The organism is Chitinophaga agri (genome assembly GCF_010093065.1).
Taxonomy (GTDB): Bacteria; Bacteroidota; Bacteroidia; order Chitinophagales; family Chitinophagaceae; genus Chitinophaga; species Chitinophaga agri.
Genome location: NZ_CP048113.1, coordinates 1,441,783 through 1,903,155 on the forward strand (window position 1 = coordinate 1,441,783; position 461,373 = coordinate 1,903,155).

Annotated in this window: 377 protein-coding genes, 4 tRNA genes and 3 pseudogenes (2 of these 384 cut by a window edge); 178 read left to right on the forward strand and 206 right to left on the reverse strand. The window is 46.4% G+C overall.

Annotated elements, in window-relative coordinates; translation table 11 throughout:
- On the reverse strand, positions 1–469 hold the start of the coding sequence (locus tag GWR21_RS05315; RefSeq protein WP_162330734.1) for an Ig-like domain-containing protein. The gene continues 36,800 nt to the left of window position 1, outside the view; the window shows 469 of its 37,269 coding nt (coding positions 1–469); its start codon is at positions 467–469; the stop codon falls past the left edge of the window.
- A gap of 640 nt (positions 470–1,109) precedes the next feature.
- On the opposite strand from GWR21_RS05315, the gene GWR21_RS05320 reads away from it, so the two are divergent.
- The gene (locus tag GWR21_RS05320) at positions 1,110–2,453 is read left to right on the forward strand and encodes a sigma-54-dependent transcriptional regulator (RefSeq protein WP_162330735.1); all 1,344 of its coding nucleotides are present in this window, start codon (positions 1,110–1,112) and stop codon (positions 2,451–2,453) included.
- A gap of 176 nt (positions 2,454–2,629) precedes the next feature.
- On the opposite strand, the gene GWR21_RS05325 is transcribed toward GWR21_RS05320, so the two are convergent.
- Both GWR21_RS05325 and GWR21_RS05330 read right to left on the reverse strand, forming a co-directional pair.
- Positions 2,630–3,076 carry an organic hydroperoxide resistance protein gene (locus GWR21_RS05325; protein ID WP_202929050.1) on the reverse strand — a complete coding sequence of 149 codons (447 nt, stop codon included), beginning with the start codon at positions 3,074–3,076 and terminating at the stop codon, positions 2,630–2,632.
- Between the two features lie 55 nt (positions 3,077–3,131).
- Complete coding sequence (locus tag GWR21_RS05330) at positions 3,132–3,920, reverse strand: DUF1223 domain-containing protein (RefSeq protein ID WP_162330736.1); 789 nt, start codon at positions 3,918–3,920, stop codon at positions 3,132–3,134.
- 331 nt (positions 3,921–4,251) lie between these two features.
- Between GWR21_RS05330 and GWR21_RS05335 the strand changes: the two genes are divergently transcribed.
- The 8 genes from GWR21_RS05335 (at position 4,252) to GWR21_RS05370 (ending at position 12,812) form a co-directional block, all read left to right on the forward strand.
- Complete coding sequence (locus GWR21_RS05335) at positions 4,252–4,611, forward strand: DUF7674 family protein (protein ID WP_162330737.1); 360 nt, start codon at positions 4,252–4,254, stop codon at positions 4,609–4,611.
- A gap of 125 nt (positions 4,612–4,736) precedes the next feature.
- On the forward strand, positions 4,737–4,814 hold the full coding sequence (kdpF, locus tag GWR21_RS31850; RefSeq protein WP_394367271.1) for a K(+)-transporting ATPase subunit F: 78 nt from the start codon (positions 4,737–4,739) through the stop codon (positions 4,812–4,814).
- 19 nt (positions 4,815–4,833) lie between these two features.
- A complete protein-coding gene (kdpA, locus tag GWR21_RS05345) occupies positions 4,834–6,555 on the forward strand; it encodes a potassium-transporting ATPase subunit KdpA (RefSeq protein WP_162330738.1) in 1,722 nt (573 codons plus the stop codon).
- 68 nt (positions 6,556–6,623) lie between these two features.
- The gene (gene kdpB, locus GWR21_RS05350) at positions 6,624–8,681 is read left to right on the forward strand and encodes a potassium-transporting ATPase subunit KdpB (protein WP_162330739.1); all 2,058 of its coding nucleotides are present in this window, start codon (positions 6,624–6,626) and stop codon (positions 8,679–8,681) included.
- 25 nt (positions 8,682–8,706) lie between these two features.
- The gene (locus GWR21_RS05355; protein ID WP_162330740.1) at positions 8,707–9,270 is read left to right on the forward strand and encodes a K(+)-transporting ATPase subunit C; all 564 of its coding nucleotides are present in this window, start codon (positions 8,707–8,709) and stop codon (positions 9,268–9,270) included.
- Positions 9,271–9,281: 11 nt separating this feature from the next.
- Positions 9,282–9,875 carry a GNAT family N-acetyltransferase gene (locus GWR21_RS05360; RefSeq protein WP_162330741.1) on the forward strand — a complete coding sequence of 198 codons (594 nt, stop codon included), beginning with the start codon at positions 9,282–9,284 and terminating at the stop codon, positions 9,873–9,875.
- A gap of 110 nt (positions 9,876–9,985) precedes the next feature.
- Positions 9,986–11,110, forward strand: a complete 1,125-nt coding sequence (locus GWR21_RS05365; RefSeq protein ID WP_162330742.1) for a sensor protein KdpD — start codon at positions 9,986–9,988, stop codon at positions 11,108–11,110.
- A 1-nt stretch (position 11,111) separates the two neighbouring features.
- Positions 11,112–12,812 carry a HAMP domain-containing sensor histidine kinase gene (locus GWR21_RS05370; RefSeq protein ID WP_162330743.1) on the forward strand — a complete coding sequence of 567 codons (1,701 nt, stop codon included), beginning with the start codon at positions 11,112–11,114 and terminating at the stop codon, positions 12,810–12,812.
- Positions 12,813–13,041: 229 nt separating this feature from the next.
- Here the strand turns inward: GWR21_RS05370 and GWR21_RS05375 are convergent, their stop codons facing one another.
- Both GWR21_RS05375 and GWR21_RS05380 read right to left on the reverse strand, forming a co-directional pair.
- Entirely contained in the window at positions 13,042–15,411 is a 2,370-nt protein-coding gene (locus GWR21_RS05375) for an ABC transporter permease (RefSeq protein WP_162330744.1), read from the reverse strand.
- Between the two features lie 210 nt (positions 15,412–15,621).
- Positions 15,622–16,050: a thioesterase family protein gene (locus GWR21_RS05380; protein WP_162330745.1), complete on the reverse strand. Its 429-nt coding sequence runs from the start codon at positions 16,048–16,050 to the stop codon at positions 15,622–15,624.
- A 261-nt stretch (positions 16,051–16,311) separates the two neighbouring features.
- On the opposite strand from GWR21_RS05380, the gene GWR21_RS05385 reads away from it, so the two are divergent.
- A complete protein-coding gene (locus GWR21_RS05385; RefSeq protein WP_162330746.1) occupies positions 16,312–17,652 on the forward strand; it encodes an outer membrane beta-barrel protein in 1,341 nt (446 codons plus the stop codon).
- 194 nt (positions 17,653–17,846) lie between these two features.
- Complete coding sequence (locus tag GWR21_RS05390) at positions 17,847–18,470, forward strand: HAD family hydrolase (protein ID WP_162330747.1); 624 nt, start codon at positions 17,847–17,849, stop codon at positions 18,468–18,470.
- A 109-nt stretch (positions 18,471–18,579) separates the two neighbouring features.
- Here the strand turns inward: GWR21_RS05390 and GWR21_RS05395 are convergent, their stop codons facing one another.
- Entirely contained in the window at positions 18,580–19,479 is a 900-nt protein-coding gene (locus tag GWR21_RS05395) for an AraC family transcriptional regulator (RefSeq protein WP_162330748.1), read from the reverse strand.
- A 206-nt stretch (positions 19,480–19,685) separates the two neighbouring features.
- Between GWR21_RS05395 and GWR21_RS05400 the strand changes: the two genes are divergently transcribed.
- From GWR21_RS05400 to GWR21_RS05425, 6 genes are read left to right on the forward strand one after another with little or no spacing between them, the layout of a single operon-like run.
- Positions 19,686–22,694: a SusC/RagA family TonB-linked outer membrane protein gene (locus tag GWR21_RS05400; protein WP_162330749.1), complete on the forward strand. Its 3,009-nt coding sequence runs from the start codon at positions 19,686–19,688 to the stop codon at positions 22,692–22,694.
- An 18-nt stretch (positions 22,695–22,712) separates the two neighbouring features.
- Positions 22,713–24,218, forward strand: coding sequence for a RagB/SusD family nutrient uptake outer membrane protein (locus GWR21_RS05405; RefSeq protein ID WP_162330750.1), 1,506 nt, complete (start codon positions 22,713–22,715; stop codon positions 24,216–24,218).
- A 3-nt stretch (positions 24,219–24,221) separates the two neighbouring features.
- Positions 24,222–26,414 (forward strand): alpha-galactosidase, encoded by a 2,193-nt coding sequence (locus GWR21_RS05410; RefSeq protein ID WP_162330751.1) that lies wholly within the window; start codon positions 24,222–24,224, stop codon positions 26,412–26,414.
- 28 nt (positions 26,415–26,442) lie between these two features.
- Positions 26,443–29,745, forward strand: coding sequence for a DUF5107 domain-containing protein (locus GWR21_RS05415; RefSeq protein WP_162330752.1), 3,303 nt, complete (start codon positions 26,443–26,445; stop codon positions 29,743–29,745).
- Positions 29,739–30,818 (forward strand): aldose epimerase family protein, encoded by a 1,080-nt coding sequence (locus GWR21_RS05420; protein WP_162330753.1) that lies wholly within the window; start codon positions 29,739–29,741, stop codon positions 30,816–30,818. The genes GWR21_RS05415 and GWR21_RS05420 overlap by 7 nt, the downstream gene beginning before the upstream one ends.
- 37 nt (positions 30,819–30,855) lie before the next feature.
- Positions 30,856–32,184, forward strand: a complete 1,329-nt coding sequence (locus tag GWR21_RS05425; protein WP_162330754.1) for a sugar porter family MFS transporter — start codon at positions 30,856–30,858, stop codon at positions 32,182–32,184.
- A 171-nt stretch (positions 32,185–32,355) separates the two neighbouring features.
- Here the strand turns inward: GWR21_RS05425 and GWR21_RS05430 are convergent, their stop codons facing one another.
- The 8 genes from GWR21_RS05430 to GWR21_RS05465 all read right to left on the reverse strand — a co-directional run bounded on the left by GWR21_RS05430 (position 32,356) and on the right by GWR21_RS05465 (position 44,957).
- Positions 32,356–32,637, reverse strand: a complete 282-nt coding sequence (locus GWR21_RS05430; protein WP_238430205.1) for a DUF7710 domain-containing protein — start codon at positions 32,635–32,637, stop codon at positions 32,356–32,358.
- A gap of 48 nt (positions 32,638–32,685) precedes the next feature.
- The gene (locus GWR21_RS05435) at positions 32,686–33,435 is read right to left on the reverse strand and encodes a hypothetical protein (protein ID WP_162330755.1); all 750 of its coding nucleotides are present in this window, start codon (positions 33,433–33,435) and stop codon (positions 32,686–32,688) included.
- Between the two features lie 325 nt (positions 33,436–33,760).
- On the reverse strand, positions 33,761–35,218 hold the full coding sequence (locus GWR21_RS05440; RefSeq protein WP_162330756.1) for a glycoside hydrolase family 30 protein: 1,458 nt from the start codon (positions 35,216–35,218) through the stop codon (positions 33,761–33,763).
- Positions 35,219–35,321: 103 nt separating this feature from the next.
- Entirely contained in the window at positions 35,322–36,800 is a 1,479-nt protein-coding gene (locus GWR21_RS05445; protein WP_162330757.1) for a RagB/SusD family nutrient uptake outer membrane protein, read from the reverse strand.
- 11 nt (positions 36,801–36,811) lie between these two features.
- Positions 36,812–39,772 carry a SusC/RagA family TonB-linked outer membrane protein gene (locus tag GWR21_RS05450; RefSeq protein ID WP_162330758.1) on the reverse strand — a complete coding sequence of 987 codons (2,961 nt, stop codon included), beginning with the start codon at positions 39,770–39,772 and terminating at the stop codon, positions 36,812–36,814.
- 411 nt (positions 39,773–40,183) lie between these two features.
- Entirely contained in the window at positions 40,184–42,106 is a 1,923-nt protein-coding gene (locus GWR21_RS05455) for a 7TM diverse intracellular signaling domain-containing protein (protein ID WP_162330759.1), read from the reverse strand.
- Positions 42,107–44,305 carry a B12-binding domain-containing radical SAM protein gene (locus GWR21_RS05460; protein WP_162330760.1) on the reverse strand — a complete coding sequence of 733 codons (2,199 nt, stop codon included), beginning with the start codon at positions 44,303–44,305 and terminating at the stop codon, positions 42,107–42,109.
- 76 nt (positions 44,306–44,381) lie between these two features.
- A complete protein-coding gene (locus GWR21_RS05465) occupies positions 44,382–44,957 on the reverse strand; it encodes a Crp/Fnr family transcriptional regulator (protein ID WP_162330761.1) in 576 nt (191 codons plus the stop codon).
- 141 nt (positions 44,958–45,098) lie between these two features.
- On the opposite strand from GWR21_RS05465, the gene GWR21_RS05470 reads away from it, so the two are divergent.
- Positions 45,099–45,938, forward strand: a complete 840-nt coding sequence (locus GWR21_RS05470) for a hypothetical protein (RefSeq protein WP_162330762.1) — start codon at positions 45,099–45,101, stop codon at positions 45,936–45,938.
- Positions 45,939–45,967: 29 nt separating this feature from the next.
- A complete protein-coding gene (locus GWR21_RS05475; protein ID WP_162330763.1) occupies positions 45,968–46,420 on the forward strand; it encodes a hypothetical protein in 453 nt (150 codons plus the stop codon).
- A 62-nt stretch (positions 46,421–46,482) separates the two neighbouring features.
- Here GWR21_RS05475 and GWR21_RS05480 read toward each other — a convergent pair whose 3' ends face one another.
- From GWR21_RS05480 to GWR21_RS05520, 9 genes are all read right to left on the reverse strand, one after another.
- Positions 46,483–47,214, reverse strand: a complete 732-nt coding sequence (locus tag GWR21_RS05480) for a hypothetical protein (RefSeq protein WP_162330764.1) — start codon at positions 47,212–47,214, stop codon at positions 46,483–46,485.
- A gap of 25 nt (positions 47,215–47,239) precedes the next feature.
- The gene (locus GWR21_RS05485; protein WP_162330765.1) at positions 47,240–47,998 is read right to left on the reverse strand and encodes a hypothetical protein; all 759 of its coding nucleotides are present in this window, start codon (positions 47,996–47,998) and stop codon (positions 47,240–47,242) included.
- A gap of 481 nt (positions 47,999–48,479) precedes the next feature.
- Positions 48,480–49,631 carry a hypothetical protein gene (locus GWR21_RS05490; protein WP_162330766.1) on the reverse strand — a complete coding sequence of 384 codons (1,152 nt, stop codon included), beginning with the start codon at positions 49,629–49,631 and terminating at the stop codon, positions 48,480–48,482.
- A 104-nt stretch (positions 49,632–49,735) separates the two neighbouring features.
- On the reverse strand, positions 49,736–50,365 hold the full coding sequence (locus tag GWR21_RS05495) for a hypothetical protein (RefSeq protein ID WP_162330767.1): 630 nt from the start codon (positions 50,363–50,365) through the stop codon (positions 49,736–49,738).
- 2 nt (positions 50,366–50,367) lie between these two features.
- Entirely contained in the window at positions 50,368–51,786 is a 1,419-nt protein-coding gene (locus GWR21_RS05500; protein ID WP_162330768.1) for a TolC family protein, read from the reverse strand.
- Positions 51,783–54,965, reverse strand: a complete 3,183-nt coding sequence (locus GWR21_RS05505; protein ID WP_162330769.1) for an efflux RND transporter permease subunit — start codon at positions 54,963–54,965, stop codon at positions 51,783–51,785. The genes GWR21_RS05500 and GWR21_RS05505 overlap by 4 nt, the downstream gene beginning before the upstream one ends.
- A 33-nt stretch (positions 54,966–54,998) precedes the next feature.
- A complete protein-coding gene (locus GWR21_RS05510; protein WP_162330770.1) occupies positions 54,999–56,138 on the reverse strand; it encodes an efflux RND transporter periplasmic adaptor subunit in 1,140 nt (379 codons plus the stop codon).
- Positions 56,139–56,463: 325 nt separating this feature from the next.
- Positions 56,464–57,051: a TetR/AcrR family transcriptional regulator gene (locus GWR21_RS05515; protein WP_162330771.1), complete on the reverse strand. Its 588-nt coding sequence runs from the start codon at positions 57,049–57,051 to the stop codon at positions 56,464–56,466.
- A 239-nt stretch (positions 57,052–57,290) separates the two neighbouring features.
- A complete protein-coding gene (locus GWR21_RS05520) occupies positions 57,291–57,902 on the reverse strand; it encodes a hypothetical protein (RefSeq protein ID WP_162330772.1) in 612 nt (203 codons plus the stop codon).
- A gap of 230 nt (positions 57,903–58,132) precedes the next feature.
- Between GWR21_RS05520 and GWR21_RS05525 the strand changes: the two genes are divergently transcribed.
- Positions 58,133–58,813 (forward strand): hypothetical protein, encoded by a 681-nt coding sequence (locus GWR21_RS05525; RefSeq protein WP_162330773.1) that lies wholly within the window; start codon positions 58,133–58,135, stop codon positions 58,811–58,813.
- A 50-nt stretch (positions 58,814–58,863) separates the two neighbouring features.
- Here GWR21_RS05525 and GWR21_RS05530 read toward each other — a convergent pair whose 3' ends face one another.
- Entirely contained in the window at positions 58,864–60,054 is a 1,191-nt protein-coding gene (locus tag GWR21_RS05530; RefSeq protein WP_162330774.1) for a retropepsin-like aspartic protease, read from the reverse strand.
- 132 nt (positions 60,055–60,186) lie between these two features.
- A complete protein-coding gene (locus GWR21_RS05535) occupies positions 60,187–61,167 on the reverse strand; it encodes a hypothetical protein (RefSeq protein ID WP_162330775.1) in 981 nt (326 codons plus the stop codon).
- Between the two features lie 288 nt (positions 61,168–61,455).
- Between GWR21_RS05535 and GWR21_RS05540 the strand changes: the two genes are divergently transcribed.
- Entirely contained in the window at positions 61,456–61,767 is a 312-nt protein-coding gene (locus GWR21_RS05540; protein WP_162330776.1) for a hypothetical protein, read from the forward strand.
- Between the two features lie 344 nt (positions 61,768–62,111).
- Complete coding sequence (locus tag GWR21_RS05545) at positions 62,112–64,571, forward strand: DUF1963 domain-containing protein (protein ID WP_238430207.1); 2,460 nt, start codon at positions 62,112–62,114, stop codon at positions 64,569–64,571.
- Between the two features lie 104 nt (positions 64,572–64,675).
- Here the strand turns inward: GWR21_RS05545 and GWR21_RS05550 are convergent, their stop codons facing one another.
- From GWR21_RS05550 to GWR21_RS05575, 6 genes are all read right to left on the reverse strand, one after another.
- The gene (locus GWR21_RS05550; RefSeq protein ID WP_162330777.1) at positions 64,676–65,830 is read right to left on the reverse strand and encodes a cytochrome-c peroxidase; all 1,155 of its coding nucleotides are present in this window, start codon (positions 65,828–65,830) and stop codon (positions 64,676–64,678) included.
- A gap of 3 nt (positions 65,831–65,833) precedes the next feature.
- A complete protein-coding gene (locus GWR21_RS05555) occupies positions 65,834–66,772 on the reverse strand; it encodes a hypothetical protein (protein WP_162330778.1) in 939 nt (312 codons plus the stop codon).
- Positions 66,773–66,794: 22 nt separating this feature from the next.
- Entirely contained in the window at positions 66,795–68,195 is a 1,401-nt protein-coding gene (locus GWR21_RS05560; protein ID WP_162330779.1) for a RagB/SusD family nutrient uptake outer membrane protein, read from the reverse strand.
- 12 nt (positions 68,196–68,207) lie between these two features.
- Positions 68,208–71,501: a SusC/RagA family TonB-linked outer membrane protein gene (locus tag GWR21_RS05565; RefSeq protein ID WP_162330780.1), complete on the reverse strand. Its 3,294-nt coding sequence runs from the start codon at positions 71,499–71,501 to the stop codon at positions 68,208–68,210.
- A gap of 62 nt (positions 71,502–71,563) precedes the next feature.
- Complete coding sequence (locus GWR21_RS05570; protein ID WP_162330781.1) at positions 71,564–72,589, reverse strand: FecR family protein; 1,026 nt, start codon at positions 72,587–72,589, stop codon at positions 71,564–71,566.
- Between the two features lie 69 nt (positions 72,590–72,658).
- Positions 72,659–73,168, reverse strand: coding sequence for an RNA polymerase sigma factor (locus GWR21_RS05575; RefSeq protein ID WP_162330782.1), 510 nt, complete (start codon positions 73,166–73,168; stop codon positions 72,659–72,661).
- A gap of 250 nt (positions 73,169–73,418) precedes the next feature.
- Here GWR21_RS05575 and GWR21_RS05580 point away from each other — a divergent pair, with 250 nt between their 5' ends.
- The 5 genes from GWR21_RS05580 (at position 73,419) to GWR21_RS05600 (ending at position 81,323) form a co-directional block, all read left to right on the forward strand.
- Positions 73,419–74,015: an RNA polymerase sigma-70 factor gene (locus GWR21_RS05580; protein WP_162330783.1), complete on the forward strand. Its 597-nt coding sequence runs from the start codon at positions 73,419–73,421 to the stop codon at positions 74,013–74,015.
- 63 nt (positions 74,016–74,078) lie between these two features.
- The gene (locus GWR21_RS05585) at positions 74,079–75,056 is read left to right on the forward strand and encodes a FecR family protein (protein ID WP_162330784.1); all 978 of its coding nucleotides are present in this window, start codon (positions 74,079–74,081) and stop codon (positions 75,054–75,056) included.
- A gap of 206 nt (positions 75,057–75,262) precedes the next feature.
- Positions 75,263–78,520 (forward strand): SusC/RagA family TonB-linked outer membrane protein, encoded by a 3,258-nt coding sequence (locus GWR21_RS05590; protein WP_202929051.1) that lies wholly within the window; start codon positions 75,263–75,265, stop codon positions 78,518–78,520.
- An 11-nt stretch (positions 78,521–78,531) separates the two neighbouring features.
- Positions 78,532–80,001 (forward strand): SusD/RagB family nutrient-binding outer membrane lipoprotein, encoded by a 1,470-nt coding sequence (locus GWR21_RS05595; protein WP_162330785.1) that lies wholly within the window; start codon positions 78,532–78,534, stop codon positions 79,999–80,001.
- 8 nt (positions 80,002–80,009) lie between these two features.
- On the forward strand, positions 80,010–81,323 hold the full coding sequence (locus GWR21_RS05600; RefSeq protein WP_162330786.1) for a purple acid phosphatase family protein: 1,314 nt from the start codon (positions 80,010–80,012) through the stop codon (positions 81,321–81,323).
- Here the strand turns inward: GWR21_RS05600 and GWR21_RS05605 are convergent, their stop codons facing one another.
- Complete coding sequence (locus GWR21_RS05605) at positions 81,324–82,244, reverse strand: alpha/beta hydrolase (protein WP_162330787.1); 921 nt, start codon at positions 82,242–82,244, stop codon at positions 81,324–81,326.
- Positions 82,245–82,623: 379 nt separating this feature from the next.
- On the opposite strand from GWR21_RS05605, the gene GWR21_RS05610 reads away from it, so the two are divergent.
- Positions 82,624–87,504, forward strand: coding sequence for a PKD domain-containing protein (locus tag GWR21_RS05610; RefSeq protein ID WP_162330788.1), 4,881 nt, complete (start codon positions 82,624–82,626; stop codon positions 87,502–87,504).
- A gap of 154 nt (positions 87,505–87,658) precedes the next feature.
- Positions 87,659–87,955: a hypothetical protein gene (locus GWR21_RS05615; protein WP_162330789.1), complete on the forward strand. Its 297-nt coding sequence runs from the start codon at positions 87,659–87,661 to the stop codon at positions 87,953–87,955.
- 124 nt (positions 87,956–88,079) lie between these two features.
- Here GWR21_RS05615 and GWR21_RS05620 read toward each other — a convergent pair whose 3' ends face one another.
- The 3 genes from GWR21_RS05620 to GWR21_RS05630 all read right to left on the reverse strand — a co-directional run bounded on the left by GWR21_RS05620 (position 88,080) and on the right by GWR21_RS05630 (position 92,779).
- Positions 88,080–89,762 carry a flavin monoamine oxidase family protein gene (locus tag GWR21_RS05620; protein WP_162330790.1) on the reverse strand — a complete coding sequence of 561 codons (1,683 nt, stop codon included), beginning with the start codon at positions 89,760–89,762 and terminating at the stop codon, positions 88,080–88,082.
- A 13-nt stretch (positions 89,763–89,775) separates the two neighbouring features.
- On the reverse strand, positions 89,776–91,749 hold the full coding sequence (locus GWR21_RS05625) for a thiamine pyrophosphate-binding protein (RefSeq protein WP_162330791.1): 1,974 nt from the start codon (positions 91,747–91,749) through the stop codon (positions 89,776–89,778).
- Positions 91,750–92,062: 313 nt separating this feature from the next.
- On the reverse strand, positions 92,063–92,779 hold the full coding sequence (locus GWR21_RS05630; RefSeq protein WP_162330792.1) for an MFS transporter: 717 nt from the start codon (positions 92,777–92,779) through the stop codon (positions 92,063–92,065).
- On the opposite strand from GWR21_RS05630, the gene GWR21_RS05635 reads away from it, so the two are divergent.
- Positions 92,774–93,082, forward strand: a complete 309-nt coding sequence (locus tag GWR21_RS05635; RefSeq protein ID WP_162330793.1) for an Lrp/AsnC family transcriptional regulator — start codon at positions 92,774–92,776, stop codon at positions 93,080–93,082. The two genes, GWR21_RS05630 and GWR21_RS05635, sit on opposite strands and share 6 nt — an antisense overlap.
- Before the next feature lie 63 nt (positions 93,083–93,145).
- Here the strand turns inward: GWR21_RS05635 and GWR21_RS05640 are convergent, their stop codons facing one another.
- Together GWR21_RS05640 and pdxR are read right to left on the reverse strand one after the other, a co-directional pair.
- Complete coding sequence (locus GWR21_RS05640; RefSeq protein ID WP_162330794.1) at positions 93,146–93,595, reverse strand: DUF4231 domain-containing protein; 450 nt, start codon at positions 93,593–93,595, stop codon at positions 93,146–93,148.
- Positions 93,596–93,791: 196 nt separating this feature from the next.
- Positions 93,792–95,228, reverse strand: a complete 1,437-nt coding sequence (gene pdxR / locus GWR21_RS05645; protein WP_162330795.1) for a MocR-like pyridoxine biosynthesis transcription factor PdxR — start codon at positions 95,226–95,228, stop codon at positions 93,792–93,794.
- An 83-nt stretch (positions 95,229–95,311) separates the two neighbouring features.
- Between pdxR and GWR21_RS05650 the strand changes: the two genes are divergently transcribed.
- Genes GWR21_RS05650 through GWR21_RS05660 form a run of 3 tightly spaced genes read left to right on the forward strand, consistent with a single transcriptional unit; the run spans position 95,312 to position 96,817 of the window.
- Positions 95,312–95,755 (forward strand): carboxymuconolactone decarboxylase family protein, encoded by a 444-nt coding sequence (locus GWR21_RS05650; protein ID WP_162330796.1) that lies wholly within the window; start codon positions 95,312–95,314, stop codon positions 95,753–95,755.
- Between the two features lie 5 nt (positions 95,756–95,760).
- Positions 95,761–96,384 carry an FMN-dependent NADH-azoreductase gene (locus GWR21_RS05655; RefSeq protein ID WP_162330797.1) on the forward strand — a complete coding sequence of 208 codons (624 nt, stop codon included), beginning with the start codon at positions 95,761–95,763 and terminating at the stop codon, positions 96,382–96,384.
- 10 nt (positions 96,385–96,394) lie between these two features.
- On the forward strand, positions 96,395–96,817 hold the full coding sequence (locus tag GWR21_RS05660) for a GNAT family N-acetyltransferase (RefSeq protein ID WP_162330798.1): 423 nt from the start codon (positions 96,395–96,397) through the stop codon (positions 96,815–96,817).
- Positions 96,818–96,824: 7 nt separating this feature from the next.
- Here GWR21_RS05660 and GWR21_RS05665 read toward each other — a convergent pair whose 3' ends face one another.
- Positions 96,825–97,166 (reverse strand): hypothetical protein, encoded by a 342-nt coding sequence (locus GWR21_RS05665; RefSeq protein WP_162330799.1) that lies wholly within the window; start codon positions 97,164–97,166, stop codon positions 96,825–96,827.
- A gap of 223 nt (positions 97,167–97,389) precedes the next feature.
- Between GWR21_RS05665 and GWR21_RS05670 the strand changes: the two genes are divergently transcribed.
- Entirely contained in the window at positions 97,390–99,564 is a 2,175-nt protein-coding gene (locus GWR21_RS05670) for a beta-1,3-glucanase family protein (protein ID WP_162330800.1), read from the forward strand.
- Between the two features lie 319 nt (positions 99,565–99,883).
- Here GWR21_RS05670 and GWR21_RS05675 read toward each other — a convergent pair whose 3' ends face one another.
- Both GWR21_RS05675 and GWR21_RS05680 read right to left on the reverse strand, forming a co-directional pair.
- Positions 99,884–101,104, reverse strand: coding sequence for an MFS transporter (locus GWR21_RS05675; protein WP_162330801.1), 1,221 nt, complete (start codon positions 101,102–101,104; stop codon positions 99,884–99,886).
- Between the two features lie 85 nt (positions 101,105–101,189).
- On the reverse strand, positions 101,190–102,125 hold the full coding sequence (locus tag GWR21_RS05680) for a helix-turn-helix domain-containing protein (RefSeq protein ID WP_162330802.1): 936 nt from the start codon (positions 102,123–102,125) through the stop codon (positions 101,190–101,192).
- Between the two features lie 171 nt (positions 102,126–102,296).
- On the opposite strand from GWR21_RS05680, the gene GWR21_RS05685 reads away from it, so the two are divergent.
- Positions 102,297–102,773: a hypothetical protein gene (locus GWR21_RS05685; protein ID WP_162330803.1), complete on the forward strand. Its 477-nt coding sequence runs from the start codon at positions 102,297–102,299 to the stop codon at positions 102,771–102,773.
- Between the two features lie 107 nt (positions 102,774–102,880).
- Here the strand turns inward: GWR21_RS05685 and GWR21_RS05690 are convergent, their stop codons facing one another.
- Positions 102,881–103,795: a hypothetical protein gene (locus tag GWR21_RS05690; protein WP_162330804.1), complete on the reverse strand. Its 915-nt coding sequence runs from the start codon at positions 103,793–103,795 to the stop codon at positions 102,881–102,883.
- Positions 103,796–104,056: 261 nt separating this feature from the next.
- Here GWR21_RS05690 and GWR21_RS05695 point away from each other — a divergent pair, with 261 nt between their 5' ends.
- The 3 genes from GWR21_RS05695 (at position 104,057) to GWR21_RS05705 (ending at position 106,622) form a co-directional block, all read left to right on the forward strand.
- A complete protein-coding gene (locus GWR21_RS05695) occupies positions 104,057–104,212 on the forward strand; it encodes a hypothetical protein (RefSeq protein WP_162330805.1) in 156 nt (51 codons plus the stop codon).
- Positions 104,213–104,284: 72 nt separating this feature from the next.
- Entirely contained in the window at positions 104,285–105,298 is a 1,014-nt protein-coding gene (locus tag GWR21_RS05700) for a phosphotransferase family protein (RefSeq protein WP_162330806.1), read from the forward strand.
- A gap of 91 nt (positions 105,299–105,389) precedes the next feature.
- Positions 105,390–106,622, forward strand: a complete 1,233-nt coding sequence (locus GWR21_RS05705) for a cation:proton antiporter (RefSeq protein WP_162330807.1) — start codon at positions 105,390–105,392, stop codon at positions 106,620–106,622.
- 48 nt (positions 106,623–106,670) lie between these two features.
- Here GWR21_RS05705 and GWR21_RS05710 read toward each other — a convergent pair whose 3' ends face one another.
- Positions 106,671–107,270: a class I SAM-dependent methyltransferase gene (locus tag GWR21_RS05710; RefSeq protein ID WP_162330808.1), complete on the reverse strand. Its 600-nt coding sequence runs from the start codon at positions 107,268–107,270 to the stop codon at positions 106,671–106,673.
- A 313-nt stretch (positions 107,271–107,583) separates the two neighbouring features.
- On the opposite strand from GWR21_RS05710, the gene GWR21_RS05715 reads away from it, so the two are divergent.
- Positions 107,584–107,874 carry a hypothetical protein gene (locus GWR21_RS05715; protein ID WP_162330809.1) on the forward strand — a complete coding sequence of 97 codons (291 nt, stop codon included), beginning with the start codon at positions 107,584–107,586 and terminating at the stop codon, positions 107,872–107,874.
- A gap of 332 nt (positions 107,875–108,206) precedes the next feature.
- Here the strand turns inward: GWR21_RS05715 and GWR21_RS05720 are convergent, their stop codons facing one another.
- The 5 genes from GWR21_RS05720 to GWR21_RS05740 form a co-directional block, all read right to left on the reverse strand.
- Positions 108,207–109,070 carry a YciI family protein gene (locus GWR21_RS05720; protein WP_162330810.1) on the reverse strand — a complete coding sequence of 288 codons (864 nt, stop codon included), beginning with the start codon at positions 109,068–109,070 and terminating at the stop codon, positions 108,207–108,209.
- 132 nt (positions 109,071–109,202) lie between these two features.
- On the reverse strand, positions 109,203–110,282 hold the full coding sequence (locus GWR21_RS05725) for a TlpA disulfide reductase family protein (protein WP_162330811.1): 1,080 nt from the start codon (positions 110,280–110,282) through the stop codon (positions 109,203–109,205).
- A gap of 55 nt (positions 110,283–110,337) precedes the next feature.
- A complete protein-coding gene (locus tag GWR21_RS05730; protein WP_162330812.1) occupies positions 110,338–111,129 on the reverse strand; it encodes a rhamnogalacturonan acetylesterase in 792 nt (263 codons plus the stop codon).
- Between the two features lie 59 nt (positions 111,130–111,188).
- Positions 111,189–111,821 (reverse strand): NAD(P)H-dependent oxidoreductase, encoded by a 633-nt coding sequence (locus GWR21_RS05735; RefSeq protein ID WP_238430211.1) that lies wholly within the window; start codon positions 111,819–111,821, stop codon positions 111,189–111,191.
- Between the two features lie 52 nt (positions 111,822–111,873).
- Entirely contained in the window at positions 111,874–112,398 is a 525-nt protein-coding gene (locus GWR21_RS05740) for a DinB family protein (RefSeq protein ID WP_162330813.1), read from the reverse strand.
- A gap of 138 nt (positions 112,399–112,536) precedes the next feature.
- Between GWR21_RS05740 and GWR21_RS05745 the strand changes: the two genes are divergently transcribed.
- Positions 112,537–113,109 (forward strand): C40 family peptidase, encoded by a 573-nt coding sequence (locus GWR21_RS05745; RefSeq protein ID WP_162330814.1) that lies wholly within the window; start codon positions 112,537–112,539, stop codon positions 113,107–113,109.
- A 168-nt stretch (positions 113,110–113,277) separates the two neighbouring features.
- Here GWR21_RS05745 and GWR21_RS05750 read toward each other — a convergent pair whose 3' ends face one another.
- On the reverse strand, positions 113,278–115,794 hold the full coding sequence (locus GWR21_RS05750; protein ID WP_162330815.1) for a beta-L-arabinofuranosidase domain-containing protein: 2,517 nt from the start codon (positions 115,792–115,794) through the stop codon (positions 113,278–113,280).
- A gap of 278 nt (positions 115,795–116,072) precedes the next feature.
- Between GWR21_RS05750 and GWR21_RS05755 the strand changes: the two genes are divergently transcribed.
- Positions 116,073–118,457, forward strand: coding sequence for a TonB-dependent receptor (locus tag GWR21_RS05755; RefSeq protein WP_162330816.1), 2,385 nt, complete (start codon positions 116,073–116,075; stop codon positions 118,455–118,457).
- Between the two features lie 97 nt (positions 118,458–118,554).
- Here GWR21_RS05755 and GWR21_RS05760 read toward each other — a convergent pair whose 3' ends face one another.
- Complete coding sequence (locus GWR21_RS05760; RefSeq protein WP_162330817.1) at positions 118,555–119,241, reverse strand: hypothetical protein; 687 nt, start codon at positions 119,239–119,241, stop codon at positions 118,555–118,557.
- A 59-nt stretch (positions 119,242–119,300) separates the two neighbouring features.
- Complete coding sequence (locus GWR21_RS05765) at positions 119,301–120,515, reverse strand: alpha/beta hydrolase-fold protein (protein WP_162330818.1); 1,215 nt, start codon at positions 120,513–120,515, stop codon at positions 119,301–119,303.
- Positions 120,516–120,759: 244 nt separating this feature from the next.
- On the opposite strand from GWR21_RS05765, the gene GWR21_RS05770 reads away from it, so the two are divergent.
- Positions 120,760–123,534, forward strand: a complete 2,775-nt coding sequence (locus GWR21_RS05770; protein ID WP_162330819.1) for a PAS domain-containing sensor histidine kinase — start codon at positions 120,760–120,762, stop codon at positions 123,532–123,534.
- 85 nt (positions 123,535–123,619) lie between these two features.
- Here the strand turns inward: GWR21_RS05770 and GWR21_RS05775 are convergent, their stop codons facing one another.
- Positions 123,620–123,892, reverse strand: a complete 273-nt coding sequence (locus GWR21_RS05775) for a hypothetical protein (RefSeq protein ID WP_162330820.1) — start codon at positions 123,890–123,892, stop codon at positions 123,620–123,622.
- 79 nt (positions 123,893–123,971) lie between these two features.
- On the opposite strand from GWR21_RS05775, the gene GWR21_RS05780 reads away from it, so the two are divergent.
- Positions 123,972–124,223, forward strand: a complete 252-nt coding sequence (locus GWR21_RS05780; RefSeq protein ID WP_238430213.1) for a hypothetical protein — start codon at positions 123,972–123,974, stop codon at positions 124,221–124,223.
- Between the two features lie 112 nt (positions 124,224–124,335).
- On the opposite strand, the gene GWR21_RS05785 is transcribed toward GWR21_RS05780, so the two are convergent.
- Positions 124,336–124,560, reverse strand: a complete 225-nt coding sequence (locus GWR21_RS05785) for a hypothetical protein (protein ID WP_162330821.1) — start codon at positions 124,558–124,560, stop codon at positions 124,336–124,338.
- 71 nt (positions 124,561–124,631) lie between these two features.
- Complete coding sequence (locus GWR21_RS05790; RefSeq protein WP_162330822.1) at positions 124,632–125,684, reverse strand: DUF1963 domain-containing protein; 1,053 nt, start codon at positions 125,682–125,684, stop codon at positions 124,632–124,634.
- 128 nt (positions 125,685–125,812) lie between these two features.
- On the opposite strand from GWR21_RS05790, the gene GWR21_RS05795 reads away from it, so the two are divergent.
- Both GWR21_RS05795 and GWR21_RS05800 read left to right on the forward strand, forming a co-directional pair.
- The gene (locus tag GWR21_RS05795; protein WP_162330823.1) at positions 125,813–126,193 is read left to right on the forward strand and encodes a hypothetical protein; all 381 of its coding nucleotides are present in this window, start codon (positions 125,813–125,815) and stop codon (positions 126,191–126,193) included.
- Between the two features lie 167 nt (positions 126,194–126,360).
- Positions 126,361–126,819 (forward strand): 6-pyruvoyl trahydropterin synthase family protein, encoded by a 459-nt coding sequence (locus GWR21_RS05800; protein ID WP_162330824.1) that lies wholly within the window; start codon positions 126,361–126,363, stop codon positions 126,817–126,819.
- Between the two features lie 99 nt (positions 126,820–126,918).
- On the opposite strand, the gene GWR21_RS05805 is transcribed toward GWR21_RS05800, so the two are convergent.
- Positions 126,919–127,119, reverse strand: a complete 201-nt coding sequence (locus GWR21_RS05805) for a hypothetical protein (RefSeq protein WP_162330825.1) — start codon at positions 127,117–127,119, stop codon at positions 126,919–126,921.
- Positions 127,120–127,488: 369 nt separating this feature from the next.
- Between GWR21_RS05805 and GWR21_RS05810 the strand changes: the two genes are divergently transcribed.
- Complete coding sequence (locus tag GWR21_RS05810; protein ID WP_162330826.1) at positions 127,489–128,031, forward strand: hypothetical protein; 543 nt, start codon at positions 127,489–127,491, stop codon at positions 128,029–128,031.
- A 171-nt stretch (positions 128,032–128,202) separates the two neighbouring features.
- Here the strand turns inward: GWR21_RS05810 and GWR21_RS05815 are convergent, their stop codons facing one another.
- The 12 genes from GWR21_RS05815 to GWR21_RS05870 form a co-directional block, all read right to left on the reverse strand.
- Positions 128,203–129,783 carry an FAD-dependent oxidoreductase gene (locus tag GWR21_RS05815; protein WP_162330827.1) on the reverse strand — a complete coding sequence of 527 codons (1,581 nt, stop codon included), beginning with the start codon at positions 129,781–129,783 and terminating at the stop codon, positions 128,203–128,205.
- A gap of 79 nt (positions 129,784–129,862) precedes the next feature.
- The gene (locus GWR21_RS05820; RefSeq protein WP_238430215.1) at positions 129,863–130,648 is read right to left on the reverse strand and encodes a helix-turn-helix domain-containing protein; all 786 of its coding nucleotides are present in this window, start codon (positions 130,646–130,648) and stop codon (positions 129,863–129,865) included.
- Positions 130,649–130,746: 98 nt separating this feature from the next.
- On the reverse strand, positions 130,747–133,092 hold the full coding sequence (locus tag GWR21_RS05825; protein ID WP_162330828.1) for an alpha-L-rhamnosidase-related protein: 2,346 nt from the start codon (positions 133,090–133,092) through the stop codon (positions 130,747–130,749).
- 284 nt (positions 133,093–133,376) lie between these two features.
- Entirely contained in the window at positions 133,377–133,784 is a 408-nt protein-coding gene (locus GWR21_RS05830; RefSeq protein WP_162330829.1) for a VOC family protein, read from the reverse strand.
- 279 nt (positions 133,785–134,063) lie between these two features.
- Entirely contained in the window at positions 134,064–136,034 is a 1,971-nt protein-coding gene (locus tag GWR21_RS05835; protein ID WP_162330830.1) for an SEL1-like repeat protein, read from the reverse strand.
- A gap of 88 nt (positions 136,035–136,122) precedes the next feature.
- Positions 136,123–137,322: a DUF3570 domain-containing protein gene (locus GWR21_RS05840; protein ID WP_162330831.1), complete on the reverse strand. Its 1,200-nt coding sequence runs from the start codon at positions 137,320–137,322 to the stop codon at positions 136,123–136,125.
- Between the two features lie 17 nt (positions 137,323–137,339).
- Positions 137,340–137,564, reverse strand: a complete 225-nt coding sequence (locus tag GWR21_RS05845; RefSeq protein WP_162330832.1) for a DUF4266 domain-containing protein — start codon at positions 137,562–137,564, stop codon at positions 137,340–137,342.
- Positions 137,561–138,517 (reverse strand): FAD:protein FMN transferase, encoded by a 957-nt coding sequence (locus tag GWR21_RS05850; protein ID WP_162330833.1) that lies wholly within the window; start codon positions 138,515–138,517, stop codon positions 137,561–137,563. Before GWR21_RS05850 ends, GWR21_RS05845 begins: the two co-directional genes overlap by 4 nt.
- On the reverse strand, positions 138,501–138,944 hold the full coding sequence (locus GWR21_RS05855; protein WP_162330834.1) for a thioredoxin family protein: 444 nt from the start codon (positions 138,942–138,944) through the stop codon (positions 138,501–138,503). The genes GWR21_RS05850 and GWR21_RS05855 overlap by 17 nt, the downstream gene beginning before the upstream one ends.
- A 358-nt stretch (positions 138,945–139,302) precedes the next feature.
- Complete coding sequence (locus GWR21_RS05860; protein WP_162330835.1) at positions 139,303–140,505, reverse strand: acyltransferase family protein; 1,203 nt, start codon at positions 140,503–140,505, stop codon at positions 139,303–139,305.
- A gap of 385 nt (positions 140,506–140,890) precedes the next feature.
- Positions 140,891–142,285, reverse strand: a complete 1,395-nt coding sequence (locus GWR21_RS05865) for a right-handed parallel beta-helix repeat-containing protein (RefSeq protein WP_162330836.1) — start codon at positions 142,283–142,285, stop codon at positions 140,891–140,893.
- 646 nt (positions 142,286–142,931) lie between these two features.
- A complete protein-coding gene (locus tag GWR21_RS05870; RefSeq protein WP_238430217.1) occupies positions 142,932–143,903 on the reverse strand; it encodes a helix-turn-helix domain-containing protein in 972 nt (323 codons plus the stop codon).
- Between the two features lie 82 nt (positions 143,904–143,985).
- On the opposite strand from GWR21_RS05870, the gene GWR21_RS05875 reads away from it, so the two are divergent.
- Positions 143,986–145,107 carry an FAD-dependent monooxygenase gene (locus GWR21_RS05875; protein ID WP_162330837.1) on the forward strand — a complete coding sequence of 374 codons (1,122 nt, stop codon included), beginning with the start codon at positions 143,986–143,988 and terminating at the stop codon, positions 145,105–145,107.
- 183 nt (positions 145,108–145,290) lie between these two features.
- On the opposite strand, the gene GWR21_RS05880 is transcribed toward GWR21_RS05875, so the two are convergent.
- The gene (locus GWR21_RS05880; protein ID WP_238430219.1) at positions 145,291–146,202 is read right to left on the reverse strand and encodes an SDR family oxidoreductase; all 912 of its coding nucleotides are present in this window, start codon (positions 146,200–146,202) and stop codon (positions 145,291–145,293) included.
- Positions 146,203–146,270: 68 nt separating this feature from the next.
- Between GWR21_RS05880 and GWR21_RS05885 the strand changes: the two genes are divergently transcribed.
- The 6 genes from GWR21_RS05885 to GWR21_RS05910 all read left to right on the forward strand — a co-directional run bounded on the left by GWR21_RS05885 (position 146,271) and on the right by GWR21_RS05910 (position 151,527).
- On the forward strand, positions 146,271–146,588 hold the full coding sequence (locus GWR21_RS05885; RefSeq protein WP_162330838.1) for a winged helix-turn-helix transcriptional regulator: 318 nt from the start codon (positions 146,271–146,273) through the stop codon (positions 146,586–146,588).
- A gap of 239 nt (positions 146,589–146,827) precedes the next feature.
- The gene (locus GWR21_RS05890; protein ID WP_162330839.1) at positions 146,828–147,337 is read left to right on the forward strand and encodes a hypothetical protein; all 510 of its coding nucleotides are present in this window, start codon (positions 146,828–146,830) and stop codon (positions 147,335–147,337) included.
- A 288-nt stretch (positions 147,338–147,625) separates the two neighbouring features.
- On the forward strand, positions 147,626–148,534 hold the full coding sequence (locus tag GWR21_RS05895; protein ID WP_162330840.1) for a hypothetical protein: 909 nt from the start codon (positions 147,626–147,628) through the stop codon (positions 148,532–148,534).
- Between the two features lie 2 nt (positions 148,535–148,536).
- The gene (locus tag GWR21_RS05900) at positions 148,537–149,652 is read left to right on the forward strand and encodes a PI-PLC domain-containing protein (RefSeq protein ID WP_162330841.1); all 1,116 of its coding nucleotides are present in this window, start codon (positions 148,537–148,539) and stop codon (positions 149,650–149,652) included.
- 158 nt (positions 149,653–149,810) lie between these two features.
- On the forward strand, positions 149,811–150,875 hold the full coding sequence (locus GWR21_RS05905) for a hypothetical protein (RefSeq protein ID WP_162330842.1): 1,065 nt from the start codon (positions 149,811–149,813) through the stop codon (positions 150,873–150,875).
- Complete coding sequence (locus GWR21_RS05910; protein ID WP_162330843.1) at positions 150,859–151,527, forward strand: hypothetical protein; 669 nt, start codon at positions 150,859–150,861, stop codon at positions 151,525–151,527. The genes GWR21_RS05905 and GWR21_RS05910 overlap by 17 nt, the downstream gene beginning before the upstream one ends.
- A 204-nt stretch (positions 151,528–151,731) precedes the next feature.
- Here GWR21_RS05910 and GWR21_RS05915 read toward each other — a convergent pair whose 3' ends face one another.
- Positions 151,732–152,439: a Crp/Fnr family transcriptional regulator gene (locus tag GWR21_RS05915; RefSeq protein ID WP_162330844.1), complete on the reverse strand. Its 708-nt coding sequence runs from the start codon at positions 152,437–152,439 to the stop codon at positions 151,732–151,734.
- A 198-nt stretch (positions 152,440–152,637) separates the two neighbouring features.
- Here GWR21_RS05915 and GWR21_RS05920 point away from each other — a divergent pair, with 198 nt between their 5' ends.
- From GWR21_RS05920 to GWR21_RS05950, 7 genes and pseudogenes are all read left to right on the forward strand, one after another.
- Complete coding sequence (locus GWR21_RS05920; RefSeq protein ID WP_162330845.1) at positions 152,638–153,243, forward strand: methyltransferase domain-containing protein; 606 nt, start codon at positions 152,638–152,640, stop codon at positions 153,241–153,243.
- A gap of 160 nt (positions 153,244–153,403) precedes the next feature.
- Positions 153,404–154,089 (forward strand): annotated as a pseudogene (locus GWR21_RS31320) (YoaK family protein).
- Positions 154,090–154,230: 141 nt separating this feature from the next.
- Positions 154,231–154,563 carry an IS66 family insertion sequence element accessory protein TnpA gene (gene tnpA, locus GWR21_RS05930; RefSeq protein ID WP_162330025.1) on the forward strand — a complete coding sequence of 111 codons (333 nt, stop codon included), beginning with the start codon at positions 154,231–154,233 and terminating at the stop codon, positions 154,561–154,563.
- The gene (gene tnpB / locus GWR21_RS05935) at positions 154,564–154,920 is read left to right on the forward strand and encodes an IS66 family insertion sequence element accessory protein TnpB (RefSeq protein ID WP_262888451.1); all 357 of its coding nucleotides are present in this window, start codon (positions 154,564–154,566) and stop codon (positions 154,918–154,920) included.
- 49 nt (positions 154,921–154,969) lie between these two features.
- Positions 154,970–156,460, forward strand: a complete 1,491-nt coding sequence (tnpC, locus tag GWR21_RS05940) for an IS66 family transposase (protein WP_162330023.1) — start codon at positions 154,970–154,972, stop codon at positions 156,458–156,460.
- Positions 156,461–156,847: 387 nt separating this feature from the next.
- On the forward strand, positions 156,848–157,450 hold the full coding sequence (locus GWR21_RS05945) for a hypothetical protein (RefSeq protein WP_162330846.1): 603 nt from the start codon (positions 156,848–156,850) through the stop codon (positions 157,448–157,450).
- 316 nt (positions 157,451–157,766) lie between these two features.
- Positions 157,767–158,162, forward strand: coding sequence for a DUF4259 domain-containing protein (locus tag GWR21_RS05950; RefSeq protein WP_162330847.1), 396 nt, complete (start codon positions 157,767–157,769; stop codon positions 158,160–158,162).
- A 196-nt stretch (positions 158,163–158,358) separates the two neighbouring features.
- On the opposite strand, the gene GWR21_RS05955 is transcribed toward GWR21_RS05950, so the two are convergent.
- A complete protein-coding gene (locus GWR21_RS05955; RefSeq protein WP_162330848.1) occupies positions 158,359–159,006 on the reverse strand; it encodes a hypothetical protein in 648 nt (215 codons plus the stop codon).
- Between the two features lie 135 nt (positions 159,007–159,141).
- Here GWR21_RS05955 and GWR21_RS31855 point away from each other — a divergent pair.
- The 4 genes and pseudogenes from GWR21_RS31855 to GWR21_RS05975 form a co-directional block, all read left to right on the forward strand.
- Positions 159,142–159,381, forward strand: a pseudogene (locus tag GWR21_RS31855) (transposase domain-containing protein); the annotation flags it as partial.
- 73 nt (positions 159,382–159,454) lie between these two features.
- Positions 159,455–159,796 (forward strand): IS66 family transposase, encoded by a 342-nt coding sequence (locus GWR21_RS31465; RefSeq protein ID WP_262888492.1) that lies wholly within the window; start codon positions 159,455–159,457, stop codon positions 159,794–159,796.
- A gap of 68 nt (positions 159,797–159,864) precedes the next feature.
- Positions 159,865–160,011, forward strand: a complete 147-nt coding sequence (locus GWR21_RS31860; protein WP_162330849.1) for a transposase domain-containing protein — start codon at positions 159,865–159,867, stop codon at positions 160,009–160,011.
- A gap of 374 nt (positions 160,012–160,385) precedes the next feature.
- The gene (locus tag GWR21_RS05975) at positions 160,386–161,207 is read left to right on the forward strand and encodes a type II CAAX endopeptidase family protein (RefSeq protein ID WP_162330850.1); all 822 of its coding nucleotides are present in this window, start codon (positions 160,386–160,388) and stop codon (positions 161,205–161,207) included.
- Between the two features lie 941 nt (positions 161,208–162,148).
- Here GWR21_RS05975 and GWR21_RS31865 read toward each other — a convergent pair.
- From GWR21_RS31865 to GWR21_RS06000, 5 genes and pseudogenes are all read right to left on the reverse strand, one after another.
- Positions 162,149–162,361: pseudogene (locus GWR21_RS31865) on the reverse strand (integrase core domain-containing protein); the annotation flags it as partial.
- A 289-nt stretch (positions 162,362–162,650) separates the two neighbouring features.
- On the reverse strand, positions 162,651–165,347 hold the full coding sequence (locus tag GWR21_RS05985; RefSeq protein WP_202929054.1) for a DEAD/DEAH box helicase: 2,697 nt from the start codon (positions 165,345–165,347) through the stop codon (positions 162,651–162,653).
- Positions 165,348–165,652: 305 nt separating this feature from the next.
- Positions 165,653–166,114: a DUF6036 family nucleotidyltransferase gene (locus GWR21_RS05990; protein WP_162330852.1), complete on the reverse strand. Its 462-nt coding sequence runs from the start codon at positions 166,112–166,114 to the stop codon at positions 165,653–165,655.
- Entirely contained in the window at positions 166,114–166,320 is a 207-nt protein-coding gene (locus GWR21_RS05995; protein WP_162330853.1) for a hypothetical protein, read from the reverse strand. The genes GWR21_RS05990 and GWR21_RS05995 overlap by 1 nt, the downstream gene beginning before the upstream one ends.
- A 502-nt stretch (positions 166,321–166,822) precedes the next feature.
- A tRNA-Leu gene (locus GWR21_RS06000) sits at positions 166,823–166,906 on the reverse strand.
- 136 nt (positions 166,907–167,042) lie between these two features.
- Between GWR21_RS06000 and GWR21_RS06005 the strand changes: the two genes are divergently transcribed.
- Entirely contained in the window at positions 167,043–168,587 is a 1,545-nt protein-coding gene (locus GWR21_RS06005) for a S41 family peptidase (RefSeq protein ID WP_162330854.1), read from the forward strand.
- Positions 168,588–168,625: 38 nt separating this feature from the next.
- On the opposite strand, the gene GWR21_RS06010 is transcribed toward GWR21_RS06005, so the two are convergent.
- The 4 genes from GWR21_RS06010 to GWR21_RS06025 form a co-directional block, all read right to left on the reverse strand.
- Entirely contained in the window at positions 168,626–170,131 is a 1,506-nt protein-coding gene (locus GWR21_RS06010; protein ID WP_162330855.1) for a glycoside hydrolase family 43 protein, read from the reverse strand.
- Between the two features lie 121 nt (positions 170,132–170,252).
- Complete coding sequence (locus GWR21_RS06015; RefSeq protein ID WP_238430222.1) at positions 170,253–170,960, reverse strand: protein-L-isoaspartate(D-aspartate) O-methyltransferase; 708 nt, start codon at positions 170,958–170,960, stop codon at positions 170,253–170,255.
- A 171-nt stretch (positions 170,961–171,131) separates the two neighbouring features.
- Positions 171,132–171,977 (reverse strand): class I SAM-dependent methyltransferase, encoded by an 846-nt coding sequence (locus tag GWR21_RS06020; protein ID WP_162330856.1) that lies wholly within the window; start codon positions 171,975–171,977, stop codon positions 171,132–171,134.
- Positions 171,978–172,182: 205 nt separating this feature from the next.
- The gene (locus GWR21_RS06025) at positions 172,183–173,781 is read right to left on the reverse strand and encodes a T9SS type B sorting domain-containing protein (RefSeq protein WP_162330857.1); all 1,599 of its coding nucleotides are present in this window, start codon (positions 173,779–173,781) and stop codon (positions 172,183–172,185) included.
- A gap of 179 nt (positions 173,782–173,960) precedes the next feature.
- On the opposite strand from GWR21_RS06025, the gene GWR21_RS06030 reads away from it, so the two are divergent.
- Together GWR21_RS06030 and GWR21_RS06035 are read left to right on the forward strand one after the other, a co-directional pair.
- Entirely contained in the window at positions 173,961–174,620 is a 660-nt protein-coding gene (locus GWR21_RS06030; protein ID WP_162330858.1) for an alpha/beta hydrolase family protein, read from the forward strand.
- Positions 174,621–174,779: 159 nt separating this feature from the next.
- Positions 174,780–175,997 (forward strand): PQQ-dependent sugar dehydrogenase, encoded by a 1,218-nt coding sequence (locus tag GWR21_RS06035; protein ID WP_162330859.1) that lies wholly within the window; start codon positions 174,780–174,782, stop codon positions 175,995–175,997.
- Between the two features lie 84 nt (positions 175,998–176,081).
- Here the strand turns inward: GWR21_RS06035 and GWR21_RS06040 are convergent, their stop codons facing one another.
- A complete protein-coding gene (locus tag GWR21_RS06040; RefSeq protein ID WP_202929055.1) occupies positions 176,082–180,959 on the reverse strand; it encodes a PKD domain-containing protein in 4,878 nt (1,625 codons plus the stop codon).
- A gap of 336 nt (positions 180,960–181,295) precedes the next feature.
- Between GWR21_RS06040 and GWR21_RS06045 the strand changes: the two genes are divergently transcribed.
- From GWR21_RS06045 to GWR21_RS06060, 4 genes are all read left to right on the forward strand, one after another.
- Positions 181,296–181,796 (forward strand): hypothetical protein, encoded by a 501-nt coding sequence (locus tag GWR21_RS06045; RefSeq protein ID WP_162330860.1) that lies wholly within the window; start codon positions 181,296–181,298, stop codon positions 181,794–181,796.
- Between the two features lie 50 nt (positions 181,797–181,846).
- Positions 181,847–181,996 carry a hypothetical protein gene (locus GWR21_RS06050; protein ID WP_162330861.1) on the forward strand — a complete coding sequence of 50 codons (150 nt, stop codon included), beginning with the start codon at positions 181,847–181,849 and terminating at the stop codon, positions 181,994–181,996.
- A gap of 100 nt (positions 181,997–182,096) precedes the next feature.
- On the forward strand, positions 182,097–183,251 hold the full coding sequence (locus tag GWR21_RS06055; RefSeq protein ID WP_162330862.1) for a glycoside hydrolase family 43 protein: 1,155 nt from the start codon (positions 182,097–182,099) through the stop codon (positions 183,249–183,251).
- Positions 183,252–183,520: 269 nt separating this feature from the next.
- On the forward strand, positions 183,521–184,060 hold the full coding sequence (locus GWR21_RS06060; protein WP_162330863.1) for a hypothetical protein: 540 nt from the start codon (positions 183,521–183,523) through the stop codon (positions 184,058–184,060).
- Positions 184,061–184,191: 131 nt separating this feature from the next.
- Here the strand turns inward: GWR21_RS06060 and GWR21_RS06065 are convergent, their stop codons facing one another.
- Together GWR21_RS06065 and GWR21_RS06070 are read right to left on the reverse strand one after the other, a co-directional pair.
- Positions 184,192–184,710 (reverse strand): GNAT family N-acetyltransferase, encoded by a 519-nt coding sequence (locus GWR21_RS06065; protein WP_162330864.1) that lies wholly within the window; start codon positions 184,708–184,710, stop codon positions 184,192–184,194.
- On the reverse strand, positions 184,694–185,902 hold the full coding sequence (locus GWR21_RS06070; protein ID WP_162330865.1) for an MFS transporter: 1,209 nt from the start codon (positions 185,900–185,902) through the stop codon (positions 184,694–184,696). Before GWR21_RS06070 ends, GWR21_RS06065 begins: the two co-directional genes overlap by 17 nt.
- Before the next feature lie 84 nt (positions 185,903–185,986).
- Here GWR21_RS06070 and GWR21_RS06075 point away from each other — a divergent pair, with 84 nt between their 5' ends.
- The 3 genes from GWR21_RS06075 to GWR21_RS06085 all read left to right on the forward strand — a co-directional run bounded on the left by GWR21_RS06075 (position 185,987) and on the right by GWR21_RS06085 (position 188,023).
- Positions 185,987–186,859, forward strand: coding sequence for a LysR family transcriptional regulator (locus GWR21_RS06075; protein ID WP_162330866.1), 873 nt, complete (start codon positions 185,987–185,989; stop codon positions 186,857–186,859).
- Positions 186,860–186,940: 81 nt separating this feature from the next.
- Positions 186,941–187,441, forward strand: coding sequence for a DUF3347 domain-containing protein (locus GWR21_RS06080; RefSeq protein ID WP_162330867.1), 501 nt, complete (start codon positions 186,941–186,943; stop codon positions 187,439–187,441).
- A gap of 351 nt (positions 187,442–187,792) precedes the next feature.
- A complete protein-coding gene (locus GWR21_RS06085) occupies positions 187,793–188,023 on the forward strand; it encodes a hypothetical protein (protein ID WP_162330868.1) in 231 nt (76 codons plus the stop codon).
- Positions 188,024–188,041: 18 nt separating this feature from the next.
- On the opposite strand, the gene GWR21_RS06090 is transcribed toward GWR21_RS06085, so the two are convergent.
- Positions 188,042–188,407 carry a DUF2200 domain-containing protein gene (locus tag GWR21_RS06090; RefSeq protein WP_162330869.1) on the reverse strand — a complete coding sequence of 122 codons (366 nt, stop codon included), beginning with the start codon at positions 188,405–188,407 and terminating at the stop codon, positions 188,042–188,044.
- 126 nt (positions 188,408–188,533) lie between these two features.
- Here GWR21_RS06090 and GWR21_RS06095 point away from each other — a divergent pair, with 126 nt between their 5' ends.
- Both GWR21_RS06095 and GWR21_RS06100 read left to right on the forward strand, forming a co-directional pair.
- Entirely contained in the window at positions 188,534–190,222 is a 1,689-nt protein-coding gene (locus GWR21_RS06095) for an RluA family pseudouridine synthase (RefSeq protein WP_162330870.1), read from the forward strand.
- A 67-nt stretch (positions 190,223–190,289) separates the two neighbouring features.
- The gene (locus GWR21_RS06100; protein WP_162330871.1) at positions 190,290–191,048 is read left to right on the forward strand and encodes a methyltransferase domain-containing protein; all 759 of its coding nucleotides are present in this window, start codon (positions 190,290–190,292) and stop codon (positions 191,046–191,048) included.
- A gap of 58 nt (positions 191,049–191,106) precedes the next feature.
- Here the strand turns inward: GWR21_RS06100 and GWR21_RS06105 are convergent, their stop codons facing one another.
- On the reverse strand, positions 191,107–194,298 hold the full coding sequence (locus tag GWR21_RS06105) for a zinc-dependent metalloprotease (RefSeq protein WP_162330872.1): 3,192 nt from the start codon (positions 194,296–194,298) through the stop codon (positions 191,107–191,109).
- A gap of 231 nt (positions 194,299–194,529) precedes the next feature.
- On the opposite strand from GWR21_RS06105, the gene GWR21_RS06110 reads away from it, so the two are divergent.
- The gene (locus GWR21_RS06110) at positions 194,530–196,395 is read left to right on the forward strand and encodes a 7TM diverse intracellular signaling domain-containing protein (protein ID WP_162330873.1); all 1,866 of its coding nucleotides are present in this window, start codon (positions 194,530–194,532) and stop codon (positions 196,393–196,395) included.
- A gap of 23 nt (positions 196,396–196,418) precedes the next feature.
- Here GWR21_RS06110 and GWR21_RS06115 read toward each other — a convergent pair whose 3' ends face one another.
- Together GWR21_RS06115 and GWR21_RS06120 are read right to left on the reverse strand one after the other, a co-directional pair.
- Positions 196,419–197,315 carry an omptin family outer membrane protease gene (locus GWR21_RS06115; RefSeq protein ID WP_162330874.1) on the reverse strand — a complete coding sequence of 299 codons (897 nt, stop codon included), beginning with the start codon at positions 197,313–197,315 and terminating at the stop codon, positions 196,419–196,421.
- 68 nt (positions 197,316–197,383) lie between these two features.
- Positions 197,384–199,192: a glycoside hydrolase family 30 beta sandwich domain-containing protein gene (locus GWR21_RS06120; RefSeq protein ID WP_162330875.1), complete on the reverse strand. Its 1,809-nt coding sequence runs from the start codon at positions 199,190–199,192 to the stop codon at positions 197,384–197,386.
- 552 nt (positions 199,193–199,744) lie between these two features.
- Between GWR21_RS06120 and GWR21_RS06125 the strand changes: the two genes are divergently transcribed.
- Positions 199,745–200,137, forward strand: a complete 393-nt coding sequence (locus GWR21_RS06125) for a response regulator (RefSeq protein ID WP_162330876.1) — start codon at positions 199,745–199,747, stop codon at positions 200,135–200,137.
- A 124-nt stretch (positions 200,138–200,261) separates the two neighbouring features.
- Here the strand turns inward: GWR21_RS06125 and GWR21_RS06130 are convergent, their stop codons facing one another.
- Positions 200,262–200,747 carry a DUF4385 domain-containing protein gene (locus tag GWR21_RS06130; RefSeq protein ID WP_162330877.1) on the reverse strand — a complete coding sequence of 162 codons (486 nt, stop codon included), beginning with the start codon at positions 200,745–200,747 and terminating at the stop codon, positions 200,262–200,264.
- Positions 200,748–201,135: 388 nt separating this feature from the next.
- Here GWR21_RS06130 and GWR21_RS06135 point away from each other — a divergent pair, with 388 nt between their 5' ends.
- Positions 201,136–202,509, forward strand: a complete 1,374-nt coding sequence (locus GWR21_RS06135; RefSeq protein ID WP_162330878.1) for an MAC/perforin domain-containing protein — start codon at positions 201,136–201,138, stop codon at positions 202,507–202,509.
- A gap of 272 nt (positions 202,510–202,781) precedes the next feature.
- Here the strand turns inward: GWR21_RS06135 and GWR21_RS06140 are convergent, their stop codons facing one another.
- Both GWR21_RS06140 and GWR21_RS06145 read right to left on the reverse strand, forming a co-directional pair.
- Complete coding sequence (locus GWR21_RS06140) at positions 202,782–205,034, reverse strand: hypothetical protein (RefSeq protein ID WP_162330879.1); 2,253 nt, start codon at positions 205,032–205,034, stop codon at positions 202,782–202,784.
- 133 nt (positions 205,035–205,167) lie between these two features.
- Entirely contained in the window at positions 205,168–206,583 is a 1,416-nt protein-coding gene (locus tag GWR21_RS06145) for a ThuA domain-containing protein (RefSeq protein WP_162330880.1), read from the reverse strand.
- A gap of 312 nt (positions 206,584–206,895) precedes the next feature.
- Between GWR21_RS06145 and GWR21_RS06150 the strand changes: the two genes are divergently transcribed.
- Positions 206,896–210,642 carry an nSTAND3 domain-containing NTPase gene (locus tag GWR21_RS06150; protein ID WP_162330881.1) on the forward strand — a complete coding sequence of 1,249 codons (3,747 nt, stop codon included), beginning with the start codon at positions 206,896–206,898 and terminating at the stop codon, positions 210,640–210,642.
- Between the two features lie 323 nt (positions 210,643–210,965).
- Here the strand turns inward: GWR21_RS06150 and GWR21_RS06155 are convergent, their stop codons facing one another.
- On the reverse strand, positions 210,966–211,496 hold the full coding sequence (locus GWR21_RS06155) for a hypothetical protein (protein WP_162330882.1): 531 nt from the start codon (positions 211,494–211,496) through the stop codon (positions 210,966–210,968).
- A 345-nt stretch (positions 211,497–211,841) separates the two neighbouring features.
- Positions 211,842–211,925: transfer RNA gene (locus tag GWR21_RS06160), tRNA-Leu, on the reverse strand.
- Between the two features lie 226 nt (positions 211,926–212,151).
- Here GWR21_RS06160 and GWR21_RS06165 point away from each other — a divergent pair.
- The 3 genes from GWR21_RS06165 to GWR21_RS06175 all read left to right on the forward strand — a co-directional run bounded on the left by GWR21_RS06165 (position 212,152) and on the right by GWR21_RS06175 (position 215,716).
- On the forward strand, positions 212,152–212,616 hold the full coding sequence (locus GWR21_RS06165) for a GNAT family N-acetyltransferase (RefSeq protein WP_162330883.1): 465 nt from the start codon (positions 212,152–212,154) through the stop codon (positions 212,614–212,616).
- Between the two features lie 185 nt (positions 212,617–212,801).
- Entirely contained in the window at positions 212,802–214,964 is a 2,163-nt protein-coding gene (locus GWR21_RS06170; protein WP_162330884.1) for a xanthine dehydrogenase family protein molybdopterin-binding subunit, read from the forward strand.
- 47 nt (positions 214,965–215,011) lie between these two features.
- Positions 215,012–215,716 carry an SMUG2 DNA glycosylase family protein gene (locus tag GWR21_RS06175; protein WP_162330885.1) on the forward strand — a complete coding sequence of 235 codons (705 nt, stop codon included), beginning with the start codon at positions 215,012–215,014 and terminating at the stop codon, positions 215,714–215,716.
- Positions 215,717–215,824: 108 nt separating this feature from the next.
- Here GWR21_RS06175 and GWR21_RS06180 read toward each other — a convergent pair whose 3' ends face one another.
- Both GWR21_RS06180 and GWR21_RS06185 read right to left on the reverse strand, forming a co-directional pair.
- Positions 215,825–216,835 carry a hypothetical protein gene (locus GWR21_RS06180; protein ID WP_162330886.1) on the reverse strand — a complete coding sequence of 337 codons (1,011 nt, stop codon included), beginning with the start codon at positions 216,833–216,835 and terminating at the stop codon, positions 215,825–215,827.
- Positions 216,836–216,995: 160 nt separating this feature from the next.
- Positions 216,996–217,769 (reverse strand): NUDIX hydrolase, encoded by a 774-nt coding sequence (locus GWR21_RS06185; protein WP_162330887.1) that lies wholly within the window; start codon positions 217,767–217,769, stop codon positions 216,996–216,998.
- A 303-nt stretch (positions 217,770–218,072) separates the two neighbouring features.
- Between GWR21_RS06185 and GWR21_RS06190 the strand changes: the two genes are divergently transcribed.
- Both GWR21_RS06190 and GWR21_RS06195 read left to right on the forward strand, forming a co-directional pair.
- Complete coding sequence (locus GWR21_RS06190; RefSeq protein ID WP_162330888.1) at positions 218,073–221,504, forward strand: ThuA domain-containing protein; 3,432 nt, start codon at positions 218,073–218,075, stop codon at positions 221,502–221,504.
- Positions 221,505–221,534: 30 nt separating this feature from the next.
- A complete protein-coding gene (locus GWR21_RS06195; protein WP_162330889.1) occupies positions 221,535–221,921 on the forward strand; it encodes a hypothetical protein in 387 nt (128 codons plus the stop codon).
- Positions 221,922–222,020: 99 nt separating this feature from the next.
- On the opposite strand, the gene GWR21_RS06200 is transcribed toward GWR21_RS06195, so the two are convergent.
- The 5 genes from GWR21_RS06200 to GWR21_RS06220 form a co-directional block, all read right to left on the reverse strand.
- Complete coding sequence (locus tag GWR21_RS06200; RefSeq protein ID WP_162330890.1) at positions 222,021–222,404, reverse strand: Imm10 family immunity protein; 384 nt, start codon at positions 222,402–222,404, stop codon at positions 222,021–222,023.
- 176 nt (positions 222,405–222,580) lie between these two features.
- On the reverse strand, positions 222,581–222,721 hold the full coding sequence (locus tag GWR21_RS06205) for a hypothetical protein (RefSeq protein ID WP_162330891.1): 141 nt from the start codon (positions 222,719–222,721) through the stop codon (positions 222,581–222,583).
- A gap of 205 nt (positions 222,722–222,926) precedes the next feature.
- The gene (locus GWR21_RS06210) at positions 222,927–223,745 is read right to left on the reverse strand and encodes a hypothetical protein (protein ID WP_162330892.1); all 819 of its coding nucleotides are present in this window, start codon (positions 223,743–223,745) and stop codon (positions 222,927–222,929) included.
- Positions 223,746–223,905: 160 nt separating this feature from the next.
- Positions 223,906–224,856, reverse strand: coding sequence for an MBL fold metallo-hydrolase (locus GWR21_RS06215; protein ID WP_162330893.1), 951 nt, complete (start codon positions 224,854–224,856; stop codon positions 223,906–223,908).
- Positions 224,857–224,886: 30 nt separating this feature from the next.
- On the reverse strand, positions 224,887–226,842 hold the full coding sequence (locus GWR21_RS06220) for a KUP/HAK/KT family potassium transporter (protein WP_162330894.1): 1,956 nt from the start codon (positions 226,840–226,842) through the stop codon (positions 224,887–224,889).
- A gap of 365 nt (positions 226,843–227,207) precedes the next feature.
- Here GWR21_RS06220 and GWR21_RS31870 point away from each other — a divergent pair, with 365 nt between their 5' ends.
- Positions 227,208–227,501 (forward strand): DUF1963 domain-containing protein, encoded by a 294-nt coding sequence (locus tag GWR21_RS31870; RefSeq protein ID WP_162330895.1) that lies wholly within the window; start codon positions 227,208–227,210, stop codon positions 227,499–227,501.
- Positions 227,502–227,547: 46 nt separating this feature from the next.
- Positions 227,548–227,631, forward strand: a tRNA-Leu gene (locus tag GWR21_RS06230).
- A gap of 193 nt (positions 227,632–227,824) precedes the next feature.
- Here GWR21_RS06230 and tnpC (GWR21_RS06235) read toward each other — a convergent pair.
- The 11 genes from tnpC (GWR21_RS06235) to GWR21_RS31330 form a co-directional block, all read right to left on the reverse strand.
- Positions 227,825–228,592: an IS66 family transposase gene (gene tnpC / locus GWR21_RS06235; protein ID WP_162330896.1), complete on the reverse strand. Its 768-nt coding sequence runs from the start codon at positions 228,590–228,592 to the stop codon at positions 227,825–227,827.
- 101 nt (positions 228,593–228,693) lie between these two features.
- On the reverse strand, positions 228,694–229,923 hold the full coding sequence (gene ltrA, locus GWR21_RS06240; protein ID WP_162330897.1) for a group II intron reverse transcriptase/maturase: 1,230 nt from the start codon (positions 229,921–229,923) through the stop codon (positions 228,694–228,696).
- A 500-nt stretch (positions 229,924–230,423) separates the two neighbouring features.
- Complete coding sequence (locus GWR21_RS06245; protein WP_162330898.1) at positions 230,424–231,158, reverse strand: IS66 family transposase; 735 nt, start codon at positions 231,156–231,158, stop codon at positions 230,424–230,426.
- Between the two features lie 49 nt (positions 231,159–231,207).
- Positions 231,208–231,564, reverse strand: a complete 357-nt coding sequence (gene tnpB, locus GWR21_RS06250) for an IS66 family insertion sequence element accessory protein TnpB (protein ID WP_262888451.1) — start codon at positions 231,562–231,564, stop codon at positions 231,208–231,210.
- Positions 231,565–231,897, reverse strand: a complete 333-nt coding sequence (tnpA, locus tag GWR21_RS06255) for an IS66 family insertion sequence element accessory protein TnpA (protein WP_162330025.1) — start codon at positions 231,895–231,897, stop codon at positions 231,565–231,567. It abuts the gene before it with no gap.
- An 89-nt stretch (positions 231,898–231,986) separates the two neighbouring features.
- A complete protein-coding gene (locus GWR21_RS31750; RefSeq protein WP_394367272.1) occupies positions 231,987–232,109 on the reverse strand; it encodes a transposase in 123 nt (40 codons plus the stop codon).
- Positions 232,110–232,281: 172 nt separating this feature from the next.
- Positions 232,282–233,730, reverse strand: coding sequence for a hypothetical protein (locus tag GWR21_RS06265; RefSeq protein ID WP_162330899.1), 1,449 nt, complete (start codon positions 233,728–233,730; stop codon positions 232,282–232,284).
- A gap of 527 nt (positions 233,731–234,257) precedes the next feature.
- A complete protein-coding gene (locus tag GWR21_RS06270; protein ID WP_162330900.1) occupies positions 234,258–234,497 on the reverse strand; it encodes a hypothetical protein in 240 nt (79 codons plus the stop codon).
- A gap of 2,264 nt (positions 234,498–236,761) precedes the next feature.
- Entirely contained in the window at positions 236,762–237,634 is an 873-nt protein-coding gene (locus GWR21_RS06275; RefSeq protein WP_162330901.1) for a hypothetical protein, read from the reverse strand.
- Positions 237,635–239,308: 1,674 nt separating this feature from the next.
- Positions 239,309–240,028, reverse strand: a complete 720-nt coding sequence (locus GWR21_RS06280; RefSeq protein WP_162330902.1) for a LytR/AlgR family response regulator transcription factor — start codon at positions 240,026–240,028, stop codon at positions 239,309–239,311.
- Positions 240,006–241,172: a sensor histidine kinase gene (locus GWR21_RS31330; protein ID WP_202929057.1), complete on the reverse strand. Its 1,167-nt coding sequence runs from the start codon at positions 241,170–241,172 to the stop codon at positions 240,006–240,008. The genes GWR21_RS06280 and GWR21_RS31330 overlap by 23 nt, the downstream gene beginning before the upstream one ends.
- Before the next feature lie 192 nt (positions 241,173–241,364).
- On the opposite strand from GWR21_RS31330, the gene GWR21_RS06290 reads away from it, so the two are divergent.
- From GWR21_RS06290 to GWR21_RS06300, 3 genes are all read left to right on the forward strand, one after another.
- Entirely contained in the window at positions 241,365–241,883 is a 519-nt protein-coding gene (locus GWR21_RS06290; RefSeq protein ID WP_162330903.1) for a nuclear transport factor 2 family protein, read from the forward strand.
- Positions 241,884–242,126: 243 nt separating this feature from the next.
- Complete coding sequence (locus GWR21_RS31335) at positions 242,127–242,321, forward strand: winged helix-turn-helix transcriptional regulator (RefSeq protein ID WP_202929058.1); 195 nt, start codon at positions 242,127–242,129, stop codon at positions 242,319–242,321.
- A 315-nt stretch (positions 242,322–242,636) separates the two neighbouring features.
- Positions 242,637–243,095 (forward strand): hypothetical protein, encoded by a 459-nt coding sequence (locus GWR21_RS06300; RefSeq protein ID WP_162329736.1) that lies wholly within the window; start codon positions 242,637–242,639, stop codon positions 243,093–243,095.
- A gap of 191 nt (positions 243,096–243,286) precedes the next feature.
- Here GWR21_RS06300 and GWR21_RS06305 read toward each other — a convergent pair whose 3' ends face one another.
- From GWR21_RS06305 to GWR21_RS06315, 3 genes are all read right to left on the reverse strand, one after another.
- Positions 243,287–243,862 carry an adenylate kinase family protein gene (locus GWR21_RS06305; RefSeq protein WP_162330904.1) on the reverse strand — a complete coding sequence of 192 codons (576 nt, stop codon included), beginning with the start codon at positions 243,860–243,862 and terminating at the stop codon, positions 243,287–243,289.
- A 141-nt stretch (positions 243,863–244,003) separates the two neighbouring features.
- Complete coding sequence (locus GWR21_RS06310; RefSeq protein ID WP_162330905.1) at positions 244,004–244,363, reverse strand: DUF4406 domain-containing protein; 360 nt, start codon at positions 244,361–244,363, stop codon at positions 244,004–244,006.
- 59 nt (positions 244,364–244,422) lie between these two features.
- Positions 244,423–245,076: a Crp/Fnr family transcriptional regulator gene (locus GWR21_RS06315; RefSeq protein WP_202929060.1), complete on the reverse strand. Its 654-nt coding sequence runs from the start codon at positions 245,074–245,076 to the stop codon at positions 244,423–244,425.
- A 281-nt stretch (positions 245,077–245,357) separates the two neighbouring features.
- Here GWR21_RS06315 and GWR21_RS06320 point away from each other — a divergent pair, with 281 nt between their 5' ends.
- Positions 245,358–245,969 (forward strand): class I SAM-dependent methyltransferase, encoded by a 612-nt coding sequence (locus GWR21_RS06320; RefSeq protein ID WP_162330906.1) that lies wholly within the window; start codon positions 245,358–245,360, stop codon positions 245,967–245,969.
- A 154-nt stretch (positions 245,970–246,123) separates the two neighbouring features.
- On the opposite strand, the gene GWR21_RS06325 is transcribed toward GWR21_RS06320, so the two are convergent.
- The 6 genes from GWR21_RS06325 to GWR21_RS06350 are packed head-to-tail and all read right to left on the reverse strand — an operon-like array spanning position 246,124 to position 259,063.
- Positions 246,124–247,749: a sodium:solute symporter family protein gene (locus GWR21_RS06325; protein WP_162330907.1), complete on the reverse strand. Its 1,626-nt coding sequence runs from the start codon at positions 247,747–247,749 to the stop codon at positions 246,124–246,126.
- A gap of 18 nt (positions 247,750–247,767) precedes the next feature.
- Entirely contained in the window at positions 247,768–250,290 is a 2,523-nt protein-coding gene (locus GWR21_RS06330) for a glycerophosphoryl diester phosphodiesterase (RefSeq protein ID WP_202929061.1), read from the reverse strand.
- Entirely contained in the window at positions 250,277–252,559 is a 2,283-nt protein-coding gene (locus GWR21_RS06335; RefSeq protein WP_162330908.1) for an FAD-dependent oxidoreductase, read from the reverse strand. The genes GWR21_RS06330 and GWR21_RS06335 overlap by 14 nt, the downstream gene beginning before the upstream one ends.
- Complete coding sequence (locus GWR21_RS06340) at positions 252,560–254,533, reverse strand: glycoside hydrolase family 2 protein (protein WP_162330909.1); 1,974 nt, start codon at positions 254,531–254,533, stop codon at positions 252,560–252,562.
- Between the two features lie 12 nt (positions 254,534–254,545).
- The gene (locus tag GWR21_RS06345; RefSeq protein WP_162330910.1) at positions 254,546–256,033 is read right to left on the reverse strand and encodes a RagB/SusD family nutrient uptake outer membrane protein; all 1,488 of its coding nucleotides are present in this window, start codon (positions 256,031–256,033) and stop codon (positions 254,546–254,548) included.
- A gap of 12 nt (positions 256,034–256,045) precedes the next feature.
- Positions 256,046–259,063, reverse strand: coding sequence for a SusC/RagA family TonB-linked outer membrane protein (locus GWR21_RS06350; RefSeq protein ID WP_162330911.1), 3,018 nt, complete (start codon positions 259,061–259,063; stop codon positions 256,046–256,048).
- 135 nt (positions 259,064–259,198) lie between these two features.
- Between GWR21_RS06350 and GWR21_RS06355 the strand changes: the two genes are divergently transcribed.
- The 7 genes from GWR21_RS06355 (at position 259,199) to GWR21_RS06385 (ending at position 264,514) form a co-directional block, all read left to right on the forward strand.
- A complete protein-coding gene (locus tag GWR21_RS06355; protein ID WP_162330912.1) occupies positions 259,199–260,374 on the forward strand; it encodes a LacI family DNA-binding transcriptional regulator in 1,176 nt (391 codons plus the stop codon).
- Positions 260,375–260,603: 229 nt separating this feature from the next.
- Positions 260,604–260,685: transfer RNA gene (locus tag GWR21_RS06360), tRNA-Leu, on the forward strand.
- 279 nt (positions 260,686–260,964) lie between these two features.
- On the forward strand, positions 260,965–261,420 hold the full coding sequence (locus GWR21_RS06365; protein ID WP_394367273.1) for an alcohol dehydrogenase catalytic domain-containing protein: 456 nt from the start codon (positions 260,965–260,967) through the stop codon (positions 261,418–261,420).
- 599 nt (positions 261,421–262,019) lie between these two features.
- Positions 262,020–262,487 (forward strand): hypothetical protein, encoded by a 468-nt coding sequence (locus GWR21_RS06370; protein ID WP_162330914.1) that lies wholly within the window; start codon positions 262,020–262,022, stop codon positions 262,485–262,487.
- 283 nt (positions 262,488–262,770) lie between these two features.
- On the forward strand, positions 262,771–263,418 hold the full coding sequence (locus GWR21_RS06375) for a hypothetical protein (RefSeq protein WP_162330915.1): 648 nt from the start codon (positions 262,771–262,773) through the stop codon (positions 263,416–263,418).
- A 48-nt stretch (positions 263,419–263,466) separates the two neighbouring features.
- Positions 263,467–263,856: an Imm1 family immunity protein gene (locus GWR21_RS06380; protein ID WP_162330916.1), complete on the forward strand. Its 390-nt coding sequence runs from the start codon at positions 263,467–263,469 to the stop codon at positions 263,854–263,856.
- Between the two features lie 253 nt (positions 263,857–264,109).
- Positions 264,110–264,514, forward strand: a complete 405-nt coding sequence (locus GWR21_RS06385; protein ID WP_162330917.1) for an ankyrin repeat domain-containing protein — start codon at positions 264,110–264,112, stop codon at positions 264,512–264,514.
- A 733-nt stretch (positions 264,515–265,247) separates the two neighbouring features.
- Here the strand turns inward: GWR21_RS06385 and GWR21_RS06390 are convergent.
- A complete protein-coding gene (locus tag GWR21_RS06390) occupies positions 265,248–265,688 on the reverse strand; it encodes a winged helix-turn-helix transcriptional regulator (RefSeq protein WP_162330918.1) in 441 nt (146 codons plus the stop codon).
- An 89-nt stretch (positions 265,689–265,777) separates the two neighbouring features.
- On the opposite strand from GWR21_RS06390, the gene GWR21_RS06395 reads away from it, so the two are divergent.
- A complete protein-coding gene (locus GWR21_RS06395) occupies positions 265,778–266,638 on the forward strand; it encodes an MBL fold metallo-hydrolase (RefSeq protein WP_162330919.1) in 861 nt (286 codons plus the stop codon).
- A 1,384-nt stretch (positions 266,639–268,022) separates the two neighbouring features.
- On the opposite strand, the gene GWR21_RS06400 is transcribed toward GWR21_RS06395, so the two are convergent.
- The 4 genes from GWR21_RS06400 to GWR21_RS06415 form a co-directional block, all read right to left on the reverse strand.
- Positions 268,023–268,583, reverse strand: coding sequence for a reverse transcriptase domain-containing protein (locus GWR21_RS06400; protein WP_162330920.1), 561 nt, complete (start codon positions 268,581–268,583; stop codon positions 268,023–268,025).
- A 14-nt stretch (positions 268,584–268,597) separates the two neighbouring features.
- A complete protein-coding gene (locus tag GWR21_RS06405; RefSeq protein ID WP_162330921.1) occupies positions 268,598–269,029 on the reverse strand; it encodes a transposase in 432 nt (143 codons plus the stop codon).
- 247 nt (positions 269,030–269,276) lie between these two features.
- Positions 269,277–269,885: an SDR family NAD(P)-dependent oxidoreductase gene (locus GWR21_RS06410; RefSeq protein WP_162330922.1), complete on the reverse strand. Its 609-nt coding sequence runs from the start codon at positions 269,883–269,885 to the stop codon at positions 269,277–269,279.
- 1 nt (position 269,886) lies between these two features.
- Positions 269,887–270,798, reverse strand: coding sequence for an NAD(P)H-binding protein (locus GWR21_RS06415; protein ID WP_162330923.1), 912 nt, complete (start codon positions 270,796–270,798; stop codon positions 269,887–269,889).
- A gap of 493 nt (positions 270,799–271,291) precedes the next feature.
- On the opposite strand from GWR21_RS06415, the gene GWR21_RS06420 reads away from it, so the two are divergent.
- The gene (locus GWR21_RS06420; RefSeq protein WP_162330924.1) at positions 271,292–272,830 is read left to right on the forward strand and encodes an SMI1/KNR4 family protein; all 1,539 of its coding nucleotides are present in this window, start codon (positions 271,292–271,294) and stop codon (positions 272,828–272,830) included.
- A 522-nt stretch (positions 272,831–273,352) separates the two neighbouring features.
- Complete coding sequence (locus GWR21_RS06425; protein WP_162330925.1) at positions 273,353–273,907, forward strand: fasciclin domain-containing protein; 555 nt, start codon at positions 273,353–273,355, stop codon at positions 273,905–273,907.
- A 169-nt stretch (positions 273,908–274,076) separates the two neighbouring features.
- On the opposite strand, the gene GWR21_RS06430 is transcribed toward GWR21_RS06425, so the two are convergent.
- The 4 genes from GWR21_RS06430 to GWR21_RS06445 form a co-directional block, all read right to left on the reverse strand.
- Positions 274,077–274,655: a thioredoxin family protein gene (locus GWR21_RS06430; RefSeq protein WP_162330926.1), complete on the reverse strand. Its 579-nt coding sequence runs from the start codon at positions 274,653–274,655 to the stop codon at positions 274,077–274,079.
- Positions 274,656–274,874: 219 nt separating this feature from the next.
- Positions 274,875–275,393 carry a hypothetical protein gene (locus tag GWR21_RS06435; RefSeq protein WP_162330927.1) on the reverse strand — a complete coding sequence of 173 codons (519 nt, stop codon included), beginning with the start codon at positions 275,391–275,393 and terminating at the stop codon, positions 274,875–274,877.
- Between the two features lie 50 nt (positions 275,394–275,443).
- On the reverse strand, positions 275,444–275,839 hold the full coding sequence (locus tag GWR21_RS06440; RefSeq protein ID WP_162330928.1) for a VOC family protein: 396 nt from the start codon (positions 275,837–275,839) through the stop codon (positions 275,444–275,446).
- 14 nt (positions 275,840–275,853) lie between these two features.
- Positions 275,854–276,603, reverse strand: coding sequence for a DeoR/GlpR family DNA-binding transcription regulator (locus tag GWR21_RS06445; RefSeq protein ID WP_162330929.1), 750 nt, complete (start codon positions 276,601–276,603; stop codon positions 275,854–275,856).
- Positions 276,604–277,026: 423 nt separating this feature from the next.
- Between GWR21_RS06445 and GWR21_RS06450 the strand changes: the two genes are divergently transcribed.
- Positions 277,027–277,737: a 3-keto-disaccharide hydrolase gene (locus GWR21_RS06450; RefSeq protein WP_162330930.1), complete on the forward strand. Its 711-nt coding sequence runs from the start codon at positions 277,027–277,029 to the stop codon at positions 277,735–277,737.
- Between the two features lie 87 nt (positions 277,738–277,824).
- On the opposite strand, the gene GWR21_RS06455 is transcribed toward GWR21_RS06450, so the two are convergent.
- The 4 genes from GWR21_RS06455 to GWR21_RS06470 form a co-directional block, all read right to left on the reverse strand.
- Entirely contained in the window at positions 277,825–278,283 is a 459-nt protein-coding gene (locus GWR21_RS06455) for a MarR family winged helix-turn-helix transcriptional regulator (protein ID WP_162330931.1), read from the reverse strand.
- A 114-nt stretch (positions 278,284–278,397) separates the two neighbouring features.
- The gene (locus GWR21_RS06460; protein ID WP_162330932.1) at positions 278,398–278,757 is read right to left on the reverse strand and encodes a VOC family protein; all 360 of its coding nucleotides are present in this window, start codon (positions 278,755–278,757) and stop codon (positions 278,398–278,400) included.
- A 258-nt stretch (positions 278,758–279,015) separates the two neighbouring features.
- Positions 279,016–279,339: a nuclear transport factor 2 family protein gene (locus GWR21_RS06465; protein ID WP_162330933.1), complete on the reverse strand. Its 324-nt coding sequence runs from the start codon at positions 279,337–279,339 to the stop codon at positions 279,016–279,018.
- Between the two features lie 22 nt (positions 279,340–279,361).
- A complete protein-coding gene (locus tag GWR21_RS06470) occupies positions 279,362–280,156 on the reverse strand; it encodes an SDR family oxidoreductase (protein WP_202929062.1) in 795 nt (264 codons plus the stop codon).
- 121 nt (positions 280,157–280,277) lie between these two features.
- On the opposite strand from GWR21_RS06470, the gene GWR21_RS06475 reads away from it, so the two are divergent.
- Complete coding sequence (locus GWR21_RS06475; protein WP_162330934.1) at positions 280,278–280,640, forward strand: winged helix-turn-helix transcriptional regulator; 363 nt, start codon at positions 280,278–280,280, stop codon at positions 280,638–280,640.
- 4 nt (positions 280,641–280,644) lie between these two features.
- Here the strand turns inward: GWR21_RS06475 and GWR21_RS06480 are convergent, their stop codons facing one another.
- Complete coding sequence (locus GWR21_RS06480; RefSeq protein WP_162330935.1) at positions 280,645–281,835, reverse strand: transglycosylase domain-containing protein; 1,191 nt, start codon at positions 281,833–281,835, stop codon at positions 280,645–280,647.
- A gap of 222 nt (positions 281,836–282,057) precedes the next feature.
- Here GWR21_RS06480 and GWR21_RS06485 point away from each other — a divergent pair, with 222 nt between their 5' ends.
- The 3 genes from GWR21_RS06485 (at position 282,058) to GWR21_RS06495 (ending at position 285,077) form a co-directional block, all read left to right on the forward strand.
- The gene (locus tag GWR21_RS06485; protein WP_162330936.1) at positions 282,058–282,648 is read left to right on the forward strand and encodes a Crp/Fnr family transcriptional regulator; all 591 of its coding nucleotides are present in this window, start codon (positions 282,058–282,060) and stop codon (positions 282,646–282,648) included.
- A gap of 132 nt (positions 282,649–282,780) precedes the next feature.
- Positions 282,781–283,950, forward strand: a complete 1,170-nt coding sequence (locus GWR21_RS06490) for an MFS transporter (protein ID WP_162330937.1) — start codon at positions 282,781–282,783, stop codon at positions 283,948–283,950.
- 2 nt (positions 283,951–283,952) lie between these two features.
- Positions 283,953–285,077 (forward strand): FAD binding domain-containing protein, encoded by a 1,125-nt coding sequence (locus GWR21_RS06495; protein WP_162330938.1) that lies wholly within the window; start codon positions 283,953–283,955, stop codon positions 285,075–285,077.
- A 92-nt stretch (positions 285,078–285,169) separates the two neighbouring features.
- Here the strand turns inward: GWR21_RS06495 and GWR21_RS06500 are convergent, their stop codons facing one another.
- A complete protein-coding gene (locus GWR21_RS06500) occupies positions 285,170–286,567 on the reverse strand; it encodes a right-handed parallel beta-helix repeat-containing protein (protein WP_162330939.1) in 1,398 nt (465 codons plus the stop codon).
- A gap of 452 nt (positions 286,568–287,019) precedes the next feature.
- Positions 287,020–287,313, reverse strand: a complete 294-nt coding sequence (locus GWR21_RS06505; protein WP_162330940.1) for a putative quinol monooxygenase — start codon at positions 287,311–287,313, stop codon at positions 287,020–287,022.
- A 334-nt stretch (positions 287,314–287,647) separates the two neighbouring features.
- On the opposite strand from GWR21_RS06505, the gene GWR21_RS06510 reads away from it, so the two are divergent.
- Both GWR21_RS06510 and GWR21_RS06515 read left to right on the forward strand, forming a co-directional pair.
- Positions 287,648–289,984 (forward strand): sensor histidine kinase, encoded by a 2,337-nt coding sequence (locus tag GWR21_RS06510; RefSeq protein ID WP_162330941.1) that lies wholly within the window; start codon positions 287,648–287,650, stop codon positions 289,982–289,984.
- A gap of 45 nt (positions 289,985–290,029) precedes the next feature.
- The gene (locus GWR21_RS06515) at positions 290,030–292,474 is read left to right on the forward strand and encodes a sensor histidine kinase (RefSeq protein ID WP_162330942.1); all 2,445 of its coding nucleotides are present in this window, start codon (positions 290,030–290,032) and stop codon (positions 292,472–292,474) included.
- Between the two features lie 243 nt (positions 292,475–292,717).
- Here GWR21_RS06515 and GWR21_RS06520 read toward each other — a convergent pair whose 3' ends face one another.
- Entirely contained in the window at positions 292,718–292,921 is a 204-nt protein-coding gene (locus GWR21_RS06520; RefSeq protein WP_162330943.1) for a DUF3606 domain-containing protein, read from the reverse strand.
- A gap of 202 nt (positions 292,922–293,123) precedes the next feature.
- Between GWR21_RS06520 and GWR21_RS06525 the strand changes: the two genes are divergently transcribed.
- The gene (locus GWR21_RS06525) at positions 293,124–293,648 is read left to right on the forward strand and encodes a DNA-3-methyladenine glycosylase I (protein WP_238430225.1); all 525 of its coding nucleotides are present in this window, start codon (positions 293,124–293,126) and stop codon (positions 293,646–293,648) included.
- Positions 293,649–293,872: 224 nt separating this feature from the next.
- On the opposite strand, the gene preA is transcribed toward GWR21_RS06525, so the two are convergent.
- Genes preA through GWR21_RS06560 form a run of 7 tightly spaced genes read right to left on the reverse strand, consistent with a single transcriptional unit; the run spans position 293,873 to position 303,215 of the window.
- Positions 293,873–295,141, reverse strand: a complete 1,269-nt coding sequence (gene preA / locus GWR21_RS06530; protein WP_162330945.1) for an NAD-dependent dihydropyrimidine dehydrogenase subunit PreA — start codon at positions 295,139–295,141, stop codon at positions 293,873–293,875.
- 9 nt (positions 295,142–295,150) lie between these two features.
- Positions 295,151–296,512, reverse strand: a complete 1,362-nt coding sequence (locus GWR21_RS06535; protein WP_162330946.1) for an NAD(P)-dependent oxidoreductase — start codon at positions 296,510–296,512, stop codon at positions 295,151–295,153.
- Positions 296,513–296,532: 20 nt separating this feature from the next.
- Complete coding sequence (locus GWR21_RS06540; RefSeq protein WP_202929063.1) at positions 296,533–297,399, reverse strand: nitrilase-related carbon-nitrogen hydrolase; 867 nt, start codon at positions 297,397–297,399, stop codon at positions 296,533–296,535.
- Positions 297,400–297,439: 40 nt separating this feature from the next.
- Positions 297,440–298,822 (reverse strand): dihydropyrimidinase, encoded by a 1,383-nt coding sequence (gene hydA, locus GWR21_RS06545; protein ID WP_162330947.1) that lies wholly within the window; start codon positions 298,820–298,822, stop codon positions 297,440–297,442.
- A complete protein-coding gene (locus GWR21_RS06550) occupies positions 298,806–300,329 on the reverse strand; it encodes an NCS1 family nucleobase:cation symporter-1 (RefSeq protein WP_162330948.1) in 1,524 nt (507 codons plus the stop codon). Before GWR21_RS06550 ends, hydA begins: the two co-directional genes overlap by 17 nt.
- A 48-nt stretch (positions 300,330–300,377) precedes the next feature.
- Positions 300,378–301,730, reverse strand: a complete 1,353-nt coding sequence (locus tag GWR21_RS06555; RefSeq protein WP_162330949.1) for an aminotransferase class III-fold pyridoxal phosphate-dependent enzyme — start codon at positions 301,728–301,730, stop codon at positions 300,378–300,380.
- Positions 301,731–301,757: 27 nt separating this feature from the next.
- Positions 301,758–303,215, reverse strand: a complete 1,458-nt coding sequence (locus tag GWR21_RS06560; protein WP_162330950.1) for a CoA-acylating methylmalonate-semialdehyde dehydrogenase — start codon at positions 303,213–303,215, stop codon at positions 301,758–301,760.
- A 140-nt stretch (positions 303,216–303,355) separates the two neighbouring features.
- Here GWR21_RS06560 and GWR21_RS06565 point away from each other — a divergent pair, with 140 nt between their 5' ends.
- A complete protein-coding gene (locus tag GWR21_RS06565) occupies positions 303,356–303,850 on the forward strand; it encodes an Lrp/AsnC family transcriptional regulator (protein WP_162330951.1) in 495 nt (164 codons plus the stop codon).
- Positions 303,851–303,991: 141 nt separating this feature from the next.
- On the opposite strand, the gene GWR21_RS06570 is transcribed toward GWR21_RS06565, so the two are convergent.
- Together GWR21_RS06570 and GWR21_RS06575 are read right to left on the reverse strand one after the other, a co-directional pair.
- Complete coding sequence (locus GWR21_RS06570) at positions 303,992–304,531, reverse strand: hypothetical protein (protein WP_162330952.1); 540 nt, start codon at positions 304,529–304,531, stop codon at positions 303,992–303,994.
- A gap of 392 nt (positions 304,532–304,923) precedes the next feature.
- Positions 304,924–305,958, reverse strand: coding sequence for a chymotrypsin family serine protease (locus tag GWR21_RS06575; RefSeq protein WP_162330953.1), 1,035 nt, complete (start codon positions 305,956–305,958; stop codon positions 304,924–304,926).
- 478 nt (positions 305,959–306,436) lie between these two features.
- Between GWR21_RS06575 and GWR21_RS06580 the strand changes: the two genes are divergently transcribed.
- The 6 genes from GWR21_RS06580 to GWR21_RS06605 all read left to right on the forward strand — a co-directional run bounded on the left by GWR21_RS06580 (position 306,437) and on the right by GWR21_RS06605 (position 315,825).
- The gene (locus tag GWR21_RS06580) at positions 306,437–307,537 is read left to right on the forward strand and encodes an NADH:flavin oxidoreductase (protein WP_162330954.1); all 1,101 of its coding nucleotides are present in this window, start codon (positions 306,437–306,439) and stop codon (positions 307,535–307,537) included.
- Between the two features lie 125 nt (positions 307,538–307,662).
- The gene (locus GWR21_RS06585; RefSeq protein ID WP_238430227.1) at positions 307,663–308,685 is read left to right on the forward strand and encodes a glycoside hydrolase family 43 protein; all 1,023 of its coding nucleotides are present in this window, start codon (positions 307,663–307,665) and stop codon (positions 308,683–308,685) included.
- 38 nt (positions 308,686–308,723) lie between these two features.
- Positions 308,724–311,636 carry an exo-beta-1,4-galactosidase gene (locus GWR21_RS06590; RefSeq protein WP_202929064.1) on the forward strand — a complete coding sequence of 971 codons (2,913 nt, stop codon included), beginning with the start codon at positions 308,724–308,726 and terminating at the stop codon, positions 311,634–311,636.
- Positions 311,637–311,792: 156 nt separating this feature from the next.
- A complete protein-coding gene (locus GWR21_RS06595; RefSeq protein ID WP_162330955.1) occupies positions 311,793–312,701 on the forward strand; it encodes an NAD(P)/FAD-dependent oxidoreductase in 909 nt (302 codons plus the stop codon).
- A 412-nt stretch (positions 312,702–313,113) separates the two neighbouring features.
- On the forward strand, positions 313,114–314,088 hold the full coding sequence (locus GWR21_RS06600) for a ribonucleotide-diphosphate reductase subunit beta (RefSeq protein WP_162330956.1): 975 nt from the start codon (positions 313,114–313,116) through the stop codon (positions 314,086–314,088).
- A 39-nt stretch (positions 314,089–314,127) separates the two neighbouring features.
- Entirely contained in the window at positions 314,128–315,825 is a 1,698-nt protein-coding gene (locus GWR21_RS06605) for a ribonucleoside-diphosphate reductase subunit alpha (protein WP_162330957.1), read from the forward strand.
- 120 nt (positions 315,826–315,945) lie between these two features.
- On the opposite strand, the gene GWR21_RS06610 is transcribed toward GWR21_RS06605, so the two are convergent.
- The 3 genes from GWR21_RS06610 to GWR21_RS06620 form a co-directional block, all read right to left on the reverse strand.
- A complete protein-coding gene (locus GWR21_RS06610) occupies positions 315,946–316,659 on the reverse strand; it encodes a YgaP-like transmembrane domain (protein ID WP_162330958.1) in 714 nt (237 codons plus the stop codon).
- Positions 316,660–316,699: 40 nt separating this feature from the next.
- A complete protein-coding gene (locus GWR21_RS06615; protein WP_162330959.1) occupies positions 316,700–317,245 on the reverse strand; it encodes a hypothetical protein in 546 nt (181 codons plus the stop codon).
- A gap of 127 nt (positions 317,246–317,372) precedes the next feature.
- Entirely contained in the window at positions 317,373–318,797 is a 1,425-nt protein-coding gene (locus GWR21_RS06620; protein ID WP_162330960.1) for a DHA2 family efflux MFS transporter permease subunit, read from the reverse strand.
- A gap of 531 nt (positions 318,798–319,328) precedes the next feature.
- Here GWR21_RS06620 and GWR21_RS06625 point away from each other — a divergent pair.
- Positions 319,329–321,107 carry an amidohydrolase gene (locus GWR21_RS06625; RefSeq protein WP_162330961.1) on the forward strand — a complete coding sequence of 593 codons (1,779 nt, stop codon included), beginning with the start codon at positions 319,329–319,331 and terminating at the stop codon, positions 321,105–321,107.
- A gap of 70 nt (positions 321,108–321,177) precedes the next feature.
- Here GWR21_RS06625 and GWR21_RS06630 read toward each other — a convergent pair whose 3' ends face one another.
- On the reverse strand, positions 321,178–322,083 hold the full coding sequence (locus GWR21_RS06630; protein WP_162330962.1) for a helix-turn-helix domain-containing protein: 906 nt from the start codon (positions 322,081–322,083) through the stop codon (positions 321,178–321,180).
- 205 nt (positions 322,084–322,288) lie between these two features.
- On the opposite strand from GWR21_RS06630, the gene GWR21_RS06635 reads away from it, so the two are divergent.
- The 6 genes from GWR21_RS06635 to GWR21_RS06660 all read left to right on the forward strand — a co-directional run bounded on the left by GWR21_RS06635 (position 322,289) and on the right by GWR21_RS06660 (position 330,117).
- Positions 322,289–323,122, forward strand: a complete 834-nt coding sequence (locus GWR21_RS06635) for an SDR family NAD(P)-dependent oxidoreductase (RefSeq protein ID WP_162330963.1) — start codon at positions 322,289–322,291, stop codon at positions 323,120–323,122.
- Between the two features lie 67 nt (positions 323,123–323,189).
- Positions 323,190–323,987, forward strand: coding sequence for a helix-turn-helix domain-containing protein (locus tag GWR21_RS06640; protein WP_162330964.1), 798 nt, complete (start codon positions 323,190–323,192; stop codon positions 323,985–323,987).
- A 236-nt stretch (positions 323,988–324,223) separates the two neighbouring features.
- A complete protein-coding gene (locus GWR21_RS06645) occupies positions 324,224–324,955 on the forward strand; it encodes an ImuA family protein (RefSeq protein ID WP_162330965.1) in 732 nt (243 codons plus the stop codon).
- Position 324,956: 1 nt separating this feature from the next.
- Entirely contained in the window at positions 324,957–326,456 is a 1,500-nt protein-coding gene (locus tag GWR21_RS06650; RefSeq protein WP_162330966.1) for a Y-family DNA polymerase, read from the forward strand.
- A 12-nt stretch (positions 326,457–326,468) separates the two neighbouring features.
- On the forward strand, positions 326,469–329,669 hold the full coding sequence (locus GWR21_RS06655) for an error-prone DNA polymerase (protein WP_238430229.1): 3,201 nt from the start codon (positions 326,469–326,471) through the stop codon (positions 329,667–329,669).
- Between the two features lie 49 nt (positions 329,670–329,718).
- Positions 329,719–330,117, forward strand: a complete 399-nt coding sequence (locus GWR21_RS06660) for a hypothetical protein (protein ID WP_162330967.1) — start codon at positions 329,719–329,721, stop codon at positions 330,115–330,117.
- Positions 330,118–330,120: 3 nt separating this feature from the next.
- Here GWR21_RS06660 and xth read toward each other — a convergent pair whose 3' ends face one another.
- The gene (gene xth, locus GWR21_RS06665) at positions 330,121–330,900 is read right to left on the reverse strand and encodes an exodeoxyribonuclease III (protein ID WP_162330968.1); all 780 of its coding nucleotides are present in this window, start codon (positions 330,898–330,900) and stop codon (positions 330,121–330,123) included.
- A gap of 112 nt (positions 330,901–331,012) precedes the next feature.
- Positions 331,013–331,618, reverse strand: coding sequence for a carboxypeptidase regulatory-like domain-containing protein (locus GWR21_RS06670; RefSeq protein WP_162330969.1), 606 nt, complete (start codon positions 331,616–331,618; stop codon positions 331,013–331,015).
- 272 nt (positions 331,619–331,890) lie between these two features.
- Between GWR21_RS06670 and GWR21_RS06675 the strand changes: the two genes are divergently transcribed.
- The 3 genes from GWR21_RS06675 to GWR21_RS06685 all read left to right on the forward strand — a co-directional run bounded on the left by GWR21_RS06675 (position 331,891) and on the right by GWR21_RS06685 (position 335,212).
- Positions 331,891–332,739, forward strand: a complete 849-nt coding sequence (locus GWR21_RS06675) for a helix-turn-helix domain-containing protein (RefSeq protein WP_162330970.1) — start codon at positions 331,891–331,893, stop codon at positions 332,737–332,739.
- An 85-nt stretch (positions 332,740–332,824) separates the two neighbouring features.
- Positions 332,825–333,853, forward strand: coding sequence for an alpha/beta hydrolase (locus GWR21_RS06680; RefSeq protein WP_162330971.1), 1,029 nt, complete (start codon positions 332,825–332,827; stop codon positions 333,851–333,853).
- A 159-nt stretch (positions 333,854–334,012) separates the two neighbouring features.
- Entirely contained in the window at positions 334,013–335,212 is a 1,200-nt protein-coding gene (locus tag GWR21_RS06685) for an NAD(P)-dependent oxidoreductase (protein ID WP_162330972.1), read from the forward strand.
- 80 nt (positions 335,213–335,292) lie between these two features.
- Here GWR21_RS06685 and GWR21_RS06690 read toward each other — a convergent pair whose 3' ends face one another.
- The 3 genes from GWR21_RS06690 to GWR21_RS06700 are packed head-to-tail and all read right to left on the reverse strand — an operon-like array spanning position 335,293 to position 338,282.
- Positions 335,293–336,018, reverse strand: coding sequence for a tRNA1(Val) (adenine(37)-N6)-methyltransferase (locus tag GWR21_RS06690; RefSeq protein WP_162330973.1), 726 nt, complete (start codon positions 336,016–336,018; stop codon positions 335,293–335,295).
- A 6-nt stretch (positions 336,019–336,024) separates the two neighbouring features.
- Entirely contained in the window at positions 336,025–337,038 is a 1,014-nt protein-coding gene (gene tsaD, locus GWR21_RS06695) for a tRNA (adenosine(37)-N6)-threonylcarbamoyltransferase complex transferase subunit TsaD (protein ID WP_162330974.1), read from the reverse strand.
- A 29-nt stretch (positions 337,039–337,067) separates the two neighbouring features.
- Entirely contained in the window at positions 337,068–338,282 is a 1,215-nt protein-coding gene (locus GWR21_RS06700) for an ABC transporter permease (protein ID WP_162330975.1), read from the reverse strand.
- A gap of 110 nt (positions 338,283–338,392) precedes the next feature.
- On the opposite strand from GWR21_RS06700, the gene GWR21_RS06705 reads away from it, so the two are divergent.
- Complete coding sequence (locus tag GWR21_RS06705; protein ID WP_162330976.1) at positions 338,393–339,976, forward strand: peptide chain release factor 3; 1,584 nt, start codon at positions 338,393–338,395, stop codon at positions 339,974–339,976.
- A 189-nt stretch (positions 339,977–340,165) separates the two neighbouring features.
- On the opposite strand, the gene GWR21_RS06710 is transcribed toward GWR21_RS06705, so the two are convergent.
- The 4 genes from GWR21_RS06710 to porG all read right to left on the reverse strand — a co-directional run bounded on the left by GWR21_RS06710 (position 340,166) and on the right by porG (position 344,308).
- Positions 340,166–340,657 carry a hypothetical protein gene (locus GWR21_RS06710; protein ID WP_162330977.1) on the reverse strand — a complete coding sequence of 164 codons (492 nt, stop codon included), beginning with the start codon at positions 340,655–340,657 and terminating at the stop codon, positions 340,166–340,168.
- Positions 340,629–342,548: a menaquinone biosynthesis decarboxylase gene (locus GWR21_RS06715; RefSeq protein WP_162330978.1), complete on the reverse strand. Its 1,920-nt coding sequence runs from the start codon at positions 342,546–342,548 to the stop codon at positions 340,629–340,631. The genes GWR21_RS06710 and GWR21_RS06715 overlap by 29 nt, the downstream gene beginning before the upstream one ends.
- Before the next feature lie 154 nt (positions 342,549–342,702).
- Positions 342,703–343,017: a hypothetical protein gene (locus GWR21_RS06720; protein WP_162329737.1), complete on the reverse strand. Its 315-nt coding sequence runs from the start codon at positions 343,015–343,017 to the stop codon at positions 342,703–342,705.
- A gap of 397 nt (positions 343,018–343,414) precedes the next feature.
- Positions 343,415–344,308, reverse strand: a complete 894-nt coding sequence (porG, locus tag GWR21_RS06725) for a type IX secretion system protein PorG (RefSeq protein ID WP_162330979.1) — start codon at positions 344,306–344,308, stop codon at positions 343,415–343,417.
- Positions 344,309–344,706: 398 nt separating this feature from the next.
- Between porG and GWR21_RS06730 the strand changes: the two genes are divergently transcribed.
- The 6 genes from GWR21_RS06730 (at position 344,707) to GWR21_RS06750 (ending at position 348,673) form a co-directional block, all read left to right on the forward strand.
- The gene (locus GWR21_RS06730) at positions 344,707–345,633 is read left to right on the forward strand and encodes a helix-turn-helix transcriptional regulator (RefSeq protein WP_162330980.1); all 927 of its coding nucleotides are present in this window, start codon (positions 344,707–344,709) and stop codon (positions 345,631–345,633) included.
- 180 nt (positions 345,634–345,813) lie between these two features.
- The gene (locus GWR21_RS06735) at positions 345,814–346,917 is read left to right on the forward strand and encodes an AI-2E family transporter (protein WP_162330981.1); all 1,104 of its coding nucleotides are present in this window, start codon (positions 345,814–345,816) and stop codon (positions 346,915–346,917) included.
- Positions 346,918–346,923: 6 nt separating this feature from the next.
- Positions 346,924–347,478, forward strand: a complete 555-nt coding sequence (locus GWR21_RS06740; RefSeq protein ID WP_162330982.1) for a GNAT family N-acetyltransferase — start codon at positions 346,924–346,926, stop codon at positions 347,476–347,478.
- A gap of 75 nt (positions 347,479–347,553) precedes the next feature.
- Positions 347,554–347,688, forward strand: a complete 135-nt coding sequence (locus GWR21_RS31660; RefSeq protein ID WP_262888485.1) for a hypothetical protein — start codon at positions 347,554–347,556, stop codon at positions 347,686–347,688.
- A gap of 77 nt (positions 347,689–347,765) precedes the next feature.
- Positions 347,766–348,257 carry a GNAT family N-acetyltransferase gene (locus tag GWR21_RS06745; protein ID WP_162330983.1) on the forward strand — a complete coding sequence of 164 codons (492 nt, stop codon included), beginning with the start codon at positions 347,766–347,768 and terminating at the stop codon, positions 348,255–348,257.
- Positions 348,258–348,259: 2 nt separating this feature from the next.
- Positions 348,260–348,673 (forward strand): EamA family transporter, encoded by a 414-nt coding sequence (locus tag GWR21_RS06750; protein ID WP_162330984.1) that lies wholly within the window; start codon positions 348,260–348,262, stop codon positions 348,671–348,673.
- 467 nt (positions 348,674–349,140) lie between these two features.
- On the opposite strand, the gene GWR21_RS06755 is transcribed toward GWR21_RS06750, so the two are convergent.
- Positions 349,141–349,803 (reverse strand): helix-turn-helix transcriptional regulator, encoded by a 663-nt coding sequence (locus GWR21_RS06755; protein WP_162330985.1) that lies wholly within the window; start codon positions 349,801–349,803, stop codon positions 349,141–349,143.
- A gap of 92 nt (positions 349,804–349,895) precedes the next feature.
- Between GWR21_RS06755 and GWR21_RS06760 the strand changes: the two genes are divergently transcribed.
- The 11 genes from GWR21_RS06760 (at position 349,896) to GWR21_RS06810 (ending at position 358,435) form a co-directional block, all read left to right on the forward strand.
- Positions 349,896–350,477 (forward strand): NADPH-dependent FMN reductase, encoded by a 582-nt coding sequence (locus GWR21_RS06760; RefSeq protein WP_162330986.1) that lies wholly within the window; start codon positions 349,896–349,898, stop codon positions 350,475–350,477.
- Positions 350,478–350,576: 99 nt separating this feature from the next.
- Positions 350,577–350,906 (forward strand): HesB/IscA family protein, encoded by a 330-nt coding sequence (locus GWR21_RS06765; RefSeq protein ID WP_162330987.1) that lies wholly within the window; start codon positions 350,577–350,579, stop codon positions 350,904–350,906.
- Between the two features lie 49 nt (positions 350,907–350,955).
- On the forward strand, positions 350,956–352,401 hold the full coding sequence (gene sufB / locus GWR21_RS06770) for a Fe-S cluster assembly protein SufB (protein WP_162330988.1): 1,446 nt from the start codon (positions 350,956–350,958) through the stop codon (positions 352,399–352,401).
- Between the two features lie 44 nt (positions 352,402–352,445).
- Positions 352,446–353,210 carry a Fe-S cluster assembly ATPase SufC gene (gene sufC, locus GWR21_RS06775; RefSeq protein ID WP_162330989.1) on the forward strand — a complete coding sequence of 255 codons (765 nt, stop codon included), beginning with the start codon at positions 352,446–352,448 and terminating at the stop codon, positions 353,208–353,210.
- Between the two features lie 13 nt (positions 353,211–353,223).
- The gene (gene sufD / locus GWR21_RS06780) at positions 353,224–354,537 is read left to right on the forward strand and encodes a Fe-S cluster assembly protein SufD (protein ID WP_162330990.1); all 1,314 of its coding nucleotides are present in this window, start codon (positions 353,224–353,226) and stop codon (positions 354,535–354,537) included.
- 95 nt (positions 354,538–354,632) lie between these two features.
- Positions 354,633–355,880 carry an aminotransferase class V-fold PLP-dependent enzyme gene (locus GWR21_RS06785; RefSeq protein ID WP_162330991.1) on the forward strand — a complete coding sequence of 416 codons (1,248 nt, stop codon included), beginning with the start codon at positions 354,633–354,635 and terminating at the stop codon, positions 355,878–355,880.
- A 7-nt stretch (positions 355,881–355,887) separates the two neighbouring features.
- Positions 355,888–356,334: a SufE family protein gene (locus GWR21_RS06790; RefSeq protein WP_162330992.1), complete on the forward strand. Its 447-nt coding sequence runs from the start codon at positions 355,888–355,890 to the stop codon at positions 356,332–356,334.
- Complete coding sequence (locus GWR21_RS06795) at positions 356,331–356,648, forward strand: iron-sulfur cluster assembly protein (RefSeq protein ID WP_162330993.1); 318 nt, start codon at positions 356,331–356,333, stop codon at positions 356,646–356,648. Before GWR21_RS06790 ends, GWR21_RS06795 begins: the two co-directional genes overlap by 4 nt.
- Positions 356,649–356,930: 282 nt before the next feature.
- Complete coding sequence (locus GWR21_RS06800; RefSeq protein ID WP_162330994.1) at positions 356,931–357,449, forward strand: hypothetical protein; 519 nt, start codon at positions 356,931–356,933, stop codon at positions 357,447–357,449.
- Between the two features lie 44 nt (positions 357,450–357,493).
- The gene (locus GWR21_RS06805; RefSeq protein ID WP_162330995.1) at positions 357,494–357,994 is read left to right on the forward strand and encodes a BON domain-containing protein; all 501 of its coding nucleotides are present in this window, start codon (positions 357,494–357,496) and stop codon (positions 357,992–357,994) included.
- 18 nt (positions 357,995–358,012) lie between these two features.
- Positions 358,013–358,435, forward strand: a complete 423-nt coding sequence (locus GWR21_RS06810) for an SH3 domain-containing protein (protein WP_162330996.1) — start codon at positions 358,013–358,015, stop codon at positions 358,433–358,435.
- 338 nt (positions 358,436–358,773) lie between these two features.
- Here GWR21_RS06810 and GWR21_RS06815 read toward each other — a convergent pair whose 3' ends face one another.
- A complete protein-coding gene (locus tag GWR21_RS06815; RefSeq protein WP_162330997.1) occupies positions 358,774–359,295 on the reverse strand; it encodes a hypothetical protein in 522 nt (173 codons plus the stop codon).
- Positions 359,296–359,431: 136 nt separating this feature from the next.
- On the reverse strand, positions 359,432–360,139 hold the full coding sequence (locus GWR21_RS06820) for a hypothetical protein (RefSeq protein ID WP_162330998.1): 708 nt from the start codon (positions 360,137–360,139) through the stop codon (positions 359,432–359,434).
- 418 nt (positions 360,140–360,557) lie between these two features.
- Between GWR21_RS06820 and GWR21_RS06825 the strand changes: the two genes are divergently transcribed.
- The 4 genes from GWR21_RS06825 (at position 360,558) to GWR21_RS06840 (ending at position 368,810) form a co-directional block, all read left to right on the forward strand.
- A complete protein-coding gene (locus GWR21_RS06825) occupies positions 360,558–360,965 on the forward strand; it encodes a hypothetical protein (RefSeq protein ID WP_162330999.1) in 408 nt (135 codons plus the stop codon).
- A gap of 152 nt (positions 360,966–361,117) precedes the next feature.
- A complete protein-coding gene (locus GWR21_RS06830; protein ID WP_162331000.1) occupies positions 361,118–362,233 on the forward strand; it encodes an efflux RND transporter periplasmic adaptor subunit in 1,116 nt (371 codons plus the stop codon).
- A 196-nt stretch (positions 362,234–362,429) separates the two neighbouring features.
- The gene (locus tag GWR21_RS06835; RefSeq protein ID WP_162331001.1) at positions 362,430–367,058 is read left to right on the forward strand and encodes an efflux RND transporter permease subunit; all 4,629 of its coding nucleotides are present in this window, start codon (positions 362,430–362,432) and stop codon (positions 367,056–367,058) included.
- Between the two features lie 159 nt (positions 367,059–367,217).
- Positions 367,218–368,810, forward strand: a complete 1,593-nt coding sequence (locus tag GWR21_RS06840; RefSeq protein WP_162331002.1) for a hybrid sensor histidine kinase/response regulator — start codon at positions 367,218–367,220, stop codon at positions 368,808–368,810.
- Here the strand turns inward: GWR21_RS06840 and GWR21_RS06845 are convergent.
- Both GWR21_RS06845 and GWR21_RS06850 read right to left on the reverse strand, forming a co-directional pair.
- Complete coding sequence (locus GWR21_RS06845) at positions 368,803–369,345, reverse strand: chemotaxis protein CheB (protein WP_238430232.1); 543 nt, start codon at positions 369,343–369,345, stop codon at positions 368,803–368,805. The genes GWR21_RS06840 and GWR21_RS06845 overlap by 8 nt on opposite strands.
- A 20-nt stretch (positions 369,346–369,365) precedes the next feature.
- Positions 369,366–370,199 (reverse strand): CheR family methyltransferase, encoded by an 834-nt coding sequence (locus tag GWR21_RS06850; protein ID WP_162331003.1) that lies wholly within the window; start codon positions 370,197–370,199, stop codon positions 369,366–369,368.
- A 237-nt stretch (positions 370,200–370,436) separates the two neighbouring features.
- Here GWR21_RS06850 and GWR21_RS06855 point away from each other — a divergent pair, with 237 nt between their 5' ends.
- Positions 370,437–371,249, forward strand: a complete 813-nt coding sequence (locus GWR21_RS06855) for a hypothetical protein (protein WP_162331004.1) — start codon at positions 370,437–370,439, stop codon at positions 371,247–371,249.
- Between the two features lie 85 nt (positions 371,250–371,334).
- Here the strand turns inward: GWR21_RS06855 and GWR21_RS06860 are convergent, their stop codons facing one another.
- The 4 genes from GWR21_RS06860 to GWR21_RS06875 all read right to left on the reverse strand — a co-directional run bounded on the left by GWR21_RS06860 (position 371,335) and on the right by GWR21_RS06875 (position 375,523).
- Positions 371,335–372,108, reverse strand: coding sequence for a M57 family metalloprotease (locus tag GWR21_RS06860; RefSeq protein WP_162331005.1), 774 nt, complete (start codon positions 372,106–372,108; stop codon positions 371,335–371,337).
- Between the two features lie 198 nt (positions 372,109–372,306).
- Complete coding sequence (locus GWR21_RS06865; RefSeq protein ID WP_162331006.1) at positions 372,307–374,550, reverse strand: cation:proton antiporter; 2,244 nt, start codon at positions 374,548–374,550, stop codon at positions 372,307–372,309.
- A gap of 109 nt (positions 374,551–374,659) precedes the next feature.
- On the reverse strand, positions 374,660–375,046 hold the full coding sequence (locus tag GWR21_RS06870) for a hypothetical protein (RefSeq protein WP_162331007.1): 387 nt from the start codon (positions 375,044–375,046) through the stop codon (positions 374,660–374,662).
- Between the two features lie 24 nt (positions 375,047–375,070).
- Positions 375,071–375,523, reverse strand: coding sequence for a MarR family winged helix-turn-helix transcriptional regulator (locus GWR21_RS06875; RefSeq protein WP_162331008.1), 453 nt, complete (start codon positions 375,521–375,523; stop codon positions 375,071–375,073).
- 517 nt (positions 375,524–376,040) lie between these two features.
- Here GWR21_RS06875 and GWR21_RS06880 point away from each other — a divergent pair.
- Positions 376,041–376,814: an SDR family NAD(P)-dependent oxidoreductase gene (locus GWR21_RS06880; protein ID WP_162331009.1), complete on the forward strand. Its 774-nt coding sequence runs from the start codon at positions 376,041–376,043 to the stop codon at positions 376,812–376,814.
- A gap of 110 nt (positions 376,815–376,924) precedes the next feature.
- Here GWR21_RS06880 and GWR21_RS06885 read toward each other — a convergent pair whose 3' ends face one another.
- On the reverse strand, positions 376,925–377,734 hold the full coding sequence (locus GWR21_RS06885; RefSeq protein ID WP_162331010.1) for a phytanoyl-CoA dioxygenase family protein: 810 nt from the start codon (positions 377,732–377,734) through the stop codon (positions 376,925–376,927).
- A 335-nt stretch (positions 377,735–378,069) separates the two neighbouring features.
- Entirely contained in the window at positions 378,070–378,456 is a 387-nt protein-coding gene (locus GWR21_RS06890) for a winged helix-turn-helix transcriptional regulator (RefSeq protein ID WP_162331011.1), read from the reverse strand.
- A 269-nt stretch (positions 378,457–378,725) separates the two neighbouring features.
- On the opposite strand from GWR21_RS06890, the gene GWR21_RS06895 reads away from it, so the two are divergent.
- Genes GWR21_RS06895 through GWR21_RS06905 form a run of 3 tightly spaced genes read left to right on the forward strand, consistent with a single transcriptional unit; the run spans position 378,726 to position 380,264 of the window.
- The gene (locus GWR21_RS06895; RefSeq protein ID WP_162331012.1) at positions 378,726–379,295 is read left to right on the forward strand and encodes a YceI family protein; all 570 of its coding nucleotides are present in this window, start codon (positions 378,726–378,728) and stop codon (positions 379,293–379,295) included.
- A gap of 14 nt (positions 379,296–379,309) precedes the next feature.
- On the forward strand, positions 379,310–379,846 hold the full coding sequence (locus GWR21_RS06900; protein WP_162331013.1) for a YceI family protein: 537 nt from the start codon (positions 379,310–379,312) through the stop codon (positions 379,844–379,846).
- Between the two features lie 16 nt (positions 379,847–379,862).
- The gene (locus tag GWR21_RS06905) at positions 379,863–380,264 is read left to right on the forward strand and encodes a hypothetical protein (protein ID WP_162331014.1); all 402 of its coding nucleotides are present in this window, start codon (positions 379,863–379,865) and stop codon (positions 380,262–380,264) included.
- A gap of 107 nt (positions 380,265–380,371) precedes the next feature.
- Here the strand turns inward: GWR21_RS06905 and GWR21_RS06910 are convergent, their stop codons facing one another.
- Positions 380,372–381,736 carry an acyl-CoA dehydrogenase family protein gene (locus tag GWR21_RS06910; protein WP_162331015.1) on the reverse strand — a complete coding sequence of 455 codons (1,365 nt, stop codon included), beginning with the start codon at positions 381,734–381,736 and terminating at the stop codon, positions 380,372–380,374.
- Positions 381,737–381,781: 45 nt separating this feature from the next.
- Positions 381,782–382,039: a hypothetical protein gene (locus tag GWR21_RS06915; protein ID WP_162331016.1), complete on the reverse strand. Its 258-nt coding sequence runs from the start codon at positions 382,037–382,039 to the stop codon at positions 381,782–381,784.
- A gap of 166 nt (positions 382,040–382,205) precedes the next feature.
- Between GWR21_RS06915 and GWR21_RS06920 the strand changes: the two genes are divergently transcribed.
- The gene (locus tag GWR21_RS06920; protein ID WP_162331017.1) at positions 382,206–383,540 is read left to right on the forward strand and encodes a sensor histidine kinase; all 1,335 of its coding nucleotides are present in this window, start codon (positions 382,206–382,208) and stop codon (positions 383,538–383,540) included.
- On the opposite strand, the gene GWR21_RS31470 is transcribed toward GWR21_RS06920, so the two are convergent.
- The 7 genes from GWR21_RS31470 to GWR21_RS06955 all read right to left on the reverse strand — a co-directional run bounded on the left by GWR21_RS31470 (position 383,541) and on the right by GWR21_RS06955 (position 388,850).
- Positions 383,541–383,909 (reverse strand): alkaline phosphatase family protein, encoded by a 369-nt coding sequence (locus tag GWR21_RS31470; protein ID WP_238430235.1) that lies wholly within the window; start codon positions 383,907–383,909, stop codon positions 383,541–383,543. It abuts the gene before it with no gap.
- Between the two features lie 377 nt (positions 383,910–384,286).
- A complete protein-coding gene (locus tag GWR21_RS06930; protein WP_162331018.1) occupies positions 384,287–384,550 on the reverse strand; it encodes a hypothetical protein in 264 nt (87 codons plus the stop codon).
- 87 nt (positions 384,551–384,637) lie between these two features.
- Positions 384,638–385,183 carry a hypothetical protein gene (locus GWR21_RS06935; RefSeq protein ID WP_162331019.1) on the reverse strand — a complete coding sequence of 182 codons (546 nt, stop codon included), beginning with the start codon at positions 385,181–385,183 and terminating at the stop codon, positions 384,638–384,640.
- A gap of 184 nt (positions 385,184–385,367) precedes the next feature.
- Entirely contained in the window at positions 385,368–386,384 is a 1,017-nt protein-coding gene (locus GWR21_RS06940; RefSeq protein ID WP_162331020.1) for a zinc-binding alcohol dehydrogenase family protein, read from the reverse strand.
- A 91-nt stretch (positions 386,385–386,475) separates the two neighbouring features.
- Complete coding sequence (locus GWR21_RS06945; RefSeq protein ID WP_162331021.1) at positions 386,476–387,276, reverse strand: MlaD family protein; 801 nt, start codon at positions 387,274–387,276, stop codon at positions 386,476–386,478.
- 6 nt (positions 387,277–387,282) lie between these two features.
- Positions 387,283–388,059, reverse strand: a complete 777-nt coding sequence (locus GWR21_RS06950; protein ID WP_162331022.1) for an ABC transporter ATP-binding protein — start codon at positions 388,057–388,059, stop codon at positions 387,283–387,285.
- Between the two features lie 17 nt (positions 388,060–388,076).
- On the reverse strand, positions 388,077–388,850 hold the full coding sequence (locus GWR21_RS06955) for an MlaE family ABC transporter permease (RefSeq protein ID WP_162331023.1): 774 nt from the start codon (positions 388,848–388,850) through the stop codon (positions 388,077–388,079).
- A 207-nt stretch (positions 388,851–389,057) separates the two neighbouring features.
- Between GWR21_RS06955 and GWR21_RS06960 the strand changes: the two genes are divergently transcribed.
- The 5 genes from GWR21_RS06960 (at position 389,058) to GWR21_RS06980 (ending at position 393,876) form a co-directional block, all read left to right on the forward strand.
- Positions 389,058–390,674: a TPM domain-containing protein gene (locus tag GWR21_RS06960; protein WP_162331024.1), complete on the forward strand. Its 1,617-nt coding sequence runs from the start codon at positions 389,058–389,060 to the stop codon at positions 390,672–390,674.
- A 60-nt stretch (positions 390,675–390,734) separates the two neighbouring features.
- Positions 390,735–391,661 (forward strand): acyl-CoA desaturase, encoded by a 927-nt coding sequence (locus GWR21_RS06965; RefSeq protein ID WP_162331025.1) that lies wholly within the window; start codon positions 390,735–390,737, stop codon positions 391,659–391,661.
- A 303-nt stretch (positions 391,662–391,964) separates the two neighbouring features.
- Positions 391,965–392,621: a FadR/GntR family transcriptional regulator gene (locus tag GWR21_RS06970; RefSeq protein WP_162331026.1), complete on the forward strand. Its 657-nt coding sequence runs from the start codon at positions 391,965–391,967 to the stop codon at positions 392,619–392,621.
- Positions 392,622–392,636: 15 nt separating this feature from the next.
- The gene (locus GWR21_RS06975) at positions 392,637–393,473 is read left to right on the forward strand and encodes a sulfite exporter TauE/SafE family protein (RefSeq protein WP_162331027.1); all 837 of its coding nucleotides are present in this window, start codon (positions 392,637–392,639) and stop codon (positions 393,471–393,473) included.
- A 4-nt stretch (positions 393,474–393,477) separates the two neighbouring features.
- Complete coding sequence (locus GWR21_RS06980; RefSeq protein ID WP_162331028.1) at positions 393,478–393,876, forward strand: DUF1634 domain-containing protein; 399 nt, start codon at positions 393,478–393,480, stop codon at positions 393,874–393,876.
- Positions 393,877–393,968: 92 nt separating this feature from the next.
- Here GWR21_RS06980 and GWR21_RS06985 read toward each other — a convergent pair whose 3' ends face one another.
- The 6 genes from GWR21_RS06985 to GWR21_RS07010 form a co-directional block, all read right to left on the reverse strand.
- A complete protein-coding gene (locus tag GWR21_RS06985) occupies positions 393,969–395,729 on the reverse strand; it encodes an ABC transporter ATP-binding protein (protein WP_162331029.1) in 1,761 nt (586 codons plus the stop codon).
- Complete coding sequence (locus GWR21_RS06990; RefSeq protein WP_162331030.1) at positions 395,710–397,467, reverse strand: ABC transporter ATP-binding protein; 1,758 nt, start codon at positions 397,465–397,467, stop codon at positions 395,710–395,712. Before GWR21_RS06990 ends, GWR21_RS06985 begins: the two co-directional genes overlap by 20 nt.
- A gap of 826 nt (positions 397,468–398,293) precedes the next feature.
- Entirely contained in the window at positions 398,294–399,127 is an 834-nt protein-coding gene (locus GWR21_RS06995) for an SDR family oxidoreductase (RefSeq protein ID WP_162331031.1), read from the reverse strand.
- Between the two features lie 80 nt (positions 399,128–399,207).
- Positions 399,208–400,110: a helix-turn-helix domain-containing protein gene (locus tag GWR21_RS07000; RefSeq protein ID WP_162331032.1), complete on the reverse strand. Its 903-nt coding sequence runs from the start codon at positions 400,108–400,110 to the stop codon at positions 399,208–399,210.
- A gap of 113 nt (positions 400,111–400,223) precedes the next feature.
- Complete coding sequence (locus tag GWR21_RS07005; protein ID WP_162331033.1) at positions 400,224–403,010, reverse strand: glycosyl hydrolase; 2,787 nt, start codon at positions 403,008–403,010, stop codon at positions 400,224–400,226.
- A gap of 469 nt (positions 403,011–403,479) precedes the next feature.
- A complete protein-coding gene (locus tag GWR21_RS07010) occupies positions 403,480–404,037 on the reverse strand; it encodes a DUF1795 domain-containing protein (RefSeq protein ID WP_162331034.1) in 558 nt (185 codons plus the stop codon).
- A 231-nt stretch (positions 404,038–404,268) separates the two neighbouring features.
- Here GWR21_RS07010 and GWR21_RS07015 point away from each other — a divergent pair, with 231 nt between their 5' ends.
- Together GWR21_RS07015 and GWR21_RS07020 are read left to right on the forward strand one after the other, a co-directional pair.
- On the forward strand, positions 404,269–404,736 hold the full coding sequence (locus tag GWR21_RS07015; RefSeq protein ID WP_162331035.1) for a hypothetical protein: 468 nt from the start codon (positions 404,269–404,271) through the stop codon (positions 404,734–404,736).
- A 41-nt stretch (positions 404,737–404,777) separates the two neighbouring features.
- A complete protein-coding gene (locus GWR21_RS07020) occupies positions 404,778–406,037 on the forward strand; it encodes a flavin monoamine oxidase family protein (RefSeq protein ID WP_162331036.1) in 1,260 nt (419 codons plus the stop codon).
- A gap of 78 nt (positions 406,038–406,115) precedes the next feature.
- Here the strand turns inward: GWR21_RS07020 and GWR21_RS07025 are convergent, their stop codons facing one another.
- From GWR21_RS07025 to GWR21_RS07070, 10 genes are all read right to left on the reverse strand, one after another.
- Entirely contained in the window at positions 406,116–407,477 is a 1,362-nt protein-coding gene (locus GWR21_RS07025; protein ID WP_162331037.1) for a TlpA family protein disulfide reductase, read from the reverse strand.
- Positions 407,478–407,488: 11 nt separating this feature from the next.
- Positions 407,489–408,982 (reverse strand): PKD-like family lipoprotein, encoded by a 1,494-nt coding sequence (locus tag GWR21_RS07030; protein WP_162331038.1) that lies wholly within the window; start codon positions 408,980–408,982, stop codon positions 407,489–407,491.
- Between the two features lie 47 nt (positions 408,983–409,029).
- Positions 409,030–409,782, reverse strand: coding sequence for a DUF4843 domain-containing protein (locus tag GWR21_RS07035; protein WP_162331039.1), 753 nt, complete (start codon positions 409,780–409,782; stop codon positions 409,030–409,032).
- A gap of 19 nt (positions 409,783–409,801) precedes the next feature.
- Complete coding sequence (locus GWR21_RS07040) at positions 409,802–411,253, reverse strand: RagB/SusD family nutrient uptake outer membrane protein (RefSeq protein ID WP_162331040.1); 1,452 nt, start codon at positions 411,251–411,253, stop codon at positions 409,802–409,804.
- A gap of 10 nt (positions 411,254–411,263) precedes the next feature.
- A complete protein-coding gene (locus tag GWR21_RS07045) occupies positions 411,264–414,638 on the reverse strand; it encodes a SusC/RagA family TonB-linked outer membrane protein (protein ID WP_162331041.1) in 3,375 nt (1,124 codons plus the stop codon).
- Positions 414,639–414,756: 118 nt separating this feature from the next.
- The gene (locus GWR21_RS07050; protein ID WP_162331042.1) at positions 414,757–415,911 is read right to left on the reverse strand and encodes a FecR family protein; all 1,155 of its coding nucleotides are present in this window, start codon (positions 415,909–415,911) and stop codon (positions 414,757–414,759) included.
- Positions 415,912–415,972: 61 nt separating this feature from the next.
- Positions 415,973–416,545 carry an RNA polymerase sigma-70 factor gene (locus tag GWR21_RS07055; RefSeq protein WP_162331043.1) on the reverse strand — a complete coding sequence of 191 codons (573 nt, stop codon included), beginning with the start codon at positions 416,543–416,545 and terminating at the stop codon, positions 415,973–415,975.
- A 233-nt stretch (positions 416,546–416,778) separates the two neighbouring features.
- Complete coding sequence (locus GWR21_RS07060) at positions 416,779–419,319, reverse strand: polynucleotide kinase-phosphatase (RefSeq protein ID WP_162331044.1); 2,541 nt, start codon at positions 419,317–419,319, stop codon at positions 416,779–416,781.
- 36 nt (positions 419,320–419,355) lie between these two features.
- Positions 419,356–420,765 (reverse strand): 3' terminal RNA ribose 2'-O-methyltransferase Hen1, encoded by a 1,410-nt coding sequence (locus tag GWR21_RS07065; protein WP_162331045.1) that lies wholly within the window; start codon positions 420,763–420,765, stop codon positions 419,356–419,358.
- A 121-nt stretch (positions 420,766–420,886) separates the two neighbouring features.
- Positions 420,887–421,255, reverse strand: a complete 369-nt coding sequence (locus tag GWR21_RS07070) for a hypothetical protein (protein WP_162331046.1) — start codon at positions 421,253–421,255, stop codon at positions 420,887–420,889.
- A gap of 118 nt (positions 421,256–421,373) precedes the next feature.
- Between GWR21_RS07070 and GWR21_RS07075 the strand changes: the two genes are divergently transcribed.
- Together GWR21_RS07075 and GWR21_RS07080 are read left to right on the forward strand one after the other, a co-directional pair.
- Entirely contained in the window at positions 421,374–422,189 is an 816-nt protein-coding gene (locus GWR21_RS07075) for a helix-turn-helix transcriptional regulator (protein WP_162331047.1), read from the forward strand.
- Between the two features lie 276 nt (positions 422,190–422,465).
- A complete protein-coding gene (locus tag GWR21_RS07080) occupies positions 422,466–423,395 on the forward strand; it encodes an NADP-dependent oxidoreductase (protein ID WP_162331048.1) in 930 nt (309 codons plus the stop codon).
- A gap of 8 nt (positions 423,396–423,403) precedes the next feature.
- Here GWR21_RS07080 and pepE read toward each other — a convergent pair whose 3' ends face one another.
- The 4 genes from pepE to GWR21_RS07100 all read right to left on the reverse strand — a co-directional run bounded on the left by pepE (position 423,404) and on the right by GWR21_RS07100 (position 426,580).
- Entirely contained in the window at positions 423,404–424,105 is a 702-nt protein-coding gene (gene pepE, locus GWR21_RS07085; RefSeq protein ID WP_162331049.1) for a dipeptidase PepE, read from the reverse strand.
- Positions 424,106–424,165: 60 nt separating this feature from the next.
- Complete coding sequence (locus GWR21_RS07090; protein ID WP_162331050.1) at positions 424,166–424,702, reverse strand: hypothetical protein; 537 nt, start codon at positions 424,700–424,702, stop codon at positions 424,166–424,168.
- 115 nt (positions 424,703–424,817) lie between these two features.
- Entirely contained in the window at positions 424,818–426,038 is a 1,221-nt protein-coding gene (locus GWR21_RS07095) for a BamA/TamA family outer membrane protein (RefSeq protein WP_162331051.1), read from the reverse strand.
- Positions 426,039–426,145: 107 nt separating this feature from the next.
- A complete protein-coding gene (locus GWR21_RS07100; protein WP_162331052.1) occupies positions 426,146–426,580 on the reverse strand; it encodes a hypothetical protein in 435 nt (144 codons plus the stop codon).
- 68 nt (positions 426,581–426,648) lie between these two features.
- Here GWR21_RS07100 and GWR21_RS07105 point away from each other — a divergent pair, with 68 nt between their 5' ends.
- The gene (locus GWR21_RS07105; RefSeq protein WP_162331053.1) at positions 426,649–427,464 is read left to right on the forward strand and encodes an alpha/beta hydrolase; all 816 of its coding nucleotides are present in this window, start codon (positions 426,649–426,651) and stop codon (positions 427,462–427,464) included.
- Positions 427,464–428,276 carry a hypothetical protein gene (locus GWR21_RS07110; protein ID WP_162331054.1) on the forward strand — a complete coding sequence of 271 codons (813 nt, stop codon included), beginning with the start codon at positions 427,464–427,466 and terminating at the stop codon, positions 428,274–428,276. The genes GWR21_RS07105 and GWR21_RS07110 overlap by 1 nt, the downstream gene beginning before the upstream one ends.
- Positions 428,277–428,309: 33 nt before the next feature.
- On the opposite strand, the gene GWR21_RS07115 is transcribed toward GWR21_RS07110, so the two are convergent.
- Positions 428,310–428,897 carry a Crp/Fnr family transcriptional regulator gene (locus tag GWR21_RS07115; RefSeq protein ID WP_162331055.1) on the reverse strand — a complete coding sequence of 196 codons (588 nt, stop codon included), beginning with the start codon at positions 428,895–428,897 and terminating at the stop codon, positions 428,310–428,312.
- A gap of 75 nt (positions 428,898–428,972) precedes the next feature.
- Here GWR21_RS07115 and GWR21_RS07120 point away from each other — a divergent pair, with 75 nt between their 5' ends.
- The 3 genes from GWR21_RS07120 to GWR21_RS07130 all read left to right on the forward strand — a co-directional run bounded on the left by GWR21_RS07120 (position 428,973) and on the right by GWR21_RS07130 (position 433,255).
- Positions 428,973–429,371: a hypothetical protein gene (locus GWR21_RS07120; RefSeq protein ID WP_162331056.1), complete on the forward strand. Its 399-nt coding sequence runs from the start codon at positions 428,973–428,975 to the stop codon at positions 429,369–429,371.
- A gap of 18 nt (positions 429,372–429,389) precedes the next feature.
- Positions 429,390–429,785, forward strand: coding sequence for a group III truncated hemoglobin (locus tag GWR21_RS07125; RefSeq protein ID WP_162331057.1), 396 nt, complete (start codon positions 429,390–429,392; stop codon positions 429,783–429,785).
- A 185-nt stretch (positions 429,786–429,970) separates the two neighbouring features.
- Positions 429,971–433,255 (forward strand): hypothetical protein, encoded by a 3,285-nt coding sequence (locus GWR21_RS07130; RefSeq protein ID WP_162331058.1) that lies wholly within the window; start codon positions 429,971–429,973, stop codon positions 433,253–433,255.
- Positions 433,256–433,549: 294 nt separating this feature from the next.
- Here GWR21_RS07130 and GWR21_RS07135 read toward each other — a convergent pair whose 3' ends face one another.
- Complete coding sequence (locus GWR21_RS07135) at positions 433,550–435,937, reverse strand: ABC transporter permease (RefSeq protein WP_162331059.1); 2,388 nt, start codon at positions 435,935–435,937, stop codon at positions 433,550–433,552.
- Positions 435,938–436,215: 278 nt separating this feature from the next.
- Between GWR21_RS07135 and GWR21_RS07140 the strand changes: the two genes are divergently transcribed.
- Complete coding sequence (locus GWR21_RS07140; RefSeq protein ID WP_162331060.1) at positions 436,216–437,127, forward strand: glycosyltransferase family 8 protein; 912 nt, start codon at positions 436,216–436,218, stop codon at positions 437,125–437,127.
- A 162-nt stretch (positions 437,128–437,289) separates the two neighbouring features.
- Here GWR21_RS07140 and GWR21_RS07145 read toward each other — a convergent pair whose 3' ends face one another.
- Together GWR21_RS07145 and GWR21_RS07150 are read right to left on the reverse strand one after the other, a co-directional pair.
- The gene (locus GWR21_RS07145) at positions 437,290–438,807 is read right to left on the reverse strand and encodes a glycoside hydrolase family 32 protein (protein WP_162331061.1); all 1,518 of its coding nucleotides are present in this window, start codon (positions 438,805–438,807) and stop codon (positions 437,290–437,292) included.
- A 168-nt stretch (positions 438,808–438,975) separates the two neighbouring features.
- Positions 438,976–439,869, reverse strand: coding sequence for a PfkB family carbohydrate kinase (locus GWR21_RS07150; protein ID WP_162331062.1), 894 nt, complete (start codon positions 439,867–439,869; stop codon positions 438,976–438,978).
- A gap of 467 nt (positions 439,870–440,336) precedes the next feature.
- Here GWR21_RS07150 and GWR21_RS07155 point away from each other — a divergent pair, with 467 nt between their 5' ends.
- Positions 440,337–441,830 (forward strand): S8 family peptidase, encoded by a 1,494-nt coding sequence (locus GWR21_RS07155; protein WP_162331063.1) that lies wholly within the window; start codon positions 440,337–440,339, stop codon positions 441,828–441,830.
- Between the two features lie 136 nt (positions 441,831–441,966).
- Here the strand turns inward: GWR21_RS07155 and GWR21_RS07160 are convergent, their stop codons facing one another.
- Entirely contained in the window at positions 441,967–443,244 is a 1,278-nt protein-coding gene (locus tag GWR21_RS07160; RefSeq protein WP_162331064.1) for an amidohydrolase, read from the reverse strand.
- Between the two features lie 209 nt (positions 443,245–443,453).
- On the opposite strand from GWR21_RS07160, the gene GWR21_RS07165 reads away from it, so the two are divergent.
- From GWR21_RS07165 to GWR21_RS07175, 3 genes are all read left to right on the forward strand, one after another.
- The gene (locus tag GWR21_RS07165; RefSeq protein ID WP_162331065.1) at positions 443,454–444,029 is read left to right on the forward strand and encodes a YceI family protein; all 576 of its coding nucleotides are present in this window, start codon (positions 443,454–443,456) and stop codon (positions 444,027–444,029) included.
- A 133-nt stretch (positions 444,030–444,162) separates the two neighbouring features.
- Positions 444,163–445,578, forward strand: coding sequence for an alpha-L-fucosidase (locus GWR21_RS07170; protein WP_162331066.1), 1,416 nt, complete (start codon positions 444,163–444,165; stop codon positions 445,576–445,578).
- A gap of 168 nt (positions 445,579–445,746) precedes the next feature.
- A complete protein-coding gene (locus GWR21_RS07175) occupies positions 445,747–446,256 on the forward strand; it encodes an OmpH family outer membrane protein (protein ID WP_162331067.1) in 510 nt (169 codons plus the stop codon).
- A 77-nt stretch (positions 446,257–446,333) separates the two neighbouring features.
- Here GWR21_RS07175 and GWR21_RS07180 read toward each other — a convergent pair whose 3' ends face one another.
- Together GWR21_RS07180 and GWR21_RS07185 are read right to left on the reverse strand one after the other, a co-directional pair.
- Positions 446,334–449,504, reverse strand: a complete 3,171-nt coding sequence (locus tag GWR21_RS07180) for a TonB-dependent receptor (protein ID WP_162331068.1) — start codon at positions 449,502–449,504, stop codon at positions 446,334–446,336.
- Positions 449,505–449,584: 80 nt separating this feature from the next.
- Positions 449,585–450,289: a membrane or secreted protein gene (locus GWR21_RS07185; RefSeq protein ID WP_162331069.1), complete on the reverse strand. Its 705-nt coding sequence runs from the start codon at positions 450,287–450,289 to the stop codon at positions 449,585–449,587.
- 92 nt (positions 450,290–450,381) lie between these two features.
- Between GWR21_RS07185 and GWR21_RS07190 the strand changes: the two genes are divergently transcribed.
- The 3 genes from GWR21_RS07190 to GWR21_RS07200 all read left to right on the forward strand — a co-directional run bounded on the left by GWR21_RS07190 (position 450,382) and on the right by GWR21_RS07200 (position 454,014).
- Positions 450,382–450,960, forward strand: coding sequence for a suppressor of fused domain protein (locus GWR21_RS07190; protein WP_162331070.1), 579 nt, complete (start codon positions 450,382–450,384; stop codon positions 450,958–450,960).
- A 2-nt stretch (positions 450,961–450,962) separates the two neighbouring features.
- Complete coding sequence (locus GWR21_RS07195) at positions 450,963–451,370, forward strand: hypothetical protein (protein WP_162331071.1); 408 nt, start codon at positions 450,963–450,965, stop codon at positions 451,368–451,370.
- An 85-nt stretch (positions 451,371–451,455) separates the two neighbouring features.
- Positions 451,456–454,014: an SEL1-like repeat protein gene (locus tag GWR21_RS07200; protein WP_162331072.1), complete on the forward strand. Its 2,559-nt coding sequence runs from the start codon at positions 451,456–451,458 to the stop codon at positions 454,012–454,014.
- Positions 454,015–454,125: 111 nt separating this feature from the next.
- Here GWR21_RS07200 and GWR21_RS07205 read toward each other — a convergent pair whose 3' ends face one another.
- Together GWR21_RS07205 and GWR21_RS07210 are read right to left on the reverse strand one after the other, a co-directional pair.
- Entirely contained in the window at positions 454,126–457,050 is a 2,925-nt protein-coding gene (locus GWR21_RS07205) for a DUF6493 family protein (protein WP_162331073.1), read from the reverse strand.
- Between the two features lie 20 nt (positions 457,051–457,070).
- Positions 457,071–458,414, reverse strand: a complete 1,344-nt coding sequence (locus tag GWR21_RS07210) for an SWIM zinc finger family protein (RefSeq protein WP_162331074.1) — start codon at positions 458,412–458,414, stop codon at positions 457,071–457,073.
- Positions 458,415–458,996: 582 nt separating this feature from the next.
- On the opposite strand from GWR21_RS07210, the gene GWR21_RS07215 reads away from it, so the two are divergent.
- Entirely contained in the window at positions 458,997–459,452 is a 456-nt protein-coding gene (locus tag GWR21_RS07215; RefSeq protein ID WP_162331075.1) for an SRPBCC family protein, read from the forward strand.
- 71 nt (positions 459,453–459,523) lie between these two features.
- On the opposite strand, the gene GWR21_RS07220 is transcribed toward GWR21_RS07215, so the two are convergent.
- Positions 459,524–460,663 carry a BamA/TamA family outer membrane protein gene (locus GWR21_RS07220; protein ID WP_162331076.1) on the reverse strand — a complete coding sequence of 380 codons (1,140 nt, stop codon included), beginning with the start codon at positions 460,661–460,663 and terminating at the stop codon, positions 459,524–459,526.
- 188 nt (positions 460,664–460,851) lie between these two features.
- On the opposite strand from GWR21_RS07220, the gene GWR21_RS07225 reads away from it, so the two are divergent.
- A protein-coding gene (locus tag GWR21_RS07225; protein ID WP_162331077.1) for a hypothetical protein crosses the window boundary here: on the forward strand, positions 460,852–461,373 show its 5' portion. Its footprint extends 69 nt past the window's final position; only the first 522 of its 591 coding nucleotides appear in the window; it begins with the start codon at positions 460,852–460,854; the stop codon falls past the right edge of the window.

The window sequence follows — 461,373 nt, forward strand, 5'->3', positions numbered from 1 at the left end:
CATTCGCTGCATTGGGTGGTACAAAATCTATTTCCCATATACCTGCCTGCCCGGCGGCAACAGTGACTATGCCTGGGTTATACCCTGTGGTGAGTGCGCCTACATTAGGTCCATTTACCTCCTGAGTACGGTTACTGATACGCCCTACTGTCGTACTCGTACCTGTCGTATACGTGGCACCGTTAGGCGCGCGCAGAATTATCGTACCATTACCAATACCCTGTGCACTGGACCCGACAAATATACGTTCACCTACATTCACGAATACCTTCACTGTTCCCGTTGTGGGGAACAGATTGTTCACACTTGTGGCAGACGCAGCGTTCAGATAAGCACGATATCCACCGCTCTGATTCAACTCCTTACTACCTTCTGCTCTCGCAGAAAAGCGCGTGACAACAACTGCTGCTAAAAGCAGACACCAGATTTTTAACCCTCTGAGAAGGTTACGACAGTAAAGTTCTACCATTCAAAATGGAATAGGTGATATATGACGTTTGATTGTTCACAACATGGAATAGTCACACTGCACGATAGATCGTACTGCACAATGCTTATGTAAGCTGTACTCTGAAGCGGAAGTGGGTTATGAAAAATAGGCTCTTACAGGATACTCCTGTTAAAAGTAAAACTCTCTGGTAAGGCGGTGGTTATGAAGAAAAGTACTTATAAAAAGAAAGAAAATTTTTTAAGGGACTGCGATAGTCGGTTACAATAACAATGACATCTTTCTTCAATAGACAATTCAAATATATGTTAAAAGAATTAAAAAATCCAAATCGGATAATTGATCTTCTATTCTCAAATAAAATAAATTATTATCATGATAAAAAACGTGCATGACAGTATGTAATGCTTTTCTTACAGCCTGAACAAGTGAAGACGTAGGTTGGTAACAGTGATAGGTAAGTTCAGCTCAAGTGCATCAGGCAGGCAGGCTAAACCGTATAGTTTCAAAAAACATCACATCCATTTCGAATGAAATTGCCGTAATTGTGTTATCAATCAATATTAATGCATCTGTACTTGAAAGGCTCCTCCTGTCAAACAGGATAGCTGTCGCGACAGAGAATTTACAAAGAAAACGTAATTTGCAGCCAAATAATTTTATGCCCGGAACTGTCCTAATAATAGATGATGAAGAGAAGCTGCGCAGCCTGATGAAAAGGATTATCGCACTGGAAGGTTTTAACGTACTCGAAGCCGGTAATATCAAAAGTGCCCAGAAAGTAATCGACAAAGAAGAAATAGACGTAATACTCTGTGATGTAAAATTGCCTGATGGCAGTGGTGTAGACTATGCCAGAACCATCAAGGAAAAACATCCATCTGTGGAGGTTATTCTCCTGACTGCCTACGGTAATATTCCCGATGGTGTACAGGCGATCAAAAACGGAGCCTTCGACTACCTCACCAAAGGCGATGATAACAACCGCATCATCCCGCTGCTCAACAGGGCTTTGGAAAAAGTGGAACTGCAGAAACGCATCGAGAAGCTGGAAAGCCAGGTCGGTAAAAAATACAGTTTTGACACTATCCTTGGTAGTTCCCGTGCAATCCGGGACGCGATAGAACAGGCCAGTAAAGTGGCTCCCGCCGACACCACGGTGCTGCTGCTGGGAGAAACCGGTACGGGAAAGGAAGTCTTCGCGCAAGCCATTCACAATCACAGCAAACGTATAGGGAAACCTTTCGTCGCGCTTAACTGTAGTGCCTTTAGCCGTGAACTGCTGGAAAGTGAATTATTTGGCTATAAAGCAGGCGCTTTTACGAACGCCAACAGGGATAAGAAAGGATTGATCGAAGAGGCCAATACGGGTACTATCTTCCTGGACGAGATCGGGGAAATGCCACTGGACCTGCAAAGTAAACTACTCCGGGTACTGGAAACCGGTGAGTTTATTAAAGTAGGTGATACCAAACCCACAAAGGTGAACGTCAGGATCATCGCAGCAACCAACAGAGATCTGAAGGCGGAGTCAGAAAAAGGCCATTTCCGTGAAGACCTCTACTACCGGTTGAATGTTTTCGCCATCACCCTCCCTCCCCTCAGGGAAAGGAAAAAGGATATCCCTTTGCTGGCGGAATTTTTCGTCGGTATCTTCTCTGCCAAAATCAATCAGCGTAAGCAGAAAATAACGCCTGCTTTCACGGAGAAACTACAACTGCATGAATGGAAAGGTAACATCCGTGAACTGAAGAACGTGCTGGAAAGAGCCGTGATCATGGCCGGCGGTCAAGACCTGTCTGTTGAACATCTGCCGCTGGACCTCCAGGTGGCCGATAAGTCTAACACTTCCCTATCCGCGTTCGATCTTGCCAGCGTAGAAAAGCTTCACATTATCAGAGTCTTGCATCACACCAAAAATAATAAGACAGAAGCTGCCCGACTCCTTAATATTGGTTTGGCGACGTTGTACAGGAAGATCGAAGAATACGGGTTGAATAATTAGGGAGTAGGAATTGATCCCAATTATCTCCCATTATAGAGCAACATCATCTATTAATTGTATTACCAAATAATAAGGGCGCTTCGACGTTGAAGCGCCCTCTTCATAAAGAAATATCAGATCCATCCTACATAACTCATCTTGGCTGCATTTCATTCCTAATTCCTAATTCCAATTTACTATGCCAGTCTGATGGTGACATCGATATTACCCCGGGTTGCCTTTGAATAGGGACATGTCTGATGTGCCATCTCCAGCAATGCTTTGGCGGTTTGTTCATCCAGCCCAGGCAGACTCACCTTCAGCCTTGCCTGCAACTGGTAGCCATTATCGTTTGTACCAAGGTCTACTTCTGCATTTACAGCTGTATCCGCAGGCACCCTGATATTTAGCACCTGTCCTGCCTTACCGATCGCTCCTATAAAACAGGCTGACCATCCTGCGGCAAACAATTGTTCAGGGTTCGTGCCGCTGCCAGGAAAACCCGGAGGTGTTAGTGTAATATCCAGTTTTCCATCATCACTACGGGATTCTCCGTTCCTTCCGCCAGTAGTCATTGTTTTGCCAGTATATAGCACTTTCTCAACTGGTACGATACCTTCTACTGCTACATGTTTGTTTTCCATCTTTTTGACATTTATGTTTTATGCTATTATAGATTGTTATAAATTATGTGGTTAATTATTTCGTATGAAAACCAACCTTTGCTGCCGCACTGATATGCCCGTTGTTACTGTTCTGTAAAAAGCCTACCAGCTCCCAGCCTTCGGGATTGAAATCAGCCGGCAGATCAAGTGTTACGTCACTATTACTATCTGCTTTTACAGGGATTTCTTTCAGTACCCTTACGATCTGTACGTGAGACAGTTTTCGGCCTGAATTCTCCCCTGCTCTCACATTACTTTCACCATGTTTCTGAACAAGCGTCAGCACCAGGTTTGTATTCTTTTTGAGATTGGTTTCCTGGTGACTGATACGTAAATGATTCCCATCTTTTACACTTTGCAAAGTGAGGACGGCAGCAGGTGTTTTATTAAGTGCTGCTGCGATACCACCTATCACCGAGCTTTCGTCAGAACCAATGCATTCGGTATCTCCGTTGATGATCAGTTGTGGTGTATAAACAGAAGAGAGACTCATCCAGGAAGCATAGGTTCCCTGTCTGTCAGAATATGCGTGGTCGCTGAATGTATCTTTCCAGCCCAAACGATCCCAGTAGTCTACATGATAAGCCAGGATATAAATATTTTCATTCTCGTTACCTTTTTCTATTCTGCCAACTAAATCATCCGCTGCCGGGCAACTGGAACAACCCTCTGACGTAAAAAGTTCCACCACAGCAAATCCTTTACTCTCCGTTGTCTGCATATGCTTAATCGCTTTGTCATTCTGCATGTTGCAAAAGGCGACCATACCGACACACATTGCGATAAGTCCTGCGCTGATAAAAAACAAGCCCATTGATCTCATAATTGATGCTTTTAATGCTGTTAGTTGTATGATTGATTTACAATACAAATGGACACCAAAAGCCAGAGAAAGAGAAGTGCGAAGAGTCAAGTCGGGCAAATCACCCCTTGAACCGGACAACTGACGCGATGAAAATTACCTACCCCAATTACATACCCCAAATTGATAAAAGCCTCTCTCAAAATGAGAGGGTTTTATCAATGGTACAGCTATCAGTAAAAGAATACGTCAGCTTATAAATCATTACTAATAAAATAGTTACAGAAGCCAAGAGTCGGTTTACCGGGAACGGGCATGCCATTCGCCTTATTCCTGCCGTAAATCATTTTTTATGAACCAATATGAAGCCGCCGCTCAGATAGCGGATGAAATACCAGAAATACAAAAGCAAATTGTGTGTGCTCCGGTTTTTGGAAGTGCCTATCTCTCTGTAAAAGTATTGGCTAGCTACACGGCGAAGATGTTACAGCAGCATCAGCTGCGTCAGGTGCAACGTTGTATGCTGCTGGCGGAGAAGATCTACAACCGTGGTAACCAGCTGGTGAAGACGGCGATCGAGAATGTTTTCATTTTCTCCTTCTCAAGCTTCAGAATGTCCTGCACCCATCAGGAATGGCTGGAAATACAGCGTGTAATGCCCGCTGTACTCTTTTCGCTCTACATCCAGCAGGTATTAAAACCTGGCGTATAACTTATAACCGTCAATAAAACACATTCATATGCCTACCGCAATTTACCTGCTCATTATGCTGGTATGTTTTTATCTCTTCTACAAAACACTCGATTTCTTTGAAAATATATAACTGACTAGCCATGATGACATTACTGCTGATAATATCCATCCTAGTATTTATTTACCTGGTGTATGTTCTCCTTAAACCTGAAAAATTCTGATATCAAACCGTTTTAATCAATGAAAAGCGAAATAATAGGTATCCTCTTCACCTTTATCTTAACGCTGGTGATCGCATTCCCACTCGGAAAATACATAGCAAAAGTTTTCCAGGGCGAGCGCACCATCACCGACTTCCTGCATCCTGCTGAACGCTTCATTTACCGGATCTGTGGTATTGATCCGCACCAGGAAATGAACTGGAAGCAGCACATGGCCGCCATGTTATCCATTAACCTGGTATGGCTGATATATGCCTTCTTTATCCTGTTGTTTCAGTCTCATCTCCCGCTCAATCCGGATGGTAATCCGGATATGACACCAGATCTGGCTTTCAATACTGCCATCAGTTTCCTCGTAAACTGTAACCTGCAGCACTATTCTGGTGAAACCGGTGTCACTTACCTTACACAGCTGATCGTGATCACCTTCCTGCAGTTCGTATCTGCTGCCACAGGCGTAGCCGCTGTAGCGGTATTGTTCCGGGCTTTTGCAGAAAAGACGACCGAGAAACTGGGTAACTTCTTCGTATTCTTCACCAAAACGATCACCCGTATATTGCTGCCGCTGAGTATTGTCATGGCAATTATCCTGGCATTCAACGGCACGCCCGCCAGCTTCGACGGTAAAGACAGCATCGTTACCCTTCAGGGCGATTCTGTACAGGTTTCCAGAGGTCCCGCTGCAGGTATGATCGCTATCAAACACCTTGGTACAAATGGTGGTGGATGGTTCGGCACTAACTCCACACATCCACTGGAGAACCCGAATTACCTGACCAACATCGTTGAGATCACTGCACAGGTCATCCTGCCAATGGCACTCGTTTTTGCATTCGGTTGCTTCATCCGCAGACGAAAACTGGGTTATGTCATCTTCGGTGTGATGACAGTTGGCATGCTAACGCTCATGATCCCGAACATGCTCTCTGAAATGGGTGGGAACCCGATGCTGCATCAGCTCGGACTGAAAGACATCACTGCCATGGAAGGCAAGGAAATACGCATAGGAGTACCCGCTTCCGCTTACTGGCAGGTAATGACGACTATTATTTCCACTGGTTCTGTGAACTCCATGCATGACAGCGCTATGCCTTTATCAGGCGCTATGCAGATGCTGGGTATGATGACCAACTGCTTTTATGGTGGTAAGGGTGTAGGTTTGCTTAACTACTTTATCTTCCTGATAATCGCGGTATTTATCTCCGGACTGATGGTCGGCCGTACACCTGAATTTATGGGTCGTAAGGTAGAAGCAAGAGAAATGAAGATCGCCGCTATCATCGCGTTATTCCATCCATTCCTGGTACTGGTGGGAACAGCGCTGTCAGCTTACTTCGCAGCGCATCACCCACAACTGGCATGGTCCGTACAACCGGCTAACTGGTTCAACAATCCATCTAATCACGGCTTCTCAGAGATGCTGTATGAATATACTTCTTCCTCCGCCAATAACGGCTCCGGCTTTGAAGGTCTATCAGACAACAATGTCTTCTGGAATATCACCACCGGTATTGTCATGATACTGGGTCGTTTTATTCCTATCATAGGACCAGTAGCGATTGCTGGCATACTGGCCAGGAAGAAATATATCCCTGAGTCCGCGGGTACTTTGCAGACAGACACGACCACCTTCGGTATCATGACCTATGCAGTGATCATGATCATCGCAGCACTGGCATTCTTCCCTGCATTGACCCTGGGACCAATCGCAGAGTATTTCACGAAGTACCAGGTCTTCTAGTTATAACACTATTGAGATTGAAAATGCGTATCCTATGCAAACCTTGTTTCGCAAAACTTTGAATTAATATGTCTGAGAATAATCATAAAACTAAACTTTTCGAACCCGCTCTTGTCAGCGGCGCCCTGAAGCAGGCTTTGGTGAAACTGTCACCTAAAGTAATGTTTCGCAACCCGGTAATGTTTACCGTGGAAATCGGCACTGCTATCATGCTGGCAGTGACTATATACACTGCCCTTACCGGCGATACCAGACAGGGTTCATTTGGCTATAACCTGGCCGTGTTCATCATCCTGCTGCTTACCTTGCTGTTCGCCAACTTTGCAGAAGCGATCGCTGAAGCACGTGGTAAGGCGCAGGCTGAGAGCTTACGCAAAACCAGGGAAGAAACGCCTGCCAAGAAAGTACTGGCTGTTGGCGAAGTATATACTAATGAGATCAAAATCGTTCCATCTTCTCAATTACGCAAAGGTGATCTCTTCATTTGCGAAGCAGGTGATATGATCCCGATGGATGGTGAGATCGTCCAGGGACTGGCAACTATTGACGAATCAGCGATCACTGGTGAATCTGCTCCTGTGATCCGTGAGTCAGGCGGCGACAAATCTTCCGTAACGGGCGGCACCAAAGTACTGAGTGATAAAATCCGGGTTCGTGTTACTACTGATCCCGGAGAGAGCTTCCTTGATAAAATGATCGCACTCGTAGAAGGTGCCAGCCGTCAGAAGACACCTAACGAGATCGCACTTACGATCCTGCTCGCAAGTTTCACGCTGGTCTTCACCATCGTTTGTGTAACCTTAAAGCCTTTTGGTGATTATGCCAACACGCCTATCACCATTGCGGCGTTTGTATCACTTTTCGTGTGCTTAATACCTACAACTATCGGCGGGCTGCTCAGTGCGATCGGTATCGCGGGAATGGACCGCGCATTGAGAGCCAACGTCATTACCAAGAGTGGTAAAGCAGTAGAAACGGCAGGTGACATTGATACCCTACTGCTGGACAAAACAGGCACTATCACCATCGGTAACCGTAAAGCCACTCATTTCTGGCCGGCATATACCATAGGTAAGAAAGAGTTCTTTGAAGCATGTGCCCTGGCCTCACTGGCAGATGAAACACCGGAAGGTAAATCTATCATTGAACTGGCCACCGAAAAAGGTATTAAGGCCAGTCAGCTGAACAGTGAGAATGCCACGTTTATTGAATTCACCGCCGAGACGCGTAGTAGTGGCATCAACCTGGATGGTGTACGTATCCGTAAAGGGGCTTTCGATGCCATACGTAACATCGTTACCAGAGCGGGTCAGGTATTTCCTGCGGAGATGGAGGAGAAAGTGAAAGAGATCTCTTCGAATGGTGGTACGCCGCTAGTAGTAAGCCGTAATGAAGAAGTGATCGGTGTCATTGAACTACAGGATATTATCAAACCAGGCATCCAGGAGCGTTTCGAACGTCTGCGCAGAATGGGTGTAAAGACGGTAATGGTAACCGGTGACAACCCGCTGACCGCAAAATACATTGCTGAAAAAGCCGGTGTAGATGACTTCATTGCAGAAGCCAAACCTGAAGATAAAATGATCTACATCCGTAAGGAACAGGAAGGTGGTAAACTGGTAGCCATGATGGGTGATGGTACAAACGATGCCCCTGCACTGGCACAGGCTGATGTTGGAGTAGCAATGAACAGTGGTACCCAGGCGGCCAAGGAAGCTGGTAACATGGTGGACCTTGATAATGATCCTACCAAACTGATTGAGATCGTGGAGATCGGTAAACAGTTACTGATGACCCGCGGTACACTCACGACCTTTTCTATCGCAAACGACGTGGCAAAATACTTTGCTATTGTACCAGCCCTTTTTGTAACCGCTATTCCGGCATTGCAGGGTCTTAATATCATGCACCTTGCTTCTCCGGAGAGCGCTATTCTATCTGCCGTGATCTTTAACGCTCTCATCATACCAGCACTGATACCGCTTGCTCTGAAAGGTGTCGCGTACAAACCGATCGGTGCAAGTGCGCTGTTACGCAGAAACCTGCTGATCTATGGTTTTGGTGGTGTGATCATCCCATTCGTCGGTATTAAGATCATTGACCTCTTCCTTTCTCTTTTTATGTAAAAAATGATTTAAAAAAGAAATTATCATGAAAAAATATATCTGGCCTTCTGTTAAGCTCACTGTCTTTATGATACTCGTACTTGCTGTACTGTATCCGTCCCTGATCGCTGCCGTTTCCAAGGCAGCGCCGGGACAGGGAAAAGGAGAAACCGTGAGTGTAAACGGGAAGGTAGTTGGCTACGAAAATGTAGGACAGAAATTTACAGATGATAAATACTTCAACGGCCGCCCGTCTGCCGTAGACTACAACGCTGCCGGTTCCGCAGGTTCCAACAAAGGCGTCTCCAATGCTGATTATAAAAAAACTGTACAGGAACGCATTGATACCTTCCTGGTACACAATCCGGGTATCAAAAAAGAAGACATTCCTGCAGAACTGGTAACCGCGTCAGGTAGTGGTCTGGACCCGGACCTCTCGCCTGCAGCAGCTATGATACAGGTAAAACGTATCGCCACAATACGTAACATATCAGAAAGCAAAGTCGTAGCGCTGATATCAGATCATATCCGTGGTCCGTTACTTGGATTTGCTGGCCCTGCGAAAGTTAATGTACTTAAACTCAATATCGCACTCGATACATTAAAATAAACTCACCCGAAATGTACAACGACAGCGTCATAGTCAGAAAGGCGGTGCTCTCCGACTGTAAATATGCCGCCATGATCACGGCAGAAATGGAAGCATCCGCCAAAGCACGGGGTACCGGTATCAGCAAACGTTCCGTTACCGCTATTATGAAAAAGATAAGGGAGGGCAAGGCTGTCATTGCACTGACAGTCGGGAAGATCTGGGTTGGATTCTCTTACATAGAGAGCTGGAGCAACGGCGCATTCGTCTCCAACTCAGGAATGATCGTTAATCCGTCATTCCGCGGACAGGGAGTAGCCTCCCGTATCAAAAGGAGAATATTCCAGTTGTCACGTGAAAAATATCCGGAGGCAAAATTATTCAGCATTACAAGTGGACTGGCCATTATGCGCATGAACAGCAAGTTAGGTTTTTTACCAGTCACCTTTAATGAAATAACCCGGGACCCTGAATTCTGGAAGGGATGTAAGAGTTGTGTTAACTTTAATATCCTGCAAAAGAAGGGGTGCCAGAACTGCCTCTGTACGGCAATGCTTTACACGCCACCGGCCCTGCAAAAAGAAGAAGAAAAAGAAGGGCTGCTGCTGGCAGCTGGCCCCTACTGATCTTCTTAACTGATTGATCTCACATCTTCCGTACCCGGCTATGGAACACCTCTCATTTGAGAAGCGTTTCCCGGTCTGGACGGAAAGTGAGTTTTTGAACTTGACAGCATATGAGCGAAAGAGACAATAATGCCCAGCACTTCCTTGACCTGATCCGTCAGTCCAGGAAAGGAAAGTTTAAGATATACATCGGGATGAGCGCCGGTGTAGGTAAGACCTACCGGATGCTGCAGGAGGCCAGGACCCTGTTACGAAATGGCGTCGATATCAAGATCGCCTATATCGAAACACACAACCGTGCTGAGACGCATGCATTACTGGAAGGTCTGCCTGTCATTCCCCGCAGGGAATTATTTTACAAAGGGAAAGCACTGGAAGAGTTGGATATGCAGGCAGTACTGAACCTGCATCCGGAGGTCGTGGTCATTGATGAACTGGCACATACTAATATTGAAGGCAGTAAGAACGAGAAACGCTGGCAGGATGTGATGGAGATACTGGAGGCAGGTATAAATGTGATCAGTGCCGTTAACATACAGCATATCGACGGGTTACAGGAGGAAGTAAAACATATCACCGGGGTGGATGTGTCAGAGCGTATTCCGGACCTTGTACTGCAGCAGGCAGATGAAGTGGTGAACATTGACCTGACAGCCGATGAACTGGTCACCCGCCTGAAAGAAGGGAAGATCTATACCCCCGATAAGATAGCCGTGGCCCTGAAGAACTTCTTCCAGCCCGAAAAGATCCTCCAGCTCAGGGAACTGGCATTGAAGGAGGTCGCGACGCAGGTCGAACGTAAGATCGACTCCTCCCTCCCACGAAGTGCACAGGCCAGGAATGAACGTTTCCTTGCCTGCATCAGCAGTAATCATCTGATCGCCAAAAAAGTGATCCGCAAGACCGCCAGACTTGCCGCATACTATCAGTCCAAATGGTATGTGCTCTACGTGGAAACACCGAAAGAAGGCAGTGATAAAATAGGACTGGCACAGCAACGCCACCTGATTAACAACTTCAAACTCGCCATGGAACAGGGGGGAGAAGTCATAAAGGTAAAAAACAGTAATATTGCTAAAAGTATCATGCAGGCTGCCGATGAAAAGAAGATCACCACGATCTGCCTTGGCAAACCTCACCTTAATGTGATGGGCATGCTGCTGAATACAGCCGTTTTCTCCCAGCTGCTGGGCAAGCTGTCTGAATCGGATATTGACATTATAATTCTTTCCTGACATGCGCCTCAAGACGAAATTAAGTATAGGTATCGGATTTCTGTTTATCGCCATCCTCATATCCGGCATCCTGGGTATCTATTCCATACACCAGCTGAAAAAAGATGCGCGCCTCATTCTGGAAGACAACTACGAAACACTGGTATATGGCAATAATATGCTGGCGCTGATGGATATGACACCATTCGACTCGTCTGTCATTTCCATGTTTGAAGCAAACCTTCTCAAACAGGAGGCGAATATCACCGAACCGGGCGAAGCGGCCGCCACCGGCGCAGTGCGGGGTATCTTTGAACAGCTGAAACGTATGCCCGATAATGACTCCCTCCAGACGCTCATCCGCAGAAAAATATACCAGATCAATACAGAGAACCAGCAGGCGATTTTCAGGAAGAACAGTATGGCAGAAAGCAACGCAAGGCGCTTTAGCAATTTCATGATGGTGATCTTCGGATTCCTGTCGCTGATCGCATTTACACTGGCAGTGAACTTTCCGGGTATTATCAGTGAGCCTGTTAAGGCATTATCCGATGGTATTAAAGCAATCGTGAATAAGGACTACTCCAAACGTATCCGCATCTCCCAGCATGATGAATTTGGTGAACTGGCACAGGCATTCAATAGCATGGCCGAGAAGCTGGATGAGTATGAACATAGTAACCTGGCAAAGATCAAGTTTGAGAAGAGTCGTATTGATACTATCATCAACCAGATGAACGATGGTATTATCGGACTTGATGAGAACAGAAACCTGCTGTTCCTCAATAAAGTTGCGGAAAAGCTGCTGGGTTTACGGGAAGTAGAGATCATGGGGCAATATGCACCGGATATTGCGGTGAACAATGACCTGATGCGTAGCTTGCTGAAGACAGACAATCCCACTAAAGAACTGAAGATCTTCGCCGATCAGAAAGAGAGCTACTTCCACCTGGACATACTGAATGTCACCAATAATGAGAAGGTGATCGGTCAGGTGATCGTACTGCGTAATATCACCCCTTTCCATGAACTGAATGAAGCAAAGACCAACTTTATTGCCACGATTTCACATGAACTAAAAACACCTATAGCCTCTATCAAGATGAGTGCACAGCTGCTCACTGACGACCGTGTGGGTCACGTCAATAAAGAGCAGGAGGAACTGGTAAAAAGCATTTCAGATGATGCAAACCGGTTACTGAAGATCACAAGTGAACTGCTGAATATCAGCCAGGTGGAAACGGGACATATACAACTGAAAATAGAGCCGGTATTGCCGGATATTATAATAGACAACGCTACCAATACCGTAAGTGCACTGGCACAACAGAAGAATATCGCCATACGCATAAACAGGCATACCAATGGCCACAAGATCATGACTGATCCGGAAAAAACGGCCTGGGTGCTGACGAACTTCCTGACAAATGCGGTGAAGTATTCTACGGAAGACGCTGAGATCGAACTGACGACCCACCTCAGAGATAATAATGTGGAGTTTTCTGTAGTGGACCATGGAAGGGGCATCGAGGAGAAATACCTGTCCAGGATATTTGACCGGTATTTTAAGGTACCGGGAACACCGGAAAAGGTGGGTACCGGGTTAGGGCTATCTATTTCCAGGGAGTTTATTGAGGCACAGGGTGGAAAAATCTGGGTGGATAGTAAGTTGGGAGAAGGGAGTACGTTCGGGTTTAGTCTGCCGTTGTCTACTTTGGCATAAAATATTTTTCAGGGATGGTAAATCGTTCTTTTCTCTACAGCAACATTTTATTCATAGTACCTAAGTGTTGATACAAAGGGTCCTCCTTTCCGGAAAGGAAAATATACTCTTTTCTTTGTCAAAGGTCAGGTTGGCCGCTTCTATTCCAAGAGCATCCAGGAACGCAGTAACACACGCAAACATAACGGTGAGATGGTCTGTATCCGTTGATCACTTTGGGAATAAAATACTATTCGCTGCGCAGACTTTTCACAGGGCTGATCAACGCGGCCCTGATCACTTCAAAACTCACGGTAAACAACGTGATAACTATCACCAGTAATCCGGCAGCCGCAAATACCACCCAGCTGATCGTCATCCGATAGGCAAATCCATTCAGCCAAGAACGCATGATCAACCAGGCGATCGGCGCTGCGAGTATCAGCGCTAACAGTACGAGTCTAAGGAAATCAGCTGTCAGTAAACGGGTGATACTGAATACGGAGGCCCCCAATGCTTTACGAACTCCTATTTCCTTTACCCTGCTTTCAGCCATAAAAGCGGATAGTCCGAGCAGACCGAGACAGGAGATAAAAATAGCGAGTGCGGCAAACATCCCTGCCATCATTTTCATACGTTCCTCCCCATCGAATTTCATTGCATATTCCTGATCAACGAACTGATAAGTAAAAGGATAGCCAGGATTGAACCGTTTAAATATCGCTTCTGTTTTCTGTAGACTCGCCGTCAATGTCTGCGCATCATTCAGTCTGATATGCATGGTATTGAACCAGCTACCTGGCCCCTGTATCACAACGGGCGGCACTTTCTCGTAAGAAGAACCCACGACATAATCCTTTACCACTCCCACGACATGCCAGGGTTTGCCATCTGTCGTCTCACGCAGCACCTGCCCTACCGGATCTTTGAAGCCCATTGTCTTTACAGCCGTTTCATTGAGCAACACGGCGAAACTATCCGTGGGATAGCGTTGTATGTCGATATCCCGCCCGGCTAATAAGGTTAGTCCAACAGTACGTACCAGCCCTTCGTCTGCACTGTAAAGCGCTATTGTTTCATCAAATCCGGCTGGTTTACCTTCCCAGGTAAGTCCCCAGGTATTAGCTGCACGCTGGGTAATGAGAGACATTGTTTTTGTTACAGACGTGGCCACACCTGAACCAAGCAGCTCCTGCCGGATTGCGCTGTAGTTATGCTGAATATCTCCGGTAAAGTCAATATTGATAAGCCGCTGCATCTGATATCCCCTTTCTCTTTCCTGTGCATACACAATTTGGTTACGGATAACAATAGTAGATATGATCAGGATAATGGCAATGGTAAACTGCATTACTACAAGTGCTTTTCTGGGGGAGAAAGCGCCCTCCCTTCGCTTAAAACCACCTTTCAGTACGCTCACCGGCTGGAATGCAGAAAGGTAAAAAGCAGGATAACAACCAGCCAGCATGCCTGTCAGCAGGATAAAAATACCTGCACTGCTCCAGAACATCAAACTATTATACGGAATGGACAGCTGACTATTGATCAGCACATTGAAGTAAGGCAGGGCACACTGCAAAATGAGCATTGCAATACAGCCGGCGATGAAGGCCGTGAGTAACGCTTCCGTCATAAACTGCACAAATACCAGAGACTTACCTGCACCAGCTACTTTCCTGATACCGACTTCTCTCGCCCGCCGTTCACTTCTGGCAGTACTGAGATTGACAAAATTGATACAGGCAATGAGTAGGATGAGCGTCGCTACTATAGCGAACAAGCGTACGACAGTGATACGTCCGCCAACAGGTTGCCCATTTTCAAAGTTGGCATACAGGTGCCATTTCTCCAGTGGAAAAAGGAAATATGTCCATATATCGTTCCTGCCTGCGTAACGCCTGCCCATGTCTTTCATTCTCTCACCAAAGGCAGGCACATTCACATCTGGGTTCAGCAGCACAAAAGTGGAGACGTTATTGCTCAACCAGCTGTCATTATCTCGTCCGGCCCGTTTCATATAGCTCCAGGGTAAGAGGTAGTCAAAGTTAAAACGGGTATTGGACGGCAGATCTTTCAGAACGGCCGCTACGCGGAAATAATCGGCAGAGTCGATCTTTACGATCTTATTGAGTGCAGGTTCACCATCGAATAGTTTGGCCGCCAGCCGTTCTGTGATCACGATGTCATTTACACCATTCAGGAGTGAACGCTGGCTTCCCTGTCGCAAAGGAAAACTGAACATACCCAGGAACTCATGGTCAGTCATCGCTCCTTTGATGCCAGCAAACTGTTGATCGCCTGCAGACAACACCAGACTGCTGACTTCCGCAAACCGGGTGCTGGCTGAAACCTCGGGATAGTCTTTTTTCAGGGCAGGTGCCAATGGCTGTCCAGTCTGGTTAATGGGTGTAAGCTTCTGATCAATCTGCGCCAAACCATACACTTCATATAGTCTGTCCCTGTTGACATGGAACTGATCAAAACTGATCTCATTCCATACCCAGAGAAATACGAGTGCAGCACCCGCCATACCTACGGCCAGACCGGATATATTAATAACAGAAAATCTCTTTGTGCGTAATAGACTGCGCCAGGCAGTTCTTACATAGTTGATGAGCATAGATAGTTTGCCTTATAATAGCATAAAAGGTCTGCCAATGGCTATGCCAAAATACGAAGGGAATGTTTAGCACCTGCTTATCTATTATAAATAAAGACATGTGTTCAGTTTCATGGCTTTACCTGTCCGTTTTAGGACAAGGAGTGCACATATGAAAAATCCCGGATCACTTTCGTCATCCGGGAATATCGAACTATAACAAAACACCAGTTATTTCAGGGTCGCCACATCCAGTTTAGGCGCATCCTTTACCTTTTCAGCCATTTCCGCTGGCAGATAAGGTCTTCCACCGGTAGCAGCTACACAGGTCCCCGTGAACACTGCCGTGGTCATTACCTTTCCATTCAGCACGATCGCCTGTTTGAAGTGCAGTCTTGGCTGTCCGGCAGCATCACCAAACAGTCCACAGGTGACAGTGAACTCGTCATCCTTTTTCAGCGAGCGTAAGAATTTCAGCGTATACTGAGACAACACCATATGTACTCCTTTGGCAGCTTCTTCTGCGAAATCAAATCCCAGTACTTCCTTAATATAATCATGTCTGCACCATTCCATATAAAAAGGATAGTACAATCCGTCCATGATTCCCTGTACGTCAATATGTTCTTCTTTTACTTTATAGATTTTTGAATATTCCATAAGATCACTATCGTTTTTACGGGCGCAAAGATAAGTACAGAACAGCTGATTTGTACAGGTGATACATCACCGAAAAAGAGGATATCTCACAGGACCCTATCAAAATCAACAAAGTCCTTCTCAAAACGAGACGGTTTTACGGACCGGCACTAACTGCCGAAAACATACAAATAAATAGTAATCAAGCTGTTGATCAAAAACCAGTTCTCCGGGCATTCTCTTTGGCTATACCGGGCGGAATAGATCATTATAATCTTTTGTATGAAAAAGTATGTATTTACGGCTGCCTGCCTCTGTGCGAGTGCAATGGCCATGGCGCAGGAAAATGTTCAACCTGCAGCGAAAGTTCCTTTTGACGGCATGAACCTGACCTGGATCAATGGACAGAACAGGCAGTCCTCTTCTCCGTTACAACTGAAAGATAAGGACGGGGAGGTTATTCTCACTGGAACAGTACTGACAGACGCGTATTTTAACTACAACTTTGCACGTCCAAAGGACAACACGCAAACTATCTCTGCGGCTACCGGCAGGGCCAACGAATTTTCTATCAACCAGGCAAGCCTCGGTATTGAAAGCAATTACAAGAACGTGATCGGCCGTTTGTGGCTGCAGACTGGTAGTATGACGCACATCGTACAGGAAACAGATGGTGCAGTTACGAGAGGTCGTAATACGGGCACGGGCAACCTGAAATTTATCCGCGAAGCAGCTGCTGGTTACCATTTTAACTATAAATACGGTCTGAACATCGAGGCGGGTATCTTCATGAGCTATATCGGCCTGGAAAGCTATGTGCTGCAGGAAAACTGGAGCTACCAGCGTAGCATGGTCTGTGAGTTCACTCCTTTCTATTTTCAGGGTGCAAGGGTACAGTTCTATCCGACCAAAAAGTATAAAGTTGAACTGTGGTTGCTGAATGGCTGGCAGACCTACAACAGCTGGAGCAAAAACATCGGGTTCGGTAACTCTAACTACTACCGTCCTTCTGAGAACGTTCAGCTGGTCGCTAACTTCTACTATGGTAATGATACCCATGTAGCAGGCTCAAATACGCTTTCAAAAGTGCGCCGCTTCCATCATGATAACAGTATCGTAGCACGTTATTTTAAGAACCCGGCCTCCAAAGGTATTTCACAGGCTGCGTTCAGTCTGAACAGCCACTATGGATTCCAGTCAGGTGATGGTATAAAGGCAAAAGACAACTACATGACCGGTACGTCACTGACTAACCGCGTATGGTTTAATAAAAACAAACTGGCGTTGACCCTGAGAGGTGACTTTGTTACCAACCCAGGTGGCTATCTGGCATTCGTTCCAGCTGCACCAAGTGCACAGCCGAATGCTTACGATAAAGCGATCGCCTCCGGTAAAGATCTCAAAATGGGACAACTCAGTGCCACGTTTGATATAATGCCCAATGACCTCGTAACATTCCGTTTCGAATTTGCACACAGGAACGCCAACGTTCCTTACTTCGCAGGTAGCGGTGGTACAACTTCACAGACGGGTTTCACTTCCGATCCGGTAGATCCAACATGGTTACCCGACCTGGTTAAAAGCGAAAACCGCCTTATCTGGGCTGTAAACTTCAGATTGTAATACATAGCGTTTGCTGTTCTTAAGTGTTAGTTAAACGGCCGGGGTACTTTCTACTTCGGCCTTCTTTTTTTCAAAAGACCAAAAATGGCTATATTGATGTCTTTAACCTGTCGCGCATAAAAACAACATCAGGTTCCATAATATTCACTACAGAATAGACCATTTAAGTTTATTTGTCTTTTTATCTTTAACATATGCAGCATCATTTAAAAATCACCACATTGTTCCTCGATATAGGCGGCGTGCTATTGAGCAATGGATGGGACCGTGCCGCCAGAAGAGAAGCAGCAGCGAAGTTCGCACTTGACCTCCCCGAACTGGAAGAACGTCATCACCTGACGTTTGATACCTACGAAGAAGGCAAGCTGACGTTAGATGAGTACCTGAAAAGAACCGTCTTTTACGAACACAGGACTTTCACCGAGGAGGAATTTAAAGCGTTTATGTACTCGCGTACCACGCCTATCCCCGAAATGATCGAACTGGTATGTAAGATTAAAGAAAAATACGGTGTTAAGATTGCCATCGTGAATAATGAAGGGCGGGAACTCAATGAATACCGCATCCGCACCTTCGGTATCAATAAATTTGTAGACTTCTTTATCTCCTCCTGCTTCGTCCATTTCAGGAAGCCGGATGCGGATATCTGGAAAATAGCACTGGATATCGCCCTGGTAAACCCGGAGGAGGTACTGTATATAGACGACAGAGCAATGTTTGTTGCTGTGGCGGAAGGACTGGGCATCAATGGTCTTCAGCACGTGACGTACGAAGCAACAAAAGCTAATCTCGAGAAATTTGGGTTTGTCGTAGCGTAACTAAGATCTGCAGACACCTATCTGAACCGATAAGGTGTATAAAAAAGCATGAAGCAGGCATGGAGGATAACCATGATCACTTCATGCTTTTTTACATGTATGGTAATTATTATACCGTCGTATTCCTGTTCCTGTACTCGGAGGGTGACATCCCCATCAGCTTCGAAAACATTCGCGAGAAATAATACTGATCCTCCACTCCCAGTCTGAGAGCTATCTCTTTCACGGTAGCCTTTGAGAATAACAGATGCTGACAGGACTTCTGTATTTTCAAATGATTAAAATATTCTATCGGTGAATAGCCGGTCTTTTCCCTGAACACGGCTGAAAAATGAGATACAGATAATTCCGCGTAACCGGCAAACTCCTGTAAAGTGATCACCCTATCCAGCTTCTCCTGCATCATACTGATAGTACGCCCGATCACATCCTGCCGTTGCTCCTCACCCGCATGGTTAAACTTCTCTTCATACAGTAATGACGATAGGAAATGATTGAACGTCATGTTGACGTATCGCAGGTTGTCACCACCATACCCTTTTTGCAGGTTGATGCATATGTCTTCAAATAAGCGTATACGCGTTTCGTTATACGTCAGATGCAGGCAGTTGTTCTTCGTACGCTGCAAGATCAGTTCTACGACATATGCCGAGATCTCGCCTTTGAAATGTGTCCAGTATATTGTCCATGGTTCGTGTTCATCAGACATATATTTATGCGGTGTATTCGCCGGTATGATCACAAACTGGGAAGGCCCTATATCTGTCCGCTTTTTGTCTATCTCCACCCAGCCTTTTCCTTCTATACAATATATAATGATATGCTGGCTGACGCCGGCAGGTCTTTTGACATAGTGAAACCGCGCCTTGGGATAATACCCGATATCGGTAATATACAGCTGACGGGTGATAGGGTCCCGCGTCAGGAAATCCGCCGAAATCTTCCTCGGCACCACGATCAGTTGCTGCCCTTCAAACCCCTCCCGCTTCTTTAATACCTTTTCCTTCATATACATGGATATATCACCCAAGATACAAAAACCAGAAAATAATCCATCATATTCATAAGAAACCCCATTTCTCCTCTTCGTCCTAAAAACGAAATTTGACTTCATAAAATCACCATAATTCCACAGTCATCAGCAACAGGCATCACGTTCTGTACAGGTACAATCACAATTACTATCACCATTACAAACACTGGCAAATTCAGGTTATGAAAAGATCTTTATCCCTGCTTCTACTACTGCTTACCTTCCACACATGGGTAGTGGCACAAAACAAACCGCTCGGGGGGAAAGTGGTGGATGCCGCCTCTGGTAAGCCACTGCCTTTCGTCACTATCACCGGCAACGGCAAAGGCACGTCCATGAAGACGGACGCCGATGGCGGATTCACACTTCCTGCAACCAAAGCCACGCTTAGCTTTCGTTATGTAGGATATAAGACTCAAACGATCACCGTCAGTCCGGGAGAGACGTCCCTGCTCGTCAAACTGGAATCAGACATCTCCGGACTAGACGAAGTAGTGGTAATAGGATACGGACAACAAAAAAAGAAAGACATCACCAGCGCGGTGTCCAGTCTCTCCGGGAAAGAGATTTCGGAACTGCCGGCTACTTCTATTAACAGTGCATTACAGGCAAGAGTGCCTGGTGTACAGATCACCAGCGCAGGTTATCAGCCAGGTGCAGGTACCACTATTAAGATCCGGGGGATCAATAGCATCATGCAGGGAGATGGCCCGATCTATGTTGTCGATGGTGTGATCCTCACCGGCGATATACGTGAGATCAACCCATATGACATCGAATCTGTAGATGTGTTAAAAGACGCTTCTGCTGCAGCTATATATGGCGCCAGAGCCGCTTCCGGCGTAGTCATCATCACCACAAAAAAAGCCAGGACGGGAAGAGCGTCTGTTGACTACAACGGCTATTACGGCGTTCAGAAAATCGTTAAGACCTACGACTTCATTGATGGTGCCCAGTATGGATACCTGCGCAGGCTGGCATGGGCTGACGAAGATCCCAATGCCTGGCCGATGAACAATCCGGAGACCGACAGGAAGATCTTCAGTGCGGTAGAACTCAAAAGTCTGGCTGAAGGCAAGACCTACAACTGGCCGGATGCCATCACTCATGCAGCACAACAGCAAAGTCATACGCTGAGTATCTCCAATGGTATTGGCAAGAATAAGGTCTATCTCAGTGGCAACTATCTCAACCAGGATGGCATCATCAGGGGGTCAAATATGAAACGTTATAGTCTGAAAGCGAACATTGAATCAGCTGTAACAGATAAACTGTCTATCGGACTAAATACCAACTTCTCTCATATCGGTACTGACATTGTCAGCAACGAGGCCTACTATGGCGCAGTTACCATGAGCCCATTGCGTCCTATCTATGATTCTGCCGGTAATCCACTGATAGAAATTGACCCCAGTACAGGTAATCTGACAGCCAATAATCCGCTGACACTGACCAAAGACGCCGTTAACCACCGTGTAGACGACAGAATGATCGGTAACATTTACCTGGATTATAAGCTCTTCCCTGGGTTGAGCTTCCGCTCGAACCTGGGTGCTGATATTTACAAAAACCAGCAATTTGAATACTATCCCAGAACGACCAGCGACGGTTACCTGTTAAAAGGGCTTGCCAAGGTACAGAACTTCGGGTTCAGGGACTGGTTGTGGGAGAATACCTTTACCTATGACTATAATCCTTCTGAGGATCATTCACTGAACCTCCTGTCTGGCTTCACCTTCCAGAAAAGAAGACAGGAATGGAACTTTGAACAGGCTTCAGGCTTTCCAACAGATGAACTGAGTTATAAGAACATGAGCCTCGCCAACAGAAGAGACTATATACTGAGTGACTATTTTAACTGGTCAACCAGCTCACTGCTGGGAAGGGCCATCTATAAATACAAGCAACGCTATATCCTGAACTTCACTGCCCGTTATGACGGGTCATCGCGCTTTGGTGCACAGAACCGTCATGGATTCTTTCCTTCAGTCAGTGGTGCATGGAGACTCATAGATGAACCCTTTCTTGGCGTGAAATTCAAATCACGGGTCAACGATGCCAAGATCAGGATGAGTTATGGTGTGATCGGCAATCAGGATATTTCCTATGATAAGATCTACTCCCGCATGAATGCTGCCAGTTATCCATTCAATGGTAATACGCAGTCCACCGGCTACCAGATAGGCAGTGCCAAAGGCAATGATGCGCTAAAATGGGAAAGTCAGCATCAGTTCAATACAGGCTTTGATGTAGCCGTACTAAACTCACGCGTACAGCTTTCTTTCGATTACTATAACAAAAACATTAAAAACCTGCTGTTACAAAGAGGACTCGCGCCTTCACAGGGATTCGATACGATGATGATCAACGTAGCGTCCATGAATACAAAGGGCATTGATATTGGCATTAAACTCGCGCCTGTTAAGACGCCCAACTTCGACTGGCAGATAGATCTGAACTGGTCAAGATACCGTTCGAAAGTCACATCGCTGCTGCCAGGCAGGGACTCCCTCAGTCCTTATCTGAAAGTAGGAGAAGCACCGAACAGCCTGATCGTAGATTATGTGTTTGACGGGATCTACAATAAAGGCGATGACTTCTCACTGAACCCTACAGGAAAACCGGGGGATGTACGTATAAAAGACCTGAACAACGACGGTATCATCAACCAGTATGACCGTGCTATTGTAGGACGTACTACGCCCAAAGCCTGGGGAGGTATCTGGAACTACTTCCGGTATAAAAGAGTGTCGCTGACAGTATTCGCCAGCTATATGTACGGGCATAATATCTATAACAAGGCGTACATGGACTATGTATATTCCGATGGCCGCCGGGTGATCCTGAAAGACGGACTGAATTACTGGACACCGGAGAACCCGGGAGCAAATTTGCCAAGACCCAATGCCTTCGGCAGTTCTACAAGAACACTACCACAGGGTTCTTCCAGCTTTGCAGTGCAGAAAGGAGACTTCCTCCGCATCAGGAATATCACCCTGGCGTACGACCTCTCTCCTACCCTGCTGGCAAAGCTAAAGATCAGATCACTGGGCATCTATGGCCAGGTAATGGAACCATTCCTCTTCACAGGATATAAAGGTACTGATCCTGAGATCGGTGTGGGTATGGGTTCGTATGATATCTATCCCCGCTTCTCTACTTATCTGTTCGGTTTAAAAATGGGGCTGTAATTTCTAAAAATAACACACATGCAAACGCATCGCTATATACTGTTATTCATTACGCTAACGGGCATACTGTTCAGCGGTTGTGAAAAACAACTTGACATCAAACCAGAAGTATTTATTTCTCCGGAAGAACTATACAAGGATGAAGCGGGTGTAATAGCCGGCATCACAGGCATCTACCGGCAACTGCTTGTATTGAAAAGATCGGACTATGCCGTGGTGGGCATGGTGGGAACAGATGAAGCCAAAATGACCATTTTCGTACCAACCTGGGGGCCCTACTGGCAGGGATTCGCGGCGGTGAATAACTATTCCAATCTGTTAACAGCACAGAATGATGTAGTACAGGGCTTCTGGACCGTCTCTTACAAAGGCATCAACAATGCGAATGTGGCTATCAAATACATTCAGAAGGCGCCAGTCAGCGAAGAACTGAAGTCGCGTACGATTGCAGAAGCACGTTTTCTCCGGGCACTGTTCTACTTCTACCTGGTACAGCTGTATGATGGTGTGCCCATGCCAACAGAAGCTGATAACCCGGAAGCGGACAAAGAAGGCTACCCACGCCGTACGGCGGAGGAAGTATATCAGCTGGTGATCACAGATCTGCAGTTTGCCGCCGACCACCTGAACAGCAAAGGCACTAACGGACCCGACGCTGGCCGCGCCACCAAAGAAGCGGCCACCGCGCTGTTGGGAAAGGTATACCTGACACGTAAACAGTACGATCTTGCGAAGAGCATACTGGCGCCCCTGCTCACATCTTCAAAGACAACGCTGATGCCAGCATATGCAGATCTCTTTGTAGAAAAAAATGAGAACAATACAGAGTCACTTTTTGAAGTGCAGTTCTCCAACGAACCGGACAACACCAGCAATATGGCTAATAATACCGGCGCCTGGCAGATCAACTCTCCCGGCCTGTCGGGGGCAGGTGGACATGTCATCATTCCGACTGACTATTTCTTTAACAGCTTTGAAGACGGAGACCTGCGCAAAGACGCTACCTTCCGTACTATATTTTATGATGTGAACGGGAATGTGGTAGATTATTCCTGGTGGGCAGATGTTGGAAAACCACACGTTAAAAAATTCGACATCACCGCCGGAGTGTCTGTCAGTGGTTCACAATCTTCCAGGAACATGTACTATCTGCGTCTCGCAGATGTGATACTCATGCATGCGGAAGCAGCCAATGAAAGCAATGACATCAATACTGCCCTCGGTGAGCTGAACATCATACGGGCACGTGCAGGACTGGACAAATGGGAAAAGGCGCATGGAGGACTGCCATCACAGGACCAGCTGCGTGACGCGATCATGACTGAACGGATGCATGAACTGGGCTTTGAAGGGTGGAGATGGTTTGACCTGAAAAGGACCGGTAAACTGATAGAGACCGTGAAAGCGAATAATATAGATGCCACGCCTAACATCCAGCAGAAACACCTGTTATATCCTATTCCGGCAAAAGAATTTGAGAACAATCCGAAACTTACTCCTAAAGATCAAAACCCAGGCTATTAATTCATGAATTATTCCGGTAAAATATTACTGAGTGGCCTGCTCACCTGCCTGGGTGTAACCACCGTACAGGCGCAGCATATCAGTCAGTCACCCGATAGCGTGGTCATCGCTAATGATCATGTCCGCCTGCATGTTGATACCCGTACCGGGTATATTGATTACCGCTTCCATAACGGAGTAGTACTGCAACACACAATAGCTGGTATCGACGAATTACAGGCAGGTCATTTAACAACGGCCAGTTTTTCTAAACATCAGTGCAGTACACAACCCGTTAAGGACGCTACCGGCAATGGGACGCTGCTGACAATCATTCACAGTAACCCTGCCGGTGCATTACAACTGGAGCAACAGATCACGGTGTATGAACAAGCCCCGCACCTGCTGCTGAAAGTGCAGGCTACCAGTAATACCTTGCTTGAAACACGCCACATCTCTCCACTAAGCATTCTCCCGGAACAACAGGGTTACCTGACCATCCCGGGCAATGCGCCCCGTATACTCGATGTACCATTTGACAATGATAACTGGGTACCCGTTGTAACCCGGCAATGGCCTTCCGCAGCCGGCATGAGTTATGAGTTTACAGCTATTTATGATCAGCATACAATGGCAGGACTGGTAGCAGGTAGTATTACACATGATACCTGGAAAACGGGGTTGCAGTATAAGGCGGGTGAGACAACCGGAAGGCTCGATTCTTTCATTGTCTATGGCGGTGCGGCTACGAAAGACGAAAAGCGTCTGCCACCGGCTTACGGCGGACTGGATGGCACGCACGATCATCTGTCTCATGGCACCTTACAGGGGCGCATAATAGCATCTCCGGTGATCTTGCTCTCAGCTACCAGTGATACGAGAGAAGCGTTCCGGACTTACGGTCAGGTGAATGTGCAGATGGCGGGTAACCGTGAGTGGAAGGGGCATGCACCGTTTTACTGGAACAGCTTCGGCGTTGAGAATGTATTGGGCTACACGAAAGTCATGATGCCACCGGGCGTCATCAAAACATCGGACTTCCTCGCCACGCTGGACAACTTCAACAGGTATGCCGAGCCGGTGCTCAGCGTAGACTCTTATGACCAGTCCGTTTATACCACCTCTCTCCTGACATCGCTGTCTAAGTATGGACGAAAAAAACATCAGCAGATGGGCTTTTACTTTATCCCGTTTGCAGTATGGACCTGGAAGAATACCGTCGAAACGCAGCAGTTGTCGGGTACACCGACCCCGCTCAGTGAAGTGGTGCTGCGCGATAATAACAGACAGCCCATCATGTATAAAGAAGGTGACTGGGCGGCTTATGCCATTGACCCGTCTCACCCGGCAACAAGAGCTTCCATTATACAACAGTTACTGAAAGCCAAAGCTATTCATGCCACCTTCCTGAAGATCGACTTTCTGACGGCAGGAGCACTCGAATCCAGCACACGCTATAACAGGAACATCCGGACGGGCATGCAGGCTTATAATGAAGGCATGAAAATGCTACGTTCACTTGTTGATTCCATCCTGGGACCGGACATCTTTATTACGATGGCCATCTCGCCGATCTTCCCGCATCAGTATGCACATACCCGCTTTATCTCTACAGATGTTTACTCACACCTGAGAGATGATCAGCCGGGGTTTCCTCATTATGGTAGTACAGCTGCCTCGCTGGCAACAGGTTCACACCTTACCTGGATGCAGGGTACGCTGTGGCCGTTTACAAATCTGGATGTGGTCGTAATGAAGAATTTCCAGCAGAACCCGGATCTTAGCGAGCAGGAAATCAAAGTCCGCCTATATGCCATGATGGTAATGGGGAGTATACTGGGTGATGGTTCTGACTTCCGGCAAAAAGTAGCCGCTGACAGGGCAAGGCAATACCTGAATAACCCGGCATTGTGCGCTTATTTCAGTCAGCCGGTAGCCTTCACACCTGTAAAGACCTCCGACGGTGACACACAGGACCAGCAGTTGACCTTTTATCGTAAAGGAGATACCACCCTACTGGCCATGTTCAATTTCGTAAAAGACACCACCTTTGAAAGCCGTTGGCAAACAGCAGGTCTCACCGGCACACACGATTATGAGATCAGGGACTTTATGAGTAATGCCCTGTTGGGAGAGGTCCGTAAAGATCAGGTATCCTTTACGCTCAGCGTACCGGCCCGCGACGCATTACTGGTGAAGCTGGTACCGCGCGATTAATCATGCATACAAACAAAAGAACGACAATATGGAAGTGACAGTCCGGATCGAAAAAGTATCCATTCCGACTTACAAGACAGGCACACCGGAGAAACATCCTATGTTCCTTGAGAAGAGAGTTTATCAGGGCAGCAGTGGGGTTGTCTATCCTCATCCCGTTATTGAGCAGATCGCAGACGAGAAAAGCATGCAGGAGTACAATGCAGTTTTCCTGGAGAATGACTTCCTGCAGATCATGATACTACCAGAACTCGGCGGACGTATCCAGCGGGCCTACGACAAGATCAGGCAACGGGATTTCGTGTATTACAACCAGGTCATCAAACCGGCACTCGTCGGACTGGCCGGCCCCTGGATATCGGGCGGTATTGAATTTAACTGGCCACAGCACCATCGTCCCAGCACCTTCCAGCCGGTGGATTATGCCGTGGAAGAGCATACTGATGGCAGTAAAACGGTTTGGGTCAATGAAGTGGAACTGATGTTTCGTACAAAAGGCATGGCCGGCTTTACGCTCTATCCTGACAGAGCCTATCTGGAGATCAGGGGGAAATTGTTCAATCGTACGCTGTTCCCGCAAACCTTCCTATGGTGGGCGAATCCGGCGGTAAAAGTGAATGAACACTATCAGTCAGTATTCCCACCAGATGTATATGCCGTATTCGATCACGGGAAACGCGACGTATCGGACTTCCCGATCGCTACTGGTACTTATTATAAAGTAGACTATGCACCAGGCACAGACATCTCCCGTTATCATACGATCCCTGTGCCGACGTCCTACATGGCCATCCGTTCTGAATATGATTTCATGGGCTGCTATGAGCACGATACACAGGCCGGTATGCTGCATGTGGCAGACCACCATGTATCACCGGGCAAGAAACAATGGACATGGGGCAATGGTGATTTCGGTTACGCGTGGGACAGGAACCTGACCGATGAAGATGGCCCCTATATTGAGCTGATGACAGGTATGTTCACAGACAATCAGCCTGACTTCTCCTGGTTACAGCCGAATGAAGGCAAAACCTTTGAACAGTATTTCATGCCTTATGCACAGATCGGTGTGGTGAAGAATGCGACGAAAGAAGCCATGCTGAATATGGAATGGGAAGGACAGCGACTGCATATTAAAGTATATGCGACTGCTTTATACAAGGATGCAGCGGTGCTGGTTTTACATAAAGACCGCGAAGTAAAAAGGTTTGCAGCTGCTTTATCTCCATATGCCCCTTTTACAACAGTTTATGATGGAGAGGGACCAATAGTGACGGAAGACTGGAAAGTGGCTGTAATCGGTTCTAATGGGCGGGAACTGGTATCCTGGCAACCAGCACCACCGGTAGCGCATGAAATACCTCCTCCCGCCACCGCAGCAAAACTGCCTAAAGACATTGAGCAGGTGGAAGACCTCTACCTGAATGGCCATCACCTGGAACAATACCGTCATGCTACTTTCAATCCGATAGACTACTACGAAGAAGGCCTAAGGAGAAGTCCGGGCGACATCCGCTGTAACAACGCTATGGGATTATTGCTATTGCGCCGCGGACAGTTCAGTCAGGCAGAACCTTACTTCAGGACAGCCATCAGGACAATGACCAGCCGCAACCCGAACCCGTATGACGGGGAAGTATATTACAATCTGGGCTGCTCACTCCTGCTTCAGGGCCAAAATGCTGCGGCTTATGATGTCTTCTTCAAAGCTACCTGGAATGACGCCTGGCAACATAGCGCTTTTCTGATGCTGGCACGTATTGCGGCCACCCATGAGAAGTGGGATGATGCACTGGCTCTTGTAAAAAAGTCACTGGTACGTAACTACCATAATCATACCGCCCGGCACCTGCAAACCATCCTTCTGCGGGAAAAAGGACTGACGGATGAAGCGATCACATTTGTGCAGGAGTCGATGGCCATTGATCCTTTTAACTATGGTTGTCTGTATGAATCCTACCTGGCTACCCAGGATAATAGCATACTGGAACGTATGCACACCCTGATGCGGGGTTCCGCTAATAACTACCTGGAACTGGCGCTGGATTACGCCTATGCCGGCCGTTATTACATAGGTATTTCCCTGCTTCAGTCGTACATTGACGTGCATGGCGTTACCTCTCCTCTGTTATATTACTACATGGGATGGCTCGCCTCCCGCCGGCAGGCTACAGAACAGGCGCTTGATTACTACCGGAAGGCATCGGAGCAATCACCGGACTACTGCTTCCCTAACAAGATCGAAGAAGTACTGATATTGCAGGATGCGTTAAAACACCTGCCTATGGATGCCAAAGCAGCCTGCTACCTGGGTAATCTTTGGTATGACAAACGGCAGTACGCCGCCGCCATAGAATGCTGGCAGCAATCGGCCGCCCTGGACGATAGCTACCCGACCGTACACAGAAACCTGTCGCTCGCCAGTTATAATAAGCTACATGATAAAGAAGGCGCCATAACAGCCATGGAAAAAGCGTTTGCCCTGGCACCTGATGATGCGCGTATCCTCATGGAATTAGACCAGTTGTATAAGATCACCGGCAAACCATCCTCAGCGCGATTATCGCTGTTGGAGAATAATATAACACTGGTGCATATGCGGGATGATCTCTACCTGGAGAGAGTGACCCTGTATAATAACCTCGGTGAATTTGAACAGGCCCGTCAGCTATTATCACAACGGCAGTTCCATCCATGGGAAGGCGGTGAAGGTAAGGTAGTAGGACAGTTTATTCTATGTCATACCGCCCTGGCTAAACAGGCCTTACAACAGGCAGACTACACAACCGCCCTGTCTCTACTACAGGCACTGGAACGCTATCCGGATAATCTCGGAGAAGGAAAACTCTACGGAGCACAGGAAAACGACATCAATTATCTGCTGGGATGCGCCTACGCAGGCTTAGGCAACACAGAACAGGCAAACGCCTCCTTCATGGCCGCCACAGTAGGTATCAGCGAACCAGTACAAGCCATCTACTACAACGATCCCCAGCCAGACAAGATCGTGTACCAGGCATTGGCATGGCAACAGCTGGCGCAGCCGGAAAAAGCCAGACAGATCTTTGAACGTCTTATCCAGTTTGGTAAGGCACACCTGCAGGATGAGATCCGTATTGACTACTTTGCAGTGTCCCTTCCGGATATGCTGGTCTTCGACCTGGACCTTAACCTGCGCAACCGTATCCATTGCCTGTACCTGATGGGACTAGGCTACCTGGGCTTACAACAGGAGCAACAGGGACAGCAACTACTGAATGAGGTGCTGGCACTAGACGGTAATCATCAGGGAGCGACCTTTCACCCGTTCACTAAAACAATGCTATGCTGAATATAAAAAGCGGTACGCTCTCTGCCACCCTCAGCACATATCAGGAGACTGACGGAACAGCATTGCAGCAAATCACCCTTGAAAACGGTATCATCACCGTACAACTAATTAACCTGGGTGCGACCATTACTTCAATACATACACCAGACAGGACCGGCAGCAATAAAAATATTGTTGCCGGTTTCCCACATCCGCACAACTACCGGGACAACCCCGCTTACTTTGGTTCGACAGTAGGACGTTATGCCAACAGAATAGCCGGTGGCAGGCTGACCATCGGTAATATGCACTATCAGTTGCCCGTCAATAATGGGAACAATCACTTACATGGTGGTGTTGATGGATTTCATAAAAAGGCGTGGCAGGTGACTTCCTGCACAGAAAACGAAGAACAGGCTGCGGTTACCATGGAATATGTGAGCCGGACCGGCGAAGAAGGCTACCCAGGTACACTGACGGTACACGTCACATATGCATTAGACCTGCATAACCGGCTAAGCATCCTGTATATGGCATATACCGACCAGGCAACAGTGGTGAGTCTGACTAATCATTCATACTTTAATCTTACAGGGTTCGAGCAACCGCTGGTAACTGATCATCTGCTACGTATAAATGCCACTGCCTACACTGAAAAGAACGACAACAATACGCCTACCGGGCAGATATTACCGGTAGCAGGCACACCGCTTGATTTCACCAGTTTCACACCCTTAGGTACAAACATCGATCTGCTAACTGCCGACGGGGGCTTTGATCATAATTACGTACTTGATCATGCCAGCTCCCCTTCAGGAAATCCAGCAACGCCTGCCGCAGAACTGGAAGACCCGTCAAGCGGACGATTCGTTCAGGTTTTCACCGATCAGCCGGGCTTACAGCTATACAGTGCTAACTACTGGGATGGCAGTCTGACAGGTGCACATGGCCGGGCCTATCTCAGGCACGGCGCGGTGGCACTGGAAACACAGGCATTTCCTGACAGTCCGAATCAACCGCATTTTCCAAATACCATCCTCCGGCCGGGAGAGATCTATAAACGAGAGACCGTATTTGCCTTTGGTGTGCGATAATTTCTTTACTTTAAAACATCCGCTGCGATATTCCGTTATGAAACATTCATCATTCAATAGCTCCTACATACTGGGCATTTCATTTATTTCGGCCCTGGGAGGCTATCTCTTTGGTTTTGACTTTGCCGTGATTGCAGGGGCATTACCTTTCCTGCAACAACAGTTCGGACTAGATGCCTACTGGGAAGGATTTGCTACCGGTAGTCTGGCGCTGGGTGCTATCATTGGCTGTATCGTTGCTGGCACTACCGCTGATAAATACGGTCGTAGGAAAGGTCTGTTACTCGCTTCCATGATCTTTGGTATCTCCTCGCTGGCAATGGCTGTCGCACCTGACAGAAATATCTTTATCGCCTTCCGCTTTGTAGCCGGCATCGGTGTCGGCATGGCTTCCATGCTCTCGCCCATGTACATCGCAGAGGTCTCTCCAGCGCATCTCCGGGGCAGAATGGTGGCCATCAATCAGCTGACAGTGGTCACAGGCATCCTTGTGACCAATATCGTCAACTACACACTACGAAATCATGGAGACGATGCCTGGCGTTGGATGTTTGGACTGGGTGTGCTGCCCTCTCTGTTGTTTTTCATAGGCGCATTGTGGCTGCCGGAGAGTCCACGCTGGCTGGTAAAAGCGGGGCGTTCAGCAGAGGCACGTCAGGTGTTACTGCGCATCGGAGGTGATCATTTTGCGGCTGAATCGCTATCGGTGATCCAGCATTCTCTTGCAGGCAATGAACATGTCAGCTATATACACATCTTCCGGAAAGCAGTATTACCCGCCGTAGTGATCGGTATTATACTGGCGATCTTCCAGCAATTCTGCGGGATCAATGTCGTGTTCAACTATACACCAAGGATCTTTCAGAGTATAGGCGTATCACAGGATGGGCAGCTGTTACAGACGGTATTTATTGGCGGAGTGAATCTTGTGTTTACCATTCTTGCCATGGTGCTGGTTGATAAGCTGGGACGTAAGCCATTGATGCTAATTGGTGCGGGAGGATTGACTATTCTTTACATCATCGTAGTGCGCATGCTGGCGGCGGGATCTGCGCATGTCTCCTGGTATTTACTGGCAGCTATCGGGACGTACGCCATGTCACTGGCGCCTGTGACGTGGGTGCTGATAGCGGAGATCTTTCCGAATAAGATCAGGAGTGCGGCGACGTCCTTTGCCGTCCTATGTTTGTGGGCAGCGTATTTTGTGCTGGTGTTTACGTTCCCGATGTTGTTTGAACGACTGAAAGATGGGACGTTCTACATTTATGCAGTGATATGCCTGGCGGGGTTTGTGTTTATATGGAGGAATGTGAGAGAGACAAAGGGGAAGACATTAGAGGAACTGGAGGGAGTGATGATGCATTAGTATTTGCTGAGTTACTATTTTGCTGGTTTGCCGCAAAGCAGTAAATGACAGGCGCTTCTTTTACGTTGATTTAAGGTGGGTACTTAGGGCCCTAACGTACTGCCCGGGTTCCACCTTAAACCGTATGGCATACGTGTAAATGCACCTGGTTAATGACACACAATTTTAATATTAACAACGAATCCCTTCCTCAAAATGAATATGCTCCTGTGCAGCAGTAGTGAATTTCCCTACAAACGTCGAAGTATAGTGCTCATTTTTGGTAGGGGCGAACAATTCTTCCTCAATAGCCCAGTCGTAACATCCGGCATTGATAGGATACTGTGTCAGTACACCGGTAAGCCTATGTTTTAATATCCATGCTTCCGCCAGACTGACATCTGTAAAAACGCCACCGGCGAAACGCGCATCTATACCGTGAAATACCCATACTGATTCGATGGTGTTCATCATTCAATGATGTTTAAAATAGTGGATGAGATATAAAAAAGTACGTCTCTGCTACAGCGGGAATAACGGTGGCTGGTTTAACTCCAGTCTCTCTGCTACTTTCACTAAGCGGTCATACATATCGGCATACGTAACAGACTTATCCTTCAACTTCAGCAACCCTTTTTTGAGATATTCGTAATAATCCCTTGCGCCCGGATTCCCGGCAAGCGCTTTAATAGCTAACATCCTGTGAATAGTAGAATTATCACCGCTATGGCCAATTAATGTTCGGGCATCCTTGTCTTTGAGATCAGAAAGACGACAATCTACCGCTTCAAGGGTAGTATACTGCTGATAGAACGGCTTTGCACAAGCCTCATAAAACTGCTGAAGATAGCTGATAAAATACATCTTCTCCTCTTCTGTGTTTACCGCCAGCATATAATTCTTCATGTTCAATCCCGTATTATTGTCAAGCATCTGCTGAAAGCAATCACTATGAATGGTAGGATTTCCATAAGGATCATGTGCAGGGCTTCCCAATACCTCTTCTACCTTGTGAAAGGTGATCTGTGCCTTCGGAATACCAAACTCCACAAAAGCCTTGTACTGACCGTTCGTATGTGTCGTCTGATATAGCCAGATGACCTCGTCCCGGTCTAGTTTCGATCTTCTGAAAATATAACTTGTAGCAAATCCGTCAGATACCACTTCACAGGTAAAACCATATTTATTGAACGTATTCTCCAGGGATTCCTGCGCTTGTAACTGCAGGGCCGAAAAACACGAAACCATCGCAAGAACTAAAGGACTCTTCATAGGCACATAAGCTGTTAAAATGCAACATAACGATTACCACGTCACTGCATCACGACTCTGAATGTTGTATTATCACACCTGGAACCACCGGAGCACTATCAGGGCAGAAATCCCTGATAGTCAGAACACTGCCATTCCAGCATTAACAAATATACGTAGTTTTCAAGCACTTGCACCCACATCACCAAGATATTATAGTATACAATACCCCTGCACCTGAACCCAATCGACTCACGGTACCTCCTTAGACATAGACGCAAATAAAAACAGCGGCCAGGTCCTTACACCAGCCGCTGCCCAAAAGAAAGAAAGCAAACTAAACTCCTTATCGCCATACCAGCGTCGCCACTGCCCCCGGCTGCAACGTATACGCCACCACCGACTGCTCTTTTACAGAAAAACTCCTGGGCTCTTTAGTAGTATTGATCACCACCATCACACGCGAGCCATCCCTGTTCAGAAACGCTGTATTCTCAATTCCTTTATCCGCCAGCGCAGAAGAATAGATCCTCTTCGCGCCCGGACGTACGAACTTGCTAAAATGCGCTATCGCATAATATTCTACATTACGCGTCACACCACCGTCTTTGGAATTCACGGTTACCACACCACGACAAGTCATACAACCGCGATTCGCTTTTCCTTCACCCGGTTTGTTGGTCGTAGGACCATTATTCTCGTCCAATGCCATATTCCACAGCAACACATTCCTTGACCAGTTATTCACCGTGCCGATAAACAACTGACGTACCATATATTGAAGATTATCAGCAAATGCAGGTGACCAGCTACCCCCGGAACACTCAGTGAAATAAAGCCCTTTCTCAGGGTGCGCATCATGTACCACAGACATCGCCCCAACAGCGCCTTCATAACAATGGAAAGCTGCACCAGCAGTATATTTCGCCATTGTGCTATCATTCAGTATGGAGATAGGATACTCCGGACTATTCCAGTTATGGTCAAACAGCATTATAGCAACCTGTTTGTTCAGTCCCTCCTGTGCCAGCAACGGGCCGAGGTGTTCTTTGATGAAAGTTCCCTGCTCCGGCGCTGTCATTTTCATGGTTGGATAAGCCGCTTCATATTGTGGCTCATTCTGCATCGTCAATGCAGTGATCTTCACACCAGCTGCCGCAAACGCACGAATGTATTTTACAAAGTAACGGGCATATACCGCATAGGCATCAGGACGCAATGATCCGCCTTCCAGTTTACCACTGGTCTTCATCCAGGCAGGCGCACTCCAGGGGCTACCCATGAGATGGATATCCGGATTGATAGCAAAGATCTGCTTTAACACAGGCACTACGTCTTTCTCATCATGCGCAATGCTGAAATGCGCCAGGGAATCATCGCGCTGTCCGGCAGCCATATCATCATACGTATACGGATCAGTGGAGAAATCAGAAGCACCTATAGACATACGGATATAATTGATCCCCAGTCCCTTGTCGGCGCTGAACAACTCTTCCAGCAATGCCTGACGCTTCTCAGGCGTCATATACTGCTGCATTACATACGCCGAAGAACCGGTAACAGACGCACCAAAGCCTTCAATCTCCTGAAACTGACGACTCGTATCCATGGTGATATTGAGTGCTGCAGTGTCAGTTGCCTCCCCCAGTGACGCCTGTTGTGCAAATAATTGCTGCTGATCGGGCGTCGTCAGATATACAGCTACAGCGTCACTGTGCTGGGTATCTCCCTGCTGTTGCCCATTGTTACAGGCGGCCAGGAAGGTGCTGATACAACAGGTATACATCCATAATTTCTTATTCATACATCGATAGTTTTCTTGTAACACGCATTTACGGATAAAAGAAGGTCCCGTCTCCGTTGAGACGAGACCCTACTTTTTCGTTAACGCTATCTTATATCCACAACTAATAGCCGGTGTTCTGCACCAGGTTGGCATTCTGGTCCATCTCGCTCTGAGGGATCGGCCACAGCAGGCGTGCTTCCGTCAGATGATAGCCCAGATTGACGCCTTTACCATCTGTAACGGCCTGCATTACTGGTATGGCACGGTCGGTACGTACCAGGTCCTGCCAGCGGTTACCTTCAAACGCCAGCTCCAGGCGACGCTCTTTTTCTATTGCCAGGCGCATCGCTGCCTGATCAGTGATCTTCAGGTCTTTCAGATTGACGCGCTCGCGGATCTGTGTAACGATGGTGTTAGCCGCTGCCACATTACCCTGTTCGTTCAATGCTTCTGCTTTCAGCAGCAGTACATCTGCAAGACGGTACATGATGATGTTCTGGCTCGCATCTGTCTTACGTAATTTATAGAAGAACGGAAAACTGTCCAGTGGCAGACGTGCATCTCCCCATTTGCCATTCACGTTTGCAAAAGTGATCGTTGATTTGAAACGTACGGTGTCCTTTTCCAGCTGATAAGCACGCACAAGGTCGTTACTCGGATTACAGAATTTCTTCCAGTCAGTACCGAGGAACATGCTGGTGCCCCAGTTCCCACCGGTATCCCAGCTATCGAAGTTCAGTTCGAAGATGGACTCGGCCGAGTTCTCATGTGCACCATCCCACAGATGATCATAAACCGGCAGCAAACTATACCCCAGCGCCATCACCTGGTTGGCATAGTTCTCTACCTGTTGCCAGTTCACAGGTTTATGGGTAGCCGCTACTTTAGCCAACAGGGTATACACCGCACCTTTCGTAACATAGCCTTTGTTGACAGCAGTAGCAGGTACCGCTTCCACCGCAGCCTTGAGGTCCTCATCGATCTGTGCATAGATACTGTCTGCACTCTTACGCGCAGGATACAGCAACGGGTATACTTCGTTCAGGTTATCTGATGTAATAGTAGGCAGTTCGGTCAGTACCAGTGGCACATCACCAAAGATCCTTACCAGATCAAAGTAGGCGCGTGCCCGGATGAACTTTGCCTCTCCGAGGATCTGTGCCTTACGGTTAGCAGATAAAGCAGGATCGGTCACGTTAGGTACGTTAGCGATCACGGAGTTACATGCCGTGATCTGATTGTACAGATACCCCCAGTCACGGCCTGCCCATGAATTGGTAGAGAGCAGGCGGAACTCGTCGATCTCAAAACCGGCCGCGTTATCTGCACCGGCGTAGGCATTATCAGACTGTGCTTCTGATATATTAAAATAATCAAGTACGTAGTATTCGGAAGACCCGCTACGGAAGTATGAGTAACAGCTGGTAAGGGCCGCTTCCGCCGTAGTAGCGTCTTTAATGTAGGAACCTGCAGTGCCCTGTCCGCCGTTGCCAACGGTGGTATTAGACGGCGGAGTCAGGTTCAGGTCTTTATTACATGCACCCAGCGTCAGTGTCGCCAGTGCAGCGGATATGAGGAAGAGACGATTTGTTTTTTTCATAACTCAGGCGTTTAGAATGACAGGTTTAAACCGAGGACGAAGGTTCTTGCTACCGGATAGGTACCGTAGTCAATACCCAGTGTTACACCATTGGCAGCATCACCCGCGTAAGCATTTACTTCTGGATCGAAACCTTTGTATTTGGTAATAGTGAACAGGTTCTGTGCAGTTGCATACACCATTAAACGGCTCAGGTGCAGTGTGCTCAGGGCACGCTGTGGCAGGTTGTATGACAGGGTTGCACTCTTCATACGCAGGAAGGAGCCATTTTCAACGAAACGGGAGGAAGTACGGGAATTGGTTACGTCTCCGTTGGTCGCACGTGGGATGTCGGTCACCTGACCAGCTGCTCTCCAGCGACGCAGTACTTCGGTTGACTGGTTCTTGCTGTCGTACATACCTTCTGTTTCCATACGGGAAGCGTTGAACACTTCGTTCCCCTGTGAACCCTGGAACAGGAAAGACAATGACCAGTTCTTATATGCCAGGTTGTTATTCATACCGTAAGTAAAGCTAGGCTGTGCATTTCCAATCACGGTACGGTCTGTAGGCGTCACATTACCATCATTGTTGACATCTTTATAAATCACATCACCGGTTTTAGGATCTACACCTTCAGATACGTATCCGAAGAAGGTACCCAGTGGCAGTCCCTTTCTCAGGGTGATAATATAATCTCTGTTCTCTACAGCGGCATAGTTATATACCTGTGTCAGCTGCAGATCGGTAAGGCGGTTACGATTGAAAGCAATATTGAAATCAGTGCTCCAGCGAAGCCCATCCTTCTTATCAATATTAACTGTTGACACCAGGAACTCCAGACCTTTATTCTCCAGTGCACCAGAGTTACGTGGCATGTAGTCATACTCAGCGGATTGCGGGAATGGTACATTCAGCAGCAGATCTTTTGTTTTTTTGATGTAAGCGTCCGCAGTGAAGGTCAGACGGGAATCAAAGAGACTCAGATCGATACCCACGTTGGTCTGTGTAGTCGTTTCCCATTTCAGGTCCGGATTTGGCGCACCTGGAGGCAGGGTGATACCAGGGCCTGACAGTGGACTGGTTGGCGTCTGGCGTACAAAGTTGTTCAAACCCAGAGAAGCATATGGGCTCAGTCCTTCTACGTTACCGTTCTGTCCCCAGCCCGCTCTTACCTTCAGGTCACTGATCGCTTTCACATCTTTCAGGAAAGGTTCAGCGGAAAGACGCCAGCCGGCAGATACAGACGGGAAGTAACCCCACTTGTGTTTCTTATCCAGTTTGGAAGAACCGTCAGCACGGAAGTTAACGGTCAACAGGTATTTGCTGTCGTAGTTATACATCACGCGACCCAGGTAAGACATCAGGAACCACTGTGATTCATAGGTATCGCCTACGATCTGGTTCGCAGCATTCAGGGTCTTTACTGTCGGATCAGCCGGGAAATCCCGACCTGTCTGATTAGTGACATCATAGTTATTCTTTTGCGAAGTCACACCACCCAGTGCGGAGATATTATGTTTCTTCCAGCTCTTATCATAGTTCAGGGTATTCTCCCATAACCATGTCAGGGTGTTATAACGCTGAGAAGTAGCATAACCGTGATCCAGACGGCCCGGCGTGGTCATGATATAGTCCAGGTAGTAATCGTATTTATGATTGGTATAATCGATACCATAGTTAGTTCTGAACTTCAGGTCTTTGGTAAAGTTGATGTCCATGGCTGCATTACCCAGTATACGGTTATCCTTTGTTCCCTGTGTAGGACCTTCGATAGCAGCCAGCGGGTTATCCCAACCGGATTTATACGGGTTCATGGTATAGCGGCGGCGACCGTCAGCATCTGTTTCGTAGATCCCAATGATCGGAGGAGCATTCAAAGCACCCAGGATTGCCGCGTTACGGCCAGCATTTGCGTTATCCTTGACATCTTTCAGATCTACATTGGAGTAACTGATATTAGTAGTTAGTTTCAGCCATGGTTTCAGCTGATTGTCCAGATTGGCGCGGAAAACACGACGGTTGTACTGTGCAGGTTTTACCATACCATCATCCTTGGTATATGCACCAGAGATGAAATATTTTGATTTCTCGCTACCACCGGAGGCTGACAACTGATAGTTCTGGTTTTTACCGGTACGGAACACCTCATCCAGCCAGTTAGTGGTGGTAGTAGGTGTAACGACATTGAAACCCATTTCCTTCATCAGGTCATTGTACTGGGTCGCATCCAGTACATCGATCTTCTTACCAATCCGGGATACACCATAATAAGTATTGAAATTGATCACGGCATCGCCCAGACGACCTCTTTTAGTAGTGATCAGCACAACACCATTTGAAGCCCTTGCACCATAGATAGCAGCGCTGGAGGCATCTTTCAGCACGGTGATCGTTTCTATATCGTTGGTGTTCAGGTCTCTTGTATCGGTGGTTGGCACACCATCGATCACATATAAAGGTTCATTACCTGCCTGTACGGAAGTAGCACCACGTACCCTTACGGAGAAGGCAGCACCTGGTTTACCGGAAGGCTGTGTCACCTGTACACCAGCAGCTTTACCCTGGAGGGCAGCAGCCGTCTGTGTGATCGGACGTTCGGCGATATCTTTTGTGTTAACAGAGGCTACGGAAGTCGTAATGTCCCTCTTCTTCTGTGTGCCATATCCGATCACCACTACCTCTCCCAGATCAGTTTTAGTATCGGATAATGTGATGGTGAGCTGGGTACGGCCACCTACGGCTACATCCTGTGTTTCATAACCTACATAGGAAAGTTCCAGTATGGCAGTGGGTGCCACCTGAATAGTAAAACTACCATCCGGCTGGCTGGCCGCTCCTTTAGAAGTCCCTTTGATCTTAATGGATACGCCGGGAAGAGAGTTGCCCTGCTTGTCCTGTACGTGTCCCTTTACTGTGATGTCCTGCTGTGCCATAGCAAAACTCCACAGTGCTAACAGCAATGCTGTCAGGAATGTTCCCCTTTTTTTCATAATGTGACGGTACTTTAGTTTGTGGATAAGGATAATCCTTAGTATCAGTTTTAGATTTTGTTATAAGACAATAGTTGGAAATGAGTCACTCATATTCTGAACGGGATAGTGTTTCCATAACCTTTCACATAACATGAATTTCCATTTCATAACGATGCCCAGGCTTCCATTCAATTATTGCCAGGTTTCATATTGTAAAGATAGGGTGAGTTTGACAAACAACAATGGATTTGTTTTCACAAATAGCTGATTACGAGATGATTATGCGAAATCTGATACGCTTTGATACCATAATGAATTTCTCCCTGAAAAGCTTGATAATGAACGGATCAGCGTAGTTATGACGGATATCTTGCATAAGTCGGCTGATACGCTTCAGTACCTTTCAAAATAATTTCACTTTATTTCATTTCACTCAGCCTCTCTTTCGTCAAGTACCAGCAAACTCCACCCCTGCCCGTTTGCCTGCCTCAGTTCCTTCTTCCGCTCGTCCATCATTTTCAAAATGCGGGTGGCATATGACCAGCAGGTACTTTGCCGGATGTCCAGAATTTCGGACAGCTTGTGAGACGATATCTTACCCTTGGTAGAGTACACCAGGAAGGTGAGATAGAATGCCTTATTGATCGGAATACGGATGTTCTGGTAAATAGTATAGGCAGTTGCCGATTCTTCATAACCACATTTGCTGCAACGACGGCTAAAAGGCTGATGACCTGCGTAATAATGATCATTATTACACTTACGGCAACGAAAATCACCCGTCCATTTCAGATCGGACAGGAAGCGCAGACAACTTTCCTTATCAGGATAGATCTTACTAAACTCTTCAAAATCAAGCGTAGTAGACATCGCTCTTGCCCGTGTCACCTTCTCTACATTCGTCTGCAACTGCTGGTTGTCCTGCTCCAGCAGGGCGTTCATCCGCGTGATCTCAGCTGCCTGCGTTTCCAGCAGGGCATTATTCTTTAGTAACTCCTCATTCTGAGCGGCAATGATCCCAGCCTGCTCTGACAACTGTTTGGTCCGGGCAGCCACCTGTGCTTCCAGTTCCCGGTTCTGACTGTCTTTCAGCCGGGCATTCTCTGTCATCTGCCGGATCATCTGCCGGTGCGCCTTATCCCGCTTCTTCTTCAGCAAACGCACTTTATCGCCTACAGCAAATGATAAAAAGAACATTTCAAGTATAAAACAGAAACTCAGACTATAATAACTAACAATGCCAAAATTCAGCCAGGTATACCCCAGCATAATAAAAAATTTCAACATGAAACCCACGAAAAGGAAACTGTACCCTAATACAAAGAAACGGGCAGGCCGGTATCCCCTGAGCCAGATGTAAATACCGGTATAGAAGGCGACTGCCAGCGGCAACAGTTCGATAAACTTATAATTGAACCAATATGGATTAATGAACAGGCAACATAAAAAGTAGGCGCCGCGGGCGATGATCACTCCGGTGATCAGCTTATTCAGCAAGGGGGCCCGGGCCTTTACATGTAACAGACTGCTGGTGAACAATAATGCAAAAATGCTCATACTGAACAGCGGCCAGGCAAAGGCATACTGGTTCCAGACCGGTGCATTGGGCCAGAGCCATTGATAGGCGATACCATCTGTACACATCTCATACAATACCACACTCAGGTTGTACAACACATAGTACAGGTACTGCCGCTGTCGCATGGCAATGAACATGATCAGGTTATAAAAGCTGAAGATGAAGATCATGCCATAAAAAATGCCGAAGGTCAGGTACTCGCTCAGTGCATAGGACACAAACCGGTCTATAGACCTGATCACAATGATCACATCGGCCGTCTGCCGGGAACTGATCCTGAAATAATAGACTGCCTCGTCCTGCCGGTCATTATCCAGCGACAGTTCGAAATTCTTATGGTGGAACCAGCGTTGTGCAAAGGGATACTTATCGCCTACCTTTTCCTCCCGGTACCTACCGGCCGTGTCAGGGAGATAGGCGACAATATCATCGATCGTCTGATCAAAAAATTCGAGCAGGTAATATTTATGTGCCTCCCTGTTGTGCCGGATCTTAACGCGGAACCAAACCGGTCCTCCCAGATGCTGGTTCTGTGGTGTACTGACAGCACTGGGTTTAAAAAGGGCAGAAATACTGTCACTGCGCACCTGGTTTAATGTTAACCGGCCAGATAGATCCTCCAGGTATTGAATCTCGTTATATGTAAAAATGTGCTCCCTTAACGCGGTATCGATCTGCACGACCTCCTGAGCATAGATAGCCTGTAGTCCTGTCGTCAGCAACAACACGAGGCATAGGGCTCTTAACTTCACTCCCTTTTTAATACTGTCCATTCACAATTTCAAAAGTCCGAATTTATACAGTGAATTTACCGGTTTATTGTCCCAGAACAGTTCAAAATCCTCCAGACCAGCAGCCTCGTAACTGTCCATTACCTCTTTCAGCGTATAGGTCTTCTGATTACGGACAGATAGCTTATCCAGCATATCCGCCAGCCAGATGCCTTCTTCTTTATTAACGCTGATACTGGCTTTTTCCTTGCGGCTCTGGAAAGTCAGCGAGGTCACCTCCCAGGAATTACCTTTTTTCGTCTTGGTGATAGTCTGCACAACAGGCTTTTTTCCCAGCCACACTACCTTACTGGTCGGCTTGGAGGGGGCGTACTGGTCTTCCTGCAATGCTTTCTCTATATAATCAGGTGCAATCCTGGTCTTAGGCGTTTTAAACTCGAACCATTTCTGCAGGGGATCGTCCAGACAGATGCCATGCATATAGTTGAGGAGGGATTTTTTGAGGCCGTACGCAAACTGCTCATGTTCCGCTCCCGTCTCATCGATATGTACAATATCATTATTGGCGAAAGCCCCGATGACTTCGGTCTCTTTTTTCACACTGAACTTCTCGGGCGCCTGTCCCACCGGACTATGGGCCGTCATGGTGAACTGGTGCCAGAATGCAGACTGCATAATACCCGTCTTAAACATCTGTCGTACCATTTCAAGAGAGTCGATGGTTTCCTGAGCGGTCTGCGTTGGGAACCCGTACATCAGGTAGGCGTGTACCATAATACCGGCCTCGGTAAAGTTACGGTTCACCTGGGCCACCTGGGCTACTGTGATCCCTTTCTGTATGAGTTCGAGCAGTCTGTCGGACGCTACTTCCAGTCCGCCGGAGACGGCAATACAGCCGGACTCCTTTAGCAACAGGCAAAGATCACGTGTAAAGCTTTTTTCGAAACGGACATTGGTCCACCAGCTGACATTCAGCTTTCTCTTCAATATTTCGAGTGCCAGCGCACGCATCAATGCAGGTGGTGCGGCTTCATCCACAAAGTGGAAACCATTCTGACCGGTTTGTGCGATGATCTCTTCCATCCGGTCGCACAGAAGCTGTGCTGCAATCGGCTCATATAAACGAATGTAGTCAAGTGAGATATCGCAGAATGTACATTTACCCCAGTAACAGCCGTGTGCCATGGTCAGCTTGTTCCATCTGCCGTCACTCCACATGCGATGCATGGGATTAACCACCTCAATAGCGGAAATGTAGCTGTCCAGCAGGAAATCGCTATAGTCAGGTGTACCTACCTGTGACTGCTTATAATCGGCACAGCTTTTATCGTTGATATACGTGACCTGGTCATCTACGAGGGTGAAAGTGCGTTTAAGATCACTCACTTCCTTTTTCCCTTCTATATGTGCCACCAGGTTCTCCAGCGGCGCTTCCCCATCGTCCAGTGCGATAAAATCATAGAACTCGAACACACGGGTGTCGGTCAGCGAGCGCAGTTCGGTGTTAGCAAAGCCACCTCCCATTGCAATCTTAACATCGGGATAATTGGCCTTGATCCATTGTCCACAGCGGAGTGAAGTATATAAATTGCCTGGAAAAGGCACAGAAATAGCCACCAGCTTAGGCAGTACATTCGCCATGTGCCGCGACAGTATATCGATGAGGATACGATCTATGAAAGTATATTCCTCCTGAAGGGCCTCATAGAGTTCATCGAAACTATTGGCAGAACGGGCCAGTTTCTCCGCATAACGGCTGAAACCAAAGTGCTCGTCTACACACTCCATGATCAGGTCGGACAAGTCTTCCAGGTACATCGTAGCCAGGTGTTTGGCTTTGTCCTGGGTACCCATTGAACCGAAGGCCCAGTCCAGGTCCTCCAGCTGGGCAAAGCGGCCGGCTTCCGGCAGGAAATCGCGTTTGCAGATGCGATGTGCAAGGGTCGGATTCTTTCCCTGGAGGAAAAGGATGACGTCGTCAATAGTCTCTATATAATCCTCCTGCAGAGTGATGATCCGGGAGATGTTCTCAGAACGTTCATCAGACTGGCTGTTGATGAGGTTAAAAAGTTCCTGCAGACCCTGTTTGCTGAACAGGGCCAGGGTTACCTCTATACCGAGGTCGGACTGGAAAGAGGTAATACCTTTGGTATTTAAAAAGCCTTTCAGGTAGGCTGTAGCCGGATATGGCGTATTCAGCTGAGTGAAAGGCGGTGTAATCAGGAAAACAGATGCACCCAAATCAATCTAATTTTGGCCGCAAAATTACCGATAAATAACCGAAGGAGGCAAATTATCAGGTCAGAACGGGTTGCAGCTAGTGTTTAGACAGCTGTTTTCTGATCCTGCTGAGGGATGACTGGGTGATGCCCAGGTAAGAAGCGAGATAAGACAGCGGGATCTTATTGGCAAGATCGGGGAACTTTTCCATGAACATCAGGTAACGGCTGGTTGCATCTTCTGTCAGCATAGGCGCGATCTTCTGGATCTTTTCCATCATGGCTTTCTCCCGGATCTTAGCCAGGATACGGTCCCAGTCCAGGATAGTTGACGAAAGCAGCTTTAACGTCTCTTCCGTAAAGATGATCATTTCACAGTCAGTAATAGCCTGGATGTATTCGGTGGATGGCACTTTGCTGTCCATACTATTTATATCAGCTATCAGCCTGTTCTCCTCGACGAAATAACGGGTAACTTCTGTTCCTTTGTTATTAAAGTAGCATACCCGGAAAATGCCGGACCTTATATATCCTATTTCCCGGGGAATTTTGCCGGCTTCTGAGAAGTAGGCGTCTTTTTTCACTGTGCGTTCAAAGACATTGTCCAGGATCAGCTGTAGCTGCTGCTGGTTCAGGTTGCCGAATTGCAATAAGTAGTTGATCAGATCATCCATAGTCTTACATATCAAAACGTTGGTACGTCAATGTATGATGACGCACCCGTTTATCTGCCCAAAGATACGCATTCCCTCCCCTGTCAATATTTGCCATTTGACAAATAACATTTGAATATCTTTGCAGCCGAAATCTTACCTATGAAGAAATTATTTTTATCCATGCTGGTATTAGCAGCAGCCCCTGTTATGGCGCAAGTAAGCGGGAATGTAGAATACAACCTCTGGAGGGTACAACAGAAAGATACCCTGACTGTATTTGCAGAAAAAGCATACATCAGGCAAACCCCGTCCCCGAAAGGAACTATCCAGGATTCACTGACCACCGGCGAAATGGTGATAGCCCTGAAATTAAATGAAACAGAATTTACGATGAAAGGCGTTTCTGCTCCCTGGTGGCAGGTGAAGTATAAGGCAGGCGGTAAGCAAAAAGAAGGTTATATCTGGCTGGGGCTGATGTCTCTGGGCACTTATGCTAAAGACAGTCTCACATTCATGTATGGTATTGACAAACTGATACCAGGTGCGACCAAGGAAGAAGATCCGAAATATGTGATCCTGCTGAAAGCACTGAACAGCAAACATGCCGTACTGGATAAAAAAAGCGTAACAGTGGACGGTGGCCAGTTCGCTATCTCAGCTGAAGGAAAGTTGCTGGGCGGTATGGGACTGGATAAGGTCAGCAACATCATCCGTCTTTACTTCAGTGGCGAGGCCTGTGGTATCCCTGAAGTGTATTACTATTACGGCTGGAATGGCACTAAGCTATTAGAACTGCCGGGTAAATCCAGCATGTTTGATGCAGGAGCGGTCGCACATACGGAGACACTGCTGTTTCCAAAAGAACCAGGCGGGCAGCCCGGAAAGATCATCAGGCAAACACTTGACGAAGAATTTGGTGAAGACGGAGAAACAGTAGCGCACAAGACAAGTAAACGTGAAGTTTATCTCTGGAACGGGGAAAAAGCAGTTAAACAGTAAGCGTAATTGCTTAAATTCAGGTTAAAAAGATGCGACGTCTTACCTGCTTATTACTGCTTACGTTTTTCACCTTCGCCGTACATGCGCAAACGACCACTGACTCCGTGAAGACCGCTGTCAGCAACCTGTTCTCCGCCATGTTAGGATCTGATAGTGCCGCATTAGTCAGCTGCTTTGCACCAGGTGGCGTGCTGCAAACAATTATCAAAGATAAACAGGGTGTTGTCAGTGTAAAGTCAGAGGCCATCAGCGAGTTCGCTTCCCACATTGGCAAGTTACCAAAGCAGGCAGTAGATGAGCGGATCACCTTTGATGTGGTGAAAATTGACGGGGATCTGGCAATAGCGTGGACCCCCTATAAGTTATACTTCAAGGAGCAGTTTATGCATTGCGGGGTTAACTCCTTTCAGCTGGTGAGAATGGCTGAAGGATGGAAGATCCAGTATATTATAGATACCCGCCGGAAGACCGGCTGCGAATAAAAAACATCCCGGAGTAGCCTTTCAGTGAGAAAAGGAGCGCCGGGATGTTTCTTTTATAATCATTATTTTTCTATCCTGAACCAGGGCATGTGAAACGCCCCTTCATGATGATAAACATGCACCTTGTCATTCACCTCTTTTACGCTATATAATCCACCGGCGGTTACGGTGATCGCTTCCGTCTGATCCCCCCAGGGCGCAAGTTTGAAATAATACGATTTGATTTTCCCTTTACGATCTATCCACTTATCAAGGATCGTTACCTCATACTGCTTTTCTTCACTTTTGTCGAGCAAACGATTTTCCTGCAATACCACATTATAGGTGGCAAAGTAGGATATCGGTATCATGGCTATCAGCAACAGGGTTGATATCCCTCCTGCTCTGATCATGGCAAAGATGAAGAGTAACAGCAACACGACTGTAATAAGGATCGCTACTGCCATGACCTGCCGCCAGTCAAGTATATGTGAAGCGCCTCCCGTGAATGCCAGCGTTATACAAACCAGAAAAGGCATCATCAAAACGGTGGAAATACTATGGAGATGATTGCCCAATGGCTCAACACCATCTTTATGCAGAAATATCCAGAGGATAAATAAAGGTATACAGGTAAATAATAACGCTGTCAATAAAGCGCTATTACCTATCAACACTTTGAGTATAAACAACACCAGCGTAAAGCTTATAACGATACCCGCATCTCTTCTGGCAGGTTTAACTGCTGCATGCGTGGCCGCTTGTAATTGTGCTGCTGACCACGCAGCCATTTTGGCTTTCTTCGACCGCTTCATTTTTGATATCTTACTTTAGGAACAGTTACTTGTAATCTGGTATATACACACAGCTCCATGGAATATGAAATGCCCCCGGGTATCGATATATGTTTACGCTCCTGCCTACTGATGTACTCTCATAAAATGATTGCTTCACAGAAACATTGACAGTGGACTCCTGATTTTTCCAGGGTGATAGTGTAAGATCATAACTCGGATGCTTCCCGCCCGAATAACGTTTTTCGAGTACAGTGCTGTATACAACATCTGTCGCGTCCTTATCCAGCAGCTTGTTTTCTGCCTGTATAAAACAGGTCGATACCGGATAATAAAACATGGCTGTCCAAAGGGCAACGGTGCGTCCTCCTTTCCCTTTTGAAAGGACAAACGCCAGTCCCAGTAATAGCAGCATGACAACAGTCATCACGATAGCCACCCGGACCAACTGTTGTGGCTCATCCAGAAAAGTACCAAATATACTCCTGCCAAACGCCGCTCCTACCCAGAGAGGGACAATCATCACCAATACCTCCGCAGAACTGAACTTCCAATCTACTCTGGGGGTTCGCAGCGTAGCAACAGGTAACGATTGTCTATGTCGCCAGAGCCATAAAGCTGACAGCGGCATACACGCTAAAAGCAGTACGGCCGGGATAAGGCTGTCACGTTGAAAATACCCCCAGATGAAGGATAACACTGCCGTAATACCCAGTAAGATCCGGGCGTCTCTCCGGGCATGCAGATACTGTTTTTTGCTGTTCGCACTTTCTTCAGCAGCTATGGCAGATAATTCTCGATTCACTACGCTATGCATTCTTTAACACCTACTATTTACAAAAAATAAGTTTCTTTATTCATTTACGTTGGTATGCCCTATAGCGGCTGTCACGGTAGTGCAACACGGTACCAGGGTATTAAACGCGCCTGTATGGCAATAGATCCTGCTCCCAGTGCGGGAAACAGACCGTTCGTATTCATCTCTTTCCATAAATATAGGTAGTCAGTATGCGGGATTAAATATAAATAAATTATATTATTTGAATATAGGATACTAGACGTACATCCAAATAGCTACACAATAAAACGGTAAAATAATATCAGTTCAAGCTACCATTAACAGGGTGCTTATTCTCCGCTTGGCCGTCGCTAGTTCGTCGCTAGTTCGTCCCTTGTTCGTCGTGAGTATAACAAAAACACCTTACCAGTTAAATATCAGCTATTTATAAAAAAACCTCTTCAGACAGCATAATAGTTTTTTAACACTCCGAAGAATGATGCTGCCCCTACTTCCCTATCGTAAACCAGGGTGAGCCGAAAGCGCCCATGTGCCAATACACCTGTACATCATCACCATCATGCTTACTATTATAAAGTGATTCCGGCACACGCAGTCTCCTGCCCATATCCATTCCTCCCCAGGGCGCTAATTTAAAACAGTAGGCAGGTCCGTCGAGTCGTGCTCCTGCCTCACGAAACTTTGCAACAATCCCTACCCTAAATTGCTGCGGCTGCAGGGTATCAAGTGCACGGTTACAATACTGTACTCCCTCATCAGCAATAGCAAAGAACAGGCTGCCGGCAAGTATGGTCACCACAAGATAGCGCATCGCACTCCGCATTTTACGATAACACACCAGCTGTAAAACCAACAATACAAAGAAAGTGACCACAGTATATGGCAACAACCGCCATGGATACATCGCGTAAAAACCTTTGTTCACGTAAGAGAAAGAAAGCAGGACGATTACCCAGATAAAGAGGATCGAAGGCCGGCCTCGTTCCTTCTCAAAAAAGATCTGCACAAATGCCTTATGTCTTAACAGCAGCAGTAATGATAAAGGAACACAGCTTAACAGCAATAGCGTTTGCCATACAGACGCTCCCCCGGAATTGATGGTCAATAATGGCAATAGCAATGTAACTGCCCCAAGCCCGTACACTTCCCTTCCCGCATATTTCAACCGCTGCATTATCTGCTCCGCACTGGCCCCTTCGATAAACCGGGTATCCTCATTCACCTCAGGGTATTGTGCAATCAGTTGTTCTGGCAGTCCCGCTGGCGCTATTCCTCTCATTGGTATAGAGATAGGTTGCAATGAGTACCCATCGCGAAATATGTATAGTACCTCCCTCCCCTTTTTCCATCCGCGGATCTCTGTTAAAAGGATCTCATCGTTTGTAAAAAATGTGCTCGCTCGCAGACGATGTCCATCCAGTGTGATCTTCATACCTGTTTCAGCCAGTGCCATGATGATGAGTGGCAAAGCAACAACGGATATACCATAAAACAGGATAGCATATTCGAAAGGGAATGTACCTGTGAGAGACCTGTAATCAAGTATAGTGAGTAAAGCGGTAATAATGGTCAGCATGCCGTACTTTAAGATCCTGAGAGCCGGCAATGACCGGTATACTTTGGTGCCGTTATCCGGCAACTGAGGAGGGTTACTAGTTATAATATTAGGGTATAATCGGATAGGGATCATTTATGTACTGCGGGCCTTATTCGTACAGCCCTTTCATCGGTTTTCATCTTATCTTACCGGTCAATATCTTTTCCCCGTAACATGCCCATCACCTTCCATAAATGCTCACATTGCTCCAGGTCCTTTACCGGCGACAACTCCAGTAAAGACGTACGGATGTGATTCAACGTCAACAGATCAGGCAATGTCCCTTCCGGTAATACCACCATACAGGCCAGTGCTGTCTTCAATACCGTTGCTTTCACCCGGAGACTATGTGGTGAATACCTCGCAGGGTGCAAATGTACGTATCGTCCCGGCTCGATGCCGTGCAACAATATCCAGCGGGAACCATCTGACAATGTAATTTCGGCATAACCACTGCTGTCTTTCAACCATTGCAAATAATCCGGTTCATCTGTTAGTCCGATAGCCGCCAGCTGACTGATCGCCTCCTCACAGATCGCTGCCACTTCCAGCGGGCCATAATAAATATCCATCTGTGAATTGCCCAGTATTTTCAGCCGTTCCGGCAACGCATGTAACGTTACCTCCTGCATCTGCCGGCATATAAACCCACGATGATGTTTCAGGGCATTAAAGAGGATATTATCAGCATTCATGCGCGACGTACCTGTATTGACCATAAACGAAAAAACGCCACAATATATGTGACGTTCTTTCGAATATACAAATAAATGCATATTTATCGCCAACCGCCCCCCAGGGAACGGTAAAGATCTACTACTGCATACAACTGATCTCTTCTGAGATTGCTCACTTCGAGTTCACTCTGCAGTACATTACTTTGTGCGATGATCACTTCCAGATAGGTGGCGCGTCCGCTCTGGAAGAGCTGATTGGCATTGGATACCGCCTGTTGCAGCGTATGCACCTTGTTGGAAGCTATATCATATTGCGATTTGAGTTTGTCAATCTTCACCAACGCGTCGGACACTTCACCAACTGCTTCCAGTACGCTCTGGCGGAAACGTATAACAGACTGCTCACGCTGGATCTTTGCCACTTCGAATTGTGTCTTCAGGTTCTTACGGTCAAACAGCGGTTGCACGATCGCGCCTGACGCCAGTCCGAAGAGAGACGTGGGCACCTGGAACCAGTCACTGAATTTCACTGCATTCACCCCACCACTGGCCGTGATCACCAGGGAAGGATACATATTGGCTTTTGCCACCCCTACCCTTGCATTGGCAATGGTCAGTGCCAGTTCACTACTTCTTACATCAGGTCGGTGACTTAACAGATCGGATGGCACACCGGCAGACAGCTTATCCGTAAGTGGATAATCATTCAACTTCGTCTGTCTGTCTATCTCAGCAGGTAACTCACCAGAAAGTATCCGCAGGGCGTTCTCCTGCACGGTCATATCCTGCTCTATCTGCGGTATCAGTTGTGCGGCCGTCAGCTGTTGCGCTTCTGCCTGTTGTACGGCCACCAGTGTTGTTTGTCCGGCGTCATACTGTAAGCGGATAATACGCAGTGTGCTGTCGTTCAACTGTACATTACGTTGCGCTACTGCCAGCTGCTCATCCAGCATTAGCAGATTATAATACGCCTTCGACACGGTTGCAACGATATCTGTTTGCAACAGCTTACGCGACTCATCTGTCTGCAGATAGGCAGCCAGCGCTTCTTTTTTCTGATTCCTTATTTTCCCCCATATATCTGCTTCCCAGGCAAACTGAATATTCGCGCTATAATCTTCCAGGTGTTGTGTACCCAGGAACTGACTCAGACTGATCCCATTTAAGCTATTATCTGATGGCCTTGTGGTACCCGCCGTTACATTCAGTTTTGCTGAAGGCAGATTTAACAGTTTTGCCTGTCTCATTTGCAACCGGGCGGCTTCCACATTCAGGATGGCCACCTGCATATCAAAATTCTTTTTGATGGCATTGCTGATCAGTCCTTTGAGTGTAGCGTCAGTGAAGAAGCTATCCCATGGAAGATCCGCAACAGTGGTTGTATCTGTCTGCACACTGTTTCTGAAAGCAGCAGGCAGCTCCGGTTTGGGAGTCGGTGTATCTTTTGATACTTTACATGCTTCCAGCAGACCGACACTCAGCAATCCAATTAAAAAATATTTATTTATCTGTGCTTTCATACTAATTCCGGTTTTGCAACTTTCTCCTTTTCATTGTTTATTACGGTAACGGGCGTACCACTGATCTTTTCCTGCAGATACTGGAAGATGACGAACAGTACCGGAATGACAAACAGTCCGAGTACAACACCACTCACCATACCACCTGCAGCGCCGATGCTGATAGAGTGGTTACCGATCGCAGAAGGACCATTGTCGCTCATCATCGGTATCAGCCCCACTACGAATGCCAGAGAAGTCATCAGGATCGGACGTAAACGCAGTCTGGCAGCTTCTATTGCAGCATGTACCAGGTTCTTACCCGCCCTTCTTCGCTGTGCCGCATATTCTATGATCAGGATCGCGTTCTTCGCCAGTAACCCGATCAGCATCACCAATGCTACCTGCACATAAATGTTGTTAGAAATATCAGCATAACGGATAGACAGGAACACACCCAGGATACCGGTAGGGATAGAAAGGATCACAGCCAGCGGCAGGATGTAACTTTCGTATTGCGCAGCCAGCAGGAAATATACGAACAACAGACACAGTGAGAAGATGATCACTGACTGTCCATTCGAAGAGATCTCTTCTCTCGTCATGCCGGAGAATTCGAAGGAATACCCCGCCGGCAGGTATTGTGCACCAACTTCCTCTACCGCCTTGATCGCATCACCGGAGCTATAACCTGGTTTCGCAATCACGTTCAATCCGATAGAGTTGAACAGGTTATAACGGGAAGTTGTTTCCGGTCCATATACTCTTTTCAGGTTCACCAGTGACTTAACCGGCACCATCTCTCCCAGCCTGTTCTTTACAAAGATGCCTTCCATAGATACCGGCGCTGCACGTTCATCTTTTTCTGCCTGCATCATCACCCTGTAGTATTTACCGAAGCGGTTGAAGTCACCCGCCTGTGTACTACCGAAGTAGGCGCCCATCGTCTGCAACAGGTCTTTCACATTCACATTTAACTGTTCAGACTTCTCCGCATCTACTTCTATTTCATATTGCGGATAATCCGCGCGGAAGGAAGTAAACGCTACCGCTATTTCAGGACGTTTCATCAATTCACTGATAAAGCCCATCGCGATACCACTGAACTTCTCCAGCTTACCACTGGTCTTGTCCTGCAATACCATGTCAAGTGCATCTACGTTACTGAAACCAGGCACTGTCGGGAAAGTAAATACGAAGAAGCTACCGTCTTTAATTGTAGCCAGCTTGCCTCTTACCTGGTCCATGATGGCGTTAATGTCCTTTACTTCTCCCCTTTCTTTCGCAGGTTTAAGCAGAATGAAGGCAACACCTGCAGATGGACTGGATGACTGGGTCAGGATGTTAAATCCGGACAGTCCCATTAATGTTCTTTTGGAAGGAAGATCGCCCAATACTTTCTCCATTTCCTTGATCACTGCCGTGGACCTGTCTAACGAAGCTCCCGGCGGCATAGACATAGAGATCGCGATAAAACCCTGGTCTTCCGAAGGAATAAATCCGGTCGGGGTTTTTCTCACGAGGAACACCGTTGCTACAATCACCACCACGAGACCTACAATGCTCACCCATTTATGACGGATGAGGAAGCGCAGACTATTCACGTACTTGCTGGTCAGCCGGTCGAAACCCTTATTGAATCCGGCAAAGAACTTCTCTTTGAAAGTTGCTTTATGTCCGTCGTCATGCGTACCGTGATGTGTCTCCTTCAGGAACAGGGCCGCCAGTGCAGGGCTCAGTGTCAATGCGTTCACGGCAGAGATCACGATGGCAATGGCCAGTGTGAAGGCGAACTGACGATAGAACACGCCAGTAGATCCTTCCATAAAACCTACAGGCAGGAACACAGCCGACATTACCAGCGTAATGGAAACGATCGCACCACTGATCTCACTCATTGCTGAAATAGTCGCAGCTTTGGGTGAGAGATGTTTCTTTTCCATTTTCGAGTGTACTGCCTCGACGACGACGATCGCGTCATCCACCACTATACCGATGGCCAGCACCAATGCAAACAGCGTCAGCAGGTTGATGGAGAAACCAAGCATAGAGATGAAGAAGAAAGTACCAATGATCGCAACGGGTACCGCGATAGCCGGGATCAAGGTGGAGCGGAAATCCTGCAGGAAGATAAATACCACAATGAACACCAGAATGAACGCTTCTATCAGCGTGTGTTTTACCTGCTCTATAGACTGGTCAAGCGTATCTTTAGTATTGTAAAGGATCAGGTATTTTACGCCTTTAGGGAAGTCTTTGGATACCTTTTCCATCAGTTTCATGATGTTGATCTGGATCTCGTTGGAGTTCGAACCTGCCAGCTGGAAGGAGGCGATGTTCACACCAGGCATGCCATTCGTACGGGTATAGTTGCCGTAAGTGTAGGCACCAAATTCTACTTTGGCCACATCTTTCAGTCGCAGGAAGGAGCCGTCTCCGTTGGACTTGATGACGATATTCTCATAGTCTTCCGGCTTGGTCAGCTTACCCTTGTATTTGATCACATATTCAAATGACTCCGTACTGCTTTCACCGAATTTACCAGGTGCGGCTTCCAGGCTCTTATCCTGTATAGCGCCCATCACTTCTTTGGGAGAAAGGTTGTAGGCAGCCATTTGTTTAGGATTCAGCCACACCCTCATGGAGTAGTCCTTGTTACCACCAAAGATGATAGACTGTCCTACACCTGGAATACGTTTGATCTCAGGAATGATATTGATCTGTGCATAGTTAGCCAGGAAGGTCTGGTCGTATACCTTCGGATCTTCAGAATAGAGGTCTACGACCATCAGCAAACTATTCTGTTGTTTGGCCGTAGTTACACCCGCCTGTATCACTTCAGCGGGCAACTGCGCAGTGGCCTGTGCAACCCTGTTCTGTACGTTTACGGCTGCCTGATCGGGGTCTGTACCCAGTTTAAAGTAGACAGTGATCACCAGGGATCCGTCATTACTGGCGGTAGAACTCATGTAGATCATGTTTTCTACCCCATTGATCGCCTCTTCCAGAGAAGGGGCGACAGAACGCAGAATCGTTTCTGCGTTGGCACCCGGGTACAGGGCTGTCACCTGTACAGCGGGAGGAGCGATATCAGGGAATTTCTGGAGTGGCAGTTTTACCAGCCCAAGGATACCCAGTATCACCATTATGATTGAGATCACCGTTGCGAGAACGGGTCTTTGAATGAATTTCTGCAACATAAGTTTCAATTTTTAGAAGAAGGACTATCTTGATCAGCGCTGAGCGGTCTTAGCCTTTTCCGGTTTAATTTCCATGCCTTCTTTCAAACGATCTACACCACTTACAACGATCCTGTCACCTGCTTTGACACCGTCTGTTACCAGGTAGTCGTTACCACTGTTGCCGGTTACGGTGATCGCCTGACGAACCGTCTTATTGGCTTTGTCGAGGGTGTATACAAATACCCTGTCCTGTATTTCTACCGTAGCTGCCTGCGGTACGAGGATAGCGTTTTTATACTCACGCTGCAGTCTGACCTTACCGGTATTGCCGGTACGGATGGTACCTTTTCCATTAGGGAATACAGCTCTCAGGGTGATGGCGCCGGTATTCTTTTCGAACTGGCCATCTATCATGTCTACCTTACCCTTTTCTTCGTACACATGGTTATCGGCGAGCACGAGTACTACAGGCGGCAGGTTTTTCAGTTTTTCTTCCAGCGTGGAGCCGGCATAGTTATCTTTAAAGCTGAAGAAGTCGCCTTCGCTAAGTGAGAAGTAAGCATAGATCTCGTGTACGTCCGACAGTTTGGTCAACGGCTCCGGATCATTCAGGGAGATCAGTGCGCCGGCTTTTTTAGGAATACGACCGATGTAGCCACTTACAGGAGCGGTAATATTCGTATAACCTACATTGATAGTGGCAGCAGCCACCAGTGCTTTCGCCTGTTCAACATTGGCGGTGGCTACTTCATAAGCTGTTTTAGCAGTACGCAGCTGTATTTCAGACACCACTTTGCTATTTACCAGCGGCGTTACTTTATCTATTTCCAGTTGCGCGTTCAACACAGCTGCTTCAGCGGCATGCAAGGAAGCTTTTGCGTTGTTCAGTTGTTCACGGTAGCGATGTTCATCGATTTTGAATAACGGCTGACCAGCTTTCACATAAGCGCCTTCATCCACATATACTTTTTCGAGGTAACCATCTACCTGTGAGCGGATCTCTACGTTCACCTTTCCTTCCAGTGATGCTGTATAGTCATTTTCTGTACTGGCGTCGGCTGCTCCAATGGTTACCACTTCTGCCGGTGTGGCGGCAGGCGCTTCATTATGTGCAGCGGAGGGCTGACAGCTGTACAATCCCATCAGAATGATGATGACAAGCAAGCTCCGGTTTAATACGTCTTTTTTCATGTTATGATTGTTGTGTGTAATTGACAAAAGAATCCCCCTTTCGCATATTGACTATGCAATCAGATAGCGGCAGTTAATACATGTAATGCCCGTTATCAATGCTCAGGAAAGCATCAATTACAGATAGTTGTCGTTGAAGGTAAGCGTGTAGGTTCACGGTGATGGTCAGCACCACGTGAAGAGTGTCGGATCAGCGGAATGGCCGCACAATGGATATAGCCGGTATTTGCCAGCAGTCCTGTGCCTGTTATTACAGGACACAGGATGAATGTATTGCAGTATTGAAACGATCGTTTCAGAATAAGGGCAAAAAAAAGAGCAGTTCTTAAAATGAACTCCTCAGGTGTTTTTTGGTATATGTTGCCATCCCTTTCACGAGATCAACATCCTTAAACTGAAGATAAGACTGTTTCCAGCCACAAAAGCCGTTAAAGATAATATGTGCCAGCACAACGGGATCTTTGTCATCTGACAGTTCACCCTGTTCTTTCGCACGTTTCAGCAGGTCGGTAAATATGCCAATCGTTCTTGCACTGGCCTGTTTAATAACGCTGCGGACTTCATCATCGTCTCCAGCCAGCTCAAAGGAAGACTTCATCCCCATACAACACTTGCAGTCGTATATCGTACCGGATACAAAGACGTCGATGATCTTTTCCATTGTTTCCAGCGGCGAGAGGTCCTTGAGCGTCAGCACCGATTCGTAGTCTTTTGCTGCCAGGTAACCATATGTCCGCAGACATTCCAGGAAAAGGTTATGTTTATCACCAAAAGAATTATACAAGCTGCTCCTGTTGATCTGCATAGCCTCTACCAGGTCCTGCATAGAAGTGGCGTTGTACCCCTTCTCCCAGAACACATCGAGCGCTTTGGCGATCTTTTCTTCAGGAATGAACTCTTTCTCTCTTGCCATAACGGGAACAAAGGTACATTCTGAAACGGTCGTTTCAAAATAATTTTTTCTTTACCGGACCTATGTGTAATGAAATATCTTATTTCAGATGCGGTATGCTCCCTGGAAAGCGGTCAGCCTACCCGGATTAATACTTAACCGGTGGTAGGCTACCGAATAATGCAAAAGCAGAGCGTCCAGCCATGCCGGACACTCTGCTTTTAAGGAGTACCTGGATGTGAACGCCTGATTTTAATACATTAGAAGTTAAACAGACAGGTCAGGCCGCCAATGTGTGCTTTATAATCACCGGTGATCCCTTTCATATAAAAAGTGCTGATCTCAATGTTGTGACGTTTCTTTCTGCCAACACCGATACGCATACCGATATTTGCAGCCGGTCCGGTAGTCGCCATGCTACGACTGTCTGTGTAATAACCGTAATACTCAGGGTCGTAATATTCTGACTCTACTGTACCCGCGTGCAGACCATAACCAGCACCAACATAAAATCCCATCCTGCTCTGACAACCCTGTGCCGAACCAGCCCCAAAGTTGAAGTTCACCATTACGGGTGCATTGACCATGTAACCAAACATACTCTCTTCATCCCAACCGTAATAGCTGTCATAAGTTGCATTGTAGGTAGCCGAAAAACCGACACTCAGGGGAATGCCTACAGAAATGGAGGTGTTCTCTGATTCCGCAAAACTGATACGCGGAGAATAGGTAAATACAGTACTGGCTTTAGTGTTCGTATGGGAGGCACCTTCTACAAAAACACCGGTACCGATGCCGTTGATAAAACGCTGTGCATGTGAGGATGTAATGCCTGCCAGGCATACGGCGGCTAACAAGAATACTCGTTTCATTGATAAAGGGACTTAATTAATAATGCTATAATATACCAAAGATACTGTGCGCCCATTAAACCGGGAAATAAGTTATTGAAAATAAGTAGTAAACACCTCTTTTGTTTATCAGTGAAAGTTACCGCACCTTTGCAACACCAGATGACCGGATACCTATGGTTTTATATGTACTCCTATGAGCCTTCACCTATGACCCTGCTACCCGGTGCTACTGTTAAATATCCCTGAAAATGAACTATAAGATCATACAGGATGAGTCTATGTTACGCTCGTTCATCAACTGGCTGCCCGACCTGGAAGAAGGGGAAGCCTATTACGTCTCACTGCTGGCCAGAAGTAAGTATGCTGATGCGATAAAATCAGATAAACAACAACTGAAACGCTTTACCAGCAGAAAAGAAGACCTCTATTCAAAAATACTCCAGCTGGAATGCCCGGTTGGCGCGTATACCCAAAAAGGAACGCCTATCCCGCAGGAAGCGCTGGCTATTTATATCACCCCTAATCCGAGAAGTCTGTATGACGCTATGTTCAGCGGATTGACTGCACTGGCCCAATGCATCCAACAGCAGAAGCGACATGCTAATCCGCACCAGGAGGTGATGAATGAAATTCAGAAGAATAAGAGCAGAAGTTGTTTCGTGGATTTCGATTTTGACTACAAGGGAGAAGACTTTGCGGATCATCTGAAACAGCAGGTCTACGCTTGTACCGGTGAATCGGCGAACGTGCAGTTTATCGAAACCAGAGGTGGTTTTCATGTACTCGTCGATCCGTTATCGATAGAAGAGCCTTACCGTAAACGCTGGTACCAGGGCATCGCGCAGTTACCTCATGTCGATCAGACCGGCGACCAGATGATACCCATACCCGGTTGTTCACAGGGTGGCTTTGTACCGCAAATGCTGTAACCAGTAACTATATAGAGAAAGTCGGAGCAATGCAATCTCCGGCTTTTCTATTATTTCGCTTTCATACTTTCCTGGTAGCCTTTATAGTCAGAATAAGGCTCATCAGACCTGCTATTCAGCTTCAGGTATATAAAGCCCTGCCGATTGTCCAGTATGACGTTAAAATGGCTTAATACCTGGTTTCCAATAAGCGTGGGCCGGCTACTCCCTGGCATATTGGGGTCCTGCGCATTGGTTACAATATCCGGGAATTTAACACCTGCTATTTCCGCGTTTAATCGTACGATCTTTCTGCCATTCACTGTAGTCAGACTGTCCAGCTTATCCCAGAGGCCTTCATACGCCGTAAAATCGCTACCAAGTGCCATGGTGGCATCGCGTCCTGTATCAAACAGGAACCAGAAAGAATAACGCTTCCCTCCCACTTCTGTTACGGCCTGGAACCTTGGCCTGTCCTGCTCGAACCATACGGGCATAACGCTGTAATACCGCGAATAGTTCGGTAATCCTTTATGAATGATCAGCAGGCTGCGATCGTAATCGATCTCCACGATCTTATCCATGAATAATGAATTACCGATGATCAGGTCTTCCTGAGGCTGCATATTGCCGACCTGTACCAGTTTCACTGGTCCCCATTTAATATCCGCGATCCTGAGTGTATTGTTACTGCTGGTGAGTGTCTTGTTGGTCCCCTGTGTATTGGTGACCATCGTATTGCCGTCAAACTGAATACCCAGTTTTTCGGCCGACTGGCGGTTTACAGCGCTGGCGCCCGCTCCGAGATCAAACTGTATATTGACAGGCTTATTGTTCAAAAATCCCTTCAGATAGATACGGGAACCATGCAATGTGAAAGGAATAGTGTCTCTCGCAGGATTTTTTCCGATGCCTCTTACCTGCCGTAGCGTGTCTCTGAGAGCGGCTATACGGATAAAACAACTGTCCTTACCATTGAGCAGTACCACCAGGTCATAACTCCTACCTGGCTTTGTATCAACAGTAAAGCTATCCAGGTCTGTTTTAACTGTCACCGTTCCCGGCTTACCCGGCACATTCATATAGTAGATATCAGGTCTGACAGCAGGATCGAGATACCAGTCAAGCTTCGGATACGGTTCATCGATGATGCTTGCCTTATCAGTATTGGCTTTTATAACGCGTAATACCCGCTGCGCATGTGCCAGATGAGACAGGCACAGGAGTAGTACCAGGCTGGAGAAAAGTCTATTATGTTTCATGATGAGGTAGCTGTTCAATCCGTATGCCAGGTGAAGTTAATATTAATAATCAATCAATTACCAAACTTAGATTTGTGCAGATGTTCATTGTTGAACGGTACCTGTTCGTTTACGTGTAACCGGGAGCATCGCCTATTTTTTTTTCTTCTTTTCCCACTCCTGGTGTAACTGGTAAACCAGTTGGCGGTTGGCATTCGATTCAAGCCAGATGGTGGTTCTGGTAAATTCTTTTTTAGTTTCCAGCACAGGCAGGGTATCAGGTGCTGCCTTCATGTCACTTACACTCACCCACCTGTCTGCCGTTGAATTACGCAGCGACTCCATACTGGTGCTGGCTATCGTCTGAATAGTATATACCCCCGGTGTTACATAGTGCAGGACCATTTCCGTCTTAGGTTCGATGAAGGCTATCCTGGATTTCGTGCCGTCCAGCGGGGTTAACGTAAATTTGGCGGCCTTATCCAGTGTATTGATAATTTTAATAAGAGAAGCGCCGTCATCCTCCCCTAGCCGGAGGGTTTTCTGCGCATCTTTTTTACCTGCATTGGCTCCGTCTATGGTTGTGAATGACTGCGGTGCATCTTTTACCAATCCATTCGGGCTGCCGAATTGCTGCTGTCGCGCTCTCTCCCGCTGGCCACTGGTGCCCATCACATACACGATCAGCAAGCCGGCTGCGGCGATCAGGTAAGGAGCGATCCTGAATCCGGGTTTGCTGGCAATTTCTGCTTCCAGCATGCCGTGATTGTTGTTGATAGTTTGTAAGGTCTCTGGTGTCAGCCCTTTGATCTGACGGGCAAGGTCCCAATAGATCATGTGGTCCGTCTTTCCATTGTGCTTGGCCCAAACCGTCAGTGCTAACTCCTGCAATGCCAGGGCAATGGTGTTCCGGAGTTCATCCAGGGGCCCTTCGGCAGTATTGATCTCATCCACATTGATATGACTGGCTGTCCATTTTTTTAATGTTGACAGCGAGATCATATGCGTATTGATCGCATGTTTCTGCGCGAGAATATCATCAAGCAGCGCCATGTATGATTTAACAACTGGAATGTAACGGGGGTCGTTCAGGTCCGGCTGTGATGCCGCGGAACCATTAAAGCTGGTATGCATGTCAGGTTAATAGGGATAGTTCGTGGCAAAATTAACGATATAATATCATTTTTTTACAATTAGCTTCGATAGCATACCGCATATTGATTACCAACACACAATTACGCCTTCCATTCATCCGGATTGCACAACTATCGCTTTAACGACCATAATTGCCCATCTGGCGATTGACACCCGTTCACGCCACGAACGAGTGCTAGCTTTAGGTCGCTGATCAATACAATAGTGACGTCACAAAGCAGCATCAGTTTTAAGGCCACCCATTTACTCACGCTTAATCTTTGTCGTATGAAAGAGATCATACATAAACCCGGCGCCATTACCCGTTGGTTTGAACATGACATATCACTTAACCTCGGTTTCAGAGAAAGCGGCATCCGCGCCATCTGCGGAATAGTGCTGGTATTCATCACTGCACTGGTGTACCGTCACGGTATCTATTACATCATCCCGATCACGATATACCTTTATATCAGCGCAATGGCACATTTCTGCGTCTTTAAATACATCTGGGTGCATATGCCTGCTCACAGCCTGTCTCAGACACGACTGGACTGGCCTTCTGACCTGGCAACACAAATAGATCCCTCACTGGGATAACCCTTACAATCCTTTCCTCCATATACTATCAAAACCAGATCATGACCGCAATTATTTGCGCATGATCCTCAGGCACCGAAAGATCGAAAATCACTATCTGTGCATTAAAACCGGGAACCATACGGTATAGGTGCGCAGCCTTTACATAGTAGCGAAGTAACGTGCCTGATCGATTCAAAGTGCGCCGGCATCATACACAGGGTATGGTGCCGGCTTTGCTGATCTCAATATATGCTACCGCTACAAGTATATTCAGTGGATATTAACATTAATTTACCAGCGCAGTAATTTTATAACAATATATTTGCTGACCATATTGTCAATAAAACCCTGGTGAACGAGTTATGCAGACAGCATCCACGAAAACCTTCAGCGTCACATTTCCCGATCTTTATCAATATGTAAAGGTCGCATGGGAAAGTATTAAAGCAGATCATACGGAGGGAAAAGACTATGCCTCTTTCGCCGCTATTGGCCTGAGCGATGTCAGCTTCTATAAAAAATATCCCGGTACTGACTTCCTTACACGTTTTCAGGCAAGCTGCCTGGAGCAACGTGGTAACGTTGAAGTGGTAGCAGATAAAACGCTACCTGTTGCGGGCCGGACGTCCTATATCAGAACGGCTACATCTACCGACGGGTTTTTCTTCTATTATTTCGCTGTTCTGCAGATCAGCAATGAATACTGCTATAATTTTACCGCCGATTGCGATACAGCCGAAGCTGCGCGTTTCGAGCCGATATTTGATGAAATATGGCAAAGCCTGCAATACTTCGGCGACCCGTCGGCGGCACTCAAAGAACAGCAGGCGGCCATTGACAACCTCCGCTCACCATACACCTCTTCCGATACAGGCGACGGCGTAGAAAAAGAAATCAGCCCTTTTACTATTCCAGCAGATGAACAAGGATACTGGGAATTCGGCGGCTATCGGTTCAATATACTCCCTGGCGATGGGAATGAGGTGCATATCGCTGATGTAGATGGTGCTTTGTACATCAAACTGGAAGGACAAGTGCCGGATTATGATACCGACAAACACGGACATCTGCTGAATGATTATGAACACGGAAAAGTATATCTGCAGTTCTATTTCAAAGGTATCTATCACAACGGCGTTCCAACAGGTACTTTTACCTTCAGGCAGGAAAGAGATGATACTCATCTGTCATACCTCTGGAAAGGTGGATTTCACTATAGTCTCGACTTCACCGGAGAAGCGACCCTGAGAGATGGCTGGCTGGGTGTAAACGGCTACTTCAACGATTATGAGATGAAGATCGCGAGTAAGTTACCTGATCATCTTAACTGGTCAAACTACCGCTTCCTTACTATAGATGAACTGGAGACGGCTCCCGCGGATATCGTCCGGCGTCTTCAGCTGACAGACCCCTATCCTGGTCAGCTGCATGAAGCACTATCTCCCCTCACTCAACTGGAAACGCTCTTCATCTGGTTTAAAGAAGGCAATAAGGCGGCCGAAGAGATCAAAGAGGTACCTAAGGCCATTAAGAAACTAAAGGCCCTTAAAGAGCTTAATTTGTCGGGGATGCATGCTATCACCCATATTCCTGAATGGATCGGTGAGCTGCACCAGCTGGAAACATTGCATCTTTCGAATAACGGTATCACCGGTATTCACCCACGCGTATTCCAGCTACCCAGACTTAAAAACTGCTATCTCTATAATAACCAGCTGCAATCCATCGCCCCTGGTTTACCGGAATCATTGGTTGTGCTGAACCTGGATAATAACCAGCTGACGACAGTACCCGACTCCCTCACCCGGATGAAAGCATTGACAGATCTAAGCCTGAATGATAATCCGCTGACACATTTACCCGCAGGACTGGAGAATATTGAAAATCTCCGCCTGGAAATGGACAAAAAACTCTCGCTCCTGAATTATACTTACATGGGCGCAGATAAACAGGGGACGATCAGTTATGACAACACACCCTACTTTGCACAGCATGATCCGGCTTTAACCAGCAGACTGGAAAAAGCGATTGCAGAAAAGGAATTGCTACCCTATAAACAGGGATTGATGCAGCTGGCGAGAAAGTCCGTCGCTTTTGCCACTACAGAGGAGGAAGACTACGGCACCACAGGTGGGTGCCGTTTTGGCGGATTGCCTGATCTTCCAGCCGGCATGCCTTATCCCACCTGTACAAACTATTCCGGCGAGACAAAAGGAATGCAATTCATCGCACAGATCAACTGTACGGCAATTGCCGGCCTGCAGGACTACCTGCCACGTACCGGCATACTCTATTTCTTCATCAAAGATCAGGAGGAACTATCGCCCGCTGTCATCCACTACAACGGGGACCTCTCCACTTTAATACCTGGGAATACCCTGGATATTTCTGAAGATTTCATCGCCGACCAGGCAGGTATCTATGCGTCATACAAAGTGGTTGCTGACAATTACCCTGACATCCCGTTCTTCTACAACGCACGTGACTATTACACATCAGCTGCACCTGCTCTAAAAGCGCTCGAAGAGCAGGATGAACTGGCTGACAGGACCAACGCACTGAAAACCGCATTGCATCCTTCCATCACGCCTGTACATAGCATTAACAGCTACGTGTTTAAACAGCATGATACACCGGAAAAGGAAGCAGCCAATGAACTGAGAGGAAAACCTGAGGAATGGATGGTATTGCTACGTGTGAGCAGTGATAATAATCCGGGATTCTGTTTCTGGGATGCTGGTGAGATCTATTTCGTCATTCATAAGAGTGACCTGGCGAAGCAGAATTTCTCAAATGTCTACGCGGGATTGGAAAGCAGTTGATCCTGTTTAATAAGCGGTATATACCGGTCCCCGGATAAATCATTGTCAGTGATGCATCTGAGGACCGTTTCATATGATAGATGCCTTTTCGGTCAATGTCGTGATCAGTTCATACCCGGTAGCGCGGGCGGTGCCGGTTTACGTACCTGGGTGGTCAGCGTCTTTAAAAAAGCTTCCAGTGCGTGCAGTTCTTCCTTATCAAGATTAAGTTTACGCAATACCGGAGACGGAACGGGTCTTTTGCTTTCATCTACCTGCACAAACTTCTGTATGGGAGAAGGATTGCCCAGGTTGTAATATTCGACCACGTCGCGCAAAGTCGGAAAATTACCATGGTGCATCCACGGGCCTGTCTGACCAACCTCTCTCAGCGAAGGGGTACGGAAGGCGCCTATATCCTCCTGTTTACCGGATAAATGATAATGCCCGAAGTCCTCCATCTTTGAGCCATACAGCGCCTGTCCGTCGTTGTGAAACTGGTTGTCAGAGAACAGCGGCGTGTTATGACAGTTGATGCAACGGGCCCTTGTCCTGAACAGGTGTAATCCTTTCACTTCTTCGTCAGACAGGAGTTCACTGCTGCCTGTCACAAACTTATCAAAGCGGCTGCTATTGCTGACAATACTCCTTTCGAAAGTAGCGATCGCATACTGTATTCTCCCGACAGTCACGGCTGCATCACCGAAAGCATCTTTAAACATCACAGCATATTCAGGAATGGCCTTAATATTAGCCTCCATCTGGGTCAGCGTTTGTGCCATCTCCACCTTATCCTGTACCGGGAACACGGCTTGTTGTTCGAGTGTAGTCGCGCGTCCATCCCAGAAAAAGTGCTTATAAAAGCCCACATTGAACAGCGTCATGGCATTCCGCTTGCCGGTCTGCCGGTTATGTCCGTAAGAGACCCGGCGGCCATCACCCCATCCCAGTTCGGGATCATGGCAGCTGGCACAGGAGAGCTGCAGCGACTTCGACATACGCGGATCGTAGAACAGCGTCCTTCCCAATACTTCCTTTTCTTTCGAATACGGATTGTAGTCAGGATATGACGGCCTGTCCAGTTTACCAATGTCTCTGAAGCCTATACGGGTAGCGCTATCGAGATCTGGTGCAGGCCATTTCGAAGGATCTCCGCTACTGTATAGCTGGCGTAGCTCTTCTATGGTGTATTGCGGAGCAGTCATGCTGATACCGGCCGCCCCCAGGAGTATGGCTCCTGATAGCAGACCGGCAACTAAAAAAATACGGGAAAATCGCATGTATCAGAGCGTAAGTTTATCTACACTAATTTTATAACTGTATTTGTTTTCTTTCTCGCCGCCAAAGCTGGAATCGTCGAAGTTCAGTTCCAGTTCTATCAACTTTGTATCGATATTGAAAGTACCGGTACCACTGAAACCGACATTGAAAGTAGTACCGTCTTTACGCGTCACCACGATGTCCTGCCTGATGGCTTCCACTTTGCCAGTATGAGCACCCGGTGCATCAGGTACCAGGCGCAGCGCTCTTGGTACATTGATCCGCGTAGTTTTAGCGCTCACCGAACCTCCACCTGCTTCTTCATTGTAGATACGCACCATATTGAAGAACGGCACGCCGCTTTCAGCGACATAATTATTTACAAACCCCAGTACGGTGGCATCGGAAGAATCAAGGACGGAAAAATGAGCGCCCAGCGACGCCCATTTACTGGTTGCCAGGTTATAATAATAGGTATTGGGCGCATAGAACGCTTCATTTTTAAACCAGGTGGCTGCTGGTGCATATGGCGCGATGCGAACAGCCATTTTACTTTTACTACCGCTTGCTACTGGCAGCTGAGTGGAGTCCACCATTACAAATACGGTACGTTTCGCTGTGGCCCAGGTATGGCTTACATTCAGTTCTACGCTTACCTTCAGCGGGCCCTCTGTGATAGTTGTTTTTGTCACCACAACAGAACTATCCGGTTTGCTGGTGGCAGAGTCGATCATCATCAGTTTGAATTTGCTTTCCAGTTCCGCCCTGGTCACACCACTTACCGGTATGTCCAGCCTGAAGGAAGTCGTCGCTGCATTCATATCTATATTCGTCGCGGTGTTGTCAAAGTCAATAGTTGCCGGTGGAAGAACGACTACAGGCGTATCTTTTTCGTCCTTGCTGCACGCTATCATTACCGTCAAACCTACGGCCATCATCATGTATTGTAAGTGCTGTTTCATAGTGTTTATTTATATTAATGAATTAGTACCCTTTGTTTTGTTCTAGTGATGGATTAACATCTGTCGCTTTTTTTGGAATAGGCAGTACCATTTTGTCGTCTTCAAATGACCTGTCCGGCAGACTCAGTTTTTCGCGCATCAGGTCTAGAAAATACTCTCCTTCAAATGCAAACTCTTTCCGGCGTTCTATCCTGATCCAGTTAATGACTTCTGCGGTAGTTTGTAGTTCGGCTCTTTCAGCAGCCGCATCTGCCCGCATTCTGATGGAATTCAGATCATTGACTGCCTGCGTCAGGTTCTCCAGGTGAGCCGCCGCTTCTGCCCTGATCAATACCATATCCGTGAGGCGCAGTACCTTAACAGGTGTCGCATTGGCAGCTGTTCCCTTATATTTCCCCGTCAGCAGGTAAGCAGTACCAGCGATTGTTCTGGGGATCAGCAATCCGGCAGTACCCCGTACGTCAGTTGCTGTATACTGGCGGGACAGCGCAGGACTCACGCCATACTGTAATTCAGTGCTATTGTCCCCGTAATAATTTCCCAATGTGGTACCGGCAAAGTTGCTTTCCAGCGCCAGTTCAAAGAGGGACTCACTGCTGGGTGTCCGGCTGCTCCAGCTGCCTGCATACTGCTGATTGGTCATCAGCGTACGGCCGCCATTCCTGATGACGTTGTCCGTATGATCATAGGCCTGCTGCCAGTTATGCTCATACAGATATACTTTAGCGAGCAATGCTTCTGCGCTGACCGCATTAAAAGTATACTGGGTGTATCCTCCACTCAGCAAAGGTGATGTACCGGAAAACAACCGGATGGCTGCTTCCAGATCATCCGTCACTGCCTTATAAGAACCTGCTGCCGTAGTCCTCACGGGCAACGGATCATTATACAATCTCGGTTTCAGATTAATGACAACACCGGCATGCGAGGCATCCGGCGTATAGCTGTACGGCCTTGCAAACAAACGTAACAGATCAAAATGCGCCAGTGCCCTCAGGCAACGGCCTTCCGCTTCCAGTCTTCTCAGGGCAGGATTCGTACTGTCACTAAGGCGGCTGGCACCTGTCAGTATATTATTGACGTTGTTGAGCAATGTGTAATACTGGTTATAGGTTTCATTCATCGCGCTGGTAGATGCGTCCTGCATGAAACTATAGACGTCCAGCAATTTGACATTCGTCTCTTTCAGGTAAATGATATTTCCAGCTACCAGATCAGGATAGACCATTCTGTTCGTATGGTATAGCTGCGTAGTCAGCAGCATACTATAAGCACCCGCCAGTGCGGCCTTTGCGCCGGATACATCGCTGAACACCACTTCATTGGACAGCTTATCCGTCGGCTCTACATCCAGCAGTTTCTCACAGCTGGTCAATGTTAAAAAAGCCATTGCCAGCGAGGCAGTTATTATCTTCTTCAGCATTTGTACTACGTTTTAAAGTCCAACTCTCACGCCCAGTGTATAGGAGCGCATTTCAGGGTACAAAAAGCGGAGTGCAGCAATACCGTTACGGGTATCGGATCCATTATCATTCTTATACCAGTAGAACACGTTCCTGACGTTGGCATACATACTCAGGTTCTCTATTGCCACCCTGTTCAGCAGTGACTTCGGGAACTGATAATTCACAGACAGATTAGATAATTTCAGGTATGTGATTTCCCGCAGATAGCGCGAAGAATTGATCACCAGTGTACGCGGATAGTAAAGTTTCGGAATGTCCGTTATGTCTCCAGGTTGCTGCCAGCGCTGCATCAGGTCGACGATCTGATTACGGTGATTCAGGTTACGGCCATCTGACTGAATATCCTTATTCAGAAAAACGCTGGAACCATATGCATATTCAATGTTCGCCGTTACCGTAAGCGGCCCGATCCTGAATGCATTCACAATACCTCCCTGGAACTTCGGCAGCCTGTTCCCCAATACCGTACCTGACGCTGTAGGCAACGCATTAATAGTAGCTGCATTTACCTTCTTACCAGTAGGATCATAGAACAGCTCCTCTCCTGTGGCAGGGTCTACGCCAGCCGACTTCCATCCCCAGATGGCAGATGTGCTCACCCCTGTTTGCGCCACCGCCTGATCCTCTCCTGAATACATCGGGGTATAGCCATTATTGAAACGCAGTATCTTGTTATTGTTGAAGCCTGTGTTAAATACAGTATTCCAGGAGAAGTTATCACGTTGCAGGTTAGTGCTGTTGATCGTCAGTTCAAACCCTTTGTTACGCATATCGGCAGCATTGACACTCATGGTACTAAAGCCGGTCTCCGGCGCAACATTGATACTGGAGATCATATCTTTAACGGTATTGTTATAATATTCTGCCACGATCTCCAGTCTTCCGAAGAGCGTTACATCGAGCCCCAGGTTCATTTTATAATTTTTCTCCCAGCTCAGGTCAGGATTAGGTGCAGCTGTACCATCGGGTACGGCGCCGGTATTCCCCTGATAATTACTACCACCGAATACATACAATCCACGGGCGGCATAACTACCTATACGACTGTTTCCGGTACTGCCATAGCTGGCACGCATACGCAGGAATGATAGTGTCCGGTTGTTCCGCAGTAAATTCTCATTGGAGATCACCCAGCCCACGCCCAGTGATGCATTCAGCGCCACCTGTTTGTCACCGCCAAATATGGACGACTTATCCGCTCTGATATTGACAGCAGTGTAATACTTTTTCTTATAATCATATGCCATCTGTGAATAATAGGATATTGTCGCGTTACCCATGGAAGAGGAAGCTGACGTCTGTGTAGCCGCATTGTTCAGGTTACGCAGTTTATCATAGGAAAAGCCTGTGCCTGTCCCCTTCAGCAGGTCTGTCTGCTGATCCTGTGCCTGTGTACCCGCAAGTATGTAGACATGATGATCCGGTGTGAGGTGCTTCTCATAAGCAGCCTGCAGAAAAGCGATCCATCCCAGGTTGCGGCGATCGAATACCTGCAGGAAACCATTGCGGGTACGACCCGTAGCATTTAATCCGGACAGGAAATTCACTTCCCTATTTGAATAGTAGTCAGCACCCACATTGGCCGTTACCTGCAATCCATCTGCGATCTTATAGGAAGCATTGGCGGAGCCTGTCATGGCAATACTTTTATGCCTGTCCTCATTCTGGTTCAGCACAGCAATAGGATTGGGTACATTCAAACCAGACAGCTCGTTGTAAGAACCGTCCGGGTTATAAGGAGAGATATTCGGCGGCAGCAGCACGTTATTATAAATATTCAACGCGTTCTGCGAGGTGATCGTCGGGCTCAGGTTCACTGCCAGTCGCATCCTGTCGCTGACCTCATGATCTACCCTGATACGGGCATAAATTTTCTCCAGGTCATTAGCTAGTGAACTGGCATGCTGTTTCAGGTAGCCACCGGATAAACGGAAGGTCGTTCCCTGTTTACCACCACTCAGGTCCATGTTCACGTTGTGGTAGCTGGCATTACGGTTTGTCAGTCCGAACCAGTCGGTATCAATAGTTTTACTGCCGGATAATTGTTCCGCCATTGCAGGTGTCATGCCGTTATTAATATATGTCTCACGTAACAGCTCGTAATACTGCGGACCGTTCAGGTATTTTATCTGATTGATAAAGGTGGACACACCGGTTTTATAATCGACATTCAGCCGCGTCTTTCCACTGGCACCTGCTTTGGTGGTAATGATGATCACACCATTAGCCGCATTGGCACCATAGATAGCAGAAGCTGCAGCATCCTTCAGTACAGAGATCGACTTTATGTCAGCCGGATTGATATTAGACAGCGGATTAAGGTAATTCTCGTTCGCAAAACTGCTATGTTCATCGCCACGTTGCTGCTCATACAGCGGTATACCATCAATTACATATAAAGGCTGCGTCGAAGTAGTACGGCCGCCGCCGATAGCCGTGAGTGAACCCTGTCCGCGGATGTTCACCTTCACGGGTGTGTTCAGTGACGTATTCGTTTCCACGTACACACCGGCCACCATGCCTTCCAGCATCTTGTCAATACTCTCGATGGGTCTGTCGGTTTGCAGGGCAGCGGCGTTCAGCTGGCTGATACTTCCCACGAATTCTTCCCTGCGTCTGTCTTTTGTATAGGAGCTGGTCACCACTACTTCCGCCATCTTCAGCGGATTATCCTGTAGTGTGACGGACATCCTGGTTTGCGATGTAATGATCACCTGCTGTGGTTCCATACCAATATAACGGAATATCAGTGTGAAGCTGGCGGGTCTTTCCTGCGGGAAGCGGAAGATGAACTCTCCATGGCTATTCGTAGTGGTCGCCTCTTTTGTTTCTTTGATGACAACACTGACACCAGGCAATGGCTGTTTGTCACTCTGGCTATACACCACACCGGCAATATTCCTGTCAGCGGAAGTCGTCTGTCTGTAAGCCGCTGTAATGGCGTTACCGATCTGCTTGTAGGTGGTATTCGACAAGCGGCCCAGTTGTTGTAATGCCTGGTCCAGCGGGCCTTTAAATTGCATAGTGACCAGCTGATCACCTTTCACCGTATTCTCATCATAGTTAAATGAGATACCCGTCTGTATTTGCAGACTGGCATAGATATTCTTCAGCGGCTGTTGTGTAGCGTCGATCCTGACAGCGTACTGCTGCCAGGGTTTGAGGCCCTGTGCGGTGACCTGCAATTGTGCAGTGAATAAGATAATAAGTCCCACCAGGCGATTGATGAACCGCCTCCGGATGCCTGCAATAATGTTGTTCATATGCTATACGCTTTTACGTAGCTGTCCCTGCATTTATGAAGTGATAAATGCTTTCATTGTCACTATTGTATAAATACTGTATCGTTTGCTATGCTGTATTGAAGGTCGTTGGCAAAGCAGATGCTGGCTACGACCTGTTTGTACCCGACATTATCAAAATGGCCGGTGTACTGCATGTTCATCACCTTAGACCGGTTGATGCAGGTAATGTTATAGAGTCGCTTCAGCTGTAATGCGATCTCCGGAAAATCCGCGTGATTGAAATAGAGTTTATTATCTCTCCAGCCCAGTTCTGCTGACCTGTCGAAGGTAGATTTCTCCAAAGTGGCCTCTGCTGCGTTATAGGTAATACTTTCATTTGGCACAAGAATGACGCCATCCGGATTGGTAACCGCTACTTTCACTTTACCTTCTACGAGCGCCACCCTGCTCTTACCGGATTCCGGATAATAGCTCATATTAAAGGAAGTTCCCAGTACTTTTACCATCATGTCTCCCCCCTGTACGATAAACACTCTATTTTCGTTGCGGGCAATGGTAAAAAAGGCCTCACCGTCCAGTTTGACGATCAGGGAGTCTTTTGCTGCTGTTATGGCGTACTGGATATTTGTACCGGCGTTCAGCTGGATCACAGATCCATCGGGCAGTTCAATGGTGGTACGCTGCGTAGGAGCGCTACTGAAAGACGTCCAGTTCAATGGTTGTGGTCTGCTACGGGTGCGTGCGGTGAACAGCCATATACCAGCCATCACCAGGATACCTGCCATTACTGCCGCAGCCGTAAAGGTACGCAGCCGGTGGCGGGGTGCAGGCGGTAATACCCGTTCCTGTGCGGTCGCGTCCACAGCTGGTTGCTGAGAGAGGAATGCCAGCATTCTGGCCTGTTCAGCGTCAAATTCATGTTGAGGGAGATGCCCGAGTAGTCTGGCCAGTATGGACTCTGCTGCCATGATCTCCGCCAGCTTATCCGGATTACACCTGATCCAGTGCTGCCAGAAGGCGACATCATGTTCATCCGATTGCTGAAAATACCTGATGAATGATTCATCCGCTGCAAAATCCTCCGCCTTGTAAAGTTTAAAATCCATGAAGCAACAATCCCTTTTATACCAGTGCAGCAAATGCCTCATTTTTACCCCGGATCACCGAACTTTTTTTCAGGAAAAGAGAAAAATCATGGGAGCAAGCAGTGTACGCAGGCATTTACGCATGATTTTCAGCGCTTCATGTAACTTATTATATATCGTCCGTGGCTGGAGGGAAAGTTGGGCGGCTATCTGTTCGTAGGTAAAATTTTCGTAGTATTTAAGACGTAATATCGCCTGCTGAGTGGCCGACAACTGGCTCATAAAGTGTCGCAGCTTAAAGGCCGTTTCTGCATCCTGCTCTGCGTTGACCAGCATATCTTCATAAGACTGCTCCGCCCCATGCTGTACATCAGATATTTCTTCCGCATTGATGCTCAGGACTTTTACTTCCTTCAGGATCTTACGCTTCAGATAGGTAAAGAGATACGCCCTGGGCTGTTGTACGAGTGGTAATGTCGCCCTGGCGGACCACAGCTCACAAAAGACCTCATGAATACAGTCTTTTACCACCTGGGAATTGTTGTGCACACGGAACCCGAATGTATATAATGGCTGATAGTACGCATTATATAACTCCATAAATGCGGACTGGTCCCCATTTATCATACATCTCCAAAGTGCAGGTGCATCCAACGGCAAATTATTTACATGACAAAATACAAAGAGGTTGCAAATCTCTCAATAGATCGGCTATAATATTTAGCGATCAGGGAAAAATATTTACGCAATCGGGAAAAATGCCGGCATTCGGGTGTCAACCTGACAAGCTATTATTAATACTGCCTTAACATTGTACTTCTATATTTGCTACCATCAAAACAGTGACCTGATGGCTTACTCTTCCCTGACTGAAATATTGCTCCAAGACTGGCTGACAGGTAATGACACCCACTTCAAGCCGTTATTTGAGTTCTATTCCCCTCGTCTGAAACGCTATGCAGCCGGTTTTACCGGCGACCGTAACACCGGGGAAGAACTAGCCATGAACGTGCTCCTGAAGGTATGGCAGCAAAAAGAACGGATCAGCCATATCCGCGATTTCGATAGCTACCTGTTTACAATGATGCGTCATGAGGTGATCAGCATGATACGCCGGAAAAGGACCATCACTGATGCGCTTAGTGACACCACCGACGAAACACCCGCCCCTGAAAACATCAATGACACCATCAGTTACCGGGAGCTTTTACACCGCTACCGCCAGTGCCTGGACAAGTTACCTCCCCGTCGCCGGGAAGCATTCATCCTCAACCGGGAAAGAGGTATGAGCTATGCGGAAATCGCTGCGACCCTGAATGTATCTGTCTTCACTGTTCAGAACCATATCGCCTCTTCTCTTAAACTAATGCGTACAGAACTGCATGACTATGCTGACTTCCTCCCTATCGTCGCTGTCATTTCCATCCCAATGTTAACTGTATATTAATTCAGCCTTACCGGATAGTTTGACCCTATGACACCTGTCGTCCTTTAGTACGAACAAGTTACTATGGCCAATCATCCACCCGGCAGCGAACAACTCGTCGCCTACTTTGAAGGTAATATCACTGACGCTGCCACCAGGGCTGCTATTGAAAGCTATATCGCTGCGGACACTGAGCCACAGAAGATAGAAGCGGCGATGCAGCAGGCCTGGAAAAACCTACCTGAACCAGCTATACCAGCAGCACCGGCCGACTGGGACAAATTCCGTATGATAGCGGGTATCCGTCAGCCGAAGACAGGCTTTATCCGTCCGATGCTGGCGGCAGCAGCTACGTTGTTGTTACTGGCATCCCTCGGTACTTTCTACTTTATCTCTCATAGCATGCAGCCTGCACAGGCTATTGTATGGCAGGAGGTATCTGCAGGGCCCCGTGAACTACGTAAAGTGCAACTGGCAGATGGCAGTACCCTCACGCTGTTCCCGGGGTCTGTTATCCGGTATAACAATCTGTATAATGAAAAGACCAGGGAAATCCGTCTGCAGGGGAGGGCGTATTTTGATGTGGCAGCAGTGGCCAATAAACCTTTCCTTGTCACTACCGGCCACTATACCACGCAGGTGCTGGGCACATCTTTCGATATTGCAGAAAGGACTGAGGAGAAAACGATCCGTATCGTACTGGTATCCGGGAAAGTGAGGCTGCTGAACGGAAGAAGGCAGCCGGTATCCGACCTTCAACCCAATCAGCAGCTTACACTACATACCGGCAATGCACAATATAATATCCTGCCTGTAGCCGCACAATCCACGATCAGCTGGACGTCGGGACGTCTCTCCTACGACCAGGTCACATTGGAAGAAGTATGCCGGGAACTGGCCGCCTGGTACGGCACGACCATTAAGATTCAACGCAAAGATTTAGGGACAAAGCGTATCACCGCCGATTTTGAACGGATGCCCTTACCAACCGTCATGCATATACTGTCAGAAACAGCTGGCTTTACGTATAGGGAGGTAGCTGACAAGATTGAACTGTATTAATGAGCGATCAGGGATTGGAGTCAGGAATTGAGTTGCTCTGGGCGGAAGACAATTCTTTATCACCCTATACTAACCATCATGATTGATTGCTAAATAAATAAAAACGCCCTGTAGCAGCAGGGCGCCTTTCGCAACTGACTGGTTTGTCAGCCAAGTAAACCTGTATGCAGGCTTGAACCACCTGCAATGAAATCAACTGTAAAGTAATGAAAACATTTTTAACGCATCGTTTACTGATGCTCTTTTTCCTGTTGACGGTCGGCAGCCGGCTCCTGGCACAGCAGCCACTCGAACGGATGATCACCTTCAAAGGCAGCACGATCACCGTACAGCAATTCATCCAGCAGGTAAAAGGTCAGCAGCAGCTGCAGTTTACCTTTGATGAAGATGTAAATGCCCTGCTTTCCCGTACAGTACACATCCGCAAAACGGCTGCATCCCTGAAAGAGGCCCTTGACTGGTTGTCAGCTGATGCGTCCATCCATTGCCGGATCCTCAACAACTATGCGATCCTTAGCGTGGCACCCACAAAACAGCCTGCTTCAACGCCAGCAGGACCGTCGGCTACGGAACTACCCCAACCGTCAACTAAAGCCCTGGGCGAGGTGGTCGTAACAGCGTTAGGTATCAAAAAGAATGAACGCAACCTGGGATATTCCGTTGCACAGCTTTCTTCAAAAGATGTCAGCGATGTTCCTCAGCCAAACGTGCTGAATAGTCTGGCGGCCCGTGTACCAGGCGTGAGCATCCGGAGTACCGGTGCTGATCCGGGATCAAGTGTAATGGTGACTATCCGCGGACAATCATCCATCAGCAAGGACAACCAGCCATTATATGTCGTAGATGGTGTGCCGGTGGCTCCTGCTATCCAGAATCCGGCACAGGCGGTTGATGGTAAACAGACCATCGACTATGGCAGTCCGATCAGCGATATCAGTGCTGATGATATTGCCAGCATTACAGTACTGAAGGGGGCTAGTGCTGCCGCCTTATATGGCAGCCGCGCCGGTTCAGGCGTGATCCTCATTACGACCAAGTCTGGTTCAGCTAAGAAAGGACTGGGCGTCAGCTTCAACTCCACCGCGATGTACAATAAGGCATGGATGTTCCCGCACTTTCAGAACGAATTTGGTTCCGGCGATATGACAGAAAGTGTTAACACCATCAGCACCGGCGCCTGGGGGCCCAAGCTGAATACCGGCCGTAAACTGGTACAGTGGAACAGCCCGCTGGATGAAAACGGAGATCCGGTACCACTGGACTGGGTAGCCTACCCCAACCGTGCAAAGGACTTCTTCCGCACCGGGCAGACCTACACCAACAACATTGCTGTATCCAAAAACACCGATGCCGGCAACTTCCGGCTCTCTTATGGCAACATGCAGAATAAAGGTATCGTTCCCAACACGGATCTGAAACGTGATAACCTCACTTTCTCCGGTACCTACCACCTGAACAGATCTGTTCACCTGAGCACCAACCTGGCCTACGCCAATAACCGGAGTCATAACCGTCCGTCGGCCTATACCGAAAGCGTGACCATGCAGGTATACAAACTCACTCCGAACGTAGACATCAATGCCCTGCGTAACTACTGGGTACCTGGTAAAGAGGGCTTACAACAGTATAATCCGTACAGTACAGATGACAATCCATTCCTGATCGCCTATGAAGAAACCAACAGTTATAAGCGTAACCGCATTACAGGGAACGTACAGGCCTCTTTTGACATCAGACCGGACCTTACCCTCATGTTGCGTACCGGACTCGATTATTACGCCTTAAATGAAGATCAGCGCAGACCATTCAGTGCCAAACGTAATCCGAAGGGCGCCTATGTAATAGAGAATGACAATTTCAAGGAGCAGAACAGCGACTTCCTCCTGACCTACAAACCATCATTAAAGAATGATTTCAAAGTATCGGTTGCTGTGGGCGGTAACCGCATGGACCAGGAAACCCTGTCCAATCAGCAGTCAACCGGTAGCCTGACCCTTCCCGGCGTATACAACCTCTCCAATGCTGCGGCAGGTGCATTGGTAAATACACAGTCCTATCGCCGGAAACGCATCAATAGTGTGTATGCTATCGGTGAAGTGAGCTATAAGAACTACCTCTTCCTGAACCTTACTGCACGTAATGACTGGAGCAGTACACTGCCTAAAGCGAATAACTCCTACTTCTACCCGTCGGTATCCCTGAGCGCTGTTGTATCGGACATGCTGGACATGAAATGGGATCAACTGTCTTATCTGAAACTGCGTGCCAACTGGTCACAGGTAGGTTCTGACACAGACCCTTATCAGCTATATAACACCGTGCCCTTCGATACGGACTGGGGCAGTGTGAAACGTGCGACGATCAGTTTCAACCAGAAAAACAGTCTGCTGAAACCTGAAATCGCCACTTCCTATGAAGCTGGTGTCGATGCGGCCTTCTTCAAAGACCGTCTGGGATTCAATGTCACCTGGTATAAAACCAACAACCGTAACCAGATCATTCAGGTCCCTACCACCATCGCTTCAGGTGCCAGCACGATGCTGATCAATGCTGGTAATATCCAGAACAGCGGCTGGGAAGCAGGACTGAACCTGGTGCCTGTAAAGACCGCTGACTTCAGCTGGAAGTCTGATATTAACTTTACCCGCAACGTTAACAAGGTCATTGAACTGACACCCGCTGTTACCAGCTATATGCTCGGCAGCACAGATGGCAGCAATATCGAATACCTGATCAGAGAAGGTACGAAGATGGGCGACTTCTACACCAGGAGCTGGGTGAAAGTAAAAGAAGGACCATATGCCGGTCAGGCGTTACTGAACAGCAACGGCCTGCAACAACAGGATGCAGACTTTGTAAAGATCGGCAACTACAATCCTGACTTTACGATGGGTTTCAATAACAATTTCCGGTACAGGAACCTCAGCTTAAATTTCCTGTTAGACTGGCGTAAAGGTGGCGCCTATTACTCCTATGTGGCGAAAAGCCTGATCCAGGATGGGCGTACGACCAACACCCTCCGCGGACGTGATACAGAACATGGCGGTCTGACATGGACAGATGCCAATGGTACTGTAAGACATGATGGTATGATCATGGAAGGTGTACTGGCGAATGGTGATGGCACCTACAGACCTAATGATGTCATCATTGATGCCGCCACCTATTATGACAACAAGTACTGGAAATACTACGAAAACGAAACCTATACCGCTACCTATGTTAAGCTGAAAGAGGTATCGCTCACCTATGTATTCAACCGCAACGTGATGCAGCATATCCCCTTCCTGAGCACCCTGTCGCTGTCACTGATCGGTAATAACCTGTATACCTGGGCAGCTGCAAAGAATGGCTATGATCCGGAGATCACGATGAGCCTTTCCAGCCAGCGTTACCAGGGTGTAGGGCACTGGACATTACCGGGCACCCGCTCTTACGGCGCGAAACTCAGTTGTAACTTTTAATCAATGACACCATGAAACGATCCAATATATTATACTACCTGCTTACGGCGATCACATTTACAGCTTGTACTAAAGATTTCGAAGAGATCAATAGTAATCCGAACAGTCCTGCAGAAACAAGACCGGAATACCATCTTACAGCAGCCATCACGCAAACCGCATATGCGTATGCAGAGAATGGATTTGCCAGAAGGCCGGCCGCACTTGGCCGCTACATTACCCTGATCCGGAATAACGATTATGAACTGTTCCGCTGGACATCGGTTGACTGGTCCGACATCTATCAGCGGGCAATGATCGTCAAAACCATGCAGCAGGAAGGCGAAGGTACCGGTCAGCCGGCATATATAGCCGCAGGCAATGTCCTGCTGGCATTCAACATGGCCTACCTCACCGACCTCTATGGTGATGTGCCCTATTCCAAAGCATTGCAGTCGGTAGAAAGCGGTAATATCAAACCTGCATACGATCGTCAGGAGGATATTTATAAAAGTCTGCTGACCCTCCTGAAAGACGCCAACACACAACTGAAAAATGCCGGTAACGGATTGAATACTTCTGCGGATGCCATGTTCAAAGGCGATGCCCTGAAATGGCGTAAACTGGCGAACTCTCTACGCCTGCGCTTACTGCTGCGTTGCTCCAAACATTATGCGGCCGCTTTTACCGATATGCAGGAGATCCTGGACAACAAAGCCGAGTTTCCCATCATGGAAAGCAATGCGGACAATACCGAAGTAGCGTACCTGGGTGTGAAGAAAGATGATAGCTGGGCAGGCGGACCGCTGAATATGATCGACAATGACTTTCTGAAGACGAAGGCCAGTAAAGAGCTGGTAGATATACTGACCGAACGTAATGACCCCAGACTTGAATTATGGATTGCACCTGTCAGCAGCCGCGAAGGAGCGACAATTGACAAGAACCTGTATGTCGGCATCCCGCATGCATATACCAATCCGGCGGATTATAACGGCGGTGAAACACACCAGTCTACCCTTTCCTCCTATTTCAGAACAGACAAACCTGCTACGTTCAAAGCGAGCCTGATGCTCTATGCTGAAGTGTGTTTCATCATTGCCGAAGCGGTACAGCAAGGGAAAGTGACCATGACAGGGAGTGATGCAGCGACGATGTATAAAAATGGTATTGCCGCTTCAATGGAATACTATGGGCTAACCAGCGAAGCAGCCAAACGTGACTACTACAACCAGGCCAGCGTGAAATACGATGGTACATTGCAACAGCTCATCACGCAGAAATGGATCGCCATGACCTTCCGTGGCGCCGAAGGATGGTTTGATTACAGACGTACCGGCTATCCGGCGTTTAAGGTGGGTCCGATGGCATTCCAGCCAACCTTCCCCGTGAGATACGCCTGGCCGACATCAGAGCAGGACGTGAACCTGGATAATTACAAAGCCGCTATCAAAGTATTCGGCGCAGATGACATCAATACAAAAATGTGGTACCTGCAATAATCAGACAGATGGAAAAAAAGACAATTGCCAGAAGAAAATTCCTGTCACGGTTCCTGCAGACCGGCGCGCTGCTTCCCTTAGCGGGAGCAGCCACCCTTGCCAGGGGCGCGGCGACCACCACGGCACTACCGGCAACAGGATATACCGCGACCGACCTGCCTGACCGTATCATACTGACCATTACAAAAGATCCTGCAACGAGTGCTACTATCAACTGGAGAACAGGCAGCGGGGTGACCAGCACGTTCCTGGAATATGCAACGGCTGATGCACATCCTGAGTTTGTCAAAAATGCAACACGTATCGCGGCACAAAGTGAGCCATTCAAACTGGATACATTGCATGTGGTTTATCACCGGATCACGCTCACCGGGTTGCACCCGTCCACACTTTATACGTACAGAGTTGGCAGCGACAATGGGTGGAGCGAGTGGCTACAGTTCCAGACAGCCGCTGCCACACCGCGTAAAACATCTTTTATCTATCTCGGTGACGCTCAGGTAGGCATCCGCCCTTTCTGGAGCCGCGTCATCAGAAAAGCTTATGCACAATTGCCGGATGCACAGGTGATCATTCATGCCGGCGACCTGGTGAACCGTGCCAACAACGATGACGAATGGGGTCAATGGTTTGAGGCAGGTGGCTACATCCATGGCAGTATCCCTTCCCTGGTGACACCGGGCAATCACGAGTATACCCATGAGGACGGACAGCCACACCTCTCCCTGTTCTGGAAACAACAGTTCTCCCTGCCGGGCAATGGTACCGGCAATGAGCAGCTGGAAGGTTCTGTATTCTATGCAGACATACAGGGTGTGCGGTTCATTTCATTGAACACGATGATGATGGAAGAGGCCACATCAGACAGTCTGATAGATACACAAAAGAAATGGCTGGAAGATACACTGGCAAAGAATCCTAACAAGTGGACCGTAGTCACCATGCACCACCCGGTCTTCTCTACGAAAAAAGGCCGGTATAATGAGAAAGTGAGAACGCACTTCAAACCAATATTTGATCAGTACAAAGTGGACATTGTACTACAGGGACATGATCACGCATATGGCAGAGGCATGCAGCAGATAGCACCTTATGGCACCGCATATGTAGTGTCAGTAAGCGGATCAAAAATGTATGAACATGAGAAAATGGAATGGGCGGACATAGTAGCGGGGCATCTGCAGCTATATCACCTGATCACTATTGAAGACGACACACTGGCCTTTCATTCCCACCTGGCTACCGGCGCACTGTTCGACTCGTTTACGCTGCAAAAGCGGCGCAACAAGCCGAACAGGTTTACAGAAGGTAAAAGAAAATAATTACTTATTTTTTAGCCATCCGTTATCGCGTAACCAGTTCTCCAGGCGATCAAACCAATGTTCATCCGGATTACTCGTACGCATCCCAAAGCCATGACCACCGCGCTGGTAGACGTGCAGTTCCGCCGGGACCTGCTGTTTTACCAGTGCGGTGTAAAAGGCGATACTGTTTCCTACTACCACTGCCTTATCATCTGTAGCATGTACCAGGAATGCAGGCGGTGTTGTCTTTGTTACGTGCAGCTCATTGCTGAAGGCCCTTACTTTTTCAGGAGAGGCATCTGCCCCGATCAGATTTTTCTTTGACCCCATATGTGTCAGGCTGTCTTCCATACTAATGACAGGATATACTAGCACCAGAAAATCGGGACGCAGATTAATATTTTCCTTGTTAGGGATGTAAGACTGACCAAAATGCGTACCGGCCGTAGCAGCCAGGTGTCCACCCGCGGAAGATCCCATTAGTCCGACCCTGTTAGTATCTACATGCCATTCCGCCGCATGCTGACGTAGCAGCCGGATAGCCTGTTGCGCATCCTGTAGTGGGCCTATATTGCGGTCCCACATAGTAGCGTCGTCAGGCATTCTATATTTGAGTACCAGGACAGTGATACCCAGTTCATTGAGCCTTCTTGCAAAATTGATACCCTCGTGGGTGTAAGCCAGTCCACTGTAGCCGCCACCCGGACATACCACCATAGCAGCACCGTTCGCCTTCTCCGCTGGTGCACGAAATAACTGTACCATCGGAACGGATACTTTTTCAAAGGAGATACTGCCGTTCTGTTCACGTTTGACCTCATTGTCAGGCGCGTTGCGGCTGTTGACAATACTGTCCGGATACAGTGGCATGAACTGCTGTGCTTTTGTAACAGTGGAAATTGCCGTCATTACTATCAGGCTGATGATACATATTTTCATGTGGAATATTTTTCTTCGAGAGAAAGATAGGGCATGCCGTTGAGTTATTATAGTATTTATTGACCAGCTGGCACCAATTCACTGGTCATTACCACCGCATTCCGGGGGCAATACCGCATCCATCAGTATGCGATCAGCTATATTGAGTAATTAATACTGTCAATTTTCAATAAAAACGAAAAAAGTTTAGCATTCTATCTCTAATAAATAAATAGCATATAATTTTAAGTTCATCTCTTTGCAACACATATTCAATCCACTGTCTTATACAGCACACTCTACCGTTAGGCATGTACGCATAACTCATTAGTAATGTAACACTTGTATGCTATAATCCAGCATTGAGAATTGCGTTACTTTCGGGGTCGAACCATATGCTATGTCCTCAAAAACCAAGGCAACTTTAGGTTATGCCTTCACGTGCGCTGTACTTTGGAGCCTGCTTTTAACTACCCATAGAGCCTATGGACAATTAAAAGCCGATTTCACACCAAGTAAGACAAGTGATTGCGAAAGCCTGATCACAACATTCATTGACAACTCAACTGGTAATCCCACCTCGTGGCACTGGGATTTCGGTAACGGTTATACCTCAGCAGAGCAACGACCGAGTGCTGCCTATACAGCTCCCGGCGTATATAAGGTCTTGCTGACGGTGAAAGATGCAGCCGGTGCTACCAGTAGCATCAGCAAGACTGTCACCGTATGGGAGAAGCCCAAACCAGATTTCACGGCTGGCCCTGCGACAGGCTGTATGCCGCTTCCCGTCACGTTTACGGACAGATCTGACCCGGTGGACGGTTCCATTACCACCTACACCTGGGACTTCGGAGACGGCGCCATTGGTTCAGGGCCTAATCCTGTACACACCTACAACAATGCAATATCACCTACCGTAACACTGACGATTACTAATAGTAACGGTTGTACTGCTTCCAAACAGATCAGCAAGATCATCAATGTATCAGCCGCGTTATTGCCTGACTTCAATGTTTCTGAGCAATTCATCTGCGCCGCTCCTGGTGCAGTAAGCATCACCAACACCAGTAAAGGGCCCGGGAATCTTTCTTATAAATGGGACTTTGGCGATGGCGCCACCGCAACAGATATCAACCCTGGCAAGCATAGTTATATGAAGAAAGGTATCTATAACATCAGGCTCACTGTTACCAGTGATAAAGGTTGTACAAATACCAAAACATCCGCGGACATTAACGTGGCCAACTTTAAGACGGACTTCCAGCTTCCAGCCAAAGTCTGTGAGAACAGTGTCGCTACACTATCCGCAATAAATACACCCATAGCGGATGATATCACCTGGAGCGTAGATACCGGCCGCATCACCAGTGATGGCCTTACGGCTACCTATTATCCCGCTGGTACCGGTAAAGTGAAGATAACGATGACAGCCGGTTACGGCCAATGTCAGGAAAAAATAACCAAGGAACTGACAGTGATCGCAGCGCCAAAGCCCGCCTTTGAAACGGAGATCAAACCAATATGTGATGCCCCTGTCACCGTAAAGCTGATCAATCGATCAAAGGGGTCTGACAGCTGGACCTGGAATTTCGGTAACGGACAAACATCTACAGAACAAAACCCCACTGTGACCTATGATAGTCTGAGTGTGTATGGTATTGTGCTCACCGCTAACAGTACCACTGGTTGCTCCGCTGCCACCGAACAATATGTCGTGCTGGCCAAACCGGAGGTCTATACATTTGCCAGTTTACCGGAAGGCTGTGTAGGCCTGACTACTACGTTCAGCAGCTACATCACTAATGGCGACAGTATCATTCGTTACGAGTGGGATCTGGGAGATGGTGGTCCGAAATCGACTGAAGCCACTCCCACCCGTACCTACGATAAGGAAGGGACCTACCCGGTCACACTGACCTATGTTACCAGGAATGGCTGTAACGGAACGGTCAATCTGTATTCATACAATGCAATCAACGTTTACACCAAACCCAAACCTGACTTTTCCTCTCCCGAAGCACCCCAGATCTGTGGCAATAACACCGTACATTTTGACGGCACGACCGATGTAGGGAATGCCTGGGCATGGGACTTCGGCGATAATACCGCCGGTTCCGGACAACATACCGTACATAGTTACCGTAAAGCGGGTACCTACACGGTATCATTAACCGTGTCAAACCACAGTTGCAGTGAGAAGATAACAAAGACCGCGTACATATCAGCAGTCAATCCATTCCCTCGCTTTGTGATGCAGTCTGTCGATTGTAACAACCGGACAGAAGCGCGTTTTGAAGACCGGTCAACCGGTAATCCTACCGGCTGGAAATGGAGCTGGGGCGATGGGACCGAAGAGACCTACACAACTAAAAAGAAGCTCATCAAACACCTGTATGCGAAAACAGGGGCCTATAAAGTAATGCTGACTGTTTCCGATGGCAGCTGCACCAGTACTGACTCTATGAACGTGCAGATATATGCCCCGTCCCCCATCACCATTACGACAGATAAAACGACCTTATGTGGTAGTGATACACTAAAAAGCAGCGTGACCGACATACAGGATATTTACGGACGCAATGTCTGGTCTTACGTATGGGCGTCATCAGACGGCACACCTGCTAACTGGAATATCAAAGACTATAAACATACAACGTTCACCCATCTGCAACCAGGCAGGGATACGATCGGGTTCATTGCATATAACCTGCAGGGATGCCCTGACACCAGTAATAAGGTGGTGGTAAATGTACACGGACCTGTAGCTAAATTCCTTGTACCGGAGCGGCCGGAATGCCGGGGTGCGGAGCTGACCTTCACGGATAAGACAGATATATCTAAAGGCAAACCGATCACTACCTGGTCATGGGATTTTGGTGATGGTACACCTGTACAGGGATTGAACACGCCACCGTTCAAACATACCTATAGTAAATCGGGCATCTTTTATCCGAAGCTGACCGTCACTGATCAGGAAGGGTGTACCAGTATTGCCACCGGGCCCAGTGTGCAGGTAAATGGTCCTAATGCGGACTTTGTACCTAATCTGTCACTGATACCTCCCGGCAGTGATATACAGTTCTTTAACTATACCACCGAGACAGGTGGAATACCAACCTACTACTGGGACTTTGGTGATCACACGACTTCCGGTGAATACAGTCCGCTGAAGAACTATCCGGTCAGAGGCAGATACAATGTAAAACTGCTGGTAAAAGATAGTAACGGTTGTTCAGACAGTGCGCAGAAACAGATCAAGGTATCTACCGTGAGCGCCGGTTTTGCTGTGACCACCGCCTTCGTCAACAATAGTGGTTGTCCGCCAGTCATTGCGCGGTTCTTCAATACCTCTGCCAACCATACAGGCTCCTACTGGGATTTTGGTGATGGTAGTTTTTCTACTATCAGTAATCCGTCTCATACCTATACCTATGCCGGTAAATACAAAGTGAAACTGAAAGTGACAGGGGAAGCTGGTAATGAGGATGAATATGAGCGGGAAGTGCTCGTAAAGGGGCCTTACGGCACGATCACCGCCTCTTCTACCGGCGGCTGTATGACAAAGGATATCGAGTTTAAAGTATCGGCAGTTGCGGCAGTTAATTTCGCATGGGACTTTACGGATGGTATTGTGAGTGAAACCAATGATTCTACCATCAAACATACCTTCAAGCATCCGGGTATCTACAAGCCCCGCCTGATACTGTCTGATCAGACCGGATGTAAAGGCGCTGCCTTCCTCGACGATCCTATCGTAATAGACAAATTATCGGTGGATATGACGCCGTCACAACAATTTGTATGTGATGAGGGCTGGGTATCTTTCACACCGGCATTCAACAGCTTCTCCATCGATGAACTGAAAAAAGAAGCCACCTACAAATGGACATATGACACGGGCGTAACAGCGGAGAATGACAACACTGCGACTCCCAGATTCTACCTGAATAAGCCGCAGGAATACAACTTCTCGCTCACTACCACAACGGCATATGGCTGTGTGCAGACTGTGAGCAGGAAGATAGCGGTATATCCTAAACCGGACGTATCCATCACCGGGCCTGATAAAGCCTGTGTAGATGTGCCGGTGACCTTTGCGGGCAATGTTACTGCTCCGCGTGAAATGACCTGGAAATGGATCTTTGGTAATGGTGGTGGCGCCGATAGCCGCCAGCCTGCTGACCAGACCTACAACAAGCCTGGTCTAACAGATGTACGCCTTACGGTAACCAGCAGTGATGGCTGTACTGATACGGCCTACCACCCTATTAATATTGTACCGAAACCTGTGATCAACGCCAGTGCAAAAGCCAATGTAATATGCCTGGGTAGTAACACCACATTGAGTGCGGGCGGTGGTACTACCTATCAATGGTCGCCCGCAACCAGTCTTAGTGATCCTGCCGTCGCTTCGCCAGTTGCCACACCGGGCGAGAGTACAGACTACCAGGTCACTGTAACAGATGCCAACGGCTGTATCAACACCGATCATATCAGCGTTCGCGTAGTGCAACCGTTCTCTATGCAGGCGACTCCGGACACCGGTATCTGTATCGGACAGCCCCTCCCGCTTTGGGCCTCTGGCGCGGATCACTACAGCTGGAAAGGTCAGGGGCTGGATGCCGCGAATACGCCCTATCCTAATGTGACCATCGCAGCTGCCGGTAATTATACTTATACCGTAACCGGGTATGATGCGGATGGCTGCTTCCAGCGTGATACTTCGCTGGTAGTGAAGGTGTACCCTGCCCCCTTTGTAAATGCGGGCCCTGACCAGATAGCCATGGCAGGAAAAGCAGTCATATTGGGAGGAAAGAGCAGCCCCGATATTGTGAAATGGAACTGGGGTCCTGCGGACTACCTGAGCTGTACTACCTGCGCACATCCGGAAGCCATGCCAAACCTCTCTACTACCTATGTGGTTGAGGCAGAAAATGTCTACGGCTGTAAAGCCAGCGATGATGTAGCAGTGAAGGTCACCTGCGACCAAAGTGCTGTATTACTGCCGAATGCCTTCTCTCCTAACAGGGATGGTACAAATGAGTGGTTCTATCCAAAAGGTCGCGGTGTGAAAGAAGTCGTATGGATGCGGGTATACGACAGATGGGGTAGCCCGGTATTTGAAAGGACACATTTTTCGATCAATAATGCCAGTGCCGGATGGGATGGCACCTGGAAAGGCCAGGTAGCCCCAATAGGGACTTATGTGTATGCGATAGAGACGGTATGTGAGGATGGAGGAACATTTATGTTCAGGGGAACCGTGACGGTGGTAAGGTAACCTGCACCTCATAACAATAGTGAATAGCCTGTATCTAGTGGAGATACAGGCTATTTTGTCTCCTGCCGGCATGGTCCTGTTAATAGTGATGACTCCTGCAATGTTAGGGGAATTATCACAGCCATTCCGGACAATGTACGCAGGACGCCAAATCATGTACGCCAGGTGTAGAAATCCCAGATGGCATCTCAGCAGTAATATCACCAGTAACAGGTTCTCATCCTCCGCGGCATCTGCAGTGAGTTTCACGATCTGGAATGCCAGTACGTCTTACAGGTTTATGAAAGAGCGAAACCTTGAACTCAAACTATCAGCACTCGATATACTGGCGCAGAATAAAAGTGTCGCGAACTACTCGAATAGTTATACGGTAACACAGGAGGTGAGGAATGTGCTTCAGCAGTATTTTATGGTGACGGTGAGTTATTTTCCGAGGAAGTTTGGAAAGTGAGGTAAAATATTTCACATGCGCCCCATACCTCCTACAGCCATTTCCTCCATTGCATGTGCCCCCAGACAAAACGGCAAAGCAGTCTGACAACCGCTTTGCCGTTACAAGCTATATACATCAGCTATCAGCTGGGCTGCAGCTGACTCACATTATTCGTCTGCTTCACAGCCGCTGCCGATCCCTGTTCGAATTTCTCCAACATGATCTCTGCCGTCTGCAAAGCACCTTCTACCCATCCCTGCGCATCGGAATAGGCCTCTCCGCAGATGTACAATGGCGTACCGGTGATCGGATTCGTGATCTTGTCCCGTATTTCCCAGCTCTTAATACCGATATTCCAGCTATTCCATCCACCGCCATATGGATCTTCACCCCAATCGCGGAAAGCAGCGCTTTTCACCAGCGGCGTATAATCCAGTCCGTGCATCTGTTGCAGCTGACGGGCTATTTCATTCACCATACGACGGGGCGCCTTGTACTCATCCCAGGTCTGGTTCAGGTTACCTGCTGCAGGCGCACCAGACTTCCCATTTACCTTGTTATCGTCATCCCCGATATATGGATCAGTGATCTTTGAATGAGACAGCCCTTCTCTCCAGGCGGCACTGCGCTGCGGTCTTAAACCATCCCAGAAGCCGATATTATTACCATCATCATAGCTGGCCAGCAACATCGCTCTGCCCGTTACCGCGGGTGACCCATCGCTGTTAGGCCAGTAGTATGTTTGTCTTACCGGCAGGTCGGTTACAGAACGGCCAGACTGCACCGGTACGAATTTTCCATCAGGGCCGTTATAACCAGCTATTCTCCACCATGGACTTGCGTAGGTGGTGAACAGTTTGAACAGAGGTCTTGGCGTCACACTGGTGATCAGGTGTTGGATCTGTTTCAGCAGTTCACTACCCGGGGTGATCAGATCAAGGGCACGACGTGGCATGGCCAGGATCAGTTTTCCGGCAGTAATAGCCTGTCCATCGGCAAAGTGAAGCGTAAACTGTCCGTCTATATATTCAAAGCTTTTCAGCTGTTGTTCCAGGCGGATTTCCCCCTGATCTTTTTTAAACAGTTCAGCCAGGGCAATAGGTACCTGCTGGAAACCGTTGGTAAAACCCTTGTACACCGGAGAGATGCCAAAGTCGGATAAATACCATGGAATCGCATCGCTTGCATTCCAGTTCACCAGCGTAGAGTCGTAACCGCCAGCGTCCATGCTGAACTGATAGCCTTCACTGCTGATCACTCTGTACAACAGATTCCAGAAACCCCATTTGTATAAGGGGACACCATCAAACCAGGCATCGCGGGTCATGACACGACGGTCAGCCTCTGACAGATTGGGGTTAGTAATGCCGGGTACGATCTGTTCAATCGCATTGACAATGATAGTGCCCGGGCCATTCCCTTTTTCCAGGAATGACATATTATACGGCACTTTACCGGGATTGGTCACAAAGTCGACCAGGCGCAGGTATTCGCCCCGCAGATACGCGAGATTCTGTGGCTCATCTACCGGAAAAGGATAGGTAGTGATCTTCTCATTATCCGGCAATTCCGCATTGAGGGCCTTGATCAGGTTTACGATCAGGTGTTGGGTCGTCTCGAGGATCCGCATACCACCCAGTTCTGCGGTCATGTTGGGAATTTCAGGTGGTTTGACAGACAGTAGTCGTCCGCCGATATGATCGCTGCCTTCGAACACGACGATCTTCTGGTCTGGAAATTTCCTCTTTAGTTTCCAGGCACTATACACGCCTGAAACGCCGCCACCAATGATGGCGATATCAATATCTACCTGTTTGTTTGCCATAGAGATAATGGTTTTAGAAGAATGAAGGAACGTTGGATGGAATGTGTCCGCTACCGGTAGCGTGCAGCTTTTCTCTTATTGATGCCTGATGTACATAATTCACTGCCGGTTGCTGAGCGTGTTGTGCTGAGCTGGTGTCAGATGTGGATGGCGCTGTCGGCGTACTGCCCGCTATTCTCATATCAAGTATAAAAGAAGTGTTGTGCGTGAGTACATGTTCAATACCGCGTTTAACCGCCGCCTTTACTTCCGCCGGTGTTTTTACGACTTCACCATGCTCACCGCCAAATGCTTTTGCCAGTGATACAAAGTCGAATTTAGGTCTTTCGAGACGCAGGTATGGCGGGTTATCCGTTTTGGGTTTCCAGCCATAACCTGGTGCGCTGCCATAAGCGGCCACTACCTGTTCCAGCCCCAGTTGCAGGGTATGATATTCCTGGTTATTGGTGATGATATACAGGATAGGCAGTTGCTCATGTGCGGCAGTCCAGTAGGTTTGCGGATAGAACAGTGAAGAACCGTCTCCCACTGCATTGATCACCAGCTTTGTACCTGTTCCCTGTGACGAAGCATTTTCGAGTTTGATACCCAGGGATGCCGGCATTGACCAGCCTAAAGAACCTCCCGATACACAATAGTAACTGACAGGTTTAGCACCGTTGGTATTGAAGGGCAGATAATACTGAAAGGGAGCACCATCAGATACCGCTTCATGCACATATACAAAGTTGTCCACCAGTTCCCTTTCTTCAATTTCTTCTTTCAATGCTTTCGCGATCACTACAGACCAGATCTCCTCCTGCTCCATCGCTTTCAGCAGATAGGCGTCCCAGTCTGCCGCTCTCTTCACAGACAATGCCCGCATCTCTTCATTCCTGGCGGCCGCGCCCACCGGAGGATTGGGCTTGACATACCCGTTCAGGATGGGCAGTGTTGCTTTAATATCACCGAAGACGGCCGCCTCTCCGTAGTAGTTCTTCGCGATATCCCAGGTATTGTTGGTCAGGTACACCTGTTTCAGTTCAGGAGGGAATAACGGGCCGTCGGAATACTTGTATACCGCCAGCTGCGCCTGAGCGCCAAATCCGACCAGGAATGCGACATCGTGATCATCGAACACACCCCGGACACCCGCCTGGCTACCGGGCAACTCGCCCTGCCAGTGATAGTCGTCGTTAGGGAAGTTCGCCAGACTGCTGAAGGTCTGTAAGACGACGGGGGCACCCAGCAGCTCCGCCAGTTCCTGTAATTCCTTCCAGGCATCTGCATAACCAACAGCGTCGCCAGCTACAATCACCGGGTTTTTAGCTGCTGAAAGAATGCTGGCTGCCTGTCTGATAGACGCGTCATCTCCGGTGAAATGCGGAGATATACGGGTCACGCCTTTAATCCTGTCTTCATCCTCGATAGCCACCATGGTAAAATCCCATGGAATGGATACGAACACAGGGCCATTAGGAGGTGCCATGGCTTCTTTAAACGCACGTTGCAGTACCAACGGGATCTCATCGGGCGTACGCACTTCGTGCGCCCATTTGGTGTACTGCCGGGCAAGGTCTACCAGATTGGATGCCAGTAATGGCTCCTGGGTCACGAGTTCATTCTGCTGCTGACAACAGAGGATCACCAGTGGGACATGGGCACGGTAAGCATTGAACAGGTTGCCGATGCAATGGGCAATGCCAGGTGTAACGTGCACGACCAGTACACCAGGTTTGCCTGTCATCCGGGCAGATCCCATTGCTGCGCCAATGGCAATGTTCTCATGAAGACACTCTATATAGCGTACTTCATTTTCCGGGTAAGAGGTACCATCAATAATAGGAATTTCATTGGTTCCAGGTACGCCGAAAATGTAATGGATACCCAGGTCCCTGAGGATATCGAATACATAGTCGCGGGTCCAGCGGGTAGCCTGTCCGAACGCATGTTCGATCACAGCGTCGCTGCTCTGGCTCGTAGCCTGAGTCATTTGTTGTGTTGCCATATAAGGGAGTTTTGGAGTTTGGTTATTCAGAGGCTTCTTGTCGTGGATACTTTTTTGGTTTCATGAATACGGTACTTGGTATTTCACAGGGTATTAACCGGCTGAAATCCAGGTAGTAAACAGCGGGTTAGACCCGATTGTTTATGGTTGATCGAAAAAAAGAGAAAATTTATGGAAGATAAGGATAGATATGTTTACTTATACGATGGGGTTATATATTAACGATTCTAATCAATTAGGTAAAAACCTATATACTTACTGGTATCAGATGGATGTATAAAAAAGAGGTCGTGTGTTCTACACTAAATGAGTCTTAATACAGCCCTTCTAACTGGTCCGCTGGTACTTCTTCCATTGCCATTACAGAATAGCTATTATAACAAGTGATCATACCGATACCGGCAATAAAGAAACCACCGGTCAGCAGGGTAAAGAAACTATGACACTCTACCCCAATGATCAGACAACTCACGCCCAGTATCATAGAAAGCGCTCCGGCCAGGGCTATCTTTCTTACAGGCCATCGCTTCGACAGTAGAGGAAGGACCAGACGGGCCAGTAATACGGCGAGTATATTGGCAGGCATCATCATCAATCCGGCTGCCGCGGCAGCGTAACCGACGTGCTGTTGCAGCAGGTAACTCATGATAAACTGATAGCCAACGAACAATACGCCCAGCAGCACGAACAGGGTATTTCCCATGCGTACGGATGGTATGGTGAACAGTTGCAGGTTAAGTAGTGGAGCAGGTTGTGTGGTCAGTCGTCTACGCAGGTAGAAATTTGCGGCCACCATGACTGTCAGTGCGCCGATGATCCTGGTCGCATTCATTGCAGGGGCAATCAGCAACTCCGTTGCCCAGGTGAGGCATAGAATGGATATGACAAGTGCGATCGCCGACGGAATATCCGGGAATTTACGCTGAACAATAGGTTCGTCCTTATCCAGTACAAAGCTGGCGACAATGATCACTACCAGTAACAATGGTACACTTATCAGCGGATGGAGAAAGAAGGGGTGATTATGCAATATGGCGCTTTGCTGAACGCCAAGAAGGTAGGCAAGGGTATTATTGCATTATGCCAGGTCACTATCAAAAAGCAGAACCGGGAGGATGTTCAGGTATTTGTCAATAAGATCCTGTCGTTCGAAGAAGTCACGGAATGTTATGTAGTAGCGGGCGATTTAGACTATTCACTGAAGATAGTCACCACATCGATGGAAGCCTATCATCATTTTTTCATCAATAAACTAAACCCGATAGATATAATCATTCAGACCAGGAGCACCTTTGTGATGGATGTTGTCAAGCAAACGCATGTGATCGTTTAACGAAAGTAATACCGGCACAACATCCTTTACTAAGCTGCCTTTGACCATCAAGTACATGACAGGCTAGTCCTCCCCCCCGTCATACTCTTCAATGATTGATTTCTGGGATTGCAGGATCCGCTGATATTCATCAAAATGGGTATCCTTATTGGCCGTGTACAGCTCTGTTCCCTTTGTAAAATCATAACATATACGGTCACGCAATCTCCGCAGATCAAATAAGAGTGCATCATAGCTCCTGCCCTTATCCCTGAAATTGAACACCCCTTCCACAGCTGCAAATACCGTAACGACCGCACTAATGATCAATACTACATTATCGCTTCCGGGTATACTGCCACCACTTATTTTCCAGCCGGTTAAAACGGTAATAGAAGCACCGGCAATGATGGTCAGCACCTTCGTAGTCCGGTATAAGGTCGTATAGGTCAGTTTCTTACGCTTTATACTATCTATTCTGGATTCAATATCCCGATATAAAAAATCGTTATCGGCTAGCTCCTTAATTTTCATAGTGTACTGGTGATACCTGATTTTCATTCAATCAGTGTTGTAAGATAATAAAACATCCATAAACGTTCGGCTGTTTCCCAGCTATCAGCGGAATAAAAAGCAGCTGCCCGGTAAAGCGGACAACTACCTGCTATTGCTGTACAGCACTGCGCTGCCTGAGAATATAGCTGTTCCTGGCAGTCGGATCGCAGGCCAGTCAGGAGCTCTCTAATATCTTCCTGAGAATAGCCACCACTTTCTTCATCTCCCGCTCATTCATAGCCGCAAACCCCATCCGCAGTCCATTTAATTGTTTACCCGCCGCATCATAAGATGAGCCGTCGGACATTTTCAATCCGGCAGCGGCCGCCTTTTCTGCTATTACAGACAGCTTTACCTTTCTGGTGAACTGTACCCAGACAGCCATCCCGCCATCAGGCACTTTAAATGAAATATACTCCCCTAATTCCCTCTCCAGCAGCGCACAAAAAAGATCGCGCCGCTCCTGATACAGTTTAAGTGACTTCCTGATATGCCGGTGCATCGTGCCATCTTCAAACATAGCGGCTAAGGCCTCTTCAAACAGCAGATCTCCACGCAGGTCCATCAGCTTCTTAATAGCAGCGGCACGATGAATAAATGCATCGCCAGCCACCAGGTAACCCAGTCGCATAGAGGCGGCCAGGTTCTTCGTGATCGATCCAATGTACAATACATGCCCCTCATGCTCTGCACTGGCCAGCGGTAATATAGGGCGATGGGTATAATGAAACTCATAATCATAGTCATCCTCTATCGTATAGAATTTATACTTCCTGATCAATGACAATAACTTCATTCTCCTGGCGGCACTTAGGGTGACCGTTGTTGGATGATGGTGGTGTGGCACAATATACAACAGCCGGAATTTTCTTCTACAGGCCTTTTCGATCAGATCCACATCTATTCCTTCAGTATCAACCGGAATATAGGTGATGCGTGCCCCCAGCTGTTCAAATACGGCAGTGGCCAGCCTGTAACCAGGATCACCTACCAATACCTCATCTCCCGGTTTTATAAGCGCCGCAGCTGCCACATAAATAGCCATCTGGGCGCCCCGGGTCAGCAACAGCATGTCAGGTGTCATCACAATGCCCCTGGAGTTGCTTAAATGCCCGGAAAGTACATTACGCAACCGTACACTTCCCCTGACATCCGTATACATGGAATAACGTTCCGCATCATCATCATAAAAAGCCTGGCGCTGTAGCTTCAGCAGTTGCTCTACTGGCGCAATACGGTGGTCCGGGAATCCATCATTGATCACATATTTATACTTCCTGTGCGGGTCCTGTTCTTTCGCTGCCGGCTTCTGTAAAACGGCAGGTAAAGTACTCCGGAAGGTACGTGGTTTGAGATCAGGGAGGTTCTCAGAAACGACCATGCCTGAACGGGGCTTACTGTAAATCCAGTCCTGCGCTGACATCTCCTCATATGCGGCTACAACTGTCCTGGGATGTATATCTAATGCAGCTGCCATCTGGCGGATAGACGGCAATTTCGTACCCGGCTTCAGCACACCATTCCTGATCAGCTTTATCAGACCGTTAGCCAGCTGCTCATACACAGCGGGTGAAGCGCTCCGGTCTATCTGCAGTAACATGACATCTAACATAATCTGTACTATATAATTAATCAAAACTGTATCACTAAGGTAGTACAATCACTGAATACCTTTACATTATCAAATACATAACAATGGGAACAAGAACATTTCTCAGCGTCAATCAGCCAGACCTGCATAAAAAAATGGTTGACCTTGATAAAGCAATAAACGAGTCTGGCATAGATAAATGGCACCATGAACTGATCAAGATCAGCGCCTCTCTCTTCAACGGTTGCGCGTTCTGTGTGGACAAACATACGCAGGATGCACTGGAACTGGGTATCCCCGGCAGGAAGATCATGCTGATCCCTGTATGGCTGGAAGCCACCAAACATTTCAGCGCAGAGGAACAACTGATCCTAAGACTAACAAAGGCAGTCACGTTCATACATGAACATGGCATCGAAGATGAGTTGTATGACAGCTGCAAAACTACCTTCGGAGAAGCATACACCGCGAACCTGATCGTGGCAGCTACCATCATTAATGCGTGGAACAGAGTGGGTGTATCCTTCCAGCTGCAACCAAAATTCTGATCTTTATGAAAGTATTACATATCGACAGCAGCATTCGTGGCGAACGTTCCGTATCAAAAGAACTCTCTGCCTTCTTTATGCACTCACTACAATCCAGGTTCGGTGAACTACCGGTAGACTACCTGGATCTATCTGTCAATACTCCCTCTCACCCATCAGCCCTGTTCGTACAAGGTAACTACACCCTGGCGGAAGACAGGACACCTGAAATGGAAGCAGCACTGGAAGAATCAGAGGCGCTGGTAGACCGATTACACCAGGCAGACATCTACGTGATAGGTATGCCCATGTATAACTTTTCTGTTCCGTCCAACGTCAAAGTCTTTATTGACAATATCGTACGTATCAACAGGACATTCAGAAAGCAGGATAACCACTACGAAGGATTACTAAAAAACAAAAAGGTCTATATCATTAGCTCCCGGGGTGCAGATTTCAATGACGGCCATATGCTGGCCAACGGCATGGATCAGCTACAGCCCTACCTGGAAAAGGTATTCGGCTTTCTCGGACTGGACAACCTGACGTTTATTAATGTGTCTCCGACACAATTTTCAGGTCAGGAAGCCAGGATACAGGCTATTGAAAATGCGAGAGTACGCATCTCCCATATTGTGCAAACAATTTAAACAGGGCCACATGGAAATAAGAACGGCGACGACACAGGAAGATCTGATCAGCTGTCAGCAGGCATTACTGGCATTCCGTACACACCTGGAACCAGCGCATTACCTGGATACCATGGAGGCTGTCATCAATGATGGCTATCAGCTGGCATTCATAAGTGGAGATAACGGGTCTGCCGCAGGCATTGTGGGATACAGATACATCAATATGCTACGTACCGGCAAGACCATCTACATTGACGATCTGTTTGTATTACCTGAATACCGAGGAAAAGGCTATGCGATACAATTGCTTGCTCATATCAGGCGAATAGCAGAAGCGAATCAGGTTAAGCAGGTACACCTTGACAGTGGCTATCAGCTGAATCCAGCTCACCGCTTATATCTCAATCAGGGATTCATCCTTAACTGCCTCCATTTCGCCTATTCGGTCTGAGTTACCTTCAATACCAAATGTCACGCCCGCACAACGCGGGATCCTGACTGGTGATCTTAATAGTACCACTGTCAGTAACTGATACCAGTCCATCAAATGAAATCAGTTGTATGGACGCGGCCTTATTAAAAGGAAATTTTTTCATTCTTTTTGCCAGAGGATAATTCGTATTCCTCTGGCAACTATCGTTATACTTCACCTGACGGTTAAAGTTGTCAGGAGAAAAGCGCCGCTGTGCCTGCACGGAAGATATTAAGAGCAGTAAAGGAATAAAGATAACCTGTTTCAATGAATAGAATATTATACGTACGAAGTTATTACTTCTTTCCAGGAGATCAGCAATTTTCATTTACCGCAAATACTCACTATAATAGAGTAGCTGTACAAGTCCATTTGCAGGCGGCTGACAGACAATGACCCCTTAATTATCACTGAAGTATTATCACTCCCCATTCCGTAGATATTGGACAACTGCCTGTAAAAATGGTGTCCAGACAATAATCCAGCCATCATAAACACGGAAATTCAGCTACATTAGTGTAGATCTTTGTTAATCGAAAAACCCATCATCTATGAAAGTCAGACCTTTCTTTTCCCTCGTCAGGGCCTATTGTGCCCATCTGGTCCTGGTGCTCTCTTTAGCCGTATCAGCTAATAGTCAGGTACAGGCACAATCCGCAGTCCCATTTACATTGTCTAACAACTCTGTATATGCAGATGCCAATGTTTATGTCGCGGTAGTCGGTATCATCAATGATAACCACGTCTGGATCAATCCGAAAACAGGCGCGGTCAATCTGATGAATGCCGCTAACAACACCGTACCCGGTCCCGTTATCAATGGTAATATGGGGCCCGGCGGTAATGGTTTGTACGCGAACTGTTTTGCCCGGTTGAGTGAGATCCCCGGTAAAACGATCAGTATCCCCGGTATTGAAGGCTGCCGTATCCTGATCTCTTTCAACTCACAGCTGTTTCTTTACTTCTTCGGTGCATCCGGTGCGCCCAGTGGGTATGCAGCACCTAACCTGGCCAATCCTACCGATCCCAATCAGGGTATCCGGTTCGAAACCATTGAGCTGGCCAATGCCCCCAACGGACTCTGGGCAAACACGACCCGTGTAGACAGTTACCAGTATCCTATGGGGCTTGAGGTATGGGGCAATGGCAATTTCTACAAAAAAGTGGGCGAGTTCATTCCCCACAGCCAGATCCTCTCCTTGTGGCAGTCGACAGCCCCTGCGGACTTTGCAGGCTGTTATGAGTCTGCCAACGGCATTATTAAGTTCCCTTCGAAAACGAGCGCTTTCATGAGCGGTGCACAGGCAAACTACTTCGGTGCCTACATCGATGCGATCTGGTCAAAGTACCAAAGCGGTGACCTGGTATTCAATGCCGGTGATGCCGGTGTATGGAGAGGCCGTGTAACTGGTAGCGTGTTCACCTTTACCAGGGCGTCCGACGGAAAAACCGGCACCATCGCCCGTAAACCTACCAATACTGAAGCTATGGAAGGCAGTGGTGTACTGGCCAGCGGCGGACCATTGGATAAAGTGGTTCAGGCACAGCTATGTGCGGCGATTAACCGACATGCTATTGACCTGACACTGTCAACGGGTGTTACACAGGACCTGGGCACTGCATCAAAGTATTATCAGACCTCTCCCTACAACTGGTACAGTAAGTTCTGGCATCGCAGTGACATCAGTTTAAACGGTCTGGCATATGGCTTTTGTTACGATGACGTATATGATCATTCCTCTACAGTGAATGCCTCCTCTCCGATCAGGGCAACCGTTACCATCGGCGGCTTTGCAGGAGCAACACCCACAGGCCCGGTAACCGTCTACAAAGACTGTAACTATACCGGTTATGCCGTTGCACTGAACCCTGGCACCTATACACTGAGCCAGCTGAATGCCCTGGGCATCCTCAATGATGATATCTCTTCACTGAAGGTAACGGCAGGATACAAAGTGACCCTTTATCAGAATGATAACTTCACCGGTGCATCGCTTGTGCTCACAGAAGATGATGCCTGTCTGGTAGACAATAGCTGGAACGATCTTACCACATCATTAAAGGTAGAGCGTACATCTTCCTCCACTGTTATTCAGGCAGAGAACTATACCTATATGTCGGGTGTCGATGTGGAAGCTACTACAGACGCCGGCGGCGGACAAAACGTAGGCTGGATCGAAGCCGGCGACTGGATGGCGTATGATATCACCATTCCCACGACAGGTACCTATGTGATCAGTTACCGCGTAGCTACACCGAACAGCAATACATCCCTCCGACTGGAAAAAGATGCCGGTACCACGCAACTGGGCACCGTCACACTTCCAAATACAGGCGGCTGGCAAATCTGGGGCAACGCGTCTCATACAGTTACGCTGCCTGCGGGTACCTACAGTGTGGGTATTGCCACCACTACCGGTGGATTCAATCTCAACTACTTCAGCATCACCAGTGCGTCAGGTGCACGTGTTGCAGTACAGCCATCAAAAGCAGCGGCTGACAATTCCGTGCTGCTGACACCTAATCCTGTACATGAGCAGCTGTACATCAAAGGGAATGAAAAAATAAAAGCGCTCGGCATTTATGACGTGAGTGGGCATGAAGTATTAAAGGTAAAAAATCCAGCTAATACTATTGGTGTGAGCAAGCTTGTACCGGGTATTTATATTATTACGATCGAGCATAAAGATGGCTCACAGAAAAAAGTGAAGATATTCAAACAATAGCATTGGCAATGGCTTAAAACGGCAGGCACGCTCATATAGCGTTTGATGAAGAAAATGATGTCTAAAGCTGGTATAAGGAAGACAATGCCTACCTGCGAAAAATAAAATTGGATAAGACAGGAGAAGTCGCTGCACTAAGAGACTAGGTAAGGAAATTATGTAATATTATGTACAACCTTAGATTAGACATCCCTATTATCGAGTATATTAATGCACTCGGGAAAAAGAAAAAATAACGGGCGGTTCCTGTATACAGCGAAAGGCCCCGGATCGACTGCCGGGGCCATTTTTATTGCAGGTAAAGCACTGTATGATACCACTAGGCAGCCACCGCTCCCGCTACCCTTGCCGCTGCTTTCCTTCTGCTCACCGCAAACCACACAATCGCACTCAGGATCATCGATATCACCAGGTAACGGATCACGATATCATGATGTGTGCCCATTCTGCCTGTCTGCGACAAGATAAAGCTGGAAAACGACGTGATCACATATACCAGTCCGCCGAGGAGACCAGCTGTCATACCTGCATGTTGCGGAAAGAATAACATGCTGTCCGTAAAGTGTACATTATACAGGAAACCCGAACAGATATGGATGATAAAGGCAAAGAACATAAAACACCACAGTACAGGGTACTGATATCCTACAAACATCAGCACAACGATCAGTAACAGCTGTAGTGAACAGGCGATCGTGATCTTACGCGCGAAGTCGACACCTATCATACGCTTGCCTATAATACCACCGATCATCCAGGAGAAACCGAGTATTAAAGTACAGTAACCGGTTACGATTGAATTGAAATGGAAGCCATTCTCGATAACGAACGGGCCACCTACGTTAAATACCATTACGACAGAGTAGGCCAGTCCCAGGGTGATGATGCCGAGTACGAAATTGAGATTCCCCAGCGCCATGCCATAGTTGCTCTTTATTCTGCCCATATCAAACGGCTTACGCTCGGCAATCGTCTCTCCACTATATATCAGTTCGAATATCAGCATTAACACCGCGTATACAGCCAGGAACCAGAAGTTGGCCTGCCAGTGGAAGTACTTTTGCAGGTAACCACCCAGAAAGGGCGCTATGATCGGTCCGCAGGACCATATGATGGTAAAGTAGCTCAGGTAGTTCTTCAGCTTATCTCCGCTGTACATATCCACGAAGAATGCACGTTTGGATATCACCACGAAGGCAACTGCGATACCCTGTAGTACCCTTAGCAGACAAATCAACTGTATATTGCCGGTAAAGCCTATCAGCACCGATGTGGTGATCAGCGCACCTAAAGCGTACATAGCGGGCTTAAAACGGCCTATACTGTCCAGTAAGCTACCAACCAGTAACTGGGAGATACCATAACTTATAAAGAAACAGGTGAGGGTAAGCTGTATACTACTTTCTTCCGCCTTCAGCTCTTTGGCCATGGATGGGAAAGAGGGCAAATAAATATCTGTAACAAATCCCGATAGCGGAATTGAAATAAACGCCAGAATGGTCGCGATCTTCTTTCTTCTTGCTGTTGCACTTTGTAACATACTATGAATCCTTAGAATTATGCAACAAAATTAGAACAGCCGTCTAAAACCACCGTTTACTAATTCAAACGAATAATTGCAAAAATCAAATAACCGGCATCAATCTGGTATGTCTGAACTGCAAGGGCGTCATGCCTGCTGCCTTCTTAAAGAAGTTGTTAAAATGCGCAGGATCTTCAAAACCAAGACAATAGCCCACCTGGGAGATGTCCCATTGCGTGTTAAGCAGTAACGTCTTTGCCTCTTCGAGAATACGGCTTTTGATAATGGTGGTGGTGGTTTGTCCCGTAATACTCTTCACCACATGGTTCAGGTGATTCACATGCACATTCAATGCGCTGGCAAAATCCGCAGGCGTCCTCATCGTTAACGGGTCAGCCGGAGAGTCCAGTGGAAACTGCTGATGTAACAGCTCGTCAAATGATTTCAGTAAGCGGGAGGAGGCGGAGAGCTCATTGCCCTGGGACTGAGACTGCGCCACAGCATTGTCTACCAGGAAGGAATGCATGACCAGGCATACCAGGTTGCGCAGTGCCTCATACTTATAGGGGTATTCACTATGCGCCATCTCCATCATCTGCTCAAAATAACCATGCAGCAAAGCCCGCTGCTTTTCATCCAGGAAGATTACGGGCTCACTCCATGGCTTAAATAACGGAGATCGCTTAAATATATCAAACTGGTAATGCTCGTTGAAAAACTCCTGGTTAAAGAGGCAGTAATAGCCATCCTGCTCTCCGGAAAGACAGGTCCAGGAATAAGGAACTGAGGGGCATGGTAATAATATGGCCGGCCGGTCAATGATAATTGAATTACCTCCGTAGTTCAATTCGCCTTTGCCGTAGATGAGTGTGATCTTATAGAAGTCCCTCCTGTTGTAAGGCGTCTTAAAATTGCAATATTTGCGGGTATTTACATTAAAATGAGACTTTCCCTTGCCAAGATCTTCTGTGCTGAAAGGGAAGCTTATAAAGGACCTTTCCCGGTAAAAATCCGTTAACGTCTCCAACTGCTGGCTCATATAACAAAATTAACGAAAAAGATGCTGTTTATATACAGGGAGGTAGTGGGTCCTGTTCACCTATTGACAGAAGTCTGACAAGCCGGCAGCACTAACAGTGTTACGGCAACTGTATATGAAAATTCGGTTTTACCTGAAAATATATATAAATTGCAAAATACATTAAAAACAATGGATCAGCATTCTACTATCTTTGATGCGGCTTTTGAAGCCGAAAACCCTCCCCGTCGCCGTGATATTCTGCCTAAGTGGCTGAGGACATATACATTGTGTGTTATCGGTCTGGGCATTATCTTTTTCATCTGGACTGCACTCATGGCGCCAGCTTCTCCTCCTGATGATAGCCTGGCCAATTATGCGGAAAGACCGTCCGGCGCTAATGTCGGATATACTATTGGTACTTATTTGCCTGCTGCCTTCGTCACTATGATGGGATTGGTAGTATGGTTAGAAAGAAGGCGGGCTATTCTGTTTAACATGATCTCGTCAATATTCTGGGGATTTCTTGTGTTGGCGTCTTTGTTAGCTTACGGCTTACCTGGTCTTGGTATGGGTTTCATCTGTATGCTTTTTGTGCCCTTCTGGATAGGATTGTTTAAAAGAAAATATCAGTGGGAAGTAGAAGCTATACGCGGTAGCGGTAATTGATTTGTCTAAAGAAGCGGGCATTGACGTGTAGAGCACCTGTGTGAACAAGCGATCATGTAAATGCCCGTTACGGTCTTTATAGCGTAAGCAATTTTATTACCCTTACATCACGCTGGTATAAAATTCTTACTGTTGCTATCATACACCATGTTTAATTTCCCTGCTTCCGTCAGCTCTCCTACCACCTTCTTCAATCCAGTGATACGGCTCCCGTAATTACTGAGACCGATCTGGCAAAGGTTATTAAAGGCCTTCTGATAATTCTTACCAGTATCAATAGCACTTTTGATCTCGTTCACCTTACCTCTTCCCTGGTGTAGTATATCACATATCATCAGGCATACACTGGCAGGATAACCGTTCAATCCGAATTTCCTATCATAAACCGGCATGTTTTTCTGAAACAGCGCTATACCATGTTTCACCTGCATTTCCCTCGCCTCTGCATGATATAAAGTCCAGTGAACGAGTCTTGCACAGCAAAGCAACTCCTGCTCTTCTATCTGCAGTACACTGGGGTTCAGGTATTCCATTAATTGCTGTGTCGAGGTATCTGATTCCAGCGGTGAAGGTTTACCCTGAGCAGGCTGATAATAAATACGGCCGTTGATTAATTTAAGTCTGGGGAAATAGTCAGCTGCCTGGGGTAGCTGCAGCATCTCCCGCAGGAAGCATACAAAATCTCCGTTAGGGACATGTGCGGCGAACTGCAGGAAAGTAAAGGTAAAGAACGCACGGTCGTATGTATTCGTGCAAAGAAAGGAGTTACTGCTTTCCACCGTAGAAGTGGGATAAATAAACGTTGACCAGAAGCCGTATTTACCGCTGTAGTCATCAGGGTTGTATTGCTGCAGGTCCCCTTTTCTGGCATAACGCGCGATGCCGATATTGTTTTTATACTTGGCATTAAATCCAAGATAGAATTCATCTTCTTCCGGTCCGTTTAATTTTGCGAAGTATTGCAAACGCTGTTTACCATCTACGTTCACTATCTGATTCCGGAATTCAAAGAGGTGTGCCATAAGTTGTATTTGTTGAGGGGTGTAAAGGGGTGAATGGGTGTTACCTGAACAAGATACGAATTTATAAAAGGCGGCAGGCAGAAAAATACCGGTAACTCAGATTTTTTACCTGCCGCCCTTTGCCCGCTGCTATTTAGAGAAAGAACATACCGATTATTACGACGCTGATCTTTCTGTTATTCATTACATTTGTTTTCGCAAATTTGCCCCCGGTATATGGCCGGCAATAACTCACCCGAAAGTGAGCTTTAAACAAAACATATGGCCGCTCAGATCAGGATAAGTTTTTCCAATGCATATAATCTCACCGTGCTGACCGCCTCCTGTGAAGCAAACGATGCATTAGATGATCAGTCCGCGATGGAAGAGGCAGGTGCCTTATCATATTTCGAAAGGAGTCATGCAGCAGCTGCATAACCGGGGACAAACAAACTGGAATTATCATATTCCATCTAAACATGTCAACATCATTCAACAACATCAATATCTATGTCACTTAATTATCCTGCGCTCTTCCCATCACACCGTTCAGCAGCTGTAGAGACAGCACTGGCAACCGCCTTCACAACCACACCAACAGCCATTACATTACTGACAGGAGGACTATCTGCTGCCACCGTATATAAATTGATCGTTGAAGATCGTGCCTACGTACTTAAACTGGAAGTCACAGACACCGGAGGCACCACATCAGGCTCAGAAAAAGCAATGCTGGCAGCAGCTGCAGGCATAGCGCCACAAGTATATTACAGGAACGCTCAGGAAGGGATCATCATCAGTGAGTTTATCGAGAACAAACCAATACGCAGCATTTTCACCGGAGAGGTACTGGCGGTAAAACTCGGTGCTGCCATAAAGGTAACCCATGCCATTCCTTACAGCACACCCGGAAATGATATGAAAACGTTCATTGATCAGCTGCTGCAGGATTTTCGTCAGAGAAAAGTATTATCCGGTGCCATACCAGATGAATGTCTGAACAGATATGCGCAGGTAAGAGAGATATATCCATGGGGTACGGATCATGTGTTTAGTCACAATGATCTTAATCCGACAAATATCCTTTGCGACGGAGAAAATATCCGCTTTATTGACTGGGATGCTTCATTTCTCAATGACAGATATGCAGATCTTGCAGGTGCCGCCAATTTCTTTGTGCATACACCGGAACAGGAGAAAGCCCTGCTGAATGAGTATTTTGAATGTGCAACAACTGACTATCAGTTTGCGCGGTTTAAAGTGATGCGACAGATCAGCCGTATTATTTATTCCCTGTTAATGCTGCAGCTGGCGGCACAGGGCAAGCCATCAGATTACGATCATGATCAGCAGATGGAAGGAGTGACATTAAAGGAAGTGGGACCACTACTGGGTACGGGAAAACTCTCACTGGCTACTTACGAAGGACAGTTCATGTATGGAAAAGCATTGATGAATGAGGCTTTACAGCAGATGCGGGCTGCGGAGTTCGCACAATATATGGTGCAACTGAATAGCAAATAAACAGGTAAGAAGAGCTGTTTTCCTGCGTACATCATGATAAGAAAGTGCTTATAGTTTCGTATATTCACCGCTTCACCAAACGACTAACAGCATGGATACATTTACACTCATTACGGCTCTAATCACGATCAGTGCATTGATTTCATACCTTAATTTAAGATTCATAAAACTACCTGGTGCGATCGGCGTAATGTTCGTGTCCATTCTGCTTTCCGTATTTATACTGGTTACAGGTAAGGCATTTCCCGTTGCATTCAACTTCATACGTGAACTAACAAGTAGTATTGACTTTACAAAAACACTGCTGGATGTTATGCTGGCATTCCTGCTATTTGCCAGCGCATTTCACTTTGAATATAAAAAGTTACGGGAACAACGTAGACCGGTACTGGTGCTAAGTACGATAGGAGTGGTGGGTTCGACGCTTATATTTGGTTTCCTGCTTGATATTACTACTACCTTACTCGGAATAGATCTTCCACTTGTATACTGTTTCCTGTTTGGTGCCCTGATCTCACCAACAGACCCGGTGGCAGTAATGTCGGTATTGAAGAAATCGAGGATCCCTGCTTCACTTGAAACTATTATCTCTGGTGAGTCCCTGTTAAATGACGGGGTGGGCCTGATCCTGTTCGTCACGATCGGCGAGGTTGCAGCACAGGAAGCGTCCTTTTCACTGGGACACGCGCTGGAACTATTCGCAGTTGAAGTATTCGGCGGTCTTGCACTGGGTACTGTGGTCGCCTTTATTACCGGTTACCTGACGAAAAAGATCCAGGAATTCCAGACCGCGATACTGGTGTCGATATCTATGGTAATGGCTATTTCTGTAGTGGGTAGTATGCTTCATGTTTCCGTACCTCTGGCAGCAGTAGCGGCGGGCTTAATACTTGGTAATTCTTCTATTGGCGCGAAAAGTAATGTGGGACTGCAGAAGTACCTGCATCAGTTCTGGGAGCTGATCGATGAACTGCTTAATATCATCCTGTTCGTAATGATCGGATTACAGATCGTTGTACTGCCGTTCATTGGCAACTACTGGTTTATCGGGATGTTATCCGTATTGTTCGTGCTGATCGCAAGAGGTGTCAGTATTGCAGTACCTGCGCTGGCATTACGCCGTTCACTGAAGACATCGTTCAACACAACAGCGATACTTGTGTGGGCAGGATTAAGAGGAGGTATATCGGTAGCGCTGGCGCTGTCATTGCCTGATTCTCCCTATAAAGAGCTCATTCTGTCGGCCAGTTATATTATCGTGGTATTCTCGGTGATTGTACAGGGATTAACACTGAACAGGGTCGTAAACAGATTTGTGAATTAATAACAAAAAGCCCGTCGGACCGTTAGTTTGTCCGGCGGGCTTTTTAATTTATTTCCTTTTCCTTCCCAGGTATTCCACCACTCCCCTGTCTTTAACAGGTCGCTCCGCATAAAAAACCGTATCCAGTCCCCTTGTAAGCTGCAACAACTCTCCTTCCTGTAAAGCAGCCGGATTGATAGGCTTTCCAACAGCCTGTTTACTAATGAGCAGGCCGCCGGGCTTTAATGCATTTACCACACCTTCAAACAGCGAACGGTCAAAGTGATAGTACAAAACAATCAGGTCAAACGTGGCTACCGGTAAAGAATAAGCTGCCAGATCAGAGCAGACGGGCACTACACGTTTACCCGCTGTGGCCACTTTCAGTTGGGCGATGGCTACGTCTGAGATATCTACAGCGCTCACCTGCCAGTCATCATCTGCCAGTAAGAGTGTATGTCTGCCGGTGCCGGCAGCAAGGTCCAGCGCATGCCGGCCTTGCAGGAACTCCCTGCGGATATGTTCCTCGTACATACTGACAAAAAACGGGTCCGGTATTTCCAATGATGGTAATCCTTTCGTATATCGCTCATTCCAAAGTGTCCTGTTATCCATAATGCTAAGCGGACAAAGGTAAGCATTACCGCCGGCATTATGGCCATCGCCCACATTACCCTGCTAATCGCGGGAAAGCCTTCAGAGACGCCTATCTGCGGCGAATGAGGATAGAGATTGCTCAATTGCCACTAACGCCTTAACAGGGCTTTAAATCTCTACTTAACTATCTGTTCCTGCTATTTACAGAAAAATAGACCTGTCAGCACCCCAATGCCAGGTCCCGGGGTGAAAATTGTTTTGCTGATTTGATAAATATACACTTACTTTGAACTACAAAGCACTTTAATCGCACAGTAACTAAATCAAAATCACCTGCTCGGGCAACGATGCAGGTGGATAGATAACTCCATTTAAACAATGTACTATGATCGTGGCAAACAAAAGACTGACGGGTATCCTGTTCACCGCAGGAGCACTGTTACTCCTCCCCCTGGTGGCTATGCAGTTCACCAGTGAAGTAAAATGGTCCCCATTTGACTTCCTGGTAGCTGGTTTCCTGTTGTTCGGTACCGGCCTTATTGTGGAACTGATCCTGAGTAAAGTGAAGCAAACCTCCTATCGTATTGCCCTCTGCGCAGGCGCAATACTGGTTCTTTTCCTCGTCTGGGCGGAACTGGCTGTAGGTATCTTCGGGACGCCATTCGCCGGTAATTAAAGATGAATGCATTCCTTATCCTTTTTTCAGAACTGCCGGTCTTTGCGGTTTATCGATCCGCAAAGACCGGTTACTTTTTTATAACAGTGTTAACGTTTTTGTGACATCCCATGAAGCCATCTGTGCATAGAAATGTTCGCACCTGAAAATGTCCATCCTGTGATCTATTTGGTACAACTGAAAGCCTTACATTTTCTCTATCCGCCAGCACCGAATTTTACCTTTGCGTCATCATGTGCGGCTTTCGCCTCACTCCGCTAAATGACGCACACAGATAAAAGAAAACCGGAACGTTGCGACACATTCCGGTTTTGTTACCATATCGTCAGCAATTAATGCTGTACCTTCCAGATCTTCTCAGAAAAAGGCAGGTATTCCGGCAGCGCTGCCGAGCCATACCAGTTATATAGTTCAATATCCAGCAACCCTCCTTTGACCGCAGGATCTGTTTGTAGCAGTAACCTTGCCTCATCTGCCGTTCCGACGTCTTTGAGGATAAAAATGCCTCTGTAGGTCTTATCATTCCTTCCTAAAGGACCTGCCACGATCAGTTTCCCTTCCTTCACAAGCCGGTTAATATTGTCCATATGCCCCCGGAATAGCTCCTGAATGACCTGCTTATCCGTTGTCTGACTGCTACCTGTTTTAAGGATCACCAGTGTATAGGATCTCATTCCGTATTCATCAGCACCAAGTTTCTTTGCGAGGGCCTGATCATAACTGGGATTCCCATTTGCAGTATCTGCTGCTGACTGCCCTCGCCCTTGCTTAAACATCCTGAATGTCTCAGACTTCGCCTTGCCATCAGAAATAGTGACCTCCAGTTCCTGATCTGTCATTTTTTTGTAGACCACTTTTTTAGGGAAATCATGTGCAGGATTCTCAAACGTCAGGGCGCCGGCCGATTGGGTCAGCTTAAATGACACTGCCTTTCCGCCGTTCTGGCGAACCACACTCGCTGTATAAACTATGTTGCTCCCCTTACGGGTGATGTCCAGGTATTCAGATACCGTCATCTGCCCATCCTTCAGGAAATAGGAAAAACCTTTAAGGTTACCGTCATTGAGACTATCCCAGTGCTCATAGATCTCTTTATGCTCCACTTTCCAGGTGCCCTGTAAAAAGCCGGGAAACGCGGATTGTGCAAATGACTGCTCACCCATGAAGAGGATGAGGTAAGTAAGGAGGAGTTTCATGGCGCTGATTTTTTCAATAACGGGATGATAACATGACAATCCGGTAACGAACCATTCACTGCTGATAGAAGGTATGCTACCTTTCTTATAAAGATACCAAATTTATCTGCTGTCATGAAGCTGATACAGCCTTTATCTCTGTCGGGTCAGTTTACCCTGGCCACCACTTAGTACATCTTCCATACGCCCGTAAATATTCCCCTTATCATCCGTTAGTATATAACCCTGGTCCGTCTTTTCTATACCGGGATTCATCAGCAGTATCTTACCCTCAGGATCGATCAGCAGCATATAGGGAATAGTAGAAATATTATAGCTGGCCATCATCTTACTACTCAGGGGTGAAGGATCGTAGGTGTTAGGCCATTCCACCTGGTCTTTGCGGATAGCAGCGGCAAAAGTGTCATACTGGTCTAAACCGACACCCAGGATCACAAAATTATGCTGTTTATATTTTTCATACACCTCATTCAGTAAAGGATTTTTTCTCCTGCAGGGACCACAACTGCTCGCCCAGACATTTAACAGCACATACTTTCCCTTAAAATCGGCCAATGCCGTCGGCTTGTTATGCATGTCAGGCAAAGTGAATGCGGGTGCAGCAATACCAGGTTTCAACTGTTCTGCCGCAGACAGGTATTGACCTGTACTTTCTCCAAAGACAGATTGTTTGATACGGGCAGAATATCCTTTATATATCGTCTTCATAACATCCAGGGAGAATGATTGCCGGTGAAAGAATACCTCCTGTGCCACTTTGTAGTTATCAGGATGCCGGTGAGCATATGCCAGCAGATAAGCCATTTGCATTGAATCATCGTTAGCAGGCAGCCCTTTCACATAATCCAGGTAATCCGCTTCCGCCCGTCCCCCCCGGATCTCAGCAGCGGCAAAATCTGTCGTGCTGCCGCTGACATGGACAGGTTGTTCATCTATCCAGCACTGTAACCTGGCTCGCTTATCGTTCATCCTGCTCATAGGCCCCGGCCAGATAATTGCTTCTGCCGGTTGAATGAGTGTACCTGTAAAAGAAAACTGTTCGCCCTTTACGACACAGGAATCGAATATTTCGGGTGGCATGATAAGTATATATATGGACGCCCCTTCAGGGGCTCCTTTGATCTCTCCGTTGATGACGTATTGTTTTTTCTGTTGCGCATCAACGATAGAAAATGCGGACAACAATAGTACTATAAGCAAAATTCTGGGCATAGTTATATGAATAGATGAATCAATATTCCTGTATACAAAGGGACAAGGGCGGCCGTTACCGGAGGTACCTGCGCAAATGACAGCGCCTCAGGTCCTGCAGACCTTTCACCACTGACTTTGCATTCAGTATCGCGCCTGCTTCATTGGTATGTGTATGATCTCCCGGAAAAAATGCATTCACCTGGTCGGGTCCTAATGCTTCATATTGTTCGGCAATGATCGTGTTCAGCGGAATAAAAAAAGCACGTGTGGTAACAGCTGTCTCCGCGGCCCATTTGCCATAACTACTGTCGGCTCTTTCCACTTTTCCATCTTTAAAATTATTCCTCGGTACTGGTGAACAGATAATCGCGACAGCACCTTTTGCCTTTGCATCATTGGCATAATTACGCATATACCAGCCGTAGGTGTGAACGGTCTCCGGCATCTTACGGACAGGATTGTAGATATCTTTCGTTTCCTCTCCTGTACCACGGATAGAGCCACGGGCACGTGCAGTATCATCCAGCGCACCGGCATCATTGTGACCAAACTGCATGATCACATAATCGCCCGGCTGTAATGTCTTGCGTATTTCCTCCCATCGGCCTTCTGTAATGAAAGTACGGCTACTGCGTCCACCAATGGCATGATTGCGTATGCTAATGCGGGTAGTATCAAAATAGGGGGCGATCATGCTGCCCCAGCCCCATTGCTGGTTCTTTCCGGTACCATCCCCATTTCTGACAGTAGAATCGCCGATAATGTATAATACAGGTTTTCTTTTCTGTACCAGTAATGCGGTAAAAGAGGATAACAGCAGCAGGAACAACGGCAGTGTAATGAGCCGGGTGATTTTGGTATACATATGTGGTCGGGTTAAGTATGATCAGGGTATGTACGGCGAAGTTGACGCTGGTCTAAGCGCTACAGGAACTGAGGTGTGCCCATATCAAGCGGGCCATTGACCGGCCAGGGACCATCAGGAACAGCCAGTGCGGCATGCGGCCAGGCCATCCATTTATCACGTGACATGCCCGCGGCAGTCACCAGGTTGTGCAGGACAATAGAAAGATCATCCAGCCGCCATACATCCTCATTAGGGTCGTTTTCCTGACCAGCAGACGCTGTGATCGCCTCCTGACCTGTCCTTGACAATACAATCGTCGAACAGGGTGGACTCCAGCAACCCAGTCCACCGAAGACAGCCTGCAACCTGGCCGCTACCTCAATTCCCCCGACAGAATCCATCGTCACAGCACTGGCAACCGGCTTTCCAAAAAAGGCAGGTGTATTTTCAAATGCAGTGGTCACTTCAATAAAACGCTGGAGTGGTGAACTCCAGTTATTCCAGTATACACCGGTGATCACGAGGATCGCATCACAGCTCACCAGCAGGTCATATACAGTACCTACTGTTGGCATGGGGTCTGTCAGGGTTAGTAGTATTGCTTCCTGCTGCAACTCTTCCGTGAGCACTGTAGCAGCGGCTTTCGCTAATGCGGCCGAATTACCGGTTGTCCCGCGAAGGGACCCATTAATGATCAGTATCTTCTTCACTATAGGTATCATTTGTGCTGGCACAAAGAGATTTATTTATCAGCATCTATTTTCATGGTCTTAGCTGATGCTTGTCCATGATCTCCCTCACTTTCGACAGGTGATGGTCATCATGTTCTGCTACAAAGTAAGCCAGGTCAATTACCCGCATAGGTGTTTTCAGGCGGGGATGTAGTGCAGTCCTTTCCAGCTGTTCATCACTCAGCATAAGCAACTTTCGTACAAAAGCGTCCCGTTGCTCCCTGAACCGCTGAAGAAGGATAATCGTTTTGGTCGCATTATGGTCTGCCTGATGTGTGATCTGATTTGTCAGATCAGCGACCCTAAATGTAGCAGCGCCATCTACCATATCATCTATTCTTCCTGACCAAAGTGGTTCAAGATCTCCCAGATGCCCTATTTCTTCTTTAATGCTCCATTTTCCAGGTTCTTTTACAGTCAGCAGCTCTGCATCCAGATTGCCAGTTATTTCCTCTACGCGGGCCGGTGTACCACTAAGCCGCTCAATGATGGCAGGTAGCAAACCATTATCCGCTATGACGGGAAATACGCGCTGAAACCATTCCGTTCTTTTCATGGTAAACGAATATGTAAGATCTCAAATGTATGGAAATTTAACATCTTACCTCCTTTCGCCGCTCCCGAGCGATCGGAAAACAGCAAAAGCATATTTATGAGGCCGGTTTATATAAATCAGATTCATTATATTTGGGTTGTGTGTAAATTAACTATCCTTCAGGCAGCCCTGCCCCTTTTACTATCCTGTGCAGATGTGCCTGACCAGCAAGCCATATCGAAAGATACGATCGTCTATACCGACGATTCCCTGATGAACGCCGTTGATACAAGTATCACGGTGAACAACTCCAGTATCAAAACGGGTCTACTCATGCCGGACGAGCTGATCACCTATGCCAGAACGCTAAAAGGTATCCGCTATAAATATAGCTCTACCGATCCGAAGAAAGGGTTTGACTGCTCCGGGTTCATTACCTATGTGTTCAACCATTTCAACATTGGCGTACCCAGAACGTCGGCTGGCTTTACGAATGAAGGAACGCCGGTGACGCTGCAGGAGGTAAAACCAGGAGATCTGATCCTGTTCACGGGTACAGACAGCACTATCAGGACTGTAGGCCATATGGGCATCATCACGCAGACAGGGGATAGCGTCGTATTCATCCACTCCACTTCCGGGAAGGCGAACGGCGTAACAGAGACAACCCTCAATCCTTATTACATGGGCAGATTTATGAAAGTGATCAGGGTCTTGCAACAGCAGCCGTAACGCAATCTGCAAGTGTATGACAGACGGATATGAAAGTTGTTCTGCCCGTAAAAGCTGGACAATATGTTTTGCATATCCTTGTATTAAAGAGTGGTTGATAACTGCTTGTAATTACCACCACGCCGGAGGTATAAAGCGCGGTGGTAAACCGGAACAGTTCTTCATTGCTTACAGTGCTGCGACATTCACATCGTCAATGCTCACCAGACAGTCATATGACCGTACGCCGATCGCCCCTTCCTGATAGGTATCATCTGTTACAGCAATGATAGCAGCAGCCCCATGATCGAAGTACACTTTAATGTCAGCACCTTTTGCCACTACCCTGATAGGATAGTTCTCTCCTGTTTTCAATGGTTGCTGATATTCCTTCAGCAGTTGCCATTTTCCCCCGGATGATCTACCCAGCTGGATCTTTCCATTAACCGCATCCAGTCCCACGTAATAGCCATTATAGGCGTCCGCACCGAGATTCACATCGGTAACCCTGAAAATGATACCGCCGTTTCCACCCGAAGTAAGTCTGATAGTTGCCTCATAGCTGAGGTCACTGAAATATGTGTTGGAGGGAATTGATTTAACGCCGTGTATACCGTATCCCCACGAACCTTTATTGGACGCAGCATGTATAGCGCCATCCTTTATGTACCACTGACCATAGTTGATCCAGGTGTTCAGTGTGGATGTACTGAAGTTGTCGCTGAAGGTGGTGGCCGCAGACCTTGGTGTACCTAACACCGGGAAATTACTGATCCTGATGTTTTCCGTACCATAAGGAACGAGTGTGATCTCTTCTGTCTCCTCATTTGAACTGACAGGGCTGCCCGGTACTTCCGCTGCATGCATCTCGTTACCAGCTACCTTCCAGGACGGTAGTCTCCGCGCAGTGAGGCGCAGGCTTACTGGTGTGACCGACTGCTCAAACGGATTGTCCGGCATGGGCTGCTGTTGCACTTTCACGGCTGCTGCTGGTTGCTGACGGTCTATCTCCAAAGCGTAGTTCCAGTCGGAAACTGGTTTTACTTCGTAGTCAAAGAAACCTTTTACCGGATGTGCCTTACGTACGGCGTATTTAGCATCGATCTTTAATGCATATACCAACGGACCTCGTTCAACCGTCACTGACTGATTCACCTGATCAGTGATGCTCACTCTCATGGGAAAATGCAGCACTACCTGATCCCCCTTCTTCCACGTTCGCTTCAGTGTATAGATACTGCCCTGTTCCACTCCTGGCTGTTGTTTCCCATTCACCCGCACCTGAGGTGCATCACACCAGCCAGGTATGCGTAATATTAACGGAAACGCTGCTGTTTTCTCCGGATCTACCTGAATGGTGATCTGCTCTTCAAAAGGGTAGTTAGTGACCACGTTGAGCCTGGCATTAATACCATTGGACACCACCGCGTTCACTTCCACCGGCGCATAGGCGATCACCGCCAGTCCTTTATCCGGTGTGGCTACCCAGCTATTCTTTACAAAGTAAGGCCAGCCCATGTGCATATTGTACCGGCAGCAGCCCATACCTGAATAAGGACTGAGCAGTATACCGCCATCATAGTCTTCATCAAACCCGCTGTTCCCATGTTTGCAAAACAGCTGATTCGGCTGTGTATAGTATAAATGCGACTTAATATCACGGCTAAACTGAGCCGGCAAAACGTTAAATGCGATCTTCTCCAGCCGGTCTCCCATCGCTGCTTCGTGAATGATCCTGGCAGCAGTCTCCAGGCTCTGCATCCATTCCACCACGGTACAGGTCTCCACCCCCTGAAACGAACTTTTTCCGGAAAGAAACTCTGTACCTGACGCAATGATACCTGCCAGTCCGTGGTCTCTGAGCAGGTGGCTCATCCCCTTCCCGGTTGCCTGCTGATATACAGGGTCGTGATTCAGTTGCCCGTAGACCGCAGGGAACTTAAGCGCCTGCCCGACGCTAACACTGTGTTTGGTGTGAAAATCATCTCCGAAGTGATAAAATGCATTATTTGTGAATATACTTGCCCAGGGATACGCCTGCTGATCCAGTTTCCGTGCGAGATCAAGCAGGAAGCGATCGCCTGTTTTGTTATACAGCCAGAATACTATTTCAATATTATCTGCTGTTCTGGACTTACTCCATTCATACAAGGGGATCGTATCCAGACTGGCCAGCTGATATTTGAAATAACGGGTCAAAAAAGGTATCACCTGCTGATCGCCGGTCGCCTCGTAATAATTCTGCAGGGCATACATCATCGGCATCCTGGGCCACCAGTCTTTCATGGTCGCCGGGCCAAAAGAACCATCCGCACGCTGATGTTCCAACGTCCATCTGATCCACTTACATGCCCGCTCTTTCAGTGCAGGATCATCCAGTGTATAAGCCAGGGCCGTTAAGCCCTTCACATAATAGGGTACCCGCTCCCATCCTGAACCGGTGCCTCCCAGCCAGTCTGAATCAGGTCCCAGATTCTCCGGCTCAGGGTAGAGTTCTTCGGCATGACCGGTAGCGCCATCTCGCTGTAACTCCAGTTGTTTGAGCAGCCAGCCTTTGGCCTTAATGCTGCCTAACGGTAATTGTACGTGACTCTCCCGGGATAATGGCGCCCGGTTATACGCATATGCAGGCGTACGCCTGATCTGTGCCTGTGAAAATAACGTGGTCCCAAGTATCAGATAGGTAAATAATGTGGATCTTAGCATAAGTAGTACCTGTAATTAACGTGTTATTTCATCAAATATAATCGGTTCAAAAAAGATTTACCTGCTATTTCGGATAGGCGTGCCACCAGATGATAAAAAGAAATAAGTAAAATCCCATTCCATGCCTCGACCCTTCAATATATAATTTTAAATGCATCGGTTCACCTTTACGACATCGGGAAAAAGATTTACGACATCCGGAAATTCAACCGCACCCGGCTGCAGGCAGAATAATTTTAACATTTCTTTGCATGAGTTTAGAATCAAGATAAATAGATATGAAAAAATTACTACCTGTTTTCTTCATGCTTTTTCTGTCACTCAATATACTTGCACAACAACAACATGGCAGTCTTAGCGGAGTAGTAACAACCAAAAACGGCAGTCCTGTTGCGTATGTAACAGTGGCATTAAAAGGCACATCCTACGGTGCATCAACCACAGACAAAGGCTATTTCCGTATTAACCGTATCAACCCGGGTACCTACACTGTGGTAGTTACCGCTGTTAATATCAATCAGCAGGAAAAACAAATTACACTCACGGCAGGCCAGAACGAAACAGTGAACTTTGAACTGGACCTGAGTAACACCCAGCTGAAAGAGGTGATGGTCAACGCACGCAATAACAGTGTAAAGATGGACAACCCTTCTCAGTCACTTCGTTTACAGGAACCGCTGATCGAGGTAGCACAGAACATCCAGGTGATCTCCGGACAGTCTATTAAAGAACAGCAGATCATCAGTATGAGTGATGGTATCATTCGTAATGTAAGTGGCGCTGTAAGACTGGAACACTGGGGCGACCTGTATACCAATGTCTCCATGCGCGGCTCACAGGTACAGGCCTTTCGTAATGGCTTCAACGTCGTAAGTTCCTACTGGGGCCCGCTGACTGAAGACATGAGCTTTGTGGACCATATTGAGTTCGTAAAAGGACCTGCTGGTTTTATGTTGTCTAATGGCGACCCAAGTGGTTTATACAATGTGGTAACAAAGAAACCTACCGGCCAGACTAAAAACGAATTCAGCTACACCGTAGGTAGTTTCAACCTGAATCGTGCTACACTGGACATGGACGGTAAACTAAGCAAAGATGGTAAACTGCTATATCGCTTGAACCTCTCCGGACAGAACAAAGGTTCTTTCCGTGCCAACGAGTACAATGACCGTTATTCCATCGCGCCGGTACTCTCCTATCAGCTTGATGATAAAACAAAGATCACCGCTGAATATGTGTACCAGCGTGCTAACATGTCCGATGTAGGCTCTTACTATGTATTCAGCCCTTTCGGCTATGCCAGCCTTCCAAGAGATTTCAGCATGCTGCCTTCCGGTCTGCCCGCTACTAAAATAAACGATCATAGCCTTACTATTAACCTGCAACACCAGATCAATGATAACTGGAAACTGACAGCACAGGCGGCGTACTATAACTATAGCCAGAACGGTACTTCCATGTGGGTTGACTCAGTAGAAGCAGATGGCAGGTACTACAGGAACGCTGGTATCTGGGAAGCGAAAAGCAAGATGTCACTAGGCCAGCTCTTCTTAAATGGTAAGGTCACGACCGGCCCCGTTGTACACAAGATGCTGGCGGGTATCGACCTGGGTGATAAACGATATGTTGCGGACTACGCGCAGACGCATTCCCTGGATACCGGCTCCGCCCCTTTCGACCCTAAGGCACCTAACCTCGATAATCCCGCTAACGGCTATCCTGTGTATGACCGCACGTTAAGTCTGGAAGCGAGAGCTGCCAATGGTTATGGTCTGATCAATTCAAACTATACCAGTTTGTATCTGCAGGATGAATTAGGTTTCTTTGATAATAGCGTGAGACTAACACTGGCTGGCCGTTATACCTATGTAAAACAGTCTAACTTCGGCGCTACTCAGAAGGCGAATCACTTTACGCCCCGCCTTGGATTAAGCGTGTACATTGATGACTATACCTCTGTCTATGGTTTGTATGACCAGGCATTTACCCCGCAGTCAGGCAGGGTGAGTGTTGGTAAATTAAAACCCCTGACAGGTAACAATATTGAGTTTGGTATCAAGAGAGACTGGCTCGAAGGAAAATGGAATACCACAGTAGCCGTATACCGGATCCTGAAAGAAAATGAACTGACGGCCGATCCGAATGCGCCTGCTAACGCAGGTCTCAGCATCGTATTTGGTCAGCGCAGAGCACAGGGTGTGGAACTTGATATCCGTGGGGAATTATTACCTGGCTTTGACGTAACGGCTAACTATGCATTGACGGAAGCAAAAGTAAGCAAGGTAAACCCAGGTGTATCTGAATCAACCGGTATCAAAGTTGGTGACATTGTACCTGGTTATTCCAAACATGTGGCTAATGCCTGGTTGAGCTATAAACTGCGTACAGGTGTACTGAGAGGTGCGGGTATCGCTGGTGGCTTCACGTATCAGGCAGGTCGTCAGACGGACACCTGGAGTGTAGGTCTGCAGAAACTGCCTAACTACTTCAAACTGGACGGCGGTCTGTTCTGGGAAGGCAGCAAAATGCGCATCACTGCAAACGTGCTTAATATCACTGACAAATATCTCTACAGTGGTTCCTACTATGCAGCTTTAGGTGCGTACTACTGGCAGGCAGAGCCTCCGCGCAACTACCGCCTGTCCGTTTCCTACAAATTCTGATCACGCTTATAATAAAGATCCCCCGGTCTGCTGAAGGCCGGGGGATTGCTATTTGTACAAATAGTCGTTTATAATGGCCAGATACGGCCTACTGACCTTAAAAGATCTTCGCACGTTCTATGTGATTGTGCGCGCACCACTCCTCCATTTTGAGCGGCTTCTCATGCTCCCCTTCTATCAGGCCATCCAGCAGATCCAGCAATGGCTCAGTAAGAAAAATGCCCCTGCCATCATGCCCGTCATTGAGCAGATAGAACCGTTCTTCTGACTGCTGTAATGCCAGCTGGTCATTGACCATATCCGCAAATCGCTGTGCCGCCTCCAGCCATGCCTGATCCTTTTGCCTGTTGAAGATGATATACTTTTTTCCGTTAATAGTGATACGGTGGTCAAGCCACTTATTCCCTGCATCCCATTCCTCTACATGATCAGTTATTTCCATACGGATATTCATTTTATCAAACAGGGACTGCATTTCCTTCAATGCCGCAGTAAAACCACCTGTCTCATACAACGCTTCATTATCAAGAATAAAATGCCTGGGGTCTTTTTTGGCAAAGGGCGGCCTTTCTGCTATCACAAAAGGAAAGTATTTCCTTTCTGCCAGACTGCTGGCTATTTCTGTTTTAAGCTGGTGATGATCTGCTTCCGGAGCATATTTAAAATATTCCAGCGATTCCAGTTGCCGTATAATTTCCTGCTCCTCCTGACTGATAACAGTAATGTCTTTCTTTGCGTCTGCGCCGTGTGCAGGCTTTCTTCTGAATAAATCAAATAAACCCATGTGTATTCCTTTTCGGATGATAAAGATCGGATTGTTTCTTTAACCACCCAAACAGGACACTACCTCCCGGCAGCTACCATCTGCTCCACCTTTTCCTGTATTCCCTTTGTAAATTTAATGGCAAGGGATTGCTTCCAGTAGCTGACAGCTTTTGTGGTATCACCTGTTTCTTTGTAATAATCGCCCATACTGTCATACGTATTAAAACTGTCAGGGAAGTAGGTAATATTCAGCTGAAAGAACATGGCTGCTTTTGCAAAATTCTTCCTGGCCAGATGCTCGTAGCCCAGACGATTGAACTCCCATTCATAAGGCAGAACAGTATATCCCATCTCTTTACTGAGGGTACTGTAGTGAGAGACGATCAGCTGACGAAGAGAGTCTGTATTGGGAGCGCTGTCCGTATAGAGGTAGGTAGGAAAGAAATACCGGCGGAATATTGACCGCAGGCCATCATACTGTGCGACCACCGGAAGGGTATTATGATAATCATTCTCATAATACCTGTAAGACCAGTTAAGATGATTCTCCGGGTGCCTGAGCAGCTTGTCTCTCAGCTGGAAGATCGCGGCGGTATGTATGGAGCCCATGGCATTATCTTTTTTGACCTGAAAGGTGTCCAGCGCCTGGTTCATGGTGTGCGCGATGGCCAGGTAAAACCGTTTGCCGGTAAAGTCCTGCTTGCCCAGCACATCATCTATATTTTTCAGTATTTCGCTGTTGCTGAAAAACAAACTGGGATCAGAAGCGATATAGGCATTAAACATCGCGGGATGATGTAACAGGGTATGAACAACCATTAATCCTCCCGCCGAGTGACCGGTATAGATCCTGTAGGGAGCGGTGGGATATTTACGGTCAATGTAGGAAAACAGCTCTTTTTCCAGGAAGGCTGTGAACCGTTCGCCACCGCCGGTACCAGGCATTTTCGGATCGGCAGATGGTGTTAGATCGCGCATGCGGTTTTGATTGGAAGTGGCAATGCCCACGATGATCATCTGAGGCATGGCAGTAACACCGTTAAGACTTAGCTGCTGGATGATCGTTTGCAGATAAGCAAAGTGCGCATCCCCGTCCAGTACATATAGTACCGGGTAAGCAGGCATTTTGAAATAATTTGTATCAACAGGCGGACAGTAGATCCAAAGCTGTCTTTGTTCCTTCAGTACATCAGAATAAACACTGTCTGCCTGCCCGAAGGAAACCAGGCTGTTGGGGGACTGTGCAAAGATGGCAACCGGCAATAAAAGTAGCAAGAGGATCAACTTTTTCATGGATTTTCTTTTAATAGCAATGTCGAGAGAATCTTCCAGTACCTGCTGAATATGTGATATAAGCACTCCTAAATGGGACGGAAAGTTGCGCGGAAAATGTGGCCAACTAATTTGGCACAATTTTCTTACATATATCTATATACTTTGACATGTCCGGTGAAATGCCTGAATGTTTATCATAAGGCAACATGTTGATTCCCAATATATTGTATTCTCTGAATGTTTAAATGATCTGTATTACTTAATGGAACGACCACAACCATTCATCGCATCCACCATGAAAAACTGCGGTGAAGTGGGAAAACTAATCTACACCTACAACTGGGCCGCCACACCACTCGGACCATTGGACAACTGGCCAACGGCACTGCGATTCTCCTTAAATACGCTATTACATGCCAATATACCTATGGTGCTCTTCTGGGGTGAACATGCCTATTGCTTTTACAACGAAGCTTTCCGCCTTATCCTGCCGGACGGGCTGGAACAAACACTACGCCTTGGTCAGCGAGGTGCGGAGAGCTGGCAGGATGCATGGGATAAGATACAACCGACTATTAACCAGGTGTTGCGCGAAGGCGCATCCTCATCCAACACGCTCATACCCGTTCAGTTCCGTGGACACGGAAATACAAGCGAAGTTTGCAGGATGGGTCATTTCAGTCCGGTACATGGTGAAAATGGTATACCAGCTGGCGTACTCGTGATCTGCGCGGCGATGCCAGCGGGTGACAATCAACCCAGCCAGCCTATCAACGGAGAACAACACTTCCGGGCCATCATGGAACAGGCGACTAATCCCATTTTCATCCTGAAAGGTGAGGATATGAAACTGGAAATAGCGAATGAAGCTATATTCAATATCTGGAAAGTCGGTAAAGAAGCCATTGGAAAACCATTTCGGGAAATACTGCCGGAAATGGAACAACAGGGTTTCCTCGACATGCTAAAGGATGTATATCATCATAACAGGACTATTACCGGCAAAGAGCTGCCGGCTGTATTCAACCGCGCCGATGGCTCAACAGAAAAGCTCTACTTTAATTTCGTTTACCAACCTTATAAAGATATCGATGGCACGACAAGCGGTGTGCTCGTCATCGCAAACAATGTAACAGAACAGGTAGTCGGCCGGAGGCGGATGGAGGAAAGCGAACAACGGTTCAGGGCACTGGTGATGGCCACTTCTGATGTAGTGTACCGGATGAGTCCCGACTGGACAGAAATGCGGAACTTAAGAGGCCGCGGATTTCTGTCCGATACGGAAGGCCCTATACACAACTGGCTTGAGAAATACATTCATCCTAAAGATAAACAACGGGTGCAGGACATGATAGACCAGGCAGTAGCCACCAAAAGCATCTTCGAACTGGAGCACCAGATAAGAAAGATCGACGGAGCACTCGGATGGACATTTTCCCGTGCTATTCCGATCATGGATGAAAATGGTAACATCATTGAATGGTTCGGCACTGCCAGTGATATCACACAACGGAAAGCATTTGAAGAGCAGGTTAAAGCTACACGGGATCAGCTGTCAGCCAGCCAGCGACTCTATGACGCCATTACTGGCAGCACGCCCGACCTGATCTATGTATTTGACCTGCACTATAACTTTATCTACGCCAATAAAGCACTGCTAACCATGTGGGGCCGCACCTGGGAAGAATCCGCAGGCAAAAAACTGCTGGATATCGGTTACGAGCCCTGGCATGCCGAAATGCATGAACGGGAAATCGATCAGGTTATTGCTACCAAAAAGCTGATCCGGGGAGAAGTAGCATTCCCGCATGCAGTAATGGGTAACAGGATATATGACTACATCTTTGCGCCCGTTCTGAATAATGAAGGTGACGTGGAAGCCATTGCCGGCACCACACGCGACATCTCCGACCTGAAGGTGGCGGAACAGGCACTAAGCCAGAGCGAAGAGCAGTTCCGTACCCTGACACAATCGCTGCCGCAACTGGTCCTGACAGCCGATGAATCCGGCGCCTGCAACTTCTTCAATCAGCAGTGGTATGATTATACAGGCTCACACCTGGAAGATACTGCCGGTGACGGATGGATGACCTACATCCACCCTTCTCACCGTACCCAGCTATCTGACAGATGGAAGCTGAGCCTTACCAGCGGAGCGCCATTGGCTTTTGAATTCCAGTTAAAGGCCAGAAACGACTGTTACCAGTGGTTTTATATTGTCGGTAATCCTATTAAAGATGAACAGGGCAACATCCTGAAATGGGTGGCTGCGCTGACGAATATTGAAGAGCAGAAAGCTGTAGAGGAAAGACTGGAACAGTTAGTGAACGAGCGTACCCGGGAGCTCACCCGATCAAATGATGACCTTCAGCAATTTGCACATGTGGCATCACATGATCTGAAAGAACCCGTGCGTAAGATCAAGACGTTCATTGACCGCCTGGAACACGATACAGGCTCACAATTATCTGCAAAAGGAAAGAATTTCCTGGCCAAGATCAATACTGCGACGGACCGAATGTATGCTATGATCGAAGGTGTGTTAAACTATTCTTCTGTTGACACGGCCGGTCAGGTATTTTCTCTGGTGGATCTGAACGAAGTGTTCAGCAGTATTGAACTGGACCTTGAGATACCTATGCACCTTAAACAGGCTAAACTTGTACATGACCGTCTGCCAATAGTGAAAGGTTCGCCTGTACTGATCTATCAGCTGTTTTATAACCTGATCAACAATTCCCTGAAATTCACAGCTGAAGGTACTCTCCCACTGATCACCATTACTGCGGCACGGGCGTTTCATGAGCAGCAGGAATACATACAGATCGATGTGAAAGATAACGGGATCGGGTTTGACCAGACACAGGCACAGCATATCTTTAACAGCTTTACAAGACTGAATTCCAAAGATAAATATGAGGGTACCGGGCTCGGTCTGGCGCTTTGCAAAAAGATCGTAGAGAGACTTCACGGCTTCATTACTGCCACTGGCTTTCCTGGCGAAGGAGCGGTGTTCAGTATGCTGCTGCCCACCTGACAGGAAACCCTTTAACGGACCAACATCGCCCGTTAAAGGATCCATCACAGCCGGTAGCTGCACCATGGTGGTCACCTTTGCATCGCTACAATTCCATTATCTCTGGTAGCTTTTCAGTGGCGTATTCTATCGCCTCTACAGGAGACAGGAAACGCTTAGGACTATCTCCTCCGTCCGTAAATAATTTACCCGGCATTTTACCTGGCTCATGTGAGCTTGCTGCTACAGGAGGCTCCTGCATGTTATAGTATGCAATAAAATATTCTGCCGGAATAATGTCAGGATTGCCATGCTGTGCATCCAGCGCCTCTACTATTACCCACACGGATTGCCCGTTTATTGTCAGTTTCTCGGTCATAGATGTCATTTTACATCAATACCACATAATTGTGCCAGTCCTGGCCGGATTATTGACGCCTCCCGGTTAAAAATATTTTATGATGGATCCAGCTAAGAACTATAAGCCTATCGATTGTGACTATTACGATCGTCTCGAGGCATGGGCAACAACAAAAACACCGTCTACTATTATTTATCAGGATGAGACTGATGGGCAACAATCTGTTGCTGCAGTGATCGCAGATGTCTACACCAAGGATAAGGTGGAATACCTGAAAACAGATGCTGGAAAGGTGATCCGGTTAGATACACTGATCTCAGTAAATGATGTGCCCGTACCTGGTAAATAAGATATCATCTGTTAAAAAGGTCTCCGGAGTAACTATCCGGAGACCTTTCTTTGTAAACTATTTACTGCGGCAGGTTGGCCCGCCATGAAGTAATAATGAGGCATTTACTGTGTCAGAGAAACCGGAACACCCTTGTTCTGTATTCTTCGAAATCACTTTCATTGGACAGGGTGTCGAACTTCTCCCGTTTACCGTTGCTGCTTTCCCTCACCAGTAATACATCCTGTCCTCCGATGATAGTGCGCCTGGCCTTGTCCATGATACGCTCCAATTCCTGCCTGTCCTGTGTTGACTGCAATTCTTCGATACGATTCACTACAATTGTAAAGTCTTCCATATTGCAAATTTATGATAATAAACCCGCTTTTGCAGCAGCCTTAATGATTGACATACCCCCGCTCCTGCACGTTATACAATGTTACAATAGATGTTACTAAAGTTCAGCTGTTGCAGGTCATCTGTATGGATATAAAACTCCATTCTCCCATCACCAAAACAGATATTTGCTTCGTTATAGGAGGACATCGATAGCAGCAACCGCCATTTCTTACACGCCTCTTTATGAAATGCCAGATCGTCAATAAAGTCGTCCAGGTGTAGCTGCGCATATTCCAGGTCACGCAGTTCCTGTTCCCAGTAAGGGTAGATATAAATTGTTTTATTATTCTTCTCCAGAATACCCTTCTGCTCTTCAATTTTCGCTGCTAACTTCCCATACAGCCATTGCTTCAGATCAATCTGCTCACTCTGTAGGTATGCGAGCTGGCGATCTGACGTAAACCAATACAGACCGAACATTCCTTTCTTCGCCAGATAGGCGCTCCATTGTCTGTCAATATTCACCCAGGATACGGGATATCCCCATATCTGGTCGCGGGTATTAAACTGCTCCGGATCAAAGCCCGCCGTTGCCAGCCTGCCAGCGGCATCTAACTCATTATAGGCGTCGTCCAGGGCTTTCTGTTCAAACGTATAACCCTTCGCTATATTCAGTTTCATTTGCGTGGACTCCTTTCTGCCATCAAACGATTCACAGCGGCTCGGCTTCCCTTTCGGTGGAGGCGTGACCTCCAATGCAGGAACGTCTGTATGTAATACCACATGGGCATTGATATTGCCTACGTTAAAGTCATCGTCAATAAAGAAATAAAGCATACCGGCATGTGGCAGTATGTCATCATCACCATCCGCCAGATCTGCAAGGTTCACCTGTGCCACAAATTCATAGATAAAATCCTTTTCCTGCGGATACGGAAGACCGGCCGGCCAGTGGGGGTAGCCGCCAATTTTTGATGCACCCGGCGGTACAACGGCTACGGACGGCTGCAATAAAAAGCGTGTTGTGAGGCTATCGGCTAAACGGCTGCTGGTGTTCTCAGACAGACCGGCACGCGAGAGAGATGCGATAATGTCAGGTTTCATAGTGTGATAAGGGCCCATTGCCGGTAAGTTATCTTTCATACAGCTACAGGGATGTATCCTTTTTGAAGGATATACAAAAATATGATTTAATGAACACCTGGCCTATACGATTTGTACTGTAACACCATAATTATTCACTGCGTCATGTATTTTTCATACATTTAAGCATGAAAAATATCCTGTTCTGTTACCTGCTGTTTCCATTGGTTATTGCCTGCAAAAAGCAACACACGGCAGGCAATGCTTCGCTGCCCGAACCTGATCCTGCCAGTATTGACAATACCTATCCTGTGGTGACAGCAGCGACCATGATCGCATCAGACAGTGCGTATCTTTACAGACTTGGATTAGCACCCTATGCGTCCTTCTTTACATTCGACCGGGGCATGAAAAACGGAGAGATCTATTATGAAGCTATACAGGAGAGCATACAGCAATTCAAGCCATTGAAGTTCTTTATCCTTAATAATGGTACCGGAAAGATCAGTGCCATCACTACGCCCTCCGCAGCAGAAGCCACCCGGTTCAATGAGCAATGGCATAGGTAGTTGTTCCGCTGGTACATCACGACGATCCTCCCCTCCTTGCTATTAAAGACCTTCCCGACACGAAATTTCTGCTTTGAATAATGAAAACAATCCAATGATACCTGTCAGTCCCTACTTTGACCGGCATCAGGGATCACTACTATCCGCAGTGGTACCTTAGCGCCCTCATGAAACAGATCGTACGTCTCACCAAGATATTCAGATTCGAGATGGCGCATGCGCTCTCGGGATACAACGGACTTTGCAAACATATTCACGGACACTCCTATCAGCTGGAAGTTACTGTGAGCGGTCAGCCTGATAACACGCCTGGTCATAGTGAAGAAGGGATGGTAGTAGATTTCGCTGCCCTGAAAGCCATCGTACAACAGGAGATCATCACTCCGCTGGACCATGCTTTACTATTAAAAGAAAATGTTGCACTACCTGCCACTGCAAATGACAACGAACTATTTGCCAGGACGGTGCGCGTGCCATGGCAACCTACCTGTGAGAACATGGTGATAGACTTCGCCCGTCGTATCATGAGCCGGCTGCCGGAAAACGTGGCACTGAGCAGTCTTAAGCTATATGAAACCGCAACCTCCTATGCGGAATGGTACACCAGTGATAATATATCGTGCTAACATAAACGTTATTACGGACAGGCAACTGTGATGCTGCGTGTAAATGTTCAAAACACACGTAGCATCACAGCTATGCATTTACAGCATAACCTATTTACTTTACCGGCCAGCGGTAACAGCTGCTGATTGCCTGTCTGACGTGGATAGTCGCCCGTTGCTTACCTGCGCCGCATCCATATTGGGATATTTATAATTGACGTATGCGCCGGTACCTTCTGAGACGTTTGCACCTTCTTCTGTAAATAAAAACAGGGTCATTGCTACTATCAGTGATTGTAGCGCAGGTGTGATCGGCCTCATTGGCTTTTGTTTTTAGGATATGGTTAATATTTCCCGGTCGTACCTGCGTATAGAAAGGTACTTGTGTAATAACAATTGATAAGGTTACAATTAAATCAGCATTCTCTACTTACAAACCATCTAACGCTAGTCAGTCATATTGCCAACAGCAATTTATTCTTCTATTATTCCCCCTGATGCCAGTACAAACTAAATGCCAGTCGTAATGACAGCATAGCCTTGTGTAAGGAGCATGTCCATAAGGCGTTCCTCCACTAACTAATTGATTGTAATAGCATTTACAGCAGCACACCCCTGTATGGCATACGGAAAGATATATTATGATTTTGTTAGCAATATTAATGAAAAAGGATCTTTATCTTTATGCCGATGATACGGACAATCCTTTTTACCGCCATTTTGATGTCGGCTACAACAGTAGCCGTAAAGGCTCAGGAGTCTTCCGCTGCTGATGCCGTTAGTAATGCGTCACCAGCATTTGGTCATCCGCAACAGTTGACGGATACAAACTATCTGCGTAAGAAGTGGTTTGTGACGAGATATACGGGTCTTTCCACCGGCTTTGTAGGCTTTAAAGGCGGCAGCGGTACTTACCTGTCAGTGCCACTGGCTTTACAGGTAAATCGTGAACTGAATAATAACTTATATGCCTTCGGTAGTGTGTCGGCAGAGCCGTATCTTTTTAATTCAAATTTCACCTTCGCCCAGCCTGGAAATGGTAAAACAAATAACTATATGCAGGTAAGGAATTTCGGTGCGGCTGCAACTGCCAGGATAGGCCTGACATATACCAATAATGACAGAACATTTTCCATTTCCGGTAGTATTGGTGTAAGCAGAGGTACCAACAATGGTTTTTCTCCCTTTTACGCACCTGCCAGTTTCCCGATGATGGGGAATATGCAACGATAACAGGTCAGCAGGGTATTTCGCAAAGCAGCTTTGTCCTGCAACAGATACCGGCGTTACAGCCAGTTGCAATCCATTATTTTTACAGACAACACTTTGTTTAATAAAAGAAAGCCGGTTCCAGCCGGCTTTCTTTCGTACACGTTCTATCACGTCATATATACCTGGTACCCACTAAATATTGATACGGGATGCGCGGTTTACCACAAACCAGCGGGCAGCCGCCTCTCTGAGGGCGTTGTAATCAGGTGTATCGTCGGTGGCCCATGCGACAATTCCATCAGGACGGATCAGCAAGGCGTTTATACCTAAGCGTTCTTTTACAGGGGCGGCTATATATTTTAGCTGAGGGGCATATTCATCAGCGAAGGTATTCAACTCACTATTATTAGTAAGATCGAGCAGTAGTCCGCGGCCATCATGCATCACATCACCAGGTGTCGTACCATCTTCGAATGCAAATGCAGGAACACTATATCCTACTAATGGATGTACACCGTCAAGGTCATAGTGCATATGCACCCCCCATAGTCTTCCGGCTATGTAAGTAGCGCCATCGCCAGTATTCACAAGATCGCGGAGAATGGCGTGCAGTGCATGAGCGTTAGGCGTTGGTTTCATGATCTCCACCTGCGCGCGTGACCAGTCCAGTACCTGCGCACCGATAGGAAACCGTTCCGCATGATAGCTGTCCAGCAACGCTTCCGGCGCATTCTTCTGAATGACCGCACCCAGTTTCCATCCCAGGTTCATGGCATCGCCAAGGCCCAGATTCAACCCCTGGCCTCCCAATGGTGCATGAATGTGTGCGGCGTCACCCGCAAGTAATACCTGTCCGTTACGATAGGCAGTCGCCTGTCTGGCATGGTCAGTCCATGTAGTAGCGATGTGCAGTGCACTGATAGTTACATCCGTATCCGAGATGTGGCGCAGCAGTTGCCGTACACGTTCAAGCGTAACAGGCTGTCCTGCGCGATGAAAAGCACCACCATCAAAGTCCTGGATAGCGAGATAACCGGGCTGCGACTGGAAGTACATGCCTCTGGGCGTAAGTACGCGTCCAGGTTTGAGTTTCTCCGGATCAACAATATCCACCTTAACAGAGTAACCGGTAAACGCCGGTTCGGTACCGGCAAATTCAAAGCCACCGGACTTGCGGACAACACTACGGCTGCCATCACAACCAACCAGCCATTTGCCTGTAAAAGACAGATCTCCTGACAGCACGGTCACGACCTCTTTCGTTTGAATGAAATCCGTGATGGGAAGTCCGCGGCTGATAGTCACGCCCAGGGTCTCCGCGCGACGGGTCAGCACGGACTCCAGCTCTGCCATTTCAGCTATCAGGCTGGTGGGACTTGCACCAGGCAGGCGATATTTCCATTGTGAGGTATCGATATGGCCCTGGTGGATGGGAATGCCAGCAAAATGTCCTACCGGACGACCGGGATGAGGGAGGGCTTCATTTCCCGACCGTCCGAAAGGGTCTTTCAGACGTTTGGGCACTTCGAGCGCATGCAGTAAGCCGCGGCGGTGCAACGCTTCTATCGAAGGGGCTGAGAGTCCGCGGATGCCGAAAGGAAGTTGCTTGAGTGGGGAATGCGGGGTACCGGCTTTTTCCAGTATAAGCACGGAACATCCGGTCAGTGCCAGTTCGCAGGCAAGAAACAGACCAACGGGTCCGGCGCCGGCGATAATGACGTCATAGGTAGCAGGATGCTGAGAAGGGTTTCCGTTTTCAGTTGTCACTTTCATGTTAAATGATTGAGACACAAAATTCCGGAATAGGGCGTTGACAGGCTTGTATAAACGCGACAAAAACGAAGGAAGGGGGTTATTTTCCTTTTTTTATCTTCCGGGCAAAAGCAGCAGGGGTAGTACCACTGTAACGCTTAAACTCCCGGCTCAGGTGGGACTGATCTGTATAGCCCAGTTCATGTGCCAGACCAGCAATATTCTCATCAGGATACAACCATAACCTGTTCCTTACCTGCTCAAAACGGATCAGACCAGAGACATCCTTAATAGTATGACCGGATGACTGTTTAAACTTTCTTTCCAGTGTCCGTACAGTGGCATGGGCTGCCTCCGCAATCCTGCTGACGGGTGTGGTACCATTGCCGGCCCTCAACACCGCTCCTGCTTTGAATACGGTACTATCGGCAGGATCACGTAGCGGTTCATGGAGGAAATACTGTTGCAGCACGCTGAACACATCCGCTATCTGATCAGCCGCCACAAGTTTTGCTAACCGGGATTGCAGCGCTGATACCGGATGCTCAAAGACGCGGATCCCATCCTTGCCAGCGGGTAGTCCCAGCAGATCAAAGACCGTCCAGGGGAAACACCTGATACCAATAACGTCCAGTTGCCCGGTACTATTCAAAATGGCAGGCTGATTCAGCAGCCCCATTATCACTGGTGAAGGCAGGGGCTGTAAGCTTCCGTTACGGGAAACCAGACACTGACTGCCGAAATGGAAAACAATTTCGGCGTAACCATCGGGCATGACTTCAAAATCGGAGCGTGTTGCTCCGAAGTCTATCCTGGTATGCCAGAAACACTTGATCGTGTTTCTCAGCGCTTCAGGAGGTGCCAGTTCCCGGTGATGCATTTGCATACTGAAAGGTAATATATTTGACGTATATGGACCCGCAGGTATAAAATAGCCGCGTCAACCGAAGATCAACGCGGCCATCAGGCAGGTAGTGGTCACTGTCAGATCTCTAACAGGTTCTCTCCTGCTTTCAGCGGGTATTGCTTCATCTTCCAGACCAGAGAACCGGTGGTCTTTACAGGTAAGACGATCTTTATCTTCCATTTATTTCCCTGACAGGTATATGAGACCGCCACCTTTCCATCCGGATGAGGGATCTCTCCGCTGACATTCGTCAAAGCCCCCAGGTGTGGGGTTATTTTGATCTTCCTGAAGCCGGGAGCGTCACTGTCGATGCCCAGTACTATCCTGAAGAATTCTACGTTGGGACTGGCGCCCCAGGCATGACAGTCGGAACGGCTGTTGGGCAGGTCAGATATTTCGGCCCAGGTGGTGAGTCCCATATTGATATTGTCGCGCCACACATCCAGCCAGCTAAGGTAATCATTACCCAGACCGCCTTTCGCAAGGGCCTGATGCAGGTAATACCGGAAATAGATCGTGCACTGCGTGAGAGAGCTGTCTTTCAGCAACCGATCACAGATACCGGGAATATCGGTTTGATCGGGCACTCCGGCCAATATAGCCAGCGCATTGGCATGTTGAGAATAGACATCCTTTTCATTAGTGTCGGCATACAAATGTCTGGCTGCATTCCAGTACTTACGCCGGATAGTTTGTTTCAGCCGGGCGGCCATCTTACCGTACATCGCAGCGTATGCAGGCATTCCGATGTGAGACTCCAGTTCAGCAGCCCATTGATAGGCCAGCAGTAGTTGCAGGTCCAGAATAGCGGACGCGCCGTCACTTCCTTTTGGAGGCATGGCAAATTCCCATCCCTTACCCCCTACCCAGTCTATAAAGTTCCAGTAGGGCGTACCTGCCAGGGAACCGTCGGTTTGCTGGTATTTATTGAAGAAGGACAGTACTGCGCGTGCGCCGACCAGCTTATCCCGGATAAAGCTGCTGTCACCTCTGTACATCCAGTAGTCATGTAACATGCCGATGTACCACAGTGAGAAGGTTGAAATGATCTGTGTACTGCGTGTTGGCCATCTGCTTTGTGTGACACCTTCGGTTATACGTGAATGATCCATCAGGCTGATCGCGTTGCGTGCCAGTCTGTCGTCACCACTGTTATAATAACTGATCATTGCCTGTATGCGGGTATCGCCGATGTACTGTAACTGCTCGTAGTAAGGACAATCAAAGTAGGTCTCCATAGCACAGAGTCTTGCTGTTAGCCAGCCAATGTCCAGGATCTTTTTAATCTCACTGTTCTGTGTCTGAAAGACGGCATTGAATGTAAAAGGGTACCCGGTAAATACGCCGGAAATGTCTTCTATTATCAATGGTTCATTGCCGGTATGTATAGTCACCAGGATATAACGGAACGTGCGGTAATAAAGCGTTGTGTAGGATTGTCCGACGTCACCATTAGAGATAATACTATCCTTTCTTCCCCTGAAGTCCTTTCCCTCAACATCATTTCTGTTTCCCTTACGGTCGCCGTACTTCGCCACATCGTCATAAAGCGATTCCGCATATTGCAGCGCAATACCAGCATTTTTTCCTTTACTGAAAAGCAGGTGAATGTATGCATTGGTAAGATGCGTCTGATCCAGCAGAAAAGAGACCGTTGTATCGGCGGGGATGGTGAGGGAGGTCTTTTTCGCGGGGAAAGTAGCCGGCAATGTGATGCCCTGGGCCTTTCTCACGACCGACAGGCGCTGATCCGTCAGTTCCATCTGTGGCAATGAGGAAGGTACCAGCATCCAGGCCAGTCCGTCACCACTTCCTTTTAAATGTCCCTGCAACAAACTGGCTGCCTGTGGCCAGTTACTATCGTTAAAATCGGGGGCAGTCCAACCACTGACAGACTTGTTCATGTCTACCAGTTCGCCGGTACTGGCAGCAAAGAACCCGGTAAGTGGCTGGTAGCCATTATCGCGGATGTATTTCCAGGTAGTGTTGGTGTTCAACAGCTCTTCTGCGGGTGTATTTCCCTGGATGATCAGGGCTGTCCTTACAGAGATCTGGGCCTCGGGACGGTTCTCCGCTTCATTATATACCAGCGCTGCCACGCTATTCTTACCGGCAGTGAGGTATGGGGCAAGGTCTACCGTTTCATAGTTCCAGTAATAGGTATCTCCTCTGGCAGGACCCAGAGAGACGAGCGCGCCATTGACATACAACTTGTAACGGTTATCCGCCGATACATGAATGCGGAAACTCGCCGGTTTGGCGGGAAGGTCGATGGTTTTACGGAAATAGTACACACCGTATCCATTACCTGGTTCATGCTGTGGAACGATCCAGTAGGCATTCCAGGGCCTGGATGACTGAGCGTCGGCGACGAAAGGTAGCCACAGGAGGTACAGGGCTACCATGATAAGAATTCTGTTCATTCGAATAACGTGGAATTGATGACCGGTGTAAGATAGCGGTTAATCGCTACGGGGGTATCCTATGGTGTCTGACGGAGGGAGTAAAAGACAAGTAAGGATAGCAGATGGGCGAACGATGGGCGGCATAGACTGATCACACACGGCTCGTTCCTGATGTATATCTGCCATCAAATGCAGATGCCTGCCAGTATATCTCCGGGAAGATAGTGTATCAGGGACACCAGTTCCCTACCGGGCATTCCGGTGATTATTATCAGCTACTACCGGCAGGTCATCTGCTATGATCATGGCGCTGTCGCCCTGGTCTTAGCCTGCTGTGACTGAGGAGTAAAGAAATTCACGAGATTGCCATCCGGGTCTCTGAATAACAATGACCGGTTGCCCCAGGGCATTGTTGTGGGCTCCTGGACAATTTCCGTAGTGACGGTCTTCACTACTCGCTGGTATTTGTCATCAACATCCTCTGCAAGGAACTCGATAATAACGGACCTGTTACTGGCGGCATCTGCTACGGCATCCCCGCCAAAGAGCGCCAGGGTGCGCGTACTACCTATTGCCAGCGCACCTGACGCAGTACGGAGTTCCGCAAAATCATCTGTATACCAGGTGAAGGATGTTTCGGTGATGCGCTCATAAAATTGAACGAGGCGCTTAATGTCGGCTGTAATAATCCGGATGGAGGCAAGATTCATGTTGTATTGATTTACTGAAGGCAAAGTAAATCCGGGGTGGTGACAACCCTATGTCAGTAGGGGGAAAAAAAGTTGCAGGTTTTTATTCTTATCCCGCGAAAACACACAACTGTCCTATTTAGCGGCGGGTACTTACAGTCTTTATATAAGTCCCCCCTTGATGTTGTACCCGTTGGAAAAGCCCCTGACCAACCATCGGTAGCGAAAAGAGGCTTTTCCATGCCAGCATGTAATCCTGGTAGAACAAGTCTAAGAAAGGGTTACCTGACCGTCCATCTCCTATATCAAAAACTCCGCAGGTATTTCAATACCTGCCCTTTCCGCTGCTGCAATATGTGCCTTCGCCAGTTCGCTATTAATAAAGCCGTCTTCAAACAGGTATATCCTGGCCAGCTCAATATGTCCCATATCATAACCACCCTCCGTTGCTCTTTTAAAGTACCGTACTGCCGCGTTTACGTCTTTGGCTATACCTAGTCCTTTGAGATAGAAGATGCCCTGATTAAAGGCCCCTGTTGCTGTTTCATCTTTCTGATAATAGCGGAGAGCAGTTGCCAGATCCCCGTTCTCTTCATACAGATGTCCCAGCCAGCTATAGTCAGGTTCTCCCAGCTCTTCTGCCCGGAGGTAATGGAACAATGCCAGCTCAGGGTTTGTATCATACAGTAAATACCCGAGGTTATTATGTGCTACAGCAAGGCCATCATCAGCAGCCAGCAGTAACAGTTCAATGGCTTTATCTATGTCAGGCGCTGTTCCTATGCCGTTCTGGTAGCAAAGGCTCAATCCGTTGATCGCGTTCGTATTGCCGGCAGCGGCCCCCTTTTCATACCAGTAGAATGCTTTATCAGGATCAACATATCCATCTATCATATAGTGTATATGCGCCAGGTTGTTCATGGCATAACCGTAGCCTCTTTCAGCAGCCAGTGTGTAGTGGTCGATTGCTGACTGATAGTCTTGCCGGTTATAGGCATCCACACCGATGTTATATAATTCCTCCACGGGCGTGTAGGCATCTGTGACAATTTCCTCTTCCGGCAATGCGGCATACGTCAGTAATCTGTTACGTACAGCTTCATCATAATAGTAACCGGAGCTGTCACTTTCGGCATCCTGTTTTACCAGGTCCCTGTTGGCTCTTGAAATGCCGTATTTGTCTATGAGGTATACGGCATTTCCTTTGAAGGCCCAGGCGAAACCCTGGTGAGGCGCTTTCCGTATTATCAGGTCGAACCGTTCTCCATCTGCAGCAAGATAGTATCCTCCCTCCTGCTGTAACATGATCACGTTGTCATGTAACAATTCTATTCTATCATATCTGAAATCTATGACGACCTGTCCATCTTCTCCCAGCATGCCCCAGCGTCCATTCCGCTGTGCAATGTAAGGATTGTCATGTCTTACGCTGCGTATATTTTCATATACCGGCTCAGCGACTACCTTCCCGGAAATATGGATCAGTCCCAGCAGCTCATTACGCTGCACAATGGCGAGAGGAGCATGATCAAAGTCATAAGCTTCATCCCATTCGGCAGGAACGATGATGTCTCCTGATCTGTGTACGTAGCCATATTGCTGCCCCTTTCTTACAACGGCCACATCCCACGCACTGAATGCATAAAACTCATCAAACTGCGGATGGATCAGTATTTCACCTGCGGGCCCCTTTAGTCCCCATAATCCGTTCTCGCAGTAAATTTCTTCTCTCTTTACTACCTGACAGATATATCTCCATCCATACTGATAGTCCGGATAGTTCAGCAGTTCCGTAAATGAATTAAAGGCCATGCTTACATGTTTGAGCACAGGGTAAGACAACGCGGAAATATCATGCTTATCTACGGCCGCGTTGATCACAGCATTGTTAAAAGCAATATCTGCCTGCCATATAACGGCCTGTTCGTCCTGCGGCAGCTTATCTGTGTCAAATACCTCGCGGGCGTTCAGGGCAAAATATGGATGTTCCAGGTTATCCAGGTAGCTGAACAGCTTCTCTTTATATACAGTAAAGGCATTTTTGTCGCTGATGACAGACTTTGTAGCATCCAGAAAGTGGTAAAATCTCTTCAGGTTTTCGATACCGGGTTTAGCATCATAGTATAAAATGCCATTTTTAATAAAGGCACCACTTATTAATAGTGGCTGTAATAATAGCGGCATCTCGTATTCCCATTCCATCATCATGATATCGTTAAGGTCTGTTCCTGATGTGGCATGGGTGTTATTTAAGTATACTTTAGGCGACATTCCGCAAAGGTACTGATTCTTCAGTTCATCGTTAAACCGGTAAGGCCTGCTTTCTGAGCAGGCCTTACCGGTTTATGATATAAAAAGCTTATTTAAATTTCAGATTTAAGGAGATGCTATTCGCCTGCAGGCCATTGCTTTGATTATAATGGCCATATCGTAGTTCAAGCATATTAAAATGCTTCATACCCAACACTCCCTTGGGCGGCGTGAGCCTTATCCCTGCGCCGAAAAAGTGGCTATCAAAACCGGACAGATCATAATTGCTGGTGTAATACTCCCCGGCGCCGGTGTGCACCTGATATGGCGCGAAGTATTTAGTTCCCTGCTGATGATTATAGCGGTAAAAAGGAGTGAACGAATAAAACGGCGACAGCTTGATGGATGTTTCCAGGCTGGCGGTATGTGCATTTATTTGCCAGTTGTCATGATAATAGCGGTAATACCCCCTCAGTACCACCCGGTCGCCGAGGAAATAATTCGCCCTGATACCCAATGGTATCTTCAATCTGCTATCCGGGAGCTTTTCTACATGTACACTGTTATCATTAAAGTAAACCCGATGGAAAGGTAGACCCAGGTAACCCGATTGATAGATCACATCGACCAGGAACATAAGCTGGAGCCTGGAATTGACGATCTGCGACCAGGAGAGGGATGAACTGTATGTCTTCCTGCCGGTTGTTGCATAGTCATCTTCCTCACGATTCCCATTGCCACCGCTTGATCTTAGTTCAATGGGGTAGATCAGCTTCAGCTGATCCTGGTAGGTTTGCAGTTTAAGTGCAAATTCTCCCATTTTATTCCGCGTCTTTTTCGCAAACATGATGTTGGCTCCGACAGACTGGTAATCAAACTCGTGAGAGAATGATAAGCCTGCGCCCACCGTTGTGCCATTCTTATTTTCCATTTCCCATGACAGAGATGGATAGAAGCGTGTATCAGCAGAGGAGGCGGAAGATAATGTTTTAGGATCGATATTGTCTGAGGAAGCAGAGGTGTAATGATCAATACCCAATTCGAAATTCAATGTATGTTTCCTGTCGCGTACATCGTATTTCGAAAGCGTAACCTGTATGGAGTTAGACAGATCTGTCAGCAGCTGTGTACCAGTACCGCCGGTCACCGCTGCGTGATCACCATTCTGATGATAGTAACTGGATACAATATTTACCTCTTCCAGTTGGAGTTTCCGGTTCCTGTAAGTGCTGCTGTCAGGAGCAGATTGTGCATGGGTATATAATATCCCTGCGAACATTGCCAGTATAGCCAGGTTCAGTTTCTTCATAATTCCGTTGCTATGATTTAATTACAGCCGCAACCTCCGCCACTTTTGGCGCCATTGGCGCCAGAAGCGCCTTCGCGGTAAGATTGAAAACTAAGTTCTGTCTTTTCAACTTTTCTGTTGCCCAGTGTCATTTCACCATCATTCAGGCGATTCTTCTGGTATTCCTTAACGGTGGTACAGGAAGCCAGCAGTGTGGTTATAACACCTCCTGTTAGTAACATTTTACAGACCTGTCTGATCATTGTAGCTTAATATTATCTGAAGTGAATAATCTGTTCTGATCGTCTATTATTATACATGCAATCTGTTTTATCTGGTTGATCATATTCATGCCTGCCTTTACGCCCATTATCATCACAGGAGTAGCCATGGCATCTGCTATTTCCGCATTTGTACTGATGATAGACACACTTTTAATACCAGTGACAGGAAGTCCGGTTTTAGGATCGATGGTATGCGAATATTTCTTACGATCGATCATGATACATTTCTCATAATTGCCTGAAGTCGCTATGGCCTGGTTTGAAATATTCAGATAAGAGAACGGATGATGTTTACTATCCGGATCTGCGATGCCTACGGTCCATGGTGTACCATCTGGTTGCAGGCCCCAGGTAGTGAGATCTCCGGCTGCATTTACAATACCACTTCTGACACCTCTCTGCTGCAGTAATTGTTTGGCTCTCTCTGCGGCATACCCCTTGCCGATGCCACCGAAACCGATACGCATACCTGGTTCCAATAGCATCACTTCGTGCCGCTCGATATTCACCTGTATATTCCTGTAATTAATTAGCCGTACCATTTGCCGGGCAGTAACCGGATCCGGAAGGGCGGTCAAGCCTCTGTCGAAGTTCCAGAGGCGCTTATCCACTGAGCCATAGCTAAGGTCAAAGGCGCCCTGCGTAACGCGGGAAATCCTTTCCGCACGCAAGATCAGTTCACACACCTCCCGGTCTACGGTTACCGGTTGAATGCCCGCATTGCGGTTAATAAGGCTGGTCTGACTACTTTCACTGTAAGTGGTCAGCAGATCTTCAATCCGGCGTACTTCATCAATAGCGGCGTTTATATGTTCCATGGCGGACAGTCTGTCGTCGTCCACTATGGTCACCTCAAAACGGTTACCCATCAGCTTCAGTACTTTCCTGTACACATGTTCTGTCAGACAAACAACATTACTTTCCTGTTCCATAGACACTACTTTTGAGCTGGGCGACGAATCCCTCCGGAGTGGTATTGGGGAATCCGTCCCAAGTCCTGATCACTTTACCGTTTTCGTCCAGTAACAAAGTATATGGGAAACGTCCCTCTGGGTTATACTTATCGGCCAGTGCATCATTCGACTGCTGCTGCTGTTTACTCAGCTGATTCTTTTTGGAACGGGGGAAATCCGCATTGATGAGTATCAGCTGCTGGTCGGCATAGTTCAAAAAGGCACTATCGTCGAATATCTCATGCCGGAGGCGTATACATGGTCCGCACCAGTCAGAACCTGAAAAGTTCAATAAGATCATGTGGTGTTTCTCCGCAGCTTCTTTTCTGGCTTTTTCAAAATCTGTTCCCCATATAGAAGAGGTAAACACACCCAGGCATGACAATGCAATTAGCAGTGCTTTCATATCTTTAATGCTATAATTTTTCCTTATTAAATGGTGCTACGAAGTAAAGATTTACAATTATAAAAAGGTGTTAAATAGTTGATTTTAAGTGCATTTTAATGTATTTAATACGGGGCAACAAAAGGGAAGTTTGTAAGCTTTTCACAGCTGACAATCAAGATAAATATATGTGATAGTACAAATTTAAAAGGCCATTCTAAAGACTTTCTGAAGAGGATATCGATACTGTTCCTGCTGTTTATCTAGTGCGCACATTCCAACCGCATTTTTACTCCCGACCAAAAACGGAGAAGGAAAAGCTAGCTCAATATGGATGCAGCAGATTCAGTTCAAGACGTCTTCAAAAACAGCAATTTACTCAGGCAATTACCTTCTCCCGCTTAGCTACTGGCTCTGTACTTCCAGGTTCAAAAGCCTTTTTGTAAGTAAGGAACCTCGCCTCTACAAAACGATAGGTCAGATAGGCAGCGAGTATTGTGAGTCCACCGGACGTAATGTACAATACCGTTGTTGACAAAACCGGAGACATATTTCGCAACGTATTCTTCAATAAGATAATCGTAATAAGCAAAACCATCCCATGATACATATAAATACCGTAGGAAATATTGCCCAGGAAATTAAACACTTTGTTGTCGGTATTGATGATCGTCTTTGGATTACATGATATATTCAAGATCAGCCACGCAAATATTACGTTGGTAATAAGGGAAGAATAAAAGCCATCAAATAAGACACTATACAACGTCCCTCCCCATCCAGGCAAGGCTATCAAAGTGTTGTGAAAAGTGAGACGAATCACTAATACCAGTAAAGCAAATATCTGGAACCCAAGACCGAATGCCTTGCCACTAAAGAGCTTTTCCCGATGGTGATAGAACAGCCATGCACCCAGCGCACCAATACACATACCCTCAAACTTCAAGGTACTGCCCAAAGTGACCAGAACCCTTCCCCAGTGTGGGAGCGCAGAATGATCACCATGTTTATAATAAGCATTGAATCCCAGACGTAACGCAATAATCACAAAAAAAATAGTCACCGCATACTTCCGTAGCTTCTTAATTAAAGGCGCCCAGAAGAAATAAAACTGTTCTTCAACACCAATGGACCATAAGGGTGCCAGATAACTGGATCCGTAAATACTTAATACAACGTTAGGCAGGAAGAATACGAAAAGTGGTGCTGCCACACTCATCGGATAGTGAAACTCGTAGTCAATATGCAGCAATTTAATTGCAAACGGAATGCATACCAATCCAATAATTAGGATCAGATAGTAAAGCGGCCATATTCTAAGTATACGCCGCATATAGAAATGCTTAATATTAATAGTACCTGTGTTAGCTTGTTCAGCCAATAATAAATAGGTGATAAGAAATCCACTTAATACGAAGAAAAACTCTACTGCCAGCGGGCCATTAGAGAACAAAGTAAAGTCGGTTAAATTAAACAGTGAATACTTGGCCCTAACTGTTTCCGCGTGAAACATCAGTACTAAAAACGCTGAAATAAAGCGTAATCCATTAAGACCTTTAAAATATACTTTCGACGGGCGCATTAAAGTTATTCTCTTTGAGTTCAGTTAGCTAATATGCTATAATCGCTTGAAATTAAGCTTTTTAGATATAAATGCAAATGATTTAGCGTGCTAACTCGGCTTAATAACGCGGCGCCGGGAAGTAGTGGGTGGCAGATTCATCCGTGTGTGCCTACCGGGGATAGCGAATATATGTATTGTGTTTTATTTACACAAATACTGTATTGGTGTGAATAGATACAGTATACAATACAATCTCCAGCACATCAGTATCTGCCTGGTTATATTATCCAGCTACATATCCCTCAACCTATATTTATAATTATAACCACGTAAACAGGCAATCAAAGCATCAATGCACTTGATTTCCTGTTTACGTGGTTACAATTATTTATTCAGCGCTATATCAGAGCTTCCTGTATCCTGCGGTACCAGCATTCGAGCCTGTAGCCGGATAGTAGTAGTTTGTTGCGTCTACCCCAGCTGCAGCACTGGTCGCGAACTTTTTATTCTCATATACACCGGTACCCTCAGTCACCTTTGCATTGTTCTCCAGGTAAATGTAGTTTTTAGCATATATTGTTCCTGTTCCGTTCCGTGGAGCAATGAGTAGGTTCGCGTTGACGAGGTTTAATCCTGTTTGTCCACCGTAGCCGTTGATCCGGAGACTGTTCCCTGTGGTATAGGCAATGGTATTATTAGAGAAAGTAACAATTGCATTATCGCTCCCTCTCATGCTAACGCCGTCCAGCTGACAATTGCGGAAGAGATTATTAACAAAGATGTGCGTCGCGCCGTTTGCGCCTGAGCCATAAAACTGACATAATTCTCCCCAGCCGTCATGAACATAATTATCATGCGTGTTCGTATTAGTCGTTCTTCCTCCAATCAGGATGCCACCATTGTGTGCATAGTTCTTCTGAATAGCCCAGTTGCTTACTTCGTTATTAAATACTTCGAGTCTGTCTATGGCAGAAGTCTGTATACCATCAAGGCCTATATCTTTGACAAGATTATTGTAAATCTTAACATTCTGCCACATGATTGGCTGTACATACTGATGTCCTGCGGTAAAGCCGGCCGGAGCACCATAGTACGGCACGTTGGATGTCAGATCCCAGTAAGTAGCAGTATGACCGATATACATTGCCTCATTAGTTGTGTTTTTGATAACAAGGTCATGTATCGATAGATTCTGCATGGTGGAATTAGGGTATGCAGTTGACGCATCATTCTTCACAGGGTCTGTTTTCGCGACAATACCATTACCGCCGTCCTGTATTGTCAGATTGTATATTTCTATATTATCCGACTTGTTCCCGATTTGTAGATCATAGTAAGCTGCTTTGGCCGATTGTTTAGAGCCGTTAATCATAACAGATGAATTACCTGACTGTCCGCCAAACTTAATATAGTGACAGTTCCACAGTACGAATCCGCAGGAATATCCACCGCCGTTCCACGCTGGATCACCAATATTCAATGTAGTACCTGCCAGATTACGAATGGTGATAGGTGCAGAGGCGCTACCGGAAGTATTAACTACCTGTATGGACTTAAATGTGCCACTCAGGTTAATAATATCTCCAGGCTGATAGGTTTTATTAGTGTTGTCGATGACTAATCGTCCGTTGGCGTCCGGAGTCAGTGTAAACTCCCTGCCTGTAGTAGCAGTGGTGACTGCCAGTTTCTGATCTGCGGTAAGTTTTTCGTCAATTACGGCGTCTTTCTTGCAACTAATGGCAAACAATACGATACCAGCCGCAATCACGGATTGCGCATAACATTTGAAGTTCTTCATTCTATTAGGATATGTTTTAAATGACCCGGCCTGGTTAGTCCGGTGTTGTTATATTGTGGTTTTTCATCATCGCCGGTACAGCTGATCCCGGTCGATCTTAGTTACTACGTTGATAGTACTAGCTTGGCTTATTATTCGTGTATTCGTCTATTCGGATATGTCCTAGTTAAACTAAATCAATACCAATAATCCAATACCTTTTAATTCATTGATTATTAAATGTTTATATTCCCACTAGGTTATGGTATCATTCCATTTTTAGGACAATTGTCTTTAATATGGAATTGTTCAGCTACTTTTTATGGATTTAGTGAGGTTGTAACAATGTTAACCGAATTGTGATAGTTATTTTGCCGTAACTGCAGCGCCAAGCGACCTGCCTGCTAACAGTGCTATAACGAAAAAACACAAGAGTGGAATGGCGATCCTGGAAGAAGATGCCTGATTATGTATGCAGATTAGCATCCCAATTCACCTTAAAAAATTTCCTCGCTAGTGGTCAACATCTCTTCACATGACGTTTCCAGCTGTATACCGGGACGGTATATGCTATTGAGAGAGAAAAAGGTATCGGGCATTGTAGATACCGTCGTGAGATATTTTTCGCAGCTGTTTCGCTTTAATAATTGATAATATTCAATCAACACTAAGAACCGGTGGTCTTAAAACTTTGAAGATACTTTTTTGGCTTCTTGCCAATATGCTTTTCAAACACTTTCGTGAAATGACCAAGATTCTCAAATCCCATTTGATAACCTGCTTCGGATACTGACAGATCGTCTTCACGCAATAGCCTTGCGGCTTCCTTCATACGTAAATTTTGATAGTAATCGTAGATACCCATGCCAAAAACCTGCGTAAAGATCTTGCGGAGTTTAAGTTCGTTCATACCGGCAATTTGCTTCAATTCCGCAATAGTACAGGGCTGGCTTAATGACGAAACAATTTTGTCCCGAACCTGGTAAATCGCCTTGATCTCCTTTCCATTTAGTTTAATGCCAGTAGCATTCCCGCGTTTTTTCAAACTTTCAAAAAGGTAGAAAAGTAATTCCATTGCTTTCATCTTGTAATAGAAACTTTTCATAGCGCCCGGCTCCTCCTTTCTCACGATTTCATTTACCGTACGCAAGATGTCATCGGTCATCAGTTCCTCTATCCAAAAATTGTTTGCGCAATTAAAAAGGTAATCGAAGTGCTCAGCTTCCTCCTGTAAGAAGTTCCGGAGATATTCGGCACTGATACTGATAGACACATGCGATACGCACGAGTCTTTTTTAAAATGCAGGGTTTGACTAATTGTATAAGGAAAGATCCGTACATAGGGCGGCTCCATGGGACCAGTGGGCTTTCGCTTATTGGTTTCGTTATCCGCATTAGCCTGGAAGATATTATAAAATACAATACCAATACCATCAGTTATATCAGACTGGCCGGTTACCCGTGTGAAATCATCCGTCACAATGAACGAGCCGAAGTGCATAGCCATATCGGGCAAAAAAGTGAAGCCCTTGAAGAAAATGACCTGGAAATATTGCAACACATTTTCCAAGGACAATCCCAGCTTATTCGTAAACTGCTGCATGTCACTGTTACCGTTACTACTGGTCCGAACTTTCATTTTTTCGACTAAAAATAATAGGTTATCGAATATTTTACTTGTAAAGCTACAACTAGTTTTGCGGTAGTAAACAACATAAATGATGAAAAAACAAGTTTTAATATCAGGAGCCAGCTTTGCAGGCTTAACACTGGCTTACTGGTTAAACAAGTTTGGTTTTAAGGTAACCATAGTTGAATTAGGAAAGGACCTGAGAACCGCGGGTTCACCCATCGATGTGCGTGGTGACGCTTTAGGGATAGCCAGGGAAATGGGTATCTATAACGAGATTAAAGCCAATGAATTCGTACATACAGATGAGATTGTAGATGCCGAAGATCAAACATTGGCAAAGTTTGCCATTAACACATTACCGGAATATTTGGGTGATATCGAGATTCACCGTGGCGACCTGGTTAAGATCCTGTACGAGGCAATCCCAAAAGATGAAGTAGCGATCATTTTTGGCAATAGTATATCTGGTATAAGGCAGCAGGAGGATCATGTGGAAGTGTCATTCGAGAAAGGCGAAAGCAAGGTGTACGATCTTGTATTTGGCGCTGATGGCACGCATTCTGCAGTCAGAAAACTCGTCTTTGGGCCAGAAGAAGGCTTTAAGAAGTTCCTGGGGGTGTATTTTGCATTTGCAGCGGCTGATCATATTCAGACAGGCCGCCCCAAATCTACAGGTATTGTGTATCGTGAGTTGGGTAAACAGGCGGTGATCTTTCAGTTTAAAGATGCGGCGAACGCCATACTTATATTTCGCGCACCTAAACTGGATTGGAACTACCGGGATCGTGAGCAGCCCAGGCAGATTTTAAGGGATTATTTCGGCGGTAACACCCATTGGAAAATTCCGGATATTCTGGATGCCATGGTTGATGCTGATGACCTGTATTTTGATGAAGCCTGCCAGATCAAAATGCCGTCCTGGACAAAGGGGCGTATAGCGTTGATTGGCGATGCGGCCTATGCCCCGAGCTTCTTCACTGGAATGGGTACCAGCCTGGCTATGCAAGGTGCAACGCTGTTAGCTAAACTGCTTCACGAGACAGGCGATCATCAAACCGCCTTTATCAAATATAACGAAGCATTCAAACCTTTTGTAGATAGTGTTCAGGCACGTGTTGATCAATCGCTGAAAGTCCAGCTACCTGAAACCGAGGAAGAGCTAAAAGCCTCTATCAAAGCCTGGACTAGTGAGCACCAACAGGTATCCTGATCAATGTAAAAAAGGTTGACAGTACAATAATATCACGTAGAATTTCTTTAACATAAGGAGAAAGCTGCCCGGGATAATAAAAGTTATTATTCCGGGCAATTATTGCTCAAAACGATTTCCAGGTAATGACCCACCACCTTATAAAGCACATCCGTGTCTGGATTAAAGACCCGGACGAAACAATTAACTGTATATTTTTTGCAAAAAATCTTTTAAACCGACCGGACTCCTGCCTAGCAGTTGTTTCACATCACTTTTATTGGTATCAAATTCTCCTTTAGCAATCGCTACACAGAACCTTGAGATATACGCTGCATCATCTTCAGAAACACCGGTCTGGATAAGCCATGAGATATATGAACTTACCTCTGGTTGGTGATAAGTTATTGTTTCCCCGGTGATATCTGATAGCAGGTCAGCAATATCTGCGAACGAGTAAGCGGTTTCTGCAGCGATGACATATTCTTTATGCTCATGTCCCGGAGTTGTCAGTACAACAGCTATCGCTTCAGCCATTTCTGCTATTGGCAAAAAGGGAGTTTTGCCGTCTCCGGCTGGAATGGAAATACCTTTATTTAATATATCCTTTCCAGATAACAAGGGAATCATGTCAGCATACATGGTATTATCCATTAACGTATAGGGAATAGCTGTTTTCTTTAGATAGTCAGCTGTGTATGCATGATATCGAACATCCTCACCCATTAAACTTTGCTGTAAATTTTTCATATCAAAGCTCGTATAGATAATATGCCCAACACCAGTTTCCCTGGCTGCATTGATCGCATTTTTGTGCTGCTCAAACCTTTTGTCTATATCTGATGAAGATGAGATAAGCAGCAGCTTATCGACGTCCTGGAACGCACTTTTTAAAGAACCAAAATCCTGATAGTCTCCAATTTTTATCTGAAGTCCTTTCGATCTTAATTCTGCTGCCCTGGTTTCATCTCTCACCAATGCAGTAATATCGTTTGGGGATACACCCCTGCTCAGTAACGAACTAATGGTGGCCTTACCTAAATTCCCCGTTGCGCCGGTTATCAAAATCATATTTTTTGCTTTAAGATTAGTTACTTTTGTTATGCAAAGAAACATATATTGATTTTGAAAAGTTACCCTTGCCTATGGTAACAGGACAAAAAGTGGTAACCTAAAAGTGACTAATGGGAAATAACTCAGACCATACTGACTGTGGTGTTACAGCAACGATAGCCCTCTTTGGAGGGCGGTGGAAGTCGACCATTTTACATGTGCTTTCCAAAAATACCAGACGTTTTGGCGAAATCCAGGTCAGGATACCTTCTATTTCAAAAAAGGTGTTAACTGAGCAGCTGAGAGAACTTGAAGCTGATGGCTTGATCAGCAGAAAAGAATACAAGGAGCTTCCTCCCCGGGTAGAGTATGCACTCACTGATTTTGGAAAAAGCCTGTGTCCTTTATTAATTGATATTGCAGCTTGGAAAAGAAAAAGTATCAAATAAGCTGATCAAGGTAAGATAAGGCTTCCACCGTTAACAAAAGACTGTTCCGAAGCAGGATCTATTGCAAAGGGAAAGCACTTGCGGATGCTTTCCGTTGCTGAAAATTACCGGCTATCATACCAATATGAAAACCGCTGGATTGGAATTTTTGAGGAAGGCGACTCGCACCACTTCATTACCAGTCAACATCAAAGAAAACGACCATTTTATTGATAATCTTGTCTCAGATTCGGCAACATATGAACTTACGTGATGAACTATTGAAAGAGCATAGCAAAGCAAATTGCATGCGGATCGTAGCCTGGATCGGCAGTTCTGAAGAAAGGTTTGCACAGCTGGTTCAGTTATTTATCCACGGGGAATACCGCGTGGTACAAATGGCCGCATGGCCATTAAGTTATGTATTGGAGGTTCATCCGGAGCTTGCTAAAAAACACCTGCCTGTTTTACTTGATAACCTGGAGAAACCGGATCTGATATCCGCAGTAAAAAGAAATACCGTTCGTGCTTTACAGTCACTCCCCATTCCGGAGGAGTACCATGGAATAGTAATGAATCACTGTTTTAATTATATCAGTGACCCTACGGAGAAAGCAGCCGTGAAAGCGTTTTCACTTACTGTCCTCGAAAATCTCTCAAAGATCTATCCTGACATCAAGGGAGAACTCAGGCTCATTATCGAGAGTAACATCGAAAATGAGACGCCCGCATTTATCTCGAGGGCAAAGAAGATCCTCATGCGGATGTAGTGCACTTCAAATACTCCGGCCTTCCCGCTTTAGTGCCCGGTAGCAACGCAGATTCACGCGAATTATCCCTGATTTTCAATAATTGAAAGCCGTTTTATCATATTCCACGTGCCGTATGTTGTCATTCCGGTATGACGATGTAGATGTAAATCCATGATTTATTTTTTGATAATCTTTTTTATCTGTAAATTACTATTAGACCCTATTGATGATATATGACTAGTTAGCCTGATTGTTATCCTTCCACCCTCACCTATTGTTTCACGAATAACTACTTTAATAAAAACTATGACCAACGTAAATGAAAATGTCAGTTTTAATACAAAAGCGGGCATGTATCTTAACAACCTTACAGGAAATGCCGGCAATTATTCCTTCTCGACAACTTGTCTAGAGGGATTGTCAGATATCGCAGTGAATGCCTACGAATACGACAAGCAGAAATGTACTACCAAAGACAAAGGCGAATGTTTCTTTAAACAGTCAAAGGGTACTGTCACATTTGGCGGCAACATGATTCACTTTGAATTAGGTACAGGTCATTACAAAACCCGTATCACTGAGGTTTCCAATACACCTGCGTTCACAGCATTTCTTGCTGCGAACCAGTTTGCAGCCGATGTCAGCTTCGACTTTTTTGTTTATTCAGGGCCGGCGATCTGCCAGATGTTGCTCAATTCGGTATTTACCGCTAATGCGGGAGCAATCGCCTCTGCTTTACTGGCACAAAGCTTGAAATGGAAGGCTCTCACGGTACAGTTAACGGCATGCAGAGGGCTTGATTCTATTTATGCCAGTTATGCTGCGGTGGCGCCATTGGGGGACGGTAATTATCGTCTCGTGGCTATCTTAAACTCAGCATCTGTTGATCTGGAGGGCAAAGCAAGTTTTGGATCAGTAGTGCCACTTACGGAGGCGTATCTGAAAACTTCCAAACTGAGTATCCTGATAGATGCTATGGTGACGTTTAAAGACGGCTCACTCGAATCTGCGGTTATAACTAATCTTAAATTCTCGCTGAGTGATCTAAGTATAGGCGGTCCCATATTTGCGATAAACCCAATCATCTGGGTCATCGTCCAGGCGGCCGCGGAAAGTACACGCGTAGTGGAAGGCCTGCTCAATGATAATTATAATAAGAAGATAATCGCCTCCATCAATAAAGATATTAAATCTTTCCTCTCTGAAATCCTATAACAATGGCCAACAACTTAAGTTCATGGATGAGCAATCCTATCATCCAGCGTAAAAAACTCAGTCAGATCGTCATACCCGGCACCCATGACAGCGGCACCTATGGTCTCACCGATTCTCTTTCCACTGTCTCTTATTCAAATATCGCCTTTTTGTGGCAGCTCAGTAAGCAGTCTGCTCCCGCCAATGGTTCATTCCCATGGACCGGCAGTGGGACAAAAGAAGCCCCCACCTATTATGTCGGCCCCGAGATGTACGATTATATCATTAATGTGGTAAAACAAATGTCACAATCCCAGGATAGTTCCGATTCCATCTATGCACAGTTAAATAACGGAATTCGCTTTTTTGACCTGCGTTTGTATTACGATGAAACAACTACCCCCAATGACTATTATCTTCAGCATGGTCTGCGTGGTCCATCGTTAACAACTGTATTGGATGACATCCATCAATTCATCAGCGAAGGACAGCAGGAGAAGCCCGTACGGCAGGAGTTGATCTTCCTGCAGATTTCGCATACCAATTTTAGTGATGATGCTGCTCGCAGAACCCAGGAAGTGGTTAAGAAGTTCGTTAGTATATTGAACCAGAAGGAGGAAAATAATATATATACGGTTCATGCTCCACATAATCTTAATACTTTCTTTACCGATAAATCACTATCGGAAATCACGGGCTGGGGAACCAAGGTGATTATATTAAATGCAGATCATGACAAGTACAGTTATAATGATCCTCTGGTGTTCGATGGTAACTTCCACGCCACGGATTCATCTACTGGCGTTGATACCGTGGCTGATCTATGGGTCAGGGAGCAAGAGGCCCTGAACAATCTCTCATGCAGTCAGAAGAGTCCATGGGGTATAAGCTGGGTAATGACGCCACATGCATCGGACCTCATCAGTTATGTTATGAAAACACTGATGGTCAAATCCGTAGAGCCCCCGCCACTGGCAGCGATGGCGCTGGCCGCCAATCCTTCTCTGCCCGCCTTTATTCAGTACGCAGCTAAACCGAATTCCTTCAATCTGATTACATGCGACTGGTACCGGCTGCCTGGTACACCCAATGGCACGGCATCTGTGGTGGAGATAGCGATGGCTTTAAGCGCCATGTGAAAGCACGGGAGTAGAAAACTATTTACACCTGGTACGTGAACCTGTTTTAGCTGCATGCAAGAGACATTGTACAACAGCGGAGTTTACCAGGACGATCTACTTTGGCTTTTTCGCATTTAGCATGGGCAAATACCCTATATTAGGGTATAATACCACCTATGATAAAAAGCTTGTACCTTCTTGCGGCGCTGCTGCTGTCTATGATAGCCGATATTTCGGCTCAATCTCACGTTGCTAAGACGGGGTCCTTTTGCAGATATGCCAAAAACAGCCTGCGGAATAAAAATGTGTATGCAGAAGGTCATACACAATGTCCTGCGTGTGATGCAGAGGATGCAAAAGAAGCTGCTGCCCGAAAGGCGGAAGACAAGCGCCGCGCGGACGTGAAGGCTGCTGAACACGCCGCGATGGCCCTGGCGGAAAAACAGGCGCAGGAAACAGCACTTAAAAACAAAAGGGCTGCGGATAAGGGCGTTACGGAACTCGCGGTAACAATGCCCGCCAATAAAGCAAATACGGTAACTCCCACAAAGAAGGCAGCCGTTACAACGAACGGAATGGTTACAGGTTGCCTGTATGACGACGCCGAAACAGACAATCATTTAGTGTCTTCTATGATTTTTGACATTAACCAGGGTGAGCGCAATAACAGGGTTTATAAATTGTACACCGACATTAATTACTTCGTGCTTAACAACAAGAAAATCCTGGACAATGATGCGTTCAAAGCTTGCATTGGTGCAAGAAGACCTGGTCTGGATCCGGAAAACCGTGACAAATTTCCACCAGGTATCGGCATCGCCGTATTAAACGAAACAGTAGACAATCATGTAATTTCCGATCTGGTAGACGCTACCGGAAAGCGGTTACTGAATGATAACAATATCTCCACGATCGTTCACTTTTCCGGGGACTATTTTATATTGCTGGAAGGAAAGTATTTTGGACGTGGTCCGGCCCCCCATGCTTCTTATGACTTTCCTAACGGTGCAATATATAATTACAAAACCAAACGGCGGTATGAACTGCAGCCGTTTAAGCCGGCTAATCGAAGGCATGTTCAGGTAGGCTGGGTGGTGAATGGCACTTATATGGATAAAAAGAAGCTCCGCGATAAATCTACTTATGATGCTTTTTTTGAAGTGATTACCGGCTATGATGTCAGTATGATATACTACATTACCAAAGAGGGCAAACTGGAAGCCGATGAAATTAGTAAGTAAACTAAAAAGTGATACCTTGAAATATCTTCTCGTTCCGATAATACTGTTCATTAATATCTTTTCTGTAAAAGCGCAAAAGTTAGCTTACGAGCGTGCGGATCACTATACAAAAGCGCTAAGCAGCTACCAGATGGATGGCAATAATATCTCCTATACTATTCACGGTTCAAAATATGAATTCAGTTATCCTGAAACCAGTTTCAAGATAGCTTTTTATAACCAACTGGCTACTCATGCCGTATACGCTAAATACGGAGGGAAGGAGGTACTCTTCCTGACGGATAGCATCAACATGGCAAAAGTGAAAGGTGTGACCCGGCACGGAATGAGCGATGAGGTAATTATCGTCAGGATACATTTAGCAAAAGGTGCATCGCCAATTATCCGTGATATCGAAGACGGAAAAGTAGTGTCAAGTATAAAAACAGAACACGTCGACGTTTACTTTAAAAACGGCCCCACGCTGGATGGGTTTATCAGCACCCTTTATCGGCTGTGTTTTGAAATGCAGGTTGCGCAAGGCATGATTACACAGGCGGAGGTGGATGCACAAAACCACGACCGGGGTATGACGCCGGAAAAGTTCATGAAGAAATATCCGAATTCTATTTTTAACATGGAGGCGGAACAGCGCCAGCCTGTGGCACAATAGTCCTGGTTCCATCAAGTTGATGTTCACAAAAAAGATGTTTCTAAAATATAGAGAAGGTAACACCTTCCACGCTGCAAATGGTCAGAAAACAGCTTATGCATATTCAAATTGAGAAACAAAGAGGTTTATACAGCTGGAGGTATGTGCTGGCAAATGACTCCCACTCCTATGCACAGTTACCGCAGGAGTGTTATATGGCGTGAGTTATTGGTAGTTCGTCATTTTTATCAATGACTTTACATCATCGATTATAATTTTCCTGCCTATTGTACTTATAATTTTTTCTTTTTTAAGGTCTTTTAACATCCGCACTACGTTCTCTTCAGTGGTGGCAGCCAGATTGGCAAGGTCTTTCCGTGAAACAGTGATGCAGATATCCCCCGTATCATTTTCAGACGATTTGTATTTTTCTCTCAAAACAACCAGGGATATTGCTAAGCGCTCCTTCGCAGAGTGCCTTGCTACGATCGACAGATTGTTCGCAAGTACGCTGTATTCATGACTGAGTGCTTCTAACAGGTGCCTGGATAAATTTGGTGAGGATTCTATTGCTAAAAGAAAAGTGTCTCTCGGAATAAGGGTAATGATACAGTCTTCGAGAGCAGCAGCAGAGTCCGGATAATGGTTATCTGATAATACGGCGTGATATCCGATAAATTCTCCGGCATTGGCCACATATATTATATGCTCATTGCCGTTCCTGTCCTGCTTATATTTTTTGATTTTCCCTTCTTTTATATAGTAAATACCAAAAGCGGGACTGTCTTCTCTGAAGATGATCTGCCCTCTCCGGTAACATTGCTCCACGGTAGCTGATAAAAACCTTTCTGTTTCTTCTGCAGTTAAGCTTTCCAGTATTGACCTGGAACGGAAAATCCATTTATCTATCGGGAAGATACCTTTTAAGCTCATATCAACAAAAGTCTAATATTGAAAATTGATTTTTATCAACTTTTAAGTTGATTACTTGCAAAGTTAATGAAACTTTAAGTCGATAGTTTTGCAGGAGGAATATTGGGAACTACACAGGCGAACTTTACTATGCCAAAGAGCACAATTGGATCAATTTACATGTAAGCCTTCCCTGGTGTCAACGTATCGCAAACTATTATGATTACAGATAAAACAACATTGAAAGAAGTCTTCTCGAATAATAATAATTTTGATGAATTGTACCCGGATGATATACGTAGCCTGTCGAGATTGCATTGGACGTCGATTGAAATAGCTAAAAGAGCCGGCAGATTTCTAGCCGCGACCCCAGGCGCAAAAATTCTGGATATTGGATCCGGTGTCGGTAAGTTCTGCCTGAGTGCAGGCTATCATCACCCTGATTGCAATTTTTATGGAGTGGAGCAAAGGGGAAGTCTTGTAGGTATAGCTAATCAGGTTCAACAACAATTGTCAGTTGCGAATGTTACTTTCATTCACGCAAACTTTACACAGCTGGATTATTCAGCATTTGATCATTTTTATTATTACAACTCGTTTTATGAAAATCTAATTGATGAGAGCCTGTATATTGATAATCATATTGATCATTCTGAAAGCTTGTACTATTATTATACCGACTATTTATATGGAGTTCTTAAACAAAGACCACAAGGTACCCGCCTTGTCACCTATCAAAGCTCCTATGAGCGTATTCCTGCGGCATATCGTTTAGTGGAGAGTGATGTTGATATGTTATTTAATTGCTGGATTAAGTATAGATAAATGAACTACCCTCTCAGAGCATACAAAATGCAGGTATTGAAATAATCGTTAAAAACAAGGATGCCAGAGGATCTGATGAAGGATGGTGATCGTCATTTATGGCAAAAATATAGATTGGATGTTCAGATACCGGGGAAAGAAACGAAGTTTTCGGCAAAATATGCGTCTGGCAATATTACTTTGCACAACAGCCGGATTTGTGAATGCATCAGGCTTTCTGGGCTTTTTTGTACTTACCACCAATATGACCGGACACGCGGCTCTAGTGGCGCTGAAGTTTACAGAAGGTGATTTTCGTGCTGTACGCATGATCGGTATCTGGTTGCTTTTGTTTTTGTCGGGTGCTTTTTTTTCCAGCCTTCACGTCTCAAGGGTTGGTCGGGATAAACGGGAATCGTATATAATACCAATTTTAATAGAAATAGTTATCCTCTGCTTTGTTGGATATTTTGGACATACATTTGATCACACTATTGTTATGACAGAATATTTTGCAGGCGGGCTTTTATTTGCGATGGGGATGCAGAATGCATTGGTGTCAGTCATATCCGGTGCTGTTGTAAGAACTACACATCTTACGGGAATGTTTACAGACTGGGTATTGATCTATCTGCAGCATTGCTGAAGTACCCTGAGAAAGATATATTGCTTCGACAAAATATATTTTTGAGATTTATCATTATCTTATTCTTTCTCATGGGCAGCATCCTCGGTGGGTTTTCCTTTGTAAAATTTCAGTATCATAGTTTTTATATAGCGACAGGTATTTTATTAATCGCCTTATACTATGATTTTTTAAGGGTTAATTCCAGGCGCCTGATATCTAAACTCAAAAAAAAAGGATAACCTCATTCTCTTTTTATTTTCAGTGCCTCCATAAACATTGAAGACGAAAATTAGCATCATGGATCAGTAAGGTTCCGGTAGACAGCATCTTCGGCATGTAAGTCTGAGGGTTTATGTTTGCGTGGTTTAAATATGCCCTGTATGCAATCATCCAATAATTCCACGATACGTTCATTTACAATATCGGAGAAGAAGAATATCGCGATGCAATGGAGCCAGTCAAACGTAAAGATGCAAGTGTTTTGTGATAATCATGGAATCACGGTCTCCATGCTCAAGAACTGGAGGAAGCAGTTTGCCACTCCTGCAAAAGTTCCCAGACGAAAACATTTCATTCAGCTGACACCTTCTAAGGCGAGTATACCAGATATTGCACTTCCATTCGCGGAGGTGATATCTTTATCAGGTAACAGGATAATTTTTCATTCGGCGGTCAATACAGACATGCTAAAAGAGCTACTAAACAGTAAATAAATGCTGGCACTCTCGTCCTCATGCAGGTATTTTCTGTATACTCAGCCAATCATGATAAGTAGTAGCTTTTACAAACTGGCGGCTATTGTCAATCAACAGATGCATTTGGATCCTTTAACCGGGGATGTCTATATTTTCTTTAACCGCAGAGCTACACATATCAAGCTACTTCAATGGCAGCAAGATGGATTTGCGATTTATTACAAGCGGCTTGAGAAGGGAACATTTGAGATTCCCAAACCAGGTGGGGTACAGTCTTCGCTTACTTCTACACAATTGATGCTTATTCTGCAAGGCATTCAGATGGATAAAGTCCAGTACCGCAGGCGGTATTTTCGACAATCTGCCGATCATTAACATCGCGCTAACAAATAATTGATTTACATGTGATAACATTGCAATTGCAATGAGTACGTCAGCAGAAGATAATGATTACAAACAGCTCTATGAGTCTGCCATCAACAAGGTTGAGCAGCTGCAGCATGAATTGAATCAGCTCAAGAAGATGATTTTCGGAGTTCGTCAGGAGCGATTTATTCCCGCAGATAAGAATCAACTGGCACTCGATATTCCAACAGAACAATCTGCTGCTGTTTGCAACGTGTTAGATGCAAAGAAGGTGACTTATGTGAAAGTTGTAAAACAAGATGCGACTCAAGCCAGAGATAGCCGTCATACCATACCATCTCACTTACGAAGAGAAGATGTAATTATAGATCCAGACCATATACCAGCTGGTAGTAAACATATTGGCACCACTGAAACTGAAGTGCTGGAATACAAACCCGCTGAAATTTATGTAGTCCGTTACATCCGTAACAAGTACCTTCTCCCATCTGCGGATGAGACGTCGTCAAAAATTATTGTTGGACCTTTGCCAACATTACCAGTTGCAAAATCGATGATGGGGCCAGGCTTACTGGCTCAACTGGTTGTTGAGAAGATCTGCGATCATCTCCCCGTGCATCGCCAGCAACAACGTCTGGAAAGAGATGGCATAAAGCTACCATACTCAACGCTGAGTGATGGTTTTGCTAAGACAGCTGCGTTAATTACTCCTATATACAGAGCGCTGGTAACAGAAGTACTCAACGCTGACTATTTGCAGGCTGATGAGACATCGGTACCAGTGCTCGACAAGGATAAGAAAGGGAGCACTCATCGGGGGTATTACTGGCTCTATCAGGATAGTATTAACAAGCTGCTTGTCTTTGATTATCAACCCGGGCGTGGCCGAGAAGGACCCGCAGAAATGCTGAAAGATTTTTATGGTACGCTGCAAACAGACGCTTACTCTGCATATAATAGCATCGTTGACACCAATAATATAACATTGATCCACTGTCTTGCTCATGCAAGAAGGTACTTCTCTGACGCTATTTACAGCGACCGAGAAAGAGCAGAATATGTATTGGAACAGTTACAGCTCGTCTATCAGATTGAACGCGATAGCAGGGCGTTAAATCACGACAATGAAAAACGAGCAGCTTCAAGACAGAAGCACTCCTTACCTATACTGAAGAAATTAGGAAGCTGGATGGAAGACCAATACAAGCAGGTACTTCCACAAAGCCCGATAGGAAAAGCCCTTGCCTATAGTATAAAACGCTGGGATAAACTCTGTGCCTTCGTGTATGATGGAAAGCTACATCCAGATAATAACGCGGCTGAGAGATCTATAAGAGCGACTGTTATAGGCCGAAAGAATTACCTCTTTGCCGGGAGCCATGAATCAGCAAAGCGAATTGCAATGCTCTACAGCCTGATCGGAACCTGTAAACTACATAACATTAATCCCAGCCTTTGGCTAAAGGACGTTTTAATGGTCATTAACGACCATCCCATCAACAGAATCAAAGAGCTCCTACCTCATATCTGGATCACGAAGCAAAAGTAACGCTCTCCAAAATCATTACATAGGTGCTGTCTACCGGATACTTACATGGATCAAACCGTTTTCAGATTGATTATAACTGATTTATCCAAGATCTTGGATTACTATAAAATAGGAAATTCGCTACTAGAGCGGATTTCCTATTTTACGTACCCAGTAGCAGTAAATTATTGAACCAACTGATGTTGTTACTAGCAAATTGATTGCACCTTTTTAATTCTTTAAAGTTGTACCGAAGACAATGGGACCATAGTTATTTAAAAACGTTCTTACAGGTGACTAGCTGGATTGCATAGCGCTCATGGATACTAAGTGCACTCGTAAAAATAAAAACATAGAAAGAAACCCTAATGCAAACTTATTTATGAAATTTACTATATATTGGGGCTTATGAGTACAGTTCCGCATGCCCTCAGGAGAAAAATATCTACGTACAGCATTGTTCTGGCTAGTATGCTTTTTGTTGGATTAGGTTTTTACACCATTAGCCCAATATTGAAATTGCCAGACTTTTTTTATATGCTGTTTCCTGTTTGGATATGGGGTAAGATAGCTATTACGGATGGAGATACTTACCAGGTTTTAGGTTCTATATGCCTGTTGATGACATTAACCATTCTGCTTTTTATTTGGGGTTATGCATATCCCGAAAAGAAGCATTATGCGATGAGACTCAAGATCTGGCTTATCTTGTTTAATGCCTTACTGGCTTATAGCTTAATGGCCGCTGCTATTGTCCACATAAAAGCAATTCCTGGATTACGTGAAGCGCCTACTCCACCCGATGGAATGCTCCCGTTGCCGTATACTGCTGTCGATGACATGTTGAGTCGAATGGCAAATATACCGCCTATTTATAGCGTGGCATCGATTGTATTTATTGTTGTACAATGTTTCTACACAATCATATCTGTAAAAATATTTTTGCTTTTACGTAAAGTCAATAAGCTAGACCAGCTAGAACAAGTTTTAGTTAGCATATACGAAAAGTAAAGCAGTAGAACACAAGAAATTAACTTGAACCGTCGTATCGAACTCCTTGTATTTTGATAATGAATAGATTATAGATGACCCAGGAATATACGTAAGAAAGAACATCCGCTACTAGAGCGGATGTTCTGTTTTGGTGCCCAGTAGCGAATCATTCTCGAACCAATTGGGAGTGATTATTGGAAAATTATTTCTATAACAATAATAGTCCATCATTTATGCTTTCCTGGTAGTAAGGTTAGTTGGGCATTAAAAATGCGGTGTAATTTTTAATAAGGCCTTATATTCGCTACTCGTTATACATTTAACACTATTATATATGGGTACATGGGCTAACGGTAGCTTTGGAAATGATGATGCGGGTGATTGGGTGATTGATTTTTCAGAACAACCTAATTTCGATTTCCTAACAGTCACACTACAGGGTTCTATTGACAATCCGAATGACGCGGGATTAAATATGTGCGCTATTGCTGCTGCAGAGGTTATTTGCATATTGGATGGGAAAATTCCTCTGGATTATGAGGAAGTTAGTCACAACCTTGCAGAAGTTATTGAATTGCTGAAATCTCAACCTGTACCAATGAATCTAAGAGAGCTTGCAGTAATTGCTGTAAGTGGAATTATTAAACAGTCCGAATTGAAAGAATTGTGGGAAGGAGATGAAGAATGGGAGGAAGAAGTAAGTGCTTTGAAGAGTAGGTTACTACGCTAACACTATTTCAAGCATGATGTTACGAATTTGGCCTGACAGTCGATCATCTAGCGACCCAGGCCATGTTTAAATTATAGGATGTCGAGTGCCTAGTAGCGGAGCATTTACAATCCGCCTATGCTTGATTTTCAGTAAATTACTTTCCGCTTTTAACTATGTTACAGGCAAAGTTAACTATTACAATGATGTAAAAGTCTTAACGTATACTGACAGCGCGTTCGATGGGAGTTTCCCTTAATGGTTTAACGCTCATCCAGCCTTTATCGTTATATTCACGTTCATATTCTCTTTGAAACCCTTTCATCTGCAGCGTTTCATTATCAATCCAGCGAATAATCTCTTCGTCATTGTCCAAAAGGTCAATTTCCTTTACTTCCGGCAATGGCAGTATCAAAGGATTTGTAAAGTCAAATATTCTCATAAAGTATGGCCCTCCCCAGATACACCCTTTTGTGGCTAATAGGTTTCCGTTAGGCGACAAATGAAAATCTGTCCAGATGTAACCGTCCGTTTTGGGAGAATAGCTTGCCATCTTTTTATTAGTCAGGTCGATGACGGTTTGTCCTCCAAACAGATCTTCTGCGCAGACCATGTATTCTGTGTTGTTTGTTTCCAGCCAAGAGTAAAGGATTCTGTCTTCGTTAACCAGGAAGTCAAATATTTTTCTATTGGTTGATTGCTGGTAAATCTGCGCTCTCGTTATGGCATACTTCTGATCGTACAACTCGTTTGCTTCTAATCTGAAATTCCCTGATGGAGAGATAAACGTTTCACCATCGACTTCCTTTATTCTTTGATCAAAAGTTTCTTTAAGACGAGCTCTTATTTCTTCAATATAATTCATACGGGATAATACTTCGGCTAAGTTAGTATAAATCCGTGTTTGCGCATGAGGAACATTTGTATGTGAACGAGTTGTTTGATACAATAACATTCCGGGAACCGAACCTTCATGTATGATTGAAAGCTACATCCAGATAATAACGCGGCTGAGAGATCTATGAGAGCGACCGTTATAGGCGGAAAGAATTACCTCTTTGCCGGGAGCCATGAATCAGCAAAGCGAATTGCAATGCTCTACAGCCTGATCGGAACCTGTAAACTACATAACATTAATCCCAGCCTTTGGCTAAAGGACGTTTTAATGGTCATTAACGACCATCCCGTCAACAGAATCAAAGAGCTCCTACCTCATATCTGGATCACGAAGCAAAAGTAACGCTCTCCAAAATCATTACATAGGTGCTGTCTACCGGATACTTACGAAACTTAAGTGCTGGAATACAAACCCGCTGAAATTTGCTCATGCAAGAAGGTACTTCTCTGACGCTATTTACAGCGACCGGGAAAGAGCAGAATATGTATTGGAACAGTTACAGCTCGTCTATCAGATTGAACGCGATAGCCGGGCGTTAAATCACGACAATGAAAAACGAGCAGCTTCAAGACAGAAGCACTCCTTACCTATACTGAAGAAATTAAGAAGCTGGATGGAAGACCAATACAAGCAGGTACTTCCACAAAGCCCGATAGGAAAAGCCCTTGCCTATAGTATAAAACGCTGGGATAAACTCTGTGCCTTCGTGTATGATGGAAAGCTACATCCAGATAATAACGCGGCTAGAGATCTATAAGAGCGACTGTTATAGGCCGAAAGAATTACCTCTTTGCCGGGAGCCATGAATCAGCAAAGCGAATTGCAATGCTCTACAGCCTGATCGGAACCTGTAAACTACATAACATTAATCCCAGCCTTTGGCTAAAGGACGTTTTAACGGTCATTAACGACCATCCTATCAACAGAATCAAAGAGCTCCTACCTCATATCTGGATCACGAAGCAAAAGTAACGCTCTCCAAAGTCATTAAATAGGTGCTGTCTACCGGATACTTACCCATAGCAATCTCAATGTTCTTAACCTTTCGTATAAAAAATATTTTATATGGATATGGCAATTGTGCACAGGATGTGGCACAAATTCAAATTTGGGTAAAAAGAATAAACACCAGTGCCTTACTGTATATAAATCCCCACCCGTAATGCAGTTAAAATTAAAAGGCCTTTGAAAAATTAGTAACCCTGACTTTCAAAAAAATTCCTTTCTTTTACAACATGATGTAAGTGTTCATGCACCATCCCGCAGAACGTAGCAAGCTCCCAAAAACCTGCAATCCCTTTTAACTGTGCCGAAGTTAAACGGGATAAAAGCACAACAGCAAAAGAATGAAACCATTGATCATTTATTTTTCCCTGGCATATCTCATTAGTTGGACTATCTGGTTCCCGCTATATAGTCCTGCTTTCGGTATTTTGGGTTTACCCGTACTTCCTTTTAATCACGGCATTGGCGGATCAGGTCCAATAATAGCGTCGTTTATTACCACCTATATCATTGAAAAGAAAAATGGTATCAAAAGGTTAAGTACACAACTATTTAGATTTAAACCCTTAACGTACCTCCTGGTAGCCTTGCTAAGCCCCTTTCTGCTGGCTATCATGGCGTCACTGATTGACTGTATTCTCCATAAAACTCCGTTTTGTTTATCAGGTTTATTCGTGGCCAGGGAGTTTCCGTCTTTCAGTTTCCCGCAATTCTTCCTTTACAACCTGTTTTTCTTCGGTTTTGGTGAAGAAGCAGGTTGGCGTGGTTTTGCCCTGCCTCAACTCCAAAGCAGGTTCAGTGCACTGACTGCAAGCCTTATTCTGACGGTATTCTGGGCTTTGTGGCACTTGCCGCTATTCCTGTATCGCCCCGGCTTCCTGGACATCGGCATTAGCGGCACTTTCGGCTGGTTGTTTAGTCTCCTTACGGGTAGTATTTTACTCACCTGGCTATACAATTCCTCCAAAGCAAGCATTTTGGTTTGTGCCGTCTTTCATAGCACAGTAGACATAGCTTTCCTGGCTGATTTTACAAATAAAAATATCATTAACTATATGGGAGTACTCATCACCATTTGGGGGATTGCAACCATTTTTATTTTCAAGCCTCGCCACCTCGCCCGTACGGAAAGAATCAAAAAAACGGCGGGCTATACCAGTTAACCAAATTGGTTAATTTATTAAATATGGTTTAAATTATACAAAAACATTAAATATTTATTCCAGCTCTTCCTTTAAAACGCAGGCCCCCTGGAGGGAACAACGAAAGTTCGCCTCCTTAACTTAGAAGATTTCCGCAACAGGATAGCAACTTCCATCAGGCAACCGGTATTAATGACCCATTCTGATGATAATGCCCTGTCTGTAAATGTCAACCGCTTTTTAAAGACACCGCACAGACTCATAAAATGCTATATTGGACAATAGGAACACCATTGGACTTTTACGATAGCCCTTTAAATGTATCAGAATCGGTTGGTTTTATCCCTGTCTTTTTTTTGACCCAAAAAACGCTGCAATAATTAGAGCTTATTTCATAAATAGGCTGTAAGCCTTCTTAATATAATATAAGCGAAAGCAAGATGAACAAAAGCCTGAAACCGTTCACGCATCTATCATATCATGTTATTACACGCTTGAAAGCATTCTGCCAGGCAAAGAAACGTTCAGTTTTCCATCTTCGCTAAGTTGACGTCCATCCTGAGTCGAAGGTTTAATTCTATTATTTTTATGAGGAGCAATCAATTCAACAACTTTCAACGCGAGCCTTTGATCGAGCGGATCACTGTCATTAGGCAAGATCCCCGATAAGTCTTCCGGGTCGTCCCACCGTGTAAGTTTGATCGATGGTAGCTTCGACAAGGGTGACTTCATGAGGGCTAGCAGAAGACGTGTGCACGGAGAGTGGAAGACTATTAGCGTCAGTAATAACCATGAGCTTCGCACCCTTGCCCTTAGGTACTCCCCATTTGTTAGACAGCAATAGGTGGGTTATTAATTAAAGAATCAAATCTATTACTACTATTATAAACTTTCTCTTTTTTTGCTACTTTTTTTCTCTTTGTGAATTGCTGTGAATATGTGGATAACTTATCAATAGCGCCATAAACATCAGCAGGAGTAACATATCCCAGACCTTGATGTTTTCGTTCCCAATTATAGAATTCCACATACCTGTGAATACCTTTGTATAATTCCAGTGTGCTGTCGTAAGCATTGAGATAGATGTTCTTATATTTGATGCTACGCCAAAATCGCTCGATGCAAATATTATCTGTGGCTCTCCCAACACCATCCATACTGATTTTGATCTCGGCCTTTAATACCGCAGAGGTAAAAGGGAAAACATGTACTCCTCCTTATTGACTTGTGATTTCTTAGTTCTCATTGTGATCTATTATTGATCATGAAAGTTAGAGAACTTAGGCGTTTTCTTTTTCTAACTGCCCGGAGGCATACTTTACTATAATCATTGCAGATAGCTGTAAATCCTGAAGGTACGATGATAAGATGATGTTCTTCAGGGAATTTCGGGTGCGGAATTGCTAGAGAAGTACCACAAATTTTGTGTGTCATTCTGTGTGTCAATTATGTGTCAATTATGTGTCAATAATAGTGGTAGAACCTATGAATTATTGACAAGCATAAATTTAAAATGGCCAGGTAGCGGAGTTGTTGATGATGCTTAAATTTGGTATTCTTCAATATATCTGTAATCAACTCTTCTCCGGATTGATAAAGCGGTTGTCCGGCTTGTAGCTGGGTTATATCCAATATATTTCGTTCATGTGAAGATGATTTATTGAGGATTGCTTTTGTAACAAATCTGAATCGTACACCATCAATGATTTCTTTATTGATTCTCTTTACATCGACGGAGTCCGCTGATTGAGATACTAGCGTTCCGTTTTCCAGTTCCGCATATATAGAAACAGTTATATTTCGGGTCTTCAGTACTTTAACAAAATAGGGCTTCAGCACTTCAAACTCTGGTCTGATATCGTCATGCGCTATTTCAAATTCAAGTTTTTCGTTAGGGTCCTTATAGATATACGTAAAACCTATTGCGCCGTATTTGAATTCAAGGGATTCCAGAGGTACTTTAATTTCTTTTTCTATGGTAAGTGTGTCACTTGTGATTACTGGAGCAATTTCGTCGACCGGATCATCAAACAATGATCTCTGACGAAATAGCTTTCTGTAATAGGTATTTCGTTTTAAGAACAGCTTGTTCAAATAATCAATCCTGATATCGCGGTAATCATAGATTACAGGTGTTATTTCTGATCGTTGCACCCGACCAATATATTGAATGAGTTTTCCTTCAAATGAGAATGGATAAACAAGAAAAAGGCAGGTGGCGTTATCCAAATCTGTTCCTTCTCCAAAAAACTGGCCTGTGGTAATCAATACCTGATAATTCCCAGATTTTAATAGCATCCATTTAGAATCACGGCTGGTAGCACTATCATCTCCACTTAAGGTAATAACTTCATAGGATTGTTTCAGATATTGATGTAATGAATCGATCTGTTCTTTACGTTCGGTTAGCACAACGACACGCTTTCTGTTATTCAGTTCTTTGATTATGTCTTTAAGAATCAAATTGTTTCTTGTCGAATCATGTACAATGATTTTGGACAAGGTTTCAAACCTGTCAACTTTTGGGTTAAACGGCACATCCAGAGCTGTCTCTCGTATAATTATTGTTGGTTGAGTAGAGCTATTTATCTGTTGGTTGTTTATTTCTGCAATAACTTCACCTAAATGGATGAAGATGAGTTTACCATCACTGTATTTACGGAAAGGAGTTGCAGTAAGCCCGTACTGGTAATAACTATTGAACTGCTGAATGGTACTGTGGTACGTTTCGGCTGGTATATGGTGACATTCATCAATTAATATAGTTCCGAATGAACTGGTAAGATCGTTAATAGATTGATTGGTTATGGCTTTAGCCAGACTTTGAATTGTTGCCAGTGTTACCAACTTTCCTGGTTTATGTTTTCCTTGGCCTATTTTTCCTATCTCGTGGTCGGGAATTCCAAGAAAGGTCGTAATGCGTTCTGCCCATTGTTCCATTAGTTGCTTTCTATGCACTACGATAAGTGCCGGCTGCTGTTTATTGGCAATTATTTTTAATCCGATTAAAGTTTTGCCAGAGCCAGGAGGAGCTACTATTACCCCTAAATGTTTATTTTCTGTAGCGGAAACACCATTTTGCTGATAATCTCGCAACGTTGCTTCAAAGCGGTAAAGCTGCGGAGACCATTTCTTACGTCTATCTTCCAATTTGTATGTAATATTATTGCCTTTGCAAAACTCAAGGAGCTTTCTGGTAAAGCCACGGGGGATGATAATGTGATCATTTGTTTCTTCAATGAATCTGAAATAGCGCTTGCTTCCGTATGTGCTTTTACCTGTCTTCTGCCGGATGAAGAATTCTGTGTTGGCAAAATTCAATTCCTCTCTCAGATAATTAATTAGAATGATGGGGAGGCTGTTTCGGTCTATAGTGATAACGTTATTTAGTGTGATAGTTAGGCCCTGACTAGGTATTGTATTTATTGACAATGTAGTAGCGCTTATATCGGCATGTAGGTTATCAAGTATTGCTACCTGTGCCTTATGTATCGTTTCAAGAAATTGCCATTGGTCCGGGTATGGTTCCATGGTTTCGGGTATAATGAAGCAACTATTTCCACTATCCATAGCCGGTTTATGAAAAGGTAGTGCTATGAGGTTACCCAATGCTTTTCCGGAAAGCATATCCTGATTTGGAAATAGTCTGTCAAAACTAGAATTTTTATCAAATGTTGAAATGATACGAGCTTCTGTTAGCAGTGATAACATTATTTTCCGACTCTTTATAGCAGGATAGGGCTGTTCAAAGAAAATCCAGACATGTGCACCATTACCAGAACGGGAGCGTTCCAGATAAGCAGGAATTCCTTTTTCACGGCAAAAGGAAAGAAATTTGCGGCTATCATCTATCCATTTTTCTTCGTCAAAATCTGCTACTATGAACCAGGATGTATTGTCTGTTAAAAGTGGATATATGCCTATAAGGTGATTTCCGTTTAAATGTTGGTATATCTGTGCTTCTGTTAAAGGTTGATGGGTCTTTTCGGGGAAATTACTAAGTGTACCTCCTTTCATTTTGTGCACCTTATAACGGTAAGGATCAAAATGATAAGCCGGTATGTAACCAGATTTGCCACTGTTTTCCCAGCGCAAGGCGAAAACATCTTGCCTACCTTTAAAGAGTGAGCTAAATAGGCTTATTTTAGAATCGGGAATCACATTAGATTAGTTGATAGTTTAAAACTGTAGAACGGCGGAAGATGAGAATTTCTAAGCTTGTATAGTGAACTACGCGCTTATTATTGACCCATAAAATTATTGTTTAAAATATGGGTTGCAATGTTTGAGCAGGATAGAATGCAAACAAAGGATGGTTTTGAAAAGTTATTGATTTACAAAGGAAGCGAAATTGCCATAGAAGCCCCCTTTGTTCAAGTAGGTATTGCTTTTATAGCACTTCATATCGGAATACTTGGGAACCGAATGGTTTTGATTATAGTAAAATACAGGAAATTTAATACGACCTATTCGCCACCTGTCAATTTCTCTATATCGTCCAAATCTTTATGCCTGCCAGCTGCCTTCTTGGCTTCTATTAGATTATTTAAATGTATAAATCTGATTTCTAAACCTTCCTCATTAAAAATCTGAGCTTGGGAAAAAGCGTCGTCAAATTCTACACCTTTTAATTTCGTTATTATATCTATACTTACAGGGGGACGGCCATAAGAAAAAACATCAGCAACATCCACATCAAGAAATTTTGATTCAGTCATATCAAATAGAGGAAGACCAAATTCTGAAAAGGCCTTGGAAAGCTTTGAATAATTTTCTTTTGTTCTATTCACCCAAATATCCATATCACCCGTAACTCTTCTATAGCCATGTAGTATGACAGCATAACCGCCCACTAAAATATATTCGACATTTTGATGATTCATAGCTTGAATAAAATCCCTGAAATCATCGTTGAAGATGGTGCCCATTAATTATTAAGTTTCCTGCTAGAATGATAACTTCTATCCAATTTCGGCTGGTCAGCCATAGAAAACCCATATGCCTGAGAAATCAGATAATATGCCTGGCGTAAACGCTCTGGATAAGAAATGTTTTTATTGTAGACATTTGCAGCATCTGCTTCTTTAAAGCTCATCATTCTGAATGCGGATCTGTCGAATTTATAATCAGCCATATATAAATTTAAGTAATAAATGTACGAATTATGGAGGAAGATGTCAAGCTATAGGGACGTATAGTAAAATTCGTATATGTTTAATGGATTAGCTGGATATAAATTGAAGTGAAGGGTTCTTACTCCAGGTTTTACAATAAAGGTGCTAACCAATCCTAAGATCCTAATGTCAGGTAGTAGAGTTCTGAGTTGTCACCTATAATATTCCGATTCATTTAATCGATAGCTTAAGTGAATCGCCCTGTTATGAGGTGGCGTAACAATAAGAACTTAACACGATGGAGTTTATAAAATACTCCCGTATTGTGCTCAGAATTTACTGATCAATTATGCCACGCTAAGTAAGATTAGTTTGAGAGACCAATGCGAAGCGGTGATATAACATTGGCAATAAAAACTTAGATGGAATCGAACTTTTTGGGATTCAATATCAACTGTTTATAAAGTAGGCCGTATATGCAAAAACGACAAACCCGCTCTACGAGCGGGTTTGTCGTTTTTGTGCCCAGAACTGGATTCGAACCAGCACACCCTTGCGAGCGCTGCGACCTGAACACAGTGCGTCTACCAATTTCGCCATCTGGGCATCCTTGTTTCCGTGTCAGGGACGCAAATGTATAAACTTCCCCGATATAAAAAAAATATATCTAATCTTTTTACCAGAAACCGCTCTCCAAATAACCTGATTCTTTTCGTAGATTACACAATAACCCCAAAATCCCATGAAAAAAGTACTGTTCTTCCTGTTATGGCTCCAACAGAGCTGGGCACAGTCCACCACTCCTGCCGCATCCGGCAACGCCGACAGCCTTTCCGTCTACAACAGACAACTATCTCCCGCCGAAATGAAGCAGGACCTTCAACTGTTCCTCAATATCCGGAAAAAGGCTAATTCAGGCCTTTATCGCTATCGCACCACAAAAAAGATCGATAGCATCTACAAATGGGCATTCAGAGAAGTACGACAGCCAATGCCTACCCTCGAATTTTTTAAGATCATCCTGCAGCTGACTGATTTCGAAGGCAGCTGCCATAACTATACAGAGCCACACGCTGACCTGGTCAGTTATCTCAACCGGCAACGCGCCTTCTTCCCGTTCGCGCTTAAATACATCGAGGGGAACATGATCTTTAACAGTAAAAATGCGGCGATCCCTGTTGGCTCGAAGATAGTAAGCATCAACGGTATTACCGATAAACAGCTGATGCAGTCTTTCTATAAATACCTGACTGCCGACGGACTGACAATCACAGAAAAGCAATCTGGTAGCGTCAACAGTAGCTACGGCCTGCGATACCTGTATGAATACGGATTAAAGGACAGCTTCACCATTCAGTATATCTCTCCCGGTGGCATACAGGAACAAACGCTGACAGTACCGGCTATTTCACTGGAAGAACGTAAAGCGAATCTCCTCGTCCGTCACAGCGCTCCGGTAGATAGCATCACAGACTATAACGTCCAGCCGAAATACAGTTTCAGGATGATCAATCCGGAAACCGGGCTGTTGAACATCCGGATATTCTCTATGGCGTACGATGCAACAGATCCTGCGTTTCCCATATATGCCAGGTTCCTGGACAGTGTATTCCGTACGTTAGATAGTGGTCACGTCCCGCACCTGGTCATCGATGTGCGTGGGAACCCCGGCGGTAGCGATCCTACCTTTGAAGAGCCAATGATGTATCTCACCGATTCGAGCTTTAAAGAGAACGTACTGGCCTATACCATTTTTGATAACGGTATTCCATATGAAGATCATTTCTGGGGTATCTCTACTGCTGTGAAAATGGACGCTGCCAGTAAGGTAGAAGGGAAACAAATGCTGAAGGATTACTTCCCCGCATTACGTGGTGACAAAAACATACAGAATAGTAAATACAATCCTGTATACCATCCCAAAAGCCCGGGATTTAAGGGAAAGCTCTACCTGCTCATAGACGAACATGTCGCTTCTGCGGGGTCCCATTTCGCCTCTCTTGTAAAAGCCTATGCCCGCAATGTCACGATCGTCGGCGTAGAAACGGTAGGTGGATACTATTGCCACAACGGACATATGCCACTGATATACGAACTTCCCCATTCAAAGATCAAAACCAAATTTTCCATTGTGCATGTCATACAGGATGCCCCTGTAAAAGCCGACCAACCTGAAGGCAGAGGGATTATCCCCCATCATACAGTATGGCCGGCCTTTAATGACTTTATGCAAAACAAGGACACACAGATGGAATATGTGCTGCGGCTAATAGCGGAAGATGCATGATAGATAAAAAGACGGCTCCATAAAAGCAATGGATGACACTACTTATTCTGCAATCTGAAAAAAGAAAACTGAGCGTTCTCCTTCACACTTCCTTTGCAATGCAGCCCCGGGCGTGGACTCCTGTCCCATTGTGGCAGAAACCCGGCATCCGGTATTGATGACAGCCGGGTCCATCCGCCCTTGCCTGTCTGATAAAAAAAGTCAAATCCTTTGTCGCCCGCCATTTCAATTTTCAATCCCACTGCGGATGAAGAGACTGGCGCGGCTTTTACGGTCACCCGCTGCTGATGCGTTACCTTCCATACTTTCACACTATCGCCTTCAACGCCCACCCCGATCGCAGCACCTGCATCTCCATATACCACCAGCCCTTTAAGTGCCTTATTCCTGTTCACTACCGTGGTTGTAACATCGAAGTGATCAGAGGTTGGTCTTACTGTTAATACAACTCCTGTCAGATTATCGGCTGTCTGCTCTCCTGAAAGTTTTAATACGCCCTTTGTCAACTGCACAGCAGGTGTCGCATGACGAAAATCCCACTGCCAGTATGGTGCTAACTGCGCACCATTAAACTCATCATACACATCCGATCTTACAGGTGCAGGATTGGGTACGGTTGTCAATGTAGGCCAGCCTCCTGCCCCGTCCCATTTCAGTGCGGCTAACATCCCCTCACGACCTGTGAAAACACTGCTCTTTTTGTTATAGGCATGATGCAGATAATAAAGGTCTCCCTTCTCATCTGAAGTGAACGTACCATGCCCCATGCACTTCCAGTTGTCATTCTCAAAGAGAATGGGATTGCCGGAGAATAGCTGATATGGCCCCGTGATGTGCTCCGAACGGGCTACATGTACGGCATAGCTACATCCCCCGCCGCAACAGTTCCCTACTGAATAAAACAGATAATAATACTGATCCTTCTTCAGGATGCTCTGTCCCTCCATGCCAATACGGGCACTATCCTGCAGCAGGGAAAACAACTCTCCCTCCAGTTTAAGACCGTCAGCAGATAACCGGCTGCCTAACAGTTCAATAGGTCTGTCATCCAGTCCGTAGGCCTTAAAAGTGATGTAAAGCTGTCCGCCGTCATTGTAGATAAACGGATCGATCGCTTCTTTCCCATGTGCTATGATCACACCATGATCGGTGAATCCATGGTCGGGATACCGGGAGGTCGCTACGCCAATATAAGAGCGGTTATCCGACTTCCGCCTGGCGGTATAATAAACATAATAGGTATCTCCGATCTTATAATACTCCGGCGCCCAGAACGATCCTACCGTCCACTCCGGCGCCTTGTCAAACACATATCCCACCTGGCCCCAGTGCTTCAGGTCCGCGGATTTATAAACAGGATAATATGGCGCCCATTCTGAGGACGTACCAGTTGCATAATACACACTATCTACTTTTATGATCGACGGATCTGCCAGATCACCTGCGATAACGCGGTCGCCATTAGTTTGCGCATGAAGGTTTGTAAATTGCAACAGGCCAAAAACAAAGAAGGTGGAAATTAAATACTTTTTAGTCCGACGCATGTAGAATTGATTGTAAATATGAGCTTTATGGATACTATCGTTCTCCTGAGTATGGAATCAGCTCAAAATATAACTTCTACCTGTCAATTCATAATTTCTGCGCGTTCGTGTATGCAGGCGCTCAGGCCTTCCCTTTCAGCATGGGTACGAAAGAAAAATAATCGAAAGACGCTGTGTTCAACTGGCCATCATCTTCTTTGGTAATGCGCACCATCTGCTGCGTTCCCTGTTTTCCTACCGGGGCCACCAGCAGTCCGCCGACACGCAGTTGTCCGATCAGTGATGCCGGCACTTCTTCCGGCGCTGCGGTGATCAATATCTTATCGAATGGCGCTTCTTCCGGCCACCCCAGAAATCCATCTCCATAGCGATAATGAATGCCCTGAAACTGTTGCAGAAAACGGGATCGCTGATTGCGGTCATATAATTTTTTCTGCCGCTCTATTGTATATACCCTGGCGCCCGTCACCGCCAGGATCGCTGCCTGATAGGCGCTGCCTGTCCCCACTTCCAGTATCTTATCACCTGGCTGCACTGATAATAACTGCGTCTGATAAGCCACTGTATAAGGCTGCGAAATTGTCTGTCCCTCTCCTATCGGAAGTGCCTTGTCCTCATAAGCCCGGCCCCGTATCTCAGCGGGCATGAACAAGTGCCGGGGCAGTTGGCGGATGGCTTCGATCACGCGCGCATCCTTTATCCCCTGACTGGCTACTTCATCTGCCAGTTTAGCGCGCAACGCCATGTGCTTCGGCGTATCTGCATACTGCTGTGTATGTTTCCCCTGACGATGCTGGCTGTCTTCCATGGTCATTCCTGTTGTGTTCATGCGTCACCCGCATCAACTGTTCTACAAACATCCCTCAATTCGTTTGCCATTTATTCCTGTTGTGCGGACGCATTGAAAAGTATGTTCCTACAGCAGGTCATCTCTCCCGGGATGCACAGCGGAAGCACAAAAAGATAAGGGCCGGAGATCATCTCCGGCCCTCATCCTTTATCAGCGTTTCACCGTCACCCGTAAATAAGTGGCGGGAATAGTCGTCTTTTCCGGGTCTTTACTGGTATTCTCCCGCATAAATAATGCCTCCAGCTCCTGTTGCAGATCAGCCGCCTTTCCATCCTTTGCTGCAGCGTCAAATGCATTCATCGTAGGACCATAATACTGCCTGAATCGCTCCACAAATGATGCCGGTGGGAACGGTGCATTGAAAGTGTACGTATCCCTTTCAAAAGAAATATCCCCGGGCGGAATGCCCGCTTTTCCAAACCGCTCGGTCACATGACTCTCCACGCCCCATAGCATCGGACTCACAAACCCTTCCGGCGGCGGCGGGGTATAGGCAGAACTGATCTTTAAGATCTGTGCCACCAGCGTAGGATCACCTGGTATCCAGTTGCCCATCACAATGCGTCCGCCGGGTCTTGTCACCCTTACCAGCTCACCCGCCACATCAAATGGTTTAGGTGCGAACATCGCTCCGAACATACTTACCACCATGTCAAAACTTGCATCTGCAATACCTTCAAGATTTGTGGCATCTCCCTCCCTGATGGAAATATTGGTCAGTCCTTCTTCCTGTATCCGTTTATTGCCTGCTTCCACCAGGTTCCTGGCTATGTCCACTCCCAGTACTTTAGCGCCCAGTCTGGCCGCCGGAATAGCGGTCGTACCATCCCCGCAACCCACGTCCAGCACATCAATTCCAGGTATAATACCTAGCTTGTCCACCAGGGCTGTTCCGCTTTCCCGCATCGTTACTGCAAGACGGGTAAAATCACCTTTTTCCCATAACGCTTTGTTAGGATTCGCAGTAGCTGACTGCGTTGTTGCTGGTTCACTCATGAGTATCGTTTTTGAGGTTAATAAAAGCTGGTCTTCAGAGTGGTAGTAAACAAAACGGAGATAAAATGGAGTAAGAGTTAGTGAAGATACAAAGTTTAATAGTATACACTGTTACTCCCGGCGTTAAAATTCCGGGTAGTAACCATTCCTGGCATATTCAATCGGGTGATAAATATCTTTATCCGGTAAGTGTCCGTGGCCGCGCTTACAGGATCAGCATAATCGTTCCCTGCTGCTGCATCAGCTGACCTTTACTATCCGTATAGGTCATCGTCCACACATAACTTCCTGCCGGCAGCGGCGCTTCCTTATAACGGCCGTTCCATGAGGCGCCCGCATCACGTGTTTCATACACCAGCTGGCCCCAGCGACCATAGACGGCCAACCGGTAGTCGGTAATAGCATCCTGTAATTTTATGCGGAACACGTCATTCTGACCATCGCCATTCGGACTAAATGCCGTGGGTACAAATACCGCACAGGCACGCGACTCCTTCGTGATCACGGCTTCTCCACTCACCATACACGCATGCGCATCTGTTACGGTATACTGATAGGTGCCTGCTTCCAGTAGCCTTATAACACTGTCCGGCTGCGGGATACCCGACTGTACGCCATACCTGTAAGGTGGTGTACCTCCTGATGCTGCCAGTATGATCTGCCCGTCGGAGGCACTGTTACAGGTCACCGCTCTTGTCTGCACCTGCTCCAGTGTCAATAGTGAAGGTTCCGTAATATCTGCGCGCACAGTCGTGGTACATAGCTGATCCTTCACCACTATATGATAATTCCCTGGTACCATGTTGTTAAAGGTACCTGACGCTACTTCCGGCGCTCCCTCCAGCTGATAGGTATAAGGCGGTTGCCCTCCTACGGCTGTGATCACGATCGCTCCATCTCCCTTCCCACTGCAACTCACATCTGTGACGGCCTTCGTTGCAGTCAGGTCATACGCGGCCACTTCTACATCTTTTTTGACCACAGCACCCGAGGCGCCTCTCACGGTAAGGTGATAAATGCCTGGCGCCAGTCCCTTCACTTCTGCTGTCGTATAATTACCCGGCATCCATAAATAGGTATACGTATCCACCGCATCCGGTATCACCACACGCACAAATCCCTCCTTCCCTTCCGGACAGGATTTCCCCGTCGTGATCTCCATTTTTAGGGTCTCTGTTATCGGAGACAGATTATCAATATCAGTCACGACATTCGCCGTATCCCCGTCCACAGATACAGCGGTGATGCGGAAGTAATCAATATCCGCCGGCGGCGTAAATACTGCCGTATATCGTTTCCACTCATTATGGTAAAATCTGCCCGAAGCATACAACCTCACCTCCGGACCTCCCTTTGCCGCGCTACCCATAATGACCATAGATCCATAGAAAGGACGGTGCAGATTCGGATACGGATCGTATGTAGATGTCTTCAGATCAAAGGATACTTCATACGTTCTCCCTGCATAAAGCGTTTCATCTAACTGCTGACCAATAGCATGTGACCAGAATTCAAGCTTTCCCGGCGGAGTAGCATATGAATTACGTGTATATAAGCTGAACAGTTCTATGAAATACCGCCCTTCCGAAGCCGGCTTTGATGAGTCAAAGGTAAAATCCGGCCCTACTACCGGATAAGGTGCATCACTATCCCATTGCGCTGCTTTGATCGATGATCCGGGGGTTTCAGGATCCAGGGAAGGGTTTTTAAGATTTACAACCTGTTGCGCATCCGCTGCCGTGCATATAAGTGAAAATATCAGCTGAAGAAGAAATATATAGTTAAAGCGTTTATTACCAGACATTGTATCGGCTGTTATAGGGCGATAGTGTAAAATAACGGTCGAATATAGATAATTTATATTACTATGATGGTTGCAGGGCTGGCAGATGGGTAAAATGGATGATATATGGTCGCCATCCGTCCCTATGACCAGAAATGCCCCTGCATGTTTATCTTTGGCAGCTAAATAACGAATGAACGATGGCTATCAAATCTCAGTCACTCACCTTGTCTCTCCCGGCAGGCGATGTATCTGCTATATGTATGACGCCCGAAAAGCCTGTCTGTATGATGACCCTGGCCCATGGCGCGGGTGCTGATATGGAACATTCCTTTATGGTAACGCTGGCGACCGCACTGGCGGAAGCTGGCATTGGCACCTTACGCTTTAATTTCCCCTTCACTGAACAAAAAAAGAAAAGACCGGACTCCCCTGCTGTTGCACAGCTGACAATAGCTACTGCTATTGATAAAGCACTGGAACTCTTTCCTTCGCTGCCCCTGTTCGTAGCGGGTAAATCGTTTGGCGGACGCATGTCCTCACAATACCTGTCCACCCACCATCGCAAGGACATAATGGGGATGATTTTCTATGGTTTTCCGCTCCACCCTGCCGGCAAGCCCTCGACTGACCGGGCAGATCATTTAAAAGAAGTCAGGTCTCCCATGCTGTTCCTGCAGGGCACTAAAGACACGCTGGCAACCTGGGACCTGATCGAAACTGTCTGCAGCTCTCTGAAAAAAGCGACCCTGGTAAAACTGGAAGGAGCTGACCACTCATTTAAAGCAGGCAAGAAAAACGACGTAATGCCGTTATTGGTAAAGGCGACGAAAGAGTGGACCGTAAAGATCATAAAATGACGCATGTGCGACTGAGATCACAGCAGTATGCTAGCAGGTGGCTGACCAACTGACAGGAAAACAATGTATACCGAGAAAGTAAGGCACAAAAAATGCTGGGTATTATGCTGTACCCAAGCGTACTGATAACCCTTTTTCTATCATAATACATTCAAAGCAATGAAAAACCTACTCTTGATTCTTACTGCCAGCGCTACGCTCGCTTTGCATGCCTGCTCAGATGACCCGGATGGCGTAAACGATCCTACGTATCCTCCTGTTGAAACGGAAAATCCAAACACAAACTATCAGCCTGCTTTCCAGGGCCAGACCCGGGCCGGAGGTGTGCGAACAACCACGAAACTGGATACGACCATTATTACGTCCGGACTCACCAGCCCCTGGGGCGTCAAAAGCCTTCCGGACGGAAGATTGCTCGTCACCCAGAAAGGTGGTACCATGCGTATCGTTACACAAACCGGTACGCTGAGTGCACCGATAACCGGCCTACCTGCTGTCAATGCCAATGGCCAGGGCGGTTTGCTGGGTTTAGCACTTGACCCTTCTTTTGCCAGTAACCGGATGGTATACTGGGTTTTCTCAGAAAATGTCAGTGGTGGCACAGTCTCCGCTGTAGCCAAAGGACGATTATCCAGTGATGAAAAAACGATAGAGAACGCTACCGTTATCTACCGGGCACTCCCTGCATACAACGGTACCCTCCATTATGGTGGCCGTATCGTGTTTGATGCACAGGGCAATCTTTTCGTAAGTACCGGCGAACGCTCCGACCTCGCTACCCGCCCCCTGGCGCAATCCGTAGAGGCGGCGCTTGGGAAAGTCCTTCATATCACCAAAGAAGGACAACCCGCTCCCGGTAATCCGTCATTCGGTGCAGAGGCTTTACCTGCATTGTATAGCATCGGACACCGTAACCCTCAGGGACTAGCCATTCATCCTGCTACCGGAGAACTCTGGCAGGGAGAACATGGCCCAAGAGGTGGCGATGAGATCAATCGCGTACAGGCTGGTAAAAACTACGGATGGCCAACCATCACCTACGGTATCGAATATAGCGGCCAGAAGGTAGGAGAAGGTATCCAGCAGAAAGAAGGTCTCGAACAACCTGTTTACTATTGGGATCCGGTAGTATCTCCCAGTGGTATGACCTTCTACAGCGGCAAGAAGGTACCTGAATGGGAAAACAACCTGTTCATCGGTGCGTTAAGTGGTCAGCATATCGTACGACTGGTCATTGAAAATAATAAGGTCACCGGTGAAGAAAGATTGCTGGCTGGCGAAGGCCAGCGCTTCAGAGATGTCACACAGGGAACTGATGGCGCACTGTATGCCGTGACAGATCAGGGCCGCTTGTACAAACTGGACAAAGCTCAATAACAACGATTCTTTATAAAGAGAAAGGCCGGGAAAATTCCTGGCCTTTCCTGTATGTATACTACCCTGTTTAATAATAAGGTTGCGCTATCTGACCACCGTCACCACCCCCCTGAACAGGAACGTCGTTCCATCTTCACACATCGTCTCAATAGCATAAACATAAGTGCCAACAGGTGCTATCTGCCCTTTCCAGGTACCATCCCAGCCAGCCGTGGCACTGTTTATCTGGAAATGATCTCTTTCAAATACAAGGCTCCCCCATCGGTCATACATACGCATGGACACTACTTCCTTCACTCCCCGCCCCTTCGGATAAAACCATTCGTTCTTTCCGTCCCTGTTCGGCGAAAAAGCGGTTGGCAGGAATACCGCGCCCTTGTCACAGGTCACTTTCACAAACACCTCGTCCGTCGCACTACAACCATACCTGTTCTCCGCAGTTACCATATAGGTCGTGGAAAGATTAGGGATCGCCTCCGGTGTGGCACAGGTGGCACAATCCAGGTATTCCGCCGGTGTCCATTCCCATTTCACCACATCTGGACTACTCTCTCCGCCCAGTCTCACAGGTGTTCCTGCCATTACGATGCGATCCGCACCTGCATGCACAGTCGGTAACGCATGCACACGCACGGCCAGGGAGGTATCTTTTGTAAAACAGCCATCTGCATCGTAAGCGGTCACCTGGTAGGTGTAGTTGCCCACCGCATTGATCGTCGCCTTCGGATAAGGACTTGTAGCATTATCCAGTCCCTCCCCTTTCCATACATAATGATCCGCGCCTGTTACCCATAGTGGCAACACCTGTCCCAGGCATAGCACCGTATCTGGTGTAGCCTGTATCGTGAATGGTTCCACTACTCGTATACTAACGTCATCCGTCTCCTTACAACCATTAGCATCCGTCACCGTTACCTGGTAAGTGGTACTGCTTCGCGGTGATGCTACGGGTGCTGCTATATGCGCATCACTCAGGTACCGTGCCGGCAACCATTCATAACTAACGCCTCCGCCTGCACTGAGCGTAGTAGTATTCCCTTTGCAAATAAAGTCGGCGCCTGCGACAGCGTTTACTACTGGCTTCGGCAGGATACTGATACTATGGCGCGCCGTATCACTGCATCCTTCATTGCTCATCCCTATCAGGGTCACTTCGGCCGGGCCCACGGTGGTGTATGACTGGTCCGCAGGTAGCGGCACAGTACCTGTATTGCCATTGCCAAAATCCCATTTCCAGGTAATATCGTTCTCTTTGGTGACGGTTCCACCAAGGGTGACCGGAGCATCCTGACAGGCCTGTGCAGGACCTGTAATAGTCAGCTCCGGCCTGGAATAAGCATGTATCGTTTTACTGACGGTCTGCACACAACCATAGGCAGTCGTTGTTGTCAATGTAAAGGTATATGGCTGTATCTTATCCAGGTAAAAACGGGGTTCTGCAGTCGTATCCTGCTCAGCCGGCACGCCCGTTTCGTACGTCCATTTATATGTTGCTGTCTCTTTTAATCCGTCGATGGAATAACTGTTGAACACCGGCGTAAATGACACCCACCCTTTATCACAGATCAATGCCGGCGCAGCGTTCAGCTGTACATCCAGTTTGTCTATCACAATAGGTTTTTCCAGGAACGCCGTACCTTTGCAACCTGCCTGGTCAGATAGAATAAGACGGGGATGATAGATGCCGGGTTCTTTAAAGGTATGCCTGATAACCGCATCGGTCGTCTCCATCACAATGCCATCTGTAAAGTCCCATGCGAAATTGACAGCCGCAGTTGCGTCAACCGTGAATGCTATCTCCCTGGTAAGACAGCCGCCATTCGCAGAAGTAGCGATCGTCGCATACGGACCTTTCACTTCTACTTCCTGTTCATATTCATCCTCAGTGCCGGCACCTCCCTGTACTTTGAGTTTGACGGTATATTTCCCTGCATGGGTGTATGTATGAGAGGGATCACTGATGGTAGAAAAGCTACCGTCTCCGAAATCCCAGTAGGTGTTTGTATAGTTGACAGAGGTGTTAGTGAAACGCGCTATTACCGGCGGGCAGCCACTATTATTGACGAACTCCGTCGTAAAGGTGAACGCGGCGATCACGCTGGATACTTTTATCTGCTGACGGGCAGTATCCGTACAGCCATTGTTGTCCTTTACCATGAGTTTAACCGTGTATAGCCCCTTGTCAGGATAATGCTTGTTCGGACTGTATTCCGTGGAGGAAGTCTGATCGCCGAAGTCCCATGTATAGGTAGCCGTACCACCTGTTACCGTTGTGTAGTTGTAAAATGATACGTCACCACCCGGAGGTATCCAGGCGGCACTGGGCATAAAGTCAGCGTTAGGACCGTTCACCTGCACCGAAGGCCCTGCGGCCGTGCTGGTACAACCATCCTGATCTGTCACCGTCAGCTTCGGATAGAAATAGCCGGATCTGTCATACGTATAGGTGAAAGGTGGTGCAGTGAATAGTTTTGCAGGACTACCATCCCCGAAATCCCAGCTCCAGCTCCTGACAGGCTTTCCCTTCGAAATATCTGTCTGGTCAGTGAATGTCAGCGCTGTACCCCGGCATTCCTGTAGATCAGGCGCCAGAAACGCGGCTGCCGGTCCATGTACATCCACTATGACGCGGTTGCTGGTATCCGGACATCCCTGCAGATTATATGCTATAAAACGGACCGTATCCTTACCGGGCTGCATATTTGTAAAACTGGCCTGTTCGAAGTTGTAGTTGTACCAATCAGCAGGAGTGCCATCAGAAGCATACCAGGCGTAGGAGTAACTATAGATAGACCTGTCCATGGCTGTTACACCTGCCACCATTGTTTCGTTGGTACACATAGTGGTCTTGTCCGATGTAATGGTAATGGGTGATGGCGCATATACATGAATGTTCAGCGAGTCTGTACTGGTACAGGTGCCATCTGTCACCGTCAGCCTGACCATGTACATGCCTGTTTTATCAAACTGATGTGTAACAGGACTGGTCTTCGTTGTATAGGAATTCTCTTTCCCATCGCCCCAGTTCCAGGTCCAGCTGTTAATCGTTCCTGTTGACTGCTCATCAAAAGTCATCACAGTACGGTTATTACAATCGACAGGCTGCATGGAAAATCGCGGAAAAGGATTGACGGCTGTGATGTAGGCCGGTTTAGTGATGGTCGTATTACATCCATAGTTAGAGACCGTCAATGTTACATCATAAGTACCTGGTGCCCGGTAGCTATGTACATCATTTTGCAGATAACCAGGACCGGAGTTATCACCAAAGTCCCATGCCCACTCATTCCCTACATCGGTCGTAGCATTGAAATGTACCCAGTTGTTACCACAGATCTGCGGCGCCTCCGGAGAAGAGAAGTCAGGCTTTGGTTTTCTGTAGATCCTGATCGCGTAATAAGAAGAGAGGTTCACTGATCCCTTACAACCATTCGCAGTTGTATAGGTCAGCGTTACCGGATAAGTGCCTTCATGATCATACGTATGTGAGGGTGTAGCTTCCGTCGATACCGGACTGCCATCACCAAAATTCCATTCAAAGCCGACGATGGAATCATTGGTACTGATATAGCTGCTGAATGCAGTAGACATGCCCTCGCATCCCTGTGCCACGCTGGTGTAGACGTAGACTTCCGGTTTTACTACATTGACATAGCGGTCAGTCACACTGGAACACCCTGCTGCATTGATCGCAGTGAGCCGTATATTGTAATACCCCAGACTATTATACACAACAGAAGGATGTTGCAGGGCAGACGACTGACCATTGCCAAAGTCCCATGTCCAGCTGGTAGCACCCTGCGATTTATCCGTCAGCTTAATAGTAGCAGGCACATCACAGATTGCCTGCTGGTCGGTGGTAAAATCAGCTACAGGTGAAGCTTTCACCACATAGTCCTTCGTTACAGTCTCCTGGCACTGCCCATAGTTAGCCGTCATGGTCACTTTCACAGTGCCTGCTCCTGCCGGCTGATAGGAAGCCGTGACGTCAGATCCGTAGATGTATCCCTTGTCTGTGCTCCAGGTGATACTACCTGCCAGCGGACTATTCATCGCATTGAAGATAGCCGTACTATTATCACAGCTGCTGGCGGGCACCTGAAAGTCTGATGTGAAGTTGGCTACATTGATCTCTTCCGATGTCTTAGTGGCCGTACAGCCTTTATCACTCGTTACTGTCAGCTTCACCTTATATACGCCTTTCGTAGCGTATGTATGCGTACCCGGATCAGCACCAGCGGCGTTACTGCCATCTCCGAAATCCCAGGCACAGGTGAGGTTACCCGGACCCGCAGCAGCATTGGTCACGGTGAGCACACCGGGCGCTGTACAAAGGAACTTGTCGGATATACTAAAATCAGCCGTGAGTGCAGCTGATACGTCGACTACATTACTGATCTGTTTTGATGCCGTACATCCGTTACTATTAGTAACGGTAAGTGTCACGGTGGGTGATAATGCATTATTATAAGTATGCACAGGACTATTACCGGATGCAGTCGTACCATCTCCGAAGTCCCAGCTCCAGGTACTGATCGTACCATTCACGGGATTGGATCTGTCTGTAAAGGTGACGTCAAAAGGGACACAGCCTTTTGCAGGACCGGCCGTAAAGTCAGGTACAGGTTTCTCCCATACGGTAACGGTCTTTACAGCAGTACTGGTATTGCCGGCAGCATTCTTTACAGTGAGTGTTACGTTGTAGTTACCTGGTGTGGTGTAGGATGCACTGGGACTTTGTTCTGTTGAGGTGAATCCGTTACCCAGGTCCCATTGCCAGGATACAGGGGTACCAGTAGAGTTATCGATAAATTTAGTGATCAGATTCTCGCAGTCGCTCGTCTTCGTTGGCGTAAAATCAGCTGTCAACTGCCCATGTGCAGCAACACACAGGAACAGCAACATCCAAAGTACAGCACAGCTGGTGGCAACACGACGTGTTACCTTGGCATTCAGGAACATAACTCTAGTTAGGCAATAGAAATAAGCAAAAGTACTAACTCACGTTGCTAATTGAGCCTCGTGTTTTGTTAACGCTTTGTGAACGCGGAAAGCCCTGCTGATGCGGCTTTTGGGGCATACTACTATTTAAAGGGTATATAAGATCACCCGTTTACCTAAGCTGTCGTTGGCCTCAGCAGCCTGTCTACACTACTGATACGAGTATATATACTACTCAATAAACACGATAACACTTCATTCAATGTGAAAAATTATTAATATTTGTACTGACATAATATTGTAGCGATCCTGTATCCCATTCTCAATAACAATTAAAAGTTCAATATACCTATGAATGTGAAAAACACACTTATTAAAATAGCCATCTGTATCGTACTGACATGGGCTGGCTGGCAGCTGACAGACAAGGGAATGTCAGGCGCATCAAAGGAAGAAAGATTAAAATACGAGCAACTGTGTAAACGCTCAGTGAAGACAATAGGTAAGATAGATGAGCAGTATGAGCAGACCAACATCAAACTCATAAAAGGCTCCAAAGGCGCTGACATTTATACCTTCAACTACGTATATACGGTAGATAATACGGACTATAAAGGCCATTTTACAATTAATCACCTGCCCGCAAAATGGGAAACCGATGTTTGGTATGATCCCACAAACCCTTCCCTGCATGCAGAAAGTGAACCCTGTGAACGCATGGAATGGTATAAAAAACGTGATTATCCCTCCTGGTGGGCATGGATTGGCATACCGTTACTGCTGATAGGCGCAGGTACTTTATACAGTACGTTGAAAAGCCTGCTGAAGTCTTTACTGGCTCCTAAGCCCAGACAATAGACAAGCAGCTGCTGGCTATATACTGGTCAGCTGATATCGGTATAACTACTATGATGTACAACCGGAGTGACACCACTCCGGTTGTGTCGTTTACCAGCGGCTCGTTTCAGTTGCTGTCGGGCCTCGGTGTTACTGCGGATATCGCTATCTGCTGTATGGAAACGGCATCTTCCCGACCACAGGAACAAACAGAAAATTAAAAGAACGTTGTGTATATTAGCGACTGCGGTCTGTTATACATAAAAGATACCTTGTACTATGTAAACCCATCACCCGCATCAGTTTTATAAATACCAACGAATGAAAAAACTCATTAACACCTTAGCTGGTCTGTCTTTACTGCTCACTGCACTGCAGACTAGTACATCCTGTGCACAGACTACCGCAACGGCCCCGGCCAATACTTATCAGAACCCGCTGCAGGTCGCTTTCGGAGATCCGTATGTGCTGCATGTCAAAGGTGATAAATACTACATGTATGGTACCGGTGGTACCGCCAGCAAAGGTTATGGCGCTTATTCCTCTGCTGATCTGGTGCACTGGAAAAACGAAGGGCAGGTCTATTTTGCCAGTAATACCAACGGATGGAGTGATTCTACTGCAGCGTGGGACGGCGCCTACTGGGCACCTGAAGTCTATGAAAGGAACGGGAAGTTTTACATGTTCTATAGTGCGCAATGGAAGGAGAATCCTGCTAAGGATGAAGAGAACTTCCGCATTGGCGTTGCCGTAGCTGACAAGCCCACCGGCCCGTTCATTGATCTGTATAAACGCCCGGTATTCGATCCGGGGTATCCGGTTATTGACGCCAATGTCCTTTTCGATGATAATGGTAAAGCCTACCTGTATTACTCCCGTTGTTGCTATAAACATCCGGTACAGAGCGAAGTGGCGGAATGGGCAAAGAAGCAGGGCTGGTTCCAGGAAGTAGAAGAAAGCTGGGTGTATGGTGTGGAGTTAAAACCTGATTTCAGCGGTGTGATAGGTGAACCTGTATTGCTACTGCGTCCGCCAGTTAAAATGAGTGATAAACAGGCTGCCTGGGAAAGCCGCTCTGTTACCTCCCGAGAAGTGAACCGCAGATGGACAGAAGGTTCCGTGGCATTTAAGAAGGACAATACCTATTACATGATGTATTCTGCCAACTATTTCGGCGGAAAAAACTACGCCGTTGGGTATGCTACTGCAAAGAGCCCGTTAGGCCCCTTCAAAAAGGCCGCTAATAATCCGGTATTGCAGAAGAACGTAGAGAAAGGTGGTGTCGTAACTGGCACGGGACACAATAGTATCACCTATTCTCCGGACGGGAAAGAAATGTTCTGTGTATATCACGGAAGGACGTCCTCCACAGGAGACCAGCGTGTGGTGTTCATTGACAGAATGAAGATCACCGACAAAGGCACGTTGGTGGTGCAAGGTCCGACGACAACGCCGCAGCCGTTACCGGCAAGATAACAATCAGGAACTGGCAATACTGAACCATGCAAGCTCAGTCCGGTTCGCTCCACTTTTAATTCTCTTTAATAAGTACAATACCTGAAGACCTGATGCTTTAACAAGCATCAGGTCTTCATATTTTCCCGTCACTTCAACGTCGTTTATATATCACTTCAATATCCTATTGATATATACATGATAACTAAATACCGTATTAATACTCATTTACATTGACTACCTGATGAATTTCAAGTACCTTCGTTATCATAACCTCAAAATTGACTATTATGGCAATTGTTAAAGACAATATCCTCCTGCAGCTTGTGCGGGGCAGCATCGGCAGACAAATCACCATCTACGAAAGGAATGGGCAGATCATTATGGCGAAGAAACGCCGCCCGTCCAATAAAAAACCAACACAAAAACAACTGGAAGCCAGGCACAAAATGCGCATAGCAGCGGATCTGGCCAGGGATATGATGAATGATCCCGAGATCAAGGCCTATTACGCCTCACTGGCTGGACCAGGCCAGAATGCCTATAATATGGCGGTAAAAGACGCGTATCGCTCTCCCGAAGTACAGCAGATCCGGTTAGAAGATACAGACGTGATAGTAACTGCAAAGGACGAATTCCGCGTAGCGGCAGTGACGGTACAGGTGATCGATGCGGATGGAGTAATCAAAGAGAAAGGCCCGGCAGTTTTAGGCCGTAATGGTGTAGACTGGTACTATAAAGCCGCCGCCCTGCCTGTTGGTGGCCGCATCATTGCGCTGGCAACTGATCTGCCAGGGAAGGAAACCCTGAAGGAATTACTATTGACCTGAGATAATACGACGATTCAGACCACTCCCCGGACCTATACATCCTCCCACACATCAGGGAGCAGCTGCACATGTCCGGAGAGGCCGAACCTTCCTGTATTTATATGATTGAAAACATGCGTCCGGTGTAACTGCTACACGTCGGAGCGGGACAGTACTTTTTCATAAGCTCTCCTGGGGGCGCCTTTCAGATATACTTCCCCGCAATAGGTATAGCCACACCTGTCAAATATCTTCATCATGGCAATATTATCGAAATTCGTATCTACCTTGACACTGTATACCTGGTTACGAACGCTGTAGTCTTCGATGAATGCCATCATCCTGCCGGACAAGCCTTTTCCGAGATGATGCTGTGACACCGCGATCCTGTGTACAACAACAAAATCTTCATTCGTCAGCCATTTGCCCTCAATATTCGCATATGCAGGTTCATCATTGATCAATACTGCCGCATACCCCACAATAACACCGTCATCAGTCAGCACAAAACCAACGCCTGCCTCAATGTCTTCGCGGACAACATCCGGATTAGGGTAACCATTCTGCCATTGCTGACTGCCATCTTCCCGTCTGCGTATAATAGCCTGTTGCAGGATTTCCCAAACCTGGTCCTGTTCTGTCATGAGTGCTTGTCTAAACGCGTATCCCATTTTTATTAGTCTGTTTAATGATAATACAACACAATATTATATTGATAAAGGCTAACGCGCAAAAAACATACAGGAACACCTGTACGCTGTATTGCTGAATTAACCAGCCCGTGATAAATGGCGTCAATGCCTGCGCTATCAGGGGCAAACGTCCCAGCCTGGCAATGATGAGCGCATAGTTATCCCGTCCAAAGATCTCCAGCGGTAAAGTCCCGCGCAGAATAGACCGCATCCCATTACCCATGCCGAGTATGATCACACCACATACCGCCACCTGTGGTATTGTTGACAACAACAGCATACCCGCCAGTATCGCCATCGCTGCCACTACTGCTGTATGCAGCGATGACCTGGAGGGTAACAGCAGATCCAGTATCCTGACACCCGCCTGACTGGGCCCCAGAAAGGCGGCTGTCCTTATCACAGCCGTCATCGCCATTTTTTTATCCGCCAGAATATCTATAAGATGAATGATAATGCCGGTAGCCGCCACTGCGCCGATGGTAAAACTGATCAGCAGTAAATAAAAGAGACTGCCATCAGGAGCCGTTTGCTGAGGCACATTTTGCTGCAGGGAGACCACTGGTTGCTCCCGGCGTTCTGCTGGCTGATGAAATACAGATCTATAAAGCGGCAGTATTGTCAGCAGCAGCATACCCGCGTAGATAAAACAGACAGTACGCCAGTGAAAGTGCTCCAGTAACAACGATAGAAGGTACCAGGAGATGGAGGGTGCGAGTGACGCGATCAGTGTCACCTGGACGATGACCTTGCCTGTACCGGTTCCGTACTTCCTGCCCAGCGAAGCAAACAGTGCATCATATAGCCCCATCGCCATGGCAATGCCGATGATGGTCCAGGCCAGGAGGTAGACCACAAAATGCTGTGCAAGGCCCAGTAAGAGCAGTCCCGCCGCCATCACCACACCGGCATATTGTAAGACGTAGTTATGATCATATCTGTCTATGATACGTCCTATTGCAGGCAGTACCAGTCCGGAGATCAGCAGCGCCAGGGACAAGGCGCTGTACACCATCTGATGAGACCATCCCGTATCCTGCATGACGGGTGCCGAGAGCACGGACAGGAGAAAGTAAGACCCACCCCATAAAAGGATCTGTGCGAGCCCCATGGCGGCAAGATCAGCATAGGACGACTTTACTATTTCCGCAGGTATAACTGTATGCTTCATATTTACTGCTGCAAAGTTTGGGGAATTCCCTACATTGGCAAAACGTTATTTTCCGATGCAGTCCATCGGTAAAACCGATTCTCTATGGAGCTGAGACAACTGAGATATTTCCTGAAAGCGGCTGAACTGCTGAACTTTACGGAGGCGGCCCGTCATCTGCATATTAGTCAGAGTACATTATCAGAACAGGTGAAGCAACTGGAGGAAGAATTAGGCATGCCGCTGTTCAACCGGATAGGCAACAGGATCGTGCTGACTGAAGCGGGAATACTATTCTCCGATTACGCCTCTCAGAGTATCAAAAAAGCGAGCGATGGTATGATGCTGATCCAGGACCTGAACGATCTCAATACGGGAACGATCTTTATCGGCGTCAGTTACGGTTTGCGGAACATTTTCACACAGGCACTGATCCGGTTCACCAACCAGTATCCCAACATCAGCATACGGATCGTCTATGGCGTGTCGGACAGCCTGATAGACATGCTGGAGCGGTTTGAACTGGACCTTCTGCTTATCTTTAAGGACTTCAGCTTACCGGCTCATTTTACATCGGAGGAACTTTTCAGTTCACCGATGACACTCATCACTTCCGCCAGATCCACCCTGTCCCGCAGAACGGCGGTTACATTACGGGAGATCGCGCAACTGCCACTGGTACTGGCCACACAGGGATATAATACGAAACATTTTGTCGGTAAGATGTTCAGCAGCAAGGGACTGGACCCTGAGTTCACCATCGAGGTCAATGACATTCCGACGATGCTGGACCTGGTGAAAACAGGCAAATACCATACGATACATATCCAGCCTGTTGTATCAGGAGCGGGCTTTGCGACGATACCTATCAAGGATAAGAATGTCATCCGGACAGCGACGATCATCTCTCTGAAGGATGCATATGAAAAGAGCGCAATCAGGCAATTACGTATGCTGCTGAAAGAAGTGAAGGTCTGACATTTCCCCTCACCATCTGCAAAAGAAAACTATCTTTGCGCCCGATTGAGCATTACTACAAATTTCTAAACCGAACCGACTATGAGGAAGTTACTGCTGCTGCTTGCGTTCGCGCCTTTTGCCACACTGTCCGCACAAAGCAAACGTGCTATTAAACACAATCAGCCGTTGTCAGCGTCTTACCTGGCCATCAAAGATGCGCTGGTAGCGAATGATTCCATTGCGACAAAGAAAGCGGCGATCACCATGACCGAGGCACTGCAAAAGTTCAGACCAGCGGGTATGCCGGCTGATTCGCAGAAAGTATTCAATGAGACCAAAGCCAGACTGCTGGCAGATGCGACCAGCATGGCGGGTACACAGAACGTGAACAAACAAAGAAAATATTTCAGCACTTTCTCCCAGCGCTTCTGGCAGCTGACGGGTATTATCCCGATGTCCAATGCGACCCTGTACTATCAGCAATGTCCGATGACAGGTGTTACCTGGGTAAGTGATCAGGAAGAGATCAAAAATCCTTATTATCCTAAGAACATGCTGACCTGCGGTAAAGTGATCGCAGCACATCCAGCTGCGTTATAAAAAGGCGGGTGAATGATCAGCAGGAAACGACTGTATGAAAACGCCGGAGGTAGGACACTCCGGCGTTTTTATTTGTTACAGGGTCAAAGATGACAGATCAGCCATTATTTTGATGTAAAAGACTTTGCCGGATCAGCCAACCGCCGCCTTCAGGGTGCTGTAGCCCGCGCTGGTGGACGCGATAACCCGGGTGATCAGTATGGTCAGCATAAAATACCGGCACCGGGGGCGATCCTGCAGGCAAAGGTCGTGAGCCGCCCACACCAGGCCATAACAAACATAATCTTTCCCGGGGGTATACAATTTCAACCGGATTTTTCTTATCTTATCTTCTGCCAAAAACTTACCCCCATGAATCCTTGCTATATTCTTACCTATTCCCTTACCGGCGAATGCGCCGTGAATATAAACAACGTAGAACGGATCGCTCCTGAATCACAGGGTGAAATTCCTGCAGGCCGTTGCCGGCTTCATTTCAGGGATGGTTCTGAGCTACTGCTCGATGAATCCTGTGAGATCTACCGTGAGAAAGCAGCACTTTGTAGTCCAAGCAGGCCGAAGGACATCATCATTTACGGCTGACCCGGCCAATGCTCCCTGCTACGCCACCCGCAGGATCTTGTCCATCTTCCTGCCTTTCGACAGTTCATCCACCAGCTTATCCAGGTACCGGGTTTGCCTGGTGAGGGTATTGTCTATTTCTTCTATGCGGTAACCGCAGATCATACCGGTAATAAGGTGCGCATTTGGATGCAGGGTAGCACGCTGGAAGAAGGTCTCAAAGGTCACCTTCTCATCAATCAGCTCCTGCAGCTTTTGCCGGTCGAAGCCTGTTAACCACTCAATGACCTGGTCTAATTCTTCCTTTGTGCGCCCCTTCTTTTCCACCTTGGCGACGTACATCGGGTAAACGGAGGCGAAGGTCATTTTTGCGATCCGCTGGTTGTGTGTGTCAGTAGTATTCATACCTGGTATTTTAGTTTCCGGTAATTGTATAAAAGCTGCTGCCGTCTTGGGTATCTCTCCTGGTATGCCTTATTTTATCTATTTCGGCAGAAGTGGTAACTTTGCGCCCTAAATAAAGCAAAAAACTTGGGAGAAAATAGTGAAGGTAAGGTATCTTATTTTTTGGACAGCTCGATAGCGCAGATCGCACTACCCGAGCGGTTTACGTTTCCATTCTATTATGAGCCGCATCCTTTAACACGCCTGGCGGCTGCTGAACTGCAACATTATCTGGAGACACAAACAGACCTGGAGCACAACTTCGGACTGGATGCCAGCCAGGACGGCAGTGCCATCGGGAAAATGTTTGGCGTGCTCGTCATACAGGATCAGGCGGGAAAGCTGGGCTATCTATCCGCCTTCTCCGGTAAACTCGCCGGTACGAATGACCATCCAAAATTTGTGCCGCCGGTATTTGATATGCTGGTGGAAGACAGCTTCTTCCTGAAAGGCGTAGAGATCATCAATACCATCAATGCCCAGGTGACCGCACTTACAGCGGATGAGGGCTATCAGCGCCTCCACCGGGATATAGCACAGGCCACCACTACCTCCCAACAGGAAATAGCGGCGTTCCGGCAACAGGTGAAAGATAATAAAGCCAGCAGGAAGAGCCTGCGGGATCAGCTGAGAGCAAGCCTGAATGAGCAGGAATATGCTGCTGCAGAAGCAGACCTGGTGAAACAGAGCCTGTATGATAAGCATCTGCTGAAAACCCTGACAGACAAATGGGAACAACACCTCGAAGGGCTGCACTCAAAACTGGCACAGGCAGAGGCAGACATTGATGCGCTGAAAAATGAACGTAAAGAAAGATCGGCAGCCCTGCAACAGCAGTTGTTCGATCAATATGTCTTCCTGAACAAAGATGGTAAAAGCAAGAGCCTGCAGGAGATCTTCCGTCTGACACCCTTTGGCAAACCACCCTCCGCTGCAGGCGAATGTGCCATGCCCAAGCTCCTGCAATACGCATTTGCCAACGGCTACAAACCGATCGCTACCGGGGAATTCTGGTGGGGTGCTGCTCCTAAATCGGAGATCAGGCAACATAAACATTTCTATCCGGCCTGTACGGGCAAGTGTAAGCCGATCCTGGAGCACATGCTTGAAGGCATACCGGTGGATGATAATCCGCTGCTGGCAGCACCGGAAAGCGACAATACACTCAATATCCTGTTTGAGGATGCCAGCTTCGTCGTCGTCAATAAACCATCCGGATTACGGTCCGTGCCCGGTGTGAATGTCCAGGACTCTGTATATACGAGGTTAAAGCACCTGTTGGGAGATGCAGAACCGTTTATCGTTCACCGGCTGGACATGGATACTTCCGGTCTGCTGGTAGTGGCGAAAACGCCGGAAGCACATAGGCACATCCAGCGGCAGTTTCTGAAACGTACGGTCAGTAAGCGTTATACAGCGCTCCTGTCTAAAGTGATTGAGGATTCAGAAGGTGAGATCGATCTGCCACTGGCAGCGGATCTGTTCAACCGGCCCAGGCAGATCGTTTGTTTTACGACAGGTAAAAAAAGCGTGACGAAGTGGAAAGTGGTAGCACGGTATGAAGCGATGACGAAGATTGATTTCTGGCCACTGACAGGAAGGACGCATCAGTTGCGGATGCATTCCGCACATGAGTCAGGGCTGAATGCACCAATCGTGGGGGATGATCTGTATGGCACAGCGGCAGAGCGTATGTACCTGCATGCTGCGTATATTGAGTTTATACATCCGGTGAGCAGGGAGAAGGTCAGCTTTGAGGCGCCGGTAGCGTTTTAACAGGAGATCAGGATGCACAGCAATAACACACTATTCATATCTATTATCGCAGTTAAAAATCAGCAGTATGCCCTGGAATCCCGAAGTATATAACCAGTTTAAAGAGAAGAGATATGCGCCATTTTATGATCTGATCGGTCATATTCATTCGAAGCCAGGTATGCGGATGATCGATCTCGGATGTGGCACAGGAGAGCTGACAAAAGTGCTGGCCGACAGGTTTCCCGGCAGCCAGGTGACCGGTATCGATTCCTCTGCCGAGATGCTGGCAAAAGTGCCGCAGCAGGAGAACATTGACTTTATTCAGCGGTCAGTGGAAGCACAACTGACCTTACCGGATAAGTGGGATGCGATTGTTGCAAATGCTTCCTTACAATGGGTGGACGATCACGCCAGGCTGTTCCCTGATCTGATATCGAAATTACTTCCTGATGGCCAGCTGGCCGTGCAGATGCCATCACAGAAAGAGAATGTACTGAATCAGTTGCTTTACAAACTGGTACACGAGCAACCGTTCTTTGAAGTACTGAAAAACGCCATACACCATCCACCAGTACTATCGCTGGATGACTATACGACACTATTGATTAACAATGGAGCGAAGGATGTAGTGGTATATCAGAAAGTCTATCCGATCATTGCCGCATCTATTGACACTTTATATGATTTCATTTCCGGTTCAGCGCTGGTACCTTATATGGAGCAACTGGAAGCGCCGCTGCAAGCTGTATTCGTGAGCGTGTTCAGGGACAGGATAGCCCAGTATTACACCTCCTCTCCCATGGTATATGCTTTCAAACGCATCTTTTTAATAGCCCGTTTCTAAGAGAACGGCCAGTACCGGGTAGGTACTGGCCGTTTAATATTACAGGCAATACGTATTTTTATTGCTTGATGACCTTTGTCTTACTCACTTCTTTCACTCCGTTCTTCACTCTGAGGATATAGACACCTGCAGGTAATGCAGAGATATCCAGCTGCGCATTCACCGGATTTAGTTCGCGACGCAATACTACGCGGCCGTTCACATCAAAGATACTTACCTCAGACCTGCCTTTGAAACCTGTCAGGTTCACGTTCACAAAGTTGTTAGCAGGATTCGGGAATACCGCTACTTTCGGCACATCGCTGGTAACCATATCAGTACTACGGCTGGCAGTACCTAACTGCACGCGTAACGTATAGCAGGAGCTTGCATTATTAGCACCACTGTATCCGAATACCTGTACATAGTAAGTACCAGGCGTCACGCTTCTGCTGATCGTTTCACTGCTGGTACCACCTGCCTGAGAAATGTTCAGCTGTGTACCTGCACTGTTGAGGAGTCTCAGGTCATAGTCAGCCGGCAGGGTACCTAACGTAATGGTAATGGTACCCGTTGTGGTGATCACGAACTTATAATGATCAATGTCGCCGGTCGGACTGATAAGACCTGTTACATCGGTATTGAACGGAATAGTGGCAGCACCTGCTATTGTACCATTGGTAGATGTATCCAATGTGTTCGCACATGTTGGCGGAGTTGCCGTAGTGAATTGTGCGGCAGCATAGGCACCATTACCATCTGCGCAGCGGGTCCGCACCCTCCAGTCGTATACAGTAGAGGATGTCAGTCCGCTTAGTCCAGCTGAAGTAGCAGTCGTTGCAGACGCGACACTGATCCAGGTAGCAGATGCAGCAGGTTTATAGTCTACATCATAGCTCACGGCGCCACTTACAGCCGTCCAGCTGATGGTGGCAGCAGTAGTGGTGATCGCAGAACTGGTCAGACCAGTCGGCGCACCACAGGTCGTGCTGGCGGTGGTAGTGAACTGGGCAACAGAGTAAGAGCTGCTATCGCTGGTACAACGCGTCCGTACCCTGTAGTCATAGGTCGTACCAGCGGCCAGACCTGTTAAGCCAACAGCAGTACCCGTTGTTCCTGAGATGGCGTTGATCCAGGTAGCAGATGTAGTTGCCTTATAGTCCACATCATAAGATACCGCGCCACTTACAGCAGCCCATTTCACCACAGCAGATGTTGCGGTGACAGCGGAATCAGACAAAGCGGAAGGAGACACACAGGAGGAGCCGGATACGATAGTGAAGTTCGTATTGGAGATATCAAAGAAGATATTGCCTACTGCTTCTACCTTTATTCTGGCGGTGGTAGTTGCTGTATTAGGAATAATGACACTTTCGCTACCATCATTCGGTGTGCTGGCCACGAGCGTGTTGAATGTATTACCACCATCTGTAGAGAGCGATATTTTTACATTAGCCGTGCTAACTGGTGAAGCAGTGGTATTTGCTACATTCCAGGTGATGGTCTGAGCGGAGTTACCAGCCCATGAGACAGCGGTATTGGGAGCCGTTACTGAAAACGGACCGGACGCGTTGCTGACAGTCACCGTCATCTCTGCGAAGTTGGTCTGCCCGATCGTTACCGGCGCTGTAGAGCTGTAGGGTGCATTGTCCCTGACCGTTAACCGGAAGCGTAACGTTCTTGCCACCGAGCTCAGTGCTTCCGTGTTGGCACCCGCGTCACCACCTGTCAGCGGACCGGATACCAGTCCGCCGGCGAGGATAGTGGCCAGTTTAGGGAAATATCTCGTCGGGGAAGTCGTAGCAGGCAATGTCAGCCAGTTAGGACCTGTTGCTTTAGTAGGACTGGCCACGCTACTTGCACCTGTCTGGGAGGAAGAAGCGTTGTCGTATTGCTCCCAGCAGTAGGTCAGGACATCGCCGGGATTAGCGTCCGTCGCTGAACCCGTCAGGGCAAACGGCGTGCTGACAGGGATGGTATAGTTACCACCAGCGCTTACGACAGGCGTAGCGTTATTGCCACTGATGCTGGTCGTTACCGGGCAGGATTTAGTAGCGAGGTTACTCTGGATCTGCGCGATGGAGGCCGCATGAAAGATATCAATAGAGTGATTGGCCATATCCTGGCTGGTGATACCAGCATAGCCCATGATGGTGATACCGGAACCAGGTTCCACGTTAACGCCGGTACCTTCATTGCTCATAGAGAATGTATGGTTAGCGCCCAACTGGTGTCCTACTTCATGCACCACATAGTCGATATCAAAGTTATCGCCCTGCGGGATGTTATCCGCAGGAGAAGTAAAACCACTTCCTTTTGAGTTATCGACACAGATACAACCGATACAGCCAGCGTTACCGCCACCACCGGATGCACCGAACAGGTGACCGATGTCATAGTTAGCCGCACCTATTACGGAGTTCAGCGTATTCTGTAACTCGCTGTTCCAGGCGCCACCAGCACCGGAACTGGCATTTGAATAGGGGTCTGTGCTAGCCACATAATAGAATACACTGGTCGTATTGGACACCAGGTTCAGATGGATGGCCAGGTCTCTTTCATAGACACCGTTACAACGGGTCAGGGTTGCATTGACAGCAGCCAGCACCAACCCTACCTGCGACGCACTGGTCGCACCAAAGTAATTGGAGTATTCAGCCGTTACTGACTGTGCCAGTCGCAGTGTTTTGGCATCGCCGGTTGACCGGGCAGCCACGTTGGGTACCTGGCGGCTGATGTCAGTGGCCAGCCGTTCTTCAGGTGTAGAACATTTCCAGGGCAGGGAGTTCGGTCTTTTTTTGAACACCGTGTACACCGTATGATCGGCGGAATAAGGTTCTATGAACTCATTTTCCTTACCCGTACGGAAGACCATCGTCTGAATACCCTGTGGGGACACGCTTAGTTTTAAGGTAGCGTATTTATCAGTGATCCCCTTACCAGAAAAGGATCTTATTTCCGGAAACCGTGCCTGCAGGGCGGGTTCGAAGTTAGATGCCTCTGTGATCTCGAACTGTTCGATCTGTCCGTCGGCGTTGGGCAGGGAAATAACAGTAGTACGCGTGGCAGCATTACCAACAGTTTTAAATGCCTGCGCCCTGAAAGGAGCAATGTTCAGATCGAATAATTTAAATTCAGCCGGAAAGGCGAGGCGGGATACGGCTTTATCCGGAATGATCCTGGCGCCGTCTGTGTGGGGTCTCCAGTAGTCCTGAGCAGACAATACAGTACTGCACAACAATGCTACTGCCATGAGTAGAAGTGATCTCATTTGCTGTTAGGGTTTAATGATGAAGAATAGTAGTTATCATAAATGTAGCAGAACTCGCTGCGGCGGTAAATGTATCCGCACACGATCATTGATAACCTATAAAATGGACAATACTTCCGGAAGGCCCTTTGATTATGTACAGATAGTTTATTTATTTTCCCTTTTTTAAAAGATGCAAAGGATTAAATGGATTTCCTTTGATCTTCAACCAAAATTCCACCGTTCATCAAAATGGCCTGCTTCTACGTACGTTCCACGCTGTATCTGACAGTTATTTACTGCTGCTGCTTTCTGACATGCCTGCAGGCACAACGGCCTGCGCATATTGACCACAACACTGCCGAGTATATATTTACCTATGATGAGATCCACTGGCTGGAAGACAGCGCTGGCACGATAAGTTTCAGTGAGGTCAGGGCCAGGGATGCCACCGGCGCATTTCAGCCTAATCCGTATTACTATCCGAAGAATTTTAACACCCGGTCAGCGTACTGGTTCAAGGTGCGGCTAACTGTTTCGGGTCCTGCGGTAAAAAATCAGCGCCTGATCGAATTTTATGACCAGACCATCAATGACATCACGCTCTATCTGCCTGCTGTCAATGGCGTTTATACGGCTGCACATGCCGGGGCAGGTCAACCCTTTGCAGCGCGGCTTTACCGGCATAAGAACTTTGAGTTCCTGATACCTGAGCTGTCGGCCGGTACTTATGTATACTATGTCAGGATCAAATCTTTGAATGAGATCAACTTCATCATGGTATACAGGTCGGTGGAGCGGTTCATTAACTATGCACTGGTAGAATATATCACTTATGGGTTGTTCTATGGTATGATACTGGTTTTCTGTTTATACAATCTGCTGATGCTGCTGGCCACCAGGCTCAGTCATTATCTTTATTATGTGTTGTATATCGTGAGCGTCGGGGTGTATGAAATGAGTACAGACGGCATTGCGTTTCAGTTCATATGGCCGGGTGCCCCGGCACTGAATGAATATATGTACGGTATTTCGCTGTATTGTATGAGTATGTTCGCACTCATTTTTGCCAGAACGCTGCTAAGGGTAAAAAGACAGAGCCCCGCGCTGTATCGGCTGCTCAACTGGATCATCATTATACGGACACTTTATTTCGCGGTTTGCCTGTTGCTCCGCAAAGAATGGTTTATCTATAAATTCCTGGATCTCATTCCGCTATTTGCGGCGTTCTGCTCTGGTTTCATCATCTGGTACAAAGGCTTTAAGCCGGCGCGCTTCTTTGTACTGGGCAATGCATTCCTCTTCATTGGGGCTATTGTAAAACTGATCACAGTATTAGGCTTTGTGAAAGGGGTATCAGGAGTGGTGGGACACTACAGTATGGTCTTCGGCTTTGTCCTGGAAATGGTGCTGTTCTCCTTTTCCATCGGCGATCAGGTCAGGCTTTTCAGGAAGGAGAAAAAGCAGGCCCAGGATGACGCCTTCTTTCATATGCAGCACAACCTGAAGTTGCAGGCATCCGTCAATCAGCAGCTGGAAGAGCAGGTAGCCGCCCGTACCAGGCAGCTGGAGATCCAGTCCAGGGAGATACAGGAACAGGCGCAGGAGATCGCGCGTATGAACAGGTTACTGGAAAAAGATAATGCGGCACTGAAAACAAATATCGAAAAGATCACGGATGCGCGGATCACGTCTGCGGAGCTGACATTCGAAGAGTTCAGCCAGAAGTACCCTGATCAGGAAAAATGTTACCAGTTCCTGGCCGATCTGAAATGGAGTGATGGATTTGCCTGCAGGAAATGTGGCTATACCAATTACAGCAAGGGACGTAAGCCTTTCAGCCGGCGGTGCAACAAGTGTGCGTATGAGGAGTCACCGATGCATGACACGATCTTTGAAAATAACCGGATCCCGATCAATAAGGCATTCTACATCGTCTATCTGGTATTTACGACCAAAGGGCACATCTCTTCTTATCAGATCGCGGAGAAAACAGGTATGCGCCAGGGTACCTGCTGGGCATATGCCACCCGGGTCAAAAATCTGCTGGAGATGGAGGGCGTGGTTGCTAAAAGGAATAAAAAGGCAAGCTGGACGGACCTGATCAGGAAGACATGACAAACGTGGTGAGTCTGTCCGTATCAAAACCGGATAACAGTACCCATCGTCACGCTGGCTGCACTGGAGAATGCACCATTAAACTGTGTGGTCTGTACAGTTCCCGATTCAAGGAACAATTTGTCCGTGCCGTTCCCTGTTTCAGCCCGGCGATATACTCCTGATACAAACACTGACAAATAGCCTTTAAGCCGGAAAACAGCCCCTAAAGCCGCCTTTACATCGAATCCGCTGGCCTGTTGCTGAAAACTGACCGGATGCTGAAAAGCAGCGATCAGGTTCCAGTCAGCCAGTGCGGTGTAGCGCATCTGGCTATACAGCACCTCCACTGTTATGTCCAGCCAGGAGGTGACCTGATATCGGCCTGCAATGCCTCCGGTCATCCCTTTCCAGCGGGTATCGTAGGTACAGCGGAGATTTTTCTGTCCGGGAACATAAGCCGCATGATCGAGCAGGAACAGTGCCTCCCTGTTCTCCGCATATCCGGCCGATACAGTCATACGCATACGCCTGCGTTGCAGAAAATGGTAGCCTGCATACAGGCGGAAGGCGGATAAATTGCCGGCATCACTATCCAGCTGCGCGTGGTAGGTAGGCAGGCGACGATCATCGTCCGCATAATCAGTATCCGTAGCCGTACCTGTTGTGATAAAGCATTTTGATCCCTCTGCTCCGATGAATAATTCGCCGCTGAGCGGCAGCCGTACCGTAGCAGTAACCAGGGGGCCACTCACTGCCCGCCATTTTAGTTCGGAGAGAATATCGGGTGATTGTCCGCTGCCTGCACCGGCTATTGACCATCGCAGATCAGCCGTCTGATAACCACCTGCAGCCTCCACTTCCAGTAGCGGAGTCCGGCGCTGTGCATGGACGATGCCGCAACAGCAAAGTAGTAAGCCTTTGAGTAGTATAAATTTCATATCATAAGAGGTAGTTTACCCACCCGGCAGGGAGCCGGCGGTGGGTAAACAGGTTGTAATGGACCGGATCACTGATTAACACCAAATGCTTCCCAGCCGGATATGGATGGGCGATTACACGTCATTGCCTGCGTTCCGTTCTCAGAGCTGATATAGAGGCCGTTGCTTCCTCTCAGCGAGATCTTGCCGTCCGCATTCACGACCCAGTCAAACTTTTCCCAGTCACCGACAGTCAGCCGGTTACAGGTGATGGCCTGTGTGCCATTCTCGGACGATACATATTTGGACTGAGAGCGCAGTGCGATCTTACCACCACCGGCATCTTCGACAGTAAAGGTTTCCCATCCTGATGCAGTTGGGCGGTTACAGTTCATGGGCTGTGTACCGTTCTCACTGCTCACGTATTGGTTGTTAAACCCTTTCAGGGTGATGTTTTGCCCGATAGGCGCTGTAGTCGTGGTAGCACCAGACCATTTGAAAGTAGCCGCCGTTCCGCCGGGTAACGTGTAGTTAAATGACTGGCTGCCCCATTTTACTTTAAAAGAGACATTGGAAGAGCTGTTGTTAAAGGCCAGCAATACCTTTGAGCCATCACTGTTCCTGAATGCGGTGGTCTGGATGTTCCCCGCACTATTGGAGGAGATACGAACAGCGCCGGGCTGTACAAATTTGGAGACATGTGCGATGATGTAGTACCCTACCCTTCTGGTAATGGTAGTACCGTCGATCGTTACCGCACCCATTGACACGGTACTGCCACCTGGTGTATGCGGGCCACCCTGGGAATCACTGACCAGGTTCCATTCCAGTACAGTCCTGGCCCAGTTGTTTATAGAGCCGATCACTACGTTCTGGATATGCCAGGCCAGGTCGCCGGAAAAGCTACCGTTTTTATCGGTGTATTGTTCTGTAAAGTAGACATTCTTATTGGTCGCATTTTTTACCGTGGTCATAGCAGCGATACTGCCCCCATACAGGTGAAATGCGGAGCCGTCCACATAGGAACTGTTATTAGCTACATATATCGGGAACTCGGTGTTATCGCAGTTATGGTCATAACAGATGATCTTACAATTGAACCCAGCGCCTCTTAATTTCGGACCGATATAGTCATTGATCAATCCCAGCTGGTTTTCCTTGGTAAGCGTCATGCTGGGCTCATTATGCGGGTTTAATGGTTCATTCTGAGGAGTTATGCCCCATATCTCGATACCCTGTGCCCTCATGGCGTTCATATAATCGAGCCAGTATTGGCCATAGCTTTCGTAGTTTTCAGCTTTCAGGGTCCCTCCTATAAATGAGCCATTGGTTTTCATCCATCTGGGCGCCGTCCATGGCGTAGCCAGTACTTTGATCGCCGGATTGATGGCCAGGATCTTTTTCAGTATGGGAATGGTGTATGTGAGGTCCGGGCCGGATAAGCTGAATGCCGCACCATCACGATAGGTGTAGGAATAGTCACTCAGGTCGGTGGCGCCTACGCCTATGCGGACTACTGAAATACCTATACCACTGGAGGGGCTGAAGAGTTCATTTAACAATGCACTTTGGGCCGTTGCGGATAGATTGCTGATTAATTTAGCACTCCCCTGGGTGAGCGTATACCCGAACCCGTCGATCGTCTGGTAGGTAGTGCCTTCATTTACAGTGATCGTTGTAGCAGCCGTTCCTGCATCCGGACCGAATGTGACATTACCTTGCTGTTGCAGCAGCTGGCTTTGGCTGCCGGTAGTTGTCCAGATGCTGACAGATTCGTTGGCCCGGGCCGTTGTACCCGTGTGCTCAGCCTTATCAGACTCATAAATGTTCTTTTTACATGCATACAATGCAATACATAGCATGCCCACAGCGGCAAGCCGGAGATAAACTTTTTTCATTTTGTGGATTTTTACTGGTTTTAAGGTGGCTGATCTGATGTTAGCTCATGTAAGGATTTCTAAGCCATAGGTGCGATTGTTTATGGTTAATGCGTATACAATAGTTTCATAATCGTGGGTGCCGGGGCAAGAGCAGCGTACAGATAGAACTCCCCGGATCAGGATAAACAGTTGGTTAGGCTGTTTACCGTATGCTCAAATTTATAGAAATATCAGGCAATAAAACAAACAAATATTGATACAAACAGCTGATTATCAGACAACCACAAATATTTTAATTCACTTAAGACACATGTTAGGGAAAGGAACAGCTATTGAAAAACATCACTTTAGCGAGGGAGATCTTTATAGCAATGAGATGGCTAATACACTTAAAAAACATTCAACTTATTGCTCCGGGAGGAATCAACGGGTCGTTATCTGTTAAACTTTTCTGTTATTTAGCTATGCTGGCAGATACATTGCGGCATCTATGCCTGCGGGACCTGGATGGTCAGCATGTTACCATTTGGCACGCTTTTTTTACATTCCCTCACCATAACAAACCTAAGTATGAAAACAAAAACCCACAAAGTATTGATCATTGAAGACGAAGGAGACCTGTGCCTGTTGTTAAACATACTACTCGAAGGTACAGGAACGGAAGTAGAACATGTGCAAAGCATTGCTAAAGCTGAGGAATATCTTCTACACACGATACCTTCTTTAATCATATTAGATAATCGCCTGCCCGATGGCTTCGGTATCGATTTCCTTGGCTTCGTAAAAGAAGAACATCCTTCGATAAAAGTGATCATGATCTCTGGTGTGGATGCTGCCGCCCAGGATGTGGCATTGGAGAATGGCGCTGACGCATTTCTGAGAAAGCCATTCACCAAAGCACAGCTCCATCAGGCAGTTACGGAGTTGCTGAATAAAGAAGCGTCAGTTACATCGGCATTCTAAACGCTCCTGCACTGCTTCATTGTAACTACTAGCTGGCAGGTCGTCGATAATAACACTGATAGTCAGATTTTCGTTCCAGGGCAATGTTCTTATTTTAATAGTAGCGTTGCTCTGGAATTTGTGATCACTCCTCACGTTGTTTCCATTTCAATTTTTTCTCTTTATAAAGAGGGTTTTGCTCGGCCATTTTCCATTTCTCATAGAATATGGCAGCTGCGATGGCTTTTTCGGGATCGCCGGTGCCCTTTTCATTCAGTCGATAGTTTTGGGACTTATCATATTTAACCCCTCCCTTATAATTCGTGTAACGTCTTGCGCGTGTGAATCCCATTTGAAGGAATTTCCTTGCCATATCAGCCCCTACAAAGTCATCCTCTTGCAGATAACCGAGAAATAACTCATGTATTTTGTCGCTACTTTCCCTGGCGGCAGATCGATCTTTAAAACGCCAGTAGGGTAAAATCTCGCTTTTATATGGCTCACAGATCAGTACTCCCTGCTCTCCTTTTCCGATCCTGTACAACGCAGGATTTTTCCTGTAATCAATATCGCGGCGCCATGAATAGCTTTGCTTATTAAAACTGAGATATGACGGTTTACGTTCAGGCATATAAGTGCATTGCTGATTAGCGATATACTCTTTTAAGACAATTGTACAATAACTGAACCGAACGTCTTTATACGAGGCATTCAAACCATATTATACGAAGGATCAGTCCGGAATATTACCTACTGTAACTGCCAACTTATCAGGTTGAGATATGCCGTTCTTACCAGCCTTAAAATATTTGCAAAACTCAAAATAAAATATTTAAATTTGAGGGATATCACTTAAACCCAAACCCAAACATACCATAAGTAAAACTTCAGATTCCCTAAGCACTAGTTGATCACATTAATATCCTATATGTAGCAATGTATTGCCATCAGGTGATCGGTATTACCTATTGTAAATCCTCCAACAATAACCTATAGTTTCACCCTATTAACATTCCCTCATGCAATTCAGACACGCAGTTAAACTTGCAACTTTTGCAGGCATCCTGGCCGTTACAGGTTGCGCCAAGAAAGAGCAGCTATCCAAATCAGAAACCCTAGATCGTCCTGTCACTCAGCTTTCTGCCGGGGATGGAAAAAACGATCTCTTAGGATACGGTTATGACGCGACCGGAGAATATGCCAATTCCAGTGCATCCAGGTTCTCAGTGATTAATGTAGATGCATTAAGAAGCGCCGAACCACTCCGGGTTGAGTGGGATCTTTCCAGTACGCAGGAAGGCTTTTTAACTTCAGGCGAGAATGCAAAATCTTACCTCGAAAAAAAATCCACAAAAGTGAAAGCCGGTGTGGACGTTCCACTCTTTAAGGCTTCTGTGGAAACGTCATTTAGCGGCACTGATGCTTTTAATACAAAGTTTATTTACAGCAGCTATGATCTGGTGATCAAGCAAAAAAGAGTAAAAGTTAATGCTGATATAGCACTGTTGAAGCAGTATCTACAGCCCACCTTTCTGGCGGACATCCAGAGTAAAACCCCGGCTCAGATCGTTGCTGCTTATGGCACCCATGTGCTAACTGATGTTATACTGGGCGCTAAACTGGAAGTAAAGTATCAATCTGAATCGATAGCCAGTGAAAGAACAAGATCTTCTGAGATAGGTCTCGACGTTGGATTAAAAAAGCTTTTTAATATAACTGCCGGACTTAACTACAGTTACAGCGAAGAAGAAAAAAATTCAAATATTAACCAGCGCCTTCATTTCAGAACTGTGGGCGGAGAGCCTTCAAAAGCAATTTTGGGAACAGTGAATCTCACTACCGGAACACCAACTATTGACATCACCGGCTGGCAGGGAAGTTCGACACTGGACAATGCGGAACTGATAGATTTCGGAGAAAATGGGCTGTTACCACTGTATGAGATGATAGAAGATCCGGTAAAGAAAGACGAAGTCAGAAGCTATATTATACAGTATCTGAATGACCGTGCCGCAGTATTGGTCCCTCAGAAGATCTATGTAAAGATTGAAGCAAATAATATAGTACCACATTTCTATTTTGACTCCTATTGGAATGACGTAAAAGTCGGGGACCAGTATCTTGTATTCTACAGTGAGGATAGGGTTACCCCTGCCGTATTCAGAGGTAACGTTAGCTTCCGGTATAACATCGTGCACGAAGACGGAACCGATATCTGGAGGCTCGGTGAGATACAGAACTGGTGGATTCAGAATCAGCACCGGGTATTTATTTCAAGAGCATTTATTTCAGCTGCAGGCAACAGAAGACATCCCTGGGCGGAAATGATGTTTGAGATCCTGCCGGGAAATGGTTATGAACCTATCAATATCCAGCTGGATCCTCGTCCATAATGTAGTTCCGGCATTAAGCGTATAGTGTAAAATAATACTTACGCAACCGTTTGTGGTTAAGTGATATCAAACAGTAAAAGGGGCGTCTCCAACTTATGAGACGCCCTTTTTACTGTTTAATGAATATTGCCAGATAGCGTGGGCATATCACCGGCATATATTATAACTGAAACAATTTGTTTTCAGCCCTATATACATGAGATGGATCGCTCACCCCTCCGCGCTGAGTTAATATCATTTAAGCGTATGGATTTAGACAAGAAAAAGTAATGTTATTTAGCTGCCAGTTGCTGTAATGCCAACGTCGTGCCTGGCAATCCATAGGCGTCCAGTACTTCTTTGTGATTCACGAAAACGACATCCCGGTCCATTACTTCCGCCATTGCAAACAAGGCTTGTTTTTGAATGGGACTAATTTTTTTGAATGCTGATGCTGTAGGGAACAATATCGTGCATATGGCATCCAGCAGCGTTGCCTGTTTCAGCGAATTTACATGTGGCAGCATTTCTATAATGGGTACAATATTCTCTCTCAACACATCTGGTTTTGCAAAGTCCAGTACCATCAGCATGTATTCCTGTGCATCATAATCTCCCATGTAAGGATGCAGTGCATTAAAGTTCTCCTCAAAAGGAACGGGATCAGCAAAGGCGTTAACTATTTCTATCAGCCATTTATCCTGTGCCTGCTTTTTAGTAGCCATCACAAGTTGTAGCGCCAGTATGAGCCTGATGAACTTATCACTGGCTGTATCCAGCAAGGCGGAAAACTCGCGGACCAACCTTTCTTCCTGCTTCGTGCGCAGGTACAATTCGCCGAGTGTGAACAAGGCATAGCTTCTTTTAGTAAAAGAGTTCTCCTGATTTGTCCACTGCTGGTGGAAGAATGTTGCTGTCGAATTACTTTCCCGACCTGCATGCAATAGCATGTAGTACGCTTTTAAGGCCACGGCATCATTCGTATCGTTAGCGCTGTCCAGCAGTTCCGGCTGTGCGTCTGAAAAAGCTTTTACCAGCTGTTTATAAAACTTCTTATAATCTTCGATACCCGGAAGCGCCAGTATGGAAAAGATGAAGTTCATCAGCCGGGAATAGATCACAGGGACATTTTTGTAATGATGGCGACACCTGGCGATGATTGTAGCCACCTTATAGGTCGCTTCGTAAATGCTGCCCTGGTGTTCTATTTCCAACCAGATGTGATCTGCAGCTATCGACGCTACTGCTTCGTCCCCGGCAAACAGGGCATTGATATAGACAGGAAGTTTATCCCCTCCATACATTGCCACGTCCACTTCTGTCCATTCAATTTTTTTCAGTTCTTTCTCAAGGAATGCCGGTACGGGCAATGCGGCCAACCGTTGCTCTTTCTCCTGTACTGCGTGTTGCTTTTTGAAGGCAGTGGCAGACAATTCAAAGTCGGTTTCAGCGGTGGTTGGTGTAAAATCTGCGTACGGGGTAAGAAACGCTGAACACGCAGCATCTTTTTTAAATTTCCCTTCATCATCCACGACTATTGTCAATACCACTTTTCCATTTTCATGGTATTCCCATCTACCGCTATCGTTATCGTTCGATACGTATGCTATCATCACACTACCGTCAGGATAATAATAATGTACATTGATCTTGTCACCTGTGAGGTCGGATTCATAAGAGAGGATATCGTTATAATACCTTTTCGTGTGCTGCTCTCCGATCTTCTCTATTCGTAACGAGTAGAGTTGTTTACCGGTTTGGTCGAAGAAGGTGTAGGTACGATCTTTATTTTCATTTACGGCACGTATAGTTTCTTTAACGACCGGAGGGGTGATGTTCTCATAAAAATAGCTGGTCAGCGTTTGATCGCCGGGGCCATTTATAATGGATTGATAGCGTTGTTCATTGCGGTATTGATGTTCTTCCAGCACCTGGAAAGTAGTGTGGTGGTATACACGTTTTACGATCAGATTGCCCAGCTCATCCCATTCCTCATAATCATCAATAAACTTTCCTGTTGATCCGTTGATCTGTCCGGCTACCCAGCAGCTTTTTCGATTATGGGTAAGAGAACTGTGCACGAAATGGGCGCGTGCTGGTACACTGGCAGGCCGGGGAGGTAAAGGCTCCCCCATGACGGAGACCGGTTGGCGTTCCTTGTTGAAATAACGCTGAGCGTTATAGACAGCTTCTTCCTCCGTGTAGTCGAATTCGACGATCCATACATTAGGGTTGTCATGGCCATCCCCTGCCGGAAAGGGTTCTGTAGAAGGGTTTTCGCTTTTAATCCAGCGGTAAGTACCTTTCCATTGGTGGCCGCCGTACCAGTCGCCTTCCTGTGAAACAGTGCCATCGGGATGATAACCAGTGCACCTGAAGGGAGGATGACCGTCCCTGTAATCGATAGTACCGGTTAGGTGTCCGTCTGCATGCCATGCCTGCCAGCGACTTATTTTTTGATTTGCTGAGTTGTATTGTCCAAGTTCCCATTGGTTGTCTTCGGGATTCCAGTTCGCGTTAGCCGGAACTGTGTCGGGTCTTTTCATCGTAATGGCTAATGGTTGCGGTAAATTTATGTAAATTATTCAATGTGTTATAGCAGGTACAAATTCGAACCAGTTGTTACCGATTTTTAGTACGTTGATTCCCACCGGGAACAAGTAAAATTGAAGATGAGTTTTAGCGTTCTCCGCGTTTAAGAGATGTAAACAGTTCCATCTCATAAATCGAATATCCTCTTTTCCCTGTCGCCTTTTCTTTCAAATTCAGTTTCACAAACCTAACATTTGTTGAAGAGATATCAAATACTTCCTTTCCCCCATGACCGTCAACAACGGATTTTATGATGGTCCACTTTTTACCGTCAACAGATCCTAAGACATCGTAATGCTTTGCGTAAGAGGCTTCCCAGTTAATAAGCATCCTGCCTAATGAATATTCTTTCTTAAGGTCGAGTATCACCTCCGCCTGTTCGCAATTGCGGCTGGACCACCTGCTCCCGGCATCTCCATCAATAATATTCCGTATATCAAACATTTTATTGGTGTTTTCCGAGGCGGTACCTTGTATAGAATTACCATAATAACCGGCTATATTACCGGTACCATCCCTGACTATCGATAGGAGTACTTCTTTAGCCGTAACATGTCCTTTCTTATTTTTTACAGAGATGTTAAAAGGGGCGGATCCCACTTTTCCATCAAGGACTAAATCTTTTCCTGATGTAATTTTGTACAACGAATCCGGATTGTCTATTGAATGAATAAGCAAACCGCTATCCAATACTATTGATGTGTTAACGAAATCTTTGTATATGAGCTCTCTATCAGATATAACCGGAATTTTATCCGAATAAATTAACGGATAACCGATTAACCATCTTGTACCATTCTTCAACAACTCCTGATACCCCGGATTTCTCTTGGCGCGAATATCATGACCAAGCGTAAGGCTCATTACCTTGCCTTTTCCTATAGGATGCCACCACATCACGGGGTGATTCTCCGCCCTGGCAATCACTTCGATATTCGTCGTAGACGGTTGGAAGTAATAGAGCTCATCTTCAGTGTCAAAATCTTTTACAGCCCTGGATACTGGATGTTCCGAAGAATCCCTGAACCTATACTTATATCCCCAGAGTTCTTCATTGCTTGTATAAACACGATATACCGAAGGATCTGTGGATGGTCCTCCTATAAAGATCCCTCCTATAAATTCTTCATATCTGTCCCAATTCAGAAAATTCAGCATACCACAATGTAATGTCATAAACGATTTTCCTCCTGCTACAAAATCATATACAGCCTTCAACTCATCATTCGTGGGATCAAGAAACAGGGAATTACAAATCAGCAGATCGTATTGTTTTAGGTACCGGGTGTTTAAATTTAAAAGATCCGAGGTAGTGTCTACATCAACTATGCCATGAAGGATCTTTATCACTTCCTCATTATGAAATTCATGCACCCACGGCGGATAAATACCCTTTGGTACGGGTACGTTACCGTTGCCCGTCAGGATAAGTGCTTTAGATTGCGCGTACGAATTGCTGGTAAAGCCGCAGATGATGATGAAAAATAAGATCTGTTTAAGCATCTAATGTCGATCTGGGTTAAAAAAACAATTTATCTAAAATCGAAATTTTTTCTGATATCCCCAACTTGACTTAATATCATGACAAGAACAATGCCTGCTATATTTAGCCCAAATAACCACTATATAGCTCTTGCTGCCAGGAAACCCGATACTCTTTTTACCTAACTAATGATGTCACATACAGCAATCTATTTGTTAAATTGTGATAGATTAGCCATTTGACCGAAAGACTGGATATCGTGAAAACCTTTCCCCGGATAAAGAATCCCTGAAACAGCGAAACAATTTGTTAAGTAAATAGCATGCATCATAATGAGTATATATACACAAATCGAAAGAGAGCTCGTTGATATTAATGAGGCCAGATTTGAGCTTATCTGTAACTCATTCTTATTTCATGAATATCGCGGTCAGTTGCATGGTATTGGCACGGTAAAGGGGAAAGAAAAAACCCGCAAAGGTAAACCTGACGCGTTTATTGTCCAGGAGGATGGCACATACATTGTGGCCGAGTATACAACAAAGAATAAATCAGCAAATAAAAGATCGTTCCTGGAGAAGTTAAAAGCCGACATTGACGCAAGTCTACACTTCGACAATATAGGTATTGTAGCCGAACGGGTAGTCATCCTTGTTATTTGCTGTAACAGCAGTCTCGACATTGCAGAGATAGAAATGCTAAGGGCCCATGTAAAAGTGAAAAATATTAAAGTCAGGTTCGTTGGAATTGATAATCTGGTCTTCTTTCTTACAGGCGAAGGTAGGTACTATGCTTATCTGCACCTAAACATACCCTTTGATACTGGTCAGGTATTAAACAAAATAGACTTTCTTAAGTTTTACAACAAACGCAATTTGGCAACACCCCTGGACAATCCTTTAGTTGGTAGGGAACGTGAGCTGCATTCCCTGGTGCAAATGATCGAACAACATCATGTTATCATTGTTACAGGTCGCCCGGGAGTAGGTAAATCGAAGTTAAGTTTAGAAGCAATCGATCTTTTCTTAAAGAGCAATTTAGCGTTTCATGACTACTATATCGTATCTAAAACTGGTAGTATAGTCGAAGACTTGCGGGGAATGATCAAAAGCGGCGGGAAGTATCTTTTCTTCGTGGATGATGCTAACAGGCAGATCAGTAATCTCATCAATATCATCTATTCTTCTGAGATCAACGATGGAGCGTTCATTAAAATAGTCGTAACGGTTCGAAATTATGCTAAAAAACAGGTTATTTCAGCTTGCCAGTTTCTTAGTACTGGTGTCTTTCAGTTAGGCCGGCTACCTAAAAAAAGCATAGCCATGATGATCGCTGATTTGAATAGCGATCATGAACTATCTCCTTATGTGAACAGAATTATCGACATCAGCAATGGTATTCCCAGGATTGCCATTATGGCTTCCGGCGTTATTGTTCACAAGCCAGACGCAAAATTGCTCAAGGATGCCAGTCAGATCTATGAAGAATACTTTCAGCCGATTATCAATGACAGGAAGATATTGGCGGATAAGGATATGCTCAAATCATTAGGGATTATCTCTTTTTTCTCTTCACTGGATCTTGAATCAGAAAAATTACATAGCATTCTTAAAAACTTCAACCTAGCCTATGACCGTTTTCTTGATATAGTCTTTGAGTTAGAAGAAGCAGAGCTTGTGCAGGTATATCAAAATATAGTCCGCATATCGGAGCAGATACTCGCAACCTATGCATTTTATAAAGCCTTCATCCAGGATAGGGTATTAGATTTTGAAACGTTACTTTCAAAGTATTGCCATACAACATTTTCAACAATCAAAGACATCATGGGGCCCGTATATGATTCCTTCGGAGAGAAAGACGCCCTCACTAATATAAATGGCATTCTCATAAGATATTTTAATAAACACCAGCAGGATGTCGCACACTGCACGAGATTTCTGGAAGTATTTGGGACCAGCATTATTGACCAGGCTTTCCTGTTCGTTAATCGACACTACTGTCAGCAGGATGATGCAAAGAGCCCGTTTAAGACCAATGAAAGCTCAATTCAATCTTTTCATCCGGATTATCCCATATTGACTATTTTACTCCCAATTATCGCGCACGGAACGGCAACTGAATGTATGACTGCGGTAGCATTATCTGTGATATATTCGGAGAAAGATCCTCAGGCATTTAAAACCTTGTTAGATCAACTGGCATGGCGGTTTTGCTTAAGGGAAAATGATTTGCCAGATGGCCTCAGTCGGCAAAGGACTATCTACTTTTACTTACTTTCCAATCTGCAACAAGGAAAGGGTAACAGCCATCTGTTTTTTCCGTTGTTTAGGAAAGTGCTCCTATCAAATCTAAGAAGGAAGTTCTTTTATATAAAAACTGAAACCGGATGGAAAATATCGCCAGCTGTCGCAACATGCAGACAACAATACTGGGAGGACATCAACGCTCTGTTCAATACATATTCCTACCTATGCAGGCAAGTTATAGAGGACTATATTGCTGATATTCCCGGAACCAGCATCACCGTATTGCGTTATGATGAGCCATACTGTTCGGACATACTAATGAGCTATTATAGTCCCGACGACTTCCAACATTGTCATTTGGTGCTTAGATACGTCAACCTTCTGTCCACTTATTATCAACCTACCAATGAATTAAACAACCTCAGACAACATTTCCATAACGAAGCTGTCATCATCTTTGATATTTTGGATGCACAAAACCCTTTCAAAAAACATGAGACTACATGGCAAATGAATGAAGAAAAAATCGGCAAGTTAGTTGTTAATACGATCGATGAGTTTAAATACATGTATGACCTGTTGTTAAAAAACTTGCCTTTTAGACAGCACTTTAACAGACTAGAGCACACCTTGGATTTTTGGGTGAGTAAAATACTTGAAAATGACCCTACACTCGGAAAAATGGTCTTACAATATATTGTTGCTGATGGCAATAAGATACAAGTTCAAGCCTCGGCCATATTTGAAACGTCATCTGCTATATTAGGTGAAAAGTACAATGAAATATATCCTATCATTAGCCAGGGGGAGTTTTATCATTCCAATGATTGGTTAAATGAATATTTTAACCACTTAAAGCCTATTGCTGTCACGAAGTATTTGACACAGGAGCTCATTCGCTTTTTCGCTGAGAGCAATCATATTCATCCCGTTTTTAGTTCAAACCTCGATAAATACCTGTCTTTTGATGAGGACATACATGAGAAGGTACTGCTCTTATTCTATACCAGAGTACAATGGGGCGATCAATTTCGTTTTGAGCTGCGTGAAGACTTTTTTGAGAAAAACACGAAGCTGGTGAAGACGTATTCCGAGCAGTGTAAAGGTCTCTATTTTTACATGAAGTATCATCCTTATAGTTATACTTTTAACTACAGATACGACCATTTTTTAAGTGGTTTTTTTGCACTATATGAAGTTGATAGTCGCATCCTATTCGATTATCTTGACTATCTGAAAGACATAAAAGAGTTTTCCAATCACGATGACCATACAACACTGCTTTGTAAAATTTGGAACTACTCAGACGCAGCTGTAAATATAGAAAGGATTATTTTAGAATATAAGCATAACCAAGATTTCGAACCATTGGGACATGTTGCCTGTATCTTCTTTCAGTATTTGACAGAACAAGACATACCGAAGGTTGAGGCTTTCTTAAAAGACATGCTTCGGAAATATAATAATGATCCGGAAATCGTCAACATCATTCTGGACATTAGCCGCAGTTGTATCAGAGATATTTACTTGTCCATCGTAGCGTATTTTCTACATATCAACGACGATTTTGAAGTATTCAGGTCGCTTGTCTGGGTCGGAAAATGGGACGCAAATTATGACTATACTTCTGCAATGGAATTTGAACGATTGAAACTTAGCGAAATTTATCACATGATTAAAGATTTGCCGACACCGGTAAAATTTATTAAACACACTGAACACCTCGCACAGCGAATTTATAGTCTGAGTACAGCGATAGCAGAAGGTGAAAAATGGGATCTCATAGAATACGAGCATCAACGCCGCCATAAAAACGAACGATATTTCTAGGCTTATCTTAAACTGACTACATATACCTAAACTGTAAATGGCAACTAGTAAAATGGCGGGTCCATCTCGTGAACTGCAAGGTGATCGGGCCGGTAACGTCGTCATCGAGCTGACAAGCAGGCCCTGGGCGGGCTCAGACGACTATAAAAAACAAAAGGTCGGAGTATTCCCTCCGACCTTTCCGCTTTGTGCTCACTGATGGTACGTTTTCGAACCAATTAAGATTAATTATGAAAGCGCTATGCAAATAGGTTTTAGATTTGACAGTGAGCAAAGCGGAGTTGTTGCTACTTACTTGGCAATCCGTATTCCTCTATTATAAATTATTCCTGTTCGTTAATCACTTCGCTTTTAATGTAGCCGCGAACTACTTCATAGTTGTCTATTGGGCTACCGTCAAACATATCGTCATTAAAGTCATGATGAATTGTTCGGTTCCAATAAACTCCCCATTCAATTAAAGGGAAATATTTAGGTGTCTCTGTAATCCAAAAGTTACCATAACCACCTGAATAAGCTCCTACTGGTTTGAAATAGGCATTAAATAGCCTTCCGTCAACCGACTGATAATAAAAGCTTCGAAGTTTGAAAGTATCTATGAAAAAAAAATTCATAAAACTTCCCAAAATGCCAAATATAATTAGGAGACAAAAAACGTTGGTTGTTTTCAATATAATTGTCAACCAAAGTTTTTTTGTTTTGCTTTTAAATACAATTCTAAAGGCCAAGAATGACAATAAAACCGAAAATATAACATCAGTCCAAAAGCCTGTCAGCGATATATCAGTCAATAAAAATACTATTAGATAAAAGGCAAAGCAAATGGTCAATATTATCTGTGTCTGCTGTTTCATTTGTTAGATATAGGGTATACGCTATTTGCAGGATTTTCAAGAATGAGCAGCAAAGAAACGATTTATATTATTTATAATACTTTAAAATGTATTAGGAAGATGGGGTACCATAGGAGAATTTCAATGCCTTCACAATAAATAGGTTTTCCTTTTGTTATACTTACTTATTGGTTAAATACCTGCGATTGGAGATAATAGATTAGAAATAACGGGCGGATCTTTTATTCTTGAGACACCATTTTAGGAATCGAACCGACTACAGATTGAATATGAAGGAGTTATGGAATGAAATAAATTATGCTAAAAACAGAAAATCCGCTACTAGAGCGGTTTTTCTGTTTTTTGTGCCCAGAACTGGATTCGAACCAGCACACCCTTGCGAGCGCTGCGACCTGAACACAGTGCGTCTACCAATTTCGCCATCTGGGCATCCTTGTTTCCGTGTCAGGGACGCAAATGTATAAACTTTTTTAATTACAACGAAATTTATTTATAATTTTTTTCTTTACTACCTCTCCTACCCTGTCATCCCATATGCTATAAACGTGCTCTCTCACTAATCAATATGCTCTGCACTCATAGCTCTCTTCAGCAAGAACCTTCCACAGGAAACCTTACCTTTAAATCCATTTTGCACCCTAAAACCGGAAACCAAATGAATGCAGTAACAGCAAGAAGCGCCACATTAAACGATCTACCCACACTTCATCAGTTCCTGCAAGCCCTCGTCGAAGCCGAGCGACCATTTGACAAGACACTCCAGGAAGGGAAGATCTACTATTATGACCTGCAGGAATTGATTGAAAGTGACGATGCTGAAGTGCTCGTACTGGAAAAAGACGGCAATTTACTGGCCTGTGGATACGCCCATATCCGGCAGGCAAAACTCTACCTGAAGCATACAAGATATGCCCACCTGGGATTTATGTTCGTCGTACCGGAATACAGAGGAAAAGGACTGAATCAGCAACTGATCGCAGAATTGAAGAAATGGATACTTTCAAAAGGGGTAAAAGAAGTACGGCTGGAAGTATATGAGGAAAACACCGGAGCAGTAAAAGCATATGAGAAAGCAGGTTTCAGCAAATTACTCACGACCATGCGCTGTGAGCTGGAATGAACAAAACTGCCGCATTCACAGTAGCAGCACCACCCAGACCACCGGACAACTCACCCCTTAAATACAGCCATTCATACACTTGTTTCGGCTGATGGTCAATCAGGAGCGATCGCCTGCCCATAAATGCATACATTTAACATGGACGCAGATCCACATTATATCGTCTCATCTGAAAATAGTTTCCTATGACGGAACATCAACAGTCCTCCAGAAGAAATTTCCTGCGTAATGCGTGCTTATCCGGTATCGCGCTGACTATTGGCCTGCGCTGGCCCGCATTAGGACAAACTATTGGCGATGTGGTTATCGCAGACGAAGTACTGGCCGCCGGACAGGAACTCATGTCCTGGATATCTATTACTCCCACCGGGCAGGTGACTATTTTCAATCACCGGTCCGAAATGGGACAAGGCACCTGGCAGGCCATCCCACAGATCATTGCGGAAGAGCTGGAAGTAGATATGGACCAGGTCATCGTCCAGTCAGCCCCTGCTAATCCCGGGAAGTATGGTCCGCAGCCACAGGAAGGCAGCTTCTCTATACGCGGATGGTACCAGCAGTTATTACGCGTTGGCGCTACTGCCAGAGAAATGCTTATTACGGCCGCCGCCAATCAGTGGCATGTCAATCCCGCAGAATGTTATGCCGAAAACGGATACGTCATACACCGGAATACAGGCAGACGCCTTGGTTACGGGCCGCTTGTAAAAGATGCATCCCAACTGCCCCCTCCGGGGAAAGTGGCCTTAAAAGACCGGAAAGACTATAAAATTATCGGGCAACCCTTACGCCGTAATGATACTCCTGCAAAGATCAACGGCAGTGCGATATTCGGATTGGACAAGAAACTGCCTGGTATGCTGTATGCAGTTGTCACGCGCAGTCCAAAGCTCAGGGGCAAAGTAAAAAGCTTCGATGACGCCGGACCTAAATCTGTAAAGGGTGTTAAATACGTCGTGAAAGTACAGCGGGATGTCTTCGGCTTCCTGTTTGAAGAAGTGGCTGTAGTAGCAGATTCTTCATGGGCAGCCATGCAGGGACGAAAACTATTGACCGTTGAATGGGACGATAGCGGGTTTGAACACCTTGATTCTGAGCAATTGTATGCCCGGATGCATGCCGATCTTTACAAACTTCCTCCGTCGGCTGCTTTTGAAACTGCATTCAGGAATACACCTGCGGTCTTAGAAGCTGTTTATGAAACCCCTTACCAGTCCCATAGCTGTATGGAACCGCTTAACTGTACGGCTGATGTAAGAGATAACAGCATAACCATCTGGGGACCTATACAAGAGGCCAACTGGATACAGGCAAATCTGAGTGAAAGACTGCAGATCCCTATCGAAAACGTCACGGTCAATATGACCTTTCTGGGCGGCGGATTTGGAAGAAAAGCCTTTACAGATTATCCGCTGGAAGCTGCACTGCTTTCAAAAGCGGTCAAAGCCCCGGTACAGGTCCTGTGGACGAGAGAAGATGACATGAGTATGGGCCCCTTCCGGACAGGCGCAGTACACAGGTGCCGAGGTGGTATATCTGCAGAAAAAAAGATCGCTGCCGTACAGGTCATCACGGCCTCACAGTTTATAAGTGCGGGTCAGGAGAAGGATGCTGTACCCGAAGCGGCTACTGTCAACAGCGGTCAGATCCCTGGGTTGTTAGGCGATTATTATACATCCATTCCCCACTATAGCTTCGGCGGCATCTCTACGAGATCGCCTATACCTACTATGTGGTGGCGCGCGCCAGGTGCGAATATAGACTCATTTGCCTGTGAGAGCTTTATAGATGAACTGGCACACCTCGCCGCTACCGATCCGCTTTTATTCAGAAAAAGCCATCTCACGGGTAGTCGTTGTCTGGCACTGACCAACCGACTGGCGGCCATCAGCAACTGGGAGACCCGCCGTGCACATGACGGATGCGGCGTAGCAATTACCGAATGCTTCGGCAGTATGGTGGGCCAGGTCGTAAAAGTATCCCGGCAGACGGGCAATAAAATTAAGATCGACAAAATATATGCGGTGATAGATTGTGGCTGGTATGTGAATCCGGATATTATACGCGCCCAGATAGAAGGAAGCATTGTGATGGCACTGGGCGCTACTGTAATGCATGCCACGCATTTCAAAGATGGTAAAGCTGTCGAGCAGAATTTCAATAACTACCCGATGCCCCGTATCCATGAGATCCCTGAGATATCCGTACATATCATGGAGAATAATGAAAGTCCCGGAGGTGTAGGCGAACCAGGGCTACCCGCTTTTGCACCAGCGTTGTGTAACGCCATCTTTGATCTCACAGGAAAGCGTATCCGGCGGCTACCATTTAGCCTGGAGGATCTCTAAATAACAGATCCGCCATTTACCCCTATCTTTACAAGTCAAATTAAAGAATGAAGCAGCAGACATTTGCCGATCACGTCATTGATTTCAATACCCACCTCCAGTATACGGGCACGCTACCTCCCGGCATACGGATCATGAACCCATTCCGCGAACAGCCCCAGGTCATGAATATCATGCAGCAGTTCTACAGGAAATACTATAGTGATAACGATCAGCGAAGGGTGATCATGGGGATCAATCCAGGCAGACTCGGTTCTGGCGCTACCGGCATTCCGTTCACAGATACCAAAAGGCTTGCAGAGGTCATTGGGATCCCTATAGAGGGCCTGAAGCCCCACGAACCTTCATCGGTATTCGTTTATGATGTTATCGACGCGTATGGCGGTCCTGAAGCCTTTTATCACGATTTCTACTTCGCTTCCGTTTCCCCGCTGGGATTTACCGCTGTAAAACCTGACGGTTCGGAGATCAATTATAACTATTACGACAGCAAAGCACTCACAGACGCAGTGTATGACTTTATGGTGGAAAGCATCAGAAAGCAGCTGGAATTTGGTATAGATATGCGGGTCTGCTATTGTTTCGGCACAGGAAAGAATGCAGCATTCCTGCAAAAGCTCAATGAGAAAGAACGCTTTTTTGAAAAGATCGTTCCGCTCGAACATCCCCGGTTTATTATGCAATACCGGCAAAAGCGGAAGGAGGAGTTCATAGACAAATATCTGGAAGCATTTGCAGCTTTCAGCAAATGACCAGGCATCGCAACTGGTACATCTTCCCTGCCAGCATCCGGACGAACGGAGATGTACCAGGAGATAAGCTAACTCTCAATGATAACGGGCAATACATAACTTACATGATTAAGGTCGTACGAACAAGATACCTTCACTTTTTCCTGCGTCGGAATTAAGTATGATCTCATGTAGTTTGGTACCGTCATTTATCTGCATAGCGGCCGTATTAGGAGGGATGGAACCAAGATTCTCCGCGTGCATGATGAGGTAGTTCTTTTTATGCGTTAAAGGAACAATGATCCTGGCGCCTGATTTGGACACCTCGAGCCCTTTTACGATCCATTCCCCATTCAGATTAAGCGAAATAATGTCGCCGTCTTCCTTCTCAGCATCGTTCACGAAGAGGCGTACCGTATCTCCTGTTACTGTAATAGTCTTGGCATATTTCACTGTCCGGCCCAGGAGAATAGCAGGCTGTGCATGCTTCTTCCGGAAGCGGATATCGAAAATAAAGTTGTTCTCGTCAAAGTCTGCCACAAAATGAATCAGGCTGCCCTCCCGCTGCCAATACCCCTTTCTGTTGCTCGTATAGGAAATGTACTCATAGCCCTCCGGCAGGTACCAGGCATAAGACAACCTTGCCTTTACATTAGAATTTTTATCATTCATGATGCGAAGGCCATAAGTCCCGGGGTATTTTACAGACCTGGCACTGTCAGTCCGGTAGATAATCGTATCTCCGCGGAAAGTAAGCGACTTTGATAAATTCATCTCTTCAATCATGGAAAAACCACCGGTAGGGAACTTCAGCTGTAGTTCGCCATTGCTATATACACTATCTACAGGTGCGGGAAAGAAATGCAGAAACTTACTGGACTTATCCTGTGTAGGCATATAATAAGAAACGCTGTCAAAACTAGTCACTTTTAACTGGCGGAACACTGCTGCCTGCTTCAGGTCGACATCCGGCACAAAAACAATACTGTTGTAATTGCTTTTGGCCCATTGGTCCCGCTTTTCTTTCAATACTTTCTCAAATACTTTGATCAGGGCTTCACTGCCGGATGGGGATTGACAGAATGCTGTAACCGGCACGATCATACAAAAAAGTAGCAGGTATAAAGGGATCAGACGCATAAAGGTTTCAAAGGTTTAGGGAGGTGCGAAGATAAAGAAAGCCGTCCGGTAATCGGAACAGGGCATGCTTCCTACTATGCTTATGATTAATGAGAAGATTTTAAGCAATCGATGACCTGGTAGTTGATACTATTCAGACCAGGCGATTAACATGCTTCGGTTAAAATCCCAGGAAGATACCTTCCTTCAATGCAGCATCATACTTCTTCTTCTCAAATTTATATAGATAGGGAGACCGGTGTGCGCCAATACTACGCGTTTCATCGAGCTTTGTTATGATACCGGTTGACATTAATTTCCTGGTGAAGTTGCGGTTATCGAGGGCCTTACCCAAAATAGTCTCATACAGGCTGTGAATTTCAGGCAGTGTAAACTTCTCAGGCAAGAGCTCATAGCCGATAGGATAATGATAAATATCGCGGCGTAATGCCTTTAGTGCTTCTTCTACGATCAACGCATGATCAAACAACATAGCGGGTAACTGAGAGACCGGCCACCAGTCAATGGCCTCATCAATCGCTGCCTTTTGCACCTTAACCAGCGAAAACGCTGTGAGCGTATAAAATGCAATCGACACACTGTAGTCCTGAATCCAGGAATCAGGAGGTGGTGTTACGCCCGCCCCTTCAAACACTTTTTTTATCTCCTGCCATTCGTCTTTCGTGCGCGCAGGATTACCAAATGACCGGAACTGCTCCAGGAAAAGTCCTTTCAGCCCCGTTCTCATAAAAGCGATGTTATGGGCTGCTTCTTCAATCGACTCTGTTTTGAGTATATAACCGCCCGCTACGGTCCATTTTGACAGGAAATTAGGCCGTTGCAATAAGACCTTCAGTTCGCGGTCATGGTACCCGAAAATCACATTGTCAACTGCTACATTCTTTACATAGCGTTGTTCATCGAAATGAGCTGCTTCAAATTCCTTTTTGGCCATTTCACCCTTTTAATGTGTGTGAGAACATATTACTATCCAATTCATTGTCAAATGCTTATATAACCTCCCCGTTTCCAAAGTTATGTAATCTGTCATTTCGACGAAATAAATTTTGCTGATTGATAAACTCCGCTTAGCTTTATTCCGTCAGTTATACGTTATGAAAAAGCGGTTGCTCAATATGTGTCTATTGAACAGTCAGGCAATATCATTGCACCTGCTCCAATAGGATGCAATTCTGTACTTACCCCCCTATAATGACGCAAGGCCCACTATTACACATGACCACAAAATATCAACATCATGATCAGGAAAGATCTATCGGCTTTTGTTCTTTTATCAGCTTTTTTAACTTTCGGATCGATTTGTACCAATGCCCAGTCGCTCCGCGTACTCGTATTCTCTAAAACAGAAGGTTTCAGGCATTCCTCTATCACTCCTGGTAAGGCCGCTTTTGCCAGGATGGCATCGGAGAAAAACTTCGCCGTAGATTTTACAGAAGACGCCTCACTTTTTAAAACTCCCAACTTAAAACGATATAATGCGGTCGTTTTTCTGAATACGACCGGTGATGTGCTGAATGAAGCACAGCAACAGGAATTCGAACGATATATACAGGCAGGTGGGGGCTTCCTGGGAATTCATGCAGCGACAGACTGCGAATATGACTGGCCGTGGTACGGCAGACTTGCCGGTGCGTGGTTCCTCGACCATCCCATGCCCAATAATGTGCAAAAGGGGAAATTCTACGTCGCGGAAAAGAACAGCTTTGCCACCAGGGAAATGCCTGATACATTTGAACATACAGACGAATTTTACAATTTCAAACAAATAGATCCGGGTATACATACCCTGGTTAAACTCGATGAAAGAAGCTATACCGGTGGTAAAAACGGTGACAATCACCCTATCAGCTGGTACCATGACTTCGACGGTGGTCGCTCGTTCTATACCAATATGGGACATACCGATGAAACTTTCTCTGATCCCCTGTTTTTAAAGCATCTCTATGCGGGGCTTGCATATGCTATGAATGCGGATGCTCCGGCCACCCTGGACTATTCAAAGGCAAAGCCGGAGGAAAACAGGTTTACCAAAGTCGTACTCGCGGAGAAGCTAAATGAACCAATGGAACTAACCGTACTAAACGACGGACGTATATTGTTCATCGAGCGTCATGGAGCCGTGAAGTTGTATAATCTTAAAACGAAACAGCTAAAAACCATTGCCACTATCCCGGTAAGTACTAAGTACAAAGACAGGGAAGGCAAAGAATCTGAGGCTGAAGATGGATTATTGGGATTGAATAAAGACCCTGAATTTGCATCCAATCACTGGATCTACCTGTATTACTCCGATCCGTCCAAATCACAGAACATCCTTACCAGATATACCCTGAATGGTGATATACTTGATCTGAAATCGAAAAAGGTACTGCTGGAAATACCTACCCAGCGGGAACAATGTTGTCATACCGGAGGGTCTATCAGCTGGGATGCCAAGGGGAACCTGTACTTGTCTACCGGAGATAATACCAGTCCACGGGCAACCAGCTATGCGCCTATTGATGAACGTGAGCTAAGAGCGCCCTGGGATGCGCAGAAATCGTCTGCGAACACAAATGATCTAAGGGGTAAAATTATACGTATCAAACCACAGGCTGATGGCTCTTATACCATCCCGGAAGACAACCTGTTTGCGAAAGGAGTAGCGAAGACACGCCCGGAAATTTATATCATGGGAGATCGAAATCCTTTCAGAATATCTGTAGATAAAAAATCCGGCTTTTTATACTGGGGAGAGATTGGTCCTGATGCGAACGACCCTGACTCGCTGGGTAGTCCTGCTGGTCATGACGAGATCAACCAGGCAAGAAAAGCGGGGAATTATGGCTGGCCTTACTTTGTAGGCGACAATATCGCCTACCCAAAAGTGAATTTCGCCACCAATACGGCCAACGGAAAGTTTGATGCCGCCAAACCGATCAATACCTCCCCCAATAATACAGGATTAACCGAGTTACCACCCGCACAGAAAGCTTTTATATGGTATCCCTATGGCGCATCAAAGGAATTTCCGCTATTAGGCAGTGGCGGAAGAAGTGCGATGGCTGGTCCGGTGTTCCATAGCGAGGATTTCAGCAAATCGGCGCGCCCCTTCCCTTCCTACTATGATGGAAAACTGCTGATATATGAATGGATGAGAGGATGGATCATGGCCGTAACCCTCGATAAGAACGGCAACTACGTCTCCATGGAAAGATTTATGCCGGGGTATAAATTCAGTAATCCGATGGATATGGAGTTCGCTGATAACGGAGACCTGTACATGCTGGAATACGGGTCAGGCTGGTTCTCTGCGAATGATGATGCCAGGCTTATTCGTATTGAATACAATGGCGGCAACAGAAAACCTGTGATCCAGCTGACACCGGACAAACTCGGTGGCGCTATTCCGCTACAGCTCCATCTTTCGGCCAATGGCACCACTGATCCGGATGGAGACACCCTTCAATATGTATGGAAAATAACCGCTAAAAATGGCTATAGCAAAACAATGACTGGTGCTGACGCCAATGTCACCTTTTCAAAAGCGGGTTTGTATAAGGCGAGCCTGACCGTCTCTGATGGAAAGGGCGCTGTGGCCACACAGTCTATTGAATTAACAGCAGGTAATGAAGCCCCTGGCGTTAGCATTGACCTTGGCAAAAACAATAAAAGCTTCTTTACGCCTGGCAAAACATACAAGTATCACGTAGATGTGAAAGACAGGGAAGATGGCACCTTATCAGGAGGCAGGATCAAACCCACAGATATACTCGTTAATATAGACTATGTGTTACCCGGACAGGACAATCCTGTTGCAGAGACAGGACACAAGGCGCCTGTTGCTTCATCTAATTACACCAGAGGGCTCAAATTGCTGACGGCCAGTGATTGCAGGGCTTGTCATACTGATTATAAGAAGTCAATAGGCCCCGCTTATTTTGCCGTGTCCAAAAAATATCAGGGAAATAACAGCGCACTTGAGCAACTGGTGAAGAAGACGATAAGCGGCGGTAAAGGTGTTTGGGGAGATGTGGCCATGCCAGGACACCCACAGTTGTCAGCCGACGACGCCGCGGAAATGATCAGGTATATCCTCAGTTTGTCGAAACCGAAGCCTGTTAATAAATCACTTCCTGTTACCGGTACCTACACGGCCAAAATACCCGCAGGCGATAAGGGCAGTGGCATGTTCGTATTTAATGCCACCTATACGGATAAAGGTAGTAATGGCTTGCCAGGTATAACATCCATCGATTCGATCACGTTACGGAATCCGGTTATCAATCCGACGAAATACGACATTGTAAAAGATGCAACCAAGATGAGTTTTAGTGGCAACAGCTTTATCATACCTACACAGTCGGGAAGTTATATCGGATTAAAAAATATTGACCTCACAGGCATAACAGGAATAGACCTCATGGCAATGGCCCCTAAAGCACAGCTCAATGCAGCTGGTGGTATCATTGAACTGCATATGGACCATCCGGATGGTAAATTACTGGGACAGACACCGTTCATAGGAGACGCCCCTGGTGGATCTATGTTCAGCAGCAAGCCATCACAGTTACCAGTGACACCAACAGAAGGATTTCACGACATTTATCTTGTATTCAAAAACAAAGATGCAGCACCGGGTTCATCGCTGATGGTAGTCATGAATACCACCTTTAAAATGGCAGATTAAATCGTTATAAAACCCAAATTTCCAACGTTTATGAAAACTGTACAAACATTCTTTCTTGCATGCGCGTTTATCGTAGCACTCTCTTCCTGTGCCAGGGCCCAGTCAAAAAGTGGTGCAGACTATTTTAGTGGTAAATGGAATGTGCTGGTCAAGGGCACTCCCCAGGGAGACTCCCGGATGATCATGCACCTGGAAAATAAGGAAGGAAAACTGGCTGGCGCCATCCAGGATACAACTGGCAACCAGATAGCCAAAATAGATTCTGTGTCAGTTGCCAGTGAGGAATTGACCGTTTATTTTAATGCAAGTGGTTATGATGTATATATGAACCTGAAAAAGAAGGATGAGGACCACGCGGCGGGAGGACTATTGGGGATGTTTGACGCGGTAGCGGACAGGGTAAAACTGATCAAATAAACAATAGTAAACCGGGAGTTGCTACAGCAATATTAACTGTGCTGCGGCAACTCCCTGTTTTCATTATATCGTTGTAAAGCGACGGTATGCCATTACATCTTACTGCAATTCATTCAGTAGGCGGTCTCCCATTATTTCCAGTAAATATTCTCTGAAACCGATCTCCTCCTCCACATCTGAAATATCAACGACCACCCTTTCCAGGTCTTCTGTAACAGTAGTATCCAGGACAAATATGATCTCTTCGTTCCTGAGAATAACCTGTGTGCAGACATTATAGGCCGCATTTTCCTGCCCGTTCAGCTCGAAATAAGGACCGTCCATGCCCATTTCCTTATCCTGCTCGCTATAGGCAAATGATTTCTGCAGCAAAATATAGTTTTCAAAATCATACATATCATCTGCCAGTCCTACCATAAAGAATCCGTCCTGATCGTTTTTCTCTGCCGTTGCTACTTTTGCCTTAAAATTAAATGTATTCATGGTTTACGTTGATTTAATATCACCTTGTATGCTGATAACCGGGGCAAAGGTACTTAAAGCGCAAACGAAAGTGCTTGTTATTTCATTTTTTTCAATATTCGCAGGATCAGCCATTGTATAGCTTTTAGTGATAAAATATAACTAAAAACGCCGGAGATAGTATATTCTCCGGCGTTTTAGTTTTTATACTGCTTTTCCTGTTCCTTGTTAAAATTAAACTGATGACAATAACACGGTATCTGCCCGATACCTTTTCCTTCCGGTAAGGCCCAGGTATGATAACGCCGCTTACCTGATGCGTACTCTAACGTTCTCATTTACCACATTGATTTTAGTCCAAAGTGCATCCGGATCCTCCTGCCGTTGTTTTCCGGCGTCGATACCATGTTCTTCTGTCCAGAGCTCTACACATGCACCTTTGTCTATAACGTGTCCTACTTCCCCGATCAACTCTTAGGTGATGTATCCATTTTCACGCCATCTATCGCCCTTTTTTTCGTCTTTTGGTATGAAGGGTTATTATTAAATGCTGCTTTTGCTTCTACCCCGGTAGACTTTCAGTAATCGCGCCAGCCTCCTGCGATCAGTACCGTAATCATCTATCTTTAGCGATGCGACACCTTGCGGATATTCGTATTGCAGATACGTGCGCATGTTTCTGGCAGCGCGCTGAATGACGATCTTCTCATCATGTATATGCTTCCAGGGAAAAAATGGGGTGGATATCGTTTGAATACCTTCGTTATTGATGATAATCTGGGGATCCTTATTTTTAGCCTGTTTATATTCTCTAAACAGCCGGTATGCCACGCCAAGCATCATGATGCCACCAATGATACGGCTATCATTCATCCATAGGTAAATGCCAAATACCAGCGGGATCAGCATGATGGATAACAGGACATAACTGTTAGCTTTTGCGTAATAGATGATCGTCTCTGCAGGGATACGCAAATCGTCCTCGAATACATCTGGCTGATCGAACTTCGATTGCAGCACCAGCCATTTTTCTCTGTATGCCTGCGTGTGCCATTCCCATTTCCCAAAGAAACTATTTTCCGGCCATAGCATTTCCTGAATGGCCGACATTCTGAGTTCATGTACGTTCCGCACATGCTCCAATGCCCAGATTCGCCATCTGGTCACCATGAAGCAATATATCAGCCAGGCAATGATAAAAGACACTAACAGCGCCACCAATATTACCCATGCGGGTATAAAGTGTACAAGCGCCAGCAAAACACTGATCAGGGTGGGTACGAACAACATGGTCATCACTGGGTACTTTACCATTCCGTCTCCTCTGTCAATTGCATCATCTACGGATACAGTATCATACATAGGTATAAGGGCATATTTATACTGCTAAGATACAAATGAACTGATATTTCACAATGAAAGGTCCACGACATAATTATTCAGCGACCACAGCCAGATGCTGATAAAAACATTCCATAATCTTCAGCAGCTCATCGCAATGCGCATCATTTCAGGACATTCGTTAAAAAGTGAGCAATTTAGCCTGTTCGGGAATGATCAGCTGGACATGTAAGGGATTATACGCCTTTAACTGCGCAGGAATGACCTGTTCGCGGTTGCCACCAGGTTTGATGTGTGTGATCACTACCGGAAAATCCTTTAGCGCGTCTGCCCCTGCAAGTGAGGCCAGGTCCTGCAGCTCAGACATCAGCCAGTAGGGCGTAAGATGGCCGAACAGTTGCCGGTCGGCCTGTTCATTTGCAAAAGACACCTCAATGAACAGACCTTTTAACTGTTTTGTCTTCAGCAATGGCGCTGCCTGTTGCCAGAGCAGATGTATTTTATCCGAATGTTCTATCGAATCAGCTCCGGTATCGCCCAGGTAAAGTATATAGGCATCTTTATATCTAACGAAGAAGGCTGTACTCTGGTAAGGGTTGGAATGACTGAGCGGCAAAGCCGTTACCTGCATATCCGTGTTTTGCAGCGGCGCTTCAGCACCTGGCGTCAGCACGGTATACTGATATTTACCAAGGGCTGGTTTATCACCTTCATTGGCAAAGTTGGCCCAGCTTTTCCAGCTGAAGTATTTATCCTTTAGAATATCGATACAGTGATCCAGTCCGTAGATGTTCTTCGTATTGTCGTCCGGCGAATTAATGATCATGCCCGCCAGGTGATCCAGATGACCATGGGAGATCAGGAAACCCTTTATATTCTTCTTCAATACTTCGGAAGCGCTCCCCTGGAAGAGATTGGCCTGTATTGCCTTATTAATGCCATAGTGTACAGTACCTGCGTCCAGGCAGACATACGCGTCACTTCCCTGCGGGGCGATCATATAAGCCGAAAGATTACTTTCGTCGGTGCCGCCTTTCACTCCCAGGGGTATTACTTTAAATGAATTTTGGGCATTGGCCGCCTGACAAAGCAGACTGCCGGCTATAATGAGTGTAGTTAAAACAGATTTCATGCGTTAAAGGTACTTTGTTATTTCCTGGGATCAGCCTTCAAATTCCCGTTTCAGGGTAATGTTTTCCGTCTTTCCGAGCACAAGAGGTGTACGTTCAATGACCACGTTATTGTAGTCGAGACCGTATGCTTTATCATCCGGCAGGCTCAGATAATCCAGCAGGAAATGTATTCTCATGACGATATTATCCCAGAGGGAAAGATTGTTTTCGACGGAGAGAAAACTCTTCAGGATCACGAAGCGGAAGTCTCCGAGCAGATTGCCGGTTTCCGGATCGAAGTATTTGTTTTCAATAGTGATCTCGCTGGTCTTCCTCATTTCCGCGACCACTTTTTTGAATAATATATTAATGCGGGGTACTACTCTGAAACCTAGTTTAAAACGGATATGTATGATCTCGTCCTTCTCGATCACATGTGAGATATAACTGGCCGTATAAGGTTTATCATCTACGTCCACATGCAGGAACCAGTAGAGATCTGCTCTTTTAGGCTGATGATGCAGGATGGAGTCAATGACACGCTCTTCGACACGCTCAGGTGTATCCGCAATAGTAAGATATACCAGGTGTGTAGCGTACTTAGGAATATCTGTATCATTACTGAGCCGCTTCAGTACAGGCACATATCTTTTGATATCAATAAGCTGTCGGTAACGGATCTTGAACCTTCTTCCGGCATACCATACATACATGATGCTGATCAATACCAGTCCTATCAGCAATGTGATCCAGCCACCATGTGCAAATTTGCTAAGATTGGCCACAAGGAAGGTTATTTCGATCCATCCAAATAAGAGGGATACCAGGAGTACAACCAGCTTCGGAACACGATGCGTATACAGGTAGATACTTAACAGGATAGTGGTCATCAACATGGTGAGTGTTACTGACAGACCGAAAGCCGCTTCCATGTTGGAGGATGCTTTAAAATGGATGACCATGGCAATACAGCCAACCATCAGCAGCCAGTTCACGGTAGGTACATATACCTGTCCGCGCATGTCGGACGGGAACTCAATACGCAGCCGTGGCCAGACGTTTAGCCTGATCGCTTCATTGAACAGAGTGAATGTCCCCGAGATCAGTGCCTGGCTGGCAATAATAGTGGCAGCCGTCGCCACCACAATGGCAGGGATCAGGAGCTTTTTAGGGACCAGTCCATAGAAGGCATCCACCACATCCAGGTGCTGACCGTTATACTTCAGCAATAAGGCCGCTTCGCCGAAATAACACAGTAAAAGGGCCACTTTGATAAATACCCAGGCCACCTGTATATTACGGCGGCCTACATGTCCCATATCCGCATATAGCGCTTCCGCTCCCGTTGTACACAGGAAAACGCCACCCAATACCCATAGTCCGCCGGGGTATTCCACCACCATCCGATAAGCATACATCGGATTGATCGCTTTCAGCACATACAGGTTCCCCACCAGATTACTAATACCCAATATGGCAATCATACTGAACCAGATCACCATGGCTGGTCCGAAGAATACACCAATACGGCTGGTACCAGACTGCTGGAGAAGAAACAAAATGATGAGAATAACGATCGTGATCGGCATGATCGGTATATCAGGGTTTAATACAAGCAATCCTTCCATGGCAGACGTAACAGATACCGGCGGCGTAATAAGACTATCGGCAATCATAAAGCTGCCACCAATAATAGCGGGCCATAAAACCCATTTCCCATATCTTCGGATCAGGGCATACAGCGAAAAGATGCCGCCTTCTCCGTTATTATCTGCCCGCATGGTGATAAAGACATACTTCAGGGTCGTCTGGAAGAACAATGTCCAGCATACAGCAGATACACCGCCCATCACCAGTGTCTCAGATATTTGTCTGTTACCGATGATGGCTTTAAAGGTATATAAAGGAGAAGTACCAAGATCTCCGAATACAATTCCTATCGCTAATAATACGCCGCCCCACTTAAACTGATCAGGGCTATGATGCGCTGCCTTATCATTGCTCATATCGCAAATATCAAGATATTTCGAACAGTTTGAGCGGATTATAGTGTTATATTTGAAGGCATTGTATATCCACTTGCATTACGATCAGGGCGGAATTTTTTGACAAACTGACCGACCAACAAGCATCCTTTAGTTCTTATACGATGCCGATCAACAGATCCGGGGCTTCGATCCTGCCGACAAAGGCAACTTTAAAGTGATCTGGTTTGAACACCCTGCTACTACACTACTCTCCTGCTGATTTCCTTCGGCACTGGACCGACAGGCCAGATATTCTCCCGCATTCCTCTCCTGCAGCATACCTACTTCCTAACCAGGTATCCGGGACCATGACTTCAATTTGCTGAGCGAAGCAGAAGAAACCTGTGTATTGGGATCAGGCACAGGACGCGGGGTATATCAACAAAATACCTGGCTATACGGACGGTATACAGGGCCCCATGGAGGTGGAGTGCCAGCTGGTAAGAAACGGGCTTTATTGCGGGAATGACTGGAGATTATTGTTGCCAATTGATAGGGATGATGTGGGGGACTTCGTAAGGATCTACTTCTGGATAGGGGAACAGGATCTGGTGGGCCGGAATTTCGAGACTGCTGGTGCGTTTTACAGTGCTTTTGAGGCCTGGGTACATTTTTTAAAAAAAATATTGGTGATTTAAATTATTTGTCTATTTTTGCAACCCGCAACTGAAGGACAGTTGCTTTGCCCAGATGGCGGAACTGGTAGACGCGCTAGACTCAAAATCTTGTTTTCGAAAGGGAGTGCAGGTTCGATTCCTGTTCTGGGCACTAAAGCGGAAAGGTCGGAGTATTCTCCGACCTTTTGCTTTTTAAGGTGGTCAAGATCCTTTCTGGGCCTGCTTATCAGGGATCAAGTTGAATTCTTGGGGGGAAGAGGGATCAAGTTGAATTCTTGGGGGATTGTCATTAAAAAGAAGTAAGTATCCGGTAGACAGCACCTATGTAATGATTTTGGAGAGCGTTACTTTTGCTTCGTGATCCAGATATGAGGTAGGAGCTCTTTGATTCTGTTGATGGGATGGTCGTTAATGACCATTAAAACGTCCTTTAGCCAAAGGCTGGGATTAATGTTATGTAGTTTACAGGTTCCGATCAGGCTGTAGAGCATTGCAATTCGCTTTGCTGATTCATGGCTCCCGGCAAAGAGGTAATTCTTTCGGCCTATAACAGTCGCTCTTATAGATCTCTCAGCCGCGTTATTATCTGGATGTAGCTTTCCATCATACACGAAGGCACAGAGTTTATCCCAGCGTTTTATACTATAGGCAAGGGCTTTTCCTATCGGGCTTTGTGGAAGTACCTGCTTGTATTGGTCTTCCATCCAGCTTCCTAATTTCTTCAGTATAGGTAAGGAGTGCTTCTGTCTTGAAGCTGCTCGTTTTTCATTGTCGTGATTTAACGCCCTGCTATCGCGTTCAATCTGATAGACGAGCTGTAACTGTTCCAATACATATTCTGCTCTTTCTCGGTCGCTGTAAATAGCGTCAGAGAAGTACCTTCTTGCATGAGCAAGACAGTGGATCAATGTTATATTATTGGTGTCAACGATGCTATTATATGCAGAGTAAGCGTCTGTTTGCAGCGTACCATAAAAATCTTTCAGCATTTCTGCGGGTCCTTCTCGGCCACGCCCGGGTTGATAATCAAAGACAAGCAGCTTGTTAATACTATCCTGATAGAGCCAGTAATACCCCCGATGAGTGCTCCCTTTCTTATCCTTGTCGAGCACTGGTACCGAGTCGAGTAGGCAAGGGCATTTCAGCCCAAGCCTCTCACAGCACCGTGCGTGATAGTCTCCCATCACACGGCGCTTCCAGATTAGCAATACAATTAATATGGGCGAATAAATGACCAGTGTTCAAATAATCGGGGATTGGTTTCGTAGACTCTTACAAGCCATCTATGCGCCCGTCCCTTTCCAAGCTTTCTATTTTCCATTATCCATCTTACCAATTTTAGATTTAGCCAGTACCACAATCCATGTGTTGTCCACTTTGAGTATACACAATAATACTGATACCATCCCCTGATTTTAGGGTTTAGTATCCTTGCGATGTTCAAAATCGTGCCTTGGAAACGTCTTCTTACTACCTCTCTCACTTTTTGCCTAACTGCTTTTTTAGACGAGTCACTCATACACGGAAAATACATAAGTTTCCAGCCATTCTTAGTTGGTCTGCCTAATGGTCGAAAAGTATAACCCAGAAAGTCAAAGCTTACACTTCGATGTGCTTCAGTATGTATATGATTTTTGCAGTAAACTATACGCGTCTTTTCCTCATTCAGCATCAACCGACAATCTATCATCCTCCTGGTAATTGCACCTTTGATGAAATTTGCCTGTTTTTCTGTCGTACAGTGTATAATTGCATCGTCACAATACCGTTCAAAAGGCATGTTTGAGTGATTCTTTTCCATCCATTTATCAAATACAAAGTGAAGGAAGATGTTAGCTAGTAGCGGGCTTATTACTCCTCCCTGAGGAGTGCCCTTTTCCCCACGTCTAACTTCTCCGTTACACATAATTCCAGCCTTAAGCCATCGCTTAATATACATTAGAATCCATTTCTCTTTTGTATACCACTCGATTGCCTTCAACAACAGTTCGTGATCTATACTATCAAAAAACGCTCGAATATCAATATCAACCACCCAACTATAATAACCACACCGTGCAGTGGCTTTCTCCAAGGCCTGATGTGCATTCTTACCGGGACGATATCCATAACTATCCTCATGGAAGCTGCCTTCCACGATAGGTTCAAGATAATTTTTCACAACCTGTTGAGCTATGCGATCTGATATTGTAGGTATGCCAAGAATACGCACACCGCCAGATTTCTTTGGAATTTCAACGCTTTTCACAACTGGCGGGTAATAACATCCAGATGTCATTCTGTTCCAAATCCGGTATAGATTCTTTGACGCATCAATCGAAAAATCTTCTATACTTTCTCCGTCGATTCCACCACTTGCATTATTTTCCTTTACTTTCTTGTAAGCATCCAGTACCATTTTCTTGGTCACCGGATGTTGCTTTGTTTCATAATAATCAATCATCCATTTTACTGTTGTTGGTTTTATAAAACTAATCTGGCTAAGCCCTTCCCTCCACAGCCATTACAGCAGCTTCAATAGTACTACGACTTAGTCCGCCTCTGTACAGGATATTGGTATTTAACCTTGCGGTGTCTCCGCTTGAATTGTTCCCTTTGCACTCCTGTACAAATTCCCTTGTTCCATTAAATCGCCTGATTTAGTGTCCTGCTACCTATGTACCGCCTGTCATCTAGCCAACACCAGGTTACTGTCGCTAAACTTAATTTGTAGGTAAGAAACTGTTACCTGCTTTCGACAGAATAAGTGCGATATCGATACTTTACTATGGCAGTTCACTTTCGTTCAGCTCACTAAATCTTACCTGACAGATTAATTCTGCCTTTTCCCCTATCGCTCAACACCTTTTCCTTTCGTCCAAAGCATCATAGGGTGGTTTGTAAGGTATGCCTGTCATCCCTTACGGTGGGCCTGCCACCATCAATCTAACAGCATGTAACTTTTCATGTTACTTCAAGGCACACTGTCTCATCAGCCTGCAAATAGTCAGCGTTGAGTACTTCTGTTACCAGCGCTCTGTAAATAGGAGTAATTAACGCAGCTGTCTTAGCAAAACCATCACTCAGCGTTGAGTATGGTAGCTTTATGCCATCTCTTTCCAGACGTTGTTGCTGGCGATGCACGGGGAGATGATCGCAGATCTTCTCAACAACCAGTTGAGCCAGTAAGCCTGGCCCCATCATCGATTTTGCAACTGGTAATGTTGGCAAAGGTCCAACAATAATTTTTGACGACGTCTCATCCGCAGATGGGAGAAGGTACTTGTTACGGATGTAACGGACTACATAAATTTCAGCGGGTTTGTATTCCAGCACTTCAGTTTCAGTGGTGCCAATATGTTTACTACCAGCTGGTATATGGTCTGGATCTATAATTACATCTTCTCTTCGTAAGTGAGATGGTATGGTATGACGGCTATCTCTGGCTTGAGTCGCATCTTGTTTTACAACTTTCACATAAGTCACCTTCTTTGCATCTAACACGTTGCAAACAGCAGCAGATTGTTCTGTTGGAATATCGAGTGCCAGTTGATTCTTATCTGCGGGAATAAATCGCTCCTGACGAACTCCGAAAATCATCTTCTTGAGCTGATTCAATTCATGCTGCAGCTGCTCAACCTTGTTGATGGCAGACTCATAGAGCTGTTTGTAATCATTATCTTCTGCTGACGTACTCATTGCAATTGCAATGTTATCACATGTAAATCAATTATTTGTTAGCGCGATGTTAATGATCGGCAGATTGTCGAAAATACCGCCTGCGGTACTGGACTTTATCCATCTGAATGCCTTGCAGAATAAGCATCAATTGTGTAGAAGTAAGCGAAGACTGTACCCCACCTGGTTTGGGAATCTCAAATGTTCCCTTCTCAAGCCGCTTGTAATAAATCGCAAATCCATCTTGCTGCCATTGAAGTAGCTTGATATGTGTAGCTCTGCGGTTAAAGAAAATATAGACATCCCCGGTTAAAGGATCCAAATGCATCTGTTGATTGACAATAGCCGCCAGTTTGTAAAAGCTACTACTTATCATGATTGGCTGAGTATACAGAAAATACCTGCATGAGGACGAGAGTGCCAGCATTTATTTACTGTTTAGTAGCTCTTTTAGCATGTCTGTATTGACCGCCGAATGAAAAATTATCCTGTTACCTGATAAAGATATCACCTCCGCGAATGGAAGTGCAATATCTGGTATACTCGCCTTAGAAGGTGTCAGCTGAATGAAATGTTTTCGTCTGGGAACTTTTGCAGGAGTGGCAAACTGCTTCCTCCAGTTCTTGAGCATGGAGACCGTGATTCCATGATTATCACAAAACACTTGCATCTTTACGTTTGACTGGCTCCATTGCATCGCGATATTCTTCTTCTCCGATATTGTAAATGAACGTATCGTGGAATTATTGGATGATTGCATACAGGGCATATTTAAACAACGCAAACATAAACCCTCAGACTTACATGCCGAAGATGCTGTCTACCGGAACCTTACAAAAAGAAAGAAATTCACATCCCCCTGCCTCTCATAGCGTTCCTAAAAGATTTTACTTTCGCATTAAAAGATTCAGCAGAAGCATTAGTGGCCCTAGTTGTAAAGAATTTCAGAATGCCCGCTTCCCACATTCTAATGTTCCGATAACACTAAATATCATACCCTTGACGGGCACATTTAGCTATATTACGCAAAAAGATACATGACATTATCTTTTCCGCAGAACTTTTATATGTACCCCGCTAGGACAATAGTTTGATTACTTTTTAAATAAGAATGGAACCTTCTACAACTTCCATTCTTATTTAATTACTTATTTCTTCCAAAGATATAAGTTGAATACCCGATCTGAATTTGTGCAAAATTATTCTGGTAATTGGCAATTTCTGAATTGAATCTTGCCCTGCCGAATACTTTTCCGTCCCCATTTTTATTCACATTGAAGGACATCAACAGCTCCAGAGTATTCAGCCATTTGTTCCGCTGTAGCATATATTTCTGTGGATCGTCTTTTGTAAATCCCAGGAGTTCCACGCCGGGGGCAAAAGGCTTGATATAGATGGCACGATACGACAAGGATAAGTTAAACCGCTCTTCTGGCAGAAAGACTAGTTTCAGTTGCGGGGTTATCTGCAAGGTGTTAATTGTATACTCCTTTACTAGGCCTGTTTTGGTGACTGTTGACCCTTCTAGTATTGTGAGAGAATCTGCGACAGGCGTAATGCCAAGCCGGCCACCGATATTCAGATAAATATTGAATTTAAGATTGTGATTGGCGAGAAACAACACATTTAAGTCGAAACCAGCACTAAAGCTCTGGCGCTGATATAATCCGAGTGGTGTGGCATACCGATGAGAATTCTTCGCTAATGATGCCGTGTCATTATCGCCCGGATGCTGTCTGATCGAATCAAGATCGCCTAGGATGTAGTGTTTGTTATGTTCTTCCAGCTTGGACAGTGTAATGCTGGGCAGGATATACTGGAAAATCCCCACACTTTTCACCACAGGGAATATCCACCTTCTTGTTTGCCATTGTGCAGTATTGATGTTAATTCTTTTTTCGACATCCGTCTGCACTAGGCCATTAGGTTTATCGTCCTGAAGGCCCACAAAATCACTATAAATGCGTGCTTCGAATAACTTATTGGTTTCTTCTTTATAAAGCGTAGCATATTGACCACCGAAAAGTGTCATTGAGGTATCTTTAGGACTATAGTCTCTTCTGTCTACTTCCAGTCTATTCTTATAATCCAGCAATTCACCCAAGATGATGTAGGTACGATTGCCCCCTTTTAATGCAGCCTGTGCTTGGGTCATGCGCTTTTTGTCAGGAAATGCTTTTGCGCCTCTCTCATATAAGCGGATTGACTTTAGCTTATTTTGATTTTCAACGGAGGTGAAGCCAATCCCGTATATGTTAATATAAGTTCTGGGCCGTCCGTTGATGAGGATGGTGGCTGAGATATTTTCTATATAACCGTTATTAAATTCGATATCAACATCCTGAACGCTGATGTCCTCTGAACTAACGATTTTTTCTTTTTTCGTAGCACTGTCAATATAAGAAATATAAAATTTTATCTGACTGGATATACTCAGCCTGCCAGCTTCCGGTGCGGCACTTGGTTGTTGTAAGGGCCTGATGGCAATGAGCTGGAACCACAGATTATTACCTTCTTTAAGTATCAGGTCCTTTTCAGGATCAGTACAGGTAAACCCATTGATGCGCAGAAAATTCCGTTGGAATACAGCCATGAAAAAAGTGACATCTGTTCCTGAGTAATTATATTCTACCCTCTTTGTGGCATCTGCGATGTCAATAATAGTAATTTTAATGGAGTTATCTGTGTCAAACGTGCCAGTATAAGTAAAACTGCCATTACCGATCGCAAGCGTTTTTGAATAGCTTTGAGGTAGTGACGCGAGTGAACGTCTCTGCAGATCATTCCAGAGAATATTGGCTTCATTGTTCAGTTTCGCAGCATCTACTGATCCACAGGTAAGTGACGGGAGTTTATTGAATTCTGAAGAAAAAAGCCGTTTAAAGGTCTCTACATCGGTTCCAATATATGGAAATGTCCTTTGTCTGGCGGCATTGCTATTATCTGCTATATTAACCCGTATGGATTTGTCAGGTTGTGTGGTTGCTGTATACGTGAAAAACTCTCCGCACACAGTAAATGTCTTCGAAACCTGGGCCTGAGCTGAAAAGGAGAGAAGAAAGGAAATGAACAGGATAATACAATATCTCATTGTAATGTTTTGGGATTAGTAAAAAGATTTTAGCATGGTTCGTCAGTATTCATCCATGCAGACTGGCCGTTGCCGATATCAAAACATCTTTGCGCCACACCGTTTTTACATCTTACATCTCCCGGTATACACTGGCCGAAAGCAGCAACTTCTTTGGGCAGCACATTTTTGATCTCATTTTTTTCTATTGGAGTAGCCGTAAATTCATGATCGTCTATGCTATATGTGATAGACACGATCTTAATTTTTTTTGTGTTGAATTTTGCCATGTTTTGTAGTTTTTGACAGATAGTCATTATTTGTTTACCGTACAAAACAATCTGACAGCGTATTGAGGCACAAGTGTGATTGCCGGGGGTGATTGCTTTGTTTAGCATAGACAGTGACTTAAAAGCGTTCCAAATAGTAAAGTTGGTCGAAATATTATTAGCAGAAAATACCAACTACTTTGTATTTTTCTTCTTCCGTCCCCATTCTGCCTTGTTGATTTGAATTATCAATTATCTTAGAACAGACATTACGCCATTCTATACATGTAAAACAATATGTTTATATATTGCTATCCTCAAAATGAGATACTTTTCTGTTGATCTATTCTATTTCTATGCAAACAGTCTTCGCAAAAAAAATCTCAAAAGACCTGAAACAGGTATCTCCTAATGGCAATACATACCAAGGTATGGTAAGTAACGCTTTCATCACTGTTAAAAGGGCCAGCATTCTCCGGTATATGTTAGACCGGGGTTAGACAACATCTTTGACATAGGGGGACTTGCTATTAAAATAGCAAATATGCCATGTTGTATTATAATAAATTACTAATACAATGTAAAACGCAAAATATATCAGGATTTTACATTGTATTTAAGTAATATTTACCAAAAAAAACTTATCAATATAGTATTGAAATTACTAGCAGTCCGCAACTGCGCCTGCTGAACTTTATACTTAATTTGTGAGAACCATTCTTTGTATACTTTGTCCATAAAAACTACCTCGTGAAACTTCAGGATGAATTGATTGCAGGGATAGAGGAAAAAAGGTACTGGAACTTCAATCGGATGGGAACCTTCTGTTTAAATTAGACAACTCACTTCAGATGGATTTCTTAATAGCTGTTGCAGCAGCATTGAATATCCACTTTTAGAATGGAGTTGTAAGACTCGCATGTGATAGTTACTTTCCCTTTTGCTATGTAAATACGTCAAGAGGGATTAACAGACACAGCCACTACATAGCCTAAGAAAAAAGTCCTAAAAGGCTTAAAATCAATCCCCTTCCCTTAATAACAGTATACCAAACCTATCAATATCAAAAGAGCTTTTTTTATAGTTTGGCTGCAATTGTAAAAGAGCCAATGAATGCCCGGGGGCTTTCATATCTTGACATACTTATAATCCTTAAGAAAGCTTATGCACTCAACTTATTCAAAATCAACACAAGTTGGTTCGAAAACGTTCTGCTACTGGGCACTAAAGTGGAAAGGTCGGAGATATCTCCGACCTTTCCGCTTTTTAGGTGCATGCTCACTTCTCTGGACAGTTCTTCTACTGCCTGGTGTTGGGATTTGCCCAGCCTGGATGTTAGTTAGCGCTTCTCCCGGATACATCCCTGCCCGGGCCGCTATGTGCGTCTCTACTATAACACTTCTTTCATGTCTCTGGTACATTTAGTGTTACTAAGATGGTAGTTCCGTAAACAGACATCGCCCTTCCTTACTAAGTGGCTTTGATAAAGCTAATTCCCACCCTTCTAACGGTACTATGAGGATGCCAAGACAGCCTTCGTCCTTTTCGTTACCTCCAATTTCTCCCGGTTCGGATATCTCCCCATATCATCTTTTCTTAGCGCTTAACAAGGTGACGACACAGAGCCTGTAAGCACGGTGGATTATTCTTGTTCAGTCAATCCAATGAATCGACTTCCGTTTGGAGACGTTATGCACTCCTGTGTTCCTGTATCACCCAGGTCTGCCTTTGACATGTTCTTGGACCCCTGTCGAATCGTCCCACTTGTCTATTGCGCAGGTTTGATGTTGCCTTAGCTTAGAACGGCTAAAGCTTCAATATACAGAAGCGTTTCGAGGCTCAATAGCACACTTTCAGCAGTCGCTGTCTACGCTTCGTGCCATCATCTCTGACAACTACGCAAGACGCGCTTCCGATGGTTCACCAAACCTTGTCTGACAGGATTGGCTACCTGTAAGGTAATTTCGAGGTATTTCATAAAAAAATGCCCACCCCACGGACCTAACACAGCACAATCGTAGAGGCTCCGCTACTGGCACATAAATAACAAATCCGCCCTAATAGCGGATCTGCTATTTTATATTAACTGGAGATCTCGGATACGTCTTTTATAATCAATATGAAAACGATGCGATCAATATAAAAATGAATATAAACCCTAATCTAACACTTAAAAAATCATCTGCTCAATGACGGAAACGCAAATCCCAAAAGTAAAACTCCGCTAATTTGACTAGTCTTGAATGTCCAGGGCGCATCCTGCACATTCAGGTAAAACGTTATCACTAATGTTTTGCCATAGCCTGCTGGCTCTGACCTGCACAATGCCAGTTCACACTTACGCTCAATGTATCGCTGGGATACCACAGCGTGGTATTATAGCTGGTCACATACCCATCGCTATTGATCTGCTGGTCAAAGAAGTACCTGTCATACTCCGGGTACTGATAGGCATTATTTGCCCTGATGAGTTTATGATGCGGATGCATGTCCAACAGCCCCATGTGCCGCAGTAGTTCCAGTTCTGTGAAGTGACCATACCAACTGTCGATAAAATATACGCCGTTGGTGATAGGCTTAGAATAATCATAGGTCAGCTCCAGCATCAGGGTGCTGTTATTATTACGTAGATATTGCTTCACATTCCCATGCTGGTCATACCTGATGGTATAGTCCCAGTTCTGTTCAGGATTAAAATAACTTACCAGCTGCCCTTTATTATTATAGGCATAGGTCTTATGCCAAGTGAACCCGCCTATCATAGGATCGGTGTAAAAGGTCTCTACCGGCTGTCCCTTGCTGTTCAGAATGACAGTAAAGGCGGTATCCTTGCTAGTGGAGTCCAGCAGAAAGGCTTTATTGCCCATGCGGCCGCCATTCATATAACTATGCGGATAAACCGGCGTTGGGCTGTCAGCAAGAATGAATATAGAATAATAGAACTCCTGCCAGCTATATGTTTTAAAGAACTGGTACTGGCGGCCAAACACGAACTGGCCTGGTTGATTGTAATACCATATTGACAAACTCTGGGCATCGCAATTACAGGGTTTATTACCGGGACCAGGCCACGGGAGATCGTCTTTATGACAGGCAGCCAGCAATGAAATGAAGATGCATACAAACAGTATGCGGCACAAGTAAATTGATCTTTGCATGATAGGGGTTTTATGTAATTGATTAAATAAGAAAGGATGCGAATGGGTTGTCCGTTAATAAGCAGATTCTACATCGGCATGCGATGCCAACAATCACCATTATTCTTAACAAATAATGGCTCACCCTAAAAAAGGAAAAGCCAGGTAGCTTATCAAATAAGGGCTGTCACTATTGTACAGACATTGAAAACTAGTTCTTTATTCAGATCGCTGCAATTGATATTACCTGGAATTGACTAAGTAACGGGTAAAACCGTGGACATCACACCTTAAGAAGGCGTCAAGATTAACAAGACCCAATCGCTATTCCCTTCAGGACTTTTCTATAGAGTTAACTGTGCACGAATATAGGACACAATCTTCAATTATCTATGCTTCTTACAAGGTATATGAACATCCCGGTCGAAAAATCGAGCGTAGCAAGCTGCCCGTTCCTAACCATAAAGGATTTTTGCCGAAGAATTACATAGCTCTTTTATATAGGCCTACACTGATGTCGCGCAATGTAGTGACCTGGGTACCCGTCTGCTAGCGGAGTTTAAGCAGCATATCCTACCATGAAAATCCTTTTCCCTCAGGAATAATTATCTGTTACCCCTCTCAGCAAAATTCACTATTTCTATAATTCCCTCTTATTCAAATCGCACCATGGCTTTTGTTCCAATGTATTCAGTATTGACTGATACTAACCGGATGACGTACCCATTCATGGAATCCTCAGGACACATTAACCACTTGAATTGGAAAGGAACATTAAGAACGTCATTACATTATTATATTTTCGCGTAAGATGCTACAGTAACAGCATAGATCAGATTAAAATTCTTAGTTTTTTTACAAGTGAATATCTTATGAGTAGGACAATATTTGACAAATATCATGATAGCACAATGTTATTTGTTTATATTTTATCATATACCTTATGTTCCTGCAACTTTCAAAGACACAGTGTCCCCAAGGAAAATATGCCGAACACATTATTGAATAAATATACTAGGTCAGTCAGTAAGGGAGAAGATAGCAGTACTCAGATATTACAACTTATTGCGGAACGAAAGGAAATTCCAATTTCACAGTTAAACCGATATTTCAGCTTTGATTCATTATATCTCAAACGGGCTCCTTATGTAACCTGATTTGGCGTATATAAAATTAATGATAGTGTGTCGGTGGCTTACATCGATTGTTTTGGAGGTCACTGTGGAGACAGATTTATTATTACGGTTAACACGAGAACATTGAATGAGATAAGCAAAATGCAGATCGCTAGTTTTTGTGATGCAGATTATATAATGAAAGATACTTTAATTGCAGATTTTTATGAGACAGATTCGACATTTGAGACTAAAACATCTTACCACCTCAGAGTTGGAAGAGAAATTGATACTGTTGTTAGCCGTCTTTGGAAGATAGACCAACGGGGTATCATTTCATTAGCGAAAAGAAATCGCTAATAGATTTAGAGTAGGGTGATCATTGTTAATGTGTAATAGCTATTACATGTTCTTGTAGTTATGAAATACTGTTACACATTTTTTTCCAGCAGGAGTATACCATGCGAAGTTAATGGGCGCCGCAGCATCTTTTACAGGGTTTTCACAGATAATCTGTTAACTAAGTCATACAACTAGTGTTCATCGATTCAAATGTTCTATCGTCGACCAAATTCGGGACTCAGGCACCCATATCCAGGGTTTTAAGTACCTGCTGCCTAAAAAGTTTTCCGATCGGCACAAGACCGCCTGCAATTTGGATTTCCTCCACGGAAAATGATTCTATCTTATCGATAGCCACAATAAAGGAGCGATGCACTCGCAGGAAGGCTGCTGCTGGTAACATGGCCTCGAGGGCTACCAGCGCATACTTGGTGATTACCGGTCCCTTAACCGTATGAATCTTTACATAGTCTTTGAGGCTCTCCACATAGAGAATATCATTCAGAAAAACCTTTACCATTTTTCTGTCCGCACGGAAATACAGAAATCCGTGGTTGGTTGCTAACGCTGGCTCACTGGTCAACGGTACCTCTTTTTCTGGTAATGCCTTCATGACAGATTTTAAAAAGCGTTCGAACCGGATCGGTTTTACGAGGTAGTCAACTACGGATAGCTCAAACGCCTCCACAGCGTACTGGTCATAAGCCGTCGTGAGCACAATTTTAGGTGGATGTTGCAACGTCCTGATCAGCTCCATACCACTCATCTGCGGTAACTGTATATCAAGGAAGAGCAGATCAATCTGCTGTTCACGCAGTACCGTAATAACCTGCAAAGCATTACTGCATTCTCCTGCCATTTCTAAAAATGGGATCTGTTCGATATACCGGCGAATGACCTCCCTGGCTGGAGGCTCGTCATCTATCACCAGGCATTTAAATTTCTTTTGCGGCTCCATAAGCAAACGGCTTTTCACTGGCATAACTGGCTATATCCAGTGTCATCTTTAAATTAACAATGTACATTTCTTCGAGGTCGTCTATCTGCAGATCATGTGTTCCAGGATACAACAGCTGTAAACGCTGCCGGACATTCATAATACCAATGCCAGCTGCGGGAGTGTGAGCGCTGGCACATTTGCCGTTGATCAGTTTCATGCTTAGTTCCAGACCCGTTATATTGATATGCATGCTGATCCATGGTTGTTCTACCATTTTACTTGCACCATGTTTAAATGCATTCTCAAGGAAGGGTAACAGGATCAATGGCGCTATGAACAAATGCCCACCCTGTTGAGGTAATTGCAGGGATATGTCAAGCTGATGATCATAACGAACTGTTTCGAGTTCAAGATAATCACGGGTCATTTTCAGCTCTTTGTCCAATGGCACTATTGGTTTATCGCAATCATATAACATATACCGTAAAAGTTCCGAAAGCCCCATGATCATGCCAGATGCTTTCGCAGAAACGTCTTGCGTAAGAGAGTATACATTATTAAGTGTATTGAAAAGAAAGTGCGGATGCAACTGCGCTTTCAGCATCTGTAGTTCTATTTTTGTTCTTTCCTTTTCCAATATCAGCGCGGCCTGTTGTTTCTCAAAAAAACATTTTAACAATTTAACAGCCGCTGCTACTCCTCCAATGGTAATACTACCACGGAGTCCAGCCAACATGGCCACGCCAATCTGGACATAAAAAGGAGGATGCGCTTCTTTAGCCAATACCGGAGACAAGCGATCGGCTACCAGGTGCCTGAATGCATCAACTACGGTTACTGACAAAAAAGCCGCAAACGTAGCGGTGAGCAGCACCAGCACAAGCGAACCTATTATCGCCATCACATAGCGCCCTGGCAATACCAGTTTCGGAATAACAAGGTACATCAGCGAATAGGCCAGGAATATGCTCGGAAGAAGAAATAGAAAAGCTTCCGGAAAAGTAATGACAATACGCCGCCAGAACGTTTGTTGTTGTAAAATCGCCGACGGAGTAAAAGAGTATAGCAGTAACTGAAATAAAAACCAAAGGACCCAGAAACACAGATGCCGGGCATAACGCCATTTGCGCTCATGGGAGAAGAAAAAAGGCAGTTGCAGCATCCGCTTGAGGTTTATACTAATATACGAAATGCCGTAACATTTCAGGATCTTGTTCGACCAAGCTCACCTCGTGGTGTCACAAAATCATTTTATCGTCGATGAACGGATTCAACCGCACCTTTGCTGTAGCTCGTCTATTTTTACTTTTATAGGTAGCAGAACGGCTTACTTTTGGGGAAAATACGCATTCTCATGAAAAAAATAGTGACCGCCTCCATCGCCATTCTCTCCTGCTACAGCCTGTATGCACAAACAGACACTACCAGCTTCCCAGAGGAACGACAGGCAGTCCGGCAGTTGATGCATGAAAGCAAGCCCGGCACCCGTATAGATTGTAACGATTTCATCGCGGTAGGTCCTAAGGGAGATATCTCCTTTTCCTTCAGCGAATGGAAAGCCGCACAAATAAAACAGAAAGTAGTATTCAAATCTGTAGTATCCCTACCGGGCCATGAGTTTATACGTATCTACGATGGAAATACGGCGGTCGTCAATTTCCTGGCAAATGTACATCTGGTAGTTGATGGCCAGGATGTCCGCATTAAAGTACGCCGGCTCGAAGTTTATCATAAAAGTACGGCTGGCTGGTGCCGTGTAGCCGGGCAGGGAACGATCGTGGATGAAATGCTGTTTCCGGTTGAAAGAGACAAACAGGAGGTGACTCATTACCCTAACTTAACAAAGCAGCCTACGGAATATACGGCCCCTTAGTCTCGCCCCACCCCCACTTAGGCATTGGGATATTTACATCCTCATTGCTTACATGCTCCTGTGAATTTATTACCGCTATCCGAGTACCCCACTCTATGTAAGCCACGAAAGCAGAGCGGAACTCAGGATAGCTAGCCTTTTTTCCATATTTTTAATTGTTATTTCCGGTAAAACTAGCCTGTTAAATTATGTGAGTCAATAACTTACCTAAAAGTAGGGTGGATTGTTAACTAATAGAAAGCTATGATACAATTAAATGATAAGACATATACCTGTCCTGTAGATGTTACATTGGGCTCCATAGGTGGTAAATGGAAACTGCTTATTCTATCGCATCTTCATACTTTTAAGAAAAGAAGTTACGCAGAGATAAGAGACAACCTGACGGGAGTGTCAGAGAAAATGCTTAGCCAGCAATATAAAAGAATTAGAACGTGATAACCTCATCACGAAAAATATATTGTCATCAAAACCTTACAGGTAGAATACTTATTATCCGATGATGGTAATTCACTTGGACCTTTGTATGAATTTGTGAGCAATTGGGGAATTAGCTATTTAAAGAAACGCGGTATTGATTATTTGCAGGACCAGCACCTGTATAAATAACCTGATACCTATTGATAAATAATCACTTGAATGCCATAGCTGGCTATACGTAACAAACCTAACACCTATATAATGACGATACTGCCAAACCAATCAATTTGGAAAACCATCAATATTGGTATCAATCAGGAACTTGTAGCGGACATGAAAAATCTTGATCCCTGCAATACAGACGGCAGGTTTATAGAACCAGTCTCACAGGGAAGATACGGGCTGGATCCCGATGCATTGTATATTATACAACAAGACTCCTTTGCGACCAGCAACTCACTGCAAACCATCCAATTGACAATGATCACCCTTCGGTCACTCGGCTTACCGGATGGTACCTGTTATGAAGATATTTTTAAAGCTGCACAGCATGCCGGATTAAGGCTTTGTCCAGCCGAAGTGGGTCTTCAGCTGCGCCTGCAATATATGGATCAGCCTTATGGCGAAACATTGGTGATCGGCATGCAACCCCTGCATGACTGTTACCAACTGCCATCTGTTTTTACAGTTCATCACTGGGACTGGGGAATAGGATTGGGCGCCTGTTGCTGCGGTGAAAGCAATGTGGAAGATGAATGGCATGCAGACAGTGACTGGGTTTTCATGATATAATCACCCTGAAATAGCAAACGCCGGAGATATGATCTCCGGCGCTCCTGCTTTGTCTTTCCTGATCATCACCCGGGTTAGGGCCTGCTATATGCATATTCTAACACTCATTATATGCTATATTCCACCCATTTGACAAAACTTCTCAACTCATTGACCGACACTTCAAAAACTGTTTTGTCATCTGATGGCAGTTAAATCCGTTCATCAATCGCTGTTCGTATGGCCTCAGTAATGTCGCCGATTGTACCCAGACCATCAATATTTACAACGTCAAATTTCTGCTGCATGTATTCAACCGCAGGACCTGTTTGTGTTTCAAATATTTCAATGCGTTTCAAATGAATTTCCGGATCCTGGTCATCTTTCCTGTCGGACTCTTTTGCCCTTTTGGTGGCTCTTACCAGTAACTCTTCCTTGGGAACAACTATATTAATCACACAGCTTACGTTGAGGTGCTTCTCTGCCAGTACTTCCAAAATTGTATCGACTTGTGAGACTGTTCTTGGATAACCATCAAGAATAATTCCCTTTTCACCTAAATTTTCATCGATGATCTGAGCAATAAGGCCCTGCATAATTTCATCAGGCACCAGATTCCCATTTTCTTCATAGCTCTTCACAATTTCACCAAAGGCAGTCATCTCGGTCTTTTCCCGGCGTACCCTGTCTCCTGTAGAAATATGTTTAAAGCCTGAAATTGTCTCAAGTACTGCACATTGTGTACCTTTTCCGCAATAAGGAGGACCCGTAATGATTAATATTTCCATTCCAAATATAATTTTCCAGAGTTGTTGGCGTGAATCAGAGCAAGCTCATTTAGCAGTGCATCCATTATCTCATATAAGACGGTTTCCTACAAAATGAGGGACTAACTAACTGCGGAAAGGTAGATGAAAATTTCAAATAAATCAGAGATTTTCATCCGGAATATCCGTCACGTTGTAATAAATCTTCAATCCCATCTCCTTAGCTTTTCTTACATCTTCATCTGCCCCCCTGGAGGCACCTTCAATTCTAAGCACAGCATCACATTTTTCCAGCATGCGGTGTGCAACAGGATACTGGATCTCTGTCCATATCTCATCACCCGTTTGCTGAGAGCCGGCAAGACGGATCAATGGCAATGCCATCCATTCTCCGATGAATGGAATATGTCCTTTCCTAAATATGGGTAATGCAAATGACTCCAGCTTTCTGAGATTCTCCTTCATTAATTCCGGATTGTCATTAGTCCCGCTCCGATAGGGACCAGCAATTAAGATGAGCATGTTTCTTTTTTTCACAAAAGAAATCAGAATTCTGGAATCCGGACTTAAGGTAGATTAAGTTATTTCCCCGGAAGCTGTCTTTTACGGATCAAACTCAAAAACTCAGGGGTGATACCCAGATAGGAGGCGATTTGCTTTTGTGAGACATTGCTGACAACCTGTGGGTATTTTTTGATAAACCGCATATAACGTTCCTCCGCATTGAGTGTCAGGTTCTCTATGCTGCGTAATTGCTCCCGCGTGTAAGCGTTTTGCATCAGAATGCGAAAAAAACGCTCAAACCTGGGAATAACAGTAAACAACTGGTCAAAATCGGACTTACTCAAAATTAAAACAGCGCTGTCTTCAATGGCTTCTATAAAGGTCATGCTTGGCTTTTCATTCAGGAAGCAATACATGTCTGTTAACCACCAATCTGCCATCGCAAACATAATAGTCGATTCCTTCCCCTTTCCATCGAGACAGTAGGACCTTAGAACACCTGTATTTATGTAAATCAGCTTGTTACAGAGCTGACCTTCTGTGATGATAGTTGTCTTGTTTGGTATCTCTTTATATACCAATAGGGAAATAAAATACTCCTCTTCTTCCCTGGAAAGCGAAATATGCTTTCCTATACTTTTCAAAATTGCGCTATGTATTTCCATGAAATCGTTACGCTCATCAGATTTTAGAAGGTAATTAGATTGATCGTAGCCGCTAAGTAACAGCAATTTACTTATAATCGGTATGATGTTTTCCGAAAATACTGCCGTTGCCGGACGGACGGAAAAAATCGGGAGGCAAGATCTCCGGTACTGGTGTTTCAGTTTTATTGCAGCTAAACATCATTTTCCAATCTGTCAACTATTCGCCTGCCCGGATAACTTTTGCGCAGATCAATCTACCACCTGAACATTTCCCCCTTTATCCAAACTTGTTTCATACTCACCTTTCAACCAGCCAATATCTGAAGCGACTTTGAAAGAACATCAGCACCCATTACCTTTGCCCCATGCAATCAAACATTCAACGACTCTTCGGCAATATAGACATCTACCTCTTCGACCAACTCCTCAAAGGCACCTACGATAAATGTGAAAAAATCCTCGACGCTGGCTGCGGCGGCGGACGTAACCTCATCTACTTCCTGCAGAATGGTCATGATGTCTATGGCATCGACCCTAATCCTGATGCGATTTCAGCCGTTCAGCAGTTATCCGCAACATTTGCTCCTGCTAACCCTACCGAAAACTTTGTGATCGCTGCCGCCGAAAACATTCCCTTTGACGACAACTACTTCGACCTGGTTATCAGCAGTGCAGTACTACACTTCGCTCAAAGCCCGGAACATTTCCATGATATGCTCCACTCTATGTGGCGCGTACTGAAACCGGGCGGGTATCTGTTCGCCAGACTTGCCACTGATATCGGAATAGAATCCCTCGTACAGGATCTGGGTAATGGCCGTTATCTCCTGCCCGACGGGAGCGAACGTTTCTTAGTCAATGAGGAGTTATTGCTTCAATATACCGGCAGCCTCAATGCCAGGCTACATGAGCCTATTAAAACAACAAATGTGCAAAATCTAAGATGTATGACCACCTGGTGTTTGCAGAAAATCTGAGTTGATCACTGTTTCCACTTATAGCTACACCATTAGCCGGTTGAATCTGCCACGGATCATACCACAACTGATGCGTTTCATACCTCAAAGCCGATTCTGTCATTTGAATTAGGAACAGCGTATATCCTGTTCTAATTCAACGTGCGGTCTATCTTCATGCCATCTTCAATAAAGGCCATGAACAGCCTGCAATCACCAAGCCTGTCACCAATGCTACACTCCCGCCATCCGCCGCCCATCCGAGTACTGCAATTCCTCCTCCCACTACTGCAATCGCAGCACCTATGACCTTCATTGCAAACCTGTTCTGCTTCCCGGCATCCTGGGTATGTTTTTCGGCACCTCGTGTTGCGAATGGTTGTAAGAATACGGCTGCCACCTCCTGTTGCGTGATCATATAATACACCTCCCACAGCAACAAGACCGCGATCGGTATTCCCACTCCCAACGCCGTTTCCCACACACGTTCCAGCTTATCGCCAAATATCTTCAGTCCCAGACTGATCACCAGCCCACACAGGGACGCTGTAACAACTGATATGGCCGTCTGTCGGCGGGAATATAACGTCCAGATAACTGGTGCAAACAAGGCCCCTCCCGCTATCGCCGCCGTGCTTAATACCATTTCCACAATCCCCCCGATCAATGGTACCAGCATAGCAATGCCGATCGTTACCGCACCAAAAAGCACAGTGAAAAAACGCGCAGCATATACCAATGACCTTTCAGATGCATTGCGGCTAAACACTTTTTTATATACATCATGGGCAAATACAACCGCCATGATATTGATCGTCGTATTGGCTTTACTGGCACTGGCCGAGATCATCCCCGACAGGACCAACCCGATCAATCCGGCAGGTAACACCCGCTGACAAAGCATCATATAAGCCCCTTCCGGTTGCAGCCCGGTAAGTGAGGGATCAATGACCCGGTACAACATCGGAGGCAGCATCCATATAAATGGACTCACCAGGTACAATACGGTGAACAACCAGGCAACCTTCTTCGCATTCCGCTCATCAGACACACTTGTATATCGCTGTACATATGCCCAGTTACCGCCTATATATACTGTCTGGTAAGCCAGAAAAGCCAGGAAGAAACCAACCGAATATTCTTCATTAAAAAAACTAAAAAATCCATCCGGTGCCTTATCCACGAATGCATGCACGCCGCCGGCCTCCTTCAACGCCATTGGGATCACGATCATTACGGCAGCTGTCAGTATAACAAACTGCACAACGTCTGTCACCAATACCGCCCATAAGCCTCCTGCCGAAGTATATAATACGATCACACCTCCAATGATCAATATACAGGTGTTCAGGGAAAGTGGTGTCGCCACACTCACCATCTTACCTACGGGATACAATACAGACGCAGTGGTGAACAACCCGTGCAGCATGATCAGCAACGTATAAAATTTCTGTGTACGGACCCCTAACCGCTTCCCGATATATTCAGCAGCAGTAACCGCGCCCGTACGCTTCCACCTGGCGGCAATGAACAGTGCCACCAGCACGCCGCCGAATACCATCGTCAGCTGTATACCGTTTGCAACAAATCCATTCTTATAGGCTATAGAACCCCAGACCACAAACGTACCGGCTGAGAAATAACTAATGAACAGGGAGATGCTATTGATCCACCATGGCGTAGCACCACCTGCTTCAAAGAACGCAGATGAATTACGGCTTCCAATACGCGTGAACATCATACCTATGCCAAGTATCAAAAAGGCAAAAACTGCCATAACAATAAGATCGAGTTGCGCCATCCGAATAATTTAAATTGATTATTGTATCATCCATACTTTCATACCGTAGCCATCCAGCATGACATCTGTGCTGTTCACCCTGGCTCCGGTGCTTATATCAGTGACAGTACCTGCCTGTTTAAAGCTGAGGTGACCACTTACCGGTGTGCCGGTATCATTCAGCAGTATCACAAAACGGCGCTTTCCATCGGTCCCTTCCGCAAGGACGTATTCAATATCAGGATGACTGCAGGTGACAAATCCTTCCTGGTGCCAGAGATTTGCGTCCTGGCCATATATCCTTCCCGGGGCAAACCCATACGATTCATGTGGCCCCACCTTTGGTGTCACAAAGCCTCTTGGAAATACCACCTTTCCATTCGAACGTAACTCCGCTTCTGCCAGGAGATAATCAGTGATCCAGCCGATCTGCCACCAGGCATGATGCGGATAGGGACCGGCTCCCTTATTCATCGCGTTCCAGTAGTAGGTGGCAACGCCGGTAGTCGTGTCTACAAATGCGTCTCTGCCGATAGCCGCAGCACGGGCCATATCAATGAACAGGCTATCACCGGTCAACCGGAACATGCGCACAAACATACCTGCATGACTGCATAGCATAATAGGTCCTGCACCATTCGCAGAACCAATAATACCTCCATGTTCAAAGCTCAGACCTGCCTGTGAGATCTGCCAGTCCTTTCGTTCAACCCCCTTAACAGTTTTTATGCTGTTATCGGGTACCGGATGCGTGTAAATTGACGTCAGGTACAGCTGTGCCGTGCGGATCGCAGCAGTTTTGTATCGCTCATCATGTGTGATGTCATAGAGGTCCAGCAGCGCCTGTGCTGTCTGCGCGGTAGCAAAGTCTGGGGCATACCTCGCATCACCGCATACGCCTATGAAATGTCCTTTGTCGACACCGTTGTCTATCAGCCAGTCTGCGCCCCGTCTGGCAGCCTGTAAATATTTCTGGTCTTTCAGTATCCTGTAAGCCACCAGTAATCCATAGAATGTCGGGCGCAGATCTTTAATATCAGTAAACAGTGGCTGCTGGGTATGACGATCGTACGCCACCTCCCAGCTCCCATCTGCCTTCTGCCAGTCCATCAGCAGGTCCGCGCCCAGTGACAGCCGGCCCTTAAGTGTGTCATTATCCGGTTCAAATAATAGTATGTTACCTATATCAAGCATGACGTAGTAGGTCAGGCTGACAGGCTCCACAAAATCACCCCATTCCTCTGTAAATACTTTAGACCGGGAAAGATAATATTGTCCTGTAGCCGCGCCCCTGAAAAATCCCGGAGCGGTTTGTTGCTGAGCGAGTTTAAAATTAAGTGCGTAAGGCAGCACACTGTCTTTCAGATAAGGATCGCCACTGGTGGTGGCCAGCATCCACATGGCCCCATAATCAGCATTTTTGATAGCATCCCGGTTGGCACCCACGACCCCACCGAGATAGGATTGCCCACCTATATTCCATCCGTTGTACTGCATAATGTTCCATAACGAGGTACGCCGGTCCCGCAGGTAGTGATGCATCTGCTCCATTCTGCTACTCAGTGACCGGGTGTTCTTTCGCAATGAAAGGCCCTTTCTAAATCCATATATGTCGTTAATCGCATGCGTCAATACATTACTCCATTCTCCCTGAACAAGGCTAAAACGGCACCTGTAATTGATGTTATCGCCCGGTTGTTTTAAGGAGTGGGGTTCTCCCAACACCGGGTAGTACAAAGTGGGTGATAACTGGGAGCGCCTGTTCCTGTGTGAAAGGCCCAGTAGCCACTGCTGGTGGGTATTGTGATCATGCTGCCACGGGTCTCTTCCCAGTCCGGGATCCGGGATCACGGCCAGCGAAATGTTTCCCTTCGTTGTAATGACAGGGCATAGCGAGCTGGCGCACCGTTCCCTGTACAATACCGGCATCACCGGTACTCCCTGTCCATAGGCGTAACTAAGCACCATATTCTCCTGGAGCGCATTCCCCTGAAAATAACCGGGCATTACCGCCCACGCCATATCCTGGTCGTCTATACTAACCAGTGTGGGACTCGCCAGTGAAAAATACCCGGTCTTTTTACACTGCAACTGCAATTCCACGCGGATATCGCCGGTATATACACTATCGAGGTACCAGATAGCCGTCAAGTCTGCCATAGCCGAAGACCAGGTGAATGCAACCTTAGCGGGTGATAACTGCCTGGCGCCTGCCGGATAAAAATGAACTGCCTGTCCGGCTGTATTCAACGCTACCGGTGTAGTGGCCTGTTTCCAGGCATTGATCTGATATTTATAGGCAGTGTCAGGCCAGGGCTGTCCATTGATCCGCCGAAAACGGATACCACTGGTGTCAGGTGGCTTTTCTGCCGAATACAGCAATGTATATTCACCGGAGGGACGGGCTACTGACTGATCCGCATACCGGCAATCACTTATCTTCCACCCGTCTTTCGTTTGCTGCCACCGGATCTGCAACCGGTCAGATCTTAAGGATACTTCCTGCGCCAGCAGCGGCATGTAAAGCAACAGGCATATTGTGAAGAGGTTAATTATTTTCATACACGCGAATTTCAAAGACCGCCGCCGGTGTATGGGCTGACGGATGGGTAAAGCGGAATGTAAGACTGGTGGTACTTACAGCCTCGTGGAACGCAATGCTGTTTCTTGTCTGGTAATTTCCTTTTTTCTCAAATACTTTGTTACCCTTATCATCATAGATGGCATAGTCCCGTACACAGAATACCATCACATGCTCGGGATGTGACATCAACACAGATTCCATCGGGTGATCGAAATCCGTATCAAAAGATAAGATAAGCTTTTTAATATGCTTTATTGTTTTCCAGCTCAGCGTCAATGCGGGGGAAGGATCATCAGGATCAGCCACCCAGGCATTGGGCTGCGTGGTGGGACGGGCTATACCATTCCGGATATTGGCAGGACCGAACACCTGCAGCGGTTCTTTCAACCGGAATGCCAGGTTCTGTCCGGCCGGACGACGCTGTGCCACCCAGAACTCGAAGCTGTCAATCCCGATATTGTCAGGTGCTGACTGTTTGCCATAGTTGGACACAGCAGGATTGATCGTGTTAAAAACAGAAAGTATCCCTGTGATGCGCTGGGCCGATCTGCTGATACTGACCAATGGATTTTTATGCAGGATGATAAATACATACTGCGCCTGGTCAATTTCAACCTCCGGCTCCAGCTGAATACAGTTCCTGCCAGGCTGGATCGTACAGTCATATGTGGCCAGTGTTACATCTGGCGTATAGCTACCGTTACGCGAACAGATCCTTATCTCGATCTGCAACACAGCAGGCACCTCACTGTAGGCATGCAGACTGAATGCTGGTATCACACCGGGCTGTAATGGCAGCAGCTGCGCCACGGCAATATCCAATGGTGCGGGTGCCGTATCTGCTGTCAATACAGACAGGAACAGTTCACTACTGGCTACTATCGTTGCATCCTGTACCAGATCGGTTGTATCATTAGCAATGATGCCAGGTATAAACTGTCCGCTTCTCATCAGCCATTGTTGCAGTGCAGGCAGATGGCCATCCCTGTATAATGCCGCAGGTGCGCAACCCAGCTGCGTGCAAAGCACCGCGGCCATACCTGCTGCCTGTGCAACATAGGCACTGGTAGCCATCACACGGGAAGAACCGAAGGCCACATGTGATACGCTGATGATACGCCCTGCCAGGAACAAATTGGAGATATTGCCGGCATACAAACAGCGATAGGGTATCTGATAGATACCTTTACTATGCCACTGCGTGCAACCCGGCTGATCAGCATACACACCATCAGAAGGATGCAGGTCAAGACTCCATCCTCCAAAGGCCACGGCATCTTCATGTACACGTTGTTCGATCACATCCTGTTGTCTCAGGATGTAGTCTCCTTCAAACCGGCGACTCTCCCGCTTTCCGGGGATCATACCCACCCATTCCAATGTGAGTGTTTCTGCCTCCGGGAACTCACCGGAGTTCTTGATATGGTTCCAGACACCATATACAATTTTCCAAAGCTCCCATTTAATTTTCTCTGTATCATACACGGTATCCATACGGCCGCCGTATTCAATCCACCACAGTTTACATCCATAGTCCTGCGCATTGAAATGGCGGAACCGGGGAATCGCAGTAATATCCGTCAGCGCAAATGCAGGGGGCACAAATTTCACCGGCCTGCCCGTATCCTTTGAATAGAAATAGAGTGAATGTCCCAACAGTTCCCCATAGCTTTCCGGCGGCGCAAACAGCTCATTGAATTCTTCCATGGGCTCCGCCCCCATCCTGAATGCAGCACCCGACAAAAAGCCGACCACACCATCACCGGAAGCATCACAAAAGAGCGGCGCCTTTAATTTATACTCCGTCTGATTCTGACTGCAAAAGGCTTTAAGCGCAGTAATCGTATTGCCGCTTTTCTCCACCTCATATACCGCGGTATTGAGTAGTAGGGTTATATTAGGTTCGGCCACTACCTTATCCAGCAAAATAGCATCGAGGATAACAGGATTGCCCTCCGGGTTCCTGTACATATTCTCTACCAGTATCTCGTCTATTACGCCTCCTTCTCTTGCCCATCTGTTATTATTACCCATATGCGAGGTGGCCCCCAGTATCCATAAACGCACCTCGCTGCTGGCATTACCACCCAGCACACTCCTATCCTGTACCAATACCACTTCCAATCCTTCTCTGGCTGCGGTTATTGCACAACAGATACCTGACATTCCTCCTCCCGTTACGATCAATCCTGCCTCCAGTGTTACCAGTGGACAAGAACGTTTCTCTGTACTTGCTGATCTTATCATTTATTTAAGGGTTTTTTGCATAATGACAAAGCCGCCCGGTTTGATCAGGGCTATTTCTGCAGTGGCGCCCGCCAATGGTATATCGAGCTGCATACGCTCGCCGGGACGTAACGTCTGTAGCGGATATTCGATACCATTACATTTTAACCTGTAACCTTTCAGTGTGTACGCCGGGAAATCATTCCGGGCGGTGATACTGATATTCGCCCGTCCGGCATTGCTATTTAGGAGTTCGATGGTGACCGGCGCAAACTCTTCCTGCCATACCCTGTACATCTCACGTGGTGATCTGTCAGGTGCAACGAGTCCCCAGGGCCGGTAACCATTTTTGTTGGTGCCGGGAAAACGGCTGAAATAATCATTAAAGGTCCAGATGGAAGCACCGATCACATAGTCGCATTGCCTGAAATCCTGCATCGCTTTCCTGAGGTAGGCAACGCGCTCTTCCTCTGTCTTCACGCCATCCGTGCGGAGACCGAATTCACTCACGTAAACTGGTTTATCAGGATAAAGCGAATGGATATGTTGCAGTAACCGTAAATGATCACCATAGATGTTCGCGCTGACAAAGTCAACGTATTGGGATGCTTCATCTTCCGGCTTCTTTATAAAATCACGAAAGACGATCATGCTGGCGAAGGTGATGAGACGTGAATCATCCAGCGACTTTACAAAAGCACTCATGTCGCGCACCCAGCTTTTTCCCTCTTCAGATTGCGACTGAAATTCGTTCCCCACGCTATAGGCGATCACACTGGGATGGTTCCAGTCATGTTCGATCATCTCACGTAGTTGCGACTGAAACTTGCGGCGCATAGCCGTATCGCTCATCTGGCGCGGCGTCATTTGCCAGTTTCCAGCTTCTTCAATAATCAGCATACCATGTTCATCGGCCCAGTCCAAAAGCGCAGCTGACACGGGGTAGTGACTGATACGCGACAATTCCATACTGCCACTCTTGATCATGGTCAGGTCTTTTTCCAATACCATGTCCGGATCCATCGAGCCATAACCAGGAAAGTCAAGCGGTCTGTTACAGCCGCCCATTTTCACTGGCTCACCATTTACAAGCAGTTTCGTTCCTTTCACCTCTACTTTACGAATGCCGAATTTCGTGGCGGCGGTATCGTTTCCGCATGTCACCACAGCCTTGTATAAAGTGGGGGCATCCGGATGCCACAACGTGACCTCTTTTGCAGGAATAGTACCAGTCAGCTCCACAACAGTCGCCTCTCCAGATGGGATCGTTATAGCCTGTGAAGTCAGGCGAAGCGTACTTTGAGAGATGGCGGCACTGACCTTCGTCGTGACGGAGGTAGCGCCCCTGTTTTGAATAAAGGTCTTTATACGGATAGCGGCATTCCCTTTCGTCAGATCGGGCGTTGCCAGGACCTTCGTGTTACTGATGTACGTGGCCGGCCGGGTGATCAGGCTGACCTTTCTTGTAATACCACCATAGTTGATCCAGGGATAGCCCTGTGCCTGATTGGCCTGAGCAAAAGGCATGGCGGTCTTTGCGCCGGGGATGGTGGTGGTATCCCATGAGTTATCTACCTGCACCACCAGGGTATTTTTGCTCTTCAGTTGTGCAGTAATATCAAACTCAAACGGTGTATAACCACCCTCATGTGTGCCCAGCAGCACACCATTCAGCCACACTTTTGACTTATAGAAAACTGCGTCAAAGTGCAGGTACACCTGATCATTGCCAGTAGCAATCCCTTCGAATTGTTTAAAATACCAGGCAGTGCCCGTGTAAAAGAAATACCGCGGGTCGGTAGAAAAGCAATGTGGCACTGTCACTTTATCGAAGTTGGCCGACGGAAAGCTGCTCTCCTGCCAGCCCTGCATTTCACCGACTTTTACCGGGTCGGTTGCAAACACCCATTCACTGTTCAGACTATAATCCGTTTGTCGTTGTCCAAAGAGAAAAAATGGTATGCATATCAGTAAACAAATAAATCGTCCTGTCATAAGTATTTTAGTTTATTTCCAGTCAGGGTTTTGTTCCAGTTTAGGATTGGCATTGATCTCATCGAGCGGGATAGGGAAAAAGCGGTGTTTGGTCTGTGGCGTTCTCGTAGGGAAAACATTATTGACGGCTTTCGGGATCACCTGCATAAATGTATTGGTACGGGTCAGATCGTACCAGCGATCACCTTCACCAAACAGCTCCCAGCTACGTTCCTGCAACACGGCAGCAATAAACTCGTTTTTACCCAGTCCTTCCGTTAAGTCGGATAATCCGGCCCTGCGTCTCACCGTGTTAATGTAACCGTAGGCATCTTCGGTAACACCATTTTGCTGTGCAGCTGCTTCTGCGGCGACAAGATAAATATCTGCCAGCCGCAGGATCGGAATATTGACAGCACCACTGGCACCAACGGAATTGGGATCCATGAATTTCTTCAACAGTACACCTTTCGTAGTGATCGGTGTTATGTCTTTCTGTAACACTACTTGTCCCAGTTTGTTGACATAGTTGGTGTCCAGCAGTTTTCGCCGCTGGTCATCAGGATGGAATGAATCGAAGAAGGACTGGTAGGCAAATGCGGATCCGAAAGAAGTAACAGCATATTGAGGGCCGTCACTATTTTTAGGTCCGTAAAGACTGATGATCTGTGTTGAGAAGCCTGGAGACGTCGTTTCACATTCAAATGCCCACATATTCTCCTGTCTCGCAGCATCTTCCTTTGCGACGTTATATACATCCAGCACATCCGTCATCAGACTATACCTGCCCGAACCCAATACCAGTTTCGCCTTATCCAATGCGGTGGACCAGTCCTGGGCATACAGCGCTGCTTTCGCATACAGCGCCATGGCCACTTCTTTCGATGGCCGTCCTTTCTGAACATTAACGCTGTAAACGGGAAGCCTGGTCACTGCCTGGTCGAGGTCAAGGTAGATCTGTTTGAAGACAGCTGCCTGCGCGGTTTTACCTACAATGGCTGTATCGAGATTGATACTGGGTGTTATTTTCACAACAATATCGCCGAAGTTTTTGGTGAGCGTCCACAGGTAGAAAGCACGCATATAAAAGGCTTCGCCCAATATAACATTTCTCCGCACGGTGTCCATGTTTGTCTGCGGCACACGATATAGCACCCAGTTGGCCTTTTCAATACCTGCATAACACGATTGCCAGATCTGCTGTGGTGATTCGGCCTGCCGGCTAAAGCTCTTCTGTGTCGTGTAGTTTGGATCATAGCTGAACAGGGTGTAAGTATCTCTGCCAACAACCGGGCGCGGATAGATCTGGTCAGCGCTAAAATCTGAGGCCGCGGTGCCGGCGGTATTGTACAGGCTCACCATGGGACCGTATACTGCTGTGAGGGCAGCTTCCGCATCTGATGCCGTCTTGTAAAAGTTGTCCGTAAAAATAGAAGAGTAAGGTGTTTCTTCCAGCTTGTTACAGGCGACATGCACCAGCAACAGGGATATTACACTGATGAAGTATTGTCTGTTTTTCATATTGCTTATTTTTTAAAGTCCCACCTGTAATCCAACGAGGAATGATCTGGCCATCGGATATACCAGGTTGTCGATACCGATGAGTGTATTAGAACCGCCGAAGGAGTTCACTTCGGGATCATAACCGCTGTAATTGGTGATAGTGAACAGGTTATTGCTACTGATGTAGATCCTGGCGCCGGTGATGTACTTAATAGCAGGCAATTTATATCCCAGTGTGATATTTTTCATCCTGATATAAGAGCCATCTTCCACGAAGCGGTCGGACACAGGCAGTCTGCCACCCTGGAAGCCACTGGCGTATTCGTTGTTTGGATTATCGGGCGACCATCTGTCCGCCATTCCGGCGAGTACATTTCTTCCACCCAAACCATTTTCAAATGTATAACGGCTTAAGTTGAAGATCTTGTTACCCTGCACACCGGACATAAAAACGGACAGGTCGAAATTGCGGTAGCTGATATTTGAAGAGATCCCAAAAATGAAAGACGGATTTGCATTGCCGGTGATGATCTGGTCACTCCCGGTGATCTGACCATCTTTATTCAGATCAGCCACCTTCACTCCGCCGGTCCTGCTACCACTGCCGGGTAAAACGGTTTCACCCGTCTGGTAGATCCCATTGAACACATAGGTTTTGAAGATGCCCAGAGGCTGGCCTACGCGCAGTACGCTGTAGGGATTCAATACATATTCATTCACGCCGCCTTCCAGACTTAAAAGTTCGTTCCTGTTGACGGACATGTTCGCGTTCAGGCTCCACTGCCACCTGCCTGTGAGTATTCTCGCATTAGCGGCGATTTCAAGGCCTTTATTGCGGATACTGGCAAAGTTGCCCGTAATAGACGTATAACCCGAAGAAAGGGGCAGATTCTTGACAAATAACAGGTCTTTGGTCTTCTTATGATAAAGGTCGGCGGTGATGGTGAGCCGGTCTTCGAAAAAACCGACGTCCGCACCGATATTCGCCTGTGTGGATTTCTCCCATCGCAGGTCCGCGTTCGGGATACCCGTGGGACTGATACCGACCGTGTAGATATGGTTAAACTGGTAATTGCTGCCGGAACCTTCCAGCGCCAGTGACTGATAGGGAGAGATGGCACCCGCGTTACCCGTACGGCCGTAGCTGGCCCTCAGCTTCAGATCGCTGAACAGGTGGCTTCCTTTAAGAAAAGGTTCTTCAATGACACGCCATGCGCCAGCAACCGCGGGGAAGAAGCCCCATTTGTGGTTCTCCCCAAATTTGGAGGCCCCATCATATCGGGCGGTAATGTCCAGGAAATATTTATTGGCGTAGCCATAATTGATACGTCCCATATAGGAGTTCAACGACTCTTTTGAGCGGTAGCTGCTCACGGTCCGGTTCACCGCCAGCTGTACAGCTTCATTCTCCGTCGCGTCATTGGGGAAACCGTTTGCATTGATATAATTGTCGTTGTACATATTGCTCTGGATAGCATATACGCCGGTAAATTTGAGTGAGTGGTCACCGACATTCTGATTATAGGTGATCACACTCTCATGCAGCCAGTTTGTGACATTGACATTTCCCTTTGACGCGGTACCTGAATTGGCATTGACCTCTGCTTTGCCCAGGATGTACAGCGGAGAATAGTAATCGTTCAGGGTATTACCAATATCCGCATTAAAGGACGCACGATAGGTCAGTTCGCTGAGGATCTTTGCCTCGCCATATACATTTGCCAGCGTACGCCGGATGGTATTGCGGTTGACGATCTGGGACAGTCCCACCGGATTGGCTATCTCGCGGTAGCGGCTATTGAACTGATCGGCAAACGGGTAGACGGCACCGTCCTCTTTATAAGGAACGAGCGTAGGTGGTGCTCCCAGTGTCGCACCGACAATACTCTGCGTCACCAGCGGACCATCGATGGAATTAATTCCCGTGGGAATGTTATTATTGACGGTGATGCTGGTCTGCACACTGGTCCCCACCTTGAAATGCTGACTGATGGTATGGTCCAGTGTCGTCCTTAGCGAATAGCGTTTGAAATCCGAAGAAATAATAATACCTTCCTGATTGAAGTAATTGCCCGACAGCGAGAACTGCGTTTTATCTGATCCTCCGCTGACAGACGCCTGGTAGTTCTGCAGGTAAGCCTGGCGGTATACTACGTCCTGCCAGTTGGTACCCTCACCCAGGGATGGCGCATCAGGATAGACCGGCGAGTTATAGATATCATTTTCCAGTTTTGCAAATTGTGCGGCATTGAGCATGGATAGTTGGCGGGTAATATTCTGTACACCCCTGTACATATCCAGTTGTACACGTGTGGCACCACTCCTTCCACGTTTGGTGGTGATCAGTACGACCCCGTTGGCACCTCTTGCACCATAGATCGCCGTGGAAGATGCGTCTTTCAGTATTTCCACTGATTCAATATCATTGGGATTAATGGTAGATAAGGGACTTACGTCGCCTACGCCGCCGCTATTCGATATCTGGATACCATCAATGATATAAAGCGGTTCAGAAGACCCATTGATGGAATTGGTGCCGCGTATGCGCACACTGATATTGCCACCAGGCGCAGCACTGTTCTGCGTGATCTGCACACCAGGTACTCTCGCAGCAAGGCCCTGTGCCACATTTGTAACAGGTGTCTGTGTGATATCCGCACCTCTTACGGATGCGATGGAACCTGTGGATGCTATTTTCTTCTGGGAACCGTAGCCCACCACGACCACGTCACCCAGCTTACTGACATCGGGCCTGAGCGTAACGATGATCGCGGACTGTCCACGGATCCCCACCGTAGCAGGTTCATACCCCTGAAACGAGATCAGCAGGGATGCGTTATCGGGTACTTCCCTGAGCGTAAACTGGCCTGCGTTGTTGGTGACGGTGCCCCTGGAAGTACCTTTTACGGCAATGGTGGCACCGGGTAATACGTGTCCTTTTTCATCCATTACCTTACCTGAGATAATGGGCACCAGTGATTGTGCATTGGTAAAAAGCGGGACAAGGATAAATAGCAGGACCTTAAACAAGGGGCTTGTTTTTTTCATAACGAAAGCATTTGTAGCAGTGAATCATAAGTGGTACACAATGTTATCGAAGAATTTCAAACAACGGAAGATGTGGGGAAACGGAATCTACCGCAAACGATTCCGATAGTCGATTTTCATTTTAAAATTGCCTGAATGATAAAATGTATCCGGTGCTGCCATGTGCATGCCATCACAAAGTCCGGCATTGTAAGGGGGAAACAACGTTATTACTGTAAGGATTGCAATATCTATTTCACGTTGCCGGATGTATCTGCAGCCGATATGCGGCAGCACAAAAAACACATGACCACCATTGTAGATATCGCCAAAGCGCTGAACATCTCGAAATCAACCGTATCCAGAGCCCTGCATGAACACAGTGATATTAATCCGCAAACAAGAACGGCTGTACAGGAAATGGCCAGGCGACTTGATTATCAGCCGAATCTGCTGGCAAAAAGTCTTGTAAAGAGTAAAAGTAATACCATCGGTATTATTGTCCCTGAGTTCCTCACCTACTTCTTTCCGACCATCATCATGGGCGCACAACAGGTAGCCGCACAGGCGGGCTATAATGTCATCATCTGCCAGTCGCAGGAATCCTATCAGACAGAAGTAGCAAATGCAAATGTGCTACTGGCCAACCGCGTCGATGGCGTATTAATTTCCATGACGAAAGAAACCAGGAAATTTGATCACTTCAAGGCGTTTGAAAAACACGGCATCCCTGTTGTTTTCTTCAATCGCGTATGTGATGAAATGCATACGTCAAAAGTGCTGGTAAATGATTATGAAGGTGCGCTCAAAGCTACTGAACACCTGATCAAAAATGGTTACCGTAATATTGCGCATATCGCAGGCCCTCCGGCATTACTGATTACGCGTAATCGTTTATCGGGTTATCGTGATGCCCTGGAGAAATACAAACTGCCTTTTCAAAAAGAACTGATTGTGCATTGCGACCTGTCAAAAAAGGATGCTATCCGTTCTGCAAAGCAACTATTAAGCATGAAGAACCGGCCGGACGCAGTGTTCTGTGTAAATGATCCCGTGGCCATTCAACTGATGTTGGTGGCCAAGAAACTGAAGATCACAATCCCTTCGGAGCTCGGTATCGTCGGGTTTAGTAATGAGCCCAGCGGAGAGGTCATAGATCCTGCCCTGACGACGGTAGAACAGCCGGTTGCAGATATCGGCAGGTCAGCAGCGGATATATTGCTCAAAGCCATCAGGCAGGCCGAAGATTATGTACCCGAAATGAAATCGTTGCAGACAACATTGATAGTGAGGGCTTCTTCGGGAGGTATTGGCAGGCGTAATAAGCGTTAAATAAGGCCTGTTGCCTGGGTAATAAAGCTGGGCGATCCTACTAATACCGATAATAATTAAATGCGCGGCTGCTGCAGCGGGTATCTGTCGATGCTTATGCATAGTGAAGGTGGAAAGGAGGAAATGAGGTGTGTACGGTGGTGGGAGTACGTAAATGTTGATGGGAAATTTCGTTGATTGTGAAAAAAGAGATATTTTAACGGGAGATTGAATGGTGTGGATAGTGATTGCCCAGATGGCGAAACTGGTAGACGCATTGCGCTTAGAACGCAACGCCGCGAGGTGTGCAGGTTCGAATCCTGTTCTGGGCACAAAAGCGGAAAGGTCGGAGAGGTCTCCGACCTTTTGCTTTTTAAGATTGTCAAGGTCAGCTCTTGGCCTGATTCCCCCCAAAGATATCATTTTCACTCTCTAATACTATTCATCCATATAATTCATTGCATCATCCATAATTCTCTGTATTCGATACATTTTTAAAACATATCCGGATCTTACATTTGCATTGGTAGTTTAGTCATATCCATTTAACAGCACAACTAATGAAAACAATCGAATTCACAAATCCATGACCATACGACTTATTGTCTTTGATGGATAGATCCCAACCAACGCATATTGAAGGACACATAATCGCGAAGATTATATATGCTGCTGTCAACGCTGTTGATGATTCCGTTCGGAGTGGACGGCTGCCAGCCAGACGCTCACCGGCGATACCTGGAAATAAAGCTGTCGGTATTATTGTCAAAGATAATGATGAGCTATCTACCGGAACCAGCGTAATCGTATCCTGCTTTACAGTTGATGGTCAGATTCAGGGAATATATGTTGATGGTGTATGGCAGGAATATCTTGTAGTAAAGCCGGAAGAACTGATCCCAATCTCAGAACATATATCGGATGAACAGGTGGCCGCGTTTCCTGTGAGCTTCTTTTCAGCACAGGCTTGCTTAAACAAGGCGGATTTTCAGCCAGGGAAAAGTATTCTTTCATTAGCAGTAGGCGGCGGTGTTGGTAACGCAGGCATTCAACGAGCCAAAAAATAATTGATAGCGTGGGTGGCAACCTAACCGGGGACGCGTACACTCGTTAAGTCGTAACGGTACCAATGGAGAATTGGACACATCTTTAATGGCAGATTTAAAAATGTCTTCACTCATGACCCAGCGGGGAAGAGACGGCTACTGATTAGCTTGGTGTATTGAAACAAATTCCTCACTATCCATTTTAATAGCGTATCTTACATGTATTCAATAGCAATAGTAAACGCTCCAACTTCTCCGACACACTAATTTCAATTCTTACTACTGCCTTCCTTGATCTTTAATTAACGTAAAAACTAGTCTTTACATCGAAAGGCTGCGCATATTTCTTTCGATTATGGCAATATCATGCCTTTATGGTACCCACTTCCCTCGTAAACCATGAAACTCTCGCTATTACAGATATTGCAAAGGAGGAAAATATCGGACAGATTACGGACAAAGCTCCTTTAACTATTTGGTACATGCACTTACAGAGAGTGGTCATGTTCATGCACTCCACGGAGATTTTCCAGGTATCTATATTATAACGATTAAAAGGATACAGGAGGGAGAAGAATTCTTAGAACTTTAATTTTTCATTTCTAAAAAAATATCAAACAATGAAACATTCAAAAGCTTTTCTAATCGCCAGCTTACTGATTTTTTATGCCTCATCAGTTTTTTCACAAAAGTATAAAACCGCTTCAGATACTGTTAAGCTGAACGAAGAATATGTATCGGTAAGCAATGATATTGCCGAACTTACGTCTAAACTTACCATTGCTAAAAATAACATGCCTGGTTATCAAACCAAAGCGGGAGATGCAAATTCTGATGCGCAAAGCAGTGCTAATGCAAGTAGTAAACAGGCATCGAGGGCTACAAATGGTGATATAGGCGATGCGAAAAACGCAAAAAAGAAAGCAAACAAAGCTTACAGCAATGCCCAGGATGCCAGGGATGCAGGCAATAAGGTAAAAAGGCAGGATAAAAAAATAGCCGACCTTAATTCTCAATTAGAGAAAAAACAAGCGCGGCTTAGGGAATTAGATGATATGAAATTGGCCATAGTGAATAAATCTCTGTAGAAAGATACTGATTTTTAAAACTACGATCAACGTCACTGACACAACCTACTAAGAATCAGACTGACCTGGTTCGAAAATGATTCGCTACTGGGCACAAAAAACAGAAATCCGCTCTAGTAGCGGATTTTTTTTGTGCATATTCCCCTTAACATAATTCCTTCTTATTCAACCTATAATAGGTTCGATTCCTGAAATTGTGTTACACCAAACAATCCATTCACCTACAAATATCTATTATGTACAAATGCGGATTTAGACTAACTTAGTCGAAGTATTATCCTATATGAATTATATTGAAGAAATAAGGGCCGGTCTTAAAGAAACTTTTGATCAAAGAATAAAAGAAATCGATGCTGAAACTTTTATCTCTCCTTCTGGCAATTTCAGATTAGAAGCAAACGAATTATACGATCAGAAATATGCCATAACAAGGGCTCAGATTTATCAGCAATCAACCAATGAAAAAATATTTGACTTCTTGGTTAACGAAGACAGAATCCTTTACTCTTGGCTGAAGAAAAACAACACAGAGTACATGGTCTGCGCAGAAGATCTGTTTGGAGGACAAACCGTCATTGATCTGACTAATAAAAAAATGGCAAGCTATTCTCCCAAAACCGAAGGTTATATCTGGACGAATTTTCATTTGTCACCTAACGGAAAAATATTAGCCACAATGGGTTGTATTTGGGCCGGACCATTTTCTATGAAGATATTTGACTTTACGAATCCAATGACGCTACCATTGCCTGAAATAAAGGAGATTGCCTTGATTGGTAACGACGAGGAGATCATTAGATGGATTGACAATGACACGCTTCAGATGAAAGGGTTTCAAAGAGAGTATGAATATGAATATGACGATAAAGGTCGGATGAGCGTCAAATCAGTAAAAGAAACTCCCACAGAACGCATTGTCAGTATACGTTAAAATAGTCACATCTCGGGCCATTTTTTTAAGTCTTATCGGTTTATACATATGAAACTTAGTGTTGATAGCTGGATCGAAAATCGTAATTATAGCAATGACAAAGATATCAAGGAAAGCGATGAAGCCGTTACTGCCCTCCAGACTCTAAACGGGAAAAACGTAACACAGTTAATCGTAGGTGACATTAATGGATTTATGCTAATAGGCGGTGGCCCTGAACTATTTGTCGTAACCCAAGTGGTTGGAGAGGATAAAGTATTCTTCAACCTGATTAACCCGGGGTGTGTTTCAGATGAAGAAGAAATTACCCTCGTAACCGGTGGGCAGGCAGGCGGCTTTCCTAAAAAAAAATGTGTGCCGCTGGCACTTGCAGAACAGGCATTGACATACTACGTTAAACATGGCGATCGCTCACCGTCACTGAAATGGGAAGAATAATAACTGATGTCATTTATTAAAATCTATTCGCGCAACTTATTTATTATCAATATAATTTGGTTCGAAAGTGTTTCACTACCGGACAAAAAAGGCAAGAGCCGCTCTACGAGCTTGTCGTTATTGACATAACAAAGGTGAAACATAAACGAGCCAAAAAATTGCAAGATTTATACTGGCAAAAAAGTCTGTTTATACTTTTAAGAACTATCTGGGTTATGATGGAAAAAAGTTCGATGAAGAAAAAGCATTAGCAGTGCTGGATGAAATTGGCGTAAATGCAACAAATGACTTAGGAGAAACGCCTCTTATTGTTGCTGCTTACTTAAATCGGATTAACGTTTTAAAGAAGATAATTGGTGGAGTCGATAATGTTGACTACAAAGTAGCCGGCACATTTACCGAATCAGCATTACTAGAAGCCTGTGCACATAGAAGGCTGGACAGCATTAAACTATTAGTAGATGCTGGGGCAAGATTGGAACAAGTCGATAGGTTCGGACTAACGCCGCTTGCAAAGATCTTTACCAATATTTTTTCAGATCCCCTTCCATGTGCAACATATTTGATATCCAAAGGGGCGAAGATCACGGCTAAGGTAATGGAATTAGGTATGAGTTGGAACCAAGAAAAGATGAGCAGGTATTTGACGAAGAAGTGACTCGGAAATTACTTGAAGATCTCAATAAAATATCAAAAGGGAGTAGCCCCTATCTGGAGCACGACGTTTATGATAGGATCATTGAAGGAATTATTGAATGGTACCTAAAGCACCCAAAACAGATCTCACATACGAAAAATGATAAGTTATACTGCTAACATGCCTTTTAGTCGTTTAACTTCTCAATTATCAATATCATTTGGTTCGAAAATGATTCGCTACTGTGCACAAAAGCGGAAAGGTCGGAATATTTCCGACCTTTTGCTTTTTAAGATTGTCAAGGTCTGCGCTGGGCCTGCTTATCAGATCCAAGATGAATTTTGTAAAAAGGCTGTTCTAATAACTAACAATGAGCCAATATATTAGCAGCTAAAATTGATAAAATATACTTTTCCCCTCTTCAAATTTATCATAAAATTCTTCTGCAACTCCTCCACTTCTTTTTCGTTGTCGATATTAAGATAAGTAGCTGCTCTTAACACATCCTCCTTCTTTATATAAAATTTGAATTGAGGGAAGTCTGCGTAGAAATTGCCTGTCATGACATATTTAATTGCTCTAAATATGCCAGCCCAGCTTCGGATAATCCATAATAGAATATATAATCTCTATACGGATAGATTTTCTCGATTATTTCGTCATAAGGAATATTCAGGTTGAAATACTGCAAGGTTATCTGTATTACAAAATTAAGTAGTTTAAAACGACCAGTTCAACTGAAAGTAGAGATATTCTACTTGGCAATTTGATCAACCTTAGCAGAAGATGCCACAGCAGCGGTTTTCTTCTTCTTTGATGCTCTCTTGATTGACCATTCAAAAAATTCCGATAGTGCCTGATTGAGACCCAACCCGGTTTCTGTTAGACTGTATTCAACCATTGGGGGAACTACCGGGTAAACCTTTCGCTGGATCAACTCCGCCTCTTCCAACTTTTTGAGAGTTTGCACCAACATTTTTGGTGAAACAGGATTGACCTCTCTTAGCAGATTGCTGGTTCGCTTTGGCCCCTGCATTAAAGATAGTAATACAGGAAGAGTCCATTTGTCAGCGAGCAACATCAGTGCCTCATGGAGGACACAATCCTCATCAACCACGATCCTCTCATAACCAAGATTTGTGATTTGACTTAATATTGACATTTTTTTTTCTTCGCCTGATGGTTCCTGCTCCATATTTCACCATTTGGTAAGTAATACACTAAAAAGTGCCTTATTTCAAATCTACGGCATTCCTAATAGCTTTACCAAAAATACAAGAAATCATGACAGTTATTAAACAAACTCCATTGTTGCCAGGCACATTACAATGGACTATCGGGAACAGAAAGGTGACGGTACTCTCAGACAGTCATTTTAATGCGGGAGAAGAATTTTTTACAAACTTACCAGAAGAAGGTGTTCGATCAACCTTAATTGAAGCTTTCAGACCAGAAAGCCTAATTCTTACAACCAGTATTTTCTTGATCGAATCAGAAGAACATGAGCCTGTATTGATCGATACCGGTATGGGCACTAAAATGGCTCCGCTCCTAACCGGAAAATTAATGGAGGCATTGGCCTTTATCGGAAAAAAACCAGAAGATATCGGTATCATATTGATAACTCACTTACATGGTGACCACTTCTATGGTCTACTTGATCCGCAAAAAAAGAAAGCATTTCCTAATGCCCAAGTCTGGTTATCTAAAACTGAATACGATTATTGGTTCAATAACCCTCAATTAAGTGAGCAGGAAAAATCCAATACTGATGATGCCCGTGAGGCATTGGCACCATATGAGATGCTGGTTGATGATGGCAAAGAAATCGTACCGGGAATTACTTCAGTACCACTGCCGGGACACACGATGGGGCAAACGGGTTTTCTTCTAACCACTTCTGAGGAAAAACTACTATTCTGTGCAGACATATTGAATCTGCCTGCTATTCAGGTGATATATCCTGAGGTCGGCTTTGCTACCGACGCTGACCATGACCTGGCTGTAAAAACACGAAGGGATACGTTGAGCAAAGCCGCAGAAGAACGGTTGTTATTGGCCGGTCCCCATTTTGAATTTCCATGTCTGACCTACGTCAAAGTACAAGGTTTTGGTTTTCAATTGGTTCCTAAGCAATATATATAACCTTTATAACCGTTTTCTTTTACGGGGCTTATCGTAAGTTTGAGAGGCCCCTTTTCAATTTTATATTGTTATACCAGCCCTACAGGGTGCAAATTGAGCTATATTTAGCACTGACAAATTCTATAAAGAAGAAAGGAAATCCAGATAAAACCTGTCTCAGGAAATATTTTAGTAATCCAACTATAACCTTTTCTAAGCAGAGACCAAACTTCGATTCCTTAAAGTTCATCAGTAGCCTTATAGCAATTTATACGGGCAAAACCTGCGCACTGGTTAATATAGAACAAAAGTACACTCTTGATAAAAAAATAGAAGAATTAATTAACTTAATAACTGATGGTATTCCGGATAATTGGTTGGAGAAACTACCGCTACTGGGCACTAAAACAGAAAATCCGCTCTAGTAGCGGATTTTCTGTTTTAGGCATAATTCCCTCTTTCCATAACCAGCTCTTATTCAACATATAACAGGTTCTATTCCTGAAATGTTATTATATCAAAAAACTCGTTCACATACAAATATAACTCATACGCAAATACGGATTTAGACTAACTTAGCCGAAGTATTATCCTCTATGAATTATATTGAAGAAATAAGAGCTGGTCTTAAAGAAACTTTTGATCAAAGAATAAAGGAGGCCGATGGTGAAACGTTTATCTCTCCATCAGGGAATTTCAGATTAGAAGCGAACGTTGTACGATCAGAAATATGCCATAACAAGAGCTCAGATTTACCAGCAATCAACCAATGAAAAAATATTTGACTTCTTGGTCAACGAAGACAAGATCCTTTACTCTTGACTAGAAACAAACAACACAGAATACATGGTCTGCGCAGAAGATTTGTTTGGAGGACAAACCGTCATCGACCTGACTAATAAAAAGATGGCAAGCTATTCTTCCAAGACGGACGGTTACATCTGGACGAATTCCCATTTGTCACCTAACGGAAACCTATTAGCCACAATAAGGCGTATTTGGGGCGGGCCATACTTTATGAAAATATTTGACTTTACGAATCCCATGATACTGCCATTGCCGGAAGTAAAGGAAATTGACCTTTGGACAATGACGAAAGATTATTCGCTGGATTGATAATGAAACGCTGCAGATGAAAGGGTTTCAACGAGAATACCAACGTGAATATGACGATAACGGCGGGATGAGAGTCAAACCAGTAAGGGAAACTCCTATCGAACGCACTGTCAGTATACGCTAAGATGTTTACATCATTGTAATCGTCAGCTTTGTCTGTAAAATAGTTAAAACGCGGAAAGTAATTTACTTATAATCAAGCATATGCGGTTCCGGGTAGAGCAGATCGTTACCTCCCCGCTCCCCCACAGATCCGTGCGAGCAGCTTTCCTGCACACGGTTCCTATGTTTATGATTTCGATGATTGATAACTGTGATATACCTTCGGTCTTGTAAGGGGTATCCATTCCATCGTTAGCTTTGCTATTTTAGCCCATGTCCAGACACGCTTACCTCCTCGATGGTTTAGCCATTTATGGAGCAAGCGTTTAGTCCGGTTATAGTACGTATGCAGCTTCCTGATATTGAATGTTATACCACAGTAGGCATAGTGGCCACGTAGTTTCTGGTTCAGTGATGCTATAAGTTCTGCTATGGGTAGCTTGTGTCTATAGAACTTGATCCAGTCACTAAGTCGCTTCAATGCCGCATTCAGTTTCTTACTGCTTGTTTTACGCTTAAGGATACGTTTTCCATTTCGGCTTTTACTTATGTAGTAAGTAAAACCTAAGAAGTCGAACGTTGTACGGGGATGCCCTTCTCCATCATCGTCCAGGTCTATTAATCTGGTCTTGTCTGGATGTAGGGTCATCCCGTACTTACTTAACCGTTTGAGTAAAACCTCCATCACTCGTAATGGATCTTCCTTGTTGGTAAATCCCAACAAAAAGTCATCTGCAAAACGAATCATAAAGCTGTCATCCTTCAGTAATCGCTGGATTTGCTCTTTGAACCAGATATCCAGTATACTACCTGGGTGAAAATAGGTTGTAACGTTTTCTGAAGACGCTTGCCGCGGAAGCGGTTAATAGTATTATGGTCAGGGGTGCTCATTCCACTTAACCACATATAATGTATATGCTGATTAACGGCATCTTCTATTTTACGACTACTGTATATATTATTAATGTAGGAATAAACCAGGACCTTTAATAACATTCCAGGATGGTAGCTACTTGTCCCTCCTGGCTTGTACTGTTGCAGCAGCGTTGTAATATCCACCTTATCCAGCATCTCATTCACGGTTCTGACTGGATGATTGGCTGGAATCAGATCATTTAGATCTGGTGGTAATAGCATACCCTGATGTTGGTGATTGCTTTTAAATACAACTGATAATGTCTTGGCTCTTGCCATACTCCTTATAACACAACAAGCATCATATGGTTAGCAAAAAGGCACCTTTTATTAAAAAAACTCCATAAAAATAAGAAGCTGTCCCAATTACTTTTGAGACAGCCCCGTTTTAAGATGTCAAGGTCCACTTATTAATCCTATCTGTATACAGCATTAAAGATATGTTGGATTGATACTCAGTCATTTTGGCCGACAGCATCGCCCGCAGTAAGACGTAGCCTTGCGTCATTACCTTTAATGATCATCATTAGCTGGGAACCATTGATGGTAAAAGAATGTTGCAAACTGCATTGACCTTAAATGAAGTATCCTTTAACTGGTAAGCGAGATCAATGGTGTACATGTTTAGTGCTGCCTTAGAGGACTGATATAAGGCCGCTTTATGCGAATAGTACTTCCAGGTCGGATCACTGTGTAAAGTCAGCGAGCTGCCGCTAGACGAGACATTGACAATTCGTGGCTCAGTTGATTTTTTCAACAGGTCAATAAAAAACTGTGTTACACGAATTACGCCGTAAAGATTGGTATCAAACACTTTCTTGTACTGTTCAATGCCTGCCTCTAATGAAGACTGCGGAAAGCCACCGTTGATGCCCGCATTATTAACGAGCACATCCAACATATCCGTTTTGCTGCCAATCGTCTCACGCGCATTCTGAACAGACTGCTCATCGGTTACATCCAACATAATGGCCTCTACCTGGTCCAGACCAACGGCTTTCAGCTTTTCTACAGCTGCCTTTCCATTTTCTAAATTCCGGCTGCCAAGATATACGTAGTAGCCATGTTGCAACAACGCGCGTGCGGTTTCAAAGCCGATGTCTTTGTTCGCACCGGTAATTAATGCCTTTTTCATGCTATTTAATTTGCTGATGATAGACCTGCGCAAATTCTTTAGCAAAGTCCGTAAACTTCGTTTTCCCTGGCACAGGTTTGTAGCGATATAAGTCTTCGTATAATGAACCGCTTGCTTGTGCTGCCTGCATGGCAATAAATCCGCTCGCGATCCATTCGTTCATGCCCGCAGCTAACATGCCACTCAGCATTTGATCCGGAGGAATTACATTCCATTTAAGTTCCGGCTTACCGATGGCTTCCCCAAGTATCCGGGCAATTTCGTTTGGAGATATTTCATCGCTTACCGCATAATGTACAGTCCTACTGTCAAAAGGCTTCTCCATCTCCTCAGCGATCAGTGCTGCAATATCTTCTGCCGCTACCCAGGGCTCCTTTTTATCGCCTCCGTAAGTAGAAACAATAGAATGTTGATTCCTGATCGAATCAAGGTTCCTGTACAAATTGGTGTAGAATCCTACGGGCCTGATGTATTTAATACAAACGTCTTCGGGCAATTTATCTAAGATGCCTTCCACTTTATTGTGCAGGTAAAGGCTGCCGGTGCCCCGATCTGTATGAGCTCCAATGCTGCTTAGGTGTACCACTCGCTTAACGCGGGATTGCTCGACTGCTATTTTATAATTATTACCAATCTTATCAAATGCAGCTACGAAGTCCACACTTTTGTCATAAATACTGCCTATGCCTTCCCAGGCTTCCATCAGGTAGACAATATCAGCTCCGGCAAAGGTCCTGGTGAGGAAATCGAGATCGAAAAAAGATCCCACTGCTGCTCTGGCGCCTAATGCCTCAATGGCTGATTGCCGCTCACTTTTGCTGGTGATGACCGTTACACTATGTCCCCTTTCCACAAGCCGGGTGGCTAAGGGTTTTCCAATATGGCCCAAGGAGCCCGTGATAATGATATTCATAATCAACTTGTTGTTATGATTGCAAAATTGCATAGTTCCAGCCTTCCTGAATTAACCTAATTGAGCTTTTTCATAACCGAAATGAGGGTCTATTATCCAAATCGGGCAATTCGTATGTGAGTGTGAGTGCCATGGGGCAATTTCCTGGAAGGAAAGATACCAAAGAGGAATGGCAAGCACCTTTCTGATGACGCCATCTTAACAAAACTGTGAAATGGTATAGGTCTGACGAGTGCTGATGTCAAAGAAGCCATTACCAGATCTGCTTTTCAACATATGATAGAAGTAGGTGGGTTGGGCAGCTGTTATTGCGCCGGGAGCACTGTGCACACAACAGACTATAGCCTGTCATGTAATGCTCACTCACCAAAATTTATTTTTGGTGATCTGCAACTACGGCGGAGAAAATTCTTACAGATATATTAATTGTTTTTATATTTTGCAAGCACATAGTTTTGTATAAAAATACCCTATAATTACACCCGAGACATTTATGACAAACCAAGAAAAAATAAAGCTCCTAAGACGGAAATACATATCCGCCAATGTTAACCTGGATAATATTTACAACGCGATCAGAGCGAAACAAAACGTTCCGCTGGAGTTAATAGAGGAAACTGTTGCGGATGTAGATACAATGGGGGCGCTATTCCCCATGCAGTTTGAAGACAAGTATGGAGCAACGGGGGAACCGGCAGTGTATATCAATATGCGCGATCCGGAAGATGAGCCAACGCAGATGAGCGGTGCAAACCGCGTATTAGCGGACTCCTTTGCGCGTACCACTATTGAAGACATTAAGTTCAATGCGCTGAACATAGTATTGGCCTACGAACAGGATAAAGCCATAGTGGAAAAATATAAGCCGCTTTTTCTGCAACAGGCTGCCTGGTGTTTTAACCATTTGTCGGAAAAACCAACTTTAAGCGAATGGGAACAAGACAAGCTGGTGCTGTATGCTAATCAACTGGCATATTACACCTATTTTGGCGAGCAGCAAACCGATAAGCTACACCAGGCCCTGGAAGTTTTGCAGGTGGCGTACGGCTACGCTGACTGGCACCGGCACGGCTATATAAAACATACCTATGTGGATGTCCTGCTAAAGCTCGGCAGTATCGAGGAGGCATATGCTGTTATAACAGAAGGGCTCGAATATAATGAGAAATTTGAGCTTTTTCAGGAGTATAAGAATGATGAACAGTTTATAAAGTGGCTGCAGGAGTCAGACAACGAAAAAGCAGTCGCCATGAGGCGCCGGCAGCAGGCAAAGCAGGAGTTGCTGGACGCGATTATTGCAGAAGAAAAGCATATCCGGCATTCGTTTAAGAATCCCCTACATCCGCTGGTTGTACAACATGCCGAAAATTTGATCGCGATAAAGCAATATATATTATCCCTTCGCCAGCGCGCATTAGCGAAGACGAGTCTCAATAAACTGGAGGAATACAAGAAGAACTATATCCTGTCTACGGCCACAGTGCAGGAGCTGGATGAATTTGAAGCCACATATAGTGTGTCATTACCTGATGAATATAAAGCCTATCTGCTGGAGATAGGTACCGGTGGGGTCTACTTTATGGAAGGCGATGTGCCCGGCATTCAGGAATTAGGAGAAGAAGAGATCAGCAGACTGAAAAAGCCTTTCCCAATAACGAGCGATAAAATACATGAGGTACAGAATTATTATGGTGTCAAAGCCTGGGTATATTCCGATAGTAACAGCTGGATAGAAAATGGCGTTTTGCCGGAAGGTACAGATATGCAAGCCTTGTTTGGCCTACCTGAAGAATCCAGACTAAATGACGGATGTATCTCCCTCGGCTACTCCAGTGGAAGGAACGAATTAGTATTGATAGCGAATGGAGAATTTGCCAATGAGGTGTGGTCAGACCGCCTGGGATACGGAGCAGCGATGCGTGGCTGTTTTGGTGCTGCCTCTGCCGAGCGACTTACATTGCTACCGTTCATCGCAGCCAGCTTGCGTGTAAAGGTAGAGAAGCAGGAAGACGACAACGGCGATTGGTTGTAAAAGCGAACCATACCGATGCAACATGCAGCCAATGATCATTCAATGCCAGGAAATAATCTCATCGATTTCTGTGAACGGCGTAAGCAACGTAAGTTTTCTTAATGATCAGCACCAATTGATTCGAACACACTTCACTACCAAGCAAAAAAGCGGAAAGGTCGGAGAACTACTCCGACCTTTCCGCTTTTTCAATACTATCACGGTCCTTCTTGACCTGCTTATAACTTTGTAAGGGAACACCAACGACTTTAGTTAACGCTTTCTGAAATGTTTATACTCAATTGTCAAATCGTCCGGGAATTGGAACTCCACTTAACAACCCAGACATTGATGTATGTATCGCCAGACAGTTATCCGCCTTCATATTCGACACCTATATTAATGCATATACGCACAACGCAAAACTTTGGTTTTCTCCGGCGGCATTTTAAAAATATAGCTTCCTGATTCATCATTTCTGAAAACTATTTACTGCAACAACGCGTACATAAAAGCATAACATTTCAAATTAAAAACTGAATCATGAAAAAAATTGCAGTACTTGCTATAATAGCATTTTCAACGATCATTACAGCTACCTCCCAGGCACAGGAAAAGACTGTCACAGTTGGAGGTGCGCCTATGTATCCTTCCAAAAACATCATTGAAAATGCCGTAAATTCTAAAGAACATACTACACTTGTTGCAGCAGTAAAAGCAGCTGATCTTGTTGAGACACTTCAGGGCAATGGCCCATTCACCGTTTTTGCACCTACTAACAAAGCATTTGATAAACTCCCTGCAGGTACTGTACAGACACTGCTTAAACCGGAAAACAAGTCGATGCTTCAGGGTGTACTTACCTACCATGTAATAGCAGGAAAGCTCGATAGTAAAACAATTGCTGAAAAGATTAAGCAGGGTAATGGCAAAGCAGAACTAACAACCGTGCAAGGAGGAAAGATCTGGGCCTGGATGCAAGGTAATAAGCTTGTTTTAAAAGATGAGAAAGGTGGCATGTCAATGGTTACTATTAAAGATGTTTATCAAAGCAATGGCGTTATACATGTGATCGACCATGTACTGATGCACAAATAAACGGCACTAAAGTAACACACAAAGACGTTAGACGGTTTTTCTTATACGTTTATTACACACATCGGAAAATACGCAAACAGGTTTAGATGATTGTAATTTAGGCATTTAAAAGAGCTATGTTTAAAAAGTTATAACCCTTTTAAATGACTGAATTACAATCATTAAATTACTAGACGTACTTGTTATTTCCGTTGGCCAGTAAAGTCGCTATTTCCTGCTGTATGTCCATACCCTTATTGACATTATACCATTGTTGCAATGCTGTCTTTATCAACTCGTAGGGTACTTTATCCGCTAGCAGCTGCCGGTACAATAGCTGGCAATCGTGAGGTCTGGGTCCCCATATCATCACCTCTGCTCCCGATCCATCCGTGCATATCACTTTAGGGATTGACTTGCTACCATTAGTGAGATAGTTATTAATTCTAAATGGCTCACTGTCTCTTAACTCATAGGAAACGGTTATAAGCGGATTCGTATCGCTGACCATCTTTATAAACGGAATACTATGGGCGGCATCTCCGCACCAGGGCTCTGTAATGACAATCCAATGCTGAGGTATTTTAATCTTTTGGACAACGGCCAGCAACTCATCAGACAAATGTCCTCTTTTCAGCCAGCGGTTCGTCCGGCTCCAATTTAATCTGGTATATTCTACATATTCAGCGGAATCATAAGGAGCCAGCTGATTATCCGGATCTGTATGAATGATGCTTTCAAACAAGGTACAGTATTCTTCGAACGTCATCTTATCGGCATTTTATACGAAGGTAAATTCCCTGGTATAAGGAATGTTGTACTTTTGAGTAAAAAATAGGTAAATTTTACCAAACTGCGATCGTTCCACCAGCCTTATGATGGAGCATTGAACCTGATAATACTAAACAGGACATTAAATCAAAGCTCCTTTAGCATCGAAGGAATAGACAGATCGGGGTTTACTGGTAGTAACGAGCATTAATGGTATTTATCGCCTGTTCACTTCTATGGCCGTCCGCAGGCCGGTTTTACTTTCCAGCAGATTAACAAATGCAGCGAGCCCTATCAGGTGGTGATTTATTTTCAGCTGCTGACCGTGCATATCCGTCAGTGTTAGCAGTCCAGCATTGTAGCTGTACTTTGCCCTGACGATCTTATCCCAGGTAGAAGTGGTAACATTCCGCAGTGGACTAGTCACTTCAATATAGGTCTTATCAAAGATTACCTTATGATTACGATAATATAAAATACAGCGTGCTGCCATAAACCCAAATGAGAAAAAAAGAAACCCAAAAGCGAGCCACTCACCTGTATTAGCAGGCATTTCAAAGAAAAGAACCACTACAGGAATAAAAGCTATGCAGGCACAGATCCACCCTAAGATATTGTACGCCGTCTGCATACGAAGGGTATAGATCCCTCCAAAATCGACCTCGGGACGTCGGCCTGTCCCTTTATTGATCATCGCTTCTGCCACCACAGTTATTGCATGTTCAATTCCACTCATTGATATAGGTTTGGCAATAAAAATAGATAAAAAAGTAAGAGCAGCAAATGTTACTTATCGGCCAATAGCTCAATCACGTTTCCTTCCGGATCTGAAAATACGGCCTCATAATACCCGTCACCGGAAACTCTTGGCTCACCTGTAATCCTGAAATGATCCGTTCTTAATCTTTCCAGCAGATCGTTTACTTCCTGCCGGCTACCTACCGTAATAGCAAAATGGGCTAATCCTTTATTTCTACCCTGTTGGGATAAAACAGCGTCGATATCAGGTTGATGCATTAGTTCAATTCTGGCGCCTCCCTCATTAAAAGAAATAAAGTAAGAAGTAAACTTTCTTACAGGATTATGATAACGCTCATTACATGTAGTGTTGAAATAGGTCAGGTAGAAATTCTTCATTAATTCGAGGTTATCTACCCAGATAGCAAGATGATCAATTTTCATAAATATTGATTGTATTAAATTATCCTGCTCCCCTGGTTTCTAAAAGGGTCGAGGGCGGGATGATTACTTTCCAGGTCGGTAACTATTGCCTCCAGTTCCTTCATTTCACAAACATGAAAACTTTCATTTTGCTGAAGGACAGCACTATTGGCGATGGCAAACGTCTGCCTGGATCTGCTCAGCATGGCTCTTTTAACGTCCGCGTCATCCTGGAAGGTCGCGGTGACACCAAACTTGTCACTAATCGCACAAATTCCCATTAGATACAGATCTGCTACATAATTCCTGACCTCCAGGCAAGTGGTTATACCTGTGCAGGTAGCAGTTTCAGTATCATATTTTCCTCCAAGAACGATCACTTCAACATTTTTATGCTGGGTAAGTAACTGTATAGCGGGAATATTATGTGTGATAATTCTTACCGCTATATCCGAAGGCAACCTGTTAGCTATGACACACATCGTCGACCCGCCGTCCATAAAAAGGGTCATACCTGGTTTTATAAAGGACAATGTCTTCGTTGCGATGATATTTTTCTCTTCCTGGAGGAATAAAGCACGATCCTGAAAACTTACCGGCGCTGGGGAGGGTAACATTGCACCTCTTCTTACTTTAGAAACGAGCCCATTTTGGTATAAACTATCAATATCTCGTCTAACTGTATCCTCCGATACTTTAAGCACCTCAGCCAGATCCCCGTAAGTTACCTGCTCCTTTTGGGCTAACTCATTTAAGATAATCTGAAACCGCTGCTCTTTAATCATTTGTATTAAGATGTTATTGACTATACAGATACGCCAGGGAGATACCCCTGAACAACATTGCAAAAATATGCAATTTTGCACAACTCGCATCACATCCTAACTAAACAAAGAACTATTTTAGGATAAGACATAAATAAATCTGAAACGAAAATCCGATACAAGTATTTATATTTCAAACTATAATACATCCTGAGAGGCGATATATCCAAAATGACAAAAGAAAAAATTATTGCAAAAGTTGCAAAATAGATTCATTTCGTATATTATTGCAGTCGTTATTTATTGCCAGACGTACGAATGTCTCACACACGGGTCAAAGTAATTGTGATGAGACAATGAAACACATGCCCCGGCAAGTAAAGCGTTTCCCATCCTTTCCACACTGGCAAACAGTTATACAGGTCTCTTATAAAATACATGCCGATGAACAGAAAACATTATCTTTTTGCATTGATGTCAGTAGTCTTTACCGCCTGCGCTGGTACACAGGCAGACAACACGCTTTCCGGCAAAGAGACTGCCGATGGCTGGCAATTGCTTTTTGATGGGAAGACAACACACGGTTGGCATCTCTATAACCGGGGAGATAAACCCAGTCAATGGGAAGTAAAAGATGGCGCGTTAGTTTGCAGCCCCGGACCGGGTAAAGAGCTTGGCGACCTTGTCACAGACAGTTCCTACAGCAATTATGACCTGACATTTGACTGGAAGATATCCGTAGACGGGAACAGCGGTGTATTTGTGAATGTAACAGAGCGCGCTGATATCCCTACAGCATGGGCCTCCGGACCAGAGTACCAGCTACTCGAACAGTCCCATCATGATTACGTGATTGAGAATAAACGTCCTGGTTGTTTATATGGCTTTTCGCCACAGCTCAACAAGGCTACTCCCAAACCTGCAGGCGAGTGGAATCAATCAGAAATCAAACAGGAAAATGGTAAAGTGTCATTTTATCTGAATGGCGTACTCACTGCCGAACAGGATTTTAACACCCAGCAGTGGAAAGATGCGGTCGCTAATTCAGGATTTAAAGTATTCCCTGAATTTGGCAAACAGACCAGTGGAAAGATCGCATTGCAGGACTGGAATAAAGGGATTGCATTTAAGAACATAAAACTGAGAAAGCTTTAGCCACAACAATATGCTTCACGCAAAGCCATAACAGAAAATGCCGGAGATCCTGTCTCCGGCATATCTAACGAAGTATCAGCCATATGCTTATTCGCTGTTTGTATCAATCAGACTCACCATATTTTTATTGAATGCCGGCAGTCTGTTACTTAAGGAAGCAAAAAATTCCACATCAGCTCTTTCTATCTCAATCAATGCTTTTTGCAAAACGACACCTCCCTCCTTCGTTAGCCGAATCGTTTTCGCCCTTGTATCCGTTTCGTGCTCCGCCCGCGTTATAAACCCTTTCTCTTCCAAGGTTCGTAATACTTTCGATACCATCATCCTGTCCGCATTACTTTGATTGGCGATGTCGCTCTGCGTAACGGCATTACTCTTTTTCGAAAGCCAACCCAATGCTGCCAGCAATGCAAATTGTGTCTGCGTTAAGTCCAAAGGATCTAACACCTTTTTTTGCTTACGTTGCCACAGCATGGTTACCTGTCCGAGCAAATAGCCAGGGCTATCATTAGGACTTTTAAAATGAAATTCGATCTCTTTAGGCATATTGACGTTGAAGCATTTTTGACAAATTTAAATCAAAATATTGCCGCATCTGTTTTCATGCGATCTTCGAGGTAATATCTCCTGCAATCCGGACCTGCGTGCGCTACCCTGCAGTTACTTTTCCTGGAGAAAAGTGAGTTTATACCCATCCAGATCCTTCACATGAAATGCCCTGCCAAATGGCGTCTCAATAATCGGCCCTATATTACTTACGCCATTTTTAATATACAGCGCTCTCATTTCGTCCACATTTTCATTAACTGCAAACCACAATGCCACTCCAATGCCCAGCTCCCTGTCTTCCAGTGGCTCAAGCGGCGTTCGGATGGCAAAACTGGCCTGCCCTTTATTATATGTAAAGATACAGGCCTGTGGATTAGTGTCTCCGATTTCAAATCCTAATATGCTGGTGTAGAACTCCTTTGAAGCTTCCAGATCCTTCACCTGCAGTGATGCAAAAGTCAATTGTTTCATCGTATCATGTATATTGTTGTCGCAAATATAGTATACACGACAACAATATACAAACTATTTTTATGGACCAACTACCTGCATACATAACAGACAAACCGAAAAGTCTGCTGCTGACGACCCGTTTTTCTATCAGTGAGATTGCGTACCAGATGAGATTCGAGATCCCTGCAAATTTCACAACCGTTTCAAGAGTAAGGAGGAAATCCCCCGCTGGAATGCAGCAATCAACATGAATTGCTCCCGGCGAGGTGATATGTATCAGCCCGTGATCCTAAGAGCACTGATCAACCCTTCTGTCAGTTCGAGATGATAGTACAGCACCAGAGGGCTACCAGGAAATGATCCTGACACTTGTGCCGTTAGCATGGATGTAATGCCATTCTCCTCATATGCTATTGGCTGCATTATGGCCTGATATTTTTCATTTGCTTCGGCTATCCATTGCTGAATTTCCTTTCTTCCCGTATACACACGACCTTCATCATGCACCAATGCAGTCTCGGAAAAGCAGTCTGCATAGGCCATACTATCAAACCTGCCCTGCGCATGTACTAAATCAGCTATCACTTTTGGTAATCTCATTGTATTCATATTTTAGCAATTATCAAATAGTAGGAATTGTTCCACCGTCAATGACATATTCCGTTCCCGTCAGGTAGCCTGCCCGCGGCGACACCAAAAAACCAACCAATTCAGCTACCTCCGCTGGTTGCGCAGGTCTTCCATAAGGAATTCCACCTAATGCATCCATAATGCTTTGCGTGGCCGCCTGTTCCGTTGTGCCTGAACTCTCCGCAATGCGTGCTACCATACGGTTGGAAGCGGTTGTCATAATCCAGCCTGGTGATACTGTCAACACTCTTACACCTTTAGGTGATACTTCATTTGACAAGCCCTTACTGTAATTAATAAGCCCTGCCTTTGCGGCCGCATAGGGCAGCGTAGAATCGTACAAAGGCAGTTTCCCCTGAATAGATGCAATATGAATGATCACACCACTTTTCTGTTCCAGCATCTGCGGTAGAAATGCTCTGTCTAATCGCACAGGCGCCAGTAAATTTGTTTGAAGCGTTTGTTCCCAGTCATCATCACTTAACACAGCAAATCCGCCCCCAGGTGTTTCCGAACCTCCAAGATTATTAACCAGTATATCCAGTCTGCCGAACAACGACAGGATCTCCTGTGCCACCTTCCCGGCTCCTGCCGATGTGCTAAGATCGGCAGCGATAAAATGGAGCTGATCATTTGCCTGTGCCGGTGCGTTTCGCGCTGTGATAATAACGGTAGCACCTGCGTCGAGCAGTCGTTCGGCAATAGCTTTGCCTGCGCCCTTAGTACCACCTGTCACTAATGCGATCTTGCCTGATAATTCGTTATTGAACTGCATTCTGTTTTGCATATCTGAACTTTTGTACAAATTTGGAACATAGTTTCACTTCATACAAGTACGGAAATACGATTCAGATAGGGAGAAATTTATCCCTATTGATGGTCCGGAACATTGAGCTATTTTTGCTGTTATGTACGAGAGAAAAACTTTACCGAACCTGCATTGCGGACTCGACCTGATCGGGGAGATCTTATATGGGAAATGGAAGATAAGATTGCTATGGTTTATAAACGAAGGATACCGGCGGCCCAGTGAATTACAACGTAAAATCCCGGATGCTTCAAGGAGGGTGCTGAATATGCAACTGAATGAGCTGGAGCAGCACGAACTGGTGTCTAAGATAATCCATCCCGTCGTTCCTCCGAAGGTTGAATACCACCTTACCGACTTTGGGATGACCTTAATTCCTGTTATCTCCGCTTTGGGCCATTGGGGTGATGAACACGAAGAACGCCTGAGAGCTTTGATTATAAAATCTCATGGCAAGACCTGAGCATCTATAAAATATTCCCATACCGGTCCGTAATGCGGATAATATAGACGGGCCTTGCATTGCTGTCAGCTGATAGTGATGTCTTATAAATGCTAGCTGTCTCCTCCCGGTAACGCCTCAATTCCTTTGTAAATATTTCGGGAAACTGCGGCCATTTATTCCAGACACTATCCGACTTAATATTGAATTGATCAGCGAGCCGTTGTTGTAACTGCTGCCGTTCATGAGATACTACCCGCTCCACGTACGACTGCATTTGCGGATTTATTTTCGTATAGATCCGAAGACCGTCCCGGTAAAGATCATATGCTGAACCGTCTGCTTTTTTATGCTCCCTACACCATGATTCAAGTGCTTCACGCAGGGTGTTCCGGAAATAGGGAACAATCCCGCCATCATCATCGATATTACGATACCGGAGGATAATAGGTTTGCTGCTGGCTTCGATGGCTGTTTCCGGGGAGACATAATTGTATGTTTGCATCATGTAAATTACGACATCACGACGGCGTTTGGCCATTTCAAGACTGCGGCATGGGTTGTAAAGGTAACCCCCTCTTAACATACCAATAAGCACGGCAGATTCTTCCAGAGATAGATCACCGGGCTTTTTATTAAAGAACATGTGCGCTGCATTCTCAATACCCATTACCTGATCGCCAAATAGACGATTACTAAGGTAAAGCGCAATAATTTCCTGTTTGGTAAAATGGCGTTCCAGTTTTACGGTGAGCAACCACGTCTGCATGTTCTGAAAGTTGCTTTTAGCATCATTAAAGGGCTTAGATACATCGCTGTTATTGCCTAATAATCTGCTAGCCAGCTGCTGCGTGAGCGACCGTGAACCATGCCTTTTACCTATCCACTGCTGAACAAAAGGAATATGCCATATATCTCGCGTAATGATACCGTTATGATCATAAAAGTCCGGGTCCTCTGTCGCGATCAACCCATTTATAACATGCTTCCCAATAGCCTCATAATTAGTATAGGAACGGTCTCTCTGATAATATTTGCCTACTACGGCACCATCCTCCCCAATTATTTCAGAGGCCAGCACAGACTCCGGATTCTCCAGTGTTTCAATTGATATCATATTGCCGATCACCCGGAAATTGATCAAGAGCAATAGAAGGACAAAAACGCCCATTCCGCCCAATACTGTGATCCATAATATTTTAACTGATAGTCTCATAGCTGATAATTCGTATAGGTACAATGCCCACAATATATATTAATTCTTAATGTGATTTATTGCACTTTTACGACAGATTCTTTATTATATGCAATACTCCCCGGAAATGTTGCCATTATCCTCACCCGGCTATTATCCTGCCGCTTTTCTTCCTAATTTCAGCGCGCAGTATTATTATTGATCGCAAAGAGTATACAGCCGATCGCCTAAAACAACTTACTCATGTCAGATTATAACAGCTTTAAGGAGCATCTGCTCAAACGCATGTCTTTTACGGAAGAAGAATTAAATGAGTTTTGCAGTAGCTTCAAACCGGTAAAAATAAAGAAAAGACAGTTCATCGAACAACCCGGCTTTCTCGCCAAACACAGATATTATGTGGTGAAAGGTGCTTTCAGAGCCTATGTTATTGGCGATGAAGGACAGGAACATACGATACAGTTTGCGATCGATGACTGGTGGATCTCCGACTACAATGGCTATATATTTCAGCAGCCTGCTACCATGTTCATCGTAGCACTGGAAGATAGCCTGATACTCCAGATTGACTATGAAGCAGAACAACGGCTCAAGAAGAGCAGATATGCTTTCGAAACTTTCTTCCGGATACTCGCAGAAAATACCGCGGCCTACATGGCGCGCAGGGTCATTACTAACCTGACAAAATCTGCTGAGCAACGATATGAGATCTTCCTCGAAAGATATCCCAATATCGTACAGAAAGTACCACAGTATGCCCTTGCATCGTTCCTCGGAATGACCACTGAATACCTCTCAAAGCTTCGCCATAAACGGATTGCGAAAAAAAGTTAATCCAGTTCAACTTTTTTTCTTAAACCAGTTAGCCCTATTTTCCTGTCTCAGTTCATTGGAAAGGGCCCGTAGAGATGCCACCTTTGTATTGTCTTAGAGACAACAAAACAGGAAGCAATTAAATATACTAAAATGGCATCTCTAACAAAAACACAGGTATTCATCATGGCGGCAACTGCTGGTATCAGCGTAGCCAATGTATATTACAGTCAACCTATATTAAATGCAATTGCGCATTCTTTTGAGATCAGCACGGAAAAAGCAGGTATCATTTCCGTACTTGCACAGATCGGTTATGGCATAGGTCTCTTTTTTCTGACACCTATCGGTGATATGATAGAACGCAAGAAACTGATCCTCTATCTGCAGATCGGATTATTCGCCTCCTTACTCATCATGGCTTTCGCACCGACACTTCCCTTATTATATGTAGGTAGCCTGCTGATAGGTATCTTCTCCGTAGTCGCGCAGGTGATACTTCCTATGGCAGCAAGCCTCGTAAAAGAAAACAGGGGCAGGATAGTCGGACAGATCTTCACAGGTATTCTTGTGGGTATACTCGTCGCGAGGGTCTTCAGCGGATTTATCACCAACTGGCTGGGCTGGCAATATGTATACCTGCTGTCTGCCGTTATGGTGTTCTTCACAGCCATCCTGATGCAGGCGGACTTCCCTCCAATGCATGAACGCTTTAATGGCACGTATACGGGACTGCTCAAATCAACGATAGAACAACTGAGAAGATTTCCGGCGTTACGTCGTGCGGCACTCACCGGTATGCTTGCATTTGGTACTTTAAGCGCCTTCTGGGTAACCCTGACATTTTATCTGAGTGAAGCGCCTTTTAATTACTCTGCCTCCCTTATCGGTATGTTTGGCCTGTTGGCCGCTGCCGGCGCACTGCTTGCACCGTTGTTCGGTAAACTGGCAGACAAAGGCACCCATTCCAGGTCATTGATATTCTCAACGGCACTGACACTGATCAGCATAGTAATACTGAAACTTTTCCCGGGTTCAATTGCCGGTATATGGCTGACCGTTGTATTGCTGGACATCGGCGTACAGGCTACACAGGTGACTAACATCGCCATCATCTATTCACTGGATCATCTGGCGAACAGCAGGATTAACATGGTATATATGACCAGTTATTTTGTTGGTGGTGCGCTCGGTACCTATTTCTCGATCGTACTCTGGAATGCCGGTGGCTGGAGCTGGTCTACCACCTTCATGACACTGCTGGGCGCCCTGGCAATCATCAATGTTGTTACCAGTCAACATACACAAAAACAATTGAACTGATCATGAAAATTATAGTAATAGGTGGCTCTATAGGGGGCCTCACTACCGGCATAGCCCTTATGCAACAGGGTTTCGATGTAGAGATATATGAACGCTCTTCAGCAGGTATGAAAGACAGGGGGGCCGGACTGGTCATCCAGCCGGAAATGATGGATTACCTGATGGAACATAACATTGCCCCCAAAGCATCTTTTGGTGTTCCTGCCAGACAACGGCAGATACTGGATGAAAGTGGAGAGCCTGTGCTCCGGTACCAGAATGACACAGCGTTTACATCCTGGAATTATATCTGGCGACAGCTAAAGGACTATTTCCCTTCTGACAGATATCACTTCGGATACGAACTGGAACATATTTCACAGGGAATACATTCCGTCACTGCCACCTTTAAGAACGGACATGCAGTGACAGCAGAACTGCTGATCGGCGCAGATGGCTATAATTCCCTTGTCAGAAAACAATTCCTTCCCGGCATTCACCCTCATTACGCCGGCTATGTAGCCTACAGAGGACTGATCCCGGAAAATGAAATGACAAGGGAAGATGCCGCTTTCTTCTCTGACAAATTCTCACTCTATCCTTACGAGAACTCCCATATCCTGTCTTATATGGTGCCAGGCCCTAACGGCGAATTGACCAGGGGCGACAGATTGTATAACTGGGTCTGGTACCTGAATAAGACGCAGGAGAAATTAGATCGGCTGCTCGTCGATAAGAATGGATACAAAAGGCAGTACAGTATTCCTGCCGGATTTATGAATAAAGAAAGCATTGCACAACTGCACCTGCTGGCCAATGAACAACTACCCGCCATACTGCGCGATCGTGTCCATCAGACCACACATCCTTTTCTACAGGTGATCTTCGATCTGGCTGTTCCGAAAATGTACCAGGGACGCGTGGTGATACTCGGTGATGCGGCCTTTGTGGTAAGACCACACACTGCCTCCGGCACGGCCAAAGCCTACCGGGATGCCATCGTACTCGCCAATAGCCTGGCGGACAATGACGATCTTGAAAATGCACTTGCTTACTGGAACGGACAGCAGACCAGATACGCCATGGCTATCGTCAATCACGGGAAACAACTTGCTGCCAGAAGTAAACTGGGACTTGAAACAGTTTAATCATTAACTGACTTTTACCTGCAACACCCCTCATAAAAAAAAGCCCATGGATTAAATTCCATGGGCTTTCCCAAATAAACAATATAATAAGATTATGACTTCCTGTAACCCGCAGTTCCCATCTGAGAACCTGTCAGTGGCAGGTAGTAATTATTGATATCCACTTTTGAAGACTGTACTGTCGGGAACTTCTTATTCACCAGTGTACTGGTACCTTCTTTAAAGGTAGCGCCTACCTCCGCATAGATATAGTTTCTGATGCTAATGGTTGTCACACCGTTAATAGGTCTGATGAATGCGTTGCTGTTAATGATCTGCGCACCAGTCATGCCTGTGCTGCCATTGAGACGAAGATTGTTACCTCTTGTCCAGGCCACTGTGTTATTGGTAAACTGCACGATCGCATTTGCAGTACCTCTCAGACTCACACCTTCACCTTCTCCATTAGTAAACAGGTTATTACGAATAATGTGGGTAGCACCACCTGCACCGGAACCATAGAACTGCAGCAGTTCACCCCATCCGTGATGCACATAGTTGTCGTGCACATTTGTATTGGTTGTTCTGCCACCGATCAGGATACCGCCGTTGTGCGAGCTATTTTTCTGCAATGCCCAGTTCTTCACTTCGTTGTTATATACTTCCAGCTGGTCGATCGCCGCTGTCTGAATACCATCGAGACCTATGTCCTGAACAGTGTTGTTATAGATCTTCACGTCACGCCAGATAACAGGCTGTACATACTGATGGCTGGAAGACATTGCAGATACCGAACCATAGTAAGGCGCATTCGCCGTCAGGTCCCAGTAAGTAGCGGTATGGCCGATGTACATTGCTTCGTTAGTGGTATTCTTGATCAGCAGATCATGGATCTTCAGATTAGACATGGTAGTGTTAGGATAAGCAGTACTGGCATCTCCCTTTACAGGATCAGTCTTGGCCACGATACCATTACCACCATTCTGAATGGTCAGATTGGAGATCTCCATGTTGTCGGTCTTGTTACCCAGCTGCAGATCATAGTAAGAGGCTTTCGAGCCTGTTGTAGAACCGCTGATCACAACACTGGATTTTCCTGACTGTCCGCCGAAGTTCATATAATGACAGTTCCAGAATACAATCGCTACACCATACGCTCCACCGTTCCAGGCAGGGTTACCAATAGTTACCGTTGTTCCGCTGAGGTTACGTACTACTATAGGAGCAGACGCGCTTCCACTCATGTTGGAAAACTGGACCACCTTAAACGTACCCTTTAGATTAAGAATATCACCCGGTTTGTAATAACCGTTTGAGTTGTCAACAGCCAGACGGCCCGTTGCATCGGCAACTAATGTAAATTCCCTTCCGGTGGCGGATGCTGTTACAGCGAGATTATCTTCCGCATTCAGTTTCTCTTCGAAAATAGCTTCTTTCTTACAGCTAGCGGACATTGCAAGCATAGCGGCGCAGATCATCGCCTGCGCGAAGTAGGTTCGGTTCTTCTTCATGTTGTAGTTAAATGATATGGTTAAAATTTTCTTGCGCGGCAAATATAGCCTACGCGATGGTGATTCACTAATAAAAAAATTACTAACTAGGATATGATTGAATAAAAACTTTATGCTTGTGTAATGCTTTTCTGTTTGTTCGTGTTACCTGCCCCTCATTCGACGTGTATGAAATACGCTAAATCGGTGCCGGAAATCACCCCCTGCATTAAACATTGAAACACAGCAACATAGAAGAATACAGCCGATCTCACCTATTCCATTTAACGGAAAATCCTTCCATCAGACGGAACTATACAAGCGTCCGCTATATAGGTGCGTTACATAATATAGCTGTCGTACCTCATTCAAGTATCAGATAGATATTCTTTTTTTTGCAAAGTGGAAGAAAAAGAAAAAAGGCGCTGCTATTTGCAACACCTTTTCTTCATATTATCGCTAATGATCCTTTTCTACTGGAATAAAATATCCGCCTTGATGATAACAGGCGGCTCCTGTAATAACTCGCCCGCGATCTTCACGAATTCCTGTATATAAGGTTGCTGATTGTGTGCATCCAGGGCCTCCTGGCTTTCCCATATTTCATAGAAGAAGAATACGTTCCTGTCGTCCGTACTGTTATGCAGATCATACAACTGACAGTCCTCCTCTTTTCTGGTCTGTTCCACCATATTCAACAATACAGATAATACGGTGTCTCTATGTTCGGGCCTTGCTTTTACGATGGCTGTTAAATATACTTTCATACCAGGTGATTTTACTGCTTAATGTTATATCAGCAGGCGCAGTTATTACCCGCTGTTTTGCTACTCAAAAGTAACCCAGCTATTCCAATAGGACAACTAAAATAACTCATATACTGCTATCAGAATTATAATACTGCCTATATTATCCTACCCCGGAATTTATCATGATCTGCTTTTTTGTCGTAACTTCCGGCCATTTCGTATTTTGCTCCCCACAAACCAACATCCCGCCATGATAAGACGCACGATAATATGCTGGCTATTGCTATTGGCCCATTTTCCGATACACGCGCAAACACTGCACAATCCCGTGCCTCCATCTTACAGTGACGATATGAAAAGATTTCTGGTCCAGTCGACAGGCAATTTCCTTTATGGCGTAAGTCAGGGACGAATTGATAAAGACAGTGCTATGATCTATTCCTGTGACATATACCAGCTTAGCAAATTAACACCTTACAATGAAGACTATAAGACTGGAAAGGATTATCCTGGTCAGGCACTGATTGACGCAGGTAAGGTCGAACAGGCTACCCAACTGCTGAATAGTATAAAGGGCACACCCAGACTACAGCTGCTCGCGGAACTAGGCAATTATTATCTACACCGGGCAGGTGCTGATAAAGATGATCTTGCAGCTGCCAGCAAATATGCGAATCTCCTACTACAGGAAAGTACAAACGCCACCGATCCTTTCTGGCAGGTGCAGGCATACTGGTTACTGGGGAATACCGGCGCTCAGGCAAGAGACCTCGAAAAAAGCCAGGGATATTTCGTACAGGCGGTGGCACTGTGCCGGAAAACAGGCAATGAGCCATTACTTGGCCGCACCCTGCTATACCAGGCAGACGCATTACCTCCGGGCGCTCCACAAAAGGAGAATATCTTCCGGGAGGTAACCGCAATTGCCAAAAAACACCATTTACCCATCCTGGAGCATAGAACGTTATCAATATCCTCACTTGAGCATCTGCAGAGCAACCCTGCCCTGGTCGAAAAAGAAGTACAACGTTTAATGGAAATTCAGAAAGAAATCGGATTCCTGCACAACCAGTTTGGTAACTATACACTTTCCTTCTTACACCTTGTAAAGGCAGACGCTATCGGCACACTCAAATACACTGAGATGGTGATGAATGATATGGTGGCCACAAAAGATACTGCGTTCTCCGCCATATATTGTATGAGGCAGGCAAATCTGAAATCAAACACTAAGAATTATGACGAAGCACTATACTGGTGCGATCGGGCACTCAGCGTTCCGCTGACAAAAGAAACGCAGCTCGTATGGTACAGAGCCTTTATATACAGAGTATCTGTGCTCAGGTGGATGGATCGACCTGCTGCAGCTGTTCAGTATGCAGACAGTTTCAGCCGTATTCATCCGCCCCTGGACGATCTGGATAAAATGTTACTCACAGCAGAGACAGCTGCGTCGTATGAGGAGTTAGGTAATGAGAAGATGGCGCTGGAAAACTACCTGCAGTTCCTGGACCTCGCGCAACACTTTCCCCCTCATTTTACTTATGGAGAAACAATGCAGGGCTATAGTATGGTAGCAAACTTCTACCTGAAGAAGAAAGCATTTGGAGCTGCAAAACAATATGCATCACTCATACTCGCGCACCCGCTGGTAAAATCGTCTCCCGCAGATCTGGCACGCGCTTACACGATATTGTTTAAAGTGGATTCAGCAACAGGCAATTATGCTTCAGCTATCAGCAACCTTCAGCAATATCAGCTATACACGGATTCTGTCTATAGCTTAAACCAAAGAAAAGCAATGGATGCACTGACGGTAAGATATGAAACCCAGAAAAAAGACCAGGACATCCGTATACTTAAACAGGATAGCCAGTTGCAAAAAGCACAGCTGTCACGCTCTTCCATGATAGGTAGGATCACCCTCGGTGGGATCGCTTTACTGCTCATCATCGTAGGACTATTATATAACCAGTACCGCATCAAACGAAAATCCAGCCTGGATGCACTTGCCAGGAACACCGTACTGCAACAGCTCCTGGACGAAAAAGAATGGCTGCTCAGGGAAGTACACCACCGTGTAAAAAATAACCTGCAGACAATAGTAAGCCTGCTCGAATCACAATCCGCCTACCTCGAAAATGACGCCCTCCTCGCTATACAGGAAAGCCAGAACAGGATACACGCCATGTCACTCATTCACCAGAAACTATATCATGATGAAAATGTCTCTTCTGTTAATATGGGCAACTATCTGCCTGAGCTGATACAATACCTCCGGCAGAGCTATAACGTTAGGAACAATGTCTGCTTTAACGTGCAGGTAGACGAAATAGAGCTGGACGTATCTCAGGCTATCCCGCTAGGCCTGATCGTTAATGAAGCTATTACCAACGCCATCAAATACGCGTTCCCACGAGGTGCCACCGGTCAGTCTATCAGTGTCGCCCTGTTAGCGGAAGATACCAGGGCGCAACTCTATGTTGCTGATAATGGTATTGGCATCAAACCGGCAGTATTGGCGGCCAGGGCCCACGGACTGGGATTAAAATTGATCCGCGGACTGGCAAAAGACATAGAAGCTGAGTTAAACATCAATGGAGATAACGGAACAACAATTACAATATCTTTTGAAATCAGTCAGCCGCTGGGCAATGTGGCCCGGGAAAAAACGGCTATTCTGGGCTAATAAACCGCCCATCTAGTGGCGCTGCTATAATGGATCCAAAATACTATGAGGCGACTAATTCCCCTGTTCATATGCTGCCTGTTACTGCTTCCCGGCTCCTCGCTACGGGCACAGATGCTGAACAATCCGGTGCCGGCATCCTATAATAGTGACATGCAGCGCTTCCTTGTTCTATCTTCCGGCAATTTTCTATATGGCGTGAGTCAGGGACAGATAGACAAAGATAGCGCGATGTTATTTGCTGCTGCCGTTTACCAGCTCAGCAGACTGACACCCTACAATGAAGGGTATAAGACCGGCAGGGACTATGCTGGTCAGGCACTGATCGACTCGGGCAAAATAACCGCGGCTGTACAGTTACTGGATCATTTGCAGGGCAGTCAAAAATTGCAGCTGCTGGCAGAGCTAAGCAACTATTATCTGCACCGCCCGGGAGCTGCAAAAGATGACATGACAGCCGCCGGCAAATATGCCTCCCGCTTACACAGGGAAAGCAATATAACCAACACCTTCTGGCAATTACAAAGCTACTGGCTGCTGGCAGGAATTGCTGTGCAGGAAATGAATATTGACAAAAGCCAGGCCTACTACACGCAGGCAGCTGAGCTATGCAGGAGTCATAAAGATCCCTTCTTACTTTGTTCATCACTCATATTACAGGCAGATGCACTCCCTGTCCACCATCCCCAAAAAGAGCACCTGCTGAATGAAGCACTCGCATTATCGCATAAACATCAGCTACTTATACCTGAATACAGGATCCTACTTTTATCATCCCTGGAGCATTTACAGCACAACCCTGATATAGCTGAAAAGGAAGTACTTCGGGCATTGGCGATAGAAGAGCAGATCGGCTATCTGCATCATCAATACTGCTACTATGTACTCTCCTATATCACACTTATCAAAGCTGATGCAGTAGCAACTTTGCAGCATAATGAACGTGTACTCAACTATATGGCGGCTACAAGAGACACCGCATTTGCACCACTGTATTACCTCCGCATCGCCACTATCAGGAATGATATGGATAACTATAAAGAGGCCCTGTATTGGAATGACCGCGCATTGAATGTCTCTTTATCCAAAGAGACACAAATAGTGTGGTATAAAGCTGCTGTCAATAAACTGGCCACTTTAGCCGCGATGGGAAGACCTGCTGACGGACTACGGTTCATCGATAGTTTCAGCAGGACACATCCCCCTGTCAGTGATATGGACAAGATGATATTGTCATCTGAAATGGCGATTACGTACGAGTTACTGGGCAATGACGAACTGGCATTTAAATACTACCTGCGGTACCTCGAACAGGCTAAACGCTTCCCTCCGCAGTTCAGCTATTCAGAAACACTGCTGGCATATGTAATGTTAGGCAACTTCTACTTTAAAAAAGGGAATTATGCACTGGCAAGAAAATACGCGAACCTGATTTTCAGTCACCCACATGGTAAAACCGCACCAACAAATCTTGGCTTTGCCCACAAACTGTTGTTTAAGGTGGACTCAGCTACGGGCAACTATCCCGCTGCTATCGCTCACCTTATAGAAGCGCAGGCTTATGCTGACTCAACGTTCAGTCATAATCAGCAACAGGCATTAGATGAACTCTCTATAAAATATGAAACACAGAAAAAAGACCAGGATATCCGGCTGCTCAAACAGGATAGCCAGTTGCAAAAAGAACAGCTATCACGGTCTGCTATGACTGCCAGGATCACACTCGGCGGCATTGCCTTACTGCTGATCATCGTTGGATTATTATACAACCAATACCGCATAAAAAGAAAAGCCAGTCTGGATGCGATCGCGCGGAGCACCATCTTACAGCAACTGGTAGAAGAAAAAGAATGGCTGCTCAGAGAAGTACATCACCGTGTCAAGAATAACCTGCAGACAATCGTCAGTTTGCTGGAATCCCAATCTACCTACCTGCAGAACGATGCCCTCCTGGCTATACAGGAAAGTCAGAACAGGATACATGCCATGTCACTCATTCATCAGAAACTGTATCATGATGAGAATGTCTCTTCTGTCAGTATGAACACCTATCTGCCAGAATTGATACAATACCTCCGGCAAAGCTATAATGTAAAGAATGACGTCTCTTTCCAGGTGCAGGTAGATGCAGTGGCACTCGACGTATCGCAGGCAATCCCACTTGGCCTCATCGTGAATGAAGCTGTCACAAATGCTATTAAATATGCCTTCCCTCAACCGGGGGCAGGCCATGCCATCAGTATTCTTTTTGCTGCAAACGGCGATCATGCACAACTGCGTATTGCAGATAATGGGATTGGCATCAAACCAGAAAAACTAAGGGAAAAGATCCGCGGACTGGGATTAAAACTGATCCGGGGATTAGCCAAAGATATGGATGCAGCGCCCGAGATCAGCGGGGAACACGGTACTGCTATTACAATATCATTTGCAATAACGCGCCCGCTTAACAGCACAAATGTGGAATCTGCTGTCGCAAACAGCGTTTGAATACACAGTAAAAAAGGGCTGCTCCATTTACAGAAGGAGCTGCCTTTTTTGCCGGCTGACAAAACACCGGCACGTCTTCTGGCAACAACTCACACACATTCATCCCAGTGATCAGGATAGTTGTGTGTGGCTATGAAGGTAACTTTTAACTAACTGTTTACCTTTCTGTAACCATGAACTATAACGAATTTAAATATTGCGGTAAAAATGTGGCCCCCGGGGCACTACCTGCTGTTGTGATGACTATACTTCATTGGTATCATCAATCTCTGTGTGGTTACGGCGGATAAACTCTCTTACTCTCACAGGATCATCTCCTACTATCTCAACAGCCTTCTGTAGCTCAGCAGCTGTTACACCCAGTTCTTCTGCCAGTCCATTGATCGTAAAGTGCTGATGGTGGCCGCCTGCCTGTCCTTCATCTCCCTGAAACGCATGTTTTTCCATAATATTTCTTTACATTGCTAAGAGCATAAAACATGCCACGGGTTGCTACATCCAAATAAAAGAAGGGCTGGTGCACAATTTTCCGGGAGTCAAACAAATACTAAATAAATTAGCAAATACTTGATATAAATAACTAACTTTCCGGCCTGTTCAAAATTTTTAATGCGCCATCTACATGTCATATTGCACCGCTATAACATTCATGTCAGCAGAAAAACTGGCAATTCATAAAGCGTATCATGATCATCAGTATGGTTTTCCTATCCATGATGACAATGAACTGTTCTGTCGTCTGATCCTGGAGATCAACCAGGCGGGTCTTAGCTGGGAAACCATCCTGCGTAAGGAAGCCAGCTTCAGAGAAGCATATAGTAACTTTAATATCAAAAAAGTAGCCGCCTATACAGCAGCAGACAGAGAAAGACTGATGGCAGATCCTGGCATCATACGCAATCGTCTTAAGATCAATGCTGCTATTGAAAATGCGAAGACCATCCTCCAACTGCAAAAGGACTACGGCTCATTTGAAAAATGGCTGCTCGCCCATCATCCTAAAACAAAAGAAGAATGGGTGAAGTTGTTTAAAAAGACGTTTAAGTTTACCGGTGGTGAGATCGTGAATGAATTCCTGATGAGTATCGGGATGTTACCAGGGGCGCATGACGATAGCTGCGCAGTGTATAAGAAAGTGATCAAATCAAAGCCCTTGTGGATGGGCAGTAAATAAAAAACAGTACCGGACGTGTCACCATCCGGTACTGCTGAAATAATCTATACTTTATTTCGATCAATATAACAGAGATATATCAGCTAACAATGTTCACCTGTCTGGTGTCACTCATCCGACAGGATCGTCAGCAGTTCAGCTATACCTTTCCCTGTAAATTCATTCGGTACATTGTTATTAACGCTGTAAACACTGTTAGCAGCAGATAGGATAAAAAAGTCTCCTCAATGATCATTCAGCGGCAGTCCCCTCCGCTGAAACTCCTTCCAGTTCAGGTACTCATCTCCCTTTCTGTGTTCCTCCATGGTAATACAGTTATCTACCGGACAAACCAGTTTACACAAATTACATCCTACACATTCCTCCTCCTTGATGGTATAGGTATTATACGGATTACCGTAAGCCAGATTGATGGCCTGATGGGAACCATCTTCACAGCTGATGTAACACAGGCCGCAATGAATACACTTCTCCTGGTTAATATGCGCCACGATATGATAGTTGATATCCAGTTCATCCCAGCTCGTCAGCGTTGGAACTGACCGCCCTATAAAATCATCAATGGTGCGAAAGCCCTTCTCATCCATCCAGTTATTGAGTCCATCACAAAGGTCTTCTATAATACGGAATCCGTAACGCATGGCAGCCGTACATACCTGTACTGTAGTGGCCCCGAGCAGCATAAACTCAGCCGCATCTTTCCACGTGCTGACGCCACCAATACCCGATACCGGCACACGCGAGGTAACAGGGTCCTGACTGATCGTAGTCAGCATTTTCAGCGCAATAGGTTTTACCGCCGGACCGCAGTAGCCACCGAAGGTGGATTGCCCACCGACATTAGGGTTAGGTATAAATGTATCCAGGTCTACCCCTGTTACAGACTGAATAGTATTGATCAGTGATAATGCATGTGTACCTGCCTGCACAGCGGCTCGTCCGGTAGGTACAACAGAGTGTACATTGGGTGTCAGTTTCGTAATGACCGGGATCGTTGCTGCTTCCATGACCCACGCTACTACGCTGCCAGCGATCTCAGGATCCTGCCCCACGGCCGCTCCCATTCCTCTTTCCGTCATGCCGTGCGGACAACCAAAATTCAGCTCCAGTCCATGTGCACCGGTATCCTCTACTTTCCTGATCAGTTCATGCCAGCTCTCCCTGTTATTATCTGCCATCAATGAAACGATCATGGCCCGGTCAGGAAATAACCGCACACATTCCGCGATCTCTTTCAGGTTAATATCCAGCGGACGATCACTGATCAGTTCAATATTATTAAACCCCATTACGCGACTACCGTTGTAATCGACAGACGAATACCGGGAAGACACATTCTTTACCTGGCTGCCCAGTGTCTTCCATACCACCCCTCCCCAACCTGCTTCAAAGGCACGCAGGACATTGAGTTTTTTATCCGTAGGGGGCGCACTCGCCAGCCAGTAGGGATTGGGCGATCTGATACCCAGAAAATTTGCCGAAATGTCTGCCATAAGAAAAGTTTAAAGGCTGTTACGGGCATTTCCCCCTTCCAGCAGATAAGCTAATATTACCTTCGCGCCATCCTTTCCTGCCTGAACGGCATCTACTACTTCCTTTCCGCCATTGACACAATCTCCCCCGGAGAAGACGCCGTTGATGCTCGTCACCCCATTATCCGTAACTGCGATCTTTCCATTGTTATGCTGCAACTGACAGTCATGTATCAGTTGTTCAAAGGGCATTTGTCCGGTAGCCTTGATCACCATGTCTACGGGCAGCACGATCTTTTCATCTGTGATCACTGGTTGCCTGCGGCCGCCGGCATCTGCTTCCAGTTTCACTGCATGACATACCAGTTGCGTCACCCTGCCTTCTTCCCCCCGTATCTCCGCAGGCGCCGCCAGCCAGACGATCTTACATCCATCCAGCAGGGCAATATTCATCTCCGCTTCCGTACAGGGCATCTCCTGCTGCGTCCTTCTATATACCAGCGTCACTTCTTTTGCACCCAGTCGTTTAGCCTGTGTAGCAGCATCGATAGCTGTCATCCCCATGCCGATCACTGCTACCTGGTCGCCAACAGGTACCGCCGGATAACCACTGTTACGGATATCGTAAATAAAGTTGATCGCATCTACCACGCCTTCCAGCTGTTCTCCCGGAATATAGAGCTGCCTTGCCATCCCTACGCCAAAAGCCAGGTACACGGCATCATATGCCTGCTGCAGTTCAGTTAACGTTACATCCTGGCCCAATACCTTCCCATACTGAATATCGATCCCTCCCAATGACGTAATGAAATCCACCTCATCACAACAGAACTCCGGTGTCACTTTGTACGCCGCAATCCCGTAGGTCATCAGTCCGCCGCCTTTTTCTTCCTTTTCAAAGATCGTCACATCCACTCCTTCCCTGGACAGCGCATGCGCGCAACTCAGTCCGGCGGGACCAGCTCCTACTATCGCCACTTTCTTCCCAATACCTGGTTTCCTTTCAAACAGCTGCCACTTCTGCGCTATCGCGCGCTCTGTGGCATACCGCTGTAAACGGGCAATAGGGATCGCTTCCTCTTCCATCAGATTATACACACAGGCACCTTCACACAATTTTTCCACGGGACATACCTTTGCGCATCCACCTCCCATGATATTGGAAGAAAAGATGGTAAAGGCGGCGCCTTTAATATTATCCGTAGTGATCTGTTTGATAAATTTGGGAACGTTGATACCGGTAGGACAGCTTTTGGTACAGGGTGCGTCATAGCAGAACAGACAACGGTTGGCATCTACCATCGCTGCATCCCGCGTCTCAAATGGGGGATGTATATCACTGAAATGCTGTGCATATTCTTCAGCAGTCAACCTGTTATTTCGTACTGCCATATCTGTGATTTAAATGAAACTTATAACTCTGTCAGCTTACCATATGTCTCCGGACGCCTGTCTCTGAAAAACTGCCACACACTTCTGACTTCATCTATCATGCCCAGATCGAAAGTGGCGATGAGCAATTCATCTTTATCTTCCGAAGCACTGGCAAATACCTGTCCGCGGGGATCAACGAAGTAGGAAGATCCGTAGAACCTGCCGAGGTTCCAGGGCTTTTCCTCCCCTACTCTGTTAATACATCCCATAAAATATCCATTGGCAGCGGCATGCGCCGGTTGCTCCAACTTCCATAGATACTGTGATAGTCCTGCTACTGTAGCGGAAGGATTATACACGATCTCTGCACCATTCAGCCCCAGTATCCTGGCGCCATCCGGGAAGTGCCTGTCGTAACAGATATAGACACCTACTTTCGCATAGCGTGTCTCAAAAACAGGATAGCCCAGATTGCCGGGCTTAAAGAAGAATTTCTCCCAGAAACCGGATGTGTGGGGTATATGGTTCTTCCGGTATTTGCCCAGGTAGGTACCATCTGCATCGATCACAGCAGCGGTGTTATACAATACACCCGCCTGTTCTTTTTCGTATACAGGCACGATGATCACCATGCTATATTTCTTCGCGTAAGCCGCCATCCTTTCTGTTGTAGGCCCGGGTACGGTCTCTGCGGATGCGTACCATTTGCTGTCCTGACCCGGACAAAAATAGGGTGTACTGAAGATCTCCTGCAAACAAAGGATCTGTACCCCTTTCTCGCCTGCTTCTTCTATGAGGGGAATATGCTTCCGGATCATAGCCTCCTTGATCTCTTCGATCGTTCCCTCTCCTTCTGTGATGGGCAAACTCATTTGAATAAGGCCGGATGTGATGATACGCGACATGGGGTGCTGTTTTAGGGTAATAAATGATCAGTAGTAACTATCAGATCTTTCCATTGACTTTATTTCGTTTGATAAACTGCCCGTATCCCCTGGGTACCAGGCATTCTCCTTTATCAATAGCGATCTCTCCACGAAGCAATACGGTCTTTACCTTCCCTGTTACCTCCCATCCTTCATACGCAGAGTAGTCTACGTTCATGTGATGTGTGGCGGCAGCAATAGTATGCTTTTCATTCGGATCAAAGAGAATGATATCCGCATCACTCCCAATGGCAATCGTCCCCTTACGCGGGAACATACCAAAGATCTTTGCGGGATTTGTACAGGCCACTTCCACGAATTTATTGAGGCTGATCCGGTTCTTATTCACGCCTTCACTGAACAGCAGTTCCATCCTGTTCTCAATAGCAGGATGACCATTAGGGATCTTTGAAAAATCATGTTCTCCCATCAGCTTCTGCTGCCACATAAACGGACAATGATCTGTTGCTACTATGTTGACAAGGTTCTGATTGATGCCGGCCCAAAGTGTTTCCTGGTCTTTCGCTTCGCGCAATGGCGGGCTCATAACCCACTTGGCGCTCTCAAATCCTTTATCGTATTTCGACGCATCCAGTAACAGGTACTGGATACAGGTCTCTACAAAAACTTTCTGATTCCTGCGGGTCGCGTTCCTTACGGCATTGAGAGCTCCCTCACAGGTCAGGTGTACAATGTATCCCGGGCAACCGGTATAGTTGGCGAGGTCGGTGAAGCGGGCAGCTGCCTCTGCTTCGGTGACTTCCGGTTGTGACAGATAATGATAGAGGGGCGTTGTCTTTCCTTCCGCCAGGTGTTTGGCCACCAGGTAGTCTATCACATCGCCATTGGTAGCATGCACAGTAACCATTCCACCGTGCTGTTTTACCTCCTGCATCAATCCGGTCATCTGCCGGTCGTCGATCATCAGGGCGCCTTTATACGCCATGAAGGTCTTAAATGACGTGATGCCTTCCTGCTCTATCATCGTCCTGATCTCTGCCTTTGTATTTGCGTTGAAATCAGTCACAGCCATATGAAAACTATAATCGCCCACTGCAGTACCATATGCCCTTTCATTCCATTCATCCAGCGCTTCTCGCAATGAATGTCCCTGCTGCTGCAACACGAAATCTATCACCGTAGTTGTACCACCATGCAAAGCAGCACGTGTACCGGTTTCGTGCGTATCGCTGGAAAAAGTACCCATAAATGGCATATCCAGGTGTACGTGCGGGTCTATCCCTCCCGGCATGACTAAGAGTCCTTCGGCGTCTATCACTTTCGCACTGGGCACCGACAGTTTTCTGCCAATAGCGGTCACTTGTCCTGCGGACACGATGATATCGCCATAGTAGTCGTCAGTGGCTGTAATAATCCTTCCGTTTTTAATCAGCAGTTGCATAATTGACCTCCTGTTTATTTGTTCCGGTAGTAGTGATACTGGTATATGAACGCATAATGAGGTAGTAGCTGATACCTGATACAAAGAATCCTACAAACCATGCGTAGCTGTATAACTGTGTGATCCAGGCGGGTATGGCATCCGGAGGGAGCACTTTTATAGTGGTCAGGAACCCGGGAATATTAGGCACGATCCCTAACAAAAGAGCGATCAGGGCATAACGGTTATAACCATTAAAGAAACTATAACGTCCCCGCGGGGAATATAGTTCATTCACTACCAGCTGCTGTTTTCTTATCAGGTAATAATCCGCGATCATAATACCGCCTACTGGCCCCAGCAGACTGGAATAACCGACCAGCCAGGTGAAGATATATCCGGTAGGATCAGCCACTAGTTTCCAGGGGAAAATAAGGATACCGATTATGCCGGTAATATATCCACCTGTACGGAAATTGATCTTTCTGGGTGCGAGGTTGGCAAAGTCATTTGCCGGACTAATAATATTCGCAGCAATATTAGTAGCTAATGTAGAGATCGCGACTGCGATCATAGCAATACTGACCAGGAATTTATGCTCAAATTTACCTGCCAGCACCACAGGGTCCCAGATAGTCGTACCATATACGATCGTCGTGGCGGACGTTACGACTACCCCGATGAAGGAGAATAAGGTCATGGAAGGAGGCAGTCCGAGTGCCTGTCCTTTTATCTGTGCCCGCTGACTTACCGCGTAGCGGGTAAAATCAGGAATGTTCAGCGAGAGAGTGGCCCAGAATCCTACCATGCCTGTCAGTCCGGGAATAAAGAATGCCCAGAAGGCTGCGTTGGAAGAGAAGCGGGATGGTTGATCCAGGATGGGACCCAGTCCGCCGTCTACCGCATTGATCGCCCAATATAATAAAGCCAGTACGGCTACCGGCAGGAAGATCGCTTTAAATACGAGCAGTTTTCTGATACTGTCTATCCCCAGGTAGACAATGTACATGTTGAGCAGCCAGAAGAGCAGAAAACAGATCGCAGGACCGGTGGCCAGTCCGAAGGAGGCAGGAAAAACCGCGGGCAACGTGGCAAGACCAGGTATCCATAACTGCGCCATCTGATAAATAGCATACCCACCTATCCACGTCTGGATACCAAACCATCCACAGGCAACGATCGCCCGTAGCATGGCGGGGATGTTCGCGCCTTTGGTACCGAAACTGGCCCTTGCGAACACAGGAAAGGGAATACCATATTTCGCACCTGCGTGCCCGTTCAGGATCATCGGAATGAGCACTACGGTATTGCCGGCAAAGATGGTCAGTATCGCCTGCCACCAGTTCATCCCACCTTCAATCAGTGAGCTGGCCAGCATATAGGTTGGTATACACAGGCTCATACTGATCCACAGACTGGCATAGTTCCACGTATTCCAGGTCCTGGCGGACGCGGGTACCGGCGCTAAGTCTTCGCTATATAGATCCGTGTGGGGTACATCCTGGTGGATGTCATGGTGTTCTCTCATGTATTTCCGGATTATAGGTATTTGTCAGCCGGCGGCGGCATGACGATGTCAGACTACATATTCATCCGCAATCGTCAAAGCATCACCTATCATGGCCAGTCCTTCATCCACCTGCTCTCTTGTGATACTGAGCGGTGGTGCTATAAACACATAGTTCCAGCGTACGAATGCATACATGCCCAGTTGCTTCAGCCGGGCTGCGACCCTGTTCATGACCGCCATCTCTTCCGGCTTTGCATTGAAGGGCGCCATTGGTTCTTTGGTAGCCCGGTTTTTTACCAGTTCTATACACCCCAGCAAACCGGTATTACGAAAGTCGCCGATGCACGGGTGATGTCTTTTCATCGCCTCCACCTCCATGTCAATATACCTGCCCATGGCAGCGGCGTTCTCTATGAGATGTTCGTCTTCGTAAATATTCAGCACTTCTACCCCCGCTGCGCAGGCTACGGGGTGTGCGGAATAGGTCAGTCCCAGCCAGAGTGTTTTCTCGTCGAAATAAGCCGCTATTTTATCACTGACGATAAGGGCACCCAGGGGGATATACCCTGCAGTGATCCCTTTGGCGGTAGCGATCATATCCGGCACGACTCCATGCAGCCCACAGGCAAACCAGCTACCCGTACGGCCAAAGCCGCTCATGACCTCATCAGCAATGAGCAGTATTCCGTACTTATCGCAGAGCGCCCTGACCTTTGTGAGGTAATCAGGTGGGTATTTGATGCAACCGGAAGAACCACTCTCTCCTTCCATCAGAATGGCCGCTATACTATCCGGTCCTTCGAACTGAATGACCCGTTCTATATGACTGACGCATTCCCGGTGACAGGACGTTACTTCCTGTCCGAAGGGGCAGCGATAACAGTAAGGGTCTTCGACATGCACGAAGTTGGGAGCCTGCTGTGCATCGTGGGCAAACTTACGGGGATCCCCGCCTGCAGTCATAGCAGCATAAGAGGCCCCGTGAAAAGCCCTGTAGCGGGCAATGATCTTATATTTGCCGGTATAGAGCCTGGCGAGTTTAATAGCATTTTCAATCGCACTTGCGCCACAAACTGTAAACAATGTTTTCTTCAGATTACCGGGAGAGATCTCCGCCAGCTTACGTCCCAGTTTCCCACGCGCTTCCGTCACGCATCCCGGCGTCACATAGCTGACTTCCTGCATCTGCTTTAGAACGGCCGCAGTCACCCTTGGGTGACCGTGGCCGATATTGACGTTAATCAGGCCTGATGAAAAGTCCAGATAACGTTTGTCATCATAGTCATAGAGATATACCCCTGCCGCATATTTCACGGCAATGGGGCTGATACCTTTCTGTTTGCTCCAGGAGAACAGCGTGTAATCCAGGTTATCCTGAATGATCTCCTGTGCATGAGATAATGTCTTAGCTTCCGGCATAAGTAGCCAATTTTTCAGTCATGAATGTTAACTCATCCAGTTAACGCCTTCTTCGGGGTTCCATTTGGTCGTACTTTTCTTCAGTTTTGTCCAGAATGCTATCGAGCTTTTTCCGGTAATATCGCCTACGCCAAACTTACTTTCGTTCCATCCGCCGAAGGAGAATGGCTCACGGGGAACGGGCACACCCACATTCACACCGATCATACCTGCGCTTGCCCTTTCGGCGATATAACGTGCCATGCCACCATTCTGCGTGAAGACGGAGGCGGCGTTTCCATATGGATTGGCATTTTCGATACGCAATGCTTCATCTACGGTCGCTGTGCGCATGATACTGATAACAGGGCCGAAGATCTCTTCCCTGGCTACGGCCATATCAGCAGTTACATAATCGATCACGGTAGGGCCGACATAGGTACCGTTCTCTTTACCCGCCACGGTAGCGCCGCGTCCATCTACCAGGATCCGGGCGCCCTGTGCCTCCGCTTCGGTAATATATTTTTCTATCCGTTCTTTTGATTCTTTGCTGATGACAGCGCCCAGGTTCTGTCCGGGCACGATCTTCCTGGCTTCTTCACACACCAGGTCTACGATATGGTCTACCTGTCCTACACCTATCATAGCAGATGCTGCCATACACCGCTGACCGGCACATCCACTCATAGAAGCGGCTACATTCTGGGCAGTCATCCCGGGTCTGGCATCAGGCAGTACCAGCAGGTGGTTCTTCGCCCCTCCCAGCGCCAGGCAACGTTTGAGGTGCTGTGTAGCCCGCTGGTAAACGATCCTGGCCACCTTTGTAGAGCCTACAAAAGATACCGCTTCTATATCAGGATGATCACAGATCGCATTGACAATTTCGCTATCTCCGTTGACAATGTTCAGGACACCGGGGGGTAGTCCTGCTTCTTTCAGCAGACTCGCGATGATAGCCAGACTGAGCGGCACCTTTTCAGACGGCTTCATGATCATACAGTTCCCTAAAGCGATCGCATTGGGAATCGTCCAGTTGGGTACCATCGCCGGGAAATTAAAGGGTACAATAGACGCAACGATACCCAGTGGCGCATGTGATGTACGGCACTCCACACCCGCGCTTACTTCCAGTACTTCTCCTGTGATCAGCTGCGGTAATGAGGTGGCAAATTCAGTCAGTTCGATACACTTCTCTACCTCTGCTATGGCTTCGCCCATTGTTTTACCATTCTCTTCACTGATGAGTGCAGCGAGTCCCTTTACATGTTTTTCCAGCAGATATTTATAGCGAAAGAATACCTGCACCCTTTCCTTCACCGGTGTTCTGCTCCAGGCAGGGAATGCAGCTTTAGCGGCCCGCACTGCCTCTTCCAGGTCAGCAGCAGTAGAACAGGGCATTTCTGCCAGTAACGTTCCGTCCAGCGGAGAAGTAACCGGCAACGTCCGTGAGGCAGCAACATCTTTAAAGTTGCCGTTGATGAAATTTCGAACCCGTTCGTACTTCATATGCTTTTGGGGAGTTTGGGTTATAGGTGCATTTTTTATACGGTACCCATAATTTACTGAAAAATCTGTACATTTAGCAGGTATTTTCTAACATTTCTGCAAGTACCCGTTTAACTCCTCACTCCTATATAACCTGAGAAATGGGAAAGACTAAATCAGCCGATAAGACGCCTCTTGATGATCTTGATTTCTCTATCCTGACCTATCTCCAGCAGGATGGCAGGATTTCCTTTACTGTGATCGCTGAAAAGCTGCATGTCTCTATTGGCACGATACGTACCCGTTTTAACCGGTTGATAGAAGAAGGTACCATTAATATTGTTGGCAGGGTGGACCCTGAAAAGGTAGGCTTCCATTCGTATGCACACATTGCGGTGTATGTACGTCCGGCGACCCTGAAAGATGCCATTGCCCGGCAGGTAGCCGCGATGCCGGAAGTCAGTTTTCTGGCGATGACATCCGGCGCATATGACCTGGAAGTAAATGTGATGTGCAGGGACAATGAGCACCTGCTGGAATTTGTTACGCGGCTATCGGGTATTGAAGGCGTATATCAGACGAAAACCACCCTTTATTTTAAAGTGTATAAGTACGCACAGCCTGACTTGGGACTGGTGAAGATCAATCAGGAATGAGAAAGTGGAAATGAGGCAGGCAGGTCTGACAGCACTGCATTTCCTGTTAACAGCTGTCATCCTCCAACAAGGTATTATAAGGCTGTGTCAGAGCGTCCTGGCCAAATGGTAACAGCCAACTTCATTCTTCCTTCCTGATCTCTAATTTACTACGCGTTCAATTGTCGTTTCATTTCCCGGCAGATCGATCGCTGTCGCAATGATCCTGCTGTCGGCAGGTAATTTACCCGCTTTATAATGCCACTCGATACCATTCCTGCCTAAAACGGCTGGTCCGTGTTCGAGGATCACGCCATCGGCGTCTATGACCTGTACATGCACTTCTGCCACACGGAAATGGTTCTTTGCCATCACTATTATCTCTTTACGTTCTACGCTGATCTGCTGGATCTCAGGCGAATCATATACATCCTTAACTGCGATGTTATGGGCATGTTGTCCCGGGCCTGCCAGCGTTGCATAATACGCCTTCAGCTCCGGATCTTCCAGCAGTACACTCGCACGTATTCCGGCAGTTTTCATCTTATCTCTTGCTTTCAGCTGTTTTTTAGTGGGTTTTCTCGCGGACGGGCGGCGCTTCTTCGCCATAATGATCTGCCCCTTTCTTTCGTAAATGGTAACCTGTTTACCGATCGTACCGGATACAAATTGCAGGAGGAGGTTGTCTTTAACAATGGCCATATAAATTGATTTTGAGGGTTTTACTGATAAAGATACCAACTTCTGCTATTACACGGACTGATATTCATACAAAATGAGTACTAATACAGCATCTCAAGGGCACTTCAATATCCAGGGGATATTGAAGTGCCCTTGAGATGCCCTTATGGTGCCCTTTAAGTAACCTTTTCGTAACGGCATCAGGTGATGATCTGCATACCCTTCCGGCCTGTTCCATTGGGGAGTCGAACCATACCGATGTATCTTATGATGCAATGCTTTCGCAACCGGCACTAAATAGCAAACGCCGGAGATAATACTACCTCCGGCGTTTGCCTTTATCAGTCCAGGATGATGGATGCCCTACAGGATGACCCGTAACACGGCTTACGCGGTGCTGTTATTGGCCATATTTAACTCTTAACTATATTGATGTTCAGTTGCCGGACCACGTCAGCGATATGATTTGCCAGCGTCATCTGCGGTTGTGCATTCCCATTATTGGCGAACAGCAGCCCAATGATCCTGTTCTCCATATCGACGATGGCGGAGCCCGAATCTCCCTTTTCAGAGAAACGATGGGCAGGATCAACTGTCTGAATGGCGATCTGACCTTTGAACGTATAGGTCTTTCCTTCGATGGGGAATGTGGTGGCCGGGTAATTGACGTCCACTACCCTGCCTTCTGTACGGCCCGATACTTCCCCCACTTTAAACACGATCTGACCCGCCAGCGCTTCTCCCTCTCCAATGATCGTATTATAACGCGGCACCCCGTTCACACTTAAACCGTTGATCTCATTACCGGCGCCGTTGGCGAGATGCGCATCATCCAGTTCTGCGATAGCAGCATCAACACTTTCATTGATAGTTGCCCTGACTATCGTGCCGATCACGTTCTCGTTGTCAGTAGGATGGAAAGGCAGGTCTTTGTTGTTCATTTCCGGAATGACTGCGGGCGCAGGCTGGTAGATCCTATCGCCAGGTTTCGCATCATTCGCCATTAGTACATGACAATTACTCAGCAGGACCAGTTTGCCATCCTCATTTTTTCTGGCCAGGCAGCCGAGCGTACCATGGGCGACCTCCGTACCGAAGGTATTCTCATCACGGATGATGATACGGTTAGTGATCTGTATACCGCCTTTTACGGGCCGGTACCTGTTCTCGTCTATACAGGCGCTGAAGCCCGGGATAACGTTCACGTCTGTGGGAATGCCATTGATCTCGGAAGGCAGTACCTCATGGGCCTGCATTTTGCTGTGGTCTTTCTTTTCCCTAACGTAGATCCTGATGCAAAGCTGGTCAGTGACACGTCCCTGTGTTTCCTTTAAACCGATACTGATGTGATGCACGCCGGGTATCTTCATCAAAAGCGCTTCTATTCCATTCTTCAGCAGGTCCCGGATAACTTCGTTGTCCCGTTTCAGTTCTTCTGTTGATTTCATACAATGCGTTTTTAAGGGTGCTGAAAATACGGAGTTCCAGGCGTATTACCACGATACGACTGATAATAATACCGCTGTAACATAAATAATTGCGTTTGCACGTAATAGTTATACGTACTCGAAGATGAGCAGAGGTTCATTTGAAGTGAGTTTTTGGGGTGTTAACTGTTTCCGTCTGAGGATTTTTCTAATGTTGTTTTGGGGTGTTCTTTCCTCTACACCAAACTACACATTTTTTTGTAAAATTCAAAGTTTGAAGATGCTTTAGTTATCCGGTGGCCAGGAAGATCGTACGCTACCTGTCGCCGCGTTACACTTTTTTTAACATTTACCGTTTTCCCGCACCGGTAGCGGATAACAAGACATTTATCCCCCACCGGCAGCCTGCGGCTGCCTAAAATAGAATTGGCATTTCGGAAATCTCCGATATCTTTGCATCAGATATTCGTTGATAACGCACACACAAACGTATACAAACATGAGTAATCTGAGCTTATTTAAGCCTTTCAGCCTCAAGACGCTGAACATAAAAAACAGGATCGTAATGGCCCCTATGACCAGGTCATTTTCACCAAACGGCGTACCCGGAGATAACGTGGCGGCGTACTATCAGCGTCGCGCTGCCGGTGAAGTGGGTCTGATACTATCTGAAGGTACGGTCATTAACCGTCCTGCTTCTTCCAACGATGCCAACGTACCCCGTTTCCATGGTGAGATCTCCCTGGCTGGCTGGCAGAAAGTAATTAATGATGTACATGCCGCCGGTGGTGCTATGGGGCCCCAGATATGGCACATGGGCGTGATGGACAATCACCACTCCGGCTGGAAACCACTGACGCCTTTCGAAGGTCCTTCCGGCATCAACAGACCAGACAACACCAACGGCCTGGCGATGTCAGAAAAAGATATTGCTGACACGATCAAAGCTTTCGGCGATGCAGCTGCTGACGCAAAAAGACTGGGGTTTGATACCCTGGAACTGCATGGCGCACATAACTACCTGATCGATCAGTTCTTCTCCGCCAATACCAATCTGCGTACCGATAAATATGGTGGTCAGACCCTGGCAGAACGTACCCGTTTTGCAGTGGAAGTGATCAAAGAAGTGCGCAAACGTGTAGGTGAGGATTTCCCGCTGATCATTCGTTTGTCTCAGTGGAAGCCATATGCATACGACAGTAAGATGGCGAATAGCCCTGCTGAACTGGAAGCCTGGCTGCAGCCACTCGCCGAAGCCGGTATTGACATCTTCCATTGCTCTCAGCGTCGTTTCTGGGAACCCGAATTTGAAGGTTCGGACCTGAACTTTGCAGGATGGGCGAAAAAGCTCACCGGTAAAGCTACCATCACTGTAGGTTCTGTCGGTTTAAGCGGTGAGTTCCTGGCTGCCTTCAAAGGCGAAAGTTCTCAACCCAGCTCACTGGAAGAACTGATGCGTAGATTTGACAGAGGCGATTTCGACCTGGTAGCTGTTGGCAGACCGTTACTGGCTGATCCGAACTGGGTAACAAAAATTAAAGAAGAGAGAACAGGTGAACTGAAAGGATTCTCCAAAGAAGCTTTGGCTGAATTGTTATAATAAATATGTCTGAAATAAAGAAGGCGCCAGCGGGAAACTGCGGCGCCTTCTTTATTTCAGGATAAATTATTGTATATTCGACAGTAATTTTATTTAAACCAGGATCGTCTGTCAAAGTAAATTCCATGATGCAGTTCTCTCAACACTTGTCCTTCCGGATGGCCAATGGCTATATACGCACATTATCATTACTGGCATTGATGCTCGGTATCACCATTTCCACCACCGCACAAAAGAGCCGTGCTAAGAAACAACCGGCTGCTTACAGCGCTTACCTCTTCACTTACTTCACCGGTAATGATAAGTCAGAAGAACAGATCTGTTTTGCAGTCAGCAATGATGGCTATCACTTCCGGGCACTGAATGGCAATAAACCCGTCATCAACTCCGCCGATATCAGTGAAACCGGTGGCGTACGCGATCCTCATATGCTGCGTGGCGCCGACGGTAAAACATACTATATGGTGGCCACTGACATGGTATCTGCCAAAGGCTGGAACAGTAACCGCGGACTGGTGATGATGAAATCGACTGATCTGATCCACTGGACGTCATCTGCTATCAACCTGCAAAAAAGGTATGCCGGTCAGGATAGTCTGTTACGTGTATGGGCGCCACAGGTGATTTACGATGATAGCGTTAAGAAGTATATGCTCTATTTTTCTGTAAAATATGGGAATGCGCCCGATAAGATCGTGTATGTCTATGCCAATAAAGACTTCACAAACCTGGAGGGTGAGATGAAGCAGCTGTTCTTTAATCCTGATAACGCCGCCTGCATCGATGGGGACATCCAGAAAAAAGATGGTCATTACTACCTGTTCTTTAAAACCGAAGACAGACGTCCGGGTATTAAGATAGCTGTATCCGACAGGCTGACGGGTGGCTATACAATGCAAAGCAATGACTATGTGCAGCAAACGGATAAACCGGTGGAAGGTGCCGGCACATTCAAGCTGAATGATGGCAGCGGCTACATCCTGATGTATGATATGTACACCAGCGGCAGGTACCAGTTTACAAAGACCACTGACTTTAAAAACTTCCGGGCGATAGACGAAAATATCTCACTGGATTTCCATCCACGCCATGGTACCATCATGCCGATCACCGCGGCAGAACTGGCCCGGCTCAATGCCACCTGGTAACATAAGCTCAATACCCGACACACAACTATCCACGTATAATGAAAACACTGCTGACTTGTTGTAACCCGTTCACAAAGATGGTTTGTCTGCTGTTATGTATCCTGTCCACGCAGGTGCACGCACAGCATATCTCCCTGTCCGGCAAATGGCGTTTTGCCATAGACAGCGCAGACAAGGGACTACAGGAAAAATGGTTCCTGCAGCAACTGACAGATAGTATACAGTTGCCCGGTACGATGACGGAAAACGGTAAGGGAAATGACATCACCCTGCAAACAAAATGGACCGGGTCTATTTACGATAGTTCATTTTTCTTCCGCCCCAGTCTGGCACGTTACAGAGAGCCGGACCACCTGAAGATCCCGTTCTGGCTCACGCCAGTTAAACATTATACCGGGGTCGCCTGGTACCAGCGCTCCATCATCATCCCCAAAGCGTATAAAGGCAAACGCCTCCAGCTCTTCCTGGAGCGTTGTCATATCCGTACAATGGTATGGATAGATGATGTGGCAGTCGGTCAGGGTAATTCACTGGTAGCGGCACACCTGTTCAATATTCCTGATAGTATATCTGAAGGTCCGCATACGATTACTGTCCGTATGGACAACCGCCTGGAAGAGATAAACGTCGGACCAGATTCACATAGTGTCACTGACCACACGCAGGGCAACTGGAACGGGATCGTGGGTAAGATGGAGTTACGGGCCCTGCCAGCTGTATATATAGCAGATATACAGGTCTATCCTGATGTGGCTGCGCAAAAAGCGGTTATCCGACTGGCCATTGTTAATACAACTAATTCTCCGGCGACAGGCAGGGTCGCTGTGCAGGCCGTGAGTAATAATACCGCTGTACAACATAAGACATCGGTCGTGTACGTTAGTATGCAGGCAAATGCAGGCGACACCGCATACCTGGAAACGACGTTACCCATAGGAAAAGGCATGCTGCGCTGGGACGAGTTTTCGCCGGCAGTGTACAGGCTTTCGGCCAGTATACAATTAGCGGCAGGGCAACACCGGAAAGAAGTATCGTTTGGTATGCGGGAAGTGACCGTGAATGGTCGTTCTATCCTCGTCAATGGTAATAAGATCTACCTGCGTGGTGACGTTAACAACTGCGAATTTCCATCGACAGGTTATGCACCGATGCAGGTGGCAGACTGGCGGAAACTATTCGCCGTAGCGAAATCTCACGGACTGAATCATATGCGGTTCCACTCCTGGTGCCCACCGGAAGCAGCGTTTATTGCGGCAGATGAAGCAGGGTTTTATCTGCAACCAGAAGGCCCTACCTGGCCTAATCATGGCACTTCACTTGGAGATAGCCGGTTCATAGATCAATACCTGTATGATGAGACCGAACGCCTGTTAAAAGCGTATGGTAACCATCCCTCCTTCTGTATGTTCGCAGCCGGTAATGAACCTGCAGGACGACATCAGGCCAAATATCTCGACACGTTCATTACACACTGGAGAGCGAAAGACCCGCGCCGCATATATGCGGCCGCTTCCGTAGGTATGAGCTGGCCACTGTACACAGGAGTCGATTATATGATCAAATCCGGTCCGAGAGGATTGAACTGGCATACGATCGCACCAGAGACGGTCAGCGACTATCACGAGAAGACGGATGCTTTCAACATCCCCTATATTACACATGAAATGGGACAATGGTGTGCATTCCCCGACTTCAGTGAAATGGGCAGATACACAGGTGTTACAAGGGCAAAGAATTTCGAACTGTTCCAGGAAGAGTTGCAGTTGCACGATATGGGACATCAGGCGAAAGACTTTCTGATGGCATCCGGTAAGTTACAGGCCTTGTGTTATAAACAGGAAATTGAAAAATCATTACGCACGCCGAATGGAGCAGGTTTCCAGCTATTAGGGCTACAGGACTTTCCCGGACAGGGGACCGCGCTGGTAGGTGTACTCAACGCCCTGTGGCAGGAAAAGGGGTATATCACCGCAAAGGAATGGCGCCACTTCTGCAACCAGACAGTTCCACTGACACGTATCAGTAGGTTCACCTACACGAATGACGAAGCGTTTGTAACACCGGTTGAGATCTATCACTACGGCCCGAAGGATCTTACGCATGCGGTTGTCTCATGGACGATGAAAGATGATGCGGATAACCTGGTCCAACAGGGCCGCTTTCCGGCTACACAGATCAAAAGAGGCGGTAATACCGTTGTGGATAGTATACGCTGTTCTCTGCAAAAGATCACGAAAGCCAGCAGGCTGACACTGACGGTAAAGATCAATAATACTGTGTATGAAAATAACTGGCAGATCTGGGTATATCCTGAAAGACTGCCTATGGTGGCGGGCGACATTCATTATACTGATACGATTGACGCGAAGGCAGCCCGCGTCCTCGAGGACGGAGGCATTGTATTCATGCATGCCGCAGGTAAAGTGGTGAAAGGGAAAGAGGTCGTACAGCATTTTACACCTGTATTCTGGAACACCTCATGGTTTAAAATGAGACCACCACATACATTGGGCATTTCATTGCATAAAAACCATCCGGCGTTCAGGTATTTCCCGACGGACGACCACAGTGATCTGCAATGGTGGGAGCTGGTGAACCAGTCACAGGTAATGCACCTGGAAGACTTCCCGAAGGGCTTTCGTCCACTGGTACAGCCGATAGATACCTGGTTCATGAACCGGAAGCTGGCGCTGATCCTGGAAGCGAAGGTGGGTAAGGGCAGGATCATTGTCAGCAGTGCAGACCTGCGGTCGGATACGACACGCCGGGTGGCAGCCAGACAACTATTATACAGTTTGCAGCAATATATGACATCACCCTCCTTTCAACCAGCCGACAGTGTCCCCCTGTCTGTATTAAAAGACCTTTTTACGACGCCTTCCAGGGAGAGATGGGAGAACTTCACCAGGCAGCATCCGGACGAACTGAGACCTCAGCAGATCACGAAGTGAACAGATCTGTCAGGCCGGCCGGAGAATAGGACAATTGTCAAATAAAACAGGATATTCCTCTAATACTTTTGCAACAAAGTTGCAAGTATATGTCTTTTTACTGTACCTTTGTCAGGCCGGCAAATTATTTAAGTACAGCTAACAGGAAAAGTAATCATGACAGGAAACAGGAATTTTGATGTCATCATCATCGGCGGCAGTTATGCCGGATTATCCGCAGCGATGGCGCTGGGACGTGCATTGAGGAAAGTGTTGATCATAGATAGTGGGAAACCCTGTAACCGACAGACGCCGCATTCTCATAACTTTCTCACCCAGGATGGGAATACACCGGCCAATATTGCCCGGATCGGCAGGGAGCAGGTATTACGATATGATACGGTGACCTTTTATACCGGCCTGGCGACAGCGGGTATAAAAACAGCCACCGGGTTTGATATTACTACTGACACGGGAGAAACCTTTTCAGCGGGTAAACTCATCTTTGCGACCGGTATTACGGACAATCAGCCAGCTATTCCTGGTTTTGCAGCATGCTGGGGGATCTCGGTGATCCATTGCCCTTATTGTCATGGGTATGAGGTAAGAAATGAAAAGACAGGGATATTCGCCAATGGCGACATGGCGTTTGACTTTGGCAAACTGATCTCCAACTGGACAAAAGACCTGACTATCTTCACCAATGGGCCGTCCACATTAAGTGGTGAGCAGGTGGATAAGCTGGCGGCCCGTAATATCACGATCGTGGAAAAAGAGATCCGGGAAGTAGCGCATACGGATGGGTATATCAGTCAACTTGTTTTTACAGATGGCACCACCGCTCCCCTGAAAGCACTGTATGCCCGTATCAGTTTCACCCAGCATAGTGATATTCCCGCACAACTGGGGTGTGAACTGACGGAGCAGGGGTACCTGCGGGTAGATAATATGCAAAAGACGACGGTGAAGGACGTGTTTGCCTGTGGGGACAATGCGAGTATGATGCGTTCGGTATCTAACGCTGTGGCGACCGGTACCTTCGCGGGCGCTGTCGCAAACAAGGAAATGGTGGAAGAGACATTCTGATTTATTATCATATCAACATCCTACCCGGCTACTGGTAACAAACACTTTTGTTGCCAATAGCCGGTAGTGTTCCCAGGCTGGCACGTGCATTGCATACCATATATCTAAACTACTGCAAATCAGTAATGCTAATCTCATCAGTAGTATTTTTTCCTCATTCTGCGGGTCAGCGCCCCTACCATTTTCCACGATTCAATACCAGTCTGACTTCAGTAAGTTTTCCACATCCTGTTAGTTCCTTTTTTTTGAAAAACCCCTCAGCTATGTCACTTTTGTACTCTGAGAGCATATGAAAAGTAGTTAACATATATCACACCTTTCCAGTTCTCCCATGCCGCTTCAGGGACTTACATGATCCTCCACAGCGGCCGCTATGTTCGAATACAAATAACGCAAAATATATAAGTTAGGTATGGGAATTTTTGATAAGAGATTACAGTATAAGCCGTTTGAGTATCCGGAAGTGCTACAGTTTACCGAGGCTATCAACAAATCATTCTGGGTACACTCAGAAGTTGATTTCACGGCAGACACGCAGGACTTCCATTCCCATCTGAACCCTGCAGAGAGAACAGCAGTAAGGAACAGTCTGCTGGCGATCGCACAGATCGAGGTAGCTGTAAAATCATTCTGGGGTAACCTGTACAATCACCTGCCGAAGCCGGAGATGAATGGTCTGGGCTCTACCTTTGCAGAATGTGAATTTCGTCATTCGGAAGCCTATTCCCGCCTGGTAGAGGTATTGGGATATAATAACCAGTTTGAGAGACTGGTAGATGTGCCGGTGATCCGTCAGCGTATCGACTATCTATCTGATGCCCTGAGCAATGCAAAATCCACTGATAAGAAAGAATATACCATTTCGCTGATCCTGTTCTCTATCCTGATAGAGAACGTGAGCCTCTTCAGCCAGTTTGCGATCATCCTGTCATTCACCCGTTTCAAGGGGCTGATGAAGAATGTGAGTAATATCATTGCCTGGACCTCTGTGGATGAGCAGATCCATGCGAATGCCGGCATCTACCTGATCAACAAGATCAGGGAAGAATATCCGGATATTTTCTCTGAAGAGACTATTGCGAAAGTGAACAGACTGGTAAAAGAGTCTATTGAAGTGGAAAGCAATATTCTGGACTGGATATTCAGTGAAGGTGAGATTGATATAGTGAAGAAAGAGCACCTCATCAACTTTATGAAATACCGTGCGGATGACAGTCTGAAAAAGATCAACCTGCCAACCCTGTTTGATATTTCTACAGAGGATAATAAACCGATGCTGTGGTTTGAGGAAGAAGTATTTGCAAACAGCCTGGACGATTTCTTTGCAAAACGTCCGGTAGACTACACTAAACACGACAAGAGCATTTCTGCGCTTGATCTGTTCTAACATTTTAACTGGTAACACTAAACGGAAAAATAACTGGACATGGAGACAACAGCATTAACACAGCTCGAAGGGGTGGCGGATCAATACGAACTGCCTAAGCTGTGGTGGAAGAACTCGGAAAGTGAACAAGTCCTCAACAGAGGTTATCTGCTGAAAGGCGAAACCGTTGAAGGAGCAATCGACAGAATTTGTACAGCTGCCGCACAGCGTTTATATAAACCGGAATTAAAAGAAGCATTTGTAGAAATGGTAGAAAGAGGCTGGATGAGCCTCAGCTCCCCTATCTGGGCCAACATGGGTACAGAACGCGGGTTGCCTATCTCCTGCTTCAACGTGCATATACCTGATAATATTGAGGGTATCACACACAAGCTGGGTGAAGTGATCATGCAAACGAAAATAGGTGGTGGTACTTCTGCTTATTTCGGCGGACTGCGTGCCCGTGGTAGCGCGGTTACTGATAATGGGAAAAGTAGTGGCGCAGTGAGTTTCATGCGGCTGTTTGATACTGCCATGGATACCATCTCTCAGGGGGGTGTACGCCGTGGTGCATTCGCTGCCTACATGGACATCGACCATGATGATATCTCCGAGTTCTTATCTATTAAGGATATAGGACATCCCATCCAGAATCTGTTTTACGGTGTATGTGTACCTGACTACTGGATGCAGGATATGATCGACGGCGACATGGCAAAACGTGAGATCTGGGCGAAAGTACTGGAAAGCCGTCAGCAGAAAGGATTACCTTACATCTTCTTTACAGACAATGTAAACCGTAACAAGCCACAGGTATATAAAGACCTGAACCTGGCTATCAATGCGAGCAACCTCTGTTCTGAGATCATGCTGCCTTCTACAGAAGATGAGTCTTTCATCTGCTGCCTCTCTTCCATGAACCTCGAGTTATACGATGAGTGGAAGAATACAGACGCGGTGAAACTGGCTATCTTCTTCCTGGATGCCGTACTGCAGGAGTTCATTACCAAAACAGAAGGTAATCACTTCCTGACTGCTGCCAACAAGTTTGCAAAACGTCACCGTGCACTCGGTCTGGGTGTACTGGGATGGCACTCTTACCTGCAAAAGAACATGATTGCCTTTGAAGGTATGCAGGCAAAACAACTGACCTCTATCATCTTCAAAGACATTAAGGATAAAGCTGACAAAGCGACCAAAGAACTGGCGTGGATCTATGGTGAACCAGAAGTGCTGAAAGGATATGGCCGCAGGAATACCACCCTGATGGCGATCGCTCCAACCACTTCTTCTTCTGCCATCCTGGGTCAGACATCTCCTGGTATAGAACCATTCAGCAGTAACTATTTCAAAGCTGGTCTGTCGAAAGGTAACTTCATGCGTAAGAATAAATACCTGAAGGACCTGCTCGAGCAGAAAGGTATTGACAATGAAGATACCTGGCGCAGCATCATGCTGAACCATGGTAGTGTACAACACCTGGAAGAACTGACAGAACACGAAAAAGATGTGTTCAAGACCTTCAAGGAGATCAGTCAGCTGGAGATCATTCAGCAGGCGGCGATCCGTCAGCAACACGTTGACCAGGCACAGAGCCTGAACCTGAACATTCCTTCCAACCTGCCGGTGAAAGAAGTGAACAGACTGCTGATCGAAGCATGGAAACTAGGTGTAAAAACACTGTACTACCAACGTAGCCAGAGCGTGTCAAAGGAACTGGTGAACAGTCTGGTGACATGTAAGAGCTGTGAAGGATAGCATATTGTGCCAGCAAGTAATATCAAAATCGGGGACACATCAATATGTGTCCCCGATTTGCTTTTAGATTCGTTACGCTAAAGAAAATATTTGTGAGCAGGCATCTTCAGCACAGCCGGGCTACATCGTGGAGGCTGCATTGCCTGATGCCTGTTCCTGCGTTGCAGGAACTACGCCATTTCCGATATACTGGCTGAAGCTGCGAAGCTCTTCCCTGATCATCGCTTTAAACAATGGGTTCAGCAGTCTGGCAATGCCGTTACCAGCAGCGCCCAACGGTGCTCTGTAGGTGATCACGACATGCAGGGCTGTTGCGTTCTCTCCGGCATCCGCGAACGTCACTTTACCTGCATTATCAATATCGGCGCCTGGCAGGGAGTTCCAGCCCAGCAATTCGCCTTCCTCCTCCTTGATAATGGCAGCTTCCCACTTCAATGAAGCAGGTAATCCCGGAATTTGCGCCTCCCAGTGGTAGTGTCCGTCACCCAGCGGTGTAACTGCCTTCACATGATCCATAAAAAGCGGCAGGTTCTCCAGATTTCTCCAGAAGGCATAGACTTCTGCCCGCGGCCTATTTACGGTCATCGACACCCGGACATTAATGTTCCTTACCGGGTCAGGCAAGCGTTTCTTCTTCAGCATACTATACACGGGACAGTTGCCAGTCAGTGCCCTGTACAACAGGAAAGCACCTGCACCAGCTTTCAACATACGGGCGTTTTTACCACTGATGGCATTGTAGAGCAGAAAACCACCCGCCACTGCTGAAATCATACGTTCTGTGTTACCTACGTTAACGGCAGGCTTATTACCTGTAGAAGAATTTTCATTCATAGATTCAGTTTTATTAATGCTATCAAATACAATACCTGTGTTACGCATCATTGGTCGTTCTGCCGTTGGAAGTCCTGGTACCGAGGTGAGCAGGTTTATCTTTTGTCTGGTTGATCTTGCCTGCATAAGAAGACACGATAGAAATAAATGATCCTACACTGAAATTAAGGATCAATGCATTGATCACCACCATGAACAACCAGCCTTCCGGTGTAGCTGCCGTGCCCGAGTGAGCGTTTTCGGGTCCCAGTATGGATGGTGTAGACGAGAACAGCTCAGGGTAAACAGCTAACATCAGCACGCTGCCAAAGATCATGGACAGCACCGTACCAGTGGCTGTAGCCAGGTGAGCCGCTATAAGCATAGATATCGCACGGTTCTTCTCATAATTCCGGTAGATGAGCTTCAGATTGTATAACAGGATAGCAATACCGAACGCAGCGTTCCCTATATACACCAGGTACATAGACTCGTAATTTCCGGCCTGCAAATGAAAGAACAGCAGGATACAATAGAATACAGCACCCAGTGCTCCGTAGCCCAGATATTCAAACCAGTGTGTCTTTTGAAATAATGGATTTTTCATCTGTCTTTTAGTTTGAGACAGGATGAAAAAATGATACCAGCGTAAAAAAACGATAGGTACACTTTTAATGAAAGGTAAATGTGCGTTCATTCAGACACACAGGTGTAGCTGCTAATCCTCAAGCCGTTTAACCGAGTGCCGGTTTTGTTTTGGAACGTTTGAGCCTGGCTGCAGCAGCATGAGGAAGTTTGGATGCTGGTATCAACGTGACCAGCATTAATACGGCGGTGAACAGGAAACCGTCTCTTAACGCATAATGCTCAGCGAGCATGATCTCATATCCCTTGGCGACATAATGGTCGTAAATGTACGTATGCATAGATCCGCTGATGGCAATACCAATAGACCCGCCCAGTTGCAATATGAGGCTGTTAAGAGATGTTGCCGTGGCTGTCTGTGCAGGAGAGACAGCATTCAGCATGGCGGTGGATACAGGTGCGATCAGGAAGCTGATGCCTAATCCACGTACAACCATCGCCAGTATAATGAACCACACCGGTGTATTTGTATCGATCTGTGCAAACAGGAAGAAGGATGCCGATACAAGGCAGATACCGAAGATAGAGATGTTCCTGATCATGCCGGCATCCGCCATCTTACCAGCCATAGGTCTTGTCAGCAACATGACCAGCGCATTCGGTAACAACAGCAGTGCACTCTGGATCTCTGTATATTTAAGGTATCCCTGTAACAGGAAAGGCAGGAAGAACATCCCGCCAAACAAAGCCAGTGAGCGTAGTGCCACGATGATAAAGGCCCTGTTAAAAGCAGCGATACGAAAGACGGAGAGATCCAGTAATGCCTGCGGGCGCCGGGAGGTGCGGATAAACAACCATAATGTAAAGACAGTCAGTACCACCCCTGCTATAAATTGCCAGGAGGTAAAGCCATACTTATCGCTGGTACTCGTCAACGTGAACTGCAGTAGTACGATGAAGCAAACGAAAGCCAGGTATCCCTTAAAATCAAAGGGCGGATTACAACGTTTACGTGTCTTCAGGAATCCCAGGTACCGCATATTCATTAACACCGCGATGATACCTATAGGCAGGTTCACATAGAAGATAGCCTGCCAGCCCAGATATTCTGTCAATACCCCTCCCAGCGTTGGCCCCAGGGCAGGTCCCATCACGTTCCCTATACCCCACCAGCCAATAGCGCTGCCTCTTTCATTCTTAGGGAAACTCTCTGAGAGAATAGCCAGAGAAGTAGGTGCTATTGACCCACCCCCTATTGCCTGGATAACACGGGAGAAGACAAGCATTTGTATACTACCGGAGATACTGCATAGCAAGGAACCCAACGTAAACAGGAGGATGCTGCCCATATAGAGATGGTAATATCCTACGCGGTTCTTTAACCAGTTTGTGAGTGGGATGAACAACAGGAACGTGATCATATAAGCGGTGATCACCAGAGAGACTTCATTCAGATCAACACCGAACTGCCGTTGTATGACGGGAAGCGATACGTTTACGATACTACTGTCAATAGCCGCCATGGACGTCCCTATCATCAGCGTCACCAATACATGTCTTTTGTCTTTCAGCATAGCAGATCAATCTTTATATCGACATCGGATAAACACCCTGTTCCATGATATTATTGCACATATCAAAGAGAAGGGTACCTCATTGCTAAGGTACCCTTTTATAGATCATACCGGTTTAAAGCTGTTGTTCATACTACTGTATTTCATTGCTCTTTCACTTATGACAAAGGATTTCCACCGGAACGTATATATAATGAATGGCAAATTACGTTCCTATGTACCGCATGGATAAAAATAGTGGTGTGCAGCGTGATACAGTGGTCCTATTTCCTTTAATTGTCCGGCGTATTCCACAGTGAGGAACACGTGGCCCGCAACATAGTATTTTATCCATCTCCCATAAAACAAAACGCTCATAGTTGAAAATTTAACACTTCATTATCTTCATTTGTACATTTCATCGTTTTTCTTGCCATTCGATAAATCAGACAAACTTTTCACACTATCCTTAATTGTCCTGACCTTTACTGCGTAGTACTTTTGTGTCGTAGAACAGGATTCGCTCTTATAGCTTTATTTAAACGACAACACATGAAAAAAACTATGCTACCACTTGTGGCGTTACTGGCAGGGATCACCCTCTCGGTGCATGCGCAGCAAAATGCCACGCTGATCATCCACAATGCGAACATTGTAACCCTGGATGACGCCAGACCTCAGGCGCAGGCCATCGCTATTGCCAATGATAAAATTATTGCTGTAGGTAATGACGCTGATATTCTTAAACTGAAAGCAGCAAATACGAAAGTGGTTAGTGCAAATGGACGGACGATCATTCCCGGATTATACGACTCACATCTGCATGTGATCAGAGCCGGCAGATTCTATAATACTGAGTTAAGATGGGACGGTGTAAAATCACTCAAACGAGCATTGCAGATGCTGAAAGAGCAGGCGGCAAGGACACCGAAAGGACAATGGGTAAGAGTAGTAGGCGGCTGGAACGAATACCAGTTTGAAGAAAAACGCCTCCCTACTCTCGAAGAGATCAATGCTGCTACCGGCAATACGCCTACCTTCATTTTGTACCTGTACGCACAGGCTTACTTAAATAAAGCAGGTATCAAAGCGCTGAACATAGATGAGCATACCCCGAATCCTACCGGCGGACTAATACAGAAAGATGCCAACGGACAGCCCACTGGTTTACTCATTGCTGAACCGAATGCCTTTATCCTCTATTCCACCCTGGCGAAACTCCCGGAACTGACTCCCACAGAAAAAGGTAATTCCACGCTAGGCTTCATGAGCGAAATGAACAGACTCGGTGTGACCAGCGTAATGGACGCAGGTGGTGGTTTCCAGAACTTCCCGGATGATTATGGTATCACTGATTCTTTATTTAAGATAGGTCAGCTGACAGTTCGTTTGCCCTATTACCTCTTTGCACAGAAAGGAGGCACAGAACTACAGGACTATAAAAAATGGATCAGCATGGTGGATATTGAACACCAGCATGGTGAAGAAGCAGAGACAGAATATTTTGTAGAAGGCGGTGGTGAGAACCTCGTAGCTACTGGTGGAGATTTTGAGAACTTCCTGAAACCCCGTCCGGAGTTAGTACCTGCCATGGAGTCACAACTAAAAGAAGTGGTAGGTGTACTGGTGAAAAACAGATGGCCATTCCGCCTGCATGCAACCTATAATGAATCCATCACCCGCTTCCTCAATGTCATTGAAGAAGTGAATAAGGAAACGCCCCTGAATGGTTTGCCATGGTTCTTCGATCACGCAGAAACAGTATCAGCAGAAAACCTGCAACGTATCAAAGCACTCAATGGTGGTATCTCTATTCAGCACCGTATGGCATTCCAGGGAGAGAACTTCGTGGCCCGTTATGGTAAACAGGCCGCCCGCAATACACCGCCTATCCGCAAAATGCTGGATATGGGTATCAAAGTAGGCGCCGGTACTGATGGTACCAGGGTGGCCAGCTATAATCCATGGGTATCGTTGTATTGGCTGACTACTGGTAAGACTATCGGCGGACATGACTACACCGACGCACAGAACAAACTTGATCGTATTACGGCATTAAAACTGTATACACAAGGTAGTGCGAGTCTGATCAATCAGCATAACGACAGAGGTACACTGAAAGAAGGATATCTGGCGGACCTCGCTGTGTTAAGTGATAATTACCTGAAAACAGATGCTGAGCAGATTAAGAACATTCATGCACTGCTGACTATTTTAGATGGTAAGATCGTATATGGTGAAGGTGAGTTCAAAGCGATTGCGCCTGTACTGCCTAAAGCTATTCCGGCATGGTCTCCGGTGAACTTCTATGGAGGTTATCAATATAAATAAGACGGGTAAGTATTGATATAGAACAACTGCTCCGGACTTTAACGTTCCGGAGCAGTTGTTTATAAAAAAGTTATGACCGGAAACTTACGGCCGTCATCTTTGCATGCTTCTTAAAGAAGTTGGAGAAATGAGCCAGGTCATCAAACCCCAGTGTATAACCAATGTCATAGATCGTCCGGTCAGTTTGTTTCAACAACATCTTTGCTTCCTGCATCACTCTTTCGCTGATAATTGTTGTAGTGGTTTTACCTGTTTTGGCTTTCAGTACTTTGTTAAGATGATTCACATGTACGGCTAGCCTGTCAGCATATTCTTTCGGCGTACGTAGTTCCAGCCGCTGGTGTGATGCCTGCAACGGAAACTGTCTTTCCAGTAGTTCCATAAAGAGGGACGAGATCCTGTCAGCCGCATTATGTGTGGATGTCAGGGCGGCCATAGGCTGGAGTTTTTGTCCGTAGTGGATCAGCTCCAGTAAAAGGTTCCGTAACAGATCAAACTTAAAAGCATAGTCACCGTTGATCTCCCGCAACATCTTCCGGAAGATGTATTCCAGTTCGGTGACCGCCTCCGGCGTCAGTTCAAAAGCGGGGAGTGCACCTGGCCGGAAGATCGGTAGTTCATCCAGTGCAACACCTGCATGCTGCCGCGTAAGAAAATTAGCTGTGAAAATGCAGAACATCCCCGTCTGGCTATCCTGGGGCAACCAGTGATAAGGTATTCTCGGCGTCGCAAAAAGCAGTGCATTGTCTGCTATTTCTATCACCTTGTCAGCATACTCAGCCCTGCTACGTCCCCGGATCAGGCTGATCTTATAATAATCCCGCCGGCTATAAGGCATCACACGGCTACCTGTCGTATGATCATACAGTTTCTCCGTTTCAAAGACATTAAAATGCCCTGTCTCCTTTGCGATGCCGTCAGGTATCTCAGCGTTTGACCGTTGATAGAAGTCGTCTAAAGAGGTATTTTCGATCATAGTACTTATCAGCTCAGGAAACGAAATTAAAGCTTTTCCTGCCCGTTGCGTAAGGCTATTCTTTGGGGCAAAGGAACAGCAGAAGAAATCATGCGGTACCCTCCAATAATTTTTCCTGACCTTTATAACAAAGCAAATTGACCTCTATAACAAAGCCGGTTGGTCAACCAGTGCCTAATTTTGTGTCTTACAAAACAGGAAGGTTATGCAAAAAGTATGGTTTATAACAGGTAGCGCAAGAGGTCTGGGAAAAAGTCTTACTGCTGCCGTATTAGCAAAAGGGGATCTGGTAGCTGCAACAGCAAGAAATCCCGCGCAACTGGACGCCTTCGTACAGCAATATGGTGATCACATCCTGCCGGTGCAACTGGACGTAACTGACAATGAACAGGTGCGTAAAGCAGTCGAAGCTACCATTGCCCGTTTCGGCAGAATAGATGTACTGGTGAATAATGCCGGTTTTGGCATCATAGGTGCTGCCGAAGCCTTTACCGATGAACAGGTACATAGCCAGCTGGAAACGAACCTCTATGCACCGATCAGGATCACCCGGGTTGTACTGCCTTATATGCGTAAGCAACGGGCTGGCAGGATCCTGCAGATCAGCTCTATAGGTGGCCGCATCACCAGCAGCGGACTGAGTATCTACCAGAGTGCCAAATGGGGACTGTCCGGCTTTGCGGATGCCCTGGCAAAAGAAGTCGATGCCCTGGGTATTAAAGTAACGGCAGTGGAACCTGGCGGTTTCCGCACAGACTGGGCCGGTGACTCTATGACCTATGCGACAGACATAGAAGGGTATGAGTCTACCATCGGACAGCGGACTGAAATCTTCAGATCCGGGAAATTCATCCCAAAAGGCAGTCCTGATAAAGCAGCCGCCGCACTGGTGAATCTGGCAGATCATCCGGAACCACCTGTACACCTGGTATTGGGTAGTGACGCGACCGGCCTCCTCCAGCAGGTAAATGCCCTCAGACAGGCTGAATTTGAACGCTGGCTGGCTGTCAGCGAATCTACGGACGCTGACGAGGCTTAATGATCAATATCATCAGCATAGCTGTTATGATAACAGCTATGCCCTTTTTACTTTTAACCGGCACAATATGAGTGATAATAAACCAGTACAGAAGATCAGCTATTCCTGCTATTTCAATAAGACAAAAGACGGAGAACAGTTTGTTTCTGAACATGTATTCAGTTATCAGGTAGCTGGCAAATTCGTCATGAACGATGGTGAAAAAGAGTATGTGTTCCATGAGGGGGAATTCCGGTTAAATAAAAGGAACACGCTCATTAAATACATCAAATACCCTCCTGCAGAAGGAGAGTATAAGAACATAGCCGTTTATCTGGACCAGCAAACACTACGCAGCTTCAGTGAAGAATATGGTTTTACTTCGGAAAAGCATGTGCAGACACCGCCCATTATCAGTATCCGCCCGCATGCCCTGCTGACAAATTACATGAACTCCCTGCAACCCTACGATCAGTTTGCGCAGCCAGGCAATGAAATACTGGTGTCACTGAAAGTAAAGGAAGCGATCGCATTATTGCTGCAAACAAATCCGCAGTTAAAAGACATTCTTTTCGATCTTTCCGAACCCGGGAAAATTGACCTGGAAGGCTTCATGAACAAAAACTTTCATTTTAACGTTTCCCTCGACCGGTTCTCTTACCTGACTGGCAGAAGCCTGTCTACATTCAAGCGCGATTTTGAAAAAACATTTAATGCATCTCCTGGAAAATGGTTGCAGCAGAAAAGATTACAGGAAGCCTATTTCCGTATAAAAGAAAAAGGTGCTGCGCCTTCTGATGTCTATATTGATGTGGGATTTGAAGACCTCTCCCATTTCTCCTTTGCTTTTAAAAAGATGTATGGTGTGGCACCTAGCAGGATTTAATTTTAATGAGGAATCAGGAATTGAGCTGCTGTTATAGCGTTCCTTTTTATCACAGGGCTGCATTGATGATTGATGTAGTGAGCATGTATGTAATAAATGGCAACATTTAAAAAATTTCCGGGTTTACATAATTTCTGATTAAACTAAAAATAGCTGACGATTTACTAATTTAATTAGTAATATTGCTAAATATATTAGTTGTCAAAAACTAATCGTTCGTAATCAGTCGTCAGCTTATGCGAGTAAAAGCAGATATTATTTCCCAGCTGCAACGGGATATTCTCCGTATGCAGGGATTCCGGTCTACACAACAGGAAAACACGCCTGTAATTGACCTGGGACCCATAAATGCTGCTTTTCCGAATGCAGTTTTTCCAACTGGCGTCATACATGAATTTTTATGCCCTGTTACTGAACAGGCAGCAGCAGCGTCCGGGTTTGTCAGTGCACTTACCGGACATCTGATGCAACATGGTGGTGCCTGCATCTGGATAAGCGTAGCCAGAACACTTTTCCCTCCCTCTCTCAAAGCTTTCGGCATAGAACCGGACAAGGTAATATTCATTGATCTGCAGCGAACAAAAGACGCTCTCTGGACATTAGAAGAAGCCCTCAAATGTGAGGGTATTGCCGCTGTCATAGCTGAAATTCCTGAAATCGGTTTTACACAGTCCCGCAGATTACAACTGGCCGTAGAACAAAGTAAGGTGACCGGTTTTATTCTGCGTACTTCTTCCAGAAATGCCGGCACTACTGCCTGTGTCGCAAGATGGCACATTACCTCCTTACCCAGTGCCATAGAAAATGATATGCCTGGTGTAGGATATCCCCGCTGGCAGGTTGAACTACTCAAAGTACGCAATGGCCGCAACGGTACCTGGAAAATGGAATGGTCAGAAGGTCGTTTCAGTCCTATACAGGAACAACCGGCCGCGGTCATATCAGAACATCAGTTAAAAACAGGGTGATATGTCCGCACGTTTTGTTACGATATGGTTTCGTCACTTAGCGACGGACTGGCTCATCCGCCGGCAGCCTGAACTGCAACACGTCCCTTTCGTGTTTGCAGCGCCCATACATGGCAGGATGGTAATTACCGCTGCCAGTATACCTGCTGAAACACAGGGTATCAGCCCAGGTATGCCGGTAGCCGATGCCAAGGCCATTGTACCTGGTCTGCAGGCATTCGATGCCATACCGGAAAAAGACGCCCAGTTACTGCATGCACTGGGCGAATGGTGTATCCGTTATACACCGCTCGTAGCTGTTGATCTGCCTGACGGACTTATTCTCGATATCAGTGGATGTGCACACCTGTGGGGTGGCGAAAAAGAATACCTGAAAGAGATCATTACCAAACTACGTGCAATTGGTTATGATGTACGTGGCGCTATGGCTGACACGATCGGCACTGCCTGGGCTGTGAGCCGTTATGGCAAGATCAAACCTATCATAGAAAGCGGTGAACAGGCTGCCGCATTGCATCCGCTGCCCCCAGCCGCCTTACGCCTGTCGCCCGATACACTGGAACGGTTACATAAACTGGGACTACACCAGATCGGCAGCTTTATGAATATGCCCGGCAGGGTACTACGCAGGCGTTTCGGCCCGTCATTATTATCCAGGCTTACACAGGCACTGGGGTATGAAATAGAGTCCATACAGCCGTTATATCCTGCTGTTCCCTACGTAGAACGCCTTCCCTGCCTGGAGCCCATACGTACTGCTACCGGTATTGAAATAGCCATCAAAACACTGCTGGACAAGTTATGTGCACGCTTACAACAGGAGGGGCAGGGATTACGAACCGCTACCCTGAAAGGATACCGTACTGACAACAGGATGGTACAGGTAACGATCGGCACGAACCGGGCTTCTAATAATCCGGCGCACCTTTTTAAACTCTTTGAATTAAAAATACCGGCAATAGAACCTGCGCTCGGTATTGAACTTTTTACACTGGAAGCCGAAAAAACAGAAGAAGCTGCACCTGCGCAGGAAGCCTTATGGACTGCCGGCCCGGGGCTGAACAATCCTTCTGTAGCGGCCTTACTGGACAGACTGGCCGGAAAAATAGGAGCAGATAATATTCACCGCTATCTTCCACAGGAACACTACTGGCCGGAACGTGCCATCAAACAAACACCCTCTCTGGAAGAACAACCGGCTACTACCTGGCGAACAGATAAACCAAGACCGGTACAATTACTCGCCCAGCCAGCCCCTATTGAAGTCACAGCGCCCATACCGGATTATCCGCCGATGTTATTCCGCTATAAAGGAAAACTGCATGAGATCAGGAAAGCAGACGGGCCGGAACGCATAGAAAGGGAATGGTGGCTCGATGGCGGGGAACACAGGGATTACTACACCGTAGAAGATAAAGACGGACAACGGTATTGGTTATTCAGATCAGGACATTATGCCGAAAAGAAATCACAATGGTTTATTCATGGATTTTTTGCGTAGAGAACAAGTGATATGATGGAATACATTGAACTACAGGTAACCAGTAATTTTAGCTTCCTCCGCGGAGCCTCCCATCCTGATGAGATGGTGGAACAGGCTGCGGCTTATGGTTATAAGGCAATTGCTATCACTGACCGCAATACACTGGCTGGTATCGTACGTGCACATGCAGCAGCAAAAGCAAAAGGTATACGTATTATTCCTGCCTGCAGACTGGATCTGCTGGATGGTCCCTCCCTATTGGCATACCCTACCGACAAAGCAGCTTACAGCAGGTTATCCTCCCTGTTAACCAAAGGAAATCTGCGGGCAGAAAAAGGAGATTGTCATCTCTACAAAAAAGATGTATTTGAACATGCGGAAGGCATTATTTTCATTGTCATACCTCCTGATCACCTGAATACGAAATTTGATTTCGATCTTTCATTTAAGAACGCTTTAAATGAGTACAGCACTGCATTAGGCGATCGCCTGTATATAGCCATTACCCGTTCCTATCTGGGTGATGATCATAAGAAAATGTACCGGGTAGCACAGCTGTCTGCATTGTATAATATCAGAATGGTCGCTACCAACGATGTACATTATCATGAGCCGGAACGGCGCCAGTTACAGGATATACTGACCTGCGTGCGCGAAAAATGTACCATCTACAATGCCGGCTTCCGCTTACACCAGAACGCAGAAAGATACCTGAAACCAGCTCATGAAATGCACCGGCTGTTCCGGCAATATCCGGAAGCCGTACGCCATGCACAGTTCATTGCAGATGCCTGTCAATTCACCCTGGATAGTCTGCAATATGTATATCCCGAAGAACTCACCACTGAAGGCCGCACTCCGCAGGAAGAGCTGACCTTCCTGGCCTGGGAAGGCGCACGTGAAAGATTTGGAGATACAATTCCCGAAAAGATCTCGGCGGCTATTGTATATGAACTTTCATTTATGGAGGAGATGAACTACGCGGCTTATTTCCTCACAGTATACGACATCGTACGTTTCGCAAGGAAGCAGGGTATACTCTGCCAGGGCCGTGGCTCAGCGGCCAATTCAACGGTTTGTTATTGTCTCGGCATCACCTCCGTCAATCCTACCAAATTTGACCTGCTCTTTGAACGGTTTATCTCTTCTGCCCGTAATGAACCACCCGATATAGATGTTGACTTTGAACATGAGCGCCGGGAGGAAGTTATGCAGTATATCTACAACAAATACGGACGGGACAGAGCCGCGATCGTCGCGACGGTCACACAGCAACATCAGAAAGGTGCCATCAGGGACGTGGGTAAGGCAATGGGATTATCGGTGGATACGATCAACCGGCTGTCTACCTCAATCTGGCGGTATAGTGATGAATGGTTTGACGAACATCGTATTGCGGAACATGGTTTGAACCCGGAAGACCCGCATCTGAAAAAAGTACTGGCACTCACAAGACAAATGATGGGCTTTCCGAGGCAATTGGGCCAGCATACAGGAGGCTTTGTCATTACACAGGGTAAGCTGGCCGACCTGTGTCCGATACTCAATGCACGTATGGAAAACCGTACCTGTATCGAATGGAATAAGGATGATATTGATACCCTGGGTTTTCTGAAAATAGATATACTGGCACTGGGGATGCTGACCTGTATCCGGAAAGCGTTTGACCTGGCGAAACAACACCATGATAAAGCTTATACACTGGCCAATATACCGGAAGACGATCCCTATGTATATGAGATGATCAGCCATGCAGATACGATCGGTGTGTTTCAGATTGAAAGCCGTGCGCAACAATCTATGTTACCCCGCCTGCGCCCGGAGAACTTTTATGACCTGGTAATAGAGGTGGCCATCGTACGGCCCGGTCCTATTCAGGGAGACATGGTACATCCTTATCTGCGCAGGCGTAATGGACAAGAAACACCAGACTACCCCAAAGGCCTGGAAGAGATCTTAAAAAGAACTTTAGGCGTTCCGCTGTTTCAGGAGCAGGCGATGAAAATAGCGATTGTAGCAGCAGGCTTCTCACCCACAGAAGCAGATGAATTACGGCGTAGTATGGCTACCTTCCGGCTCAAAGGTGTGGTGGGAAAATTTGAAAAGAAACTAATAGAAGGTATGACGGCCCGTGGCTATGAGCCGGACTTTGCGAAGCGTATATTCAAGCAACTGGAAGGCTTCGGTAGTTACGGTTTCCCTGAAAGTCATGCCGCCAGTTTTGCACTGCTGGTGTATGTTTCTTCCTACCTCAAATGCTATTACCCGGATGTATTCGCCTGCGCATTGCTGAACAGTATGCCGATGGGGTTTTACCAGCCCGCACAGATTGTCAGCGATGCACGTGCCAATAAAGTGGAAGTACGACCGGTAGATATCAATCATTCATACTGGGATAATACACTGGAAGCCCGTACACAGCATGACATCACCGCAATACACCCGGAGGATGACAATAATGACACCGGCAAAAAGAAGATCCATCTTTGCCCGCTAAGGCTTGGTTTCCGGCAGATAACTGGTTTGCGGGAGGAAGATATACAGGTCTTACTATCTGCAAGAAAAAACGGGTTCCAGGACATTCTCACCCTGCGGGAGGCAGGTGTATCACAGACGACATTGGAAAAACTGGCGGACGCAGATGCATTCAGGTCTATCGGACTTGACAGACGCAGGGCACTGTGGGAAATATCCTCCCTGCATGACCGTCCCACGGGACTGTTCACCGGACAACCTTCTGAAAGCACTACAGAGCAACCGGTCACCCTGCCGGAAATGTCCGCCCCTGAACATGTCGTTCAGGATTACAACGCCACATCCCTCTCCCTGAAGGCACACCCGGTTAGTTTTACAAGAGAGAAACTCAGTCTGCTACACGTTTCTGCCGCCAGCGACCTGCCCGGCATCCGGGATGGCATGCCGGTGAAGGTCGCTGGACTGATACTGGTCAGACAACGTCCAGGTACGGCAAAAGGTGTTTGTTTTATTACACTTGAAGATGAGACCGGCTGTATGAACCTCGTGGTATTCCATCAACTCTTCGAAAAGTTCAGAAAAGAGATACTACAGTCAAAATTATTGATGGTGGAGGGTAAACTGCAACGGGAAGGCGAAGTGGTCCATATCGTCGTAAAACATTGCTATAATCTCAATAAATTACTGGAAACGGAGATGAGCAGGCAGGTAGCAGAAACGGCTATAAAAATACCGGGTGCGAGAAACTTTAGATAACAAGGAATTAAGGATCGGGAATCAGGAATTGGTTTACCTTTGTCTCGCTATGAAAAAGACCATACTTCTGCTCGCCTCCCTCTTCGGCCTGACCGCTACCTACGCCCAGCGCAAGTCCGATACCACTTTCAGCAACAGGCTCTCCAGGGAATGGAAACTTCAGTACTATGGAGACAACGGTAAAAAACAACCGCCTTCAAAGCAGCAGCTGGAAGACAGAATGTTCTTTTACAAAGATTACCGGGTATTATCCATCGCAGAAGGGAAAAAGGAATACGGGGTATGGCAGTATGACCCTACGAAAAAACTGCTGACCATTACTGATAACAACACCGGAAAGACGACAGCATTTGAGGTATTGCTACTTAATAATGAGGAGTTTATAGCTGGCTATAAAGACCCTAACGGTACTGTGCTGGAAATACATATGCTGGCGGTCAGCAAATAAGGGTTATTTGCCTTTCACCTCAATCCATACCGGCGCATGATCGCTGGTCTTTTCCCATCCCCGGACATGATGGTCTACACCCGCCGCCTTTAGACGTTTATCAAAATGTTTACTAAGCAGGAAGTGATCAATGCGTAAGCCTGCATTACGCCCATACGCGTTCCTGAAATAGTCCCAGAAGGTATAGATCTTCTCATCAGGATATAACTTGCGGATCGCATCCGTCCATCCCAGTTCCACCAGCTCCCTGAAAGCAGCCCTTGTCTCCGGTCTGAACAGTGCATCATCTACCCAGCGTTCTGGTTTGTAGACATCCAGTTCTGCAGGCATCACATTGTAGTCGCCGGTCAGAATAACGGGCACGTCCTGCGCCAGCAGCTCTTTAGCATGTTTGATCAGGCGTTTGAACCAGCTGAGCTTATAATCGAATTTAGGACCCGGCGCCGGATTTCCGTTAGGCAGATAAAGGCATCCGAGCAGGAAATCACCATTCACGACCGCTTCTATATACCGGCTATGTACATCTTCAGGATCGCCGGGCAGCGCCCTCCGCACTTCTTCCAACTGTAAATTGCGGGCAAGGATAGCCACCCCGTTCCAGCTCTTCTGTCCGTGCCAGATGGCATTGTAGCCAGCATCCCTGATCGCCTGTTCCGGAAACTTCTCCTGCGGCGCTTTCAGTTCCTGCAAACAAACCACATCCGGTGCAGCCTCTTCCAGCCAGCGAAGCAGTATGGGTAAACGTCCGTTAACACCATTGACGTTGTAAGTAGCTATTTTCATAAGCATTAACAATGAGTAATTAATAATCAGCAATTACTTAGCCACAAGTCTGTTACATGCTAATAAAGCTAATTACTAATTATCAATTACTCATCATTAATTTCAACGTAACCTAGTGAAGCTTCACCCGTACAACCTCTCCCGATTCCTTTATCTCCACATATTCTTCTATCCTGTCGGAGTGGCTGACGCTATAGTACTGAGGAGTATAATAGTCTGTACGTCCGTACCCGTTGTAACCACTTCCCGTGTATACATTTGTGGCGTGTGTAGTAGACCAGCCTACGATCGCCTGCAAGAAATACCTGCCCGGCTTCATTTCCGTAAAAGTGAAGTTACCGTAGTTATCCGTGGTTGTCTCCAGGCGAAACCGGTATGCCTCGTTAGACATGTACACGTAGGTCTTCTTCCCTTCCTTCTTCCGGCGCAGTTCACGCCAGGCTTCGAAATACGGTGTTACGGGAAACAGCACGATCTTAGTATTGGTAGCATAGATGCGGCTACCCAATGGCGCCTTGAACCCCATATTGTTCTTCTCCTTGGTAAATGCGATGCCCTGGATCGTACCGGTTCCCCTTTTCAGCTGTTCCCTTGCTGTCAGGGAGTCAAAAGCAAATTCCGGATAGATCACCTTCGGCGGTTTAGGGCCACGTTGAGCAAAAGACATTCCTGTCAGGCATACGAATGCCATGGTCAATACTGATGTTGCAATTCTCATTATACTTAACTGTTTGTTAGCCTATGGTTTAACTAACTGTTTCAAGGTATTAAGGTCTTTCTATCAGGGGTTTTCGCTGTGCATTGTGTTTACGACAGGCGCTAAGGTATAGTATTTTCGTCTATTATTATAAAAATTTGTGGTAGCACCGCCTGCTCTACAGCCTTCGCTGTTAGGACACCCTACCCCTATTCAGGCGCAGTAACCATACCTATCCGGCTACCTGCATATCACCTGCTCCGTAGCTTTAAAAAAGACGATACATTTGCCATATGGAAAATGTGCTCAAACAATTCTTCTCCAGGAAATTCGGATTCATTGAATTTGACGCTGAAGCGGCTAATGATACGCTATACGAAGCGTATAATTCCTTTATCAAAGTACTCTTCCTGGAAGCCGGGGCGGAGGTAATGGTTGACTTTAAAGAATATAAACTGGAACAGGATGCCCTGTTTTTTATTAAAGACGGACAATGGTACAAATGTGCAGGCAATGGTACCCTTCTCTATTATAACCGTGATTTCTATTGTATACAGATCCACGATAAAGAGGTCGCCTGTGACGGCTTACTATATAATAACGTATATGATATACCGGTGGTATTCCTCAACGAAGAGACATCACGTCAGACCAGACATATCCTGGAAGAAATAAAAAATGAAACGTCCAGTGAGGAGAGCAATACAGAAGAAATGATCAGGATATTCCTTAAACAACTGATCATCCGTTCTACAAGGATGTGGAAGAAAGCGCACGACCTGGCCGATAACAGCGCCTCACAGGAAGTGGAATTTATACGCAGGTTCAGTCAGCTGGTGGAGTCTCATTATATACAACATCACAATGTGGCGGAATATGCCTCCATGCTGAATATCACACCGAAGGCACTCAGTAAGAAAATATCCAGGCATAGTAACAAAAGCCCCAACGATATTATTAAAGACCGTATTATACTAGAGGCTAAACGTCTACTGATCCACACAGACCTGACGGTAAAAGAGATCGGCTATAAGCTCGGATACGAAGATCCTGCCTATTTCGTACGTCTCTTCACCAATCAGACCGACACCTCTCCCCTGCTTTTCAGAAAAAAATACGCGGAAGGGGAAAAAGTGCAATAACTGTCGTTATTCGTACATTGATCGAACCGGCTTACTGCTGTAGTTTTGTGTTATCAAATTAATTGAACACATCAACACACAGAAAATGAAAAAGCAATTATTATCTCTCGCAGCTGCTACTATATTCAGTTTAGGTGCTTTTGCCCAGTCAGTAAATCCAGACAACGATCCGGCTATCGATATACATGTGAAAGCATTCCTGCACGCTTTAAATTCAGGCGGCGGTGCACCATTAGAAACATTATCTCCTAAAGATGCGCGTGAAGTACTGGTAGGTGCACAGAAGAGCGTGAAGGTAGATATCTCCGGCATCACCGTAAGCGAAAAAACAATCACTGAAGATGGTCAGACCGTAAAACTGCACATCGTTCGCCCTGAAGGTGCAAAAGGTGTACTGCCGGTATTTATGTTCTTCCACGGTGGTGGATGGGTACTGGGAGATTTCCCTACACACCAGCGTCTAGTACGTGACCTCGTGGTAACTTCCGGTGCAGTAGCTGTATTTGTAGACTACACACCTTCTCCTGAAGCACATTATCCGGTAGCGATCAACCAGGCATACGCTGCTACTAAATGGGTAGCTGCTCATGGTAAAGAGCTCAATGTAGACAGCAAACGTCTGGCTGTGGTAGGTAACAGCGTAGGTGGTAACATGGCCGCCGTAGTGGCCCTGATGGCGAAAGATAAGAATGGTCCTGCTATCAAATTACAGGTACTGCTGTGGCCTGTAACTGATGCGAACTTCGAAACCGGTTCATACAACCAGTATGCAGAACAACGCTTCCTGACCAAAAACATGATGAAATGGTTCTGGGATAATTATACCACTAACCCTGCTGAAAGAAAAGAGATCTATGCGTCTCCGTTACAGGCTTCGCTGGATCAGCTGAAAGGTTTACCTCCGGCACTGGTACAGGTAGCAGAGAACGATGTACTGCGTGACGAAGGTGAAGCATATGCACGTAAAATGGATGCTGCTGGTGTACCGGTAACATTAGTAAGATACGATGGTACTATTCACGACTACGGTCTGCTGAATCCTATCGCTACAGTTCCTTCTACACGCTCAGCCATGTTACAGGCGGGTAACGAAATAAAACTGCACCTCAAATAAGCAACGGTTCATACAAACAAAGGGCATCCCCTGACAGTGTTCAATATGCTGTCAGGGGATGCCTGATTTTACGCCTTGCCTTCTGTATCTGCATCACTTCCGCAGGCACTCCCGTGGAATACGAATATGTGTTATATTTGGTTACACCAAAACCCAGTTATGCTACACATCGGTCTTATACGGGAAGAGAAACAACCACACGATAACAGGGTCGCCTTTACGCCACAACAATGCCAGTGGATCAAAAAACACTATCCGGAGGTGAACATTACGGTACAACCTTCTTCATGGCGCTGCTTTACAGATGATGAATATACATCCGCCGGCATAACATTGTCCGAAGACCTTTCTTCATGTGACGTATTGCTCGGTATCAAGGAAGTACCTGCCAGCCTGCTCATCCCCGGAAAAAAATACCTGTTCTTCTCACATACCCGTAAAAAACAGCCGCATAACAGGCACATGCTGCAGACCATCCTGCAAAAGAACATTACACTGATCGACTATGAATGCCTGGTACATGCGGATGGAGCACGTATCCTTGGATTTGGCTTCTTTGCCGGTGTGGTCGGCGCGCATAACGGACTGCTCACCTATGGTAAAAAGACCGGCGCCTATCAGCTCATCCCCGTACACCGTTGTCACGATTTTAAAGAACTGATCAATCATTACTTCGGCGCCAAACTACCGCCACTGAAAATTGTGATCACCGGCTCCGGCCGTGTTGCCGCGGGTACCCTGGAAGTTATGGGGCTGCTGGGTATCAAATACATTCCACCGGAAGAATACCTGATCAATCAATACGCATATCCTGTCTACACACAACTCAAAGCCGGAGAGCTGTACCTGCGTAAATCCGATAAGACCTACAGCAGGGAAGACTTCCACCTCCATCCAGAAACATACGACTGCCGTTTTCTGCCTTTTGTGACATGCTCGGACATACTCATGAACGGTATTTACTGGGATGAGCGTATCCCTCCCCTGTTCACCTGGAATGACCTGGCGAAAGACAATTTCCGCATCAGGGTCATTGCCGATATTACAGATGATACAAATGGCTCTATTCCCTCGAATCTGGGCGATTCCAGTATTGAAGATCCTGTGTATGGTGTAGACCGGCAAACCCGTGAAAAAACGGCGCCTTTCCTGCCGGATACGCTTGATATGATGTGTGTGAGCAACCTTCCTAATGAACTGCCCAGAGATGCCTCTCAGTATTTCGGAGACCAGCTGATGAAATACGTCTTTGACGAGTTACAAAAAACGGACAGTGAAACGATCCGGAATGCCACGATTGCGGATCATGGAAAGCTGACGGAGCGCTTTGCGTATTTACAGGATTATGTGGAAGAGTAAGCAGCAATGAGGAATTTGAAATGAGTAATTGCTGTAATGGACTGTCTGCCGCGTAGTGGACGTCCTCATATAACACTGTATCACAGGAAGAGATAGTAGGGCTTTAATAACGCAATAAATGCCGGCGTATAGGTCTTTTTATCTGCTTCACGGATGGATAACGTATGCTGATCACAAATACCTGCCTCCCGGCTGAAAATGCCCACACTGCGGAAATAGCCATGCTGCTCACTCTGTTTGACGTGTAATACTTCCCGGAGGAAAAAGCCCGCCTGCTGAGCCAGTGACACAAAGTCTGCAAAAGGGATATACGGCAACAACACAGAAAACTGTCCCGTTGGGGAAAGCTGCTGATCTATTACCTGCAACAGGTCACTATAATCCAGCGTTGTCGCATGCATCGCCTGATTACGCAGCTGATCGCTGCTTTTCAGGTCAGACTCATAGAACGGCGGGTTCGTGATGATAAAGTCATAGGGGGTACCAACAGGCAGGTGCTTCGCATCAGTCTCCACCACCTGCAAACGCTGCTGCCAGGGGGAAGCCGCATAATTAGCCTCCGCCTGCCCGGCAGCCGCCGGGTCCAGTTCAATACCGGTAATAGCCGCATCAGGAAGTTCCTGTGCCAGCATCAGGGACAACAGTCCTGTACCGGCGCCTATGTCCAGCACACGATGTATACCTGGCGTGCCGTGGAGATAGGCAGCCGTATATGCGCCCTGCAGACAGGCATCTGTGCAGACCTTCATCGCACAGGCCTCCTGGTTGACAGTAAATTGCTTGAATTGGAAATAGTGATTGGCCATGGGCAGTTACTGATGATCAAAACCGGCCCTTGCTCCCGGTACAGCGTCCAGTCCTACAAATTCTCCTGCCTGATATTTATACCAGGCTGTCATGGCGATCATTGCAGCATTGTCGGTACAATACTCAAATTTCGGGATATAGGTCTTCCAGCCATATTTTTCTCCATATTGCTGTAAAGCAGTACGCAGACCCGAATTAGCACTCACCCCGCCCGCAATACCGATCTGTTTGATACCGGTCTCCCTGGAGGCTTTGGCCAGTTTGTTCAGCAGGATGCTGACAATACGGTGCTGGATGGAAGCGCAGATATCCGCCATATTGTTTTCGGTGAACTGCGGATCTTTGGCCTGCTGCTCCTGGAGGAAATACAGGATGGAAGTCTTCAGACCACTAAAGCTGAAGTTCAATCCGGGAATCTGGGGTTCAGGAAATTTGAATCTGTCCGGATTGCCTTCGCGGGCGTATTTATCGATCAATGGGCCGCCCGGGTACGGCAGTCCCAGTAATTTTGCACTCTTATCAAATGCCTCACCGGCAGCGTCGTCCAGCGTTTCTCCGATCACTTTCATCTGCAGGGGACTATCACAGCGTACGATCTGGGTATGACCACCTGACACGGTCAGACAAAGAAAAGGGAAAGACGGCTTTTCATCACCGATGAAGTTAGCCAGTACGTGGGCCTGCATGTGATGCACAGCGATCAGTGGAATGTCCAGGGCCAGGGCCATAGACTTCGCAAAACAACTTCCCACCAGCAGGGAACCGATCAGTCCCGGCGCCTGGGTAAAGGCGATCGCATTTAGTTCATCCTTGCGTACGCCGGCCACTTTCAGTGCCTGGTCGACAACAGGGACAATATTCTCCTGGTGAGCACGGGATGCCAGTTCAGGCACGACACCACCATATTGCTCATGGATGGTTTGATTGGCAATAAAATTAGACAGGATCTTTCCATCGGCCAGTACAGAAGCACTCGTTTCATCACACGATGACTCTATGGCCAGTATTTTTACAGACATGCCCGCAAAGGTAATAAATTATAGCCTTATCAGTTGCTCCGGATAGCCACTACCGGATCCAGGTTAGCGGCCAGGTATGCCGGAATAAAGCCGGCGATAATGCCTACGATGGAAGAAACAGATACGCCGAGGATAATATTATTGATAGTGAGTGTGAACTCAAAGAAGTGCAGGCTATTTACGGCAAGCGTGATCATCCATACCAGGAAGAGACCCAGCAGCCCTCCCAGCAGGCACAGGATCATCGATTCAATCAGAAATTCCATCATGATCACCTTTTTACGGGCACCGATGGCTTTTTTCAGTCCGATGATATTGGTACGCTCCTTTACCGTCACGAACATGATATTGGCGATACCGAAACCACCTACGATGAGTGCAAAACCGGCAATGAGCCAGCCCCCGAGGTTCACCATACCGAATACCTTGTTCAGATCGCCGGTTACGGCAGTGATCTCGTTCAGGGAGAAGTCATCCTCTTCCTTCGGGCGCAAACGGCGAACACTGCGCATCACACCCCGCAGCTCGTCCTTCAGCTGTAATACTGACGCACCGGGAGCCGCCTTTACCAGGATGAACGGATCCGCATAGCGGCGTTCATCTACAATGGTACGGCCATATATGTAAGGTACAACTACACAGTTGTCATAGTTGATGCCATCTACCAGACTGGCCCCTTTTTTCTTGAGGGTGCCGATGACCCGGCAGGGACGACCTGCAATCGCAATGGTCTTGCCCATGGCTTTCTCGGCGGTGCCGAACAGCCCTTCCCAGATATTGGCACCCAGGATAGCCACATTAGCCCCGGTTTCATTCTCCTTACCGGCAAAAAAACGACCGGAAATGAATGTCAGTGCCTGGATCTTTTCGTAATCACCACTTACGGCAAACAACTCCGTTCCTTCCATATACCCGTCTTTATACTCCACCCTTTTGCCACCGGAAGAGAATGCAAAGGCCGACAGCCCGGCACTCTGTACTTTATCCTTGATAGGCGTCAGTTCCTGGTACTTCGGCAGCGGCCGGTTTACATATTTCCACCAGGGAAAATCCGGACCACCGTCCCAGGGCCATTTCTGAATGTATACCACATCGCTGCCCAGGGTCTGGACCTCATTACGGACATTTCTTTCCAGGCTGTCAGTAGCAGTGAGAACGGCGATGATACAGAATATACCGATAGTGATACCCAGGAGGGATAAAAACGTGCGAAGCTTGTTAACCTTCAGCTCCAGAACCGCCATCTTAAGGCTGTTCCACAAAATTTTGATCGTGGCAATCATAGATACATGTAAATTAATGATTAAACGTGACAATTCCGTACCTTTGCACACATTTTCGGTCACAAACTAATATGAAGTACGCAAACGAGATCAATAAAAGAAAGACATTTGCCATCATCGCCCACCCCGATGCCGGTAAGACAACCCTGACGGAAAAGTTCCTCCTCTTTGGTGGTGCTATCCAGACGGCAGGCGCTGTGAAATCAAATAAGATCAAGAAACATACGACATCTGACTTCATGGAGATAGAACGCCAGCGTGGTATCTCCGTGGCGACTTCCGTGATGACCTTTGAGTACAGGGATATGCTGGTGAACCTGCTGGATACCCCTGGTCACAAGGACTTCGCAGAAGATACCTACCGTACCCTGACAGCGGTGGACAGTGTGGTACTGGTGATCGACTGCGTGAAGGGGGTGGAAACGCAGACCGAAAGACTGATGGAGGTATGCCGTATGCGTGATACGCCGGTGATCATCTTCGTAAATAAACTGGACCGTGATGGTAAGAACCCGTTCGACCTGCTGGACGAACTGGAAGAAAAACTGAACATCCGTGTACGTCCGCTGAGCTGGCCTATCAACATGGGCAAAGACTTCAAAGGCGTATACAACCTGTATAACAAAAGCTTCGTTTCCTTTGCGCCGAATAAGAAGGCGACAGACGAGGACGTGGTGCAACTCAGTGATCTGAGCAGCAGCTACGTAGATGAGCACTTCAGCCCACAGGATGCCGCCCAGCTAAGGAATGACGTGGAACTGATCGAAGGTGTCTATGATACTTTTGACAACACGGACTACCTGCAGGGTAAAATGGCGCCGGTGTTCTTCGGTAGTGCGGTGAACAACTTCGGTGTGAAAGACCTCCTCGATACCTTCGTGGAAATCGCGCCGGTACCACGTGACCGTGAAGCCAGCACCCGTGAGATCAAAGTGGAAGAAGATAAATTCAGTGGTTTCATCTTTAAGATCCACGCTAACCTCGATCCGCGTCACCGTGACCGTATCGCCTTCCTGCGCGTATGTTCCGGCCGTTTTGAACGTAACAAATTCTACAAGCACGTACGTCTTGAGAAAGACATGCGTTTCAGCAACCCATACAGCTTCCTGGCCCGTGAAAAGAACATTGTGGACGATGCATACCCGGGTGATGTGGTAGGTCTGTTTGACACAGGTAACTTCAAGATCGGTGATACCCTGACAGAAGGCGAAAAGTTCTACTTCACCGGTATCCCAAGCTTCTCTCCTGAACTGTTCAAGGAGGTGGTGAATAAGGATCCGATGAAGACAAAACAGCTGGAAAAAGGGCTACGTCAGCTAACGGATGAGGGTGTTGCACAGCTGTTCACACAGCATAACGGTAACCGTAAGATCATCGGTTGTGTGGGTGACCTCCAGTTTGAAGTGATACAATACCGTTTGCTGCAGGAGTATGGTGCTTCCTGTCAGTTCAATACCCTGCCTTTCTACAAAGCCTGCTGGATCACTGGTGAAAAGCAGAAGGTAGAAGAGTTCATCCGCTTCAAACAGTCTAATATTGTGGAAGACAAGGACGGACTGCTGGTATACCTGGCACAGTCAGAGTGGTACCTGAATACGGAGCGTGCAAACAATCCCGCTATCGAGTTCCATTTCACTTCGGAAATACATAAGTAAAAAAAGCCGCTTCCTGTGATCAGGAGGCGGCGGATTGAATAATTGTACGACCAACTCAAATCGAAGTACAATTTGCAGACTGTTCTTAGTATGTAAAACAATAACGCAAAGCTATACCAGCTTTGCGTTATTGTTTTATGCATTTGGGAATTTGATTTACGCAATAGGGAAATCGGCCCTAAAGGCGTGTTATCTCCTAGTATATTGCAGAATGATCTCACGGGTGGTCTTTCCCTGCTTGCCTTCAAAATGCGCATCCATGTGCGTTTCATCCTTCCAGCGGTATATTATTTTCTGCGGATAGAAACCCTGCAGGTTCTCGGCAACAAAACCTACGGCTTTCAATACACGTAGTTTGTACCTGACAGGCTCACCTACACTGTCTTTCACTGCGACGATGGAGAAATAGATGGCATCTCCTTCCAGGAAGAGCCGCATATCATCCATCTTTGTACTGTCATTTCCTTCAATACGCATGGTCCTGCCCTTCCAGGAATGCTCATCCACCCTTTTCCATTTCTCGGCATAGATACCAAGCTTGGTCTTCATCGTCCAGTACCCTTCCATTTTACCGAGGTACCTGACATCAGCGGGATTCACCTGTGCGCCCACGTTACCGGCAGCGCACAGGAAAAAAAGCAGGAGGAAAGAACTATTGCGGAACGACAGCTTCTTCTCCATACATCTGCGGTTTATATTTATGAGAAGGAGAAGCTATGAATGGTCCGATGTTCAGTGAAGCCCATTTCTCATCTATCGCCTTGATAGTAGCATCATCTGCGACGATGATATTTGGCCAGTCACGTTCGAAATTATCCAGCGCGCGGGTCTTGAGGGTACCGTCCATACCGATACCGGCACCTACTTTACCGATCTGACCAGGAACAGGAGGATGAACGACGAAGCTGTCACGACGAGGGTCCAGGTTATTACAGAAACGCCACAGTGCAGAAGGCAGGTCCTGTACATCAACGGTATGTTCAACATACAGTACCATCTTTATCGCACTCATTTCCGGCAGGTTATATAACTGTTCGTTGAGTTCTTTAATATGCAGCGGACGGCCTTTCTCTACTGATATGAGGAGACATGGTATACCTTCTTTCAGCAGGGAGTCGTTGATATCTTTGATCTCGTGGAAGCGCTTGAGCACAACATTACGATCAAAAGCATGATCAGTCACCGGTAAGTCGACCTGGATCTCTTCTTCAAATTTGCGGGTACCATCAATACACATCTTTCCACCGAAGCCCATTTTAGAACAGGAGTGGTCAAGTACGTCCATTGGACCCTGGCTGAAGTAAATATCTGTAGCCGGGTTCAGGTGTTTAAATACATACTGGGCCAGTTGCTTATAGTGCTGGATGCTGGTGTTTTCATCGGCTACCACCAGGATCTTATTGAACATCATCTGTCCGGCACCCCACATTGCGTTCATCACTTTCTGGGCCTGACCAGGATAATCTTTCTTAATCTGGGCGATCACCAGGTTATGGAACACCCCTTCTACCGGCATTTCCATATCGATCATTTCCGGCACCATGGTCATTTTGATAGGCGCCAGGAATACCCTTTCGGTTGCTTTTCCGATCCAGGCATCTTCCTGAGGCGGGATACCTACAATGGTAGAAGGATAGATCGCATCTTTCCTGTGGGTGATCGCTGTTACATGGAAACGAGGGTACCAGTCAGCCAGGGAGTAGTAACCAGTATGGTCTCCGAACGGACCTTCCCAGATCAGTTCTTCTTCCGGATCAACATATCCTTCGATCACGAAATCCGCGTCAGCAGGTACTTCCAGTTCAGGCTGAGAGATACATTTCACCAGTTCTACCTTCTGCTTACGCAGGAAACCCGCCAGCATGTATTCATCTACATTCTCTGGCAGCGGGGCGGTAGCGGAATAGGTATATGCCGGGTCACCACCGAGGATGACAGCAACAGGCATGCGTTTTTTCAGTTTTTTATATTCCATGAAATGCTTGGCTGACACTTTATGTTTATGCCAGTGCATGCCGGTCATGGTTTTATCAAATACCTGCATACGGTACATTCCCACGTTGCGGGTACCGTTGTTAGGATCTTTGGTATGGATAACGGGGAGGGTGATGAATGGTCCGCCGTCTTTAGGCCAGCAGGTCATCACAGGTATTTTGCTAAGATCGGGTTCGCTCATGACCACTTCCTGGCAGGCGCCTCTTCCGCTGATGACTTTCGGCATCCAGGAAGCGAACTGCCCCAGTTTAGGTAACATAGCCAGTTTATCCAGCAGCCCTTCCTTCGGTTTAGATAATAATTTAACCAGGGATTCTATTTCATTAGCCACATCGTCCAGCTCCTGAACGCCCAGCGCCATACACATGCGCTTGTAGCTACCCATTGAGTTGATCAGTACAGGGAAATCATATCCGGTATTTTCGAAAAGCAGTGCTTTACCTCCGTTGGGCGATTTACTTACCCGGTCGGTAATTTCAGCTATTTCCAGCTTAGGGTCTACATAAGTCTTGATCCTTATTAGCTCTCCTGCCTTTTCTAATGTGTCTATGAAGTGTTTCAGGTGCTTATATGCCATATTTCTAAATGCTATAAATGCGAATGACGAATTACAATAGGTGCAAAGATACACACAATCGTAATTCGTCATCCTTAATTCCGTAGTCGCTGAGCGACGAAGGTGCTCTTAGGCACTTTCCTGCCGGAAACCGCCGGCATGCGGAACAATTATTTTACAGCCCAACTACAATCGGACCGGTAGCAATCACTACCTTCGGCGAGCGCTGATACACAACTCTCGGACGTGGAGGTGGCGGTGGAGCTGGTACATATACTACAGGTGCTGGTTGTACATATACTACTGCAGGTGCCGGGCGGCAGCCATAGTAAGCGCCTCTGTAATCTCTGTTACAATCATCCCAACGACCCTGGTGTACTCTGTATTTTTTACCATGATGACCATCGTGTCCATGTCCCCTTCTTCCCTGAGCCTGCGCACCGAGTATACCTCCCCCTATCAGCAGTAATACTAATACTATCTGTTTCATACGTTGTTCGATTTTGTAGTTGATGGAATTAAATTAGATAATTAGATTGGAATAGTTATCCGTTTGAATGAAATAATTTGATAAATAAAGATGATGGTGTTTTCGTGTTTTTATTAAACGGTATTTTTAAATATCTAGTATGTGTATTCTTTTTAATGACTAATAAGTGTATCCGTTGGCGACGGTTTCTTCTGTTCCGTCTGCCAGATAAATTTCAAGAAGTATGCCAAAAATTAAATGTGGCTTAAAATTAATCGGGGGCCGGAAATAAGGCAGCGGGAATTGAGCCGCTCCGGTTGCGGCTGTATAAAAGTAAAGCGCGCTCCCGTCTAATAGCCAGGAGCGCGCTTTTTGTATTGTGTGAAGAAGTTTATTATAGTAATTCCGAGTGCCTCATTTAAAAAAATCTTGGACAATCAGATGCTTTCTGTTTTTTCCAGTGGCCTCCATAGCCATTTCCTCCACCAAAGCGATAACTAAGTGTGAGCCCTGTGAACATGTACCAGTCATTATATTTATCAGAACCGCGGGTAGTGCCATCTGTAGGGTACGTACCCGGTGTAACGTGGTTACCGGTTACTTCATCACCACGATATGCAAAGTTAACGGCCTGTTGCCCACGTGAACGGAGCAGACTGTTTCTATCAATATATGTCAGACTCACATCATCGAGGTAATCGGTAAATGTCTTGCGCAACCCGAATTCAAATCCGACGATCCAGTTGTCGGTCAGCAGTAACTTCACACCCGCTCCGAACGGAATAGAGAACTGGCGGATGTTATATGGCTTACGTGTCGGGTACTGGCTCATCCCCTGCCCTTCTGTTGACAACGGCCTGAGTTTAACTGTATTCCCATTCGCATCTTTGGTCGTCGGATAGAAGCTGTAATAGCCTATCCCGCCGTGTATATAAGGCGTGATCTTCTTTTCATCAAGGTCAAGGAAGTTGATCTCCACGCCCACCTGAGCTTCAAAGACAGGTGAACGGAAACTCAGGTTACGTTTCAGCAACATGGTATCTGTATTTGTGCTGTCAGCGCCGGCTATGCGACCGTAGGTCAGCCCTGCGCGTAAAGTAAGATAACGGTTGATATCTCTCTTCACGTGCGCGCCAATGGCGTAACGGGTATAACGCATGTCCACCCTTTTCTGTGTAAGATCTCCGCTGTAATTGGTGATACCAAGGAAACCACCGGCCTGCCAGTACTGACTAAAAGCGCTGAAAGGCGCACATACTAATAAAATAACAACAACTCTTTTCCATACAGCACGAGACAAACGATTCTTCAATAAACTTAGATTTGGCATCAATTAAGGGGATTGATTAATGATCATGTTTAATCCTCCGGTACATCCCAGAGGTACTTCAGCAGGCATAAGAGGTAAACAGGGGGAACAATTGCAATAATTGTACTAATTCTCTAATAAACGCCGGAATTCGATAAAAATTGTCAATATCTTATTTTGGCGGCGGCGAAAGTAATCAATTTTCTGTCTTCTGCTCACAAAAAGTACTCAATGCGGGCTATCACCCAACGTTTTTTTCGTGATATCCACCCAAAATCTTACATTCGATATGATCGGTTAATGATTAATTTAATATGTAAATTATCATTTAAGTCACAGGCAGCTTGGAATGTTAGAAAAACCTACTATAACCGTGTAATACCTCAAACTCAAACAAACTTATGAACCACAACCCTCAGGCTCGTGAGATGGAGCTGATGGCCCTAAAAGCGCTAAGTTATGCAGACGATCATATGTCCGAATCATTCGAAATGAAGGACGTTTCTGATTACCTGGGCATTTCCTATTCCTATTTCTACCACAGTTTTACCACCATTACCGGCGAGCCTTACTGGCAATATGTAAAACGCCACCGGCTGGAAGTATCCGCTGGTTTACTCAGGCATAGCGGTTACAACATCAGCGAGATCGGCGACATGACTGGGTATGCTACCGTTGCCGCCTACACCAAGGCTTTCACACAATACTTTCACAAAAGCCCCCGCAGTTTCAGGAAAATAGATACGTTGCCCAATGAAAAGCGTACGCTGGAACTGGTCAATCATATTGTACACACTTTCGCGAAACAGGGATCACTGATCACGCCATTATTCAGTTTTGAAAGAACCGAGAGTGATCACTTACCGGAGAGCACCTTATTCTATACACTATTGTCCCGTGGCCAGGATCCTGTGGCACAGATGATCATGAAGATGAACCGTGAACAGGCGCGGATGCGGGAGATCATTCAGACCCACCAGTTAATCAATGCAAAAGTCATTACCAGCACACTGGACTCAGTGCCGGTCACTGATTATGAACGAATGAGCATGTATGCCGGTATCCTGATCCCTACCAAAGATATCACACCTGCACTGTTACAAACGATACAGTTTGAAAGGCTCATGCAGAAGCGTATGCCAGGTGGGCATTACATCACGTTGCCGGTACCGACTGACTTTGCCACTGCCGGCATCCCGATGTACGAGTTCATTGACAGATATATTAAGGAAGGCGTATTTAAAATGAGTGGCACACATTTCTTTATATCGATGATAGGTCCCAATGAAAGCGTAATTTATATACCCCATTTCAGGCAACTCATTTGAACCAGCAACCGGGCATTAAGCATTAGGCCGTTTACACTGGTTTCATGAATAACTCAGGAGTGCTTCCGACGAATGTCTGGAGCGCTTTTTTAGTTTAATGGCAGACCGCTGTTCGCAAAAATTCCTAATTCCTGATTCCAATTGCCAATTGCTTGTATATTTGAGGGAAATAAACTGTCCATGAACGAAGTAAAGCTGCCGTTTAATGCCAGGCTGGCGTTTACCCTATTATCTATCTTACTGATCATATACATTGCCCGTCTGGGCCATGAGCTGATCGTGCCACTAGCCTTTGCCACATTAGTGTCTATCATGTTACTGCCGATGGCAGCTCAGCTGGAGCAATGGCGTTTTTCCAGAGGGATGGCAGCATTTACCGTCATTTTTCTTTTCGTGATATTATTACTGGGCGTGCTGATGCTGCTCGCCACACAGATGGGGTCATTTGTGGCGGATTTCCCACAGTTGCAGCAACAGTTAATGGATTCACTCAATGCATTACAGACATGGATAAACGTAAAGTTCCATATTGATGCGGCGCGTCAGATGGACTACCTCGAACAAATGGCGATGGGGACATTAGGTACCGCTACTTCCGTGGTGAGCCGGATGTTACTCTCCCTTTCTTCCCTGTTGATTTTCACTGTCTTCGTATTGTTATATTCCTTCTTCCTGTTGTTATACCGTTCTCTGATCATCACGTTCCTTATACGCCTGTTCAGGGAAAAACACAGGGAAAAGCTGCTGGATGTTGTGATGCAGACCCGATCCATTATCAAAGGATATGTGTCCGGTCTGATGATAGAAATGGTGGTGGTGGCTATTGTGAACTGCGCCATGTTGTGGATCTTTGGCGTAAAATATGCCACACTGCTCGGCATTATGGCTGCCCTGTTCAACCTTATTCCCTATCTGGGTATTTATGTGGCCACGGTAATCTGTATGCTGCTGACGCTGACAAACAGTTCACTGGCGGCATCTATACAGGTTGGAGCCGGATTATTACTCGTGCATTTCCTGGATAGTAACGTCCTGCTACCGCGTATTATGGGCTCAAAAGTGAAGATCAACGCCCTGATGACGATCCTCGGTGTCGTATCCGGCAACCTCATATGGGGTGTTCCTGGCATGTTCCTCGCTATCCCATTTATTGCCATCATGAAGATCGTATTTGAACATATAGAATACATGCAGCCCTGGGCGATCCTGCTGGGGGATGTGACCTTAAAGAAAAAAACGCTGCCAGTCAAGGAAGAGAAGGCACCGGACCCTGTCAGTGAATAAACAGTCATGGAAATACCCACGCTAACAACCGGCGATATCACATTGCGGGCCATTGATGAAAAGGACATCGCGGCCCTGTTCACCCTCTTCTCGCATGAGAAGGTTGTACGCTTTATGGACATCGAACGATTCGTCAATGTGTCAGAAGCAGTGCAACTGATCTCTTTCTTCCGCGAGAAGCTGGCCAGTGGAGAGGGTATGCGCTGGGCCATCACTATCACTGGTCACAATGAACTGATCGGCACCTGCGGCTTTCATCACATCAACCGGACCCACTATAAGATGGAACTGGGGTATGACCTGCTTCCCTCGTGGTGGGGCAAGGGCATCATGATCAACAGTATACACCGTCTGCTGCAATATGGGTTTGAAGAATTACTGATAAACAGGATCGAAGCCTATGTGGATCCTGCCAATATTAACTCCTATCGCCTGCTGAAACGACTCGGGTTTGAACAGGAAGGCCAGGTAAGACAGGCATTCTTCCAGAAAGGAAAATTTGTGGATGCGTTTATTACCAGTTTGCTACAGAAAGACTACAAATATGATATGCAGTTCTAAAGACGCCTCTCTGTAAGGGACGATAAGGCATGCATAGCCTCGCCATTGGTGGCAGACGGTTATCCGCAAATAAAGATGATCGGTAACTGGAGACACCATTTCACTTTCGAAATAGGTAGCAAACCAGGTCCGAAAGTGAATGACGTTATTGACAAGATCTATGCGAAGATGGGCTACGGCATTATCTTTGGCGGACGTCATGCACAATAAAAAAGAAAAAAGATGATTCCACTCAGGGAATCACCCGCTTTTTATTACGTTTGCAGCTATATAATCGAGTTACACTCATGAATTACAGGAACGCCACGCTGGAGGATCTTCCGGAAATTGTTGCCATTTACAATACCACTATTGCAGGCCGTATGGTTACTGCGGATACAGAACCGGTGTCGGTAGAAAGCCGGTTACACTGGTTTAACATCCATTCACCAGAGAAACGTCCGTTATGGATGGTAGAAGATGAAGGCGTCACTGTAGGTTGGGTAAGCTTTCAGTCTTTTTATGGCCGGCCGGCGTATGATGGCACTGCGGAGATCAGTATTTACCTGCATGAGAACAGCCGGGGTAAGGGCTATGGCAAGAAGATCCTGACTTATGCCATGGAGCAGTGTGCAGCTATTAAGGTCCATACCCTGCTTGGATTCATCTTTGCGCACAATGTGCCGAGCCTGAAATTGTTTGAGCAACTGGGTTTTAAGGAATGGGCGCATTTACCCAATATTGCGGTGCTTGATGGCGTTGAAAGGAGTTTGAATATTCTTGGGAAACGAATTTATTAGTTATGTGGTGGTGGTATGCCTTACTTGCTGCTTTATTTGCTTCGCTGACAGCCATTTTTGCAAAAATTGGTGTCGGGGGCGTCAATACTGATCTGGCGACAGCTATCAGGACGATCATTATTCTGATCATGGCCTGGGGCATTGTGTTTGTGAAAGGTGAGGGCAAAGGCATACATCAGTTGTCCAGGTTCAGTTTGATTTTCCTGGTATTATCAGGGGTGGCGACCGGACTTTCCTGGATCTTTTATTTTAAGGCTTTGCAGATGGGCAAGGTTTCCCAGGTGGCGCCGGTAGACAAGTTGAGCGTGGCCCTGACCATCATATTATCAGCCCTGTTCCTTCATGAGACATTGACTATCAAGCTATTAATCGGAGCAGCGCTGATCATAGCGGGCACATTCGTGTTGATATTATGACGGTAACGTGGATTTTGCTCAGTATCCAGGTAGCTTTCACCTGAATTGTTTCCTGAATAAGCGTTCAGGTATCCCTCCGGTGTTTAATCATTTATTTCCAGCACCTTACAATATTTAAATATCTGAAGCACGCGGTTTATGACGCCAAATCGACCTTTCGTGACGCGATGTCGTCGCGCATTTACATTGTTCAGCATGGAATCTGAGTCCTTACTAATATTATACTGACTATTATGCCGGGCAGCGTCAGTAGCAGGAAAGGCGGCTTCTTTTTACATCAGGCAGCTGTGATGGCAGGGAGTGGATTGCTTTATTACGGATTGGATATACAAGCGACGAACTAGCGACGAACTAGCGACGGCCAAGCGGTATAGTAAAGCAGGGGCAGCAAACAGGGCGGCAAAAAAAATGGGCGGATCCAGTCAGGATACACCCATTATTAAATACTTAACTGCAATGATATTGTTTTAGCGGGTTTCCGCCAGGTCTTTGTTTTTTGTGATCTTGTATACACAGCGGCGGTTACCTGCGATAATATGATCTACGCGCTTCACCTCCACCTGTTCACCCATGAGTGCGCGGAAGGTTTTAAGCTCAGATTCACAGATATTGGCGCACTGGGTAGCTGCACAGCAGATAGGGCAGTGATTTTCAATAAAAACGAACCCGTCCTCCTCTTCCTTCCATTCAGCGAGATAGCCTTCGGAAGAGCGGATGGTGGCAAACTGTGCGAGTCTTTGCCCTACGCCGGAGATATTAGCCAGCGCATTCATATATTTTTCCTGTTGCTGAAACTCACGGGCGGCCACTACCTTTGCGAGGGCGGCTTCGCCGAGTTCACGGCGAATGGTTTCAATTAATTGTAAAGTCAGCTCGACATGTGTATCAGGAAAATGGGCATGGCCCAGGGGAGTCAGATCCCAGATTTGAACAGGCCGGCCTACTCCCTTTGAGGTGGTAGCCGACACCACAAGCCCTTCTTCAGCCAGCTTTAAGAGCTGGAGGCGGGCGCCCTCTCCTGTTATACCTAATGCGGCTGCCAGCGTAGCGGCCGATTGAGGCCCCTTCGTCTTCAGTAACTGCAGAAACTTGTCTGCCGTCGCTTTTGTGATGGGTCTATAATTTTCCAAGTTATTACTTGTTTTATTCTCAAATGTCGTAATTTTGTAGGAGTAAAAAAAATTTGTTGCCAGAACAACAGTTTAAAACAGAGGAATATTAAATGAACGTCTTGATCTTCAACGGCACAATGGACAGTAGCCCTCATACGACTGCCAATCAGTTAGCGCGCTACTTCGAAGAGCAGTTCCGCGAAAAGGGATTTTCTACGGAAGTGTTCAGTCCTGTTGACGGCCATATTCCGTTCTTTGCATATCCAAAGGGTGAGATGCCCGATTCCGTTAAAACCATGTGTGATGCCTTCTGTAAGGCCGATGTCCACGTATGGCTCACGCCGCTTTATCATGGCAGTATGACTGGCGTCATGAAAAATGCGCTGGACTGGCTGGAAATGACCAGCAAGCTCAGAAATCCGTATTTAACGGGAAAGGTTGTAGCTTTGGTGTGCTGGGGAGACGGATCCCAGGCCATGCAGGGTATAAATGCAATGGATTCGGTAGCGAAGGCCCTCCGGGCGTGGGTATTACCTTTTTCAGTACCCATCATGAAGGAGCATTTATATGACCAGGAAACAAAAACCTTCACTACGGCATATAAGAATAAGTTCGACAGAATGATCTCTTTGCTGGGGGATGCGCGGATCGGGGAAAAACTCCCTGCCGTAAATGTGAATGATAATCTATAGTTCAGAGATACCAGTTTCTAAGAATTAACGGAACATCAGACAATTATCTCACCATTTACATTGTCACAATATGGTGAAATCTGTATAAAAGGAAGCAATATGATAACAGTATCAGAAAAAGCAGGTGAATATATAAAAGACCTTATGGTCAAGGAGAACCATGCTCCCGGTACTTTTGTACGCGTAGGCGTGAAAGGTGGCGGTTGCTCAGGATTGGAATATGTGCTGAAATTTGAGAGTAGCGAGCATCAGGAAGGTGACCAGACCTTCGAAGATAAAGGTGTTAAAATTGTGGTGCAGATGAAAAGCCTCCTGTACCTGTATGGCACTGAGCTGGATTATTCCGATGGTCTCAACGGCAAGGGGCTTTATTTCAACAACCCGAACGCTACACGTACCTGTAGCTGTGGGGAGAGCTTCGCGGTATAATGAGCTATTATTACCAACAGGCTTCTGCATTACTTAATTAACTCGGAAAATGAGAAACAGCAACGAAATAATAGATGATATAGCCAACCGGGAATATGAGTTTGGCTTCACCACCGACATCGAGATGGAGATGGCGCCAGTGGGTCTGAATGAAGACACCATCCGCTTTATCTCTGCTAAAAAGGAAGAACCTGAATGGATGCTGGAATGGCGTCTGAAAGGTTTTCAGGCTTTCAAAAAGATGCAGTTCCCGAAATGGCAGCATTTCGAGATGCCGGAACTGGACCTCCAGAAGCTTTCTTACTATGCAGCTCCCAAGCAAAAGAAAAAGCTCAACAGCCTGGATGAAGTAGATCCGGAACTGCTGGCCACCTTCGAAAAGCTGGGCATTCCTATCAATGAACAGAAAGCACTGGCCGGCGTTGCTGTGGACGTTGTATTTGACAGCGTTTCCGTTGCCACTACTTTCAAGGAGAAATTAAACGAAATGGGTATCATCTTCTGCTCCTTTGGTGAAGCAGTAAGAAACCACCCTGACCTGGTTAAAAAATACCTGGGTACTGTCGTTCCTCACTCTGATAATATCTTTGCCGCCCTGAATGCTGCTGTATTCTCCGACGGCTCTTTTGTATACATTCCTAAAGGCGTACGCTGCCCAATGGAACTGAGCACCTACTTCCGTATAAACGCGGAAAATACGGGTCAGTTCGAGCGTACCCTGATCATCGCTGATGATGAATCCTACGTAAGCTACCTGGAAGGCTGTACCGCTCCAAGACGTGACGAAAACCAGCTGCACGCTGCAGTCGTGGAACTGATCGCCATGGAACGTGCAGAGATCAAGTACTCTACCGTACAGAACTGGTACCCTGGTGATAAAGACGGTAATGGCGGTATCTATAACTTCGTTACCAAACGTGGTATCTGTAAGGGTAAGAGCAGCAAGATCTCCTGGACACAGGTAGAAACCGGTTCTGCTATCACCTGGAAATATCCAAGTGTGATCCTGCAGGGCGACGATGCCGAAGGCGAATTCTATTCAGTAGCCGTTACCCGTAATAAGCAGATCGCTGATACCGGTACCAAGATCTACCACCTGGGCCGCAACACCCGCAGCCGTATCATCTCCAAAGGTATTTCCGCAGGAAACAGCGACAATACCTACCGTGGACTGGTACAGGTAGGACCACGCGCAGCAAATGCCCGTAACTTCACCCAGTGTGATTCCCTCCTGATCGGCGACCGTTGTGGTGCACACACCTTCCCGTACATCGAATCGAGGAACAGTACTGCTACCGTAGAACACGAAGCAACGACATCCAAGATCGGGGAAGACCAGATCTTCTATCTGAATCAGCGTGGTATAGAAACCGAAAAGGCAGTCGCCCTGATCGTAAATGGTTACGCCCAGGAAGTACTGAACCAGCTGCCAATGGAGTTTGCTGTAGAAGCACGCAAACTGCTTTCTATCACACTGGAAGGTAGCGTAGGATAATTAAACAATTTACAAAGCAAAAAACAACAGAGAAACATACAATCATGCTGACGATTAAAAATCTGCACGCAGAAGTAGACGGTAAAAAGATCCTGAAAGGCATCAACCTGGAAATCAGGAAAGGTGAAATGCACGCTATCATGGGCCCAAACGGCTCAGGAAAAAGCTCATTGTCTTCTGTGTTAGCGGGTCGTGAAAATTATACTGTGACAGAAGGCGAAGTGATCTTCGAAGGAAAGAACCTGCTGGATCTTTCTCCGGAAGACCGTGCCCGTGAAGGCCTCTTCCTGGCGTTCCAGTATCCGGTAGAAATTCCAGGTGTGTCTAACCTGCACTTCCTCAAGACTGCCTTAAATGAGATCAGGACTTACCATGGTCTGGCTCCGATGGAATCTAAAGAGTTCCTGAAGCTGACCAAAGAAAAACAGCAGCTGGTAGATTTTAACGCCAATCTGATGAACCGTTCTCTGAACGAAGGTTTCTCCGGTGGTGAGAAAAAAAGGAATGAAGTGTTCCAGCTGGCTATGCTCGATCCGAAATTAGCGATCCTGGATGAAACTGATTCCGGCCTGGATATCGACGCCCTCCGTATCGTTGCTGCGGGCGTGAACAAACTGCGCAATGCAGATAAGGCTTTTATGGTTATTACCCACTACCAGCGCCTGCTGGAATACATCGTGCCTGACTTCGTACACGTACTGTACAATGGTCAGATCGTCAAGACCGGTACCAAAGAACTGGCACTGGAACTGGAAGAAAAAGGCTACGACTGGCTGAAAGAAGAGGTACACCAGAAAGAATCTGTATAACGCAAAAAGAACCATGAGCGACAAATCATTTTACGACTTTATATCCAACGGGGTACCCGGTCCGGAGCAGAAAGTGGATGCCGATAACGCAATCATGCCTGCACGTAAGCTGGCCTTCGGCCGCTTCAAGGAACTTGGTCTGCCTTCTATCAAAACGGAAGAATGGCGCTATACTAACATACAGCGCTTTCTGAAAGATGCTTTTACCCTCGCACAGGAAGAACAGGGCGCGGTAACCGCTGAACAGTTAAAATCTGCCAGCATTCCGCAACTGGACAGCTACCGCGCTGTACTGGTGAACGGACGCCTCCAGGCTGATCTCTCTAACCTGCCTACCGGCGGTAAGATCACCGTTTCCAAACTGAGCGATGCTGCTGGTAATCCACAGCTGCAGGCATGGTTTGACAAACACCCGCACCTGCAGGCACAGCCTTTCGCTGCACTGAACGCGGCGCTGTTTGCTGATGGCCTGTTCATCGAAGCCGGCGTAAACGCTACCCTCGATAAACCTTTGCATATCATTCATGTATATACGGCTTCCGCAAACGCTTTCATTCAGCCACGCCACCTGGTAGTGCTGCATAAGAGCGCCACCCTTGAGATCATCGAAAGCGCTGTAGGTCTCACCGAGGCCATCGCTTTTGTGAACGGGGTGACCGAAGTGGTACTGGAAGAAAATGCAGAACTCTGGCACTATAACATCCAGAGCACCATCAAAAACAGCCGCCACATCTATCACACTTCTGCTACGCAGAAAGCTGACAGCCGCTATCATCATTTCAATTTTACACTGCCGTCTGCAGAACTGACCCGTAACAACCTCAGCGTAGCGCTGACCGGTAGTAATACGGAAACAAATCTGCACGGCCTCTACCTGGCTACAGGCTCCCAGCACGTTGATAACCACACTTTCGTGGATCACCTCGTGCCACACTGTAACAGTAATGAGCTGTACAAAGGCGTACTGCTGGACGATGCCAACGGTGTATTCACCGGTAAGATCCATGTACACCAGGATGCCCAGAAAACAAACGCTTTCCAGCAGAACAATAACCTGCTGATGAGCGAAAAGGCCAATATCAACTCTCAGCCACAGCTGGAAATATATGCAGACGATGTGAAGTGTAGTCACGGTTTCACCGTAGGACGCTTCAGCGAAGAGTCCCTCTTCTACCTGCGTTCCCGTGGTATCGGTGAAGAAGCGGCCAAGTCTCTGCTGGTAAATGCTTTCGCATTTGACATTACCGACCAGGTACACATACCGGCATTACAGGATTTCCTCGCAGAAAAGATCCGCCAGTATGTAGCCGGCGCTATCAATAACTAATTCGATCAGAAATTCCGATCTTTGCACGAGGTCATCCAGGTTTATCCCGGATGACCTCTGATGCTTCAGAGAAGAACGATAAATAACAGAGTATTATGCAACAGGTACCAGACATCACTGTTCCGGCTATAGACATAGAAAAGATCAGAAAGGACTTCCCGCTGTTACAGGAAAAAGTATACGGGCAACCTCTCGTATATCTTGATAATGCGGCAACTACCCAGAAACCGCAAATTGTACTGGATACACTGATAGAATACTACACCCGCATCAACAGTAACGTACACCGTGGTGTACACCACCTGAGCCAGGAGGCAACTGCTGCTTATGAAAATTCACGTAAGACCATTGCCACCTTCCTCAATGCCCGCAAACCGGAAGAGATCATCTTTACCAAAGGCACCACGGATGGTATCAACCTGATCGCTTACTCCTTTGGACGCGGTGAGATCAAGCCAGGCGATGTGGTACTGACAACCGCTATGGAACACCACTCCAACATTGTTCCCTGGCAGATGATGTGTGAAGACCGTGGCGCAGAACTCAGGATCATCCCAATGGATGAAAAGGGTGAACTGCTCATGGACCAGTTCAGTGCATTACTGACTGATAAAGTAAAGATCATCGCTGTTACCTACGTATCCAACTCCCTCGGCACTGTTAATCCTATACGCGACATTATTGCCCAGGCACATGCCCGCAACATTCCTGTATTGCTCGACGCAGCACAGGCTGTGCAGCATATGCCGGTGGATGTACAGGAGCTGGATGTAGACTTCCTCGTATTCTCCGGTCACAAGATCTATGGTCCTACCGGTTCCGGTGTGCTCTACGGTAAAGAAGAGTGGCTGGACCGCCTGCCTCCTTATCAGGGCGGTGGCGATATGATCAAAACCGTTACATTCGCCAAGACGATCTATAACGTACTGCCTTATAAATTTGAGGCGGGTACGCCTGATATCAGCGGCGCGATCGCGCTGGAAGCGGCGATCAAATACATACAACAGATCGGTGTTGAAAACATACATGCCTGGGAAGAACAACTCGTGGAATATGCCGTACAGCAGCTCAGCCAGATCGAAGGCCTGCGCTTTATCGGTAACCCGAAACACCGCTCCGGTGCGGTCTCTTTCCTGGTGTATGATATTCATCCGTATGATCTCGGTGAACTGCTGGATAAACAGGGTATCGCTATCCGTACCGGCCACCACTGTGCAGAACCGGTAATGGACTTCTTCTGTATACCCGGTACTGTGCGTGCTTCCTTTGCAGTATATACAACCTTTGAAGATATAGACAGATTAGTAGCCGGCATCAAAAGAGCCGTTACTATGTTAAGATAACAGGATTATGACCATCAAAGAAAAACAGGACGAGCTTATATCAGACTTCTCCTTTATGGAGAACTGGATGGATAAATACGAGCATATTATTCAACTGGGTAAGGAACTGCCGCTGATAGACGAACAATATAAAACGCCTGAGCATCTCATCAAAGGATGTCAGTCGCAGGTATGGCTGCACACAGAAATGAAAGATGGTTTGCTGCACTTCACGGCAGACAGTGACGCAGTGATCACCAAAGGACTGGTAAGTCTGATGATCACGGTATTTTCCGGCCATACACCTAAAGAGATCGCAACAGCAGAAATATACTTTATAGACGCCATCGGCTTGAGCAGTCACCTCTCTCCCACCCGCTCCAACGGACTACTGAGCATGCTCAAACAGATTAAGCTATACGCTATCGCCTATGAGGCAAAATCTCAATCACAAAAAAACGGCACAGAACTATGAGCGAAAATGAAATGACTTTACGCGACAGGATCGAAGAGGTGCTGCGCACAGTATTTGATCCGGAAATACCGGTGAATATCCTGGAGCTGGGCCTTGTATACGAAATCAGAATAGGTGAAAATAACCGCGTCGGTATCACCATGACGCTGACGGCGCCGGGTTGTCCTGTAGCTGGCGATATTATTCGTGAAGTAGATGAAAAGGTGAAAGACATTGAAGGCGTATCCGACGTAGATGTAACACTCACTTTCGATCCACCATGGAACAAAGACATGATGAGTGAAGAAGCGCGGCTGGAGCTGGGCTTCATGTAACGGATGCTGATAATAATAAAAAAGCGATGGCAGTGAAACTGCCATCGCTTTTTTATTATTATCAGCATCCGTTACATGATCAGGAATGTGGAATCAGGCATTGAACGGGCTGTGATTTGTGCAGGCTAACGACCCAATTACCTTCGCGGCTATATATGATTACTTATCAATGATTCTTTTTGGTAAAATATTTGTACTGAACCTTCCTGTGGATAAGATTGTTATAAGGTTCCAACCTGTTCCATACCTTTGTCGATCTTATTTATCTTATAAAACTCATTTATGTTAGAACAATTAACGCAATTGATCCAGCAGAGCGGTCTGCAATCTGTCATCAATAATCCGGAAGTACCTAATCAGTACAATGATGGCGTGATCGCTGAAGCACAGCATTCTATCCTTTCTACATTCAGTCAGCTGAAAGAGAACGGCGAAACTGACAAGGTAGAAGGCGCGCTGGAATCTGCTGATCATCCCGTTGCACAGAACATCCAGCAGAACTTTGCCGGTAATATCATGGAGAAGTTCGGTATCAATGGGGCTACTGCTGCAAGCATTGCTGCTGCATTGATCCCGGCTGTACTGGGTGCAATGAAAGGCGGTGGCCAGGGAACAGGCAATGGCTTCAATATCCAGGATATTCTGGCTTCTGTTACGAGTGGTAACCTGGGCGGCGCCTTGGGCGGCTTAGGTGGCGGTAACCTGCAAAGCACTATCAGCAACATCGGTGGTAAACTGGGTCTTGATAAAGACGGTGATGGCGATGTTGACCTGAATGATCTGACAAAGATGTTCAGATAATCACTCTTCCCCGAAAAATTTTTAACCATCCCCAATTGATAATTATGAAAAGTAAATTGAGCACTGCATTCCTTTGTCTGGCACTGGCTGTCATGGTAGCTTGTAAAAGCAAACCTTCTGATACACAGATACAGGCAAAAGTAACGGAACAACTCAGCTCCATGCCCGAGGTAACTGCTGACGTCAAAGAAGGTGTCGTTACTTTGGCGGGTAATGTACCTGATGAATCAGCAAGAGCTGCTGCTGAAAGCGCCGTGGCGGGTGTTGACGGTGTAAAAAGCATCACTAACAACATCATGGTCACTCCTCCTGCTCCACCTGCTGCTCCTGCACCTGATGCTGCGATGGTGAATCCGGAGGACCAGGCACTGCGTACAGGTGTTGCCGATATTACCAAAGACTTCCCTGGTGTTGATGTTAAAGTTGAAGCAGGGGTGATCACGGTAACGGGTGAACTGTCTGCTGCAAAATGGAAGACGCTGAAGAAAGCACTGGACGGTTTACATCCGAAGAAAGTGGATGCGTCTGGTCTGAAAGTGAAATAATCTGCTAAATTCAATGTTATGTCATTACAGGACAAATACAAAGAACTGATAGATACTGCCAGATCTTCCGGTACCAGCGATTTACAGATCGCTGAACAGGATGGTGTATTGCATATCAGGGGCGAAGCGCCTAACGGAAATGTAAAGGATACGCTGTGGAATATTTACGGGAAGATTGATCCTAATTTCCTTACAGGGGATGTGGTGATGGATATACAGGTGGCGACGGCCGTGGAGGGCGCGAAGCTTGAAGTGGTGACACAGTCGTCCAATCTGAATGTGCGGAAGGGTCCGGGAACGGATCAGCCGATTATTGGTAAGGCCGCGCATGCGGAGATCGTTACGCTGATCAGTAAACATAGTGATCAATGGTGGCTGATCAGGACGAATAGCGGAGATGAGGGATATGCGCATGCGCAATATCTCAAACCTGTGGAATAAGTCTTCCTGGTGGTCGTTATTTCTTTTGCCGGATGGGTTTTACCTGTCCGGCTTTTTTATGCTTTGTTGCCTTGTTGTTTACCTGGTGGTGTTTGATCGGGCGGGGTATGAGCATAGGAATTAAATGGTATGCTATAGGGCACACCGCAAGATCTGTTCAGTAATTAGTGTATCGGTTATTAATGAAGGAAATGTGGTTGTCTTCGTCTTAAGCCACGACTATGGTATGAGGACTGGCGATCAATAAAATATGGTCCTGGTTATTGCTACGGTTCTTGTGGTACCCTGGACTATGTTATGCTATGCTTATGTATAGTTGTCAGACATTATATTCCTCATTAATTCAAAACCGTTCCCATTTGAAGGTCTTTCACTTCGAGTTCTTCGGGGAGGAAGGTTTCCTGGAAAGTACGGTCGCCAACTTTGTAATTCACTACTACACTGAAGTCTTCCTGTCTGAGGAGGTTGACTTTGGTGCCGGGAATGATGAGGCCTCCATAGCGGCGTTCTACCGTCTTTTTGCTTTCTACGTTAATGCCCGGAGGGAGCGGATTTCCCTCAAATTTGACGATGAACTTAGTCAGACTGAATCGTCCGGCGATGGAGATATCTGTGACTGTTCTTGTCGTAGCGGCATTATTGTAGAATTTGAGCAGTACTTCCGCCTGTGCAATTGTATAGCCGGTCCTGATAAGGGAATATTGGGTATCATAGCCATACAGGATGAGGCGCTTTTGCTGCAGCCTGACATGGCCCCTTCTGAAGTAACGGCTGAAGTAAACGCCGAATATGCGTACTAATGAGGCCCCCAGGATCAATCCTGCAAGGCCCCATAATATGTTTTCGGTATCGCAATCCATGTTTTGTTTGTTTAGTGTTTGTGTTGAGTTTACTGAGTCTGTTTTTTATGTTTTGTCTTTTTTGTTTTGTCTTTGTCTTTGATATGGAAGTCTTTTGTACCGGATAGCATTTTATGCGTATACTATACTATAACGGTTATTTTGTTTCCTTTAGCATATAACCGTTAGACTGTTTGGTCAGCATATATTTGATCGTACGTTTGCCACCGGAAGGAATACCGTCAGGATCTGTTTCTCCATAGACAGGATATGAACGGACGATGCGTTGCTGTTGTACGTAAAATGAATCCCTGCCCCGGTATCCTTTCAGATCAGCGTTGTCGGCATCACCGGAAAAGATCCTTATAGCTTTGCCATTTACATAAGTGACGCCGTATACACTGCCTGTGCGTTCAGTGCCTTCGGAATAGGTGAACATGTATATTTCCGGGTTTTTATCGTTGTTCAGGTCCTCGATGGCGGTTGTCTGCAAACTGCCCTTGATATCGTGCAGGGTAGTACTATCGGCTTTCAGAGAGTCGATCTTTGTGTCTGTGTCTGCGATGGTAATAGACCTGCCTGCACCATCCCCTTTTACAACAATAGCATATTTATGGTCTTTAAAACGGAGTACTCTCGATACGGCTTCATTACCGCCCTTCCTTACATTTGACTCTTCCTCACCAGGCGCCGGCGCACTACCAGCATTTACAGTACCGCCGCTTGCATTCTCACTCGGATTGGCCGATGCGCTCTGTGTAGCTTCCTCTTGTAAATTACTGGAATCTGATGCGCCCTGGTCATTTTTTATGGGTGCGTTACAGGCCATACCACCAATCAGCAGAAAATAAATAATGGGTCTCATACAATCTTATTTAATTTTTATTAATCTGTCTTTATTTATAACGTCTCATAATGTGCACGTTATAAAAAATGAAACAAGGAACATGCCTGAACAAGAAGGCCCATCCATAGGATTTTGCCTATTTTGCGGTAAATGATGCTTTTACCCTATATCCTGGTGCCGTTAATGGCATCTCTCGTACTGTTTTTTATAGTAATGCATTACCTGGTATTTTTACCCGATGCACTGATACTACAATTTATTTTTAACTTTTCGTTTACAACGAAAAAACTCACAAGAGAAGAAGCTGAAGCTATTAACAAATAATAAATTTTTACCGTTCGTCAATTCCACATTTGGATTAAGCGGTCATCATTTTTATATTTGTGGTACCAACTAAGAGCGAACTTTATTCATGGATATCAAAAACAGGCATATCATGCGCAGATTTTTACTGTACATTCTGCTGATATGTGGCCTTGCGACAGGTCACACAGCTGTCGTGCAGGCGAAATCACCGTTGAAGGCTAAAAGCATCTGTTTTGAGCGGCTGTTTGACCATGAGACCATTCACCTCCGTTGTATAGATAGTGAAGACCTGGGCATAGAAGAACCGGAGGATATCAATGCGCCGTTTTTCTTTAAAGCGACCAAGGTCCCCCGCAAGAAAAGATTTTATCTCAATAGTACAACCCAACAATCCAGTTATACGACCCGTTTCTCACAACTGGAGCATAACCTGGTTTTCTATATACCTACACGGGAAAACAAGACAGGTGTGTATCAGCAGCAACATGCTTTTCTGCCTGCCTATTATAGTTTCCTGTCAAGGTATACGCCCTTCTGAATAGTTGACCTTTTCCCATCGTCACCCGTTTTTTACAAATAACATGCAGCTGTAAACAGCTGACAATCATTGTTTGCTTGTCGGCTGAAGCTGTATGTATCTGGTAATACGGACCGTCGAATGGCGGTCCTGAAAAACTATTCACTCCTATCATGCATACTTCTAAGACTATATATATACTGGCCATCAGTGCGGCCCTGGGTGGTTGTATCACCCGCGCGGAGAACGTAAACAATGAGAACGAATTAAATACCTACCCGGTCCTGCAACTGTCACTCTGTGATACCGTTCTTCACAAAAATTACGTTGCCGATATTCAGGCGGTACGTAATGTAGAAATACGTGCCCGTGTGAATGGCTTCCTGAATAAGATCTATGTGGATGAGGGACAGAAAGTCCAAAAGGGACAACTCCTCTTCTCCCTGAATGATGAAGAATACCGCTCTGAGCTGGCAAAAGCCAAAGCAGCGCTTAGCAGTGCTGTCGCTGAAGCCAAAGGCGCACAGCTGGAACTAGACCGCGTGACCCTCCTCGTGAACAAGAAAGTCATCGCGAAAAGTGAGCTGGAAGTTGCCAAAGCCAAGCTCGCAGCTGTAGAGGCGCGTATTGAAGAAGCACGCTCCGCTGAGACGAACGCCTCCACCAGACTGTCCTATACAATTATCCGGGCTCCATTTGATGGTTATATTGACAGGATACCTTCCAAGACCGGTAGCCTGATCGGGGAAGGCGACCTGCTGACCTCCGTTTCAGATATCAAGGAAGTATATGCGTATTTCAATGTTTCTGAAACAGAATATCTCCAGCACCGCCGATCTAATGGCGCTAATACACAGGCGGCCGTAAAACTGATCCTGGCAGATGGCACTGACTATCCTTACACGGGTAATGTAGAAACGATCGAAAGCGAATTTGAAGAAACCACCGGTTCCATCGCTTTCAGGGCTAAGTTCCCTAACCCGCAATCGTTGCTGAAACACGGCGCCAGCGGTAAAGTAATGTTGAGCAATGAAATGAGCAATGCTATGCTCCTGCCACAGAAAGCCGTGTTTGAAATGCAGGATAAAAACTATGTATTCGTTCTGGACAAGTCGAATCAGGTAAAAATGAAAAACTTCGTACCAGGCCCCCGCCTGGCGAATTGTTACATCGTGCAGTCCGGCCTTAGTGAAGGAGAAAAAGTAGTATACGAAGGCGTCCGCAATCTGCGGGATGGCATGAAGATCAATCCTGCTGCTATTACACTGGACAGCATTAAAGCGCTGTAAGCACTCTTCTCTGTGGCAGGTACTCCCCTGAAAGGGAATACTATGCATCTGACTGAAGGTATGTCTGCCAGGACATGCTTTACAGAAGTTCATTTGCATGAACGCCTGCCACATCCCGCTGCTGCTTCATCAGTGCCTTTAACTTATGCCGGCTCTTCAGTCAGGTGTTCATTTTTCATTCTTATTTCTCAGTTTTATGTTTGATACTTTTATAAAACGACCGGTATTATCTCTTGTGATCTCCCTGATCATTGTGCTGCTTGGATTGCTGGCGTTATTTACCTTACCCGTTACACAATTTCCCGACATCGTTCCGCCCTCTGTAACGGTGACAGCAAAATACACAGGGGCTAATGCTGAAGTATGTGCGAAAGCAGTGGCTACACCACTGGAAAGAGCGATCAATGGTGTGCCTGGTATGACCTACATGTCTTCCGTTTCCAGTAATAATGGTATCACCCTCATACAGGTATTCTTCAACGTGGGCACGGATCCTGACCAGGCAGCCGTAAACGTGCAGAACCGTGTGGCTACTATCATCGATGAGTTACCTGAAGAGGTTATTAAAGCGGGTGTAACCACGGAAAAAGAAGTGAACAGTATGCTGCTTTACCTCAACGTTATGAGTGAGGACAGTACGCTCAATGAACAGTTCATTTACAACTTTGCCGATATCAACGTGCTGCAGGAGCTGAAAAGGATTGACGGAGTAGGCTTTGCAGAGATCATGGGTGCGAAGGAATATGCGATGCGCGTATGGCTTAAGCCTGACCGTATGCTGGCGTACAGCTTATCGGCCGATGAGGTGATCAACGGCATCCGTAAACAGAATATTGAGGCAGCACCTGGTAAAACAGGAGAAAGCGCGGATAACGATCCACAGGTACTACAATATGTATTACGCTATACCGGTAAATTCTTTGACCCCGTACAATATGAAAATATTATCCTGAGAGCGAACGCTGACGGTTCTGTGCTGAAACTGAAAGATGTGGCAGACGTGACCTTCGGAGCACTCAGCTACGGCATGGTGTCCAAAACAGATGGTAAACCGTCCGCTTCCATCATGCTGAAACAGCGGCCGGGTTCCAATGCACAGGAAGTAATTGCCAATGTGAAGAAACGTATGGCGGAGCTGCAGGCGACCTCCTTCCCTCCTGGTATGAGCTACAACTTCAACTATGACGTATCCAGGTTCCTGGATGCCTCTATTCATGAAGTATTGAGGACACTGGTAGAAGCCTTCATCCTTGTATTTATCGTGGTATATCTCTTCCTGCAGGATTTCCGCTCCACCCTGATCCCGGCGCTGGCCGTGCCTGTCGCCCTGATTGGGACATTGTGTTTCATGCAGATGCTGGGATTCTCTATTAACCTGTTAACGTTGTTTGCATTGGTACTGGCGATTGGTATAGTCGTCGATAACGCGATCGTCGTCGTGGAAGCGGTGCACGTGAAAATGCAGGAGACCCATCTGCCTGCACTGGAAGCGACAATGGCCGCTATGAGAGAGATCAGTGGTGCACTCGTCGCCATCACGCTGGTAATGTCCGCTGTATTTGTACCGGTAGCATTCCTGTCTGGCCCCGTAGGTGTATTCTACCGTCAGTTCTCTCTCACACTGGCCATAGCGATCGTGATATCGGGTATCAATGCGGTAACACTTACACCTGCGCTGTGTGCGATCATGCTCCGTCATAATCATAGTGAACCGGGTAAAAAGAAGAATATGTTACAGCGTTTCTTCGACAAATTCAACTTCGGATATAATAAAACAGAGCGTGGCTATTCCAGGCTGGTAGGCTATATCGCTGGTCGTAAAATGGTCACGTTCGTCCTGTTGCTTGTATTCTTTGTAGCAACCTGGGGTGCGAGTGCCATACTGCCAGGCGGATTTATTCCTTCGGAAGATCAGGGTATGATCTATGTGAACGTGACCACCCCTGCTGGTGCTACAGTAGCCCGTACGGAAGCTGTACTTGACCAGGTACAACAGGTGGCAGCCCGCTTACCGGAAGGAGAATCGGTGTCCACGCTGGCTGGTTTCAGCCTTGTGAATGATGTGGCGGGAGCATCCTATGGAATGGGTATGATCAACCTCAAGCCATGGGAAGAGCGTAAACGTTCTGTGAAAGAGATCATTGCAGCACTGGAAAAAGATACCAGGAATATCGCAGATGCAAGTATAGAATTCTTCCCACCTCCTACCGTACCTGGTTTTGGTAACTCCAGTGGGTTTGAATTGCGTGTGCTTGACCGTACGGGTAGTGGTGATCTCAGACAAACTTCCGATGTCACGAACAACTTCATCGCCGAACTGAAAAAGCGTCCTGAAATTGGTAGTGCGTTCACCAGCTTTGATCCTGACTTCCCTCAATATATGATCCATGTGGACCAGGCAATGGCGGCTAAGAAAGGCGTCAGCATTGAAAATGCTATGTCTACCCTGCAGACCCTCCTGGGTAGTTTCTATGCTTCCAACTTCATCCGTTTCGGACAGATGTATAAAGTAATGGTACAGGCATCTCCACGCTATCGTACCAAACCGGAAGATGTGATGCATCTGTATGTGAAAAATGATGCCGGCGAGATGGTACCGTTCTCCAACTTCATTAAGATGGAACGAGTTTACGGTCCTGAGCAGCTCACGCGTTACAATATGTACACAGCTGCGATGATCAATGGTGATGCCGCTCCGGGTTACAGTAGTGGCGATGCGATCAAGGCGATTGATGAAGTAGCTGCAAAATCATTACCCCGCGGTTATGCGTTTGAATGGAGTGGTATGACGCGAGAACAGATATTATCCGGCAATCAGGCGGTGTATGTATTTGCACTGTGTCTGTTGTTCGTATACCTGCTCCTTGCTGCGCAATATGAAAGCTTCCTGCTACCACTGCCGGTGATCCTTTCATTACCAGCAGGTATATTCGGGGCATTCATGACGTTGAAACTCGCCGGACTGGAAAACAATATTTATGCGCAGGTAGCGCTGGTCATGCTGATTGGTTTGCTGGGTAAGAACGCCATCCTGATCGTGGAATTTGCGATCCTGCGAACCAAACAGGGACGCTCTGTATTAGAAGCGGCCAAAGAAGGTGCAGTGTCCCGTCTGCGTCCTATCCTGATGACATCATTCGCGTTCATTGCCGGTCTGATACCACTATGTATTGCAGATGGTGCAGGTGCCATGGGTAACCGTTCCATTGGTACAGCAGCAGCCGGTGGTATGCTTATAGGAACCGTGTTCGGTGTACTGATCATTCCGGGTCTCTATGTATTGTTCGCTTCTATTGGCAAGAAAAAATCTGCTAGTCAGTCACCAAAGCATGTAGCCGGCGCGATGACAGTCCTGCTGATAGCGGGTACGCTGACTGCCGGCCTGTCCGGTTGTTACACACCAGCGAAGGTGACCTTCCCGGAGAGCCCGGAGACACCTGCTGCGTTTAACAATCCGGTACTGGATAGTAACAATGTAACCACTAATACCGATAGTGCCGTCACCACGATCGACAGCACTTCCATCGCTGACCTGTCTTACAGGCAGTTCTTTACTGATCCGCTGTTACAACAGCTGCTCGACACGGCACTGCGTAACAATACCGATATGCTTGTGGCCACCCAGCGAATGGAAACAGCACGTGCACAAGTGATGGGTGCCCGGGGTGCATGGCAACCGGAAGTGAATGCGGTGGTAAGTGCCGGTGTTGACCGTTGGGGAGATTATACATTGAACGGTGTGGGTAACTACGATACAAACCTCTCTCCTAACATTGACGATAAACAAAGAATACCAGGACCTACACCTGATTACTTCATCGGTTTGCGTAGCTCGTGGGAAATAGATCTGTGGGGGAAGATGCGCAGCCGCAAGAAAGCCGCCTGGATGCGATTTATGTCCAGTGCACAGGGCCGGCGGCTGGTAACGACACAGCTGGTCTCCCAGATAGCAGGTATGTATTATCAGCTGATGGTGCTGGATTATGAGCAGCAGGTGATACAGCGGAATATAGTCCTGCAGGAGAGGGCCCTGGCGACTGTACAGATACAACAGGAAGCCGGCCGTGCCACCTTGCTGGCCGTACAGCAGTTCAATGCACAGTTGCTCAACACCCAGAGTATGGCACTGTCATTGAAACAGCAAACGCTGGAACTGGAGAATCAGTTGAACGCTCTGCTGGGACGTTTCCCGCAAGTCATTAAAAGGGACTCTTCCCTGCTGACGACTCCATTGCCCCCGTTTGCCAAAACGGGTGTGCCTACCAGTATGCTGGCACGCAGACCGGACATCCAGCAGGCATCCCTGGAACTGGAGGCAGCGAAAGCAGATATAAAGGCAGCCCGAGCGGCCTTCCTTCCCTCCTTTACCCTCACCCCTTATGTGGGCCTCAATTCCTTTAATGCCGGTTTACTGTTCAATGCACCGGCTTCTGTAGCATACGGCTTACTGGGTGGTATTTCGGCTCCGCTGCTGAACAAGCAACAGCTGCGTTCACAATATAACGTCACTACGGCTCAGGGTATGACCGCCTTCTATCAATACAGACAAAGTGTGATCAACGGCTATCAGGAAGTTATTACGGCGTTAGGAAAAATAAAGAACGGGCAGGAAGCCTTCCAGCTTAAAGCGGCAGAAGTGCAGATGCTGAAAGATGGTGTTTCCACAGCTAATGACCTTTACGCTACAGGGTACGCCAATTACCTGGAGGTGATCACTGCCCAAAAAAGTGTGCTTGAGGCAGAACTTGCCCTGGCAGGCAGTAAAAAAGATCTGCTGCTCGGCACTATTACCCTCTACAGGGCCTTAGGAGGGGGAAAGCAGTAAAGATCAGGTTTTTATACAATAAATGCCGCTATGCGGAGGAGTGAAAAAACGAAGTGCAATAATAGCTATTCGTACATTCACACCTCCGCATTTTTCTTTATTAAACCCGGGCGGAACGATTTTTGAGGTATGGATATAGCCAGTTATATTAAATATAGAATGATATTAATTGTAGATGATAAGCCGGAAAATATCCTATCTCTCAGAAAAGTCTTAGAACTACATGATTTTGAAGTTGATACGGCATATTCCGGTGAAGAAGCATTGAAGAAGATCCTTCGCAATAACTATGCGCTCATCATCCTTGATGTGCAGATGCCTAGTATGGACGGTTTTGAAGTGGCAGAAACAATTTCGGGGTACAGCAAAGCGAAGGACGTTCCTATACTATTTTTGTCCGCAGTCAATAAAGACAAAAAATTCATAGCCAAAGGATACGCTTCCGGAGGGCTGGACTACATCACAAAACCTGTCGATCCGGACATTCTGCTGATGAAGGTGAAGACCTTCATCAGGTTATATGAGCAAAACCGGCAGTTGCAGGTGATGCATGCCTCCCTTCAGCAGGAAGTGGAGGTGCGTAAACGTGCCCAGGCAGCCCTGAATGCCAAGGTGCAGGAACAACATTCTATTCTCGAATCATTACCCCAGGTGGCGTTTACGGCGAGGGCTGATGGTGCCGTGGAATATGCCAACCGTTACTGGTTCCATTATTCGCCCTCACTGGGTCAGTTCCCTGTTACCTATAATCAGGAACGGGAAGCAATGTCCGTATGGGAGCAAGCGATTAAAGCAGGTCTTCCACTGGAACAGGAGGTTTATCTCCATCACCGGCTGCATAATCATTACCGCTGTCACCTGCTCAGGGCAATTCCCCTGGAAGAGGACGGACATATTGTCAAATGGGTAGGTACATTCACGGATATTGCCCATCAGAAACAGGCAAACGAAATACTGGAGCAACGGGTGATCGAACGTACCCATGAATTGCAGGAAATGAATGAGGCACTGGAAGCCAGTAACCACGAGCTACAGCAGTTTGCCTCGGTCGCCTCTCATGACCTGAAAGAGCCTTTACGTAAGATCCAGCTGTTCGGCACTATACTTCGTGACCGGCATATTGGTGGTAATCCGGATGCGATGCAGTATATGGAACGTATTGTCAGCTCGTCTGAACGGATGACACGCCTCATCAATGATCTGCTACGATATTCCAGACTATCTGCGGACGTGTCTTTCGAACCGGTAGACATCAATGCTATTATCCGGGAGATATTAGCTGACCTTGAACTATCTGTCAAAGATGCCTGTGCAGAGATCACCACTAATGAATTTCCGCAGCTCGAGGCCATTCCCGGCCAGATCAGACAAGCCTTACAGAATATTATCAGCAATGCGCTGAAATTCAGTCGTCCGGGTGTCGCACCGTGTATCCATATCCATGCAGACCGGGTGAAGTCCAGGGAATTTGATGGCGAGAGTCATCCGGAAGGCAATTACTGCCGCATTACTATTAGTGATAATGGCATAGGGTTCAATGAAATGTACCTGCCCAAGATCTTTACGCTGTTTCAGCGACTACACAGTCATGAGGTATATGAGGGTACGGGTATTGGACTTGCTATTGCGAAAAAGGTAGTAGAAAGACATCAGGGGATTATAGGGGCGAGCAGTAAGGAAAATGAAGGCGCTAAATTTATCATCATATTACCGCTGGAGCAGAAACAGGTAACTAGCGAAATTGTCAACTAAGCCCCTTTACAAAACGGATCATTTCCTGTATTGTTAATACTTTATTTACAGCTGCTGTGTTCATGGCATGTCTGGGCATGAAAGCCACTTCCGCTTCTGCGGGGTCCTGTACCGCTGTAAATCCACCCAGTTCCCGGACAGTCTGCAGTCCTTCTGCTCCATCCACGTTAGCACCTGACAACAGGATACAATATAGCCGTTCTCTGAATACTTCTGCGGCTGACATGAACGTTACATCAATACTGGGACGACTGTAGTGCACCTTTTCAGAGGCGTCCAGCGTCAGCGACCCATCGGGCTCAATTAACAGGTGATAGTCCGCAGGCGCCACGTAAATACGCCCTGCCATCAACACGTCCTTCTCCTCCGCATCCTTTACGGGCAATAGTGTTTTGGCTGACAGCAATTCGGTCAGCAATGTATCATGATCATTTTTACGGTGTAGGACGATGATCATCGCCAGTGGCCATGCCGGGGCAAGTGCAGGCAGCAGCTGCATCAGTACGTCCAGACTGCCAGCAGAGCCTCCGATCACAAGGAGTTTGGGAAGGGGTGTTATGTTGAGATTTTTCTCCAGATCTTTTCTTTATTAGCAAAGGGTTTAAATAATGGGGCGACGGTAGTGAACCTAAGCGTTTCTTTGGCGCCTAATGCCAGGAAACCCAGTTGTTCAAGGCTGTCACTGAACAGGTGCAGGACTTTATCCTGCAGGTCTTTATTGAAATAGATCAGCACATTCCTGCAGATGATCAGCTGAAACTCGTTAAAGGAGTGGTCTGTCACCAGGTTATGTGCGGCAAAGATGACCTTTTCCCGTAATCGCTCTGAGAACTTCGCATATTCATAATTGGCAGCATAATAACCTGAAAATTCCTGTGTACCACCAGCCGCCAGGTAATTCTGCGAATATTGTTGCATGTGCTGCAACGGGAAGATACCTTTACGGGCCTTTTCCAGCACACTCTCATTAATATCAGTCGCATAGATCACAGACTTGTGCAGCAGGTTCAGTTCATCCAGCAGAATAGCCATTGAGTAGACCTCTTCTCCGGTAGAACAACCGGCATGCCATATTCTGATCAGCGGATAGGTAGCCAGTACTGGCAAGACCTGCTTACGGAGCACCTGAAAGAAATGAGGGTCTCTGAACATTTCGGTTACATTGACCGTGATCTGTTCCATGAGATGAATGAGATAGTCGGGATCAGTCTTCACCTTATACCGGAATTCAGCAAAACTGGGGAACCTGTCGGCAGTATATACACGTTGCAACCTGCGTTTCACAGAGGCGAACGAATAGTCAGTGAAGTCATATCCATACTGTTCGAGCAGGTCATTTAACAATACTAAAACATCTTCATCCTTCAAATGGCGCAGGCTATCCATCATTGCGTAGTCATTCTGTTTTGCCGCCGTAAGTTCGCAAAGTTTTCTGGCATTTCAATAATCATATAGGATTGTCATCTCATATTTAATAATAAATTAAGGCGTATAGGCATTGAGTACACGACACTTAAATCCAACTTTAATAGTACGTCGTACATAGGATATAAGCACTATCTTCGAAGACCGTATTGTCATAGTGAATCTTTAGAGTTTTATTCCGTACCGTATTAACGCCAACTTATGCCAATTAACTTTACAAAAGGCTGTATTGTCGCGGCCTTAATCCTGACAGGGGTCTCTGTCAGTGCCTTCCGTACAACAGAAGATAAAGGAAAAATGCGCCTGCGCGGCATTACGACAGCCACAGACAGGACTGTTATTTCCTACAATGAAGATAAAAGTGTGGCTGAACTGCTCACAACCTATAAGACAGACGAAGGCAGTTATACTACGACACGCATTCCTGTTTATAAGAACGGGCGGCTGATAAGGACATATATAACTGATGATGAAGCGTCGCACGCGCCTACCCTTTTTGCTGCATATGAGTATTCGCCAAAGGGAAACATCAGGAGGATCGTATACTATCTGAGTGGAGAAGTACACGGATATGATTCACTTGCATACAATAACGAAGGCAGGATCAGCGCCCGTTATTCCTTTGGAGATAGTCCGGATGGAATAGCATTTGAGAATAACAGTTGCCAGTACTATACATGGGACAATAGAGGCAATATCCTAACCATCGAGAACATGGGACGAGTAAACAGAAAACTACCTTTTACACTGAGTTCAACAACTTCCTATTCATACGATAATCATCCCAACGCCCAGCAGAGTATCCCTTCACTGGCTTACCTGGTAGACATCGCAGCAGTAAATCTTTCCGCGAATAACATCATCACAGAAACGATCACACCGGCTACCGGAGGCAATAGTATCATCAACCATTATGCCTATGCGTATAATGAAGCAGCGTATCCTACACAGATCACCACAAGATATGCAGCAGGCGATGAAACGGTTGTAACGGACCTGGAATGGACATGGTAACCATCAACAGCAATAAAGGAACACCCGGCGGGCGATAGCCTGCCGGGTGCTCTCATTTTCAAATCCTTGTATAAACGGCCTGTAACTACTGTGGATACAGGATCTGCGTTGCCAGAATATCACCCGCGGTGAATCCATTCCATGGCAATACAAAAGAGTTCATTACAGAGTTGGCATCAACACTAGGCGTACCAGTGATAAACACACCTGAATTCTGGTTAGTGTGCAGGAAGCCAATGGTGTGGCCCAGTTCGTGTGTGATGGCGAACAGTTTCTGACTAGCGGCCAGGCTGTTGTAATTGCTGTTGATTTCAACACTTACACCCGGACGTCTGGTAGATGTAGGCAGGTAAGCACGGGCGATCCAGTTGGCAGATTCAAAGCCCATGAAAACCCTGGTGTCAGAGTTGGCCTGTGAGGTCACGATTGACATCCCTAATCTGGTACCATTAACAGCATTCCAGTTGTTGACAGCACCCTGAATAGCCGTTCTCCATGCAGTAGGTACTGCAGGATCGATGTACAGTCTGACGTTGGAATTGTAGGTATTGCTGATAGTGTAGGTACCTCTCCAGTGTTCTGTGTTGGGAGTACCATCAGCTTTGATTTCATCAGCGGCACGTTTTGCCAGTTCGGATTTTGTGATGAGTAAATCACCATCGATAACGTAAGTGTCTCCTTTGAGCTGGATGTTCTCTTTCTTGAAACCTAATCTTTCAAGGTAACCTATCAGGTTGTCGGCTTCAGGCTGAACTTCCGTAGCTGCCTTCTCTTTGCTACAGGCAAACAGGAACATAGACAATGCGATTAACAGAAAAGAAAATTGACGCACATAGATTGACTGGGTTTTCTTTCTCATACTAAAGTGGTTTTTATTTGAGGGTAAAAAAAGAGCTCACTGACAGATAGATTGAATTTACAATAAAAAAAGTATGAAAAAACAAATTATTACTATCACTGCTAAACGTAAACTAATAAGAACGCATCTGCTAAAAACAAGACAGGGCAAGCCTTTCAGACTTGCCCTGCTGCATATATATTGCACTAATACAGGTCCTTAATTAGCACCCTGTTGCTCTTTTATAAATGCATTTATTTTTTTCCCGCTACCGGCTACCCATACAATATCGCCTTCCAGCAGGTGCATTCCTGACTCAGGATTGAGTATCCTTCTCCCCTGTCTTTCCACGCCCAGTACGATTCCACGGGTGCGTTCACGTATACCGAGTTCACGTATAGTCTTGTTGGATAAACGTGATTTTCTGCCAATAAGGAATTGCCTCAAAGCGATCGGATCCGTATCCTGCGGCTGCGAGTCAGCATCTACAGACAATGGCTCGAGAAAACTGTTGAATTTTTCCAGTTGTTCATCGGTACCAATTCCCGTGATAACATCACCAGGAAACAGTCTTTCATATTTATCCGGTGCATAGATCTTCTGTCCGCTTCTGTTGATTAACGCAATGTTCACTCCGAAGTTTTCGCGTAAAGCTAATTCGAGTAAAGTTTTGCCTGCCACTGGCGACAGGGGATGAATCTCTGCGACGGCCAGGTGAGCATCCCAGGGAGCCAGTACATACTTATTGATATTACCCACTTTCGCTTCACGTGCATTGAAATTGGAAAAGAACCGTTCTTCGATCGTATTGTAGAATGTCTGTACCTTATGTCTTAGCACGAATACCAGTGCTATAATACCGGCTGTTACCAGTAATGCGATGGAATACGAGAAGAACCTGTCCATAAAGAAGCCGATCAGGAAGACGGCCAGCACGATTCTGGACAAACGCACCAGTAATAACGGTCCGCGGTACTTCTTCTGTTCCCATATACTGGCAGATGCCTTGCTGCTGATATTACGGAATGCCAGCGCCCACAGGAAAGGCATCAGCAGTGCAAGTGTAATAATGGCGCTGACCACACGGCCCCAGTTATATCCGTTGATCTTAATGTTCACCAGTGGCACCAGATAGTAATATGACAATAAGGTGATAGCGAGTATCACGACCGCATAGATGGTCATATTGACAAAATAATTACGCAGCAATTGTTTCCAGTCGCTTACTACAGAGATGGTTTGTGCCGCTGCACTATAACGGTTCAGAGAGGTCTTCCAGCGATGTGGTAACAAAGCGGCGATCTTCTCATAAAAGGGGGCAGACAGGCGTATCATGTAAGGCGTGGTGAATGTTGTCACAGCCGATACCGCAACTGCTACCGGATAGAGGAAGTCGCTCGTTACTTTTAAGGATAATCCCAGCTGCGCAATGATAAAAGAAAACTCCCCTATCTGGGCCAGACTCATACCGGCCTGCACAGAAGTCTTTAACGGCTGCCCGGAAAGCAATGCACCTATACAGGTACTGATGGTTTTGCCAGCTAAAGTCACCAATGTAATGATGGCCACCGGAACCGCATATTTCACCAGCATAGCAGGATCGATCAACATGCCTACTGAGATGAAGAAAACGGCACCAAAGAGCTCTTTTACCGGTTTAATGAGGTGTTCGATCTTTTCTGCCTGTGTAGTCTCCGCCAAAATGGAACCCATGATAAAAGCACCGAGTGCGGGAGAGAATCCGGCCTGTGTAGCCAGTACCACCATCAGCAGACAAAGACCTATGGCAGTGACCAGCAGGGTTTCTTCATTCATCAGCTTTTTGGTCTTACGAAGCAGTGTGGGAATGAAGAAGATACCTGTTACAAACCAGGCAATCAGAAAGAAGACAAGTTTGATGACAGAGTTGAGCATTTCTCCGCCGGCAAACTGCTGACTGACAGCGAGTGTAGACAATAATACGAGCAGTACGATCGCTACCAGGTCTTCCACGACCAGTATACCGAATACCAATCCGGCAAATTGCTGGCCTTTAATACCCAGTTCTTCAAAAGCGCGTATGATGATAGTTGTTGAAGAAATAGAGAGGATGCCTCCGAGGAAGATGCTGTCCATACTGGACCATCCCATTAGTTGTCCGACGAAGTACCCCAGCGACAACATAAACACCACTTCTACAATGGCGGTAATGGAAGAGGAGCCTCCGACCTTGATCAGTTTTTTAAAACTAAATTCCAGTCCGAGACTAAAAAGGAGAAATATTACACCGATCTCTGACCAAATCTTGATGTTTTCTTCATCAGATACGGTCGGTACCAGGGATACATGTTGTCCTACCAGGAGTCCGGCCACAATATATCCAAGCACTAGCGGCTGCTTCAGTTTTTTGAAGATCAGTGTAGTGATAGCAGCCGCAATTAAGATCAAAGCCAGGTCGGCAATCAAAGGTGGTAGATGTATCATTTCGCTATGTCCGGTTTAGTGAGTTGCGTATAGTTGAATAACGCCAAAGCCCCTGCAGATGTTAAAAACAGGCAGGCGGAATGGCAAAAGATCAGATCCGTCAATTACTTCACCAGAAAATATGCTTGGGGTAGATCAGCGACCGGATGATCGCGTGAACGTCGGACAACAGGCGGGCTGCCTGCACTTTACAGGTAAATATCATCAGCCGTGAAAGGAACAATTCCTTCCCGGTCCCTGTGCCTTCACGGGTATCTGTTTTAACGGAAACGATAAATGAGTGCCGGGTAGCAGTACATACTACATCAGGCAGTTGGGAGTTCCTGTTATGTTGCAGATGATGGTCACACGACAGTACTTTCAGATATGGCTTCAGATATGGGTGGGCAGACGCTTCTTCAATACCGTCTTTACGGCATTCTGTCATTGCTGCGTTGACGCTTAGTCCGCAGCAGAACAGTATGATGGAAAGACACAGATAGAAGAGATTCCGCATGCGGACAAAGATATTGTTTTATCCTTATCCCCGTACTTTATCAAGCAGATCGCTGAGTACAGCAGCTTCATCTTCTGTAATCCTGTCTGCCAGGTCCTCATAAAAGGTATCCATCAGTACATCCAGGTCGGACAGCAACTTGAGGCCCTGGGGTGTGATGCTGATATCCATTTTACGCCTGTTGTGCGGACATAGGCGGCGCTGTACATATTCCAGTTTTTCCAGCTTATCCAGCAGACGAGTCACATCACTGGCTTTATCGAGCATGACATCTTTGATGTCACCGGCTGATACAGGCTCCGGATGGCGTCCTTTGATGATCCGCAGGGCGTTATAGTGCTGCGGTAACAGTCCGTGTTCTTTCAGGTTCGCTCCAAGGGCGTCACGCAGCCAGTTACCCGTATACAACAGGTTCACTACGATCTTGTGATAATCGTCCTTGAACTTGCGTTGATTAATAGCTTGCTCAATCTTCATAACCCAAAGATAATAAATATGCGTGTTGCAACATATTTGCTTTAATGTATTCTTTTAACAGTCTGTGAATATTTTAAATAAGCGGATTACTATATTTGTATGCCACCATTAACAAAGGACAGGTCTACGACAGGGTCAGGTGCATCTTCCGCGTTCAAACAAGTTTTATTTCCAGCTTCTCACCAGGTGACGTTCCCAAAAGAATTACTTGTTCAAACAAGTTTTTTTTGGACGCTTTGCAATACTGGCAAGAGAAAGGAAAGATCAAACGATTACAAAGATGTTAATTTTTGGTTAACGGAAGGTATTTTCTAACGTTAACCAGATAAAATATACCCTTTACCAAAATACGGTTGGAGGCTGGCTTGTCTCCAGTATCTTTGGTTCAGGTTTTTCATAGGATATGGTTAAAAAATTTAGGGCGGTATTCTTACCGCCCTTTTCCTTTTCCAGACGTTTCACACACTCCTTTCTTTTTATACATTATATTTAGTCCGCCTAAAACGTTACTATCAGGATGACATATGCACTTATTACAGGGGCCAGTAAAGGTATTGGTCTGTCGATGGCTCACAATCTTGCTTCGAGGAAATACAATCTGTTGCTGATCGCACGTTCGGAGCAGGAACTGGCTGCTGCTGCCGCAACACTCAGCGCTCAATACCAGGTAAAGGTAGCCTGGCTGGCGATAGACCTTTCCCGCCCGGATAGCTCACTCCAGGTAGCGGAGTGGTGCAAGGCAGAACAGTATCCCATTTCTATCCTGATCAATAATGCCGGCTATGCCGTATGGGGTAATTTTGAGGACCGTTCACTGGAAGACCATCAGCAAATGATACGGGTCAATGCGGAAACACCAGTAGCACTGTGTCACCACCTGTTACCGATACTCCGCCAGCAGCCACAGTCCTACATTCTGAACGTATCCAGTACTGCCGCCTATCAGGCGGTATCGACACTCACGCTCTATGCAGCATCCAAATCATTCATGCTGTTGTTCTCCCGGGGTTTAAGGCAGGAACTGAAAGACACCAATGTAGCTGTTTGCTGTCTTTGTCCCGGTCCTGTAAAAACAAACTTCATTGACCGTGCGGGCATGCAGGCCATTAAAGAAACAGCTGACAAATACGGTATGACACCCGACGAGGTAGCAGCGGCGGCTATCAAAGGCATGTTCAGGAAAAAAGCAGAGATGATACCGGGTTTTACGAACGTACTGACAGCATTTCTGACCCGGATAGTACCCAAAGGCCTGGTAGAGAATATTGCCGCGAACCTTTACAAACAGTAACTATTACTTATAATAGGTGACTGACTACTATCATTCCTTTCCCAAAAATATAAAGACGAACCTTACTAAAAGATTCGTCTTACCGTATAAAAAAAGTAATAACTCATGGATTATTTGAGAATGACCCCTGCCAGCCGCTGATAGAGCAAGGTAGGACTATTTTCATTTTTCGGCTCATATTTACCGGCAATGATAGGCACATATATTACCCGCCTGCGGCTCTGCTCTCCCACTACACCAGACTTCGCCACGCGATGCCATAAACGGCCATCATGTACAGTAAGATCGCCGGCATTAGGAGTAATGGCCAGTTCATGTTTATCCGGCTTGTGGCCTATAAAATACCTCTTTCTGAACAGCATACTGAATAAGCCCTGACGATGGGTCCCCGGAATGATCCGCAGACCACCATTCTCCGGGCGCAGGGTACTGAGGTGTATCCCCACGTTCAGCATCGGGTTCAGTTTTCCGCTCAGGAATATATCCCGCAGGCCATCCGTATGCCACCCCATCTGTGTAAATGTACTTTCAGGGCCGTTCACGTAGTGATTCAGTACCATCCCGTCTTTTTCATTTTCACCGATACGGGCGCCGGGGCCTATGAGCTGCAGCAATGACAGCAGCCGATTGTCCTTCAACAGATCTGAAAGGACAGTAGTATGTTGGTTAATGAAAGCAAAGCGTTGGACGATTGGCTGACCATTCAGGTCTTTCCCATATTTAACGGGAACACCATTTACCTTCTCTACATTGCCGGAAATCCACTTTTGCTGCACTTCTTCAGATGCAGCAACGATTTGCTGTACTTCGTCCGGGGTCAGGAAGTTAGAGAAATGGATATAGCCATTTTCATCAAAAAATGCCTGTTGTTCTTCAGTAAGTGTGTTGCCGAGTGTGAAGGTTGGATAAGAGAGAGACATAGATGTGTAGGTTTAATAATTTAAGTAAGCTGTAGTAATTTAATATAACCCGTATTCACCGGATTAAAAAGTAGAAAGTGAGACGACGCTGCCAGTGTGGTGTAAGGACAGCAAAGAGATAGTCAGCAACAACAATAAGGACACCTTTTGCTTATTGGAAAGCAGGAAGTATGTAATTGATATGTATCTGATCTAAGAGGCATTTATTAGTCCACTAAATTTGTGGAATAAAGATAAGGGGTATTTCTTTCACCAGCAAAAAAACAATCTGTCCTTTTTTTTGCAGCGCTATAATATATAGATAAGGTATTACCTCGCACGAAGGCGATTATCTTTTAAGGCTTCCGCTGTTGCTTCTCTTCGAAGCGCTTCCTGTTTTGCATGATCTTTCCCATATGTTCCTGGCCCCAGTTTGTTAGCTGCTGTATATGCGGCACAAGACTTCTACCCAGGTCAGACAGTTCATATTCGACCCTGGGAGGTATCTCCGGATAAAATTGTCTTATAATTAAACCATCCGATTCCAGTGAACGCAGCGTAACTGTCAGCATCTTCTGTGAGATGTCTCCTATCGTATGTGCAATCTCACTGAAACGCATCTTACCCTCGTGGGACAAGAGTTCTATAATAAGGATGGACCACTTGTCGCCGAACCTGTCCAGCACCTGTCTGATCGGACAGCTCTCACCTATCCAGATTTTTCCCGGTGTTTTTTTACTCATAAGCACTTGATTTTCACGATTGTTACTAAAAGGTAAGTAAGTTGCTGTAGCGAAACGTTCTTGTTTAGCATGTGTCTGCCACCTACCTTTGGCTTTCTAAAAGAAAGTAACTCTCTACTGAAAGTAGTATTATCATGAATATCTAAGGTAGTGAGAAATGATAAATAACATAAATCATTAAACTAGTTTAAGATTTTCTCAACAATATATGTTGAAACATCTATTCTCAGAAAAAAGACATAATTTTAAATTCTAAAACAAGAGCAAACATGAAAAAAATCACCATCATCGCCTCCTTACTGGCACTTTCTGCAACAACTTTCGCACAAACATGGTCCGTAGATAAAGCACACGCAAGACTGGGTTATAGCATCAAACACATGACATTGTCTGACAGTGAAGGTAACTTCAAAGCTTACGATGCCAAGATCACTGCTACCAAACCTGATTTCTCTGACGCTAAATTCGACATCAGCATCGATGTAGCGAGCCTGAACACAGAGAACGACATGCGTGACAAACACCTGAAAAGTGCAGATTTCTTTGATGTAGAAAAATACCCTACCATTACTTTCAAAAGCACTTCCTTTAAGAAAGTGAACGGTAATCAGTACAAGCTGGTTGGTGATCTGACTTTCCATGGTGTAACCAAACAGGTTATGCTGAATGCAGTATACAATGGTACTCAGGAAAACCCACAAAGCAAAAAGCTCGTTGCTGGTTTTACCATCACTGGTGCCTTCAAACGTAAAGACTTCGGTTTCGCTACAGAAGCTCCTGCTACTATGCTGGGTGAAGACGTAAACCTGAGAGCTAGCGGCGAATTCGTAAAAGAATAATTTAACTTACGGCAATGAAAAGATTAGTAATATTTTCATCAACACTGCTGCTCACAGCAGCAGTGTTTGCCTTCGCCGTTCTGGCACAGGCATGGAACATCAACGGCAAATACAATATTGCCTTCTCTACCAACGAAGCAAGTGGTATCTTTAAAACCTTTAAAGGAACAATTGCTTTCGACGAACAGAATCTCGCTGCATCCAACTTCGGCGTATCTGTTGACGTAGCTTCCATCAATACCGGTAACGCCCTGATGAACAAACATGCGAAAGGCGACGAGTGGTTCGATGCGGCTAAATATCCGGAGATTAAATATACCTCCAAAAAGATCGTAAAAGCAGGTGCAGGCTACCAGGTGACCGGTGATCTTGAGATCCGTGGAGTTAAGAAGGAATTTACCATTCCTTTTACCTTCAAACGCACTGGCAATAATGCTACTTTCAACGGTACTTTCAAAGTGAACCGTAATGACTTCCATATTGGCAAACCAGGTGGCGACGTTTCTGACATGGTAACCGTTACTATCGCAGTTCCTGTTGTAAAGGCCTAATCCTTAATTAAGAGATATGCTTAAAAAAATATTGCTGCTCGTATTACTTGCTGTATTGGTAGGTGTACTTTCCGGAGTAGCTGCTATCGTTTATCAGAAAGTGTATATTGAAACAGTAGGAGAAGGATTTGTGAATATTGCCAGCGTGGCCAGCATCTTCAAATACACTTTAGCAGGCGCGTTCGTAGCTGCCATTGGCTACCTGTTACTCAGCCTGGTGCTGAAAGGTAAAACAGATATGGTGTTCAACCTGCTGTTTGTAGTCCTGACATTCGCCAGCATCCTCGGACCGATCGGCGCTAAACTGCCACTGGAACAGGAAATGCCTGAGTTATTCCCCGGACTGGCCGTGCCTATGCACTTCTTTCCGGCCCTCGGATGGTTTGCTTTAAAGCCATTGTTCGGTAAATCAATTTAAAAGCTATTTACAGTAACTATATGTAAAACGGCAGCCAGGTATTCCTGACTGCCGTTTTGTGTTATTTAAAGCTGCTAACATTCATTGCGCAGCATATCATGCGCTATTTAAACAAATGCACTGAATCCGGTGATCGCTCTTCCGACGATCAGTGAGTTGATCTCTTTGGTCCCTTCGTAGGAATAGATCGCTTCCGCGTCTGCTACAAACCGTGCTACATTGTATTCCAGCAGGATACCATTTCCTCCCATCACCTCTCTCGCACGGCTTACAATATCACGGGTCCGCAGGGAACAGAATACCTTTGCGATAGATGCATGCTCATCGTCCAGCGTCCCCTGGTCCTGTAGTTCAGATAAACGATATACCATTGTCTGCATAGCGGTCAGGTTTGACAGCATTTCCACCAAATGGTTCTGTATCAGCTGGAACGAGCCGATCGGCCTGCCGAACTGTTTTCTCTTTTGCGTATACGCCAGCGCATTCTCATAAGCTCCTCTTGCACATCCCACGGCCAGCCAGGCGACACCTGCACGGGTCATACGCAGCACTTTAGCCGTGTCTTTAAATGAAAGGGCATGTTCCAGCCTGTCTTTCTCTTCCACCACACAGTCCTTCAGGGTGATAATGCCGTTCTGCACAATACGCAGCGCCATTTTATCATGCATTTTCTCTACACTGAAGCCGGGCGTATCTTTCCTCAGCAAAAAGCCTTTGACTTCATTATCATCGACGTCTCTTGCCCAGATCACCAGGACATCAGCGAAGGTGGCGTTACCTATCCATTTTTTCTGTCCGTTCAATATCCAGGTGTCACCATTCCGTTTAGCGGTGGTAGTCAGTCCGCCGGCAGCCCCCGATCCGACTTCCGGCTCGGTCAGTCCGAAAGCGCCGATCTTTTCCAGCCGCTGCATACCCGGCAACCATTCCTGTTTTTGGGCCTCTGATCCCAGCAGATAGATGGAACCCATTGCCAACCCGCTCTGCACACCGAAGAAAGTGGCCATGGAACAGTCCACACGGGCTATTTCCATCGTCACGATCCCCTCCATCAGGAAGGATTTGCTACTACCTCCATAACCGTCGTAGGTAGCGCCGCAAATATTGAGCGCTGCCAGCCTGGGTAACAGTTCAAAAGGGAATTCGGCCTTCAGCCAATGTTCATTGACGATGGGCTGGACCTCCTGTTCCATAAACTCACGCACCTTCAGCTGCAGGGCACGGTCCTCCGGACTTAGCATACCGCTCAGGTCATAAAAGTCGCCGTCAACAGGCGGTAACTCTTTTTTCTTCGCGCTGCCGTTACTCTGGAGCATGCGCATCAGACCAGCCAGCTGCTGATCATTCATTTTTCCTACAGTGGCCATTACTTTCGGCAGATCTATCTTCTCTGATAAACGCCCCAGTTGCTCGAAATCAATGTTCTTCACTAAATGGAAGGCCTGCCTGATGGTGGATAATTTAACTGCCATGGGATTCAGTATTAGTTCCTTAATTTAGCCAAATATGCCAAATGTTTACTCCACCTGGAACAATATTTTCGCAGGATCAGAAGATATGCGGATGTGGGACATCTCCTCTTCCACCTTTTCTTCTACTTTCTTACGGGCGAATAAGTTGTAAGGAAAGCGCAACCAGATTTTGAACTTGATGGCGGGTTCTTCATTTTCCAGGCGATAACCGAACCGTATTTGCCTCACCTTACTTTTACCCAGTGCGTTTGTGAGATAACGGACCACTTCATCCGGATTCTCTAAAGTTGTGAACTCTTGCATGTTTGATGGCTTAGGTTTACTCTTTAAAAGGCATTTCAATAAAAAATATTCACTCTAAAGGTCATTTCACGGAACTTCCGGGGACAAGGACGGTAGACTCAACAATGATTTTATAAATCTAAACAGGTATCTTTAGGGCGAACACGTATCCTACTATGTTAAGCTGATGAGACTATACCTGTTCTCCCCCATCGAAAAAATATACCGGGAGGAGTTTAATGAACATACTAAACTGCAGAATATTAAAGTTACTGCATTTATTGCACTCATTGTTGCTATTATAACTATAGCTGTCAGAGTGGCGTCCTGGATCATCCCCTATGAGACGATGCTTCCTGCGGAACAATTTGCTGAATACGTATTTACGAATAACTGCATGATCATTGTATCTGTGTTTTTTGCCGCACTCCTGTTTCTTATCAGGAAAAATCCCGATCCAAAGCATCAAAATCGATACCATTTTATCAGCATATTCTATACACTTTTATTTACAGGCAGTTGCATGGCGCTGACTTTTATTGCGCAGCACAATCCGAAGAACACAATGACAATGCTGTTGCTTGGACTACTCACTGTGGGGGTGCTGCTAATATTCCCAATCCGTAATCTCTTACTTGTTGCCGGGGCAAATATTGTCACGTTTATGTTGTTCTTTGATGTGTTCCAGGTATCTGCGGACACGCGTGCGCTCAATTATGTAGCTTTCTGGATGATCATGGCCTGCTTCGTTTTTGTGTCACGTCTCATATATTCATACCATGCTAATTACTTCATCAAGATAAAAACTATTGAGGACAAAAACCGGGAGATTGAAAAGACCAATCAGCTCAAAAACGAGATCCTCGCCATAGTAGCACATGATCTGCGTAATCCTATTTCAGGTATCCGTTCTGTTACCCATCTGATGGAGGAATATCCCTACACGCCCGAACAGGAGAACAAATATATTTACTGGATCAAGGATGCCTGTGAAACTGCGGACCAGATCATTGAGGAACTGCTACTGGCAGCTAAGAAAAGAGAGACTGACCATCTGCAAACAGATTGTATCTGTATGAATGAATGGCTGCGGGATGTGCGGGATAACTGGCTACAGCAATCAGGCTTCAACAGAAGTATCACCCTCGAACTGCCAACACAGGAATTGCGGGCAAATATCCATACGGGCAAAATGCAAAGGGTGGTGGACAATCTGCTTCACAATGCCGCTAAATTCACGCCTGCTGAAGGCAGCATCACGCTGGGAATGAGAAGGCACAGAGGCGGGGTCCGTATATCCATAGAAGATACGGGTATAGGAATACCGGAAGCACTGCTTCCTAACCTTTTTGACCAGTTCACCAGTTCCAGTCGTGAAGGACTCAACCAGGAGCCTTCAAATGGACTGGGCCTGCATATATGCAGGCAGCTGGTGACGGAACACGGCGGGAATATCCATGTAAGATCACAGGAAAATAAGGGAACAGTGTTTAATATAGACCTGCCGTTTACGTTGTTATAGTCACATCGCCTCCTTGTTATTGTATGCTTCCATCAGCGCTTTTAACCGCTGCTTCCCCCCTTTTATATTATTGTCATATGCACCGAGATCAGGTAGGTCGGGCGGCCACTCGCAGCGGGTTGCCTTTTCGCCTATAATGAGCATAAAAGGGCGGCTTGTATCCCGGACATTCAGCCAGGATACAGACAGATCAGTGATGATATTCGTGACATATCCGTTCATCCGCACAGTATTATTGGGTGACGAGATGAAGTCCGGATTATAGTATTTACCCTTACCGGGCAAAATGCGGAAGTAGTCAAATCCCCGGGGCAATGTTCCCAGGTGCATGTTACCTATCCATGTAGTCTGATAACCCTTTTGCTGCAAAATACCGGGGAAGGTCAGCAGTGTATTGTCGAATCATTTTTCATTTAGTGGATAACCGTTCTTATGGCCGTACTTACCTGTCAATAACGTAGCTCTGCTGGGACCACAAATGGAATTTGTGACCATGGTTGAATAACACCCTTTCCCGGGCAATCCTGTCGATTCGGCGTTTGCACATGCCTGTTACCATAAGCGCTGATGGCCTGGTAGGTATGGTCATCCGAAAGAATGAAGATAATGTTTGGTCGTTTCGACTGTGCACTCAGTTTAGATAGTGCGAGGAGTACAAATAGTGCGACAACTACAGATCTGATACTGGCATTTCTCCACATGGGCCTAATGATCGCAACTACATGGTATCATAGCCCCTTATAAAATCAGAGATACGACGTAGCCCCTCTCCCACGGTCTTCCACATGTACGACCTGGAGTATACGTGTGGCAATTGCATTTACTAACTGAGGATCCGCGGCATAGTCTGCGTTAGGCTGTAAGTACCCACCGGTCTGTACCAGATAATCAATGGAATGATCTTCATCCAGAACGGCCTTGTAGTGCTCAATGCCCATTGATTCATGCGGCTGGACAACAACAATGTAGTTGTTTCCCTTCAGATCGAAATCTAATGTAAAATCTTTCATACGGCATTTTGTTTAGGAAGAACAGTTGTACGTTATCTAAATATAACAAAATTAAGGCCATGTGGTTGCAAAAAGATTTCATTCAGGCTAGTCTTCCCTGGCACCTTTTTCGCCTGAAAACCAGTGCTCTTTCTGCTTAAAAAGTACATTAAAGGTGGTCAGTGATCCGTAGACCCTGGTAATATACTGCTGTACATTTATTTTGTCTTCGTCGCTCAGCAGTTTATGACTGTTTATCTGCTGCTCGAGCACCCGAAGGCGGTCGCGTACCATTACTATTTTATGAAAAAACGCTTCAATAGGTATCTCTTTGGGCTTCAATGAAGGATCTTTCGGCTGCAGGATCATTGTACCACCCTCCCATCTGTCTCCCAGCGGAACTACTTCCGAGACATCACTCCAGAGGCGTAATATCTTTAATAACGATGTTTCAACAGCAGATACCGTTTCAACTTCGGTACTTCTGTTTTCCATGTATAATATTTCAAACAGCGGATCAGTTTTATCTACTTCGATAATTCCCTGATCCATAAATGTGACAACGTACTGTGCGTATTTAACGTCAATGATGACACCGGGGCCATAACGTGCATGCTGAACTCTCGATCCTTTGCCAGCGGTTAATTCTTCCATTCACAATAAGATTTGCCAGACAATATAAGAATAATTGGGAATTAGGAATTAAGATTTAGGGATTATTGCTCCAAACTCCTGACTCAACATAATATTTTATCCGATTTAAAATACCATCTGTAATGTCAACCGCGATGTATATCATTTTTCAGACTACCCGTTCCTAATTCCCCGTTCCTAATTCTTAACTAAGTTCAACGATTGCCTTGATCACTCCGTTTGCCGGATTTAACCAACCCTCAAATTCAGTTTTCACCTCTTCAAATTTCACCCGGTGGGTGATATAAGTAGTAGGATCTACCTGTCCGTTTTTCATGCACCTGATCACATGTTCAAAATCCTCACGGGTAGCGTTACGGCTACTCATCAGGGTACCTTCTCTTTTGTGAAACTCCGGATGGCTTACTATCAGTTCGCCCTTCTGTAAACCCACCAGCACATATCTCGCGCCATGCGACATATAGTTAAAGCCATTATTGATCGCCTGCTGACTGCCGGTTGCGTCAATCACCACAGTTGGCATATCATTACCGGTGATCTCCCGCAGCCTTTCCATAACATCTTCCTGTCTGGCATTAATTGTATAAGGTACATTTAATTTATCCTTACAGAAATTAAGGCGGGCTTCATTGATGTCCAATGCTATCACCTGCGCGCCGGCGATACGCGCAAACTCCATAATACCCAGTCCGATAGGACCCGCGCCGAGTACCAGTACAAATTCGCCCGGCGTCACTCCTGCCCGGCGTACCCCATGTGCACCAATGGCAAGTGGCTCTACCAACGCCAGGGCATCCATACTGAGGCCGTCACCATGTACCAGTGCCGCAGAAGGCACCAGCAGGTATTCTGACATTCCCCCGTTGATATGTACACCACACACTTTGATCTGGGTGCAACAGTTGGGTTTTCCGGTGCGACACGCTATACAGGTACCACAATTAAAGTAAGGAATAAATGTTACCGCTTCTCCCACTTCAAATCCGGGAGCAGTGTCAAATGAAACCAGCTCTCCGGCCAGTTCATGGCCCAGTATACGGGGATAGGAGAAATAGGGTTGTGTCCCTTCAAAAGCATGCAGGTCAGTACCACAGATGCCGATCCTTTTGATCCGGATGATGGCGTGATTATCTGTGAGCACAGGCATATCCGCTTCACCGTATTCAAATTGCCCGGGAGTGGTACACGTGAGTATTTTCATAAGTGCGTTATCTTGTAAGCGACTAAAATAGTAAAAAAAAAGCCGCCTGGTACAATACCCAGACGGCCATATTTGCAAAAACCAATCGTCTTTATCCCTCTTTTGGCAGATTAAGGCTTGCGGAGTCGCTGTTTCCGCTCTTTTTCCGGTCTTTTTGCTTTTTTTCAGCTTCTTTCTCTCTTTTCTCAGCTTCTTTCTTTGCTGCTTTCTCTTTTTTCTTATAATAACCCCGAAGGAGGAAATTATGTTTTAAAGCTTCCATATTTTCGCCAAAACCATCCGAACCTTTACGTATGGACCTGACCGTTTTCTTTGCCTCGGTCATTGTTCCCTCCAGACTGGTAGCCAGGCTATCACTATACAACAGGCGGCCTATACTACCCTTGCCCTGGTTGATCTGTGTGGCAATACCCGCCAGCTGCTCTGTAATGACTTCAGCATTGGCAGCCACTCCGGAGACACGACTCAGCACCTCGTCGTAATTCAGTGGATCCACCGCATGTACGGTATCTCCGTCTTCCACAGGTGCCGCATTCTCACGTCCGGAACTGATAGTGATCAGCTTATCACCCATCAACCCATCAGAACTGATACCTGCTATTGCGCCTTTCTTTATAAAAGGCTGGACTTTCTCCTTAATACGTAATGCCACCCGGGCGGTGGTATCGGACAGGATATCAATACTCTCTACTGTCCCCACATCTATACCTACGAAGCGAACATTATTTCCGGCCTGTAAACCGCCAACATTTTTGAAAGTACCATAGATCAGGAACGTGCTGCCAAACATATTCTTATTTCTGCCGATGACAAAAATACCGATTAACAGCAGGGCAAAAGCTACAGTTGCAAAAATGCCGACCTTGATCTTTTGTTTTGATTTCGGCTGCATACTAATTTATTTAAAAAAGTTATTAATGAGTTCATCCGGCGACTTTGCCAGCTCGTCAAAGGTGCCAGTCGCTATATATTCACCGTCATTCATCACAACAATACGGTCGGCCACAATACGCGCACAGGCCATATCGTGTGTGATGATAATGGAAGAGGTTTCATACTTCTCCTGCAATTTGATGATCAGCTCACTGATCTCTCTGGACGTTATTGGGTCCAGTCCTGTGGTAGGCTCATCGTATAACATAATTTCCGGACGCATGATCAGTGTACGGGCCAGCCCTACTCTTTTGCGCATACCGCCCGATAGGTCAGAGGGCAGTTTATCGATCGCCTCTTCCAGTCCTACACTTTCCAATACATCCTTAATCCGCTTTTCAATCTCTGCCTCATCCTTCATTTTCAGTACACGTGTCAGCGGAAATGCCAGGTTCTCCCGTACCGTCATTGAGTCGTACAATGCGCCACTCTGAAAGAGAAAACCAATCTTCATACGAATGTCTCTCAGCTCATCGACGGACATTTCCCTGATGTCCTTTCCCAGTACCTCCAGTTTGCCCTCATCGGGTTCCAGCAAACCGGCGATACACTGTATCGTCACTGACTTACCCTGTCCGGAGCGCCCGAGTACAACTATGTTCTCACCCTTATGCAGTTCAAGGTTGATGTCTTTCAATACTTTATTATCTCCGAAAGACTTTTGCAGGTGTTCAATACGGATCACTACTTCGTCAGCCGTTTCCCCAGTGATTGTCTTTTCCTGTACCAATGTATCGTCCATACGTCGTTGCTTGAGGGTTAATAATAGATTAGGTTTGTTATCTGAACAGCTACCGCATCAATCAGAATGATCCAGAGCGAGGCGCTCACTACGGCGGAGTTAGCCGCTCGGCCCACACTTTCTGTTCCGCGTGAAGAATGATATCCCTTATAGCATCCCACAAAACCGATCGCATAACCGAAGAAAAAAGTCTTAACAACCGAAGGCACTACGTCGCTGAACTCAAGTGCATTGAAAGACTTCCTGAAAAAGAGGGTGGCACTTACGTTATCCTGAATATTGACGCCTACCCAGCCCCCGACCATCGCCAGTGCGTCGGCCATAATAGTAAGCAGGGGTACCATGATCGTACAGGCAAGGATACGTGTTACGACCAGATACTGTACAGGATTAGCTGCTGATACCTCCATTGCATCTATCTGCTCTGTGACCTTCATAGAACCCAGCTCAGCACCGATACTCGAAGCCACTTTACCCGCGCAGATCAGTGCGATGATCACAGGTCCTATCTCACGGATGATAGAAATGGATATCATACCAGGCACATAACTCTCTGCACCAAAATCTTTCAATGTAGGCTGTGTCTGCAATGTCATTACAAAGCCGATGATAAATCCGGTAATACCAACCAGGCCAGCGGAGAGGTAACCAACTATAAAACATTGACGGACAAACTCGCCCCATTCAAATCCTCCGCGGAAAATGTTTCTGGCAAACCGGCCGGTAAAGATGACCTGGTCGCCTACCATTTCCATATACCTGTTAAAAGAAGATGTAATCGCACTAGCCATAGTTATAAGCATTGGGTCATTTACAGTGGAATGCGGGTGAACCGCTTATATTAACAGATGGAATTTCATGCCATCCCGTAAATAGTGTTTTTCAGGCGGAAACAGCAATAGAAAACTACTGAACTGGGTAATATTCTACACAATATGTACTGTTTATCGTATTTGCAAATCCTGTTTATTATTTTTGGAAAGAATACATACAATTCTATGGCTCATTTTAAAAGATGGCGCCTGTGTTTGTTGCTCCTGTTGATGCTCGGCGCCTGTAAAGAAGAAAAGAATGTTCAGTTTGCGGTAGAAAAGATCCCTGATCCTATGCAGCATAATGATTACGTAAGTAATCCGGACCATTTGATCAGTGATGTAACCGAACAGGCATTGAACGACCAGATGCGCCAGCTGGACCAGTCTGGCCGTGCGCAGATAGCGATCGTGCTTTTACAAACCATCGGTGAACAGGTACCTAAAGATGTTGCCCATGACATTTTCAGGTTATGGAAACCCGGCAGTAAGAAAAAGGATAACGGACTGGTGGTCCTGCTGGTCAATGATCAACATCGCATTGAGTTTGAAACCGGTGATGGACTGGAAGGAGATCTCCCTGATGTGGTGTGTTTCCGTATACAGCAGTCAGAAATGCTGCCTTCCTTCAAACAGAATGATCTGGACGGAGGTATGGTGAAAGGTATGACAGCAGTGATAAAAGTACTGCAATCATCAGGTGACAATAATCTGGCTGACGCCGGCAAAGATTCCACGGCACAGATGGATGAACTACAGGCAAGAGTAGATAGTGTTGTTGGCGCGGCAAATGGAGATGCATTCTATCAAACGTATGGCGATGCGGCCATGGCTGTCGACAGTACTGGACCAACAGAAGAATATCCCGCAGAAGACGCACAAACCGGCTATACGTATAAGGAACAGGGAGATGACATGGGAGTGGGTACACTGGTACTGTATGCCTTTTATGCCATCCTCAGTACGATATTCGTCATACAACCCGGTAAACCAAAACAACGAACAACTACGATATTACTTTTTAAACGCAACATCCTTCACCTCATCTGGATATATGCGCTGCCGTTCGTCCTGATGCTTGTGCTTGTCAATTTTTTAAATGTGGTATATCGCTGGTGGATGTTGCCACTGGCAATGTATGCGAATCTGCTGGCTTATCATATCTACCGCACACTGGTCATTCAGGTGCGGGCAGCGATAGTACTGAAAGACGCCGACAGACAGACGCAATATAATGCATGGAATCTCGCGCACGCCAACCACTGGCTGACGGCCATTTTCTTTCCACTGCCTTTCCTTGTTTTTTCTAAATGGTTTAAAAAAAGGTTAAATAATATACGCTACGAGCCGTATACATGCGAAGGATGTTATCAGCCCATGGTAATGTTAAAGAAAAGTGAAAAACTGACATCACTCAACCCCGTACAATTGATAGAAGACAAGGTTGGTTCTATTATTTATGATGTATGGAGATGCAAATCCTGTGGCCAGAAGAAAACAGTTGGTTATCAGCGTCTGGATACGGATGTAGAGGAATGTCCTTCATGTAAGGCAGTGACATTGGTGCCTGGTAAAAAGAAGGTGATACGCAGGGCCACCAGTAGCCGCGAAGGAGAAGGCATCCAATATTATGACTGTAAAAATTGTCAGTTCACCAAGCAGGAAGCTTATGTAATACCCCGGCCATCTTCCGGAAGTTCAGGCAGTTCGGGATCATCTTCCTCATCCTCCTCTTCATCTTCCTCATCCAGCAGCTGGGGCGGCGGTAGCTCGAGTGGAGGAGGCGCAGGCAGCAGTTGGTAAAATTACAATTCACTGATCATGATCATTGTTTATTGTTCGGAATAGGGATACTTTTGCATTATGAATTCTGAAAAACAACTGAGGAAAGGACCTAACTGGTGGCGTCAATTTGATTTTCTGGGACTGCACCTGCTGCCGATTCTGGCGATCTTTACACACGTGACAGCATTTGACTGGATTTTATGTGGTGTATTATATGTAGTACGCATGTTCTTCGTAACAGGCGGTTATCATCGATATTTTTCGCATCGAACGTATAAAACGTCGCGTATATTCCAGTTTATCATGGCCGGCGGAGCACAGAGCAGTTTACAGAAAGGTGTATTATGGTGGGGCGCTAACCATCGTGTTCACCACAAGCACAGCGACACTCCTGAGGACCCTCACTCTGCAAATATCTATGGGTTCTGGTATGCTCATATGGGCTGGATCATGGGGCCTGAATTTAAACCAACCCGTTACGAACTCATCAAAGATTTTAAAGAGCCTGAACTACGCTGGCTGAACAAATACCATGCTGTTCCAGGTATCGTACTTGCCATTGCTGTATATTTTATTGGTAACAAAGTGAACGGCACCGGCTGGTTTGACTGGAATGCAGGTCTCTCAACCGTGTTGATCGGTTTTGTATTGAGCACGATCATCCTGTACCATGGTACCTTCACCATCAACTCCCTGATGCATAAATGGGGTAAGCCTCGTTATAAAACAGGTGACTTCTCCAAAAACAGCGCAATACTGGCATTAATTACCCTGGGTGAAGGATGGCATAACAACCACCACTACTATCAAAGCGCTACCCGTCAGGGATTCTTCTGGTGGGAGTTCGATATCACCTATTATGTGCTGCGTACCCTAGGTCTGTTTGGTATAGTATGGGATATCAGAGGTGTGCCTGATAAAGTAAAAGCCAGCAACCTGCTGACAGAGGCGGACAAACATGAGGTGAAAGCCGCAAACAGAAGGCTGGTAGAGGCGAGCAGATAAACGCAACTTTAGTATTTCTTTTAATAAAAAGGGATGGTCTGACAATGGTCAGACCGTCCCTTTTTTTGTTACGCAGGTATTAAAAATGTAAGCAAAACTCGACCCGTTACCTCGTATTTATTGGCTATAAACAGCTTAATACAAAATCCAATGTGTGCCGCTGATAACCTGACCAACCGTAACTGCTCCGCCTGCAATATATCCTGACCTCCTACCCCTAAATATTCCAACAAAAACATCCATCTAAACATCAGACGTTTAATAAAACATCTTACCTTTGCCAAACATCAGACGTTTAAAAGAATGACCAAACCAATAAAACTTGTAGACAAAGTCATTTTTGAACTGCAGCGGGAAATCTCCCTGGGAAAATATAAGGTTGGTGAACTCATCCCTCCCGAACCCATCCTGATGGAGCAGTATGGCGTGGGGCGGTCCACCATCCGGGAAGCTATTAAAACCCTCTCTAATGCCGGTATTCTAAGGGTACAACAGGGAGCAGGCACCTTTGTGTGTGCCCCTGCCGAAAATACCGAACCCCTGGATCAGCGTCTCAGAAGGGCCAATATGCAGGAAGTTAATCATGTCAGGCAATTGCTGGAAGTAGAAATAGTACAACTCGCCGTTGTTCACCGCCGATCCACAGATCTTGAGGCTATGGACGATCTGCTTCAGCAAAGATGGCAGGCTATCACCCAAGAGGATTATGAAGCATGTGCTGACGCAGATATCCGCTTTCACAGAGCAGTAGCCAATGCATCCCATAACAGTGTGCTGGCTGACCTGTATCAGACCTTCTCCAACGCTATTGTGACCACCTTCCGGCAACGGGAGGCTCCACATGTGTCACAGTTTGCCCGCACGCATGACCTGCATGTGCAACTGGCAGATGCCATCCGGGAGCAACAGGCTGTTATTGCCATTAACACCGTCAAAGCAATTCTGGAAAACAATTTCTAATCAATAACTATTGTCATGTCTATTCTTGTATTCACACTCATTCTCCTGGTTGGCGCCTTCATGGCGGGTATGCTGGGCTCCCTGACCGGTCTCGGCGGAGGAGTTGTATTGATCCCACTACTGACACTTGTATTTCATGTCGATATCCGCTATGCTGTTGGCGCCTCTCTGGTAGCATCCATTGCTAATTCCTCCGGTGCTGCGGCTGCCTATATCAAAGAAGGTATTACCAATGTACGCATTGGCATGTTCCTGGAAATAGCTACAACCACAGGCGCTATCATAGGGGCTGTCCTGGCTGTATACACACCCACTCACCTCGTAGCTATACTGTTTGGATTCGTACTGCTATTTTCTGCCGCAATGACGCTCAGAAAAAAGAACGAGCATGGCGATAATCTCAGCAATAGTAAACTGGCTGATCTAATGCGCCTAAACGGCTCCTATCCTGTAAACGGACAGGAAATGCCGTATAAAGTAAGAGGTGTAGCTGGTGGTTATGCACTGATGACCGTAGCGGGTGTGGTATCTGGTTTGTTGGGTATTGGTTCCGGTGCGCTTAAAGTACTGGCAATGGATGGCGTGATGCGCATTCCTTTTAAAGTTTCCACCACTACCAGCAACTTTATGATCGGTGTAACAGCAGCAGCAAGTGCAGTCATCTATCTGCAACGTGGTTATATTGATCCGGCAATTGCGATGCCTGTAGTACTCGGCGTACTCGCAGGTGCGTTCGGCGGCTCCCGCCTGTTGATGAAAATGAATACACGCAAATTGCGTCTGTTGTTCTGTATTGTGATCGGCGCACTGGCACTGGAGATGATATATAATGGTTTCACAGGTAAATTATAACACAATGAAAAGTTTATTCTCTAAATCATTCTGGCAGGAAAGAGATGTGGAAATGTTCATCGGACAACAATTACGCTGGGGCGTTATTACATCCAGCATCATCGCCTTTATCGGTGGTGTAATTTACCTGATCAAGAATGGCGGCAACACGCCTCACTACACGGAATTCGTCGGAGCGCCAGAATATGTAAGACATATGCCGGGGATACTACAGGGCATTGCACGTTTTGATGGCATGGCCATTATACAACTCGGTGTTGTTGTGCTACTGGCTACACCTATCACGCGGATTGCCTTCTCTATACTGGCTTTTGCTATGGAAAAAGACTGGCTGTATGTTCTCATCACCCTTATCGTACTGGGTGTGATCACATTCAGTATTTTCAGCGGATTGGGGGGCTAAACAACTAGTGTCAGCAACCAAAAAGCAGAGAGACTGTTCATTGTATGATGAACAGCCTCTCTGCTTTTTGTATATATCTGCCAGCGATAAGATCAGGTATTACGTTCATGCTGCACCAGCATATTCATAGCGTGACTGAACGAGCCCGCCCTGGCAATCTCTCCGTTATTAACGAAGAAAATCTCATCCGCGTTTTCAATCGTGTTGAGTCTGTGAGCAATGATCACACGGGTAGTATGTGCTGGCAACTTTTGTAATACAGCCTCCAGCTGTTGCTCCGTCACGGTATCAATATTAGCCGTTGCTTCGTCCAGCACCAACAGGTCAGGATCACGCAGCACAGCACGCATAAACGCGATCAGCTGTTTTTGTCCAAGGCTGATCCCGTCATTTCCAGACACAATATTTGTAGCCAGTCCATCTTCAAAACGAGCCAATAATGTGTTTAATCCGGCCTTTTCCATCACCGCATCCAGTTGTTCCGCGGTATAATCTGCGTAAACAGGATTGCCATACACAATATTCTCCTGGATAGTGCCTGAGAAGAGAAAAGGTTCCTGCAGGATGAAGCCGATCTTACGAGTACGTTCCTCTGGTGTATAGGAACGGATATCCCGCCCGTTGAGCAGCACTTCACCAGCTGTTGGATCATACAGACGGGCGATCAGTGACGCAGTAGTTGTTTTACCACCTCCCGTAGGACCAACCAACGCATAGGTCTTACCCTGTTCCAGGTTGAAGCTTACATTGTGTAAGATCTCCTTGCCGCCGGGGTATCCAAAGTGTACGTGTTGAAAACTGATCAGTGGAGCGTTCTCTTTTACCGGACCTGCGGGTAACACTTTAAGGTCCGATTCCAGTTCAAGGATCTGTGAGATCCTGTCCCACCCTGCCATTGCCATCTGGAAGTTTGTCCATAAGATAGCCAGCTGACGGATTGGGTTATAAAAATAGGAAGAGAAAGAAAGATAACTGATAAGCAGCCCCACGGTGAACTCTCCGGTAGATATCAGGTAGATACCATAGGCAAGTACCGCCAGCATAGCGATCTGTGAACAGAGAGAGAACACTGGTGTAAAAATATTATTTAGCACACCCGCTGATTTAGCAGTACCGTAATTCTCCTGATTTACCTCATCAAAACGCTTACGAAAATAATCCCTGCGATTGAATGCGATGATCACTTTAAAATTGCTCAGACTCTCCTGTATCTCCGCACTCATACTACCGGTACTCTTCATACTGGCAGCATTCCTTTTCTTCACCAGTGGTGACAACACCCGGGTAAACAGCAGCAGAAACACAGCCGGTGCCAAAGTGGCAATACCGAGTTTAAAGTTGATCGATAACAGGAATATACCCGCACCGACCATTGACATGATACCACTCGCAAACTGAACCAGCGACTGAGAGAAGAACTGGTTCATTTTATCTGTATCGTTATTGATGCGGGAGATAAGGTCTCCTGTTTTATTCTGATTGAAAAAAGCGATTGGCAGCTCCTGTATTTTTACAAATAGCGCATTGCGCAGCATATACAACATCCGCTGCCCTACACTGCCCATCATCTTCGTCTGCCAGTAAGAAAAAGCGAGATTGACAGTGAACATCCCCAAAAGAATGCCTGCATATTTCAGGATGCCGGAAAAGTCTTTCGTAGCCACATAGTGGTCAATGGTGTAGCCTACAACAAAAGGCACCGTGATCGATAATCCCTGGCTGATGATCATGATACCAAACACTACGATCAATGCCCGGTGTTCAGTTTTAATATAAGCCAGTAATTTCAGAAGACGTTTACCGGAAGTATGCTGCTGTTCTGTTGTATCTGTATTATTCAGGTTGTAGTTCATAGTTACTGGTGCTGCGTTGGGAATTAAAGATCTGAACGTATTCAGGACATGTCTGCAACAGTTCGTCGTGTGAACCGGCCGCTACCACCTCACCATCCATCAGCAGAATGATCTGGTCAAAATGCGCAACTGAGGCTATTTTTTGTGTTACAGATATCAAAGTAAGATGCGGGTAATTCTCCTGTACATTTTCAAGAATGCGTTGTTCTGTGTTATTGTCAACCCTGGCGGTAAAATCGTCCAGCAGGAGTATCTGTGGATTAATAGCAAGCGCCCTCGCCAGCATGATACGCTGCTTTTGCCCGCCGGAAAGGCTGTTACCTCTTTCAGAAACGATCGTATCCAGTCCCTGTGGCAGATTACTCACGAATTCTTTTAGTTCAGCGGTAGCAATGGCCTGCTTCATAAGCGCTTCACTTACGTTTTCATTAAACGCGATATTCTCCCGTAGACTCATATTAAATACAATACTATCCTGGAAAACCAGTCCCACCTGTTGCAGCAGGGCCGTTTTATCGTAATCCTGTAAGGGAAGATTATCATAACTAATATTACCATTGTCAGGTTTGAGCAGTCCGGCAATAACATTCAGCAATTGTGTCTTACCCGCAGCAGTAGGACCGATAATAGCGGTACGGGTGCCGGCCCTTACAGAGAAGGTGACATCTTTCAGAACTGGTTTACCATCCATTGAGAGAGATATATTCTCCACTGACAAGTCTCCTTTAATAGGAGTGGTCACCGTCCCTTTTTCATCCGGTTCAGGTGCGTGCAGGACCTCTGCGATACGCTTGTAAGAGGCGGAGGCCTGTGCGATCAGGTTACTCATAAAGCCGATTACAATGATCGGGAATATCAGCAGGGCGATATAGCTGTTGAAGGCCGCTATGTCACCCAATGTCATCTCTCCTTCGATTACAAAGTGCCCACCCAGTACCAGCGTAAAGAGGGTGGCCATACCACCCAGGAAACTGATCACGGGTACCAGTCCGGCGAAAAGGCGTACAACCGCAATTCCCAAAGACATAGACTCTCCGTTGGGGGCAATAAATCGGTCATACTCCTGTTGCTGGGCATTAATTACTCTGACAAGCGCAGCACCGGTAATACTCTCATTAATGGTTTTATTCAGCTTATCGACCACTTCTCTGCTTTTCTTGAAAGTGGTACGTACCTTCTTCAACACAGCCGCAAATGCAAAGGCGATAAAAGGCACTACGGATAATACGGTCAAGCCCAGCTTCCAGTCCATCCTTATCATCAGGATACAGCAACCAACGATCATAAAGACTGAGGAAGCGATAGAGATGACCGCCTGGGAAACGAATAACTTGATGCTGTCCACATCTCCGGTCAGATTCGTAAGTAGTTTGGATGGATTCACCTGCTGGATATAGGCGTAGTCCTGTCGCGAAATACGGGCAGCAAGATCGGTACGGAGCTGACGGGCTACTCCTTCAGACATATAAGTCTGGATCATGCTCTGCAGGTAGGTAAAGATGAAAATAGCAAAGGCAGCGCCGGCAAATTCCAGGATGAGGTTACGCATATCAAGCGTACCGGCGGAATAGGCATCTATTCCCTTTGCCGTCAACGCCGGTAATACCAGATTCAGCAGGTTACTGACCAGGGCCATGAAAATCAGCAAATATAGCTGTCCTCTGTAGGGGCGCAGCAGAGACATTAATCCGGCGTTTCCTTTTCCTGTTGTGTCGACAGGCTTGTTGGTCTTCTTCATATCAGTAGCAAATATATAGCAGGCGGCAGACCTTTGAACTGCGTTGGGCCAAATTTACTTTAAAAATAAAGCGGTTACGTGCAGGTGTAAGGCAGTGTCAGGTTGCTGGTATGTGTGACGATCGAGTGGAGAAGATATTGTATAATCTAAAAAAAAAGCCTTCCGGAATAACCGGAAGGACTTTTGACGCGTCCGCGTCCCAGATATTTTTTATGGAGCAACCCGGTTAGGCGATACCAACCGAAGGTTTCCATGAATATTCTGTAGATTGCATGAATACCTCCTTTTCTTTGATGAGTTATGAAATTACGAATTTTATCCGAAAAAGCTTCGCATGATTTTCCATTTTAGCGAATAATTTTCGTGTTATTTTATGGACATTAATAAAAAGCCCTATTGCTCCTGAGCCGACCCATCTGATTAAACCTTTTGTTAGCACAGAATGGCAGTGTTACTACAGTGCCTGTGTCTGCCAGATTGATACAACGCTACCTGATAAGCTGTTTTTACGGAAAGTAGAAGTATAGAAGTTTAGTCCAAAAATGATTCATCCGTACCTCCCGGATCGCCCACATATCTTGTCGCCCGACGCAACAAACATAGCATATAGACACTTTCAGCTGTATAGATGCTCAGAGGGATTACATATGCCACATAGGCCCAGCTGAGTAAATCCGGAGTTGCTAAAAAGGCATTCGACGATATTATCCGACTCACCATGTCGATGTTAAAATAAAAAACGGCTGTGTATAAACACCGCCGTTACTTGTTACCTGCATCTGTCTGTCAGTTGATGCTTATTTGCTTATAGTCATATATCACATTGTTAAAAACCGGTTGATCTTGTCAATGCTTCCTTTTCTTTAAAAGCATCTTTCAATAATTCCAGTTTAGCCATTCCGCGTTCATACGCATCAGAACCTAATAACAGGTATACCGGTGGCTTTTGCTCATTCACGATTGCGATCATCGCCGCCGCAGCTTTATCCGGATCTCCGGCCTGCATGCCATCCATCGCTTTATATTTCTCATGTGAACTCCTGATCGCTGTATAAGCTGGATTAGGGTGTTTCGCCAGTGTCAGTGATTCTTCGGTCAGAAAGCTGGTCCTGAATGCTCCCGGAGCGACCACTGTCACCTTGATGCCAAACTCCTTCACATCTTCGGCTAGCACTTCTGTCAGCCCGATCACGGCATGTTTTGCGGCACCATAGATAGACCAGCCTGTCGCCGGTGCAATACCCGCAATGGAGGAGATATTGATAATATGTCCCGACTGTTGTGCTCTCAGCTGTGGCATCGCCTTACGGATCACATTCAGCGTACCAAATACATTGACATCAAATGCATCCCTGGTCTCCCGGTCTGTCAGTTCCTCAATACTTCCACCAATACCATACCCCGCGTTGTTAACTACTACATCCAGCCGGCTGAATGTAGCGACGGTTTTAGCTATTGCTGCCTCCACGCTGGCCTCGCTGACCAGGTCAGTTTCCAGTGGAAGAAAATTTTCTGTATCTGTACCTACTGCGTTTATCAAATCTTCTACCCTTCTGGATGTTGCTGCGACCTGTTGTCCCGCTGCCAGCAACTGTTTAACCAGGCTAAGTCCCAGTCCTTTGGAAGCACCTGTTACGAACCATACTCTGTTGTTGCTCATCGTTTCTTGTTTTAATAATGCAAAACTACAGCGCATTGGGCACGCTGCAATTACATCATTCAAACCGATGATTGCATAATTCAAACAATCCTGAAAGATGAGGGTGTCTGATTGGTCAGCTTCCTGAAAAAGTTGTTGAAATGGGCCGGTTCTTCAAACCCGAGACAATAACTGATCTCTGAGATATTCCAGTTAGTATGTTTCAGTAAGGCTTTGGCTTCCGCCACCAGCCGGTCGGCAATATGCTCTGTCGTAGTCTTGCCTGTTGTCTCCTTGATGGCCCTGTTAAGATGATTGACATGCACAGCCAGCTGGTCAGCAAAATCCTTGGCCGACCGCAATGTGAACCGCTGGGTTGTCGTTTCAATAGGGAACTGTCGCTCCAGTAGCTCTGTGAATATGGCAGTGATCCTTGATTTAGCATCCGGATGCTTATATATTGTATCCAGGGGCTCCATCTTCAGCGCATAGTGGATCAGCTCCGTAACATAGTTCATAAGCAGATCATACTTATAACGGTAATCGGAATTGATCTCTGCCAGCATCTTTTCAAAGATCTGGCTGACATGCTGGTCCTGCTCTTCCGTTAGCGCAAATGAAGGTTTACCACCAGGCGCGAACATCGGCAGCTCGTGAATACTGCCACGCATACGTTCTGTGAAGAATCCCTCCTTAAATATGCAGAAATATCCGGTTTTCGTCTCCGACAGGCTCTCATAGGTGTAAGGCACCTTCGGATTAAAAAACGTCAGACTACTACCATTGATCTCCACGCTTTTATCCGCATAGTGATAAATATTCCTTCCTCTGACTATATTGATCTTAAAGAAGTCCCGGCGGCTGTATTTTAACGTCTTTGCGTGGGCGCCCTGGAAATCTTCCAGTCTGAATACATTAAAATGTCCGATGTCCTGCTGGAGGTTTTCAGGCAGCCAGTTGAACTTCTGCCGGTAAAACTCTTCAAGTGTTTGTACTTCTGCCATACAACAAAGTTACAAAATTCAAACAAATGAGAAACCAACCATCCATAGAGCGCAGACTGACTGTCAGTAATGGCGGACGGACGTCACCTGACACTGCAACGTATCTCCTCAGCCTATTGACCGTAAGGCGTAATAGTAACAGGACCGACCAGGCCAGAAGGCTGTAACGCCCAACCTCCTGCATCAAACGGCTTATAATTGATATTGACGAAATTGATCTCATGATAGTTCCGCCAGGACATACCATGCTGGTCCATGTACCTGATACGGTTTGCCATCAGATTGGCCACTTCAATCCTGATCTCATTGACCCCCTGTTTCAGATAGGCACCTATTCTGCCGGTAAATGGAATAGCCCAGTAGATGCCCGCATCCTGGCCATTAATCGTTACCCGGGCACTTTCATGCACCTCTCCCAGGTCCAGGATGTACTCAGCGGCACTCTTCTCTGGCAGGGTGAATGTTTTCGTATAAACGGCGGAACCGCTATAACTGTCTGCGGCTGTATCTGAAAGCGCCGTCCAGGATACCAGGCCGTCCAGTATCCGGTCAGCAGGCTTATAAGGCCCACCTGCAGTGAAAGTCAGTTGCCAGTTGCCTGATAATGTCACCGGACTTTCTGCTGTATTAAGATAGTTCCAGGCATTATTACCGATGTTACCGGCACCAGCACCGGTACGTACAAGGATAGACTCACCGGATGCCAGCTGTATACGCACCGCTTTTTTGCCGTTTTCTTCTTTGACGGCCGGAACTCCCGTTCTGCCAGTCATCGGGTCCAGTAACCAGGTAGCTACGCCCCCGTCATTCAATGGCAGGAAACGGTCTATTTTCCTTGCCGTATGGTTTACAATGTAGTACCAGGTAGTGTCCTTATCTTTCCGGCGGATGAACTTCAACCCGTCGTCTGTCAGTTTCTCCCGCTCAATGCCTTCCTGACGGAGCGCCTCCTGAATATCAGCGGTGAGAAGGAGTTTGCCCTTTCCTTTTTCTGCTATTTGCCATTTGCCGTTCACCGGCTTAAAAGAAAGCGTTGACAACAAACGTTTAAATTCCTTTCTATGCTCCTGCAGCTTTCCGAAACCAGGAACATCCTGTGGCAATGCTTCAAAGATGACGGTCCCCCCCTGCTCTGCCAATGCGATAATCTGGTGTAAGGTCTGCACAGGCATAAACGTCACTTTGGGAATGACAAGGATTTTATAAGGAGCAGCCGTTCTACTGATGACAATACGTCCATTGCCAACAGCCGCCTTTGATAACAGCCTATCAGAGATGAAGTCTACGGAATAACCGGTTTGCTGTAGCGCAGTTACCTGTTTATAGAACGGGGTAGGATGCAGCCATTCATCAATACTATGTACTTTCAGGGCCATGTCTCGCCCCCTGGCGTTGTACCAGACATCGTATACCGGCCAGTAGATCAGCAGTTCATTGTTGGCGGTACCAGCCTGCAATACTGACTGTACCCTTTCTATATAGTTGTTGAGCCCTTTCAGATGTGGCCAGCAGCTATTGGCCGGCACAAAATTGACCGAGGCATAAAACAACCATCCCGGCCAGGATACGTCAGCAGGAGAAAAGGTATTACCGTGATAGAACACATGATTCACTCCCGCCAGGAAGGCTTGTTCCACCTCAGGTTTACATTGCGAAAGGGATGTCTTGAAGTGTTCCGTCAGCCAGGTAAATGTCTCACAGGAAACCAGTGGATGACCACCCACATGACCGGCGGAAGAAGCAAACTTCAGCATAACAGGATCAGGATCTACATTTCTGATATCACCACTATCTCTCCGGAGACCAGGGATCGGAAAATAAGTAGACCCAAACGTTTCACACTCCGGAATATCCACAGCGGCATACAGGTCCAGGAGATTGCCTGGTGAACCATGCGCCTGGTTTCTACTCAGACTACCATAACCATGCGACCATGTCGTCCAGGGATGCGTAAAATTGTCCATTAGCAATGCCGACATCGTTTCCCTGTAATCAGACTTTATCCTGGCTACAAGGTCCGTGCTGTCTTCACTGATCAGCTCACGCAGATAATACCTGAGATCATACCCTCTCTCCCGCAGAAATGCCGAGAAAAAGGCAGGTGTCCAGTCAGCATTATATACCTCATAACTATCATTATAAAACGCGCGTACGCCGGGTGTTTTATGACCAAAGGCGGTGTCAAAACGGTGCAGGTAGACAGGCAATGCGGTCCCAGAGAGATGATCCAGTGTATAACCCTCCCCACCGGGAGCCGCCCTCTTCACCTGTTGACGGGTCCATCCGCTAAAAAGAGCGTATAGCTGCCAGTTACCCCGGGGAGGCGTCCATTGAAGGTTTCCCGAGGCATCTACCTTACTCATGAGGGATATACGCTGATAACCGCTGTAAGCAGTAACTGCCTGCAGTACTGCCCCCTGCTGTTTACTTTCCTGTATTTTTATCTGCCTTGAAAAGCGGGTCCCACCTTTTACCTCATACTGCTGTACGAAAAAACGTGCGGCAGCTTCTTTTAGCGTCAACTGTGGCCCTCCGAAAGGCCAACCGGTACCGGTGGTCAGGTCCACCCCCATATTATTGGCCTTTGCGGTGTTTACAGTATATCGTAACAGGTTAGTCCAGCGGGGAGACAGAAAATCCACATATCTGGATTCATATCCTTTTGCGCCATATATAGGGGCGATCTCCACACCACCAAACCCTGCGTCTCCCAACATTTTTAATGAGGACGCCAGCTCTTTTTCGTCGACTGCATTACCCATCCACCACCAGCGGATCCAGGGTTTGGTCTCGCTTGTACGTAGTGGCCAGGGCGTGGGTTGGGCATTGATCATCCCAATACCATTGATGAACAGGATAACCGGCAATAATCTGCGGAAAATTCTGATTACAGTTTTCATAACGACATTTATTGTTCTACCGCCGACCGGTCAAATTCAGGGTATTCTGCCGGCGTTTTAGATTGCAGCATCAGCTCAGCCAGCGCTTTGCTGTAAGATAAGCCATCTATCCGGATAAAACAGGGGAACGTGTAAGTTCTGACAGCCTGGGAAGAATATTACAGAATGCCCAGGTAATACTGGCCACCTGTCCTGCTGACACTTTACCCCGCAACCGCACGGGTAACGAAAGTCTTTAGGCTTACGGGGTTGCTCCGTGTCAGCGTTATGATCCCCCATACGAAGCCTGTTAGCTGGATGCTCCAACATTTCTTCCGGTCCATAGTATTGGTTGAACAGCGTAAAAAATCAGTTGACAAGGGCTATTTTATAAAACGTTTAACTCAATAGCGTAACAATTTATAAACGGGAAAGACCAGACAAAAACTGTCTGGTCTTTCCCGTTTATAAATGACGTTGACGATTATACTTACTGTACTATTTTGAATGTCGCAGCTGCACTTTCCACTGCAGGTGCCACCTTTGCCTCATCAGCCTTCTTCATCACTCCTGTAATGATATACGCGATACCATTTTTCACAACCGTGTAGTTCAGCGCCACCACATCCTGGCCACCCGTTTGCTGTGAACTGTATTTCAGCCATTTACCTGGCAGTCCGCCAATCTCTTTATCTCCCTGACCGATGATTGTAAAGTTACCCATGTACTTCGACATGGTCTCATGATTCTTCGCGGCATACTCCTCCAGCGACAGTTTGCCTGTATTCTCACTCACTACATTTATATTAGCCCTGAAGCCATCCGTAACAACAGGAGACATAAGGAAAGTCACCTTGATACCATTCAGCGTCGTGTCTACCTTTCTCCAGTCCGCAGGACCATCGATCGTAAATTTACCAGCACCACTATTCATGTTTTGCTGGGCCTGTTCCAGCAATTCTTTAGAAGTTTTCGGGGTATTATTACCATTCTTACAGGCGCCCAAAAACATGGCCCCCGCAACAACCAGTAAAGAAAAGTATCGCATAAATTAGTCTTTGTTAATCCGGTAAAGGTAAAATCATTTTATTTAAAATCAGCATGCTAAGGACAAGGGCATGCCGTCCATCCCATTCTGTGGCTGCTTTTTTCCAGGTTTTCTATATTTAATACAGGATTTTACTATTTAATATATTATTTTCATACTAAGTCTTATTGTCATTATTGTTCACTACCTGTGCCAGATTATGTGGTAGAATATTCAAACAGAAAGCAATTTATGGTCAGATACTACGCAATATTCAGGGATGGAAGTTATAGTCCGCTACACAATCTCGAATCAATTACTGCTTTTCCGGAGTACGCTTATATTCTCATGACAACGGATACCTTAAAGCCCAATGGTTTCGTTGAATCCACTATATATCAGTTCGTGGATGCCAAAGGAGCACTGCAAATGCTCAGGATCGCTAACTGGGAACTGCTGTATATCAGCCCGTGGACCTTCAATTCCGACGGCCTCCGTTACTGCCTCTACAATCATCTGACCAAAACAGCTCATGAATTCAGGGGATCAGAGACCGGGTTATATTTCTTTAAAAATGACCTGTTTCCAAAATTACGGGAACTTTCCATTATTCCTGACTACCATCAGTACCTGCTCAGCGAAAAGGTAGACCTGCTCGAGGAAGAACTATCAGAACTGAGAAGGCGCCTTTTTGAAATAGAGAAAGTATTAAAAAGATAAGCGCCAAATGACATAACTTGCTATTTCTGAACAGACAGGTTATGCATACATCAGATGAAATCATTATCATAGGAGCTGGCGCAGCCGGCCTGCTCGCAGCCCGGGAACTATCCGCTCACTATAAAATAACGGTGCTGGAAGCCCGGGACACCATTGGCGGAAGGATCCAGACCATATACCGGGATGGCATCAAAGAAGCTGAAACCGGCGCTGAATTTGTACACGGTGAACTACCCATCACTTTAGGTCTGCTGAAAGACGCAGGGCTCTCCTACTACAACATTTACGGCAAGATGTTTCAAGTCCGGGACGGACACTGGGACCCACAATACGAAATGATCGAAGACTGGGACAGTCTGCTGGAAAAAATGGACGGTATCGAAACCGATATGACCATGCAGGACTTCCTTGATCACTTTTACCCTCAGGAAACGCATTCTTCCTTCAGAATTGGTGTAGAACGGTTTGTACAGGGGTATGATCTTGCCCGTATGGATAAAGTAAGTGTCAAAGCCCTCTATCGTGAATGGACCAGTGAAAGTGACAAAAATTTCCGCATAGATAAAGGTTACACGGCGCTGATGCAGTTCCTCGCAGATGCCTGTATACAAAAAGGTGGCCGTATTGTTACCAGTACCGTTGTCAGCGAAGTGGCATGGACTGCTGGTAAGGTAACTGTTACGACGACGCGGGGTGATGCCTACACAGCAGGGAAGGTCATTGTAACCGTTCCTCTAGGCATCTTACAGCAGGGTTATATTACCTTCTCTCCCGCCCTGCCGGCTTATATGACCGCCGCAGCACAGATAGGCTGGGGCACCGTGATAAAGACGGTCCTGCAGTTCCGTGCTCCATTCTGGGAGAAACATGCCCAACAGGTGGGGTTTATACTCGGAGAAGCCCCTATCCCGACCTGGTGGACTCAGCTTCCCGACAAAGCATATGTGCTTACCGGCTGGCTGGGTGGACCTCCGGCTATTCCACATCTGCAAAAGAGCAAAGAAGAGCTGTTGGAAATGGCCCTGCAATCACTGGCCATCCTGTGTAATGAAAGTACTGGTACATTAGGGGAACTACTGGTTAACTACCACATTTCCAACTGGGCAACAGACCCTCATATAACTGGGTCCTACAGCTATAGTACTCCTGCTACACCCGCCGCACAGGTGGTATTAAACACGCCCGTTGAAAACACCGTCTATTTTGCAGGTGAAGCATTATACCAGGGCGCCAGTCCGGGAACGGTAGAAGCAGCTTTTAGCACGGGCAAAGGAGTAGTAACCCGCATCCTGCATCCATAAACAGCATCCCATATAAAAGAGTAAAAGGGCGTCGCAGAAGCAGACGCCCTTGTTATTTTCATTCTGTTGTTATTTCGACTAGAGCAAACTCTCCAATAATGGTTTCAACTCAGGCATAGAAGGTCTTGGCGAATCTACAGAGACAATATTTCCCTGTTTGTCAAACACCAGAAAACGAGGTATACCGCTCACGTCGTAGAATTTTTGCATGTCCGACCAAACACCGGCATACAGTTGAATGCCTCCCATTTTATTATCTTTTACAAACTGTTTCCATTTCTCTTTGTCTTCAGGTTTATCGGTAGAAATGCTTACAAATGCCACGCTCTTACCATGCATGGCGGTTTCCAGTTCCTTCATATAAGGAATTTCCTTTTTGCATGGACCGCACCAGGTAGCCCACATATCCACCAGGACCACCTTCCCCTTCAGACTGGCGAGAGTAACGGTATCTCCGTTAATGCTCGGGAAAGCAAAATTATATCCTGCGGTACCCTTCTTGAACGTACTAAGATTCTTACGCGTTTCGAAAAGCGCCTTCTGCATATTGTCCGTCACCAGGTATTGCTTATAGGGCACCATTGCTGAATCAAACTTCTCCAGTGATTTATATTGTCTGAAATCATTCACCAGCCATACGCCTTTCAGTGTATCATTACAGATCACAGACGTAAACAATTTCAGACGGTTCTCCCGGGTAATACTATCCACTCTCTCTGCCGCCAGCATGGCATAACGCTGTACCAACTCAACCCCTTCTCCCAGTTGCAGGATATCTGTTGCGCAATAGCGGTTAGGTTCCAGCATAGGCGCATAATAAGCAGGCAGGCGCTTCTTATCCGGGTGTACAGCTCGTGGCATCAGTAACAACCCGAATGCAGTACCATCAAGATCTGCCTCAATCGTTGTTAACAGCAGCCTGTTAAAGCCCGCATTCCTTGTATGCACGGTCTTTCTGAATGCTGCTACAGATGGCAGTAATGCTTCAAATGCGGGAAACACTGAACGGTAGGTAGATGTATCGCCCAACATATTCTTGCTCTTTAAAGGGGCGATCATCTGCTGCCAGGTGTATAATAGTTTATTCTCAGCCCCACCCTTCAGCATGCTGTATTTACCACGGTCATCCTGTATATCCAGCTCTACCTGCTCACCAGACTTCAGGTAGACGCGTATATAATTTTTGCTGGCCTTCTCATCCACCGACATCGCCAGATAATAATAGCCTTCGGTTGGTCCTGGAATAGCAAATGCAAAATTATGCTGAGGATCCAGGGTCGTGCTGGCAAATTCGACCAGCTTACCTTCACGGACATTGTACAATTTCATGCCCGTAACCTTGGGCAATGCGCAGTTACCACTAACCATAGCCGGTGACGGCGCGGCATACGTAGCGCTCACACCTACCAGCGCTGCCAGCAGGAAAATCATTTTTTTCATAAATGCGGTTTTTAACGTTCTCTGTAAGTAATGCTTTTGATTTTGCCGAAACCAGTGTAGGATTCGTTTAATACCAGATTACCATTTACTGCTGGCACAGTATATAATTCGAAGCTGCCTGCGCGTTCAGCGGGTAGTGACGGATCAAATACGCCTACCTGCAATTTGTTGTAGTAAGCTTTGGCTGCGGTCAATCCGATCCCCTGGAAACCATCAAACTTCAGGAAGGTCACTTTCTTATCTCCATAATCTATCATCAGCTTACTCTGCTTCAGACCCGCGTCATATTCATACAGCTTACCGCCAACATTGTAAAACACATATCCCAGGTCAGGACTAACTGCAAAATTCTCCGCATGTGCCAGATCTGTAGCAGGCATCTCATCATAGTATGTCTGTACAATATTGGAAGCAATATTGATCCTCGCCAGATAGAATTTTGTATGTGCGGAATCCAGGATAGCATAGGTATCACCACCGCTGAAACGGCACGTCTCCATGTAAAGCAGGTCTTTACCGGTAGTATAGTTAAACAGCGTACCTGCTGGCATGTCGGAACAGTTGTTCGGCAAACTGTACACATGTCTTACGAAACGTTTCTCGTCCATATTATACAGGAGGTGAACGTTTGTTGAGTTGGACACATTGTCATAGTAACCCACATACTTTGAAACATTAAATGTAGCCGTCTTACCATACATCACATTCACCGGCAAACCGAAGTAAATATTGAATGTATACATATAGTAATACATGTTGTTATCGCTACCTCGTACATATTCGGAACCATTTGTGCGACTGGTGATCTTCTCGGTATAGAACCCATCAGGTAACACACTGAAAACTTCCGTCTGGAAAGGTGCCTTAAATTTCATGGTTTCTCCATCCAGCCTGTTGGTACCACCAGTTGTACTTACATATACAGTATGACCTGAAGCAGCACTGGTCAACTTGGCAAACTTCACTTCCACCGGCAGCCCTGTTAGTGTCAGGCCTGCATCGATAGTACCCAGCAGGTCGTAAATAGGTTTATACCCGTCTGCGCCTTTAGACAACATATCAAGCCGGCTACCACCATTCACTTCCGACAATAACATCCATCCTTCATATACACTCGTGATAACCGTAGCCAGGAATGATTTCTGAAACGTTACACCGGTCTTCTTATCTGTCACACGGTAGATCATGTTGTACTTACCGGATGTCAGCGTAATCCTTGCTTCCAGGTCGCGGCTTCTCGATAATGTATCTACGTCATCTGTATGCCCGTTGCTATAAAGCGATGCCATCCACATATAACTATATGCACTGGTGTCTGAACCGTCATCCTTGCTAAAGTTAAGGGTTGGTTTGATAGACAATATACTTCCGTAATTAACAGTATACATGCTGTCCACCCCGGAAATATCTACCACGTTAATGTCTACATAGTCATAGTTGCCTTTGTCTTTATAGCAACTGCCCAGCGCAAATGCGATGAGAATATATAAGAATAGTTTCTTCATGCTAGTGAGGTAAAATAATGATCAATCAATTACTGTCTCCGCTACAATCACTGGGATAATTCGCCCATGATCATTTCGGTCCCATTCTCTTCATAGATAATATTACCGGCGTCTCTCTGCTGATTCAGATACCGCTGCATTGCCTTACCGATATAAACCGCTTCTGCCACGGCTATTGTTATAAAATCGTTTACCGTCATTTGCAGCTGCTCGCAGATCAGTAAGATCTTCTTACGCGAGAAAGTACCCAGGTAACCATCCAGCCATCTGGCAGGTTTAGCAATCTGATCATCAATAAATAATGTCAGCGTAGCGGTAGCCACAACAGAGTCTTTCGTCCGCGGTTGCGTCAGTGTCGTGTCAAACTCCTGATTAGGCTGTATCTGCAACTGTAAACGATACTGTTCGGATGCCATTTCCTTTGTACGATGGAAGCGCACGGGTATATACACCACCGACTTGTTCGCCGGTACTATATATTCATTTTGCAATGGCTCGTAGTGTACGCCTGCTACCGCCGTAGTCAGACTATCTATTACTTTAACGGCAAAGCGTCGGTCATGATCTGCCTGTCTGCCCATGACAGACACCCTTACATTCAGTGTACTGTCTAGTACTGTTTCCGGGGCGAGCGAAAAGGTGAACAACGCGGTATCTATACGTTGTGTATTCCGCTGATTACCGTAATTAATAGAATTATCAAAATACAACAGCGATTCACCGCTGTAAAAATCGATCGTTTCCTTTTTGCAGCTAACTATCGCGAGTAACAATAAGGCTGCTATATAGAATGCTTTCATGATATCTTTAGTAAGAAGATTAACGATAATCTGTTTCACTTTTCGGGAATGGCATTACATAGGTCTTTGCTGACATCGTAATATTTCCTGTTGCCGACCCTCCTCTGGGAACAGTGGGCGCGTTCTTACGCTTATAATAGAAGAACATTTGTCCTTCTCCATAAAACTCCTTTTGATACTCCTTCCTGATCTCTGTTTCCAGTATAGCTGTTGCCGGCAGGTCCGCCAAACCGCGGTTGTACCTGATCGTATTCAGGTAGCCCAATGCAGCGGCAGCATCCGTTTCACACTCTGCCGCGATATAATACAGCTCACTAAGGCGTAACATCGGCACACGGTAACGGAAAAGCTGAGAACTATCCTTATTCGTCATGTCTGCATATTTGTAGAAACAACGATAGCTCTTTGTACCCACGTTTGGTATCACCCAGCATGGTGTGAAGCGGTAGTCAGACTCCAGTCCTTCGTAAGTATTGTTCAATCTTGTGGGTTGAGCAGAAAGAATACTATTATCTGACAGGTCCGGCGAGAAATAACGCTGATATACATTATATAACTTCGGGTTGTAGATATCAAACAGGTGTTCTGTCGATAACGTGCGGTCAGGGAAATCGGCATTACCGATCGTCTTTTTCAGTGTAGTCCACGGAAACAGTGGCGTAACCACATTGATCACTGCTTTAGCCTGTTCCAGTGCCCCTGTCTTATCTCCTCTGTACAGCATCACCCTTGCTTTCAGTGCCTTCACCGCAAAGTAGTTCATACGGCCATTGCGCTGCTGACTGAAGAAATCTACTTCTACAACACCTGGTATGCGCTGCGGACCGTTATTGATAACCGGATCATTCCGCAGACAGCTTTCTGCACGGTCCAGGTCCTGCAATACACTATCTACTATACTTTTCGCCTCACGGAGCGGACGCACATTAATATCCGCGTGGGTGATGTACGGAATAGCGGTGGCGACGGAATCCATCAAGTATACAGGACCATATAAACGAAGGAGGTCGAAATGCAGGTATGCCCTGAGCGCATACGCTTCTCCGCGGATGAGAGAATCTTTCGCCGGACTTAACACGCCCCTGTATTTATCCATGTTCTCCAGGAGGTTGTTAGTCGATGCGATCGCCTTAAATGCATCGGTCCATATTGCATCTATTGATGCTTCCATCACTGAGTTGGTATATGCATAGTTGGCGTGTTGGTACCAGGTATGAGCCGCATTGGCAGATACATTATACTCCTGCCCCATCACGCTCAATAGTGTAGCTGTCATATTGCCACCATATAAACGCTCGTCTCCCAGGTCCAGATAGATGCCGTTCAGGTGATTGGTAAACCCTCTCTCAGTGGTGTATACGCCACTTTCAACGAACTGGTCTTCCGGTTTAACGTCGAGGTATTTATTACAGGAGAATAATCCTCCTGAAAACAATATTATAATCGCAGAGATCCAGCATGATCTTTTCATGATATTACTTTTAGAAAGTGGCCCTTACGCTAAAGGAATAGGAATTAGAGAAAGGATAATCAGTACCACGTTCGCTCCTGATAGTGGACAAACGGAATACATCATTGCTATATCCGGAGAAACGCAATGCTGACAGACCTGCGTGCCGCATCCATGGCTTATTCAACAGTTCATAACTGACGTTGATGGATTCTCCTGCCAGGAAGTTGTTACGCTGTACATAGCGGGAGGTCATTCTTACTGATGAAAAGTTATTGATGGCTTTAAAGCGGGACACGTCTCCCGGCTGCCTCCAGCGTTCATACAGGGCACGTCTGTCCAGATTCTCTTCTGCCACTTTGAATACAGAGATATTTTCCACCCTGTCATATAATGCCTGATTGAATACATCTCCGCCGAAGGTGTATCTCATATTCACACCAAAAGTGAATGCACTCCACCGTACGTTAATGCTGGCAATACCTTCCATTGTAGGCTGTGCATTACCCACCACTACTTCATCCGCAGATTCATAATCGAATGTCTGCGTGCCATCTTTTTTGATAAACACTTCTCTACCGGTGCCGGGATCTATACCTGCGGAGCGTACTGCCCACATCGCATCAGGACTATAACCGTCCCTGAAACGCTGCAATGAATTATTTTCCTCTGCAAGATCATTTTCCTTATCCAGCATATTCAGGAAACCACCGTACGTACTCTTCTGATAGCGTCCCATGATACCCAGCATCACATACAGTTTCTGCTGTGGAACAGAGACCGGCGTTGCTTTCAGGTTCCACTCCAGACCTTTGGTATGCTGATAACCGATATTGAAAGGATAACCACTGATGCCGGTAGAAGATGGTGTGGTAATGATAGCGATCAGCGGATCAGTGTTCTTCCGGTAATAATCAAATGTCAGAGAGATGCGGTTGTCCAGTACAGAGATATCAGTACCGATGTTTGCTGAAAAAGAGTTCTGCCATTTCAGGTTCGGATTTCCCAGGCTGCGGATCTCATAACCCTGTCCGAACTGGTTATTGGCAGCGCCGATCGCATATACTGTTTCAGAAGACAGTCCCTGGAAGTTCTGGTTACCGGTCAGTCCCACGTTCGCACGCAGTTTCAGGATATTGATCCATTTCAGATCGCTCAGTAACACATCGTTATGCAGGTTATAACCGATACCTGCTGACCAGAACGGAGAGTATTTATTGTTGGTACCAAAAGAGGTAGAACCATCTATACGGAATGATCCGTCCAGCAGAAAGCGGCGGTCATACATATAGCTGGCAATAAATAGTCCTGCTACGCTACGCGTGGTTGTCTTTGAATACCCTGGTATACCGTCCGGCTCATAGCCAAAAGCAAAAGCAGGATTACCCGGTACCCCTGGTGCAAAACCGGTAGCCGTAAAGGCCGTACGGTTAAACTGGTCGTTCCTGATCTCACCACGCAGGTTCATGTTGAGCTGATGTTTGTTATTGATCAGTTTACCATATGAGATCATCACGTTACTATTGTAGTTGAAGGCTTTCTGATTAGCGAAATCGTAGGAGCCTCTATTCTCGGCTGACTTACCGATAAACTGCGTATTCAATGGAGACAGGAAAGTATTATAATCAGTGCTGCCGCTGGTGATATTGATACCACCGCTCACACGTAAAGCCGTACTGATGTCGTAGATCAGCTGCAGGTTTTCAGTGAGTGCCTGCGACTTTTCATAGTCATAGCTGTTCAGGGTAGCGTTATATAGTGGGTTACCTGCGGTATCAGTGATATTAGAAGACGTTCTGTAAATATCCAGGTAAGGATTAATCGTACCATCCGGCTGTCTTTTCTCAAAATAAGGCAGCACTTTCACCCAGTCAGAAAAGGAGCCATACGGGGAAACATCTGCACGATAACCGTTGATGTACAATTTATTGCTGATATTCAGTTTACCCCGGCGATACTGAAGGTCTACGTTAGCGCCCCAGGTATTACGACCAGAACCCTTCATCACACCATTGTTATCACGGTAGTTCAGACCTACCCCATAGCGCATCTGGTTATCGCCACCTTCGGCATATAACGCATGGCCATTGGTCATACCGGTGCGCAGTGGCTCACTCAGCCAATAGGTATTTACACCGCGTTTTACCTGTGCAAGTCTTCTGGAATACAGAAGGTCAAGAATATTCTGATCATCAAAGTTCGGCGCCTTTGTCGGGTCCATTTTGTAACGGCCTGCCAGCCTTTCATACTCCAGCTTTTCAGCTGCATTCATCATGTTGTAGCTGGTCAGGTCAGGCGCTTCAACACGAAGGTCATAGGTATAACTTACGCGCATGGCGCCTGGCTTTGGCTTCAGCGTTTCTATCACGACCACTCCATTTGCAGCGCGGGCACCGTACATGGCGGTAGAAGCAGCGTCCTTTAATACAGTGATAGCCGCTACCCGGTTCATGTCCAGGTCATTGATTACCTGCAGGGTCGTTTCGAAACCATCTAATATAAATAATGGTTGGTTGGCGTTCGCTCCTGATTGTGTCTGTACAGAGATGAGGCTACTCTTTCCGCGCACTTCAATATTTGGCAGTGCGTTGGGGTTGGCGCCCATCACATTATTTTCTACGATAACAAACGACGGATCCAGTGTTTTCAAACTTTGCAGTACGTTCTGGTTACCCACTGTTTTCAGTTCTGCGCCGGTATAAGTAGCAGCAGCACCTGTGAAACTTTCCTTCTTACGGGTAACGATACCGGTTACCACTACTTCTTTTGTACTTTTAGACACAAGTGATACACGGATGTTCGTTCGTCCTTTTAAGGCGATCATCTGTGGTTCCATACCTATGTAGGATATCTGCAGAATGGCGTCTGGAGAGGTAGTGATTTCGAAGCTGCCGTCTTCGCCGGTAAAGGCACCAATATGAGCTTTCAGGTCCTGGACGGTGGCCTTACCCAGGGGTTGTTTATTATCGTCGGTAATAACCCCTCGGATGGTCACCTGCTGCGCAGCAGGCGTATCTTCCTGTAGGGTAGCAGGTGGCTGTGGATTACGTTTGATGACAAGCACACCATTCTCCATATTCCAGGAAAGGCGGGAGTTGCCTAATGCGACACGCAGTACATCATTCAGGGTGGCGTTTTTCACTTTTAATGTCACAGGTGGCAGCTTCTTCAGCTCCTCCTGATCATAGATAAAGCGCAGACCGGCCTGTTTGCGTATTTCATTCAGTAATGCAGGAACGGACATATTTTTCACGTCCAGTGTAATGCTCCGTGTGGTAGGTGCCTGTGCATGCACACTGACAGGTAAAAGGGTTAGTGCAGATAAAAGCCCGGCCGGAGCAGTTGCTAGCAGTAGCCATACTGCGCCCCGCCTAAAATGGCCTCCATAACAATACTTTTTTTTCATTACTTTTAGCGAGATTTTAGATAATAGAACCCCAGTCCTTGTTTCCGACAAGGATCAGGTTTTACTTAGGGCGGGTCTTGTTGCAACCAGGACCCGTCTTTTTTTGCTGTTGATTGTGCTACTTGTTTACTGCATAACCTGTAATTGTTCTCTCTTTTTGGTTGACATTAAAATGAACATCTGTCATTTTCTCAAGTAATTCTGTTATGGTGCTGATTTCTTTGTATTGTGGAAGGTTGGCTTCGATCTTACGATGTCTGATCTCTCCTTCAGGCAGCAAGATCTTATAGTTGTATGTTCTCTCAAGACGGTGGCAGATATCTTCCAGTGTGGTTTCAGAAAATATCAGTTCTCCATCTTTCCAGGCCGTATAGATCTCTGTATCTACTTTACGTACCCGGGTATTGTCATACGGTGCTTTGCTTGTCAGTTGATCTCCCGGTTGCAGGTAAGTGCTGTCCCCCTTATGATGCACTACTATCTTACCCTGTACCAGTGTTGCTGCGATGTTATTTTCGTACGTATTTATATTAAAAGCTGTCCCTAATACTTTTATTGATGCATGATCACTTTGCACTGTAAATGGCCGTGCTGCATCGGCTGCGACTTCAAAATAGGCCTCTCCTTCCACCGTCACAGCACGGCTGTCAGCCGGAAACACAGATGGATACCGTAGGCGGGTGTCCGCATTCAACCATACCTTTGTACCATCTGACAGCACCAGGTGATAGGTATACCCTCTGGGTACTATCAGTGTGTTATAGGAGATATGCGTTGCGGTCTGTTGACCCTGCTCATATATCAGTGCTTCATTACTGGCTATGGCGGTGCCGCTGAGCTTTCTGAGTGTATCCAGTACGATCGCTTCTCCTTCTGCTGTCAGCAATGTAATGGCAGATGGCGATTCCTTTTCGGTTGATTGTACAGCTGTTTGTCGTGGCTGTTGGTCTGCAGCTCTGAAATAATACCAGCCCCCCCCCGCCAGTAATAATACTGCAGCTGCAGCAGCGTATTTCCACATTGGGCGGACCTTGCGTCTTACCGGCATTGTCCAGTCAGGGTCCTGCTGCGTCAGCCGCTGCGTCAACGCCTCCCAGCCTTCGGCTATGTCAGCCTTCGCCCACTCCTTCAGATCCAGCTGCTCTTTCATGAACATATAGTCGCGCAGCAACGCCTGCTCTGCATCATTCAGATCAGTGTAATCCTGCGGTTGACCATTTTCCAGATAACGGAGCAGTTTATCGTTGTCGATATTCTTTTTACTGTTGTCCATGGGCTACTACTATTATGACAGGCGAGGTATAAAAAAGGGTGACTGTCCTCCGTCACTTTTTTTAAAAAAATATGGTGGTATAGAATATTTTAATGATTGTCAGTGAGATAAGCAGCTTTTCCAGCCTTTCACGTTCTTCTCTCAACGTCTCATACGCTTTGCGCAACTGGGTTTTTACGGTATTGACAGAGATTTCCAGCATCGCGGCAATTTCGCTGTACTTATAGCCATCGCCATTGCTCAGCAGGAAAATCCTGCGCCGTTGTTCCGGCAGGCGCTGTATGGCCTGTAATAATCCGGCCTTCAGCTGATCATCTTTATGTAGTATGGCATGCTCACCCTGCGGATCATAGGTCTCCGGGGCAGCAGAAGCGATAGTATGTTTGGTACGGGTAGTGTTGCTGTTGATGTAATTAATGACACCATTACGAATAGAGCGGAAGGCGTATTTTTCGAAGCTATCTGGTGTAGGTAGGGTATCCCGCTTCCCCCAGCAACGGAAAAAGAAATCCTGCACTACGTCTTTTGCTGCTTCCATATCTTTCAGGTAGCTATAGGCGAAAAGGCATAATGGTTGATAATGGTCCCTGAACAATTGTTCATACCGTTCTCTCTCTGTCCACTGCTCGTGCATCGTCTTTTTTTAGCGGAGGCACAAAATAAAGAAGAAATTAGGAATTAGAAATCAGGAATCAAGAATTGGTTTGGCGCATAGCCGTATAAAGACGCATGTAGAGATACAAGAGGCGTCATTAAACACTGATTAATAATTTATTTATAAATATGTAAATTTATAATAACCAAGCAATTCCTGGTTAAATAAAACGGCTGCTTCGTTCTCTGAAGCAGCCGTTTATCATATTCAGTTTATAACCTCGGATCTACCGGCTCACTTTCCAATGCCAGCAATCCGAACACGCACTGGTGTACTTTCCGCAATGGCTCCTTTGCTACAAAATGCTCCACCGCCTGCACACCCAGGGCAAACTCCTTCAATGCAAGCGAGCGTTTGCCACTCAGCCCTCTCTTCTTTAACCGGGTCAGATTGCCCTCCACCGTATATTCAGGGCCGTATATAATACGCAGGTATTCTCTTCCCCTGATCTTGATAGCCGGCTGCAACAAACCTTTGCTACCCCTTTCAATGAAAGACCGTGACTTGACCACCATACCTTCTCCTCCTTTTTCTGTCAGGGCTTCCCACCAGCGGACTGCAGCTGTAACACTGTCTTCGTCATCCAGGTCTACCAGCTTCCACGCTGTAGGGAACAGCGGATTGCCGTCTCCACCACAGTAACGGCCGATGGTGTCCATATGCCATACATGGTCTTTGTCAAAGTAGCTCTTGCCTTCTGTAGCTATGATATGAAAAGGTGCCAGTTGATAATCCGTCAGCGATTTTACTTCCCAGCAGTATTGTCTGTAGGCATCCCTGAACTGGTCACACATTTCGGCTCTTGCACTATAATCCTGCAATAGGGGTGCGATGCCCGGATTTTCCGTCTCCCGCAACGTCGCCACCGCTGCATGCATGGCATGTACGGCCGCCGTACCTGTTGCCGCATACTGGTGTTGAAGCAGTCCCTGCGCTTTCGCGTTCCAGGGCATCAGTTCACAGTCAAGGCATACCCAGTCGGTCTCCATCTCATCCCAGAAGTTGCGGGTGGTCAGTGCTTCCTGTACCATTGTCAGAAACGCCTGTTCCATCGTTTTGTCTGTGAAGAACGCCCTACCTGTACGGGTATAGCAGGTGCCTACGGCGCCATCGTCTATACCAAAGCGGCTGGCTATAACAGTACTGTCTTTCGCAACGATGACCACGGCCCTTGACCCCATATGCTTTTCTTCACATACCACCTGCCGGATATCGTTCTTTTTATAGTAACTGAACGCACCTGCCGGATGCTCCAGGTAGTCAGGCAATGTACTGGTTTCAGAAGGCGACATAGTTGGCGGCAGATAGATCAGCCATTTGGGATGGATGCTGAAACGACTCATTGTCTCCAGTGCAGCCGTGGTATATTCCTCACGAACGGTCACCAGATTAAGGAGACGTGTTTCAATCAGCTGTTTGCCCATCAGGTCTTCTATGTCCAGCACATCATCCTGATCATGCTGCAGGTTGTTCCCCGTACCCGGTATCCGGAGGGGACGTGCAGATTCCACGTAGGTGGCCAATGAGGGCACGTTCACCAGTTGTTTTTCAGGATAGCGCAAGGCGGTCAGTTTTCCGCCAAATACGCAACCAGTGTCTATATCTATTGTATTGTTAAACCACTGTGGTTCATACACGGGGGTATGGCCATACACTACCTGGGCTTTCCCCTTGTACCCGGCTGCCCAGTTATACCTTACCGGCAAACCAAACTCATCGATCTCTCCGGTTGTTTCACCATAGAGACAAAATTCTCTCACAGCGCCTGAGCCTCTTCCCTGCATTTCTTCCTTGAGTCCTGCATGTGCTACTACCAGCTTGCCACCATCCAGTACGTAGTGACTGATCAGGCCATCAAGGAACTGTTTCAGTTCACTGATAAAGCTGTCGTCCTCTCCTCCCAGCTGTTCTACAGTGGCTTTCAGTCCATGCGACAACTGTACGTTATTGCCCCGCAGATATTTAAGCAGTTTCATGTCATGATTGCCGGGTACACATAATGCCTGATTGCTCTTTACCGCCCGCATTACCAGCTTAAATACCGACGGACTATCCGGTCCTCTGTCACAAAGATCGCCCAGGAAGACCAGCTTTCGGCCCGGTAGTACATCCACCGTATGCGTAGCTGCGTCCACTGTGTGCCCCAGCTTTGTAAGCAGGCTACATAGTTCGGTATAACAACCATGGACATCTCCGATAATATCGAAAGGACCATGCTCAGCTTTGCGGACGTTCCACAAAGGCTCCCGCTCTATGCCTGTTACAGCAGCAACCTGTTCCTCATTACGCATTTCAAAGATCTTTCTGAACCCTTCATCTTTCAGTCTGCCAAGCCCCCGGCGTAACAGACTGATATGACTCGTCACTACATGTGCAGGCAGGTTCCTATCCGTCCGCATTTCATTGCGTTCAATACATACTTTATCCGGCATATTCAATACGATCGCTACTGGCAATGTGTGATACTCTCTGGCCAGTGCGACCAGTTTCTTTCTGTCTTCCGACCTTACATTGGTCGCATCTACTACTGTCAGCAATCCGCGCTTCAGTCTTTTACCGACAATATAAAAAAGCAGGTCGAATGCATCATCTGATGCGTCCATCGTATTTTCACTATTACTCACCATCTCCCGGCAGCTGTCACTGCTGATCACTTCACCTTTGCCAAACCATCGCCTGGCAAAAGTGCTTTTCCCTGACCCTGTGGCTCCCACTAGTACGATCAATGATAGCTCAGGCACCGTTATCTTCATATTATCCATTTAGTCGCTTATACAAATATTGAGGTTTTAATTTTCTTCTGTGACAGCCGATTTTACGAAGACAGCCATCTGTGTAGGCGCGCCAACATGCTCCGCTTCTTCTCCAACAGGTTTGATAGTATACGTATACCCATATGTCGCACTTACTTTCTCACACCATTGGGCGAATTGTGCCCGTGTCCATTCAAAACGGTGATCCCGGTGCCTCAGCAGTCCTTCGTCTTCTGTAAAAGTGACATTCCATTCCTTGTTAGGTGTAGTCACTATCAGCTTACCCGGTGCTGCATATCCGAAGACACATTTCTCCAGTGCACGCAGTCTGTCGGGATCGAGGTGTTCAATCACTTCTACCAGGGCTGCTGCATCAAAACCTTCTATCCGGCGGTCTCTGTATACCAGCGAACCCAGGATCATTTTCAGCCGCTTTTTCTGATTATCTGGCAACTGATCATATCGTAGTCTGCTATAGGCTATTTCCAGACTGCGGGACGACACATCCATACCGGTAATATGCGTCAGTTGCGGGTATTGCAGCAGGAGCTTTAGCAGCTTCCCTTCTCCGCAACCCAGATCTACAACCGATTTAACGGGTGTACTTAACAGCTCTTCGCATACCTGCTGTAACCTGGATGCATGTAAGGTAGGCTTAGGCAGTTCCGGTTCACGGGCGATTTCCCCATTCAGGATCTCTTCCGGCAGATCATCCTTCATCAGCATTGTCATCGCATCATTCAGCAACGTGGACTTATGGCGGAGGTAACGCTTTGTGATCAGCTCACGCTCCGGATGTATCTCCAGCCAGCCTTTCCCTTTTACCAGCAGTTTATCTACCTCTTCCCGGTTGATGAAGTAATGCTTGTCGTTATCCAGCACTGGCAGCAGAATATACAGATGGGACAATAATAGCTGCAATGTGATCGTATTTGTCAGGGTGACATTGAAGTAGTTGCTTTTGCCCCATCCGGGGAAGTTTGGATCCAGCGCATGCTGTTCTGCCGCAATCGTATAACCCAGCGGCGCAAATAACTTACGTAATACGACTTCACCACCGCTGACACGCAACACTGATATTTTCACTTCCAGTGGTAATGGCAGATCCACCAGTTCCTGTTTATCCTTACACTTGCCATTCAGTGCAGAAGTATATGCTTTTGAAATCGCATTACTCATGATGGAAGAGGCAACGTATGGCCGGTCATTTACGTATTGTTCCAATGCAAAAGCATTGCCAGCGGGACCACCGTTGGGGCGTACCAGCCCAACAGGATCAATATCCAGTAACAATGCGCAGGTGCATTCCTGCTCATTTGCCACAGGATAAAATATATGTGCTTTCCCTTTCGCCAGTTCTATCTCCTGCACCTTCGCCGGATGCTTGTGCAGCAGGTAGCCCAGGTCCGTCGCGGGTGTATGTCTCGTTGTAATCGTTAGTAACATCTTATTTATTATTGTCAGTGTAAAGATGTGGAGCATGTGCGTAGTCTTTTTGCGCAGGCCCTGATTATTTTCTAAAGACGTTCCACATGAACCACTATCAATTGACAATCAACACCTGTTTCTATCTGTGAAGTCCCTGATTCAGTTTCCAGATCACAAAAAAACCTATCGCAGCCAGGATAAAATACACCCACCACCATTTGACCATATGTGGTGTCGTATCATCGTGTTCGTCATGATCGTGGTCATGCTCATGTTCATCAGATTCCTCGTAATACATGAAGATCTCCCAGTAGTAGTTCTCTACTTCAGCTTCCGTCAGCGTTCTCTCGGTACCATCTTTTTGATAGCGGGTACCAACTAGTAACCCCAGCTCATTTTTCTCGATCAGTTCATCCAGCGCGCGCACCAGTTGCGCCCCTTCTTCATTGGAAAGCGGCCCGTTTTCCAGGTATTTTTTCAGTTGTTCCCTGATTTCTTGTAATTCCATACGCCAATTTATAAAACATTCCGCACCAGCGGCTATTTCCTGCATGATAACTTGTCATCACATTCCTATTGCCATATTGGAAATAGCAGGTACCTTTAAGCTGAAAACTCAACAGGATATGCAATTCAGACAAATACCCCCACCGGCATACCTGAAAGACTATATTCGGTATTTCTGGGTAATGGAAAGTCACGATACCAACGTTTCCGCCGCCACTTTCCGCACCATTGCGGACGGCAGTCCCGGACTTATTTTCCAGCACCCCGGGCAGGGCGTCCTGTTTCAGAATAACAAACAATTGCCCGGTACCATTCTCTACGGACAAGCCACCCGCCATGCCGAGCTCCGGATCAGTGGCAGTTTCAACACCATTGGCATCTTCTTTTATCCGCATGCACTCAAGACCATCTTTGGACTCAATGCCAATGAACTCACGGATAGTTGCCTGGATCTTGATCTGCTGTCGGGCGCTAAAGATTATCACCTGTCCGCCCAACTGACCGATCTCACTTCTTGCGGGGACAGAATAGATACAATCTGCTCCTTCCTGCTAGCACAGCTTACCCGGCATGACCAATATGCTGACAAGGCTATGTACCATGCACTGGAACGCATCAGAGAGGCCAACGGCAATATCTCAGTGAAAATACTACGGGAGGAATTACAGTTGTCCGAGAGAAGCTTTGAACGAAAGTTCAAGCAACATGTAGGCGTAACACCGAAACTCTTCGCAAGGATCGCACAGTTCCAGGCTAGCATGCAACTACTCCGCCAGCGCGATTATAATAAGCTGTCCGATATTGCTTTTGAAAATGACTATGCGGATCAGTCCCACTTCATACGCGCCTTTAAAGAATTTGCCGGCACGTCTCCCTTCCAGTTCAGAAAACAATCCGAAGAACTGATAGACAACTTGTCTATTATCACAAAATAGGCAATGCATTGCCCGGCCAGGTAGTCTTACAGATGGCCTGTTGACTGGCATCTACAAAAAAGAATCTCCGGCTACAGAGAAAAAACTAAAAATGAAGATCTCGCGGGCAGATGTGGCGGGCTTTATGTTGCATCAGCTCACGGATAATACGTATCTGCATAATACGGCAGGATTGTCTTACTAACTTACTCCAATGCTTCTGCCTGCCTTACGTGGCATAGTTTTTCGTGCCAATACGCTGGAATCGACGTTTGTAAAACACATAAAATGCAGGATATGAAAGCAATTGAAATACATTCATTCGGCGGGCCGGAAGTATTGCAGGTTGAAGAAGTACCAATCCCTGACATCAGGACGGATGAAGTCCTGGTGAGGGTGTATGCAACGAGCGTAAATCCGGTGGACTGGAAAATCAGAGAAGGACATATGGGTGACCGCAATCTGCCTTTCGTGCCGGGCTGGGACCTGTCTGGTGTGGTAGAAGAAACCGGCATAGATGTCAAAGACTTTAAAAAAGGAGATGAAGTGTACACCCGGCCTGACGTTAAACGTGATGGTACCTACGCAGAGTATATCTGTGTAAAAGCAAGCGAACTGGCCCGTAAGCCGGACTCCATTGATCATGTGAATGCGGCCGCTATTCCGTTGGCAGGACTGACCGCCTGGCAATGCCTCTTTACCCATGGACATCTGGAATCCGGACAGAAAGTACTGATACATGGCGCTTCGGGTGGTGTAGGCACCTTTGCCGTGCAGTTTGCCAAGTGGAAAGGCGCGTATGTGATGGCGACTGCATCTGAAAAGAACCATGCTTTTCTGAAAGAGCTGGGCGCAGATGAAGTGATCGACTATCATCAGCCAGGTTATGAAGACACGATCAGCAGTGTCAATCTGGTCATCGATACCATCGGTGGCGAAACACAGCAGCATTCCTTACGTTATATCATGCCCGGCGGCACACTGGTGACTACCCTGAAACCGGAGAACCATGCAGTGTTCGAAGAAAAAGGAATACGACTTACCGGAATGATGACGACCACTGATACAGACGACCTGGCGGCTATCGCGAAACTGGTAGATGAAGGGAAAGTGAAACCGGTGATTGCAGCAGTGCTACCACTTGAAGAGGCGGAAAAAGCACAGCGCATCAATGAGGAAGGCCATGTAAGAGGGAAGATTGTATTGAAGGTAACACCACACCATTAAACTATTTTCTACAATACAATCTCTTTACCTACCTCCAGCTCATACGCCTCTTTATCTTTCTCAAAGATCCTTGCGGACAAAGCTCCTTCCAGCGTGATCCGTTTATCTTTTATCCTGATCCAGCTGCCTTCTCTTAATCCTAATACCGGCAGATCCTGCTGTACCTGAAACTCCCTGATACGCGTCTCTCTCGTTTCCCCCATATGTGGCAGATCGGGGATCGGATCCAGGTAATGCGGATTGAGATTGAACGGGATAAGCCCCATCGTCTGGAAACTAGGTGGATATACGATCGGCATATCATTTGTCGTCTGCATATTCACACCCCCGATGTTACTACCTGCACTGGTGCCCATATATGGTTTGCCCTTCTCCACTTCTGTACGTAATACATCCATCAGTCCCAGATCGTGCAATTGTTTCACCAGCAGGAAGGTATTACCTCCGCCCGTAAAAAAAGCCTGTCCGTTCCTGATCGCATCCGCTGGCTGTGTGAATGTATGCAAGCCGCGTAGCGTAAAACCGGCTGCTGCAAAAACACCAGCTGCCTTTTCGGTATATGCATCATGAGAAATACCACCCGGACGGGCGTAAGGAATAAAGATCACTTCCGTAACACCGGCAAACAACTCCTTCATCACTGGTAGCAGGTAAGAAAGGTACGACTCTCCATGTAATGTAGAAGTACTGGCTAAAAGGACATTTTTCATAGGATGCAAGATAAAGAGATAACGGGAATTTAGGGACAGGTAAGAATTCAAATACACTAGTCAGGGTAAAATTAAATCGAACGAACTTATTTCTGAAAAAAGTCGTGGTTGATTACCTGGATGTAGTTTGCCTTTTATCCTTAAATATGAATCAGCAGTCATGTGGGAAATATCGGCCATCTTGTAGTGTTCTGCATTTAATATAATGCGGGCGCGGATAACCTCACTATCTTTATATAAATTCAAAACAACCTCGCCAGATCTTTTGTTATCACTCCCCATATCCCCGGCGAGATGCTCAACCGTGGCCATAAAAACATCCTCTAATTCTTGTTGCTCAGAGCTCTTCAATTCCCTTCCAACATCGTCAATTCGGGAAAAATAGTCTTTCTGTATCTTTATTTGATGTTGAACTGCAAAACCTGAAGGCAAACCAACTGATGCTGCCCATTTAAAGTCTACATATAAATCAAAATCGTCGTGCTCCTCCTTGAAATTTGTTATAGCCTTACACAGGTTAGACGAAATTTGAGGATTGCGCTCACTTTTAATTTTATCTATTAATTTATCTGATGTATCCGTTTGAATAGCAGACACCAGTTTATTTAATCCACGATACAAAGCAGGAACGTCTTAATCTCTATCTTTATTCCGCCAATAATGCCGGCGTTCTCAAACGTTCTAATTTTATATTGTTTTGTGTAGAGTTACGTTAAAACGCCTCTCCCAGGTTAATACTAAACCTGCTACCATACCTGCTGAAGCCATAATCCAAGGCAATATTCGTATTGGATTTCTTGTTGAATTTGAGACGCAGACCGCCGCCTGCTGCAGGATGGAAAGGGGTAAACTTATACCCATCCGGATGGGTGACCGTATTCATATTGGCAAACACCACAAACCCCAGCAGGCCATTCTTCGTAATATCCCTGCGGTATTCCGCTTCCAGGTCTATCAGCCCTTTCCCGCGGAACCGGTTCTGCTCCATCCCTCTGCCACTGCGAAAGGCAGGGTCCCAACCAATACTGGGTAAATCCAGGTAGGGCGTCTTACTGTTCAGTGACGTCCAGTAGAACCCCCAGAAGGCAAGCACGTTCTGTTCCCTGGCATTACCCAGGTGAATATATTTCCGGTAATCCAGGTACAGTGACTGCCAGGACGCGCTACTCCCAAGGAACTGAGGATTGACCCTGAAAACGGCGTTAAAGTAATGTCCTGACTGTGGATTGATAGAGTTCTGACGGGAATCTTTCAACAGGTTCAGGGAAACGCCGGAAGAAACCGTCTGCCGGCCGTCAGTACCATATTTGTAGCCTACAAATTTGGGTAACTGTACACTGTCATTGGAACGGATCCCGATATTGGAATGCCAGTCCAGGTGATAACCAACCCCTACCAGCCACTCTTTGGTAACTCTCCGGTAAAACGTCTCGTATATCCGCAGGTAATTGTTGCCCAGCAACTGCTTCTCCTCCTCCGGTACGCCATTCCCGACTCCCCAGGTATACTGCGGATTGATAATAAACCGGATATCTCCAGACATATTATAGTTATTATCCAGCATCCAGATGTTAGACCTTAACGCAAACGAAAAGCGCCCTTTGAAAGAAAAGGACGGGGAAAACGAAACGTTAGACAGGTTAGTCGTACGTCGTGGTCCCAGGTAAAAGGCGGCGTTCGTAGAGGTGATCAATGCCACGCCACCACCCGGTATATTGGAAGGGGCAGGCAACAACGAATAGTATATCCTGCGTTTTCCTTTTTTAGGCGGTTTGGCCTTGTATTTTACCACGCTCTTAAAAACGTCTATCACATCCTTGTGCGGCACAGTATCTTCGTCCGGCTCGTCATCCCACGGGCGGGGCTTATGCTGTGCAGCTACCCAGCACGGCAGGGCTAAAAACAATAAAATTATCAGTGCGAGCTTATTCATCAGGTTTCAGCGATCTGTTTCTAACAGCATACCTGTATAAGCGTCTAAATATTGTGCCAGTGGAAGAACCGCCACACCCGGAACTTACGCCACCGCTGCCCCGATTTTCACTTTCGCGACGTCAAAAGCGCCACCAGTCCGGCGCTGGCCATTATAACGCCCGCCAGGAAAGGAAATCCCGCCCCAACCAGGTCTTCCATTGAACTGGAAAAAAGGAAAGGTAAACAAAACAGCATACCGAAAGAACCCGCCGCAATGGCGGTATACACCCCGAAACGGGTCTCTGTACGTATATCCAATAGCTCCTGTCTTTGCGGTGTATAACTGAATACGACTTCCCATAAAGTGCTGGTACAGCACATCGCATATTCTTCTATTGTCCAGGTGCTGATCGGCTTCACCTGACGACCATTCTGGAAATCTTTGTAAAAAGTACGCCACAGATCGGGTAACAACAGCGCCCCGAAAACGACAATGGCCAATACGTACTCATGAAACGATTTACGGATGATCCATCCTGCGGCTGTTTGTAAAATATTCACAGCTAACTGCCACTGTTTGCTGTAAATAAACTAAAAACCTCATATATTAGTACGACCTTGTGATTTCTATGAAGCGACTATATACCCTGCTGCTGCCCCTGTTATTCCTGCTGCTCCGGTCATCCGCACAGCAGACCACACCACTACCTATCGGTGTCGTACAGCATTTTCAATCGGCTATACTCAATGAAAAAAGGCAACTGAATATCTATCTGCCCCAGGACTATCAGCATACATCCAGGACCTACCCTGTGATCTATCTGCTGGACGGTGGTATGGAAGAAGATTTCCTGCACATCACAGGACTCACGCAGTTTCTGACCATGATCGATACACTCCCGCCGAGTATCGTTGTAGGTATCGTTAATACCGACAGGAAAAGAGATTATACCTTCCCCACAACCATATCGGGCGACAAAAAAAAGTTCCCCACCACGGGAGGATCTGCTAACTTCATCTCCTGCCTGGAAAAAGAAATACAACCGCTGATCAGGAAACAATACCGGGTCAATGACACCACTACCCTGATCGGACAATCGCTTGGCGGATTACTCGCCACTGAAATACTACTGAAACATCCGGGCCTGTTTATGAATTATGCCATCATCAGCCCCAGCCTCTGGTGGAATGGCGGATCACTGCTGACTGAAGCTCCTTACCTGTTTGCAGCAACACCCGATGTACCGACACATATATTCGTCGCCGTAGGACAGGAACATGAGCAGATGATGGATGCTGCCAGTGAGCTCGGCGCGATCTTCCAGGCCTCCAAAAAGAAAAACCTTTATGCGCAGTTTGTCTTCATGCCTAAAGAAAATCACCTGACCATCCTCCACAACGCTGTATACAAAGCACTCGAGGTATTCAATACAAAACGTCGCTGATGAACGAAAACAATACGCGTATAGCTTATAAAGAACAAACTATATGGACGGCCAAAAGTTACTGTGACCTCCTGTTATTATTGCTGACGGAAGAGAGTTCTACAGCAGCGTACGATGATGACAGGCAATTATACACCTATCTCGTAAAAAAACTACGGGGATACTATGAAGCAGACCTGAACAGCATTCTGGCAGCACAACACATTACCGGCCAGATGGAAAAGATGCTGGGACATATCATCACACGCATCAAACAGGCCGATAAACAATACTGCTATCACTGGCGGCAACAACTCTTTAGCCACTATCTCGCCAGTGATCCTTCAATAGATAAAAAAACAGCAGGCAGGTTACTAGCTGAGTTGCCCGACATGACCGATCCTGCCATATCCCAACTACTGCATAAAGTGCTCCGGCTGATCAGAGGGGAATATATCTTCGAAACAGTACCAGTGGTCACCTTCGAACAGCTGACCGGCCGCTGGCAGGCAACGGCAGATAAGACCACGCCGCAGTATGATATTAATTTTAATATGCTGGATGATCTCAGTCCCTCCTCCAGCCCGATTGTGCTGTCCATTCAACCGGTAGCAGATACCTTTTCCCTGCAGATAGATATACCGGTTACTAACTGGGCTACACGCAGCACTGGCGTTTTACAGTGGATTGCCGGCACGGCGGATATTAAAGAAGGGTGCATCTTTGTACAGGAAACTGGAAGGGCAGTATGTCAAATACCAGTAATAGAGCTGGGAGCCGACCACTTTGATACCTTCCTTTTTCATACCGAACTGAGATTCAAAAAGATATAGCGGAAAAATGGACCGACCTGCAAACAGCAGGACCTACCGGTATATCTTCCGTCCCTTCTGCACCAACTCCTTCTCTGTCAAATACTTAATTGCTCTTATTACCGTCTCTACCCGTAATCCGGTCAGATCAGCTATTTGCTGCCGCGTCAGGTTGACAGGGTATAATTTACCGGAATAACCATCCCGTTCCTTTAGGAAATCTATTAGGGTGATAATACGATGACTGGCATCATACAGGCTGATCTCCTTCGCTATCATGGACTTAAAATAGATACGTTCAGACAGGCTCTTCACCAGCTGCAGCTGTAACGTGAAATGCTGCGACAGCAAGTCCAGCAGCTTCGTCTTTTCCAGCACGATCACGTCACAGTCAGTTAGCGCGATCGCAGATGCGGGATATGCCACATCGAGGAACAAAGGTGGTTCTGCAAAACTGTTCCCCTCTTTAAAAATGCCCTGAATAAATTCCTGCCCGTTCTCACCGGTATTGACCATCTTCACTTCTCCGCCGACTACCTGGTAATAAAACCTGGCATGACCGCCTTCCTCCAGGATCGTCTCTCCCTTTTTATATCCACGTATGACGCCACCTGCCTGTATGAGTAATTCGTAATCCAGCATTTTTTGTGTTTATGATCCAGGTCATAAACCCGGGTCTGAATGATTTGTTCCTTTGTGTTATAAAAATACACATTTATGGAAACGCTTCATATCAACTTAAAAGATAAAAACAACGCTGGCAATATAATCGCAAAACGTTACACCAGCGCACAGGCGCAAACTTACACACCCGAAGCGCAGGCACTGACACTGTGGCAAAAATTCATGCGTTACGCGGAGGCACAACAGGTGAACCGGTTTGCTTGGCTGGCCTTCTCTTTCTTCATGCAGGGCTGTGTACTGGTACCTATCACGCTACTCATCGTCGTACATCGTGGTAATCCATTTGAACTATGGATCCCTACGCTGGTCGCATTCGTAGTAACCGAGACCACCAATCTCGCGGCCATGCCCACCAGGATCACCGTCCCTGTATTCTGGGCAAGCGTGATCGTCGACCTGCTGGTCATTGCCACCGCCTTCCTTTTGTACTAAAGACATATACATTATACTATGAAACACGATATCACTACCATTGAAGACGTACAACTGCTGGTCAATACATTCTATTCACGCGTCAGGGAAGACGCGGCACTCGGATATATCTTCGATGGAGTAGCAAAAGTAAACTGGGAAAAACACCTGCCTGTCATGCACAGCTTCTGGGAAACAGTACTATTTGGCAAGGCTTCATTCAAAGGCAATCCGTTAGCGAAGCATACCGCACTGAATGCAAAGACACCGCTCACAGAAGCGCATTTCTCTACCTGGCTGGCCCTCTGGCATCAGACAATTGAAGATCTGTTTGAAGGTCCTGTAGCGCAGAGTGCCAAGAGTAAAGCGGAACTGATGAAGATATTGATGCTGGGAAAGATACAGCAGGAAGGCAGGATCCCGATAGTTAATTAGAAATTGGGAATTTTTTATACTACATGTCTTAATATAAACTAAGAGCGTTCCTTACACCAACGGGGAACGCTCTTTGCTATTATGACTTACAATTAGTATCAATAATTCCCAATTCCTGATTCCTGATTCCTGATTATATCTAGCATTATCTTTGCACATCTCTGTAAAGCTAATCCATGCCAGCCATGACTAAGAAACACCTGTCTTTATTCGCACTACTTCTTTCAGTAGGTCACTATGCATTTTCACAGCAATCGCCTGCCGCCATTCCTGTTCAGTTTACGCTGAAACAACCCGGTTACGTGACACTTGTTATTGAAAACAGTGATGGTACAAGGGTGCGGAACCTGATATCCGAAACCTATTTTCCCGCAGGCAATAATACCGTACAGTGGGACGGACTGGATGACCTGGGCAGGGATGCCGACGGCGCCAAACACGGGGTGTACAATGTACCCGGTAAAATGGTGTCGCCAGGACAGTACAAGGTACGCGGACTGATCAGAGGCGCTATCCACGCCTATTATGAAATGGCCACCTACTCACCCGGTACGCCCCCCTGGCGAACCGAAGACCATACCGGTGCATGGCTCGCTAACCATACGCCGCCGCAGGCCGCCCTGTTCGTACCGGCCAAAGCCTCTCCAACCGGACAACCGGCCGTACTGCTGGGCTGTTACGTCACCGAAGGTCCTGACGGCCTGGCATGGGTAGATATGAACGGCCGTAAACGCGGCGGACGTAACTGGGTAGGTGGTGCCTGGACAGCCGCCCCCTTCATTGCTGCGGATAATGGTCCGAAGGCTATTGCTGGCAATGATATCTATGTAGTGTCTGCCTGGGAAACCGATAAACAGTCTGGCATGGCAGAGTTAAGACTGAACGCGCTGAGTACAGGAAAGAAGAATGATTACAACGTCAAACAGGTCATAAAACGTTCTATCGGTGCTATTCCTCTGGACGAAGTGAAAGAGACGATTACAGGTTTTGCCGTGAACAATGGCATAGCCCTGATCAGCATGGCCGGTAAGAATCGTATATTGATTGCCGATATAGCTAAAAGCAAGCTGACGGATAGTATCAAAGCCAACGCGCCCACCGGCATGTGTTATGATAAAGACGGCCGGTTACTTTTACTCGCCGGTAATCAGCTGATCCGCTTCGCTGGCTCCCTGCCAGATAATAAAGGGCAGACAATCATCAGCAGCGGACTGGAAGCCCCTGTCGCGCTCACACTTGATAATAACGGCCGTATCTATATCAGTGATCGTGGTAAAAGTCACACGGTCAAAGTATTTTCTCCGGAAGGAAAGTTCATCCGGCAGATCGGTTCCCCGGGAGCACCTGCTGCCGGACCGTACGATCCACAGCATATGAACAATCCCGCAGGTATCACCATCGATGCACAACAGCAACTATGGGTTACGGAGAACGACTTCCTGCCCAAAAGGGTCAGCGTTTGGTCGCTTGAAGGAAAACTGATACGTGCATTTTATGGCCCACCAAAATATGGAGGTGGCGGCACCCTCGACCCGCAGGATAAGCGCCGGTTCTATTATACCGAAGAAAGTAAAGGCGCTATGGAATTTGCGCTGAACTGGCAAACCGGTACTTCGGCTGTGAAACAGATTTACTACCGCCCTGACGGGAACGATCTGTCCCTGGCCTTCCGTAGCGCTGCGCCCGAGACACCGCTTTATTACAACGGACAACAATACTTCACTAACTGCTACAACAGTAGCCCGACCAACGGCTGGAGCACCGCTTTTCTTTTTATTAAACGTAATGGAATAGCCATTCCAGTAGCCGCTATGGGTCAGGCGTCTCAATGGGACGTGCTGAAAGGGAATGCATTTACATCCGGCTGGCCACAGGGTGTGGACCTGAACGCTAAAGGAAACTCCGCCCAGGCGTTTTTCATCTGGCAGGACCTGAATAGCGATGGACAGGCACAGCCCGGTGAAGTGAAATACCAGAAAGCCGTGACCGGCGGCGTGACCATCATGCCGGACCTCTCGTTCTGTATATCCCGCATCAACGATAAAGCTATGCGGTTTGCGCCATCCGGCGTGTCAAAAGCAGGTGTACCGATGTATGACATTACGAAGGGACAGGTACTGGCAACTGGCGTACAAACCCCTGCGTCTTCCGGCGGAGATCAGGTGCTGGACGGACCGGACGGCTGGAGCGTGATCACATTAGGTGTGAAACCATATGCGCAGCTATCCCTTAGTGGTGTCAAGAACGGTGTGCCTATGTGGAGCTATCCAAACCTATGGCCGGGACTACACGCTTCCCATAATGCACCGGAAGCAGACAAACCAGGAGAGATCATCGGTGCAACGCGTTTGCTGGGCGGGCTCTTTGAAGTGAAGAGCTCCGGCGCAGGCCCACTGTGGGCTATCAATGGTAATCACGGTAACGTATATATCTTCACAGCAGATGGTTTGTTTGTGGCCACTTTATTTGAAGGCATGAGAAGCGGACAGCAATGGCGTATGCCTACTGGTAAACGTAATATGTCACTCGATAAAATTACACTCGGCGAAGAAAACTTCTGGCCAGGTATCACAGCGACAGCAGACGGCAAGGTGTATCTGGTGGATGGTGCACGCAGCGCCGTCGTGCGACTGGATGGACTGGAAAGTATCACCCGGCTACCGGATATGAATATTACGGTGAACCAGTCTTCCATTAACCGTAGTCTTGCAGCCATTTCGGGGCCTGTTGCAACAGCACAGGCGGGTGCACAGAAAGTATTACAGGTAAATATCAGCACACAAAAACCGGTGGTTGACGGTAAACTGAACGATTGGGCGCAGGCATCCTGGGCTGATATTGACAAACGTGGTGTGAAAGGCAACTTCAATACCAACTCAAAACCCTACGATGTCACCGGCGCACTGATGGTATCAAACGGCAGGTTATATGCAGCCTTCCGCACCGGCAACGCAAAGCTGGCAGATAATTCCGGAGAGATGCCACTGGCACTTTTTAAAACCGGTGGGGCACTGGATATTATGATCGGCAGTACCAATGCGAAAGCCGATCCGGCAAGACGCACAGCGGTAGCAGGCGATTACCGGCTGCTGGTAAGTGTCGTGAATGGTAAGCCACAGGCCCTGTTGTATAAAGCCGTTGTTCCTGGTACGAAGGCGGAAGATAAGGTACCTTTCTCCTCTCCTTCCCGTACCATTACATTCGATCAGGTGGACAATATCACCGGTCAGTTGCAATTTGCCGGTTCTGAGGGCAATTTCGAGCTTTCTGTGCCATTGTCGGCACTAGATATCCAACCGGGAGACGGACAGCAAATTAAGGGGGATATAGGCATTTTAAGAGGCAGCAACGGCGAGACGACCTCCCGCCTCTACTGGAGTAACAAATCCACGGGCATCACTTCGGATGTGCCGTCAGAGGCTACATTGTCTCCCGGCTTATGGGGAACCTTCCTCTTCAAACGAAAATAGTGTGACGGGAAAGAGGTGAAAAAACTATCACCCCAACGAGGCTGTGAGCCGTATAAGACGTTGATATACAATCACCAATGTCCATCACTGCTATTCAGGGTGAACAAGCAACGAACTAGCGGCGAACTAGCGACGAACAAGCGACGAACAGGCAACACGGAGTATTGGACCACGATTGATATTATTTTCGCTTTGCGCCGTTGCCGTTTTCCTGACACGGGACAACAAAAATAAAGAGCGTCCGGCGACAGTTATGCACTGTTACCGGACGCTCTTCATTTACAGGCGGCTATTTTAATCTGCCCTGAGGCTCTTTACAGGATTCATCAATGCGGCTTTGATACTCTGGAAACTCACTGTCAGCAACGTCACTAGCAATATGCCCACACCGGCCACCAGGAAGATCCACCAGGCCAGATCCGACCGGTAGCTATACTGCTGTAACCAGGTATGCATAGCATAATACGCCAGCGGAACTGCGATCACGAGTGCCAGTCCGGTTAACAGCAGGAAGTCTTTTGACAGCATGGCCCACAGATTGAACACAGAGGCACCCATTACTTTCCGTACACCGATCTCCTTGGTACGCTGTTCTGCCATGTAAGCGGCCATACCGAACAGGCCAAGACAGCTGATCAGGATCGCCAGTATGGAAAAGACAGTTGTGAGTTGACCGATCCTCACCTCATTCCCGAACTTGCTGGCATACTGCACATCTACAAACTGGTAGTCGAACGGCTGCTCCGGGCTATATTTCCTGAACACTTCTGCTATTTTCGATAGGGCCTCGTGTGTACTCATCGCCGGATTGATCCTGATATTCAAAATACCCAGGAACTGTTTATTCATGACATACATAGATGGACGTATAGGATCATAGGGTGACTCCGCTACCAGGTCCTTTATCACTCCAACCACTGTAAACGGATGACCGTCCCAGTAGATCGTCTCTCCTACCGGATCTTTTAGTCCCATCAGGCGGACCGCAGATTCATTCAGGATAAATGAGGTAGAATCCGAACCATAGTCGGTAGAGAAGTTACGGCCTGCAACAAACTGCCAGCCGATCGTTTGTCCGTATTCAGGCGATACAGTTTGTGTAGGCATATCTACCGTCATAGCAGGGTCCTTTCCCTTCCACCGGAGGTCTCCGTTTGTTTGCCAGACCGTTGTCACAGGCGTGCTTGCCTCAGCCATATCAATAATAGCACCGGCATTTTTCAGCTCCGACCGTATTGCATCAAAGTGATCGTGAATATCGGTGAGCCCGAGTTCAACAGACAATAATCCTTCGCGTGTATACCCCACAGGTCTGTTACGCGCAAAGTTCACCTGCCTGAATACGACGATCGTCCCAATGATCAGTACCAATGACACAGAGAACTGTAATACAACCAGTATCTTCCGGGGTAATGCGGCGTTACGGCCAGTGCGGAAGGTGCCTTTCAATACGCGGACAGGCTGGAAAGACGACAGGTAGAAAGCCGGGTAGCTCCCCGCGATAAATCCGGTGACCAGTACCACGACAATGCCCGTGAGCCAGAAGAACGGACTACCCCATGGCAACGTCATCTTCTTACTGGCAATGCTGTTAAAGAAAGGCAGCGCCAGTTGCGCCAGTACGACCGCAATAATGAATCCGATAGCTACTACTAATATTGATTCGCAGAAGAACTGCCATATCAGTTGTTGTCTGAAAGAACCGACTGCCTTCCGGATACCCACTTCCCGCGCACGCTTCTCAGATCGGGCGGTACTTAGGTTCATAAAATTGATACAGGCCAGTAATAACACTGCGATACCGATCACTCCAAACAACCAGACGAACTGGATCCGCCCGCCTGTATTGATACCATTCCTAAACTCCTGCCGCAGGTGCCATTTACTCATCGGATGAAGGAACACAACTGGCTTAAAGCGTTTGTCTTCTGTGCGCACATTGTCCAGTTTTGCGTTGGCAATCCGGGCGGACACTTTATTGAGATCAGCATGATCAGCCAATCGTACAAACACCAGAAAAGCATTACTACCCCATGGATCAGGAACGGTCTTGATCCAGGACATGTATTTATCGATGTGCACATCCCAGGAGGCGATGAAATCGAGATTCCCGAACAGTGAATTGTCAGGTAGATCTTCATACACACCTTTTACGATCAGCGACGCTTTGTTATCTATGCGGACGATCTTGCCAACGGGGTTATCATTGCCGAAGTAAGTGGCTGCGGCCGATGCGGACAACAGCACCGACGCCCGGTCTTTCAATCCGTCACGCACACCGCTCTTCATCCTCAGATCAATCAGCTCCGGACCACCAGCTTCCATGAAGCGACCAACCTTGCGCAACTTCTTCTCACCCACTGCCAGTACCTTATACAGATCCCAGGAAGATTTTATCACCTGTTTGAAGTTATCACCGTATTGGTCCCGCAATACATCACCGAGATAGTAGGGCGTCGTTTGCCAGGTAGCGACTTCACCATTGAAAGTCTGGTGCTGCATGACCTGCGCAATGCGGTTATAATTCCGGTTATACTTATCAAAGGACACCTCATCCCATATCCACAAACCGATCAGTAGCGCGACTGCCATACCGGTGGCTAGTCCGCCGACGTTGATAAAAGTGTATCCCTTGCTTTTTTTAAGGTTGCGCCAGGCAATTTTGAAGTAGTTGCGGATCATAGCCATCTGAGTTGAATGATCATAGTGAACTGAAAAGTATGCCAATGAATGTACTAAATGATAATCAATATTTTAAACAAGCTGACATCCGGCTGAGTGTCCGCTTTCGTTACACCCGGGTGTCCATTATCGGATCCTTTCTTACTGCATTAGTGTTGCAGCTATATCAAGTATTTTCATGTTAAGCCGTCGAAGGACATACACTGTGTTGACCCATAAGCCGCCAGCTGAAGAGACAAAGCCAGGAAAAACTATACTTATCCTTATAATTCATAACCATGCACATTGCATTTGTAATTGACATTCCAGCGTTTGAGGGACTAGGCGCTACGCTTACCTCACTTGTGAGAAACTGTTCTGACACCACACAACTTGACCTGCATTTTATCTGTTACAATGTGAGGAACCGCCATAAGAATAATATCCTGATGTTATTACAGACAGAAGGCTATCACGGGCGGACACGGTTCTACGACTTTGATGCCGCACAGCAGTTCGGACACCTGAATGCCGTGGAAGGTTCGCGTACCAGCTATGGCCGTTTACTGATCCCTCAGCTGCTGGATGCAGCATATGTGCTCTGCCTGGAAAACGATCTGCTGGTCCTGCTGGACATACTCACGCTGGACAATATACGATTTGATGATCATTTCCTGGCAGCGGTACCTGCAGGCCCTTACAAAAACATCCAGGACAGGAAGTTATTACCTGGTCAGCTCAGCGTCTGCAGGGATGGACGTTGTTTCCATGCAGGCGTGCTGCTGCTGAACCTGAAAATATGGAAAGAAAAGGATATCTGCCATGAGGCCGAAAAGATCTGTCTGCGTTATCCTGCATGGTTACACGAAGGTGATCAAAGTGTCCTGAATGATATCTGTAATGGTACATTCCATCGTGTAGACGACCGGTTCAACAGTGCATGGACACCGGACCACGATATGCCTGCGTACAATGAAAACACCATTCTACGGTTCACCGGTACACCTAAACCATGGGATTTTCTAGGCAAGGATATACACGCAGGATTTAAACTATGGTCAACGTACGATACAACATTCTGGGACAGGCGATATAAAGCTGTTTCAGGCCTGCAAAGGATCTGGAAGATCAGGAAGTCGCTGATAAAATATTATCTGAAAAGATTGCGGAGTATCAAAAGTACGGATGCATTGGAAGTGAAACGTGTCTAATCCCTCCTCCTCATACAGATGAACCGGTACCTTTAGAAAGTACCGGTTCTTTTATTTTCAAAACAGTAATTAAGAAATAGTGGTTGACTGGTAAATGTGTTCCACCAGATCGGCTACCTTCCTGGTTATATGCGACAAAGACATTTGATACTTTTAAGCGGCTTATTTGCTGAGGTCCCAGGCTTTAAGGGTTTCCAGCTTCACATCACCATCCTGCGCAAATACAGACCAGCCGGTGGCTTTCGCATCCGGGAATACTAATGTGGTCAGGACTTTTTCTCCACCATTTACAAAGACTTCCAGGGAAGATCTATCAAACAGCACCTGCAGGCGGAGCTTACCATTTTCCGGCTGTACAGCCAGTTTATCAATGACAACAGGTTGTTTACCCGGTGTAGTCACCGTTACCGACAGTTCCTGTTGCGAAGTATTATAGGCCAGTGCTATTTCACTTTTATTGTTTTTGTTCTGGCACAGTTTAAGCCCGAAACGGGTCGCCGTACCTGGTGTGAAGGTCACGTCTGCCCAGTTGGCATTCGCATTGAATTTGCCACCTTTAACAAGGGAAATCTCATTACTGCGAATGGTGGTCTGCGGCAATACCAGCTTGTTTGCTGCGGGCAATGTCTGTAATTGTTTATAGAGTACATCGGCAGGTTGCTGGTATAAGCGTACGCCTTCGGACGTAGTTTTAAGTGCAAGATCTCTGGGGATAGACATTTGTCCTCTCCACGGATAGGTCGGTGTATCGAATGGCATCAGCCATCCCAGCATCATTTGACGGCCACCGGGCAGGTTGTTGTATGGGATCGCCGCATAAAATGTCCTGCCATAGTCAACGAACTGCTGATGCGAAGGTGTATTATCATTGGTGAAGGTCTTACCATCAAAGTCGCCGGTAAAGTACTGCATACCGGTTGATTCATCCGGATTACCGGAAGAGATCATCAACAGCCATTTTTTTCTGGCAGGATCACCATCTATGTATAACGGTGTCAGTGAAGGACATTCCCAGATCTTACGAACGTCTCCCTGGTTGCCAAATTCACTGAGGAGCTCCCATTTTTTCAGGTCTTTAGATGCATAGAACTGTAGTTTGTGTTCATGCGGAACAGCGACGGTCATGACCCACTGTTGCTGTTCTTCCATCCATATCACACTGGGATCACGGAAATCCTTCTTCTGAATATCAAGAACAGGATTGCCGCTATACTGGGTAAAAGTGGTACCACCATCATTGCTGTAAGCGACATACTGGAGCTCCCGTTCCTGTTTGGGCAGATCTGCCGTGTAGATAGCGACAAGGGGTGCCTGATTGTTTTTACCAAAGCCACTGGTATTTTTACTATCCAGGACCGCACATCCCGAGAAGATCCACGTAGTAGTGTCTTTTGTTTCAATCTCAGGAATGGCTACTGGCAGGTGCTTCCAGTTAAGCAGGTCTTTACTGGTGGCATGGCCCCAACTCATATGCCCCCATTTATTTTCGTATGGATTATGCTGATAGTAAAGATGATACTCCCCGTTGAGGTAGATCAGTCCATTCGGATCATTCGTCCAGTTCTTCGCTGGTGTGAAATGGTATACAGGACGCCATTGCGGAGTGGGTATCTGCTGGTCCTGGGCAGATGCCAGTACCGGCAGACAGGCCGTGAGTAGCGCAAACAATTGCTTTTTCATACTGTGGAGCTTTTAGTCTGCGTAAATTATAAAAAATCCCGAATTACGAATCAGGAATTAGGCACAATAAAAGTACGCTATAAACTAACAAGCGCCCCAGGCTATTAGCCGGGAGCGCTTGTTAGTTTATAGCGTACCTGAATTAGTCAATTTATGATTCCTAATTCCCTAGAGTTCTGCAAAGATCTTCTCTCTACTGGCAGCCAGCAGATCCAGTACGTCCTGCTTAACACCGGTGAACGGTCCTGAAGATTCAATCTTCAGGGTAGCCATTGCCGCTGCAAACTCACCTGCCTGCTGGAAAGATGCACCTTTACTACGCTGGTATAAATAACCGGCCATATAAGTATCGCCGCAACCGGTAGCATCTATCACCATGGTTGGCACATAGGCCGGGATACGGTGAAAAACACCATCCGCATAGATCACAGAGCCCATGCTTCCCAGGGTGATCACTACTTCCTTTACCCCCCATTCAGCCAGTGTCATGGCGCCTGTTCTTACATCTTTATGGCCTGTCAGCACTTCCATTTCGTGCTCATTGGCTTTCAGTGTATGTATATACTGCAGGGCTTCCTGTTTGGCAGGCCAGTCGATCGCAAATACATTGTGATCTTCCACCTTACGCAGATACCCCTGTACATCCAGTGCCACCTTACCTCTGGAGGCAAGAGACCTGATCAGCTCAACAGGAATATCGTCGGCCAGCAATGGCCCCAGGTGAAAGATGCGCGCTTCTGTGTGAGACAGTGCTGCTATGGTAAAAGGGTCTGCTTTCTGCAATACGCGCTGCGTGCGGTGATCCTGGTTTTCAGAATAGATATTCTCGAAATAGACAGTGTGCTTGCTGGGCAGTGCATCTACTTCTATTCCTTTCTCTCTCAGTTCAGCTACTGTGCCCATTTCACTCTCCGCCAGCGCGGTTACCAGTCTGTATTTAACATCCATATGACGGATGGCATTGGAAAAGTAAAAAGAAGTGCCTCCAGCCATATGTACCACGGATTTCGTGGTCACTACTTTATCCAACGTGATATGCCCTACACAACAAATATCGTACATGTACTTTCTTAAGTTGATTAATATTCCAGCCAAATAATCGCCAAATATAGTCAATAGATGTTTAAAAATTGGGAAATAGGAATTAGGTATTGGTAATGAGCCTATTACACACTAAATACTGTTACCTGCAAGGCTATTACGCGGTATATTATGCGAAAGGCGGCTATCCCACTTTTCACGCTAACCCAACTACTGATTACTGATACCCTCCCTGGTCACCGCAGCATCAGAGGAATAAAAATCTATATATCAGTTCCCCACACTTTATCTGTAATTCAAATATGCTGATAGTTTTATGTCAAAAACATGTCCCGGGGTTATTGATAATTCTAAATAATTTATTTACATTCACTTAACCCTTTTACAATTTAGCATTAAGTCAACCAAAGAGCACCATTTCGATATTTTCCAGTCCGTACTTCTATTCTGTATTTTTTCTATTCCATCATCTTTAAACAAAAATCGCTATGAAAAGAAATCGACTATTGGCCCTAGCATTCCCCATTATGATGCTGATGACTGTAGCCTCCTGTACAAAAGACGACAAGATCCTCCGCGTTCGTGACGGCGTACTGAACCCCCAAAAACATCAGGACAGAGGATTTCTCATCATTGCCAAAGAAGGCGCTAAACTTGAAGGCATTACGGAAAGCCTGAGCAAACTGCGTGTAAAGAACTTCAAACTGAAGTCAGCGAACCAGGAACTGGGTTTGATCCGGGTACAGACCCCCGATCCCACTTTCCCCGAAAAAGCAAGACAGATCCCAGATGTACAGTCTGTAGCAGTAGACGTTGTATTGAACTGGCGTTTACCTGAAAAAACATTCCGTACCAACAGGCCGGTAGACAAACTGGCCAATGGAAAAAGCAGCAATCCCCTGGCAACAAACCCTTTCAGCGCGCTCCAGTGGGGTCTTCAATCCGTTAAAGCACCTCAGGCCTGGGCGAAAGGCTATCGTGGCAGAGGCGCTAAAGTAGCAGTGCTTGATGGTGGCTTCCTGCTGGAAAACCCTGAGATCAAGCCCAACATTATCCGCACCAAAAACTTTATCGAAGGCGAAGAAGTACAGTATCACGGTATTGAAGGCTTTAGCCATGGTACACACGTTGCAGGTACCATCGCTGCGCTTGATGACAATACCGGTGTAGTGGGCGTAGCTCCTGAAGCAAAACTGATCCTCGTGAAAGTACTGGATGATGCAGGCAGCGGACCATTCAGCGGCATCATTGATGGTATCTTCTATGCTGCAAAAAATGGTGCAGATGTCGCGAATATGAGCCTTGGTGGGGAACTGCCACGCAAGACATATACAGATGATAACGGCACGCCTGACGATCCTTCCGATGACTATGTGGTACAATATGACAGGGATGTTAAAGACCTGATCATCGCCATCAACAGAGCGACCATATATGCTACCCTCCACGGTACAACATTAATAGCGGCTGCAGGTAACGATGCATACGACTACGACACGGAAAAACGCTTTATCACCTATCCTGCTGCTGCGTTGGGCGTGATCTCCATCTCATCTAACGGTCCGCTGGGATGGGGTATCAATCCTGACACTACGTTGTACCGTCCTTCTATCTTCACAAACTACGGCAAGAATTTCATCTCGTACGGTGCGCCTGGCGGTAACTATGACTTCCCGCTAAATACGTCGATCGTGACCGTAGGCGGTATCACTTACTATGAGTATGTGTTCAATTTCATATTCAATATCGGTTTCTGGGATGAAGCGACCAATGAGTACTCCTATGGCTGGTCTGCCGGCACCAGTATGGCGGCACCTCACGCAAGTGCAGTAGTAGCATTGCTGTATGGGAAATACCCTAAGATCAATCCTATACTGGTTGAACTGATCTTACGCAAGTCGTCTAACGACTATGGCGCTCCTGGCAGAGATCCATTCTTTGGCAATGGACAGATCAATGCAGGTAAGGCAGTAAGCTATTGATCAATCAGGAATTGGGAATCAGGAATTCATTTTAAATAGTCTTCCGCATTATAACGGAGCACTCCTGGCATTATGCCAGGAGTGCTCCTCATTTACCGTAAGACATTTATTATAAAAGATTCCTGATCCCCCGTTCCTAATTTTTATAATCAAACACCAGCTGGCAAAAGATCTTCACCCCTGCATCCAGCTTTGTATCATCAATATAGAAATCCGGTGTATGATGTGCGGCCGCCTTTAACGCGTCCTGCCCAGGCGCCATCCCTCCCAGGAAGAAGAAGAAGGCAGGAGCCTTATCTCCATAAAAGGAAAAGTCTTCCGCTCCTGTTGTCCAGTCGGCTTCTTTCACGTTGTCTTTACCAACAGCTGCCTCAATGGAAGGCAACATTCGCTTTACCAGGGCCGGGTCATTATAGGTCACTTTGGTCTTTGTATCAATGCTTACCTCAGCGATGGCACCGGAAGCCTCCGCGATCTTAGTGGCAGTCAGCTTCATTCTTTCATGCACATCCGCCTGCATCCGGGTGTCCAGCGTGCGGATCGTTCCTTCCATGACCAGCTCCTCCGGAATGATATTACTTCTCACACCACTATGGATCTTCCCTACGGTGATCACCACAGGGGCCTTGGTGAGTTCGGCCTGACGACTCACGATCGTCTGGAAGCCCTGGATGATCTGTGCGGCCACAACGACCGGGTCGATGCCGTGCCAGGGTTGTGAGCCATGGGACTGACGGCCTTTCACCCTTACTACAAACCAGTCACTGGAGGCCATCTCTGCTCCTGATTTGAATTTAACAGTACCGACGGGTGTCTGGGAGTTGATATGCATGCCGAAAATGGCATCCACTTTTGGATTGTCCATCACCCCTTCCTTGATCATCAGGGGAGCGCCTCCTTCTTCATCGACGGGGGCCCCTTCTTCGGCGGGCTGAAAGATAAATTTAACCGTTCCTGGTACATCCCTCTTCATCGCAGTGAGTACGGTGGCTGCGCCTAACAGCATGGCCACATGGGTATCATGACCGCAGGCATGCATAACCGGTACCTGCTGACCAAGATAGTCGGCTGTATCGACAGATTTAAAAGGAAGGTTCGCCCTTTCATATACTGGCAATGCATCCATATCTGCCCGCAGGGCGACTACCGAACCAGGTTTACCACCCTTGAGCAGCGCGACCACACCAGTCCTGCCAACACCAGTCTGCACTTCGAGGCCAAGCGCTTTTAAACGGGCAGCGACATAGGCAGCTGTCCGGTACTCGCGGTTGGACAGCTCGGGATGCTGATGCAGGTAGCGTCTCCAGGCGACAACTGAATCTTTGACGCCAGCCACCTGTTTATCGAGGTTTTTCAGCTGTGCCGTGGTCAATAGGGGCGCTAGTATTAACAGTGTGATAAGCGGGGATTTCATAAGCAATGACAGATTTGGTTGATTGATAACTACAAAATATAGCTTTTCGGCCGAACTGCATAAAGATATATCGACTGGACTCACGTAAGCGCCTACTCATTTTAGTCAGTTGTCCGGGAAGTAATAATCAGCCGGCATACTGACGACCGTCATGATACACCCCAGCCCGGCCCGCTAATTTGCAGCATCAAATCTTAGTAAACAGAATTATGAAAACATTACTCAAATCGATCGCACTGTTGTTGTTTATCCACCCTATTACCTGTAAACTTTTTGCCCAGGTGCAGTATCAGCAGAGAAACGACTTTAATCTATCCATCGCGGGTACTTCTACAATGCATGACTGGGAGATGAAAACATCTAAAATTGCCTGTAATGCCACCTTCACATTTTATGAAGACGGAGAGCTCGGAGGACTGACGTTACTTAATTTCACGATGCCGGCAGAGAGCCTGAAAAGTGAACGAACGGGGCTGGATGCTGTTGCGTACAAGGCATTGAAAACAAAGCAGTATCCGACTATCACATTCAATCTGATCAAAGCGACCGTATCCAAACAAGGCACGCTGATCACCTGTACCGGAAGTCTGACTGTAGCAGGAGAAACCAGGGATATTGACCTGGTGGCAGCAACAAAAGTTAACAAAGACCGTAGTATCAATATCAGGGGTAGCAAGCAGATAGACATGCGGGATTTCGAAATTGACCCACCTTCATTCCTGTTCGGTAAATTTACTACCGGAGAAATCGTTACGATCAACTTCGACCTTACATTCAGGCAATAATTCAATCATTTTACTGCTTTCCACATCAAATCTGCTAAAAGTTCATCAGCATCGGCTAAAATATGCGTACCGTGTACAGATCTATTCCGGATCTTACAGCGGCAACTGAATACTTATTTAAACAGGTCTATACATGAGGAAATCATTAGGAGTATTCCCACTATTAGTAACATGCATGCTGATGGGGAAGCAGGTATCAGCCCAGGAGAAAGAGGGGGTACATGAAATGTCGAAGGATTACCAGGCGCCAACAGATCCGCTGGTCATCAGAAAACTATCAAAATGGCAGGACCAGCGCTTTGGCCTCTTTATGCACTGGGGTACCTATACGCTCTGGGGAGAGGTAGAAAGCTGGAGTATCTGTCCTGTAGACTGGGTAGTCAGAAAAGGCCCGTATAGTGAAGATTACAACACATACAGAACGGCGTATGAACATCTGCAATATGACTTCAATCCGGTGGAATTCAATCCGGAAAAATGGGAGAAAGCCGCTAAAGCAGCCGGTATGCGTTATGTGGTATTTACGACCAAACATCACGACGGCTTTTGCATGTTCGATACAAAAGAAACTGATTATAAGATCACAAGTCCTAATACACCGTTCTCAAAGAATCCAAGGGCTAACGTAACCAAAGAGATCTTCAACGCCTTCCGTAAGGACAGTTTTATGATAGGCGCGTACTTCTCCAAACCGGACTGGCATAGCCAGGACTTCTGGTGGAAATACTATCCACCGAAAGATGAACATGTCAACTATGACATCAAGAAGTTCCCTGAGCGCTGGCAGCGTTTCAATGACTACACTTACAACCAGATCGAGGACCTGATGACCAATTATGGCTCCGTAGATATTCTGTGGCTGGATGGCGGCTGGGTAAGGCCGGACGGCAAACAAAGCCTGGACATGCACCGCATCGTAAAGATGGCGCGTACGCATCAGCCGGGACTGATCGTAGTAGACAGGACCGTGCCGGGTGAGTTTGAAAACTATACCACTCCTGAACAGTCTATCCCTGATAAACCACTGCCCTATCCATGGGAAACGTGTATGACCATGGGTTACTCCTGGAGCTATAGCCCACGGGATGAATATAAACCTTCCCGTCAACTGGTCTCCCTGCTGGTAAAGATCGTGTCCAGAGGTGGTAACTTCCTCCTGAACATCGGACCGAGTGAAAAGGGCGACTGGGCACCAGATGCCTACAAACGCCTGGAAGACATGGGTAAATGGATGGACATCAACGGAGAAGGTATACACGGCTCTGCACCAGTAGCTCCTTATTCTGATAAGAATGTGTATTTCACACGATCCAAAGACCAGCAGTCCATCTATGGCTATTATCTCTCTGAAACAGATGACGTGAAATTGCCGGCAACCGTCACTTTCGCCGTACAGGATATAAAGAAGATTAGTAAGATCACGCTTTTAGGTACCAAAGCAAAACTGCAATGGACACTGAAAGATGGACAACTGACCATCCGCATACCTAAAAACATACAGGAAAACAGCGGCCTGAAATATGCTGCTGCTTTCAAAATTAGTGTATAGTGCGCAAAACATACACAAGCGAAGGCTGTTCCGTCAAAAGCGGGCAGCCTTTTTTGTGCGACCAGGACAATGTTAGTTAACGTTCCTTTATCAATCCTTTAACTTTTTTTTAGAATACGTTTCTTCACTTTTACAGTGTAACCTATACGTAACACCTATAACCAATTTATGTTAAAGAAATCTACTATTGTGCTGGCATCATGTGCCTTATTGTCGTTTGTGTCTGCGACGGGATTTGCTCAGAAGATGGCTTATATCAATATGCAACAACTGGTGACCAGTATGCCGGAAGCCAAACGTGCATTTGATACATTGCAGGTATATCAGAATGAAATGGAAAAAGACGGCAGGGAATTAATCACAGATTTTCAGACCCAGGTGGCAAAGTACCAGGAGATGGAGGCAACGCTCAAGCCGGATTTAAAAGAACTGAAACTAAAGCAACTGGAGGAAGCGAAAGCGAATATTGAACAGTACCGGGCACGCATGGAACAACGACTGGCTGAAAAAGAACAGGCATTAACGCTGCCTATCATTACAAAAGCGAAGAAAATAGTCGCCGATCTGGCAGCTGAAAAAGGTTTTGTATGTGTACTGGACAATTCTAAAGATATTATTATAACGGCTACCTGTGAGGATCTGATGCCCGCAGCAAAACAGAAACTCGGTATTAAGTAGTCATTCATCCATTGTGTAAACCTAAAAGGGCAGCCGCGGTAAGCGGACTGCCCTTTTCTCATGTATTTATCTTCCGATCAGAATCCGTATCTGATACCAAACTGGATCTGCCATGGATTACCTGATGGCGTGATCACCCCGGAGTTCACATTCACGTTATACTTATACGCGCGTGCATCGGGATCGAAATCGGCCAGCGAATAAATATTCTGTTTACCCAGTGTCTTAATCGTACCCCAGTCTTTTTTGATCATATTGGCGACGTTAAAGAAATCGGCCGACAGCTCTATGAACTGTGATTTATGGATCCTGATCTTATTCGCGATCCTCATATCCCAGATACCATAGAAGCCATTTACACCGCCGTTCCTTTCAGCGATCTTACCGGTACTTTTTCTGATATAATCTTTCACACTCTCTGCTGCCTGCGGATTGTCCAGGATCTGCTGGACCCCCTTACGTACTTTCTCTGCTACAGTAGGGTCTTTCGGATCAAATACAAAAGCCAGGTCGTTAGAGTTAACGAAGTCACCGTTCACGTTACCACCCACTGCCAGCGAATAACGGCTACCACCAATACCGGAATAACGGATACCGACGTTGAAGCCCCAGAAGGAAGGCAGTGTACCATAGAAGACCACTTTATGACGGAACTGGTTATCGGAATAAGACATCGTACGCAGGTCACGCGGATCGTCTTTCACCATCAGTGACAGCGTGGCCGTATTGGCTACGTCGCCGTTATAGGATGTGTTGTCTTTGGTATCGTTCCAGGTATAGCTGAAAGATATTTCCCCATCTCTGAAATAACGGTAGGTAGCGTCTATCACAAACGCAAACTGGTTCACCTTTCCTTCACTGTTTAGCTCCAGTACACGGCCTACTTTATCACTCTTACGACCCTTCATCCAGTTAGTAGCACCATTGGTGGTGTCAATACTATTTGCAGGAACAAATACACCGCGGTTGCCTTCATTTGCCAGACGGAATAAAGGTTGATCCGACATATTGCGGTCTACATACATGTAATTGTTACGGGCAAGTGTCATGAACGCGGTGATACCCATTTTAAAGCGCTCATTGAAGAAGTGGTTATAGGAAACATTCGCCTTGTATACTACCGGTATACGGGCGTCTTTACCATTCATGTTGATCGTACCCTGACGGTCCAGGCCCAGCTGCTCAAACAGCTCTTTACCCGGTGCAGACTTAGGGTTCTTACGGTACTCGACGAAGTTCGGTGCAGGTACATTCTCACCCTGCAGATCAACCGTCAGTACCTTTGTACCGTCAAACAACATGTTATTGATCATCGCATAGTTGTTGATATCAGAGCCAAAGATTGCTGCACCGAAACGCAGGTAATCGGTATGTTTCTCATTGATATCCCAGTTGAACTGAACGCGCGGCTGGATCTGGAAAGTGTTCAATGAACGGTCTGTACGTAGTCCCAGTTCACTGTATACTACCGGATTGAAATTCGGCTTATTCAGGTAAGTAGTGTAGTCCGCACGGATGCCGGCGATCATTTCAAAACCAGGAAAGAGTTTGGTCTGCATCTGCGCATACAGGGCGCTCGCAATGATGTTTTGCTTTACGCTCGGGTCATCTGCCAGGGCTACTTCACGTGCATACCGGTACGGCTTCATGTTGTTGAAATTATCCAGACCGGTGAAATAGAAACGGCCGTTCATTTCACTACCATACAGAGAGTTCATGTGACTGTACATGATGTCAGCACCGAAGGTGTAGTTCGCCTTATTGGTATTAAAATATACGTTATCGACGATCTGTGCGACGTGGTTGTAGAAATGCTCAGGAGAATAACGTTGTCCGCCCAGCTGTATAGTCGTGAAGACATCATTATCGTTGATCTTAGACTGTACACGTTCCACAATGGCACGCGGAATATTCTGCGCCGGCAGCTGGCTACCCGGAGAACTCTCTTCGAATGTATACAGGTGCTGTACCTTCAGTTCGTTCGTGAGCCTCGGATTGAGCACCGTACGAAGTGTAGCGAGGATACTGTTGTTGATCGCCTTTGCATCCGCATATACCTCATACAGGTTGATCGCACTATTATCATCACGACCCAGTGGTGCACGGTCACTGATAAAGTTATCACGCAGGGTCAGGAGGCTCTTTTCGCTCAGCTGAATATCAATACGGCCAAAGATCGCGTCGGTGCTTCTTTTCTTGTCGAAAGAGCCGAACTGTCTGTCATTGGATACACCGTATTTACCCCGGGCGATGGTGAGAAAATTATCCAGGGTAGACTGTGTAACGTTCAGCCGTTTCTCATCTGCGGGAGACTGGATATCTGCCAGTTGTAACGGACGGGCGTCCGCCTGACGGTCCCATGCTACGAAGAAGTGCGCTTTATCTTTTATGATTGGTCCCGATAAGGTGAAACCAAACTGTTTGGTAGAAAAATCATTCACACGCTTTGCACCACGGATGTCATAGTTAGAAGAGAGCTGATCGGCTCTGTAAAACAGGAATGCGCTGCCGGAAAAAGTATTGGTACCTGACTTGGTTACCGTACTAATGGTACCGCCACCACTACGGCCGAACGTTACGTCGTACTGGTTGGTCACCACCTTGAACTCCCTGATCGCTTCCATCGACAACGCGTACGGTCCGCCGATACGGGTATTCGTGCCACTGCTCGAAGTCGGGTTCTTGGCACTGGTACCATCTATCGTAATATTGGTAGAAGAGCCCAGCTGGCCAGCCAGGTTACTGCCATTACTTAAAGGAGAGAGATCAATGAGAGACGAGAAGTTGCGACCGTTCACAGGCAGGCGGGCAATATCACGTGCAGTTACTGTGGTAGCGGCACCGAAGTTCTCAGTTTTGTTCTTCAGTGCATTACCGGAAACTGTGATTTCCTTCATGCCTACAGCCGCTGATCTCATGGCTACATTGATCCTGATAACGTCTCCCTGGTTAAGGGAATAACCGGTCAGTTTCTGCTCACTGTAGCCGACGAAAGAGATAGTCACGGTGTATGGTCCACCGAGCGGCAATTCCTTTAAGGAGAACTCGCCCTTTGAGTTTGTAATGGTCCGGCTACTAAAACCAGTAGATTCATTCCGGACAAGCACAGAAGCGCCGGGAATCAACTGTTTTGTTTCATCTGCAACGACGCCGGCGATGGACGCCTGCGTGGTCTGGGCGAACAGCTGTTTGTGAGTTAAACAGCACAGTAGTAGCAACAATGTAATGCTGGCAAATATAGGTTTCATAAGCGCGAAAATAGACGTGTACCTATCGTCATGCAATACGAACGTGGGTTATTAACACAGATTTCATATTAGGTGCAAACTCATCTGCGTGTCCATTCCTCATGGATAGGATCACCTGTGGAACTCTTGCCGCTATGATCCCATTTATCGCCGGTAACAGCACCTTTAAATGTTAAGGTAGCACCTACCCTGCTGTTGTCTCTTGAGAACCATTCTATCTTTTCTGTATATACGCCGTTCTCAAATGTATAAGAGCCGCCACCTGTTCCAAAGAACTGGCCCGTCTTCGTATTCATCGCGATCCACTGGAATTTGGTACCGGTGAGGACCTTGATGGTTTTTCTGTAGCCGGGCTGCATGACATTCATTGTACCATTATTCTCCCTTCCGGTGATCTGCCATACGCCTGTCATCGGACTGTTACCGTCATCTATTCTTGTCCACGTCATCTTCTCATTGCCTAAAGTCAGCGTGAGATCATCCCCTTCGAAGTTAACGGTGGCATCGGGGTTAGTGCCTACCTGAGAAGAATCAGCGGAATTGAATTCAATGTGCGTGGTACCGCCATTGTCACTCGTCCCTTCCCAGGTACCACCCAGGGTAGCTTTAAAACCGGACGCATCATAGGAAGTGATGGTAAAATAACCATTGGTGATCAGCATAATGGAAGTATTATTACCCGAGAAGGCTTTCCAGGCGCCAATAACAGGTGATTGCGCATAGGCAGGTGCGATTGCTGAAATGGTCAGCAGGACTAGGAACAAAGAGCGGATGATCGTTTTCATAACTGGTGGATTTTATATCCTAAATGTACACCATAACATTTGCTTCAGTAAAAGAAAAAAACCTATCTTGACGCCCATCCAATAAATATCTGATGACAGACCAATCAACAGCCAACAATCCGGCGGCACGGTACCTTGCACACCTGGATAATCTATTCCAGACTGAACCTGAATTTTATAGTGAAAACAGTTCGGAAGACGGACTTCCTGCTGTCACTGCGATCGTATACCGGGACATTCCTGAAAAAGGATACATCACTGCATTTACTTACGGGTTGTCACTGGCATCACATCCTGACTGGAAACTGGGCCGTCCGGAATTGTGTGTATGTGTGGCTTCGGCTAATGATTCCTGGGCGCATGTCGGCGCTTATATTGCCGGCAAACTGCGGGGAGATTGTCCATTCCTGTATGGACAAACGATTAACTTCGGTACGCCGATCAGCGAAGATTCCGGCATGGACGCGTTCCTTGTGTTTGCGCCAAGTATACTGGACAGGGAAGATTATACGGACATAGAAATAGGTGCTGATTATAAGATCAACATTGCAGGATTATATCCGATCTATGCAGAAGAGATCGAAGCATATGAAAAGATGGGACTGAAAGAGTTCTGGCATCATGCGGATTTTGATAACTACAGTGTTAACAGAAATAAAGTAACCTTATAACTATGACATATGAACTCACCATTACAAGATCGGAAGAACGGGGAACGGACTATGATGCAACGCACCCTGGCTATATCACCTTAGAACAATGGAACGCATGTGCAGCAGGCGATGCAGAACTGGACCTCATAAATCACGATCCTTTTATCAACCAGCCTGCACCCGGCTTCTGTCACTGGCTCAGCTATCCGGGGAATCCGGAACGCGCCATGCAGCCATGGTTTGCCTATCATAATGGGACCGTCCGTACGAAAGCGGACCCGCCTGTGATGCGAAAAACGCTACAGATCGCGGCTGCACTGGATGCCTTTGTAGTAGGTGAAGAAGGAGAACGTTTTACAGAGGAAATGATAGATGAGATAGAACAATTTATGCAGCTCGCCTTAGCGCAGGATAAACCCCGCAAATAGTATAAAAACTACCCGATTTTCGGGATCACGTCTAAAAACATTTTCCTATACATTTGTCTGTATAAAATCAAAGCACGGATAGATCATGTCACATAGGATGTATTTGTATAACCTGGATTATACACCAGTTACTACCACGGCAGCTGATGCAGGAACACTGCCGCTGGCGGTATACGGCACGGGCAACGAGCATGTACAACTGATGATGGAGTGGAAATATGAGCTACCGCTATTCTTTCATCCGCTTTTTGCCGGCCCCACCACCATCGCCCCTAACGTTTATAATCCTGAAGATGGTGGAGTTTATGCCCCCCTCTGGCCTGGTGCCAAAGCCTTTCACGACCTGTATGCGTTCATCGAAACGCACCAGCATGCCCTGATAAAGGATATTGCCGCGTTCCAGCAGGCAAAGAAAAAGATCTTTAACTACTTTAGAAGAAAGATCACCCATGCGACTTTCTACCTGGATGCCTGGGATGTATTCAATATGTCCGGCGACCCACACGCAGAGCAGGCTGAAGCCCTGCTGGCATACATTCAGTCAAATAACAACGCTATTGTTGCGGCTATCGAAGCAGATGATCCTGCCTTACTCGATAAGGCGCCTTACTTCTCAGAAGGCGGCAGCTATTATAAAACCTTCCGGGAGCTACTGAACGCCCCTCTTTACAATTATGGATGGGAGGTACTTTCATCCGTTTTGAATGGTGACGAAGAGGCGCTGGTAATATTCGAAGAAGGAAGTTTGAAAGGATTAAAAGATCCGGATGGCGCCATCGTGATACCTGCTATTTATACCGACATATATGCTTTTCCGTATGGTGCAGACCTCGCTGTAGTTACAAGAAACGGAAAAGCAGGTTATATCGACAGATCAGGAACAGAAATACTCCCCTGTCTATTTGATGATGCCTTTGATTTTGAGCATGACCGGGCGGCAGTTGTCAGCAATGGAAAATTCGGCATTATCAACACCAGCGGTACATTCATCATATCGGCTATCTATGAGGACGGACATATCCTCTCCGATACCTATGTGGCCGTGCAGCAAAACGGACAATGGGGGATTATCGACATGGAAGGTAATGAACAGCTTCCATTCCAGGATGTACAGGAGATCACAGCGGTCGATGATAGCCGGTTCACGTATTACGCCATCACCACGCATAACGGTGAACTACTTTATTACACTCATCAGTTCAAACAGCTGACAACGGAGCCCGTTACTGCTATTAACTGCTTCGGGCAGTATTATATCGTCACTAAAGACGATCATAGCGCGCTGTTTGACGAGCAGGCCAATATGCTGCTGGACTACGGTTATCGGCAGATATATCCGGAATACCTGTTAAATGCGCTGATCGTTGAATCGGCGGCTGGAAAAGGCCTGTATGCACCAGATACCGGTTGGATCTTACCTTGTGAGTATGAGCAGATCGCGGCACTGAGAGATGTAAATAGCGGAGCGGATAGCGCGTTATACGCGGTTGTCAAACAAAATAAAAAAGCAGGATTATTTGGGGTGAGCCCGAAAAATCAATGGATACTACCTGTTGCCTATCAGGACTTCAAATGGCTGAAGCCTGGTATCCTAGCCTACAAAGAAAACAAATTATGGGGACTGGTGAATGGTGAGGGAGAGATCCTTGGCAAGGCGTCCTATACCAGTATAAATAGTAAACTGGGATATTTACCCTACGGAATAGCATTGGGGTTCCAGACGGAAGGGGTGAAAGTGATCAGAGAAGATGGCACTACCCGTCAGCTGACGTCAACAGAGGCCTTTAAAGAATCGGATCCCTTTACACGGGACTGGTACTCCAAAAAAGAAATTCAGCGCCTGGACAAGGTAGCTGAACTCGCACAAAAGGCATTACAGTTAAACGAAGAAGGTCAGGACCACAACGACGCCGGGAATTATGAGAAAGCAATCGCTCTTTTCCAGCAGGCAGCTGAATTAGGGTATATAGGAGGATATACCAATATTGGGCATATCTATGAAGTTGTACCAGCTTATGCAGATGCAGACAAGTCATTCGCTTATTATACCCGGGCAGCTGAGATGGATGAGCCTTATGCCATGTCTAATCTGGCGTTGTGCTATGCTTATGGCCGAGGCACACCTGTAAATGTACCGGCGGCGCTTCACTGGTTTCAGAAAGCTGCAGATGCAGGGCATGTTGATGCCTTCGCTTTCCTGGGCGACATGTACTATAAACCGGAATTTAACATGATAGACATTGACAAGGCACTCCCATGGTATACCAAAGCGACTGCATACGGAGATGACCAGTCCCATGTCATCGGCCATATCTACGAAACCAAGAACGACTATGAACAGGCCGTTTATCATTATCAGACGGCTGTCGCAAATGGCACGACATTCGCAAAATGGCGGATGGCCTGCCTGTATATGGACGGTTTGGGCGTAAAGGTCGATCTGGCGAAGGCACTGACCCTGTTGTATGAAGCCATTGATGATTGGCCACAGGCACATGTCGACCTGGCGATGGTATACCTGACGGAAACCTGCTATGATGCAGCGAAGGCACGCATGCATCTGGATGCGGCTAAAGATGCGGGGGTATACTATGCAGAGGAGTACCGGGAGAAATTCCGGTTCCTGTGGGATGGAATACGTTAGTTTGAGGAAAGGTCATTGATGGGTCATCATGTCTGCTGAAGTTGCTTGACAAAGATACCCTGGAAACGGGGGTACTCGTTTATCAGGCAGCTTCAGAAGACATAATTTTTATTACAGGCTCAGGATAGCCGCCGTCACTTTCTTCAATGAGGCTGAGTTCTTCCATTCATTCAGCTTCTCCGTCAGCAACTCATTCTCTTTTACATTGGCGCCATTCATCACCAGTACTTCATGGAAGGATTCAAGTAGCTTTCTCAGGTCCTTAATACCCGCTACAGGCAATTTAACCAGACAGGCGATCAACAACTGCTCCAGCGCCTTGTTATGACGTGTACTGATCTTCTGCATACGGCCTGTTACAAGGTCGGTCATTCTTTTCAACGGTGCCCACTCCGTCTGCTCATGGGTACCTATCACCTCACCCAGCTTTTCACTATCGATCGTATCAGACTGGACCCGGTCTACCCATATTTCCGTAGCCATAAAGCGGTTGGTGGCATCCGCATTTAACATGGCCGTTGCCAGGAAGAGATAAGTGATTTCCTGGAAGACAGGTTTTATGAGATTCAGCGCTTCCAGCAGCTGCAGGGTCGCTTTTCGTTCCGGCACCTCATCCAGTCCGGAGCTGGTCATAGCATTATTGATAAAGTGTGTCAGCAGGATATCAGGATTGGCCGGTGACAGGGAGAGTAGTCTTAGTATATCATGGTCGATGAGAGCTGGTTTACCCATGTTCATGTATTCCGGTAAAAGCAGATTCGTATGAACCCCATTGTAGACAATACTTTCACCTCCATAACTACGCTCAGAGACCTTTACATTAGGACTTGCAGGGAAAATGATCCGCAGCACGGAACGCTGGTCTTCATAGCGGTCGTATTCTCTGGTATCCTGATTAAAGCTGCCATATGCCTGGTATGTTTCAATCCGTGTAGTCCATCCGAATTGTCCTGTGAGATAAGCGCGGTGAATGGTGGCATACGGGAAGGCACGGAAGGCGTCATATATCGTGTCAGGCGACTTTCGAAGGCCGGCCATCACCCATATAGACTGGGTGTCAAATGGCCCGGCCGGCATCGCATTCTCTTCGAGCAGGAAACGCATGAGGTTTTTATATTCGGACGTCAAGCCATCAATTGCGGTCAGGGCATCTTCCGTATTTTCCAGTACGACCCTGGCAATAGCTACCTGAAGATCCATTACGCCAGGCGTTACTTCTGCTGACTGGTAAGCCAGCAGCCGCTCTACCAGTATTACAGGATCTATCCAGCCTCCGACATGGGTCGGCATAGATAAAAGCGGCAGATACTGTTGCTGTTGTAACTGTTGAATAGCCGTCAGTACCAGCTGGTGATATACCTCATAACTGTGTGATAGGTTATCTGACTGTGTCCAGCCCTTTGCCAGTAACACACGTAGCTTATTACGGGACCATTCGATCAGTTTCTCCCTGCTCTTTGGCATGCTCTTCTCATACAGTTTACGGAAGCCTTCTGCTTCGGCAGGATAGGTATCTTCCAGTACAAATCCGTACTCTATCAGGAAAACGGCCAGGAGATCGTCCAACAGGCCGGCATTACCGGTCATTCCACTGGACAGCAGTTTAAATGCCCGCTGGAAAGCAGGCTCCATTTGTGATATATGTGCGGCGGTGATGTGTGTATGGAGTTTCAGTACGCCTGAAATGATCTGTTCGAAGTGGTAGTGCTCTTTGTTTTCCATTGCCTGACTGATCAGGAAGATCAGTTCTTCCGCACTTTCAGGGAGAGCGATACTTCTCTCCTGCTGTAGCAGGGAAGTATCTGCCGGCGTTTCCAGGTCCTGCAGACTCGCCTCTATATGCAACTCTTCCGGTAACCAGGGACGTAGCATAGATTTAGGGCCGGCCAGCAAGGAACCTTCTACGGCAATAATAGCGTCCGATAGCACAGAAGACGCCCTGTCGCCATAAGCGACGATCAGCTCCGCAGCTTTAGTCTGAGTAGCATTATCCGTGCTGATAAATGTATTGGTAATTGCCAGACAGATAGCAGTTCGCTGGTGCTTATCGGCCCTGGCCAGTTTCTGTAATATGCCCAGTGTGGCAGTCTGCACTGCTTTTGTCGAAGAAGACAATAATCCCGGCACGTATTGCAGAAATGCAGGTATATCGAATGTAGGTTGTTTGATGAGTTTACGGAGTCCACTGAGTGCATTGGACTGGGCCTTACTTTGCGGGGAGGACAATGCAGCGATCAGCTCCGGCTGCATGCCTGAGATTTCTTCGTCGGTAGGTTGCAGATAATTGAAAAGGTCTACAAACCAACCTGACAACAGTTTATTAAAATTCCGGGCAGAAGCAGCAAGGGATTCTTTCAGTAATCTTTCTCTGCTAAGGCGGCCCGCATCGGCATATCTCTTGAATACTTCCATCCAGCTGAGGTGTTTATGAGCAGGATTCCCTGTCCATTTAGCTGAATTGATCGGATTTTCATACGAAAACAGGTACCAGATATGTTCATCCAGCGTTACCGGCCTTTCCTCCAGGGGTGCCAGGGAAAAGATGCGTCCTGCCTTCTTGGTAACTGTGTTTGCATAGGGAATTGTCCGGGCAATGATCTCCGGCCCGGGTTGTACATAGCCTTTATCAGCGAGTTCCATCAGGAAGCTATAGCTGATAGGAATGTAATCCCTGTTGGCCAGTCCGTTAATATAGTCGCTAAACCAGTCGGGTGTGTAAAATGCCAGCAAGGTGTAAATCACATCTTCCCGGAGGATATAGTTGCCCCCAAGCCATGTCTTTTCAAATGCTTTTCTGTCGTAACATACGAAGAAGGCGGGTGCCAGTGTTGCCCAATGTTCTTCGGTACCACGGGAGCGAAAGGTGTTTTCATCATCAGTGATCGTTTCACTGTAGAATTTGGATAGTCTTTTCAGTTCTGGTACCATGGCCTTTCTTTCGTCGGGCGACAGGGACTTCAGAAACGGAATAATTTTATTTGAAGCGGTAGTCGATACGATATGGGATAACTGCTCCTGAATAGTCATAATGTTCATTCGTTCGTTTAATAGGCGTATCAATTGCCTGAAATAAATTTTTTAACTGCCGATACATGTTTACATGGGCCGCGGTCTCCCTGGTGACGGCTGTACCAGGTACACGTGCACCTCTCCTGTTTCTCATCCAGTAAAACTGTATGGGTCACACCACTGCCTTCCACTCTTGCGTCTACTTTCAGACCATCATTGCTGATGATGACAACCTTTTTTTCTGAAACCAGCTTCTCTGCATCTTTCATGCGCGGGTGCAAACTAAGGATACGGTTTAATTTAAAAGGCAAACGTCTGTAAAAAAAGCTGTTCTCATCAGTATCAAATCCCAGTAATCCCATAGCGGCCAGCTTCGCGGTAACATTGTCGGCTACTGGGAACGGGATGTTTTCATTCACTGCCAGCATAGTTGGATTAAATGTCTGATTGGTATAACTGTATTTGTCGACCGCCTCGATCCAGGCATCAGGGACATCCGCGATCAGGGCGTCGAGTACAGCCCCTTCACCGGAAAATCCCCTCGATGCTTCCCGGGATAGCGAGAGCGTGAAACAAATGCTTCCGAAATATAATTGCCAGGTGGTAGCCTGCATGGCAGGATGCGCGTATACACGCAATTGATCTGCCAGGGGCAATAAAAGCTCGATCAGTCGCAGGCGGTGTACACCACCTACGCAGACTGCCTGTTGTCCTTTTACCGGCGAGAAAACCGGTTTCCCACCACGGACAGTCAGGTAGTGGTCAGCTTTTACACTTCCTTTAGGTATACTCTGAAACAGTTGTAACGCCTGTACGCGGTTAAAGGTATGCACCCTTTCCGCTTCAGACAGGCATACCTGTACACTGGCGAACCCTTTGATCCATCTGACCGGCAGCGGCACCTTCCGCTCCGTGATCTTTTGTTTGCCGGCCTCAAGCATCACTTCCCTGCTGCCAACAGAGAGTGAGACCGTCTGTCCCTGCGTGATGCTGTTCAATGAGGTCAGCATAGGCTGATTAAAGTCCACATTCGTCGTACCGGCCTCAGGGAACGTACCTTCGTGGCCATCCGGCAAAATGTCCAGTCTCGCATATACACCCGCACAATGGGAAAAACCTTCAAAACGTAACCTTTCGTTACCCGCGGTCACTACCGGATCTTTCAGCTGCGACAGTTCAGCTGCTGACATATTAAAGCTGGACTGTACCACCCTGGACAGGGTCAGCAGGCAGCGGGCCGTAATGAACGGTTGCTGCAATCTTCCCTGGAAATACACGGGAGCTTCGCGCTTCTCCACCTCACTATATTGTGACAGAAACAGCTCTTCTCCACTGACAGCCCTTTTTAACTGCGAAGGATAGTGATAGTCGTATATAAGGGTATCGTTCATGATCCGGGTTCCGATAAATGGGGGCAAAGATATACCCGTTACGCCAATTTTCAGACACCCGTCCTCCCATTTATGCCCTCACCAGACCCTGATCAGGAAGCGATTTGCCTGCCTGCGGAAATGTCGTTTTAGCCCTAAGGACGGTATAGTGGGGATATACAGCGGGTACCGGGTACCCGGGAACGCCAGTATAAAAAGACATGAAATGTCACGAAAAAAGCATGCCCGGTGGCTGAAAAGGCATTTACTCCTATTTCAGCTACCGGGCATACCAATTGTTGTAAAACAATGAGTTATATTATAAGCATGATAAAAACGGGCATCCGGCTTACCTCGCCTGCAAACAGCAGCAGTGATGAGGAGTCCTCCTTTCAAAAAAAATTTACCAATACCTGCCACCGGGCACCAACAGTAGCACTAACAAGTTATCTTACAATCAATTAAGATTTTACTTCTATTCCTATTCCAGTTGCTGGCCACCCGGGTAGCGTCAAAAGCACATTTGCCTATTAGTTTGCCGGCAAATGGATACCTTTCAGTAAGTACGCTATAATCAGATACTTATAACCACAAACTAATACTATGAATGAACGGAGTCCATGTATTGAGACACAGATGCTGATCAGGAAACCTGCCAGTGAAGTATTTGATGCATTTATTGATCCCGGGAAGACACGACACTTCTGGTTTACCAAAGGCAGTGGTAAACTGGAAAAGGGAGCAACTATTATATGGGAATGGGAGATGTATAATGTATCTACGGAGGTCCACGTAGTAGATATTATTCCAGATGAGCTGATCGCTATTACCTGGGGATCACCGGCGACAGCGGTAGATTTTATTTTTACCAAAAGAGCAGATGGGCATACCTATATAGTGATCAGGAATTATGGATTTGAAAAACAGGGTGAGGCACTGATCCGGGAGATCATTGACCTGACCGGAGGCTTTACAACTGTGCTGGATGGATTAAAAGCCTATATGGAATATGGTATCAATCTGAACCTGATAGCAGATAAATTTCCTTCCAGGAAATAACCGGTCATCAGCAGGCATCTATGTTGTAGACATGCTGCCTGCTGATGCGTTGTATGTGTCTGAAATGTACACTAAAATGCCTCTCCGGTAAAAAAGTAAAAACCAGGACCTTCCCTGGTCATACCTACATCTAGTCGCAGGAAAATATCCTTTTTAGGGAACAGGAGATAACGTAGTCCTGCCCCTCCTGCAAACTGTGTTTTATCCAGCTGAAAAGCTTTCAGCTCCGGCGCGACAGCCGCCGTACCAGCAAAGACCGTAGCACCAAATCGTTTACTGAAAGAGAATGGCAACATCCGGTATTCTACCTGTGCTGCCAGCATATTTTTATCGCGGTAACGGCCCTGGTAATAACCACGCATCATCATATCCCCTCCCATTAATGCGAGCTGATTGAATGGTACCTTTCCGCTGATGAAGTTACCCAGTACCTGCCAGGCTAAAACGTTGTTCTTTTTTACTGGATGGAAAGCACGCACATCCAGGTTGACGCTGCCAAACTGAAAGTCGCTGGCAAATGAAGGATGATAACCAAGATAAGATAATTCGCCAAACCAGCCCTTGCGTACATTCAGTACGTTATGACGGTTATCGTAAACCAATGCTGCACCAAATCCAAGGTTCGTCGTACCATTGCTACCGGCAGGTAGCAGATGGTGCTCTCCTTCTTCCGGCTGATTAAAGTCCACACTGTATAGATGCTGGTAATCTATTTCGGGGCCGAAGAACAGGTTGCGGCTTATTTTCCGTAATACACGCTGTCTGAGCAATATGTAATTGGCATCGACTACAGCAGGATTTTCTCCTTCTGTATGTTGCCCTATACCATAATACAACAGGGGAAAACGCTGGATACGTGTTCGCCCCAGGAAGAACCATTTATCTTTATCTCCGTAGATAGCATTGTCTATCCACAGTCCATACTGCGCTTTGAAAGTAAAAAAGGTGAATGCCTGTACTTCACTGAGACGGTTCGTACTATCACCTTTCGCACGGAATAGCCAGAGAGAAGAGGCTCCCAGTTCAATACCGGTTTCCGGAGCATACCCCAGGGTTGGATAAATACGAAAACTCTTTTCGGCTGCGGAGGTGGTATCATTAAAAAATCTGTTCAGCTGCCGGTTCACCCAGCCATTCTGTTCAGTTTGTGCCCTTACCGCTGTGAAGGTTGAACACAGCAGCAAGCAGGTAGTCGCAATAATAGGTCTCATGCGGAAAGTTATGCATAAAAAGGGCCAAAATATTTAATTTTCCGCTTACCAGCCATAAGTATTGTATATTTTCTACATTGATTTTGATAATTTTGCGACCATTCATCCGTAACGATAGTTGGATAGGTGCCCCTGGCATATGACACCTGTTTAAGCGCTGTGACTGTGGCACAAACCATTATCTGCTAATGATCCGCACAAAAAAGACACTGCTCCTTTCTTTTGCTTCCGGACGACGAGCAGTAAAAGATACGATCATGTATCCGGCAATAAGAAACACAAAAACGATGAACATAAATCCCATAGAAGAAGAACAAGAGGATGACATACAATGGCCGCAATACCTGTTTGAAAATGAGGACAAGTTTGGTATATGGCATGTTGATAGTGAGGGACAAACGATGCATTTATACAAAACGCCCGACGATACATTCCGAACGATTCAACAGGGTATATGGGGACCTATACTGCATTCGCCAGTATATACTATCGTAAGGGAAGACCTGATAACATTCCTTGCACCTTATTTCGTAGAACAGGTAGATGTCCATCCGGTGACGATCTATGATCGTCCTTCAGAAAGCAATAGATCCGGCTACTATAAGGTATCATCAAAGGAAACATATAACTGCGTCGATATTATCAACGCAGACCCTTCCGTAAAACGGGTATGGGTGGAGGTCGGATCGCTGGCTGTTACCCGGAAACTG

Bases quoted from the DNA above. Each gene is read 5' to 3' on its own strand.
- GWR21_RS05320 (WP_162330735.1), top strand. From the start codon at position 1,110: ATGCCCGGAACTGTCCTAATAATAGATGATGAAGAGAAGCTGCGCAGC.
- GWR21_RS05325 (WP_202929050.1), bottom strand. From the start codon at position 3,076: ATGGAAAACAAACATGTAGCAGTAGAAGGTATCGTACCAGTTGAGAAA.
- GWR21_RS05330 (WP_162330736.1), bottom strand. From the start codon at position 3,920: ATGAGATCAATGGGCTTGTTTTTTATCAGCGCAGGACTTATCGCAATG.
- GWR21_RS05335 (WP_162330737.1), top strand. From the start codon at position 4,252: ATGAACCAATATGAAGCCGCCGCTCAGATAGCGGATGAAATACCAGAA.
- kdpF (WP_394367271.1), top strand. From the start codon at position 4,737: ATGACATTACTGCTGATAATATCCATCCTAGTATTTATTTACCTGGTG.
- kdpA (WP_162330738.1), top strand. From the start codon at position 4,834: ATGAAAAGCGAAATAATAGGTATCCTCTTCACCTTTATCTTAACGCTG.
- kdpB (WP_162330739.1), top strand. From the start codon at position 6,624: ATGTCTGAGAATAATCATAAAACTAAACTTTTCGAACCCGCTCTTGTC.
- GWR21_RS05355 (WP_162330740.1), top strand. From the start codon at position 8,707: ATGAAAAAATATATCTGGCCTTCTGTTAAGCTCACTGTCTTTATGATA.
- GWR21_RS05360 (WP_162330741.1), top strand. From the start codon at position 9,282: ATGTACAACGACAGCGTCATAGTCAGAAAGGCGGTGCTCTCCGACTGT.
- GWR21_RS05365 (WP_162330742.1), top strand. From the start codon at position 9,986: ATGAGCGAAAGAGACAATAATGCCCAGCACTTCCTTGACCTGATCCGT.
- GWR21_RS05370 (WP_162330743.1), top strand. From the start codon at position 11,112: ATGCGCCTCAAGACGAAATTAAGTATAGGTATCGGATTTCTGTTTATC.
- GWR21_RS05375 (WP_162330744.1), bottom strand. From the start codon at position 15,411: ATGCTCATCAACTATGTAAGAACTGCCTGGCGCAGTCTATTACGCACA.
- GWR21_RS05380 (WP_162330745.1), bottom strand. From the start codon at position 16,050: ATGGAATATTCAAAAATCTATAAAGTAAAAGAAGAACATATTGACGTA.
- GWR21_RS05385 (WP_162330746.1), top strand. From the start codon at position 16,312: ATGAAAAAGTATGTATTTACGGCTGCCTGCCTCTGTGCGAGTGCAATG.
- GWR21_RS05390 (WP_162330747.1), top strand. From the start codon at position 17,847: ATGCAGCATCATTTAAAAATCACCACATTGTTCCTCGATATAGGCGGC.
- GWR21_RS05395 (WP_162330748.1), bottom strand. From the start codon at position 19,479: ATGAAGGAAAAGGTATTAAAGAAGCGGGAGGGGTTTGAAGGGCAGCAA.
- GWR21_RS05400 (WP_162330749.1), top strand. From the start codon at position 19,686: ATGAAAAGATCTTTATCCCTGCTTCTACTACTGCTTACCTTCCACACA.
- GWR21_RS05405 (WP_162330750.1), top strand. From the start codon at position 22,713: ATGCAAACGCATCGCTATATACTGTTATTCATTACGCTAACGGGCATA.
- GWR21_RS05410 (WP_162330751.1), top strand. From the start codon at position 24,222: ATGAATTATTCCGGTAAAATATTACTGAGTGGCCTGCTCACCTGCCTG.
- GWR21_RS05415 (WP_162330752.1), top strand. From the start codon at position 26,443: ATGGAAGTGACAGTCCGGATCGAAAAAGTATCCATTCCGACTTACAAG.
- GWR21_RS05420 (WP_162330753.1), top strand. From the start codon at position 29,739: ATGCTGAATATAAAAAGCGGTACGCTCTCTGCCACCCTCAGCACATAT.
- GWR21_RS05425 (WP_162330754.1), top strand. From the start codon at position 30,856: ATGAAACATTCATCATTCAATAGCTCCTACATACTGGGCATTTCATTT.
- GWR21_RS05430 (WP_238430205.1), bottom strand. From the start codon at position 32,637: ATGATGAACACCATCGAATCAGTATGGGTATTTCACGGTATAGATGCG.
- GWR21_RS05435 (WP_162330755.1), bottom strand. From the start codon at position 33,435: ATGAAGAGTCCTTTAGTTCTTGCGATGGTTTCGTGTTTTTCGGCCCTG.
- GWR21_RS05440 (WP_162330756.1), bottom strand. From the start codon at position 35,218: ATGAATAAGAAATTATGGATGTATACCTGTTGTATCAGCACCTTCCTG.
- GWR21_RS05445 (WP_162330757.1), bottom strand. From the start codon at position 36,800: ATGAAAAAAACAAATCGTCTCTTCCTCATATCCGCTGCACTGGCGACA.
- GWR21_RS05450 (WP_162330758.1), bottom strand. From the start codon at position 39,772: ATGAAAAAAAGGGGAACATTCCTGACAGCATTGCTGTTAGCACTGTGG.
- GWR21_RS05455 (WP_162330759.1), bottom strand. From the start codon at position 42,106: ATGGACAGTATTAAAAAGGGAGTGAAGTTAAGAGCCCTATGCCTCGTG.
- GWR21_RS05465 (WP_162330761.1), bottom strand. From the start codon at position 44,957: ATGGATGATCTGATCAACTACTTATTGCAATTCGGCAACCTGAACCAG.
- GWR21_RS05470 (WP_162330762.1), top strand. From the start codon at position 45,099: ATGAAGAAATTATTTTTATCCATGCTGGTATTAGCAGCAGCCCCTGTT.
- GWR21_RS05475 (WP_162330763.1), top strand. From the start codon at position 45,968: ATGCGACGTCTTACCTGCTTATTACTGCTTACGTTTTTCACCTTCGCC.
- GWR21_RS05480 (WP_162330764.1), bottom strand. From the start codon at position 47,214: ATGAAGCGGTCGAAGAAAGCCAAAATGGCTGCGTGGTCAGCAGCACAA.
- GWR21_RS05495 (WP_162330767.1), bottom strand. From the start codon at position 50,365: ATGCATTTATTTGTATATTCGAAAGAACGTCACATATATTGTGGCGTT.
- GWR21_RS05500 (WP_162330768.1), bottom strand. From the start codon at position 51,786: ATGAAAGCACAGATAAATAAATATTTTTTAATTGGATTGCTGAGTGTC.
- GWR21_RS05505 (WP_162330769.1), bottom strand. From the start codon at position 54,965: ATGTTGCAGAAATTCATTCAAAGACCCGTTCTCGCAACGGTGATCTCA.
- GWR21_RS05510 (WP_162330770.1), bottom strand. From the start codon at position 56,138: ATGAAAAAAGACGTATTAAACCGGAGCTTGCTTGTCATCATCATTCTG.
- GWR21_RS05515 (WP_162330771.1), bottom strand. From the start codon at position 57,051: ATGGCAAGAGAGAAAGAGTTCATTCCTGAAGAAAAGATCGCCAAAGCG.
- GWR21_RS05520 (WP_162330772.1), bottom strand. From the start codon at position 57,902: ATGAAACGAGTATTCTTGTTAGCCGCCGTATGCCTGGCAGGCATTACA.
- GWR21_RS05525 (WP_162330773.1), top strand. From the start codon at position 58,133: ATGAACTATAAGATCATACAGGATGAGTCTATGTTACGCTCGTTCATC.
- GWR21_RS05530 (WP_162330774.1), bottom strand. From the start codon at position 60,054: ATGAAACATAATAGACTTTTCTCCAGCCTGGTACTACTCCTGTGCCTG.
- GWR21_RS05535 (WP_162330775.1), bottom strand. From the start codon at position 61,167: ATGCATACCAGCTTTAATGGTTCCGCGGCATCACAGCCGGACCTGAAC.
- GWR21_RS05540 (WP_162330776.1), top strand. From the start codon at position 61,456: ATGAAAGAGATCATACATAAACCCGGCGCCATTACCCGTTGGTTTGAA.
- GWR21_RS05545 (WP_238430207.1), top strand. From the start codon at position 62,112: ATGCAGACAGCATCCACGAAAACCTTCAGCGTCACATTTCCCGATCTT.
- GWR21_RS05550 (WP_162330777.1), bottom strand. From the start codon at position 65,830: ATGCGATTTTCCCGTATTTTTTTAGTTGCCGGTCTGCTATCAGGAGCC.
- GWR21_RS05555 (WP_162330778.1), bottom strand. From the start codon at position 66,772: ATGAAACAGCACTTACAATACATGATGATGGCCGTAGGTTTGACGGTA.
- GWR21_RS05560 (WP_162330779.1), bottom strand. From the start codon at position 68,195: ATGCTGAAGAAGATAATAACTGCCTCGCTGGCAATGGCTTTTTTAACA.
- GWR21_RS05565 (WP_162330780.1), bottom strand. From the start codon at position 71,501: ATGAACAACATTATTGCAGGCATCCGGAGGCGGTTCATCAATCGCCTG.
- GWR21_RS05570 (WP_162330781.1), bottom strand. From the start codon at position 72,589: ATGGATTTTAAACTTTACAAGGCGGAGGATTTTGCAGCGGATGAATCA.
- GWR21_RS05575 (WP_162330782.1), bottom strand. From the start codon at position 73,168: ATGGAGTTATATAATGCGTACTATCAGCCATTATATACATTCGGGTTC.
- GWR21_RS05580 (WP_162330783.1), top strand. From the start codon at position 73,419: ATGGCTTACTCTTCCCTGACTGAAATATTGCTCCAAGACTGGCTGACA.
- GWR21_RS05585 (WP_162330784.1), top strand. From the start codon at position 74,079: ATGGCCAATCATCCACCCGGCAGCGAACAACTCGTCGCCTACTTTGAA.
- GWR21_RS05590 (WP_202929051.1), top strand. From the start codon at position 75,263: ATGAAAACATTTTTAACGCATCGTTTACTGATGCTCTTTTTCCTGTTG.
- GWR21_RS05595 (WP_162330785.1), top strand. From the start codon at position 78,532: ATGAAACGATCCAATATATTATACTACCTGCTTACGGCGATCACATTT.
- GWR21_RS05600 (WP_162330786.1), top strand. From the start codon at position 80,010: ATGGAAAAAAAGACAATTGCCAGAAGAAAATTCCTGTCACGGTTCCTG.
- GWR21_RS05605 (WP_162330787.1), bottom strand. From the start codon at position 82,244: ATGAAAATATGTATCATCAGCCTGATAGTAATGACGGCAATTTCCACT.
- GWR21_RS05610 (WP_162330788.1), top strand. From the start codon at position 82,624: ATGTCCTCAAAAACCAAGGCAACTTTAGGTTATGCCTTCACGTGCGCT.
- GWR21_RS05615 (WP_162330789.1), top strand. From the start codon at position 87,659: ATGTACGCCAGGTGTAGAAATCCCAGATGGCATCTCAGCAGTAATATC.
- GWR21_RS05620 (WP_162330790.1), bottom strand. From the start codon at position 89,762: ATGGCAAACAAACAGGTAGATATTGATATCGCCATCATTGGTGGCGGC.
- GWR21_RS05625 (WP_162330791.1), bottom strand. From the start codon at position 91,749: ATGGCAACACAACAAATGACTCAGGCTACGAGCCAGAGCAGCGACGCT.
- GWR21_RS05635 (WP_162330793.1), top strand. From the start codon at position 92,774: ATGCAATATGGCGCTTTGCTGAACGCCAAGAAGGTAGGCAAGGGTATT.
- GWR21_RS05640 (WP_162330794.1), bottom strand. From the start codon at position 93,595: ATGAAAATTAAGGAGCTAGCCGATAACGATTTTTTATATCGGGATATT.
- pdxR (WP_162330795.1), bottom strand. From the start codon at position 95,228: ATGTTAGATGTCATGTTACTGCAGATAGACCGGAGCGCTTCACCCGCT.
- GWR21_RS05650 (WP_162330796.1), top strand. From the start codon at position 95,312: ATGGGAACAAGAACATTTCTCAGCGTCAATCAGCCAGACCTGCATAAA.
- GWR21_RS05655 (WP_162330797.1), top strand. From the start codon at position 95,761: ATGAAAGTATTACATATCGACAGCAGCATTCGTGGCGAACGTTCCGTA.
- GWR21_RS05660 (WP_162330798.1), top strand. From the start codon at position 96,395: ATGGAAATAAGAACGGCGACGACACAGGAAGATCTGATCAGCTGTCAG.
- GWR21_RS05665 (WP_162330799.1), bottom strand. From the start codon at position 97,166: ATGAAAATTGCTGATCTCCTGGAAAGAAGTAATAACTTCGTACGTATA.
- GWR21_RS05670 (WP_162330800.1), top strand. From the start codon at position 97,390: ATGAAAGTCAGACCTTTCTTTTCCCTCGTCAGGGCCTATTGTGCCCAT.
- GWR21_RS05675 (WP_162330801.1), bottom strand. From the start codon at position 101,104: ATGTTACAAAGTGCAACAGCAAGAAGAAAGAAGATCGCGACCATTCTG.
- GWR21_RS05680 (WP_162330802.1), bottom strand. From the start codon at position 102,125: ATGAGCCAGCAGTTGGAGACGTTAACGGATTTTTACCGGGAAAGGTCC.
- GWR21_RS05685 (WP_162330803.1), top strand. From the start codon at position 102,297: ATGGATCAGCATTCTACTATCTTTGATGCGGCTTTTGAAGCCGAAAAC.
- GWR21_RS05690 (WP_162330804.1), bottom strand. From the start codon at position 103,795: ATGGCACACCTCTTTGAATTCCGGAATCAGATAGTGAACGTAGATGGT.
- GWR21_RS05695 (WP_162330805.1), top strand. From the start codon at position 104,057: ATGGCCGCTCAGATCAGGATAAGTTTTTCCAATGCATATAATCTCACC.
- GWR21_RS05700 (WP_162330806.1), top strand. From the start codon at position 104,285: ATGTCACTTAATTATCCTGCGCTCTTCCCATCACACCGTTCAGCAGCT.
- GWR21_RS05705 (WP_162330807.1), top strand. From the start codon at position 105,390: ATGGATACATTTACACTCATTACGGCTCTAATCACGATCAGTGCATTG.
- GWR21_RS05715 (WP_162330809.1), top strand. From the start codon at position 107,584: ATGATCGTGGCAAACAAAAGACTGACGGGTATCCTGTTCACCGCAGGA.
- GWR21_RS05720 (WP_162330810.1), bottom strand. From the start codon at position 109,070: ATGAAACTCCTCCTTACTTACCTCATCCTCTTCATGGGTGAGCAGTCA.
- GWR21_RS05725 (WP_162330811.1), bottom strand. From the start codon at position 110,282: ATGCCCAGAATTTTGCTTATAGTACTATTGTTGTCCGCATTTTCTATC.
- GWR21_RS05730 (WP_162330812.1), bottom strand. From the start codon at position 111,129: ATGTATACCAAAATCACCCGGCTCATTACACTGCCGTTGTTCCTGCTG.
- GWR21_RS05740 (WP_162330813.1), bottom strand. From the start codon at position 112,398: ATGAAAAGAACGGAATGGTTTCAGCGCGTATTTCCCGTCATAGCGGAT.
- GWR21_RS05750 (WP_162330815.1), bottom strand. From the start codon at position 115,794: ATGCTAAGATCCACATTATTTACCTATCTGATACTTGGGACCACGTTA.
- GWR21_RS05755 (WP_162330816.1), top strand. From the start codon at position 116,073: ATGAAAAAATTACTACCTGTTTTCTTCATGCTTTTTCTGTCACTCAAT.
- GWR21_RS05760 (WP_162330817.1), bottom strand. From the start codon at position 119,241: ATGGGTTTATTTGATTTATTCAGAAGAAAGCCTGCACACGGCGCAGAC.
- GWR21_RS05765 (WP_162330818.1), bottom strand. From the start codon at position 120,515: ATGAAAAAGTTGATCCTCTTGCTACTTTTATTGCCGGTTGCCATCTTT.
- GWR21_RS05770 (WP_162330819.1), top strand. From the start codon at position 120,760: ATGGAACGACCACAACCATTCATCGCATCCACCATGAAAAACTGCGGT.
- GWR21_RS05775 (WP_162330820.1), bottom strand. From the start codon at position 123,892: ATGACCGAGAAACTGACAATAAACGGGCAATCCGTGTGGGTAATAGTA.
- GWR21_RS05780 (WP_238430213.1), top strand. From the start codon at position 123,972: ATGATGGATCCAGCTAAGAACTATAAGCCTATCGATTGTGACTATTAC.
- GWR21_RS05785 (WP_162330821.1), bottom strand. From the start codon at position 124,560: ATGGAAGACTTTACAATTGTAGTGAATCGTATCGAAGAATTGCAGTCA.
- GWR21_RS05790 (WP_162330822.1), bottom strand. From the start codon at position 125,684: ATGAAAGATAACTTACCGGCAATGGGCCCTTATCACACTATGAAACCT.
- GWR21_RS05795 (WP_162330823.1), top strand. From the start codon at position 125,813: ATGAAAAATATCCTGTTCTGTTACCTGCTGTTTCCATTGGTTATTGCC.
- GWR21_RS05800 (WP_162330824.1), top strand. From the start codon at position 126,361: ATGAAACAGATCGTACGTCTCACCAAGATATTCAGATTCGAGATGGCG.
- GWR21_RS05805 (WP_162330825.1), bottom strand. From the start codon at position 127,119: ATGAGGCCGATCACACCTGCGCTACAATCACTGATAGTAGCAATGACC.
- GWR21_RS05810 (WP_162330826.1), top strand. From the start codon at position 127,489: ATGATACGGACAATCCTTTTTACCGCCATTTTGATGTCGGCTACAACA.
- GWR21_RS05815 (WP_162330827.1), bottom strand. From the start codon at position 129,783: ATGAAAGTGACAACTGAAAACGGAAACCCTTCTCAGCATCCTGCTACC.
- GWR21_RS05820 (WP_238430215.1), bottom strand. From the start codon at position 130,648: ATGCAAATGCATCACCGGGAACTGGCACCTCCTGAAGCGCTGAGAAAC.
- GWR21_RS05825 (WP_162330828.1), bottom strand. From the start codon at position 133,092: ATGAACAGAATTCTTATCATGGTAGCCCTGTACCTCCTGTGGCTACCT.
- GWR21_RS05830 (WP_162330829.1), bottom strand. From the start codon at position 133,784: ATGAATCTTGCCTCCATCCGGATTATTACAGCCGACATTAAGCGCCTC.
- GWR21_RS05835 (WP_162330830.1), bottom strand. From the start codon at position 136,034: ATGTCGCCTAAAGTATACTTAAATAACACCCATGCCACATCAGGAACA.
- GWR21_RS05840 (WP_162330831.1), bottom strand. From the start codon at position 137,322: ATGAAGAAACTGAACCTGGCTATACTGGCAATGTTCGCAGGGATATTA.
- GWR21_RS05845 (WP_162330832.1), bottom strand. From the start codon at position 137,564: ATGATCAGACAGGTCTGTAAAATGTTACTAACAGGAGGTGTTATAACC.
- GWR21_RS05850 (WP_162330833.1), bottom strand. From the start codon at position 138,517: ATGGAACAGGAAAGTAATGTTGTTTGTCTGACAGAACATGTGTACAGG.
- GWR21_RS05855 (WP_162330834.1), bottom strand. From the start codon at position 138,944: ATGAAAGCACTGCTAATTGCATTGTCATGCCTGGGTGTGTTTACCTCT.
- GWR21_RS05860 (WP_162330835.1), bottom strand. From the start codon at position 140,505: ATGCGCCCGTCGAAAGTATATTTTAAAGGTCTTAATGGATTACGCTTT.
- GWR21_RS05865 (WP_162330836.1), bottom strand. From the start codon at position 142,285: ATGAAGAACTTCAAATGTTATGCGCAATCCGTGATTGCGGCTGGTATC.
- GWR21_RS05870 (WP_238430217.1), bottom strand. From the start codon at position 143,903: ATGAAAGTTCGGACCAGTAGTAACGGTAACAGTGACATGCAGCAGTTT.
- GWR21_RS05875 (WP_162330837.1), top strand. From the start codon at position 143,986: ATGAAAAAACAAGTTTTAATATCAGGAGCCAGCTTTGCAGGCTTAACA.
- GWR21_RS05880 (WP_238430219.1), bottom strand. From the start codon at position 146,202: ATGTTTCTTTGCATAACAAAAGTAACTAATCTTAAAGCAAAAAATATG.
- GWR21_RS05885 (WP_162330838.1), top strand. From the start codon at position 146,271: ATGGGAAATAACTCAGACCATACTGACTGTGGTGTTACAGCAACGATA.
- GWR21_RS05890 (WP_162330839.1), top strand. From the start codon at position 146,828: ATGAACTTACGTGATGAACTATTGAAAGAGCATAGCAAAGCAAATTGC.
- GWR21_RS05895 (WP_162330840.1), top strand. From the start codon at position 147,626: ATGACCAACGTAAATGAAAATGTCAGTTTTAATACAAAAGCGGGCATG.
- GWR21_RS05900 (WP_162330841.1), top strand. From the start codon at position 148,537: ATGGCCAACAACTTAAGTTCATGGATGAGCAATCCTATCATCCAGCGT.
- GWR21_RS05905 (WP_162330842.1), top strand. From the start codon at position 149,811: ATGATAAAAAGCTTGTACCTTCTTGCGGCGCTGCTGCTGTCTATGATA.
- GWR21_RS05910 (WP_162330843.1), top strand. From the start codon at position 150,859: ATGAAATTAGTAAGTAAACTAAAAAGTGATACCTTGAAATATCTTCTC.
- GWR21_RS05915 (WP_162330844.1), bottom strand. From the start codon at position 152,439: ATGAGCTTAAAAGGTATCTTCCCGATAGATAAATGGATTTTCCGTTCC.
- GWR21_RS05920 (WP_162330845.1), top strand. From the start codon at position 152,638: ATGATTACAGATAAAACAACATTGAAAGAAGTCTTCTCGAATAATAAT.
- tnpA (WP_162330025.1), top strand. From the start codon at position 154,231: ATGCAATCATCCAATAATTCCACGATACGTTCATTTACAATATCGGAG.
- tnpB (WP_262888451.1), top strand. From the start codon at position 154,564: ATGCTGGCACTCTCGTCCTCATGCAGGTATTTTCTGTATACTCAGCCA.
- tnpC (WP_162330023.1), top strand. From the start codon at position 154,970: ATGAGTACGTCAGCAGAAGATAATGATTACAAACAGCTCTATGAGTCT.
- GWR21_RS05945 (WP_162330846.1), top strand. From the start codon at position 156,848: ATGAGTACAGTTCCGCATGCCCTCAGGAGAAAAATATCTACGTACAGC.
- GWR21_RS05950 (WP_162330847.1), top strand. From the start codon at position 157,767: ATGGGTACATGGGCTAACGGTAGCTTTGGAAATGATGATGCGGGTGAT.
- GWR21_RS05955 (WP_162330848.1), bottom strand. From the start codon at position 159,006: ATGAATTATATTGAAGAAATAAGAGCTCGTCTTAAAGAAACTTTTGAT.
- GWR21_RS31860 (WP_162330849.1), top strand. From the start codon at position 159,865: ATGCTCTACAGCCTGATCGGAACCTGTAAACTACATAACATTAATCCC.
- GWR21_RS05975 (WP_162330850.1), top strand. From the start codon at position 160,386: ATGAAACCATTGATCATTTATTTTTCCCTGGCATATCTCATTAGTTGG.
- GWR21_RS05990 (WP_162330852.1), bottom strand. From the start codon at position 166,114: ATGGGCACCATCTTCAACGATGATTTCAGGGATTTTATTCAAGCTATG.
- GWR21_RS05995 (WP_162330853.1), bottom strand. From the start codon at position 166,320: ATGGCTGATTATAAATTCGACAGATCCGCATTCAGAATGATGAGCTTT.
- GWR21_RS06005 (WP_162330854.1), top strand. From the start codon at position 167,043: ATGAAAAAAGTACTGTTCTTCCTGTTATGGCTCCAACAGAGCTGGGCA.
- GWR21_RS06010 (WP_162330855.1), bottom strand. From the start codon at position 170,131: ATGCGTCGGACTAAAAAGTATTTAATTTCCACCTTCTTTGTTTTTGGC.
- GWR21_RS06015 (WP_238430222.1), bottom strand. From the start codon at position 170,960: ATGAACACAACAGGAATGACCATGGAAGACAGCCAGCATCGTCAGGGG.
- GWR21_RS06020 (WP_162330856.1), bottom strand. From the start codon at position 171,977: ATGAGTGAACCAGCAACAACGCAGTCAGCTACTGCGAATCCTAACAAA.
- GWR21_RS06025 (WP_162330857.1), bottom strand. From the start codon at position 173,781: ATGTCTGGTAATAAACGCTTTAACTATATATTTCTTCTTCAGCTGATA.
- GWR21_RS06030 (WP_162330858.1), top strand. From the start codon at position 173,961: ATGGCTATCAAATCTCAGTCACTCACCTTGTCTCTCCCGGCAGGCGAT.
- GWR21_RS06035 (WP_162330859.1), top strand. From the start codon at position 174,780: ATGAAAAACCTACTCTTGATTCTTACTGCCAGCGCTACGCTCGCTTTG.
- GWR21_RS06040 (WP_202929055.1), bottom strand. From the start codon at position 180,959: ATGTTCCTGAATGCCAAGGTAACACGTCGTGTTGCCACCAGCTGTGCT.
- GWR21_RS06050 (WP_162330861.1), top strand. From the start codon at position 181,847: ATGATGTACAACCGGAGTGACACCACTCCGGTTGTGTCGTTTACCAGC.
- GWR21_RS06055 (WP_162330862.1), top strand. From the start codon at position 182,097: ATGAAAAAACTCATTAACACCTTAGCTGGTCTGTCTTTACTGCTCACT.
- GWR21_RS06060 (WP_162330863.1), top strand. From the start codon at position 183,521: ATGGCAATTGTTAAAGACAATATCCTCCTGCAGCTTGTGCGGGGCAGC.
- GWR21_RS06065 (WP_162330864.1), bottom strand. From the start codon at position 184,710: ATGGGATACGCGTTTAGACAAGCACTCATGACAGAACAGGACCAGGTT.
- GWR21_RS06070 (WP_162330865.1), bottom strand. From the start codon at position 185,902: ATGAAGCATACAGTTATACCTGCGGAAATAGTAAAGTCGTCCTATGCT.
- GWR21_RS06075 (WP_162330866.1), top strand. From the start codon at position 185,987: ATGGAGCTGAGACAACTGAGATATTTCCTGAAAGCGGCTGAACTGCTG.
- GWR21_RS06080 (WP_162330867.1), top strand. From the start codon at position 186,941: ATGAGGAAGTTACTGCTGCTGCTTGCGTTCGCGCCTTTTGCCACACTG.
- GWR21_RS06085 (WP_162330868.1), top strand. From the start codon at position 187,793: ATGAATCCTTGCTATATTCTTACCTATTCCCTTACCGGCGAATGCGCC.
- GWR21_RS06090 (WP_162330869.1), bottom strand. From the start codon at position 188,407: ATGAATACTACTGACACACACAACCAGCGGATCGCAAAAATGACCTTC.
- GWR21_RS06100 (WP_162330871.1), top strand. From the start codon at position 190,290: ATGCCCTGGAATCCCGAAGTATATAACCAGTTTAAAGAGAAGAGATAT.
- GWR21_RS06105 (WP_162330872.1), bottom strand. From the start codon at position 194,298: ATGAGATCACTTCTACTCATGGCAGTAGCATTGTTGTGCAGTACTGTA.
- GWR21_RS06110 (WP_162330873.1), top strand. From the start codon at position 194,530: ATGGCCTGCTTCTACGTACGTTCCACGCTGTATCTGACAGTTATTTAC.
- GWR21_RS06115 (WP_162330874.1), bottom strand. From the start codon at position 197,315: ATGAAATTTATACTACTCAAAGGCTTACTACTTTGCTGTTGCGGCATC.
- GWR21_RS06120 (WP_162330875.1), bottom strand. From the start codon at position 199,192: ATGAAAAAAGTTTATCTCCGGCTTGCCGCTGTGGGCATGCTATGTATT.
- GWR21_RS06125 (WP_162330876.1), top strand. From the start codon at position 199,745: ATGAAAACAAAAACCCACAAAGTATTGATCATTGAAGACGAAGGAGAC.
- GWR21_RS06130 (WP_162330877.1), bottom strand. From the start codon at position 200,747: ATGCCTGAACGTAAACCGTCATATCTCAGTTTTAATAAGCAAAGCTAT.
- GWR21_RS06135 (WP_162330878.1), top strand. From the start codon at position 201,136: ATGCAATTCAGACACGCAGTTAAACTTGCAACTTTTGCAGGCATCCTG.
- GWR21_RS06140 (WP_162330879.1), bottom strand. From the start codon at position 205,034: ATGAAAAGACCCGACACAGTTCCGGCTAACGCGAACTGGAATCCCGAA.
- GWR21_RS06145 (WP_162330880.1), bottom strand. From the start codon at position 206,583: ATGCTTAAACAGATCTTATTTTTCATCATCATCTGCGGCTTTACCAGC.
- GWR21_RS06150 (WP_162330881.1), top strand. From the start codon at position 206,896: ATGAGTATATATACACAAATCGAAAGAGAGCTCGTTGATATTAATGAG.
- GWR21_RS06155 (WP_162330882.1), bottom strand. From the start codon at position 211,496: ATGAAACAGCAGACACAGATAATATTGACCATTTGCTTTGCCTTTTAT.
- GWR21_RS06165 (WP_162330883.1), top strand. From the start codon at position 212,152: ATGAATGCAGTAACAGCAAGAAGCGCCACATTAAACGATCTACCCACA.
- GWR21_RS06170 (WP_162330884.1), top strand. From the start codon at position 212,802: ATGACGGAACATCAACAGTCCTCCAGAAGAAATTTCCTGCGTAATGCG.
- GWR21_RS06175 (WP_162330885.1), top strand. From the start codon at position 215,012: ATGAAGCAGCAGACATTTGCCGATCACGTCATTGATTTCAATACCCAC.
- GWR21_RS06180 (WP_162330886.1), bottom strand. From the start codon at position 216,835: ATGCGTCTGATCCCTTTATACCTGCTACTTTTTTGTATGATCGTGCCG.
- GWR21_RS06185 (WP_162330887.1), bottom strand. From the start codon at position 217,769: ATGGCCAAAAAGGAATTTGAAGCAGCTCATTTCGATGAACAACGCTAT.
- GWR21_RS06190 (WP_162330888.1), top strand. From the start codon at position 218,073: ATGATCAGGAAAGATCTATCGGCTTTTGTTCTTTTATCAGCTTTTTTA.
- GWR21_RS06195 (WP_162330889.1), top strand. From the start codon at position 221,535: ATGAAAACTGTACAAACATTCTTTCTTGCATGCGCGTTTATCGTAGCA.
- GWR21_RS06200 (WP_162330890.1), bottom strand. From the start codon at position 222,404: ATGAATACATTTAATTTTAAGGCAAAAGTAGCAACGGCAGAGAAAAAC.
- GWR21_RS06205 (WP_162330891.1), bottom strand. From the start codon at position 222,721: ATGAGAACGTTAGAGTACGCATCAGGTAAGCGGCGTTATCATACCTGG.
- GWR21_RS06210 (WP_162330892.1), bottom strand. From the start codon at position 223,745: ATGTATGATACTGTATCCGTAGATGATGCAATTGACAGAGGAGACGGA.
- GWR21_RS06215 (WP_162330893.1), bottom strand. From the start codon at position 224,856: ATGAAATCTGTTTTAACTACACTCATTATAGCCGGCAGTCTGCTTTGT.
- GWR21_RS06220 (WP_162330894.1), bottom strand. From the start codon at position 226,842: ATGAGCAATGATAAGGCAGCGCATCATAGCCCTGATCAGTTTAAGTGG.
- ltrA (WP_162330897.1), bottom strand. From the start codon at position 229,923: ATGATTGATTATTATGAAACAAAGCAACATCCGGTGACCAAGAAAATG.
- GWR21_RS06245 (WP_162330898.1), bottom strand. From the start codon at position 231,158: ATGAGTACGTCAGCAGAAGATAATGATTACAAACAGCTCTATGAGTCT.
- tnpB (WP_262888451.1), bottom strand. From the start codon at position 231,564: ATGCTGGCACTCTCGTCCTCATGCAGGTATTTTCTGTATACTCAGCCA.
- tnpA (WP_162330025.1), bottom strand. From the start codon at position 231,897: ATGCAATCATCCAATAATTCCACGATACGTTCATTTACAATATCGGAG.
- GWR21_RS06265 (WP_162330899.1), bottom strand. From the start codon at position 233,730: ATGGCTGTATTCCAACGGAATTTTCTGCGCATCAATGGGTTTACCTGT.
- GWR21_RS06270 (WP_162330900.1), bottom strand. From the start codon at position 234,497: ATGGCAAAATTCAACACAAAAAAAATTAAGATCGTGTCTATCACATAT.
- GWR21_RS06275 (WP_162330901.1), bottom strand. From the start codon at position 237,634: ATGCAAAGATCAATTTACTTGTGCCGCATACTGTTTGTATGCATCTTC.
- GWR21_RS06280 (WP_162330902.1), bottom strand. From the start codon at position 240,028: ATGGAGCCGCAAAAGAAATTTAAATGCCTGGTGATAGATGACGAGCCT.
- GWR21_RS31330 (WP_202929057.1), bottom strand. From the start codon at position 241,172: ATGCTGCAACTGCCTTTTTTCTTCTCCCATGAGCGCAAATGGCGTTAT.
- GWR21_RS06290 (WP_162330903.1), top strand. From the start codon at position 241,365: ATGAAAAAAATAGTGACCGCCTCCATCGCCATTCTCTCCTGCTACAGC.
- GWR21_RS31335 (WP_202929058.1), top strand. From the start codon at position 242,127: ATGATACAATTAAATGATAAGACATATACCTGTCCTGTAGATGTTACA.
- GWR21_RS06300 (WP_162329736.1), top strand. From the start codon at position 242,637: ATGAAAAATCTTGATCCCTGCAATACAGACGGCAGGTTTATAGAACCA.
- GWR21_RS06305 (WP_162330904.1), bottom strand. From the start codon at position 243,862: ATGGAAATATTAATCATTACGGGTCCTCCTTATTGCGGAAAAGGTACA.
- GWR21_RS06310 (WP_162330905.1), bottom strand. From the start codon at position 244,363: ATGCTCATCTTAATTGCTGGTCCCTATCGGAGCGGGACTAATGACAAT.
- GWR21_RS06320 (WP_162330906.1), top strand. From the start codon at position 245,358: ATGCAATCAAACATTCAACGACTCTTCGGCAATATAGACATCTACCTC.
- GWR21_RS06325 (WP_162330907.1), bottom strand. From the start codon at position 247,749: ATGGCGCAACTCGATCTTATTGTTATGGCAGTTTTTGCCTTTTTGATA.
- GWR21_RS06330 (WP_202929061.1), bottom strand. From the start codon at position 250,290: ATGAAAATAATTAACCTCTTCACAATATGCCTGTTGCTTTACATGCCG.
- GWR21_RS06335 (WP_162330908.1), bottom strand. From the start codon at position 252,559: ATGATAAGATCAGCAAGTACAGAGAAACGTTCTTGTCCACTGGTAACA.
- GWR21_RS06340 (WP_162330909.1), bottom strand. From the start codon at position 254,533: ATGACAGGACGATTTATTTGTTTACTGATATGCATACCATTTTTTCTC.
- GWR21_RS06345 (WP_162330910.1), bottom strand. From the start codon at position 256,033: ATGAAAAACAGACAATACTTCATCAGTGTAATATCCCTGTTGCTGGTG.
- GWR21_RS06350 (WP_162330911.1), bottom strand. From the start codon at position 259,063: ATGAAAAAAACAAGCCCCTTGTTTAAGGTCCTGCTATTTATCCTTGTC.
- GWR21_RS06355 (WP_162330912.1), top strand. From the start codon at position 259,199: ATGATAAAATGTATCCGGTGCTGCCATGTGCATGCCATCACAAAGTCC.
- GWR21_RS06365 (WP_394367273.1), top strand. From the start codon at position 260,965: ATGGATAGATCCCAACCAACGCATATTGAAGGACACATAATCGCGAAG.
- GWR21_RS06370 (WP_162330914.1), top strand. From the start codon at position 262,020: ATGAAACATTCAAAAGCTTTTCTAATCGCCAGCTTACTGATTTTTTAT.
- GWR21_RS06375 (WP_162330915.1), top strand. From the start codon at position 262,771: ATGAATTATATTGAAGAAATAAGGGCCGGTCTTAAAGAAACTTTTGAT.
- GWR21_RS06380 (WP_162330916.1), top strand. From the start codon at position 263,467: ATGAAACTTAGTGTTGATAGCTGGATCGAAAATCGTAATTATAGCAAT.
- GWR21_RS06390 (WP_162330918.1), bottom strand. From the start codon at position 265,688: ATGGAGCAGGAACCATCAGGCGAAGAAAAAAAAATGTCAATATTAAGT.
- GWR21_RS06395 (WP_162330919.1), top strand. From the start codon at position 265,778: ATGACAGTTATTAAACAAACTCCATTGTTGCCAGGCACATTACAATGG.
- GWR21_RS06400 (WP_162330920.1), bottom strand. From the start codon at position 268,583: ATGATTCGTTTTGCAGATGACTTTTTGTTGGGATTTACCAACAAGGAA.
- GWR21_RS06405 (WP_162330921.1), bottom strand. From the start codon at position 269,029: ATGGCAAGAGCCAAGACATTATCAGTTGTATTTAAAAGCAATCACCAA.
- GWR21_RS06410 (WP_162330922.1), bottom strand. From the start codon at position 269,885: ATGAAAAAGGCATTAATTACCGGTGCGAACAAAGACATCGGCTTTGAA.
- GWR21_RS06415 (WP_162330923.1), bottom strand. From the start codon at position 270,798: ATGAATATCATTATCACGGGCTCCTTGGGCCATATTGGAAAACCCTTA.
- GWR21_RS06420 (WP_162330924.1), top strand. From the start codon at position 271,292: ATGACAAACCAAGAAAAAATAAAGCTCCTAAGACGGAAATACATATCC.
- GWR21_RS06425 (WP_162330925.1), top strand. From the start codon at position 273,353: ATGAAAAAAATTGCAGTACTTGCTATAATAGCATTTTCAACGATCATT.
- GWR21_RS06430 (WP_162330926.1), bottom strand. From the start codon at position 274,655: ATGACGTTCGAAGAATACTGTACCTTGTTTGAAAGCATCATTCATACA.
- GWR21_RS06435 (WP_162330927.1), bottom strand. From the start codon at position 275,393: ATGAGTGGAATTGAACATGCAATAACTGTGGTGGCAGAAGCGATGATC.
- GWR21_RS06440 (WP_162330928.1), bottom strand. From the start codon at position 275,839: ATGAAAATTGATCATCTTGCTATCTGGGTAGATAACCTCGAATTAATG.
- GWR21_RS06445 (WP_162330929.1), bottom strand. From the start codon at position 276,603: ATGATTAAAGAGCAGCGGTTTCAGATTATCTTAAATGAGTTAGCCCAA.
- GWR21_RS06450 (WP_162330930.1), top strand. From the start codon at position 277,027: ATGAACAGAAAACATTATCTTTTTGCATTGATGTCAGTAGTCTTTACC.
- GWR21_RS06455 (WP_162330931.1), bottom strand. From the start codon at position 278,283: ATGCCTAAAGAGATCGAATTTCATTTTAAAAGTCCTAATGATAGCCCT.
- GWR21_RS06460 (WP_162330932.1), bottom strand. From the start codon at position 278,757: ATGAAACAATTGACTTTTGCATCACTGCAGGTGAAGGATCTGGAAGCT.
- GWR21_RS06465 (WP_162330933.1), bottom strand. From the start codon at position 279,339: ATGAGATTACCAAAAGTGATAGCTGATTTAGTACATGCGCAGGGCAGG.
- GWR21_RS06470 (WP_202929062.1), bottom strand. From the start codon at position 280,156: ATGCAAAACAGAATGCAGTTCAATAACGAATTATCAGGCAAGATCGCA.
- GWR21_RS06475 (WP_162330934.1), top strand. From the start codon at position 280,278: ATGTACGAGAGAAAAACTTTACCGAACCTGCATTGCGGACTCGACCTG.
- GWR21_RS06480 (WP_162330935.1), bottom strand. From the start codon at position 281,835: ATGAGACTATCAGTTAAAATATTATGGATCACAGTATTGGGCGGAATG.
- GWR21_RS06485 (WP_162330936.1), top strand. From the start codon at position 282,058: ATGTCAGATTATAACAGCTTTAAGGAGCATCTGCTCAAACGCATGTCT.
- GWR21_RS06490 (WP_162330937.1), top strand. From the start codon at position 282,781: ATGGCATCTCTAACAAAAACACAGGTATTCATCATGGCGGCAACTGCT.
- GWR21_RS06495 (WP_162330938.1), top strand. From the start codon at position 283,953: ATGAAAATTATAGTAATAGGTGGCTCTATAGGGGGCCTCACTACCGGC.
- GWR21_RS06500 (WP_162330939.1), bottom strand. From the start codon at position 286,567: ATGAAGAAGAACCGAACCTACTTCGCGCAGGCGATGATCTGCGCCGCT.
- GWR21_RS06505 (WP_162330940.1), bottom strand. From the start codon at position 287,313: ATGAAAGTATATTTAACAGCCATCGTAAAAGCAAGGCCCGAACATAGA.
- GWR21_RS06510 (WP_162330941.1), top strand. From the start codon at position 287,648: ATGAAAAGATTTCTGGTCCAGTCGACAGGCAATTTCCTTTATGGCGTA.
- GWR21_RS06515 (WP_162330942.1), top strand. From the start codon at position 290,030: ATGAGGCGACTAATTCCCCTGTTCATATGCTGCCTGTTACTGCTTCCC.
- GWR21_RS06520 (WP_162330943.1), bottom strand. From the start codon at position 292,921: ATGGAAAAACATGCGTTTCAGGGAGATGAAGGACAGGCAGGCGGCCAC.
- GWR21_RS06525 (WP_238430225.1), top strand. From the start codon at position 293,124: ATGTCAGCAGAAAAACTGGCAATTCATAAAGCGTATCATGATCATCAG.
- preA (WP_162330945.1), bottom strand. From the start codon at position 295,141: ATGGCAGACATTTCGGCAAATTTTCTGGGTATCAGATCGCCCAATCCC.
- GWR21_RS06535 (WP_162330946.1), bottom strand. From the start codon at position 296,512: ATGGCAGTACGAAATAACAGGTTGACTGCTGAAGAATATGCACAGCAT.
- GWR21_RS06540 (WP_202929063.1), bottom strand. From the start codon at position 297,399: ATGTCGCGTATCATCACATCCGGCCTTATTCAAATGAGTTTGCCCATC.
- hydA (WP_162330947.1), bottom strand. From the start codon at position 298,822: ATGCAACTGCTGATTAAAAACGGAAGGATTATTACAGCCACTGACGAC.
- GWR21_RS06550 (WP_162330948.1), bottom strand. From the start codon at position 300,329: ATGAGAGAACACCATGACATCCACCAGGATGTACCCCACACGGATCTA.
- GWR21_RS06555 (WP_162330949.1), bottom strand. From the start codon at position 301,730: ATGCCGGAAGCTAAGACATTATCTCATGCACAGGAGATCATTCAGGAT.
- GWR21_RS06560 (WP_162330950.1), bottom strand. From the start codon at position 303,215: ATGAAGTACGAACGGGTTCGAAATTTCATCAACGGCAACTTTAAAGAT.
- GWR21_RS06565 (WP_162330951.1), top strand. From the start codon at position 303,356: ATGGGAAAGACTAAATCAGCCGATAAGACGCCTCTTGATGATCTTGAT.
- GWR21_RS06570 (WP_162330952.1), bottom strand. From the start codon at position 304,531: ATGGCCATTGTTAAAGACAACCTCCTCCTGCAATTTGTATCCGGTACG.
- GWR21_RS06575 (WP_162330953.1), bottom strand. From the start codon at position 305,958: ATGAAATCAACAGAAGAACTGAAACGGGACAACGAAGTTATCCGGGAC.
- GWR21_RS06580 (WP_162330954.1), top strand. From the start codon at position 306,437: ATGAGTAATCTGAGCTTATTTAAGCCTTTCAGCCTCAAGACGCTGAAC.
- GWR21_RS06585 (WP_238430227.1), top strand. From the start codon at position 307,663: ATGATGCAGTTCTCTCAACACTTGTCCTTCCGGATGGCCAATGGCTAT.
- GWR21_RS06590 (WP_202929064.1), top strand. From the start codon at position 308,724: ATGAAAACACTGCTGACTTGTTGTAACCCGTTCACAAAGATGGTTTGT.
- GWR21_RS06595 (WP_162330955.1), top strand. From the start codon at position 311,793: ATGACAGGAAACAGGAATTTTGATGTCATCATCATCGGCGGCAGTTAT.
- GWR21_RS06600 (WP_162330956.1), top strand. From the start codon at position 313,114: ATGGGAATTTTTGATAAGAGATTACAGTATAAGCCGTTTGAGTATCCG.
- GWR21_RS06605 (WP_162330957.1), top strand. From the start codon at position 314,128: ATGGAGACAACAGCATTAACACAGCTCGAAGGGGTGGCGGATCAATAC.
- GWR21_RS06610 (WP_162330958.1), bottom strand. From the start codon at position 316,659: ATGAATGAAAATTCTTCTACAGGTAATAAGCCTGCCGTTAACGTAGGT.
- GWR21_RS06615 (WP_162330959.1), bottom strand. From the start codon at position 317,245: ATGAAAAATCCATTATTTCAAAAGACACACTGGTTTGAATATCTGGGC.
- GWR21_RS06620 (WP_162330960.1), bottom strand. From the start codon at position 318,797: ATGCTGAAAGACAAAAGACATGTATTGGTGACGCTGATGATAGGGACG.
- GWR21_RS06625 (WP_162330961.1), top strand. From the start codon at position 319,329: ATGAAAAAAACTATGCTACCACTTGTGGCGTTACTGGCAGGGATCACC.
- GWR21_RS06630 (WP_162330962.1), bottom strand. From the start codon at position 322,083: ATGATCGAAAATACCTCTTTAGACGACTTCTATCAACGGTCAAACGCT.
- GWR21_RS06635 (WP_162330963.1), top strand. From the start codon at position 322,289: ATGCAAAAAGTATGGTTTATAACAGGTAGCGCAAGAGGTCTGGGAAAA.
- GWR21_RS06640 (WP_162330964.1), top strand. From the start codon at position 323,190: ATGAGTGATAATAAACCAGTACAGAAGATCAGCTATTCCTGCTATTTC.
- GWR21_RS06645 (WP_162330965.1), top strand. From the start codon at position 324,224: ATGCGAGTAAAAGCAGATATTATTTCCCAGCTGCAACGGGATATTCTC.
- GWR21_RS06650 (WP_162330966.1), top strand. From the start codon at position 324,957: ATGTCCGCACGTTTTGTTACGATATGGTTTCGTCACTTAGCGACGGAC.
- GWR21_RS06655 (WP_238430229.1), top strand. From the start codon at position 326,469: ATGATGGAATACATTGAACTACAGGTAACCAGTAATTTTAGCTTCCTC.
- GWR21_RS06660 (WP_162330967.1), top strand. From the start codon at position 329,719: ATGAAAAAGACCATACTTCTGCTCGCCTCCCTCTTCGGCCTGACCGCT.
- xth (WP_162330968.1), bottom strand. From the start codon at position 330,900: ATGAAAATAGCTACTTACAACGTCAATGGTGTTAACGGACGTTTACCC.
- GWR21_RS06670 (WP_162330969.1), bottom strand. From the start codon at position 331,618: ATGAGAATTGCAACATCAGTATTGACCATGGCATTCGTATGCCTGACA.
- GWR21_RS06675 (WP_162330970.1), top strand. From the start codon at position 331,891: ATGGAAAATGTGCTCAAACAATTCTTCTCCAGGAAATTCGGATTCATT.
- GWR21_RS06680 (WP_162330971.1), top strand. From the start codon at position 332,825: ATGAAAAAGCAATTATTATCTCTCGCAGCTGCTACTATATTCAGTTTA.
- GWR21_RS06685 (WP_162330972.1), top strand. From the start codon at position 334,013: ATGCTACACATCGGTCTTATACGGGAAGAGAAACAACCACACGATAAC.
- GWR21_RS06690 (WP_162330973.1), bottom strand. From the start codon at position 336,018: ATGGCCAATCACTATTTCCAATTCAAGCAATTTACTGTCAACCAGGAG.
- tsaD (WP_162330974.1), bottom strand. From the start codon at position 337,038: ATGTCTGTAAAAATACTGGCCATAGAGTCATCGTGTGATGAAACGAGT.
- GWR21_RS06700 (WP_162330975.1), bottom strand. From the start codon at position 338,282: ATGGCGGTTCTGGAGCTGAAGGTTAACAAGCTTCGCACGTTTTTATCC.
- GWR21_RS06705 (WP_162330976.1), top strand. From the start codon at position 338,393: ATGAAGTACGCAAACGAGATCAATAAAAGAAAGACATTTGCCATCATC.
- GWR21_RS06710 (WP_162330977.1), bottom strand. From the start codon at position 340,657: ATGGAGAAGAAGCTGTCGTTCCGCAATAGTTCTTTCCTCCTGCTTTTT.
- GWR21_RS06715 (WP_162330978.1), bottom strand. From the start codon at position 342,548: ATGGCATATAAGCACCTGAAACACTTCATAGACACATTAGAAAAGGCA.
- GWR21_RS06720 (WP_162329737.1), bottom strand. From the start codon at position 343,017: ATGAAACAGATAGTATTAGTATTACTGCTGATAGGGGGAGGTATACTC.
- GWR21_RS06730 (WP_162330980.1), top strand. From the start codon at position 344,707: ATGAACCACAACCCTCAGGCTCGTGAGATGGAGCTGATGGCCCTAAAA.
- GWR21_RS06735 (WP_162330981.1), top strand. From the start codon at position 345,814: ATGAACGAAGTAAAGCTGCCGTTTAATGCCAGGCTGGCGTTTACCCTA.
- GWR21_RS06740 (WP_162330982.1), top strand. From the start codon at position 346,924: ATGGAAATACCCACGCTAACAACCGGCGATATCACATTGCGGGCCATT.
- GWR21_RS31660 (WP_262888485.1), top strand. From the start codon at position 347,554: ATGATCGGTAACTGGAGACACCATTTCACTTTCGAAATAGGTAGCAAA.
- GWR21_RS06745 (WP_162330983.1), top strand. From the start codon at position 347,766: ATGAATTACAGGAACGCCACGCTGGAGGATCTTCCGGAAATTGTTGCC.
- GWR21_RS06750 (WP_162330984.1), top strand. From the start codon at position 348,260: ATGTGGTGGTGGTATGCCTTACTTGCTGCTTTATTTGCTTCGCTGACA.
- GWR21_RS06760 (WP_162330986.1), top strand. From the start codon at position 349,896: ATGAACGTCTTGATCTTCAACGGCACAATGGACAGTAGCCCTCATACG.
- GWR21_RS06765 (WP_162330987.1), top strand. From the start codon at position 350,577: ATGATAACAGTATCAGAAAAAGCAGGTGAATATATAAAAGACCTTATG.
- sufB (WP_162330988.1), top strand. From the start codon at position 350,956: ATGAGAAACAGCAACGAAATAATAGATGATATAGCCAACCGGGAATAT.
- sufC (WP_162330989.1), top strand. From the start codon at position 352,446: ATGCTGACGATTAAAAATCTGCACGCAGAAGTAGACGGTAAAAAGATC.
- sufD (WP_162330990.1), top strand. From the start codon at position 353,224: ATGAGCGACAAATCATTTTACGACTTTATATCCAACGGGGTACCCGGT.
- GWR21_RS06785 (WP_162330991.1), top strand. From the start codon at position 354,633: ATGCAACAGGTACCAGACATCACTGTTCCGGCTATAGACATAGAAAAG.
- GWR21_RS06790 (WP_162330992.1), top strand. From the start codon at position 355,888: ATGACCATCAAAGAAAAACAGGACGAGCTTATATCAGACTTCTCCTTT.
- GWR21_RS06795 (WP_162330993.1), top strand. From the start codon at position 356,331: ATGAGCGAAAATGAAATGACTTTACGCGACAGGATCGAAGAGGTGCTG.
- GWR21_RS06800 (WP_162330994.1), top strand. From the start codon at position 356,931: ATGTTAGAACAATTAACGCAATTGATCCAGCAGAGCGGTCTGCAATCT.
- GWR21_RS06805 (WP_162330995.1), top strand. From the start codon at position 357,494: ATGAAAAGTAAATTGAGCACTGCATTCCTTTGTCTGGCACTGGCTGTC.
- GWR21_RS06810 (WP_162330996.1), top strand. From the start codon at position 358,013: ATGTCATTACAGGACAAATACAAAGAACTGATAGATACTGCCAGATCT.
- GWR21_RS06815 (WP_162330997.1), bottom strand. From the start codon at position 359,295: ATGGATTGCGATACCGAAAACATATTATGGGGCCTTGCAGGATTGATC.
- GWR21_RS06820 (WP_162330998.1), bottom strand. From the start codon at position 360,139: ATGAGACCCATTATTTATTTTCTGCTGATTGGTGGTATGGCCTGTAAC.
- GWR21_RS06825 (WP_162330999.1), top strand. From the start codon at position 360,558: ATGCGCAGATTTTTACTGTACATTCTGCTGATATGTGGCCTTGCGACA.
- GWR21_RS06830 (WP_162331000.1), top strand. From the start codon at position 361,118: ATGCATACTTCTAAGACTATATATATACTGGCCATCAGTGCGGCCCTG.
- GWR21_RS06835 (WP_162331001.1), top strand. From the start codon at position 362,430: ATGTTTGATACTTTTATAAAACGACCGGTATTATCTCTTGTGATCTCC.
- GWR21_RS06840 (WP_162331002.1), top strand. From the start codon at position 367,218: ATGATATTAATTGTAGATGATAAGCCGGAAAATATCCTATCTCTCAGA.
- GWR21_RS06850 (WP_162331003.1), bottom strand. From the start codon at position 370,199: ATGATGGATAGCCTGCGCCATTTGAAGGATGAAGATGTTTTAGTATTG.
- GWR21_RS06855 (WP_162331004.1), top strand. From the start codon at position 370,437: ATGCCAATTAACTTTACAAAAGGCTGTATTGTCGCGGCCTTAATCCTG.
- GWR21_RS06860 (WP_162331005.1), bottom strand. From the start codon at position 372,108: ATGAGAAAGAAAACCCAGTCAATCTATGTGCGTCAATTTTCTTTTCTG.
- GWR21_RS06865 (WP_162331006.1), bottom strand. From the start codon at position 374,550: ATGATACATCTACCACCTTTGATTGCCGACCTGGCTTTGATCTTAATT.
- GWR21_RS06870 (WP_162331007.1), bottom strand. From the start codon at position 375,046: ATGCGGAATCTCTTCTATCTGTGTCTTTCCATCATACTGTTCTGCTGC.
- GWR21_RS06875 (WP_162331008.1), bottom strand. From the start codon at position 375,523: ATGAAGATTGAGCAAGCTATTAATCAACGCAAGTTCAAGGACGATTAT.
- GWR21_RS06880 (WP_162331009.1), top strand. From the start codon at position 376,041: ATGACATATGCACTTATTACAGGGGCCAGTAAAGGTATTGGTCTGTCG.
- GWR21_RS06885 (WP_162331010.1), bottom strand. From the start codon at position 377,734: ATGTCTCTCTCTTATCCAACCTTCACACTCGGCAACACACTTACTGAA.
- GWR21_RS06890 (WP_162331011.1), bottom strand. From the start codon at position 378,456: ATGAGTAAAAAAACACCGGGAAAAATCTGGATAGGTGAGAGCTGTCCG.
- GWR21_RS06895 (WP_162331012.1), top strand. From the start codon at position 378,726: ATGAAAAAAATCACCATCATCGCCTCCTTACTGGCACTTTCTGCAACA.
- GWR21_RS06900 (WP_162331013.1), top strand. From the start codon at position 379,310: ATGAAAAGATTAGTAATATTTTCATCAACACTGCTGCTCACAGCAGCA.
- GWR21_RS06905 (WP_162331014.1), top strand. From the start codon at position 379,863: ATGCTTAAAAAAATATTGCTGCTCGTATTACTTGCTGTATTGGTAGGT.
- GWR21_RS06910 (WP_162331015.1), bottom strand. From the start codon at position 381,736: ATGGCAGTTAAATTATCCACCATCAGGCAGGCCTTCCATTTAGTGAAG.
- GWR21_RS06915 (WP_162331016.1), bottom strand. From the start codon at position 382,039: ATGCAAGAGTTCACAACTTTAGAGAATCCGGATGAAGTGGTCCGTTAT.
- GWR21_RS06920 (WP_162331017.1), top strand. From the start codon at position 382,206: ATGAGACTATACCTGTTCTCCCCCATCGAAAAAATATACCGGGAGGAG.
- GWR21_RS06930 (WP_162331018.1), bottom strand. From the start codon at position 384,550: ATGAAAGATTTTACATTAGATTTCGATCTGAAGGGAAACAACTACATT.
- GWR21_RS06935 (WP_162331019.1), bottom strand. From the start codon at position 385,183: ATGGAAGAATTAACCGCTGGCAAAGGATCGAGAGTTCAGCATGCACGT.
- GWR21_RS06940 (WP_162331020.1), bottom strand. From the start codon at position 386,384: ATGAAAATACTCACGTGTACCACTCCCGGGCAATTTGAATACGGTGAA.
- GWR21_RS06945 (WP_162331021.1), bottom strand. From the start codon at position 387,276: ATGCAGCCGAAATCAAAACAAAAGATCAAGGTCGGCATTTTTGCAACT.
- GWR21_RS06950 (WP_162331022.1), bottom strand. From the start codon at position 388,059: ATGGACGATACATTGGTACAGGAAAAGACAATCACTGGGGAAACGGCT.
- GWR21_RS06955 (WP_162331023.1), bottom strand. From the start codon at position 388,850: ATGGCTAGTGCGATTACATCTTCTTTTAACAGGTATATGGAAATGGTA.
- GWR21_RS06960 (WP_162331024.1), top strand. From the start codon at position 389,058: ATGGCTCATTTTAAAAGATGGCGCCTGTGTTTGTTGCTCCTGTTGATG.
- GWR21_RS06965 (WP_162331025.1), top strand. From the start codon at position 390,735: ATGAATTCTGAAAAACAACTGAGGAAAGGACCTAACTGGTGGCGTCAA.
- GWR21_RS06970 (WP_162331026.1), top strand. From the start codon at position 391,965: ATGACCAAACCAATAAAACTTGTAGACAAAGTCATTTTTGAACTGCAG.
- GWR21_RS06975 (WP_162331027.1), top strand. From the start codon at position 392,637: ATGTCTATTCTTGTATTCACACTCATTCTCCTGGTTGGCGCCTTCATG.
- GWR21_RS06980 (WP_162331028.1), top strand. From the start codon at position 393,478: ATGAAAAGTTTATTCTCTAAATCATTCTGGCAGGAAAGAGATGTGGAA.
- GWR21_RS06985 (WP_162331029.1), bottom strand. From the start codon at position 395,729: ATGAACTACAACCTGAATAATACAGATACAACAGAACAGCAGCATACT.
- GWR21_RS06990 (WP_162331030.1), bottom strand. From the start codon at position 397,467: ATGAAGAAGACCAACAAGCCTGTCGACACAACAGGAAAAGGAAACGCC.
- GWR21_RS06995 (WP_162331031.1), bottom strand. From the start codon at position 399,127: ATGAGCAACAACAGAGTATGGTTCGTAACAGGTGCTTCCAAAGGACTG.
- GWR21_RS07000 (WP_162331032.1), bottom strand. From the start codon at position 400,110: ATGGCAGAAGTACAAACACTTGAAGAGTTTTACCGGCAGAAGTTCAAC.
- GWR21_RS07005 (WP_162331033.1), bottom strand. From the start codon at position 403,010: ATGAAAACTGTAATCAGAATTTTCCGCAGATTATTGCCGGTTATCCTG.
- GWR21_RS07010 (WP_162331034.1), bottom strand. From the start codon at position 404,037: ATGCGATACTTTTCTTTACTGGTTGTTGCGGGGGCCATGTTTTTGGGC.
- GWR21_RS07015 (WP_162331035.1), top strand. From the start codon at position 404,269: ATGGTCAGATACTACGCAATATTCAGGGATGGAAGTTATAGTCCGCTA.
- GWR21_RS07020 (WP_162331036.1), top strand. From the start codon at position 404,778: ATGCATACATCAGATGAAATCATTATCATAGGAGCTGGCGCAGCCGGC.
- GWR21_RS07025 (WP_162331037.1), bottom strand. From the start codon at position 407,477: ATGAAAAAAATGATTTTCCTGCTGGCAGCGCTGGTAGGTGTGAGCGCT.
- GWR21_RS07030 (WP_162331038.1), bottom strand. From the start codon at position 408,982: ATGAAGAAACTATTCTTATATATTCTCATCGCATTTGCGCTGGGCAGT.
- GWR21_RS07035 (WP_162331039.1), bottom strand. From the start codon at position 409,782: ATGAAAGCATTCTATATAGCAGCCTTATTGTTACTCGCGATAGTTAGC.
- GWR21_RS07040 (WP_162331040.1), bottom strand. From the start codon at position 411,253: ATGAAAAGATCATGCTGGATCTCTGCGATTATAATATTGTTTTCAGGA.
- GWR21_RS07045 (WP_162331041.1), bottom strand. From the start codon at position 414,638: ATGAAAAAAAAGTATTGTTATGGAGGCCATTTTAGGCGGGGCGCAGTA.
- GWR21_RS07050 (WP_162331042.1), bottom strand. From the start codon at position 415,911: ATGGACAACAGTAAAAAGAATATCGACAACGATAAACTGCTCCGTTAT.
- GWR21_RS07055 (WP_162331043.1), bottom strand. From the start codon at position 416,545: ATGCACGAGCAGTGGACAGAGAGAGAACGGTATGAACAATTGTTCAGG.
- GWR21_RS07060 (WP_162331044.1), bottom strand. From the start codon at position 419,319: ATGAAGATAACGGTGCCTGAGCTATCATTGATCGTACTAGTGGGAGCC.
- GWR21_RS07065 (WP_162331045.1), bottom strand. From the start codon at position 420,765: ATGTTACTAACGATTACAACGAGACATACACCCGCGACGGACCTGGGC.
- GWR21_RS07070 (WP_162331046.1), bottom strand. From the start codon at position 421,255: ATGGAATTACAAGAAATCAGGGAACAACTGAAAAAATACCTGGAAAAC.
- GWR21_RS07075 (WP_162331047.1), top strand. From the start codon at position 421,374: ATGCAATTCAGACAAATACCCCCACCGGCATACCTGAAAGACTATATT.
- GWR21_RS07080 (WP_162331048.1), top strand. From the start codon at position 422,466: ATGAAAGCAATTGAAATACATTCATTCGGCGGGCCGGAAGTATTGCAG.
- pepE (WP_162331049.1), bottom strand. From the start codon at position 424,105: ATGAAAAATGTCCTTTTAGCCAGTACTTCTACATTACATGGAGAGTCG.
- GWR21_RS07095 (WP_162331051.1), bottom strand. From the start codon at position 426,038: ATGAATAAGCTCGCACTGATAATTTTATTGTTTTTAGCCCTGCCGTGC.
- GWR21_RS07105 (WP_162331053.1), top strand. From the start codon at position 426,649: ATGAAGCGACTATATACCCTGCTGCTGCCCCTGTTATTCCTGCTGCTC.
- GWR21_RS07110 (WP_162331054.1), top strand. From the start codon at position 427,464: ATGAACGAAAACAATACGCGTATAGCTTATAAAGAACAAACTATATGG.
- GWR21_RS07115 (WP_162331055.1), bottom strand. From the start codon at position 428,897: ATGCTGGATTACGAATTACTCATACAGGCAGGTGGCGTCATACGTGGA.
- GWR21_RS07120 (WP_162331056.1), top strand. From the start codon at position 428,973: ATGGAAACGCTTCATATCAACTTAAAAGATAAAAACAACGCTGGCAAT.
- GWR21_RS07125 (WP_162331057.1), top strand. From the start codon at position 429,390: ATGAAACACGATATCACTACCATTGAAGACGTACAACTGCTGGTCAAT.
- GWR21_RS07130 (WP_162331058.1), top strand. From the start codon at position 429,971: ATGACTAAGAAACACCTGTCTTTATTCGCACTACTTCTTTCAGTAGGT.
- GWR21_RS07135 (WP_162331059.1), bottom strand. From the start codon at position 435,937: ATGATCCGCAACTACTTCAAAATTGCCTGGCGCAACCTTAAAAAAAGC.
- GWR21_RS07140 (WP_162331060.1), top strand. From the start codon at position 436,216: ATGCACATTGCATTTGTAATTGACATTCCAGCGTTTGAGGGACTAGGC.
- GWR21_RS07145 (WP_162331061.1), bottom strand. From the start codon at position 438,807: ATGAAAAAGCAATTGTTTGCGCTACTCACGGCCTGTCTGCCGGTACTG.
- GWR21_RS07150 (WP_162331062.1), bottom strand. From the start codon at position 439,869: ATGTACGATATTTGTTGTGTAGGGCATATCACGTTGGATAAAGTAGTG.
- GWR21_RS07155 (WP_162331063.1), top strand. From the start codon at position 440,337: ATGAAAAGAAATCGACTATTGGCCCTAGCATTCCCCATTATGATGCTG.
- GWR21_RS07160 (WP_162331064.1), bottom strand. From the start codon at position 443,244: ATGAAATCCCCGCTTATCACACTGTTAATACTAGCGCCCCTATTGACC.
- GWR21_RS07165 (WP_162331065.1), top strand. From the start codon at position 443,454: ATGAAAACATTACTCAAATCGATCGCACTGTTGTTGTTTATCCACCCT.
- GWR21_RS07170 (WP_162331066.1), top strand. From the start codon at position 444,163: ATGAGGAAATCATTAGGAGTATTCCCACTATTAGTAACATGCATGCTG.
- GWR21_RS07175 (WP_162331067.1), top strand. From the start codon at position 445,747: ATGTTAAAGAAATCTACTATTGTGCTGGCATCATGTGCCTTATTGTCG.
- GWR21_RS07180 (WP_162331068.1), bottom strand. From the start codon at position 449,504: ATGAAACCTATATTTGCCAGCATTACATTGTTGCTACTACTGTGCTGT.
- GWR21_RS07185 (WP_162331069.1), bottom strand. From the start codon at position 450,289: ATGAAAACGATCATCCGCTCTTTGTTCCTAGTCCTGCTGACCATTTCA.
- GWR21_RS07190 (WP_162331070.1), top strand. From the start codon at position 450,382: ATGACAGACCAATCAACAGCCAACAATCCGGCGGCACGGTACCTTGCA.
- GWR21_RS07195 (WP_162331071.1), top strand. From the start codon at position 450,963: ATGACATATGAACTCACCATTACAAGATCGGAAGAACGGGGAACGGAC.
- GWR21_RS07200 (WP_162331072.1), top strand. From the start codon at position 451,456: ATGTCACATAGGATGTATTTGTATAACCTGGATTATACACCAGTTACT.
- GWR21_RS07205 (WP_162331073.1), bottom strand. From the start codon at position 457,050: ATGAACATTATGACTATTCAGGAGCAGTTATCCCATATCGTATCGACT.
- GWR21_RS07210 (WP_162331074.1), bottom strand. From the start codon at position 458,414: ATGAACGATACCCTTATATACGACTATCACTATCCTTCGCAGTTAAAA.
- GWR21_RS07215 (WP_162331075.1), top strand. From the start codon at position 458,997: ATGAATGAACGGAGTCCATGTATTGAGACACAGATGCTGATCAGGAAA.
- GWR21_RS07220 (WP_162331076.1), bottom strand. From the start codon at position 460,663: ATGAGACCTATTATTGCGACTACCTGCTTGCTGCTGTGTTCAACCTTC.